Below are 461,373 nucleotides of genomic sequence, written 5' to 3'. Positions count from 1 at the left end.
AAAACTAGCCGCTATCCAAAGAATCTCCGCTTAATACTAATTTTTGTTGTAAAACCATCATACATCTCTCCTTTTTCATTTTTTATATATTGAAATCGCAAAAACGATTGCAATCTAAGAAAAGTGAAGCCAACCACTTAGATGCAGTGAGTGGGGGACTTCATTTCAACCTAAAAGTTGGATTAAAAAAACAAAAAAAGGCATACCGTCGCTTTGACGATATGCCTAAAAAAGCATAAAAGCGCTCGATTCGATACACGAAACGCGCGCTATCACTTACAAGTGTAAAACAAAAAGTCAAGTGATTTAGCTATTCACGGTTACGTGTACTATATGATTGTTCATACCATTTTTGTTCATGCTTACTTTTGCAATCATAACACGTAACCTCCTTTTCCATTTTTTTCACATGGTTAATTGTATTATTAAACGGACTTTTCTGTCAATTGTTTTTTCACATTTCTTTTATATTTACGTTGTTTTATATACATTGTATAATTTTTCAGTTATGAAGATTATCTTTTTACATCAAGGAGGACTTACAGTGGCTGTTGTTGCTGTTCTTATTTTTCTTTTTACACTTGTACTGGTTATTTGGCAGCCGCGTGGACTTTCTATCGGCTGGCCGGCTTGCGGTGGTGCAATAGCTGCACTTCTCTGCGGCATTGTAAGCGTACAGGATGTATTCGCTGTTACCAGCATTGTTTGGAATGCTACACTGACCTTTGTTGCGTTGATTGTCATCTCTTTAATTCTTGACGAAATTGGCTTTTTTGAATGGTGTGCACTTCACATGGCTCATCTTGCGAAAGGGCATGGAGTACGCTTGTTCATTTTTATTACACTTCTTGGCGCACTCGTTTCCGCTCTATTCGCTAATGACGGTGCAGCGCTAATTTTGACACCAATTGTTTTAGCGATGGTTCGTGCACTCAAGCTGGATTATCGCATGGTTTTACCCTTTGTAATGGCAAGCGGCTTTATTGCTGATACAACGTCTTTACCTTTTATTATCAGCAATCTGGTGAACATTGTTTCTGCTGATTATTTTGGCATCCCCTTTACAGCATACACCTCTGTCATGCTTCTGCCAAACCTATTTGCTTTAGCAGGGAGCTTGCTGGTATTGTATTTGTTTTATCGCAAAGACATCCCCAAAGCGTATAATGCCTTGATTGTCAAAAAGCCGGCAGATGCTATTAAAGACCGCTGGTTGTTTCGATGGTCCTGGATCATACTGATTGTCTTATTAACAGGTTATGTCATCAGTGAGCTCCTTCACATGCCTGTATCCTTGATTGCCGGTATTGTGGCTATTTGTTTCTTACTGTTATCTCGTAAACGCTTGAATACAGGACAAATTATGTGGAATGCCCCATGGACCATTGTCTTTTTCTCTATCGGCATGTATGTAGTTGTTTACGGACTGCGCAATGTAGGTCTTACTGGTCTGCTCGCAGATATGATTGGACATGCAACGCAGTACGGTTTGCTTGTATCCATCACATCTATGGGATTTTTAGCTGCTATACTTTCCTCCGTAATGAATAATTTGCCGACTGTTATGATTAATGCTTTGGCGATTGCTGATGTAAACACAACAGAAACCATACGAGAAGGATTAATTTACGCAAATGTCATCGGTTCGGACCTTGGACCAAAAATCACACCAATCGGCTCTCTAGCCACCTTGCTGTGGTTACATGTTCTAGCACAAAAAGATATTCGTATCACATGGGGCTACTATTTTAAAGTTGGTTTTGCTCTAACGGTACCAGTTTTATTTGTGACATTGATTGGTCTATATGTAAGGCTCCTAATCTAATTTGCTTCTTTACTGACAAAAGCAGAGGGGTTGTTCCAGAGTGACGGACAACCCTTCTGCTTTACATAAAGTCCTGCTTACTTATTGTGTAAATCTTAGTTTAAACTCACCATTATAAGGCACATGTTCAACCGTAATGATGATATCCTTACCATCTTTATCTTTACCATTTCTTTTATATGTGAATTGGTTTTCATTCAACTCAGTAAGCTCAAGCACCGCGCCATATTTATTAGTACCTTGTGAAACATGGGCTCTGATTTTATTGCCGTGCAACACATCGTAGTAACCGTAATCACCGCGGCTTTCACCTGTTTTAGCATCAAAGAATTCGTATTTATTTGTTTTATAATCGTATTTTGCAAGTCCTAGATAATTGGTATTGTAGCTAGATACATCATTTCCATTTTCGTCTAATGCTACAGTACCTTTCCAAAGCGTGTTGGATAAGATTTCATCTCCGTCCATGTCTGTCACAATATCCCCTGTAGAAGTGTTCAAAGTTTTATCTGCGTCGGTAAAGGCAAGCTCTGTTTCTTTATACGGAACATGCTCAACAAACACTTCAACATCATTGCCCTTAGCGTCTTTACCCATGCGTTTATACGTAAAGAGGTCTTTATTTAATTCCGTTAGTTCCACAACCGCTTGATACTTCATTGATTCTGAAATTAATACTCTGACCTTCCCATCGTTACTGATAAAGAAAGTTCCTTTATCACCACGGCTTTGTTTTGTTTCTTTATCAAAAAATTCATATCTGCCTGTTTCTTCCTCATATTTTGCCAAACCAATGAAATTTGCATTTTCTTTTGTTAAATCGTTTTTGTTTTTATCGTAAACCTTTGTACCTTGCCAGTTTGTGCTGCCAAGAATTTTGGCCATTTCTTGTCCCTTGCTTAACTTTTGTTGCTTTTTCTCTTGTCCTACAGCTTGCTCCTGTTTCTTTTCACTTTTATTGGCTTGCACATTCGCACTGCAGCCTGTTGCCACTAATGTAAAGCCCAGTAATAATGCCGACAATTTCTTTGCTTGTTTTTTCATCTGTATAATCTCCTCTTGGTTATTTTATCTTGCTCCTGCTTGCAATAAAATACGTTCAATTTCTTTAAAACCTTTTCCGCGCGCATGCTGCAACGGAGTGACATTATGTTTATCTGCTATATTTACATCTGCTCCGTGCTCTATGAGCAACTGTATCGTTTGTTGCTGATTTGTACCTCCATCATTCAAAATAATTGCCTCTAGTAGAGCAGTCCAGCCTAGATGATTAATATGATTGACATCTATATCCGTGTAGGTCAATAGCTCCCGAACTACCTCTACGTATCCATGCTCTGCAGCCGGAATTAAGGCTGTTCCTCCATATCTGTTTGTAATGCGTGGGTTGGCTCCGGCCATAATTGTCAGCTTCAGAATATCAATATATCCTTCTGCTCCTGCATACAAAAAGGGATTGTTTTGCATATCATCCTGTATATTGACGTCTGCTCCTGCATCAATTAGAAGCTTTGCAGTTGCAACATCATTGTTGTACGTGGCAATCATAATAGCAGTTTGGCCTTTATAGTCCCGTGCATTAATATTGACACCTTCTTTAAGTAGTTCTTTCACTACCTTTTTTTCTCCAGCTTTCACTGCTTCAATCAAGCGTTCATCAGTAGCTACTGCCGTGTTAGCTTCATACTTCATTTGCCCACCTTCCCTATTGCACCCTATTACTACAGCTGATATAAGCAATGAAAACACCAAAATTTTCATATTTGTGCTTCCTTCTCCTTCCTTTTCATCTCTCAACTCCTCTTCTCACTGCTTGTACTACTTTGATATGTGAAGCTTGTTATCTCAACCTAAACTTATAGTAAATTGTAAGTTTAAACTCCTTCTAAATAAATTCTTAAAAAAAGATAAACTTATAAAAAAACTTTTTTAATGTTTTACTTGTGTATAAATAAGTCATATACCCATAAGAGAAATGAAAGATGCCCTCCGGATTTACCGAGGGCATCTTTCATAAATCTTTTACCATTGTATAATAGCTACTGCCTGGCGGATAATCTTTGATTTCTCCTACTACTTTGAAACCTTTTGATTCGTAGAAAGAACGGGCTTGAAACTCGAACGTGGTCAGTAATATTTTTTCAGCCCCTTTTTCAGCGGAAATCTTTTCAAACTGAGCAAGTAAAGCAGTCCCCAACCCCTGACCACGGTATTCTTCTGTAAACCAAAACTTATTAATTTCAGCCCAATTCCAGTAGACCTCTCCAGTAATTCCACCAACCCATTCTTCATTCTCATTGGAAATAATAATATGAATTGGTTGTTTGGCACCTTCTTTACGTGCTTCACGATGATAAATAGAATGCTGATTATTAAATTCTCTAATTCTAGCGGTTAAAAAAGTTGTAAATTTCTCATGCTCCTCTAGTACTATATCTATCTTCATATACTTTCCTCGCTTTTAGCTTATCATCCTTCTAATGCTGTGTTATACCACATTGCTGCGATTGTTCCTTCTCCCGCATGTACACTTAACACGGATGTGAGCGGTACAATTTCTACATGCAGATCAGGCTTTACGCGCAGTAACTCCTCTTTCCACGTAATCGCATCTTCCGGACGATTACCATGAATAATTGCCACTTTACGTACATCATGCGCTGTTATAGCAGTTTTACATTGCTCCATAACCAGCTTCACAGCTTTTTTCTCCGAGCGAACCTTTTCATATACTTGTATGAGTCCCTCTTTAATTTGCAGAATGGGCTTGATGTTTAAAAGTGTTCCAAGTACAAATTGCGCATTTGTAAGCCGTCCACCACGATGAAGCTGCTGTAGGTTGCCAATTAAAATATAATTTTCAAGTGTTGGAATAATGGCATGTAGCCTTGCAATAATTTCCTCTATGCTTTTTCCTTGTTGCTGTAAATGTAGGCCTTCTTCTAATAAAAATGTAATACCCATTGTTAATACTTTACTGTCAATTACATGGTAAGTAATGCCCGTCATATCCGCGGCCTGCACGCTTGATGATAAAGTGCCACTTAATTTATCTGACACATGCAGTAAAATTACTTCTTCATATCGCGTCTTCAAATCTTCAAATAATGCTGCAAAAACACCAACAGGAGGCTGTGACGTTGTCGCCGTTTTGCCGCTTCGCATTTGTTCATAAATCTCTTCTTGTGTGATGGTAATACCATCCTCATATATTTCTTCTCCAAAAATAACACTAAGGGGTACAACATAAACATCCGGATGCTCTTTTAAGACTTGTGTCATATATGTTGTGCTGTCTGTAACCCATGCAATTTTACCCATTTATAAACCCTCCTATTAAAACCAGGTTCTAATATCTATGTATATGTTACTACAAAGTATATAGTATGAGAATTACTTTTTAGAAAAGCGTAATTCTATTATGATAACAAAGTCTTGTTAAGCAAAGTTAGGAGAACTTTTATATGAAGGCTCTGTTCAATTTCATTATTGATTTTCACACAGGAGTTTTAGCTAATTCGCAACAGTAGGCTTTAACACAACCAATAAGAAAAAACGCCTGCTTTAGGCGTTTTTTCTTATTTTAATTCTGTTTTAACTTGTAACAAAAAGCGCTGACCGGCTCCAATATATGATAAAAGAGGAATATCTTCTCGACAAATGCGTCCAATAACATTTACTTTTTCATCCGCACATAAATCAGTTATTGTAATTTGCAGCTCCCCACTGTATCGTCCGTACCGCTCGTTATCTATAGTGATGCTGCCGATAGAGCGTTCAATCGTTTGCTGCGGCATAACACTTACCCCTTGCATAGCATAAGAACGTGATTCAACAGAACGAATAACATCACGAGCTGGATCTAACCGGTTGGTATGAATCCCTTCTACTCGTTTTAAATCTTCTGCTGTTCCATGAATTGATTCACATCTTAGCGGAATCACACCATACTCAGCTTGAGCCAATTCCCCCATACTAGTATCACTTGCACAAATATCCCCAATCAACACTTTATCTGTTCCATACCGCTTCAAGGATAAATATGCTTCTAGTGTACGCATATAACGATGTTCTTCTACCGTTGGCAATCCTTGAAAAATGGGACCGCGTGGTTCTTCTCCTGGGATAAAAGCCATCGTAGTAATGCCAAACGAGTGAAACCAGCGATTTTTTTCTTCAACGTAACGTTTATCTAAGCCGGTCTCCGGTCTTGGATAAAAATTATGCCATGCTTCTACATTCGCTACATGCAAATCAAAGTGAAGCAATTCCTGTAAAAAACCTTCTGTCACAGTACTGGCATTAAGCGCGATTTTCATACTGTGTGAAAGCTGTGCAACTTCCTTCGCCTCTAGCCCGTAATCAACACGCAAACCTGCTACGCCCCAATTCTTTAGCTCTGTAACAGTTTGATAATCCAACCCCAAGTAAGAAAGAGATTTTGGCGAAACATCTGCCATTAATTCCATATCATGCTGTAATGCTTGCTTACCGAGATGCATTAGTAGTTCCTTGTACGTACTAGGGTCGTCTTCCGGGATATGAAGCGATGTAAAGATATGCTGAAATCCATATGACTTTGCTTTTGCAATCCACTGTTCGTTTTTCTCTTTATTTTCATTTGATAGATAAACTGAAATTCCAAGCATCGTATACGCACCTTCCTTACCAATGTATAAAACAAAGGCTCTGTTAAAGTTCGTTGTTTCTTTCTATTATGAATGTTCACTTTTCCTGAACAGTCAGGGAAAGTGAATACCGAGCCCCCTATATAAAACCTATAAGAAAAGGAGAAAGGGACGCCCTCTCTCCTTTTATATTAAAGATTGTCCGCCATTTCGTCCTTGAATCCAAACAAATACGTAAAGATAAAACCGAACGTATAAGCAATTACAATACCAATGATATAAAATACATATTTATTATCCGCGATTAGTGGCACTAACGATAGCCCAGATACACCGATTCCTAAAGATGCTGTTTTCATAACTGCTTGAAACGCACCGCCACAAGCAGCACCCAGACAAGCTGTAATGAATGGTCTTCCAAGAGGAAGTGTTACCCCGTACAACAAAGGTTCACCAATCCCTAAAAATCCAACTGGTAGTGCACCTTTAATGATATTGCGCAGCTTTTTGTTCTTTGTTTTTGCGAAAATGGCAATGGCTGCACCAACTTGCCCCGCACCTGCCATCGCAAGAATTGGCAGAATTGGCGTTACTTGAATTTTATTGATAAACTCCATATGAATCGGTGTTAAACCATGATGTAAACCGACCATAACAAGCGGCAAGAATGTACCAGCCAGAACAGCACCAGCAAATGCGCCTCCAATATCAAGAACTACTTTGATACCTTCTGTGATTCCATCAGACAAAATACCAGCTGCAGGTTGAATTGCTAAAATTGTCAGCAAGCCTACAATTAGAACTGTAATTAATGATGTAAAGATAATATCAACAGCACTTGGTATCACTTTACGAACTTGTTTCTCAATGACTGTCATTAACCAAGCAGCGAAAATGACTGCAAATAATCCGCCCCTCCCTGGTACGAGTGGCTCACCAAAAAGAGTTACTGTCGCAAGGGCAGGGTTAATAACAAGAATACCCGCAACAGCACCTAGCACCTGTGTACCACCAAACTCTTTTGCAGTATTAATACCAACCAAAATTCCTAGGTATGCAAAGATCCCTCCACCAATTAAAAGAAGAATTTGTAGCCAAGTTGCATTCGGATCTGCACCAGCGTTTTTGGCGAAGTTTGCGATACCATTAATAATACCGGATGCTACAAGACCTGGAATTAGCGGGATAAAGATATTACCGAGTTTTCGCAGTAAATTTTTAAATGGTGTATTATTTTTTTTCTTCAGCTCTGCTTTCTTATCTGCAACAGCGTCTTCAGTTGAAGTGTCTTGTGCTACTTCTCCAATTCCAAGACCTGTCATTTGCGATAGCTCTGCTGCAACCTTGTTGACAGTTCCCGGACCTACAACGACTTGAAGTGTATCATCTTCAATGACCCCCATAACACCGTCGACTTTTTTTAACGCAACAAGATCTGCTTTCACATCATCTTTAAGTGTCATGCGCAATCGTGTCATACAATGGGCTACACTACGAATATTGCTTATTCCACCAAGCTGCGCCGCAATATCCTGTGCCATTTTTTGTTCTTTCTTCATAGTTCTCCCTCTTTTCTATCTAAAAGGTTTTTCGAACGAAACCGTCTGCATCTTTTAACTTTAAGAGCGCTTCTTCATACGTACATTGTAATAAAATCATAACAATTGCCGCTTTAACATTACGTTCTGCTTGCTCGTAATGCGTCTGTGCAGTTTCATAGTCTGCTCCTGTTGCTTCCATAATAATTCGCTTCGAACGCTCAACAAGCTTAATGTTTGTCGACTGGACATCAACCATCAAGTTTTTGTACACCTTCCCAATTCCAATCATAGATGCAGTTGAAATCATATTCAAAACAAGCTTTTGCGCTGTACCAGCCTTTAAGCGAGTAGATCCTGTTAGGATTTCAGCCCCTGTTTCAACCTCAATATTTACATCTGCATACTTGCTGATTTCAGCGTTCTTGTTACACGCAATACTTCCTGTGCTTGCACCAACAGATTTGGCATATTCTAACCCGCCGATAACATAAGGTGTGCGTCCACTCGCCGCAATTCCAATTACTGTATCGTTTTCATTTAAAGAAATTGCTTTTAGGTCTTCTACAGCAAATTCTTTGCTATCTTCAGCACCCTCAACAGCAACAGTAAATGCTTCTAGACCACCAGCAATAAGGCCTTGCACCATTTCCTTATCCGTACCGAATGTTGGCGGACATTCTACTGCATCCAAAATTCCTAAACGTCCGCTTGTACCAGCGCCGATATAAATAAGTCGGCCACCCTTTTTAAAGGAAGCGATTACATTTTCTATAATTTTGGCAATATGACCTATTTCATTCGCAACCGATACAGGTACTGTTTGATCCTCAGCATTCATTGTATTTAAAATTTCGAGTGTTGTCATTTGATCTAAATGCGCAGTCTTTTCGTTTCTGCGCTCAGTGGATAAATGTTCTAACATAAGCTCACCTCTTCAATGAAATTTTATTTCATGAATAGATTGTACTATAATGAAATTTAATGTCAATGCTTTTCTGAAAAAATAATGCGCTTTCATAAATAGTTCATCTAATGTTCACAAACAAAAAAGATGGGATAGCCCATCTTTTTATCTACGCAATCGCACGACCTCTTCTCTTGTCTCCACAAATTTATCCAGCACATTTTTGCCAATACGATGAAACATTGCCAGGTATAGCGTATCGATAATATTAAGTTGCGTCATGCGGGAAGCAATACTCCCAATGCGATGATCTTGTTCAACATCAGGTGTGCACAATTTAATATCCGCTTCTTTATATAACGGAGAAGATGGATCTAGTTTAGTAATAGCAAGAACCGTTGCGCCTCTTTTCTTTGCAAATCTGGTCACTTCTAGTATATCTTTTGTTCTACCCGAAGTAGAAATCACAACTAATACATCACCCGGATTTAAGTTGGCAGCTAATGGTAGCATAGTGTGAAAATCTAAGGAAGTTAAAGAGGTATAACCCAGCTTGGTGAATTTATAGGACGCATCTATTGCTGAAACGGATGAACCGCCGACTGCATAAAACAATAACTTTTCTGCTTGTAACATGGCAGATACAGCTTTATCCAACTCTTTTTTATCCACTGTCGTTAAAGTTGCTTCAACGGCTGCTTTATTGACATAGGTTACCTTATTAAATAACTCAAATGGCTCGTCCTTTGTTTCTGTGATCGAAAAGTCGTTAATATTGAATTCAGCTACCGTTAAATCTCGAACCAATGCCAACTTAAAGGACTTAAAACTTCCAATACCAATGGTTTTACAAAAACGAACTACACTAGCTTCACTCGATCCCGTATTTGCTGAGATGTCTTTTGTTGTTAAGTTTGGTACAATTTCTGCATTTTCCAATATGTAAACGGCTATCTTTTTTTCAGCTGGTGAAAAACGATCCATATAATTTTCAATCTTAGATAGAATTGTTAAATGTTTCAAATTAATCCTCCTTATATATCCTCTCCTTGCATTGTACTACATAATGTATTACATACAAATCTGTTTTATATGAGAAACGAACAAAAACTATATAAGTACAAGTATAAAATGATGTTCTTTTTCGGCAGGAGAGCAAAACGAACGATGCTTGGGTGTAGACATTGTTTAACAAGCTCCTGTGCCAGCCAAGACTGTATATACCTAATAATACCTTTACTTTCCTTGCGGTTTATATGCTTGTGAAAGCCCCTTAAACTTTACTGTTAAAAAAGACACAGCTTACAGATAGTGTAGTTTCAACTTGATACGTATAAGAAAAAGCCGCAAACGCGGCTTTTTAACTAGAATGTTGTTTCTGAATTGGTTGTTCTTCATGATGAGCTGCTTGTTTTTTCTTTTTCATTGTTCCCAGAATCACTACTGCAGCAACAATGATAATTTCAAATCCATATTTTACAACCGGATTTGCAAAGTATGGTGCTACAAATGGCTCTTTTACAATCATTTTAGTAGCTGTCCATGCCAGCACAGCAGCACCAAACGTAATGATAATTGGGTATCGATCAACGAATTTCAAGATAATCGTACTACCCCATACAACAATTGGGATAGAGATAAGCAAGCCAAGTACGACTAACAAGAAGCTACCGTGTGCAGCACCAGCAACCGCTAGTACGTTATCGAGACCCATTAAAGCATCCGCAATAATGATGGTGCGAATGGCAGCCCACATGCTACCACCAGATTGTACATTGTGTTCCTTTTCATCGACAAGCAATTTATACGCAATCCAAACAAGTAAGATACCACCGACAAGCAATAAGCCTGGAATTTTCAATAACCATACGACTGCTAACGTAGCAACTGCCCGGATTACAATTGCACCGACAGTACCCCAAATAATTACTTTCTTTTGTTGGTCTTTTGGTAGGTTTCTTGCCGCAAGACCGATTACAATGGCATTATCTCCCGCTAAAACTAAATCAATGATAATAATGGACAGCAATGCTGTAAAAAACTCTGCAGAAAACAGCTCCATGTGTAATCCCCCCTTGTACATAATTTTTGCGAATCGGCTTTAGATTATCGCCGTTCTTTTTTTCCAAATGTTATATCTAAAAGGAATATGTTAAAATTCCTGAGCTTTTTTTGCCTTAATATACCGACGTACTGACATAATAAGTACGATACCGATAATAATAATACCAACTGGTAATAAGTACTCTTTTGCTACTTCCCCTGCCATTTTCCAATGTTCCCCAAGCTTCATACCTAAATAAATATACAATGCTGTAACAGGCAACATAGCTAAAAATGTATAAATGGAAAACTGCCATATATTCATTTTAGCAACACCGCAAGGAATCGATATCAATGTACGAATACCTGGTACGAATCGACCCAAGAACGCGACCGCCGGGCCATGCTTTTCAAAGAAGGCTTCTGCTTTTTCCATTTCTTTTTCTTTAATGAAAAAGTACTTGCCGTATTTTTTTATGAGTGGACGACCACCATAATAACCAAGTGCGTACAGCGTAAGTGGCCCGGTAGTTCCACCAATCGTACCGGCAATAATAGCGCCAATAAAGTTCATATCACCTTGATAGACCCAATAACCCACAAGTGGCAACACAAGCTCAGCTGGCACAAATTCAAATGTCAATGCAAGGACTACACCCGCATAGGAAAACTGTTTTAAAAATTCAATAAAAGACAATATTAATTGTTCCACTACCTCACCTCAATTACATATCGTATCTCTCACGCATCGACGGTGGCGCCATCTTAACAATATATTGCAGCACAAACATAAACACCGTCACATCGTCGAGAATGCCGAAAAACACAAGAAAATCAGGAATTAAATCCAGTGGCAACACCATATACAAACCAAGCAACCCGACAGAAATTAGCTTTTTTGACGTTGGAACTTCCTTGGATACAAAAAAATCCTTTAAAAACGGAATAAATTTGCGAATGTTGAAAATAAAGCGAAACCTTTTCCATAGCTTTCTCATTATCGTTCCCCCTGACAAACAAGAAAATAACAAAAAGGACCTGGCAACGGGCACAGGTCCTAAAATATACAGACCTTTACCGCCTTATCAGATGGTAAAGGTCTCGCTAACAACTCGAAGGTCGCCAACAAAGCCGAGAGATGACGCATCTCTGAAATGACGACTTTGCTGTTAAAGCTACTCCCCTTTAAGGGTATTCAATTCATATGTTACTATCATAATGAGTTTTGATGCTAACGTCAATCATTTTGTGTAATCTAAATTTTCTTACTTATTGTGAAAATCTCTGGATGAATATCTTCGTTTAATTACTTGTAATATAATCAACAAACACTGCTGAATCAGCACTTCCTTGAAAAGTATAAAATTCAATTCCTATTTCCCTAATATCATGAATATTTGTAACTCCATTCAAATTTAAAGCAAGTGTAGTTGGTGTTATTGCGTTTATCCCTACACTGCCACCATCATACCAAGTCCAAGTTGAACCTGTTTTGATATAGAGCTTTGCCGTCATGCCATTTCCAACATTCCCCCATGAAGCATGCTTAACCCTAGCTCTAAGAGTTGTTTTTGCTGATAAATTTAATCCCGTAGTGTTCTTCAGGGCATAAGAAGATACATTAGTTAATATTACGTCTGCTTTAAGAGATTTGCTTCCGTTTACAGACCAATCAGATACTGCCCAAGGTCCCCCTGATATATTTGCACCAGTCCAACCCTGCACACTCGTTTCAAAATCGAATAAAGTTGGGGCATCTGTAATTGAAGAAAGACTGCTTCCATTCCATATTTCATTTTGATTTGTCGTCCACAAATCATTATACAAATTACCTATACCTTGATTGTTCAATGGGCTCCATGCATCATTCCAAGCAAGAAAGTAGATGGACTCTTGATACTTAGATTTAATAGCATTTATAAAATCTGTATAATTGAAGCCCACTCCTGTTGTTTGCGGTCCAACTTCTGCAAAAGCAAATGGCTTACCCAATGTAAGCATTTCATTGTAACCATTAATTAGATTAGGGTTATCTACATAAGCATCTAAACCTACTATATCCACGTAGCGATCGCCTGGATAGTAAGCTGTCTTATAGTTACGATTGGCATCAGCTGAATAAACCCACAATAGGTTATCTAACTTTCTTACATTTGTGAAGTAATTGTACATATCACGATATAAATTGATGTAGTTATTGAACCTGCTATTATCATTACTATCATATGAAGATGCTCCCCACCAGAACCATTCCCCATTCATTTCATGAAGAGGTCGGAACAAAACAGTCACGCCGCTGTTTTCTAAATCTTGTAGCCCATCTGCTACTTTGGACAATAGCGCATTCCAGCGTTGGCCAGAAGCAGTTGAATCATTGATAATGTCTGCATATTGGGCGTTCGTAATAGCTGTTTTGAGTCCCCCACCATTTGTATTTACTGGGTTCGGTAGATGTAAACTAATTTGAATCATCCCTCCATTGTTCCAGTATGCCTTTAAATCTGCATTACAGCTGTAATCAATTAAATCCGTTATATTTGTCGCTGTATCCCATCCTCTAGCGTAATCACAGGCATACATTCCGGGAAGGACATTAGTTGCGTTCTTTATGTTATTTGCTTCAGACATTGAAAATGTTACATTGCTATAACCACCAAATGCACCGGAAAGAATACGGTTGTTTGATCGATTTGGTAAATGGCTTAACCAATTGTATATATCTTTTGTAGTTTGCGTTGAATTAGAATTCACCGGTGAAACAGTATGAGCAGATACGGAAGGTATAATAGAAAACAGCAGGATAACCACTAATATGCTAAAGATTGATTTGTTCATGAGCTTTCTCCCTCTAATCAAATTTTAAAGCATTTTACTACCTTCTTTCACATCTAAAGATGCTTTAACATACATCATGTTTAGCTATTTACATATCTGAAAAAGAGAGATTCAAACGTCGAACCTCTCTCTTTTAGCATCCTGTGCTCATAGTTGCTTATTTTAATGAATTTTTCCAAACCAAGGTAGGGCTTTCTCGTTCTATAATGAAAGACTCTCTACTTAGTGACTGATAATGCAACATCATCAACATAGACATTCGCAGTACCTGTTCCACCCGTTGGTTCAATTTTTACACCAATTGCTTTTACAGCCTCTAATCCCCATCCAGCGCTCAATGGAAGTGTCAGCGTTTTAAAACCGGTGGAGTCAATGGAAACCGTTCCGCTGTCGTACCAGCTCCAGTTTACACCTACTTTTACGTAAAGACGTGCGTTGGCTTGACCCGCGGACAACTTGACCTTTACACTCACTGTATCAACAGCAGACAAATCGGCTGCCTGCACCTTCGCCAATTCAAAGCCTCCAGCCTTTGTTAAATCAAAGCTTGAGGCAAGGGAATATACACCTTTGGCAGCAACATCTGCAGTGACAACTGGAATTGTTGCATTAGCCTGATTTTGCTCCACATTCCACCCTTGCACGTCACCCTCGAAATCGTACAGTGTGCCAGCTTTCTCTGGTGTGCTTCCCGGTCCAGTTCCACCATTTGGAACGCCGCCTGTTCCATCGTTAATTGCTTTTATATCATCTAGGTACAATGAACTACTCAAAGCAGCCCCGTTTACGGAATTAACGTAAACAGCAAAGTCTTGCACATTTTTGAGATTTGTTTTATTTAATGTTTTTCCGATATTCGCACTGTCCCACGGCGCGACCGTAAACTCATTGAAATGAAGCTCTACCCACCCAGCTTCTGTTGAAGCGAGAGATGGGTACGCTTCATACGAAACACCGTCAACACGGATTTGAACAACCATCTTCTGATTTTTCCCATCCGGCACAAGCCAAAATTTCAACTTATTGAAATTAGACCAATCTACTCCCCCAAGAGATTTGGTAATACCTGCATAGCCTGAGCCCGCGAGTGTATAATCGAACTTTAAAGCGTAAGAGCCGCCACTTTCATGGTCTCTATTTAAAGACACTGCTGTCGTATCTCCCCCAGCATGCACCCATTTCGTACGTAATGCAGCATCGTCATCTTGATAAGATTCAAAATCGTCTACAACAGCAGGATCTTTCGGTGCCTCAGTAAATGTGTTTAGTAATTGGATATTGTCCATAAACATCGCTCCGTCCAATTGTAAGCCGTTTCCTACGACTGAAAGTGCAAGGCTAGTCGCTTCAACTGTTTTGACAGGGTTATTTAAATTAATGGAAGCCTGATATTTGAGATAATTCATTCCGTCGATTATGACAGGAGCAAGGTCGGTCAGTTTTACTTCCGTCGTTGTCATGCCGTATTTCGTATCCCAATCTGGCGGCAGCATCGCTACTCCTCGTAAGCTAGCATTCGTGTTGTTACTATTTGCGAAAGCTGGAATCAGCAAATCAAACCTGACTCTATTTACATGTTCCAAATCGACGCTTTGTGTAATGTTTGGTAACTCTACCTTTAACTCTTGCCAGGTATCTGTAGCTTTCAAGCCGATTACATTAATCTTTAGCTTCCCATCTCCGTTCAGTGAAGCATGCTCAAACGAAGTAAGAATAGAATCCGGATACGTGCCATTATTCTGGATTCCTTCGATATTTGTATCAAAGGTGTACTGCTTCGTTAAAATTTCAGGAACCTTGACAAACACCTTTATGGTTTGTTCCTGCACAGAGTGATTCTTACCATAAGATTTGACGGTGATTTGTACAGACTTTCCGTTAAAAACGGCATCAGGAGACCAATCTTCTGAGTAATAGCCGTCTGCATCAAGCTTCATTGGTACTTCTTTTTCCGTGCCCTCCACAATGTACACGACTTTCGTCGGTTTATTATGTAGAACTCTAGCACGAATCTTTGTCGTGTTTGTGTTCACAGTCGCACCAGCCGTCGGAGAAGCAACGTGCATAAACGGCTGTTCCTTGGCCGCTTTCACCTTGTATTTGTACACACCACTCACTTCATTCAAAAACGACGTGTACGGATCGTTGTAATACTTGATAAAATCAGCAAGAAGTTCATGATCGCCAAGACCGTTTGGCGCATTTTTATACGGTACGAACAAGTTGCCGTTTAATCCAAAATTTGCCCATGTTTGCATATAAGAAATACGTTTCGCGTCGGGATCAGCCTTAATGGCATTCATAACTTTGGTAAACCATTCTAAATCACCATTACCTGTAGTTTTCATCCCCTGCGGACTATAACCAAACTCTGAAAACGTTGCAATCTTTCCTTTTGTATCGGCAAGCCTCGCAATCATGCCAAGGTCACTGACCAAGTTGTTCAGAAACTGAGTTGAACCCGGATTGGACTGGTTATCATATTGATCCATTCCCAGTACATCAACGTACTCATCTCCTGGATATGTCATCAAATAACTTTCTTCGCTACCGCCAAAGGTTCCATTTGGTGAAAAGACATACAGGAAATTGTGGACACCCTTTTTATCCCGTAAATACTCTACTGTATATCGATAAATCTCCACGTACTGACTGACGGTTGTTGTTTTTGCTCCCCACCAGAACCAGCCCCCGTTTTGTTCATGAAACGGACGAAATAGGACAGGAATGAGATCTCCTCTATCATCTTTCAAGTTATTTGCAAACATAGCGATATTGTCAAGAAACGCATTAAACTCATCATTTTTATCTCCACCAGGCAAAATATGTTCAACGACAGAACCGCTTGTATCGTTAAAGTTACCCCCTGTTACAAAATTTGGAAAATGCGTACTTAATGAAACGATCCCGCCAAGTTCATGCGCTTCTTTCATAGATTTCGCCAAGTTTATCCTACTCTGCTCAAGATCATTGGCAACGCCCGGTTTTTCTTTCCCTTCTAAACTTAACGTATCCCAACCAAATACCGCAGGGAAGTCACCTACGGAATTTTTTACTTCCGATTCTATTTCATTGGAACCAGTCAAAGTAAATCCTTCATCTGTAGCATGCTGATGACCAAATAAAACGTGCTTTCCTCTAATATCATCAAGGTAGGCAAATAATGACTTTGTTTTATTCGTAGCACGTGCATCCACTAGATTTTCTACTCGTTTTATTCCATTGCCTGTTGTGGATTTCTTCAAAGTTGTAGCAGTAGCCTTTGTAGATATGGGGGATTGTGCATAAACAGGTGATACTGAAGCCAAGATTACTGAAGATGCGACAATTGTGGTTACTAACTTTCCGTTCTTCTTCATATTTACCTCCTAATGAAAACGCTTTACATTAATTGTACTTAGGTTTGAAGCAAAAAAAATTGGTCTCGTTTTTGTTTTTATAGTATTATTTTTTGAATTTTCAGCCTAATTAGCTATTATATAAATAGTTTTATCACTCTTTCTTTCTCAGTAAGTAATGCTCGGTAATATATGAAGAAGCAGATTTTTCACAAACAAAAAGAAGATTTCTCTATCAACTGCAATCTTCTTTCATTGCCCTAGCGAGGCGCTCTCTTAACAATAGATCTTTCACAAAGACTTAGAAATAGGGTAGGTAATATAAAATTGAAGAACCTATGCCAAGACCTGCAAAAGATAGGTTCCGATGACGAATGGATGACGAGAAGGATGAAATACTCCCACATACATACCTGAGTCATCTCCGTGATCTCCATCTCATACAGCTAACTCATTGCTTGAAGATATTATCATATACATCCATATTAAAATTAACAAAAGAAAACCACCGACAAATCACGATTCCTAGGACTATTCTTTTTTACAACCTAAGATTGTTTCGTTGCAGCGCTGCTCTTTGTTTCTTCTAAAAATTTCAGTAATTCCTTAAAAGTATTTTGTGCAGCATCTAAATTCATCTGAAATTGATATTCGTGACCATATGTACCTTTAGATGTATCATAGAAAACCTGTGTAACTGTAGTACGTTTTTCTAAAAGTTTGGCAAATCGTTTTCCTTGTGCTTCAAAGGAAGCTGTATTTCCATCTGTGATAAAGGTTGGCACAAATGCCTTAGGAACATTTTTTAACAGCGAGGCTTCTAGCGTTGCTTGTTTACCTTCCCAATTGTATTTTCCGAAGTAGGACCAGCCGATTCGCTTAAACAGAAAACGCTTAAACGCACTAGGAGACATCGTCGCGACTTCTTGTAAATCATAGGGACCACATAGCAAAATGACGCCACGAATCGTCTCAGGTGGAATACTTCTTCCTATTTTTGCACTATCAGAAAACCCTTCATTCATTTGGATACTAGTAAATTGCGCGGCCAATTGCGCCCCTGCTGAATCTCCAGCAACGTAAATATTGCTTATATCCAGGCCATATTGTTTAGCATTCTTTTTAATGAATCGATACGCTTGATCAATCTGTTGAAGCGGCACAGGATACGATACATTAGGAGCCAGTCCATAATTAATATTTACCACATTAAAGCCATTACTTGCGATATAAGTGGCGTACTTTAAAACATCTGCCTTATCGCCTCCAACAAACGCCCCGCCATGAATCCAGAAGATGGTCGGTATATTTTGTTTGTCACCCTTATAATGAATAATATCGAGTGTGCTGTTTGGAAACTTAGGGCCATAATTAATATCTGCCTCCATAGTCGTCTTTTGTTTTGCCTCATCAAAATCTGCAGCCGCAACCTCATTGCCTCCAACGAATGATTGCTTTACAATCCATGTTATTGGTCGAGGAGAAAAGATAAAAACTCCAACAATAATCAATACAATGCTTATAACCCCCAGCGTCATTCTTTTAATGATACGTTTCATATAAAACCTCCTTATTCATGTAGCTATGTATTATGCTTGTACTTACTTTTCCGAAGCATGAACTATCATATACACTTTTTAAACACTGGATTAAAATTGCACATGCTAGACGTAAAACTTTTATAACCTATTTAAGCAGAACTTCTCCTGCCATATCGTTCATTTGAAACATCTCCATTATAAAAGCACTGCCATATGAGTTAGCAGTGCTCAAAATATCTATATCACGGGTACTGTGGTTCACTTTATTAATCATAGCTTTACAGTGCTGAAATTTAATCTGTATAGGCACTCGCATTTAGGTTTTCAGGACCAACCCTAGCTACATTCTCAGAGACCGTTACAAACAAAGTGTAAGCCAATACACCGTTTCCTGGAGGAGGCACATTATAATCCGCAGTAGAAAAGGAGACAGTATGGTATCCAGTTTCGATGATCTGGTACTGCTCTTGTGATCTAAAAATAACTGGTGAACCCAAAGAACCTCCTCTTACTACAGTAAGCGTAACACTAACAAATTCAGGAATATTAACTGGGATGTTAATTCCTATCATCCCGTTCAATTGGACACGAATAATACCTGATGTAGATGGATCAATATTTAAACCAACTTGTCCGGCTAACGTAGGTGTGTTCGCTTCAAAAAATTCATTCGTTATAGTTCGAAAAGTAGTTATATTACTAGATGTTCTAGCATCTAAAAAACGTGACATATAATATCACTTCCTTAACTCGTATTACCATATTATATTCGAGGCTATAGTAGAAGTGCTATTTAACATAAATCTACATATTAACTTAGGCAATAGCTAAACAAAAGTAGGCATTTGTATATTCTACCTTTTATATCAATTATATAAAAAGTGTACTATTATATTCCTTTTCTTACAGATACGTCATAACTCTAATCATTTCTGGTACATAATCATCCATATACACTCCATGATAGAGTTTCATCCTTGCCTATTTTATCCGTGCTTGTTCTTGCCTTTTCCCTTCTTTGCTTTCTGTCCGCCATCCCCTTTTCTGTGACCATTTCCCTGTATTCCATGCGTTTGTGGTTGAGGTGGAGCAGGAGGAGCAACTGCTGCTGGAGCAGGAGGCGGTGGTGCAACAGGCGGTACATTGTCTGGCTGTTCACCTTTAATATATAACTCGTTATTCATGTTGTATACGCTGCTTGGTTGTTCGAATCTAGTCGTGTCTGTCCCAAAGGTTTGCATCATTGCTTTAAAAATGACATGCGAAATTTTGGTCGTATCCCCGAGCTGATAATTATTTTCTCCATTCGCGACATATCCCGTCCACACAGCCATTGTATACTGCGGTGTATAGCCTGTAAACCAACTGTCATTCGTAGCCTCAGATGGATAACCAAATTTGCTACTTGTCTTCTCATCAAAGTTAGTGGTTCCTGTTTTCCCAGCTACATCTAAACCAGGCACATTCGCAGCTAATCCCGTTCCATTTGAAGCATTGACGACACCACGCATCATATCAGTAATCATATAAGCTGTATAGTCATGCATAACCCGCTTAGCCTCTGACTTAAAGCTCTTCTCCTTGCCATTTTGCAGCACGACTTTCGTAACAAAATGGGGCTTAGTGTATACTCCCTCGTTAGCGAATGCGCCGTACGCTCCTGCCATTTCTAATGGGGACACTTCATTACTCCCAATTGCGTAAGACTCATATACTTGGTTATTAGCAAATGTTAGACCGAGTGATTGTGCAAATTCTTTTGATTTATTGAGACCAACGGCCTGTAATGTCTTTAAAGCAGGAATGTTACGGGACTCTACTAACGCATCTCTTATAGATATAGTGCCTTTATACGCTGTATAAGCATTGTGAATTGGTTCCCCGTTCGAATATTGATAGGGCTCATCAACAAGCTGATGATATGTGGACCACTTCAAATGTTCAATAGCCGGGCCATAATCGAAAATAGGCTTAAACGTTGAACCAGGCTGACGTTTAAGCTGAATCGCGAAATTGTTTCCTCGAAATGTTGCTTTGTATTCCCCACGTCCACTCCCTATCGCACGTACCTCGCTTGTTTTTGAATCAATGAATGCGAACGCCGCTTGGAAGCGTTCATTCGGATAATGTACAACATTTGAGGAATCCAATATGTTCTCTGCATATGTCTGTGCTTTTGGATCTAAAGTCGTATAGATTTGCAATCCATCAGTACTGATATCTATATCCTTCAATACCACCTCAACTTCATTTGTAGCCGCATCTAAAAACGCTTCGTACGGCATGCCTTGCTGGCTGGCTTTAGGAACGATACCCTCCGTTACAGCAACCTGCCTCGCTTTCTTCATCTGCTTCTCCGTGATATATCCATGTCTTTGCATCAATAATAACACGAGGTCACGGCGCTGTTTTGCTGCCTCTTTGTTTTCCTGCTTTGAAGGATCATAATTGTTCGGACTTTGTGAGAGACCCGCCAGCATGGCGGCCTGAGAAAGTGTCAATTTTTCTAAATTCTCAACTTCGATTCCATAGTAGCTTTTGGCTGCCGCGGCCACCCCGTAAGAACGGTTTCCAAGATTGATTTTGTTTAGATATATAGTCAGAATTTCATGCTTTGTATATTTCTTTTCCAGCTGATACGCCAAGTACCACTCCTGAACTTTACGCTTTAAGGTTTTTTCGGACGTTAAAAACGAGTTTTTAATAACTTGCTGGGTAATGGTACTTCCTCCCTGCGCCCCGAAGTCTCCCGTCACATTTTCAAAAATCGCTTTCATTGTGCGCTTTACGTCCACACCATGATGTTGATAAAAGCGGGCATCCTCTGTCGCAATAAATGCGTCCTCCAATATCTTTGGAACTTGTTCATATGTTATTTTCGTGCGCCTTTCTTTACCGTATTCGTAAATAAAATTACCATCCTTATCGTAAAACTTGGTTGACAACGGATCTTTCAGTTTTGCTGCATCAATAGGCGGGGCCTCTTTAATGAATGAGAAGAAAACGGCTATACCCGCGCCTATAGAGCCCACCCCCAGCAACAAGCAAATCAACAAAATCCATTTAAGTGGAGACTTTTTATCAATGGGCTTTTTACTATCTGATGTTTTTTTCCTAGCCTGCTTTCTCTCCTCACGAGACCGATAAGCAGTCTTTGTATTGTTGTCCTTTTGATTTCGTTCTGTTCGAGAACGATATAATTCCGTCATACTTTCTCTCCTATGTATAACTCCTTACAGATTGAAACTGCAATCTCTTAAGCAAGTATTTTTTCATCTACAACACGTATATAACGCACCACACGCACATCAATTTTCTGTGTGCCCTCACCATTCTTCACAACAAACCATTCCTGGTTCCTTATTCGGTACAATATTCTCTTCATAATTTCTCTTCTATTAACCTCATGACCTGTTATAATTTTCTCTGTTTTAATATCATTTTCCAACGTATAGCAAATCGTAAATTCCTTCAACGGTCTCTCCCTTTCTACTACCTTGTATAGAAAAATATAATTTTAGACAGTTCCTATACAATTCGTCACTATATTAATTCGTATGATGCTTTAATTTTAGGGGGGTCATAAATTATTTTTTATAAACTATATATGGAGTAAATTTAAAATTTTTCCACCTAACCATCGTAAGATGACAAATAAAAAGAGTCACCCTATACAGGCAACCCTCCCCGAACATTCGCTTCAACGCTTTGACAAGTTCATTTGTTCCGAGCATAATGGCGTCTCGCAGCACTTCTTCATATGAACTGTGGTTTTGTGAATCCGCAAGAGTTTGATTGAACACTTGCTGAAACACACCATCAATGATGATCGTTACGACCTCCACCTTCTCGCAGGTTTGTCCATTTCTATATTTCACCTTAAATAACGTTAATTTATCGCTCATCACGATCCCTCATTAAAGATTTTGGAAATAAGTGATCCTTATCAAATTCTTATAACAAACTCTCTCATACTAGATAGGAAACTAGATTAGTTCTTTTTATATTCTTCTATTCTATCCGCTCCCACACGGCGGCCTGCCCCGGAATCTCGCCTTTCGTCCACCATTTCGCTTTATATTTCACACCTTGATACAACACAACATTACCACCTGTATATGCCATAGCCGCATTCCATTCTGTTAACATACCTGAGCTTACTAGTTTCCACCCGTTCAATGTGTCCGGTGTAATACCTTGCGTCCACCATAGTGCTTCATATTCCATCCCATTATATTGTACTCTCATTCCCTGCACATATACTTTTGCCGGATCCCATGGCTCGGCGCTGCTGCTAGTACCTTTTGTGATGACGCTTACTGTATTGCTTAAACTTGAAATATTCCCTGCGCCATCTACTGCTTTTACTGTATATGTGTAAGATGTGTTGGGTTGCAAGGCTGTCTTGGTAAAGCTGTTCATCGATCCGCTAACTCTCCCCACCTCCACGTTTCCTTGTGAAATTACATATTCTGTAACAGCAACATTATCTGTGGATTTTGTCCATGTCAATGTGACACTTTGATCCGTAACGGAACTTGCCTGCAATTGGGAAGGAGCCGTAGGGGCTGTTGTATCAACAACTTTAATCGGATTGGAATCTGTGCTTTTCCAAATTTCCGCTGTCAAGCTTGGGTACCCTAACGCTTGCACCTTTTGGATTGTGTCGCTACTTGGACGGAGTCCCCATTTTTCAAAAAACGGAATTAGATTTTGCTTAGCGGCCTTGGAAGCTGTAATCATAAACAACTGCTTTTTCGCTTCATCAGTTTGCGGTAGCTCAGCGGACGGCATGTCTCTATACAGTTGATGAAGTGCCGGATAAAATCCTTCTCCATATGCCAAATGCAATTGCCACAGCATTACAACTTTGACAAATAAATCACTTATTTCATCATAGTTTCTCGTAGACTGTTCGAAATATTGGAAGGCTTTTGTATACACTCCTTCTCTTTCAAGACGAGAGGGCTGACCGAATGCTTTTTGCACCGCCAAGCTATAAATATTCACCTGTACCTCACCCATATTGTAGAACTTCCATGGCTCTTGCTGTCGCATATGCCCTGTCTCATGCCAAGGCCCCCAGCCGTCTGTCGTAAATTTCGTGAGATCCAACACATGTTGAATGGCGTTTTCCACATACGCAGTTCGACTGGTGAAGGCGTACATATAGTAATCCAACGAATGATTATCCTCCACATAATGAATATAGTGCTTATCCACCTGCGCTTCCGATAACCCAGAAAGCTTGTCCTGCACCCGGATAGCTTCATCTAGCTTCTGCAACAGCTGGGCTGGATCTGTATTGGAGCCAAGCAAATATTTGCTCACGCGTGCGGGACTTGCCGTAATCAACACGCGCTCCCCTTTCAACTCAACCGCATGTGCGTTCGGATATTGATTTAGCATATTAATCAAATCCTGCTTGGTATGCGTTCCTAGTATAAAGTACGGAGTAGGCGTTCCACCTGAGGTGATCGATGTCTGGATGGTGCCACCAGTTTGTTTATTATAAAAGTAAATCATGCCTCCTGTAGACGATTGAATCGTATTTGTGCCTGGAGTTAAAGTAAAGGATTTAATCTTAGAATCCTCTCGCCATGAAGCATCGTAAGAAAACGTTCCGATATAGGCCTGAATGCTTTGTGTACCCGATACATTGATGGTAATTACTTCATTCGGTTTAGCATACAAACCAGTAGGCTCGTATGGACTGAAGGTGAATCCTCTGCGCTCGGCATTTCTGTATTGAACCACATCTCCCTTGCCGCTTACCGAAAACATTCTAGCTTCCGCTGCATATATATTCTCTTTTAAAGCGGACTTTACTCCGTAGCCTTCTGCGGACACATTTGGCAAACCGGTAAACGTGATAGACAATACAGAGAGTATAGTGGTACATGCTGCTTTTTTCCAGCTTCTTGCGGAATTATTCTTCATGCTCCTTCCCCCCACTTCGGTATTCTTTACCGAATATATATCTTCTTCATCGAGAAGGTATTTCCTTTTGTAGGTATGAAGAGACAACATTCTTATAAATTACTTTAAAAGTCAATAACCATATTAACATTTGGCTAAATGTAGTTATAATTTCATAACGTTGATTATTAAGTATATTCAGAAAAAATGAGTGTTATAATTGACATCTTAGAAACTATCAGCTACGCTTTGCGGAACATTGACTCTAGAGGCGGCAGGCACAGGACCGATAACATATGCAAACGAGCTTTCCCTTGGTGTATCTGATAATCAGACTCTTGTAATCTCATCTAACGATACCGCCAATGAATTGAGTCCATCAGATTATGATTGTATCTGCTTAACCAAGCCTGTTCAAAATCGTTAATCTACGTGGATATGAATTATTTCATAATTTATTGAAAAAACTATGGCCTACAAAATCCAACACTTCTTAATGCGACATATTGACGTTCTATCAACACAGGTAAAGGCTCCACTGCTTGTGGAGCCTTTACCTGTGGGGCTGAACCTATTGTTTCTTAACTTTTCCGTTCTTCTCCATATACTCAAACAAAAACGATTGACCGTTTCGATAAAATCGGGGATCATAAATACCCAATTGACGTTCGTCATCCACAATAACAACAAACGGCGCCCATTCGTATAATGTTTTTGCTTCTGGTACAGTTCGGAACAGCCTGTTTAAATCTGCATCTTCTTTAGAAATGAGCGTAGCTTGCACATGTGACGCACTTAGTAAGCTATCATCAATTAGATCTACATTCGCTCCATTTTTTCCAATCACTGTATAGTGCCAAGGTATAAAGCTAGCAGACAAAGCTACCTGCTCGTAACGTTCAGTATACTTTTCATACAGGATATACCCTTGTGCAGACTGTACAAGCACATGAAAAGCTATACCAGCAAATGCCCAGCGGTAAATAACAGGCGCGGCATTCTTTCTTTTTCTCGCAATGAGATAGGCAATCAGCAAAATTCCCCAGAACACAACGTCCACAATTGGAATTGTCCCAAACGTCACACGCACCTGAGAAAATGGTTCAAAATAGCCAGTCCCCCAAGCATTAAATAAATCGCTGGTGCTATGAATGAATACAGCGAGTAAAGCTAACCAAAAGAGACGCTGACTTTTGACACGAAATAAAAGAATGCTAAGCGCATAAAACAGCAGTGCCCAAAGCGGCATGAGAAAAACGGAATGCGTAATGCCGCGATGCCACATTTGATACAGCCCCTGTGTATCCCAAAGCTGAGAAATGACATCAATGTCTGGAATTTGACTTGCGCCAATTGCAGTAAACAAATAGGCGCGTTTTTCGTGTTTAGTCATATGGTCCTTACGGATCGTCCCATACAGACCGAGACCAAATAATGTGTGCGTAATTGTATCCATACAAGTCTCCTTCTGCAGTGTTTTTCTACTTGTAAAGTATCATAGATGAACTGAATAGTATATGGAAAAGCTTTGATGATAATATGATACTGCGTTCAAAATTTGATGTTGCTTGGAAAATAAGATACATCTCATGTAAAAGATAGGCTGTGTTAAAGCATAATGTTGATCATTTACACTTGTTGACGGGAGTGAAAAGGGCGTGCAGGCTTACTACCTGACCACTCGTGAACAGCAAACGCCCGTACAACGAACTTTAACAAAGCCAAAAGATAGGAAATTTCTGTCGCCTCAAAGAAACCAATTACCCTTGTGAATCGTCTAAGTATATAGAAAGGGGCTTAAAAATGGAGGAAATTATAATAGATATACACATGTCCGATAACTATGAAACTATTATTAGTCAGGCAATGGATTTATATGGACAAGCCTTACTGGAATTGGTGTATTCATACACACAAAATCGGGATCTTGCAGAGGATTTAACACAGGAGATCTTTATCAAATGCTATCAAAAGCTGCATCAATATAATGGAAAGGCCAAGTTGGAGAGTTAATTTTAGTTAATATCGCTCATTATTATGGCTGGATCGTAATGGGATTTCTAATTATCGTTCTTATCCTACTGTTACTACGAATGCTTACAATACTGCGGCAAATAAAAGAAAACTTCGGCAAACAGCTACTAGTTGGCGTTCTTGCACTGTTTGCCGTTCAATATCTATATAATATCGGCATGATAATGGGAATGCTTCCGTTAATCGGTATTACATTACCGTTTGTCAGCTATGGTTTTCTACCTGCTATGTTCAATGCCTTTTTATTCGGTATCGTACTAAGTGTCTGCCGGCGTCGATATCTTGTTTCAACCTCAAAGTAATAAACATGTGAAAATGTTCTAGGGTGACACATACTGTTTGGTGCACTTAATTCTACTTTAAACTTTTACCATAAAAAAAGAGCTAAATCACTGTGAGCTAGCTCTTTTGTCACTTCATACTCTCTTATTCTGTATATCCTTCACTGCTGCAATTCAAAATACTTTCATGCAGCGGCCTTCGTATGCTTGGGTGTTCACGCTCTTGCAGGCTTTGTACAAGTGTATCTTTCTCTCCACGATAGCCAACTGTGACGACCACATGAAGCTCATATTCATCAGAAATGCCCAACAAACGACGAGCCTTTTCTTTATCAAACCCTCCAATTGCATGTGTGCTTAATCCTAATATCGTAGCCTGAATTGCTAAATACCCCCAGGATGTTCCTGTATCAAATGCATGCGCTGAGTTTAAGTCGCCCGTATCCCTTTTTTTACTTGATGCAATAAGGAGCAATATCGGTGCGCTTTCCGCCCATGCACGATTGAACGGGTGTAAGAATTCATGAAAAATCTTTAATTGCTTTTCTGTTTTTGCAATAATAAACCTCCACGGTTGATCATTGAACGCAGAGGGAGCCCAGCGTGCTGCCTCTAATATGCTATATAGCGCTTCATCAGAAACAGCTTTATCCGAATAAGAGCGCGGAGACCATCGATTTAAGAAAACTGGGCTAACAGGGTGTTCTTCTTTACGTAAATTCTGTACCTCCGGTTGCACTTGTTTAGTGGGATTTATTATTGAATTCATACCGATCATCCTCCATAAGATGTTATTACTCTTTATTTGCAACAAATAAGACCTTGTTTTTCTACTTCCTTCATCATGGAACACCAAGAACGTCTTGCGAAACAGATGGGAATTGATTGCTCTCTTGCCTTTTTCTTAATCACACTCGAAAGATTGTGGTTAATGTAATCAGTAAGAACCAATATAATATCGACTTTTTTAGGTATATCCACTTGAACCATTTTTGCTTTTCGTCCGTTAACATGAATGACTTCCTCAAATCCTTGTTGCTGTAGTTTCTTAGTGATTCCACCTAGGTTATCTCCACCTACAATCAGCATGGATTTCACATCTAACCCTCCTTAAAAATCTAAAATCCAAGTAAACCTTAAAGGATAAAGAAGCTTTTCATATACATTAAATGAAAAGCCTCTTTCCTAAACACTTTTTTATTCGTTTCTCCTCATTAGAAGCATTCTCGATGGATAGGTCCTTTTTATGAAGAAATGGCTATTTTCATCTTCACGTGCTCCATGCATCTCTAGTTTGATACACTATTTTGCAACTTCGGGTGCATATTGATTGGCAATCATTTCGCCGACAGGGTGATTACCATTGGCTGTATGCTTCAGCGGTAAAAGCGGAAATACGAGCTCTGCAAATTGATAGGCTTCTTCCAGATGCGGATAACCGGATAAGACAAATGTATCAATACCCAAATCTCTATATTCCTTTATTCGTTCTGCGACTTGTTGAGGATTTCCAACAAGTGCCGTTCCAGCGCCGCCACGAACGAGTCCCACCCCAGCCCAAAGATTTGGACTAATGGTCAGAGCTTCCCTGCCTCCTTTATGCAGACCAAGCATCCTTTGTTGCCCAACAGAATCCTGTCGCGCCAACGTACGCTGCGCAGCAGCAATTGTATCATCATCCAAATATTGAATTAAGCGGTCAGCTGCCTGCCATGCTTCTTCCTCAGTCTCGCGTACAATGACATGCAAGCGAATTCCAAATCGCACCGATCTTCCCTCCTGTTTCGCAAGACGGCGCACTTCGTTCAGCTTCTCTTCCACCTGAGCCGGGGGCTCTCCCCATGTTAAATATACATCCGTATGCTTTGCAGCCACAGCCTGCCCTGCTGGGGAGGAGCCACCAAAATAAATAGGTGGATAGGGCTGCTGTACAGAAGGAAACAACAACTTGCCTCCTTTTATATTTACATGCTTTCCGGTAAAGTCGACCTCTTTACCTTCCAGCAATTTACGCCAAATTGTTAAGAATTCATCTGTGATTTCATAACGCTCATCATGTGTAAGAAACAACCCATCTCCTGCTAACTCGACCGGGTCTCCTCCTGCTACTACATTTATTAACAGACGGCCATTAGAAACGCGGTCCACTGTGGATGCCATCCTCGCTGCAACAGATGGCGACATAATGCCAGGACGGACAGCAATTAAAAACTTTAACCGCTCTGTAACAGCAGCAAGTGAAGAAGCCAGTGTCCAAGGATCTTCACACGATCTTCCTGTCGGAATCAATACACCTGTATAACCAAGACGATCTGCTGCTTGTGCAACTTGACGGAAATACGAGAAGTCAGCCAGTCGTCCTCCCTTTGTTGTTCCTAAATAGCGGCTATCTCCATGAGTCGGAATAAACCATAATATTTCCATTTTCCCACTCCTCACTTTACATATATTTTTATTTAGTCGATGCTCTTCCCTTGATAGCTGTCACGCCATTTGAGCAGCTTTGACTCCAATATGCGAACAAAGGAATCTGCAAGCTTTCCGCCAAGAGCAAAGATGATAATCCCCACAAACACAACATCTGTACGAGTAAATTGCCGTGCATCCATGATTAGATATCCAATCCCTTCACTTGCCCCCATGAGCTCAGAAACGACGAGACCGAGCCAAGCTGAACCAAGCGAAAGCCTTACCCCAAGCAGAATATTGGGAAGAGATGCGGGCAAAATGAGCTTCGTCACCTGCTTCAAGCGGCTGAACTCGAGAATGCGCGTTACCTCAAAAAGCTTTTTATCCACGCCCCGAATACCGAGCAGTGTATTAACATATAGAGGAAAAAAGGCTCCCAGCGCAATAAGAAGCACCTTTGAGAGTTCTCCCAACCCAAACCATAAAATAAATAAGGGAGCCAACGCCAAATGCGGAACTGTTCTCAACATTTGTAACGAGGGATCAGCAACCTGCTCTGTCGTACGGGAGAGCCCTGTTAATGTCCCGAGCAGTAGGCCTAAGCTGGCTCCAAGGAGAAAGCCACTTAATGCACGGGTAACACTGATTTTCAGATGAATCCATAGCTCTCCGGACAGCAACAAAGCTTGAAAAGATTTTACGATATCTATTGGTGTCGGCAGAACCGTGTTGGATATACCAGCAAATGTGCCAGCCAGTTGCCATACAAGGATAAGTAGCAAAGGTAAAATTAAACCTCGTGTAGCTACTAAAATAGATGTCCTCACTTTTAAGTTTCTAATAGCTATCTTTTTTGGAAAGTGTCTATCATGATTAACAGAAGGAACAGCAACCTTGCTCATCTCCTATCACCTCACTTTTTTTCTGCTTGCAGCGCTTTTGTAATATACGAATTGTCGACTACCTTTTCTGTATCTATTTTTTTATTGATTGCCTTCAGTTCATATTGAAAGTTAGCTGTGTCTTGCTGGGCTTTTATGATTTCTTGTGTAATCGGCAGATTGAAAGATTGGTTGTTTTCAAGCACCCGACTCACAATGTCCTTATCAATTTTTTTTACATTCGCGTACAGCGTAATCGCTTCTTCACGATTTTCTTTTTCGAATAGACGTGCTTTTTCATACACCTTCAGAAAATGTACAACTAGTTCCGGATGCTTTTCGGAGAATTTTGTACGAGTGATAATAAAATTTGGCGAATAGACATTCAGTGATTGACCGTTAGCCAAGACTCTCGCCTCTTTTTTTAAGGTTTGCACAGAAACAAACGGCTCCCAGATCGCCCAAGCATCTACTGCTCCTGATTCGAATGCGGGCTGTGCTTCATCAGGCTGCAGTTGGATAATCTTCACATCCTCCGGCTTCAAACCAGCCTTATCAATGGCACGATATAGTAAATTAAAGCCACTGCTTCCTTTTGCTACTGCAACTTTTTTGCCCTTTAAGTCCTCCAGCTTTTGGATGGGGCTGTCTTTTGCAACCAGAATTGCATTTCCTTTTAATCCATCGCTAGCTACGGCAATTTCTTTAAACGAAATACCGGCAGCCTGCCCTGCAACAACAGGAGAATTTCCTACTACTCCAAAGTCCAGACGATCTGCTGCTAGTGCTTCAAAGTGCGGTGGACCACTTTGAAATACAGTCCACTGTACCTTGGCACCTACCTTTTCAAACTCTTCCTCGAACCATCCCTTTTCTTTGGCAATTAACAAGGGACCTAAACTTTGTTGAATGCCTATATGAACCGTCACAGCTTCTTTCTGTTCTTGCTTCTCATCCACTGTTGTTACTTTTGAGTCGCACCCTCCTATCCCCACCATCATGCTAGTTGCCAATGCAACGATAAAACCCCAAGATTTTCTTTTCATTTTCTCCATCCTCCCTTAAATGCCCGAGCCTTCAATGAATTGAAGTTCTTCTGTTTTTTCAAATTCATTTAGTACCTTTTTCCTAAACTCCTGAAACGCTGCACTTGCTTTTTTACGAGGATATGGCAAATCTATAGAAATCATATTACTCACTTGTCCTGGCCTTGCACTCATAATAACGACGCGATTTGCCAGATAAATAGACTCATCTAAATCATGTGTAACAAGAATCATCGTCGTTTGCTTCTGCTTCCAAATATCTAACAATACATCTTGTAAATGTGTCCTTGTGAAGGCATCTAGCGCACCAAACGGCTCATCTAGCAATAAGACCTCTGGATCTCGCAGTAACGCTCTTGCAATTGCAACCCGCTGGGACATCCCTCCTGACAATTCTTTCGGATATGCTCTCTCAAAGCCTTTTAACCTCACAATTTCAATTAGTTCATCGACCCTACGACGTACCTTCGCATCCTTAAGCGATAAATCCGCTGCAATATTTTTTTCTACTGTAAGCCAGGGAAACAGTCGATGCTCTTGAAAAATGAAGCCTTGTTTGATACTCGGCCCTGTAACCTGCTCATTATGAATAGCAATTTCTCCCTCATATTCTCGATCCAAACCGGCAATTAACTTCAATAAAGTACTTTTTCCACATCCGCTTGGACCAATAACAGTCACAAATTCCCCTTGCTTTACATGCAGGTTGATATTTTCTAAAACCTGCGTTCTTTGTTGTGACTTTACAAAAGTCTTATGCAGTGATTGGATAAAAACGCTCATTCCCCTTTCCCTCCTCAAACTAGCTTTGTAAGACTGCATGTTCAGAAAAAGCACATCCTATAGGTACGCAAAAAGGCCCTTAACTGTAATAGTTGAGGACCTTCGGTATGCCCAATCGGTCATTTGCCTATTCTGTTTAAATAAAAAAGCCCCAGCTCTTTTTTAGAGAACCGGGGCTTTCAGTCTGTCTGATCAGCCTTCATCTTGAAAATAAAATTCTATTACGGTTCATCATAAACACACTTTACCCATCTGTCAACTAGGTTTTTAAATTGAGATTGTAAATTTTTCTTTACGATAATGTTCTCCCTTCATCCATACAGATTAACAATTTGCATTAAAAAAACCACAAATTCGTACTTTACTTATTGGAATAATTTGTTTAAGATGATATTAATTTAATAGTAAAGCCGATTGGTCAACCAAAGGCACCTAATCTTTCTAAGATAGGTGCCTTATTCTATTTTAACGAAAGGAGTCTGACTATGAGGGCATATTCAGTCCTACAAGGTGCTCACCCATTCTTCTTTAAAGGAAATCATATCGGTGTATTGATCTCACATGGTTTTGTTGGGACGCCACAAAGCGTTGCATTTTTAGGGAAATGTATTGCAGCACAAGGCTATACGGTGTATGCTCCAAGACTAAAGGGACATGGGACTCATTATGAAGATATGGAAGCATACACATATCATGATTGGCTCAACAGTCTTGAAGACGGCTATCAGCTTTTACGTGAGCATTGCAACAAGATTTTTGTAATTGGCCAATCTATGGGTGGCACGCTGGCTCTTCACCTCACCAGTAAACATCCATCCATTGCAGGCGTCATTTTAATCAATGCCGCGATGACGAGCATTCCTGGAATGGACGCGTTTAATTCTATACACAAACCGCGCTTTATTGAAGAAGGAGCACCTGATATCAAAGATAAGAGTGTGTTTGAAATCACTTATGCAAAAGCACCGATCAAAGCAATACACCAGGTGTTAGGGCTCATGGAAGACACCCGTGCACGGCTCGCAAATATAACATGTCCGCTGTTAGTTTTTAAATCAAAAGAAGATCATGTAGTTCCTCCTGCTAACAGCGATTATATTATGAATCAAGTTCAATCTCCGCTAAAAGAGACTGTAACATTATATAACTCCTATCATGTTGCATCTATGGATTTTGACAAAGAATTTGTTGCAGAAAAGTGCTGCACATTTATCAAAAAATTCCAGATGAATGGGCGAGAAATAAAAATATTGTAACGTATTCTTGTTTTTATTGCTTTCATGTTTTTAATTCACATTATACCTATATGATTAATTAAATAATGGAGGTGTTTCTGCTGGGTAATGTTCTTCGCGATGCCATTAATCAAAAAAAGCAGCAGTTAATTGAAAAATTAATTGCTTCAGGTGTGTATAAAAAAGATTCCAAGCATCTGTTTGAGTGGACAATCAGCGAACTTGAAAAAGAGTATAGATTTATTAAGAAAATGAAGCCTTAAGCGTTAGGAAGACACTTGAACTAAGGGAGGAATAAACAGTGGCAAAGCTTGATGAAGAAAAATTGCTATATATTTTTTCGCTGTTGAAAAAAATTAATTTTGGCTCCATAACTATTACCATTCATAATGATACAATTACGCAAGTCGATCACAATGAGAAATTTCGTTTGATACAAAAGTAGCTCTATATAAGTCAGTTAATTTTCCATCCCACAATGGCAAAGCATTTTAATAATTACCGACAGCATCTATACATTTGATCACCTCTTCAGAGATTAGTTTATATGTCGCAATTCTAAGTTACTTATGTACACTCTAAAAAAATATATTAGGCACAAAAGCAGCTTGCCTACCCCTATTAAAGGACAGCAAGCTGTCTCAACTAGACTAACATTAGAACGATCTCTCCCATTAAATTTCCTACAACGATTTCTAATATTAACTCCTTGACTTGTTCACCTAAAATATTGGATTGGCAACACCAAACTAGACAGTTTTATCAAGGTGCGTCCTCTTGTATTCCGTAGGGCTCATATAGTCTCATGTTTCATAAATTCTAATATAATTAAACTAATGAACATAATCTCGTAACTCTCTCCAAGTCTGCGTCCTTTTGTGCACCTACGCTGTAACCGATGATTTCACGGTTAAAGATGGCATAAACGTAAATAAATTCAGCAGGAATGTCTTAAGCAGGAAGCTGACTTAGCAACCTTTGAACAAATATGAGTTTTATTCTTAATACAGGTATAACGCTAGGAGCGAACCACTAGAAGTGTTTATTGCAGAATAAAAGTGCAGAATGTTGCAGAATTCCTATTCATTGGTATGCACCAGGGCTTTACGTGGAGTGGCAGGCATGATAGACTTGTGTCGGTTCTGCCAATCCCTTTAATGGCTGGATTCTTGGCAGGAGGATCATGCCTGTAGAGGCTCCATGTCAAGCCCACCCTCAGCGACCACAAATGAATATTTAATCAACAAAATGATTTTAATATACTGCATAACTCTGCACTTTTTCATTGCACAAAACAACTAGAAGGCTGAACCCAGAGCTAGGTGCCCCGCAAGAACGTCTCGCGGACCATGAGAGAGAGTAAATCTGGGGTTAGGTGCCCCGCAAGAACGTCTCGCAGACCACAAGAGAGAGTAAATCTGGAGTTAGGTGTCCCGCAAGAACGTCTCGCAGACCACAAGAGAGAGTAAATCTGGGGTTAGGTGCCCCGCAAGAACGTCTCGCAGACCACAAGAGAGAGTAAATCTGGGGTTAGGTGCCCCGCAAGAACGTCTCGCAGACCACAAGAGAGAGTAAATCTGGGGTTAGGTGCCCCGCAAGAACGTCTCGCAGACCACAAGAGAGAGTAAATCTGGAGTTAGGTGTCCCGCAAGAACGTCTCGCAGACCACAAGAGAGAGTAAATCTGGGGTTAGGTGTCCCGCAAGAACGTCTTGCGGATCATGAGAGACGGGAAATCTGAGATCAGGTACCCTGCAATATTGTTGGATAGGCCACACTGAGTTGGACAGTTTCATTAAATTGCAATTGTCTATATCTTCCCAGTCGCTTTCTGAACAGAAACTAAAACCAACTAACATATCCATCCACCATCCCGCATAAACCAAACTAAAGCCCCATACATAACAGGATCCTAAACAACTGCCCTGATTCATGCACACTCAGTCACACGTGTTAGAGTTGCTTGTGCAAGACAATCCGAACCACATCAGCAACGAGATGTATACCTGCGAACTGAAACTGAAGACACATACGAAAGACCTCTGGGTTGTCAGAGGCCTTTTTCTTTATTCATTTATGAATTGAATCTATAGGAATTCTGTCCAACTAAGTGTATCCTATCCATATTTCCTCTTACTACTTTAAAAATTTTAACAAAAATATAACTGTACCAAGTAAAATATTATTCATTTATTCCTACTAATCATAAATTTTTTGATAAACCTATAAAAAATGGGGTAATTCTTTAAAAATATTTATGGAGAATTATGTTGGAACTCGATTAATGAAGTTCAAATACTAAAAATTTAGAGGGTGTATTTTACTCAATGATTAAAGATATTTATGAGGAATAGTGTCGAAATTTGCTAAATGACATTCAAGTTTCAAGATCTTAGACCCTATAATTTGCCCAATTGATTAATGTTAGAAAATTAAAATAATATAAATATATGCGGCTTTTAAGAATAGGAAATGAGCAAGATTAAAAGTGAAACCCTTTCTACTAAAGGTTTTCTAATTACATTTTCTATTAAATTTTGCTCATACTTATTAAAATCTTTTAATTAGGGGAGAAAACCAAGGATGAAGAAGAAGTTAAAAAAAGCTACAACCATTGCGTTAGGTGTAGGATTAATTTCGAGCAGTCTATCTACTCCATATTTTGCTGCACCTTCTAAAGTTCATGCTGCTACGACAACGCCAAACGTTCTATTTAACAATTTCGTACAAAGCTCAATTACAGATACTAAACAAGGCTTTGCATCTAATGAACAACTACTAAATAATCTGTCTCCCGAACAAAAAGAAGCTCTTGTAAAATTACAATCTATTAATCAGACAGGTTTGCACCTAGCACCGGAGATCGACCTAAATAGCACAGAAGAAATTTCTGTTATTGTTGAATTTAAGCAACGTCCGTCCAAGGTGGCTGTCCTAGAAGCAGCGATAAAAGGAAAGATTGTATCTGAAGCAGAAGAAAAAAAACAGGTGGATAACGCTCATGCTACATTTAAAAAGGATTTAGCAAAAGTATTTTCAGAAAAAGGTGGAAAAAAGGGAGCTACATATAAAGTAAAACGCACTTTTAAAACCGCTTTCAATGGTGTTTCTATGAAACTTCCAGCAGACCAAGTGGAAAAACTATTACAATTAGAAGCAGTTAAAGCAATATATAGTGATACAGAAGTAAAAGTAGAGCCACCCGTACAAGCGAATGATATTGCAGCAGAACACATGGGTATCGGTATGGCTGATGAACGATCTCACTTACAAGTGGACAAGCTCCACGCGGAAGGACATACAGGAAAAGGCATTAAAATTGGAGTTTTAGATACAGGAATCGACTATAACCATCCAGATTTAAAAGCAGCTTTTAAGGGTGGATATGACTTTATCGATAATGATGCCGATCCAATGGAAACCACATATGAGGATTGGAAAAAATCAGGAAGACCAGAAAAAACCTCAAATGGTACCACCTATTATACAGAACATGGTACACACGTTTCAGGTACAATTGCTGGTCAAGGAACAAATAATAGTAAATACGCAACAAAAGGTATTGCGCCGGATGCTGATTTATATGCCTACCGGGTACTAGGCCCATACGGATCTGGACCAACTACCGGAATTATTGCCGCTATTGATAAAGCTGTAGAGGATGGCATGGATCTTATCAACATGTCGTTGGGAGCAGCTATAAATGATTCCATGGATCCGTTAAGCATAGCTGTTAACAATGCGGTACTGCATGGGGTTACAGCAGTTGTATCCGCGGGAAATAGCGGAGATAGAATGTATACACTGGGCAGACCAGGTGCTGCAGCATTGGCCCTCACAGTAGGGGCAAGCGACGTGCCTATGACAGCACTAAGCTCAAAAGGATCATTGGATACATTGTCCGTAGACTTACGTCTATTGGCACTTGGATTTGGAGACGATATTAAAACACTAAAAGGTACGACTCTTCCGCTTGTATATGCAGGAATGGGTGCTACAGCCGACTTTACAGGAAAAGATGTAAAAGGTAAAATCGCTCTGATTAGCCGCGGGAAGAACATCGCACTTGCTGATAAAATCAAAACAGCAAAAGAAAAGGGCGCTGCAGCGGTGCTTTTATTTAATGACAATGCAGCTGAAGGACATATTCCCGCTTATTTGGCTGAAGGCCAAACTTACATTCCAACATTTTCCTTAAGCAACGCAGATGGATTGGCATTGAAAGAAAAGGTGGAAGCTGGTCAAATCAACTTTACATTTGGTGAAATGGCAGAAGTAAAAACACAAGGCGATACATTGGCGACATTTAGCTCCCGTGGACCATCTCGCTCAAGCTATGACATAAAGCCGGAAGTGACGGCACCTGGGGTCGCTATGTTGTCTACCGTTCCGTCTGATGTCGTGAACGGTGATAAAGGTGACAATTACGACTATGCGTATAAACGTTTGTCTGGTACATCTATGGCAGCTCCGGTTATTTCCGGTATTTCTGCGCTTCTGCTTGAAGCAAACCCTAAATTGCAGCCATCTGAAATCAAAACCATTCTAATGAATACAGCAGATCCGTTAAGCAAGCCATATAGCGTATTTGAACAGGGTGCGGGACGTGTAGATCCTTATGAAGCTATTCATTCCAATATGGAAATCTCGATAAATGACAAAACGCCTATGATTGAAAACGGAGAAGCAACAATCATCAACGAAGATACAGGTGCTCTCGGCTTCGGGCGACTTGTTTACACAGGTAAAGATATTAAGGATACGCGCTCCGTAACACTTAGCAACAATGGCAAAAAAGATAAAATCTTTGATGTGAAAGTACAATTCCAAACGGGATTGCGGGAATCAAAGGATGCAGCACAAAACGGCGTTAAGGTTCTATACAGTGATTCTATTATCATAAAAGGAAATAGCAGCAGAAAAGTACCCATTTCTCTTTTCATTCCAAAAACAGCAGAAAAAGGCACCTATGAAGGATACGTGATCTATACAAACAAAAACAATCCATCTGAAACGTACCAAGTACCGTTTGGCGTAACTTATGAAGAAAACAAATTCGAGAATTTCGAAATTGTATCCAGTCGCGCTTTTGCTCCAGTTTCCTATTCAGATGTAAATCCATTTATAAATAATGCTTTTATCATGAATTACCAAGTGAAAGGACATATAAAACGAATCGATTTTTTATATTTGGATCCTGAAACAAACAAAATTGTGGGACATGCCGGGGTTGTAGATGGTCGATCTGTCATTCCAAATGAAAATAAACTCGTGTTAAATGTAGGGTTTTATACTCCCTTCAAGGGGGATCAAAATAAACCATTTTCTGCTACCCCTGAATACTTGGCATCTCAATTCGCTGATGCCTCAGAGTTAACTAAACACGGAAACTATAAATTAAGGGCGATCGCCACAGACGATCAAGGAAACACATTTTCTGCAGACACATATATATTTGTAGATCATTCGGCGCCGGAATTCAAAATCACCTCACTTCCACACGGGGTATATGAGTATGAAGAAGGGCAAAAATCGGTTCTGGTTTCTGGTTCAATCTATGAAAACAATATTGATGCGATAAAGAGCTACGGCTTCAATATGGACCAAGCTTCAAATAAAGTTGTGTTTTATTACAATAAAGCCGTTCCACAACCCACGCAATACGTTAACAATTCTAACTATGCACCAAATGGAAATGTTCCTCTTAATTCAGATGGAACATTCACAGCCAATATGCCAATCGATGCTACCATTCCGATTCTCCCAGTTCGTTTCTTTGGAGTTGGTATATCAAGCGCGGTAGATTATCCGAAGGCACATGCAACATATTTTGTAAAGAAAGGCACGCAATATGTAGATGCAACCCCTGATAAAATTCATCCGACAATGGGTGAAACAGTCACTTATACATTAAAAATGAATAACGCTAATGCATTACATGATCAAACATTCACTTTTGATTATTTAAGCGACTACTTCGAAATAGAAAGTATAACTGTCCATCCGGAATTACAGAAGAAAGCCAGTGTGCAATTGGAACATAAAGAAGTGGAAAATAATGGGGCATCAAAAAAACATACGATTCATGTAGCTGTAGATGACCCGAATGGCATTACAGGTACAACTCCAATTGCAGATGTAAAAGTAAAAATAAAGAATGAACAATATTATGAGAGTGTGCTGGAATTACAAAATCTTACTTCTTATTATACGAATATAAAAAAGGAAGAAGTTTCTATTCCTAGCGTATCTGTTGAATCCTATGTTAATCCAGCATTTTCATACGTAGGAATCCCAGCTCTTGCCGAAGGAGTCCCGTATACATCCGATTATAAAAAAGTAGGGGCAACCGGATATGCTACCGATATTTTTAACAATAAATATGATGGAAATTTTGCATTGTACAATAATGGAGCAGGCTTGTATCCAAGATTATTCATCCAATTGCCTGTAACGAATAAGGAATTTATGTACCACATGCATGTGCCGGGACATTTTAAATACACCAGACCATTCACAGTATTTAAACAAGTAGGTAATGTGATCCGCGGCCAAAATGATATCAAAGGTAATTCAGTGATGATAGCGGGAGACGTCAATGGAGATCAAGTCATTGATATCATGGATGCAGTATATATGCAAACATACTGGGGAACCAATCATCGAGAGGCGGATATCAATTTTGATGGCACGGTTGATATGAATGACTTTGTATTTATTGAGAAAAATTATACGTTACAAAATCCAACCCTTTCTAATGCCCCAAAACCAAAAGCAAAATATAAAAATAAAACATTAGAAACAATTAAAAAAGAATTGGAAAGCATAAAATAATTTATTCGAAAACGTCACTATCGGATATCGTGAAGTTCTACCAGCCTATCCAAAAAGGCTCCACTAGTCGTGGAGCCTTTTGCGTGGAGCTAAAATACTATAATAAATATGTTAGTTAATATAGCGAGATGTAAGTAATCAATGCAAAAATAAGTTCATTGATTACACACACAAATTTCATATTATGAATACTTTGATCCAATTATGTATCACGACAACAATTGCATTTCTCTTCAATTATTAGTTGTTATCAGACAAATCCAATTCAAATTGTGGTTTTTATTCCACCATTCGAGCTTTGCTTTTATTCTATAGTGAATTAAAAACTTTTCAACTCAAAACATACAAGAAGCTAGTTACGTACTATTGATACATTATGGTACTCGAGAATTAAGTTAATATTAATGAACATTAGAAAGTAACATTTAGAGAATAAACAAATCCCATATACAAATAATAAGAGCGATATTTGTTTAATTTGAAAGGAGCCATTTATGAAGAAACTATTATTAATAGGGATTATTTTGTTATTTCCACTAAACGTGCTGGCCGGGTCAATTAGTGCCTTCGCTGAAACACAAGAGCATTCTATTAGCCAATCTGAGGTAAGATTCAAAAATGAATTCAGGAGACTTTGGATTGATCATGTATTATGGACAAGTAATTATATTACAAGTGCAACAGCAGAAGCAGAAGACCAAAAGCAGGTGTTAACAAGGCTACTGAAAAATCAAGAGGATATTGGTAATGCTATAAAACCTGTATACGGGGAGAACGCTGGAAACAAACTGACCAATTTGCTTAAGGAACACATTGTTATTGCCGGCAAGATTGTAGATGCGGCTAAAACAGGAAAGAAACCCTTGGTGAATCAGCTAAGCAAAGAGTGGTATAGAAATGCTGATGATATAGCGGCGTTCCTTAGCGGTACCAATCCTTACTTGAAAAATGAAAATCTAAAAAAATTGCTGTATATGCATCTAAAGTTGGTAACAAATGACCTATCTGCAAGCTTAGCAAAAGATTGGAAGGCAAGAATTATTGCGATTGATGAAGGGGTCTCACATATAATCTTAATGGCAGATACTATCTCTGCAGGAGTTGTGAAGCAGTTTCCGGAGAAGTTCAATAAATAATCTTAAGCATCTCAAGTAGAACGCTGGATACCCTTCAAAATTTTGTATATTCATATATATAAGATTTACATAAGTTATCAATATGAAAAGTTAGTCATACAAACTACTCTCTCAAAGAAAGTATTTTATAAAACAATCCATATATGCGTTACACGATAGTTAAAGTTCCTAACAAAAAAGCTGCTGAATCCTCAGCAGCTATACAAATACTTCCGATGCGACATCTTCCCGTCAAACGTAAACAGCACCGATTTATTCTCAATCACTGTCTCCATATGCACCGTACGCCCCCACAGCTGCTGCATATACGGAATGACCTTCTCCAAATACTTCACGTCAAGCTCAATTCCCTCAAACCAATGCTTTAAATACAGCTCGCCGTTTTTCAAATAATCGCCGTCATTGACAGTGATGTATGGAAAGCCGCCATTTACAAGCATGCTTACGAGCTGATCGCGCACTTTTTCCCATGATTTATCCACAATTTTATAATCCTTACCCTGTTTTTGGAACAGATACACATCCTCACGCATAACAAGGTCTTTGTTCAGCAAAAAGGAGATATCCGAGTCAATTTCACGCGCTTCAAACATCCGTTCACGTCCTGAACCTGGCTGGACAACACCTGCGTTGAGTTTAGCAAATTCAATTGCTTCATCGGATGTCAAATCCATTTCACGGATAATGCGCTGATGTCAGTAGCTCGCCCCATCTTCGTTCCGCAAAGGTGCTTTTTCTAAACCTTCTTACCTATATCATAACGCTAGCCCTGTTGATAAATGTTATTTCATTCCTGAGTATGGGTCAGATACACTCTCACCGTATTCCTCTATGGCATCCATTATCATTTTACGAACCTCAGGTTGTATAGACTTATCCAATTCTTGTTTAACCATTTTGTAATTCTCTTCAAGTCCTAAATAGCCAATTATTGAAAGGATGACATCTACTAAATCAGCAGAACTTGTATTCCAATTTTGAAAAATCCATTTCTCAATTCTGTTCTTAGTTACTTCATCTAAAATTTTGTAAGTATGCCATTGCTTATCAGCTAATTCCAATAAAACCTCAGAAATTCCCATTGCATCTTGTTGTTCTTCCTTCTCTATGTAATCTAAGAAAGAGTTAAAGAGCTCTTTTAATTCCTCTGCCGATACCTTATCAGGCAATTGACTCAACTTATCTAACATAGCAATCACTCCATGTTTATTGATATATGTGTTAAATTATTTGGTTTTCTATAAAACTGTCCATCCGCACCTAATAACTTTCTGCCTATTTTTATTTGTCCAGTCCACCCATTACCTGAGTTAGAATCTGGAAACTTAGCCGCTGCTTCTAAATCTATTGAATGTCCTTTCACTTCTAACTTTGACTCACTAATTTCAATTTTATATTTAAATCCTTCTGCTATTGTATCAGATGGAATGAAACTGTTTTTAACCCCTTCAGGTATCATTGTTTTTAAATCATTGATATGAATTTCACCATTTTTTATCATATTCGTGAGAGTTTCTTTCACCTCATCAGCATTCATGCTAAAAACAAAATGATTCTCTGTCGCTTGGTTCCCAATATTTATGGACTCATTATGACTTATTCCTTCATCATTTGCATCATGTTGAGTCCATAAATCTGTATCCTTTGCTTCACTTTGAAGATAGGAACCTCCCTTATAGGCGGGTTGCATACAATTATTGTTGATTTCGGGTAACGAAAGTGGAAATTTTTCTGCCATACTTATTCCATTCTGGATCATACCTGCACCTTTTGTTCCAATCAATGCCGTTCCCAAAGTAGTTAAATCATATGTAACCCATGCAGAACGGCTTTCTAGATCCCCATATATAACATCCCGTATGTATGAATCAGATAAAACATTCCATACTGCTTTTAACTTTTCGACAGAATAATCCGCCATATTCTCAAGCGTTCCTATTGGATCTTCAACGGTATCATGTAAAGTTTGGTTTGCATTATTCCATGTTCCCAAAGGATTTTCTAGAAAATCCTTTGCCTCGTGAAGTTCACTTTTTATCCCTTCAATAGCGTCTCCTACTACTTTTCCAGAACCTTTCCAGATACCGTCCCATATCTTTTCGAGCGAATTATACTCACCAAATGCTTTTTCCATCTGCTTCACGAAATTTCTTGGCAATTTGCCTCAATTCCCATTCTACTTCATTTAAGTTTTTAACACAGTCATGCATTATTCGCTTTGCTTGAAAGAAGTCCGAAAAGAACGCTTGTTGTGTTGTCCCCATCCATGCTGTCTGTAAATGAAAAATAGAGGTTTGCAATCTATTCGTAATTGCTTGCTATTCATTCTTTGCTTTTACAATCATGTCCGCAGTTGCCTCTACCCGCTTTGGTGTAATTTGAATACGCACTCGTTTCTCCCCTTTTTCGTATCCATTATTTGTATGTACACAACTTGTATTGTACAGTAGTTTTATATCACTTTTGTATAAAAACCCCAAAACAAAAGCTGCCAAGTCCCCTTGGCAGCCCCCTCCTACAAATACTTCCGATGCGACATCTTCCCATCAAACGTAAACAGCACCGACTTATTCTCAATCGTCGTCTCCATATGCACCGTACGCCCCCACAGCTGCTGCACATACGGAATGACCTTCTCCAAATACTTCACATCCAGTTCAATCCCCTCAAACCAATGCTTCAAATACAGCTCGCCATTTTTCAAATAATCGCCGTCATTCACAGTAATGTATGGAAATCCGCCGTTTACACGCATGCTCACGAGCTGATCGCGCACATGCTCCCACGACTTATCAACGATTTTATAATCCTTACCTTGCTTCTGGAAGAGATACATATCTTCACGCATGACAAGGTCTTTGTTGAGGTAGTTGCGCAGAAATGAAATGTCAGATTCAATCTCCCTGGCCTCAAACATCCGTTCACGTCCTGAACCTGGTTTGACTCCATCCTTCTTCATTTTCTCGCTTGGGTTGTTGTAGCGTTCTTCGATATCCTCAAAGATTTTCAATCCCAAATAGTACGGATTGATACTTGTTTTCGATGGCTGAACAACACCTGCGTTTAACTTTGCGAATTCGACTGCTTCATCTGAGGTTAAATCCATTTCGCGGATAATGCGCTGATGCCAGTAGCTCGCCCAGCCTTCGTTCATGATTTTTGTCTCCAGCTGCGGCCAGAAATACAGCATTTCCTCACGCATCATTGTGAGAATATCACGCTGCCAGTCCTCCAAGTCTCGTGCATATTGTTCAATAAAGAGCAAGATATCCTTTTCAGGCTGCGGTGGGAATTTCTTTTTTCGTTTTACTTTCGGTTCATCTCTCTTTTTATTGCGCTGATCTAAGTCCCATAAATCGTCATATGGGCTTGAGGATTTTGTTTCTTCCTCTTCTTCAAGCTCTTCAAGAGTCCAAGCAAGCTTAGAACGCATGAGTGACGGATCGATGTGCTCTTGGATCGCAAGCACTGCGTCTAAAAATTTTTCCACTTCCTGCTTGCCGTGTTCATGCTCATAATGCTTGACGCGGTCGGCTGTTGCTGCCATACTCTCAACCATATCGCGCTTTGTGTTACTAAAACGCACATTATTTTTAAAGAAATCACAGTGCGCTAACACGTGTGCGACGATAAGTTTGTTTTGAATGAGCGAGTTTGTTTCCAATAAAAAGGCGTAGCACGGATTTGAATTAATTACAAGTTCGTAAATTTTACTTAATCCTAAATCATAATGCAGCTTCATTTTATGAAATTGCTTACCAAAGCTCCAATGTGAAAAGCGTGTTGGCATGCCGTAGGCGCCGAATGTATAAATAATATCGGCAGGGCAAATTTCATAGCGCATAGGATAAAAGTCCAAGCCAAACCCTTCTGCAATTTCTGTAATTTCATCAATTGCATATTCCAGTGCTTTATAATCTTCCGCTTTCACACCATTCCCCCCTTTTCTCCGTTACTTCAATGTATGAAGCAAACGAGCATTTCATGAGAAAGAGGGTTCATGACTGATTAATTTGTTGTTTTATCTAGGAATTCAGCCACTTTTCGGTTATTCTCACTATTATTTCGGTCAAACAAAAAAGGTCCGCTTAGCGGAACCGTCATCCGTTTTTCATATAAGAGAATACAGTAGGTTCTTTTTTATACGAATACCATTTACGTACAGATGTACCTGTACTTTCATCTACATCCACTAATGAAAAAGTATTGTAAGCAGCACCTGCTTTTACATATACCTTTATGGTGCATAAGCTAGTTGGTTCTTGTACCATTGTTTTTTGAACAGTGAGCGATTGAATACGATGTCGCTTTATTATAACAGTCGTACGTCCGAGGAAACGAGTACGAAATATAATTTGCTGATTAGTTATCATCCAGCCTGCATCTTTATATCTTCTATAACCGAGCCAAAGTCCAAGTAAGTAGAGAACAGGTAGTATATACTTTATAAATGTAAGAAAATAGGCGGTAATAGATAGTAGTAAAACGGGAAGTATCGTACGAAATATGTACCGTCTACGTGCTCGTTGCGGAAGGCGCTGCAATGCAGTTTGTATCTCAAAATCAGGTAAGAAATGCTTGAATAAGAAAGGTAGCTCCTTTATTTTTACAAGCGGAAAGCTGACGATTTTACTGTCCTCTCCCTCATCTGCACCAGCGCTGATTAAACGAACCGAAGCAAATCCAAAGCATTGTCTTATAATATTCTCTTCAATTTTTACCGCTTGTATGCGCCCAAGCGGAAGTATCATCTTCTGCTTGTGGAATAGACCTCGAGTTATAATGAGGTTTTCATCTTGTCTAATCAGTCGGAAATCATAATATTTTTGATATACAATTAGAATACCAATAATCCACATAATAAACACAGAAAACAGTAAAAATCCTACATAAAATAACGGTTGATGTGTATATAAGTCAGATAATTTGAGCGGAATGATGATATAATCACCAAATTCTGTATACAAACCAGCAACAGCTGAAAGAACAATACCTACCGTACCTGAAGTGATAGCATACAGTAACAGATGTGTTGGTGATAAAGTACGCATATAGGAAGACAACTCTTCCTCTGTTGCATGTGAGTGTACCGTAAAAATGCTTCGTAAGTGATTGGCCTCTTCTTTCGAAATCGCTTTTAAAACAAGTTCAGGTCCCCCTCCTCCTGCGGTCTCTATTTGCAGCTGCACGAGTCCAAACCATCTATGCAATATGTTTTCTTGTTCGTTTGTCGATTGAATTCGCTCAATCGGAATAGAGCGTTTACTGCGAAACAGTAAACCATGTTCAATAATGAGACTTGTCCTATCTAACGTATACGTGAAGGTTTTCCAGCTTATGAAGGAAGAAATTGCAATTCCTACTAAAAACAAGCCGATTAGTACCATTGTATTCACAAACGTTGAAAAGGGAAAAGATTTGCTGAAGTTTACTAAAACAATTGTACATAACGGAAATAAACTCCATGTGTACTTACATATGGTAAATGCAATTGCAATAGGATGTAACTTTTTTTTATACATCTTCTGTCGCCACCCTTGCTAGCGCCGATAGTTGATTGCGAAGACGTTCTGCCTCTTCCACCGCTACGGCCGGAATTTCGTGCGTAGTTGCAGCCGTTGTAATTTCTACAGCAGCCAGTCCGTACTTACGTAAAAAAGGCCCTTGGCGTACATCTACATGCTGAACGCGAATCATTGGCACTAATGTTTTTTTTGTTATGAACACACCATGTTGCAAATCAATCTCTTGCGTTTGAATCGCATAACGCCATCGTTGCCAACGTAGCCTTGGAAAGATAAAGACTGTGAATAATATATGTATAAATAAGGTAATCACAAGTCCTATATGTAGCATTGTCATATCGCGAAACAAAGGAAATATAAGAAAAACAGCGCCATATATGGTAACTATTACAACATTTATCACAATGGCGGTTAAACGCCATACTTGAACAGCACGCTCATCTATGTAATGCTCTAGCCTTGACTGCAAAGAAAACACCTCAATCGTAATTTCTGTTTACTTCTATCTAAACATACTTTTTCGGCATTTTATATAACAATTTGCTAACAAATTCTTTCAGGCTTAATTTTCTCTGATTGTCACACACTAATCTCAACTCCTCAAGCAAGGAGGGCTTGTGATGAATATACAGATGACAGAGGGCTACACTGATTATGACAAAGCGCTGTACTATACGTACTGCTGCAATTGGGATCAACTACTCATTTTAATGGTACAAACCAAAGATGAAGTGTTTTCAAAACGAATAGAGCATTTTATGCACGCTTATAAGTATGCAAAAGATTTGGCCGAGGTCGATAAGCAACTGCAGCTTATGTTTCAGTATATCGACCATGCAACACAAAAGGCGTACGAAGCATATCAGCACGAACAAGTACAAATGTAAACATGTAGGGATTCGCATAGCGAATCCCTTTTTTGTATATTTTCCTTTCTACGGCTCATACTAAATGTAAATGTATTAGGATGTGATAATTTGAAGCGATTATTCATTCTCCTTATAGCGATATGTATAGTTGGTTGTCAGTCACAAGGAAACACTGGAAAACAAGAACCAATCGGTGATACTCCTGTTAAGCATGCACCTTTTTATGGCGTAAAAGATGAAAATGGCCGCATCAATATCTTAGTTCTCGGTGTCGACTCTAGGGGTGAAAAACACTCACGTTCTGATGCCATTATGGTCGCACAATACGATCCGAAGCATCAAAAAGCAAAGCTGGTGTCTATTATGAGGGATAGTTATGTTAAAATTCCTTCTTATGCGAAAGGTTATAATAAAATTAATACTGCCTATTATCTAGGTGGCCCAGAATTGCTTCGTCAAACCATTAAGGAAAATTTCGGAATTGACGTACAGCACTATGTCACGATTGATTTTGAAGGGTTTGTAAAAATTGTGGATGCTGTTGCACCTGAAGGCATTGAGGTGGATGTCCCACAGCGCCTTATTGATGATATGGGTTTGAAGCTGACACCTGGTCGTCAGCGTTTGCACGGGCGGGAACTGCTCTCTTATGCCAGATTCCGTCATGATGCAGAAAGTGATTTCGGACGTGTCCAAAGACAGCAGCAAGTTTTAAATGCCTTAAAAGATGAATTCGCTAATAAGGCAAGCTCGTTAGATGGCATGTTCAAACTACCTGGCATGGGACAAGAGTTAATGAAATATGTAGAAACTGACATGAGTACACAAACTATTTTATCAATCGGCGGAAGCATGTTACTTAATCCAATTGCCGAAGTGCAAACCATGCGTATTCCTGTACAAGCTGGCTATCAGGATAAAACCTACAAACACGCAGGTGCTGTACTGGAGCTGGATTTTGCTAAAAATAGGTCTGCATTAAAGGAGTTTATCATTGATGAGCCAAAGCCAGTAAACGAACCGACCAAATAAAAAAACAAGGCCTTGGCCTTGTTTTTTTTATAGTCGTGCATTTACTTGTTCCATGAATGATTCAGAAATGTCCGCAAGCTTTACCTCGCTGTTTTCTAGGCTTGTACCTTTCACACCGAAGTAAAACTTCACTTTCGGTTCTGTTCCAGAAGGGCGTAAGCATACCCATGAACCATCTTCCAAGAAATATTTTAATACATTTGATTTTGGCAATTGAATTTCTTCTGTATCGCCATTGATATCTGTGCTGACACTTGTTTTATAGTCCTCCGCCTTTGTAACGCGAAGTCCTGCAAACTCAACAGGCGGCTGTTGACGGAAAGAAGACAGCAGGTTTGCGATTTGCTCTGCACCGTCTTTTCCTTTTAAAGTTAAGGATTTTAAACCTTCACGGTAAAAACCATACTTCTCAAAAATTTCAAGCAATCCTTCATATAAAGTCATGCCGCGTTTTTTATAGTAGGCTGCAGCTTCAATCGCAAACAGCGTTGCTTGTACTGCATCTTTATCGCGTACAAAATCTCCGATAAGATAACCGTAGCTTTCCTCATATCCGAACTGGAATGTATACTCACCTGTTGTTTCATATTCCTTAATTTTTTCACCAATAAATTTAAATCCTGTTAACGTATCAAGAGTTTGTAAACCATAAGCGCTAGCTACAGCACGCCCAATCTCTGACGTAACAATGGTTTTTAATACAATACCGTTTGCAGGTAAGATACCTTTTGCTTTTTTCTGAGAAAGCAAGTACTCAAGTAAAATAGCCCCTGTTTGATTTCCCGTTAACACAATATACTCACCATTTGTATTCTTAACAGCTACACCTAAGCGATCTGCGTCTGGATCTGTTGCCACAAGAATATCAGCATTAATTTTGGTTCCGTATTCAATCGCTAAAGTAAAAGCCTCGTGCTCTTCCGGATTTGGTGATGTAACAGTAGAAAAATTCGGATCAGGTAATTCCTGCTCGGCCACTACAGTCACATTGGTGTAGCCAAGTGCAGCCAAAGCCTTACGTACTGGCTTGTTAGCTGTTCCATGTAATGGAGAAAATACAATTTTCAGTTCATCATCAGCAAGTTCAGGGTTAACAGAAATTGTTTTTAACATTTCTACATACTTTTCATCCATCTCTTCGCCAATCATTTTAATGAGTCCTTTTTCTTTTAAAACTTCTTCGGCTTCCACAGCAAGGTCTAATTCATTCTCAACAGCATTTACATAATCAATCACCATATCTGCTTCTTTTGGCGGCAATTGACCTCCGTCTTCACCATATACTTTATAGCCGTTGTACTCAGGCGGATTATGACTTGCTGTTACGACAATTCCTGAAAAAGCGCCAAGCGTACGTAGTGCAAAGGACAACTGCGGTGTTGGGCGGAGCTCCTCAAACACATATGTTTGAATACCGCGTGAAGCTAAAGTTTTTGCAGCTTCCATCGCAAATTCCGGAGATTTATGGCGAGAATCATACGCAATTGCTACGCCGCGACGCTTTGCCTCTTCTCCAAAAGACTCGATAAAACGTCCTAACCCTTCTGATGCTTTACGTACCGTGTATATATTCATTCGGTTGGTTCCCGGTCCAATTTCACCGCGCATACCGCCCGTACCAAATTCTAGATTTTTGTAAAAGCAATCCTCTAATTCTTTTTCATTTTCGCTGACGCGAATTAAATCTTGTTTTACATCCTCAGCTAGTTGCGGAGCGTTTGCCCAGCGTTCATAAGTTGTTTTCCAATTCACGTTTATCCTCTCCCACCTTGAAGTCTTATTGAGTCAGAATGCTATTTCCTGTGCAATAATTCGACAAGAATTATATTTAATCCTGCAAATAAAATTTGTTCTGACTGTATGTAAAGAACATTCGTGTATTATCATATCATTTTCTACGCGATGCTAGTAGTCAAGGGAAATAATTTCTATTATCAAAATTCACAGCAAATACATTTTACATAAGAAATGACTCGTACTATAATTTAGTTAGTAACAGTAGAAAAGAGGGAAACCTGCATGACGACTGAAAAAAAATTAGAGTATGCGCTGTTCACGGCTTGGGCTGCTTCTTTAACGGCAACTTTAGGGAGCTTATATTTTTCTGAGATTATGAAATATGAACCTTGTACACTATGCTGGTATCAACGCATTTTAATGTACCCGCTCATTTTACTTCTCGGCATAGCTATAATTCGCAAAGATTATAAAATTGCCGTTTATACACTGCCGCTTGCATCCATTGGTGCTTGTTTTTCCATGTATCATTATGCGTTGCAAAAAATTCCTGCTTTATCAGAAGCTGGCGCCTCTTGCGGTCGTGTTCCTTGTACGGGGGATTACATTAATTGGTTCGGTTTTGTCACGATTCCCTTCCTAGCTCTTATCGCTTTTATCATTGTTGCAGTTACCAGTGGATTTATACTAAGAAAAGGAGCTTTCAAAGCATGAAAAAAATGATTATCTTTACACTAATTCTTGTCGTTTTACTCGGTGCCATTGCATTTGTATCTACACAAGAGAAAAAATCTGACAGCAAAGCTGAGTACTATCAAAATTCTGTTTCATTAAACGAATTGGACAAGCTGGTCAAAGACAAAAAAGATTCAATTGTTTATTTTTATCAAACATCCTGCGTGCATTGCGCACGTGTCTCACCGGTAATTGTACCGATGACAAAAGACATGGGTATTGATATGAAAGTGATTGACCTTCAAAAATATCAAGCAGGTTGGGACAGCTATAAGATTACCGGAACACCAACTGTAATCCATTTCAAAGATGGGCAAGAAGTAGATCGTATTGAAGGCGAACAAGAAAAAGATACATTTAAACAGTGGTTTGAAAAAAATCGACCATAACAAAAAAATCAGCTTCGCAAAAAAACAAGGTGTCACAGGACGCCTTGTTTTCTTTTATATTGATTAACAAGAATATGGTTTGGGATTTGCTCATAAACACTATCTTCTTGTACTTTGTCAATAATATAAAATCCACTCCCAATATGATATGTGCCAGCACCATCATGTGAGAAAACTGCGTACGTTTCATTTGGCATAACCTGTTTGATTGGATAATACGTTCCGTTTAAATCTCGCCAATATAACATTGTACGATCTATCAAGCGTATTCTCCCAATTTGATGAGATTGTACTTGTTTTCCGCTCCAACTCGTTACACGATACCCCATCGTATGAGCCATCATTTCAGGCGAAATATAAAATCGTTTAATGATTACCCGTGTATGTAGCGGCACTCTATCATACAGCCATTGAATGTTACGATCATTCATGCGAATGCATCCATTTGATTCGTATGTGCCTACAGAATGTTCTTTATTGGTACCATGAATACCATATTCTTTGTAATTAAGTCCCATCCACCTTGTACCAAGAGGGTTGTTCCAAGCACCGCCTTCAATCTTCTTCCGGTGATATTTCTTATTCTTATATTTATTAGCAATTAAAAATTTTCCTTCCGGTGTAGGTGTTTCCTTTTTACCTGTTGAAACAGGAAACGTTCGTATATAATTGCCGTTCTCAAAATACGATAGTTGGTTTGTCTCAATGTTAATTAAAATCAGATGATCTGGAAGTGCCGCTCGTACTTCTATAGGTAAAAGCAGTACCATAATCAATATGAATAGAACCCTCAACTTCTTCATCCCTAGCTTACCCAATAATGGTCCCACCGTTGACATGCAACATCTGCCCCGATACATAAGAAGAATCGGCTGAGGCCAAATATACATAAGCTGGTGCCAGCTCATAAGGTTGACCTGGCCGTCCCATCGGTGAATCGCTCCCAAATTCAGACACCTTTTTGCTGTCAAAACTCGCTGGAATAAGTGGGGTCCATATTGGACCAGGTGCAACACCATTCACGCGAATTCCTTGTTGCATAAGAGATTTTGCCAATGATTTTGTAAATGTAACAATTGCTCCCTTTGTAGAAGAATAATCCAAAAGCTGTTCGTTTCCCTCATAAGCAGTAATAGAAGTTGTATTAATAATAGTGTCTCCTGCTTTCATGTGCGGCAGGGCCGCTTTGGTTGTACAAAAATAGGAAAAAACGTTAATTTTAAAGGTTTTCTCCCATTGATCAGCAGTAAGTTCAAGCAAATTTTGACACGGATAGTGCTGGGCAATGTTATTTACAAGCACATTAAGACCACCTAATTGCGCTACTGTTTGTGCTACTATATCTTTACATTGTGTCTCCTCACTTAAATCGCCTGCCAGCAACAAACATTTCACACCTTGACTCTCCACAATACGCTTTGTTTCATTTGCATCTTCATGCTCATCTAAATAAGCAATCGCAACATGCGCTCCTTCTTTAGCAAACGCTACTGCCACAGCTCGACCAATACCGCTATCTCCACCTGTAATCAACGCACACTTTCCCTGTAATTTCCCTGAACCTTTATACCCCTGATCAAACTTCGGCAGGGGATTCATCAAAGATTCAATACCTGGTTGCTTTTGTTGATGCTGCGGTGCTTGAATCTGCTTCTTATTCGCCATTGTTCTTTACTCCCTTCTATTACGTAAACTTATACAAGCTTTGCTCATTTATATAGAATGTACATAAGGAGTCAAAATATAAAAGGATTGTACATAATAGGTAAAGAAGACGTTATACACAAACAAAAAGAAGCTATGCTACCGCTAAAATCCATTAATTTCTTAACGATACCTATATAAACAATAAAAAACATTCGATTTTCCAAAAAAACTCTTGCCAAATCAAACATTACCGAATAATATATATAACTGTTGTGATTATTATTCGTAAAAAAGGAAGGTTACAAGTATGTTTAATTTATCAGAGCATAAATCATCTGTAAAAACAGAAATTATTGCAGGTCTTACAACCTTTTTAACAATGGCATATATCATTATCGTAAACCCCGTTATTTTAGCGGATGCGGGTGTGCCGTTTCAGCAAGGTTTTACAGCGACAGTAATTGCAGCAGTTGTCGGTACACTATGTATGGCTTTTTTTGCTAATATGCCAATTGCAATTGCACCGGGTATGGGATTAAATGCCTACTTTGCTTATTCTGTTGTAAAAGCGCATGAAGAGGTAACATTTGCAATTGCATTTTCTGCAGTATTCGTCACTGGTATGATTTTTCTTGTATTGTCTTTAACAAAATTTCGTACAAAACTAATGGAAGCTATTCCTGAAAATTTAAAGCATGCAATTACAGCTGGTATTGGCTTGTTCATAGCTTTTATTGGTCTTCGTTTAACTGGTATTATTACAAAGCATCCTTCCAATCTGGTTGGCCTTGGAGACTTACACTCCGCTCCTGTTATTTTGGCATTGGTGGGTCTTGCAGTAACTATTATGTTAATGTCCCTTAACGTTCGAGGCGCGTTGTTTATCGGAATGCTAATTACAGGTATTATCGCGTACTTCACAAAGCAATTATCCTTTACAAAAGGCGTAATGTCACTGCCACAATTACCAGAGGGTATTATTGTTGCAAATCCAATCACAGCCATTTCTGATGTAATTCAATATGGGCTATACGGCGTTGTGTTTTCATTCTTACTTGTTACATTGTTTGATACAACTGGTACGCTTCTTGGTGTAGCACAGCAAGCTGGTCTTGTAAAGAATGGTAAGTTGCCGAACGGCGGACGTGCCATGATTTCCGACTCTATTTCAACAACTGTTGGTGCTATGTTCGGTACAAGCCCAACAACTGCATATATTGAGTCCTCTGCTGGCGTTGCTGCAGGTGGACGTACAGGTTTGACTGCACTTGTTGTTGCCGCTCTTTTTGCAGTAGCCGCTTTATTCAGTCCGCTAGTTGGTGCTGTATCTGGCGTTGCAGCGATTACATCACCATCACTCATTATCGTGGGCTGCTTAATGATGGGCGCTGTTCGTCATATTGAGTGGAATGAATTTGATGAAGCATTCCCGGCGTTCTTAGTTATTCTTAGCATGCCGCTGACATCTAGCATCGCAACAGGTATCGCTCTTGGTTTTATCTCTTATCCACTTATGAAGGTTGTAAAAGGAAAATTCCGTGCAGTACATCCGCTAGTGTATATGTTCGCTGTATTGTTCTTGTATCAACTGGTGTTTTTACCTCACTAATTGAAAGGCCGCACATTGCGGCCTTTTTACTATTTCTTTTATCCAATAGCTATATAAAATCCGAATTTTTCTGGGCTACATGTAACCGTAATGAACTATATCCTAAAAAACTATTGACAGATAAAAAGAAAAGACAGATAATTTAAAACAGTTTCATATCAAATTTCTTATCAAGAGCAGGTGGAGGGACAAGCCCTACGAAGCCCGGCAACCGACCCATTTATGGGCACGGTGCTAATTCTTGCAGCGCATAACGTGCTGAGGGATAAGAGCTGAAAGCAATCAGCGACGCCGCCTTTTCTTGTGTAAAGGCGGCTTTTTGCGTCTGCACCGTTCTTGATAAATCAGGAGGAAAACAAAAATGAAAAAATGGACAAAAGCAGTCTTACTTACATCCGTATTGGCACTTGGAGCGTGCACAAACGAGCAGAATGCCGCAACAGTGCAAAAACAAACTGCTACCAAACAAGAGCAGAAAGAGACAGTACCTACCAATACAGAGATTCCTGTCAAAGTACAAAAGCCGTTAAAAATTGCTTTAATTATGCAAATGTCAATTGGTACTTTTTCATCACAATATATCGAAGGAGTCAAAAAACAAGTAGAAGCATTCGGTGGTACCGTACAGGTATATAACTCGGATAATGACTTAGCCAAAATGGCTGCAAACTTAGATACAGCGATCAATGCTAAGGTAGACGGTATCTTGATTGATCATGGTCGCTCGGAGGCCTTGAAAAACGGTGTGGAAAAAGCTTTGGCTGCAAACATTCCTGTTGTTGCATTTGATAACGATTTGCGCTTACCAGGTGTTACTGTCATTGACCAAGATGACTACAGCTTAGCATGGAAATCGCTAAAAACATTAGCCGAAGACTTGAACGGGACTGGTGAAATCGCAGTACTTTGGGTAGGCGGTTTTGCTCCAATGGAAAGACGCAGCACAATGATTGATGCATTTTATAAACGTTATCCGAACATCAAAGAAGTTGCACGGTTTGGAACAGCTTCTAACAATACAGCTTTAGACACACAGACACAAGTAGAAGCACTGCTGAAAAAATATCCAAAAAAAGGCGATCTTGATGCTATCTTTGCCACGTGGGACGAATTCGCCAAAGGTGCCGTTAAAGCTCTGGAGCAGGCTGGCCGAACCGATATTAAGGTGTATGGAATTGACTTAAGCAATGAAGACTTGCAGCTTATCCAAAAAGAGAATTCTCCTTGGACAGCTACAGCAGCAACTGATCCAGCCGAAGTGGGTAAAATTCAAGCTCGCTTTCTATATCAAAAGGCTGCTGGAGAAGACACACCTGAAGTATATAGTTTAGAGCCATACCTAGTGAAGAAAAATCAGCTACCTGCTGAGGGTGTGACAATGGATGGCCTAGAAAAACATATTCCGGGCTGGGGCGCTTCTCAAGCAGCTTATTCTCCTTGGATGAGCAAGCTGGAAAAGGAGAAGCAATAATGAGTTTAGCATTACGGCACATTACTCACAGTTATACAAACGTGCCTGTCGTTACAGATATTACGTTTACGATTGAACGTGGAACCATTCATACTCTGCTTGGTATGAACGGCGCTGGGAAAAGCACGATTTTACGGATGCTAGCGGGCGATTTCTCGCCCCTTTCCGGTGCTATCCATTTGGATAATAAAGAAGTTTCCTTCCAATCACCCAGACAGGCGCATGAAAAAGGTATTGCATTTGTAGCACAGGAAGTAGACTATGCTCTTATGTCAGAGCTATCTGTACTGGAAAACGTACTACTGAATCAAATTGTGCGCGAAAAGCGAATTTATTTTTCAAAAAAAGCAAAGGAACAAGAAGCAGCGCGCTTACTAAAACGGGTGGGACTGAATCTGAATGTCAAACAACCCATCTCACAATGTTCACTTTATGAAAAGCAGCTCATTTTAATTGCCAGGGCACTATCTGATGATGTCCAATTTTTATTGTTGGATGAACCTACCTCAGCTCTCGGTCCAAAAGAAGCACAACATTTATTAGAGCTAATTCATTCATTGAAGAAACAGGGTGTTGGTATTCTTCTTGTATCGCATCGTTTATCCGAAATTAGACAGCTAGCAGATAAAATGACACTCCTGCGTAATGGGCAGGTAGTTTGTACTGCTTCTCCTGCTACTATGACAGATAAAGATATTGTTACCGCAATAGCTGGTGAGGTAAAACCCGCGAAACGCTTGGAAAAGGATTTAACAACAGCGGAGAATCTATTCGAGCATCATGCACTTCACGTCAAAAAAGGAGAGGTCGTAGTCATCTATGGACTTTTGGGCAGCGGTAAATCTGATGTAGCTGAAACATTATTTGGTGCCCGTGAGCCCGTTCAGGTTACTATCAATGGAACGAAGCAACGCTTCCGTAACCCCTCTGATGCTATTCGTGCAGGTATAGCACTTGTACCAGAAGAACGACGCAAACAAGGTTTATTCGTAAGTGAAAGTATCAGCAATCATTTGTCACTTCATCGTAAAGGACGTTTGCATGTAAAATCTGAAGAAGAACACGCCCTAAAGATAAGTGAACAATTCAATATTCAACCAAGAAACGTACATTTTCAAGTTGGCCGTTTAAGCGGAGGGAATCAACAAAAAGTTTCTATCGCAAAATGGGCTGGTTTCCACTCTAAGGTTTTCATTTTAGATGAACCTACAAAAGGCATTGATATGGCAGCAAAACAAGATGTATTCCGCTTTATTTCAGATGCTACGCAAAAAGGCGCTGGTGTTTTATATTTCACTGCAGAACAAGATGAAGCACTGCAAATTGCTGATCGCATTCTTATCATGTGTAAAGGTGAAATCATTACCGAAGTATTGCCGCGAGAGACCGATGCAGCAGAACTGCTACGGTTAGCAGAAGGAGGAGAAATCATTGACAGTATCCATTCAAACCAAACTGTCTAAAGAACCTATTATGAAACAAGGTCTTTATAAATTTGGAACAATCGGCATAATTCTTGCTGTTACAGCCTTTTTTGCTTTTATGAATGAATCGTTTTTGACTTATCAGAATGTGAGTGATATTTTGCGTTCTATCTCTATTGTCACACTGTTAGCAATTGGTGTTACATTTACCCTTGTGGTAGATGGCTTTGATCTGTCTGTTGGTGCGACTGCCAGCTTGGCTACTGTCACAAGTGCAGCAGCTCTTGTGCTGTACCGACAGGAGCTGCTGGTAGCACTCCTCATCCCATTGCTATGCGGGCTTCTCGTTGGGCTGCTCAACGCCTTTCTTGTTGTACGCATTAAACTACCTGATTTACTAGCAACACTCAGCGTGATGTACATCATCAACGGATTACAATTAACACTCACAAAAGGATCTTCTATATATGAAGGCATGACAGGCGCCACTGGACGCTTTATTCCTTCCTTTCTCTTTATTGGTCAAGGTTCTGTTCTCGGTATTCCTGTACCGGTTGTTATCATGTTACTTGCAGCTGTGATTACTTATATATTTTTAGAGAAAACAACGTATGGACGCATGTTTTACATGACAGGAAGCAATCGAGAAGCTGCACGGTTAGCTGGGATTCCAACAAATCGCTATCGTTTTTATGCATATGGCATCAGTGGTTTATTTGCATCTATCGGTGGGATTGTACTTACAAGTCGAATTGGAACGGGGCAAGTATCGGCTGGTGGACCATTGCTTATGGATGCAGTAGCAGCTGCATATATTGGCTACGCCATATTTGGAGCCAAAAAGCCAAATATAATTGGGACATTACTTGGATCAGTTTTAATCGGTATTATTTTAAACGGCTTGACCATGATGAATGTACCCTACTATGCACAAGATATTATTAAAGGAAGCATTTTAGTCGCTGCCTTAGCGTTTTCTTTCGCAAGCAAAAAATAAAGAGTCTGGGACAAAAGGTTTTAGCCAAAGAAAAATCCGAACTATTAGTCGGAATTCTCTACACAGAATTCGATTTAGTTCGGATTTTTCCTTTATGAGTGTTCGTTATTCTCTATTCTTTCGACTTTAGAGTTACATGATGCAGTGATGTCCCGGCCTCTTTATTTTTCAAGAAAAGCTAGTAAATCTTCATATAAGCGATCCGCATCTTTATAGCCTTGGTCATACAGTGCAGCTAGTTTTTTTGCATCTTTCTCCATTCTATCAACCTGTAGCGGTTCTGTTGGACGAATGATAAAGATATTTCCCTTCTTTTCTTCTTCTTGAATATATGCGAGTGTTTCGTTGTAAACTTGATAGCGTTCAAGCATTGCGCGAACAAGCTCTGGATAGCGCTTGTACGAACGCTTTGCAATCCAGCCAAACTTAGATTTCTGCTTTTGATAGCCATCATTTCTTGTTAGCACTAGAACAATCTTTTTGTTACCGTCTGCCTGCGCTTTACGAACAGGGATTGGATCAGCAATACCGCCATCAAGAAGCTTTTGCCCACGCAATTCTACAATCGGTGCGATAAAAGGTAATGAACTCGATGCGCGTAGCATCAGCATAATTTCCTCTTCTGTTCCATCCTTTTCGAAATATGCGGGTTTTCCCGTCATGACGTCTGTTGTTCCAATCACGAAACGTTCAATACCTGTGCGGTACGCTTCAAAATCGAACGGCACATGCTTGGTCGGAATCTCATTAAAGATGAAATCCATATCAAATAATTGTCCTTTGCGAAAGAGGTTTTTATAAGATAAATATTGCGGGTGTCCGATATAGCCGATATTTACACGGCGATTGCGCTCTTTTTGCCTTGCCAAATAGGAAGCAGCATTACAAGCACCTGCAGAAACACCAATTACATACGGAAAATAGATATTTTTATCCATAAAAAACTCGAGTACACCGGCTGTATATACACCGCGCATACCGCCGCCTTCTAATACCAATCCCGTCTGTTCCATAAACTCAACTCCTTCACCATATGAACTAATGAAAAAACGACTGCGCCTTGTCTTTGGCGCAATCGTAACGGCTCTACGAATAGTATAACAACCCTTTAACTGGAAAGGAAAGTAATTTGTCCGATTAACTGAAATATCTATGGTACATGCTCTTCGCTTCAGCAATGTTCTTTGTTCCATGTATAAATACGCGCCCATCGCGAAAGGCAGTGCACTTTTTTTCTTCTGCCGTGAAAGAAAGCAAATACTCATTTATAATTAACCCTTCAACACGATAAGCGAGAAGTTGTTTATACTGCTCTAGCGGCAACTCTTGATGTAAGCGGATCTGGACACTATCTCTTCCGCACAGCACAGCTGTTTGTGACAACGTTTCATGCAAATACGGATAATGTGCCTCTGCTCCGCAAGACGGACAATTTTTATTTTGCAAAGTGCTCACATTAATTGCACTATACTCGTTTGTCCATACATCGAAGGCTATCAGTGTATGACGCACTTCATGATTTGTTAATAGTTTCAAAGCTTCCGCAACCTGATAAGAAACCGTCATGGATACCGCTGGTGAAATCACGCCTATGGTATCACATGTCCCCATTCCAAGAGGCACTGTTTCTAGTAAGCAAGTTAAACAAGGAGTCTCCCCTGGCAAAAATGTATATGTAATACCTTGACTGCCGATACAAGCACCGTAAACCCAAGGTATCCGATGCTTTTGAGCGGCATCATTGATAATAAAACGTGTCTCAAAATTATCCGTAGCATCTAATATAACATCTACCTTATATAGCAATCGCTCTAGTACCGATGGTGTAACATCTTCTACATATGCTTCAATACGAATGTCTCCATTAATTTTCTCCAACCTGTTCTTGGCTGCAATCGCTTTTGGTATGTGTTTTTTCACATCTTCCTCATCGTACAACAGCTGTCTTTGCAAATTGCTCCAATCCACATAATCACGATCCACAATGGTCAAGCACCCTACCCCTGCCCGGGCTAGCATTTCAGCACCCATACTACCGAGGGCACCTGCCCCGATAATCAGAACATGTTTGTCAGCTAACTTTTTTTGTCCGTTTTTTCCAATTGGCTGAAACGAAACTTGTCTTGCATACCGATCATTCACCGGTAATCATCCCTTCCAGAGGACTGCTTGCCGCAGCGTAACTCTTTTTCGGGATACGACCTGCTTCATATCCCATACGTCCCGCCTCTACTGCAAGCTTCATTGCATGCGCCATCATGATTGGGTCATTAGCACCGGATACTGCTGTATTAAGCAATACACCATCTGCACCAAGTTCCATTGCAAAAGCCGCATCTGCCGGACTACCGATTCCGGCATCCACAATAACAGGAACCTTTGCTTGCTCGATAATGAAGCGTAGATTCAACGGATTAACTATACCACGTCCTGAGCCGATAGGAGCTGCCGCTGGCATAACTGCATGAACCCCTAATTCCTCCAAGCGCTTAGCAAGCACCACATCATCAGAGATATATGGAAGTACCGTAAAGCCTTCCGCTAACAATATACGACATGCCTCAAATGTTTCAAAAGGATCCGGAAGAAGCGTTTTATCATCGCCAATGACCTCGACCTTAACCATATCACAGAGTCCTGAGGCTTTTGCCAGTTTTGCAATTCGTACAGCTTCTTCCGCCGTTTTGGCACCGGCGGTGTTCGGAAGTAATGTATACTTTGTAACATCAAGCTTATCTAATAGATCAGGCTGATGTGCCTCAAAAATATTCATGCGTCTTACCGCAAACGTTAAAATCTCTGCTTCCGATACTGCAACAGCCTGCTTTTGTACATCGTAATCATGAAACTTCCCTGTTCCTAATAAAAGTCTGGACTGAAAAGAAAACTCTCCTATTTTTAACATCTTCAACCGCCTCCCACAAATGTAACAATCTCAATTTGATCTCCATTAAACAATACAGTTTCCGAATAAGAATTCTTTGACAATATACTTTTATTCCTCTCGACGACAAGCAACTTATGAGCAATATTTAAATGTTCAAGCAATTGCTCAACCGTACGAATATGTTCAGGTATCATTACGTTCTGCCCATTAATTTTCAATAACACACAAACCCCTCCTCACGTACAGACTTTCCTTCCAATAAATCAGCCATATACCTACCGGCCAATGGACTTAACAAAATCCCATTTCGATAATGACCAGTACACATATATAAACCTTCTATCTCAGGATGCCTTCCCATATAAGGTGCTCCTGCCTTTGATTGCGGTCTAAGACCGGCCCAAGCCCGCTCCCATTTCGCCTCTTGTAAGGCAGGAAGAATTGCAACTGCTTTTTGTATCAAAGACTGTATTCCTCCCATTGTTACAGTTTTATCGTATACACCTTCTGTTACTGTGGCCCCAATAATATAGCGTCCGCCTCGCTTAGGAACAATGTAAAAGCCTTCCTCAAATATAGGCACGCTTAAAATAGATTTATAGGACGTAACAGATAAAACTTCGCCTTTTACCGGATACGTGCCAACATGTCGCATGTGAAGAAACGGTGTGCTCCATGAACCAGCTGCAACCACAACATGTGCACAAGATATACGTCCTCTTGATGTAATGACACCTGTTACTGTATTTCCGTTTCTTTCAATTTCTAACACTTCTGTTTCTTCATATATAGTTGCACCAGAAGCCACTGCCGAATAAGCAAAGGCACGTGTCAGTTCAGGCGCAATCACATGACCATCTTCCGGATAATAAGCCGCTTCATGTACCAAAGGAGATGTTGCAGGTTCTTTGGCACGAAGCTGTTCTCCGTTCATAATAACAGCCTGTTCTCCAAGGTTTTGCTGCCACGAGACAGATTCTCGTAATTGCTGTGCTGTCTGCTCGTTGCAGGCAATACGATAAATACCACTTGATTGATATCCAATATCAATACCTGTTTTGTCACGAAGCCTAACAGATAAAGTAGGAAACATACTGCGACTCTTTCTTGCCGCCTGAAATAAAGGATCATACATAGTCCACTCTGCCTGCACACCGAGCAAACCGGCAGCTGCACCAGAAGCTTCTGCACCCAATGTATGTCTTTCCACGACTGCAACACTTGCTCCTCTTTCTGATAAATAATGCGCAATGGAACAGCCTATTACTCCGCCGCCAATAATAATTACATCGTAGTTCATGTTTCCCTCTTCACCATCTTTCGATAAGAAATTGCTTGTTTCACAGGATTTTCATTTGATAAGATTCCCGATAAAACTGCGACACCAGAAGCACCTGCCTGCAGAATATCGGGAACGTGAGCAGGTTGAATACCGCCAATCGCTACAAGTGGAATGGATATCGCTTCTGCAACCTTCTGCAATGCTTTCATGCCACGTGCCGGTATAGCAGGCTTAGACGCTGTAGGAAAAATGTGTCCATATATAAGAGAGTCTGCTCCTGCCTCTACAGCTTTGATTGCTCCGTCAAGAGAGTGAACAGATGCACCGACGTGTAAGAACGGAAAAGATTTCTTAATCTGCTGAACAGGAAGACCTGTTTCACCTAGTTGCACCCGCGTAACACCTGTTAACAAAGCCACATCTATCCTGTCATTTACAACAATCTTGGACACAGGAAAGCCAGCTTTTTTTAGTGCCTCCACACCTTGATAAATTGTCCGTGCATCTTTATCACGCTCTCGTATATGTAAATAATCAATATACGCTTGCATCTCCATAGCATGTTTGATTAGCCTTTCCATTGACATCCCATTTGAAATAACATGTAGTTCTCTCATACTCATAACCTATTTCAATACATTTTCAAAAAACGTTTCAGCTGGTAATACTTTCTTGGCCAGGCCTTTTTCTTTCAACCATTCATTTTGTTGCTGCCATGCTGCTGCTGTTTGCGATAAAAACGGCTCTCCTTCAGCCTCCATCTTTCCAAGTAGGATATCCATGCTTTCTTGCTCTACTTCTTTAATTAAAGGAAAATTTTCTTTCTCTTGGTTTTTCAAAAGAATTTGCAAAGCCTCGTTTGGATTCTCTCGCATAAATTGATAGCCACGCTCTGCACCACGTAAAAATGCTTCTACTAATTTACGATCCTTTTTTAATGTCTTATCACCCGTTACCATTACCAGTTCGTAGTAATTGGGAACACCGTATTCAGCGGGGCTTAAATAAGTTGGCTTATACCCTTCATGCCGCAATACAGGTACTTCATGATTAATATAAGCTCCTGTGACTGCATCCGTTTTGTTTGTAATTAAAGCGGGCACTAAATCAAACCCTACATCAACAAGCTTTACTTTATCCGGATTACCGCCATCTTCCTTCACCATAGTTCTTAAATACGCTTCACTAAGGGGGGTTCCGGAATATCCTACTGTTTTTCCTTCAAGGTCTTTTGGTGAACGAATACCTGCTTTTTCTAAGGAAACAATATGGTTAAGAGGAGAACGCACAACTGCACCAATTGATGTGATTGGTATACCCTCGTTTGCTTTTGCAATGACAACATCAGGCTGATAATATAGTCCAATTGTTACCTTGCCTGCTGCCGCTAATGTAAGCGGGTCTGTAGGATTGGCAGGATATTTAATATCTACCTCAATGTTTTCCTTTGCAAAATACCCCTTTTCTATTGCTGCGTATAAGTAGCTGTGCACCGCATTTGGATACCAATCTAGCATAATAGTTACATGCTTTTTCTTCTCTGTGCTACACCCAACTGATACAACGATTAAAATGATCCCAAGCATAAATAACAAAAATTTTCTCACGAGTGTTTCCCCCAGCTAACAAATTTCTTTTCAATGATTGCAATACATACAACCATGCCAACTGCCAATACTGATAACAAGACAATAGGTGCAAACACACCAGCTCCATCTAGCTGCGTCATCATCCGTTTGCTAAAGTAGCCCAGTCCTGCTTCAGCTCCGAGCCACTCGCCAATAGCTGCACCGATGACACTAAGCGGCGCAGCTACCTTCAATCCGGAAAACAAATACGGAAGCGCCGATGGAATATATAGCTTTATAAACAAATGACGTCTCGATGCCCCAAAGGTAGTCAATAGCTCTTTCCAATCTGTTTGCACCGCACGAAATCCATCGTACGTATTGACGGCAATCGGAAAAAACGCAATTAATACTGTCACAACAACCTTGCTCCAAATAGAATAACCGAACCACAGCACAAACAAAGGTGCCAGTGCAGTAATCGGTATTGTCTGCGAAGCAATCAAAAGCGGATAAAACACACGCTCTACAATCGGATACATAGCCATCAGAGAAGCGGTAAGCATACCAAGAGCAAGTGAGATAACCAGACCAATTACAACAACTTGAAAGGTAGCTATTAAATGAACCTGAAACAATATAGTTCGTAACCCCCATATTTTCAAAACAATCGCAGAGGGCGAAGGAAGAATATACATCGCATCAACAATACGCGCGCCGACCTCCCAGCATATACACAGTAAAAAAACGGTCCCTATAGAAGGAAGATATTGTTTCATAGCACTACCCTCTGATCAAGCATTTGAAATATCTCATATTTGAGTCTCAATACCTCTGACCTTTGTAAGTCTTCACGCATTCTTTGCCTCGGCAATGGTACAATAAACTCATTTGTAATTCCTGCCCCTCGCTCTGTCATAACCACAATCCTATCCGATAAAAATAAGGCCTCTTCTACGTCATGAGTAATGAATAAAACGGTTTTCTTCCAATTAACACACTGTGTATATAACCATTCTTGCATCTTCCTCTTGGTAATTGCATCTAAAGCACTAAAAGGCTCATCAAGCAACAGAACCGGCGCACCTGTTAAAAAGGTTCTAACAAAAGACACTCGTTGTCGCATCCCTCCTGATAAATCCTTTGGATACTTATTACAGTAATCAGCGAGCCCAAACAGCTCTAGGTACCGAATTGCATTTTCCTTGGCTTTCTTTGGTTTGACCCCGGTGCACTCCAAAGCAAGGGAAGCATTTTCTACTACCGTCCGCCAAGGAAATAACAAATCCCGCTGTGGCATATAACCGACCTTTTCCATTAACTGAATTGTTCCTCTATACTGCTTTTCAAGACCTGTTAACAAACGAAAAATTGTACTTTTCCCACAGCCACTTGGACCAATGATACTAACGAATTCCCCTTGCTTCACCGTAAAGCTATAATCTTGTAAGATAGGCTTCTCTTCCTCATATGAAAAGGAAACACGATTAAACGCCAATACTTCGTTCAAGCTCCCACATCTCCTTGCGATACGCCATATCCCAAAATAGATATTCAAAGCGACTTGTATTTAAAAAGATTTCCTCTAAACGTGCCAATTCGGTCACTGATTTTCCGTCAGCAAGCTGATCTAGCAATTCCATCATCCAAATGCACATCTCACCATATTCTACAGAGCTATAACTGCGGATCCATTCACCATAGAACACATGATCAGCCGCACCTGGAATGGTATTTAAGCGTTTACCAATCTCCCAATAACTCCACATACACGGTAGCAGAGCAGCTGTTAGCTCGGCTAAGGTTCCACTCTGCGAAACTGACAACATATAATTAGTGTAAGCAAGATTCATAGCTGAAGGCTTGGCGCGTTCCATCTCTTCTATAGAAACTCCTAAGCGTTTTGCATACTGTTTATGTAAACTCATTTCACCATTTAAAATACCATCCATTTGCTTTGCAAACTGTTCCATTATACGAGGATTCTGGGCCTTCACAACACCTAGCGCATATACTTTGGCATAGTCCAATAAATACAAATAATCTTGCACTAAGTAATATTGAAATGTCTCTATCGGCAATGTACCGTCACCAATACCTGTAACAAACGGATGATTATGACTTCGCTCCCAAATCTCCTCCGCTTGCTGAAATACCTGTTTACAAAAACTCATCTTCATTCCTCCTCTATAAAAATAAAAGCCGCTTTATACAAGCGGCAAAAAGAAACGATGTTAATCGCTCTAAGCCACTTCCCTTCGCCGGCATTACCCGGATCAAGTAATAAGGGTTAAGGTATAACCTCTCTCAGCAAAATCGCACCCCTAGTGATACATATGAGTTCATAAGAAAAGCCCAACCTTCGCGCACAAAGGTTGGGCTTTTAATAATAAGGCCGTCGCTTTCCTACGCTGGTATTATCCAGATCAGGTCAAGGGTCATCGACTTACGGTCGGACTCTCAGCCGGCATCACCAGCTCCCCTAGCATCTTATGAAATTAACAACAGTATAGCACTGCTTATAGAGAAGTGCAAACAAAACTAAAAATTCTATATATAAGATTTCACAATATTCTCTGTAACTATAGACAAATAGCGTTGTATATTCACTTAACTACATCATTCTTTATAAAGAAAAAATAATCGTTTTTAAGAACATTTTTACTTTTAAAGTCTTCATTTTTGGATTTTTATTTAAAATTTCCATATTTATCTTGAAAAAACGTAATAATACGTTATGATATTTTTATATAACAAAATATTCAAAGTTTACACTTTAATAATATATGTTACATCATTTAGTTTATGCAAACTTACGTAGGGGGCAGAGAAATATGAATGCAAAAGCAATAGCTTTTTCAGCTGTAGCATTAGCAAGTATCCCTTTTATTGCGGATTCAGCTGAAGCAAGCACCACAAAAACAGGAATTGTTCAGGCAATGTCTTTAAATGTCAGAAGTCAACCTTCAACAAGCTCCACCATCCTAGGCTCACTACCTCGTAATAGTTCTGTTTCTATTACAGGGGAGCAAGGGAATTGGTATCAAATTGTTCATAACAACAGGACCGCTTTTGTACATAAATCTTATATCACTTTACAAAATACAGCTGTGCCTTCAAAGTCGAATCAATATATGGTGAACGCAACTTCTTTAAATGTTCGCACAGGTCCAAGTACTGGCGCTTCTATTATCGGTTCTCTCATAAACGGAAAATTAGTAGAAGTTCTATCAGAAGAAAATGGCTGGTATAAAATCTCGTACAACACCCAAACGGCTTATGTTAAAAAAGAGTTTCTATCTGTCGTATCCGGTTCAGAAGTCAAAGGCATTACTGACCCTGGAGAAGTAAAAGCCATCACTCCTTCACCTTACTATGTAACAGTGTCAGGGCTAAGAGTCCGCACTGGCCCAGGAACGTCCTATGCAATTCAAAGCGTATTAGGAAACGCTCAGAAGGTTACCGTCGTCGGAGAAGTAAATGGTTGGTATAAAATTACCTATGGTAACGCGGTTGGATTTGTATCAAAAAATTATGTACAACCTGCTGGTTCTTCAGCAATACAGACAAGTGCTTTTATTTTCCCGGCATCAGCAGGCTATGTATCTTCTAAATTTGGTATGCGTTGGGGCAGCATGCATTACGGCGTAGATTTAGCAGCCTCAGGAAATGTACAAATTTTTGCAGCTGCCGATGGAAAAGTGAGTCGATCTTATTATTCTTCCAGCTACGGAAATGTAGTGTTTGTAAAACATACAATCAACGGTCAGTTATATACCACTGTATATGCTCACTTAAAAAGTCGATCTGTAAAAGAGGGAGACACTGTAAAATCCGGCCAAATACTAGGTTATATGGGGAACACCGGAAATTCTTTCGGACAACACCTTCACTTTGAATTACATAAGGGAGAATGGAACATTTCTAAAACAAATGCCATTGATCCGCTACCTTATATACAACGATAACTTTCAGGAGATAGCATCATGAATCGAAGTCTTATTAACATCACAGAAGCACTTGCTTTATTCGGATTACTTTGCTGCATATTTGTTCTACACGCCAATCTATGGTTTTTAAGCGCATTTATTGCTTTCGCTCTATGTGAAGTACTGCTTGAATTAGTAAATCGAACATTAAAAAAACCTGTCGCAACCTTCTACCATATTATCTTTTTTCTTATTTTCCTATCTACAAGTATATATGGAAATGGGTTACAGCTTATTTCTTTCTTACCTTTATTCTTTTGGATGACCATCGTAGTTATATCTAAGTATAAAGATACCTTTGACAACGATCAGGAAGAAATATACGTAAAATAAAAAACGCCGAACAATTCGGCGTTTTTTATTTATAATTAGCCACATGCGTACATCTCGTATAACTTTTGTAAATTATAACTTTTTTCTAATCGCAAACGCTCTTCCTCCGTACACCAATAGAACAACATATCATGAATGGTTCCATAACATTTATTTCTGATGAATGGTGCTATAAATGAAAGGAAATTATGAGCAAACTGTGAAAAAACAAAGTATCTCATAAATTCTTCTTTCTTCTCATCCGCCCTGCAAATTGTAAGTAATTGTTCAAAGTATGTAACTTGCCTTGGAACTTGCATTAAGTTAAAGAAAGGAATATAAGATAGGAAAGTAGCGACTATATCACGATAATTACATAAAAATTCATAGTCTGCATATAACATAAGTTCACGACATTCGCTTACAAACTCAAACGGAGAATCATAGTCAGCTATTGAAAATATATCTGATAATTGTGCCAGAATTATACGGTGACAGGTAACAGCTCTATGATCTACACCATATTTTTGCCATTGCTTAATGCGTGCTTCATAGAAAGAAAACAATCTATGACTAGCAACACAATCTATATAATGATTACAAATCCAAGCAGCTTCCATGATATGCTCATTTAATGCTTTCTTTTCTCTAGGTATAAACAATAACACAAACATAATAACCTCTTTAGCAGAAAAAAAGGGTTCGTAGTTTTTCCAACTACTAAATTTATATTTTATACGTCCCCATATATCATAATCTGGATCTTGTAAACCTACTGATTTTGATTTTAAAACGAGATAATTCCAAGCTGCCAACTCTGTTACAATATCCCATGAGCTATGCGTTAACGCCGTATATACAAAACGCTCTAAACCTTGACTCTTCATCAGTTCATAGCCTGCTTCATACTCTTCAATTTCCTGATATAAGCGTACAACTCGTAATATCACAGGAATTTCATCCTTATGAAATCTTGGTAGCTGTTCTATCATTTGTAGTGCATACGAAATTAATGACCTTATGTGATTCTGTTTATAAAATTCTTTTTTCTTCCATAATATAACTTTACTTTTCTCTCCATTTTCGTCCACTTCTTGTGGCATGAGCAGAGAGAGTAATTCTGTAAAATTTTGTGGATGAGCAAATCGTTCAGTAACTAAACTCCAATTTGGCAACATGTGTCCCCCCTTACTCATATTATAACAGCTTAATATATTGAATAAATAAAAAAACAAAAAAACAACGCGAATAGCGCTGTTTTCATACAGTTTCTATGCAAATATTAATTCTTATTCATTTGCTTTTTTATTATCGGGACTAGTGTGAGCTCTTTTCCGGACGGCTGCTTCAGAGTAGTTACATGATACACACCATTTACCCAATTTTCTAATTGATTTTGATACCATTCACTTTTTACATGACCTGACTGACCTGGTCCTACAATATGATACCCTTTATCCATATTAGACGTATCTATTACAAACCTCCATGGGGCGCCATGGTTGACAATACCCGTCTCTTCATCCCAACCAGCTGCTTGCACAGTTACACGGCTACCACTTAAAGGTATAGGAGATTGCGAATTGAAAATGTAAGACAGCGGTCCTACACTACTTAACGGATGTGAGAACGCCACACGGTGAAATGTGCCCCACGTCCAATTTTTCATATTCTTCCCTTGCTGTTTTTCAATTTTTGTAAGTGTTCTTTGTAAGGAAGTAGATAGCACCTCTTGTAAACCACCCATTTCTTCAATCCATAAACTTCGCTCACCTGCTGCAGCTTTACGAATTAATGTATCTGTCACTTGCGCCTTATCTTCAAATAGCTTTATTACATTACTTGATATATCTTTTTCAAACAGCACTACACTAATTTCCTTCATCCATAAGTTAAAGATAAGCGGGGCAGACAAATTACGGTCATCTTTATAATTCCATTTCTTTAATACAGCTAACGCCTCACGTTGCTTCTCACTCAATTGTATTCCCTCTAGTTTTGATAAAAATACCGGAACAAATTCACGTGCTTGCAAGTTTATCTGATCCATTTGTAGCTCCATCATATCCTGCGGGGTTATATTGTTTTTCTCATATAAAACTTCCTTAATTCGCATTTCTCGGTACGGCTGTGCCCATGAATTAGTAATATGATAGGAATATTGATGAATCACTTTGTTGTTAGCTGTAGCGATAAATCCTTCTGTGGGATTGACTATAGTAGGTAGATCATCCCAAGGGATAAATCCAGTCCATTCGTATTCATCCGTCCACCCAGGAACAGGTAGTGAACCATCCCCTTGCTTTCGAATAGGAATTTTACCATTTGCTCGATATGCAATCGTTCCATCTTTTGATGCAAACACAAAATTCTGCGCCGGTGTATGAAAATAAGTAAGCGCATCTTTAAAACTCTCCCAATCTTTTGCAACATTCATACGCAAAACAGCTTCCAGCTCTGTAGAAGGTTCAAGAGCTGTCCATTTTAATGCCAATGCCGTTTCTTTATCCTGATCGTGTGCAAAGTCAGAAATAATGGGACCATGTCGTGTTTCTAATACTTCAAAAGCAATTGGTTCTTTTCCTTTTACTGCAATCGGTTCTTTTATAACCTTTGCTGGCTCCCATACATTATTAAATAAAAATTCCTTGTCATTGACAGGGTTTCTTTTTTCCATATAAAGATCCTGTACATCTGGTCCAACATTGGTAACGCCCCAAGCAATAAAATCGTTATGCCCGAGAATAATACCGGGAATGCCAGCGAATATAACGCCGCTTACATTCACACCTGGTCCACTCAGTTTTGTTTGGTACCAGATAGCAGGTGTTCCTAAAGAAAGGTGAGGATCATCCGCAAGCATTGGTTTGCCAGACTTAGTTTTAGATCCGCTTACAACCCAATTATTACTACCATTAAAAGGGTTAGGAATTACTGCCTGAACAAAGCGATTGGATATATCCAAGGAGGTTTCTTCAATAGCTGAGATGATTGCCGGTGCATCGTCTGGATATGCAGGGAATAACTCTAATGCCTTTTCTGTTGATACAGTTTTCAAAAGGTGATATCGAAAAGCTTGCCCTTGCCAATGTCCACCTAAATCAAATGCCATGTATTTACCAATCGCCAAGGAGTCAATAGGTGTCCAAAGTTCAGGCTCATACCTAAGCAACGTGAATTCGATTGGAAGTCTATTTTTCTTTTTAGCCCCCATAATAAATGCATTTACACCGTTAGCATACCACTTTAATACATCTTTTGCTTCTTTAGAATAAGAATCGTATGATAATTCCGCTGCTCTTCTTAAACCAAATGTACGAAAAAACTTATCTCTCTCTATAGTTGCTTCACCAATAACTTCGCTTAGTCGCCCAGATGCTTGTCTGCGACTTAAATCCATTTGAAATAAACGATCTTGTGCAGTAATGTATCCCTGAGCCATATATAAGTCTTGTAAACTATTTGCTTTAATATGTGGTACACCAGTTGCATCTCTTATAATTCTCACTTGCCCTTGAAGTCCATCTATGGCAATTACACCAGAAACTTGTGGAAGACTTCGTTTTATATACAATGTACCTGCTGTATAAGCAACACCTGCAATAGAGATGAGAAAGACTAATGTGATAGCTAAGAGTCTTTTCCACCTTCGCGTCTTCACCCGCTTTTCCACTAATAGTTGTTCCATTCAATTCCCCCCTTATATATGAAATTTCGCTGTATATAACATTCTTCCTTCATTACATAAAAAGAGTTATTTTATATCTGACACACATAAGAAACTTTCTTTACTAGGTATAAGTTAAAAATAAAGACTATATTAAAACCTGACGTTGCTAATTGGCACTTGTTGATGGGAGTGAGGCGGATGGAACACATGTGGGAAAAGTGAGTAAAGGAGAGACGTTGCAGGCGAATAGCGCCGAGTCGACTCCCTGACTGCCCGCGGAAAGCGAACAAACCTCCATAACGGAAATCAGCAACGAACTTTCACAGAGCCTAAATAAAAATATACAAAAAAAACCAGTGCGAATGCACTGGCTTTTGGTATGACCCGTACGGGATTCGAACCCGTGTTACCGCCGTGAAAGGGCGGTGTCTTAACCACTTGACCAACGGGCCTTAATGGCTCCGCAAGTAGGATTCGAACCTACGACCTATCGGTTAACAGCCGATTGCTCTACCGCTGAGCTATTGCGGAATATATCACTAATGGGCCTAAATGGACTCGAACCATCGACCTCACGCTTATCAGGCGTGCGCTCTAACCAGCTGAGCTATAGGCCCACGTGTTTGGCAGGGGTAGTAGGAATCGAACCCACACCGGAGGTTTTGGAGACCTCTGTTCTACCTTTAAACTATACCCCTAATCGATGCCGGCTAGAGGACTTGAACCCCCAACCTACTGATTACAAGTCAGTTGCTCTGCCAATTGAGCTAAGCCGGCTTATAAAGAAAAGTGATATGTAAATTAAGAAGTGGCTCGGGACGGAATCGAACCGCCGACACGAGGATTTTCAGTCCTCTGCTCTACCGACTGAGCTACCGAGCCATAAAAATGGCGGTCCCGACCGGGATCGAACCGGCGATCTCCTGCGTGACAGGCAGGCATGTTAACCGCTACACCACGGGACCTTGGTTGCGGGGACAGGATTTGAACCTGCGACCTTCGGGTTATGAGCCCGACGAGCTACCGGACTGCTCCACCCCGCGACAATCATGAATTATTTAATTTACCATTCATATAAAATAAATGGCGGAGGAAGAGGGATTCGAACCCCCGCGCGGCTCTCACCGCCTGTCGGTTTTCAAGACCGATCCCTTCAGCCGGACTTGGGTATTCCTCCGTATGGAGCCTAGCGGGATCGAACCGCTGACCTCCTGCGTGCAAGGCAGGCGCTCTCCCAGCTGAGCTAAGGCCCCATGAAATCGGGAAGACAGGATTTGAACCTGCGACCCCCTGGTCCCAAACCAGGTGCTCTACCAAGCTGAGCCACTTCCCGTATAACGCGCCCGAAAGGATTCGAACCCATAACCTTCTGATCCGTAGTCAGATGCTCTATCCAATTGAGCTACGGGCGCATAAACAACTGTATATATTTTGTGTGATATAAAATACAGTATAAGCGGAAGACGGGATTCGAACCCGCGACCCCAACCTTGGCAAGGTTGTATTCTACCACTGAACTACTTCCGCATATATTGGTGCGGGTGAAGGGACTCGAACCCCCACGCCGAAGGCGCCAGATCCTAAGTCTGGTGCGTCTGCCAATTCCGCCACACCCGCAAAATGTGAGCCATGAAGGACTCGAACCTTCGACCCTCTGATTAAAAGTCAGATGCTCTACCGACTGAGCTAATGGCTCATAATTATGGCTGGGCTAGCTGGATTCGAACCAACGAATGACGGAGTCAAAGTCCGTTGCCTTACCGCTTGGCGATAGCCCATCAAAAATGGTGGAGGGGGACGGATTCGAACCGCCGAACCCTGAGGGAGCGGATTTACAGTCCGCCGCGTTTAGCCACTTCGCTACCCCTCCGATATATGGTGGAGGATGACGGGATCGAACCGCCGACCCTCTGCTTGTAAGGCAGATGCTCTCCCAGCTGAGCTAATCCTCCGTAAAAAAAGCCCAAATTGGGCATTGCCTAGCGACGTCCTACTCTCACAGGGACAAGGTCCCAACTACCCTCGGCGCAAAAGAGCTTAACTTCCGTGTTCGGTATGGGAACGGGTGTGACCTCTTTGCCATCATCACTAGACATATGAAGGCATGTTCCTTCAAAACTGGATAACAAGTGTATAATCTAGCTTCAGCTTGCTAAACGCTCGCTTCTGCTTTTTTTGGTTAAGCCCTCGATCGATTAGTATCAGTCAGCTCCACACGTCGCCGCGCTTCCACCTCTGACCTATCAACCTGATCATCTTTCAGGGATCTTACTAGCTTGACGCTATGGGAAATCTCATCTTGAGGGGGGCTTCATGCTTAGATGCTTTCAGCACTTATCCCGTCCGCACATAGCTACCCAGCGATGCCCTTGGCAGAACAACTGGTACACCAGCGGTGCGTCCATCCCGGTCCTCTCGTACTAAGGACAGCTCCTCTCAAATTTCCTGCGCCCGCGACGGATAGGGACCGAACTGTCTCACGACGTTCTGAACCCAGCTCGCGTACCGCTTTAATGGGCGAACAGCCCAACCCTTGGGACCGACTACAGCCCCAGGATGCGATGAGCCGACATCGAGGTGCCAAACCTCCCCGTCGATGTGGACTCTTGGGGGAGATAAGCCTGTTATCCCCGGGGTAGCTTTTATCCGTTGAGCGATGGCCCTTCCATGCGGAACCACCGGATCACTAAGCCCGACTTTCGTCCCTGCTCGACTTGTAGGTCTCGCAGTCAAGCTCCCTTATGCCTTTACACTCTTCGAATGATTTCCAACCATTCTGAGGGAACCTTTGGGCGCCTCCGTTACATTTTAGGAGGCGACCGCCCCAGTCAAACTGCCCACCTGACACTGTCTCCCGCCCCGATAGAGGGGCGCGGGTTAGAACTTCAATACAGCCAGGGTAGTATCCCACCGACGCCTCCACCGAAGCTGGCGCTCCGGGTTCATAGGCTCCTACCTATCCTGTACAAGCTGTACCAAAATTCAATATCAGGCTACAGTAAAGCTCCACGGGGTCTTTCCGTCCTGTCGCGGGTAACCTGCATCTTCACAGGTACTATAATTTCACCGAGTCTCTGGTTGAGACAGTGCCCAAATCGTTACACCTTTCGTGCGGGTCGGAACTTACCCGACAAGGAATTTCGCTACCTTAGGACCGTTATAGTTACGGCCGCCGTTTACTGGGGCTTCGGTTCAAAGCTTCGCTTGCGCTAACCTCTCCCCTTAACCTTCCAGCACCGGGCAGGTGTCAGCCCCTATACTTCGCCTTGCGGCTTCGCAGAGACCTGTGTTTTTGCTAAACAGTCGCTTGGGCCTTTTCACTGCGGCTCTCGCTAGAGAGCACCCCTTCTCCCGAAGTTACGGGGTCATTTTGCCGAGTTCCTTAACCAGAGTTCTCTCGCACACCTTAGGATTCTCTCCTCGCCTACCTGTGTCGGTTTGCGGTACAGGCACCTTTTACCTCGCTAGAAGCTTTTCTTGGCAGTGTGGAATCAGAGAGTTCGCCCATACGGGCTTCCCCATCACAGCTCAGCCTTACGATGAGCGGATTTGCCTACTCATCAGCCTAACTGCTTAGACGCACGCGACCAGCGGTGCGCATCTCCTATCCTCCTGCGTCCCTCCATTGCTCAAACGGTAAAGAGGTGGTACAGGAATATCAACCTGTTGTCCATCGCCTACGCCTGTCGGCCTCGGCTTAGGTCCTGACTAACCCTGAGCGGACGAGCCTTCCTCAGGAAACCTTAGGCATACGGTGGATGGGATTCTCACCCATCTTTCGCTACTCATACCGGCATTCTCACTTCTAAGCGCTCCACCAGTCCTTGCGGTCTGACTTCACAGCCCTTAGAACGCTCCCCTACCACTGATACCTTTGGTATCAATCTGCAGCTTCGGTAGTATGTTTAGCCCCGGTACATTTTCGGCGCAGAGTCACTCGACTAGTGAGCTATTACGCACTCTTTAAATGGTGGCTGCTTCTAAGCCAACATCCTAGTTGTCTAAGCAACTCCACATCCTTTTCCACTTAACATACATTTTGGGACCTTAGCTGGCAGTCTGGGCTGTTTCCCTTTTGACCACGGATCTTATCACTCGTAGTCTGACTCCCAAGGAATAAGTCATTGGCATTCGGAGTTTGACTGAATTCGGTAACCCGAGGGGGGCCCCTAGTCCAATCAGTGCTCTACCTCCAAGACTCTCACACTTGAGGCTAGCCCTAAAGCTATTTCGGGAGAACCAGCTATCTCCAGGTTCGATTGGAATTTCTCCGCTACCCACACCTCATCCCCGCACTTTTCAACGTGCGTGGGTTCGGGCCTCCATTCAGTGTTACCTGAACTTCACCCTGGACATGGGTAGATCACCTGGTTTCGGGTCTACGACCACGTACTATGTCGCCCTATTCAGACTCGCTTTCGCTGCGGCTCCGTCTTATCAACTTAACCTTGCACGGGATCGTAACTCGCCGGTTCATTCTACAAAAGGCACGCCATCACCCGTAAATGGGCTCTGACTACTTGTAGGCACACGGTTTCAGGATCTCTTTCACTCCCCTTCCGGGGTGCTTTTCACCTTTCCCTCACGGTACTGGTTCACTATCGGTCACTAGGGAGTATTTAGCCTTGGGAGATGGTCCTCCCGGATTCCGACGGAATTTCACGTGTTCCGCCGTACTCAGGATCCGCTCAAGAGGGAACGAAGTTTCAACTACAGGGTTGTTACCTTCTATGACAGGCCTTTCCAGACCGTTTCGTCTACCTCGTTCCTTTGTAACTCCGTATAGAGCGTCCTACAACCCCAAGAGGCAAGCCTCTTGGTTTGGGCTAATTCCGTTTCGCTCGCCGCTACTTGGGAAATCGCATTTGCTTTCTCTTCCTCCAGGTACTTAGATGTTTCAGTTCCCTGGGTCTGCCTTCCTTACCCTATGTATTCAGATAAGGATACCATTCCATTACGAATGGTGAGTTTCCTCATTCGGAGATCTCCGGATCATAGCTCACTTACAGCTCCCCGAAGCATTTCGGTGTTAGTCCCGTCCTTCATCGGCTCCTAGTGCCAAGGCATCCACCGTGCGCCCTTTCTAACTTAACCATTAAAAAGTTTACACTTTTTGAATTACACTTGTATTGTTATCCAGTTTTCAAAGAACATGTTTGAGAGATAGTTCTCTCAAAACTGAACGAAGTTGTCAAAACGTATTCATACAATGAACAGCGTTCATTGATGTCTCCATAGAAAGGAGGTGATCCAGCCGCACCTTCCGATACGGCTACCTTGTTACGACTTCACCCCAATCATCTGTCCCACCTTAGGCGGCTGGCTCCTTACGGTTACCCCACCGACTTCGGGTGTTACAAACTCTCGTGGTGTGACGGGCGGTGTGTACAAGGCCCGGGAACGTATTCACCGCGGCATGCTGATCCGCGATTACTAGCGATTCCGGCTTCATGCAGGCGAGTTGCAGCCTGCAATCCGAACTGAGAACAATTTTATGGGATTCGCTCCACCTCGCGGTCTCGCAACCCTTTGTATTGTCCATTGTAGCACGTGTGTAGCCCAGGTCATAAGGGGCATGATGATTTGACGTCATCCCCACCTTCCTCCGGTTTGTCACCGGCAGTCACCTTAGAGTGCCCAACTGAATGCTGGCAACTAAGATCAAGGGTTGCGCTCGTTGCGGGACTTAACCCAACATCTCACGACACGAGCTGACGACAACCATGCACCACCTGTCACTCTGTCCCCGAAGGGAAAGCCCTATCTCTAGGGTTGTCAGAGGATGTCAAGACCTGGTAAGGTTCTTCGCGTTGCTTCGAATTAAACCACATGCTCCACCGCTTGTGCGGGCCCCCGTCAATTCCTTTGAGTTTCAGCCTTGCGGCCGTACTCCCCAGGCGGAGTGCTTAATGCGTTAACTTCAGCACTAAAGGGCGGAAACCCTCTAACACTTAGCACTCATCGTTTACGGCGTGGACTACCAGGGTATCTAATCCTGTTTGCTCCCCACGCTTTCGCGCCTCAGCGTCAGTTACAGACCAAAGAGCCGCCTTCGCCACCACTGTTCCTCCACATCTCTACGCATTTCACCGCTACACGTGGAATTCCGCTCTTCTCTTCTGCACTCAAGTCTCCCAGTTTCCAATGACCCTCCACGGTTGAGCCGTGGGCTTTCACATCAGACTTAAAAGACCGCCTGCGCGCGCTTTACGCCCAATAATTCCGGATAACGCTCGCCACCTACGTATTACCGCGGCTGCTGGCACGTAGTTAGCCGTGGCTTTCTAATCAGGTACCGTCAAGGTACGAGCAGTTACTCTCGTACTTGTTCTTCCCTGACAACAGAGTTTTACGACCCGAAAGCCTTCATCACTCACGCGGCGTTGCTCGGTCAGGCTTTCGCCCATTGCCGAAGATTCCCTACTGCTGCCTCCCGTAGGAGTCTGGGCCGTGTCTCAGTCCCAGTGTGGCCGATCACCCTCTCAGGTCGGCTACGCATCGTCGCCTTGGTGAGCCGTTACCTCACCAACTAGCTAATGCGACGCGGGTCCATCTGTAAGTGATAGCCGAAGCCATCTTTCCATTTTGAACCATGCGGTTCAAAAAATTATCCGGTATTAGCTTCGGTTTCCCGAAGTTATCCCAGTCTTACAGGCAGGTTACCCACGTGTTACTCACCCGTCCGCCGCTAACCTCCGAAGAGGTCCGCTCGACTTGCATGTATTAGGCACGCCGCCAGCGTTCATCCTGAGCCAGGATCAAACTCTCCATAAAAGTGTTTGTCTAGCTAAAATAAATGTTGACGTTTTGTACTTCGTTCAGTTTTCAAAGAACTAACTTGTCGCCCAGAAGCGACCTCTACATAATATCATTTCTCAATTTATCTTGTCAATAACTTTTTCAAAAGCTTTTTTAAAAGACAAGCTTTACTGAGCAACGAAGATAAATATATCAGTTACCCATACAAAAATCAACCCCGTTCATTAATATTTTTTAATTACGGAATGAATTCCTAATAAAGCATTATGTTAGGAAAAATGAAAATACTATTACTAGCCTTTTACAAGATTGCGACTATCCTTCTGTTTTAATAAACACATGCTACACTAGCTGCAAAGAAAACAAATCAGGAGTGAGCTAACTATGATTAGAACTATTAAAGAAACTGATGCAAAAGCATTTTTAGAGCTTTGTCAAACTATTGATAAAGAAACCCCCAATATGCTCTACGAAGAAGGAGAGCGTGTTTTGACTCTAGAAGAACAAAAAGAAATGATTAAACACTATTTGCAGCAGCCAAACTCAACAATATTAGTTGCAGAGAAGGACAGAAAACTACTTGGTTATATCACAGCGACAGGTGAAACAGCAAATCGCACAAAGCATACTGCATCTATTTCAGTGGGTGTTCTACAAGCTTCAGCAGGCATGGGCTTAGGAACCCGACTATTTGAAAAGCTTGAAAAATGGGCAAAGCAAGCCGGCATTATCCGACTTGAGCTTTCTGTGTTATCAAGTAATATTCCAGCAATACGATTATATAGGAAGATGGGATTTAAAATTGAAGGTGCAAAAAAAGGTGCATGTATGATGGACGGTGTTTTGTATGATGACTTTTTCATGTCTAAACTACTAAAATCTACACGCTATGTAAAAAGACATAAACAACGACAATTTTCTACTTATTAATACACCTAAATACCCACGTTTTTTATAGTAAATAAAGGCGTTACACCTCAAGGTGTAACGCCTTTATCTTTTATTATGCTATTTTTGTTTTACGTTTACGCCCCTTTGTACCTGATAGATACTTGTGTAGTACACTAGCACCTAAACGAGCTATTACGTTAAACACAAGAACCATAATGATAAGGATTGCTGCTGATTTTGTGGCAATCAATTTGGCATCCGGTACAATTCCTTCTGAATTCAACTTCCAAATGTGAACTGCTAAAGTTTCCGCAGGACGAAATGGATTCAGCGGATGCATAGGGCTCGATAAGTCAGCTGCTGCATTTAAAAATGGAGTTGTAAGACCCGCCGTATAAATTAACGCTGCTGCTTCACCAAAAATTCTTCCGGCAGCCAGAATGATACCTGTAATAATTTGCGGCAAAGCAGAAGGAATACTTACTCTTACTAATGTTTGCCACTTTGTAGCCCCAAGACCAAGACTTGCTTCTTTTACATTTGCAGGAACTTCTGTAATGGCATTCTCACATACACGTGTTAAGCCCGGCAAATTTAGAATTGTTAAGGCCAATGCTCCACCAATGAGCGTATAACCCCAGCCTGTCAGAGTAACAAACACTAATAAACCGAATAAACCAACAACAATAGAAGGAAGAGAAGCCATTGTTTCAATACATAAGCGAACAAAATTTAAAAATCTTCCTTTTTTTGCATACTCCGCTAAATAGATACCAGCACCTAAGCCTAGCGGTACTGAAATAATTAATGTTAAGAATAACATATAGAAAGAGTTGTACAATTGAGGACCAATTCCGCCTCCCGGTCTTGTATTACTTGGGCGACCAGTTAGGAAATCCATATCCCAAAAGCCCCAACCTTTTGCTATGATTTCATATACTAAGAAAAGCAGCAAAGCTACAATAAGTCCAGCAATTGCATAAAAAACTGCAGTCCATATACTATTTACTGTTCTTGCATTCATAATTAACGGTCACCTCTTTGCCCAATTGCTCTAATTACAATGATGAATAGGAATGAAATTACAAGCAGGATCATTGCCAGTGTCCATAGCGCATTGTTCCAAGCAGTACCATTTAGCGTATTAGACATATCCATCGTCAAAATACCTGTTAGTGTAGATGTAGGACTATATAAACTTTCAGGTAGTTTAACTGTATTACCAATTACCATTTGTACTGCTAAAGCTTCACCGAACGCACGAGCAAGACCTAAAACGATACCTGTCATAATACCAGTTTTAGCTGCCGGTACAATAACACGACTAATTGCTTGCCATTTGGTTGAACCCAGTCCGTAAGAAGCCTCTAAATATTCAAAAGGCACAGCGCGGATGGAATCAGAAGCAATACTTGCAATAGTTGGCAAAATCATAATGCTAAGCACCACAATACCTGCAATTAAACTAAACCCTACTCCTCCATAAGCATTGCGTAGCAGAGGGACCAAAATAGTAACACCTAACAAACCATATACAACAGAAGGAATACCCACCAAAAGTTCAAGAACTGGTTTTAATACTCTATTACCAAACTTAGGTGAAATTAAATTCATGAAAACTGCAAGAGCGATAGCGATAGGAGCACTAATTAAAACTGCTCCTAAAGATACCAAAGTAGAACCCACAATAAAAATAAGAGCACCGAATGCCGGTTCATCACCGTTAGGAGACCATTTAGTCGATGTAAGCATTTCAACGACAGAAACGCCACTTTGTGTAAAAGATTGAATTCCCTTTCCGCAAATAAATGCGATAATAGCCAAGGTTGTAAGTACGATTAAAAAGCCGCAAGCTGTTACAAGCGTCCTTCCTATATACTCACTTTTTACGTAGTTTATTTGTTTCTTCCCCTTCATCACTGGATCACCTTACCTAATAGAATGAAATGAACAAGACTGGCTTGGCAGCCAGCCTGTTCCAAACTTAGATTATTTGTTTAATTTCGTCATTGGGATGTAACCCATTTCTTCTACAGTTTTTTCGAAATCTTTACCTTTAATGAAATCGATGTAGCTCTTAACAGCATCTTTCGCTTCGCCTTTTGTTACCATGTATTGGTATGCCCAGAACGGATACTTACCAGCAGCGATATCAGCAGTTGTTGGGCTAGCATTTTCAATTTTAACTGTTTTTAAAGCGCCTTTTTTATCGCCTACCATGTAAGACATTGCAAGATAGCTTACAGAACCAGGAGTCGAGTTAATCGCTTGCTCAACAGCACCATTAGAATCTTGCGTTGTACCAATCGCATCGTTAGCTTTTGTACCTTTTAAGATTGTTTTCTCGAAAGTTGCACGTGTACCAGAAGAAGCAGGACGGTTGATTACGTTAATTTTTTCATCTTTACCACCAACTTCTTTCCAGTTTGTTACTTTACCGGAAAAGATATCTTGAATTTGTTGCAAAGTTAAGTTCGTTACTGTCACATCTTTGTTTACTACTATACCAAATGCGATACCAGCAACTTTATTATCAACAAGCTCTTTTGCTTTTTCAGCGTCTAATTTTTCAGCAGCAGGAATATCAGAGTTACCGATTTGAACAGCACCTGAAGCTACCTGGTTAATACCAGTACCACTTCCGCCACCTTGTACTGTGATAGAAACGTTAGGATTTTCACCCATAAATGCAGCTGCAGCTTCTTCAGCAAGCGGTTGTAGCGCTGTAGATCCAGCAGCAGAGATTGTACCAGAAAGTTCTTGCTTAGGTTCTTTGTTTGTGTCAGTTGCTGTGTCTTCTGACTTACCACAAGCAGCAAGCGCTCCTGTAATCATAAATGCAGCAAGAGTGAATTTGAAACCTTTTTTAATCATCTTTGTACCCCCATATAATTTTAGGTTTTCTATCGACGTTTTGCTGTGCCTGTCCTTAGGCACAAATACATTGTACGGCACTAATATTGTGTTAGTGTTAAGCGTTTTTTAATTTTAAGTAAAGGAAGAATTCTTCTTTATCTTTTTCCTTCACATCTTGTTTTATTCTCCCTAAAAGTTGATTTTATAACACTTTTTTAGAATCCTTCTTTTAATTACTCTGTTAAAAATGAATTAGATAAAATTGAATTCTCCACTTTGTAAATTTAATGTAAATAAATCAATCTTTTAAAACTGATACAAACTCACATTATTTAAATTTCACATACATTCTTAATGAGGTGTTGCATATTTAGAATTGACACATCCAACACTTCTTCATAAGATATAAATAGATGTTTACCTAAACCAACTTTTTTGATAAAAACCTAAAAAAAGAGAGAGGGGAAATTTTTATGAAACACATCAAACCACTCTCCGATTTTCAAATGGGAGAGATAGTATTAATAGAAGCAATTGAATTAGAAGGAACCATGAAGCGTCGCTTGCTAGATCTTGGCTTTATTCCAGGAGGAGTAGTCAAAGTATTACAAAAAAGTCCATTAGGAGATCCTGTTGCCTATCAAGTAAGCAATACCACCATTGCTCTTCGCAAGCAAGAAAGTACCTGCATCATGGCTAGTTTAACGGAAGGTGATAACGATGAATAACTATCGAATTGCATTAGCGGGAAATCCTAATACAGGGAAAAGTACATTGTTCAATACCCTAACAGGAATGCGTCAGCATACAGGAAATTGGACTGGTAAAACCGTGGCAAAAGCTGAAGGAGAATATGAATTTAATCACAAAACCTATACCATTATTGATTTACCAGGCACGTACTCTCTCTATTCTAATTCTACAGACGAAGAAGTAGCACGAGATTACATCATTTTTGATAAACCTGATGTCACAGTAGTCGTAATAGATGCTACTTCAATGGAAAGAAACCTGAACCTGGCATTGCAGGTTATGGAAATGACAGAAAAAGTTGTTGTTTGCATCAACTTGATTGATGAGGCAAAGAAAAAAGGAATTACTATAGATGAGAACAAACTAGCAAGAAAACTGGGTGTTCCGGTGGTTAAAATTTCTGCTCGCAACAAATTAGGTATTTCCAAACTTCAGGCTGCCATTGAAGCTGTCGCTGCAGGAGAAATTATAACTACTCCTTACCAAGTGCGATATAATGCTGAAATTGAGTCGATGGTAAGTGCGCTGCAGCCGGAAGTTGAACAATTATTAGGATCACAATATCCATCAAGATGGATTGCTTTACGGTTATTGGATGGCGATACAGGTTTTCTAAAAGCACTACAGGCAAGAGGATATAATAAGAGAGAGGAGGTACGTATACCATGCAAAGAAACCACATCGGTTCATTCGACTCTATAGTAGAAAAAGCAAAAGCTTTAAACAAGGAAGACATCCGTGACAATCTTGTAGTTGGGATCTATCAATCCTCCAGGGAGTTATGCCTTGATGCTGTAACGTATACAAACAAAAGCAAATTGGAGCGCTCTGAAAAGTTAGATAAGCTGTTTACATCTCCTATCTGGGGCTTTCCAATTATGCTTGGTATTTTATCTATCATTTTTTATATTACTATTGCCGGCGCTAATATTCCGTCCTCAATGATTGCTGACGGATTCAGTTGGGCTGAGGGACATATAACATATATGTTTAAAGCTCTGCATGCCCCGGATTGGTTACACGGTATTCTAGTTCTCGGTTTATTCAGGGGAACAGGGTGGGTCATCAGTGTCATGCTCCCTCCTATGGCGATTTTCTTTCCGGTATTCGCATTATTAGAGAACTACGGTTATTTACCACGCGTTGCTTTTAATATGGATCGCTTATTTAAAAAGGCAGGTGCACACGGTAAACAATCTTTAACGATGGCGATGGGGTTTGGGTGTAATGCCGCCGCTATCATGTCTACCAGAATTATAGAATCGCCGCGCGAACGTATGCTTGCAATTTTAACAAATAACTTTGTACCTTGTAACGGAAGATGGCCAACACTTATTTTATTAGCTTCTTTATTTATGGCTGCTGGCTTCACAGGAGGAATTCGCACTTTTGTAACGGCGGCTGTTGTAGTCGGAATGGTAGTCATCGGTATTGCAGTAACATTACTCGTATCATTTATACTTTCAAAAACGGCGCTCAAAGGAGTACCTACCCACTACACATTGGAGCTTCCTCCATATCGAAAACCAAAGATTTGGGAAACCGTTGTACGGGCGACATTGGATAAATCGCTGTTTGTGTTGAAACGAGCGGTATTAGTTGCTGCACCAGCTGCTGTACTTACATGGATTTTAGCTAATGTGTATGTCACAGATAAAAGTATTCTCATGCATTTTGTCCAATTTCTTGATCCATTCGCTAAACTCCTTGGTCTCGATGGCTATATTTTAGCTGCATTTATTATCGGACTGCCCGCAAATGAAATTGTAGTTCCTGTATTACTGATGGCTTATTTGTCCACCGGTTCTTTAACTGAGTTGGAAAGCATGACTGAGTTGAAAAAACTCTTCCTAGCAAACGGTTGGACTTGGTTGACTGCTTTAAATATGATGCTGTTCTCGTTGCTCCATTTCCCATGTGGCACAACACTCTTCAATATTTATAAAGAAACAAAAAGTAAAAAATGGACACTTTTATCCTTTGCAATCCCAACAGCAATTGCAATTGGTGTAACTTTTGTAATTGCCCAGCTTGTTTACTTTTTTAATCTCGTGTGAGAAACCTAGAAATAGGTTTCTTTTTTTTCTCCAAAAGAAGGAAAGCGCTTTCAAATTTAGAATGTATATACGTGGTTATCACTAAAAAGGGGGCTATTTCTATGCAAAAACAGGCTTTAAACGAAATACCAAAACATTTGAGACCCTACGTAAGTACACAGCATTACAATCAATATACACCAATTGATCATGCTGTTTGGCGTTACATCATGCGCCAAAACCATCACGCTCTAAAAGATGTTGCACATCCAGCTTATACAGAAGGTCTACGTTCCTCTGGTATCAGTATTGACTCTATTCCTCAAGTAGAAGAAATGAATGCTTGTCTTGGAAAAGCAGGCTGGGGGGCTGTCACCATTGATGGTCTTATACCAAGTGCTGCGTTCTTTGGGTTCCAGGGATATGGTATGCTCCCAATTGCCACCGAAATACGTAAAGTGGAAAATATTGAGTATACACCAGCACCCGACATTGTACATGAAGCAGCTGGTCATGCACCTATTTTATTTGATGAAACATATGCGAAATACGTAAAGCTATTTGGCGAAATTGGCTCTAAGGGCTTTGCTACAAAAGAAGAACATGAGCTCTTTGACGCTATTCGCACCTTAACAATTGTTATGGAAAGTCGCACTTCTACTCCTAAAGAAGTGGAGGCAGCTAAATTAGCTGTAGCGGAAAAGCAAGCAGCAATTACGCATGTTTCAGAAATCCTGGAGATTTCACGCTTGTTTTGGTGGACTGTAGAATACGGTTTAATTGGCGATTTGGAAAATCCGAAAATATACGGCGCTGGTTTACTCTCCTCAGTAGGTGAAAGCAAGCACTGTTTGACTGATGCTGTGCAAAAAGTTCCCTATTCCGTAGAAGCTTGTATCCAAACAGATTACGATGTTACTGTTATGCAACCACAACTGTTTGTGTGCTCATCCTTTGAACAGCTAATTGAAGGACTTGAAACGTATGCCAACACAATGGCACTGCGCCGCGGAGGTACAGAAGGATTAAATAAAGCACTTCGTTCGGGAACCACTGCTACAACCGTATTAAACTCCGGAATACAAATTACCGGTACAATAGCTCAAGTTATAACAAACAGTGACGGAGACGCTATTTATATAAAAACAACTGGACCAACAGCTTTAAGTGTAGGTAACAGACAATTACCAAACCATAGTAAAGATATTCATGCAGATGGATTTGGTACACCAATTGGGTTATTACAAAATGATATGTGCCTGTCTCAATGCAGTTCAACTGATTTACATAACCTAGGAATCGTCCCTGGTCATGTTGCATCACTTACTTTTAAAAGCGGTATCCAGCTTTCCGGTCACGTAGAAGCCATTCATAAGAATGATGAGCATATAATACTCATCTCCTTTACAAACTGCACTGTTTCTTATGGTGAGCAAATACTATTTAATCCATCTTGGGGCTCTTTTGATTTAGCTGTAGGCTCTTCTGTTGTATCTGTTTATGCTGGTGCTGCCGATTGTGATGCTTTTTATGAGGATGTAGAATATACAACGACTGCGCCAACTGTACGTGAATGGACTGAACTAGAGCAAATGTATGCGCATGTACGGGATGTACGCGAACAAGCTCATTGGACCAAGCAGAATGAAAGGTTACTTCAATCATTGCTACAAAAACTTCGCGATGCATATCCTGGAGAATGGTTATTGCGACTTGAAATATTAGAAATGCTTCAAAAGCATAGCTCCGCATCTTACACTGCCTTAAAAGAAGAGTTACTAATGCTTAGCCAAAACGAAGAGCTATCGAGATTAATTTTAAACGGACTGGCACTACTTGAAGAGGAGGTTACGAAATGAGTGCTCTAACAACCGAACAAATTCAACAAGTACTACCTACCTTACAAAAATGGTCTTTAAAAGATGACAAGAGAATCGAACGAAAGTATGTTTTTAAAGAGTTCTTACAAGGAATCTCATTTGTAAATGAGCTTGCTCAATTATCAGAAGAAATGAACCACCACCCATTTATTACAATTAAATATAAAACAGTGCTTGTATCGTTAACATCTTGGAGTGCAAAGGGCTTAACGCAAACAGATTTTGAAATGGCTAGCAAATTTGAAAGAATATTTTCACGTATGACAAGTCATTCTTAAAAAAACATGAAAAGACACCTTGTGGTTTAATTTAACAAGGTGTCTTTTCATTAAGGACTTAACGAAATAGCTTGCTTACCCATTTGCTCCCATGCTTTTTCAAAATTAGATCGAGGAATGGCTGTTTGAGGCTCTTTTGCCAGCGGATCATTCACGTATACATATTCTTTGTCATAGCCAATAATAACTACACTATGTTCGTGATACGTAATTTTCACTTCACCCGCAGACGTTTCCCATGTTTGAAATTCACTTTCTGGGAGCGGCACAAACTCAGCATTTGTTATTACCCAAACTGGCGTACCCATACTAATAGCCTTATATATGTCCTCTACGTCACGACCTGTTAAATTAAATAAACCATTTGGCAAATACTTCTGTCCTAATGCAAAAATTGGTTGATGGTATACACCATATCCTGGGTTTCTTTTCGTATAAATATCTCCTACAAATCCTTCATGCGGATTTCCACGCATCCCATTCTCTTGAAATGGAACCTTTTTAATCTGTTGAGCCAGCTCCATTTTATCCACATTTACGCCCCCGTATTGCAAAAGCATGGCTAGACTTGTTACTTCACAGCCTCGCTCCAGCTCGGGAAGTTGTCGGATAAAAGGAACCCCTTCGACCATCGCGCTTTCCTTCATCTCCGAACTAACATCCATTTTCAATTCCTGAAATGTTTGTGAAAACTGTATCTTTCCCTTTTCCACAATATCCATTACATCAGTGCATCCACTCAGCAGCCCCATTGCTAAAGCTAGTACAACCAACTGATTTACCTTCCTCATGCCTAATTGCTCCTACTAAATATATTTTTCTATTTAAAACTTCGTTAAACACCCATAATATTTTCATATTATTTTAACTTCATACTTGATTGCAAGGCAACTTTGATTTAGGGATTGCCTTTTACACCTATACATTTCTTTATCTACAATAACTTTAGCATAACCTACAAAAAAATCTTTTTTCATTCACTTTACGAATCTAACACTCATCCTTGGATATTATTAGGTATTTTGGTATAACTTTATTAGACAGAAAATTCTAAAATAAGACATATGAGTTCAAATTTAGTTTACAATGTTGTTACCTTGATAACGTTAGACAAGGTAGCAAACGTCCATTTGTGTCTATTTTTCAACAATGTCTGTCAAACTATTGTCAATACTAGTTTTATAGGGTTATATTATTTTATTGACATAGTGATACCTAAAAAAGAAAGGAGATTTGCACCGTGCAACTCAAGAAAGCGTTATGGAAAGTTCTCCCGCTCTCACTGATCACGGCGTTTCTTGGCGGATGTCAAAACCTTGTTCTTTTGAATCCACAAGGACCTGTTGCGAAGAGTCAATCTGACTTAATTATTTGGTCTTTTGCATTATTGTTAACCGTTATCGCGGTTGTATTCATCTTGTTCACAATTGTTATTATCCGTTATCGTGAAAGACCGGATAATATGGACTATGAGCCACCTGAAGATGAAGGAAACGTTTGGTTAGAAATTGTTTGGACGCTAGTTCCGGTTTTAATTGTTATTGCATTGTCAGTTCAGACTGTAAAAACGACATTTGCTTTAGAAAAACCACCGGAAAAATCCAAAGATATTAAACCAATTGAGATTTATGTTACATCAGCAAACTGGAAATGGTTGTTCAGCTATCCGGAGGAAAATATTGAAACCGTTAACTACGTCAATATTCCTGCGGGTGTTCCTGTGAAATTCAAGCTGACTTCTGTTGGTCCAATGAACTCATTCTGGGTACCGGAGCTTGGCGGTCAGAAATATACGATGGACGGCATGATTATGGATTTATACTTACAAGCTGACAAACCAGGTGAGTATACAGGCCGAAGCGCTAACTTCTCAGGAGAAGGTTTCACACACATGGAATTCCAGGTTGTCTCTCAAACAGCTGAAGAGTTTAAAGAATGGAAAGAAGAAGTTAAATCTACAGCTCCTAAATTGTCTGAAGACAAGTATAACGACATTATCAAGCCAGGTGTTGTGGGACGCATGACGTTTTCCAACAATCATCTTGATTATGTAGATCCTGAATCTCTTGAGTACTGCGACTACAACTACTACAAAAATAAAAAATAATGCCTACTACAGATTGGAGTGAAAACAGTGAAGCTTGATGAATTTTTTGTCACAGGCGATCCCATTATTTATGGTGCCGACGCTTCTATTGTTTTAGTAACATTAGGTATCATTTTTGTACTGACAAAGTACAAAAAATGGCGTTGGCTTTGGGATGAATGGTTAACATCCGTTGATCATAAGAAAATTGGTATTATGTATATCATCTCTGCGGTATTGATGTTATTCCGCGGTGGTGTGGACGGCTTAATGATTCGTGCGCAACTAAGCTTCCCTGGCACACCATACTTGGATGCCGAGCATTACAATGGTATTTTTACAACGCACGGTACAGTTATGATTTTGTTCATGGCGATGCCATTTGTTATCGGTTTAATGAACATTGCAATTCCACTGCAAATTGGTGCACGTGACGTTGCATATCCTTATTTAAATGCACTTAGCTTTTGGTTATTCTTTATTGGTGCGATGCTTTTCAACATTGCCTTCGTTATCGGGGGATCTCCTGATGCAGGCTGGACAATGTACTTCCCATTAGCAGGTACGGAATTTAGTCCTGGCGTTGGAAACAACTATTACGCAATTGCCTTGCAGATTTCCGGTCTAGGTACATTGATGACTGGTATTAACTTCTTAGTTACCATTTTAAAAATGAGAACACCTGGTATGAAGCTTATGCAGATGCCAATGTTCACATGGTCTATTTTGATTACTTGTGTAATTATCATTTTCGCATTCCCAGTGCTTACAGTAGCACTTGCGATGATGACATTTGACCGCGTATTTGGAACAGCATTCTTTACCATGGCAAACGAAGGTATGCCAATGCTTTGGGCGAACTTGTTCTGGGTTTGGGGTCACCCTGAAGTATACATTGTTATCTTGCCGGCTTTCGGTATTTTCTCTGAAATAGTCAGCACATTCTCTCGTAAACGTTTGTTCGGTTACAATGCGATGGTTTACTCTATGGTTGCAATTGCAATTTTGAGTGGTCTTGTATGGCTGCATCACTTCTTTACAATGGGTGCAAGCGCTGCGGTTAACTCCTTCTTCTCCATCTCAACGATGGCGATTTCGATTCCGACAGGGGTTAAAATTTTCAACTGGCTCTTTACCATGTATAAGGGGCGCATACGTTTTAGCGTGCCAATGCTGTGGACGCTTGGATTTATTCCAAACTTCGTAATCGGCGGTGTAACAGGAGTTATGCTTGCAATGGCGGCGGCTGACTACCAGTATCACAACAGCTACTTCCTAGTTGCTCACTTCCACAACGTATTGATTACAGGTACAGTATTCGGTATGTTTGCTGGTTTATACTACTGGTATCCGAAAATGTTCGGTCATAGATTAAATGAACGTCTTGGTAAAATTGAGTTCTGGCTATGGGTGATTGGTTACAATATCTGTTTCATGCCTCAATACTTCTTAGGTCTTGACGGTATGACACGTCGTATGTATACGTACTCAGATGATCTTGGTTGGACTTGGTTGAATCAATTATCTTCTGTTGGTGCGGTTCTGATGGGTATCGGTTTCCTTGTTCTTTGCTACAACATCTATTGGAGTGCACGTTATGCAGAGCGCGATGTAACTGGCGATCCTTGGGATGGAAGAACGCTTGAATGGGCAACTCAGTCTCCTGTTCAGCACTATAATTTTGCTGCCCTTCCTGAGATTAAGTCTATTGATGCTTGGTGGTACATGAAGAAAAATGGTGAGTCTCACATTGATTGGAAAAATGTAAAGCCAATTCATATGCCTAGCAATACGAACTTAGCGTTCCCATTATCCATCATGTTCTTTATCGCTGGATTTGGTTTGGTATTTACTTGGATTCCAATGGCGATCATCGGTGGTATCGGTATTTTAATCGGATTGTTCATGCGTTCCTTTGATTACGATGACGGTTATTATATCAGCGTTGAAGAAATTAAAAAGACAGAAAATGTTGCATGAGAGGTGAAGCATAATGGCAGCAGTCAGTGAAGAATACAAAAATGCCCCTCTTGAGTATCAAGACGCGCAAAGTCGCTTGAATATTCTTGGGTTCTGGATCTTCCTTGGAGCGGAAATCGTGCTATTTGCTACACTTTTCGCTTCCTATCTTGTGTTGGCTGGCCGTACAGCGGACGGTCCAACACCGTTAGAAATGTTTGAAATCACGCCGATTATGATTGAAACGATTATCCTTTTAACAAGTAGTTTCACATGCGGTATTGCCATTCATGAAATGCGTAAAGGCAACATGAAAGGCTTATTGACTTGGTTTATTATTACTCTTATCTTAGGACTTGGCTTCCTTGGCATGGAGATTTATGAGTTTGTTCACTATGTACATCTTGGTGCAACTATTCAAACAAGCGGATTCCTTTCTGCATTCTTCACGCTTCTAGGAACGCACGGTGCCCACGTTACAGGCGGTATCCTTTGGGGTATTGCAGTCATTATTCAGCTTTTGAAACGCGGATTAACACCTGTTACAGCACGTAAAGTGTTCATCATCAGCTTGTACTGGCACTTCCTTGATGTTGTGTGGATCTTCATTTACACATTAGTTTACTTGAATGGGTTGGTGGCATAATTATGGCACAACAAAAAACACAAAATCATAAAGGCTTTCCATGGTCTCACGTTTTTGGATTTGTTTTATCACTTGTTTTAACATTTGCGGCTTTGTTCATCGCATACTCGCCGCTTTCATTGGCAACAATTTTAACTGTTATTATTGCTCTTGCCATTGTTCAAGCGATTTTGCAGCTTGTGATGTTTATGCATATGTCTGAAGGAGAAGGTATTACTCAAACCATTTCGATTGCATTCAGCTTCTTTATTGCAGTTGTAACAGTTGGTGGTACTGTTTGGATTTTCTTCTCCATGTAAGTAAAAAAGAACGTCCCAATAACAGGACGTTCTTTTTTATGCGCTATTTTTACATCATTCATTAGTTGACAAGGTGAGCTTTCTACAAATTAGTAATGTAAAAGCACGCAGGATTCTAATCTGCGTGCTTTTACATTACTATCCTAAAAATAAATGACAGCCAAATAATACAGCAAATACATATAACAAAAATGGAACTTCTTTTGCCTTTCCCCTAGCAATTTTCAAAAGTGGATATAATAAAAATCCAATGGCGATACCATTTGCAATACTTGACGTGAGGGGGATACTAATGACAGTTAAAAATGCAGGCAGTGCTTCCTCAAATTCATCCCACTCAATATCACGAATACTTTTTGCCATTAAGCTTCCTACAATGATTAGTGAGGGTGCAGTAATAGCAGCAACACTTGATAATGAAGCAATAACCGGACTGAAAAATGCTGTTATAATGGTTAAGACGATGACAACAATACCTGTTAAGCCAGTCCTTCCACCTGCGGCAATGCCTGCTGAAGATTCAATTGTGGCAGCTGTCGGGCTCGTTCCAAACATAGCACCAGTTGTACCACCAATGGCATCCGCTACAAAGGCCTTACCAAAGCGATCTTCTGAAGCATTCAATCCTGCTTGCTTAACAAGGCCTAGCAAGGCGCCAGTTGTGTCAAATAACAACACTAACAAAAATGAAAATACAACACCATACAATCCGTATTCGATTATATCTGAAACAGCTGTAATTGGATTAAACGTAATTATCCCTTCTGGTAAGTGTGGCACTTGCACCAACTGATCACCAAATTTTAGCTGACCTGTCAAAAATGCAATTACAGCTGTAACGAGCATACTTACGAATAATGCACCTCGCACGTTCAATGTCATCAGTATAGCGGCAATCACGATACCTGCTAAAGTGAGACGAACAGCTGGCGAGTGAAAGTCCCCAATCGTCACCAGGTTATTTGGATGATCAACAATAATACCAGATAAACGTAGACCAATAAATGCAATAAACAAACCGATCCCCGCCGCAATAGCATGCTTTAGGCTATCGGGAATCGCTTCAATCAATTTCTTACGAAACGATGTGAGGGACAAAATAAGAAAAATGAGCCCCGTAACAAATACAGCAGCAAACGCCACTTTGTACGTAACATCACCCTGTACAACCGCATAAGCGAAATATGCATTCATACCCATGGCTGGGGCAATAATGATGGGGTAATTGGCCAATAAGGCCATCGCAGCCGTTCCGGCAATGGTTGCAATAATTGTAGCCATAAAGGCCTGATCAAATGAGATACCTGCATCTGATAAAATCTTTGGATTGATGACAAGTATATAAGCAAACGTAAAAAAGGTTGTAATACCAGCAAGTACTTCTTGCTTAACATTTGTACCGTATTTAGACAAATTAAACATACATAAATTCCTTTCTATCCCTTTCGAGTCAGTATAAAAATGAATACTTAATCATACCAATCCGTAAAAATGAAAGTCAAGGTATGTCATTATAGTCAAACTAGCAAGATAAGGCGGAATATTTATTTAAATGACATTTTTACAAGAGTTAGGACGGAAGAGATAGCCGTGCTGAGGACCGTACGCACTGACGCGAGTGCTTTCGTTTTCTTTACTGTATCTATAAGCCGCATAGACTTGCGCAGATTGCTTATAGGTCTCTATGCTGAGTTTTACACATGTAGAAACGGGAGGCTGTCTCATGTCAGACAGCCTCCCGTTATTCTACATTATTTTTGAAAAGAATAAAAAGTTAATACGCCATCTACCTCATCCGCGCTCACAAATGTGTTTTGGTTTTGAATTTTATGAATCCCTTCAGGTCCTTGTTCGCTGGATGGAACAAGTCCTAAATATACGGGGAACATCGGGAATGTGACATCAAAAAATAAAACTGCATTGGAGCGTTCTGCCGCTACCGCAAGAATAGGACTACCTTCTATCAGGGCTGTTGTTAAGTTTTCAACCTCGCTGCCTCTGTTTTCACTACGACTATCCGGGTATAAACCAGCCTCAGCTGCTGTTTCAAGTTCAACAACAGCGACAATTCCTTTTTTATCTTCATATAAATTATCACCGGTGCGAATAGCAGCCAGTACATATTTCCCATCGTTTGTTACCGCCACACTCGTTACTTTGGCATGCATTGAGAGTGTAGTAAAATTAACTCTTCCTTAATTACGAATAATAACTTTTATGGCTTTTTTCCGTCCCCACTTCATAGCTTCTGCTTCTGTAGTGAACAATACATCAATAATATTACCTTTAATTCTCCCACCTGTATCTCCAGCAACTGCCTCACCGTAGCCTTCTACCCATACACGTGTTCCAAGTGGGATAACACGAGGATCAACCGCAATGAGCCTTATGTTAGGATTGGCTTTCAAATTATATCCAGCTGCCGTAATTCCTTCACCAAGCTGCAAGCTTTTCTCAACGCTATAAGCAGTAGATTCCATGTAAAGTACTTCTCCTGCCGGCGCCGGACCAGGGGGCTTCATTTGCTGAATTTGCTCCGCGTTTCGTTTTGCTTCTTCCTGCTGGCGTGCCATTGCTTCTTGAATGCTGCGGATATTCGCTTCCAGCGCTTGTTTATCCTGCTCAGCCAATGCAATTTGATTACCAATTTCAGCATACTTCGTTTGAACGGTCTGTAACATAGATTGTTTTACTTGTATATTCGCTTCTAGCTCGGCTTGATTTTTAGCAAGCTTTTCATGCTCTTTTACTAAAATCTGTTCCTTTTGATCAATAATGCGCTTGTCCGCTTCAATTTGTGCTTTATCTTCTTGTTGCATACGCATAATATCTTTATCTGCATCAAGAATGGTTGCTACAGCCTTCATTTTTTCCAATAAAGTTGCTAGATTCTCAGAGTTAATGAGAATCTCTATAAGCAAACTAGAATTATCGTTGTTTTGCATGGAAACAATACGCTTTTTCATAACTTCTTGACGCGCTAGCACCTTATTTTCAAGAACAATGATAGCCTCTCTCTTTTCTTGAATTAACTGCTGCGTCGCATCAATGTTAGCTTGATTGATTTTCATTTGCTTTTTAGTTTGATTTATAGATGCATTTACCTCTTCCAAGGATGCTTGTAATGCTTGAATTTCTTCGTTTAGCTTTGCTCTTTCCTGTTCTTTCTGCTGAATCAACGCATTATTTTGTTGTAATTGCTGCTCCGCTTGATTCAGGGCGCCATTTGCTTGTGCATGCATACCTGGACTAATCATTACTAGAATAAGAGCGCATATGGAGCCGGTAATCTGTTTGATCAGTTTCATAATTCTACCCCTCTCTCCTTTTAGTTATAACATATTTAGAGAGAAAGTTATTTTACAAGTTCTTTAAATAGAATACGGACGTTTTAATATAAGGATATAATAGCAAATAATATATGTACAAAAAGAACAGCCAAGTGTTTACTGTAAATCCTACACTTCTCTGTTCTTTGGATGTGATCTATACATTATGTTGTAGATCTCTCAATTAAATGAAACATGAGCTGTTGCTTTTTAGGCTCATACTTATCACTGTAAATATGCTTGTATGTCAGTAAAAATGCCGCTTCCCCTAACTTTTCACCAGGATACTCGATGGTTGTAATATCAAGCACCTGTGAAATAGCATGATTATCAAAGCCAATAACTGCTAAATCCTCTGGTACTCGTATATCATGCTTTTTAGCCTCAGCAATAATGCCGGCCGCTACCTGGTCGCTCGAAACAAGTAAAGCGGTAGGCTGGTTCTCCATATTCATTAGCTGCTTTACCACACGTACCCCATCGGCAATTGTTAAACATTGTTCAAACATCCATTCTTGCTGTAAAGGTGCTCCAATTTGCATCAACATATCTTGATAGGCTTGCTTCCGTAAACAACTGTTATAGCTATTTCCTCTTGCAATACAGTATCCGATGCTTGTATGTCCTCTAGAAATTAAATGCTTCATGCCAAGCAAGAAGCCTTCATAGTGATCAATGTAAACCGAAGAAACTAAATGCTGCCCTGTATCTTCACAAGCGACAATAGGTCCAAACTCCGTGTAAGGCTCTATTTCTTCCCATTTACTGGTTTTGGAGCAAATGATGACACCATCCACTTGCCTTGTCTGTAAAAGCTGTAATGCTTGCTTTTCCTCATTTGCATTATAATTTGTCTGGCATACCATGAATTGATAATGTTGTTCTAATGCTTTCGCAGCAATTCCTTTTAAAATAGTAGAAAAGTAAGGGTGATCTACAAAAGGCAAAACAACCGCAATGATGTTTGTTTTACCTTTTGATAAATGCACCGCATTCATATTCGGTGTGTAATTAAGCTTTTTGACAACCGCCATGACTTTCTCCCGCTTTTGCGCACTGACGTAAGGATAGTTGTTTAAAACGCGAGATACAGTTGTAACAGATACCTCGGCCATCTTAGCAATTTCTCTAATGTTGGTCACTTTCTCCACCTCTTACTCTACAGGACCAAATAACTGAATGCCGCATGGTATAAACAACTTCCATACGTCACGTTCCGGTCCATCAATAGTTGTAAGACGTAGTCCATTCAAAAAACTTAAATAGGAAATTGCTACAGCTTCCACATGTAATATGCGCAGCTGCCCAAGCTCTTGACCTCTCTTTATTAAAATTCCCATCTTGTTTTGAAATAAATGAAAAAACTGATTTAAGATTTCAAACTCTCTTTTAAAACGTTCAGGCTGACCAAGCACTTGTTGAAACAGTCTTAAATAAACAGGCTGCTGAGAAATCAGCAGAACATGCTTTTGTACCAACGCTTCAATTTCTTTCATCGGATTTACTGCATTACTGTCAAAAGACAGCAGTTCCTCTCCTAACTTTTCAAGTGGTTCTTTTATAGTCGCATAGAAAAGCTCCTCTTTACTTGCGAAATACGTAAATACACTGCCAAATGAAATCCCGGCAGCGTTGGCAACCTTGGCAATTGTTGTATCATTGTAGCCATGGACTGCAAATAACATAGTTGCTTCTTGCAAAATCTTTTCACGCTTTTTGTGCATCGCTTTCATTTGATCTTCTGATAATGCCATTTTACTTTTCCTGCTACTAAAAACATAGACAAACGTCTATTCTTAGAGTATTCCTGCTTCTACGAACTCGACCTCGCCAATTACTCGCTACTATCGTTTGTATAGTTCTCCACAGGCGTAAATTCCGATGTAGCCCACCGTACATATATACAATTTATTTAAGTTAGTATTGTATATTCTTTTGCTTGTAAAAGGTTGATAGATGCATTTAAATCTCTATTCATGATGTTTCCGCAATCGCATTCATATATTCGGTCAGATAGCTTTAAATCAACTTTCTTTTGACCGCAACATGAGCACAATTTAGAAGATGGATAGAATCTGTCTACTTGGCGTAATTCAATACCATATTCTTTGCATTTTGCTATTAGCCATGTTTTAAACATATAAAAACATTGTTCTGCGACTGATCTAGATAAATGCTTATTTTTCATCATCCCTTTTACGTTTAAATTCTCAATTGTGATATACATTGGCTTGGCTTTCACCAATTCATTCACAACCCATTTTACATACTCTGTTCGTATGTTTGATAGTCGAACATGTTGCTTTTGTACTCTAAGAATGTTTTTGTTTATATTTGCTCTTTTAGCAACAGTTTTTTCACCTCTCTTTTTTAGATTTTCGTATTTGCGTGACAAAGAGCGTTGTTCACGTTTTAATTTCTTCTCTAATTTCTTCAACTTTGCTGTTTTATTAATGTTTTTGTGGACTTTACCATCACTACGAACAGCAAAATCTTTTATGCCTAAGTCGATGCCTAGACCACCTTCATTTAATTTGTTTACATGTTTTCTTGTATTCACTTCACAAAGGACAGATACAAAATACCTTCCTGCCTGTTGAGAAACAGTTCCACTTTTTACAATCGCATCTTTCGGGATATAACCATACTCTTTTAATTTTATCCAACCAATCGTTGGGATTTTTATTCTGTGCCTTTCTACAGTCCAATCAGTTTTATTGTTCTTAGGGAAATAACATTTGACATTTTGATTTTTCTTTTTCTTGTAGCTAGGAAATTTAGACAACCCTTTGAAAAATCTATTAAAAGCCTTATCACCATTCATGATGGCTTGCTTAACAGCTTTGCTAGATACTTCTTTGATCCATTTATCGTATTCTTTTGTGTGGATATTATTCAACCATTTAGAGAAGTCATAACCACTCATAAACTTTTTCTCTCTTTGATACAATTCTTTGTTTTTGGCAAGATAAAGATTGTAGACATACCTACACACTCCGATGGTTTGGTTGATTTTAGCTATTTGTTGAGTTGTCGGCTTAATCTCAATAAAGTATGCTTTTTTCATAACTCTTTATCCTCCGACAGTTTCTTTTTATATTTTCTCAATCCATATATTCTGCAACTGAAAACATGAATGATAGATATTAAGTCTTGAACAAGTTCTTCTTGAGGTGACAACTTATCATTGTTAACAACAATGATTTCTACTGCCATCTTGCGAAGAAATCGCTCAAACCAATCATAACCAAACCGAACAAACCTATCTTTGTGTGCGATAATAATTCGTGAAACTTCACCTTCCGCACATCTATCAATCAACTTGTTCCATTGTTTTCTATTGTAATTTAAGCCACTACCAATATCCGTAACAATTTCATCAACTATCATTCCTCTTGCATTGGCAAATGTTTTCAAAAACTCAATTTGATTTTCCAAATCATCTTTCTGTCCTTGATTAGACACTCTGGCGTAAATAAGAGTCTTACCTATACCCCCACTTCAACGATTGACTTCGGTTTCTTTTTTCCCAGTTCCCGTAAAGGTTTTAATGTAGCTGTCAATACGAGAGCCAATATCATCAAAGCAAGACTAGTAACTGCCAAAACTGTTTGCGGTCCTGCAATGTCAGCAAAAAATGTTCCAACTCCCACTGCAATTGTTCCAAATACACTGTGTAACATCCCTAAAAAACCAAATACTCTACCTTGAATAGCAGGTGCGGTTTGCACACGCAAAGCAATGTTAACAAGCAGAGTTGAGACAGCAAACATAAAGCCAAGTAAAATAATAAACGGGTATACGTAAGAGATATATTCGATTTCCGAAATGCAATAGTAAATGGGCCCAATTAATAAAAAACCGCCAAAGATCCAATATCCTTTTCGCTGGATTCGTGTATCTAATTTCATAATAACGAGTGACCCCAGAATATAACCGAATGGAATACAAGCTTCTATCAAGCCAAACTCCCATCCCTTCGCCTTCCATGTTTGAACAGCTGTTACTTGAATCATCATTAACGCCATTGTAAATGATGATCCTAAAATCGGAAAAAGAATAAGTACGGAACGAATGAAAGGTTCTTTTACAAGCAATTGTAAACCTTCCTTAAAATCCTTAAAAAAAGACTTTTTCTCTTGAAGCTTGCCATCATGTTCTACTGCAAGATGAGATTGTGGAATGACCCCTGCCATCAAAACGAATCCTGCCGATAATATATAGGTACATGTATTTACTAAAAAGGCAGTAAAACTTCCAAACAATCCAATAAATAACCCGCCAAGAGCCAATCCACTAATACGAGAAATATTATCCATAATTGTAATAGCACCTGTCGCTTTTGACATATTCTCTTTTTCTACTATGTTGCTTAATGAGGCTTGAAATGCAGGACCATGGAATAGTCCGATAAAGACTTGCAGTCCAAATAAAACGATGAGAAATGGAATGGATGTAAAGGATGTATACATACAAGCTGCTACAACGAAAATGATAGCTGCATTCAGTAAATCACACACCCACATGATGGTACGGCGGTCATAGCGATCAGCAAAGGTTCCTGCCACTCCCCCGAATAATACATTAATAGCTAAAACAACCATGAAAAATACAAACATGATTCTAGCGCTTCCTGTCGTTTCTAACACCCAAAAGTTAATAGCGATGGTCGAAAAACTGCTTCCAAGTAACGAAACACCATAGCTTAGGAATAAATAACGAAATATTTTATTTTGAAACAGCATGCTGTTCCTCCTTATGTTTTATTTATGATTGATTAATCAATCATAAATAAAACATAACATATATTGGAAATTAAGTACACATCGATCATAAAATATTTTATATTAGTTGTATTTTTCTAAAAATACTGAGATAATATGAACAATTGCATAATTTACTCATTCTTATCATGAGAGGCGGAGGGACTGGCCCGACGATGCCTCAGCAACCCCTGAAATTCAGGAAGGTGCTAATTCCTGCAGAGCAAAAGCTCTGAGAGATAAGAGGTCGAACTCAATAAAAAAGACCTCTTATGACAAGAGGTCTTTTTTATGTCCTCTGTCACATTTTATTCTAAGGAGGATTTGTATGAAAACAATTGGCATGATTGGTGGATTAAGCTGGGAGTCGACATCACTGTACAGTATGTATTTAAACGAATTTGCCCAAAAAGCATGCTCTCATTGCGCTCCCCTAGTAATTCAAGGGATGGATTTTACTGAAGTGACTCATTGGTTAGAACGCGGTGATGATGAGTCGCTCACAACTGCACTCATTGAAACAGCACAGCAAGTGGAAGAGATGGGGGCTGACTGTTTGCTGCTTTGTTCAAATACCGTCCATATTTTTGCAAACGAAGTCGCTGAAGCTATATCCATTCCACTTCTTCATATTGGTGATACTAGCGCCGAAGCAATCCGTATGCAATCTATAAACAAAATTGGCGTACTCGGAACAAAACACACACTCAAAAAAGATTTTTATGTTGAAAGATTAGAATCTCATGGTTTACAAGCGCTTTGTCCAAGTTCAGAAGAATGCACCTGGATGCACAACATTATCATGAATGAACTCAGTCAAGGAATTTTATCTCCTAAAACAAAAGCCGGCTTTCAAAATATCATTCAAAACTTAATTGTACAAGGTGCGGAGGGCATTTTATTGGCCTGCACTGAAATTCCTCTTTTAATTACGCAAGAAGACGTGTCAGTACAATTGTTTGATACAGCGTACTTGCATGCCAAACAAGCCATTTCGTTTGCGCTACAAAAAGAAACATCTCCTCTATAAGGAGATGTTTCTTTAAAAATTTATATACCTTTCTTCTGTATATAAGGTTAATATAAAAATAATCTTATATAATGGAGACGGGTATATGCGTTTTATGACATTTGGATCACTCTAGCTTTGCCAATCTAGTAAGGAACGTTCAATGCTATTCAACAATACATCCTCTTCTTGCTGTGCAAATACAGTTAACTGATGCAAAGGTCTTGTCATCGCTACATACATCAACTTGACGTCCAATTCATCTTTTGTAAAACGTTCTTTATAAGAAACAATCCCTACACAATCAAATTCCAACCCTTTTGCAACGTGTACAGGGAGAATGGAGAGCATATTATGTCGTAGTTCTTGCTGCTCTGTCATTAATGCACACGGTAGCTTTTCCTGTAGCAAAAGGTACAGTTCTTTGCATTCTTCTTTTGTTCTTCCAAGCAAGGCAAACGATTTAAATCCATGTTGCTTGCCTTCTTTTACAAAACATTCCACAGCCTCCTGCAAAGCGGCTGCCCCTTCGTATTTTTGAAAAACAGGACGATTTCCATGTCGTACTACCGGAATAGCAATCGGGACACGTACATCACTGTGACCGGTCAAAACCGCATTTGCGACGTTCATAATTTCGATTGTTGTCCGGTAACTGCTTTGCAATGTTAAATAATTAGCTTTGGGGAAGATACGCTTGATTAGCAAATCCCAATCTTTAATTCCTCGGTATCCATGAATGCCTTGCGATAAATCGCCCAGTATCGTAAACAACTCTGTACCACACACTTTTTTAAGCACAAACATTTCAAATAAGGTGTAATCCTGTGCCTCATCAATAATAATGCTTTTTATTTTTATATTCTTTTTCACACCGTACAGATGGTGTTGTAAATATAATAGCGCAGCTGCATCACCTACTTCATAATGAAACTTGCGCTTTCGCAAAGAAGCTGTCATATTTGCTATAATTGTTTCGCTCAATCCTTCGGGCCCATACTTTCGCATGTTCTCTGCACTTTGAAGGAGCTCCTTATAATAAGAAAACACATCTTTTTTCGGAAACTTTTTTATATAGCTTGCCACCGCTGTACGACATTCCTTCTGAAACTCTTTCAGCAGCGCTTCCTTTTTGTCCATCAGACGAATGACAGTTTCCTTACGCCTTGTCGCGTCTCTTATAAGGAGTGCTCTTTCAATTTTACTATCATAATGTTCAATAATACGCGCTTCCATTTCCTTTTTCTTGGCTTTCACATGATTTTGCAATACACGCTTCAGTTTGTCGATTCGTTTATATACCGGTAAATATTTATATTCATATAAAAACAGCCTTCTAAGTCTTTCGTGTTTGTAAACCGTGAGCGTACCAATACAAAAATCCTCCTGCGGCAGAAGGCTTCTTTCAATATCTTGCATATATCTGCTTATCATTTTGGCAAACGGTAACGAGCCTTTAAAAGACAACAAGCGTTCTTTTTCCCGCTTTACTTGCGCGTCTTCCTCCTGTAATAAATCAACAAGAGCCTCATCCATACGTGCAAATATCAGCTTTACATTAATACACTCTGTTACAAAATCTAAAAAAGTAGTTTGTTGCACTTGATCTACCCCGAGTTCAGGCAATACATCTGAAATATAGGTTAAAAATAATTTACTTGGTGCTAAAATCATCATAGATTCGGGGGCAAAATATTGCGCGTGCTTGTAGATATAGTAAGCGATGCGATGCAGTGCAATCGTTGTTTTTCCGCTCCCCGCCACACCTTGTACGATAAGAGGATGATATAGGTCAGCACGAATAATCCGATTTTGCTCCTCTTGAATGGTTGATACAATTTCCGTCAATCTGCTTTCAGCATTGCCGCCGAGAGATTGCTGCAGAAGTTCGTCCTTTGTTGTAATATCAATATCACGTATTTCCTGCAGTGCCCCGTCCTCAATGATATATTGCCTCTTTAAGGATAAATCTCCCTCTATCATTCCGTCTTCTACCTCATAAGAGACTCGACCTAGTCTACCATCATAGTACACATTGGCAATCGGTGATCGCCAATCTACAATAATATCTTCTTGCGATTCACGGTCAAACAAAGATATTTTCCCGATATATAGTGTCTCTGGTGCGCTTTGTGACGTATTTTGAAAATCAATTCTAGCAAAGTAAGGCCTATGCTGAACACGTTCTAAATGGCGATGTTCACGCTCTGTCATCTCTAAAAACTTGGCATTTGTCAGAAGACTAATATAACCTAAAGAGCTATCGTCAGAATTTAAGTTCATAATGGCTTGCCGGATATGTTCCCGATATTCTGTTTCATTGTTTCGCGCTGCCTCTAGTAACAGTTGAATATACGACTTTGTAAACACAAATCGATCTTGTTCTGCTATATAATCCGGATGCTTTTTTGCGTACATCATCATCCTCCTCTCCATTTGTACATTGGGTTTATTTCCCATGCAGTATTACTAATAGTATGATAAAACAGAGGAGATTGCAAAGCGAAGTTCATAAGAAATACGAGAATAGTCAGCTTATCTCTATAGGGTTATATAAGTCTACATAGTTTTTTCGACATAGAAACAGCAAGAAAATAATAGCTCCAAAACACCTCGCTACATGTGTATGTTCTTACTTGACACGGGTATCTCTTAGACCCTGACCGCAACCACGCCTTGCCCGTTCTTCTTTCCCACCAAAAAAGAATGTCGGTTTTTCTAGTTGTACTTATATAATTCTCCGATTAGAGCTAATACATGAAAAAAGAGACGAATTACTCCGTCCCTTTTTACTCAAGCGATTTGACATAGGATGCAATCATCTGAATTTCCTGTTGCGTCAAGTCGGCCCGTTCTTGATATTGATGTCGTTCAATCGCTTCTTCAATGCTTTTAGCACTGCCATCATGTAAATATGGCGCGGTTGCCCAAACACCTCTTAATGTAGGTGGATCAAATTGAGAACGACTTCTCGCGTTGGTGAAAGCAGCGCGCGCATCTCCCTTTGAATCTTGATCTGTACTACTCGCCGTACCAATATCATATAGAAACTGCATATTCGCTGTTGTCAGTTTGCCTACCTCATCTACCGCGTTCACGCTGGCAGTAAAATATTCGCCGCCATGACAGCTCAAACAGTTCCCTTTCCCATTGAACAACGCTTCACCACGCTCTGCTGTTTTCGTCAGCTTGCCGTTCTCTCGATACGGACTTTTCGGCACCGGAAATGAGGACGGATCATCCAAATACGCAAGCAATGCATCATACATATGCTGCACATCAGCTGGCATCGGCTGACCTGGGTCAACGTTCATCATTCCTCCCATTTCTCCCTGTACCGTATGAATGTAATCCGTGAAATCATCACGTGATCCGTCCCACATGAACAATCCTGTTTTTGTGGTCAACACGTTACTGGGCACATTTCTCAGTCCTTTTGCAGTGCTAAGCGTAAGAGAGTTAATATCTCCGTCGCTATGACAGGAAGCGCAGCTCATCCAATTGTTCCCTGTAATTGGAGCTGCATATTCATCCGTGTTGGCACTGTAAAAAATTCGTTTTCCTTTCCGTACAAGCGCGGATAGGGGGTCACTGGCAATTAAATTCATTGTAATGTCTGTCAGCTTCACCTTTGCGTAAGAGCCCTGCTGAGGCGCTTGCAACACGACCACATTATGGCTCATCGCATTATGGACGAATAATTCCTTTTTCTTGTTTGAAAGAACAATCCCTCTTGGATTATCTCCGGGAATACGGCGCACTACCTGCGAAGCGTTTCCTCCGCGCGTCAAATCGAAAACGACGAGATCTTCACTGCCGGACATAACAGCAAAAGCCTTCGTTCCCTTTGCATCAAACACGACATCGTACGGATTCGATACGATGATGGTAGCGTTTTTGCTGTCCTTCACATTCATTTCCTCAAACAATTCTTTCCGCTCGGCAACAATTTCTTCATCCTTCTCTAAATCAATTATAGAAATGGATGGGAAAATCGTTTCCTCAAAATGGATGGGCGTGTCTGTATTCGTCAGCAAATGGGGCACCCACGCTGTTTTCCCGTCAGGCGCGATGACGAATTGCTCCAATGTATTTGGGATTCCTTGGCTTTTTTTCCGGTCTTCTTTATCTGGTGAAGGGGCAAGCTTAATTTCCTTTTGGACTTGATTTCTCTTCGTGTCCACCACACTAATTATTCCGTCTAAATAGTGCGGCACATATAGCTTTTCTCCGTCTGCAGTCATCGCTAGTGTCCTTGGCCGATCGCCAATTTTAATACTTTTACGTTCCTTTTCTTTTTCTATATCAATCACAGACAACGTGCCAGAACGAAAATTTGCAACATACAAAAGCTTCCCGTCTTGGCTAGTTAAAAGACCAAATGGCTCAATACCTGTTTTTAATTTTTTGACGACCTTCCGTTTATGCAGGTCTATAACATCAACTCGGTCGCTTTGCATACAAGATACATAGAGATACGCTTCATCCGGACTTAGAGTGAGCTGTCGCGGCTCTTTTCCCACCTTAATTTCCTTTTCCGTTTTTTTGGTTTTAGTATTCACAATCGTGACCGTATTCGTATCCATATTGGCTGTGTATATATAATTTTCATCTTTGCTCAGCATAATGTTGTCACTATTGATAGCGGTATTGCGTATATACTGCTCTTTGGATGTTTGTATGCTACAACCTGCAAACGCCCCTGCAAGCAGGAGCGTCAACAAGAGAAGAGAAAACTGTTTCATATTCAACCCTTCTTTAATTTTTATTTTTCACTTCAATATCCACCAAAATCGGTGCGATTCCATATTTGCCATGTCCAGCTTGCACTTGCGGTACGTTGTCTTTATCTGTATTTCCCGTTTTATCTCCTTTTTTATAGGAGTCGCCCGTATCCCAGAATTCACTTACCTGCATACCTTCCTTCAAAGAAGGACCGTCTATGACTCTATCATAAAAATCCATATAGCGAGAGATAACGGTTTCTTTTTCTAAGGATGGATATTGCTGTTTGTCACTTTCCATGTTTCCCAGATTCAATAGCGCGAGACGAAATGCCGCTGATATACTTGCTGCTGTATACGGCGTGTATTTCATGCTATCGCCCTCTGTTTTATAAACTTTCAGCTTTTTGTCCCACATCTTTGTATCGACTGCATTATAAATAGTACGGGCTGCTTCACGATACTTTTCTTCCTTTGTTGAAAGGTACGTTGCCGTCAAGCCTCGAACAGCGCCAAGCTGTGCTTCCAATGTTGCCGCTTTCTCGTCCGGTCCTTTCCCGATTGTAAATCCGTTCACAATCAAACCGTCCTTTGTCATCATTTTTTCAATCATGAAGTCAGCTTGCTTTTTCATCATATCCAATGCTAGCTTTCCTTCCTCTGTTTGTAGACCTTGCGCGTCTTCACCACTTGCGTAACCTACCGGTAGACCGTCGATAGCACGCTGGAAAATACGAAGTGCTTCAAGCGTATAGCCCGCCTCGAACGCATCAACATAGTCGCCTTGTTTTTGTCCATCGTGTATGTTGATGAAAGCGCCAGCTTCTTTATTAAAATGCATCGCTTGTAAATTTTTAAACACCTGTAGCAGTACGTCTCTATTTAAAGAATAAGCGTCATACGCAATTACGTCATTGTTCGTTGCAGCGTCTGTATTCTCTTGCGGCGCTGCTGCAAATGGCACTCCGTCAAAAGCAGCACGGAAAGCAGGGTTCACATTCTTATTTTCCTGACGCTGATCTGTCATACCGTAAAATTCGGACGCTGGCCACAGCATCATCCATTGATCGCGCAACAAGCTTCTGGAATCGGATACTTCTAGATTGGAAGCTTTTGCGGCGTCTTGACCTTCCTCCGTAACTTTAATTGCATGTGGCAAATATACAAAACCGTTCGCAGGATTGTATTGTGTGCCACTTCCCTTTACCAGCTGCTTTGTATTGGCATCATAAAACAAGCCATCGCGTATATATGCAAGCTTATTCCAGATTTCTTCCGTTAAGATAACACCTTGAAAGCCATCAGCTGCACTTACACCAAGGCGAATATTTGCGTCTTTATCCTGATCAGGCGCCTCCGCTTCTAATTCTTCGTCCTTATCCACAGTATGAAAGCCGCTTAAGAAATCTCCGGCCCATAATGCTTGCTTCAAAAATGCCCCTCCGTATGCTGCCGGCATCAGGATTTTGTCCATCTTATCGCGATCCCAACGCAATGTTTTAAAATCGACCTGATATACAGGCGTGTATGTTTTATCGTCGCTTTCTGCATACGCGGATGTATCAACCTTTTGTATGTAATGCGGGTCCCCTTTGCTATACTCCATAAACGTTGGATACATATTGCGGAAAATTTCTCCCTTGTCATAACCGACGCTTTCCGCAAGCTGATAAAAGCGCTCTTCCAAAGCCTGCGGTGCTTGCTTACCGGATTCCTTCGCCATCTTATCTACAATAGGACCATTGATTAAATGCAATCCAAGACCGGATTTCTCAACAAGCTCATACATTGCTTCCTCAGAGTACTCATAGGATTCCACACCTGCTGTATAATCGAAAGCTGTAGGCTTGTTCACTTTTTGCGGATCAAGCAAGTCCAAATCTAAGCCCAGAGCTTCCGCAAGAGGCTCCCCTGAGAGCTCAAATTCTGCATAAGCAAGCATGTTACCTGCGGTGTCGAAGTTATAATTCATGACAGATGCAGAATAATTTACATCTTGCTTTTCCTCACTTGTTATCTGCTTTTGTGTACAGCCTGTAGCTACTAAAAGTGATGCTACGATACCTAGTGTCGACATCGCCTTCCAAGGTCTATTTTTCATATCAATGACTCCCCTTGTTGAAACTGATAATTATTATCAAAACTATCATCTATTATATTATGAGTTCTTGTATCTGTAAACGTGCTTTTATCTACCAGTTGATTCATAAAACTATGCACACTGCTTACAAACCAAAAGAACAGTTCTATCAAGATTGCATAAAAACATAAAAAAGAGGCCTGTACGGCCCCTTATGATACTACTTGTTTTGGTTTAGGTATTTTACGATGGTTGCGAATAGTCGCAAATAAAGCAATGCTCCATACGATAAAAATACCGGTATAGATAACAGGATGGGTTTCTTTAGCTACTCCCCATGCATTCAGCAAGGTACGAGCGTTAGTGGCGATAATAAGCCCCCCAACAAGAACTCCAAGTAAGTGCGATGGAATAATTCTTACAAGCCACGCAGCAATTGGTGCCGCCACAAGGCCTCCTACCATTAAAGTTCCAACCCAAAACCAGTTCACTTGTCCCCAGCCAAGGGATAATACAAACCCAATTGTGGCTGCTAGAGCCACTGCAAATTCTGCCGTATCAACAGTACCAATGACTTTTCGCGGCGCTACGTTTCGTTTCGTTAGCAAAACAGGTGTAGTAATCGGTCCCCAGCCACCGCCACCAGTTGCATCAAAGAATCCTGCGATTAGACCGAGGGGAACGAGCTGTTTGTTTGTCAGTTTTTTACCGTCAGGCGGGGTAATTGGCTGAGAAAGGAAACGAAATAAAATATAAATACCCAAAGTAAGAAGAAATAGGGAAACATAAGGCTTTACCAAATCTCCAGGCAAATTACTCAAAAAACATGCGCCCACAAAAGCGCCAACTGCTCCAGGCAAAATCAAACGTAACACCATATGACGATCGACGTTTCCAAATTTAATATGTGATGCGCCCGATGCGGCCGTTGTAACAACCTCCGCCAAATGTACAGAGGCGGACGCCATAGCAGGTGCCACGCCAAACGTAAGTAACAATGTTGTAGATGTGACACCGTACGCCATCCCCAAAGATCCATCAATCAGTTGGGCCATAAATCCGATAAAAATAAACACAAGTAGCTTTTTCATATGTCTCCCCCTGTTTTAAAATAAGAAAGGCACCCGCTTAATTAACGGGTGCCTTCAGTTTCTCTGATCAGCAAAATAACAGAAAATTCAATTTTAAATTATTTTAATACTTATTATTCCTAGTTGTCAAGTGTGTTTTATGGACTTATTTTTATCTATTCCGTTTTATAACATCTAAAAAGGTACAGCCTCACTCTCTAGAAAGTATATGCGACACAGCTTGGGGAAGTTATATTCTCTTCGTGTAACTAAGCTTCTACTTTATAGAAATAAATCCACCTCTATAGCTCTTATTATGATACATTTACACTACAAGAACACCAATCATGAGTAACATTCAGGACGAGGAGGAAAAAATATGGACTTACGCTATCCGCTTGGAAAGTTTGAAGCACCTGAACTCTTTAACGATAAGCTCCGCAAGACTTGGATACATGACATCCGCAAAGCTCCGACTGCTGTTAAACGTGCCATTGAAGGGCTATCGGATAACAAGTTGGACACACCTTACAGGACGGAAGGCTGGACAATCCGGCAAGTCATCCATCACATGGCGGACAGCCATATGAACAGCTTTATACGCTTCAAACTAGCACTGACAGAAGACAATCCCACCATAAAACCTTATCATGAAGACCAATGGGCCCTACTTCCAGATACAAATACTGCGCCGGTTTCTCTTTCTCTTTCTCTATTGGAGGGTCTTCATAAAAGATGGGTTATTCTTCTTGAGTCTTTGACGGATGAAGATTTCAAACGCACATTTTATCACCCTGACCTCGGTGAAGTAACACTAGACACAGCCCTAGCTTTATATGCTTGGCATAGCAAGCATCATACCGCACACATCACATCCTTACGCTTGCGAATGGGCTGGTAACTTACAGCGACAAACCTCATCGAGGTTCGTCGCTTTCGCTTTTAGGAAGTGCAATAAATACTTGTAGCGTATCTCCTTTACTTTCAGCCCAAATACGCCCGCCATGCAAATCAACAATACGCTTTGTGATGGCTAAACCAAGACCAGATCCTTGAATGCGACTCGAACGCGCTTGATCTCTTCTGTAAAATTTATCGAATAATCGAGAAAGCTCCTCCTCTGGAATATTATCGGTCCTGTTCACCACCGCTATGACAATTTCGTGCTTTGCTTGTACAAGTGTCACCTTCACCTCCGAACGAGGATGACTATACTTCTGAGCGTTAGAAAGCAGATTATCAAACACGCGCACCATTTTTTCGATGTCGACTTCTATCTCCGTTGCATGCTCTGGTACGACCAAGCTCAACCGAAGTCCCCACTGTTCAAAAATAGGCACATATTCTCCAATGAATTGTCGCAGCACACCCGATAAGTCCACCTTTTCCTTCTCTAAAATGGTATCGTGTGAGGAAAGTTTCGTATATTCAAAGAGCTCGTTCATCAAATTGTTTAGCTTTATTGATGTATTGTATGTCACAGAAAGATATGCTTTCATTTCTTCTTCATTTTTGTAACGCCCGTCTTGTAGCAAGCCTAAATATCCGATAATGGAAGTAAGCGGCGTTCGCAAATCATGAGATATATTTGTGATTAATTCGTTTTTCATTTGCTCTAGCGCCCGTTCTTTTTCAAAGCTATCTCGAAGCTCTTTTGTCATCCAATTGATATTTGACGCCAAGGAAGATAACTCATCTCTTCCCTTTACACGAATAAAATAATTCCAGTCCCTATGCGCAATTTTTCGCACACCGCTCTCTATCTCATGTATGTAGCGGATAATCGGCCTCATAAGAAGCAAAAAGACAAGAATAAATCCACCTATGCTGCCAATAAAAGATAGCAATGTGGTTCTATTATAATCTCCAGACGTAATATCCGGTTGTGTAAACGGAATTTGTCCGACAAGAAAACCTAAATCGTTCCGTAACAACGGATAAACGGCTAGAATACGCTCTGAATTCAACTCATTTCCTTTTTGGGCATCTATACCTAATTTATAGCTCAGTACTTCTTGTAAGTCCACATTTGCAGACTTTCCGCCGTCTAATAAAGCACTTCCTTCTTCATCATAGATTTGAAAAACTGCTTGCCTATTTAATCCTTTAGCATTTGCTACGGTTTTTTGAATTTCATCTCGTATTTCATCTTGGTCATGTATCGTGTAATTCTTTTCTTCTATAATTTTCCCCAGCTCATGAGCCATAACGTTTAAGTTATCTTGAAACTGTACGTACCTTGCACTGGAGTAGATAATGGGATTTTGCAGTTGAATGAGAACAAAAATTCCTGTTGCCGCCAAAAGGCAAATAATAAATATAGCGATTAATCGGATATTCAGTCGACGGGACAACCATTTTTTTATGACCCTCGCCAGTCTGTTCAAACCTTATACCCCACTCCCCAAACAGTTTTTATATACAGAGGTTTTTTTGGGTTCTCTTCAATTTTTTCTCTTATTTTAGTAATATGAACCATCACTGTGTTATCCGATTTATAGAAGGGTTCTCCCCAAACCATTTCATAAATTTTTTCAATGCTAAATACTTGCCCCTTATTGCGGACAAGCAAAGCAAGAATATCAAATTCTTTTGGTGTAAGACGCACATCTTGCTCTCCAATAAATACCTGTCTTGTTTCTTCTTCCATGCGCAGGTTTCCAACTTCAAGCGCTTGCGATTCGTTCGGCTGATACGCTCGGTACCGACGCAACTGTGATTTCACACGCGCAATCAATTCAAGCGGGTTGAAGGGCTTTACCATATAGTCATCCGCACCGCTCATCAATCCATGAATTTTGTCCATATCCTGTGACTTTGCCGATAAAAAAATAATCGGCATTTCATAAGTCTCACGAATGCGCATACAGGTTTCAATCCCATCCATTCCGGGCATCATCACATCTAGTATGACCAAATCAGCTTTCATACGCTGTAGTAGCTCCAGCGCTTCTATCCCGGTTGATGCATGTGATACCTCGTATCCTTCGTTTTTCAGATAAATGGACAACACATTACGAATATCTTCTTCGTCATCTACCAATAAAATATTTGCATAGCTCATATATTCAATCCTTTCTTACATGTAAACACATAAGCGGGCGGTACATTTCGCCAAACTCGCTTCGCCTTGATATGTTCAAAAAAGCTTTTAAAAAAGATGCTTTTCACCTTTGAATATTGAAAGGTAATAAATGCCCCTTGCTCATCAAGTATTTTTTCAGTTTCTTCCAATATACGCGTTGACACATCAGCTGGCAAGCTGGTAAAAGGCAAACCAGATATCACATAATCAGCTTTTGCAAACCCATGCTGACGAACATAATAAGATACATGTTCCGCTGAATCATTGATAATATATACATTTGGGATATGCCCATATGTTTGCTTCAGCTCCCAGCAAAAAGCAGCATTGGTTTCTAGGATCAATAATATGGTTTCACTATGCTTAGATTCAATCAGTCTTTTTGTAAATACACCGGTGCCCGGACCATATTCTACAATGCATTTCGCTTTTGAGAAGTCGATAGATGCGATCATCTCTTGTGCAAGATACTTTGAGCTTGGTAAAACAGCTCCTACCGTTCTTGGCTCTTTCATAAATTGCTGTAAAAATCCAACTGCACTCATCTCAATCTCTCCTTCTTTGTAGGTTCTATATAACATGTAAACATGAACTTGTATCAGCTATATGACCTACTTTACAGAGGAAACCTTAATATACTATGAAGAAAGTTCTTAAGATTTATTAAGAAAACGAAAAGCCTATGCCTTTACAGAGTAGAAGAATATATAGATAAGATACCCCTTTAACTCCAATAAAAAACGACTTCCCATTTACATGAAAAGTCGCTCTTCTTTCTCGATGTAGTTTTGCCATGAAAACGTATCTGCAAAGGATTGCTTCATACCTTGTACAGCCTGTTTATCACCAATAAACACGAGGCTAGTACTTGTACTCGGATCATCAACGTACATCGCCTCTAGCCTTAATAAGCCTGAAGCATACTGTAGCTCATATATCTCCTTCTTTCCTTCTAGCCTAACTATTCCTTTCCCTCTATATATATTTTGAGGAAGCATTTTTACCCATTCCTGTAATCGCTTCTGCGATAAGATTGGTACATCTTCTAATCGAATAGCTTTTACAACAGCATGATGCAAGGCTCTTTCCTCACTTTCTTGTGATAGCACGATACGCTTTTTCAGCACCTCATCAATCTGTATGTTACCAAACGACGTTTTATAAATAGAAACACCCGGTGCCAAAAAGGAACGTAGCTTTTGCTCTACACCAAGCAGCTTCTTCGCAGAGACAACATCTACTTTATTTAAAATCACATACGAGGCACACTTGATTTGATCTTTAAATAGTATGCGCATATCACTAGAGCTAAAGAAAATACTGGTATACTCCAAAAAACGGGAAGCATCTACCACACCAATAACCGATTGAAGTGAAAGTGACAATGTATACTTAGGTTCTGTTAATACTTCAATGAGTTCTATTGGATTTGCGACTCCCGTTCCTTCAATGATAAGTAAATCTATGTCCTCGCTTACCGTAAGCTCGTCCAAAACATCACGAAAATTATTTTGAATGGTACAGCAGATGCAACCATCTAGCAATTCATTAACTTGATCCTCGGAGAATAAATGCTTCTCTACGTTTACCTTACCAAGTTCATTTAAGATAATCGCGGGCTTCTTCCCCGCGGCTTTCACAGCTTCAATCATACGTAGTAAAACTGTTGTTTTGCCACTCCCTAAAAACCCACTTAAAATATAGACTGGTGTACGCTTCACGATTTTCTCCCCTTTACACAAGCTATCATAATCTATTCTATCATCTAATAGTCAGAATTATTATTATTTTAACTATATTAGAGCCTAATATTGATAATTGGCACTTTGGTTGGAGTGAAGGCGATCGGATGCATAGCTGAGAGGGCTCCTAATTGTCGCGGAAAGCGAAGCCCTGCAGCGTAGGCCCTAAAACAAAAAAGCTTACATCATTCGTAAGCTTTTACAGGGCTGCGTGCCGGTCTTTTGTATTAATATCAGGTATCTTTTGTTCAAGCGCATGCAAAAATGCTTCCTCATCCTCAGGCATGCCAATTGTTACAACATCGTGAGGAAACAGCCAGAGCTCTAAGCGTGTAGCAGACCATATCATATCTAAAGACGTATCTCGTGTATATCGGATGGCGCGAATGCGATCTAATGTGACTGCTCTTTGTAGTGGCCCAAAGTGATGAATGATATATTCATTATTAAGTTCTATATAAGAGCGAGTAAGCGCCCATAATAAAAATGTACCAGCTATCCCCGCAAATAATCCAGCAGCAACGAATAAAAATGCCCCGAACCCTTCTAAAAAGATACCTATTATAACAGACAATAGACCGATTGGCGCCAAGGCATATGCAGCACCAACAAAGTAGCGATCTTTTTTTACAGCAAACTTCATATCTGTTCTTCCTCTCCTTATCTGTCTCTTATTACTCTATAAGTGCATATTATTTCTCCGCCATATTAATAGCCAGAAAATAAAAATGCTAGAATGCTTCACTAGGTGCGTACAGTCTTTACATAACACGAAAGGTTATTAGACAACAACCACACATCGTCTGTCCTCTCTTCCTTCTAAAAAGAAGGTTCATTTTTCTACCTATATTAACATAAAAACTTGAACATCCTTTTTATCCTACCGAAATTCTCACCTAGAAAAAAGACATGTTGCTTTTCTTTTCTATTACAAAATGTTTACACCCGTATTCGTTTCTTTGCACATGCTGTCAAAACAAGTTATCATAACAGAAGCACGATGAAAGGAATGAATGGTGATACTGATGAAACTTCCCGTAAATGAGAAACTACAAACACTTCTAAATGAAGTACATGACACAAATAAAGCAAAGATTGGCACTGACGCCTCCTTGATTGGTAGCAAATTATATAAAGCACAAGATGCAAGTATTTTAGAAGATGCTATTACCGCTCTGCTTCTTGGCAAAAACGTTTTACTCAAAGGACCAACTGGTAGCGGTAAAACCGTTTTAGCAGAAACACTTTCTTATCTATTTCAAAAACCAATGCATAGCATTAACTGTTCTGTGGACTTGGATGTAGAGGGAATTCTTGGCTATAATACGCTGCACTCTGACGGCAACAACTCTCACGTAGTATTCGTAGACGGACCGCTTATGAAAGCAATGAAAAACGGCCACTTTTTATATATTGACGAAATCAATATGGCAAAACCAGAAACTCTACCACTTTTACACGGCGCACTCGATTATCGCAAAATGGTGACTAATCCCTTTACACAAGAAGTGGTATACGGTGATAAAGACTATCGTGTCATTGCGGCGATTAACGAGGGGTACGTAGGAACAAGTGAATTAAATGAAGCTTTAAAAAATCGTTTTGTAATTATTGAAGTTCCTTATATTCAAGGCGATACATTAAAAGACTTGCTTGTAAGCGAATCAAAGCAAACAGATCTGCGCATTATTGAAAAGTTTGCGAAATTTTCAAGCGACCTTATTCCATTGGCACGCGATGGCAGAATTAGTGAAGAAGCCGCAAGTATTCGCGGTATTATTGATGCTTGTGACCTAAGCGTATATATTCCTGTTCTTCGTGCAATTGAGCGAAGCATCGTAGCAAAAATGAGTGATGAAACCGAACAAATGACACTTCGTGAGCTTGCGGAAAGTTATTTCCTTGAGGAATAGGCATGAGACAAATATTCACAGATAAAAAAATTGATGCTTCGTTATTTCTTCGCATGGAAAACTTAATGTACGCTTTGCTGAAAAGTAAAGATGCATTTTTAGAGTACGGCTATCAAGCTTACTACGACGAATTAGAAAATAAGGTTGTCATCAGCCGATTCTGGGACGATCGTCATCCAAACGATAAAGCAATTGGGCTGAAAAGCGAAGTATATCTCAAAGCATTAGGGTATAAACATTTCGCAGACATGAATTTAATTCGCTCTTATAGCTTGGAATTACAAGCCTCACCCCTACGAAGCTTTTTAACACAGCTATTTGTGCTTTTGGAAGATTTGCGTACAGAAGAATTAATAAAAAAAGAGCGACCCGGTACTGCTTCCGTTTTTAAACGTCGACGTACCCTCTATCGCAATCATTTTACGTCACAATTTGAGATTAACCGCATTCGCAACTTTCAAAGCGATATGCTGTTTTGCTTATGCTATTTGGCATTAACAAGCGATAAGTATGAAAGCTATGCAAACGAATATTTTGAACAAATTGAGATGATTCTCCATGATGCTTTTCATGCCACAAATACAGAGGATACGATGTATGTTGTGGAGAAAATCCGCTATCGCCTCGAGGAGGTACTTCACAGCGATATGATTAACCACTACTTTGGTCTTGCACCGCTGAATAGTGACGCGGCTGAAGCAAAGAAAGAGGAAAAAGCAAAAGAACTCGCGAACTGCGATATACAACAGCTCGACGATAATGAGAAAAAGAATAAAGAAGAGGAATCGTTCTCAACTTGGCATCGTGAAAATAAAAACAATGACAACGAAAACTTTTTACGTTTTGAACTGGAAAGCGGAACAAAAACAAATCTAATGGGACATGCGGCGCGTGAATCAGAAGATCAAGATCAAGCTATGGCGTCCGTTCAAGGTCAGTCAAAACAGAGCTCCCAATCAAACTTTGGAACAGAAGCGCTTGATGCAATAGCTACCTCTAATGCTGAAGGCACTCCATATGGTAAGTTTAATGTAGGGGCCGTTCATCGCTTTAAAGAAGCTCGTAAGCCTTTACCTGCTGAAAAGGCAGAGTATCAGGTTATCAAATCACTTGTTAATAAAGATGTAAAAGAGTTAAAAAAGACCATTGAAAAGACCATTGAAAATAAAACAAACGCAACTTCTGAAAAGTTTTACGGTCGCCTTGGCAAAAAGCTACTTCGTATATATACAGAAAAACAGCCTCGTTTATTTTACAAAAAAGGGCAGGAGTCAAAAGAACTAGATGTTACGTTTCATCTTCTTATTGATTGCTCCGGCTCTATGTTTAATAAAATGGAAGAAACAAAAAAAAGCGTTGTTTTATTTCATGAAGCCTTAAAGTCTTTAAAAATCCCCCACGCCATCAGCGGCTTCTGGGAAGATGCTTCAAACGCCAAAAAAGAATACAAGCCCAACGTCATTCATGAGGTGATTACACATCGTCATTCCACAACACCAGGCATAGGACCAGAAATTATGCAACTGCGTGAAGAAGAAGACAATCGAGATGGCTATATTATCCGAATCATATCTGATTTACTCGTAAAAAGACGAGAAAAGCATAAATTTTTACTTGTCTTCACAGACGGAGAGCCATCAGCTTTAGATTACAATCAAGATGGCATTTTAGATACACATGAGGCCGTAAAGCTAGCACGTAAGAAAGGGCTAGAGGTTATCGGTATTTTTATTGAAGAAGGCGAAGCAAAAGAAGAAACATATGCTCTTATGAAAAATATTTATAATCATCACTTCTTGGTTGCGAACCACGCCGAGGATTTGCGCCATAAAATTAAGCCGCTCTTAAAGAAACTGCTGTTAAAAACAATTCAATAGTGAAAAGCTGTTAGCTGATACAGCTTAAAATCCAACATTTTTTAAGGTGGACATAAAGAAAGGCACGAAGCGAAAATGCTTCGTGCCTTTCTTTATGTCCAAATTTGAACATCCGCCCGGACTTTACGAGCGATATAATTGTCCGTTGCGTACCTCAGCTACCATATCGGTACCCTCACCGATAAATAGACCATTACTCAAACCGTGATCGTATGTGTTATAAAAATACCCTTTATGTACATTTCCCGGCGCCGCAGCTTCACTCCACAAATGGCTGTATTCTTCCTGAGATAAAAGAACCATATTGCTTTCATTGCCAATTAGGTACGCCGGAATTTTTCCTGTTAAAAACCCATGTTGTTCCATAGCTACACCTCCCGTTACAGCATGCCCCATTTTAAACAGGGCTATGCGTCACGAAATAATAGCATTTTGTTTAACAACACAACGTCCCTTACCTTGTGGGATACATAGTGGTGTTCCGAATAACGGATCTGCTGTAATTTGACATTCCATCCGAAATACATCACGTACCAACTGACAGCTAATAATATCTTCAGGTTTTCCCTGCGCATATACCTTTTTATCGCGAATCGCTACAATGTGATGTGCATAGCGACAAGCAAGGTTCAAGTCGTGAAGTACCATAACAACCGTTCGCTTTTCCTTTTCATTCAATTCAAACAACAAATCTAAAATTTCAATTTGATGCGTCATATCTAAATATGTTGTAGGTTCATCAAGCAAGATAATTTCTGTTTCTTGTGCAAGTGTCATTGCAATCCAAGCGCGTTGCCGTTGTCCCCCGGAAAGAGAATCTACTTGCCGATCGGCAAGTTCTATCATACCCGTCGCTGCAAGTGCATTTTGGACCGCCTGTTCATCGCGCTGTGACCATTGCTTAAACCATGATTGGTATGGATAGCGCCCTTGCTTTACCAATTGCAGTACTGTTAAACCTTCCGGAGCAATTGGTCCTTGCGGCAAGATTGCCATGCGTCGCGCAACTTCCTTTGTAGGCAGCTTGTCAATTGCTTCTCCTTCTAAGAGAACGGTTCCTGAGGAAGGCTTTAATAGTCTTGCCAAAGAGCGTAACAAAGTTGACTTACCACAACCATTGCCGCCAATAAATACCGTAATCTCTCCCTTAGGAATTTCAAGGTTTAATTCATCTATAATTAATGTATCACCATAGGATAATTTTAGCTCTTTTGTTTTTAACTGCATGGACAAATCTTCCTTTTCTTATGCATTTCGGCTTTTATACAGCAAATAGACAAAGTACGGCGCACCGATTGCTGCCGTAAACACGCCCGCCGGAATTTCCAATGGCGAAAATGCCATGCGTCCAATTAAGTCGGCGGTTAATACAAGAATGGCACCAACAAGTGCAGAAACTGGAATTAAAGCACCAAATGCCGAACCGACCAATCGTCTGGCAATATGGGGTGCCATTAAACCTACGAAGCCAATTGCGCCTGAGAATGCCACGGCCCCTCCAATTAACGCTGTACAAATTAGCAGTAATACTAGACGCTGTCTTTGTACTTCGCTTCCCAATCCAACCGCCAGTTCATCGCCGAGCTCTTGTACATTCAATTTCCTAGCCAATAATAATGTTATCACAATGAGAACAAGGGTCCAAGGCGCAAGTATCACTACATTTTTCCAATTAGATCCGTACACTGTACCCGTCAACCAGATGTTAGCCTGGCTCGCCTGATGAATTGGACCCAAAATCATAAACAGTGTTGTCAACGCTTTGGCAAGCGCAGAAATCCCAATTCCGACAAGCACCATCCGTAGCGGCGGGACTTCACCATTTTTAAAGGACAGCATGTATAATAGTAAAGCTGTTATCGTGGCCCCTGCAAATGCGCCAAGCGGTAACCAATGCACACTAATTGTCAAAGCGCCGCTTCGATCGCTGAACAGGCCTAGAAATAAAACGACTGCCACACCGGCTCCACCTGTCACACCTAACACTTCAGGTGAAGCAAGCGGGTTACGAATTAACCCCTGCAAAATACTACCGGCAACCGCAAGCGCCATACCTACAAGCAAAGCGATTAAAATACGCGGCATCCGGAACGACATCACAATTAAAGAATCTGTTTCAGAACCTTGTCCAATCAGGGCTTGAAATACGGCCCACGGTGCAATTTTCATCTCTCCCATTCCCGCACTTGTAAAAAAGATGACTATAACGACAGCTAAAAGACTGACAAATGTGAAAAGTGCTTTTCTATCTATTAAAAAAGATGCAAAATCTTCTCCCATTCGGAACGTTATGTGCTTTTTCATTTAGACATCACTCCTTTACGTGCAATGTAGATAAAGAATGGTGTTCCAATGAAAGCTGTCATAACTCCTACCGGCACTTCCTGCGGCATAAGAACATATCTTGCACTAATATCAGCCAATAATAATAAGGTTCCACCTAGCATTGCACTATAAGGAATCACCCAACGATAGTCCGTCCCAATAAGCGCTCGCGCGAAATGCGGCACGACCACACCAATAAACGAAATGGGACCGGCAATTGCAACAGAGCCCCCTGCCAACAAAACAATCAAAGCAGCTAATATACCTTTGAGTAATAAGGTGCGCTGACCCAGCCCGCGAGATACATCATCTCCCATCATTAGAATATTGATTTTTCCAGACATGATAATTGTCCCCACCCAGGCAAGCGCCAAATATGGAAACACATGTGTCAACATTTCCAGTTTACGTCCTTGAACCGAGCCAGCAAGCCAAAATAAAACCTGATCTAGGGCTGTTTCATTTAATACAAGAAGGCCTTGCGTAAACGAAGCGAAAAAAGCACCCATGGCAACACCTGCCAAGGTAAATTTAATTGGTGTAAGCCCCTCTCGTCCAAAGGAACTGATTATATACACAATGATAGCCGCCATAGCTGCACCAGCAAATGCAATCCAAGTGAACGCTTGTATAGATTGTACTGAAAAGATTGCTACAGCAGCTACAATAAAAAATGAGGCACCTGCGTTAATCCCCATAATATCAGGAGAAGCTAGAGGATTTTTCATTAATACTTGTAGCAACGCACCAGCTAGTGCAAGACTAATGCCAACTGCCGCGGCAATGAAAGCACGCGGCAACCTGACTGTTGTAATAATAATATGTTCGTTAGAACCATTAGGATTCATAAATGCTTGAATTGCCGTTTGCGAATTGGTATCAGTGTAACCATAAATAATACTAGCCCATATGCAATATATAAGAAGAATTGCACATACTACTAGTCCTATTGTCTTCGCTCGAATGGACTGCAACATCATTTCAATAGACACCTTCTATCTCTGTAAATTCATATGTGTTGTAATATTCTCTACTTGTTTTCTATAAGTATAAGTAGCTTTTTCAAAATAACAGCAGCAGAGAATTAAACATGCAAGATCTCTGGCCTGAACAGGCACGTGCCTCTTTCCTATCTATATAAGTCTACATGATTTGTTCGACATAGACACAACAAGAAAATCACAGCTTCAGAACGCCTTGCTACGTGTGTATGTTCTTACTTGACACGCGTATCTCTTAGGCACTGACCGCAACCATACATTGCCCGTTCTTCTTTCCCACCCCAAAAAAGAATGTAGGTTTTTCTAGTTGTACTTATATAGAAGCAAGCCATTTTTCAATTTGTATGTATATATGTTCAGTCTAACGAACAATAGAAAGGGCGTCAACGATAATGATAATTTTTTTCAATTAGATGTTGACAATCATTCTCACACAATATACTATTTTGTTTGTGAATGAAAATAATTATCAATAAACTTTGGAGGTACATATATGAAAAAAACGTCTTGGGCTATGCTCATGCTACTTTTTTCTTTAGCACTTGTAGTAAGTGCTTGTGGTAAAAAAGAAGAGCCAAAGCAAGAGGAAAAGAAATCTATCACCTATACGGTGCAGCATGCAATGGGTTCAACGAAAATTAAAGGTGAACCAAAACGTGTTGTTATTTTGACAAATGAAGGTACAGAAGCAGTTCTTGCGATGGGCATTAAACCTGTAGGTGCTGTACAATCTTGGACAGGAAATCCATGGTATAAGCATATTGAAAAAGATATGAAAGATGCAAAAGTTGTCGGTACAGAAAGTGAAGTAAATCTAGAAGCAATTGCAGCATTAAAGCCAGACCTTATTATTGGTAACAAAATGCGTCAGGAAAAAGTGTATGAGCAATTAAATGCAATTGCTCCAACTGTATTCTCTGAAACATTGCGCGGTGACTGGAAAGAAAACTTCAATTTTTATGCCAAAGCTTTAAATAAAGAAGCTGAAGGTAAGAAGGTTATGGAGAAGTACGAATCTCGCATTAAAGACCTACAAGGCAAACTTGGCGACAAATTAAATCAAAAAGTATCTATTGTACGCTTTATGGGCGGAGATGTACGTATTTATCATAAAGATTCTTTCTCAGGTGTTATTTTAGAAGAAATCGGCTTTAAACGTCCAGAATCTCAAGATAAGCCTGACTTTGCCGAGAAAGGTGTGACAAAAGAACGCATTCCAGCAATGGATGGCGATATCTTGTTCTACTTTACTTATGATGAAGGCGATGGTAAAGGAAAACAAGTACAAGACGAGTGGGTAAAAGATCCATTGTTCCAAAACCTACAAGTTGCCAAAAACAAACAAGTATTTGAAGTAAGCGACACAATCTGGAACACAGCTGGTGGTGTAAAAGCAGCTAACTTATTCCTTAATGATATCGAAAAGTATTTCTTAAAGAAATAAAAGGCTATCCAGTTTACTCTTGGGCATGAGCGTGGTATAAAACCGTGTTCATGCCCTTTTATGTTACTCAGACTTATTATATCGGCTAAGCTATTCATACCATTTCATACTAAAGTACATATTCCCTCCGTCTAAATGGCGTATAAACAATTTGTTTTTCAACATATTAAAAAGAGCACAAATGAATTTATCCGTAAATAAATTATTTTTGAATAATTTATTTTTTTATTTAATTAAAATTTTTAGATTATATAAGATAAAAAATTTTTAGATACGCTTGATATACCAACATATAAGACTTTTTTACCACTTTACCTTTTTATCCCATTGACTTTTGAATAATTATTGCATTAAAATGATTACCGTATAAATTGTTGGAAAATTTACGAAATGAGGAGGAATTAGAATGGATGCAACTGTACAACATACAAAAAAACATCCTCCGGGCTTATACTTGCTTTTCTTTACAGAAATGTGGGAACGGTTCAGTTATTACGGTATGCGAGGCCTATTGGTACTTTATTTAACAACTTCTTACTTAAGTGGAGGTCTTGGTGTTAAAGAAAGTACTGCTATGCTTCTATATGGTGTTTTCACAGGAACGGTGTACTTTACCCCTATATTGGGAGGCTATTTAACAGACCGCTTCTTGGGAAGACGATTTGCAATTACACTTGGCGGTATTGTCATGGCTGCTGGTAACTTTGTTTTATTTGCGCTTCACAGCCAAATCGGCTTATATATCGGTCTAAGTCTTTTAATTATCGGTAACGGCTTTTTCAAACCGAATATCTCTACACTTGTTGGTGAATTATACGGTGAAAATGACAAGCGCAAAGATAGTGCTTTTACGATCTTCTACATGGGCATTAATTTAGGTGCTGTTTTCGCACCGCTTGTATGCGGATTCTTAGCAGAAGATTTCTTTAAAACAACAGTTGATGGCGTAGAAAAGTTTGGATTTAAATATGGTTTCTTAGCTGCTTGTATCGGTATGATTATTGGTCAAATTATCTTTAATGTACTTGGTCCTCGCTACTTAGGCGACATCGGTAAAGAACCGACTAATAAAAAAGTACCTACGTCTACTGCTGCTCCAAAAGAACCATTGTCAAAAAAAGAAAAACAGCGTACAGCAGTAATTCTAATTTTAACGTGCTTCAGCGTATTTTTCTGGGCAGGCTTTGAACAAGCAGGTAGTTCATTTACGCTTTACACACAAAAATTTGTAGATCGTTCTATTTTTGGATGGACAATGCCAATTTCTTGGTTCCAGTCTATTAACCCATTGTTTATTATCTTATTTGCACCGGTCATCTCATTACTTTCAATTAAATTAGCGTCTACTAAACGCGGCGATTTCAGTGCTCCAACGAAAATGGGAATTGCATTGATTTTAATGGGTGGCGGCTTTATCATCTTGCTTGCTTCACTAGCAGGGACAGGCACAGATCCTGATCATGTAGTAAATAAAGCAAATATCCTATTTATTATTATGACGTACTTCTTCCACACAATTGCTGAGCTATACCTATCTCCGGTTGGCTTGTCGATGGTAAGTACGATCGCACCTGTTAAACTTACGTCTTTATTGATGGGTGTATGGCTTGCAGGTTCCGGTATTGCAAACTACCTTGCAGGTGGACTAGCTGCCTTTACATCAACATTAGGATTCGTCGAAGTCTTTATGGTAATTGGCGGTACAGCCATTGTTCTTGGTATCCTTTTGCTAGTAGCTTCACCGAAACTTCAAAAAATGATGAATGCGTAAAGAAAAACGCAGTTAGGCAATACGACCTATATAAACGAACATATAAAAGAGCCGGATACATTTATCCGGCTCTTTTATTATTCTTGTAGCTCCGAAACATTAACTTGGACGGTCTCATGGGGGTTTGTTATATCGTGAACTTGCGCGACAGCGTTTCCTTCATCACAGCTTTCAATCCATACAGATACACCATTATACGAAACAGGAATATTTGCAGGAGACGACAAAATTTGCTTTACTCTTTTTACATCCATATGTATCCTCCTCTTTTTGAATTCTCTTTTATCATGCCTTAATCCATGATAATTATAAGACAGAACACTAACAAAAATTCTTGTTTCCATATGGCGATTTTTCAGGAAGCCTGTAAATAGGCAACGCTAGGTTCTCAACATTGCTTTATCTACTTTTAACAAGAAGATTTACGGCTTCTTGAACTAAGTTTTGCCCTTCATATTCTCCCTTTTCAATCTGATCTCGTAAGCATTGTTCTAAGTTTGTTCCTACAATAACACCTATTGTGCGATCGATTGCAGAGCGTGCTGCACTTAATTGTGTAATCACATCCTTACATTCCTTTTCCTCTTCTAACATACGGAGTACTCCCCGAACTTGCCCTTCAATTCGCTTTAAGCGATTTTTCATTTCTTGTGTGTATTCCATTATATAACCACCTTCTCCAATACTGTTATAGGTATATTAATACACCAAATATCCATTGTCAAAATACACAAAAACAGCTTGAAGATGCTCAAGCTGTTTTTGTGTATTTCTATCAAGTAAACAATGTGCCCATTACATGATTTACTTTATCGTCTTGTACTTTATAATATACTTCCAATCCACGTCGTTGAAATTGGACTACCTTTGTCTGTTTTAACTTTGTTAAATGCTGCGAAACAGTAGATTGTGGTATTTGCAGTGCCTCTTGCAATTGAGTCACGTTACAAGTACCGCGATTCATCAACTCTTTAACCAATCGTAATCGTAATGGATGCGCAAGCGCTCGAAGCATTTGTACATCATCTTCAGAAATATTGTAATCAAATTTTTTTGCACACATGTTTTTTCCCCACATTCTTTATATATGTTTTTGTAAGATATTATCCAAGAAGCTTTTTGGCTGAGAGTCAGTGATGTGCTTGAAGGGATTTCCTTCTTTAAAAAGAACCCATGTTGGGATGCTTGTAATACCGAGCTGATATGCTACTGCTTGACAGCGATCAACATTCACCCTTACCACTCGTAATCGATCTCCCCATTGCTCATCCAATTCTTTTAGAACTGTTTCAGTCATGTGGGAAGCTCTGCTCCAAGGTGCCCAAAATCCTACAAGAACAAACCCGTCTTGTACAGAATCAGAAAAACTTTCATCTGTAGCATTAACAATGGCCATCTACATGCACCTGCTTTCTTCCAAAGCTTCTTTTTTATCTTTTTATTATGTTTTTTATCTATTGTACTATATAAGATATAAAATCACAATGCTAACGACTCATAAAACGAACAAATACCATGTATTACCTATATTATAGCGATTTTGTTACATATATTGAGATAACATGTCATAATGTGTCGAATCAGATTGACACACAATACCTCCTCCAACTATACTTATGGCATAAGATGATTGTGAAATTTTTCACAAAATATGTGAATCATTTCACAAAATATATCTGTTTCATATACATTCTTTAAAAGGAGATGCTTACAATGAATACATGGACTCAACTGTACGACCCCATGCAAAATATCTGGCTTTCTGCTCTTATGGCCGCTATTCCTATTATCTCATTTATTGTCTGCTTGACTGTGTTTAAAATGAAAAGTTATATCTCCGGACTTATCAGTGTACTAATTGCTGTTTTAGTAGCTATCTTTGTATATGATATGCCAGCTCCCCTTGCTGCAACCGCTGCTGGCTTTGGTGCCGCCTATGGCTTTTATCCGATTTGTTCTATTGTAATTGCCGCAATCTTTCTATATAAGCTTACTGTTAAAACAGGACAATTTAATGTCATCCGTAACAGTATTGCTTCTATCACAGATGATTCTCGTCTACAAGTTCTTTTAATCGCTTTTTCCTTTGGTGCATTTTTAGAGGGCGCTGCCGGATTTGGTGTACCAGTTGCTATTACCGCAGCTCTACTAGTCGGTATGGGTTTTGATCCTCTTAAAGCAGCAGGTGTTTGTCTGGTGGCAAATATTGCTGGAGGTGCCTTTGGTGCTATGGGTATCCCTGTTACTGTTCCTGCACAGCTTACACAGTTAGATGCTTTAGCCGTTGGAAGACATACAGTAACTGTTCTGCCATTTATCAGCTTAATTGTACCGTTTCTTCTTGTATTTATGATTGATGGGTTTAAAGGTATTAAACAGACATTGCCCGCTATTCTTGTTAGTGGGGGCTCATTCGCGATCACACAATTTATCGTACTCTACTTTTTAGGAGCAGAACTTGGTAATATTTTCTCTGCTGTTGTCAGTATGGTTGCACTTGCTTTATTCCTTCGCATTTGGCAACCAAAAGAAAAATATCATTTTACGGAAAAACAAGCAAATGAGAAACAAAGCTATTCTTTGGGTCAAATATTGTATGCATGGTCACCTTTTGCATTTTTAACTGCATTCGTAACCATCTTTAACTTAAAATTTATGAAAGCACTTTTTGCACCGGGTGGCTCTTTAGAAGGCCTAGTATATAATGTATCCATTCCTGGTCTGAACAATGCTGTTTTGAAAACAGCACCAATCGTTCCACAGGATACACCGTTTCCTGCTGTGTTTAAGTTAGACGTTTTCTCTTCTACTACAACAGCAATTGTGCTGGCAATTATTATTTCTCTGCTTGTATTTAAAGCGCAAAAACAACTGGTGAAAGAATTGACAATTGAAACAATAAAAGAGTTAAAAGCTCCTATCTATACAATTTGTAGTGTAATTGCTTTAGCTTATGTCACAAACTATTCTGGCATGTCATCTACACTTGGTCTTGCACTTTCATCTACAGGAGATGCATTCCCTATTCTATCACCTATACTTGGTTGGATTGGTGTATTCCTAACAGGATCGGTTGTATCTAGTGGTTCTCTATTTGCCCCATTACAAGCTGTTACGGCAGCACAAATTGACATGGCACCGGCTACACTTGTTGCATTAAATGTAGTTGGAGGTACAATGGCTAAAATGGTATCTCCACAATCAATTGCAGTCGCGTGTGCTGCAGTTGGCCTTGTTGGAAAAGAGTCCGCCTTGTTTAAAACATCCATTAAGTACAGTGTGGCACTTCTTCTGTTGATTAGTTTATTACAATTCGGCTACGTATTCCAAATCTTTTAAGTATATTCAAAAGACTTCCCTTATTTTATAAGGGAAGTCTTTTGATGAAAGGTTTATTATCATCTCAAGCTTCTTGATGTTGTCTTTTCTCTGCAAGCAAAGACGCACCTGCAATTTCAGGGTGTGTCATTTCAAACGGATCTAGAATTACATCAAGTTCTGCTTCTGTTAAAACACCATAACTAATACACAGTTCTCGAACAGATTTACCAGTTAAAATCGCTTCACGTGCAATACGTGACGCTGTTTCATATCCAATATGAGGATTGACTGCCGTAATAACACCAACACTTTGCTCCACATATTGCTTTAGGATTTCTTCATTAGCTGTAATACCAGCGACACAATACTCTCTAAATACCTCGAAAGCATTATTCATAATATCAATAGACTGCAGAAGATTAAAGACAAGTACCGGCTCCATGACGTTCAATTCCATTTGTCCAGCCTCAGATGCCAAGCAAATTGTATGGTCATTGCCAATAACCTGAAATGCAACCTGATTAATCACTTCAGCCATAACCGGATTTACTTTCCCTGGCATGATAGATGAACCAGGCTGACGCGGAGGCAGCTGAATTTCCGCTAAACCTACACGCGGGCCGGAAGCCATCAAACGCAAGTCATTTGCTACCTTTGACATATTCATCATACAAACTTTTAAAGCGGCTGATACTTCCGTATAAGCATCTGTATTTTGCGTTGCATCTACAAGATCTTCTGCACCTACAAGTGGAAAACCACTGATTTCCGCAAGATGCTCAACAACTCGTTCAATATAACGTGGATCTGCGTTTAGACCTGTTCCGACTGCTGTTGCTCCCATATTAACTTCATATAAATGTTGACGAGATTGTTTCATACGTTTTATGTCTCTTGCTAAAACGCGGCGGTATGCTTCAAACTCTTGACCTAATCGGATAGGCACTGCATCTTGTAAATGCGTTCTTCCCATTTTAATAATATGATCAAATTCCTTCGCTTTTTCTGCAAATGCATCATGAAGCTTTTCAGCCGTTCCAAGTAGCTTTTCAAGCATGTCCAATACAGCGATATGGATGCCTGTTGGAAAAGCATCATTAGTAGATTGTGCCATGTTAACATGAGAGTTAGGACTTAATGTTGCATAATCTCCCTTTTCTTTGCCCATAATCTCCAAAGCACGATTTGCAATTACTTCGTTCGTATTCATGTTAATAGACGTTCCTGCACCGCCCTGAATAGGATCAACCATAAATTGATCATGTAGAGACCCTGCAATAATTTCTTCAGCCGCCTGTACAATAGGACGAGCTAAGTCCGGGCGTAAGTATCCTGTTTCCATATTGGCTAAAGCAGCTGCTTTTTTAACCATTGCCATCGCAACAATGAGTGAAGGATGTAATCGATAGCCTGTAATTGGGAAGTTTTCAACCGCGCGCATCGTTTGTACACCGTAGTACGCATCTTTTGGTATCTCTTTTTCTCCAAGAAAATCTTTTTCAATACGAGTTTCTATCATAACAGTCATTTTTCTATCCCCTGTTTGTATAGTCTATGTGTATATACGTTGAAAAATAAAATGAACTTTATTTTTGTTGTGCTAAAGTCAATTCCCGCTTTTGGATATTCGCTTATAGGACTTTTTTGTGCTATGCATGCAGGTTTTGTCTGTACTTTCTGAACAACTTTAATTCCTCAGCACCTTAAATCTGAATCAAATTTGGGCATAGCCTACTTTACACATACAAAACAATATTTTCCCTGAAAAACTTTTGTTTGGCAAGAGAAAATATTAACAATTGCTCCCTACGCCTCAAATATATAATAACATCACTTGAAAGCGCAATCATTTATTCTGTACAATGAAAAATAATATTATTCAGAAAAAACATACAACAAAAATAGGCTTTTCTGAAAGCCTATTTTTTGTGATGTGTATATCATACTTCATAAATTTCCAACGGCAAGCCATCTGGGTCTTGAAAAAACGTGAATTTCTTTCCAGTGATCGGATCAATCCGAATTTCTTCAACCTGTATACCATGTTCTTTTAGAGTCGCTGCGGCAGTTTCTACACATTCTGTTTCAAATGCTAAATGTCGAAGACCCGTTGCTTCTGGAAAACTAGGGCGTGCTGGTGGATTAGGGAAAGAAAACAGTTCAATTTGGTACAAACCGTTCACAGCCAAATCAAGCTTATACGAATCGCGTTCCTTCCTATATACTTCATTCACAATTTTAAACCCTAACACTTCCGTATAAAATTGTTTAGAGATTTCGTAATTACTACAAATAACCGCAACATGATGAATTCGTTTTAACATCATGGATTACACATCCTTTCATGTATATTCTCATTGTAACTGTTTAATCTATAAAGTGAAACTTCCATTAATAAGGGGCATCCCAAAATTCATGGCAAGTTAGATAAATTGAGTTTTTTCAAGCAACATTCTGCTTCAAAAAACAGTTTGAAAAGTGGTTGCTTATCGCTTACGGACAGGACTTTAACTTCTTAGGAGGACTTCTCATGAAATTTGTAACATTCGTACTAGGACTACTTGTTGTATTTGCATTGGCGTATATAGCAAGCAACAATCGCAAGCATGTGAAATTAAAACCAATTCTGATTATGCTTGTAGTCCAATTGATTTTAACATTTCTTCTGCTCAACACTGAATTCGGGCTCATTTTAATTACAGCCATCTCTAATTTATTTGGAAAGCTTCTAGAATACGCAGCGAGTGGTGTTAACTTCGTGTTCGGTGGTATCGCCAATAAAGGTGCTATGGTATTTTTCCTAGACGTGCTTCTACCAATTGTCTTCATCTCTGTACTCATTGGTATTTTGCAACATTTTCGCATCCTACCTTTTATTATTCGCTACATTGGATTAGCACTAAGTAAAATTAACGGTCTAGGACGCCTAGAATCTTACAATGCAGTTGCTTCCGCTATTGTAGGTCAATCAGAAGTATTTATTACCGTAAAAAAACAATTAGCTCATATACCTCCGCATCGCATGTATACGTTATGCGCTTCCGCAATGTCGACAGTTTCGATGTCTATTGTTGGAGCTTATATGACCATGATTGAGCCTAAATACGTTGTTACCGCACTGGTACTAAACTTATTTAACGGCTTCATTATTGTCAACATCATTAATCCATATGAAGTCAAAAAAGAAGAGGATATTTTAGAGGTTCAATCAGAAAAGCAAACATTTTTTGAAATGCTGGGTGAATATATTTTAGATGGATTTAAAGTTGCTATTGTTGTTGGTGCCATGCTCATTGGATTTGTTGCTCTTATCAGTATGATAAATGATTTATTTAATGTGATTTTTGGTATAACTTTTCAGGAGATTCTCGGTTATGTATTTGCACCGATCGCCTTTATCATGGGGGTGTCCGGAAAAGAAATTGTTTCAGCTGGAAGCATCATGGCAACAAAGCTTGTGACAAATGAATTCGTCGCTATGATGGATTTGGCCAAAATTGCTAAAACATTGTCACCTCGCACAGTTGGTATTATCTCTGTGTTTCTTGTTTCATTCGCTAATTTTTCTTCCATTGGTATTATTGCAGGAGCAGTAAAAGGATTGCACGAAGAACAAGGCAATGTTGTTGCACGATTTGGCTTAAAGTTGTTATATGGAGCCACACTCGTTAGCATACTTTCTGCTATCATTGTGAGTGTTATGCTATAACAACTTCGCTCACCTCTTGTATAAGTCAGCACCTGTTAAAATTCTTTGTCGCTTTCCACAATATTTAACAGTGGTAATGCTTTAACACAGCTATGGTTTAAAAATCGTAGCATTTTATAACCGAAAAGAATAATATCATTCATGTTAAATGATACAAAAAAATGTATGCTTACCTAAAATGACTAATGTGTTTTCCAAAATTTTAGGTAAGCATTTTACTATACGAATATTAGGTAAAATGTTACAATAAAATTCCAAAGACATAACTCTTCGCTTTACCATCCACTTATGACTAAATACTCTTTTCATAACAAGATAAAACATATTACAAAAACGTAACAAATTTTACTTTTTAGTTACATAAACCCCTTTTTAGTAGTATAATAGTAAGTAATATGTTGTGCAATAGCAATATAACAGCCATGTACATACACTTCATATGCTGTCAGCAAAAGAAGCTTTACATTTCTGTAATCACAATACGTCATTAGTCTAAACGCCTGTGAAATATATGAAAAGCATGCACTACATACAAAGCACTAGGGGGAAAACGAATGAAAATGCGCAATTGGATTATTGGCTCCGTTATTGCCGGAGGCGTAGGTCTATGTGTAGCAGGCGGTGTTGCATACAGCTACACATCGAAACTAAATCAACAGCTTGACACATACGTCTTGCCTCATACTTCCTTTGAGGGCATTTCTTTGGACGGGAAAACAAAGAAAGAAGTGGAAGAGATTGTACAGCAAAAAGTTGATCAATTGAATCAGCAAACAATTTCTTATACGCTAAATGGAGTAACAGAGACATATACTTGGAAAGACTTAGGTGTTCAATATAAAGGGACTGATGTAGCTAAGCAAGTTTTCGAAGAGCAACAAGGCAACTTGAAAGAGCGCTATGATTTTCGAAAGAAAGCTGAAAGTGACGGGTTAAACCGCTCCTACAAGCTAGAAGCAAAACTGGATCCCCAGAAATATGAGGCATTTATAAAAGACAAGTACAACAATCTGTTAAGTAAACCTAAAAATGCTTCTATCGCTATTAACGGTACTGCCATTACCATCACAGAAAGCACAGACGGTTCTCAAGTTGATAAAAATCAACTTAAAGCTTTAACAGAGCAATCTATCGCCACAGCTAATCCCCAAATTCAAGTACCTATTATGGCAGTACGCCCAGAACGTACTACTGAAGATGTAAAAAACATGGGCATTACGGAAGTAATTGCTGAGTATCGAACACCAATGAATGGACGAAATGCGAGTCAAACATTTAATGTACAACGCGCCGCAGGTACATTAACAGGCGCATTTGTTGCACCTGATGAAGTATTTAGCTTTAACGGTCGGGTCGGAATTACAGATGCAAAAAACGGCTACCAATCTGCGGCTGTTTTTATTAACGGGAAAATAGAACAAAGTGCAGGCGGCGGTGTATGCCAAGTCAGCAGTACACTTTACGGTGCTGTGCTACGTGCTGATTTAGCAATTGTTGAGCGCAGTAATCACTCCTTACCAGTTGGCTACATTCCATTAGGGCAAGATGCCGCTGTAGCTGATTATGGTCCAGACTTGAAGTTTAAAAATAATACAGGCAAACATATCTACATTCAATCTTTTGTTGAAAATAATCAAGCAGTTGCCCGTATTTTTGGAACCAGCACAGGAAAGAACGTACAGGTTTCTTCTAAGGTTATTAGCGATACAGATAAAGCAGTCGTTGTAGACACATATAAAACCGTTACATTAAACGGGAAAGTATTGCAAAGCGGTCGCATTTCAAAAAGCACATATAAAAAACCAGAAAAAGCAGGAGCTTAATGCTCTTGCTTTTTTATGTTTAGTCCTCTTTATAAGTTGTTAAGCAGTTATTCATATTAAATCACCAGTACTCTTATCATTTTCATTCTTAACTAGTCTGAATGCTTATTACTTTTGACTCAGAATGTTTTATGTACCAGTCGGGTATCTTATAACTAGTATATTTGTTCATATTCCTAGGACACATGAAAGATTGGTGAGAAATGTATGGAAAATAAACCATTACAATCAGTAGAGTATTTAGCCTTAAAAAAATTAACCGTATTTCGTCAAAGTATTGTGCAGTATATAATGAGAGCTATATTGGCTAGTATGTTTATTGGATTCGGTGTAATCGTGGCATTCAAATCAGGCAACTATTTTTATACGGAACATTCACCACTAGCATATCCCATGGCTGCACTCACATTCGGTGCAGCAATCATTCTTATCGCATACGGAGGAGCAGATTTATTTACTGGAAATACATTTTACTTTACATATGCTGCATTACGAAAAAAAATGAAGTGGCGAGATGTATTCATATTATGGGCTACAACGTATGTGGGTAACATTATTGGCGCTATCTGTTTTGCCTTTCTAATTTATACAACTGGACTGTTTCACGACCCTTCTGTGAATGGCTTCTTACTTAGCGTTGTAGAACATAAAATACATGTTCCAACAAGCCAATTATTTTTTAGAGCGATTTTGTGTAACTGGTTGGTTTGTTTGGCATTCTTTATTCCCATGGCATTCAATTCAGATGGACCAAAGTTATTTGCTATGGTGTTGTTTGTATTTTGCTTCTTTATTTCTGGATATGAACACAGCATTGCGAATATGTGCACATTTGCAATTGCCCTTGTATTAAATCACCCTGGAACGATTTCATTTCAAGGTGTCATTCATAATTTAATTCCTGTTACAATCGGTAACATTATAGGTGGAAGCATACTTATGGGTGCTTTTTACTACTATGTAAATAAACCGTTTTTAGATAAAGAGTGAATATTGGTGATAAAGTAAACAGATTATTTTAACAGTAAGAATAGCTAAAAGGCCTCAGTTCCATGATATATGGAACTGAGGCCTTTTAGGTTCTTTATAGTATTGCTATCCTTGACAGAGCGTAACTCTCTTTTACACTTTCTTCTTTATTAATATACTCCAACTGCATCAAAGGATTTCTTCACTGCGTTAACCTCTGCAGAAGTAGAACCATACAAATCAGAAGCCGCTTGCACAAGCGCTGCACGTGCTTGGCTAAATGTAGCAGATTGCGTGAAGTAGTACTCGTTTGCTCGGTAGTAGATTGCACCCGTTTTGTCGTTTCCGATTGCTGGTACTGTTACACCATAGTGCGTACCACCATTTGCAAGCAAGAATGCTGCTTTGTTGATAATACCACTATTAATATGAACGCCACCATTATCTTGCGTTCCAGTGTAACGGACCGAGTAATGATCTGGATCACCGTATTTCGCAGGATTGCTCATAGAACGAAGCGCATCTCCTGCTGTTCCCGGTGTATAAATGTCTTCACCCATTTCCCAATCTGGTGTGCGGTTATCATAATATTCTACTAAAGTACCAAAAATATCAGACAGAGCTTCATTTAATGCACCTGACTCATTTTGATAAATTAAGCCAGACGCATATTCTGTTACTGCATGTGTAAGTTCATGTGCTACAACATCCAAAGAGCCGGACAGCGGACGGAATGTAACCCCATCACCGTCACCGTACACCATTTGAGAGCCATTCCAGAATGCATTGTTATAACTGCGGCTATAGTGAACAGTAGAGTTTAAAGATGCACCCGCGTTGTTATAAGAGTTACGGCCAAATTTATTTTTGTAGTAATCGTACGTTACACCTGCATAATAGTGTGCATCTACTGCAGCTGCATCGTAGCTAGCGTTAAACAAGTTATCTGTGTCTGCCCACAATGAACCAGGAAGGGTTGTACGATTGCGCGCATCATACGTATAAATTTTAGCGCCGCGTGTGTTGTCTTGTAGATAATAGTAAGATCCAGATAATGTTGTATTAATAGATTTTGTATCCCCTAATACGCCTTTTCCGCTACCTACCTTGTTTGTCCCTGTTACATTATGAATTGTGTTGTATTGGTCTAATACCTCACCTGTAAATGCGTCAACGAAGTAATAGTAATTACCTGGTTCTGGCGCTAAGAAGTTTAAGTTAACCACATATGCATAAGTAGCTTCTTCACCCTTTTTATATACATACACGTCAGCTGTTGGCTTCTTATCATATTCTGGTTTAAAGCCCAGTGCCTGTTCAGCTGCAGCGACAGCAGCTGTTGCACCAATCTTTTTACCAAATTTCAACTTAGCCTGTTTGTCCAGGTCAGGAATGACTGTTCCAGACACAACCTTTAATGCACCATTATCTGCTACGTGAGCCGTTTGTGTAGAACCCCAAACAGGTACACCGTTAAATGTTTGCTGTAAACGAAGAACTGTTGCGCCTAATGGATCTTTAACTTTCTTTGTAACTTTGAAAGAATCCTTCGCTGCCTTTCCGCCTAGTTTATAATCTGCTTTGTTTGCATCAATGTAATCAAATACAATTGCCTCTGCAGATTTTTGAGAAGCCTTTGTCAGCTCTCCTGCAACAAACTCCGGAGATCCTACAGCCTCATTATACTTTTTGCTAGAAAGTACATTCTTTACATCCGCAGCTCCAGCGCCTGGTGCACCAAACATTGTTAACGTCAATCCAGCTGTTAACGCCATTGCAATCCTTTTATTCTTCATGTAATCTTCCCCCTAACTTTTTTTGAAGATATGCACATCTTAGCATTTGTCTGATAGTTTGAAAATACAGAAAACAACCTTTTCAACTTTCTCAATATTTGTGTCTATTTTTAAAACAATTTGATATAAAGATGCTATATTAAACAAAAAACCCTTTCACCTAATGGTTGGGTGAAAGGGTTTTACTTTGTTCAAGCGATTACCTTAAAATCTGCCTCACCTCGAAACGGTGGGTGAAATTCATATTGTGGTTTGTCCATAACTACCAAGATTGCAGCCGTTAAGAGAGCAAATGCTAATAACTTTTTCATGTCCTCACCTCCTTCATCTATTTTGGATTGCAATAGCTAATTTATAGTAGCGATTGCTTTCTTTATATTCTAATTCACTTTCTGAATATTCCGCAAGTTCAATATATATGTTTTTTAACTCTTGTGCGTCTTTGAGTTGTTTAAATACAGGAATGGCTTCTTTCTCTAAGAAGTCTTTATATTCCCCAGAGCTACGAAAGTATTTATATTGCAACATGAGTAGTAGATAATAATTCCTTTTTTCGAAAGTATTGTCTTTAGATGCTTTTAATCCTTTTTCAATCCAAACCTTTGCATCAGGAAACTGTTTCAACTCTATATAAGATTTAACAAGCTCATACATAGTCACTACATATGCCTCAATATGTGATTCCTTATAACGTAAACTATCTAAATATAATTCAGTTGCTTTTTTATGTTCTCCCTGTCTAGCATATAAGTATCCTAGATTGTGAAGTGTTCTTGCAAATATTTCTTCTTTGTCAGAAAAAGATGGTGCCGCCTGCAAAATATTTTCATACGTTTCTATCGCTTTATCATATTCTTTTAAACGTGCGTAGTTAATCCCTTGTATCACTTGACAGTCTATAATATAACGAAACTTAGAAGCTTTACTATATAAGTTTATTGCCTGTTCGACAAAATACAAAGACATGCTAACATTATGAATCATACTATAGACCAACGCTAAGTTGTAATAGATACTTGGCTCACTGTACTTAATGGCTCTAGCCTGTTGCTCGCACTTCACAAAATAGCCTGCACCTTTTTCCCATTCCCCTTTTTTACAAAATATTAATCCATTTACATAATGGAAAATAACATTGTGTAAGGGACTATATTTACTAGAAAGCTTTTTACATTCTTCTAAAAGAGAAACTGCTTCATCCATCCGTCCTATTAATAAAAAATAGCGCACAGATAACAATTGATAAAAGTTTAAAACTTCCGCATCCTGAACTTGCACCATAACGGGTTGAAGCTGCTTATATAGCTCCGTTGCTTTTTCTTGATTGGTATATACAAGTGCCGTATGCAATTGCTCTAACAGCTGCTTTGCTTCCCCTGTTGTATTTTGCAAACTTGATAAACTGATTCCTAGCCTTTCGCATAAGAGTTGCATAATTAACTCTGAAGCTTCAATTTTATCGTTTTCAATCTTGCTCAAATAAGACACTGAGCAAATCCCCTGACATAACTCTTCTTGCGTAATTCCTTGTTGCACACGTTTGTGAAAAATAAGCTTTCCTGACTGATGTAAAGCGGTCCGCATCTTCTCACACTCCATTCACACTAAAGTAAAACTATTACCATAACATTAGCTCTAATGTTTCTTAAACTAATCTTGTACATTCATTTTACACAGTTTTCAGAAAAAATAAATAGAAAAGCACAGGAAACCCTGTGCTTTTCTGTGAATTATCTTAATTTGCTTTTTTCAATGACACCTCGTTGTTTTCCTGTAATACGCTGTACTTACGAGAATAACCAAAGTACACCATTACACCAAGTAGTACCCAGATACTGAAATACATCCATGTTGTTCCTGGTAGATTTACCATTAAAAATACACAGCAAGCTACCGAAATGATAGGTAGTACAGGAACAAACGGCACGCGGAAGCCACGCTGTAAATTCGGATGTGATTTACGGAACAAAATAACAGCAATTCCGATTACAGCAAATGTCAGCAAGGCACCAATATTTGCTAAGTTAGCAAGCTCTTTTAGGTCAACAAAACCTGCAATAAATGCGCTGCCCGCACCTGTAATCCATGTTGAGAAAGTTGGTACACCGGATGCATTTGTTTTAGAAAACATGCCCGGTAACAATCCATCACGACTCATTGCGAACAAAATTCGAGTAGACGCGTACACATAAGCAAAAATAACCGCCATAATACCGATAATAGCACCGACAGCAATCACACCCGCTACTGCATCTTGCCCAACAGAGTGCAGAACATACGCCATAGCCTCTGCCACATTTAACTCTGTGTATGGCACCATCCCTGTCATGACCAGGCAAACAACAACATAAATAATCGTACAAATCACCAGCGACGAGATAATTCCAATTGGCAAGTCTCGTTGCGGATTTTTTACTTCTTCTGCCGATGTGGACAAGGCATCAAAGCCTAAAAATGCAAAGAATACAGCGGCTCCTCCTGCTATTACACCCTCCAAGCCGTACGGCATAAACGGCGTCCAGTTTTCAGGCTTTACATAAAATGCACCTACTACAATAAATAAGCCGATTACAACTAGCTTTACTAATACCATAAAGTTATTTACTTTTTTACTTTCTTTCGTCCCTCTGGACAAAAGCCATGTGATTGCTAGTGTAATACAAATGGCTGGTAAATTGACCGTTCCGCCTTGTGCAGGAATGGTTACAAACTCCTTTGGTATTGCTAATCCAAATCCGCCTAAAAAATTATTAAAATATGCTGACCAGCCGTTTGCAACAGCAGATGTAGTCAATACATATACAGAAAGAAGCGTCCATCCCATCGTATGTGCTGCAAACTCTCCAATTGTTGCATACGCATAGGTGTATACACTACCCGATGCAGGGATTGTCGAAGCAAACTCCGCATAGCAAAGTGCGGCAAAACCACATACAATAGCAGCCAACATAAATGATAGAATAACTGCTGGACCAGCATCTCTGGAAGCTACCAACCCTGTTAAAACGAGAACACCTGTCCCGATAACGGCACCGATACCAAGTAAAGTTAAATCAAACGCACCTAACGTTTTTTCTAGTTGTTTTTTCTTTGATTGCTCTAACATGAGCGCAACTGATTTTTTCTTGAACAGTTCCATACCGTTATTCCCCTTTATAAATTAAAAGCCGAGAGACCCTGTCCCCCGGCTCTTGTTATAATTATACGAGTGCAGCTTGCAAAAGCTCTGCAGCATCCGCATATTGTAAACCATGCGCTTCTGCTACAGCTTGATATGTTACATAGCCATTTAGCGTATTAATACCGCTTAGTAATGCTTTGTTTTCAAGACAAGCTCTCTCGTAGCCTTTGTTAGCAATTTGTACAGCATATGGTACAGTTACGTTTGTTAATGCGATTGTAGATGTACGAGGTACAGCGCCCGGCATATTCGCAACTGCATAGTGAACAACACCATGCTTCACATATGTTGGCTCATCATGTGTTGTAATGCGATCTGTTGTTTCAAAAATACCACCTTGGTCAATAGCGATATCCACTACTACAGAGCCCGGCTCCATTGATTGAATCATTTCTTCTGTTACAAGCTTCGGCGCTTTAGCACCCGGAATAAGAACTGCACCAATCACAAGGTCAGATGTCTTTACTGCTTCTGCAATATTATAAGGGTTGGAGATTAATGTTGTTACTTGATGACCAAAAATATCATCCAATTGACGTAAACGGTCTGGATTTAAGTCAATAATTGTTACCTCAGCTCCTAATCCAATAGCTACTTTCGCAGCATTTGTACCTGCTACACCACCGCCGATAATGGTTACTTTACCGCGGTTAACGCCTGGTACACCACCAAGAAGAATACCTTTCCCGCCTTCAGGCTTCTCTAAAAATTGTGCACCAATTTGCGCAGACATACGTCCTGCTACTTCACTCATTGGTGTTAATAAAGGCAATGTTCCATTGGATGCTTGTACAGTTTCATAAGCAATCGCTGTAACTTTCTTCTCAATTAAAGCCTTTGTTAAAGCAGGCTCTGGCGCAAGGTGTAGATATGTAAACAAAATTAGCCCTTCACGGAAGTAGCCGTATTCACTTGCAATTGGTTCTTTTACTTTCATAACCATATCCATAGCCCAAGCTTCGGCAGCCGTTGCAACAATTGTAGCACCCGCTGCTACGTACTGCTCATCTGTAAAACCAGAACCTATTCCTGCTCCAGCTTCAATATATACTTCGTGTCCATTTCTGATTAAGTGAACAACGCCCGCTGGTGTCATTGCTACACGATTTTCATTGTTTTTAATTTCTGCAGGTACCCCAATACGCATAATTTCAACATCTCCTTCATACACTACATATACTTTTTTTACTCTATTAACATAGTATTTATCTCACATGTTTATACTACCATTCTCTGACACATATTGAAAGCGCTAACACAAAGAAAAATAAAGTCTTTTTATTCAGAAGAGACAGTATTTTTTAACCTTACAGACTTGTATATAAGACTAGATATATAAAACGATTCGTTCTTTCTTACCAGTTTATATATTGCAAAAATATATACACTGGTTATCGTTTTAGAAAATAAAACCAAAACATTTTTATTATATTAAAATATAAAAACGACGACTATACAGTCGCCGCTTGCTCTTCGCTCATAATCTTACGAATTTCTACTCGTTTAATTTGATGGGAATCCTTAGCAAGAACCTTGAATTCATAACCATCCGCTTCTACGGAGATACCTTCTTCAATTTCATGATTTTGCATCATAATCCAGCCACCAACAGTATCAACGATTTCTTCATCCATGTGAAGACCGAATAAATCATTAATATCGCTTACCAGCACCTTGCCATCAACAATTTTATGATACTCACTGATATGTTGAATTGGCGGATGTTCATCTTCATCATACTCGTCTCGAATTTCGCCGACAATTTCTTCTAAAATATCTTCAAGTGTAACAAGGCCGGCCGTTCCACCGTATTCATCATAAAGAATTGCCATCGGAATGCGCTTTTTTTGCATTTGTAAAAGCAAATCATGAATGGCGATAGTTTCCATAACCTCAATGACGGGACGCATATATTCTCGAATGGGAGGAAGTTCATCGCTATCACCGTTCATATAACGAATAAATACATCCTTTACATTGACCATTCCGATAATATCGTCTTTATCTTCACCAAATATCGGATATCTTGTATACTTTTCACTTTGAATAATTTTCATATGGTCTTCTGCAGAATCTTCTTCATACAAACCAATAATCTCTGTACGAGGCACCATAATCTCTTTAGCAATTCGATTATCAAACTCAAATATGTTGTTAACATACTTAAACTCCGTTTGATTAATTTCGCCACTCTCATAGCTTTCAGAAAGAATTAAGCGAAGTTCATCTTCAGAGTGAGCTGCCTCATGCTCGGAAGCGGGTTTAAGACCAAATAGTCCGGTAATAAAACGAGCTGAGCCGTTTAACGTCCAGATAAAAGGATACGCAAGTTTATAAAAAAACATCAGTGGCTTAGCAACTAACATTGTAACTTGTTCTGCCTTTTGAATTGCAACTGTTTTAGGAGCAAGCTCTCCCACTACAACATGCAAGAAGGTAATAAATGCGAAGGCAACAACAAAAGCAAGTGTACTCGCTACCGCCGCAGGCAAGTTCAATTTCTCCATCAAAGGTTCCAACATATGATGAAGCGTAGGTTCGCCAAGCCATCCAAGCCCCAGCGCTGTCACCGTAATTCCAAGCTGACACGCTGATAAATATTCATCCAAATGCGTAGTTACCTTTTTAGCTGATAAAGCACCTCGTTTTCCCTCTGTTACAAGTTGATCAATCCGGCTGCTTCGCACTTTCACAATCGCGAACTCTGCCGCAACGAAAAAACCTGTAAGAGCAATTAAAAACGCTACCATGACTAAATTAAATATGTCCAAGCAATCCCCTTAGTCCAATGAACTAAGGTATCCACCTCCTGTAATGGTTATCCTCTCATCTACTACTATCCTAAAAACAAAAGCAACGTTTGCATTAAATTTGTCGCGCGACCTGATACATACTTCATCATCGTTTCACGCTGTTCATTTGTTAACTCATCCAGCAGCGGCTTTAAATGTGCCAACTCCTGTTCCAATTCTTGAATATGCCGTGTGACCTCATCCACATGTGTAGCCACAGATTGACTTGTATCAATTGCTGTATGCTTACGCGCAAGCAGCTGCTTAATATCACTAAGTGGCATGTGCATCTTTTTGCATTGTTCAATGAAATGCAAGGTTTCAACTGCATTTTTATCATAATAACGATAATTAGAATCTGATCGATGTGCGGTCAAAAGTCCTAAATTCGTATAATAATCAATGGTTCGTTTTGAAACATGGGCAATTTCAGCCAACTCTCCGATTCGGTATCCGTTCCCAACATATTCGCCCCCTATTATAATAGTAATTATATGTTATCACACACAAAACTGTACAGTCAAACGTGACAGTTACGCAACAAATCATGCATACATTTTAAAAATCGATACTCATGTTTCTTAAAAATATATGTACTATTTTCAGTAATATAACATTTTGCAGAAAAAATTTACTGTAAATTTATATCTTTGCATCTTAATAAAAAAACTAATGATTATGTTATATAGATAAAGCTAGAGCGTAAAAATGAGAACAAAATTGCTTCAAATACTCCGGCACTTGGTAATAATATTTTCACGTCGTACATAGAGGAATTTAGTATATTGCTTTATAATAAAGATACATCTCATTTTCCGTAAAGCGGAACAGTGCGTTGAACAGGAGAGGAGAGTTTTTTCATGTGGAAGAAGTGGTTGCTTGTCAGTCTATTCACTATTATAATAATCTTTTTGATTCCATATAGCTTGCCGGTTATTTTCGCTTTATTAACTGCCATTTTGTTAGAGGGGATTGTATCCCGTCTGCAAAAGCATGGACGATTTCCGAGGTTATATGCTGTTTTAACAGCGTTTTTATTGTATTTGGCTACACTCACACTCATTGGCTATTTTATGATTCATACAATTTTTCAACAAGTTGTTTCTCTTTCTCACAAAGCACCTGGCTTTGCGAAAGAGTTTTATTATACAACTGTGTTGCCCATGATCAACAGTTGGCACAAGTATTCGGAAACATTGCCGACTGAAGTACTTTCTTCTATAGAGCGTGCGCTAGAAAATAGTGTAAATTCGTTAGATCTACTGGCTAAAAATCTAATTTCTGGAACAATCGGATTTGTTGCTGTTGTACCGGGATTTTTATTAGAATTTTTAATTTATCTCATTGCATTATTCTTGATTAGCTTAGAGCTTCCACGTCTCAAAGATAAATTGGAATCGTATATGACATTGGAATCGCGAGAAAAATTTCACCTGGTGGCAGAGCAATTGAGCGGCGCAGGTATTGGCTTTATTAAAGCCCAATTGTTTTTAAGCCTACTGACATTTACGATGGCTTATGTAGGGTTGTGGCTTCTTAATGTCCCGTACACAGCTTTACTCTCCCTGCTTATCGTAATTGTAGATATTTTACCTATTCTAGGTACAGGTTCTGTACTTGTTCCCTGGGCTACAGTTGCAATTTTGCAGGGAAATCAAACACTAGGAATAGGACTTCTCGTTTTATTTGGTGTTATTACCGTCGTACGCCGCATTATTGAACCTAAAGTTTATTCAAAAAGCATGGGGATTTCTCCCTTGGCTGCGCTTGTCAGCTTATACGTAGGCTTTAAGCTATTGGGGTTTATCGGATTGTTCCTTGGCCCATCTCTTGTAATTTTATATGATTCCTTAAAAAAGTCAGGCGTTATCCGCATACGTTTCAAAATATGAAAAGAGGGTGTTCCCAAATGATGGGACGCCCTCTTTTTTAGTGGTGCATATATTATATAGAAGAAACTCTTTAAAATTTGATTTGGTCAATTGCATATAAACAAGGATCACCAATTCGATAGCCATTTGCTTCTTTCTGTATTTGCGTGAGGACAACACAAGTCGCTTTTGGAACAATGACACTTTGCTGATATGTTCGTTCCAATTTAAAACCTGTTATGATGAATAAATCTTCACATTCTTTGACCTGTACCGTTTGAAATAGCTTCAGATCTTTTGTTCCTTCTATTTGTAGCTTCATCATCTGCCTCCTTTATAGAAAATCCTCCGACAAGCGGAGGATTTTTTTATTTCATTAACTTTTGAAGTGCTATATTTAATTTCAACACATTTACCTTTTCTGTTCCAAATAGGCCTAACTCCAGCGGCTCAGTTTGTTCTTGTATCAAATCCTGAAGCTCTGCTTTAGTCAACCCTGTATACTTCGCAACTCGATCAATTTGTGCTCTCGCAGCTGCCGGGCTGATATGTGGATCGAGACCAGATCCAGAGTTTGTCACTAAATCAATCGGTACTTGCGAAACAGGAACTGTCGGATTATTTTCTTCCCACTGCTTCAGCGACTCTTCTGTTCTTGTCAGCAACTCAGGGTTTGATGGTGCATAGTTATTACTGCCGGATGCTTCAGACTTATATGCAATACTAGATACACGTCCTTGAAAATAGCGTGGTTCTTTAAAGTTTTGACCTATTAATGCAGAACCGATTACTTCATTTTGATCATTATAGATCAAACTACCGTCCGCTCTATCGGGCATTGTCACTTGTGCGACTACTGTTACTAAAGCGGGATATACAAGACCACATAATACAACAGTTGTTGCTGTTAGCCGAATGACGGGTGCTAGTATACTCTGTTTGGTTTTCATGGCTCACTTCTCCTCTATACGAATAATCCTACGAATACATCAATGACCTTTATACCAATAAACGGAACAATCATACCGCCAAATCCGTAAATGAACAAATTACGGCTTAACAATGCATTGGAGCTCATTGGCTTATACGATACACCCTTCATTGCTAACGGAATGAGCAATGGAATGATAATAGCATTGAAGATTAATGCCGATAAAATTGCAGATAAGGGGGAATGCAATCCCATTACATTCAGCATCTCCATTTGCGGGATAGCTGCTGTAAACATGGCTGGGATAATTGCAAAATATTTTGCCACATCGTTCGCAATACTGAATGTTGTCAAAGCTCCGCGTGTCATAAGCAACTGCTTACCAATAGCTACAACTTCAATAATTTTGGTTGGGTTTGAATCTAAGTCAATCATATTCGCCGCTTCTTTTGCTGCTGACGTCCCGCTGTTCATCGCAAGACCTACATCGGCTTGGGCCAGAGCCGGTGCGTCATTTGTACCATCACCAGTCATGGCCACTAGCTTTCCTTTCGCTTGCTCTGCTTTAATGACAGCTATTTTGTCCTCTGGTTTACATTCGGCAATAAATTCATCTACGCCAGCTTCCTTTGCAATCGTGGCCGCTGTCAGCGGATTGTCTCCTGTACACATTACCGTTTTAATACCCATACGACGAAGCTCCTCAAAACGCTCACGCATACCTGGTTTCACTGTATCTTTTAGATAAATCAATCCATAAATTTTATTGTTTACAGCTACAGCTAACGGTGTTCCGCCTTCCTTCGCAATTAAATCTGCTCGTTTGGAAAGATCTAGAGGAATGTTTCCTCCTTGCTGCATCACCCAATTGATAACTGCGTTGACAGCACCTTTGCGCACCTTCGTTCCGTCATGTAAATCCATACCACTCATACGTGTTTCAGCTTTAAACGGAATAAATTCACCTTCTATTGTCCCGTTACTAAACCACCCTTTATTGTTTATATATTCTACAACAGATCGGCCCTCCGGTGTTTCATCCATACAAGAGCTTATTCCAGCCCAATACGCAAGCTCTTCTACTGTTTCTCCTGATACAGCAATCAACGTATGGGCCATTCGATTTCCAAATGTAATCGTTCCCGTTTTATCCAAAATAATTGTATTAATATCTCCAGCAGCTTCAACCGCTTTTCCTGACATAGCCAACACGTTAAATTTCGTCACACGATCCATCCCTGCAATTCCGATGGCTGACAATAACCCTCCGATTGTGGTTGGAATTAAACATACAAGAAGCGCGACAAGAACGGCTGTATCAATTGAGAAGCCCAGATAATTTGTGAACACTGGAAGCGTTACGATCACCAATAGAAATACTAATGTTAAACTGAACAAAACTGTATTGAGTGCAATTTCATTCGGGGTTTTTTGTCTTTTTGCTCCTTCTACAAGCGCAATCATTTTGTCCAGGAAGGACTCGCCTGGATTACTAGTGATACGAATCGTAATCTCATCGCTGACAACAAGAGTTCCACCTGTTACAGAGCTAAAATCGCCTCCTGCTTCTTTTAGCACAGGTGCGGACTCGCCTGTAATAGCTGACTCATCAACAGATGCCAAGCCTTTAATTACTTCTCCGTCACTGGGAATCATTTCTCCTTGCTTTACAACGACAATGTCTCCTTTACGAAGCTCTGTTGCTGCTACCTTCATCACTTTGTCATTTTTTATAAGATTTGCCCAAATATCTTGTTTGGATTGCTTTAATGAATCAGCTTGTGCCTTCCCACGTCCTTCTGCCAACGCTTCTGCAAAATTCGCAAACAAAACTGTAAATAATAGAATCATAGATACAGTGATGTTAAACCAACCCGGCAGATTTTCACTGGGTAGGAACGACAGCACTAGGGTAACACAAAAGCCAATTTCTACAATGAACATAATTGGATTCTTTACCATCACTCTCGGATCAAGTTTAGTAAACGATTGCTTTATGGCTGTTTTCACAATATCGGAATCCATTGTCTTTGCTTTTCGGATTCCTTCATCTTCCACTAACCGTAAAGAAGAAGATGTCTGTTCATGTTTTTCTTTTATAAATGCAGATGATTTACTCATGTTCTATCCTCCATCACTTCAAAGTGAGAAATTCAGCAATTGGTCCTAAAACTAAAATTGGGAAAAATGTCAAAGCACCTACAAGGAAAATTGTTCCTACAAAAATACCACCGAATAAACCATTATCTGTACGAAACGTCCCAACTGTTTCCGGTGCCAAAGTCTTTTCTTTTAAAGATGCTGCGACCGCAAGCATTGTGACTAACCCAAAATAACGTCCCAAATACATCACAAGGCCAGTTGAAATATTCCAAAATGGCGTATTATCTCCTAATCCTTCAAACCCCGATCCGTTATTCGCGGCGGATGAAGTGTATTCATAGATGACTTGTGTAATTCCGTGAAAGCCGGAGTTTGAAATGGCTCCCATTCCTAATTCTGTAGAAAAGGCGATTGCTGAAGCTCCCAATATGAGAAGTGGTTGGAACAAAAGTGTCACCGCTATGAGCTTCATTTCTTTTCCTTCCAATTTCTTTCCTAAAAACTCAGGTGTACGACCCACCATTAAACCGGAAATAAATACGGCTATCATCGCATACATAATGACGTTGATAAACCCTGCTCCCACACCGCCAAATACTGTATTTAACAGCATATTTATAAGAGGAACCATACCGCCAATTGGTGTTAATGTATCATGCATTGTATTAACGCCCCCTGTCTCTGAAGCGGTTGTAACCGTTGCATATAAGGCGGACCATACCGTTCCGAAGCGGACTTCTTTTCCTTCCATATTACCTTCGTCATATTGAATGCCCAGCTGGTTCAATGCCGGATTACCTTGTAGCTCTGTAGTGGCAATTGTGCCGAAACCAATCAAGAACAACATCAGCATGGAAACGAATAGAATACGTCCCTGCTTTTTATTTCCTACCATTCTGCCGTATGTAAAAGGCAGGGCAGTCGGTAAAAGCATCATAAGAATCATTTGCAAGATATTGCTAATCATATTTGGATTTTCAAAAGGATGTGCGGAGTTGACTCCAAAAAATCCACCACCGTTATTCCCAAGCTCTTTAATTGAAAGTAACGAGGCTACAGGACCACGCGCAATTAATTGTTTTGCTCCTTCAACCGTGTTAGCTACTGCTGCAGGTTCTAATGTTTGCGGCACTCCTAGCAACACAAAAATCAACGCTGCGACAAAGCTTAATGGAAGAAGTAAACGTGTAATGGCTCTAGTAAAATCAACGAAGAAGTTTCCTAATTTCTTACCTGCTAAGCTACGAATGAAAGCAATTGCAATCGCTAATGTTGTAGCAGGTGCAGCAAACATCATAAATGTGATACCAAGCATTTGAGATAAGTAAGACAGGCCGGTTTCTCCGCTGTAGTGCTGCAAGTTTGTGTTTGTCATAAAGCTGATTGCTGTGTTAAAAGCAAGCGTTGGTTCCATACCCGGAATGTTGCTTGGATTCAATGGCAGTACGCCTTGCAATCGGAATATTAAATACACAAACACAATCATCAAACTATTTGTCAAAACTAACGCCAAAGCATATTGCTTCCAGTTTTGATTGTAGGGCTTAATACCTGCAATCTTAAAAATAATTTTTTCAACAGAGCCGAAAATCTTTTCTAATTTCGAGTCTCCCTGAAATGCTTTTTCTAAATAAGCCCCCATCGGTTTTGCTAATAAAATAAATAGTCCAATAGTGATACTGACTGCTATCCAAGCCATGATATTTGTCTCTCCTCACTTAAAACTTCTCTGGATTGAGTAATGCATATACTAAGTACACCGTAACTACCGCAACGATTCCTAACAGTACGATCATTGCTTGTTCCCTTCCTTCACTACATTATCAGACCACTTTGCTAACCCTGCCATAGATGCAGTCAGCAGAATAAACGCACCTACCATCATTACATCTAACATGACACCCCTCCTAATTTACAAATTTTACCATTAAAAATGCACAAAAAAGCACTGAGAGGTTACTCAGTGCTCTTTTTAGGCAACACGAAAGTATACCCCCTCCCGAAACGCTTACGAGGTTAGCTGTCGGATTCGGGCTTTGAGAGTAGCCCTACCTTCACTAAAGAAGGATTCACCCCAAGTGCTTGCGCACAAAGTTGGTTCCCCCGCTCCTAATGGACTCAGCGATTAAAGGTTGCTTCGGTAAAATTTAGTTGTGACTTATGAAAGTAAATATACTCCTGTAAAAACTACATGTAAAGAGGTTTTTTTATAAAAAACAAACTTTTTATATTAAAACGCTTATATTATATATTTCTTGCTTTATTTGATTGATAAACTTCTACTCAAAATACGGACCGAGGATATGAATGCTCCTGCCTCGGAAACTGCTGCATACAAGCTCAGAATGATTTTTCTCGTATTCTACAATTTCTTTCTCAAGGTATACAGGTACATTCTCTTCATACAAAAACATATAAGGCTTCGGGAAATCACCTTTGCTTTCTGCCAGTTCCCGCACTCTTTCGTAGGTCAGAGCCCACCTTTTCACAAGATCCCTATATAATAAAAGTCCTGGCAGATGTCTCATACGGGTTCCTCCCCATTCACTTTATCTTCTTTAGGAAACAAATGGTTTCATATTGTCACAATTCGTATAAACCACATACTTTGCTCCCATTGTTTTATAAAGTTGAACAGGATATTGCTTATTCCGAGTCACGACAGTAATCGGAACATTTAAGTTGAAGCGGATTAGTTCCGTAAAAAAACTGATTGTTGGCAACGTATCACTAAGTACTATCGCTTTAGAAACACTTTCCGCAATCGGCAAGAGAGCTTGCGGATTCTGCGTAGAACGAATAATACACTGAAATCCAAGTTCCCTTGCAGTCCATGCAATCATTTCATGCACTGTAACAATGATTAAAGTTCGATGTCCTATCAAGCTATGCAGACAAGCTACCTTTTCCTCATCCCCTACGCACACCAATACAAGCTCTTGATTTTCCCACATAAAAGCTCCTCCTTAAGTAAAAATAAAAACGCAAAAAAGGGACTTCTTTCGCATGCTTAACATCAAAAGGCTTATATACACCCCTCAAAAGGTCTGCATCCGATTTAGAAGCTGAAATCTTCCTTATTCAGACAGTAGATTAACCCTTCTTTTTGTTACAAATGAAGCCCTTTACTTAAAGTCTCACTTTTATCCGGAATGGCAACGTAGAATCATTCTTTCCACCATCCTCTCAACACGCTTACGAGGTTAGCTGTCGGGTTCGGGATATGAGAGTAGCCCTACCTTACTAAGGATTCACCCCAAGTGCACACGCACATATATGGTTCCCCCGCTCCAAGTGGATTCAGCATGATGTCATTCAAACTATGAAAGTCATATTACGCCTATCATTTTCAAAAGTAAATCAAGAAAAATCGACAAGTTCTATATAAGCACAAATAGAAAAAACGAAATTCTTTTAGATGGGAGAGAAGAACAGGCAGTGTATAATAACGGTCAGAACTTACGGAGAATGCTAAGTAAGACTGTAAACAAAACGCAAGATCAAGATATTCTCTCACTTTTGTTTCATTACCGCTTGTATATTAAAAAATTAATCCTCACTTATCTATTTGCCGCTATCGGCTACGATGTGAATATCAATATTTTTTGTTTTTCGCATAATTACATTGACGATGGAGCCTTTTGTTATTTCCTCCCATCTTGTACGCGCTGATTGACCGAGAAGTACTTGCGTAATCTTATATGTGCTCGCAACATCAATGATGACATCTGCTGGCTTTCTTCCACTCGCAGGCTCCACAATAAACTCTGCACCAAATTGATGTGTTAAAGATTCCCACTCCGCCAGTATCTGATTTCGAGCTGGAGAGTTGAAATCACCGCTATCTGCTCTTACATTCAGCACATATAAATCTGCATTCAACCTGCTTGCCATACGCGCTCCTCTTCGGATTAACCTTTCGGCAGTTGAACCGTATTGCACGCATACTAGAATACGTTCTTTAATACCGATAGACCATGTTTCATCCTCCTGTGGGGATACAATTTTTTCGTCAACATCATCAGCCACCTCTCGCAAAGCGAGTTCACGTAGCGCACCTAAATTCGTTATCGTGAAAAAATTTTGTAGACTTTGTTGAATCTTTTCCTGCCGATAAATCTTCCCTTCCACTAACCGTTTCTGAAGCATCTCCGGCGTTACATCAATTAACTGAATTTCATTGGCTTTTTGCAGCACGGAATCTGGAACACGCTCTCGAACAGCCACACCCGTAATTTGCTGGACAATATCGTGCACACTCTCCAAATGCTGGATATTCATAGCGGAACATACATCAATACCAGCCTCTAAAATCTCTTCGACATCCATGTATCTTTTATGATGCTTAGAGCCTGGTGCATTGGTATGGGCAAGCTCATCAATAAGTACCACCTGAGGCGCACGCTTTATAATTCCTTCTGTGTCTACTTCATAAAAGATTTTTCCCTTATAGGTAATCTCTTTCATAGGAAATACTACCAATTCGCCCAGCTGTGCATCTGTATCAGTGCGCCCATGCGTCTCAACGAGACCTACGACAACGTCGATGCCTTCTTTTTTTAAATCCTGTGCATCCTGAAGCATTTTATATGTTTTTCCCACACCGGGCGCAGCGCCAATATATACCTTAAGCTTGCCACGCTGCTGCCGAGCAAGTTCTTCTAAATACTCTTCCGGTGTTCTTCTACGGAAAATCTCTCCGTGCATGATCATTCACCTCAATCATGTGATTTTGCATATCATCATAGTGTATAGGGCCTATGTTTGCCAATAAAAAAACACTAAACCGCTAACGGCTTAGTGTTTTTTATTTACGATTACAGATGACATTGCTAATGTCGTTCCTGTTTTCATTTGTACACGCGGCGGATTGTTTACATCGAGTGTAACAACCGCCAAAAATATCAATTGTAACAACAACAGTGCAGTAAGGCTTATCATTAACCTTGTCCTGTCGCATATATCCAATTAAATCGCTTCTCCTTGTTCATGTAGTATGGACTTAGAAACGATTTATTTTACATTCGAATCTTCCTTTCAGATGTAAATGCCACGTAATTATTCTAGCATATTTTCATAGAAATTTCTCACTAGAATCAAACTTTCCCTTGTATATAAGTTCATTTAGTTTTTTCAACATATACAATAAAAAAGCGGAAGGGCAAGGACGACTTGTAAGGTATCTATGGTCTTACTTGGTACGTGCTCATCTTAGGCACTGGTCGCAGCCACACATCTCCCGCTCTTCTTCCCACTCTAAAAAGAATGTTGATTTTTTATTTGTACTTATATAGTTCCTTCTCCTCTTTATAATAAGCGCTATAGTATCCCAAATTAATAACTAATAAGAAGTAACCACCCAAAATACCTGTCGCAAAAGCCCACATCACCATTTGGTGTTCAATTTCATACAAGAAAAGAGCGCCTAAAACTGCTGCGGCAAATCGATTCACTGCACCAAGCGATGGAAGCTTTTTACTCAGAACAATATGCTCGCCCATTTTTTCAATACGACGACCAAGCATCCAACCACAATACATACTCACAACAAGTCCTACACCTAAACCTAGAAAATGATCTGCATACGGTGTACACAACCAGCCAATTAAAAGAATCCCAAAAATATAATACAGCTGCTTTCGAAATGACTGAAAAGCCTTTTGTATCATGTTTCCTCCTTAGTTACCCCAAATTTCTCCCAAGGAGCCTTTTTCTCTCTATACCTATCATTATACAATGAATTGCACGCAAGATGAGTTTCATATGGTAACGTTCACAGATTTTTAACATTTATACTTGTCTCTTTACAAAGGGATAGATTTCTGCTATTTTAAACACGCTATTCATTATAGGGATTTTTATCCTGACATAACGAAATAAAAAGGTGGTGCCAAGTATGGGGAGAATGGAAAGACGCCAACAACAGGCCAAAGAAAAAAAGAAGCTGGCCTTGTCTAAAAGCCTGTTGTGGAAAATTGGCGCAACAGGTATTGCGGTTATTTTGCTTGGCGTACTCGTTTTTAATATTTTTATTTGGAAGAGTAATGTAAGTAAGCTGGACACACCAGCGCCGCAACCAACAATTATTTATGATCAAAACGGAAAAGTAGCAAGTGAAGTTTCAGCTACAAATATTGAGGGTGTTACATTAAAGGACATACCAAAAGATATGGTTCATGCGGTCATATCTACGGAGGACCAGCGCTTTTATAAGCACGGTGGTGTCAATTATTTTGGTATAGCGAAAGCATTTATTCAAAACACGGTGAGCGGCGAAATTGTTGCAGGCGGCAGTACGATTACACAACAGCTTGCAAAAAATGCCTTTTTATCACAGGAGCGTACGTATACTAGAAAGCTACAAGAGTTTGTATTAGCTAAGAAAATTGAACGCACATACTCCAAAGATCAAATCATTGAGCGTTATTTGAACCAAATCTATTTTGGTGAGGGTGCATGGGGTATTCAGCGTGCGGCACAAACCTATTTTGGTAAAGATGCTAAAGACCTGACGCTAAATGAGTGCGCTACATTAGCGGGCTTAATTAAAGCGCCATCCGCGTTATCACCTTTTAAAAACCCGCAGAAGTCTAAGGAACGCCGGGATGTTGTTTTAAGCTTAATGAAGCAAGAAGGCTACATTACAGATAACCAATTTGCAGCTGCAAAAGCGGAAAACATTGTATTAACCGATAAACGAGAAAATAATTATACCGGTACGTATCCGCACTATTTAAACCATATTATTGATGAAGCAATTAAAAAGTATGACTTATCTGCGAATGAGGTGCTTTCCGGTGGTCTTCATATTTACACGGAATTGAATACAACTATGCAAGAGGCTGCTGAAGCTGTGTATAAAAATACCGCCCTCTTTCCAAGGAGCGCCAAAGATCAACTCATTCAAAGTAGTGCGGTATTTATCAACCCTGAAACAGGTGGTATTCAAGCCCTGATTGGCGGGCGCGGTGAATATCAGTTTAGACAGTTTAACTATGCTACACAACTCACTCGCCAGCCAGGCTCGACGATGAAGCCATTGGCTGTATATGCGCCAGCTATTGAGAAGGGCTATGATGTATTCGACGAGCTAGAAGACAGACCGCTTAATATTAATGGTTATCAGCCCCTGAACTACGATAAAAGGTTCCGCGGCGAGGTTACAATGTACGATGCGTTAATTGAATCCTATAACGTACCTGCTGTTTGGTTATTCCAAAAGCTAGGAACAAAATATACCACTGATACTGTAAAGCGATTTGGAATTAAATTGGATGAAGAAGACTATAATCCAGCCCTTTCCCTTGGAGGCATGGTACATGGTACATCGCCTTTGGCAATGGCACAAGCCTTCTCTGCCTTCCCGAATGACGGAACGATGATGGAAGCACACGCAATCACACGTATTGAAGATACTGACGGTCAAGTAATCGCCAAATGGAAGAAAAAATCAACAAAGGTTGTGAGCTCTGAAACCGCTCAAAAGCTAACATACATGATGCGCGGTGTTGTCACTGAAGGAACAGGGGTAAAAGCGCGTATCAGCGGCCGTGAAATTGCTGGTAAAACAGGTACGACGCAGCTTCCGATTAAAGGTATAGACGGCGCGAAGGACCATTGGTTTGTTGGATATACACCGCAAGTGGTAGGCGCTGTTTGGCTTGGTTATGAAAACACAGATGCTTCACATTATTTATCATCTTCAAGTGGTAGTACATCGGCCGTGATTTTTAGGGAAATTGTTTCTCGCTCTGCCAAAGTGCTGCCGGAAAAGAAATTTGATCTGCCTGTTATTGAAAAAGAACTGAGAAAGCAGATTGAAAAACGTGAGAAGCTTGAAGAAGAACGGAGAGAAGCAGAACGTAAGAAGCAGGAAGAAGAGAAAGCACGTAAAGAAGAAGAGGAAAAAGCCCGTAAAGAAGAGGAGGAACGCTTGAAGAAGGAGCAAGAAGAGAAAGATAAAAAAGATAAAGAAGAAAAAGATAAAGAGAAAGATAAAAATAAAGACAACGAAGACGATGAAAATGCGGGAGATGCTGGAAACGATGAAGTTATAACAACGCCACCAAACACAACTGATCCTGGCAATAGAGGTACGATTCCGAATACGCCTCAAACAACTCAATGATAGTAAAAAAGGAATGGGTGTACCATTCCTTTTTTATTTGGCTGTGTTAAAGTCCAATGTTAACCATTTGCACTTGTTGGTTGAAGTGAAGGGGGTGAGACTCCGCAGGCGCATAGCGCTGAGAAAGCTCCCTGACCGCCCGTGGAAAGTGAACCCCCGTAACGGAAATCAACAACAAACTTTAACAGAGCCTTTTATTTATAATCTGTATTCAATATCATTTCTCCTCAACATTTAAATTACTGCTTGCATTGAAACGCGTTTCATACATTATAGTTGCGCTAAGTCAGTCATTTAATAAAGGAGGAATACATATGACAGCAATACTCATTATGTTGCTTCTATGTTGTATTGAATTGTTTAGTGCCTATACAGTAATAAAGGATACAGGAAAATCAGAAAGCATGTATGATATTGAAAGTCCACATGAGTTTTTTCATATGAACTAAGCTTCAAAAACTCCCCATAGAATACCATGTATTTCTACGGGGAAGCTTTTACCATTTCAACACGTAATCCACTGAACTTCCGCTCGTTCTAAATCCGCATGCCAGTTTTTCGGTATATCCTTGTCTGAAATTAGAACATCTACCTTTTGTAAGCTCGTAATTCTATAGTTTCCCTTTAATCCCATTTTTGAGTGGTCAGCCAAAACAAAGACCTGCTTCGCCTGCTTAATCATCACTTCAGACAGCTTGGCCTTTTCAAGCTCTACGCTCGATATACCAAAACTAGGTAATACCGCATCTACTGAAATAAAAGCCTTATCAAAATGAAATTGACTTATCATTTGTTGAGAGATGGGTCCTGTTGCACGAGCGTGCTTAGAATTGACCTTCCCACCGATAAATAATACCTCACCGTCGAATGATTTTGTATTGATAGCAGAAATCAGTCTTGTTACTAGTGGAAATGAATTTGTAACAATCGTTAACCTTTTACGATAAACAAGATACGGAATCATTTGCAAAGGCGTACTTCCTTCATCAATGACAATGACATCACCATCATTAACGAAAGTCGCTGCCTTATGTGCAATTCGCTTTTTCTCTTGTGCACGCAACACTTCTCGTTCAAACATGGCAGGTTCCACAAAAGAAGTAGAATGGATTTTAACAGCCCCGCCATATACTTTCTTCAGTTTTTGTTCTTTATCCAAATCTACCAAGTAACGCCGGATTGTTTCTGTGGAAACGGAAAAATCCTCAGCCAGCTCTGAAACGCTGACCCTTCCATTTCCATCTATCCGTTCCAAAATTATTCGCTTGCGCTCCTCTCCCACTAAAGACATCCTTTCACCTCTACATTACGTTCTCTGCCTTACCTTCTTGAATTGCATTCAGCAGTTGTTTCATATCCTCTTCATACACATCTCCAATGGTACCAATACGGAATGTATCCACTTGCGAGATTTTTCCCGGATAAATAACAAATCCTTGCTTTTTGAGCATTTGATAAAACGCTGCAAATTCAAAAGATTCGTCAGGGTAACAAAAGGACGTGATAATAGGCGATTGATACTTGTCCTGTAGCAATGGGTAAAACCCCAGCTCAGACATACGCTTCACTAATGTTCTTTGATTGTTGGTATACCTTCTTTGACGTGCTTGAACACCGCCTTCTTCTTCAAGCTCAAGCAATGCTTGATAAAAAGCGCGCACTACATGAGTAGGAGACGTGAAGCGCCATTTTCCATTTTGATTCTCCATCGTTTCCCATTGATCATATAAATCAAGTGACAATGAGCGTGCTCTTCGTTGACATTTCTCCAATTCATTACGTCTTGCAATTACAAACCCAAAGCCCGGAATACCTTGAATACATTTATTGGCACTGCTAATAAGAAAATCAATATTCCATGCTTCCATATCAATCTCAATGCCTCCAAAACTACTCATTGCATCTACAATGGTAACTTTGTTGTACGCCTTAGCAAGTTCACATACTTCTTGCACTGGGTTTAATATACCTGTTGTTGTTTCACAATGTACAATTGCCACATGCGTAATATCTTGATGCTCCTTTAAAGCCTCTTCTATTTCATTAATATGAATAGGTTCTCTTTCATCTGTCTTGTTGACCACAACTTGAATACCAAGTATGTTTGCCATCTGTGCGATACGCTCCCCATACGCACCGTTGATACATACAAGAAGCTTGCCATCGTTTGGAATAACAGAACCGATTACCGATTCCACTGTAAATGTGCCGCTCCCTTGCATTAAAACAGACGTATACCACTCTCTCTTTTCTGGTTGTACAGCAAGAGATATCAGACGCTCTCTAATCTTTTGAACAAGACTATTATATTCATCATCCCATGTGCACCAATCCTGAAGCATAACCTCTTTAACACTCTGTGTGGTTGTCAAAGGACCCGGTGTAAGTAATAAGTAGTGTTTTCGATTCATTTTAAATTTCCGCCTTTCAAATATAAGCCAGCTCCTGCTGCTCAATCACATTAATAATTTGATCTAAATCTCCAATTCTATCAATTGTAAAATGAGCACCTGCCTCCATAAAACGCTCCCGTACTGCCTCCGCTTTATCGGCAAGTTCTTTAGGGTCCATTGCATTTACTTCTTCCTGTGTCAATCCAAGCTCACTGCTCCCCCAAATAACACCTACTGTCCACATACCAGAATTTCTGCCTTCTTGTATGTCGGAAACTGTATCACCAGCTTTTACAATGCTGCTCATTGGATATACCCCGAGCTTCATGGCGTTCATATAACTCATCCACGGATAAGGGCGACCACCTCCGGCTTGATCCGGTGTTACAAGGCAATCGGGGCTATATCCTTGTTTTTTTGCTTCAGGTACAACAATATCCATCATTTCTTTTGTATACCCTGTTGTAGAACCAATTTTCAGACCACGCTCACGCAAGCGTGCAACCATCTCTACAGCACCAGGCACCGGAGTCGTATAGCGAGGTAAAATGGTAAACAACGTTGTTTCAAAATCATGATACATTTCATGAATATCACTTTCCTGTGGGTCGCAATTGAATACCTGATTCCATTCTTGTTTAATTCGCGGCATTTCAGTAAGTGCCCGAATGTGATCAATTTTCAAAAGCCCCATTGGCCTCCTTGCTTCCTCAATCGTAATCTGCACTCCTCTTTTTCGAAACACGTCTACAAATACCTCTAATGGAGCAAAGCATCCGTAATCTATTGTCGTTCCTGCCCAATCTAAAATGACAGCTTGTATTTTCTTATTCATCAACTAACACTCCTTCTATCGTTTTTGCCATTGCAAGGTACGCTGCTGCAATGCTTTTGTTCCGCGTTCATATACAACACGAACTATAATATTTGTAATTAATATCAACATGCTCATCGCCGCTGCAGGAGCCAAGTTACCTGCGTCCTCCATATTGACGATGGAAACAGCTGCTAGCTTAAAATCAGCAGAATACAAAAACACAACCGCTGAAATAGTAACCATCGCATTTACAAAAAAGTACATCATCATTTCTAGAATTGCTGGCAAACACATGGGAATCGTAATCTTCCATAAAGTTTTATAAAAAGGCACTCCCATAGACTCTGAAACGAGCTCAAACTCTCTATCTAATTTTTTAAGCGCAGTTGTCGCTGTTACAAAAGCTACTGAATAAAAATGAATAACATTAGCTAGTACAAGTATTGCGACCGTTCCGTATAAGAAATGGAATGGATTTGATATGCGCATACCAAACAGATTAATTTCTGGATTACTAAAGAAAAAGATATATCCTAAGCCAATAACAAGTCCAGGCACCGCCAACGGAACGACAGATAATAGATAGCCTGCACGACGCCATATATTCATGCTTCTTATTTTCTCAATTGCATATGCATATACGAAAGTAACAACCGTTCCTACTACTGCAGTGACAGCAGCAACAAGCAAGCTGTTTTTATAAGCTGCAAAACCATCTCCCGTGTAACTACTAAAGTGAATATGCTCCAGCGTGAAATTCATATTGTAAGGCCATACTTTTACAACCGCCGCCATAAACACAGCTCCTACAACGAGGAGGAGCGCCCCAGTAATAGTAGAGCAATATACAAAGTATATGTAATCTCGCAGTCGATTTTCTTTCGTCATATATGGCACGGCTTTAGAAGATAAAAATTCCGCTTGCTTTCGTTGGGCAATTCGATCAATTGCAAAAGCCAGTATCGCAGGCAATAAAAGAAGGATTCCTACAGTAGCGCCCATAGACATATTTTGTTGACCTATAACTTGCTTATATATGTCCGTTGCTAACACGTTATATTGTCCACCGACTACTTTAGGAGCGCCAAAGTCTGTAAAACTTAACGTAAATACTACAAATATGGCACTCATCAATCCGTATTTCACACTTGGTAACGTAATTGTAGCCATCTTTTTTATGATACCGGCACCAAGCGTATCAGCAGCTTCATACAGACGATAATCCGTACCTTGCAGCGCAACAAGTAAAATTAGAAAAGCCTGCGGAAAAGTATAAATAACCTCCGCCATAATAATGCCAATTGGTCCGTAAAAGTCTATTTGCCATCCAGGCACCATTCTAAAAAGTCCATGTGTAATTAAACCTTGGTTTCCGAATAAATACATAAGCGCTATGCCGTACATCATCGTCGGAGCAAAAAGTGGCAACAGGGCAGCATATCGAAATAATATTTTTCCGCGGATATTGGTTCGCACTAATGCATATGCATAGCAAAATGCGAGTGTTACAGCAACAACAGTCGTCATTGCTGAAACAAATAATGAGTTTTGTAAGGACTGCACCAATGAAGGTGTAGTAAAATACGTACGGAAGTTTTGCAACCCGATAAACTTTCCGTTCTCACCGAAAAATGCTTGCATGAATAACTGAAGCAGCGGGAGAATTAATACAATCAAAAACGAAAGAATCATGATGAGAATAAGAAGACGTTGTAGCCACTCATTCTTTCCAGCTATTTTCTTCACTTTGTTTCCCGAAGTGACTGTTACATGTTTAGAAATCATCTCCATTACACCATCACCTTCTCCTCGTACGACAGCATATGGTTCTTTGAAAACGATATACTTTGTTTCATTCCGATGTGAAGATGAATATGTTGTGTTGCGGACACATCTACAGTTATCAGCTCATTATGCAAAAAAGATGATTCCTCCTGCACCCTTACAAGCGCTCGATAAACAGGCCCTCTAAATTCAATGTTCTCCACAACTACACTTATGCCATCCTCTTTATCTATTCTTATATGCTCAGGTCTAATTGCCAAAAGGTGTTGATCTGAACCTTCTTTAAAAAAGTTAATTGATCCAATGAAGTTTGCTACAAACGGATTAGCAGGCGTGTGATATATCTCCTGTGGTGTGCCGACCTGTGCAATTTCTCCGTTGTTCATCACAACAATTTTATCCGCCATGGTCAGCGCCTCTTCCTGGTCATGTGTTACCATGATGGTTGTGATACCAACCTTTTGCTGAATAGACCGTATCTCATAACGTAGCTTTTCCCGAACCTTCGCATCCAGTGCTGATAAAGGCTCATCTAATAGGAGGAAATCAGGAGAGAGCGCCAGCGCCCTAGCTAATGCTACTCGCTGCTGCTGCCCTCCTGACATTTGAGCTGGATATTTATCCTTAGCATGCAATAAGTCAACAAATCCCAAATTTTCTAGTGCACGTTCTCGCACTTCATTTTTAGGAAGCTTCTTCGCTTTCAATCCAAACTCAATATTTTGTAAAGCTGTTAAATTAGGAAATAATGCATAAGATTGAAACACAATTCCAAAATTTCGCTTTGAGGGCGGCAAAGCTGTGATGTCTCTTCCTCCTACATAAATTTTTCCTGTCGTAGGCTTTTCTAAGCCAGCAATAGTACGAAGCAGCGTAGTTTTGCCGCATCCACTAGGGCCAAGTAAACAAACAAATTCATTTTTTTCGACCTCGAAAGAGATGTCCTTTAATGCTGTAAACTGACCAAATTGCTTGTTAACATGCTCAATAGACAAATATGGTTGACTCAACGTTGTTCTTCCTCTCTATCTTTATTGCTTAGGCTCAGCTTTTTGTCCGAACTCTTTTTCCCACTTGGCTAAGATTTCATCTCGGTTCTCAGCAGCCCACTTCAAATCATTTTTCTCGTATAATTTATTTGTTACATCTGCCGGAAATCCTTGGGGTTCTTTAAAATCATTTTTAATGGTGGCAAAGCCATTCGCATTAAAATACTGCTTCATAACTTCATCGGAAATAGCCCAATCTAAGAACGCCTCCGCAAGCTTACGGTTCTTTTGTTCTTTCTTTTTAATAAGTGCATTTGCCTCTACATCCCAACCTAAGCCTTCTTTTGGAAGAACAACTTCAACAGGAGCACCCTTTTGTTTTTCCTTTACGCCACTGTATACCATAGAAACGCCAACGGAATATTCACCAGCCGATGCAAGTTTGGCAGGCTTAGAGCCGGAGTGTGTATATGTACCCATATTCTCATGAAGCTTTTTCATATAATCCCAACCTTTTTCTTCTCCCATCATTTGCAGCCAAGCCGCTACGGTTAAGAAGCCTGTACCTGAAGAAGCAGGGTGCGGCATAACAAGAGTCCCTTTATACTCTGGCTTTATCAAGTCTTCATAAGAATTTGGCATCGGCAGTTGTTTCTTTTTCAACTCTGCTATGTTTACTGCAATTCCTGTCATGAACGCTGTGTTTCCTACCCATTTTTCCGGTTGATCATCATCCTTGAATGGTGCTTCCACTCTCTCTACACCTTTAGGAGAATACCCCTGCAACATATCTTTGTCTTCTAAAGCTAATAGACTAGATGCTGCGGTCCCCCATACAACATCCGCAGGTGTATTCTTTCCTTCCGCTAATAGCTTGGCTGTAATCACACCCGTGGAATCACGTACAATATTCAATTTCACATCCGGATACTGCTTTTTAAAAGAATCCAGGTACTTTGGAATCAACTCTTCCTCGATTGCTGTATATACAGTCAAATTCCCGCTGAGTTTTCCACCTTCAACATTCGAAGCCGCTTGTTCTTGCTTAGTCCCGCATCCTACTAACATAGAAAACACCATTGCTGCAGTAAATCCTGTGACAAGTTTCTTTTTTACTTTCATATTTCTCTCTCCTTTTTTCATTTATTCTCATACCTTCACTATAAAGAACAGGTGTAAAACCTATATGAATCAAAGGTTAATAGTTTGTTTTATGTGTTTTTCAGTGGGTTTGGTTGTTTTTGTTACAACCACAACACATTATAAAATTAGAAAACGTTGATTTATTTACAATTCCTTTATAAACAACGTAAACTCCCACAAAAATCAGCTTACTTTTATATAACTCCCTCATCTTGAAAATAAAATTAGGTATAATGAATGTAATGCCCCCACTATTTTACATTTGGCTGTGTTAAAGCCTAATGTTGATAATTGGCACTTATTGATGCGAGTAAAGGGGGGAGACTCCTGCGGGAAAAGCGAGCCCCCGTAACGGAAATCAACAACGAACTTTAACAAAACCTTACATTTATAAAAAGGAGCTAAACCAAATGGAGACAAAACAACAATTACTGGAGGCATTAAGCGAGGTGAACAAATGGGAAATGGAACAAGAAGACCTTTGGTTTTTTGAAAAATGGGGCAAAATTCCCTTTACTGTTTTAGATAAACTAACACCTGCATTCGTTCACAACAAAATTAACCTTGTTATCGAGGAGCTAATCAGCTATATTCATACAGGCAGTAAATACTTAATTAATACCGACGCTACCATTCGTAAATTTGGCAATGTAATGACCCTAGTAGATATTCAGCATCTCCCGTTAAGAGAGATGGATGGTATTGCGACAAACATTATGAAAAACCGAAAAAATATTGCTACCGCACAAGGTGCTACAACCGGACTTGGTGGTATTTTCACATTAGCAATTGATATTCCTGCCCTATTGAGTATGTCACTTAACGTGCTACAGGAAGTAGCTATTTGTTACGGCTATAATCCGGAAGATGAGCAAGAGAGACTGTTTATCGTCAAATGTCTGCAGTTTGCTTCTTCAGACATTGTTGGGAAACAAACCATTTTGAACGAGCTACAAAACTTTGCGTCTCGCGCTGACACTCAAGATAGTGTATCGCAAATTGCATCTTGGCGTGAGGTAATTACTGTTTATCGAGATAACTACGGTTGGAAGAAATTATTTCAAATTGTACCGATAGCTGGTATGCTGTTTGGCGCTTATCTCAATCGAAAAACAATTGAAGACATATCAGAGGCAGGTCACATGTTGTATAAAAAGCGTAGAATTCTAGAGAGATTGCAAGAAATAGAGCATGTTTCCGAGAAATAAAATATGTACAAGTAGAAGAAAGAACCGTTTGTCAAAGTACTGCGTAAAACCATGCACCTGACAAGCGGTTCTTTTGCTTTATTTCTTCCAAAACACAAGAATTGTTTTTTATATGTACAGATACTCCAAAATATCCATAATACGTGTACGCCAAGCCGCTTCGTTATGAGCAGCTCCTTCAATAATCTCAAACGAACAATCTATTTTACTTCGCAGCAATTGATGAACACGCTTGCTGGAATCTACATATATTTGCGGTGTAATCTTGGCTGTCACTTCATTTGTTCCTACATCCAAATAGAATCTTTGAATTGGAGATAAGTCGCTTGTTTGAATAAGCGCTTCTAATTCATCCTGATTAAACCAGTATGCTGAAGAAAGAGATGCAACTCTTTTGAATATGTGCGGATACACACAAGCAGCATATGTAGAAATCAATCCTCCCATAGAACTTCCTGCAATCGCCGTGTCATTCACTAGCGTACGATAGCGCGCATCAATCATGGGCTTTAGTTCATGAACAAGAAACTCAACATATGCTTTTCCTTCTCCCCCTAAACTGATATCTTCATCAAGAAGAATTTGTCCCATTTCTCTACTTTCCCAAGGACCGTATTCATTAAAGCGATTATACCATTCATGATTACAATCAATACCAACTACAATCAGCGGCACATTATATTTGTCTAAAAACTCACCTAACCCCCAGCTCACTCCAAAGCTTGCTTCTTTATCGTCGAACACATTTTGACCATCCTGCATATATAAAACTGGATATTGTGTATCCGTTTGTTCATAATCTTTTGGTAAATATACTCGTACAGTTCTTTTTCTATTTTCTAATGTGTTGATTTGCACTGCAAATATCTCTAACACTGTACATCCTCTCCTTTGTAATTCATTTTTTCTACTGTATCAACATACATGATATCACTTCCAGAAAAATTACCTTTTATACAGCAAAAAAGACGTCAGAGAAAATCTGATGCCTTTTTTATGTGCTGTTTACAGCGCTTCATACGTTTCATACCCTACACTTTCTAGACATCCACTAGCTTGCATGCGATCCTTTTCGGTTCGAAAGCTGATGCGCAGTACACCTAAAAGCCCTTCACGAGCTTCTAATATTTGCAAATTGGTAATGCTAATCCCGTTCTCAGCAAGTACGGCTGTTACTTTTGCCAGTTCGCCTGCTTTATCCAGTACATCTACATATAAATCAAAATAAGATGGAATAGCTCCTTTGGTACGAAGTGGCAAAGCATCGCGGTACATTTTTGCATCAGAAAAGTAACTTTGAAGTTCTTCTCCGTTATCCACTAGCTGTTTTAAATCTTGCATATCTTCTATCCATTCTTCCAGCAGCTGACTTAAGTGTCCCTGATTTTGCTTCACAATGTCATTCCACATTTTTGGACTGCTAGAGGCAATTCGTGTAATATCACGAAATCCACCAGCTGCAAGCATATTTACAAGCGGTGTATGTGCTGCATGTCTCTTCACTTGTTTTACTAAACCTGCAGCGATTAAATGCGGAAAATGACTCACAATACCAGTCACATAATCATGTTCCTTTTGTTGCATTAATAAAAAATGTGCATGTGTGCCTGCAAGCCAAAGCTTTAGCTCTTCTACTTTTTCAGTAGCTGTTCCCTGCCTCGGTGTTAAAATGTAAAATGCATTTTCAAACAAATGTGCCTTTGCGCTTTCTACCCCGTTTTTATGAGAGCCGGCCATCGGATGACCACCAATAAATGTTACTTCACGAGGAAGCAATGTATCCGCCGCAATCATAATGTGTTCTTTTGTGCTGCCTACGTCCGTAATAATAACATCCTGCCTCATCTTGGCATGAGCGAGCTGTGCTAGCATAGAAGCAGTTTCTTCCACTGGTAACGCCAAGACAATTAAATGTGCGTCCTCTGCCGCTTGCCCCACGTCTCCAGCTATTTCATCAATGACACCGAGCTCAATCGCAGGCTGTAAATCACGAATATCAAAACCTATGACTTTTACATCATGTATCTTTTTAATGGCCAATGCAATCGATCCACCAATTAAGCCCATTCCGATGACCAGCACTCTCTTTTGCATATCTTCACTCCCTTTTTGTCCTAAAAAAATCCCTGCCGACTGTATCGGCAGGGACGATGATGACCGCGGTACCACCCTGATTGCAGCCAAATAGCTGCCTCTCTTGTTGTTAACGATCTGACAGACCGTCTTTTCCTTACTAGAAAAAGAAGCTCAGGGAGTGTACTTCATATCCGCTTATATACTGATTCACACCTGCCATCAGCTCTCTGAGATAGGGAAGCGGCTATTACTGAAATTCCCGTCATCACACACTATGTTGTACAGAACCTGCTAACTTAGAACGAAAATCTTTCAATTCTTCCATGAACGCATTAAATTGCGGGATATTCATTTGCTGTGCAGAATCTGAAAGTGCAACTGCAGGATCTGGATGTACTTCTGCCATAACAGCGTCGGCACCGATTGCTAACGCAGCTTTGGCTGTCGGAAGCAATAGATCTCTTCGTCCTGTTGAATGCGTTACATCCACAACGACCGGCAAGTGCGTTTCTTGTTTTAAAATTGGTACTGCCGAAATATCAAGCGTATTGCGCGTTGCTTTTTCATATGTGCGGATACCGCGCTCACATAGGATGATTTGATCATTGCCTTGCGCAATGATGTACTCTGCTGCATTAATGAATTCTTCAATTGTTGCTGCCAAACCACGCTTTAACAATACTGGCTTATTTACTTTACCCGCAGCCTTTAGTAAATCGAAGTTTTGCATATTGCGTGCACCGATTTGAATTACATCTACGTAATCCAATGACATTTCAATATCGTTTGGATTTAAAATCTCACTGATGATAGCCATATCAAACTCATCGGCAACTTTGCGTAAAATTTCAAGACCTTCTATACCAAGACCCTGGAAATCGTACGGAGATGTGCGCGGCTTAAAGGCACCGCCTCGCATTAAGCGAAGACCTTGCGCTTTCATCGCTTTTGCAACTTCACGTACTTGCTCGTAGCTCTCAACTGCACAAGGCCCCATGATAAATGATTGTGTACCATCACCAAGTTTTTCGCCTTTAATATCAACAATTGTGTTTTCTGGCTTTTTCTTACGAGATACAAGCAATGCTTTACGATTATCATCTTCCTGCAGCTCAAGGCTTGCTTTGAAGATTGTTTTAAAGATGTGCTGGACAGTAGATGTCTCAAACGGTCCTTCATTATTTTCTGCAATCATATCCAATACCTGACGCTCACGCACAGGGTCAAAGCGTTTTACACCTTGCAGCGTTTTTTGCTCTCCAATTTCTTTTACAATCTTACCGCGTTCGTTCAAAAGCTTAAGCAACTGCAGGTTAATTTCATCTACCTTTTGACGCAATCTGTCTAATTCATGAGTTTTCATGTTCATTCCTCCTGTTATATGTGTATTATAAACGCCAGTTCTAATTCAATACCAACCGCATGAGACGGCTGTTTCAACCAATCGGAAAAGAAAGCCATCACCCCTTTCATCATATAAAAGCAGAGCCGACCGTTTAGACACAGAGCCTAAGGTTCTCGGCTCGAAAAGGCGCTTTCTGCCTTTTTGTGACCGAGGTTCTTAGGTGGGAGTGTCTGGGAGGCGGCGCTAGATCGCTGAAAAGCAGAGCCGACCGTTTAGACACAGAGCCTAAGGTTCTCGGCTCGAAAAGGCGTTTTCTGCCTTTTTGTGACCGAGGTTCTTAGGTGGGAGTGTCTGGGAGGCGGCGCTAGATCGCTGAAAAACAGAGCCGACAAGTTAAGTAAAGCTGGCCAACAACGCAACATGTCATCTTTTATATAAAAAAACGCCCCTGCCTTATGACAGGGACGATGATCATCGCGGTACCACCCTACTTGCGAAGTCACACTTCGCCGCTTTTATTGGTAACGATCTCATGACCGTCTCCTCCTCAACCGGAAGGAGATGCTCGGGAATCGTATTTCATGCTTGCCTGTGTACTGATTTGCACCGACCATCAGCTCTCTGTAACAGGGAGACAAGTACTACTGAAATTCCTTCATTGCTCACTATGAAATTATATACAAAAAGTCCCTGCTGAATAAACAGCAGGGACGATAGTTATCGCGGTACCACCCTTGTTGCGGACTTACATCCGCCACTCTTCATGTTAACGATCAAATGACCGTCTCTCCCTTCATGACATATACTTCACTACGAAAGAGATGCTCGGGGATTGTATTTCACAATTATCTATGTGCTGATTTTCACCAACCATCAGCTCTCTGCAACAGGGAGATAACTCCTACTTAAAACCCTTCATGGCTTTATTATGAATTTGTACGGTAATTTTAATTTGTATTATAGAGCGGTCTTCCTTATTGTGTCAACCGTTTTATTAACAAAAAAATAAGTACATTTTCAATACATGCAATTTTCCCTTAAAACGTGCCTGTTTGATACGGTGCATGTTGATAGAAATAATTCGGCTTTACAATTTCATTATCATAGCTTTCATGAAAAATATGCGTGGTTGCTGGTGAAACAGGTGGAATCAACCATGTCCAGTCTCCTGTTAACTTACGCGCATGTGCACATTCCTGCTCCGCAAATAACCGAAATTGCTGCGCAGCGGTATGATGATCCACAATGCTTACACCTGCTGCTTTAAATGAATGCAGCACCGCAATATTTAATTCAATTAACGCTTTATCCTTCCAGAGTGTGCTGCTTTTACTTGTATCAAGCCCCATCAAATTACCAACACGCGGCAGCATATGATAACGACCTTCATCAGCTAGATTTCTTGCACCGATTTCCGTTTCCATATACCACCCATTAAAAGGAGCTGCGGTATAAATGATACCGCCTATTTCAAGAGACATATCTGAAATAATAGGCACCGCATACCATTGTAGCTGTAAGTCTGAAAACCAAGCGAATTCCGGGTGGCTTAACGGCACACGCATCACACTTGTTTCTGGAATAGAAAACCATTTCGGCCCATTCCCAGCATCTATCACAAGCGGTAACACATCAAAGTTTGTACGCTCGCTCTTCCAACCTAGTTCTTCACAAGTGCGCGTAAATGCAAGAGATGCGGGATCGCCTATTACGCTACCTTCTTCCTCATATCCTGCATAACGAATCAATTGATGATTCCAAATCCGCATCCCTTGCCGAAAAACAGTAATTGTTGGTCGAATTTTCCCATCATTGGTCGCAAAATTAATATGCCGCAATAATGCCGTAAATATATCTTCCTCTGCTTGCAATTGCCTTTCATCGAATACATGCAAACTATTCCAAAACAAACGGCCAATGCAACGATTGCTGTTTCGCCAAGCCATTCGTGCACCATATGCGAGTTCTTCATAGGTGTGTGTATATGTACCGGTTACTTGAATTTCCTCTTCTATCCCTTTCATTCGCTGTACAATCGTTTCTTGGCTTTTTCCTAATTCATCATAACATGTATATATGAACTGCCTTGCTTCCTCAAGCAAAGCCTGTTGCTTTGACACACAATCCTCTCCTAACTGTATCTACCATCTAAGTGTACTTTATAGTATATCTGATTATAACAAAAACATAAAAATCGTACTTCTATGGACTAACAAGATCGATAAAAATCTTCCATAAATGTGTACAAATTTTGTACGAATCTTGTAATACTTCTCTCTTAAATATTATTCTGAAATAACCAAAACTCAATATTCGAGTTTATCGGTATAAGCTATATAGTATCTCCGACATATAAGCAACAAAGGAAACAAAAGTGCCAGAGCGTTTCTTAAAACGACGTATAGAGTTTATATTTGTGCTTTTTATGCTTTTTGCAGCATACATTATTTTTTTCACAGAAACATCTTTCATCTGGAAAACGCTTTGTGTTGGTGTTTACAGTTCTTTCATTTTAATCAGCGCTTATTCTCTGATGTTAGAAAATCGAAGCGCCCCTTATACGCTGTGTGGATATACGTGCTTGTCTTTTTACCCGTATTTTTCATCGGCACAGCAAACATGGATATGCGAAGCTTTGAGTTAAACTTTGAAGTCAATGTATTTCTGGTAGGTGATTCTTCTATTCAAACTTTAATAGCACACTATGAAGAAGACATCATGAACAGCGAACGCGTAAGCCCAGTTTAATTGTATAAGCGAAGCTTACTAGAACGTACAAAAGAATCATTTGCTCGTCTATTTTCAGGTTCATTATAGTCTACAATCCCCCTAATTGTATGGTAAACTATAGAAAAACTTATATAGAATGAGGTTATGCTATGCCCCAAACAAAAGCATTTAAATTCGGCTATGCCATTTTACTTATTTTCTTAATTATTTGGGTAGGAACAAAAATTGATTTTATTTTCCAACCCGTTGTGGCACTCGTACAAACGCTGTTTTCACCATTTTTAGTCGCGGGTATATTGTACTATCTGTTTCGACCATTGGTGAACTACTTAGAATCCCGCAAAGTGAGAAGAACACTTTCTATTTTGCTTATCTACACTGTGTTCGGCGGCTTACTTACGTTACTTGTCTATTCTTTAGGTCCAATTTTACAACGGCAGGTTAACAGCTTAGTTGATAATGCGCCATTTTTAGTAGAAAACGCACGAGTTAAGATACAGCAATTACAACAAAATGAATGGGTAAATCGGTTTCAAGAAAACAGTAATTTTAATTGGGATGAGCTTTCAACGGAGGCTTCTGCCTATTTATCATCTAGCTTAACGAATATCGGAACAAATATTGCACGTTTTATCGGGGTTGTTACGAGCATCATTACAATCTTCGTTACGGTTCCCTTTATTTTGTATTACATGTTAAAAGAAGGCGAAAAAGCACCGCAGCAAGTACTGCGTTTGCTACCACCTTTACAGCGAGAGAACGGTAAAAAAATTCTATCAGACTTAGACGGCGCATTGAGCTCTTATATTCAAGGTCAGGTTTTTGTAAGTATATGCGTTGGGATTATGCTTTATATCGGTTACCTAATTATTGGCATTGAGTACTCATTACTCTTGGCTATTATAGCGATGTTCACAAACGTAATTCCATTTGTCGGACCGATTATTGCTATTATTCCAGCTTTAATTGTTGCCGTTTTAGAGTCACCAACAATGGTTGTAAAAGTTCTTGTCGTCATGGTAATCGCGCAGCAATTAGAAGGCAACGTAATATCTCCGCAAGTAATGGGACGCTCGCTTTCTATTCATCCGCTTACCATTATTTCTATCTTGCTAGTAGCTGGCAGTTTGGGTGGTCTGCTAGGACTTATTTTAGCCGTTCCAGTATATGCAGTCATGAAAGTCGTGGTTCAAAATACTTATCGCTTATGGATGCTGAGAAAAGAAAGAGATATCGAAAACGATATACTTTCATAAATCATCTATTTTGCTTCTTTTGGATATGAATTAAAAGCACGGATTTCTCCGTGCTTTTTTTGTTATGATATTCCTACGACCGCTCGTTATCCCAATGCAACTAAGCCCTTTAGTTGCTTTTCAACATTCTGATCGTATACACCGCCATGATAACAAACCACACAGAAAGCTCTCTTCGTGGTTTTTCTCAAATGAAATGTTATGATGCTCTTTTTTCTAATTGCATACTCCATCTTGTTAACAAAACAGCTCCGGCTACCATAATAGCTCCTACCCAGCCGGTATGAACAAGCCCCATCGAATCTGTTACGACACCGCCAAGGTATGAACCAATTGCGATACCAGCATTAAAAGCAGCGATATTAATTGCAGACGCCACATCCACGGCGCTTGGTACGTAGCGTTCCGCTAATATAACCACATATACCTGTAAGCCAGGTACATTCATGAATGCCAGCAATCCCATAAATAAAATGGTCAGTAACCCAGCCACTTTAAACGGTGCTGTAAATGTTAGTGTAGCTAATACGATAGCTTGTACAATAAACATAAAGAACAGCGCGCGAAGCGGATTTTTATTGGAAAGACGTCCACCAATGACGTTACCAATTGCAATGGCAATACCATATCCTAACAAGATTAAGCTTACTGCCTCAGGCTTAAAGCCGGTGACTTTCTGAAGAAGTGGTGATAAATACGTGAACGTTACAAATGTTCCGCCATATCCTAGCGCTGTAATAGCAAACATAAGTAGCAAACGTCCATTTTTAATCAATTTTATTTGATCTGCAAAGGAAGCTTTCGCCCCTTTACGAAGGTTAGCTGGTATTAAAACGCTGTTACCAATCAAACCAATTATACCAACTCCCACAATCCCCATAAATGCAAAACGCCAGCCAAATTGATCGCCTAAAAATGTTCCAATTGGTACACCAGTTACTGTTGCAACTGTTAAACCAGTAAACATAATGGCAATCGCACTTGCTCGTTTATTTTCGGGTACTAAATCGGCGGCAATTGTGGAGCCAATGGACATAAATACACCGTGCGAAAGTGCCGATACAACTCGAGCAATCAGCAATACAGTAAATGTTGTGGCAGTTGCGGCAATCGTGTTACCTACAATAAATACAATCATAATCCATATCAGTAAAGTCTTTCGTGACATTGTTGATGTAAGAGACGTTAACACGGGTGCTCCAATTGCAACACCTAGTGCATATAAAGAGACCGTTAATCCCGCCATTGTAATCGTAACATCTAAATCTTTTGCAATCGCAGGTAATAACCCTACGCTAATAAATTCTGTTGTTCCTATACCAAATGCGCTGATCGCTAACGCTAACAGTGCAAACATACTTCTCTTTTCATGTGCTGTTTTCATATATGCCCTCCTCAAATCTTCTTTCTATATGTGTATACAGCAAATCAGGGCCCTTGATTTGTGTTACTTTGTTGTTCAACGAATGTTATTATAAAATCAGCACAACATAAAAAACAGTACGTACTTTAAAGTAAGGTAGGTACTTTAAAGTACCTATAGATAAAGCGAACAAGCAATGCTATGGTAGTAAAGAATAGAATGTGAGTTCTACCTCACTTTAAATAGAATGCAAAGGAGTTAAAAGGATGTACAAGTATAATATTCCTGTGGAAGCAACACTTGAGGTGATTGGCGGGAAATGGAAAGTAGTTATTCTATGTCATTTGATTAAAGGAACAAAGCGGCCGGGAGAATTAAAGCGCCTTATGCCGAATGTTACGCAAAAAATGTTAACGCAGCAGCTACGTGAATTAGAAGAACACGGAATTGTGAAACGTACGGTTTTTAATGAAGTACCTCCGCACGTTGAGTATTCTTTGACGGAGTACGGATGGTCACTAAAAGGGATTTTAGATTCCATGTGTGCATGGGGCGAAGGTTTTATTGAAAAAAACTATGATGATAAAGCGGCTGTGGTGATGCCGGAAGCAGAGTAATACAGCCATAATAAAAGGACGCTACATAAGCGTCCCTTTCATTATTTAGTCGTTCCATCGCACATCTTATTGGTAAGTGTATAACTTTTAACATTTATTCCTTTTTTCTTTAAAAATTGAATAGCTAAATTACGGTCAAGAGCCTTGCTCGCAATCACATGAATGCGTCCATTTGGAATTTCATGATAAAACCGCGGCAAATATGCATACGGTATGTTCAATGCTTGCGGCATACGCGCTCGACTTTCTTCATTATAATCTCTCACATCTAAAATAACGAGGTTCTTTTGTTTTGTCAGATGTTCTTTACAAATACACGGCACTTGAAGAAATGGGTTATACCGCCGAAACAAGATATGTGCGATTATAAATAAACTAACTATTGATATGACGTATCCTATATTTATCATCATGCCCCGTAAAACCTCCTGAACCGGTTACCTATGATACACGGATGCATACCCATCTAAATTTTTCACATGAAAGCCTGCTTGCTTGAGAATACGACTTGCCAGATACCCACATAATCCAACTTGACAAGTCACGTAGATGGTTTCATCCTTAGACAAACGATGTATATGATTTCGGAGATCATTTAGTGGGATATGAATCGCTTCATATGCAAGACCCTTTTGTTTTAATACTTTCTCATTGTTTCCTGTGACGGCGACTGTTATATCAAAGACTTTCACGATAGAAGTTCCTAACGTTCCTTTGTACTTTACATCACGACCGTTAATATGGTCTGCCACGAGTCGACCTTGACGATTGGCAGGCCATGCAAGTGGAATCATTGTTTCTGCACCATTTACGTAGTCTCTTACTTCAATCGCATCTCCAATCGCATAAATAGACGGATCGGACGTCTGCATGGCTTCATTTACCTTAATCGTGCCTCGTATGCCTAATTCCAATCCAGCATCTTTTGCCAGTGTACTTTCCGGTTGTACACCAATCGCTAAAACAATCATATCTGTTTCAACAGACGCCCCACTTTTTAATACCACTTGTGTTCCTTGTTTAGTAAAGGCTTGAACACCATCTTGTAGAATGAGTTTAACACCATTTTCTCTCATATGATTGTGGACAATCGCTGCCATTTCGTAATCAATTGGCGCCATGACTTGATTCGCCATCTCTATCAATGTAACTTCTAACCCACGTTCTCGTAAGTTTTCAGCCATTTCAATACCGATAAAGCCACCGCCAATAACAGTTGCATGCTTTGTCAAAAACATGAACAAAAAAGAGCTGCTCATACAAGTAGCTCTTCATTGGCCACACATATTTGATTTCGGCCATTCCGTTTTGCAGCATACAACGCATCATCTGCACGTTTTAAAATATCACGGGTGGTGTTCTCAGAAAAACAAAGCGCAGCCCCAAAGCTGGCTGTAACATGACTGACAACAGGAAATACATGTGACTCTATTTCCTGTTTCAATCTCTCTATACGTTTTCTCATCTCGGTGTAGTCCATATTATTTATGACGAGAATAAACTCTTCACCACCCCATCTTCCTACAACTTCATGCTCTGATAAATCCCGTTTTACAAGCTCTGCTAGTTGCTGCAAAACTGTATCTCCCACTTGATGACCGTATACATCATTAATATGTTTAAAGTGGTCAATATCAAAGATAACAACCCAGAGCTGATGAGAACTAGCGGACTGTTGTAACTGTTCATCAATTGTACTTTCAATGCTTCTGCGATTAGGTAAGTTTGTTAAATAATCTGTATACGCCATTTTATTTAAAAGGCTTCGTTCAAAAAAGATATATTTAAATTTCTCCATTACACTCAAGAAAACTACATACGACACATGAGAAAGCAATAGTTGTAGCACAGTTCTTGCTTTTTCAAGAGACAGCCGGCCCTCTATTATAAAAACCACTACCCCCATAACATTCACAGCGAGCAATGCCCAAGAAAAAGTTAAGGCTTTTGTTCGTTCAAATACTAAAAATAATATAATAAACACGAGCGGCATCCATAAGGCAAATCCGTCAATATATTCTGTTCGACCAGTATATTGCGCGGCTAAAAACGTGTAAAACTTGATATTGTAGTATGCACCTACAAGCCAAAACAAACCCTCTTCCGACTTTGCAAACAACGGAGAATTACTCAATAATAATATAAACGACACAAGCAACCAAATACCTATTACGGGAGATGATATGCGATCTACCGTTTCACTTGCTCCGATGGATATACCAAAGACAAAATCCACAGCGCATGCAATAAAACCGATTGGTAATACATACATATACACTTTTTTCTTAACATTTTGCAATGTTGTTTCTTGTTGAATCATAGACATTCTTCTTTCCGGTTTGCCCGTTCTCTATATACGACACATCTAGCTCACCTTTTAAGTTTTACTCCATCCACTGTTTAAAATGGAAATCACATTTATTTATAGTATATTTTATTACATTCTTTATTATAATTACAGTTAAGAGCTCTTGCTTAAAGGTGTAATTTCAGGAAAATATTCAAAATACTATCTTGTATTTATACAATAAAAAAGAACATAATTCAAAAATCGTAAGCATTATCTTACAACATTAGAATCATGTTCTTATGAATGAAACCTTCTTATATCTCTTGCCCGTTTATGTTTTCCTTTATCAGTGATGGTGTCCTTGCTGAGAAGGCTGTTTCTTCGATTGCGGCACCTCTTCTAACTGCTTCAACTCTCGATTGGTGACTTCTCCCACAGCAAAGCGCTTCTTTGGCATTAACTGAAAGTTCTCTCCTTGTACAGTAGCTTGTACGTAATAAATACCTTTATGATGAAACATCGTTTTCACACTATACACACCATCGCGCTCATATTGAACTGGTAAATTCATAGGCTCTTGTTGCTCGTTCCAGATTTTCAAGGAAACGTTTGGAGAAGATAACGCCTTACTGCTTTTTACCTGTATCTGAAGTTGTTGTTCTTTATGCAACTCCACATGTTCAGGTACAATCACATGAGCTTGTACTAGCTCATTTTGTTTTTTCATGCCACTCTCTTTACTTTGCGTACCACAAGCCGCAAGCATTATAACTGCTAATACAACACATACTCTTTTCATTTGCTGTCCTCCTTAAGCTGATAGCCAATTACGAAGAGGCTTGATGTTCGCAATGATAAGTTTATCCAGAATTAGCACCGCAATAATAGATATACCTACAAGTGGCATAATAAGACCACACAATAGCATAATAATCGTTACTCCGATACGAACACGTTTATCCTTTGCCAAGGCTGGTGCGCCTGCTTTGTTTACCGGCTTGCGCTTGCGCCACATCACAAAAGAGCTTACACAAATTCCGATAAGTCCTAAACAAATCACTAATCCTAAAAGTTGATTTGCAAGACCAAATAATCGTCCTTCATGCAGTGCAATACCTAATGTAATACCTTTAGCCATTACACCATAGTCCTCATAACGAACATCACTAAGCACAGCGCCGCTATATTGATCGACATGCAGGGTAGCATTATCTCCTGGCTTCGTATGAGATGTTGTAATACTGTACACACCTTTTGGCCCTTGTGGCATAGACAGCGTATACGGTGCTTTGATATTCTCTGCTCTTGCCACCTTGTTTATATCATCAACAGACAATGGTACATATCCATTAATTTGCGAAGCAGGCACTGGCAAGTTTTCTGTTGCCCAAGGCACATCCTTCGCTATATCCTTTGTTAATGTAGCAGATTCCGGCTTCGGACCAAATCCAAATGAAAAAGTAGGATAGCCTGTATGTGTAGCAGTTGCCAACTTATTGATTTGCTCTCCCATTACACCTGACCAAGGAAGTCCTGTTACAATAAGAAGGAGTATACCACCTGTTAGCCAAAATGCAGGTACTGCATGTAAATCTCTCCATAATGTGCGTCCTCTTTTATTCAAACGTGGCAAGACCGTTCCCCAAATGGAAGCTTTGTTTCGAGGCCACCAAATATATAATCCAGTTGCAAGAAGAATGACGGCCCAGCAAGCTGCTAATTCCACAAGACGATTTGCAACCGTACCACCTACAATTAGCTCGCTGTGGAGCTTTTTGAAAATAGTCATAAATTCTTTCTCTGGCTGCAATTCACCCACTACTTTTCCTGTATACGGATTAACATAGACAGAGAACATTTTTCCTTTTTCAAGTACACTAACCTTATTCGTTCGATTTGCTTCATCACGAACAGTTACCGCAGCAATAACTGCTGATGGATATGCTTGCTTAACCGAATCAATTTGTTTAGATATAGCTGTTTTCTCTCCTTTTGATTCGACAAAATACAAGTCTTTATATAAAGCGTTCTCAATTTGTGGCTTAAACAAATATACCGCTCCGCTTAGCGCCAATATAATGAGAAATGGCGTAAAAATAATGCCCGCATAAAAATGCCATCTCCAAATTGTTTGATATAAGGACTTACCTGTCTTTTGTTGTTGCTTTGGCATCTCATGCGGTGTATTTTGCAATGCTTCCATATTTTCCCCTTCTCTCTTTTTTTCTAACTAAAGTATAAAAAAGAAATGTGAAGAAATTATGGGGTATTTTTGATTGATATGAAAAAAGAGATGTCCTGTTCATACTTTCAGCACATCTTCTATTAAAAAACAGCGCTTGTTGTGGATTGGAAAGAAAAATGAGAGATGTAAAGAGCTAACAGATACAGCATTTTCCCATTTAACGGAAACACGCTGCTTTGATTAAACGAGTTTCTTATACAATATTTCTTGCAATGCAAGTACATCTTGTTGTAACACTCGTTTTACATCGCCTCCAAACCACTCTAAAGAGGCAGAAATGGGTGTCTTAATACTGGAAAAAAAGTCCTGATAGTCTACTGCCCCCTCAAATAGTCCAACCATTCCTTTCCTAGAGCCGGAAGCGGCGTATACATTGGCTGGCTCGAATACATGCAAGTATTGCCGCGATGAAATATTTTTAAGATGTAGATGAGCTATAGCTGGCTGTAATTGCTTGTATGCTTGGACTGGATCAACACCTGACTCCCACATGTGAAGGACATCATAGTTGATGTATAAAGCAGGGTGGTCAATCTCTTCTATCAATTGTAGTGTAGATGGCAGTGTGTCTGCCAATGTATTAGGATGTATTTCAATGAGCAGAGATAGTCCGTGTTCACTGAACTGTTCACAATTACGCCGTAAAGCGCTAACAATCTCTCTTCGCTCGGCACCGTGCGTATATTGGCTCCCTTTCCCCCCTGCAAATGTTCGAATCTTATTCGCTCCCCATCTATGTGCCAAACGAGATAGCGTTTGAACAGATTTCAGACGTTCCTCTTCTTCAAAAGGAATATAATCACTTAACATAGCTGTGTGTAGGTGATAGGACTTTAGCCAATGTTCATCATAGTCATACGCCTCTAAATATCTAGCATGAATTCCCCAAAGTTCAATTCCTGTAAAGCCTGTTTGGCTTGCCCATGCTGCAATCTCTTCAATAGATTGCAAATGGTGCCGAAATGAAATGGTACAAACAGAAAGCTCCATTGTTGCTCTCCTTTCTATTGTGACACAATACAAGTTTGCTGCCATGCTTCAAAGCATTGTTTCAGTGCCTCTTTAATTTTAAATTCACGTTCATCTTGCTCATCCAAGCACGTAAAAATGTCCTGAACTAGGTCCATATTCCTTGTCATTCCAAGCTTCATCGCCCGGTATTGTACTTTCGTGTACCCTTTGACTAAACAATCTACCTCATCGCACCATGCTTCAAACTCTTCATCACTCCAGCAAAGATTCTCCCAAAAATATGCAAAGGCATGCTCGTACGCATATTTCCGAATAGCAAGTACAGGCAGCTGCTGTAAGGCTATGCCAAGCTCGTGCAGCCGATGCTGTTGATTTCCCGTTGTGTAGGCTTGGACGATCTTCCTCACGCCATCTGTCATTGGATTTTCATATTTCTTTAGACATGTGTGGAAATATGCAATTACCGTTTCAGGAGAGGCTGGGTGTATATGCTCCGCATCAAAGTAGTAGCCACCTTTTACAGCTGGCTCACGAATTGCAGCTAAAATTCTTTCTCTTGGCAAATATCCCTCCCAGCGAAAATCCGGATCATACATACACCACTCTTCTTGATTAGCAGTCGGCTCTAGCATCACATAGTGCGGAAATGGGCTTTGATGGAACTTATTTTCACGTTCAGGCAACATGGACAAATCAAGCATGACCATTACATAACGGTTCTCAGGTTTATTCTGCAATAACGTTAACAGCGTTTCCACATTTTCATCCTTTGTTTTTTCTTCCTCATACCAGCGATGAATGTGAATGCCGTATAGCATTTCGTACCATTGTTTAAAAAATTCATGATCTATTGTTTCGGAATGATAACGCAATATATAATCATGACTGATATCAAAATCAGCATCCCATACACCAAAGTAGTACGGACGATGATCAACATCGGCTGTTTTCTTAATCACTTCGCATACACAGCTGACAAAGCAATGCACCTTAATCATAGACCTTCCTCCCCAGATTTTGCTCCATCCCCTCTAGAAATGACAGCAAGGAACCTACCGTATGGAAGTCCTTCGGTACGATTGCATCATCTGGAATGTTGAACCCTAGATCAATTTCAATATGTAAAATAAGCTGCAGCACCATAACTGAATCCATATATAAATCCTCATTTAATCTGGCATGTTCATGAAACGCAGATACATGAGATAAAGCTAATTTTTCTTTCAGAATGTGATAGATGGTGTCATATAATTCCGTCCTGCTCATACCATAATCCCTCCTAGCATACGGCGACTCACTTTACCGTTTGGCAGTTTTTTTATTTCATCTACTTGAACAAGTTCAACAGGAATTTGATGCGGTGCTAAATACTTTTGGCATAATATAAGCAGTTCTGTTATCTCAATAACGGCCACCGACGTGAATTGTGCGCACACACGCTCACCTGCATACATATCCTGCTTCTTATATACAACAGCTTCTTCCAGCCTCTCATCCAATAACAAAACTTTTTCTACCACTGATGGATAGACGTTTAAGCCCGCTACATTAATCATATCGTCCTGCCTCGTAACAAAGCACAGCATATCACCTTTGACATACCCTATGTCCTTTGTAAAGATTTTCCCGTGCTTTGTGGAAATTACAATTTCACCTGGTGCGTCTTCTGTTCCCGTTTGGATTCGCACGTGTGGCAAAGCACGCCCCATTTCTTCCGCATGTCGAAGGTCTGGATGTAATGTCACACATCCTGTTTCAGAACAGCCATATTGCTGCAGCACGCGATTTGCTGTCAGGCAAAGTGCGTCAAGCCAAGACTGCGGCATTAACGTTCCCGAAGTCATCACTGCATTAAACTGACCGACTGGTTTTGCCAATTGAACTAGCATATGAAGCAAGGCCGGCGCCGCATATAAAATGTGGTCTGGATGCTCACGTAATATACGCAGTACATACTTGGGATTTGAGTTTGTTATAATTACAGGCGTGCTTCCTCTTTTCAGCGCTGCAAATACACCACTAATTAAACCGTATGAGTGTGTCACCGGACACGCAATGATCGTGGTACTCCCCACATGTTCAGGAAAGACAGAAGTGTATGCCTCCAGCTCTTCCTCAATCATGAGCCATGTACGCAGGATTTGTTTAGGTGTCCCTGTCGTTCCTGAACTCATTTGTACCAGAAAGCCTTCTCGCTCATTTTGTTCCTTTTTGATGATGGTTGCATCTTCAAATGAATGAAAGAATAGTACATGAGCGGCACTTTCACGCGCAATTTCCTTTGCTGCTAAAAAGGGCGTTGCTACATGAATAGGAACAAAGCTTCCTCCCTTTTTCCATATGTATAAGCACAGCGCAATACATGAAAAAGCATCCGGCAAACAAGCTGCTATTCTCTTATTTTGACAGTCTTGTAACTCTAGTAGATGCTCAAATGCCTGATGATACTTTTCCAGGTCACCGATTGTATAATATTGTTCATTAACAAACAACATATGAAATGTCCCCTTTTTCCGCGGCAACTGCCAACGTATTTTGTACCGTATGATGATATTCTGACTTTGCGTTGTATAATTTTCTCTTTAAAAGCGATTCCACTTGCACAAATGAATCTTCCCAGCATAATCCCTCTGCTCTTTCTCGCAAATGCGGCCTGCTTTCAATGTGCAAATTCATTGCCTTATAAATCAGCTTCCAAAATAGCAATTCATCCACCTTGTAATACTCACTCATTACATAAATCAATTCACTGAAATGAAATACAAACATCGTATCTGTAAATAACTCCCGCAATGCTTCCACAGAGGACATACAAAAGTATTTATCAGGTTCTGCCTGTTGATAATGCTCGTGATACGTTGAAAAATCCGGCACCCATTCCCCGTTTGCAATAAACTCTTCTGTATACTCTACACTTTCATGAAAGTCCCGGGCGATTACGCGAAGCGGCCAACCTTCTTTATGAACCAGTAATAAGTTTTGTGCATGTGCTTCAATTGCGATGCCGTGGGCAAGCAGTAGATGCCATACAGGTAAAACAGCAACATTCACAAGCTGCGTGAACCAGGCTTGTAAGCCATATTTTTGAATCCATGTATCGACAAACGGCGCATGATCTTGCTCTGTTACAAGAAGAGCAGTGAATGGTAGTACGTTTTCACCTTCATTTACATAGTGCCGCACGCTTTTTCTCCAAATTACACCAAGCTGCCCCTCGGTAAGAGCTCTCAGTTGTATAGAAGCAGGATCATACACAACTCCCGCATACTCTTCTAATATTTGAAACCCGCAGCTGTGAAAATATGAATCTGATGAAATAACCGTACGCAACCAACGGGATACTGACGGTGCAGAGGTTACAGACTCCGGCGCAAGCACCCGTTTTGCTGATGTGTTACTCATATTCATAGATAACTTAATATAAGATTTAAGCGAATTGTCTTGATTCCAAAGCGTACGAATAGATTGCGTGGCCCGGTACAAATCTCCCGCGTAACCAAGCGGAATGAGTTCTTTTTCTGTAATAAGCGAGTCCCACTTTTCCTTACATTGCTTCCACTGCCAAGGATGCACAGGCAAAAACGTGTAATCCATTATATTTCCGCCTTGCTGATATAACTCCGTAATCAGCATCTTCCAATCATAGCCACCCAGCTCTTTTTGCCAAAAGCTTTGTTCTTCCGTTGGCAGCATGAGCTTTGTATGCTCTCTTTTTACAGCGAGCCAGTATAAGTAAAATGCTCCTCCCGCTTCAGGACCGAAGCGCTCATGGTCGTAATCAGAAAAGCCTGTGCGCGCTTTATAGCAAGGATGATACGGATGTCCTTCATCAATGGCGGACTCCAGCTCCTCATAGTTCATCTGTCTGCGTAAGATATGATTCACATTCATTTTGTTCCAATTGCTAAGATGAATTGTCCTTTCTAATTCGTGAAGTATTTCACTTTGAATGGCTGCCGGTAATAACTCTGCTACAAGTTCTTGCAACAATACAGGGGCACCACTTTGGCGCTTTATGTCTGATTTGAGTCTAACTCGTTCGAACCCCGTTCTTTTTCCTGTACACACATACTGCTCGGACTGCCCTTGTATATAGTAGATACACGTATTGTTTTGCTGCAAAACCTCTTCAAATACTACTAAGTTTTCATATAATAATGCTTCTACAAGCTGCCTTATTACTCGTTCTGTTGCCTCACACACTGTGTGCATAATGCAGCTCCTTTCGTGATACAAACGGATTAGCAATCGTTACATACACAGCTTGCTCCAAATCTGCAGCCAATTCATCCACATCGTATAAGCGTGTTAGCAAGTTGGCTTTACAAGGAAAACTCTCCTGCGTAAACAACATGTGTAAAAAGGATTTGCCGGGTCCTGTAAAATCCTTCTGTAACTCTTGTAAAGAAATCGTCAACCAATGAACAGATTCTTCTTCTGTTAACAAGCCTTCCACACCAAAACGATGTAGAACAGAAAATATCTGATTTACAAATAAATAGTACGCAAAGCGTTCTTGAATAATCGTATCTTCATAAAATAAATCCGGCTCTAATGATGGTTCTTTCTCTTGTAAGTAAGCTTGATAAGAACGTGATAAATAGTAGCCTTGGTTATCGCGATAATAATACACGGTCGGATATCCTCTACTTACATCTAATATACTGTTTTGCTGATGTGCTTCTAGCGCAATACCGTGTGTATCGTATAAACGCAGCAATGGTTCAATTGCACATGTAAAATAGTGCTGCAGCCATTTTCGACTTACTTCTTGTACAGAACGGTTCTCTTGTAACGTAAGCGATTCTATGATTTGCCGTATATTTGATATTCTGCCGGGCAATGGATCCTGTACGAGCGCAGCAATTGTAAATATTCCTTGGTCATGCCCTTGCTGGAATGGATTAGAACGGATGATAACTTCAAACCCACTTTCTTTTTCGCCAAGTAAATTCACAGTGAGATACGCCGGATCTTGAATAATTCGAAATGAAGCGGTGTCGTACTGCAAGGTTTGTATAAGTCTAGCCATTGCTACTCCTGCTTTTAATTCATGTAATCGATTTGTTCGCAAGGAGTTTGTCACTTTAACAGGAATGGAAAACTTATACATCCATTTACTGTTCTCTTGATATAAAGTACGAATGGAAGACGTTGCTGTGTAACATGAGCCTAAAGGACCTAAGTGAAGAATGTCACCTTTTTGCATAGCATCTTGTACGTAAGACTGCTGTAAAAGCCACTGCGCCTGAAGCGGGTGCATCGGAATCACTATTTCATTTTCTCGCAGCTGGATTTCCGACATTATATTCTGTTGGACAATGGTACGAGCCGACATACCCAATGCTGAATCCTCTTTTATTAGATTCATATGGACTTTGAAGTAATGAAGCTGAAACGTACCTCGCAGTTCCGGTGCATAAGTGCTGTGTTGCCAAGATGCCATGCCTTGTTTGCTTTTTGGTGTTGGATGCAGCCAGTGACCATATACAAGTGACTGCTCTCCTTCGATAAAGGAATGAACCCTATGTTTATGCTCACCTAGTCTCTTTTCAATATAATGAGCCATATTTTGATAGCTTTCCAAAAAACGAACAAGCAACTCATCGCAATGCGAATCATCGTAGCTACCGACATATTTGATTTCTTCCATATGTAATTCTTGGATAAGCAGCACGACAGTTGTATAAAAGTCTTGTTCTCTCCATGTTGTATCTGCGCGGTGAAATACACGTGAAAAAGTATGTCTTCCGACCAGAGAACGATATGCAACTTCTAATATCAGCTCCTGTTTCTGCTTTGGAAGCCTTACATATAATAGTTCCTCACCATTTATGCCACTTGGACATGGAAAATGAACTTCATCCTTTCTATACCACTCCTCTTGACCAAGTTCTTTAAGATAACTGTTCATAAACGCTTGAAATGAAGCGTTCGCAGCTATTTGTTTTGCTGTTTGGCGCATATTTCCACCCTTTCGCCTTAGTCTTCTACAACCTACCGTCTAAGCAACTTGCGCACCTTTCAATGGCGCATCCAAACGTTACAATTGATAATAATTCTCATATAGTTTTGAAAAAATAACGTACCTTAAGCACGTCTTTCATGAAATTTTTTCATATATACAGAAGGTGGCATACCTTCTTTTTTCTTGAATAATCGACTAAAATAAAATTCATCCTGCAACCCGACCTGCAAGGCAATATCTTTTGTTGTAATGTTTTCGTGATGCTGCATTAACTCTTTTGCCAACTTAATTCTTTGTTCATTTAAAAATTCTTTTGGAGATATCCCTATCTTTTTTTTAAACGCTCTTGTAAATGAAGTTGGTGTCATTCCTGCATTCGTAGCCAATTCTGCAATTGTATATACCTTCGAAACATTTTCCTTCATAAACCATATAGCTTCTTGAATACTGTCATAGGAAGTGTCATCGGTTAACAATGAAATCAGATTCCATGCGGCTGCGTTAAAGCGGCATCGCTCGGAAAAAGAACATCCCTGTTGCAAATGCAACAACTCCTCCCATAGTGGAATAAGTTTTAGTGGTGGTTGTTGTATCAAAGGAAGCTGTGTCCATTTTGCTTCGATATCCCAAAATAGTATATATACATGCATAGCTTCTCTTGATGTAATATGTACACTTTGATTACTCCAATAGCTCATTCCTTCATATAAGAAAGCTTCTTTCTCTCCTTCTATAAGTAAGCCACTGCCTGCGCTCACATACAAAAGCATGAATTTTTTGCTTGTATTTATATCAGCACTGTATATTTCTTGTGAAGAAACTTGGATATCTAACAAAGAAATCCCATTTATAATCGACAACCTAAACACCATCTTTCCTATACACATTGATACAATGTATTTCTTCTTACGCTTGACACATTTTCTGCCCCAATACATGGTATACATCTTGACGACTATTCAAAATGAAAGAAGGTGCTGGCTTGCCACGGTTTGCACGATGACCTGCTAAATGGACCTCACTCGTCTCCCAAGCCTTCCACGCTGCTTCCGATTCCCAACGAATGACAACCAAAACTTCTTCTGCACCTTTTCCTTGTTTTTTCTTTAATACACTTAAATCTAAAAAACCAGGTTGCTCTTCAATAATACCCTGCCCTGCAAAGCGCTCTACCATTTGTTCCGCATAACCCTCTTCTACAGAAATTGTTTTAATTTGAATAAACATATACAAATTCTCCTATTCATGTAACTGTACACCATTATAATTGAAAATGATTATCTCTTTCAATTATAATGGTGTACTTTTTTTATATCAGCCGTTTTTCTAACCTATCAACCAATAGGGACACAAAAGAGACACATGCGCAAGTTTGTATGGTCTTACTAGATATAAACTCCTCTTACATCCTAGCCGCAACTACACAGCCCATTCTTCTCTCACCTAAAAACATCTCGACTTTACTTCATGGAATCCTTGTGCTTCACAATATCATCCAGCAATAAGTTAGCTGCCTTAATACCGCCAGACAGGTTCCAAATGACTTCATCAACTTGGTGAGCATTGTTGGTTTTAGCTACGTTTAGCTCTTTATAAAGCGGGTGGTTCATCCACTCTTGTTGCTTTTTCGTGCCGCCTTTTGTTTCGTCATAATCAGCGTTGAAGTAAAACATAATATCCCCGTCCATATCCTTCATACGTTCTTCTGTAATCACTTCCATAAAATTGTCTTTATCTTGTGAAGGTACACGTGCAATGCCAACATCTTTTAATACCGTACCAGCAAATGTATCTTTTTGATAAATACGAACTGTTGTTGGTAAGAAACGTACTAGCGATACTTGCGTATTTATTTTGTCACCTAGCTTTTTCTTTACATCGGCAATGTGTTTATCATAAGCTGTCATTGCTTTTTTGCCTTCTGCTGCTTTATTCAAAGCCTCTGCATACAACGTAAAGTTTTCTTTCCATCTTCCTGCTAAGTCTTCAGAAAATACAGTTGGTGCAATCGCAGATAATTGTGTATACACTTTTTCATGGCGAACTTTGTTACCCAAAATAAGATCTGGCTTTAAGGAAGCAATCGCTTCTAAGTTAGGCTGTGCTTCTTCTCCTAACTCCTTTACACCTTCCATTTTCTTTACAATATGCGGAAACCATGTTTCACCAACACCAGATTTCACTGCACCGACTGGTTTTACACCTAATTCTAATACTGCTTCAGTACCTTCATTTGTTAACACAACAACGCGCTTTGGCGTACCTTGTATTTCGGTTTCACCCATCGCATGTGTTACTTTGCGCACTTCATCCGTTTTAGCCTTTTCTTTATTCTCACCCATTGTTTCCTTGCTTGTCCCACAGCCTGCCAAAATCATTCCCACTATACTTACAAGGAGCATAATGCTCATAAATCGACTTCTGTTTTTGGTTCTCATTTATATTCTCCTTTGTTATTGATAATCAATCTCATTTATGATGATACGTTTTTTTGCCTAAAGTTACCATGTACTTTTCTATCCTTTTTCATGGACTTTTTGTTCATACTAAGCAACATACTTGGCAACAAAAAAAGGACGCACATTTGCGTCCTCTTCCTAAATTAAAACTCTTCCTCGTCACCACCAAAGAAATCTCCCAACCCAGATTCCTCATCAAATCCCATTGCTTCAGCTACATCCTCAAACATCTCTTCCATCATTCCGTCTAACACCATCGCACCTAAAAGCCCGACTGCTAGACCACCAATCATACTACCAATTCCACTACCATCGTATCCGTGTGTCTTATAAGAGAACGGCTGTGTGTAAAGATGAGGGTGTTTCAAAGAATCTGTGATATACTCCTTCAAAAGCTGTACCAAATACGATTGATCTTGCAAATGTACATGCTCTAGCACAAATTCCCGCTTTGCTTCCATCTCGTGGAAACCAGTGCGACAATCTACCTCCATCCAAACACGTAAGCCAGATGCTTCATACGCAAATCGTAATTCCAGCTCACTGATTTGTCCGGCAAACATACGAGTGGGCAAAAACGCAAGCAACGACTTACTGCGCCGTTGCCTGTTCTTCTTCTCGCTCCTGCGCTTTACGAATTTCTACTCGTTTGATTTGATGGGCATCTTTCTCTAGCACTTTAAATTCGTAACCGCCAGCCTCAATGGCATGTCCCTCTTGAATCTCATGATTTTGAGTTAAAATCCAGCCGCCAATTGTATCTACAATTTCATCCGTAATATCAAGACCGAACAAATCATTTACTTCCTCAATCAGCACTTTTCCATCTACAATTTTATGTTCATCGTTGATATGCTGGATTGGCGGACGCTCGTCATCGTCATATTCATCACGAATTTCTCCGACGATTTCTTCTAGAATATCTTCTAGGGTAACCAACCCCGCTGTTCCCCCATACTCATCATATAAAACGGCCATTGGAATACGTTTTTTCTGCATTAACAGCAATAAGTCATGAATTGCAATCGTTTCCATAACTTCGATAACCGGTCGCGTAAAGTCTCGAATAGAACGGGTTTGCGTCCCATCTTCACTCATATAGCGAATGAAAAAGTCCTTTACATTCACCATCCCAATAATATCATCCTTATCTTCACCAAAGACGGGATATCTTGTATAGCGTTCATTTCCAATAATCACTTTATGCTGTTCAAATGAATCTTCTACATATAAGCCAACAATCTCAGTACGAGGCACCATAATCTCCTTTGCAATTCGATTGTCAAACTCAAAAATATTTTCTACATATTTATACTCTGCTTGATTGATTTCTCCGCTTTCAAAACTGTCTGTTAAAATCAAACGCAGCTCCTCTTCAGAGTGAGCCACTTCATGCTCAGATGCAGGTTTAAAGCCAAATAACCCTACCAATACACGTGCGGATCCATTTAAAATCCAGATGAACGGGTATGCGATTTTATAAAACCAAATTAATGGTTTAGCAAATAACAAAGTAACTTGCTCCGCCTTTTGAATAGCAACGGTTTTTGGCGCAAGCTCCCCCACGACTACATGTAAAAAGGTAATTAATGAAAACGCAATAATAAAGGATACCGTACCTGCGACAGCATCTGAGAATTTCAAGTCTTTAAAAAGCGGTTCCAGCATATGATGAACGGTTGGTTCTCCTAGCCAACCAAGACCTAAAGCAGTCATTGTAATACCGAGCTGACAAGCGGACAAGTATTCATCTAGGTTTGAAACAAGTCTTTTTGCTGCGTGTGAACCTCGTCTTCCTTCAGCAACCAGCTGATCAATTCGACTTCCGCGCACTTTCACCATCGCAAACTCAGTGGCAACAAAAAAGCCGGTAAGTGCAATTAAAACTGCAACTAAAACTAAATTCAATATCTCCAAATGTGCCCTCCGCTACAAAAAGCCGGAGTGTTCACCTCCTGTGTGAATATTCGCCTCTTCTCATTAATTTGCCTCATTTTCCAAAAAGAAATCATGACAGATTTAACAAGCCATATAGCAAACAGAATATCATACTTTCATCATAAAACGAGTGTTACTGTACAGTCAAACGTTATGGTTGCATTATTATTATGTAAAGAATAAGGATAACCTAGAGGATAGTAAACCTTATTCTATTTTTACTTATTTTCGTACATATAATTAAAAATCATTTTGTCACATTCTAAGCCTCATCATCTTAATGAAGTAAGATTATAAATGCCATTCTATAGATGTATATATAAATACATCTTTGGTCTGAAGCCTTCCCTTTTGCCATAACGTATAATAAGACTATGACTTATATCAAAGGAGTGTTTTCTTTGGAAAACAAAGGTTTAAAAATATTAGTGCATGCGAGCACATGGTTTGCACCTATTATCGTCCCATTGGTGGTGTATTTGTTAATATCCGATCGTGAAGTAAAAAGCCTTTCCTTACAAGCGCTGCTGTTTCATGTGATAATAAGTATTTTAATTTCTGTATCCTTGCTCTTCTCTTGGGTATTGATTGGTATTCCATTCCTAATTGTATTTGGATTGATGGCCATTATTGCTCCCATCATGGGCATTTTAAGAGCGATAAATGATAAACCTTACCGTTATCCTATCATTGGCTCTTTAGTTGACTAAAACGCTTTACAAATTTATGCAAATACCATATATTTATTTTGTAAAATTGAAAATTTTTAATAACTAGGGGTGTCCAACGAGTTGGGCTGAGAGAGAAACACAGTGAAGTTTCTTAACCCTCAGGACCTGATCTGGTTCATACCAGCGTGGGGAAGTTAGCGCGCATAATTTGTATTATGCTTATTTCCTAACATTCAGCCAGGTTCTGCAGAGCCTGGCTTTTTCATGCTTATGAAAGTAGACACGGTCCTTTTATTATGGAAAAAGGAGCGATGTAATGATGAAAAGCAATTCTGTACAGGATTTTATGTATTTTCCAGGTAGCAAAAAAGTATATGTTGAAGGTTCTAGATCCGATATCCAAGTTCCGATGCGTGAAATTTCGTTATCTCCTACGGTAGATTCATTAGGAACGACAGAAAATGCACCGTTTCGGGTCTATGATACGAGCGGCCCTTATACAGATATGAATATTGCTACTGACATACGAAAAGGCCTACAGCCACTACGAACAAATTGGATCGTGGAACGAAATGATACGGAATTATATGAAGGCAGAGATATACAGGCTGCTGATAACGGGTTTAAAGACCGTAACCCTCTCATACATTCACATTTCTTCCCTAATTCAAATAAAAAACCACGCCGTGCACAGTCTGGGAAGAACGTAACGCAACTACACTATGCACGAAAAGGCGTCATCACACCTGAAATGGAGTTCATTGCAATAAGGGAGCAAGTTTCTCCGGAATTTGTACGCGCCGAGGTCGCTTGTGGACGCGCCATTATCCCTTGTAATATCAATCATCCAGAAAGCGAACCAATGATTATCGGTCGCAATTTTCATGTGAAAATTAATGCCAATATTGGTAACTCTGCCGTTACTTCATCTATTGAAGATGAAGTAGAAAAAATGACATGGGCTACTCGTTGGGGCACAGATACAATTATGGATTTGTCAACAGGGAAGCAGATACATACAACAAGGGAATGGATTCTTCGCAACTCACCTGTACCTGTAGGAACGGTTCCGATCTATCAAGCACTTGAAAAAGTAAACGGTATTGCAGAGAACTTGAGCTGGGACGTGTTCCGTGACACATTGATTGAGCAAGCTGAACAAGGTGTAGATTACTTTACTATTCATGCTGGTGTTCTTTTACGTTACATTCCGCTCACTGCAAATCGGGTGACAGGTATCGTTTCAAGAGGTGGTTCCATCATGGCGCAGTGGTGCCTTGCACATCATCAAGAAAACTTTTTGTACACGCATTTTGAAGACATTTGCGAAATCATGAAAACATATGATATCGCTTTTTCCTTAGGAGACGGGTTACGTCCAGGATCGATCGCGGATGCAAACGATGAAGCGCAGTTTAAAGAACTAGAAACACTTGGGGAGCTCACTAAAATTGCTTGGAAGCATGATGTACAAGTGATGGTGGAGGGGCCAGGTCATGTTCCTATGCATTTAATAAAAGAAAATATGGAAAAACAGTTAGAACTGTGCCAGGAAGCCCCCTTCTATACACTCGGTCCACTCACAACAGATATTGCGCCTGGTTACGACCATATCACCTCAGCTATCGGTGCAGCAATGATTGGATGGTTTGGAACAGCAATGCTTTGTTATGTCACACCAAAAGAGCACCTTGGCCTTCCTAACAAAGAAGATGTTCGCACAGGCGTTGTGACATACAAGCTCGCTGCTCATGCCGCAGATTTGGCAAAAGGACACCCAGGTGCACAAAAACGAGATAATGCTCTTTCGAAAGCTAGATTTGAATTTCGTTGGCGTGATCAATTCAACCTCTCTCTTGATCCGGAACGCGCTATGGAATATCATGACGAAACACTTCCTGCCGAAGGAGCAAAAACAGCCCACTTTTGTTCCATGTGCGGACCAAAGTTTTGTAGCATGCGCATTTCGCAGGATATACGAAATGTTGCTAAGGAAAAAGGAATGGATGCTGAAAACTGGGTTCAACAAGAAATGGAACAAAAAGCTACAGAGTTTATGCAGAGCGGTTCACAGCTATACCGTTAACTACAACTGAAGCGCGGAGAAGGCTCCCTGACTGCCTAAGGAAAGCAAACCTCCGTAGCCCAATCAGCAACAAACTTTAGCCTCTAGCTCAAAAAGCTCGCTTTGCTACATATACTAGCAAAACGAGCTTTATCTTTCTCCTTGCAAACTCTGTATCATTTGTAAAATGACCGGATCGTCCTTCATTTCGGTTTTATAACCAGCATAAATTGTATTATGCACATATAAGTGCTGAAACATGATTTTTACCTTTTGCAAACGTATAGATTCCTCTATCAAGTACGTAGGTAATACACTGATTCCCATACCTTTTTCAATAGCTTCTAAAATAGCGCGTAAATCTGGCATCACATGAAAGGGTTGGAAATCTGGTCGCTTTCCAAAATGAGTCTGCCAATATCGTCTAATAATCGGTAATTCTAATCCGTAGCTTAGCCATCTTTGCTCTTTTAACCATGCTTCTATATCTGGTGTTTCCTCGTAATCCACTGTATAATCCGACGGTACAACCACAACAAACCGCTCATCTTCAAGTTGAGTATACGTAATCCCCGGCGTCTGAGACTTTTGGGTAGATATAATAAAGTCAACTTCATCTCGTTGCAGTAGTTCAAACAACTCGCCGGCAACACCAAATTGTACTGTGTAGCGAATATTTAAGTTCTTTATCTTTTGTAATGCGTTTTTTGCAAAATACTCCCCCGGTGAACCTATCCGTATAACCGGAACAGCTACATCGTACGAAGCATGGCGTATTTCAAGAGTTGCTTTTTCCAGGCTTTCAATAAGGGGAACAAGCTTACTATACAATTCTTTTCCTTTATCTGTTGGAATCATCTTGCGCGGTGCACGAATAAATAGCGGTTCGCCCACTTCCGCCTCCAAAGCTGCTAGATGCTGGCTCATTGCCGGCTGCGTTAAAATACGCGCCTTTGCCGCCCCCGACACAGAACGATGTTGATATATACTAATAAAGCTACGGTACCATTCAAAGTCGATCATAGACTACCCCTCTTGATTTCATAGAAGACTTTTTTCTTTCTATCATATCGCTAGATAATCGATAAAAACAAGTACGGATATATTACGACAACTTTGCTATACTCTTTTTAATACTTTCGATAGCAAATACATCACTATCTTCCTCGCGATACGCAAAATATAATGCATTGGTAAAGCTTAAATGCGGAAATAATATTTGGCAGCGACCTGCTTCAATCCATTCCTTCGCAATATATGTTGGTAGCACACTTATTCCCATCCCAAGTTCGACAGCCTTTAATATCCCGCGTAAATCAGGGATTATATGTGCGGCCTCCATCACGGCATGTGTATGGAAGTGTTGCTTCCATATTCGTCTCATTATCGGTAACTCCCTCCCATAGCTAATCCAGTGCTGCTGCTCTAGCCATGTTTGTTCGCACACATCGGGGCTTACTTTCATATGAGAAGCACCTACTATTACCAATGTTTCACTTTCCCATGCTGTATATTGGATACCTGGTATACCATATTTCTTCGTCGCAATCACACAATCCAGTTTCCTATCCTGTAATTGCTCCAGCAGCTCTCTTGTTAAACCAAATGTTACTTCATAGTATCCATCTGTTTTATAAAGTGTCTCCAGCGCGCGGCATGAAAAAAATTCAGCCGGGGCACCAATACGAACATGCGCATAGTTTTTATAGCTCATAACATTCTCTCCCAATTTCAAAACAAAGCACCGCTCGATAAGCGGCGCTTCGTCTCCTATTGATTAATCTTTTGCAACTTGTGTACTTCACGCGCTTCGATCAATGAAGCTACATTCTCTCTATATTGTTTATAGTGCGGTGTTTCAATATGAGATTGCAATGCTTCTTCATCTTGCCAGATCTCATAAAAGACAAACGTACTTTGGTCAGCTGCTTCATGTAAAGTATACTGAATACAACCCGCTTCTGCGCGAGAAGGTGCAATAACATCTATTAATTCTTTGCGAAGTTCTTCTTCCTTCCCGGCTTTCGGTTTTATGATGGCATTAATAATAACCGTCATATCATCGCCTCCTTATAATGCTCGTTTTAAAATCTCGCGCACATCTTTTTTCGTAAGGGGTACATAGTTACCAATTGTAGGTGCTACCATAGCACGCTCTGCCATCAAATCCAATTGCTCGTCATTAATATTATAATCCGCTAGTTTTTGCGGCGCATCGATGGAAGTCCAGAAGGCACGCAATGCAGCTACCGTTTCAGCTGCAAGCTCAGTTTCTGTTTTCTCTTCTGCGTGCAAATCAAATACACGTACCCCAAGCTGCGCCACTTTTTCTGGTTTTGTGGCTGCCACATACTCCATCCAGTGCGGGAACAAAATGGCCAAGCCACCGCCATGCGGAATATCGTATACAGCTGAGACTGCATGCTCCATCATATGTGTCGCCCAGTCCGTTTTCACGCCCATAGATAAAATACCATTTAAAGCAAATGTACCATTTAACATAATAGCTTCACGGTAAGCATAGTTCTCTAAATCATTCACTAGCTTAGGCGCCACTTCCATCACAGTGCGTAAAATGGATTCTCCAATACGCTCTTGCAGCGGTGCATTTTCTGAAGCATGGAAATATTGCTCAAGTACATGAGACATAATGTCTACAATGCCGTAAATTGTTTGGTCGCGTGGTACAGTGAATGTTAACTGCGGATCTAAAATACTGAATTTTGGATACGTATGAATAGAACCGAAAGAGCGCTTATCATTTTGCTCCCAATTGGTAATAACCGAACCTCCGTTCATTTCAGAGCCGGTTGCAGCAAGGGTAAGAACAGTGCCAATTGGAACCGCTGAAGTAGGAATCACTTTCTTCGTTACAATATCCCACACATCACCATCATAATGGCTACCTGCTGCGATGGCTTTTGCACAATCAATGACACTTCCGCCGCCCACAGCTAAAATAAAGTCCAGATTGTTTTCTTTGATTAAAGAAATTCCTTTGTTGACTGTAGATACACGTGGATTTGGTTCTACGCCGCCAAGCTCTACCACAAATAGATCTGCTTCTGCAAGTAAAGTCTGTACTTGGTCATACAAGCCGCTCCGCTTGATGCTTCCACCTCCGTACAATAAAAGTACACGTTTTCCATATAGAGGCACTTCTGTTTTAAGCGCTTCTAACTGCCCTTTACCGAAAATCAACTTTGTCGGGTTATGAAATCGAAAGTTTTCCATGATGATTCCTCCATTAAAGAAGCCTGCAACTGATAAGCTACAGGCTTTTATAATAAATTAGCTTAATTTGTTAATAACCGCTTCTGCCACACTAACTGTAGATTGTGGATTTTGACCTGTGATCAAATATCCATCAGCTTGTACATTGTTGGACCAATTTGGTGCAACAACCATTTCAGCACCTAACTCACGAAGACGACTTTCCAATAGGAATGGCATAAAGCGATCCAATGTTGTTTCTCTTTCTTCTTCGTCTGTAAACGCAGCAACCTTTTTGCCTGCTACTAAAGGTGTACCATCAGATAGCGTAACACCTACTAAACCAGCAGGACCGTGACATACAGCTGCTACCACTTTATCTGCCTCATACAATTCTCTGATTAAAGCCTGTAGCTTAGCGTTGTCTGGTAGATCAAACATTGTACCGTGTCCACCTGGTAAGAAAATCGCGTCAAACTGAGAAGCGTCTTTAATATCCTCTAGCTTCATTGTATTTTCTAGGTGCTTAGCTGTATCTAAAATCTCCTGCGGTACATCACCTTCTAAACTACGAGCATCTACAGGTGCTTTGCCGCCAAGCGGACTTGCTACTGTGATATCAAAACCTTTTTTCGCGAATTCTACATACGCTTCACCGAACTCGGAAAGCCAAAGTCCTGTTGGGTGATCTTCGTTCATTTTATCTGCTGTTGTAACAACCATTAATATATGTTTTTTCATGGGTAATTCCTCCTTGTTAATTGTCTTTCATGTAGCTTACGAAACTTATTGTAGCCCCAACAAACCAATAATACAAATTAGTAAATATTAAATAATACATAAATATATTTATAGATAAAAAGGTAGCTTCGACAAATTCAGAAATTGACATTTATTTATACAACACTTATATTTAACTATGTTATATATTTATATTAAATAAATTTTAAAGGTGATTAAACATATGGATAACCATTCTTATCTACAACGCATTCACACTGCGCTGCATGTTATGTTTCAAAAGTTACAGCCGCAGATGCAGGCAAGCATTCAAGAGCACAGGATTACACCCACTCAATTATTTGTTATCGGCTTTTTAAAGAAAAAAGGCAGCTGTAAGATTTCTGAATTAGCGGAAGAAATGGGTGTAAAACCTAGTGCTGTTACCTTTATGGTGGATAGGCTGGAACAAAACGAGCTTGTTATGCGAGAGCATGATACAAAGGACCGACGGGTTGTCAACATTCGTCTTACGGCGCAAGGAAATCATACGTTTCAACAAGTTCTAGAAGCCAGAAAAGCGATTATTAACCGTTACTTTTCTCATTTAGATGAAACGGATCTAGCTACAATAGCAGCTATTTACGAAAAGCTGGTGCATCTGATGATGGAAGAAGAGTAATCGTTTTTAATAGAAACAACTACAAAAGGAGGACATATAATGCATACAATTGAGAATACAAGCCAGAATCGTACTTTGTTGCTGATCGGTTTAATTATTGCCATGTTTTTTTCAGCACTTGATGGTACAATTGTGGGAACTGCGATGCCGAAAATTGTCGGAGATTTAGGCGGCTTAAGCATGATGACTTGGCTTACTACAGCTTATTTGCTCACTTCAACGACTGTTGTTCCTATTGCCGGTAAACTGGCAGATTTATTAGGACGTAGAGTAGTTTATGTAACAGGATTAATTATATTTATGGGAGCTTCCGCTCTGTGCGGCATTGCGGATACAATGACTGAACTTATTATATATCGTGGGCTGCAGGGTATTGGCGGCGGTGTTATGATGCCTATGGCCATGATTGTCATTGGAGATTTATTTACAGGGAAAGAGCGCGCTAAATTTCAAGGCGTGTTTGGAGGAATTTATGGCCTTGCTTCTGTTATTGGTCCGCAAATCGGCGGTTGGATTGTTGATACCTGGAATTGGAAATGGGTATTTTATATTAACTTACCTGTTGGTATTATCGCTACCATTTTTATTGCGTTAGGACTTAGAGGTAAAAAACAAACTGGTCCTATCAACTTCGATCTATTAGGTATGTTCACTATGATTGTTGGTGTTGTCAGTCTGTTGCTAGCGCTTAGTCTTGGCGGTAAAGATTACGCATGGGATTCTTGGCAAATTATTGGCATGTTTTTTCTTGCCATTGTTGCTTTAATTAGCTTTGTCATAATAGAAACAAAAGCAAAAGAACCCATTCTTCCCATGTATTTATTTAAAAATAAGACCTTTACGTTATTAAACCTAATCGGCTTCTTTATGGCGATTGGTATGTTTGGGGCTATTACTTTTGTACCATTCTTTATGCAAGGGATTGTCGGCGTCAGCGCTACAGAATCCGGAACCATTATGACGCCTATGATGATTGCAATGATTATTACAAGTGTTATCGGCGGACAGTTAGTTTACAAAGTTGGTATTAAACCACAGATTATTACCGGTATGCTCATTATGGGTGGTGGTTTTTTCTTATTGACTACTATGAATATAGATACAAGTAAACTGGCTGCAACCTCTTATATGGCTATTATTGGTATAGGTATGGGATTGGTTATGCCGATTTTGACACTAGCGCTGCAAGAAAGCTTTTCCAAAGAAGAACTTGGTATTGTTACATCATCTAGCCAATTTTTCCGCTCGATCGGCGGTACGTTTGGAATTACTATTTTAGGTGCTGTTATGAACAGCAAATCTGGAACATTGTTGACAGACAAATTGGTTCCATTCTTAAACACACTTCCTACAGAAGTCGATGCCATGACTGGTAAATTTAAGGATATGATTGCTACAAATCCAGAAGGTCTTTTTCAGATGCTATTTAATCTAGATACACTAAAGCAGCTTCCAAAAACCTTTGTCGATGGGATGATACCTATTCTAAAAACGGCATTGATGGACTCCTTGCACAGCGTGTTTTTTGTAGGATTAATCTTTATTATCATTGGAGCGATATTCACTGTATTTCTTCATCAAATTAAATTAGCAAATAAGAAAGAAGAACAACCACCTGAAGACAACGTTGTTTCTCCTTCCTAATCGTTAAACCTTCGTCGCTGGGCGAAGGTTTTTTGCTTGAATGCTTTAACTTCCAATTATTCCTTACTTTTTTCTAGCATCCCTTGTCAACTATCCCTTCTATTTATGATACGATAGGAAAGAGAAACAACTCATTATCTTATCACTGGAGGAATGGCAGAATAATGTTGAGAAGAATACTATTCTCTTTACTCATGCTACTTTCATTTCCGTTTATTTTATTGCTAGCAAAGCCTGATATAAAACATAAATTAAACGATTATTTTACAACGTTTTTACCAAGTCATACAGATAAAGTATTAACATATGAAACAGACATTAAAAATGAATTAACCAAATATAACTTAAGCGAATTCACCCCGCTTTTATTAGCAATTATGTATCAAGAGAGTAAAGGCGAGGGCTTAGATCCGATGCAATCTTCAGAATCAGCTGGTCTGAAGCGCAACGCTATTCAAAATCCACAGCAAAGCATCTCGCAAGGTGTCTTTCATTTTCAACAAATGTACAAGCTTGGTCGAAAACACCATGTAGATTTAAACACAATTGTACAAAGCTATAATATGGGCCCTGGCTATATTATTTACATCGCAGATAATGGTACCCAGCATACGCAAGAGCTTGCTAAAGCCTACTCTAAAATGCAAGTAGACAATCGACCTGATTTATATACATGCGGCGGCTCTATGGCTAATTTCCGATATCCATACTGCTTTGGTGATTTCTCCTATGCGGATAAAGTTCAAAAACATATGACTGTTCTTGAAAAACAACTTAGAAGCAAGGAGTCTCGTACTGCATCTGTTAAGTGACACTCCTGTTTACTATAATTCTTTTAAAATGGATTTCACTGTGTGTGTAGATGAATTTTCGAAAAATGATATATATTGAAACCATCTACTTTTCGGAAGTAATTCCTTCCGAATTTGTTTTGGTGATTTTCCTGCCTGAAAAGCTTGTAAAACACACTCTTGAAGTTCTAATAAATACGCATGCTTTCGTTCTAATAACTTCCGCCCGTTTCTGATATAACCGCGATGAGAGCAGTAGATATCTTGAAAAGAATATGCCAGCACTTTATCTAAAGACCTAATGATCTCAGGTACAGATTCAAATGAAAAATTAGAAACGGGTGAATGAAATAAGTATAAGTCTCCAGTAAAACAAATTGCCTTCCCCTCGTCGATAAGCACAATATGATCTTCTGCGTGTCCTGGAGTATGAACAACCTTAAATCGATAACAGTCTGTTTCAACATACTCAGCCTCTAAAGGCGTTGGAAAGAAAGCATCTCGGTTATGCCACATGAAAGCCCTATAAAAAGGCAATCTCGTTGCCCTTTGACACATAGATACTCCTACAGGATGAATCCATTGAGGCAAATTGTATTCCTTCTGTATCCATGCGCTATTCCCAGTGTGGTCTTCGTGATGATGCGTATGAATGACACGCGTAATATGGATATCTTTTACGATAGAACGTACTTGCTTTTCTACACTTCTCGGTCCTGTATCGAGCAAAAGATCATCAATTTGAAACATATATACGGGCATTTTCCTGCCTGCTGCACTTGGTATAAGTTTAAATGATTGAATCATTTTATTCCTCTTCTTTCTATAGTAGTGAGTTATTACATTTAATACGCTTATGTATACCATATTCCCTCCTTTTCTTTTCCTCAAGTCGTCTTGCAGGCTATATAAGGTTCATTTCTGTTTCAAATAACAACCTTAAACAACCCCTAAAACACCATCTCCCCTTTAATTCACTGTAAATTTTGAATTTTCAGTTTTGGCACGGTACTTGCATAAGTAAAAGTTGTAATCAACACTTTATTCAGAGGAGGAACAAATGTATGAAAAAACGCTTTACTCGCTTTAAACACACAGTGATTGCTGCTTTGTCTGCTGCCGCCCTTGTGGCCCCTTCTTTACCAGCTTCCGCTGCTGCAAATTACAAGCTTTACACCGTCGGAAGTACTACAAACGTTTCACCTACCACTACATTCGGACAAGTGATGATGGGAGGAAGTACGGACGTAGACGAAGCTTTTAAATGGATGATTGAAAAGGCAAACGGCGGTGATTTTCTTATCATTCGAGCAACAGGAACAGATGCTTACAATCAATACGTGTATGATCTCGCACAATCTATTGGCAAACCATTGAACTCGGTTAGCACTTTGATTGTCACAAACTTAAACAATGCGGGTTCAGATTCTGCTGTTATTGACAAAATTAATAAAGCGGAGGCCATCTTCTTTGCTGGCGGCAATCAAGCTGATTATGTTAACTTTTTAGAAGGAACGCCAGCTCTTACAGCGTTAAATAACCGCATTCAAAACATCCCGTTCGGCGGCACAAGTGCGGGTACAATGATTCAAGGCGATCATATTTACGATTCTATCTCAGCCGGTTCGACAACACTTGATTCCACGACAGCACTCAATAACCCTTACAGCTCTCTCATTTCTTTTACAGACTACTTAATTCAAACATCAGTCAATCACAATATCCAAACTGACACACATTTTGAACAACGTGATCGCATGGGCAGATTTTTAACCTTTATAGCACGTAATATTCAAGACGGCGAAGAAACTGCAGCAACTGCAAAAGGCATTGCAGTAAACGAAAAATCGGCACTATTAATTGAAAAAGATGGTACAGCAAAAGTTGTAACACAACCAGGCGCTGTAAACCCAGGTGTTTACATGGCAAAATCAAATGAAGCACCGCTTGTTTGTCAAAGTGGTTCTCCACTTACTTTTAGAAATGTTTCAATCTACAAATTGTTTCACGGAAGCACATTCAATTTAACGACGTGGACTGGAAATGGCGGATTGCCATATACGTTAAACGTAAATAACGGCGTCATTACCTCCTCCACGGGCAATGTATACGGCGGAAATACGCCGTAATATACAAAAAGGAAGCCAACTAACGGCTTCCTTTTTATGTTGATATGGTTGAAGTTGTATGCTGCTGTGTTTTTAAAAAGCGTAAATAGTCCACACCTGCAGACGTAATTTTCGTTCCTGCACGTCCTTTTCCTTTTACCACAAAGCCCTCCTCCTGCAAGTGCGTTAAGCGAAGGCGAACCTGCTGCGGAGAGAGAAAGGCATCATATTCCATGCTTTGCAATGAGATATATTCTCTGCTTGCAGCTTTTCCTGCATCATTACAACGTTTAATCGTTTCTAATATACATAAGTGTTCACGCATCTCAAGCACCGTTTTTGCAAAATTATACTCAGTATGCCAAAGTGCACGTGATTGCTCTGAGCTATGAAACCGATCTCCCGGCACATCTTTCGGTGTAATACTTCGGCCATCAGACACCGCCAGCATATAATCAAGTACACCTTTTAATTCACGTATATTCCCCGGCCAGTTATGCTCCATCATCGTTTGCATGACCTCTTCTTCGACACTAATCCACCTGCCGCTTTTTGAAATAAAGTGCCTAATGAGAAGGGGAATGTCCTGTTGGCGAAGACGTAATGAGGGAATATGAAATCCCAATACATTTAACCGATAAAATAAATCCGAACGAAACGAACCGTCTTCTATTTTCTTTTGAATGTTCTTGTTAGTGGCAGCAATAACACGCACATTAATTGGGATAATTTTTCTGCCTCCCACTCTTCGTATCTCCTGCTCCTGTAAAACCCGCAAGAGATGCGACTGTACATGCAAGCTGATATCGCCAATTTCATCGAGAAATATCGTACCATTATCAGCAAGCTCAAATAGTCCCTTTTTACCACCCTTTTTTGCACCTGTGAATGTACCTTCTTCGTAGCCAAATAATTCACTCTCTAATAAACTCTCAGTAAATGCACTACAATTCACAGCAACAAACGGACCATTTTTTCGGTTTGACTGTTTATGTATAGCATGCGCAAACAACTCTTTGCCCGTTCCCGTCTCTCCTTGAATCAAAATGGGATGATTGGATAAAGCCAGCTTTTTCGCAACTTGCTTACAGGCAATTAAGGAAGCGTGCTCACCAATAATATCTTCAAAGCTATATTTCGCCACAAAGCCTTGATTTCGAAATTCTCTTTGAGCTGTTTTTTCTATTTCAAACGCTTGGCTTACACTCTTAAACGTTACTACAATTCGATTTTCCTGCAGCATTGGAAAACGAAATACAACGCTGTCCACTCCATTCATATTAAAGTACTTATTGTCCTCTATTCCGGTTCGAATAAATTCTACGATTTCCCGCTGCGGCAAGATACGAGAGATTGGTTGACCTATCGCTTGTTCCATAGGTACCCGAAGAATAGCTTCCATTCCCTTGTTAAATACTGTAATGATTTCATTCGCATCAATAGCCAATATACCATCATCAACTGTATCAACTACATTCTGGATATGTTCATTTACACGTTTCGTAAGCTGCTCTGCCTCCATGAGTTTGCGCTGTAATTCAATAATATTACGAATATAACGATCGGAAATAATAACAGAAATACTTTCATCTAGACCACAATCTTTCACAATCTCTAACACTGTGGTCATATCAAATAACCGTACGCCTATATCAATAACTTCTTTCATATAAGGAGGTGCAAGATGAGCCTCACCTGGAGAAATTGCGATGTATATATCCTCATAGAATACCTGCTCTTTTTTAAACGGAAAAAACTCAATATGATCAATACCAAGTCTATATAAGGATTGAATGAGCTCTACCGCCGCATCATAGTCATCGTTGACAACTAATACTCTGCGGCCACTTGGAATTCGTAATAGTAAATCAATATATTCATGATGCAATGTTCGTTTGCCAACCATACTATGATTTGTTTCTATTACCAGTTTTCGATTTGCTTCAAATTTCACAACTTCAGATGAATACAAAACGACATCTGCTGTTAGCGGCCAGGCAATTCCCTCGTCGATTGCATAACTATTAATAGAAATATAATCTCCTAGCAGTTGCTTTAATTGATGATGTAAGGCTTCTCTCGTCTTAACACTACCGGCAATCAAAACAAGCGATTTCTTCATGCGAAAACACCTTTCTGCATATAATTGGTTTCATTATAACACCCAAAAACAACCGAAAAAAACCTAAAATTGCATTATTTTTCTTAAAATTCTTTAAAATTAAACCCTACTAGAATTGGCACGCAATTTGCTTATACATTAAGCGAAGGGGACTCTTACATTACCCAATCTTACTAAATAGACAAAAGGAGAGAGGTTATGAAGCAAGAAGTAATCGTTACAGAACCAAAACGTAAAAGAGAATGGAAATTGAACGTTTTTGCTTTACTGCTCGGCATGCTTGTTATCGCGACACTACTAACCTATATTTTACCTGCAGGTGAGTATACGCGTATTGAACAAGACGGCCGCACTACAGTTGATCCAAACTCTTTTAAATGGATTGACTCTACACCAGTCGGATTATTTGATATGACAAAGTCAATTCATACAGGTATGGTGGAAGCTGCTAATATTATCTTCTTTGTACTTATTATTGGTGGATTTTTTGGTGTATTAAGTGCAACAGGCACAGTTGATGTGTTAATTAAAACAATGGCGACGAAACTGCAAACTCGTGAAAAGCTATTAATCCCTGTTATGATGCTATTTTTTGCTGCAGGTGGTTCTTTAATGGGAATGGCGGAAGAAACTCTGGCTTATATTCCTTTATTAATTCCACTAGCTTTAGCGTTAGGTTTTGATACGATTACAGGAACAGCAATTGTATTAGTTGGTGCTTCTGCCGGTTTTACAACAGCAGTTATGAATCCGTTTACAGTAGGGATTGCACAAGGTATCGCAGAGTTGCCTACGTTTTCAGGAATGGGTTATCGTCTTGCCTTATTTGTGATAGTTTACCTTGTTTCTGTTACTTTCGTCTATCGTTATGCGATGAAAGTAAAGAAAAATCCTTCTTTAGGTTTCTACGGGAAATATCGTACTGAAGATGCAAACGATTTGTTAACTTCTAAAGCGTCCTTGAGCGCAAAGCATAAATGGATTCTGGCAGCTTTTCTTCTAAACTATGTAGTACTAGCATTTGGTGTTATTAAATATCAGTGGTATATCACAGAAATTGCTTCTCTGTTTGTAATTTTAACAATTGTAATCGCTATCATCGGTAAACTTTCAATTGATCGCACAGTAAAATCCTTTACAGAAGGTTCTGCAGCTTTAATTAGCGGTGCTTTGGTTATCGGTATTTCTCGTGCCATTCTAGTTGTTTTGAATGAAGGTCATATCGTTGACCCTATGCTATACGAAGTTTCTGAATCAATTAAACATGTACCGGGTTACTTAAGTGTTACTGGTATGTATACATTCCAAACACTGATTCACTTTATTTTAGCATCAGGTAGCGGACATGCCATGCTGACAATGCCAGTTATGACACCACTTGCAGATTTACTTGATATCACACGTCAAACTGCTGTTCTTTCGTTCTCTTTCGCGGATGGCATCGGAAATATTATTTTTCCAACAGCCGGTACATTAATGGCAGGCTTGGCGATTGCGGGTATCCCTTGGACAAAATGGGCAAAGTGGATTCTCCCATTAGTCGCGATTCAATTTGTCATCGGACTGATCGCCGTAATTATTGCACATGCCATTAATTACGGACCTTTTTAAACAACGTTTAGGGGGAAAGAAGAATTGCTTACATTAATAAAAAACGGATATGTATATGCACCCAATGAGATCGGATATAAAGATGTTTTAATTGCAGGCGGGAAAATTGCATATTTGGGCGACAATCTTACAGTCCCTGATGATTTTCCCGTTCAAGTTATCGATGCAACAGACTTACTTGTAGTTCCGGGATTCATTGATTCACATGTTCACATCATTGGCGGGGGCGGGGAGGGCGGCTTTAAAACCCGCACCCCGGAGCTCATGTTAAGTGACCTCACCACATCTGGTATTACAACTGTAATTGGTGTCCTAGGAACTGATGGTACAACCCGCAAAATGGAAGATTTACTGGCAAAAGCACGGGCTTTAGAGGAAGAAGGCGTTTCCTGCTGGATTCATACAGGTTCTTATCAAGTACCAGTAAAAACATTAACAGGTCGAATTGAAGAAGACATTATCTTGATTGATAAAATTATTGGTGTCGGCGAGATTGCTATTTCCGACCACCGCTCTTCTGAACCTACCTTTGAAGAGTTTGTCAAAATTGCCACTGCGGCGCGAAACGGCGGCATTTTATCAGGTAAAGCTGGACTGCTGGAAATTCATTTGGGAGATGGAAAAGAAAAGTTAGCTTTACTTCACGAAGTAGCGGATCGCACCAATATTCCGATTCGTCATTTTCATCCCACTCATATCAACCGAAATGAAGAGTTGTTCCAGGGTGGCATTGACTATGCCAAACGCGGTGGATATGTGGATTTCACAACAAGCACCATTCCTCAGTTTTTAGAGGAAGGTGAAGTAAAATGTAGTACTGCCCTGCGCCTTATGCTGGAAGAAGGTGTTCCAGTTGGATGTATCACCTTCTCTTCAGATGGGCAAGCAAGCCTTCCATTATTTGATGCAACTGGTGAGTATCAAGGCCTACAGGTCGGAAAAGTGTCTTCTCTGTTCCAAGAAGTACGTGACGCCGTTTTGATTGAAGGGATACCGCTGGAAACTGCTCTTCAAGTTATAACAGCTAATCCTGCACAAGTGTTAAGGCTAAACCAAAAAGGATGCCTGCAAGTTGAAAAGGATGCTGATCTTGTGCTCCTGACAAAAGATACATTACAAATCGATACAGTCATTGCACAAGGGAAAGTTATGGTAAAGCACGGCCAAACACTCGTAAAAGGAACTTTCGAATAAACCTTATCCAAATTACCTATTTTTAGCCTCTGTAAATCGCAACTGCCATTTACAGAGGCCATTGGCAAAGCTTCAAATAAAAAGGAGACGTGAAAATTGTGAATGCTACACGCATCGAGCGAGATTTCTTAGGAGAAAAGCATGTTCCGAAAGAGGCTTATTACGGGGTGCAAACATTGCGTGCTTTAGAAAACTTTCCTATCACGGGCTATCGTATTCACCCATCTTTAATTACAGCGATTGCCATGGTCAAGAAAGCATGTGCCTTGGCGAATATGGAATCGAAGCGATTGCCATCCGAAATAGGAAGAGCCATTGTCAAAGCAGCAGAAGAAATTATCGACGGACAGTTGCTGGAGCAGTTTATCGTCGATCCCATCCAAGGCGGTGCAGGAACTTCTCTCAACATGAACATGAATGAGGTGATTGCCAATCGTGCACTTGAAATGCTGGGAAGAGATAAAGGCGATTATGCTTATATAAGCCCCAATACCCATGTCAACATGTCACAGTCCACCAACGATGTATTTCCGACTGGCATTCACCTTGCAGCACTACAGATGGCGGAAGCATTATTGCAAACCATGAATAAGCTACAAGAAGCTTTTGCTAAAAAAGGTGCTGAGTTTGATCATATTATTAAAATGGGACGTACGCACCTGCAAGACGCAGTACCTATTCGTCTGGGACAAGAATTCGAAGCTTACAGTCGTGTATTACAACGAGATATTAAACGTGTGAATATCTCATGTCAGCACTTATATGAAGTCAATATCGGTGCTACGGCAGTTGGTACAGGTCTAAATGCCGATGTTCGCTATATTGAGGCTGTTGTACGGTATTTATCTGTTATTAGCGGTTTTCCTTTAACAAGCGCTGAGCATCTCGTGGATGCCACGCAAAACACAGATGCTTATACAGAGGTTTCTGCTGCTCTTAAGGTATGCATGATGAATATGTCTAAAATTGCCAATGATTTACGACTTATGGCCTCAGGACCACGGGTGGGCTTAGCAGAAATTCAGCTTCCGCCGCGACAACCAGGTTCTTCTATCATGCCTGGCAAAGTGAATCCTGTTATGGCGGAATTAATCAATCAAGTTGCGTTTCAGGTAATTGGTAACGACCATACCATTTGTTTAGCATCTGAGGCTGGTCAGCTGGAGCTGAATGTAATGGAGCCCGTTCTCGTTTTCAATCTTCTACAGTCTATCAGTATCATGAATAATGCCTTTGAGGTCTTCAGAAAGTATTGTGTAGAAGGCATTGTAGCTAATGAAAGCATGCTGAAGGAATATGTAGACAACAGTGTTGGCATCATTACAGCAATCAGTCCCCATATCGGATACGAAACAGCTTCACGTATTGCACAAGAAGCTGTTTCAACCGGAAAATCGGTCCGTGAACTGTGCTTGCTTTACAATGTTCTTGATGAGAGTACGTTAGATGCTATTTTAAATCCTTATGCGATGACACACCCTTCTCCATCTGTGATTGGGCAGTTATCATCCTAAGTAAAAAGCTCCTGTGTGCAGGAGCTTTTTTACTTTAAAGAGATACCATATTCCTGTAGCAAATCATACAGTGCGGGTCTTTCATTTTTGTCCCTTCCAACAACAGGTGTCGCAGCAATTAACGCATTTAAAACCGCTTCCTCTGTCGCCTCGCTGATAGCTCGAAAAGCTACATCCAAGTCATCCTCAGGAACAATAGAAAGCTTACGCAGCTGCTTTTGTTGATGCGGAATTGTATTAGCGGTTGAAAAACCGATTACCACTTCACCGCTACCGGTTGTAATGATTGATCCTGTTCGCGATAAACCAACCACTGTTCTTTTTATAATGCGCTTTAATTGTCTTTCAGATACGGGCAGATCTGTGGCCACAATTATAATAACAGAGCCCTTGTCTTTTTCTTCCCAAGAGTGCAAGATAGCATCGCGCAATTCTTCTCCCACTGCTTTTCCATCGACACGTAAATCACTTAGAATTCCAAAATTAGTAAGGATCAGTACCCCCATTGTATATGTGCCATGCTCCATCTCCATCATTCTAGAAGCCGTCCCAATCCCTCCCTTTAATGAATAACAAAGCATGCCAGTCCCAGCCCCGACTGCTCCTTCTTCAACCTCTACTGAAGTATTTCGAAGAGCTTGTAGCACATGCTCTTTTGTAACAAACCCGGCACGGATATCGTTCAAAAGCATGTCGTTACATTCACAGACGACAGGATTCACACTTCCTGTCGTTCTGCCAATTTCAGGCGTGTCATCTAGCATATATTCAATCAGAGCATCTGCCGCGATGCCAACACTTAACGTATTGGTTAACACGATAGGTGTTTCGAGCGTACCCAGTTCCTCAATCTGAATCGTTCCGAGCGTTTTTCCAACACCGTTAATCACATGACTAGAAGCGACAAGCTTTTCTCGAAATATGTTACCTTGATGAGGGACAATAGCTGTTACCCCTGTTTGCATATCTCCCTCACTTAACGTAACATGTCCTACTGTGATACCCTCTACATCAGTAATCGCATTGCGAGAGCCTGGCTGTAGCCGCCCAATTTTAATGCCATACTCTCTTATTCTCTCTTTCTTCAAACAAAACGCCCCCATAACTGCAACTTTTTTACTGCTATACAGTTATTTTACAGGTATTATAAAAAGTTTTGCCATATAACTGCTAAAAAGCAGAATTTCGATAAAAGAAATCTGCTTTTTTATCATAGTTTTTGTTGTACAATCCAAGAACAGTTTATGTTGAAAATTCCAAAGACTGTAACACAACCTATATATTAAACCGATACCCTGCTCCCCATAGGGTTTCTATGTACTGCGGGTGTGCGGGATCGCGTTCTATTTTCTCACGTAATTTCCGGATATGTACCGTAACTGTAGACACATCTCCGGCTGAATCATAGCCCCAAATACTTTCAAACAGCTGTGTTTTACTTAAAACCTGATTAGGATGTAGAACAAAAAATGTAAGTAATTCAAATTCTTTTGTAGTAAACGGAACTTCTTCATTGTGAATATAGACACGTCGTGCCGCTTTATCGATTGTAATGCCATGCACATATATAGAATTGCTTTGCTGGACAGAGCCGCTTCCGGCTAATCGTTCATATCGAGCGAGATGCGCTTTTACCCTTGCGACAAGCTCACTCGGACTAAATGGTTTAGTAATATAGTCATCCGCTCCTAAACCAAGACCACGTATTTTGTCAATTTCTTCTTTCTTTGCCGATACTAGCAAAATGGGTATATCAACAGCAGATCTTATTTTTTTACAGACTTCAAACCCATTGATTTGAGGCAGCATAATATCCAAAATAATTAAATCGTATCCTCCTTGCAAAGCGCGCTGCATCCCGGTTTCACCTGATAGTTCTACATCTACCTGATATCCATTGATTTCAAGGTAATCCTTTTGTAATTCTGCGATACTTTCTTCGTCTTCAATAATTAAAATATGCTTCATACTGTATCCTCCCTCTTTGCTTTCGGTAAAGTAAAGAATACATCCAATCCTTTTCCCTCTTCACTATTAGCCCAGATTGTACCACCATGCCCCTGTACAATTTGTTTTGCAATCGCCAGGCCGAGACCACTTCCGCCTGTTTGCTTGCTTCTTGATTGCTCTACTCGGTAAAAACGTTCAAAGATATACGGTAGTTCTGCAGAATGAATACCCGGTCCATTATCTGACACTTGCACGGTAACAGCATCTAAATCTTCATGTAAAGAAATCTGAATTTGCTTCTGCTCCTTTTCCATATACTTCACGCTATTATGCACTAAGTTAGAGAATACACGTTTGATTTTTTCACGATCTAGTTCTACATCAATAGGAGTGGAACATGAGTGTTTTACGATAACCTCTATTCCTTGTTCTTGCAAATCTAATTGCAGCTCTTCTGCATAATCCTGCACATACTGAGAGATATTCACCTTCTCAAATACAAATGGTATCCTTTGTAGATCAAGCTTTGAAAATAAAAATAATTCTTCAATTAGAGCATCCAAATCCTTAGCTTTTGTATAAATTGTAGTTAAATATTTATCCATTTTCTCTTTCGTATTTGCTATGCCATCACGAATGCCTTCTACATAACCAATAATGGATGTAATTGGAGTTTTTAAATCATGTGAAATATTAGAGAGCAGCTCTTTTCTACTTTCCTCGTACTGCAGCTGCAGTTCGATGGATTCTTTTAACTTTTTTCTCATTTCCTCAAAGGATTGTGTAAGCTGCCCAACTTCATCTTGAGAATTCCCATATAGCTTGAAGTTTAAATCACCTTCCCAAATGCGTTCAGTGCCTCTCTTTAAGATGAGTAACGGTCTAATAATGCTCCTCGAAACGATATAATTGACCGCTCCCAGCGTCACAATTAAAAACAGCAACAGTAAGCCAAATAGAATGGGAAATAGATTTCGGACAAGCTCTGTATATGAGCTAATCTTACGAAGCACAAATATACTTCCTTCTTCGTTATCAGGAAAGAAAAAATCAAATTTTACGTATGTGTAAAAGGTATCATTCACTTGCATCGTATCTCGTATACGAATGTTACCTTCTTCAAAATCGGGTAACGCTTTTGAAACTGCATTTCGGTTTAATGGTGATGATGCATATGTGACGTTATGACCCTTTCGAATCACAACTTCAACACTAGGTCTATTCTCAACATGTTTCATGTCTAATAGCTCATTCGGTGTATGCTTCGCTAAAAATTTCAAATCCAAATATGCGCTTTCCTCAGCCGCACTTAGCGGTTTATTAATATGAGAGTTTTTATAGAAATATTTTACCGATTTTGCATCTCCTGTAATTGTAAACAATATTAAAAAGCCTGCAGCGAACATTAAAATAATGGATATACATATCACTACGATATAGGATAGTAAAAATTTTGTTTTAATTGACATGCATTTCATCCTTAGTTTTGTCTTTCCATTTTTACTGGAGGTAATTCTCCTGCTACAGATTGCCCTTTGTAAAAAACAATTCGTTTGTTCGGCTTACGAGCAATAACCTCTGCTGCGGAAGAAGCTTTTATTAATATAAAATCCGCCCTATCACCAATCCTTGGCCATTGTTGCTTTCCATTGCAATCAAGCGAACACTTTCCTTTTGTAATGAATGGTAACGCCTGTCCCAATGATTTCTCGTCAATCCACCTAAAGCGTTGTGCCAGAATATTGGCTTTATCTAACATATCGCCGGTACCGAATGGATCCCAATGATCTGTGAGACTGTCCGTACCAAGTTGTATCTCAACACCTTTAGCCTGTAGCAGCGGGACAGGTACACCTGGAATATCAACAGGTATAGTAGACGCAATACGAATACCTAACGCTGCAAATGTTTCAGCTAAGTCCTCAGCTTCTTTTGAAGAAACTGCTCCTAGTCCAAATGCATGACTAATCGTAACACGATTGTGCCACCCTGCTTCCTCTGTCAGTTGCGCTAAGCGCTTCATCGTGTACGTTCCTAAGCTACCGTCATCATGTAGATGCATATCAATATCCACATTAAATTCTACTGCCAAATCCATCATCGTAAATAACGATTTTTCAATATCTCCATCTACAGTAGCAGGATCCAATCCGCCGACTAAGCTTGCACCGGTTCTCAAAGCCTCCTTCATCAAGGAAACCGCATGATTTCTCAATAAACCATGTTGCGGGAATGCTACAATTTCCCCGTCTAGTTTATTCTTGTAATCTGTTAGTACTTCCATCGTTAACTCAAGGTGGTGCAAACCAATAGAATGATCAATATTGCAATGTGTTCTCACAAAAGTTGTCCCACTAGAGGATTCCTGATTTAAAATTTTCTTCGCTCTTTCCTTAACAAAACGCAGCTGCTCAGGAAGTAATTTTTGCTCCTCAGCTATTCTTTTAAAAACGCTTGGATTGGGTGTTGGGGCTTTCCAGGGTCCCCCATAATAAGTTTTATTGAGATGAATGTGCATTTCAGCAAACGAAGGCAACACTAATAAACCACACGCATCATAATAACTTGCTTCTGCTGGTAAATCTTCATTGGCACTGATTATATTTTGAATCGTTCCATCTTCAATAAATAAATGAAATTGAGCTGTCTCTGTTTCTGTTACCACATCATCTTCATATTTATAACCTGTTTCTAGTAAGACATTCTTCAACCAAAATGTATTCATTCCTATCCCCCTCTAGGTCGTTGTTGTTCTTCCTTTATCATATCGGATAAAACTAAAAGACTTATAAACCATTTCTTAAAAAAGTATTAAAAATGAAACTCTTTTTAGAAATACACCATATTGTGAATCCATATAAAAAGACAACGCTCATACGTTGTCTCCTTAGTGTTGCCTATTTAACCATTCTGTCATAACTTCAATGGTTTCCTTTTGTTGCTGCTTTGCTGTAATCGTACTTTTATTATCGCCCTTTTGCTCACCATACATGCCAAAGTGAGCATGATTTCCACCCTTAATCATATGTAGAGTAGTGTTTTTGGAAAGAAGCTGTTCTTTCTCTTTCATTTGTGACAGCGTAGCCACTCCATCTCTTTCACCATAAACGGACAGAATTGGAATAGACGTGTTGGAAAGGTCATCTGCTGGATAAGCAGCCAGAAACATGATCCCAGCGACTTTATCTTTATTTTCATAAGCGTACCTAGCACCCATCGCTCCCCCTAAAGAATGACCCGCTATATACCACCTTCTTACCTGTGGGTAGCTCTTGATGATTTCGTCTGCCTTATTGACATCAAAAATGGCAAAACGCAATGGCAACTGCGGTATAACAGTGAAGTAGCCTTTCTTTTGTAGCTCGTATCCAATATAGCTGTATGCCTCCGCCTCTACTTTTGCACCTTGGTAAAAGATAATACCTGTTTCAGCATTTGGATTGCCAAATACCATAGCTCCATCTTCTTTGTTTTGCACAAGAGAAAGAGCCTCTTTTGTGGGCTTATAAGCAGCTTGCGCCCAAATCAAAAAGCATGCGGTTATAAATACCAATAGCGCTATGAAAGATAATAGAATTATTTTCATCCATTTTTTCATCGTAAGATTCCTCACAGTTTTCACTTTTTACTTAATCTATCACTTTTTTTAAGGAGCAATACGCTGATGTTTAGAATCTCCTCTTATATTTATTCTGCTGTTTTAATTGCTAGTAATACGCCTGTAGACCAGTCCATCTCAGTTATAGTCATATCTTTTCTATTTCGCAATGCTTGCACTAACGTTGGCGCTTTAATACGGTACTCTTCCGGCAATTTTTCATGCGGTAATACGTCATGAATGACATAAAATCCACCAACATTCAGCTGCTCTAGTGTTTTATCCAGCAAGTCGAATTTTCCTGGCCATGTATCCGCAAAGATAAAGTCGAACGTTTCGGTCATCGTTTGAATAAATGCACTTCCCTCTTCGCAATGAAATGTAATACGTGTATCATGTCCCAGCATTTGTTTTGCTACGGCGTGAACAGCAGGATCAATATCAACAGTTATCAATGTGCTGGTTTCATCCATACCTTCTAAAATCCAAGAAGCCGATGCCCCTGTTCCTGTTCCCAGTTCTAAAAATCTGCCACTTTGTTTCGCTGCGGCTAATCCTTTTAAGAAAAAGCCTGTTTTATAGTCACAAAATTGATTAAAACCAATCTTCTTTGATTCTTTTATAATCTGTAAATATGCAGACGGTGCTTGCTGCTCTATCTGTTTCATTTCATCCTCCTTTTATGTAGGGCTTTTGATTTTTTATACATAGGCTCGGTTAATGGTTTGTTGTTGCTTTCCGTTACGGGGGTTCGCTTTCAGCGAGCGGTCAGGGAGTCTCATCCCTTTCACTCCAATCAACAAGTGCAAATGATTAACATTGGGCTTTAACACAGCCTATACATAAAAAAGCCCCTTTCCTACACCAAGAAAGGAGCTGAACATACTTTTACCTCACAAAAGCATCTTCGTCCTTTCTCATCTTCCAAGCGCGCAGCTTGCTGGAATTGGCACGGTATTCCAAAGGAATCCGTTGCCGAGGCTTCAAAGGGCCAGTCCCTCCACCTCTCTAGATAAGAAATTACGTCTTTTTAAAATTCTAAGTAAATATATACGAAAAGTCAATGTAATTATATACGCGTCGAATTAGAATCGCCTAACACTCTATGTATGCCTATTCGTATTTCTATCAGATTTTCATTTTCTTTGCTCCAAATAGAGTATGAAGAATAAACATCCTTAAAATAGGAGATACGATTGTTAACAGCCAAAAAATTAAGGTGAGTACGTTTCTATGAAAAATCATCATGTGATGCAACAAGAAGAACATAAAGACGAAATTTTCATCTCTTTAGTCCAAAATACAGCTCGCATTCAACAGGATTTCGGCGACAGCACAGACCTATCTATACGACATATAACACTAGGAAAAAAACATCTCTCTTCCGCTACTCTTGTACGAATTGAAGGGCTTTCTGATGAAAAGCTGGTATCAAAATCTGTTATTCAACCTTTAATAGAGCTATGGGACACAAACGAACGAATGACAACAGACGGAATAGCGTCTTGTCTGCAAAATAATTTAGTAACCACAAGCGGACTGAATCTTACTTCTAGATGGAAGGAAGTATTTCGAGCCATTTTGGAGGGTGACACCGCGGTATTTATTGATGGATGTCACATAGCAATCATCGCGAGCACGCGCGGAGGCGAACGCCGCTCTATTACCGAACCATCAACACAAACAACAATTCGAGGACCAAAGGAAGGCTTCGTAGAGAGTATTAGAACAAACACAGCTCTAGTGCGCAGAAAAATTAAAAATCCTAAACTGAGGGTTGAAGCCATGGAGATTGGAACACTTTCACAGACAAGCGTAGAAATTATGTACGTAGAAGGCATTGTTGATGAAGAAGTGCTGATGAAAGTGCAAAACAAGCTGCAAACAAGTAATCTGGATATGGTTTTAGAGTCAGGTGATATTGAAAGGCTGATTGAAAATAATACACACACCGTATTCCCAACCGTTTATCACACAGAGCGACCTGATGTAGTAGCAAGCGACATCTCACAAGGGCGGGTCGCTGTATTTGTGGATGGAACACCATTCGTTTTAATTGCACCTGTCTCCTTTTTTCAATTCTTCCAATCACCAGAGGATTATTACGAAAGAAAACAGATTGGCTATTTTATACGAGGACTGCGGTTTGTATCCTTTTTGGTTGCTTTGCTTGCACCTTCCATCTATATCTCTTTAATTACACATCATCAATCCATGCTTCCAACACACCTTTTAATCAGTCTATATGCACAGCGGGAAGGTATTCCATTTCCAGCCATTATAGAGGCTTTTTTGATGGAGCTGCTGTTTGAGCTTCTTAGAGAAGCTGGCATACGCATGCCTCGTATCATTGGCCCAACTGTTTCTATCGTTGGAGCGATTGTATTAGGACAAGCGGCGGTACAAGCAGGAATCGTATCGACTGCGATGATTATAGTGGTCTCCATCACAGCCATCTCGAGCTTTACACTGCCTAGCTATAATTTGGCTGCTACTGCCAGGATTCTTCGCTTCGTTCTTATGATAGCAGCATTCTTACTAGGCTTTTACGGAATCTTGCTCGGGTTTCTTGTCCTTTTAGCTCATACATGTAGTCTCTACTCCTTTGGAGAACTGTTTGTTAGTACCAAGCTTCCCGGTGTGCAAGGTGCGCAAAGATCTAGTCAGAAAAGTTTTTGGGCAAGAGTTTTTGATATCAAGACAAATTCAACCCCTAAACAAACAGTCCGATCACCGCAAAAAGGAGAATCGTAACATGCTGAAACGAATTATGGGCTATATAGCTCTTATTTGTATGCTGATCTATCAAGCAGGGTGCGGAAGTCAAGCAGAATTAAATGAAATGGCTGTTGTAATTGGAATGGGAATCGATATAGTAAACGAACATCAGTATAAAGTTACCTTTCAAATTGTGGACCCGAGTCAAGCCGCCGGCACACAAGGAGGCTCTGGTGGTAACAGCGGCTTGCAAATCCTAAATCAAAGCGGCTTTGGAAAAACAATTGTCTCAGCGGCTCGCAATGCTTCTAAAAGTATCTCGAGACAAAATTTTTATGCCCATACTGCTTTAATTGTGTTTGGAGAGGAAATGGCCCGCCGTGGTCTAGCTGAAGCACTGGACACCCTCGAGCGTGATCAAAGTCTTCGTACTAATATTCCAGTTGTAATCGCAAGAGATACGACTGCCAGCACTGTTTTAGATACTCTGACTGTTTTAAATAAAATTCCTACTCAATCTATCATTGGAAAACTAAAAAATACGGGACAGGTACTAGGAGAAAATCCCAACGTTCTTTTAAACGAGCTCGTAATGAACACTGTCACACCAGGAAAAGAAGCAATTATCAGCGGTGTAACTGTCAAAGGTGATACCAAGAAAAAATCACAAGCGAGCTATGTAGAACAAACACACCCTGTGTCTTCTGTACTCAGTGGCGTAGGTATTCTTAATAAGCAAGGGCGTTTAGTTCGCTGGCTTGACGGCACTGATGCAAAAGCTGTCCTATATATAGGTAATCAGTTAAAACATACGATTGTCTCAGCTGCATGCGCTAAAAACAAGTACATTAGTTCTGAAATCTTATTTGCCAAAAGTAAAAAGAAGGTAAGCTTTCAACAAGGGACCCCGATTCTACACGTTTCCGTATACCAAGATGCCGAAATTGAAGCAGTAGATTGTGAAGATGTTGCGATTACCAATCCTGATGTAATTAAGCAAATTGAAACAAAGATGAGTAAAGAAGTAAAGCGTGAAATTGAACATGCAGTGCGCCTTGTCCAACAAGAGAAGAGCGATATTTTCGGCTTTGGAGAATTTTTATATCGCAATAGCCCACGGGTTTGGAACACATATGAAAAACAGTGGGAAGAGCAATTTGCTAAAGCTAAGCTTCACGTTACGGTACATACCACTCTTAGACGTTCCGGCATGATTCAAGACCATTTCCCGACAGTCCGTTAGCAAGGAGGACACTATGCAAAAACACCACGTGTATACAATTGAAATGTTTTATATCATTATCTTATTTGAACTGGGAAGCGCAGTCCTCCTTGATGTGGGAAAGAGTGCTAAACAAGACGCTTGGATTGCCATCTTGATTGGAACCGCAGTGGCCATCCTTCCATTACTTATCTACATTTCACTGTATAAGTACGCCCCAAACTTATCACTTATACAATATCTGCAGAAGCTGCTTGGGAAGCGACTAGGACAGATTGTAGGTCTTTTTTATATCGCATACTTTTTATACATTTGTTCACGCGTTTTACGAGATTTTGGTTCACTTTTAATTGTAGCGGCATATCCGTATACGTCTCCCTTTATTCTAAATACCTGCATGATGCTGGCAGTTGCTTATATAGCCAGCCTTGGCTTCGAAGTGATTGGACGTATGTCCATGGTTATGATTTGGCTTATTCTTGTTCCCTTTGCTCTTTTAACTATTCTGCAGCTTGTATCTGGCACAGTACATCCTGACTATATAAAGCCCGTACTGGCAGAAGGCTGGAAACCTATATTAAAAACAATATTTCCAGGCGTAGTAACCTTTCCTTTTGGCGAAATGATTGCATTTACAATGCTGTTTCCCTTTTTAAAAGAACCTAAACACGTGACCAAAATCAGTATAGGCGCCGTAGTGATAAGCGGATGTATATTAATGGTTGAAATGCTTTTTCACTTGGCTACTATCGGAGTAGAGGCAGTCTCACATGCTACATTCCCGATTCTTTTAACAGTTTCTCTCATTAAAATTGGGGATTTCTTAGAAAGACTAGATGCCTTTGTTGTTATCATTATGGTTGTTTTGGGCTTTTCTAAAATTATTGTTTTCCTATATGCCGCCACAAGAGGAGCTTCACAGTTGTTTGGTATTAAGGAAGAAAAACAACTTGTCTATCCATTAGGCCTTGTCGTTGTTCTTTCTTCTTCCTTTATTGCACCTAATTTTGCTGCCCATATACAAGAGGGAATCGACTATGTAACATATTATCTACATTTACCCTTTCAATTCGGCATTCCCTTTCTACTGTTTGTCATTATGCACATCAAAAAACGGAAAGCTGCTCATGCACGGTAATTGTTCTGTCTGCGGATAGATATTAGAAATACGAATATATAGAGCGTGATTGTCAAATAATCATACCCCCTGAGCACCATAAAGATATGTTGACCTGTCGTGAAGAAATAACCAAGAGAATAGCCCTGTAGCAAATCCATTCCTATTCCAAACCCAAATACAAGAAGTGTTATTAACAATATAGCCCCTATTAATTTCATGACATCACCTTTATGATTTTGACTTTAGGAATATGGTGTAAAAAAAGCCACTATTATATACGTATTTGCTCCCCTAACAAAAAGTGGCTCCTACGATTGTAGTAGGAGCCAAGCAGAATAAAAATTTATTCAGGGTTATGCTCACTTTCCAGCTTTGCGCGATATCGATGTGCCAATCGGCTTGCAGCAGCTGCTGCAATCGCACCAACCAAATCATCTAAAAAAGCGTGTACGTGCCCTGTAGACTTATCATTCAGCAGGTGTAAAATACCTTCTTTCAACTTATCGATGTAGCCATAATTAGTAAAGCTAATACTTCCATACAAGTTTAGAATGGATAATGCTAATGTTTCATCCACACCATACAAGCTTTCATCTGCCTTTATCATTTGCTGAAGAGGAAAAGATAATGCTCCTTTTTCTGCCAGTATATCTAGCTCAATTCCCGTTAACAAAGCGTTCTGCACTTCTCTTTTTTTCAGTACACTTTCCACATTCTCCACACATTCCTCTATAGTCAAACACGGTATATATTTCTCTTGCAAAAAATATGTTAGCTTTGCAATGTCTTCTGTATGTACACCTCGTTCATGTAAAGCTGTAATAGCATTTTTTTGTACGTCATGACTCGATATAAAAGTAAGCTTCATCTCTTAATGGATTCCTCCTTTATCTATTGGCTGTGTTAAAGTTCACTGATTTCCATTAGGGAGGTTCGCTATGCACATGCGGGATCCTCTCACCCCCTTTACTCCACTCAACAAGTGATAATGATCCACATTAGGCTTTAACACAGCCTACCTATTTTGGAAATCGCTTTTATTATTAAGATGGTTTTCAAACTTTATTCATACGGTACATGTGGATCCTTTGACTCAACTTAAAAAGACCCTGCTTATGCAGGGCCTTTCATCATTTCTTATTTACAGGAATTGTGATTTCCAATTCTGCTGGCGTTGTTTTGCCACCTGACACTGTAAACGTATAGTTCACAGGTATTTCTTCCAGTAGGTCCATATCCAAGTATGTTACTGCTTGATAGGTGCCATCCGGTAAATATAAGCTGAAGCTTCCTTCATTCACACTCACATGGTAAAGCTCTTCCTCATCACCAACCGCTTGCAATTGCAGGATACCCCATGCAGTACCATTTTCTTTCTTTACAGTTCCCTTTACATTATCTGCTGGTACTTCAATACGAAGCGGAGCTACAGTTCCGTTTTTCACTGTGAAAGTGTAACGAAATGCTGTAACATTTCCTGTTTCCATATCATAATAGCCTTCCGTTGTATACGTCCCGTCCGGTAAATACAAGCTGATTTGTCCATCTTTAATTTCTGCACTATACCATTTTTCTGTACCAGACTCACCTTCATATAAAATGAGCGTACCTCTTTGCACAGGTTGCCCTGCTTTTTGTACTGTTCCTGTCACATTATCAGCCGGCACGTTCACAGAGATTACTTCTGCTTTGCCATTCTTTACGGTAAAGATTTGATAAAATGCCGTAAATACATCTCTTTCGACATCATAATAACCAGCTATCTCATATTCTCCATCTGGTAGATATAAGCTGAATTGACCATTTTGAATGTTTGCTTCATAGGAGTAGAAGTGTTCTGTATCTTGGATTGACACAAGTCCACTTTTTACTACCTTGCCGTTTTTAGAAACAATACCTGTTACATTATCAGCCGGTATATCAATGTGAAGAAAAGCTGGTGACGCTTTTCCATTCACCACAGCAAACTTGTATGTAAACGGCACATACAAACCTGTTTCTACATTATAATATCCCGTCATTTCATATTGGCCATCAGGCATATACAAACTAAATTGACCATTTTGAATCTCTACTTCAAAGAAGCGTTCCGAATCTATATTTTTAAACTCTGTAAAGCCTCTCTGAATAGGCTGTCCTGCCTTTGTTATTTTCCCTTTTACATTATCCTCAGGTACTTGTATTTTAAGCTGTGCTGGTTTGGTTTTCCCATTTTTGACTGTAAAGGAATAAGAATGATTTACATACCTTTGTCGTTCTTCATCAAAATATCCATCCGTTTCATATTCTCCGTCCGGCATATATAAGCTAAATGTACCATTTTGAATACGAGCGCTATACCAAGCAGAATCATCTTTTGTTCGGAATTGAATTTCTCCCTCATTCACCTTTTGTTTTCCTTTTTGTACCGTTCCCTTTACATTATCTGCCGGAACGTAAATAGTAAGGGGAGCATTTTTGTTGTTCTTTATTGAGAACTCTTGGGAAAGCGTAACAAACTGTCTCTTCGTATCATCATAATAGCCTTCCACTTTGTATTGCCCTTTTGGCAAATATAGCTTGAATTGTCCTTTTAGGATACGAGATTCATATGCTTTTGGTTCTGCTTCATTCAAACTTGTGATATACACCGTTCCCATTGGAATGATATTTTTTGCCTGTTGGATAAACCCTTTCACATTATTTGCAGGCACAACAATGGATAGCTTTTCAGGCACTGATTTTCCGTTTGCTACTGTAAAACGATAAGAAGTGTTAATCGACTCATGAGTAGTTTCATCGTAATATCGTTCTAGTATATATTCGCCGTCTGGTAAATACAGGCTAAATACACCCTTGGTAATGGCCGTAGTGTATTCATCATATCCATTTCCGTCAAGACTATAGATCACTACACTGCCTGCTTTTACTTTTGTTTTATCCTTTTGAATAGCTCCAGTAACATTTACCTGGCGTCTGCTGTCAGGTTGTTTTGCACTTTTTTCCGTTGCAGCAAAAGTAGATGGTTTCATAAATTTATTTACACCTTGTTTATCTCTTTGATGAAAAGACTGCTTTTTAAGATTTTGACGCTCTAATGCTTCTTGCTTAATTGTTTCTTCTAAACCTTTGGCAGGTGTGACAATTGAGGCGGCAAATGCAGCAGATATATTACTAAACTGCAATAGCACAAGTAAAGTGACGATGAATATATAACACGAGCCCTTCGTATGTATCTTCATTCCATTCTCTACCTTTCTCATTTCATAATATGTGATGCCTTAATAACCTTGCCACTTTCTGCTTCATACATATCGTATGTATTAGTTATATACGCCCCCTAACCTAATATTATCTAAGTGGGGCTTTGCGAATTGTAAGTATCCCACTTCAACATTAATGATACATTATTCAGAAAATACGGTAAATAAATATATTTATACTTTTTCATAAAAAGGCCCCACTTCAAGTTTTTAACATGAATAGGCGGGGCCAATGACGTTATAGTATAATTAAGTTATTCTGTTACCTCGTATTTTTATCATAAATATAGCTATTAAAGTTCACCACTTCCACTTCCACTTTTATCTTTTTTAACGAATCTTTGTGTAGGTAAAAAGATGGCTGATTTTGAAGTGTATGATACTTTTGTGGATGCTTTCGGTACCAGTTCTCTCCAACATTTAAGCTGTCTATTCCTTGCTTTCTTCCTTTTTCATATACCTGATATATCTGATTGGTAATCTCCTTTTCGATTTTTGAAAGCAAGTCCTTATAAGAAATATGCTCAATTTTTTCGATGAGCTCCCCCTGAACAGAAAGCTGTATGCTAAATACAGGATAATCTGTCTCCTTTTCATATTTTACTTTCATTTTAGGCGAGCCTAAATCTACTACGCCAATCAATTTGTCATCTTTCTCAATTCGTACAGTATACGAATTGTTTTTTCCTAAGATCCAATCAATAATAAAAGCGTCTTTTCTTCCTATCATACCCTTACTTTCACTATTTTGAAAAACAGAATAACCATCAATAAAAACCGTTGGATATGAGCCCTCCGATTTCCAAGCTTTATGATTGATTTTGATGGCTGGTAACTTCGCTATCCCCATTGGCTCATAATAAGTTCGTAAAAATTGCATGAGGGACACTGGCTGAATTTCATCTTTAAAGATTTTAGCTCCACTTTCTTTAAACAAAACGGTATAAACAGAAGGGTAATTAAATAATCCTTGAATCTGAAACACATCTTCTATTTTCTCCTCTGTAATAAACAATCGTATCGTACCGCGTACAGATCGGTTTCTTCCTACTTCTGTTAAAAACTTTTTCATGGCACTATTCGTCAAGCGATTTGTCACTACAATGGTTCGAATATGTCCAAAAAATAAGGGAGGGTCTGTCAATTTATATAGCTTACTAACCGCTAAATTTAATGTTTCTCCCCGCGCTGAACCAATAAAATTAGGGATGTTGTTTGCGGAGCTCTTTCCTTCTTGCTTTGCTACATTCACAAAATTTAACCCTTGTAAGTAAGCGATATACTCCTTTTTGTTTTCATCATAATCTAAGCCAATTGCTATAATATACGTCAAATCTTGAATATTTTTTAAACCGGCACAACCGGAAATCATCATACAACATAATACAAACAGTACAACTTTCTTCATTGACCATCTTCCCTTGTTGAATCATTAGGATGAGTAGAATGAGCACGTTCCTTATATAAATTCCCTGGCATTCTCAAAAAAGCGCGCGCTACTTCCTGTATACTAACAGGAGCCAGTGCACTTAGATAAGGAACACCGAATGATGATACAGTAGATAAATAAAGAACAGTTAAAATAAAACCTAACGTAACGCCGAACAGTCCGAAAAATGTGCTCAATATCAAAATAAAGAACCGTAAGATGGTGATTCCACTGCTTAAGGATTGATTGACAAGAGTAAAAGATGAGATATAGGTAATGGCAGCTATCACAAGCATCGTCGGCGAGGTCAGCCCCGCGCGGATTGCAGCATCCCCGACGATTAATCCTCCTAGCACAGCAACGGTTTGACCGATGGCTCTTGGTAAACGAACACCTGCCTCATTGAATAGTTCAAACAAAAATAGAACAATAAACATTTCTATCGGTGCAGGCAATGGCAGCCCAAATCTAGAAACGGAAATTGTGGCCACGAGCAAATAAGGAATTTGTTCAATATTGTAAGCAGAAAAGGCTACCCAAACAGCCGGTAAAAAAGCAGATATGAAAATACCTACAACACGGATGAATCTTTCCACAGAGACGATGGTATAGCTAAGGTGTGTATCCTCAGGGGATTTCGTTTGAATCAGTAAATTGATAGGGGCGAAGGAAACCGTAGGACTTCCATCTACTATCAATGCAAAACGCCCTTGGTTTAAAGCTTCTACAATAAAATCAGGTCTGCCCGTATAGTCCATTGTTGGAAAAATGCTATACCGGCGATCATCTACATATGCCTCCAACTCGTGGCTTGTTGTAAGTATATCTATGTCTACTTTTTGCAATCTCTGATGAATTTCAGTCAATACATTTTGATTAATAACATCTTTCAAATAAAGAAGAGCCACCTCCGTATTACTCCGGGCTCCGATCGTATATTTCTCTACGCACAGAGACGACGTATGCAATCTTCGACGAATTAAAGATATATTAGTTTTCATATCTTCCACAAATCCATCTTTAGGACCACGTATAGAGGTTTCAAGAGACGATTCTTCAGGTGCTCGTTTTGGCAGGTCACCAGCACCAATCGTAAAAACAGATTCTTGAAATATAAATAAAACGTATCCTTTAAATAAAAAATGCGAAATGGAATCAATAGAACGACCTGTGATATCTTCAGCTTGAAAAAGGGAGCGCAGTAGCTTTTCAGGTACATCATGGCCTTCTAATCTTGGCAGGATAAATTGATCTAAATATTGGCTGTTCGTTAAACTCTCAAAATATACGAGCTCCATCTCAATGCCTTGTATTTCATGCTTTTTAAATATTAAATCCTGGCTATGTAAAAACTGCTTATGCAATTGTTCCAGTATCCTATTCTTTTTACGCTCCCTCATGCTTGTCCTCTCTTTTCTTCATCAGAATGGTAAGAAGGGTTGCTAGTACAATTTGCCCTACAAACAAAAACATACAGGCTGGCAGAAAATAACGGTAAATCCATTGATAAAACGTGTATGTTTCAAGTTTCACTAACATTAAAACAAGTAATAAGCCATATAAAAGCAGGATGCTAAACGGCCGAAGCTTGTAATGCTTTATTTGTTTTGTAAAAAAAGCACCGGCTAAAAACATAAACAAACCAATTCGAATCACTGCCCCGCACAACCATTGATATAGCGCCAGAAAATCTAAATGAGAAACATACTGTCCAATATTCATGATTCTCCACTGCTCATATGCCGGATATCTAAAATGATTTGCTTGCATGGGTCCAAATTCCATAATTGCCGCAGATAAGGGGCCGAATATGAGAATCGTTAAAAACGTAACTAAGATAAGCAAGTGCTTACGCTTAAGCCTACTTTGCATATAGGGTTGTAAAAGAACGACCAAGTATACTTCTAATAGCCCGGATAAGGTATACATCATGCCTTTTAAAATAGGTAGCAATCCATTTGACATAACAGGAAATAAAAGAGATGGGTCTTTCAGGGGTGTATTCGTGATAGAAATAAAAATGCCGGCTAAAACAACAAGAGGAAGTAATACACCGGCCGAAATCGCCATATACTTGATGCCTGCAAGTGTCACAATAAAGCAAACAACTAGAAGAAGAATCGTAATTATAAATATAGAATAATCCACCAAAAAATACGCCTTTAACCAAATCATTAAATCCTTAAAAGTGATGTAAGCGCTGCTTATTAAAAAAAGAATAAGAGGCGCCCCCATTGCATAGTAAACCATGCTACCAAATCTCTTACGAATTGCAGGATAAAACCCCTCGGGATTATTATGCTTGGCTATGTAGTAAATACACCATACCAATAGCAACGCAATGGGATAAGTAATCATCACACTTAGCCAGCTATCACGGCCAGAAGCTAGTAAAAGATTTGGAAGTAAGAGAACATGGTTTAATAATCCTGTTGATAAGATTAACAATAATAGCACTTGTCTAGGAACTAGTATAGAAACCAAATTTTTCATATTTTCCCTCATACATAAGAAGTAAGTATTAATGCTCATTATGCGCATAACTTACCATATTATGCTTAAAGTAGGAATCTTCCTTCGAATTAAGTACTTCATATGTTCTCCCTTTATTATGGATAGATATCGAAAAAATTCCATGCAGACTTGATATAAACAGAAACGCTTGCTCATACTAACATATGGATGTACATACTGTTACGTGGTATCCCGGAATTCTGAGGTCCTAAATATCTACAAAGGAGTAATCTACAATGGCATTGATCGCTATCAACACAGAGAATTTCCACTCAAAAGTGCAAGAACGTCCTATCGCACTCGTTTGCTTTTTAGCAAAATGGTGTGATGTGTGCAATAGTATTTCACCTATTTTGGAGACATTATCAGAAGAGTTGCAGGAGAAGCTGACATTTTTCAAAGTGGATATTGATGAGAACACGGAATTGCTCGAGCAGTTTCAAATCACGAGCATCCCCTCTTTGTTGCTATTTGAAAAAGGGACGGTAAAAACAAAGCTGATGCCGCTTCAGTCCAAGGAAAAATTGTTAAATCAGCTCACTGATTATATCTAATGACACCAATAGCTAGTAACAATTTTGCTGCTAAGCGGGATTTGTATTACATTTCGCTAATGGTTTTGTAGATACGAACTTAATATCACAAAACCACCACGAAATATCTCTTATGCTTTAAGCATGCTTTACAATTAGATTACAAACAGAGAAATACCTCCTTTATATGTTATAACTTTATCTGGTATAACATAGGGAGGTACGTAATGACACGAAAAGCGATTCATATCACTTTATTAACAAGTATGATAGCAGGAGCCTTTATGCTACCTGTATCTACACAAGCAAATACGGATGTAAACACGTCGCAAAATAGATTACATGAAAACCAAACAGAAGCGCTTCAGAAAGAAATTGAGTCCTTTAAGCAACAGCTTGAGCAGTTGGATCAAGCTATTGTACAAACAGAAGCTGAATTGGAGTCTACTCAGAACCAAATCAATGGGACACAGGCTGCAATTGCGAACAAAGCACAAAACATTACCATGCTGCAAGAAAAGATTAGTCAAAGACAAGAAGTGATTAAAAAGCGGCTGGTCACCTTACAGAATCAACCTAAGTCAAATTTAATAACAGATGTACTTCTCCATGCAGACAGCATCGCTGGGTTATTGGATAATATGTACTCGCTGAATTTAATATTTCAATCCGATAAAACGATTCTAGATGACCAAAAAACAGATCAAGAAAAGCTAAAAAATGAAAAAAACAGCATTGAAGAGCAGGAATTGGCCTTACGTTCCTATGAGGCCTCTCTGCTTCAAAAACAGCAACAACTCGAACAGAGTCAACAAGACAAAAAGCTGACGATTCAAACACTAGAACAGCAGTACCATGCAAATCTCAGCGCTCTTATAGATGCAGAGGAAGAAAAAAGATTACTAGAGTCGCAAGGAATTGTTCCTCCACTCACAGGAGGCACAGGACTATTCATTAAACCGGCAGCCGGTTCCTTTTCTTCTGGTTTTGGCATGCGAGGCAATGAAAATCATAAAGGTGTAGACATTGCAGCATCCGGTCCCGTTCCAATTGTGGCCGCGGCATCCGGAACGGTTATCCGTTCTGAATATTCTTCTAGCTATGGAAATGTAGTATACATGTCCCATAATATAAACGGCAAAACCTATACAACTGTTTATGCCCATATGCGCAGCCGTTCTGTGCAGCGAGGTCAAACTGTACAGCAAGGACAACAAATCGGTGTTATGGGCAATACCGGTATGTCATTTGGACAACATTTGCATTTCGAGATTCATGTAGGAAGCTGGAATGCGGCTAAATCCAATGCAGTGGATCCTATGCAGTTTTTACAGTGACTACTGACATACTATGAAACTATAAGAAAAGGCTCCGTTTAAAACGGAGCCTTTTCTTATAGTTACTAACATACATGTATATTACTGTTATTCCTAAAACACCCTTGGACATTCCTGCTGACTTGGTTGATAAAAACAATGCTCTTTATACTGCCCCGCTTTTCTTTGATTCCACCAAACCGCAGGACAACTTCCTGTCGGATTAAAGAACCAAAGTGAATTCCGTGCAGGGTGCCCTAGCCAATAATCCAAACATTTTTTGGCTAAGTCTTTATCAACTTGCCTAGCCCGCTGGTAAAAATATCCCTTTGAAACAGCCTCAAATGAATAACTTCCACCTTGCTGTTGATATACCATCTGTTGAATATTTGTAATGCCCTTAAAGTCTAAACAGTTTCCAAAAACCCTGTTTACGCCAACATTCCCAACCAACAACATACCCTGCTGTCCTTCCCCTTCTGCTTCCGCTCGCATTAAGCGTCCTAACAGCTCTATATCTGATTGTGTATATTTAATCCTCGGCATCACACATCACCCCATTCTATCCTATGTAAGCATATATGGATTTAATCCTGTGAGTGACTTGTTTTATGCAAGTATACCATTCATCCATTGCATGTTCCCGAGGACCTTAACAACAGGTACTTGTGTATGTTCTAGATAGTGATGAACGTTTTTTTGAAATACTTCGTACCACAGTATAACAGGTTGTCTGTTAGTGTTGTTCATCTGTGCCGTTGAAGAATATTTCAGTATTGCCTGTTTTAGTCGTTCTAGTTGATATTCATAATTTGGCGGGATCTTTTATATTTGTATCAATACGTGTGTTCATTTTGATAGCTCTTATACGTCAATAAACTTAGGATTGCGGAAATGAACAATATTAAGGGACACCTAAACTCTGTTTTACCCTCTCTCGTGCTCCGCTAGGCGTTCTTGCGGGACACCTAAACCCTGTTTTACCCTCTCTCGTGCTCCGCTAGGCGTTCTTGCGGGACACCTAAACCCTGTTTTACCCTCTCTCGTGCTCCGCTAGACGCTCTTGCGGGACACCTAAACCCTGTTTTACCCTCTCTCGTGCTCCGCTAGGCGCTCTTGCGGGACACCTAAACCCTGTTTTACCCTCTCTCGTGCTCCGCTAGACGTTCTTGCGGGACACCTAAACCCTGTTTTATCCTCTCTCGTGCTCCAGTAGTCTAGCGTTATACCCGCATTAAGAGTAAAACGCATATTTGTTCAAAGGTTGCAAAGTAAGGTAAATCCGAATTATAAAAAATAAGCGCACCTTCACTGCATGTTGGCTCTTATAAAATGAGCCGAGAACATGTTCTCGGCTTTTTTGCTCATTTCAATGGGCTTATTGCTCGTTTGGAAACTTACCGTGCTCGGCAAAATACTTCATCGCGTCACGAATCTCATCGCGTACGCGCTGGAATTCGGACCACTCTTTACCTGCCGGATCATCAAATCCTACATGAATCTTACGAGCATTTGCTTTATTCGGCCTTACAGCTGGGCAATGCTCCGCCGCATGACCACATAATGTAACAACTAAATCAGCATCATTTAAAATGTTTGGATCAATTACGTCAGACGTTTGATTTGTAATGTCTACGCCCGCTTCCTGCATGGCTTTGACAGCGTTCGGATTTAAACCATGTGCTTCAAGACCTGCGCTGTATACATTCCACTCGTCACCTAAGTATTGCTTTGCCCATCCTTCTGCCATTTGACTACGGCAAGAGTTACCTGTGCATAAGAAATAAATTGTTTTTTTGTTTGTCATGATGTGATTCCACCTTTTTTATTATGATGATGCGGTATGTTCCGCGAAATACTTACGTTTAAACCATAATGCTACATTAACTAATGCAATCATTACCGGCACCTCAACAAGCGGTCCAATAACGGCTGCAAAGGCAGCACCGGAATGGATGCCGAACACACCAACTGCTACGGCAATCGCCAGTTCGAAGTTATTACTGCCAGCCGTAAAGGCAAGCGTTGTTGTAACCGGATAATTTGCTCCTATCTTCTTACCCATATAGAAGGAGATAAAGAACATTACAATGAAGTAGATCAACAATGGAATCGCAATTCGCACCACATCTAAAGGCAAGCTAACAATCGTGTCTCCCTTTAACGAGAACATCACGATGATGGTAAATAATAATGCGATAAGTGTAATGGGGCTGATCTTAGGAATGAACACTTTCTCATACCATTCTCTGCCCTTCGCTTTGACTAACGTAAAGCGTGTCAGCATCCCCGCCAAAAATGGAATACCTAAGTAAATGAACACCGACTTTGCCACTTCAGCCATTGTGATGCTTACAACCGCACCTTCTAATCCAAGCCACTCTGGAATGATTGTTACAAACACATATGCATACACGGAGAAAAATAACATTTGGAACACGGAATTGAAGGCCACTAAGCCAGCAGCATATTCCGTATCACCTTTCGCAAGGTCGTTCCACACAATCACCATCGCAATGCAGCGCGCCAAACCAATCATAATGAGACCAACCATATACTCTGGCTTATCAGGTAAAAAGATAATCGCAAGTGCAAACATCAACACAGGACCAATAATCCAGTTTTGTACAAGCGATAATACTAATACCTTTACATCCTTAAACACACGGCCCATCTCTTCATAGCGTACCTTTGCTAGCGGCGGATACATCATCAATATCAATCCAATCGCTAGCGGGATAGACGTTGTTCCTACCTGTAGGCTATTAAGGCCATCGACAAAACCTGGCGCCGCAAATCCTAGCCCAATCCCCACCGCCATGGCCAAGAAAATCCAAAGCGTTAGATAGCGATCCAAAAAAACCAATCGTTTTTTCTCTGTATTCCCCATTTCCTCACTCCCTTTTCATGATGCTATAAACAACAACCAGTTGGGTTACTTAGCTCAATATGCTTAATCTTCTCTGTCTGCTCGGGAACATACCGAAGTATCTCCTGCACAAGAGGGTATAACTCGCTTTGTGTATGCAAAGAATAATAAATCCACTGCCCTCTGCGTTCTTCTTTAATAAGACCGACGTCTTTTAATTTGCGCAGATGCTGACTAATGGAAGGCTGACTCGTATCAAACACTTCGGTAAACTCACACACACAGCACTCACGCTGCTGCAGAATTGCGATAATGGTTAATCTCGTTTTGTCACCTAACAGCTTTAACGTTTGTGCGGTTTTTTCTATATCTAGTATGGTTTGCTGCATACATACGCTCCTTTCTATTAATTTAACAAATAATTATATACTTATATATTTGATAAAAACATACTTCTTATACGGAGAGTAGCAACAGCTTCTACGCAAAACCTTATTTTCTGTCCTTTTCATTGATAAGTATATAATCAAATACTTATATACTGCAAGTGAATAGTTCTACTTTAACATAATCTTTACATTTGGGCTGGGGCATAGAAAAAAGCAATACAGTATCTGTTCTATTGCTTTTGGCTCACCTAACTTTCTCATTCATTCTTTTAAGTACCATTCTATAGAACCGAAACTTCACATTAAACCTTATGAAAAGAAAAAGAGTTCTTTAGTTGCCTGTTTGGCAAGTAAAAAGTTCGTCATGATCCTTAAATGATTGAATTTTCATAATTACTTTTATTGGAAAAATACTGTCCGAGATATATAATTTTTTATTAGTAGGACTTATATACAAAATATCTACAGAAGGAGAAGTTAAGGATGAAAAAAACTGCAGCTATTTTAGTAACAGGTATTCGTGAGAACTTTGCACATACATACTCTTCTTGGGTAAATTCTTCTGGCTATACAAAGACAATACAAATAGACTTCACGCGCGATAATGGATATTATCCGGTAGTAACGAATTTCTCTCCTAACTATAACAATGATTCCGAACTGAAAAACCGGGCTTGGACTAACTGGTACAAGGGATATAAATACTATAGCTATCCGGAATACGGCTACAGACTATGATGAATTACATCTATCTTCTCTTATGCGGCTTCACTCTAATAAGTGCACTTACAGCAGGCTGCTCTAACTCACAAGAGTCCAAGAAAGCAGAATCATCCCAAATAATTGTGCAGAGCGAATCAGATCAAGATGCATTAGAAAATCCTATAAATCAAGAATATGAAGATCTGTTTAAACAAGATATCAAATCATTTCCTCCAAGCACTGATTTATTTCAAACTTCTATTATAGTGATACAAACTAATGAGAATTATATAACTTTTGAAGTGATAATTGATCACCCCAAGCAGTTTATGAAAAATGTAACCATACTTGGGGCTCTCGAAAAAGAAGCATGGCGTAGCTTACATGCCCCATTCCTGACTATAACTAACTTAATGGAAATACAAAGTTACCCTAAATCAACTACATTAAAAAACTTTACGATTGGTCCAAATATAAAGGATATTAAAGGAATCTCATCTTCGACATCATTTATGCTAAACAAGGGAGTTGGTCTACAGGATGTATTAAAAGATAGTCCTTATATCTACGTAAAGGTTAGTTGGTTAGATGAAAGAGATATAGAGCAAGAGCAATACCTAAAGATAGCGAGTGACCAATTTAAAGTAAACCCTTTTTAGCTCCCAAACGAACTTGGAAACTCTAAGGCAGGATTTCTTTAGAGTAAGGTATGCGCCAAATACTCCCCACCTATGAATGAACTGCACCCCGATTGTTAGACACAACTAACAATCGGGGTGCAGTTCAGAAATTGGTACGGAGTATTTTATGCTTTATTTAGCTTTTTCGGAACCCTCCATTCCTGAGCATTAGACTCATTTATGAATACTACCCAAATATTAGGATTCTTTTTCTATTATGGAAGCCATTTGCTTGCGAAGCGGTTGTAATTCATCTTTCATCGTTTCCCAAACTAATTCTAAATCAACAGCGTGGTACACATGTATCAATACATTTCGAAATGCAATCCAGTCCCTCCAAGACACTTCAGGATATTTACTTTGAAACTCTCTTGGAATCCGGTTCATTGCTTCACCAATAATTTCTAAACCCCGAATCGTGGCTTTTTGAGTTTTTCAATCCTGTTCATATTGCTCAAAAGATAAGCCTTCTATAAAAGAAAGTGTTTCATCAATTTCATTTATTATGTCGTTGATATGAATTCTATAATCCTTTGACATACCGAATATCCTCCTTGATATGAGGTTGTATTTCTTTACGAATACTTTCACTCGTCACGAGGTCAACCTCCCTGCCTAACAATCCTTCCAAGTAGAATTTCAGTCCCATGTACGATTTGAATTTTTTATGTCCATCATTAAACTTCACCAGTATATCAATATCGCTTGTTTCTGTCGCATCTCCTCTTGCAAAAGAACCGAAGATCCCTAACTGCTCAACGTTAAATTGCTTAATATCCATTGCCCGTTCTTGTAATTTTTTGAACAATTCTTCGTTATCCGTCATCGCAATTATCCCTCCTTCTTTTACTTTTAATGTTATTGCACCATTTCTTGCTTCAACAGGTGCATATTCTTTGGATTTCCCGAAAGCTTAGCAGTAAATCAATTCCAACATCTCTAATTTGACCGCTCCCCTAACGGAGGGGTACATAAATGGGGGAATATAAAAACACCAACAGCCTGTACTATTGGTGCTTAATTGCTCCGATACACATCCTGTGTCTACTTTCTTTACCTAATATCAATCATAAGTGTATGTTTTAACGATGTTACCCGGCAATGTTTCGCTCGTCAATTGGTTGATAGTATCGTACGTGTAACGTACTTCTTCTTCCGTAGCGGACGAGCCGACACGGCGGGTGATTTTTGTCCGGTTACCGTTCGCATCGTACTCGTAACGCTCTGTGAGAATCGGCGTCGCATTGGCAGTTGCGATACTCAGTGCTTCAAGTTGTTGGGCCGGATCGTATTGGAACGTTGCACCCGTCCCATTGCCTGCGATAGATAGACCTACATTGCCAAATTCGTCATAATCAAAATCGTACGATGTCCCTTGGTCAATAACCTTTGTATTTTGATTCAATGCGTTGTATTCGTAGTTAGCGGTATTTGTATACGCACCGTGTTGGATACTTTGTGTTTTCAACTTATGCGACCCAGGGTGATATGCTACCGCCTCTGTCGGTCATGCTTATGATTCTATTGTACTTGATATGTATATCTATTTTCACTAGATTCCTATTTCACACAAAACAAAAACCCCGCCTACGCGGGGTTCCCTTCTACCTCTTCGCCTCCGCTGCTTCCTTCTTGAAGAAGCTCTTCATCGCGTGGAAGACGTCGGCTTTTTGTTTTAGGATATAATACCGGAAATTTTCGTCGTGGATATTTTTGTAGGCAGACATGAGCGTTGAGTGACGGTTATATTGGTACAGCGAGCCAGGATATACCCGTGACTTATTAGTATTCCCTTTAAATTTTATATGTATACGTTTCATTCAATATATCTAATTACCAAGGACTGATGATTAGATTTTCTGCTTCTAATTAATTACCTCAAAATTGGTATCATGGGAGTGTAAAGAAGGTACCAGTTTTTAAATGATACCTTCCTTTTCATAACAGAAACTACTTTCAAATGAAATCAATAGCAACCGACCACTCCTGAGCGTTAGATTTGCTTATTAATACTACCTCATTATTAGAACGCCATCTTAGCTTTCCTAAATGCCTTGTAAAAGCAAAACCATTGGGTCTCTCAGTTTGTAAAAGAACTCTTTTTACCTCTTCATTACTACCATACTGTTTAACAACCATATAGATGTCATATGTTTCAATATCATGTTTACACCATATCTCAGCAATTAGCTGTTTAGTACGATTCGCTTTTTGCTCCCATACATATTCATTTGTATAGTTAACTTCTACAACTTTTTTATATGCATAATCAAATGGTTTTACATCCCAATTTAACTCTTGAGAAACTAAGCATATTCCTTTCCATATACATTCTAGAATTAGTACCTTTTTTTCATGATTAGACAACGATGTATAATGATTGTAATTGAAAGGAACATATACTTCTGTGAAACCATCCACATTTTCTATATTCGTACATTGTCCCATCTCAACACAGTTAATAATTAACTTTGTTGTTTCCTTTGTCCTATATTTACCCAAATGATACTTATACAGCTCAGTAATACATTGAACTTCGTCTCGAAATTTCATGCGCTTTTTTTTCCAATTTTCTTCATAATCGAAACGTACTGCTTCTTCTATTGTGAATTTTTTACTTTTAATAATCTCGTTAATTTTTTCTTTGTATTCAACATAGGGCATGTCTAAATCAATATCTTTTAAGAGCACTTCGTAACCTCCTGATTTTATCTTCTACGACTTTTTGGAACTGGATTTGTGTGCAATCTTAGACTATTACCTTCTCTATCTCTTTTATAAGTCCAATTCCTCTCCCAATTTAATGCCAATTTTCTATTTGGAATATTTTTAATAACTATCCTCGCCCCATATAAGGGTACTTTTCTTCCTTTATTCCACTTTCTCACTTGTTGATTTGCCCTTGGTGAAGTACCATTCTTATTCAATCTCCTTCCGCTAATTCCAACTTTAACTACATCGCCAGTTTTTATGTTATATATTTCATAACCATGTTGCCTTTTTTTACTACTTTTACTGTTTCCATGTACCTTGGAAGGCATATATGCTGGATCTTTTTTTAGTATTCTATAAAGAGTGCTACCAAATTCAAAAGCAGCTTCTCCTCTTTCTCCTCGAATACGTTGTGGGCGTTCACCATCTAAATCAGCTAACATCACCGGGTTATTATCCGCATACGTATACCCATTCTGCGTAATCGGATCATCCGCGTCACCTGGATCTGGGTCTACCGAAATAAACACACCATGCACCGGATGATAATACCGCGCCATGAGGTAATACATGCCGATTTCTTTATCGTACATGTATCCCGCATATCCAAATGGATTATCTGCTGCCAAGCCTTCTGCATGGCTTGGCAGCACATTGCCCCACGCATCGTACGTATATTGCGCCACGACTTTGCCTGTGCTGTCTGTCATCGCAATAACATCACCGTGTGGGTTGTAGTGATAGTAGAATGTTTGGCCTTGCGTTTTCATCGCGAGACGTACGCCGTTCGCATTGTACACGTACTGCCGCAGTACCGCACCGCTTGTATTTGTTTCATACAATACGTTGATGCTGTCGCCGTCATAATGATAACGGGTTGTGATGCCATTCACTGTTTTTTCAATGCGGCGACCGTCGTCGTCATACTTGTAGGTCGCAAACGGTGTTGTTTTGCCTGTTTCTGTAATACTGATGAGCTGGTCCGCACCGTCCCAGGTATACATATATTTGCCGTCAGATTTGCGATTGCCATTCGCATCATAGGTAAGTGTTTCTGTACCGTATTTCGTTAACTGGTTTCCACTGTTAAATGTCGCAGTTGTGATCGTATAGTTTTTCTTATTCCATTTTACTTTATATGTATATCCCTTTTCACTAGATTCCTATTTCACACAAAACAAAAACCCCGCCTACGCGGGGTCTTACCTCTTCGCCTCCGCTGCTTCCTTTTTAAAGAAGCTCTTCATCGCGTGGAAGACGTCGGCTTTTTGTTTTAGGATATAATACCGAAAATTTTCGTCGTGGATATTTTTGTAGGCAGACATGAGAGTTGAGTGACGGTTATATTGGTTGACTTCCCCATATCCAAACATATTACACACCTTCATCAGCTCCTGCACGAGCTTGACGCAGCGCGCGTTGTCAGATGTGAGGTTGTCGCCGTCCGAGAAGTGGAACGGATAGATGTTATAGCGGCTCGGCTGGTATTTGCCGTCTATCACCTCAAGCGCTTTTCGGTAGACGGATGAGCAAATCGTACCACCGCTTTCTCCTTTCGAGAAAAACTCTTCTTCTGATACAACACGTGCTTCAGTATGATGGGCGATAAATTCAATATCGACCGTTTCATATTTGGTACGCAAAAAACGAGTCATCCAAAAGAAGAAGCTGCGTGCCATATATTTCTCCCAAATGCCCATCGATCCGCTTGTATCCATCATCGCCAGCACAACAGCCTTTGATTCCGGTTTGAGCACTTCGTTCCAGGTACGAAATTTTAAATCCTCCGGATGGATAGGGTGAAACGATGGCGTACCACTCATCGCATTACGCTTGTAAGCAGCAATCATGGTTCGTTTTTTATCAATATTGCCCATTAATCCTGTTTTGCGAATATCATTAAATTCAATGTGCTCTAGTTTATTTTCATCTGCTTCTTTTTTCTTTAAATTTGGCAGTTCAAGTTCATTGAATAGTGCTTGCTCGAGCTCCATTAATGAGACTTCTGCTTCATAATAATCTTCTCCGGCTTGATCGCCAGCTCCCTGGCCCTTTCCTGGTCCTTTTTGCTGGCCGCTCCCTGATCCATCTCTTGCGACAACGTCACCGACCTTGCTTTCACCTGACCCTTGCCCTACATGTTTGTTTTTATCATAGTTATATCGAATTTTATATTCATCTAGCGAGCGAATAGGTATTTTGACAACGTCCCTGCCGTTAGACATAATGATACTTTCCTCCGTAATCAAGTCGGCGAGATTGTTTTTAATAGCCTCCTGTACCTTTTCTTGATGACGCTGCTGATCGTCATGTCCTTTACGGTGGAGGGACCAATTCTCTCGGGAAATCGTATAATTGTTCTTGTTGTCCTCACTCATGCATTTTCCCTCCTATAAGCTTGTTGATTAAGGCTCTTTTGTTTTAGATTGTGTTAGCACTTGTTGATTGGAATGAAGAGGATAAGACTCCTACGGGAAGCCCCCCTAACAGAAATCAACAACGAGCTTTAACAGCATTTAATAAAAATAATTCCGTCCACATGCACATTATGAGCGTTGCTGCATAAAGTATTGTGTCGGCTTTTTCCTGTAAACGTATGTGATGGTTGGTTACTCTATCATATGCGATATTGTTGAATAATTGACAAATTATTTCGATAATTATAAGCCTCATTTTTCACTGGACAAGATGCCCCTAAGCTCCGGTGATACAAAAAAGTATGCCAAGATGGCATACTTTTCTTTTTATCTGTTCAACAAGCTGCCTACATAGCGAAGCAATTCGTTGGCAGATGTAGAGTTATAGCCGTATTCATCTATCAAGCGCGCTACAACCTCGTTGATTTTCTTCAGTTGATTTTCATCTGGCGTTTTGGAGGACGTTGTAATTTTAACAACATCTTTTAAATCCGCAAACAATTTCTTTTGAATCGCTTCGCGCAAACGCTCATGCGAGTTGTAATCAAATCGTTTGCCTTTTCTTGCGTAGGCAGAAATACGGATTAAGATTTCCTCACGGAACGCTTTTTTCGCGTTCTCAGAAATGCCGATTTGCTCCTCGATGGAACGCATTAGCTTCTCATCTGGATTCATTTCTTCACCTGTTAGCGGATCGCGAAGCTTCGCTTTGTTGCAGTAGGCTTCGACGTTATCGAGGTAATTATCCATCATCGTTTTCGCAGACTCTTCGTACGAGTAAACAAATGCTTTTTGAACTTCTTTCTTCGCGATATTATCGTATTCTTTTCTGGCGATAGAAATAAAGTTCATATAGCGGTCACGATCTTCGGTGCTGATGGACGGATGCTGGTCTAAGCCGTCTTTTAAGGAGCGCAACACGTCAAGCGCATTGATGGAAGGCACCTCTTTTCGAATGATGGTGGACGAAATACGGTTGATAACGTAACGCGGATCAATACCACCCATTCCTTCGTCCTGGAATTCACGCTGCATTTCTTCCACATCAATGGAGTTATAACCTTCTACCATTTCACCATCATATAAACGCATCTTCTTAATCAAATCAATGTCAGGTCGCTTCGGTTCTTTTAAACGTGTTAGGATGGTGAACATAGCGGCAACACGTAAGGTGTGCGGGGCAATATGAACATTGGATACATCACTCTCGCGAATCATTTTGGCATAAATCCGCTCTTCTTCGCTTACGCGCAGGTTATATGGAATTGGCATAACGATGATACGAGAATGAAGTGCCTCATTTTTCTTATTTGAGATAAAGGAACGATACTCCGTTTCATTCGTATGAGCGACAATCAGCTCATCCGCCGAAATTAATGCAAATCGGCCGGCCTTAAAGTTACCTTCCTGTGTAAGTGACAGCAAATGCCATAAAAACTTTTCATCGCACTTGAGCATCTCCTGAAACTCCATCATCCCGCGGTTAGCTTTATTAAGCTCTCCATCAAATCGGTATGCACGCGGATCTGATTCAGAGCCGTACTCGGCGATGGTGGAGAAATCAAGGCTACCCGTCAAATCTGCAATATCTTGGGATTTCGGATCGGAAGGACTAAACGTACCGATACCGGTGCGGCGATCTTCAGAGAAGAAAATACGCTCCACGATAACATCTTCAATATGGCCATTATACTCCTTCTCAAGGCGCATGAGGTTTAACGGAGAAAGATTCCCCTCAATACGTACCCCATATTCTTCGTAGAAATCTTGACGTAAATGATGCGGAATGAGATGCAAAGGATCTTCATGCATTGGACATCCCTTAATGGCGTACACGGCACCGCGATCTGTATGCGAATAAGCCTCAAGACCGCGCTTTAACATGGTTACCAAAGTCGATTTACCACCGCTGACCGGACCCATTAATAACAAAATCCGCTTTCTTACATCTAAGCGCTTCGCGGATGGATGGAAGTATTCTTCCACCAGACGCTCTAGCGCGTCTTCCAGCCCAAATAGCTGGTTACTAAAAAATTGGTACTTTTTCTTCCCTTCAATTTCTTTAATCCCGGCATCTTTAATCATGTTATAAATGCGCGAATGGGCTGTTTGTGCAATCCATGGTCTTTCCTTCACCAAATCCAAATACTCTCTAAATGTACCTTCCCATTTTAATAGCTGCTCAGTTTCCCGGTGCTGTTCAATCTTTTTTAGAATATCCATATGGAACCTCCCATTCTCTTCTTCAAAAAAGGATTATTATAAACTTATGCAAGGATGTCCTCGGATTATGAGTATGTATTGCAAAATTCAGAAATTCGCTACCAACAGATTCTAAAAATCAGCTATAATGAAGATGCGGGGATTCTAGGCAAAGGGAGGAAACGATCATGAAATTCATGTTAATTTTAGGTGTGATGATCGCATTCTTAAGTGCAATCTTTACGGCAGGATACAATGATAAACCCGGTGTAAAATAAGAAGGACATATACAGATCGTTAACAGTTTATCTGTACATATGGTCTCATGTTTGCGACAATAAGAAAAACCTGTCCATTCTGGACAGGCTTTTCTTATTCATCTACTAGATATAAATGTTCCATTTCGGGTGCCGGAAGCGGTTTTTCAAAATAATAGCCTTGCGCGTATACCGCATTCTTTTGCTTTAAGAAACGGATTTGCTCTGCATCTTCTACCCCTTCAGCAATGACTTCTAAGCCGAGTGTTTGTGCCAAATGAATAATTGCCGTTGTAATCTTCGCATCTCTTTCATCAGCATTTACTTCTTGAATAAAAGAGCGATCAATTTTAATTGTATCAATTGGGTAACGTTTTAAATAACTAAGTGATGAGTAACCTGTACCAAAATCATCAAGATGAATACTAATACCTCTTCGTTTCAACTCTTTTAACACTTGTTCAGATTTCTCATCGTGCATAAGAGCACCTTCTGTAATCTCAATGACTAATAAATCGGAAGAAATACGATATTTATGTAATGCATCATCAATTGTTTCAATAATTCTTTGTGAGCGAAATTGCTTTCCTGATACATTTACTGCAATCGGTACTGGCTGATAACCAGCATCAATCCACTCTCGTAGCTGACGACATGCTTCAAATAATACCCATTCATCTATTTTAAAGATTAAACCAGTTCGTTCCGCTAATGGAATGAAAATATCTGGTCTTATATTACCGAGTTCTTTATTGTGCCAGCGAATTAAAGCTTCCATTCCCATTACTTTTTGATTCAGTAAGTTAACTTGCGGCTGATAGTAAAGCTGAAACTCTCCTCGTTCAAGCGCTCTGTTCATGTTTGTTTTTAAAGACAGCTGTGCCTCTTTTGCATCATCTTGCCGATTGTCATAAAAATTATAGTGACTTTTGCCTTGTTCTTTAGAAGCATCGAGTGCAAAATCTGCACGTTTTAATAACGTTTTTTCATCATTGCCATGCTCAGGGTATAGTACGATACCTATGCTGGCGCCTAAATGAAAGCCTTCCCCTTGAATTAAGAAGCTTTGTTGAAAGATAGCTTGAATTCGTCTAGCTGTTTCCTCAACGCGCTGTTGCTCATGTTCTTGAGTGAGTATGACAAATTGGTCACCATGCTGTCTAAATACCTGCGCTGATCCTACACTTTTTTCTAATCGTCTGGCAACCTCTTTTAATACCTCATCGCCTTCTTTATGTCCGTAAGTGTCATTAACCATACGAAAACCATCTAAATCGACTAAGATCACAGCGAATTTCTGTTCCTTTGTAAGCCATTCTGACAGCGTTTTTGTACAAGAGATATGATTTTGTAAGCCTGTTAGTTGGTCATAATATGCAAAGTATTTGGTTTGTAAGTCATTTAATGCTTGATGAGTAATGTCCCGGGCGACCATATACATACCCTTAATTTCATCATTTATAATAATGGGAATCGTCTTAAGATGTACATAAAGTAGGTTGCCATGAACATCTTGACATGACTGCAAAGCAATTTCTACAGACTCCCCTTTTAATGTACTGAAAAATGCTTTTTCATATACAGTTTGGTTTTCTTTAGAAACATATTCAATCATCGGCCGACCTGTCAAGTCTTTTGGTCCATACCCAAACATACTGTAAGCAGCGGGATTCGCATAACCAATAATCCCCTTTTCGTCCAAAGAGACAATCGCATCACTATTATATTCTAGAAGCGACTCATATCTCATCTGACTTTCCACTAAACGATTTTGTTCTTGAATCCGATCTGTTATATTTCTCGTAATGCAAACAACATATTTACATACATTATTTACAACAATAGGGTTTAATAGTGATTCATAATATTCATCTCGTTCTACTGTACGTACAACGTCTTGAAACACATGAACCTGTTTTTGCTTTACTACGTTTTTATACACCTGTTGCAACCCTTCTGCACTCTCAGGAGAAAGAACCTCTTGAAATGTCTTTTCATAAGCTTGTTCTGTTAAGCCTGCATGTGTCATTGCTCGTTTATTCATATATGTATACCGAAATACAAACCGTTCTTCCACACGCACGACAAACACCAAATCTTGAATCGTGTTCAAAAGCTCTTCGTGTATCAATTCATCTATGAAGTTTTCAGAAGCTATGATTTGTTTCAAGATGTTTTCTTTCATATCATCTGCAACCTATCCCTTTATTTTTCTATATGTATATATTTTAATAAATATCTTACTGTTTTGAAATAAGATATTGTAATATTTTCTTGTTATTACGTAATTTTTTTATAGAATTAACTTTCGTATTTTTTGGTTCTGATTCTAATTAAAAAACAAGCTTAGGCTGAAGCCTACCGACATTCATCTCCCACCTACTCACTGGGCTGTCGCCCTTCACGTTCCTTGAGGTGGGAGTCTTCTGTCGGAAAATGATAAAAGAACTGCCAGTCGGCAGTTCTTTTATATTTAGGCTGCGTTACAGTTCTCTGTTAGTTGGAGGCGAGAAGATCAGATCCTTAATCAACAAGTATCCCTTATCACCATTACGCTTGAAAGCAGCCTTTATTTGATTAAGTCTGGAAAATCTTGTTGACGCAACGCTTCATATACAAGAATTGCCGCTGTATTTGACAGGTTTAAAGAACGTACATTTCCTGTCATCGGAATTCGTAAGCAACGCTCTAAATTAGCTTGAATAACCTCAGGCGGTAAACCTGTTGTTTCACGCCCAAAAATAAAATAATAATCTTTTTCCACATTGCTGTAATCAAATGTCGTATGCGGCTGTTTTCCATGCTTTGTTAAGTAGAAAAACTCCCCGCCTTCATTGGCAGTGAAAAAATGCTCAAGATTGTCATAGTAATGAATTTGTACAAATTCCCAGTAATCCAAACCAGCACGCTTCAACATTTTATCATCTGTAGAAAAACCTAAAGGACGAATTAAATGAAGATGTGCTCCTGTTGCTGCGCATGTACGCGCAATATTACCTGTATTAGAAGGAATCTCTGGTTGATATAAAACTACATGTATTGCCACAATCAGTCACCCCGTTTATTCTTTCTCTTTATTATAACAGGAAATGCATTTAATACACATTGTCCAGAATTCTAAAAAATTTGTATTTCATCTGCGGCGTGTACTTGCTTGAATCTTCATAAGACCAATAGCGTTTTCTGCTGTCTGCGGAATGGGCATTGACGAGTGGCATGCCATTCGCATCTTTACCTGTAACAATGGTAGTATGATTCCACCTTCCATCATTTTCGAAATCATATGCAATAATATCACCTAACCGTAATTCTTCTGGTGCCTTTACTTGTTCCGCAAGAGGGCCTGTTGGTGTATTTGTCAAATATAGCTGAAACGAATGTGCTACCGACCAGCTCCAGCTCCATTGATTATTTTGTTGCCACCAACCATTCCCTACACGTGGATAACCAGTCATTGGAATTTCACCAGCATGCAAGCACTGCGAAATAAAGTTTGTGCAATTGTCTGGGAAGTTATTGTATCGTGGATTACGGCTGTTCCACCATGCTTCTGCATACTTTACGGCCTCCATACGGTTGTATTTATAGGGTAACCCAGACCCTTTTCCCTTGGTCGTGGGTCGCCCTACATCTTCCCACTCGTCAGCATTACGATACATAGAATGCACTTTACCGTCTCTCATTAGCACGTCAGAGCGCTCCATACATTCTTCTTCAATATATATAAAATCCTTTTGTTTGATGAGATACTCAAAATGTATCATATAATTGATTGTTTGAACCGAGCTTTTAGACGGAACTACGCGTGCTGTGCATTTCACAATCTCTGCGTCACGTCGGCAAAGCAAATCTTTTTTTCGAATGGCAACGTCCCGCCAATCCTCAGGTAATTGCAGCTCTATTCGACTGTCGGTAATAAAATCTATATAGCATTGTGTGAGTATACGAAGTCTTTCCTCTATCTTCATCATCACACCTCCTCATTTTACGATATGAGGAGGACAAAAGAAACTTGTGCTTTTTTATTGACTTTCTAGCATGCGGATACCTTTTTCCATCTCAAGCAACACTTCCAAATCGGTTTCTTTCTCTTTCGCATACTGAATAGCTATGAGAGATTCTTTGACACCGATTTTTCCAAGAGCCCAAGCAGCTGTACCGCGCATAACAGGGCGAGAATCTTGTTTCATTACATCGATGAGGTCTGGAACTGCTGTTTCATCCTTAAAATGCGCCAAAGCTAATATTGCGTTACGCTGAATTGGCTTTTTCCCTCGCCACGAACCGGACATTGGTCCATATTTCTCTTTAAATTCTCGATTGCTTATCGTTAAAAGCGGCTTTAGAAGCGGCTTCACAAGTTCCGGATCTGGTTCCATCTCAGGATGGTGATGAAAATCTATCCCTTTGTTTTTGGGACACACAGTCTGACATGTGTCACATCCATATAGACGATTGCCAATTTTATCACGAAATTCATCAGCCAAAAACCCTTTCGTTTGTGTCAAAAAGGCAATACAGCTCTGTGAATTTAGTTGTCCGCCAGCAACAAGAGCACCTGTTGGACATACATCAATACATTTCGTACAAGTACCGCACTGATCTTCAATGGGTGTATCTGGTGTAAAGGGAAGGTTTGTAATCATCTCACCTAAATACACATACGATCCAAACTCAGGTGTAATGATAGAGCAGTTCTTCGCGCTCCAGCCAATTCCTGCTCGCTCCGCAACCGCACGATCGCTCAGCTCTCCTGTATCTACCATAGAACTAATCTGTACATGAGGAACACGTTCACGCAAAAATGCCTCTAGCTTCTCTAAACGATCACGAAGCACAGCATGGTAATCACGCCCCCAAGAGGCACGGCAAAACATACCACGGCGCTCTCCTCTTTTACTCTGCGGCGCGTTTTTTAACTTTGATGGATATGCCAACGCAATGGCAATAATTGATTTGGCCCCGGGAAGCAATCGCTCTGGTTCTGTTCTTTTTTCGATATCAGACTCTTCAAACCCGGATTGATAGCCTAGTTGTTGTTGGACAAGCAATCGCTGCTTTAATTCCGTAAAAGGTTCCGCACTGGCAAATCCAATTTTATCAATTCCAATTTCTTTACTATATTGAATAAGCTCTTGCTTCAAGCGCTCCATCATCTAACACCTCCATCCTCGGACAAATTAAAAAACGCAATGCCCCGTTTTTAATAGTAACGAAACACTGCGTTGATCACAAGTTAATAGGTCGGCGAACGATGTTACCATCTGTCCGTACTGCTGAATATGTTTTTGATTATATCATTGACATGTGAAACAAGCAAGAATTTTAGCGAAAAAAGTCGAAAAAAACTTTTATTAAAAAACCTTTTATTAATTCAAAAAAATCCTTACTCCCTAAACATATACGATTCCTTTTAGAAAACCTTAACATAAAAGGCCTTCTATAGAAGGCCTTTTATGTTACTTTGCTATACGTTTGCGATACAACAACGCTAGTCCAATTAACAACAAGATTACACCTGCTGCCAATACATTATAGACAGAAGTTGCTGTATCCGGTAAGTTCCCTTTTTCTTTCGTTTCTTCCGGAGTAGGTTTTACTTCTAAATCGCCCTTACCTGGATCTGTTCCTTCACCTGGGTCTGTTCCTTCACCTGGGTCTGTTCCTTCACCTGGGTCTGTTCCTTCACCTGGGTCTGTTCCTTCACCTGGGTCTGTTCCTTCACCTGGGTCTGTTCCTTCACCTGGGTCTGTTCCTTCACCCTGACGTGTAACAGAAACAACAAACGACTTTGTGTTCTTGCCAATTGCACCGCCATCACCTTTGAAAACGCCAGACTTATTCTCTTCAGAAGGCTCAATTGAAACGGTAACGTCGTTTTGACCAGGTTGAAGTTTTACTGTATGACTGAATGTCATGTCCGGGTTCACTACTACGTCTTCTCCGCCAATCTTTAATACGCCCTCTTTAATGGCATTTCCTTTAAACTCAACTGTATCTCCGTTTACAACAGCACCATTTTGCGGAGATTCTAATACGACTGGTTTATCAATCCATCGTAATATACGATCTTGCACCACCATTTTGTTGTTTCCTTGGTTTTGAACAACAATTTTTAGGTCTGTACCCGATGCACCATAGCCATAATAGCTGATATCGTCATCAGTTGCATCACCGTTATGATCAGCAAGACCTTCTTGATCCCAGCTTTGACCTTTTACATATTTGTAGGTTACCTCTGTGCCCTCCTGCAATTCAACTGTATACTCCCAATCTGGTGTAACAGCACCATTGCGGCTCATTTCCCATGCACCTGTATTCCAGCCATTCAAGCTGCCTGGCATTGTTAATTTTTCGGATAGATCTGTATAACCTGGTGCATTTACTTTAAATGTAACCTGAACCATAACAATATCAGGCTTACCTACTACTTGATTAGAATCCGTATGGTTTCCTGCTTTATCATATACACGAACTTGATACTTATATTGCTTACCGTTCTCCACTTCATAGTCACGATAAGATGTTTTTGAGATATCCTCAAGACCTGCAACAACCTTACCATCACGTACAATTTGAATCAGGTATGGATCTTTTGCATCTTGCAATGTCCAGTGTAAGTTTACTTGTCCAGACTCTTGCACTGGTTCAGCCAAAGTTACACTTGCAGCTGGCTTTTCTATATCGCTAGTATTTCCTGTAAATACAACTGTTTCAGTAGGGGACACTTTCCAGTTGCGACCGTTGTCAGAACTGAATGCTACTCGGTATTCATATGTTCCTACTTCGTATGCGCGGAAGGAAGCTGAAAACACGTTTTTACCGCCATCTTGTCCTTCATATTTACTTGTATATGCTTCCCACTCGCCATCTGGTGCTTTTACCTCAAGCTTTGCGGTTACGCCTTCCGCTGCTTCAGTATCTGTTGCGCCGGCTAATTGTAGGGATGCGGCTACAAGATGTACTTTAGATAAATCAAGAACCTGATTTGTTAGCTTTGTTACATCAGAAATTGCTGCATTTGTTAAATCATAATGAGGAATAACCGCACCACTGACATAGGCCAGATCTGATTCATTTCCTTTATCATCAAGAGCTGCCACAGCAAAGTAATAATTGCGGCCGTTTTCCAATCCTGTTAATGTCACAGAAGAATCAACCGTTTCTTTTACCTTTTGATACAAAGCACCTTCGATATTGGATTGGTATACAGCATACTTGCTTGCTGTACCGTTCCAAGAAAGGGTAACTTCTTTAGAACCCTCTTTTGCTTTTACGTCTGTTGCTGGTGCTGGTTTTTCTGCTACATCAGCTAGCAGCATACGTCCTGTTTTCGCAGGCACTGTCACTTTTACCATACCATTCTCAACAGTAGCTTGGAACGATGAATCTAGTTGATCAACAAGTTTTAAACCATTTGTCCATGCAACCGGAATTTCAACTGTTTGTGCATCGCCTCTGTTAATTACCACAAGTGCAGCTTGCTTGCCATTATCACGGCTATATGCGAATACGTCACCGTTTGCATATACATGCGCAAGCTCACCGTGCGCGAATAAATCAGCATTATCCGTACGAACCTTCGCCACCTTTTGATAGTGTGCGATTAAGTCTTTATCTTCTTTACCCCATACATACGTACGACGATCATCTGGATCTTTAGATCCTGTTACACCTGCTTCATCTCCGTAATAAATGGTCGGGGCACCTGCATATCCCATTTGGAAAATAGCCGCAAGCTTCAGACGTTCTTTCCCTACTTCATAGCTGTATTTCTCATCCCACTCCGCACGTTCGGAAGAATCACTTCCGTTACCAAGTAAGTACACAGCACGAGCCGTGTCATGAGAGCCCATCAAGTTCATTAACGCGTAGAAGCTTTCACGCGGATAGTCCTCTTGAACAGCTGTTAGCTGGTTTTTAGCACCTTCAGCTTTACCGTTTTTCAAGAAGTCCATCACAGCGCGTTCAAAACGATAATTCATAACAGAATCGTATTGGTCGCCTACGAAGTACTTAGATGCATCATCCCAAATCTCGCCTAAGATGAGTGGCTCTTCACCGCTCTTAAGCGTCGGACCTGCACCTACCATTTTTGTTTTTAATTCTTTGCGGAATTCTCTCCAAAACTCGCTGTCTACCTCGTTCGCTACATCCAAGCGCCAGCCGGATCCACCCCGGTTTAACCAACTTTTTGCTACAGAATCATCTTCATAGAAAATATAATCTGCAAACGGCTTGTTGTTTAGCTCACTGTCATATTTAACAGCATCACCTGGAATAGATTTAATTTCTGGTAAACTGTCAAAGCCCCACCACGCCTGGTACTTATAACGCTCATTTTTCGTTCCAACATCTACTTTTTCATTTTCAATGTTGAACCAGTTATGGAAGCCATATGAACTAAATGTCTGTCCTTCTTTCTTGAACTTTTCTTCAGCTAATTTCTTAGCTTCTTCTTCTGTAATACCTTTCTCTTTCATCAAATCATAAATAGTTGCCCAATACTCATATGCGCCAACTGTATCATATTTGTTGTAACGGTCGAAATAAATAGAATCATCCGCAACATGGTTGAACACACCATCTAAAATTAAGTGCATATTACGCTTTTCTAACTCTTTTACAAATGCCTCAAACTCTTCAGGCGTTCCAAACATCGGATCAATGACCTTAAAGTCTGTTGCATCATATTTATGGTTGGAAGCTGCTTTAGCGATTGGGTTTAAATAAATTGTGTTTACCCCTAACGATTGGATATAATCTAGCTTTTCATGAATACCTTTAATATCACCGCCGAAGAAATCGTTGCTCCACTCTCCGTCGCCAGTATATTTATCTGGATATTTTTCCCCAATACGAGGGTTGTCCGGATATTCCTCCCAGCTTTTCGGGTGCTCAATTGGTTGATTACCGCGCGCTGTATCTTTTGCAGTATCATTTTCCTTATTTCCATTATAGAAACGGTCAGGGAAAATTTGATATACAACGGCTTCCTTCATCCAATCTGGTGTTTTATATGCTGGATCATATGCTGTCAATTGGAACAAACCAGCGTTCTGATCCTCTGCTTTACCCGTTCCGCCTTCTGTTGTATCCTCGCCATATTCAGCTGTTGCTTCATTATCGCCTACAATAAACTTATAGCCGTGCACACCCTTTTTCTCAGGTGTAAATTTCGCTTCCCAAAATTCCACATTTTCGTTTCCAACTGTTGTCCAGCCAGCGTATGTCATTTTTACTACTTTTGTATCGCCTGTTAAGTAGTTTTTCACATACACACTTGCACGCGTTAAATCATCTTTTTTGGCGGACAAACGAAGCGTTACTTCTTTGCCAGCAGGTACAGCACCAAATGGCTGACGATATGCTTGCTCCCATGTGTTATGAGATAGCTTGTCTTTTGTCACTGTGCTATCAGATCCACCTGGATTATAATCCGTTAAGATCGTTTTCGCATTGCTGTCAAAAGTAAACGTAATTTCTGCATCGCTTAACACATTCAACTTTGCGTTGTCCTGTGGGTATGCCTCATCCCAAGTAGTACCTAAAACAACTTTGTATTCATATTTTCCTTTTGGTACTATTGTTTTAAATGTGTAAACGTTATCAAAGTTATCATCTGTAAATAATGCCGTTGACTTATCAGGTGTCCAAGCATCACCTGCTTTAATTGCTGGTTGGATATCTCCAACAAGACGCGGCTGCTTTTCCTTTGCGATAGCTTGATACCAAGTGGAATCTGCAATTTTATGTGTACCGTCGTGGTAATAGAATGTTACTTCTGTATCTTTATCCAAGGTCAGCTTTATATTATCGCCGCCTTTTGCACCATCTTTACCGTAGTTTTCATCCCAGCTACCGTTAATTGCAACTTTGTATTCATAGCTGCCTGCCTTAAGCATGCCTTTTAGCTCATAAAAGCCGTTTCCAACAGCTGTCATTTTTGTTTTCTCAGCTGAAGGATCCCAATCTGATGTATGTCCCAACTGCTGTTGTAAATTTCCTACGAGATGCACAGTACGCTCTGCAGCCTTAACAATAGGTCCTGCATAAGAAAGCATCTGCAATAAGAGCGCAAAAACAAGAAAAATAGACAAATTTCTTCTGCTTCTCATAATTCCCTCCCCGAATTTGTGCACGTTGCACGCGCAATTTGCGAAAGCGTTTGCATAAACTCTTTAAAAAACGAGACTGGTAATCAAGTAGACAGTCTCTTCATATAGCAATTAAAATAGCAATATTTTTCCTAATATCTATGCAAGCGTTTCCTTTTTCTATTCTCCCATGATTCTACAAATATTTCAATTAGAATTTTTAGAAAATACAATATAATTTAGTGCAGATCTTTTGAAATTCTTGTGAATCATTGATACTAGCCTCTAACATAGCGTGCATAAAAAAGTGACGGGATAGCCCCGTCACTTTTTCAACTCTTCTTCAATCGCTTTTTTAATGCTCATATAGTCTGGATTTACTAACTCGCCATTGACATATACGCTCGGCGCACCCTGTACTTTTAACTTTAACGCCAGATCTTTATCTTTGTTTACTTTTTCAATAATTTCCTTGCTTTGCATATCTTTATTAAATTGTTCAACATCAATATCAGACATTTTTTCTGTCACAAGCTGTTCAAGTAAGTCTTGCGTGATCCATACTTCTTCTGGCTTTTTTTGCGCTTGATACAACTCATGATAAAACGTCCAAAAAGCTTGAGGATTTTGCTTATACACAGCTTCTCCGGCACGTGCGCCCAGCATCGAATCCTCACCAATGAATGGGAAGTTAATAAAGTGGAACTGTACTTTCCCTGTGTCAACATATTCTTGCTTCAATTGCGGAAGTACGGTGTTATCCCATGTACGACATGCGGGGCATTTAAAATCACCAAACTCTACAACATGTATATTCGCTTCTTTATTACCAAGTGTTTGCTGATTTGTGTATTGAAAGGGATCTGCTTCCCCTTCCTTCTTCTTTTGATAAATACTATAAGCGATAGTACCACCCAAAATGAGAAAAGCAATGGAGAAAATAATTAATATAATGGACATGTTTTTAGACTTCATGCAATCTTCCTCTTTACGTATTTTATATATGTAGTATGGTCTCAAATCGAGCACATTACCCATGATAACAAGGTTTTGTTCATGAGTCTATTGTCCTGCACACATGACACAATATTGCCACAAGTATAACGTAACGACAAAAGGAAACAGTAATACAGAAGAACCAAAAAAGGAGAGACACATAATGGATAGTAAACAAAATTTCGTTGAAGCATTGCATACACAGCAAAAAAAGCAGGAAAAGAATAAGCGCTCTCAAGGAAAAGGGCATCCCGATAAAGTACTGCCGAATAACCAACACTAATATATAGAGACATGAAAGCATGGAGCAAGGTGTTCCATGCTTTTTCATCATAACTTGTTCAAACTTTTGACACACGTTTTTATTTGGAACATGTTAAAATAGAAAGGATAATATACTGCTCGAGGAGGCTTTGCAATGAACACACCAAACAATGAGACAAGCGGACGCAACTATACCGCATTTGTTGTTACGCTTTCTATTGTCGTTAATGCCATTATTTTGCTACTGTTCTTCGGACCTGTCGGATACGAAGGAGAAGTTAGTTTTGATACTTCTATTTTGCCCCGCATTAACGCTGTTTTAAATAGCTTTACGTTTATATTTTTAGTAGCAGCACTTTATTTTATTAAAAAGAAAAATATTACGTTGCATAAACGCTTTATTCTTGCTGCTTTTACCACTACATTGCTCTTTTGTGTATCATACTTAACGCATCAATACCTATCAGAGCCAACACACTTTGGTGGTGAAGGCTTTATTCGAACTGTATATTTCTTCATTTTAATTACACATAGTGTATTAGCTGCCATTATTGTTCCGCTTGCTCTATTCTCCTTAATTTGGGGATGGACAGGACAGCTTACAAAACATCGTAAAATTGTAAGATGGTCTATGCCGATTTGGTTATATGTAAGCTTTACAGGTGTTGTGGTGTACTTAATGATTTCTCCGTATTATGGGTAATAAAAAGCTGCCAGTACCTGGCAGCTTTTTTGTATGTAACATTCTTACTTATTATAAAATATGGCTTCATTAAAGTTTGCTGTTACCTCCCGCGAGACGTCAGGGGCCTCCTTAGTGCTATGTTCCTGCGGGATTTTCACAGGCTTTTTCCGCCGTCTAAATAAAAGGCTGTTTTCGCAAACTTTGTTGCTTTGTAACAAGTAGTGGGGAGTGGTTGATTTCCACTCCAGGTTGCTCGCTTTCCGCGGGGCGTGCGGTGAGCCTCTAACCCGCTGCTCCCGCAGGAGTCTCGCACCTTCCGCTCCAACCAACCTTAAACGAAGAAACCTATCTAAAAACAACAATCTTTTAGAAAAGAGCCAAATAAAAAGAGATGCTCTGATTAACAGAACATCTCTTTCTTGTATACCGGTGGCCGGGGTCGAACCGGCACTCCAGAGGAACACGATTTTGAGTCGTGCGCGTCTGCCAATTCCGCCACACCGGCATGGAGGCGGCAACCGGATTCGAACCGGTGGATAAAGGTTTTGCAGACCTTGGCCTTACCACTTGGCTATGCCGCCGTTATATGGAGCGGAAGACGGGATTCGAACCCGCGACCCCAACCTTGGCAAGGTTGTATTCTACCACTGAACTACTTCCGCATATGGCTGGGCTAGCTGGATTCGAACCAACGAATGACGGAGTCAAAGTCCGTTGCCTTACCGCTTGGCGATAGCCCAATATGTCATAAATGCATTATATCTCATTTATTCACTTTAGCGCAAATAAAATGGGGCGATCGATGGGAATCGAACCCACGAATGTCGGAGCCACAATCCGATGCGTTAACCACTTCGCCACGACCGCCATATTTTGTTTGGCAGGGGTAGTAGGAATCGAACCCACACCGGAGGTTTTGGAGACCTCTGTTCTACCTTTAAACTATACCCCTAAATGGTGGAGGGGGACGGATTCGAACCGCCGAACCCTGAGGGAGCGGATTTACAGTCCGCCGCGTTTAGCCACTTCGCTACCCCTCCACAATGGTGCCGGCTAGAGGACTTGAACCCCCAACCTACTGATTACAAGTCAGTTGCTCTGCCAATTGAGCTAAGCCGGCGTATGAAGAAAATCAATTTTTGTTTAAAAGTGGCTCGGGACGGAATCGAACCGCCGACACGAGGATTTTCAGTCCTCTGCTCTACCGACTGAGCTACCGAGCCAAAATGGCGGTCCCGACCGGGATCGAACCGGCGATCTCCTGCGTGACAGGCAGGCATGTTAACCGCTACACCACGGGACCTTGGTTGCGGGGACAGGATTTGAACCTGCGACCTTCGGGTTATGAGCCCGACGAGCTACCGGACTGCTCCACCCCGCGACGATAATAAATAACTTGACTTTTTATTTATATGGTGGAGGATGACGGGATCGAACCGCCGACCCCCTGCTTGTAAGGCAGGTGCTCTCCCAGCTGAGCTAATCCTCCACTATATGGTGACCCGTACGGGATTCGAACCCGTGTTACCGCCGTGAAAGGGCGGTGTCTTAACCACTTGACCAACGGGCCAGATTATGGCGGAGAGCGAGGGATTCGAACCCTCGATACGCTTATGACGTATACACGATTTCCAATCGTGCTCCTTCGGCCTCTCGGACAGCTCTCCATTTAAATGGCTCCGCAAGTAGGATTCGAACCTACGACCTATCGGTTAACAGCCGATTGCTCTACCGCTGAGCTATTGCGGAATAATGTAAGCCTGGCAACGTCCTACTCTCACAGGGACAAGGTCCCAACTACCATCGGCGCAAAAGAGCTTAACTTCCGTGTTCGGTATGGGAACGGGTGTGACCTCTTTGCCATCATTACCAGACTCTTATTATTATACTGACAGAAGAAAATCTGTCAAGAAGAAATATCATATTCCTTCAAAACTGGATAACATAGTGTATATTCATAATCTAGCTCCAGCTCGCAGCTCCATCCGGTCAAATAACCTTGTTCCGCCAACGTCTATCAACGTTTCTGTCACAAGAACATTTGCCCTGCGGAGCTAAACGCTCGCTTCTGCTTTTTTGGTTAAGCCCTCGATCGATTAGTATCAGTCAGCTCCACACGTCGCCGCGCTTCCACCTCTGACCTATCAACCTGATCATCTTTCAGGGATCTTACTAGCTTGACGCTATGGGAAATCTCATCTTGAGGGGGGCTTCATGCTTAGATGCTTTCAGCACTTATCCCGTCCGCACATAGCTACCCAGCGATGCCCTTGGCAGAACAACTGGTACACCAGCGGTGCGTCCATCCCGGTCCTCTCGTACTAAGGACAGCTCCTCTCAAATTTCCTGCGCCCGCGACGGATAGGGACCGAACTGTCTCACGACGTTCTGAACCCAGCTCGCGTACCGCTTTAATGGGCGAACAGCCCAACCCTTGGGACCGACTACAGCCCCAGGATGCGATGAGCCGACATCGAGGTGCCAAACCTCCCCGTCGATGTGGACTCTTGGGGGAGATAAGCCTGTTATCCCCGGGGTAGCTTTTATCCGTTGAGCGATGGCCCTTCCATGCGGAACCACCGGATCACTAAGCCCGACTTTCGTCCCTGCTCGACTTGTAGGTCTCGCAGTCAAGCTCCCTTATGCCTTTACACTCTTCGAATGATTTCCAACCATTCTGAGGGAACCTTTGGGCGCCTCCGTTACATTTTAGGAGGCGACCGCCCCAGTCAAACTGCCCACCTGACACTGTCTCCCGCCCCGATGTAGGGGCGCGGGTTAGAACTTCAATACAGCCAGGGTAGTATCCCACCGACGCCTCCACCGAAGCTGGCGCTCCGGGTTCATAGGCTCCTACCTATCCTGTACAAGCTGTACCAAAATTCAATATCAGGCTACAGTAAAGCTCCACGGGGTCTTTCCGTCCTGTCGCGGGTAACCTGCATCTTCACAGGTACTATAATTTCACCGAGTCTCTGGTTGAGACAGTGCCCAAATCGTTACACCTTTCGTGCGGGTCGGAACTTACCCGACAAGGAATTTCGCTACCTTAGGACCGTTATAGTTACGGCCGCCGTTTACTGGGGCTTCGGTTCAAAGCTTCGCTTGCGCTAACCTCTCCCCTTAACCTTCCAGCACCGGGCAGGTGTCAGCCCCTATACTTCGCCTTGCGGCTTCGCAGAGACCTGTGTTTTTGCTAAACAGTCGCTTGGGCCTTTTCACTGCGGCTCTCGCTAGAGAGCACCCCTTCTCCCGAAGTTACGGGGTCATTTTGCCGAGTTCCTTAACCAGAGTTCTCTCGCACACCTTAGGATTCTCTCCTCGCCTACCTGTGTCGGTTTGCGGTACAGGCACCTTTTACCTCGCTAGAAGCTTTTCTTGGCAGTGTGGAATCAGAGAGTTCGCCCATACGGGCTTCCCCATCACAGCTCAGCCTTACGATGAGCGGATTTGCCTACTCATCAGCCTAACTGCTTAGACGCACGCGACCAGCGGTGCGCATCTCCTATCCTCCTGCGTCCCTCCATTGCTCAAACGGTAAAGAGGTGGTACAGGAATATCAACCTGTTGTCCATCGCCTACGCCTGTCGGCCTCGGCTTAGGTCCTGACTAACCCTGAGCGGACGAGCCTTCCTCAGGAAACCTTAGGCATACGGTGGATGGGATTCTCACCCATCTTTCGCTACTCATACCGGCATTCTCACTTCTAAGCGCTCCACCAGTCCTTACGGTCTGACTTCACAGCCCTTAGAACGCTCCCCTACCACTGATACCTTTGGTATCAATCTGCAGCTTCGGTAGTATGTTTAGCCCCGGTACATTTTCGGCGCAGAGTCACTCGACTAGTGAGCTATTACGCACTCTTTAAATGGTGGCTGCTTCTAAGCCAACATCCTAGTTGTCTAAGCAACTCCACATCCTTTTCCACTTAACATACATTTTGGGACCTTAGCTGGCAGTCTGGGCTGTTTCCCTTTTGACCACGGATCTTATCACTCGTAGTCTGACTCCCAAGGAATAAGTCATTGGCATTCGGAGTTTGACTGAATTCGGTAACCCGAGGGGGGCCCCTAGTCCAATCATGCTCTACCTCCAAGACTCTCACACTTGAGGCTAGCCCTAAAGCTATTTCGGGGAGAACCAGCTATCTCCAGGTTCGATTGGAATTTCTCCGCTACCCACACCTCATCCCCGCACTTTTCAACGTGCGTGGGTTCGGGCCTCCATTCAGTGTTACCTGAACTTCACCCTGGACATGGGTAGATCACCTGGTTTCGGGTCTACGACCACGTACTATGTCGCCCTATTCAGACTCGCTTTCGCTGCGGCTCCGTCTTATCAACTTAACCTTGCACGGGATCGTAACTCGCCGGTTCATTCTACAAAAGGCACGCCATCACCCGTAAATGGGCTCTGACTACTTGTAGGCACACGGTTTCAGGATCTCTTTCACTCCCCTTCCGGGGTGCTTTTCACCTTTCCCTCACGGTACTGGTTCACTATCGGTCACTAGGGAGTATTTAGCCTTGGGAGATGGTCCTCCCGGATTCCGACGGAATTTCACGTGTTCCGCCGTACTCAGGATCCGCTCAAGAGGGAACGAAGTTTCAACTACAGGGTTGTTACCTTCTATGACAGGCCTTTCCAGACCGTTTCGTCTACCTCGTTCCTTTGTAACTCCGTATAGAGCGTCCTACAACCCCAAGAGGCAAGCCTCTTGGTTTGGGCTAATTCCGTTTCGCTCGCCGCTACTTGGGAAATCGCATTTGCTTTCTCTTCCTCCAGGTACTTAGATGTTTCAGTTCCCTGGGTCTGCCTTCCTTACCCTATGTATTCAGATAAGGATACCATTCCATTACGAATGGTGAGTTTCCTCATTCGGAGATCTCCGGATCATAGCTTACTTACAGCTCCCGAAGCATTTCGGTGTTAGTCCCGTCCTTCATCGGCTCCTAGTGCCAAGGCATCCACCGTGCGCCCTTTCTAACTTAACCATTAAAAAGTTTACACTTTTTGAATTACACTTGTATTGTTATCCAGTTTTCAAGGTACATGTTTGAGAGATAGTTCTCTCAAAACTGAACGAAGTTGTCAAAACGTATTCATACAATGAACAGCGTTCATTGATGTCTCCATAGAAAGGAGGTGATCCAGCCGCACCTTCCGATACGGCTACCTTGTTACGACTTCACCCCAATCATCTGTCCCACCTTAGGCGGCTGGCTCCTTACGGTTACCCCACCGACTTCGGGTGTTACAAACTCTCGTGGTGTGACGGGCGGTGTGTACAAGGCCCGGGAACGTATTCACCGCGGCATGCTGATCCGCGATTACTAGCGATTCCGGCTTCATGCAGGCGAGTTGCAGCCTGCAATCCGAACTGAGAACAATTTTATGGGATTCGCTCCACCTCGCGGTCTCGCAACCCTTTGTATTGTCCATTGTAGCACGTGTGTAGCCCAGGTCATAAGGGGCATGATGATTTGACGTCATCCCCACCTTCCTCCGGTTTGTCACCGGCAGTCACCTTAGAGTGCCCAACTGAATGCTGGCAACTAAGATCAAGGGTTGCGCTCGTTGCGGGACTTAACCCAACATCTCACGACACGAGCTGACGACAACCATGCACCACCTGTCACTCTGTCCCCGAAGGGAAAGCCCTATCTCTAGGGTTGTCAGAGGATGTCAAGACCTGGTAAGGTTCTTCGCGTTGCTTCGAATTAAACCACATGCTCCACCGCTTGTGCGGGCCCCCGTCAATTCCTTTGAGTTTCAGCCTTGCGGCCGTACTCCCCAGGCGGAGTGCTTAATGCGTTAACTTCAGCACTAAAGGGCGGAAACCCTCTAACACTTAGCACTCATCGTTTACGGCGTGGACTACCAGGGTATCTAATCCTGTTTGCTCCCCACGCTTTCGCGCCTCAGCGTCAGTTACAGACCAAAGAGCCGCCTTCGCCACTGGTGTTCCTCCACATCTCTACGCATTTCACCGCTACACGTGGAATTCCGCTCTTCTCTTCTGCACTCAAGTCTCCCAGTTTCCAATGACCCTCCACGGTTGAGCCGTGGGCTTTCACATCAGACTTAAAAGACCGCCTGCGCGCGCTTTACGCCCAATAATTCCGGATAACGCTCGCCACCTACGTATTACCGCGGCTGCTGGCACGTAGTTAGCCGTGGCTTTCTAATCAGGTACCGTCAAGGTACGAGCAGTTACTCTCGTACTTGTTCTTCCCTGACAACAGAGTTTTACGACCCGAAAGCCTTCATCACTCACGCGGCGTTGCTCGGTCAGGCTTTCGCCCATTGCCGAAGATTCCCTACTGCTGCCTCCCGTAGGAGTCTGGGCCGTGTCTCAGTCCCAGTGTGGCCGATCACCCTCTCAGGTCGGCTACGCATCGTCGCCTTGGTGAGCCGTTACCTCACCAACTAGCTAATGCGACGCGGGTCCATCTGTAAGTGATAGCCGAAACCATCTTTCCATTTTGAACCATGCGGTTCAAAAAATTATCCGGTATTAGCTTCGGTTTCCCGAAGTTATCCCAGTCTTACAGGCAGGTTACCCACGTGTTACTCACCCGTCCGCCGCTAACCTCCGAAGAGGTCCGCTCGACTTGCATGTATTAGGCACGCCGCCAGCGTTCATCCTGAGCCAGGATCAAACTCTCCATAAAAGTGTTTGTCTAGCTAAAATAAATGTTGACGTTTTGTACTTCGTTCAGTTTTCAAAGAACTAACTTGCCGCTCATAAGCGACTTTCTCATGTTAACATTTCTTACTTTCGATGTCAACATGTTTTTTCATTTCCGTGTCGTTCGCACCGTTGTGCATCAGCGACGTTTATTAATATAACATTACTACTATCTAAGGTCAATAACTTTTCTTAAAAAATATTAGACTTTCTTTTGCTTATGTTGTGTTAAAGCCTTGCTTTAATAATCAGGACTTATTGATTAGAGTGGAAGGAGAGGTTTTTGCGGGGGAAATGAATCTAGAGAAGAACCTACAGGTATTATATCTCAAAAAACTGCGTGTACTTATATATATAGCAGTCCGCAGTATGCTATATTTATGTGTAGGAGGAGGATGGAGATGGGTTCAAAATATTCTAGTAAAATAAATAAAATTCGTACATTTGCGCTAAGTCTTGTTTTTGCTGGTTTGTTTATTTCTTATCTTGGTGTATTTTTCAGAAAATCACCCTTGATTATGTCCTTATTTATTATCGTGGGATTTCTGGCAGTTATCGCAAGTACCGTCGTATATTTCTGGATTGGTATGCTTTCCACCAAAACGATACAGGTTGTTTGCCCAGAATGCGAGCGAACAACAAAAATGCTTGGGCGAGTAGACGCCTGCATGTATTGTAAACAGCCGCTTACTTTAGATCGAGATTTAGAAGGTAAAGAGTTTGATGAAAAGTATAACCGTAAACAAAAAAGAGGCTGATTAGTTCAGCCTCTTTTCTCTGCACAATCCGGACAAACGCCGTACAATTCTAAACGATGATTTTTAATAAGAAACCCTGTTTGCTCAGCCGCTTTCGCTTCTATCTCATCAAGACCTTGGTAAGGGAAATCCACAATTTTACCACAATCCTCACAAATAACATGATAATGATGGCCTGTAACATAGTCGAAACGACTGGAAGCGTCTCCGTATGTTAACTCTTTTACAATACCGACTTCTTTAAATACACGCAAGTTATTATATACCGTAGCTACGCTCATATTTGGAAATTTACCTTCAAGCGCCTTATAAATCTCATCTGCTGTAGGGTGCGACATGGAGGCAACTAAATACTCCAGAACCGCATGGCGCTGCGGAGTAATGCGCACCCCGGTACTCTTTAACACTTCTAACGCTTCTTTCAGCTCTTCCTTTACCAACACCATGCACCTCACTTTTAATACATTATATGATTCTTAATACGGATTTCATATATAAATACAGGTAACTTTTATCATATAAGATTAGTCGTAAAACGAAAGCATAAAAACTAGTCGCTAAGTGTGTGTGACTTGATACAGCATACACTCTTAAGTAACGACTGCACCTGTACATTATCCATTCTTTCAACAAATATCATTTTTTCTATTTGTATACTATAATGTACTTTTTCTCGCCTTTATATAAACAAATTATTACTTTATAATTTTTATAAATAGTGTACAGCGCCAGTGGCTTTCCTGTCAATACAGAAGGCACTTCAGCTCCTATTCGTACGAACTAGAAATTACAGCACAAAAAAAGTGCGGGAAGATTCCCGCACACCATCTATCATCAGAGGAGGTATGCCCTATACTTCAACATATGACAGAACTGTCGAAAGGTTATAGACGAACGCCCTTTTATTATAAATCCTCATGTAAAAATCTATTGCAGCTTCTTTACAGCTTCCATGACGTCATCTACATGCCCTTTTACTTTAACCCTTCGCCATTCATGAACCAATTCACCTCGTGCATTGATTAAAAATGTTGATCGCTCAATTCCCATGTATTCTTTTCCAAAGTTCTTCTTCAGCTTCCATACATCATATAATCGAGCTACTTGTTGCTCCTCATCAGACAACAAGATAAACGATAAATCGTACTTGGCAATAAACTTTGCATGACGCTCCGGTGCATCTGGACTTACACCAATAATAACCGTATTATTTGCTTCAAACACATCGTATTGGTCTCTAAAATCACAAGCCTGTGTTGTACATCCTGGTGTCATATCTTTTGGATAGAAATACAACACAACATTCTTACCAATAAAATGAGACAAACTCACTAACTCTCCGTTTACTGATGGTAACGTAAAATCCGGAGCCTTTTTACCCTGTTCAACCACTTCAGACACTCCTATCTTTTTTCATGTTCTATTACAGTATGTACCAGGAAAGCGGCCGGCATGGTGTAACCGACCAATGCCTCCACAATCGCAAGCCACCTTCCAATTCCTATTGGTGTGATATCTCCGTAGCCCACTGACAAAAGTGTAATTGCACTGAAGTACATGCATACCTCAATCATTTCAAAGGAATGCACATCTAAGCTTCTGCCATCTTCCTCTAATACAGGAAGACCCATCTCTTCTAATACAAGATAGCCTATTCCAAATGCAATCAAAACAGTTGTGTAAATAGAGCATAATAATAATAAATTGTTAACGGAGAAAAAACGTCCTGATTGACGTGTTGTCATAAATAACACTCGCATACTTTTAACAAAAGCATATGCAGCAATTAAAAAGAAACCTAACCATACCATGTCCACCCACCTCAATACCAATGTATGAACATGCCAATGGAATTATTTCAGTTCCCTGCTCCTCTGTACCTTTTCACACCCTGGTTCCAAATCAACACAGCCATGGTAAAAAACACGAAGCCCATAATTGGTGTTAAAAAAGCATACATGTACCATTCACTTTTACCTAAAAAATACGAAGCCGGATATACACCTACAAAGGCAAATGGTAAAATCCATGTCAATAAAAAACGAATTACACGATTATAAATATTGATAGGATATCTGCCATAGTTACCGATATTGTACATAAGCGGCATGATAGAGCTTTTGGAATCTGACCAAAATCCGATGCTCGCAAGTGAAACAAAAATACCTCCATACACAAGGGCCCCACCCATTACCATAATAATGAATAAAAATATATCGTACCAATGAAACGATAGGTTTAATCCGGAGCCAGCATATATCATAATTATAATACCTGTAATTGCTCCTGATAAAGATTCCAAGTCCATTCTTTCTAATATCACTTGAAATAAGCTATGAATAGGCCTCGTTAAAATCCGATCCATCTCGCCTTTAATAATGTAACGATCATTAAAGTCCCAGATATTAAAGAACGTTGAAAAAATGGCAAACGGTACGAGGAAAAAGCCATACATAAAAATCACTTCCTCTCGCCCCCATCCTTGTAGCGTCTGTGTATGACCAAAAACAACTAATATAAAGACCAAATTTACTGCTTGCATAAGCAAATCGGACAACAACCCTACGATTAAGTCTCCGCGGTACTGCAGCTTTGTTTTCATGTACTGTCCTGCATATTGAAAAAACAAACGAAAATATAACATCTACATCAACCTCCCTGTACAATGAGGCGTTTTCTTGCCATATGCCACATCACGACAATTGGAAGCAACAATACAATCGCCCAAACCGCTTGAAAGAAAATAGCGTTCCAAATTGCACTTCCTCTTATCCCCTCTGAGAAAATCATACTCGGAATATAACTGATAGCTTGAAACGGGAAAAACTTCATTACATCTTGTGCCCATAGCGGATAGAAGCTAATTGGAAGCAATAGGCCTGAAAACAGATCAATCAATACACGCTTGGCATACATGAATCCATCGTTGTTAAATAGGAAGAATGTCATCATGCCAGTAATTAGATTGATTTGTGTATTAATAATAAAACTAAACATAAGCGATACAAGGAAAAATAACCATGTGTCTACCTTTGTTGTTACTGTAAGCGAAAACAAGAGCGCCACAATCACCATACCGGGTATGGAAAAGAATGCAAAGCGAAATATTCCTTCTCCCAAACCTTGCATGACCTTCATCCCTAAGTAATTGTAGGGACGAATAAGCTCAACCGCAACGCGCCCTTCTCTAATTTCAGTCGCAATTTCTCGATCAATATTATTAAAATAAAAGGCCCGTGCCATCCATGCAACCGCCACATAAGATGTCATTTGTGCAACTGAAAGACCTTGAATACTTTCTTTTTCACCATAAATAGCAGTCCACAAAAAGTAGTACGCCCCAATATTAATTGTGTAAATAAGTATTCCGCTGTAATAGTTGGTTCGGTAGGCTAACATCATTAAAAAACGAATTCGAATCATTTCTATATATTTAGCCATGACGAACCCCCTTTTCATAGATATTACGGATGATTTCCTCTGTAGAAACTTCATTGATTTTCACATCTTTAATACGATGGGATTGGACAACTTTCGCAATCAGTGTCGAAATGATAATTTCTTCATTGGGAATTTTGGCTGTCCATACGTTTTGACCGCTCCCTTGCAGCCAACTTACACCGTTATCCGGCATCAGCATCCCAAGCTCCATCTGTGAAACTGGGTTAGAAAATTGAAAGCTGATTTCTTTTTCATCGCCCCACTGTGAGCGTAAACGCTCCAGCAAGCCATCGTAAATAATTTTACCTTCATCAAGCATCACCACACGCTCACATAATGCCTCAATATCTGAAATATCATGGGTTGTTAGCAAGATAGTTGTCTTATATTTCTCATTAATCTCTTTTAAAAACTCACGAATTTTCAGCTTGACCAATACATCTAGTCCAATTGTTGGTTCATCTAAAAACAAAAGCGGCGGATTATGAATCAGGGCAGCTGCCAATTCACAGCGCATACGTTGTCCTAGAGAAAGCTTACGAACCGGTTTATCTAGCAATGGTCCAATATCCAAAGCATCTATGACATGCCCCATATGCTCATTATATTGTTCGTCTGAAATACCATATACTTTTTTCAACAGACGAAATGATTCCTGTACTGCAATATCCCACCATAGTTGTGAGCGTTGTCCGAATACAACACCGATGCTCCGCACAAACTTTTCCCGATCTTTATGCGGATTCATGCCGTTGACTATGATCTCACCTGCTGTAGGTGTTAATATCCCTGTTAGCATTTTAATTGTTGTGGATTTGCCAGCTCCATTTTCTCCAATATAGCCTATCATCTCACCTTGCTTAACTTGGAAAGAAATATCGTTTACTGCCGGAACGATTTTATAATTACGCGTGAATAAATCACGAAAAGCTCCTTTTAATCCCGACCTGCTGGAATAGGACACAAACTCTTTTCGTAAATTCTTAACCTCAATCATGTTGTCCATGGTGCGCCCCCTTTTTTATATAACAACGAATAGTTTACCCAACCGCTTCTTTCATCACAAATAATATGGCTTGCTTTTCGAAAAATCGTGTTACAATGAAGAGATGCGTCATATTTGTAAACGACAGGTCTTTTTCTCCAGTAAATATACCTAGACGCAATAGACAATTAAGGAGCGGATTATCTTGAACTTCACAAAATCAGAACAATTACATAAAGAAGCGCTTGCTCACATTGTAGGTGGCGTAAACAGTCCTTCCCGTTCCTATAAAGCTGTAGGCGGGGGCTCCCCTGTAGCAATGGAACGCGGGAAAGGAGCTTATTTTTGGGATGTGGACGGCAATAAATATATTGATTATTTAGCTGCGTATGGTCCTATTATTACAGGTCACGCACACCCACATATCACCAAAGCCATCGCTGAAGCCGCTGAAAAAGGGGTATTATACGGTACACCGACTGCTTTAGAGGTGAAATTTGCAAAAATGTTAAAAAAAGCGATACCAGCAATGGATAAAGTTCGTTTCGTAAACTCCGGAACAGAAGCGGTTATGACAACTATTCGCGTTGCACGTGCATACACTGGCAGAACAAAAATTATGAAATTCGCAGGTTGTTATCACGGTCATTCTGATTTAGTACTTGTTGCAGCTGGATCTGGCCCGTCTACTCTTGGTACACCGGACTCAGCAGGTGTTCCCCAAAGCATTGCACAGGAAGTTATCACTGTACCCTTCAATGATGTAGAGGCATTTGATATAGCCCTTCAAAAATGGGGACATGAGGTTGCAGCTGTTCTTGTTGAGCCGATTGTAGGGAACTTTGGCATCGTAGAGCCAAAGGAAGGGTTTTTAGAGAAAGTGAATGAGTTAACACACAAGGCGGGTGCTTTGGTCATTTATGATGAAGTAATTACCGCGTTTCGTTTTATGTACGGCGGTGCTCAAAACCTACTGGGCGTCACACCTGATCTCACTGCATTGGGTAAAATCATTGGCGGCGGTCTTCCAATTGGGGCGTATGGCGGCAAGCAAGAAATTATGGAGCAAGTCGCTCCGCTAGGACCTGCTTATCAGGCTGGTACTATGGCTGGTAACCCTGCGTCCATGGCAGCGGGAATTGCGTGTTTGGAAGTTTTACAGCAGCCTGGTATATACGAAAAACTGGATGAGCTTGGTGAGATGCTAGAACAAGGAATTTTAGAGCAAGCTAGCTTGCATCACATTCCAATTACAGTAAATCGCTTGAAGGGTGCTCTCACTGTCTTCTTTACGGATAAAACGATTACCAATTATGAAGAAGCACAACAGACAGACGGAGAACTATTCGGAAAATTCTTCAGGCTTATGCTACAGCAGGGCGTAAATCTCGCACCTTCTAAATATGAAGCTTGGTTTTTAACAACAGAACATTCTAAAGAGGACATAGAAGCTACAATTCGTGCTGTAGGTCACGCTTTTGAAGCTCTTTCAAAAGAACTGGTGCAGTGATAAAAGAGGGGAATCCCCTCTTTTTCTTTTTTACTATTTCATAAAACCATCATCAATGGTATAATTATTCAAAATATTGACTTATTTATTATCTTTTACATATACACTTTTTACATGTATGAGATAAACTCCGATGATGTAGTTTTTTTATAGCCTTCCTTTTTTGCTTATTAAAGCGCAAACAAGTAGCTTTACAGGCTATTTTAAACCAAACGATGACTGCCTTTTCCAAATTGTTAGTTTCTAAAGGTATACAAACGCCTTTAATTTTCTTATAATTATGAAAAATTTAATTTTGAAAATATTCATCATGGAGGTGGACAGCCTTATGGCTACAATGAACAAATGGACACCCGCTTTATTTCGCGATTTTAAAAATGAAGAACACGATGCCTGTGGTATCGTTTCCGTTATGGAGAAAAAGAAGCAGCCAACTAAACGAAATATCGATCTTTGTATTGAGTCATTAGTGAAGATGAATCATCGCGCCGGCTTTATTAACGGCGAAGGAGACGGGATCGGTATCCATATTGATCTCCCTGTTGCACTTTGGAAAGAAAAATTGAGTCATAACGGAATTAGTCCATCTCTAACAGACCGTCCTGATTTTATTGTAGGACACTTTTTTTTAGAGCAGACCAGCAATCCAGTTGTGATACAAGAAGAAATGCGAGAAGCGTTCTCCAAGTTCGGGTTAACATTGATATTTGAAGCACAAGACGTAGTGCATTCCGAAGCTCTAGGTCCCCTTGGCAAAGCTGAGGAACCTGTATTTTGGCAAACAGCTTTTACAAGTACTTCTTTACAGGATATAGATAGAAAACTGTTTGACCTTACTATCGCACTAGAACAAAATCCAGCTGTTCATGTTGCTTCTTTAAGTGCGGATTATGTTGTATATAAAGTGATGGGAGCCGGGGATACGCTTGTCAATTATTATAAGGACTTAACAAACCCACTCATCGCATCTACTATGACTTTAGGCCATAATCGCTATTCCACTAATACATTATCGAATTTTTTTCGTGTGCAACCATTTAGCGTACTTGGTCATAATGGGGAAATTAATACAATCGCTAAACTACGCGATCAGGCGGAAATGGCCGGTGTTCCTCTCACACTTGGGGGAAGTGATTCTCAAGACTTAAATCGCACAATTGATACACTTTTATCACGTCATGAGTATAGTTTATTCGAAGCAATGGATATTTTATTTCCGCCAATTATAAATGAAATTCGTTTATATAAACCACACCTGCAGGATTTATATACGTATATTCGCGAAGCTTGGGGACATTTCGCCCAAGGTCCGGCTGGGATTATCTCGAGATATAAAGATGAAGCTGTATTTAGTGTTGACGCTCTTGGTCTGCGCCCGCTTTGGAAGGTGGAAACAAATACTTCTTATGTGTTTGCCTCAGAGCCTGGTGTTGTAGCACCAAGTGATTATGTAGCAGAACCAAAAGCCCTTGCGCCTGGTGAAAAGCTAGGGCTGAAATGGCATGAAGATACCATGGTTGTTTATGAATATGAAGAATTTCAAGAAGAGGTTTACAAACGCTTCAGTAAAAAGCAAACTGTGGAAAATTTCCGCTCTCATCTTAACGTACCTCAAATTGAAATCATATCCGAAATGAAGTCTACTGTACAAATAGAAGAGAGACAATATGCAGCGTTTGGTTGGGACAGAGAGCATATTCAACTTCTAGAGCAAATGGCAGAAAAAGGTGCGGAGCCAATTCGTTCTCTTGGTCATGATGCGCCTTTAGCAGCTTTGGATGAAGGGCGACGCAATGTAGCGGACTTTCTAAAAGAAAGTGTGGCTGTTGTGACAAATCCAGCCATTGACCGCGACCGTGAAATCGAGCATTTCTCGACTCGAACAGTATTGGGAAAACGCCCCGCCTTGTTTGGATTACAGGAGAAAGCAAAAGTTCTCGAGCTGCCTTCCCCACTTTTATTAGAAGGAACAGTAGGGTTACAGGCTGCAAAAGCTGTCGGCTCACTCACACTAGAACAACTTCACAATATATTTGCAGGTAGCACCTATACGTTACAAGCTGTATATAAAAATAGTGAAACATTAGCTGAAGCTTTGGAACGTTTATGCGATGAAGCAATTCGTGCCGTACGTCAAGGTTCTTCTCTTCTTGTTGTAGATGATGCACTTGCTCATCAACACGACAACTTATGGATTGATCCGCACGTCATTGTAGGTCGTCTGCAGCAGGTACTTGTTTCGGCCCAATTACGCCGTGATTGCTCTATTGTCCTACGCTCTGGTGCTATTCGCTCTCTTCATGATCTTGTGACAGTGTATGGACTGGGTGCAGATGCCATTAGTCCATATCTCGCATTTGCCACTGTCGGAGATGAGGATACAAAACCGTTCATCAACCTATACAATGCGCTCAATAAAGGATTGGAAAAAGTGATTTCTACTATTGGTATTCATGAACTGCGCGGCTATGGCAGACTGTTCTCCGCCATCGGCTTGCATGAAGAGGTTGCACAGGCACTTAATATTGTAAACTTCCTTGGTTCTGACAGTTTATACGGTTTCGCCGCAATGAAGGAAGACGCTATGAAGCGGGCCGAAGATTTTCATACGGCCAACGTGAAAACGCGCAAAACATTTCATATTTTCCCGCGCGTATGGAAAGCCATTGGAGACGTTGCAAAGGGCAATGCCTATGATGATTATCGTGAAAAACTAGAAGAGCTTGAAAAGAAGACGCCAGTGGCAATTCGCCATTTAACTGAATTTATAATCGCCGAGACACCTGTACCAACAGAACTGGTAAGTATACAGACTGGCAGGCATGCTCTTCCGTTTATTATCAGTTCCATGTCGTTTGGTTCCCAAAATGAAACAGCTTTCCGTGCTTATGCAGAAGCAGCAGATCGTCTCAATATGATTAGCTTGAACGGAGAAGGCGGCGAAATTAAAGATATGATTGGGAAGTATCCGAACACACGCGGCCAGCAAGTTGCTTCCGGGCGCTTCGGTGTAACAGCGGAGCTCTTAAACTCTTCTAATTTAATCGAAATTAAGATTGGTCAGGGCGCAAAGCCTGGAGAAGGTGGACATTTACCAGGTTCTAAAGTAACCGCTAAGATTGCCGAAGCAAGAAATGCTACAATCGGCTCGGATTTAATCTCCCCGTCCAACAATCATGATATTTATTCTATCGAAGATTTGGCACAGATGATTGCTGAAATCAAAACAGCTAACAATGCTGCAAAAGTTGCTGTAAAAGTACCGGTTGTGCCGAATATCGGGACAATTGCTGTTGGCATTGCTAAAGCAGGTGCGGATTTCATTAATATCAGCGGCTTTGATGGTGGTACTGGGGCAGCTCGTATCCATGCCCTGCAGCACGTGGGATTACCTGTTGAAATTGGTGTAAAAGCTGCTCATAATGCTCTTTTAGAAGCCGGTATGCGCCATCAAGTTGAAATCTGGGGTGATGGTGGAATTCGCAGTGTAGCAGATGCATTAAAGATTATGCTATTAGGCGCAAACCGCATTGGTTTCGGTACATTATCCATGGTGGCAATTGGCTGTACAACATGCCGTGGATGTCATCTTGATACCTGTCACGTCGGAATCGCAACGCAAATCGAATCTGAAGCGCAGGCGAAGGAACACGGACTTCGTCGCTTCGTACCGCGTGAATTTGATGCGGCGGTGCAAAATTTAATGAATTTGTTCACAACCTTTGGTATAGAGCTACAAAGACTTACAGGACAACTCGGCTTTCGCAATGTCCAAGACCTTGTAGGACGCTCTGACCTGCTACAACAAGTACGAGGTGCTAACGCTCTGGATTTAAGTCATCTGCTAGCTGTACAAGAAGCTACAGGGGAATCACCAACTGTCAAAGCGTGTGACACAAGCAATTTTGTCCCAGTCTCAAAAGAGCTTGTTGCTGTTGGAGTAGAACAGCGTGTGTTAGGTGGATTGGAGTCTTGCTATCGCGTACGTGCTAAGCTGGCAGGCGAAAAGCTCGAACCGATTTCACTGAAAATTGACGGTATTCCAGGGAACGGCCTTGGTGCTTATAACAGTCATAATATTGCCATCCATGTGAATGGCGGGGCACAAGACGGTGTTGGTAAAACATCTCTTGGTGGTGACATTTACGTCTTAAAAGGAAAAGGAAAAGATGGTCGCTTCTATAACGGTTCTGTTGGTAAAGGTTTCGGCTATGGAGCACAAAAAGGCGCTTTATACGTCCAAGGTAACGCAGATGCGCGTGCCGGCATTCGTTTATCTGGTGCTGATATGATTATTGGCGGACGCATTACACGTCCCATTCCAAAACAAGAATATGGCAACATCGGAGGACGCGCTAACATTAAAGGCTTCGCATTTGAGTATATGACAAATGGACGCGGTCTTGTGCTTGGCGATCCCGGTCCATGGATGTGTGCAGGTATGACAGGTGGAGTGATCTACGTAAGACATCAACCGGAAATGGGACTCACTAAAGAAGCCCTCACTCGTCGCATCGCAAAAGGGGCTAATGTAACTTTACAACCTGTTAGCAACACAGGTGTCGCCGACATTACAGAGCTTCTCCTGCATTATGCACATGTACTTCGCCTCAGCAACCAAGAAGACGAGGCACAATACGTCACTGATTTACTATTAGATATCAGCGGAAACTTCCTAGAAGTCATCCCAACAAAAGAACAAGCAGACCCAGCAGTCTCTACGGAGTAAGAAGAAAAGCGAAAGCGGCTCGGTCAGCTCCACAGGGCTGAAGTTCTCATGACAAATAGTAATACATCATATCAAAAAGACTTTGCGATTTCCGCAAAGTCTTTTTCCCAATCATATTAACTAAGCTACATACTTACGGCTAAACCACATATTCTTCTTCAGCACCAACCGTACTCACCTTGTCCCTCTCTTCAAAAATGATGGCTTTTTTCCTTACTGGATAGGTTACACTTAATTGGACAGAATTCATATAAATTCAATTCATAAATGCATAAAAAAAGGTCTCTCACAACAGAGGCCTTTGGTATGTATTTTAAAATTCAGTTCGCAAAGGGTACACATCTTATTGCTGATGTGGTCCGGACTATCTTCTTGCTAATGAACAATTCGCCGGCGATTTCGTCACCTTGTCTTGCACAAGCAACTCTAACACGTGTGACTAGTTGTGCATGAATCCTGACAGTTTTTCTTGCGGGACACCTAAACTCAAATCTTCACTCTCTTGTGGTCCGCAACGCGCTCTTGCGGGACACCTACACTCAAATCTCCGCTCTCTTGTGGTCCGCAACGCGCTCTTGCGGGACACCTACACTCAAATCTCCGCTCTCTTGTGGTCCGCAACCCTAACGTTATACCCGTATTAAAAATAAAACGCATATTTGCTCAAAGGTTGCAAAGTCAGCTTCCTATCTAAGGCATTCCGGCTAAATTTCTTTGCGTTTATGCTATCTTTAACCTAGAAATCATCAGTTAGAGCGCAGGTGCACCAAAGGACGCAGAGTTGGTTTATAAGGCGTTTGTTTGCATCTATTCAAAAGGGCTTGCGCTACATTCAAATGTCTCATACAGATTGTGGCAATAAACTCATGGATGAAGTGCTAGAAACGTTTCAAATTTGGCGTTCTCTGAGCATGAAGAGCTGTCCATACGACAATGCGGTAGCTGAAGCTACCTTCAAAATCACCAAAACCGATTTTATCAAAGGCCAACGTTTTAAAAGCTTAACAGACTTGGAGAGAGAGTTACGAGATGATGTTCATTAGTTTGATCATATCAGAATGGATGGAACATTAGACTATACGAGCTTGATGGAGTACAAGAGGAAGCCCCTTAATAAAACTGTCTAGTTTGGTGTTGCCAATCCTTACATCTATATACAAATTACTTTTCTAATATAACAGAAGAATGCAAGCGCAAGACATACTTACTACATGCTCATGGTCTGGCCAAGCGCGTGCTCTTCTTAAGCACTGACCGCACCCATACTCTGCGCGTTCTTCTCTACCATATCAAAATATATGGTTTTGGTTTTTAATTTTCACTTTTTATTCCACATTTCGTCATAAAAAACCTCTTGCTAACTATATATAATCCATGTATAGTATCATACTGTGAATCCACTATGTGATTAAGAAAGGACTTATATTTTGTTATGAAACTTGGTGCTCGGATTTTAAAAACGGGTATTGCTATTACTTTGGCTTTATATGCATCTATGCTACTAAAGCTTCCTTCACCGGTATTCGCCGGCATCTCGGCTGTATTCGCTATTCAGCCATCTTTATACCGTTCCTACTTGACAGTGCTTGAGCAATTACAAGCGAATGTGATTGGAGCCGTATTTTCTATCGCTTTTGTATTATTGTTTGGAAATAATCCATTTATCATCGGTTTAACTGCTGTGTTAGTCATTATGCTGGCAAAGCAGCTTCGCATGGAAAATACCATTGCCGTTGCACTCGTCACCGTAATTGCGATTATGGAGTATCATGGACCAAACTTTCTGAACTTTTCTTTACTTCGCTTTGTGACAATTATGGTCGGCGTTTTGGCTGCCTTTCTTGTCAATTTGGTCTTTATGCCGCCTAAATATGAAACAAAACTGTATTATAAAATAACAAACAATACGGAAGAAATTTTAAAGTGGATTCGCATGAATATCCGACAAGCTTCAGATTTCGTTACTTTGAAAACTGATATTGATCGGATGAAAGAAAAAATGATAAAAATGAACCATTTCTATCTTCTATATAAGGAAGAGCGCCGTTATACAAAAAAAGCTCGCTACGCACAATCACGCAAGCTGGTTCTGTTCCGTCAAATGCTGACAACAACGACGCGCGCCTTAGATACATTAAAACATTTGCATCGCTTAGAGAATGAAGTTCTTCACATGCCCTCTCAAGTACGAGATTTGATTCAAACCGAACTCGATTGTCTTGTGAACTACCATGAGCAGGTTATGTTAAAATTTATAGGCAAAACAAAGACGCATCAACCCCTTGATATGCTAGAAGCAGTTTGCACAAGAAGAAACGAACTTCTTCATTCCTTTATGGCATGTCAGCATCCTGAAAATGAAGATGAATATAAAACGTGGCTCCATTTGTTTCCACTCATCTCTTCTATTATCGAATATGGTGAACAAGTCGAGCATCTTGATCGATTAATTGGTAGCTTTTACACCTACCATAATCCCGAAAGTGAATTAAATATAGAAGAACAACGTGAAGATGAATAAGCAAAGCGATGATCGCCGTTCTTCTCTCATAAAACAGAATGTTAGTGTTTCTACGATGTAAAAAAACCTATGCAGTCGCATAGGTTTTTTTACGTTCCGAGGTCTTGTATATTGTATAACTCATAATAGCGCCCTTGTTTATCCAGTAGCTCTTGATGTGTACCAACTTCTTTAATTTCACCATTTTCGATATACACAATCTTATCAACGTGCGTAATCGTAGCAAGACGGTGTGCGATGATTAAAGTTGTTCGATTTTTAGCCAAGGTTTGCAAGGCAGCCTGGATATACTGTTCACTCTCAAGATCAAGTGCCGATGTTGCTTCATCAAAAATGAGCAAGGACGGCTGCTTTAGAAATACGCGCGCAATGGCAATGCGCTGTCGTTGCCCTCCTGACAGCTTGACGCCACGCTCCCCTACCACAGTGTGATATCCCTGAGGAAACGCCATAATAAATTCATGTGCGTTTGCAGCTTTAGCCGCTGCAATTGCCTCTTCTTCTGTCGCATCAGGTTTACCATATAAGATGTTGGCTATAATCGTATCGCTAAATAAAATATTATCTTGCAGCACAACACCAATATGTTCTCGTAAGTTTTTCACATCATAACTTTGTACATTGACTTCATCAATAAAAATAGCACCTTCTGTTACATCATAAAAACGAGGAATTAAACCAACAAGCGATGACTTTCCGCCTCCACTCATACCAACTAAAGCGACATTTTCTCCCGGTTCAATGAGTAGAGATACATGTTTTAATACATATTCTTCTCCCTCTTCGTAACGGAAAGAAACATCCTTAAATTGAATTTTTCCATCTACCTTCTTCACTTTGATGGCATTAGCTTGATTTGTAATATCGTACGGTTCATCCATCAGTTCAAATACGCGGTCCATGGATGCAAATGCCTGCGTTAACGTCGTAGAAGAGTTTACCAACCGGCGCAATGGGTTATATAAGCGATCCATATAGCCAATAAACGCTACCATCGTCCCAAGCGTAATATCACCTTGAATAACAAGATATGCAGTAAAACCAATCACAAGCAGCGGTCCAAGATCCGTCAAGGTATTAACGGTGGAAAAGGTTTTAGCTGTCCAACGTGTATGCTCCAACGCTTTATCGAGAAACGCACCATTTTTCTTAGCAAATTGTTGTTCTTCATACGACTCGAGTGCGAAGCTTCGCGTCACTGCTACCCCTTGAATGCGCTCGTGTAAATACCCTTGTACACCTGCCAATGCCTGTGAACGTTCTTTTGTAAGACGTCTTAAATGTACAAAGAAATATTTAACGGCTATCATATAAAAAGGTAATACAACTAAGGACGCTGCTGTTAACTTCGGGCTCATTGAAAACATCACAGCGATTGCAATTCCAATTGTCGCTGTATCTAACCAAACGTTCATCATGCCGGTAATAACGAAATCCTTCGTCTGCTCTACATCGTTAATGACACGAGAAATAACCTCACCTGTTTTGTTATTGGCATAATAACGTAAGCTTAGTTTTTGTAAATGAGCAAAAATATGCTTGCGCAAATCATATAGTACTTTACTAGCAATTCTTTGTGCATAATATTGCCGATAGTATTCGATAGGCGGGCGCAACACGGCAAACACGAATATAGCTGCCCCCATTGCCATCCAGAGCTGCGTTGTTTTTTCCGAAAATGAGCCTGTCCCTTGGATAATGTTATCAATAATGTACTTGAGCAATAGTGGCAATAAAAGCGGTATCCCAAATTTAACAATTCCAATAATAAGTGTAATGATGATTTGCCCTCTGTATGGTAAAACAAAGCGCAAATATCGTTTCATTGTATCCACCTTATCCCCCCTCACCTTAGATGGTACGAAAAAAGTCTGCCGAATATGCATCAGCAGACTTTGGAATGGACTACTCCTTATACATCAAGTAACGCTCGTACCATAAATCCACAAAATCCGGTGCAAACGGTCCTTTTCTTTGATGAATCCATTCTTTTAAAGATTCCACATTTCGCTTTAGGATGCTGTCTATTACGTCGGGATAATTCATTAATACCCGGTGCTTCTCATATTCATCTTCATCAAGAAGCGTATATGTCATATCAGGATATACCTTTATGTCTAAATCATAATCAATATACTTAAGTGCTTCTTCATCGTACGCAAACGGCGAGCTTACATTACAGTAATAATAAATGCCATCATGGCGTAGCATCCCAATAATATTAAACCACTGGCTTCCGTGAAAATAACAAATAGCCGGTTCTCTTGTAATCCATGTACGACCATCTGATTCTGTCACAAGTGTTCTGTCATTTGCACCGATGACGATGCTTTGTGTTCCTTTTAAAACCGTGGTCTCTTCCCAAATTCTATGAATGAGCCCATTGTGCTTATAGCTATGTATTTGTATCTTTTCGCCTTCTTTGGGGAAGTCCATATTTCTCCCTTCTTTCATTTTGGAAGCTAATCCGTCATTTTGTTTTATTTTCTATTATAACGGTTATTTCAAAATTTTAAAACAAAAGAGCCAACTCTGTAAGAGCGGCTCTTAAGTATGTACGGCTTGATCTCGTTCAAACGATTCAATAATTTGCTTCGTTTGTATCTCAAACAGCTCTTGTATCCCTTGAAGCTGTTGTTTTGTATCTGAAATTTTTTCTGCCACATCTTCTCCCGTACGCAACGCGGTTTGATAACGTTCAAGTGTTGTTTGCAAGTCTAGTAATTGGTCCATTGTTTTCAGTTGCGCTTCGACTAAACGATCAAATTCATTCATGACAATCGCTCCTTCTCTCCTGTTGTATAAAATAATTCGTACTTCTCCTTTATTCCCCTTTGACAACATTTGTAGACTGGTTAGAAGTTTTGTCTATTTCTGCGTCTGGTTATAATACTTTTTATGTATATGAATGGTTTCTTGTCCGTTAGCACACAAAAACACCCCCTGATTAAGGGAGTGTCATTGTTCTTACTGTTGCGCGTTTTGGCCGTATTTGCCAGACGCTTGAGATTTTTTAGCTTCTGCTTTTGCGTTAGCCTCTTTTACGTGTTGAACGCTTGTTTCTGTAGAAAACTCAGCGCCGTAGTTAGCATTTTGTTGTTTCACCTTTTGAATGCTTGTGCCAGTTGTTGTTTTGTTGGCTTGTTGTTTGTTGTTCATCATTATCACCTCCACAAAAGATAATGTAACCAATCACTTTTTTAAATATCCGTAAAAAAAGATAAAAAAATACGGTGAAAATTGCATATAAAATAAATCTTGATTGAGACTATAGAAATGCAAGTTGGTAAAAAATATGTACAATCATTATTAAAGCAAGGGGGATTTATATGTATGTTGGTCGTGATATGGCAGAACTGTCTATGATATCCAAATCAGAGTGGAAAAAAGAAGAGCTGGCATATTTTCATCATTCTCTTCAGCAAATGATGCCTTATTTAAACGCAGAAGGACAAACAATCTATAAGGAAATTATAAAGGAGATAGAGCAAAGAGGCGGTATGAAACGTGCAGAGGCAGATTGGACACACGGCACACATGTTATCTATGATTAACTGTTAGTTATAGGTACTCGCTTTTCCGCAGAAGTCTCACCAATTCAATCAACAAATGCTCATTATCGATATCAGGTTTTAATATAGCCAAAACAAAAAAGTGAGGCATTCGTCTCACTTTTTTGTACATGCTTCATATATTTTTTGATGTGATCTTGAAAACGTTCGCTCCTCCATTTCTTCGCGCGACATGACTTTTAGTGTTTCGGTTTCTATCACTTCTTGTTGCACCATACCTTCAAATACAAAAATATCCCAAGTACGATGTGTAAATCCATGTTGAATGTTTAATGTATACTCTCCCACTTCAACATGCAAATCAAATTGCTCCTTCATATGATACATTAATTGTTGCTTATGATTTGTAATACCTTCCTTTACTTCCACATTAGGAAATTCCCACATATTTGCTAGCAAGCCTGTACTTGGTCGCTTATTTACTACATACTTACCATTTGGTGTACGAAACACACCAGCCACGATTGGAACTAGCTTTGGCTCCTTTGCCTTGCTTTTTACAGGTAGCTCTTTTTGTACCCCCTCATGAAAAGCTCGGCAATGCTGACGAACAGGACACAGTAAACAAGATGGGTTTTTAGGAATACAAATTAAAGCACCCAATTCCATTAATCCCTGATTAAAGAAGGAAGGATTATCATGAGAAATTACCTGCCTTATGACATCTTCAAACAGTTGTCTTGTTTTAGGTTTCGCAATATCTTCCCATATGGATAAGATTCGTGACATAACACGCATTACATTTCCATCTACGGCCGGCTCTGGTATATCGTAAGCAATGCTTAAAATCGCACCTTTCGTATACGGGCCAACACCTTTTAATTTCCCTATTTCTTCCGGTGTATTCGGCACGACTCCACCGTACGTATCTCTTACCTCGCGCACTGCAGTCTGTAAATTACGAGCACGAGAATAATATCCAAGTCCTTCCCAGGCCTTCAGTACCTCATCTTCATCTGCATCAGCTAAATCAGTTAAGGTCGGAAATTTTTCCATAAAATTTTTATAGTAAGGCTTAACTGCCTCTACACGTGTCTGTTGCAGCATAATCTCAGACACCCAAACGCGATACGGGTCTTTATTTACGCGCCAAGGTAAATCGCGCTGTTCTTGTTCAAACCATTCAATTAGATCTCGTTGAAATTCTTGTGCGTTAAATCCTTGTAAAATATCTAGGTGTATCTTCAAATTGAACCTCCTAATAAAATAACCGAGCGCATATTCTTAGCTCGATATGTAATTTTACCAGCAATGAAAATGAATCTTAGCTATTATGTGCATAATCATTATTATAAAGAAAACTTATTAAAGCGCGAACTGTTTCGAATGCGGAAATTATAGGCAAATCATTTGCCCGCTTGCCTATAACACGATACAGTAAAAAAAAAAGCGCGCCAAGGAGGTTTTGTTATGGATACAGCAACTCACTTAGTTATGGGAATTACACTGGGCGGGTTAGCCACACTTGATCCTACTATTGCGCAAAGTAATATGGGCCCGCAAGCTGTCATGCTTGCCGCCATTGTCGGCTCTAATATTCCGGATGTTGACACTGTATTAAAACTACAGAACAACGCCAAATATATCCGTAACCATAGAGGAATTACCCATTCCATTCCAGCCGTGCTATTATGGACCCTGCTTGTAACCTGGTTTTCTCATTTTATATTTCCATCTTCCCCCTACTGGCATTTGTTACTTTGGTCCTTTATTGCCGTGTTTTTACACGTATTTGTTGATATCTTTAATGCCTACGGCACACAAGCATTACGTCCATTTACAAAAAAATGGGTTGCTTTAGGTGTAATTAATACATTTGATGCTGTTATTTTTTCTATCCACGCTTTAGGAGTAGCACTTATTGCTATAGGAGCCAATAAAGGATATACAGCGCTTTTTGCTTATGCAGTGACCATTTTGTATTATATCGGTCGCATTGTAATGAGACAAAATGTACACAGCGTAGTAAAGAAGAAATTTGCAAATGTAGAGCAAGTTATTATTTCTCCCACATATCGCTTTTATCACTACCATTTAGCCATTGTTACGGATAAATTCTTTTACGTAGCTCGTTTTCATCGCGGCAACATTCTTACCCATGACAAATTTGAACGAATACCATTACCTGATAATCCAGTGATACATGCTGCTCTAAAAGATCAAAATATTTCAGCATTTTTATCGTTTTCACCTGTATATCGTTGGGATTTATTTGAATTTGATGACCATTACGAGGTACGCTTTATTGATTTACGTTACAGAAGTAAAGATTATTATCCATTTGTAGCCATTGTACAGCTGAATAAACATTTACAGGTTGTGAGCTCTTATACCGGATGGATTTTTAGCGAAGAAAAGCTTCGCAAAAAATTACAGCTTGTTCCAAATTAAAACCCTTGCTAAGCAAGGGTTTAATGTTTAAGATAATCGTCTCTATTGAGTAGTTCCTGAAACCGTGGATTTTTGGACTGTACAAGATGCAGTTGTGCACCATGATTTTGAATCCATGTATTTACCAGCCTTTCTGTCATTTCTAGCCCGTTATAACGGCCGCTTTTAGCATATGTTGCCTCAGTATCTTCCCACAATAACTCAACCCATGCACGTGCCTGCGCATATGAAAGATTTGCATTTTTCTCCAGCAGTACATGTGTCAGCTTCTCATATATATCATTCATGTTATTCACTCCTTGGTAAATTTTAAAGTCCTTCTTCTTACATAGCAAAGTCCGTCCTAACACATTCTATAAGTGATACTCGAGTAGTATCAAATTCGCGTGGAAGGGGTTTTCCTCTTGGGCAAAGGAACAGAAGCGTATTCAGAAAAACGGAACAATAGTAAAATCGACGGTCAACCAAAAGCAAAGGCTCGCTTTGCATCTAAGCGACCAAACGGTACAATTAATACTCATCCGCAAGAGCGCATGCGCGCTGCGAATCAAGAAGAAGTATAAATTTACAATTACGCGTGAGGTGACAAAGATGAGCTACCGTAATCATTTGGATTCCCGTTCTGCAAAGTTCAGCCATACATGGACCCGTCCTAAGCGTCAGAAATCACAAGTAAATGGACAAACGCAAGAAACACAAAACACCATTATTTTAAAAAGTAACGCAAAAGCGCACCGCTTTTAATTAATCATACCGGAGAAGTATTCCTTCTTCGGTATTTCCTACGATTATTCAGGCAAGCGTAAAAGTGAAATAGGAATTCCAATCTCTTCTGTATCATTTCCCTTATGTCCCCATGCAAATACGCCGTTAAAGTAAGTAATGGTAAAGAAAACTCCAGGTTCTTCTGTTAGTTCATAGGTTTTTCCAATTGCAAACTGATTAATATCTATCATATATGCTTTGGCCATTGCCATTTTCCGTACCAACACTTCATATTCATTAGACATACCCATTTGTTCTGCTTTGATAGCTTTCTCTTTCAAAATTCCGATTTCACGCTGCAATTCCATTGATGTCATTTCACTATATCTCTTTTGCATATATACTCCTCCTTCACTCTTCCTCAGCCAATTGATCAATTGCTCGTTCAATTGTATTTATACTAAATCCCTTACGATACAGGCTTTGCTTCATTTTCATTACGTACGTATACTTATCATGCTTCTTATACTTTTCATGATATTTACGGGCCTGATATAAAACAACTTCATTATCGTCATCGTCCAATGTAATTGCTACAGTTGCTTCTGCAATAATAGACGGCGAGTATCCTTTTCGGATAAGCAGCTCTTCTAGCTTTTTCTTTATTTGCAGCTGAGATAAATTACGATAAGTTCGTCCCTTTTTTTCACACCACTCTATAGCGTTTTCAATTTGCCTGTGCACAGGATATTCATGTAAACTAATTGTAATCATATCTTTAGAAATGCCTTTTGCCACCAGCTCGCGTGAAATTAATTCGGGCCCTTTTTTAGACACATTACTTTGTGTCCGAACGTATGCCATCGCATACTCACGGTCATTAATATAACCGTCTTTTTTGAGATTAGAGATCACTTCACGAATCGCAACTTCACCAACCTCTTTTTTACGAAGTTGCTCCATTACTTCGTATGCCGTACGCATTTGATAAGATAAATAAGAAACAGCATGTAAATAAGCCTTACGAATTTCTTCATCATATATAATCTCACCAAGTGCAAGCTCATCAATTTCCATATCCTTGCGGAGCCCGTGTTTAATGAGGGTATGCTCGTCCACACTAAAAGCATATCGCTCACCTGTACCATCATCTAAATAAATGTTATAGCGCTCCTTCATTTGCTTTTGCGCTTGAATTTTCGTAATAATACCCATATTTCACCCCGCTGTATAAAAGTTTACAGTGGCAACAGTATAAAAGCTGCTTTCCAGTCTGTTACATGCGCCATAGAGAAGGAAAGTTTTTTATTTATAAACCCATTGTAACGCATCTCAAAATTCTTTTCATTTCATATACATAATAAGGAGGAATGTTTCATGAAAATTGCCATCTCAGGAGGTACTGGTTTTATTGGTCAGGCCCTTGCCACTCATCTTATCAGTAAGGGGCATACTGTATCTGTACTTACCAGATCGAATAGAACAGCACACGATGGAATTACTTATGTCAGGTGGAATGCAGCAGACGACACATTTCCACTCCCCGCAGTCGATGCAGTCATTAACCTGGCAGGCGAATCGCTAAATAGCGGGCGCTGGACTGAAACAAAAAAGCAACAAATTCTCAACAGCCGTCTCTCTACTACGCAAGGCATACTTCGGCAACTTGCTTCTCTTTCGAAACGTCCCAAAATTTTCATAAATGCCAGTGCCGTTGGCTATTATGGAACTTCTTTGACACAAACATTCACCGAGCTTGATGAACCTGGTGATGATTTCTTGGCAACGACTGTAAAGCTGTGGGAACAAGAAGCAAAAAAGGCAGAAGACTTAGGAATGCGCACTGTGCTAGCTCGCTTTGGTATCGTCCTTGGTGGAGGAGGTGCTTTGCCTAAGATGATTCTCCCTTATCGTTTATTCGCGGGAGGCACAGTAGGGTCTGGTAAGCAATGGCTATCCTGGGTGCATATAGAAGATGTCACAAATATGATTTCCTTTTGCTTGGATTACCAGGATATATCAGGCCCTGTTAACATCACCTCTCCCCATCCGGTAACAATGGAAGAGTTCGGTAAAACTATCGCTAAAACAATGCATAAACCGCATTGGTTACCAGCCCCCGCTTTCGCTGTAAAACTGGCACTCGGTGAAATGAGCATACTTGTTCTGGAGGGTCAAAAGGCGCTTCCGAAAAAAGTAATACAACATGGCTATACGCACACATACAAGGATTTAGAAATTGCACTATCAACACTTTTGAGTTAGGGGTTTATGATGAAGATTCTATTCAAGTACGCGACCATTTATCCAATCACATCACCTAAATTTCAAGGAGATGTATTGGTACATCAAGGAAAAATAGTAGAAATAGCTCCTTCTATCGTTGCCTCGGAACATATAAAGATTATTGATGCAAGAGGTTTATATTTGTTTCCAGGCTTTATTGATGTTCATACACATCTTGGTCTATATGATGAAGGAACCGGCTGGGCAGGAAATGATGCCAATGAAACGGCTGAGGTACTGACGCCTCATATTCGTTCAATGGACGGTATTCACGCACTGGACATTGCTTTTCAAGATGCAATTCAAAGCGGCATTACAACAGCACACGTCATGCCTGGCAGTCAAAATGTAATTGGCGGTACAACATGTGTTTTAAAAACAGCAGGGAAAAGTGTAGATGCCATGATTATTCAAGAACCTGCCGGCTTAAAAATGGCGCTGGGCGAGAACCCAAAACGCATCCACAGCCATGGGAACAAAGAGTCCATTACGCGGATGGGGATTATGGGTATGCTGAGAGAGGCATTATATACTGCACAGCAATATGGTAGTGCCGCCGATTTTAGAATGAGACCGCTTATCCAAGCTTTAAATAGAGAGATTCCCGTACGTATTCATGCGCATCGAGCCGATGATATCTTATCTGCTGTGCGCCTTGCTGATGAATTTGATTTGGATTTACGCATTGAGCACTGTACAGAAGGGCATTTAATAGCGGATGAGTTAGAGGGCCGCAATCTACAAGTATGCGTCGGCCCTACTTTAACAAGAAAATCAAAAATAGAATTAAAAAATAAAACATGGAAAACATATGAAACGCTTGTGAATCACGGTATAGAAGTCTCCATTACCACCGATCATCCCTATACACCTATTCAATATTTAAATGTTTGCGCAGCTTTGGCTGTCAGAGAAGGTTTGGATGAACAAACCGCACTAGAAGGGATTACTATTAACCCTGCTAAAAATTTAAAGCTTTCCCATCGGATTGGTAGTATAGAAATAGGAAAAGATGCTGATTTGGTACTGTGGACACACCATCCTTTCCACTACTTGGCAAAGCCCATTTTGACAATGATAGATGGAAAAATTATTTACAAAAAAAATAAATAAAACTAGTTTCTTTTTTTAATCAGATGAAGTATCATACGAATATAAATGAATGAAACCATGATCAATTTGTATCGTGTTCTAATATTTCAAATTGACCGATGGGGAAGGCAAATGGTGCGCCACCAGCAAGACTGGTTCTAGTGGGTTCGATTCCCACCCCGAAATTTTTTGTGAGCTCTATTAAAAAATTTCGAGGGTGGGTTTGCTTTGCCAGCATTCTGCCCTCATGCGAGGAGGATGTAGAATGTTAAAAAAACGCGACCTACAAGAATGTCATGTTCTATATGAATTGATGGCGCATCCGGATGTCTTCCCCTTTGTGCGTCAAAAAGCATATTCTTATGAAGAATTTCTATTCTTAACAAAGCAAACGATTGAAGCCGAAGAGCGAGGAGAACTCATTTCCCGTACCATTTTGGACGAATGGGGTAATGCAATAGGTACCATTACTTTATTTGACGTGGAAGATAATGCTGGGTTTCTTGGTACATGGCTAGGCAAGCCTTATCACGGTCAAGGATATAACAAGCCCGCTAAAGACGCTTTTTTCCATGAGGTTTTTTACGAGCTTGGCATTGATACTATTTTTATGCGTATTCGTAAACATAATGTAAGGTCTATTAAGGCTGCGGAAAAGTTGCCCTATGTCACATTGGCCAATGAAACGAGACCATCTGTTTATAATCAGATTAATGCACAAGGCGATGTCTATAATTTATATGAAATCTCTAAAGATTTATACACACTTCACACATTACGTGAAGGTGGTATCCACGAAACAATTCACCAATTAAAAGAAGCATAAAACGTATAGTTCCCTCTTTCATTGGAAAAACTATGTAATAATTCTGATGCCAGAGGTGAAACGAAATGGATAAGAAAAAACGCGAGAAATCCAGAGGAAAACTATCTGCAGCACAAGAAGTTCTCTATCAAAAAGAGTTTAAAAAAGCAGATCGGGCAGCAGGATTTAAGCCCGGCGGCATTTATTAACACAAAAACCCCACTTTCGGGGTTTTTTGTGTATAACTTTTTCCACATCTTTTTGAAATTGTGTATAACTTTTAGAAAGTTCAATTATATCAACAGGTTATTTGTGATGTAAGATGAGATAGGTTGTGGATATAACGCCTCATGCTGTGGATGATGTGGACTTTATTGTTAATATTTCGACTATACGTTCAAATAAACAGGGTACCCCTCTACATGGGCACCCTGTTTATTATTTTAGTGTTGTAAGTGTAATCAGATACATCTCCAATTAATGAGAAAGCCTCTAGCAAGAATCCAGCGTAAATCGCCCCTCAGCTCATACAATATTTTTAGCGGTGAATCTGCCTGCTTTTCGTATTCACTCAATCATAGGATACAATCTTCTCTTCTAACTGCAAAAGAAAGATTTTGTGCTGTGGTTTATGTTACAGGCAATAACACTCTCTGAGGAATTGCATTTTCAGCCAAAATCATGTCCACAATGCTCTTGGCCGCATGTGGCTGGTAAATTTGCTTCAAAGATTCTCTCATTTGCTGCAGTGCCTGATCATTTTGCAGCAACGCTTTTGTTTTTACATAAATATCCTCTTCTTCTCTCACCACAATTGCAGCACCTTTGTCTTCAAAATAACGTGCGTTCTCACTCTCTTGGCCCGGGACCGGCTTGTACAATACTAATGGTAATTGAGACGCTGCTGCTTCACTGAGTGTAATGCCACCAGGCTTTGTAATCATGCATGTTGTAATGCGAAACAATTCATGAATATCTTCTACGTAGCCGAATACTTTTAGCAACGGTACTTCTTCACTCAGTTTAGTAAGATCCTCGAATAATAGTTCATTTTTACCACACACAACTGCAACCTGCAGATTGGAGATTGTCGCAAATAAGGTGCATAACTCCTTCACATCTCCAAGAACACCATGAGCGCCCGCAACAATTAACAATGTTTTTTTGTTCGGGTCTAAGCCATATTTTCCATGTAGGAATTGTTCAATTGTGTCTGCTTCAAAAGCCTGTCTGATAGGAATACCTGTCACAGTAACACAATTACGAGGAATTCCAATATTTTCGATCATTTTTTTGATATAATCTGTCGCTACAAAATAGCGATCTACACCGCGATGTACCCATATTTTATGCAAACAGAAATCCGTTAACACATTGTAAACTGGAATAGAGAACCCTGTTTGCCGTTTTAATTCGGGAACTGCAATAATAGGAAACGTATTAATAACAACATCCGGTTTTTCTGTCTGTAATATATTCTTCAAACGCTTCCTGCCAAAATTGGCATACCAGGAAGCAATTTTTTTATCATAAATCTTTTCTACACCATAGTAAAAAAGACGATATAATTCTTTGCCAATGGTATAGCTTTTTAAATATAGGTATTTTGTAATATCCGTCAAAACCGGATGTGATTCAGCAAATAAATCGCATACAATCACATCTTCAATACCTTTTTGACGGAATGTCTGTTCAAGTGTTTTAGCAACCTGCACATGACCGTTTCCGTAATGTGCTGTTAGGATCAACACTTTCAGATTTTTACCCAAACAAATCCACTCCCGTTTTGTTCTTCTATCCCACTCTGCAGCGGTTATGTATCTATCGTGGATATACCTGTGTTCGCATGAACGAGCAGTTCAATTCATCTCTTTTCATCCTACCATTTATACCGTTGAAAATTCCTTTAATTACCTTGTTCAATTTCAGCAAATAACCATAGAGAAATACGTTCATCAGTAGAAGCTTCACTGTATCCTCATATTGTATCATTATACTTTTCCCAGAAATCTTGTGCAATAACACGTTGTTGTTTCTCGTTGGTATGACTCCCTATTGAATATATATTTCGAAAAATACACTTCTATATGACGCATATGATTATACTTCTTCTATAACAATGTGTTTCCCTCTTGGTTTTCTTGTCTTTCCTTAAACATTTATTTACAAAAAATGTCGTTATGTTCAGTATACACGCTTCTTGTATTTGACTCTACCTTTGTTTTTTCTAACAATCTCTCTGTACACCGGCTGTGTATGCAGGCCCCAGTAAAGTCATCCTCGCCAAGGTAGTAGCCATCTCTTTTGGAGATTCGTTCATGCCACTTTCTAACCAATGTTGAATAACACCAAGGTGAGCAGAACTTACATATGCAATAAAATAGTCAACCGGTACCAGCATCTTGTCTGTGTCTAGCTTACTAACAAGATGCTGCAACATATTTCTCTTGATGGTTTCTTTCAGCATCTCCTGAAAGCTTGGGTCTCCTTTTGGCCCCAAAACGGCTTTTAAAAAATCTGCATTTTGATGAAAGTATGCAAACATTTCAATAACAAAAGGCAAAGGGTCATTTTGTAAATCTCGCATGAGTACTTCTTGTAGCTTCACCTCTCTCGCGACTTTTACGATTTCATCTAACTCTGTAATGATTTCTTCTTCGCTTTGTGTTAATAAGTCATACTTGTCACGATAATGTAGATAAAATGTAGCTCTATTCACATCGGCCTTGACTGTAAGATCGCTCACTGTGACTCCTTCGAATCCCTTTTCCACCATTAAAGTAGTTAACGCATCACGTAACATTTTTTTCGTTCGTATAACCCGTCTATCTTGTTTACGCTTTGCCATGTTTGTATGTCCCCTCTAAAAAATTTTTTAATGATATTCTACAAACTTCTCTTATTTGTTGTGTAATACACATTTTAACTTACATTGATTATTGCTATCCATTGGTAATAAATTATAATGTACATTAAGAACATTAAACAACACTGTGTTTATTTTAAATCATTCATACAAAAAAGCTCTGTTACATTATGATGGATTTCGTTACAGGGAGCGCTTTAAATCTACTCCAATTAACTGATTAACATCAGGCTTTAACACAGCCGAAAGAAAGGAAGGATTTCCTATGAATATACTGAAAAATAAGCTATTATTTTTATCACCTATTATCGTATCAACAATTATCCTACTTTTTTCACTAACACTCATTCCCTCAGTAAATCCGGAGCCAACAAACTTACCAATAGCTATTGTAAATGAAGATGAGGGGGTGATTGTCCCTAATCAAGGGAACCTTAATATAGGAGCTAATATAGTAGAGAGTATTGAGAAGAATACTTCTTCAAAAGTGAAATGGATTACAGTAGAAAACTATAAGGCTATGCAAAAAGGGCTAGATAGTCAAAAATATTACGGCGCCTTATATATTCCAAAAGATTTTAGTGCAAAACAAGCATCGTTACGTTCAACAGCACCTGTTGGCGCTGAGCTACAACTTTTTATCAATCAAGGGATGAATACAATGGGCGTTGCTGCTACTGGGCAAATTTTGCAAGGTGTAACAGACTACGCAAACCAAACAATACGCGCACAGTTATTATCAGATCTTGAAAAACAAGGCGGCATGTTATCTCCTAAACAAGCCGCGGTTATTGCTTCGCCTATTCTGAAAAAAGTGATAAACGTCAACGAAATTGGTACACATAGTGCGAATGGAAACGCCCCTGTAACACTCTTTCAACCGCTATGGATGGCTAGCATAGGAGGAGCCGCTGTCTTATTCCTAGCCGGTAAATCATTCATTTCCCGTAAGGAGCGGCTATATACTATACTCTTGCAGATAACCAGTGGGCTCCTTCTCGCCTTCCTTGTGGGGTTTGGTTTAACATGGATAGCAGATAATATGCTTGGCATGAACATCTCGAGCTTTACTGATATGGGACTGTTCTTATCAGTTACGTACTTCAGCTTCTTTTTAATGATTTCTGCTGTTCTGTCATGGATAGGTTTTAAAGGTATTCCCATCTTCATTATTATTCTCTTCTTTGGCGCTCCTTTATTGTCCATGGCGCCAGAGTTCATGTCTGCCTTCTACCGGGACTATATTTACTCTTGGCTACCAATGCGCTTCATGACAGAGGGCTTGCGAGAATTATTCTTCTTTGATGCAGGTTTTAGCTGGAATACCTCTCTTGTTGCATTAACTTCAATCGGCATTGTTAGCTTGCTAGTGTTATTAGCATCCACACTTAAAATTACGACTAAAGAAAAAGTAGTAGAAAAATCTATGTAAAAAGCCCATTCACTGGGCTTTTTTATTGTCTGCGGCGTCCTCCGTCATGAAAGCCGCCTCTTATTCCATACATATCGTGCAGATAAGAGATCCCTTCCACATGATCACCAATGATACGAACTACTGCCGGGGCATGCCCGGTTGGGGAAAAATGCTGATCCGGACGAATTCGATTCATTTTATCTACCTCTACCCGGTGTACACACTGTACACGATATCCTTCCTTAATCGCTTTTACCTGAGCCAATACAGGAGATGTAAGAGCTTCTGCACCAATTCCTTCTACGCACCTACGGCTAAAGGCATTAGGTACAGCTTGAAGTGACCCCACTCCTAAATCTTTACGGCTACATGCCAAATTAAGTGCGTATTTCATTGCTGTCACCAGATGAAGTGGAAAGCGAAGTGTTAAATAATGATTTAAATCGTTTAGTGCTACATCAACACCATCTGCTACTGCTTTTGCATACGGATATAAGTCGCGTGCCAAAATCGCAAAGTCTCCATCAATAAACAACATAATATCTCCGGTTGCGATACGAGCCCCAACTGTTCGTCCTGTATCGTTTCCAAGTGCCTGTGGCCAGTCCACAACTGTTGCCCCGCACTGCTTAGCAATTGTGGCTGTACGATCACTCGATCCATTGACTACAACAATAATCTCGAATGGCTCAATCTTACGTGCTTCCTGTATAACAGCACCAATCGTATCTTCTTCATTTTGAACAGGGATAATAACAGACAGTTGCTTACCACCGTACAACTGAGAACGAATACCCCATCCTTGATGAAACGGGAGATGCTCTTGAATATCTCGCACTCTGCCTCCATCTGTATAATTGCCGCGCTTATTTTTATTTTGAAGCCATTCGCCAAGCGCCTCTATATGATCACCGATGATGCGTTCCTCAGAGCGCGCTAAATGGTGTCCATATGCGCTATGTTCTTCGGGACGAAATTTATTTGGTGCAATGACTTCAATTGCTTGATGTCTATTCACACGCAGCCCCTTCATCCCTATCCGCACCTGCGCAGTAATAGGATTTTGTAGCGCCTCGTAACCAATTGCAGCAATAGCCTCCTTAGTGAAAACATGGGGAACAGATAAAATAGAGTCACTTTTTAAATCCGAACGGCCGATGAGTTCGTTCGTAACCTGACGCCAAATTGTTGTAGAATGCGGCCGCTGCTTTTTCATAAACAGCGCATCAAAGTTGTTCAAGACAACATCTGCTTGACCATGTAAAGCCGGATTGATAAATGAAGCTAACTCCCGCGGTGCGATTGCGAAATCTGCATCTAAAAACAATAATACATCTCCTGTTGCAGCCTGTGCACCAATCATACGTCCGACATCATTACCAAGCTGCTCCGTTATAATTGTATGACACCCATGCACCTTGGCAATATGAGCTGTTTGATCGGTACAACCGTTCGCAACTACAATGACTTCATGAGGCATAAGCTGCTTAGCAGAAGCAATAACCGCCTCTATCGTTTCAGCTTCATTATAGGCAGGAATTATAATAGATAGCTTACGCATCTTGTTGCTCCTCTTTAAACCACTTAATGGTTTCCTCCAGCCCTTTTTCAAAAGAAATCTGCGGCTGAAATTGAAGCAATGTAGCTAGCTTTTTCGTGCAGGGACGGCGATTTGGTATTTCTTCAAAACCAACTGGATACACTTGCTCAAATGGTACGTGTACGATAGAAGAACTAGATCTGGTTAAGTGACGGATAACAGCAGCTAAACTATTTATGCTCATTTCTGCTTCAGAACCAATGTTCACAATTTCCCCATTCACCTTTTCCTCCATTGCTAAAATGGTTGCTTCAACTGCATCATCAACATAAGTAAAGCATCGCGTTTGTGTACCGTCTCCGTAAACAAGCATATCTTCATTTTTTAATGCCGCACTAATGAATCTTGGAATTACACCTGCATAAGGACCTTCTTTGGCGCGCGGCCCATATATATTAAAGTAACGAACAACAGTTGTGCGTAATCCTTGCAGTCCGTAACCAAGACACAAGGTTTCTTCTAGTGTTTTACTAACTGCATAGCACCAACGCAATTTGGAAGTATTCCCGTATAAACGGTCTCCGTCTTCTGTAAATGGAGGCGTTGCTTTTCCGTACACTTCCGAAGTAGAAGCAAAGACAACCTTTTTGTTGTGGCACAAGGCGGAACGTAATATATTGCGTGTTCCATCTAAATTTGTTTCTACAAGCTCAACGCTTCGATCCATCGTGCTTTTCACACCTAAAATAGCCGCAAGATGAAATACACCATCATGCTGTTCTATTAAAGCATCTATCACATCTACATCTAATACACTAGCTTCTATAAAAGGTACTTTTTGGAACAGCGGTGTATGATACGAGCGTGTCCCTTTGTATAAATTATCTAAAATGGTTACTTCATGTCCTCGTGCTACAAGGGCTTGTGCCAAATGAGAACCAATAAATCCGGCTCCTCCTGTAATTAGATACTTCATATGCGTTTCACCTTCCTTAATACACCGCGTGTGTCCAAAATATTTCTTGCCTTGGCTACAGTGGTCCAATCAATCATCGTGTGATCTGTTAAAATAAGCACCAAATCCGTATGTTCAAGCTCTTGTAGCGTCAAAGAATTTGATGTATATTCTGTACCTGCCAGGATTGCTTTTTCAATATAAGGATCATGATACGAAATTTGGAAGCCGCGTTTCACAAGTTCTGCGCAAATCGGTAAAGCTGGCGACTCACGAATGTCATTTACATCTTTTTTATAGGCTAAGCCTATAATGAAAATATGCTTCCCACCTCCAATTGCTTCCTGTGCACGATTTGCAATCTCCTTTGGCATATCTTCATTGATTTCATGTGCCACCTCAATTAAACGGCTTATAAGTCCGTGTTGCTCGAGTTTCCATTGGAAATATAACGGATCGACAGGAATACAGTGCCCGCCAATGCCAGGACCCGGCCAATAGGGTGTAAAGCCAAACGGCTTTGTGGCTGCTGCAGTTAAGGCTTCATAAAAGTCGATATTCATTTTTTGACATAAGGAATGTGTTTCATTCACTAAAGAGATGTTGATAAGACGCTGAATATTTTCAAACAGCTTGCACATTTCGGCAACCTTAGGTGAACTAACAGGAACAATGCGGTCAAAAGTGGTTTCGTAAAGCGCAGTGATTTTTTGTTTGCAGCCTTCTGTTTGACCGCTAACCACTTTGGGGATAGATTGTAAAGTATAAATTTCATTTGCGGGGTCAATTCGCTCAGGGGAATAACAAAGATGGTAATCCGTTCCTACCGTTAAGCCACTCTTTTCGATGATTGGCAGTACTACTTCCTCTAATGTTCCTGGGTAGGTGGAGCTTTCAAATACAATTGTTTGCCCTTTCTGAATATGATTACACACATACTGTGAAGCTGCTTTTACAGCGGTTAAATCAGGCGCTCCATCTTCTCCCATTGGTGTTGGAACTGTGATAATAATATAAGCCGCCTTTTGTAAATGCGGGATCCCGTCATAAGGCAAAAATGCTTGAAATCGTCCTTTTCGCTGTTCTTCCTGCAACTCTTGGGAGGTTACATCTGGAATGTAACTGTCACCCTTTTGAATTGCCTTGATTTTGCGTACATCTTGATCTAGTCCTGTTACAGTATGACCTGTTTTTGCTAAATGAAGCGCTAAGGGCAGGCCAACGTAGCCAAGACCAATTACCGCGACTTGATATGACTTCATGTTATCTTTCCTTTCTGTCTTTATAGTAAATCACGCGCTCTTTCACCGTCGGTAAAACCGCCTCGCTCATTGGTTTGTTCAAGCAAGTACGCAAGCGCCTCCATCTGATCTCCAAAAATGCGTTCAAATGCTGGAATTCTTCCGTTAGAAATGCCATGTTCAGGACGAATACGGTTTGGTTTTAAAACATCTACATAATGAACCGCTTCTACTTTATACCCCTTTAACATTGCCTTCACTTGTGCTAATGGTGGAATTGTAAGTGCATCATAGCCAATGGCTTCAATCACCCGTCGATGCATAGCATGCGGAACCGCCGTTAATGAGTTATTCCATAGATCTGGGCGCTTCGCTGCCATGTTGACGAAGTATTTGCCGGCGCTAACTGGATCAATCGGGTGAAATACGTCTAATAAATGTTGTAAATCATTTAAAGCTACGTCCACACCATTTTCCACAGCACATAAAAACGGTAACAAGTCTTCTGAAGACACTGGAAAATCACTGTCAATAAACAAGCATATATCCGCAGTCGCATGCATCGCACCAATGGCACGGGCAACATTATGACCCAGCTCTTCTGCAAATTCCAGTACAATAACGTTCGCTTTCTTTGCTTTTTGCAGCGTAATCTCATCTGCGCCGTTTGCAACTACAATGATTTCATCTACACCCGCTTTTTTCACTTGCTCGATAACAGCGGAAATCGTATCAGGTTCCGAAGCCGTTGGAATAATGGCACTATATTTGGCACGCTTTTTTGGCATGCACGTATATCGATAAGATAATTTACGATCTGTTTTCCCTGTGGTAAAGCCGCCACGCCTTCCATAGGTGTCAATTATATATTGGATAGCTCGCAAATGGTCACCCATAATCCGGCTTGTTGCCTTTGGATAAGGAGAACCTGGTGAAGAGCCGAGATGAACAGGTCGAATTTTATTTGTATGAATTACATCTACTGATGCGGGTGAAACAATTGACATGCCTAAGTGCACAGCCATTGCCTGTACCAGAGCCGGGTCTGCAAGTGTACGCCAGCCTATACGTTCCACAGCTTTTTTGCTCATCGCATGCGGGATTGCAATGAGAGATCCTACGACAAGCTCCTTTTTATTTAAATAACGATTTAATATGAGCTTTCCTACTGTCGTATAGTGCGGGCGAATTTTTAATAGCACACTCCACGTTAAATTGTTGAGTGCAATATCATGACCATTACGAATCGCCTTTGTAAATAATCTAAGTTGATCTGCTGCTATGACAATGTCTCCATCAAGAAATAATAAAATATCGCCCGTTGCTTCTCTCGCTCCAATGGCTCGTCCTACGTCATTTCCAAGTGCTTGGGCAAAGGATGTGACTTTACAACCCAAGGAGGAGGCTACCTCAGCGGTACGATCTGTCGAGCCATTTACAACTACAATGATTTCATGCGGGAGAAGCTGTTTTGCCTGTTCAATAACAGCTCCAATTGTTTTTCCTTCATTTTGTGCGGGAATAATAACGGATATCTTCATACGGCTTCCTCCTATCCCAATACTCTCACATAAGAAATAACTGGAATACGTACAATAACATCTTCTGGCGGTCCGTAAGATGGAACGCTCGATGTACGAATGATGACCGTATCCTCTGTAACAGCCAGCAAAGTACCTGTTATCACTTCTACTGCTGTAATTACCTGTACAAGCTCTCCTGCTCGCGATAATAAAGCATCTCTAAACATACGCGCTATCTCCTTTCTTATTGCTCACGAATAGTTATAATACTGTTATAAGGAAGCAGTATGGTTGTACCTGTGAATTCCGTAAGCTCCAAATAGTCGGATTCAGCCAACACAATTGCTCCTGTTAAAACACCTGCTGTTGTAGTAATTTCTACTTCCTGATTCAGTAACTGTTCTGCAATTTCCTTAAACGCTGAGACTTGACATTCTTGTAAGATTGCACAAATCGTCTCTTTAAAAAAACTTGATGCAATAACCTCTTCTACTGCTGTTTTCGTGTTATTACGAATCAGCGCAGCAATCTCTGGTCCCTGTAAAACACCTTGAAAAAACTGGTTTAATTGCTGCTTAAATACTTTTGCAAGCTTGCACCAATATGCACGAATGAAGCACATATCTTTCCTCCTATACTCATGTTGTATGGACAACCTAACATCCACCTTAACAATGTATACAGACAAGCTCTATTTGGTTCATAAATGAAAGCGCTTTATTTAAAATGGTTATCTGTCTTTGCATAATTTATTGTCGTATAATAAGACGCAAGAGCACGTAATATAGCTGTTCGTATAAAAATAGAGCACACACTCCATCTGATACGATGAGAAATTTGAGGTGATACACATGATTAACTTACAAATGAATAACCTACCTACCCTGTTAGAGCAAGTACAAGCATATACAAATAGCGGTAAGGTGGCAACATACATACCCGCCCTTGCAACTGCTAATCCAGATGATATCGGGATTGCTATCTATGATAAGGAGCAACATTGTATCTCAGCTGGTAATGCAGAGGTAAGCTTTACGCTGCAAAGTATCTCTAAGGTCATCACATTAGCTCTTGCATTAATGGATCGTGGACAAGATTATGTATTTTCCAAAGTCGGTATGGAGCCAACGGGTGATCCGTTCAACTCTATTATAAAACTTGAGACATCCAATCCTTCTAAGCCTTTAAATCCAATGATTAATGCAGGTGCTCTTGCAGTAACTAGTATGATTATCGGCGAGTCTAATGAAGAGAAAATCGCCCGCATTCTGCGCTTTGTTCGTACAATGTGCGCCAATCCATCGATTCACTATTCTACAGAGGTTGCTATCTCTGAATTAGAAACAGCACACCTTAATCGTGCGCTGTGTTACTACATGAAACAAAACGGCATCATTGATAGTGACGTGGAAGAGCTGATGGATTTGTATACAAAGCAGTGCGCCATTCAAGTAAATTGTATTGATTTAGCACGCATTGGGCTTATTTTTTCTATGGATGGATTTGATCCTTACACAAAGGAGCAGATTATGCCGCCGAACATTGCAAAAATTTGCAAAACGTTTATGGTTACATGCGGCATGTATAATGCATCAGGAGAGTTTGCAATTCGCGTTGGTATACCTGCGAAAAGTGGTGTAGCCGGAGGAATTCTTGCTTGCGTAAAAGATCATGCAGGAATCGGTATTTACGGACCAGCACTTGATGAAAAAGGAAACAGTGTAGCAGGACTAAAGCTCCTGGAATTACTAGCGGCACAAGAAGACTGGAGTGTATTCTAAGAAAAGCGCAAGCGGCTTAATTACCTCCATAGGGCTGAGGTTCCCGGCACAAAAAGGCGCTTTTTGCCTTTTATGGGGCGAGATTCTCACACCGAAGGAGTTAGCCGCTGGAGCTGCCATAGGGATAAAAGGAGCTGCATATGCAGCTCCTTTTATCCTTTTTTCAAGCTATTTTTATACGCTTCGAGCGTTACCAATTCTGGTAGATCTTCGAGGTGATGCTCATCGGCTACCTTATTGTTTTGCGCATGCTTGGGTGGCTGTGGTTCATGGCCTTTTTTCTTGCTGTGAAATGCTTTACCTCTGCCCATTTTCACTCACTCCTTATAAAGAATCAAGCATTCTTAGTATGAACCGACAAACTGTGCAATAATCTTAGTGGAATATGTTGCATATTGAGGTTTTTGTTTATTTCCGCGGAAATATGCAGCTTCCTGTCAAAGTTATTCGACAACACCTGATTGTACAACCTTCACCTGTACATGAACCTTCACTTTTAAGTTTGCATAATCTGAGCGCCATTTCTTTTCATTCCAATTGCGATCTTTTGCTCGGTACACTCTTCCTAGTCCCAAAGGATCCACGCCTTTTTCCTGAAAACGAAGAATGAGCTGCTCTACTTCTTTCTGTGCCGACCGTTCCATTTCTTTTTCAACCTGTCGAACCAATTTTGGCACCTCTAAATTTTTCTCTTCTGTAAATTCTTGAATTTTCCCTTTAACCTTCATGTTTATATGTAACACAGAACTGTTTTGCACTTTATAATCTGTTTTGGCATTAATGTTTTCAATGACTGCAAACTGGTTTTTAAACCGAAAACTGTATGCTCCATTGCTAAAACCATCAACCAAAGCTTTAAATATAAACATGTTCTTAGCTGGCAAAATGTCTCTCATTCGATCTTTATGAAAAAGAGCAATTCCAGCTATTCGAATACTATCCTTATCTTGCATGATGTACGGCAAGAAAGCATCTCTGGCATCATCGTATAAGCTATTGGATAGCAAGTATAAGTTAGATCTTGGTACTGTTCCTGTTTTAATCTCTTGTTCAAATAAAGAAGAGAGCCCCTCAACCACTCCTTCTTCTTCATCATATTCTTTGCTCAAAATTTTTTGTAAATCTCCACCAGTAACAGCAGGATAAGCTAAGTTTCCTACTTTAGGAATTCGATGTAGCGTGTTGACAATTTCTTGAATGCCATGACGAGCAAACGCCTCGCTGAATAAAATAACACGTACCTGCCCCGTTTCCAGAGGCAAAGCGGATTTTAAATCTGCTTTTTCCTTAGCTTCTTTTCCTGTTTTACCCGTAGCAGAAAACACTTTCGTTTGAACACGATTTTCCTTTCGATATAAGGACACCACAAACATTCCCTTTAATGTACGATTACCAAGATAGTCAAATCCCATAATCTGCACTAGGTATAAATCATCTAAAATTTTGGCTTGACTACATGCTACTAACAAGACACAAAGTAAACATATCAATCCACGTTTCATGCTTGTTTCCTCATTTTTTGTTTAATGGTTTGAAGCAAAAGAAGCAATGGAAGATATCCATATATAAATGCTGCTCCTATCTTCCCAACCATTGTATTCATCATATTCACTTTCTCCCGGTCATCCATCCAATTCACCAACAGTAAAGCAGCTATTAAAAGAATGCACAGAAAGTATTTTTGTTTGGCTTTAAACAGTACCTTTAACCCTCGGCTTGCAGCCCAAAAGTTAACAACAAAGTTAGGCAAAATTACAAAAGCCCATAATGAAATTAAAATATATTCAAATCGCTCTATAAAAGGAAATTCAATTACTTTAATCATACTTAAATACGCCCATATACTTTGCGAAAGTTGTTCTTTGCTAAAGAAAGCTAACGAAAGTATCATTAGATATGTATAGCCTGCCGTAGTGAGTAATGCTCCCGCATGCGCAAACTTTTGCGATTTTTTCCCATCTTTCACAAAAGGGTAATAAATGAGAAACACTTCAAAACCTAAGATACTGAATAAAGCCCCTTGCATGCCTTTGACAACTTCCATGGGAGAATGATTGAATATGGGCAATAAATTTCGAAATTCAGCATATCCAATTGGATAAAATACGGTAAAGACCAGAAATAACGGAATGACCATCCCAAAAAAAGCCATTCCTCCTACAACTCGAAATCCGCCTGAAACGATATAATAAGCCAAGATTAATAATACAACCGCAAAGATCCAGGTTGAGATATTAGAGAACATCCAAACCTGTAGCACCTCAATATAAGTACGTAAAACAACTGTTCCTGATATAAATAGATACCCTAAAAAGAAGAGGCTAAATAATCCTCCTAGCCATTTCCCCCATACCGCCCGATGAATTTCGATAAGATCCTTCTGCTCTCCGCCCACTAGCTTATACATCATCCAAATAATAACATTTATACTCACACCGGCTAATAACACACTAATCCAGCTATCGTTGCCAACAAACTTGGCAATAATTCGCTCAAATCCAAGCATTCCCACACCAACCTGCATAGCATGAATCAAAAAAAAGACCAAATAAGGAGAAACTTGATATTGAACAGGTATCGTCTTCATTGAAGCACCTGCTTTCTAGTCTGTAAAATCATTTTTAGGCTTAGACTTATGCTTATCTACCACATGTTTATCAAATCGTTTATTATAGCGAGCTCGTGCTGTAATAGGACGGCTAAAAAAAGAAGAAATCGGCATTCGCACAAAGCTATCCTTCCAATCCGATATTCGCGTCGGATAAAAGGGTGCTAAATACGGTCTTCCTAACGATTGCGCTCGCACCAAATGCGTTAACATAAATAAGCTAAAACATACGATACCAAACATCCCCAAAAACTGAGCGGATAAAATGAGCGGAAAGCGGGTCAAACGGATTGTATTGCCAATTTTATAGATAGGTGTTGTAAAGGACGATAATGCAGATAAAGCAACAATAATAATTAATATGTTGCTCGTTAAGCTCGCTTCAACTGCTGCTTGCCCAATAACGATACCGCCTACAATACCAACTGTTAAGGCCACTTTAGACGGCAGGCGAGCACCCGCCTCACGAAGTAGCTCAATGACAACTTCCAAAAAAAGAGCTTCAATTACCGGTGGAAATGGAATGGTACTTCTAGAAGCGATTAATGTTCTTAACAGTTCCTTAGGAATTAGCTCATAATGATAAGTAAGTACCGCCACGTACAAGGGTGTGGCCAGCATGGAAAACAATACAGAAAACAGACGCAATAAACGAAAAGTGGAAGCCATAATCCAAGGCAAGTTATAATCTTCTGAGGTTGAGAAAAATTCAACTAGTGTGGTTGGTAATGTAATGGCAAAAGGAGAGCCATTCACCAACACAGCAATTTTGCCTTCTGCCAAAACACCTGCTACACGATCAGGCCGCTCCGTGTTAATGGCTTGCGGAAAGAGCGAGTTTGGATTATCTTCAATCATACGTATTACATATGAACTGTCTTGGATATGATCAATTTCAATATTTTTCAGCTTATCTGTTACATGTTTGATATTATCTTGATTCGCAATTCCATCAATAAAAACAACTGCCACTCTTGTATGCGAAAGTGTGCCAATTTCTAATTCTTCCACACATAGGTAAGGAGTCGGTAATCTCCTTCGCAGCATGTTTAAATTGATATCTATTAGTTCTACAAAAGCTTCTTGCGGGCCGACCACATTATACTCAATTTCAGCCGTTGCAATTTGCCTGCCTTCTTTATTGCATATTGCAATGAGAAGACAAGTGTCACTTCCATCTTCAATCATTGCATATCCATTCAGTACCTTGCTTGATATCTGTTCAATATTTCTTGTAAGCTCCATAGCTTCTATCGGTAATGCAATTTGTAAATCAACAAGCGATGAAACATCTGCTGGAACATGCGGTAACACGTCCCGATGTAATGTTTCCTCATTAATCATGGTACGAAAAAAGGAGATTGTAATCTGAGGAGAGCCCGGTAAGGAAAATTGAATAAAGTCCTTAGACTTTTGAAACATTTCAACCAAAACAGCAATAGATTCAATTGGTGTCCCAAATCCGCCTTCTTGTCTCATATCACACTCTCCTTTCACTTGTTTTTCTTTATATTTGGCAATATCTTCATAAACTATGCTTCATGTAAAGGCTCTATTATAGCTTGTTGTTGACTTCACAAAGATTCGCTTCCCACTCCAATAACAAGTGCCCATTATCAGCATTACACTTTAACAAATTCACCAAAAAGAGAGTGTCCAAAGCTTTGGACACTCTCTTTAACTCTCTTTATTTTTAGGTACTTCACAACCCTCATCCGTACAAACGGCACTATCAGCTCCGTTAATCATTGTAAGGGGTTGTTCTTCATCCCATACCTTTTGTAGCGTTTGTAGAAATAGTTCTGTTGGCTGCGCTCCTGAAATTGCATATTTGCGATTAATGACAAAGAATGGAACGCCAGTGATTCCAAGTGCTGCACCTTCCTGCTCATCTGCACGAACTTCCTTTGCAAAAGCATCACCAGCAAGGACTGCGGCAGCTTCTTCAGTATTCAAACCAACCTCAGCCGCAAGTGCAAGTAACGTCTCATGGTCGCCAAGATGCTTTCCTTCCGTAAATCCTGCATAAAACCCGCGTTCCATAAATTCATCCATCTTACCCTGTGTTGCTGCATAGTGCGAGAGACGATGAGCATCAAACGAGTTAGTTGGCACAAAGTTATCGAAATTGAATGTTAAACCATCCTGTTTTCCTTGTTCTGCAAGATTCGCATTCATTGCTTTTGCTTGCGCTACACTCGTACCATACTTTACTGCTAATAAGCCATAAATATCCGTATCATAATCACGCTTTGCGTTCGGATCTAGTTCAAAGCTACGGTATACGAATTCAACTTCATTTTTATGCGGAAACTGCTCTAAAGCCGCCTTTAAACGATGTTCACCAATATAACAAAACGGACACATAAAGTCAGACCATATTTCAATTTTCATAGAAACCCTCCATATTTATCTTACTGTTCATCCATCGTATCATATTGAGACTTTAGTGTCTGTTATAACGCTTTACAGCAATCCTAATTTCTCTAAACCATACTTTACACCGTGTTCCTCTGCCGTTTTAGTAACCATATTCGCATATGCTTGCACTTCAGGTGCCGCATTTCCCATAGCTACACCCATCCCAACCATTGTTAGCATCTCAACATCGTTTAAGCCATCTCCAAATGCCACCGCCTCATCAGGCGCAATTCCAATACGTTCCAGAATTTTTTCAATGCCCGTTGCCTTTGTACCTGTTGACAAGTTTACATCGCAAGTACGCATCGTAGATTGACTCCAGCGTCTGAAATCAAGCTCCGGAATATGCTCTTGATATAAGCGTTCCTCTTGGGCTTCACAATGTAAAAACAACTGATAAATATGTTGTTCTTGCCAAAATGTATGAGAAGCAAGCTCTGGCTTCCATGGGTCTTGCGAAAATGCTTCTATGACATATGGATGTTCTAATGCAGTTGCTCTAAATTCTGTTCCCGCTAGATACGTAAGGGGATGTTGATGTTCCATTGTCTTTATATGCAATTTTTCTAGCACCTTTTTATCAATTGGTGTTTCATGAATTACATTTCCTTCATGCAACGCATACGAACCGTTGAAAAAAATCATGGAATCGATTCCTAAATCAGCGATAACGGGCTGTGCAAAGTAAGGAGCACGCCCCGTAGCAATCACAACATGCATACCTTTCTCTTTCAGCCTTGCGATAGCACCTTTTGTTTCATTGGCAATTTGTTTCCCGTGCGGCAAAATCGTACCGTCAATATCTAAAAACACTGCTTTATAACTCAAAAAACAACCTCCTTCTACATATCGGGGTTTTACTTATACAAATATAATTTTATCACACCATTGACTGTATCAAAATGGAAAGAACTTTTTTATGAAATACAACCGCTTTACATGCAATTTCCTGTTGACGCTTGTAACCGTAACGTTATACGATGATGTTCTGATTATAAAAAAACGTGGTTCGAAACCCTCCCACGATAAAAAACTAAGGAGAGATTACGATGCGTATCAAAACATTAGCTGTAAATAGTATTGTAGCCGCACTGTATATTGCTGTTTCTGCATTGATTCAGCCATTCGGTTTTACCAACATTCAATTTCGCGTTTCAGAAATGTTCAACCATTTGGTAGTATTTAATCCCAAATACTTCTATGGCATTGTACTTGGGGTATTTTTAACAAATTTATTCTTTTCACCAATGGTTGCATATGATTTGGTATTCGGGGTTGGTCAATCCATTTTAGCGCTGTCCATTACTATTTTCTCAGCTCGTTATATAAAAAGCATTCTGGCACGCATGACTTTTAATACAATTGTATTTACGTTCACGATGTTCCTTATTGCTTGGGAACTCAACTTGGCGCTTGATCTTCCGTTTTTATTTACTTGGTTGACGACCGCTGCTGGTGAACTAATTGTAATGACCGTTGGCATTCCAGTTATGTATGCGCTCAATAAACGCGTTAATTTTAAAGAACGTATATAAAAAAAACCTCCAGTCGGAGGCTTTTTTTATATACTTCTATTGTCATGTAATTGTGCAAAGGCGGATAGAGGAATTGGTTTGCTGAATAAGTATCCCTGCATTTTATAACACCCGAGCTCTTGCAAAAATTCCAGCTGCTGTTTTTGTTCTACACCTTCAGCAATCACATTCATCTTCAGTCCTTTTGTCATACCAATAATTGTTTTCACAATAGCCTCTTGGTTGCTGTCTTGATTAATACCACGAATAAACGATTGATCGATTTTCAACGCCTTGATTGGTAGCTTCTGAAGATAGCTTAATGAGGAATAACCTGTGCCAAAATCATCTAAAACAACCTGAATTCCTAAGTCTTTTAGCTTATTTAATTTTACAATCATATTTTCTACATTCTTCATGCTTGCAGTTTCTGTGATTTCCATTCTTAAATAATGTGGCTCCATATCCGTCTCTTGTAAAATTCTTTCCACTTGTTGTACAAAGCGATCTTGTTCAAACTGTCTAGCAGAAATATTGACTGAAACATATGTATTCGGAAAACCATTTTCACGCCATTTTTTATTTTCTATACAGGCTGTTTGAAGAATCCATTCACCGATTGGAACAATTAAACTGGATTCTTCTGCAATTGGAATAAATTCAGCAGGAGAGATGAATCCCCATTCGGCATGCTTCCAACGAATAAGAGCTTCAAAGCCATTAATTTGAGATGAACAAGTATCAACAATTGGCTGGTAATATAGACTTAATTCATTACGTTCTAACGCTTTGTGAAGCGCCTGTTCTACTTGCATCATACGTGATAAATCTTGTGTCATACCGGGATTATAAATCTTAAAATTGCTTTTTCCGCTCTCCTTCGCCCGATACATAGCTTGATCTGCTCGCTTAATAAGACCATCCGCTGTGTCTGCATGGTCTGGATAGATACTTACGCCAATGCTTGTTGTTAAAATATACTCGTACCCCTCAAGCTGCAACGGCTTCGTGATAATATGCAACAATGATTTTGCAATACTTTCTATATGCTGTATGTCCTTCACATTTTCAATTAAAATAGAAAACTCGTCGCCACCTTGGCGAGAAATAACGGTACGATCATCCATGGTTTCTGTTAGACGTTTACTTACGAGTTGTAATAAACGATCTCCTGCTTGATGTCCCAATGAATCATTAATAAATTTAAAGCGGTCTAAATCTAAATACATCACCGCAAGCTTGGTGTTACACTTCTTAGCGCGTTTTAATGCTTTTTCGAGTCGCTTATTAAACATTCTTCGATTAGGTAGCCCGGTAAGTGCATCCTGAAATGCCATAACGTGAAGATCTTCTTCAATCTTTCTCCTACCACTAATATCTGTCACAACTCCATCAAAACGGATAATGTTGCCCATTTCATCCTTGATAGGCATCACATAGTTATACAGCCACTTTGTTTTACCGTCCCGGCTAATGATACGATATTCCGATGTCCAGGACTGTCCCCCTAGTACTTCTTGATACCGCGACTCTATTTCCTCTTGGTCTTCGGGATGGATAAAACTGCGCCATATTTGCCAATCTTCCTGAAATTCTTTTACTGTTACCCCATAAATTTCTTCACATGCTGGTGAAATTTTAAAGGTATACGACTCCTTATCAAGTGTCCACACGCATACATCCAAGCTATTAAACATATTTTGTAGCTGACTCTTTGAGACCAACAACTCTTTTTGGATTTTATTCTTTTCTGTTACGTCTTCCGCAATACCTATAACACCATGTATTTCTCCTTGAATCAGAATTGGTACTGCAATCACACGAAGATCTACACTACGTCCATCTTTATGTAAAATAACCGTATCAAAGCTTCTTTGCTTTCCTTGTAAGGCTTCATTAAAGTGCATGAGCGTTACTTCCAAGTGGTCTTCACGAATAAGAGGAATAAAATTCATACTTAATAGCTCATCTTCTGTTCTTCCGGTTAATGTAAACGTCGCATCATTAACAATAATAAAGGAACCTTGGGTATCTAAGACATAACTCGCATTTGGATTATAATCAAATAATGACTTGTAAACGAGAGACAATTGAAAGTTTTGTAGTTTCTGTTTCAATAGAGTGGCACCTACTTTCTAAATCTATTCGTACATTTTATACTACGGCTGTTGAGTTTCTTACAATTTTAAAAAAACCAATCGGGTACCAATGGATTTGTCTTTCCCTCTTCATCGGTAGCTGGCTGGCATAGTCAACGATGTTAGCCCTATAGTTTTACGTCTCTGCCGTCAATAGGTTTGCCGAATTTATATATGGTACCTAAAACAAGTTATTTCTTAATATAAAAATAAATAAATGTATTTATTTTTAAAATACTACTTTCATTTGCGTCCATTTCCTCGTAATAACATATATTATTATATATGAATTGTTTTCCAATATAAACATAAGAAGGATTTTTTAATAGGTTTTGTTTCAATTCTCTGTTGATTAGCAACATCTGGCTTTAACACAGCCAAATAAAAAAACACAAAACGCATGATAGCGCTTTGTGCTTCTACTTAAACCACCCTTTTTCCTTTGATTGGGTAATTGCTTCGATTCGATTTTTCACTTCAAGCTTATCTAAAATTGTTGAGATATAATTACGAACTGTACCAGTTTTAATGCTGAGCTGATCTGCAATTTCTTTTGTATTTTTCCCATCCGCTACCAACTCTAACACTTCTTTTTCTCTGTCAGTCAATGGATTTTCTTCTCCGTACATATCATCCATTAATTCCGGCGCATATACGCGCTTTCCATTCATTACACTTCGAATAGAGCTTGCCAGCTCTTCACTTGGACTGTCTTTCAGCAAGTAGCCGCTCACACCAGCCCGTACAGCTCGTTGAAAATAACCAGAGCGTGCAAACGTTGTTAAAATAATTACCTTGCATCCTAATCCTCTTAACTCCTCCGCTGCATCTAATCCACTTTTCCCCGGCATTTCAATATCCATAATACAAACATCCGGTCTATGTTTCCGTACCAGTTCAACTGCCTCTTGACCGTTTGATGCTTTCCCTACAACTGTCATATCATCTTCCAGACTTAGAAGCGATCCGAATGCCCCTAATAACATCTGCTGATCTTCTGCAATCACAATGGAAATCATTTGAATTTCTCCTTTTCGGCCTGTTTCGTATCGTTTGGAACTGTAATGATTAACGATGTACCATCTGAAGTTACTATCTCCATCCCGCCATTGATAAACTCCAATCGCTCTCTCATTCCCGAAATTCCGTAACCAGGTGCCCCGTACGATGTAGGTGACTTAAAGGTTCCGTTATCCCTCACGATTAGAGTGATTTCCTTCCAAGATTGCTCAACTGTAATATAGCAAATAGATGCACCACTATGCTTAACTATATTCGTCACAGCTTCTTTTAAACACATACTTAAAATATTCTCTGTTAGCAGTGAAGCCTGCTTAAGAGACGTTCCTTCATAGATAAGACGAATTTCGGCCGCTTCTAGCACTTGCTTGATACGTTGTACTTCGTCTTTAAAACGAATCCCTCGCATTGAAGATACCATTTTTCTTACTTCGCTCAAAGCAGTTCTAGCGGTACGTTGTACATCCTTTAGTTCGTTACGCGCTTGCTCTGGATCTTTATCAATTAATTTACGTGCCAAATCACTTTTCAAACCAATTAATGAAAGCTTTTGTCCGAGTGTATCATGCAAGTCACGAGCAATACGTTGCCGTTCCTCTAACTTTACAAGCTCTGCAATGCGTTTATTAGCATCTTCCAGACGCTCCTCCAGCTCGTCCTTTTCTTTTCTGCTTTGAATATTAAAAGGCATTAAGATTACGCTAATCCACACAATAATAACAAATGGTAACTGCTTTAAAAATAACGCATCATGTGTGACAATGCTAAAGTTAATAGACACAGATGTACTAATAAGATGCACAAAATATATGATGAGAAAGGCAGTACGATCTGCAATGTTACCAATAAAATAAGCGAGAAAAAATGCAAAATACACATAGCTGAACAAACTTGTAGAAGTAATAGAAATACTGATTAAAATAAATGCCCAAACATAAACAGGCCAGCCTGTTGACACTAAGGCAATTCGATAGAAAATGAAAAATAAGATCGTAATGAAAACACCAATTATAATCTGAACAACTGATGAAAGCTGAAAAATAAAATAAAAAGGCAGGATACATAAAATCGTCCATATATAGGGAGAAATCCCGCCTTTTTGAAAGGTCATATATTTTTTTAGCATGAACGTAACCTCTTATACTCTTTTCTCTATTGTATCACGTTCTCTGACATACCGTATGAAGATGCAAAAGAAAGGCATGCACCCAGCACGAGCTTCTCTTAGGCTCTAAACGCAACTACACATGGCCCTTTCTTCTCTACCATCTAAAAACCAATGTTTTTGTTTTTACTTAACACTTGCTCGTTTATAACTCTGCATTGCTTTAATATCTTTAAACGTCATAAACTGTTTCGTGTTTTCATCCCACAAACGAAACTTTAACGATTGTAGACTCGTCATCAAGGTAATGGTCGGCACATTTTGTAAAGGTTCTGTATGATTATGCGCTGCCTCAAGTTTATAATTCGGCACCCGTGGACTTAAGTGATGTACATGATGGTAACCAATATTACCTGTTAACCATTGTAAGATTTTCGGTAACTTATAGAAGGAGCTTCCTTCTACCGCTGCCTTTACATATTCCCAATTCTCATCTTCTTCAAAATAAGAATCTTCAAACGTATGTTGTACATAGAATAACCAGATACCTGCCGCACCTGAGATTAAGAAAATTGGCCCTTGTACAAGCAAAAAAGCCTGCCAGCCAATTGCCCAGCATAAAAGAGCTACGATACCAGCAATCAAAATATTTGTTATATATGTGTTTAAGCGCTCATTCCAGCGCGCGCCTTTTCGGTTAAAGCGGTTGGTAATCAAGAAAATATACGTTGGACCTAGTCCGAACATAACAAGCGGATTGCGATATAAACGATATGCAACACGCGTCCAAAACGAAGATGCAATGTACTCATCCACCGTCATCATCCAAATATCACCAACACCGCGTTTATCCAGGTTGCCACTTGTTGCATGGTGCACAGAATGACTGTGCTGCCATTGATTGTATGGAAATAACGTTAATACTCCTGTAATCGTTCCTAAAATTTTATTCGCACGACGACTCTTAAAGAAGGAATGGTGACAGCAATCATGGAAAATGATGAAAACACGCACCAAAAATCCTGCCGCCAAAACTGTAATAGGAAGTGTTAACGCATAGGAAACAGCTAGACTTTTATAAGCCAAAAACCATAATACTACAAACGGTAACAACGTATTCAAAAGCTGTCTCACACTATGCCACATATCCGATTTCTCATAGGGAGCTACTTGCTTACGCAAATGCATTTGTTTATTTGTCATGTTTCATTTCCCCTTATTCATGTTATTACCTCAAATTATAAAGAAAACCCTTTCTTCGTTGTAGACATACATGTCATATGACACCCATGACAAATGTCATACCCTATATACAGGACTACATTATGGTAGAAGCATGCCGACCACACATAAAAAGTGCAGCCAAAATGGTCTGCACCCTTTTTACGTATAATTAGCTTTTCAACTTGAACGTATAACCCTAATAAGAAAGGCGATACACTAAAAACTTCTCAAACGCATTGCTTTCGTATTCTCCAGGCAGCGTTACTTCATGTATGAGTTCAAATGCCGTTTGGTTTTCTAAAAAATACATATAGTCTTCCGAGCTGTAATATAAAATTACATCCACTTCTCTGTTATGTTCTTCAATAGAACGTAAAATATTATTAATTACATTCATAAAGATTTGAATCGAGAACGGGTTAAAAAAATAAAATCGATTATCTTTTGGTTGAATCTTATAGTCTTGTGCCAAACAGTGCTCAAATTGAATTTGATTTTCTCGCTCAGGTCTTATTTCTAAATATCCTTCCCGATTTTCCATTGCTTCATTGTAAAACTCTTCATTCATTTCAACACCAATTACAGTTGCATGAAACCAATAGTTAATATAAAAATTCAATCGACCTTTACCACACCCAAAGTCAACCACATGATCCTCTGCCTGCAAGCGATAAGATTGAAATAACGTTTCTAAGGCGCTGTAAGGCGTGGGTTCGTAGCGATGATAGTGAAATGACTTATGGAAGCCTTCTTGTATTTCTTCTGTCTCGATGTTTAATAGTTCATCATAATACCATTCTGTCATGCTAAGGCTCCTCTGACTCAAATTATGTATAAATGTATCATATGGTTGAGATAAAGTATATGGCATTTACATACGAAAAAGCGATGTGTATCATCCGTACACATCGCTTTGATTCCTCATTTTCCTCCGGTCATTGATACACCTTTAACGAAGTATTTATTAAAGAAGCCGTAAATTAACAAAACAGGAAGTGTGAATACCATGGACGCTGCCATAATGAAATTCCAGTAGCTGATGTACTGTCCTTTAAACGTATTCAGCCCCAGCGGTAAAGTAAACATTTCTGTATCCGTCATCACGATTAACGGACGCATAAAGTCGTTCCAGAATCCCATAAACACAAAGATTGCTTGCGCTGCAAGAGCTGGCTTTGCCAAAGGAAGAACAATTTTAAAGAAGATACCCATTCGTCCTAGGCCATCCATTGTCGCCGCCTCTTCCAGCTCTTTTGGAAAGTTAATAAAAAATTGTCTCATCATGAAAATGAAAGTCGCATTAATAGCTGATGGAATAATCATCCCTTGATAGGAATTTAGCCAACCAATTTCCTTTAAAATAAGATAGTTTGGAATCATTGTTACTTGTGCCGGAACCATTAGTACGGCCAAAATAATAATGAATAGCGTTTTCTTTCCGGGAAAACTTAAACGCGCAAGTGCGTATCCGGCCATCGAATTGAACAATAAATTCAAGAGAGTACCCGTTACTGCGATAAAGACACTGTTGAACATCCAGCGCGGGAATAACTCTTCTTTAATAAAAATTTGCTTATAGTTATCTAGTGTAAAGTTTTTTGGTATAAAATTTATTGAACCACTAACAATCTCTTCTAAGGTTTTAAATGAAGATGAAAGGGCCCATAAAAATGGAATAAATGTAGCAACCGCATATATGATTAAAATTGTGTATAAAACGATTTTTCCTATACCGGTTTTCTTTTTCAAGCTAATCTCCTCCCTTTCTGTTTTAGTACAAGGACTCTTCTTTCGAAAACTTTCTTTGAATTAGTGTTGCGATTAAGATAACTACCGCCAAAATAAATGCTAGTGCAGCTGCATATCCCATCGTTCCCATTGTTTTAAATGCATATTGATAAACTAACAACACCACTGTTAACGTTGAATTGTCAGGCCCACCCGATCCTGCCGAGAAGATATAAGATTGATCAAACAGCTGGAAGGTACCAATTAAGCCCATAATGACAACGAATGAAGTAACGGGACGAAGGTTTGGAACGGTAATATGCCAAAACTTTTGCCATACATTAGCTCCATCTAACTCTGCAGCCTCGTACAAAGAATCCGGTATATCCTGTAAAGCTGCTAGATAAATAACCATAAAAAACGGTGCTGTAGACCAAATATTCATCATCATAATCGCATTCAAGGCAACACTTGGATCTCCTAAGAAGTTGTAAGTAGGTAGTCCTAAAAATGCTAAAGCATGGTTGATTAAACCTTCTTTGTTATACATCCACATAAAGATTAAAGTTAGTACCGCTGATGACGTTAACGTAGGTAAAAAGTAAATAATTCGAAATAGCTTTTCACCCTTCAGACCAGCATTTAACGTTGCCGCTAAAATAAGTGCCAAAATCGTTTGCGCCGGAACAACAATCACTACATATTTGAATGTATTCCATAAAGCGATTTTGGCTCTTGTATCATCTAAAATACGAGTAAAGTTATCAAATGCGATGAATTCATAGCTGGCGTTACCAAGAAGTTGTACCTTATGAAGGGAAAGATAAATTGCATAAAAGATGGGTCCAATTAAAAACATAAGTAAGATTAATATAGTAGGTGACATGAACACATATCCTTGTCCTGCCTCTCGTAGTGCGCGCCTAGAGATCTTACTAGTTTGAGCAACTACTTGAGAGGAACTGTTTGTATGGACATCAATAAACTTGTTTTCCATTGTATTTAACTCCTTTATAAACACAGCATCATTCTTTTCTTACTATAAAACTCTTCCTGCCGAAGTGCACACATGCTTCAGCAGGAAGAGTTTTACAGTATTATGCTGCAAAATCTATTCATCATTTCGTACAGATGCTTTATATCCGGATAGAGAAAGAAACATGGCTTTCTCTATCCGGATCTGCCTAAAATTATTTTTGTTTAATTTCGTTATTTGCCTGCGTTTGTGCCTCTTTTAATGCCTCTTCCAACGGACGTTTGCCCAAAAATGCACTTAAAAATTGATTGTTAAAGTTGTTAAAGATGATTGGAAGGTTAGAATCATCGGACCATACAGTTGCATATTCAGCACCTGCTACTAACGGCCCACGAAGTGGATCTTTATCGTATCCTAATTTAGCCGCCACTGATTTGCGCGTAGGCAATGCAAATCCTTTACTTGTCCACGTTTGCATACCTTCTTTACCTGTTAAATACGAGATAAGCTCCCAAGCTGCTTCTTTCTTTTTAGATGCAGAATTCATTACATAGCCTACTGTAAATGCCATTGTGCCTTTTTTACCATTCACAGTTGGTACTTCAGCAGTCCCATATTCTGTGTTCGGGAATGTATCAGCTAAGAACGGAATTGCCCAGTTGCCCTCAATAACCATCGCAGCTTTACCTTGTCCAAACATTTCGCCACCCCAAGTTGCACCTACTTCTTTAGGCTCAACAGAAGTTTTATCAATGTTATGTTGATCCACAATTGGTTGTAGCGCCTTTATTACTTCTGCAGATGCAAAATTGGCTTTGTTATCCTTTACAACATCACCACCATTGGATTCCGCTATATAAAGCGAGCGAGCAAGCTCAGGAGATACGCCAAATCCGTATACGCCATTTTTAGTTAGCTTTTTAGATGCTTCACGAAGCTCATCCCACGTTTTTGGCACCTCTACACCAGCTTCTTGAAGTAGTTTTTTATTATAAAACAAGGCAAGTGTTGAATAATCTTTTGGAAATCCATAGGTTTTTCCCTTCACTTGAAAAGCTTCCAGAAGCGGTTTTTCAAAATCTTCTACATCAAAGTCCTCTTTTACATATTTATCAAGTGGCTCCACAGCGCCAGTTTCAATTAATCCAGGTGCTTCAAATGCATCTAAATAAAATACATCTGGTCCTTTACCACCAATTAGGCGTGTTTTCATCACATCCATATATTGATCAGCGATGACCTCATGTTTTACATCAATGTTCGGATGTTTTGCTTCAAAGTCCTCTAATGTTTGCTTAAGCAGCTTCTGCTCTGCTGGATTACCAGACCATCCAGCAAGGGTGATTTGTACCTTTTCACCATTACTTTCCTTCGTTGTAGCCTTTTCTTCATTCCCACACCCTGCTAAAACACTTCCGAATAAAGCTGTTACTATACCCACTGTTGCAATTTTTTTCTTAGCTTTCATAAATAGATTCCCCCTTTAAATAGTTACATTTGTACTGTATTCAAGTTTTGTACAATATGGTAGCCTGTCGTGTTGTTTAAAATTACAACATCGTAATGGTTGGCGTTGCGTACAACTTTCACTGATAAATTTCCTTCGCCAATTGCGATGTTTTCTACAGTTAGCTCATTCATATCAACCAGTAGCTTAGGTGCTAATATAATTTCTTTCGTTAATCCATTAGGAAACAGTCCTAGCATAGTTTGAATGAAAACCAGAGGCGTTCCGGCAGCCCAAGCCTGCGGCGAACAAGCAACCGGGTAATTAACTGCTTTTCCCAAAGATGTATCATAACCGCAAAATAATTCAGGTAAACGGTCATACTCAAAATGACTAGCTGCTTGGATTAACCCTTCAATCACAGTATTAGCTTCATCTTGACGACCGATTTTACTCATGCCTAGTAAGATCATGCTGTTATCATGCGGCCACACGCTTCCATCGTGATAGCTCATCGGATTATACCCTGCTTCTCCAGTTCCCATAGTACGAATGCCGTAGCCAGAAAACATCTTAGGTGATACGAGCGTTTTAATAACCGCATCTGCTCGCGTATCCTCCAACATTTCAGACCATAAAACGTGTCCTGGATTCGATGTAATTGTACCAACCTGTTTCTTGTGCGCATCTAATGCAATCGCATAGAACTGCTGCTCCTCCATCCAAAACTCCTCTTCAAAACGCGTTTTCAGGCTTTGTGCTTGTTGACGAAGTTCAACTGCTCGAGCTTCTTCACCCAACGTTTCAAAGATACAAGCAATCCCGACTTTTGCTTGATATACATAGCCCTGTACTTCCGCTAAAGCAATTGGTGTTTTTGCATATTCTCCATCACGATGAACAATGGAATCTCCTGAATCCTTCCAACCTTGATTTGCAATGCCCTTGCTTGATTCCTGATGATATTCTACAAATAAATCACCATCGCGATCTCCATATTGATCAATCCACTGTAATGCAGCTTCAATGTTCTCACGCAACTCTTTTGCAATTTCTATGTCGCCTGTCCATTTTACGTATTCAGCTAATAGCATTAAAAACAATGGTGTTGCATCAATCGTGCCGTAATAAGGGGTAAAAGGAATTTGATTGGTGTTTGCCAGTTCTCCAAAGCGCATTTCATGCATGATTTTACCTGGCTGTTCATCGCGCCATGGATCTACATTTTTCCCCTGATATTGAGCCATGGTGAGAAGAGTACCTTTTGCTATTTCAGGGTTAAAGCTCAGCATTTGCAAAGCAGCAATTAAGCTGTCCCTGCCGAAAGGAACACCAAACCAAGGTAAACCGGCAACTGGAAATTGACCATAGCCTAAATCAGTGAGTAACACTCTTAAATCAGCGATACCGCGATCAACTAATCTTTGTAATGGTTGATAATCCGTTTGTACTTTCGTTGTTTTCTTATCCCAGTCTACATACGATTGTTTTAGTTTTTTCATTGCTTCTTGAGGATGAAGAGACTCTTTTGTAGGCTCTCCAGCAATTACAGGCTGAATGATAAAAGTGACAGTATCTTCTTGACCATGAGCTAATGTATATTGAAATTGAACAATGCCTTCTAGCTGAATTTCTTCCGCTGGTCGATTCCACTGCACCTTAGTGCCTCTTTCAATCCCATCATATCCTTTATAATGGTACGTTAATGTGTTTCCTTCCTGTGTCTGTCCTTGGCGCTCGCCAACCTTTCCTGTTTGAAAGCCCCGTACAATGAACATGTCTGCGAAATCTACATCCATTTCTACGGTGATACTAAAAGAGACTGGTTTAGGATAATAGTTTTTCACTTTGATTGTCTCATAGAGAATCTCATCATAAATGAAGCGTTGTCGTTCCAGTTCAACTGATTCCCTCCACAAAATTAATTCGCCGTCCCTCTCCATGTGTGGATTCGTCAGCAAAATTTTTGACATATAATTTTCAGTAGCATCCGAAGAGAGTAAAATAGGCTTTTCACCATTGATTTTGATATCTAATTTGCTTAGGAATCTAGTATCTTTTTTATACAAGCCAAGACCGTAAGAATGGCCTTCTGGAATATTGCCACTTGTATCCGTCAATAAAAATAAATCATTCTCCTTAATAACACGATAGTCCATAATTGTATCCTCCTGTCGCATGACCGAAACGTTTCGGAACCGATGCAAAAATAAAAAACATATTCTTTCTGTTGAAAACGTTTGATATGTATGTTTTACAAAATATACAATTTTCACCGAAACGTTTCGGATATTATTAAAATAATAAAGGAGAAATTCTCCTTCTTTGTATTACAAACATTGGAATAACACCCTAATCAGTTAGTGGACTCTCTTACAACCAATTTGGTTTCCAGTACCGTTTTACAGGACTGCCTGCTTCCTTCCAACATTTCAATTAGTAACTTTGCCGCTTCATACCCCATTTTATATTTATCTTGTGCAATAGTAGTGAGCCTTGGGTTCATATACGAAGCAAGTAAAATATCATCATAACCCACAATAGAAATCTGTTCCGGAATATCCATATTCAATTTTTTTATAGCTTGCATGGCTCCGATTGCCATTAAGTCACTCGCACAAAATATTGCAGTAATGTCTTTATTCTTTTGTAATAAATGAAGAACCTGTCGTTCTGCTTCCTCTTCTTCAAAGGCACCGTTTAAAACCCACTCCTGATGGTAAGGAATCCCCTTCTCTTGTAAAGCTTGCATATATCCCTTCAGCCTTTCTTGACTTACAAAGGCAAAGTCGTGACCATTCACCATCGCTATCTTGCGATGGCCCCGCTCCAAGAGATAATCAACAGCTTTCTTGGCTCCCAGCACATTATCGGTAGTGACATACCCCACTGTTTGACTTTCAATTGGGATATCAATCAAAACACAAGGAATATCGCTCTCTACAACTTCTTGCAAATAAGGATCGTCTGTCTTAATCCCTTGCAAAATCACACCATCCACACGTCGTTCTCGGCAAAGCTGAGAATACGTTTTCTCACGTTGTTTTGTTGAATTGGTGCTAAATAAGATTAAATCATAATTTGTTTCGGCAACAAATTGATCAATTCCTCGCAAAACTTCAAATGTAAAATTATCCTTCACACTATCAGCTGTCATACCAGAGACCAGCAGGCCTATGGTAGTTGATTTATTCATGACCAAGCTTCTTGCCAATGTGTTTGGACTGTAATTAAGCTCTTTGGAAACAGCCATAATCTTTTGTCTCGTTTTCTCACTGACGTCCGAGTAGCCATTCAAAGCCCTTGAAACAGTTGTCACTGAAACCCCAGCGACTTTTGCTATATCTTTAATTGTTGTCACTAGCATTTCCTCCAAAACGTTTCGGATAACTTGAACCAATTGTACTCCTATGTAGAAAGCGCTGTCAACATTTAATTTTTATCCATACAGGTTACTTTTTTAAATCTCCTGCAAAGAAAGGACGGGTATTTCCTTTAGAAATACCCGTCCAAGCTACTATACAAATATATTTAACAATAAAATAAATCCAAGTGCGGCTACAGAAATGATAGTCTCAAGCACTGTCCATGTTTGCAATGTCTCTTTTACAGACATTCCAAAGTATTCTTTAATCATCCAGAAGCCAGAGTCGTTTACGTGTGACAAGATAAGAGATCCTGCACCTGTTGCAAGCACAAGAAGCTCTAAATTTGTTCCCGGTACAGCCGCAGCGATTGGAGCTACGATACCGGCAGCTGTCATCATAGAAACAGTTGCGGAGCCTGTTGCAACGCGAATCATCGCTGCAATTCCCCATCCTAATAAAATTGGAGAGATGCTAGATTCTTGTGCCAAGTCTGCGATGTATTTACCGATACCTGAATCAAGCAATACTTTATTGAACGCTCCGCCCGCACCGATTACTAATAGAATTGTTGCCGTAGGACCTAAGCAGTCGTTTGTAAACTTTAAAACTGTATCACGACTTAAACCACGGAAAAAGCCTAAGCTGAAGAAGGAATAAACAGTTGCTATTAACAACGCAACGATAGGATCGCCTAAAAACTTAAATACTGAAAATGCAGTTGTTCCTTTTTCTAATGTTAATTCTGCAATAGATGCAGCAAGCATTAAAATAACTGGTACCAATACCGTGAAGACTGTATTAAAAAAGCCCGGCAGTTCCTTTGCTTCCTTATGTTCAACAAGCTGATCGCCAATTTCTTTTGGTACTGTTTTGTGAATGCGTTTACCAATCCATTTACCATAAACTGGACCTGCCAAAATAGCTGTTGGAAGACCTACAATAAGAGAATACAAGATTGTTAGACCAACGTCTGCTTTAAAAATACCAACTGCTGCCATTGCAGCCGGATGCGGTGGTACCAAACCATGTACAACAGAAAGACCAGCAACTAACGGCACTCCAATTTGTACTAAAGATACACCCGTTTGACGTGCGATAGTGAATACCAATGGAATTAATAGAACAAATCCAACTTGGAAAAATACAGGTATCCCTACAATAAACGCGACGAACATCATTGCCCAGTGCACATTTTTTTCTCCAAATCGAGCTATTAACGTTTGTGCAATACGCTCTGCTCCGCCTGATTCTGCCATCATCTTACCAAGCATCGTTCCTAGTGCTAATACGATAGCCAAGAACCCTAATGTATTCCCCATACCAGCCTTTAAAGAATCAATAATGCCAGGTACTTTCGTCGGATCTGGTGAAATCAGCGGCATGCCAGTCGCAAGTCCAACACCAATTGCCGTAATGATAAGTGAAACGAATGGGTTGAGCTTTGCTACCGTGATAAGTAAAAGCAATGCAACAATCGCCGATAGTACAATAAGTAATAACATATGAATCCCCCTAATTAAAATGCATTCCTTTATTGAAAGCGCTTTATCAATTGAGTTGATTATAAGAAATTTTTTTCTTTAAATCAATACAAGTAAAGAAATTTTTTTCAACAAATAAAAAAAGGCTTTGAAATCTAGTATTCAAAGCCTTCTCTTATGGGAGCTATTCAAATATGCGCTTCAGCTTCTGGATTGTACCTTTCCCTGTTTCCTTTTTACTTTTCATCACACTTGTATACAACGCGTCAATTAAACTTAGCTGTACGATTCGTGAAAAGATATCTTCAGAACGTGTTTCAATACCAGTTGTGACAGTACGAAGAACAATATCTGCCTTTTTATTGACTGGAGACTTTGTTAGGTTAGTAATAACAATCGTCTTGGCACCAGCTTCCTTCGCAGCCTCCAGCACCTGTAGCATTTCTGTATGAGAGCCTGAATCAGCAATAATAACTACAGCATCTTGCTCGGTAAGCTGTGTGGCAGCACGTAGCTGTAAATACATATCTGTATACGCTACAGTTGCAACACCGGATCCAATAAATTTATGATGCGCATCCTGCGCAACGATACCAGAGTTTCCGATGCCATAAAATTCAACCCGCTCCGCTTTCAAAATAATGTTCACTGCTTTTTTAACCAGTGAAAAATCCATCATTTGAATCGTGTCTTTAAAAGTGCGAATGCTTGTATTGAAAATTTTTTCCGTCACCGCACGTTCATTGTCATACTCTTGAATTCTCTCTTGCACCCGCTCTTGTAACGGTGTTGCAAGCTCGGCTGCCAGTACAATTTTCATCGTCTGATACCCCTTAAAGCCCAATCGCTGACAAAATCTAAAAACGGTAGAAGTAGCGACGCCTATATCTTCAGCAACTTGATTGATAGGCTGATGCATCATTTTTTCGGGATACTGTAAAATATAATCAGCCACTTTCTTTTCTGTTTCGCTAAACTCAGGATAAAATGATTGGATTCTTGTGAGGCAGTGCTGCGGTTGCTCCATCTGCTTCACTCCTTTCATGCGGCATTTTACTATCATTATATCGAAAATCCATAGAAAAGAAAATTTTTCTTGAAAACGATTGCAAGAAAAATCTTTTTTCGTATAATTGACCTATCAGAAAAAATTTTTCTTCAACTACAGTTATTGATTACATTTCATTTACGATAACGGAGGATGTGAATGTCCGACTTTTCACTTGTTTTAGCTGCAGCTTCAGGTATCTCATTGCTGTTATTTTTAGTTATTCGAACGAAGCTGCATGCATTTGTAGCTTTGCTGTTTGTTAGTTTGTTTGTTGGAATTTCTGCCGGTATGCCGTTGGATCAGGTTGTATATTCCATGCAAAAAGGACTGGGAGAAACACTTGGCTTTGTCGCTATAGTGGTGGGGCTTGGTGCCATGTTTGGACAAATGCTTGAAGTGTCCGGAGGGGCGGAGCGTCTTGCTCGGACACTCGTTCGAAAATTTGGAGAAGATCGAGTGCCTTGGGCATTAGGTTTTACTGGATTTCTTGTTGGAATTCCCGTCTTTTTTGATGTTGGCTTTGTTGTACTGGTTCCTATTGTGTACCGCTTGGCCAAAAAAACGGGGCGCTCGCTACTCTACTATGGCATTCCTTTATTTGCAGGTTTAGCTGTTACGCACAGTTTTATTCCGCCTACACCAGGTCCTATTATTGCGGCAAACTTAATCGGTGCCGAGCTCGGTTGGGTTATTTTATTCGGGTTTATCGCGGGTATTCCTGCTATGATTGTCGCAGGTCCTTTATTTGGAAGATACATTGCAAATAAGATACATGTAGCTGTTCCGCATTATATGCAAATAGAAGAAGTGGAATATGACGAAGGTTTACCGAGCTTTAAGTTAATCGCTGTCATTATTTCCGTTCCACTTATTTTAATTTTACTTAATACCCTTTCAAAGGTGGTATTGCCTGAAGAAAATACAGTACGTTCTTTGTTTGCTTTTTTAGGCCATCCCTTCGTTTCATTGCTGATCTCAACGATGCTGGTTTTTTATTTCTTGGGAATTCGCCAGGGCTTTTCTAAACAAGAAGTACAAACTATCGCTAGTAAAGCATTGGAGCCGGCCGGGATGATCATTCTTGTCACAGGGGCCGGTGGTGTGTTTAAACAAGTGCTAGTAGATTCAGGTGTTGGAAAATTATTGGCCAATACCATGGTAAACTCTTCTCTCTCCCCGCTTGTGCTTGCCTTTTTGATGGCGGCCATTGTAAGGATTGCACAAGGCTCTGCAACAGTTGCCATGGTTACAGCAGGAAGTTTATTGGCACCTTTCGTAGCCGATTTACAGCTAACAGGTCCTATTTTAGGTTTGATTGCGATTGCCATTGCAGCTGGTGCTACCATCGCTTCTCATGTTAATGATTCCGGCTTTTGGCTCATTAACCGGTACTTTGGTCTAGATGTAAAAGATACTTTACGCTCATGGACAGTAATGGAAACACTTATTTCTCTTGTGGCTTTTTCTGTGGTATTTGTTATCGGATTATTTATTACGTAATTTAAGAAAGTGAGGAACCTTTCATGACTACATACATGCTCGGTGTCGACCTTGGCACAACCAGCACAAAGGCTGTTCTTTTTACTAAAAATGGTACAGTTGTTGCGCATCACACGGTAGAATATCCTTTATTTACGCCTACCCCTTCCACGGCTGAGCAAAATCCTGCCGAGATTTATCAAGCAGTTTTGACAACCATTCAAGAAACGATTCGAAAAAGCGCCATTGCCCCAAAGGATTTGCTTTGCGTATCCTTCAGCGCTGCAATGCATAGCGTGATTGCAGTAGATGCATATGGAATTCCTTTAACAAATTGCATCACTTGGGCTGATAATAGAAGTACAAAGTGGGCAGAAAAGATTAAAGAGGAGTGGAATGGACACGACATTTACATGCGAACTGGTACACCCATTCATCCAATGTCGCCGCTTTGTAAATTGCGATGGTTAAAGGAAGAGCAATCTGACATTTTTACAAAAGCGCATAAGTTCATATCTATCAAAGAATACGTATTTTATCAGTTGTTTAACCAATTCGCAGTCGACTATTCCATTGCATCAGCAACAGGACTATTAAATTTAAAGAACTTGGATTGGGATGAGGAAGCTCTTGCAGTTGCAGGAGTGAAACGAGAGCAGCTTTCTGATATTGTACCAACTACCCATTACTTCCAAGGCTTAGCTCCAGGTTTGGCGAAGCAGCTGGGTATCCTTCCTTCCACACCATTTGTAATTGGAGCCAATGACGGTGTTTTATCCAATCTTGGTGTAAATGCGATTGATCCAGGCGTTGTGGCTGTTACAATTGGGACAAGCGGAGCTATTCGCACTGTGACAGATCGCCCTGTGACAGATCCAAAGGGGCGCATTTTTTGTTATGCATTGACGGAACAGCATTGGGTTGTAGGGGGACCTGTTAACAATGGGGGCATGACCTTCCGCTGGGTAAGAGATACAATTGCCTCCGCAGAAGTAGAAACAGCGAAACGCCTTGGTATCGACCCGTACGAAGTGCTTACCAAAATTGCGGAACGCGTAGCGCCAGGTGCCGACGGTCTCTTGTTCCACCCGTACCTTGCCGGAGAACGTGCCCCGTTATGGAACGCAAACGCTCGCGGATCCTTCTTTGGCCTAAGCCTGCATCACCAAAAAGAACATATGATTCGTGCCGTTTTGGAAGGTGTGATTTTTAACTTATATAATGTATTATTGGCTCTTGAAGAGCAAATTGGCATTCCGAAAAAAATTCAAGCAACAGGGGGATTTGCTCGTTCAGCGCTTTGGCGCCAAATGATGGCGGATATTTTTGACCAAGAAGTAACTGTTCCGGAAAGCTTTGAAAGCTCCTGCCTTGGTGCGGCAATCTTGGGATTATATGCCCTAAAAGAAATTGACTCCTTACATGTTGTTTCTGATATGGTTGGCTCTACTCATACGCATCAACCGATTCAAGAAAACGTAGCAATCTATCGCGAACTAACTCCTATCTATTTGCGTGTTTCACGTCAATTGAGCGAAGAGTACAATGCGATCGCGGCGTTTCAGCGCAAAATGTTAGGCTAATAACAAAAAGCAGATGGAAATCCCCCATCTGCTTTTTCAAGTCTATGCATGTACACCGCCCTCTAGCTTAGCTCTGGCTCGGTATGAACCAATTGGCACTTGAATCAAGCAGGTTTCATGATGTTGTTCCAAGCCATATAGCGCATCGCATACTTTTGTATCAAAGCCCAGCAACGGATGTCCCCCCATACCAAGTGAGGATGCAGCCAATAATAGACGTTGCACCAGCATTCCCGCATCCATTTGCTGAATACGATAGCCTCTATAGCCTAGCTCTCGATAATGCTTACGTTCCCCAACCACATGCAAACAAAGCGGTACTTGAAACAGGTTCACGTTATCCGCTGTCATACCGTACTGCAAAGCGAGTCGATGATCGCCAAGATTCAGCTCTTCTAAAGCATGTTCCTCATAGTTGTAGCGATAAGCGCCGTTTGGTATACCTTCAACATGATATAGACAACCGTAAATCGCAAGAGGATTTGTTATACCACTATCATTTTTATATAGATGCATACGATGAGCCTCGTAAAGTAAGCTCGCAAGCTCTTCTGCTGTAACCTTTCGCAAGCTGAAATCCCCATCGGGTGACTGTCGCCTTCTGCATACTTCTGCAAATTCATAGGATATTGGTTTTACTTCGGGTAAACGAAGGATATTTCCTTGTCTGAAGTGAGGTTTATGTTCTGGCAAACACAAAAATGAATCGGTTGCCTGAAGCATGGACGCTTCATTCATCGCCAGCAGCTGTGGATATGGTATGAGCTGCTTGGAACGGACATAGTGCTCATGCTTCAGCTTTGGTATTGTTTCACGTAACTCTGCATCCGACTGCATTAGCCGATTTGCTACTTGCTTCAGCGGATTAATGGACAGCGGCACAATCGCATATACACTCTCCTCCTCCTCCGATAAGGTAAGTAAATGCCCCAGCGCCCTGTCAAGAAACTGAAAATGTACTGCTCCGTTAAATCCAAATTGCTTGCTGACTTCTAGCAAATGCCCAAGCAACACCCCAGTATCTAAGCCCTGTAGACGATACGAAAAGTTATGATACTTAAAGCAGTTTTTCCAAAACATGATTGACACAAATGCAACTCCAAAGCAACTAGTCACCTCACAGCTTCCGCCTAATGCTTTTGTAATATAATCATCAAAATTTCCTTCCCTCAGTAAAACCAATCTGTGATGTGCGACGTCATAATGATAGATGCCTGCAGATAAATCATCTGTTTTGATATACATGTATAATTCATTCGGATATAAAGCGCCTCCAGACGGAACAAAACGGCGAGCCATATTCGCAGGCTTTCTTTGCACATCCACTTGGGAAAATCGCGCAAGGCCGAACACATACCATAGAAAATGACTTATACTTTTTAAAGTAGCATTTTGTTTTTTGCCAAGCGTAAGCGGCACTTCGGCGCAAAGGGGTATGTGCGGCAAGCCTTGATATAATTTGTAAGGTAATGGCGCATCCTTCCAGTTTACTTCTAGGTCAGGGGGTCTTGTTTCATCTGGCTCAAATTGCAACTGATGTAAAAATACATCTAAATCCATCAAGCTTCCTCCTTACGGAAACGGGTGTGGGTCTTGATTCAGCTGTGCCAAGGTTAACGGTTCTTTCATATAGCCAAGCTGCACTGGCACGCGCAACACACGCTCCAATCCCGTTATACGTTTGAGATGGTTTCCGAATGTCATCGGCAACATGCCTGGAATGATGACTTTTACACAATATAGGCCATTGCGCTGCAGTTCAGGTGCCGTTTGATCAACAACAATCACGTCCAAATGTAGCCCCTTGAATGTATCTAAAACACAACGCAAATCTTCTGTTAAATCTGTATGATGTGTTTGTGCCCCAAACGCTTGTGCAAAAGTTCGGGTTTCTCGATCTTCTTCCAATAAAAATCGCAAACGCTCCTCTGCCTCTGACAACCCGTACAGCATACTGTGATGATCCATTCTCGTCACAAGTGAAGAGTCCTCCAGCATTCGCATATACATGTCTTTTTCTACCTCAAACTTTTCATCAAGTGTTAGCATCATACCTGCTAATTCATGCAGCGCACTTCTTACGGCACGAACAGGGTCAAGATGGGCACCTGCAGCACAAATTAAATTAAGACCAGTTTCTTTTTGATTTTTGGCAATGGCCATAATACTTGGGATTCCATTTTCCATCGTCGCATCAAATAAAACGACCTCGTAACCGGCGATTGCTTTCATACGTGACAACATCATATGCAGCTCTTCATCCTGCACAGAATAAGGGTCCAAGCGCGGCAACGGCAATTTTGCGTACCACGTTATCAAAAATGCGTCCCGCTCTACCACTTCAAAAATACCGTATAAAATCGCTTCCTCAAGGCTCCCACCAATTGCACAGCCATTAGACGTTTCATACACATGACCACTGCTGCAGCCCAGACTATAATAAGCAAAGCGCTCGGGCACTAAAATAGAGCGATTTTCTAACAAGGAATAACCCCAAACCCAATTTAATTTCCGATTTGGATCAAATGGTCGAAACGGAAAATTTTCTCTCGCATAATCCTCTTCTGCATGCACCCCTACCGCAAGCGGATGTAACGCATGTTCCTTTATATTTTCAAAGCGTTCTCGCATCACAGTACGTTTTCCCCGCGGTGCGAGCCCGCAATAGCGCTCTAGTCCTTCTAAAATCGCCGTCACCACACTCATTTCATAGGAATGCGTACGTCCTGCCGTTCCTTCATCTCCCATAATAAGTGGTAAATTAACACTAGCATCGGCAAATGGCGGTACTAAATCATATATTTTTTCATTTAACAGCCCTGTTTTTGTATCTAAGTAGTCTTGAATCAACACCGCTCCTAGCTCATGTATTGAACGAGAACGATAGCTTCCCTCTACTTTTAAGCTAGGACGCAGCGTAATAGCTGCATGTTCAGCAGTATCTTCAGGTAGCGCCCCACAAAATGAACAGAGCGGATCGGCCAGAATGAACCGACGCGAGATTTGCATCGACTGTAATTGCAGCACATACATATGCTCTGTACATCGAAGTGGCTGCTCCTGCAAAAAATGTCGCGCCTCTTCTTGCACAATATGAGCAAGCTGCAGTAACTCCGTCCGCGATGCACCCGGGTCGTATACTGTCTCACCCTTTCGTATCTCCCACATTTCTTTCCGATCACGTCCCGCCATTAAACGGCGCATATCAGCACATTGGAAGCAGCCTGGTACATCAGGAAACACAAAGGGTCCGACAATTCCTTCGCCAAAAGTAGTAAAAGCTCGTAACCAAGGTACATCTACTTCTTGCAGGGCTTCGGCAGCTTGCTTTTGAAACGAAGGATCCCATACATCTTGGAGTACCAAAGCCAACGAAATCTCCCTTGGCATTCGATCGTTTACGGATGGACAGACAATATCGCATACGTGTTGCAGTCGTTCATATACCAAGTCAGCAAGCACCCCTTCTCCTACAATAGCAACAACAGACCGCATCACGCTCCCTCCTCTCGTACCAAAACACCAAATACACCTGCTAGTTCTTTCGAGAACGTTTCTATACCAACTTCAAATACAGATAACTCTTTTTCTTGCCTCTGTAAAGTTGTTAAAGCATATTGTAATAATTCCGGATAAGAAGGCGACCCTTCTAAGTCGAGTGTTTGCGGCTCTTGAGGCAGTAGAAATGGCTCGTGACTAACGCAGCTTCCTTCAATTGCGTGACGAAGCGCATTACGCAGTGCAAGAGTAAAATCCAATCCTGTACTGTGATACCAGCCGCTCTCCGTTTTTACCCACACAACTGGAAAGCCCCATATTTCTTCTCCCAAGCCAATAACAGGTTGTTCTCTCTTTAACTCCAATACTTCTAAATAAAACTTGCACTCTGTATCTTCTAGTCTATTTATTTGAATAGGAGCAACACCGTAAGACTTGTTTTGTTCTGCCAATTCATATTCCAAACGATGCAGCAGACCGCGACAAATGCCTTCCGCTGTTGTTGCCCCTGTACCCACAGCAATGAAAGGCCAATCCTCTCGGTACTGCGGTAAAGCTTTTGCAACATGCTCTATCATAGCTGCTACGTACATTTCTAGGCCGACCAAACCAGCTTCCTTACGCGCTTCTTCATGTGTCAGAGCTGTACAAATGACTTCTTCTAAAAAACTTGCTGGTCCCTCAGATAGTGGATGCACCGCCTGCACCCTGCATTTCGCCAGCGGCAATTGCTTTAAGTTACCTTCTTCCCAAACATGTAAAATACCGGACTTTGCAGAGGTTAACTTACTAAAATAAAAAAGTAACTCACTCATTTGCAGCTCTTCTCGCTTTTCTAGTCCCTGTATCCATCTCGGTTTATATCCTTCTAAGAGCGGATGCGGTGTAAATGAGCACCATTCTCCTTCAAGCGTTTCTAAATTTAGTTGAAAAAAGCGGTGTTTCTCATTATCATCACGTACACCTGTAACTTCCTTGAGTAACTCAAATGTAAGTATATTTGTTAGCATCGCACCCGCTACGGAGGACAATTTCTTACCTCGTTCTGCACGTATTACACGCCATGCTGATTCCCAGCATACATCAGATGAAACAATAGGACCAGCCATCCCGATTCCTGCAAAACAACCGGCTGGCAGAAATACTTTTCCTTCCTCTCGGCAAATCTGTTCTAGTTGTAGCAGCTTCTCTGTGTCACCGCCATAGGAAACATACACAACAAAATCAAATGGTTGCAACATAGCTTGCCAATTTCCATCCTCAGGTGCAGCTGTTTGCTCCACCAAAATCTCTTCATCTCGTTTTCGGCTATGAGCTGCTAGTTCATCAATTCGTTCGTCACATTCTGTAAGCGCACATACATGAAATCGTGGCAAACCTGATTCTAATAAAGAAGATACGAGCGCTGGCAATCCTTGATCTCCTATGACAATCACACTCGCATTGCGATACTCTGCAAAACGTGCTGCCCCTGAACCGCCGCGCTCATCTAAAAAAGCAATCTGGGAAGCATACACTTCCATAATTGTCGCCGATAACGAATGTTCCCGATCACCGCTTACATCCCGAGCATAGCCGTTTTCATACAATACCTTTGCGATTTCATATACTCTGTTTTGATACGGCTCTGGCAAGCCGTTTGTAATCTCTGCTAAGCTGTAGCTCCCGTCCCATACAGGTAATAGTTTCTCAATCCACTGTACCATCCCATTTCCCTGCATCCGAAAGGAGCTTTCATTATTACGAAAATATACCCCGCCGTCCGGATCCGGTAGAAAACAAGTATCTCTATTCACCTTTAATCGCATCGAAGGATGTAATGTCATAATGCCCTCCTGATTGATACGTCATCTTTTACAATTTATGTATATCACTTTGTCCATTATGCGCAAGTTACTGTGTTATCATAGAGTTGAAAAGCAACCTACAAAGCTTCATATATAGTAAACCGTTAACAGCTATCTTCTAGGTGATACAAATATTGCTTGTTTCCGCTAAAGCCACGTTAGTACCACAATATTGCATTCTTTCTTTTCACACACACCTCTTCACCTTCCTGATATACAATGATTGCTTGAAGTAACGTATATAAAAAAACGCCGGCACCCCGGCGTTTTTTATAGTTTTTAGAAGATAAAGAAGCATCCGAAGCAACGGAAACATCCACCACAGCCACCGCAACCGCCACAACGGAAACAGCCGCCACAACCGCCGCAACGGAAACAGCCACCGCACGCAAAGCGTTGCATGTCAGCATGATATTGTTGCTGCACATCCCACATCATAGGCTGCGTAACTTGAAAATCAGAAATTGGTAGTGACTGCAATTCGTTTTGGAATTGATTCATTTTTGTCCCCTCCATATCATGTGTAAAGTTAACTCCTGCAACAAAATATGAATTGAGACGGGACGTTGTGCCTGCTTCATTCGCCCATTTCAAGCTAAAACGCAAGAAACGGAAGCCTAGGCTTCCGTTTTGATCTATTCAGATGCTACTATTCCGTGTAGCTCACTTAAAAATACGGCAAGTTCCTGAGCCGTTTTAAACTTTACTGCATGGCCATAGCTAATGGGAGTAGCTCCTGTATGAATTTTTTTAGGAAACTTGCGTAAAGCTGTACTACGAACCTCTTTTCCATTGGCTACAATAACATCTTTTTGTACTGTATTAGGATGTACTACGATGGTTAACTCTTTATTCGTTAGTAAAATGAAAATAGTGAACGTTCATGCTCCATGACTATACCTCTCCTATCTACACTATCAATATATGAATTTTACCATATTTCAGGAGAGATATACTTTTTAGATTACGCTAAGTTCACCGTTACAATCTATGACCCACCCTTCTGCCCTTATTTGTTTGGGCATAAGAGGATGATTGTTAATAATCTCTACACTTTTCTTCACGTTATCCTTTGTCGTGGAAAACCCGTCTAACCAGCGTGCAACATCACCTTCTACGTGAGGTACGTATGAAACGGTGCGCAGCACATCTTCCGGTATACCTGCTTCTTTCATTTGTTGTAATACAGATATCACTTCTTTCTCTTGCACCAATACGTAAATTCGTTGAATTTCCTCTCCATAAACCATCGCAAGAACATCGCGCATTGTGCATCCAAATGGATGAGTAATCCACCCATCAAATATTGTAAGGACCTGGGCGGATGCGGAGACCTTCCTTATCCATTTTTCTCCTTCTCTATCAGCAATGACAAGTGTATGTTGGTCTAAAATCATATAGATAATCTCCTTTCTTTATGCCAGTAGTAAGGCAATTTGATAGTATAATGGAATACCAAATATAAGATTAAATGGAAACGTAACGCCGAGTGCCAAACCTAGATAAATAGAAGCATTCGCCTCAGGAACAGATGCCCGCAATGCTGCTGGTGCTGCAATGTAGGAAGCACTGCCAGCCAGCACACCCATCAGCATCATTCCGCCTGCTGACAAACCAGATATATAACCAACAAGCACCCCTGTCGTACCGAACATCAACGGAAACAGAATTCCCAGCCCAATCAATTTTATGCCATAAGAAAATATGGACGGTAAACGTTGTCCGGCAACAACACCCATATTCAGCAGGAATAAGACTAACATACTGCCATACAAATCAATAAACAGCGGCTTTATGACAGGTACTGCCTTTGTACCAAGCGTCAAACCAATGAGAAGACTTCCTACTAAAAGTAAAATACTTTTGCCAAACAAGCTCTCCCGAAGTAGAGAAGCATCACCTGTTTTTGCAACAATTCCGAGTTGTACAGAAGGTGCTGTATTCTCGCGTAGCTTTAGTAAATACAGCGCAACAAAAATGGCAGGGCTCTCCATTAAAACAACCATAGCGCTCATATAGCTTTCAAAAGAAGCACCGGTTTGTTCAAGAAATGTCACGCCAGCTCCGTATGTGACAATGCTGACAGATCCGTAGCACGCCGCAAGGGCTGCTGCATTCTTTCGATCAAGACCTATTCTTTCGGCAATCAGCATCACAACAACAGGAATCAGCATTCCTAAACACAACACGCCAAGCATTGGGCCTGACACTTCAGATAAGGGATGCTTTGAAAGCTCCACACCTCCCTTCAATCCGATTGCAACAAGCAAATATATACTTAAAAACTCACTGAGTCCTTGCGGAAACTTTAAATCAGATTTTACTACTGCTGCGAATATACCCAAGATAAAAAACAACACGGCAGGCGTTAATACATTTTGTAGTACAAGCTCCATGCTATCCACTCCTTTTCTCATTAAAAAAACCGGAAATAAACAAGCAATTTGCTTGTTTATTTCCGGTTTATCTTCAACTTGCTAAAGCGGCATTTTGAACATCGACCAGTTTATTTTTGTTCTAATGAACGTTCCATCATAAAGACCATAATACGTTCTCCTGTGCGCGTGCTAATGTCTGTATAGAAACTCATAGCCGCTACACCTGTAATTTCTTGTACAATTTCTTTTAGCTGCTCTGCCCCTGTTTCTACGAGATCAGCGCGTATTTTTTTCACCGATAAAATTCCTTCTCGTGTTTCGGTCAGTGCTTTCTCTGCAGGCGTCAAAATTCCTTTTAACAACACAACAACCATATTACGCATAATATCCGTTTTCACTAATACCGAGCCGCGTCCCAAATATTCCTTTTCCCATTGCGTGAGCGCTTTACTCAGTGTATTTTCCATCTCGCCCTTAGTCATGATTCCACCTCCAACATATAAAAAAAATCGGTATATTCTCTTTGGTACTATACCCAAAAAGAACATACCGATTTACAGTGGACCCAATCGTACAACAAGCTGCTTTTTCACTTTGCCCTGCATGCAGTGCAAAATGCTAAAGCAGATTTTCTTGTCAATTGCTTCCCCAAATCCTTCGGTCTTATGATGTTGAAGTTATTATATGAAAAAGCGTCCTTTTTTGTCAATACCATTTATTTATACATGGTAAAGGACATATAAAATCTATTGACACCACTATATTTGAGTGCTAACATCAAGAAAACGGACAGTTGTCCGTTTTTAGAAATATACGTACTCTATTGATACGGATCCTATCTTTAAAGTACGTAAAAACAGGGAGGAACACGTCATGAGCTATATCCAAGTCTCCAATATTACAAAATCATACCGCCTTGGTAATAAAGATAAAGTACAGGTTTTGCACGGTATAAATGTATCGTTTGAAAAAGGAGAGTTCGTGTCAATCTTAGGAGAATCTGGAAGCGGAAAATCTACGCTAATGAACATTATCGGCGGTATGGATCGCGATTTTGAAGGCAGTGTTGCTATAGAAGGAAAAGACCTTCGTGATATGACAGAAAAAGAACTGGATGCTTATCGTAAATTAAAAATTGGATTTATTTTTCAAAGTTTCAATCTCATCTCTCACTTATCTGTGTTAGACAATGTCTTAATGACTATGCAGCTTACGAGTATGAATAAATTGGAAAGAACCAAAAAGGCCACTGAAATTTTAACAGAATTGGGTCTTGGCAATCATTTAAACAAAAAGCCGAATCAACTATCAGGGGGACAAAAACAACGGGTTGCAATCGCAAGGGCTTTATCTAATGATCCCGATATCATTTTAGCGGACGAGCCTACAGGAGCATTGGATAAAAAGAACAGCGAACAGATTATGCAATTGCTTGATCAGATTGCCGCAAAAGGAAAGCTTGTCATTACGGTCACCCACTCCCAAAAGGTTGCGGATTATGGAACACGTATCATTACGATGGATGATGGGAAAATTGTGAAGGATGAAGAATTAAGGGCGTTCTATACGGGAAGTCGCTCCAAAAAGATGGCTAAGCCGAAAAATCTTGGCTTTGGTGCCGCCATGAAGATGGCAACCAAAAATGTAAGTTTGAATCTGAAGCGTAATGCCTTGGTTTCATTTGGTGGCGCAATTGGCATATTAAGCGTCATTTTGATGCTCGGTCTTGGAAGTGGAGTTACTAACTATATTAATAAAGAAATAAATGCCAATCTCAATCCCAATTTGATTCAGGTGACAAAAGCACCTGAAGGAAGAACCGATAAAGCACAAAGTCCATTACCGAATCCAGCACAACAAACCGTTCCATTAACGGATTCTGACCTTGATGAAGTAAAAGAGCTAAAATACGTAAAAAGCGCAGACAAAGTATTTACACTAACGATGGGGAGCTCCGTCAACTATCAAGATACATCCGTGAGCATTGTTCAATTTCAAACGATGAACGACAGTGTTGTAAAAAGTGATGTGACAAGCGGGTCTTTACCAAAGGACAATGAAATTCTATTGTCGGATACGGCTGCTAAAAAGATTACCGATTCTCCTAACAAACTAGTCGGCAGTACGGTCGAATTTTATGTGAACACAACGGATGAAAAAAAACGACCGATTATCCTGTCAAAGGAAATGAAGGTTTCCGGAATTATTAAAGGAGCGATGAATCAAGACCTTGCCTACACGACATATAAAACGCTTGAAGATATGTATAGCGACAAAAGCATGACACTGCAGGCGACGCAGCTTGACATCATGGTAGAAGATCAAAAGCATGTAGATGCCGTAACAGCTGACCTAGAGAAAGCAGGCTTTACAGGAACAGGAGTAGGAAATATTTTAAGTCAGGTTACGAACTACTTAAATATTGCCACCTATGTATTAGCTAGCGTGGCGGGTATTTCTCTTCTAGTGTCCGCAATCATGACCATCGTTGTATTGTATATCAGCGTGGTTGAACGTACAAAAGAAATCGGTATCCTGCGCGCGGTCGGTGCAAGACGAAAAGATATCAAACGTATCTTTTTTGCAGAAGCAACTGTTTTGGGACTTACAAGCGGCGTCATCGGGGTTCTTATCGCCGCAGGTATCGGTGCGCTGGGCAACAACGTAATGCACCAAATATTTGACGCAAAGCTTATTCATATAAGTCCATTTTACATGCTGGTCGGTATTTTAATTAGTGTGGTCATCAGCATTCTTGCAGCGATGCTTCCGGCTACAAAAGCTGCTAAGCTGGACCCAATGGAATCGTTGCGCTACGAATAAAACAGCAGGTGCTTTTCATAGATAATCATTGCTATAATTGGAATGCTAGGTATAACTACCTAGCATTCCTGTATGTAAGGAGGTATCTATGTGTCGAGAGAACGTAAAAAGCAAGAAATGACAGAGGCAATTATTGACACTGCTAAAAGGCTATTTGCCGAGCACGGTATTGAAGCGGTCAGTATGCATATGATTGCACAGGAACTGGAGATCGGACAAGGAACTTTATATCGCCGATTTGCAAATAAAGCGGAGCTGTGCTTCGCCATGTTACGAACTGACTTTGAAGAATTGCACAGCAATGTGATGGATTACATGAAAGAAAATGCGGATGCATCAGGATATGTAAAAGGAAAATTCATTATAGGAGCGCTCATCACTATGAACGCTAAGCATAAAGGTTGGTTTGAAGTGATGAGCTCTCAAATGGATTTAAAATCAATGCATCCAGAGCATATTGGACAAGTTCCCCCTCCGTTTCTCGTGCTTCAGTCTATGATCGCGCCGATATTTGCAGAACATACAACGCAAGATCCGTTCGCCCAAAGTTTGATTACAGCCTGGTGCCTAAATCCTATTTTAATACGAGTTTTTCAAGAACGTGGTTATTCGGAAGAGGAGATTGTCGAGCATTTCGCTGAAATGTTTTTTAAAGAACTGAAATAACAAAAGCCCCCCTTCGTAAAGGGAGGCTTTTGTTATGATTAAAATTCTACATGCTCTAAGTGCAATCCCGCCGCATCTGCCAAGCTTGTTACAACACTGCGGTCCTTAGATGCAATCATCTCAGGAATTGTAGCTTCACTTCTTGTCTCATTTCCCACTTCAATCAACGTCGCCACAATTTTGCGAACCATATTATACAAGAAGCCATCACCCTTTACGCGAATATAAATAAAACTCCCTTCTTTTATAATTTCAATCGCATAGATTTCACGGACCATGGATTTTTTCTTAGATTTTGCGTTAGAGAAAGCGGTGAAATCATGCTTTCCAACAAAGTGCCGCGCGGCCTGCTTCATCTTAGCGATATCTAGCTTTTCTGTTACATGCATGCTGTATTTACGCATAAATGGATTCGTATGCTGCTCGTTCCAAATTTTATATACATATGTTTTAGCTTTGGCATTATAACGAGCATGAAAGCGCTCGTGTATTTCTTCTACTTGAACTACGCTGATATCATTTGGTAAATATTTGTGTAAATAAGCTTGTATCTCCTCTACAGGGAGCTGCTCTTCTAGTTTGAAGTTAGCAATCTGGGCAAAGGCATGTACGCCGGCATCTGTGCGGCTGCATCCAATAATTTCAATCGGTCTTCCTACCATTTCAGACAATACATGTTCAATTTTTCCTTGAATGGTATTTTCACCATTACCAAGGCGCTGCCAGCCTTTATAGCGGCTGCCGTCATATTGAATTAACATTTTATAGTTGTTCATACAATTCTCCTTATCTAAAGCTATTTATCATCTTAGCACAAATAGCATGTTCGCATACAGCATCCTTGTCACGTCTTGCGCGTATTCCCGCCAATTTCGGGCACGTATTAAAACAACTCGTCAATGACGAGTTGTTTTAATGCTGATGAGCATGTAGCTGTGCAAAGATGCCGTTGTTCTTAGCTAGTAACTCCGCATGCGTCCCATCTTCCGCAATTCCCTCTTCTGTAATGACTAGAACGCGGTCTGCTTTTTTGATAGTCGCCAAGCGATGTGCAATAATAAGGGTTGTTCGGTTTTCTGCAAGCTCATTCAAGGCTTCTTGAATAATTGCTTCTGTTTGTGTATCTAAGGCAGAGGTTGCCTCATCTAGAATTAAAATTGGCGGGTTTTTCAAAAACATGCGTGCAATTGCCAAGCGCTGTTTTTGACCGCCAGAGAGCTTTAATCCCCTCTCACCGATTTGCGTGTCATAGCCGTTTGGCAGTGAAGCAATCAAGTCCGTCAAATGCGCTTTTCGCGCTGCCTCTTCAATTTCCTCCTGCGTAGCGTCCAGTTTTCCATACGCAATGTTTTCGCGAAGTGTACCTGTAAATAGGAATACATCCTGCTGGACGATACCGATATGCGAACGAAGTGAAGACTTCGTCATATTGCGAATATCCATGCCATCAATTGTGATGGCTCCTCCTGTTACATCGTAAAAACGCGGAATTAATGAGCAAATCGTTGTTTTCCCAGCACCAGACGGCCCTACAAACGCAACTGTTTTCCCTGCTTCAATGGAGAATGTAAGATTATCTAAAATCATACGTTCATTTTCATAGCCAAAGCTTACGTTACGAAAGCGAATATCACCGCGCAAGGACGGTACATCCACTGCATCCGGCGTATCTTGAATATCAGGCTCTGTGTCCATCAATTCAATGAAGCGCTTAAAGCCTGCCATACCTTTTGGATACAGCTCAAGCAAGGCGCTAATTTTTTCAATTGGTTTAAAGAGAACGTTTAAATATAGAATGAATGCGACAAGCTCTCCATAAGAGAGTTTACCCGAATAGCTGAGCCAAGCGCCGAATACAAGAACAATCAGCGTCATGAGGCGCGTTGCTACATAAATCCCCAACAGGTTCCAGCTCATCACCTTATAGGCTTTTAGCTTTGTTTTGCGAAACTTGCGATTGTTTTTGTTAAATCTATCAATCTCGTAAGCTTCATTTGTAAAGGATTGCACCACACGTACGCCGGACACACTGTCTTCCACGCGAGCGTTCACGTCTGCGATGTTACCATACATTTGCGTCCAGGAAGCGTTCATCCTCATGTTAGAATAGGAAATCAACCAAATTAAAAACGGAACGATAATGATCGCAACAAGTGCTAGCTTTACGTTAATCGTAATCATAATCCAAAACGCGCCGATGAATGTCATAATCGCGATGAATAAGTCCTCTGGCCCATGATGCGCCAGTTCACCGATATCCATTAGATCGTTTGTGATGCGACTCATAATATGACCGGTTTTCGTATTATCAAAAAAGCGAAACGATTGTCGCTGCACATGATAAAACAATTCACGACGCATGTCTGTTTCAATGTTAATACCGAGCTTATGCCCCCAATAGTTCACCACAAACTGCATGCCGGAGCTCATAAGATACAACACTAACAGCCCCGCGCTTACTGCGATAATGGAACTCCAATTTCCTTCCGGAAGCAGCGTGTCAATAAACCACGAAACTGCCAGTGGAAAACCGAGTTCCAAGAACCCTACCAATACCGCACAGATGAAATCCAAATAGAATAGCTTTTTGTGCGGGCGATAGTAGCTAAAGAAACGCTTTAACATAAAAAACACCTCATTTCTGTATGTATCGTATTAGTCAGATGATACTACCTTATCATACAGATGTGAGGCGCGCTATGATTGTTGTTTGTTTTTAAGAATGTGCTTTTGCCGCTTCAATATTTGCTTTATTTCTTGTTGTAGTGGCTTTACTAGCGTCACGTCGTGCTTATCATGATAACGAGCTGTGTTATAGGCTATAAGCAGCAGGTGTTTATTGCCTATAAGTTCTTCTTTTTCTAAGCGCGTTAGCCAGCTTTCTAAGGTTTCGCCGCGCTTGCGCCCGAACGGTTCTCGAAGTTCTTTTTCAAGCGTAAAGATTTGTTTCCGAATAGGCGATGCAGGTGCTTTGATAGGAACACGCTTATTAGGCATATGTACAAAGGAGTCAGCGGCCATTGCCGTTTCTAGCTGCACGCCATGCCATTGCTTTTTTCTCATCAGGCGAATACAGATATAACTAATTACTGATAACACCACTACCACTGCTAAAATATAAATCCAGTCGGTGACAGAAGTGTTTGTCTGCGTAACACCTTCTGCCCATTTTGGCGTTCCTGCTTTCATCTTTTCAGCAGCTTCTTCTACCTCACTGCCCGCGTTTAATTGTAACCACTCAAACAAAGGCTTTAATATGTCCCCCGCCCCATATGCCAGTAAACCCATAATATGTGCAAGTACAAACCGAATATAGGGAAGGAGCAAGAGTAAGCCGAAAGAGATTACAGAAACTCCCACTATAATGAGCAGTCGAGCCATACTTTGCTTATGATTATGACTCGTCCATACAAGGGTTAAAATCCCTTGTAAAAGGAGTAACAGCCACGACTCTATAGATGCAATCTCCATATGCAAAAAGGTAGCGATTACAGGAATGCCTGCCGTATACAAGAGCATTTCTTTTGGTGTTTTATCCTGTTTTAGAACGAGAACTAAATAAGCACATACAAGCAAAGCTCCGTCTATAATAGGAAAAACATATACAGCCGTTGCGAATTGCATCATACATACAACGACAAATAAACGTTTAAACCTTGCGACTAGTATGTACAAAACACTGCTTAGTGTTAGAAACAGTAATACCTCTGCAATAGGTAGACGTAGCTGTAGACTAAGCAGGATAAGTAAAATAGCATTAGCCGCGTAGCGCAGATAGGTTGGTAACATGCTCCACCACTCCTTTATCGGAAACAATATACATTGATGCAGGAGTAGCAGGTATGTGTTCCTTGTTTACTCCTACAAAAATAAGAGTCGCAGACGGTTCGCGTTTGCTCATATAGTAGTGAACAAAGCGGTTTCCTTGAATCAAGACATGCTCTTGCGAAAGGCGAGCTAGGTCTTCTAAAGCCAGTACTACATTTGGAATCCCTTCCTTCATAGAGATATGAACCGGCCCTTTTTCTGTCATCACACTTATGAATAGTTCAAAGGGAATTTTCTTCTCAGCTGCGTATTTGCATATATAAGCTGTATAAGAAATCAACTCTTCCATGTTTGCTTTCCAGCCTACCGCACGGCTTGAAGCTAAGCATAAACAAATGCTCCAAGACAAATTGCGTACAGGCTGATATACTTTTGCCTGTAGTTGTTGCGTTTTTGCAGAGGCCTTCCAGTGAATAGAGCGAAACGACTCTCGTTCATACGGCTTTATGCCTAGCAATTCTGCTTCGTCACGATAATAGGACAACGTTGTCTTATAAGTACCGGATGTTTCTTGATGAAGCTGCTGCAAACCATTTACTGTTTGCAATGCTGGGTACACAAGAATTTCTGTTTTCAGTTTATGTATGGTTGGCAGGTGGATGTGCGTCAGGTGAAATGGATCACTGACGATGCACTCTAAACGTTTTATGTGATAGGCTCCTCGTTTTACTGCTGTAAACGTAAAATCCCATTGCTGACGTGCATGTGCACCTAGCACGAAAGGAAAGGAAATCATGTTTTCGGATACATGATGGGCACTTGTTTCAGATTGTAGTTTGGCATCCGTTCGAAACATGCACGAACCGTTCACAAGCGGCAGCTTAGCACGGTTTTCTATGACAATGCTAATTACACCTGATTCATTTGGAAATAGACGCATGGCTCGCGCACTGTCATGAACAATTATATGCTGCTCCATATGTCTAACATAGTGGTGCACAAATGCTGCTAATAAGTAGTACGCAATCAATAAAAAAGACAGCGGCGTGTATCCAAAAAAGAGCACACAAACAAGCGCAATTGGAATAGTTAGTTTAATAATATGATCCTGAAGCAGCAAAGGAACAACCTCCAAGCGCTGTCCTCTCATCGCCCTTCTATCTCCACAGGAACGTCTACACTTGTTACGATATTGTTTAATGCTTCTTGTTTTGTAACGCGAAGCGTTCCTTCCATTGATAATACTAAGCGATGACTCCATACATAAGGCAACATTGTCTGCATGTCTTGCGGCGTACAATATGTACGACCTTGTAAAAAAGCAAATGCCTGGGCCGCTCGCATCAGCGCAAGTGTTCCGCGCGGACTAATTCCTACTTCGATGTATTCATGCTGACGTGTTGCTTGCGCTAAGCGAATTAAATACTCCTCGACTACGGTGGTCATATGTACGGTCTTTACCTGTTCTTGTAGTGTGCAAATAACAGATGTGTCTATAACTGCTTCTAATGCTTCAAATGGCTGGTGCTGGCGGAAGCGGCGAATGATTTCTAGCTCCTCTTGCGCATTTGGATAGCCGATTGGAACTGTCATTAAAAAGCGATCCAATTGCGCATCGGGAAGCGGAAATGTTCCTTGTGATTCGATTGGATTTTGGGTTGCGATTACAAAAAACGGTCGCGGCAGCGGCGTTGTTCGTCCTTCAATCGTCACTTGACGCTCTTCCATTGCTTCTAATAAACTCGATTGCGTCCGCGGCATCGCACGGTTAATTTCATCAGCAAGCAGGACATTCGCAACAACAGGACCAAGACGCATCGTAAAGTCACCAAGCTTTGGATTAAAATACTCCATACCTGTCACATCGCCAGGCAGAACATCTGGTGTAAACTGAATTCTTGAAAATTGTCCCCCAATACTTTTCGCCAACGTTTTCGCTAACAACGTTTTTCCTGTACCTGGTACGTCTTCAAGTAAAACATGTCCATCAGCAAGCAACGATACGAGCAATAAATCTACCACATGTTCTTTACCAATAAAAACGGAAGAAATATTCCTCTTTAACTCTTGTAGCATATATACCCACCCTCATCAAAATGTAATTTAAAACCAGTTCATATTATTATAATATAAATAACCGCGATTTTTAATTAAATATTCAGAAATTAGATAAGTAGAATTTGTGATATTTAGTGAGACTAGAACTTAAGAGGAGCAACTATCTCGTAAAAGCATACATACGCGATGAACGTTATTCTACATAGAAAAAGCACAGCTTTTCGCTGTGCCTCTTCCTTACATTCCTTCTGCTGTAGCCTCATTTCTTCTCTTCTTCATAAGCGGTACAAGCGTCAAAATTCCAAGCGCCAGAAGGATTGCGGCCACTTCATAAATATATACGATAGACATATGTGTTTTTAGCCAGCCGGATGCAGACATGCTAATCACCATCGTTCCCATGAAAAGAGGATTGAGTATGCCGTTTACACGTCCTATAAATGATTCTTCCGTATTTTGCAGAATCATTGTATTGATGCCGATATGAATGCACGGCATGAACAAGCCAGACACAAACTGCGCTGTTAGCGTGAGCCAAAACGCGGTTGAGAAGCCTAACATAACAAACCCAACGGCGCTTGCCGCCATCCCCATCGCAAGAAGCACTTGCGGTGGTACTTTTTTGGAGATGGCTATCGTAATACCACCGCCTAAAATCATCCCAACACCAAATGCAGTCATCAGCCACTGCAGATCTTCCTTCGGCAAACCAAGTCTTTCTGTTACAAGAAACACACTAAGCGGCTGCGTTAGTCCAATCGCAAGTCCTGCTGCGGCGAAGCAGCCACCTAACAATGTAAGCGGCCTGCTATTTAATACATAACGAAAACCTGCTTTCATTTCTTCTACCAATGTTGTACCGCGCTTTTCATCTGTAGCCTCAGGGTCTGCCGGCAACATCACTAGTGCGGCTGCCGAGCATAAAAATGCAACGCCCATCACCGCTACTGCCGCCATGATACCGAAGCGTTGGTACACAAATGTCCCCAGAATAGGCCCTAAAATCATAAATAGCGCAAACAATGTTTGATACATAGACATTCCCATTTGTACAAGCTCCGCCGGCACGTGCAGTTTAAATAATTTCATACCAGCCGGCTGTGAGAATTGCGAAAGAATGGACGACACCAGCGTAGCAAAGAAAATCATCTTCCAGCTTCCGAACACGAGGGTTAACAGCACCACAAATACAGAAACCGCGCTTAATACATCGCACCAAATCATCGTTCGTTTCGGTCGCCACCTGTCTGCGAACGTACCACCAATAAATGAAAACAAAAAGATTGGTGCAAACTCCGCAACAGAAATCAATGACACCGCCACTGGATTTTCGTTGGTTTTTTCAATTACATACAACAAAATAGAATAGTTACGAACCCAGATACCAATTTGCAAGAACAGAACCGATACTAAAATGGTTCGAATGACACGATTTTGAAACAGTTGTCCAAAGCTAGCCTTTGGACCTTCCATTGTTTCAGACATAACAAAGCCTCCTGTCTTTTCTGGACAGGAGGCTTTTTGGCACCAAACACGACAAAACATGTCTAGAGACATGTTTCACACGCATTTAGCTCTCAAAAGGCCATACTAATCCCATCCAGAAAAATTTCTCGTATTTCCTTTACGACTTTTTCTACATAGAGATTAGTTCATCATCGCCCTTTGTTCACCCTTCCGTAAGTTGTTACTTCTATACTATGGTATTTATTATGAAAAATCAACAAAAACAGAACAAACATTCCCTTTAGAGTAAAAAAAGAACAGGTATTGTACGGTTGCAATCTGCTGGACGAACTACGCAAGGTCGTCCTCTTATTCCACTCTCCGCTTGACGATTTCTTGTTCCATCATCGTATACATATCCTGCACACCGCTTTCACATGCCAGGAACTCAAATGCATTCTCCGCATGAATACCAATACTTTTCGCTTCTTGAGCTGCATCTATATTTGCGCCTAAAAATAAAAACTCCCAGCTGTATGTTTCCTGTTGGTGCTTAATCATCTCTTTTATCTTTTCATATGTAAATTCTCGGCTAGCGTTTTCCTCTCCATCTGTTGTAATCGCAAAAATCACTTTACCAGGGCGCTGTGCCTCGTTTGTTTGTGATAAGCGGCGACCTACATCCATAATACTTTTGCCGATTGCATCTAGTAAGGCCGTACAGCCTCTTACTTGATATTCGTTTTCCGTTAGTGTTAGCTCCTTGGCATCCACACCGTCCCATACCACTTCATATTCATCGTCAAAAAGCACAACAGTAACTTTTGTTTCACCTTTCATTTGGTTTTGTTTACGAATAAGCGCATTAAAACCGCCAATCGTGTCACTTTCTAGCCCTGACATAGAGCCGCTTCGGTCTAGCAAAAACACAATTTCTGTTAAATTCTTGTTCATTTCCATCATCCTCCTCAGCTAGCAATCATGATATGATAATAACAACTACGACATATCTGATGGTCGCTTTTAAAGCGACATTTGTAAGGAGGCGCTATGCTAGACGCTAAGACACTTCTCGACCTGCAACTTTATATTGATCTTCACCGACAAAAATCAATCTCGCTTTGCAGTGCAGAACCCCTTTATTCTCTGGAGCTGATGGAGCTCGATTTAGAGAGCTTTGTTGAAGCACGCCGCAAGCCAACCTTTGCACAGCTGTTGTTTGCACATATTGATAAAAAACAGCTGCAAGATGCACAGGTATATAAAAAAGCGGGTCTTGACCGCAAGCTCTTTTCCAAAATAAGATCTAATCCAGATTATCGCCCGCGTAAGCATACCGCCATTGCACTAGCGCTAGCGCTAGAACTGAGTCGCAATGAAGTTGATACATTACTAGAGGCGGCCGGACATGTTTTATCAGAAAGCGAGACTACGGATTTAATTTTATTATTTTGCTTAGAGCGCGGGATTTACGGCATAGATGATGTGAATGCGGCGCTTTATCGGTTTGGATGCAAGACACTAAATTAAGGCTTCTCGCCAAATATCATAGTAAGAAGTGACTAGATTATCTGTGAAACTCACCAAGTTCCTTTTTTGCCGATACAAAACAGACGCTCCCTGGTTCGGAGCGCCTGTTTCTTATGCTTTTAATCTCTTTAACACCGCTTGATAACGTGCTTCTAATTCTTCTTTATTATCTTTTTTGGTTGGCATGGACAGTCTGCCGATAATTTCATTCAGCTCACGCTCTAGTAGAAGCTTGGTTTCTTCATCTGGCTGCTGTTTTTCTTCCTTACTCGCTAGATATGCGTTGTAGTTTCCTTCTACAAGTGCTACTGTACCACCTTTTTCAATCGTCAGCGTATGCGTGGAGACTCCATTCATCAAGCTGCGGTCGTGTGTCGCAAACAAGATTGTACCTGGGTAGTTTCGCAGTACTTCTTCTAAGCTTTCCTGTGTTTGTATATCTAAATAGTTCGTCGGCTCATCGAGAAGTAATACATTATAATCACCAAGCAACACCTTCGTTAGTGCGACTTTGACTCGTTCCCCGCCGCTTAAAATCGATACGGTTTTGTATACGTCTTCTCGCTTGAACAAAAGCCTTGCTAATATTGTTCGGGCAAAGGTTTCCGTATACTTCGTATCTTCCATAATATTTTCTAAAATACTCTTATCAGGATGTAAAATCTCAAGCCTTTGGTGAAAGTAACCCATCTTCACACTGCCCGATACCGAAATGCCAGCTTCTCCATTTACAATCATATTGAGGAGTGTGGATTTTCCTGTACCATTGCCGCCAACGAGCGCAACCTTCGCTCCCGGCGGAATGATGCCTGAAAAAGATTGATATAGCATCCGGCCCGGAACAGATTTTGTCACGCGGGTAAAGGAAATCGCGTATTTCCCCGTCATTGGTGTATGGTTTTGTATATCAAACTTCACGTGATCTAATTCACGCGACTTTTCTTTCTTTTCCAATTGATGCAGACGTGATTCCAACGCTTTCACTGTCTTCTCCATTTTCGCTTGTCGGCTACCAGCTGCTGCTTTTCCTAATTTTGACTCACTGTGACTTAACCTCTTAGGCTTAGAGGCACTTCCTTTTGCTCGTTCCTTCTTCGCATTGATAGCACGCTCCAAATGCGTTCTTTCTCGCTCATAGTTCTCAAACTCGTGCTGTGACCGCTGAACTAGCAGCTGTTTTTGCGCGAGATAAGTAGAATAGTTACCCTTGAACAAGGTTAATACCCCATGCTCCAGTTCTAAAATCTTTGTACAAACTGCATCCAAGAGAGAACGGTCATGGGATATTAGCAATACGCTTCCTGGAAAGTTTTTTAATTGTTTTTCAACCTCTTCAATTCCCGCAAGATCTAAATGACTGCTCGGTTCATCTGCTAATAAAACATCTGCATGCTTTTCCAAGGCAGCCGCAATTTTCACACGCGTTTGCTCACCGCCGCTCATTTGTGCACTGCCAGTCGGAACACCCCAGCGCTTTTGCATTTCTGGGCTGATGTCTTGCAGAGTTTCATGTAATTGCTGAATAACAGCTAGTGAACCTCTTCGTTCTACCGTTCCTTTATCCGGCTGTTCTTCTCCAGCCAGCACCCTCATGAGTGTTGATTTTCCGGCTCCGTTCACACCGACGATTCCAATACGATCGCCCTTTTCTACGGTAATGGTATCCGCAAGCTTGAATAATAAGCGCGTTTTTATATATTTTTCTAATCCTGTCATTTTCATGTTGAACATAAAAAAACCCCCCTTCTAATCCTAGAGAGGAGGTCTGCCTTGTACATTAGAATACCACAAAAAAGCCTATAGCAAGGCCAATAAAAAAATCCGTTAAAGGAAAGGTATTCGAAAAATGGGCAGACTAATCCTATCTCTGGCGTACATGTCATTCGTTATAAAGCTGTAACGTATGCGTAGCTGAAATAAAATTAGTTATCCATGTTTCCCGAGCACCTTTTCCTTTCTTGAAATTACTCCCATTATAGTATATGCGCATATATATTGACAAGATACATTAGCTTTATATGGTATAAGTTCTCTTTTTTGCTACAAATTAAACGTGACAGCAACTATATAAAGGAGAATGTGTAATGAAAAACATATTAATTATCAACGGACATGAATATTATGAGTTCGCACCAGGTAAATTGAACAAAACCATTTTTGATGCGATTGTAGCAACATTAAAAGGAACTTATGAGATACAAACAACTGTAGTTCAAAATGGTTATGATATTGAGGAAGAACACAAAAAGTTCACTTGGGCAGATGTAGTTATTTATCAAACCCCCATTTACTGGTTCAGCGTACCGGGTCTACTCAAGACATACATAGATCGCGTTTATTCATATGGTGTCTTCTTTGCAGGTTCAGATGTTTATGGAAAAGGTGGTTTAATGCAAGGGAAAAAAGTAATGTTTTCAACAACATGGAATGCACCTGAACATGTATTTGAAAACGTAAACGAGTTTATGGAAGGGAAATCGTTAGAGGAAAGCTTGTTGTCTTTGCATAAAGCACACGAATTTGTAGGGATGGAATCTCTTAAAACCTTTTCTTGTCACGATGTTGTTGCTAATCCAGATATTGATAAGTATATGAGCGACTTACATAAGCATTTGCAGGATGTATTCGGTACATAAAAATAGGACTGCGGCATGCAGTCCTATCTTCACATATTTACAGACACAATATATCCTTTGCCTCTAATATTCTCAATCATTAACACACCACTCGTTTTTTTACGTATGCGGTACATTAATGCATTCAACTCTTCTGGACTTACATCTGAGCTTCCTTCTATATAAATCCGCTCTGACCATACCCATTTTTTTAGTTCTTCTTTAGACACAAATTGGTCTTTATTTTGCAGTAAAAGTTCTAAACATTTGTACTCTTTCTCGGAAAAAGAATAGGTTTCATTTTGTACAGTGATTTCTTGTTTGATGGCATTGAATCTTAGATCTTGAGAGCTGCTTTCTTCATGTATCCTAATAGGTGCTAGCTCTAGTGTCTCATCCATATTTTGCGACATGAAGGAAAGAATAATTTGACCGCTTGCCAGTGAAATTCTATCATTATGCTTCAATGTAATTCCTTTGTTAGGAAGCAGCTGTGTATCATTTAAAAAGGTTCCGTGCTTGCTTTCTAAATCTTTAATACAGTAGCTTCCATTCTTATAATAAATTGCGGCATGTCGTCTTGAAATAAACACATTTTGAAAGGAAATATCCGGTTCCCATCCGCTTCCTCTCCTGCCCAGTATCAGTAACGACTGCTGTAACGAAAACATGTTTCCTTCTGCAAAAGGAACTCCGCGTTCTACCATTAAAAAAGAGGATGTATCCATTTTGCACGCTCCTAACCTGTCATTTCTCAGTATATAAGCTCGTGTAGTTTTCCGACATATAGACAGAACCAAAACAAAAGAGCCAGAACACCTCGCAAGATGTCTACTCTTGGACCATACATCAGCGATTTTCCTATCCGTACTTATATAATTAAGAAACTTATTATGTATTTATCACTTTTTCGTCATTGTGTCATTTTGAAAAAGCGATATGATAAAACAAAAACACTCTTAATCTTACAATGATAACGGAGGTTATGAAAGTGAAACTTAAAAAAGCAGGACTTGTTTTTTCTTTGTTAATTATCTTTATGTTCATGAATAATAGTTCTATATTAAGCAAAAACAAAAGTGGGGAACCCCTTTTGCTTGCGCATCGAGGGCTTGGTCAAACCTTTAGTATGGAAGGCATTACAGGAGACACTTGTACAGCAGAAAGAATCTTCAAACCAGAGCACCCTTATCTAGAAAATACCATACCTTCAATGGAAGCAGCTTTTCGTGCAGGGGCTGACGTCGTAGAATTTGATATCAGACCAACAAAAGATGGACAATTTGCAGTGTTTCATGATTGGACATTAGATTGCCGAACAAACGCTACGGGCTTGCCGGCAGATTATACAATGGATGAGTTAAAGCAATTGGATATCGGCTACGGCTACACAGCAGATAACGGAAAAACGCATCCGTTTCGCGGCAAGGGTGTAGGACTTATGCCCTCTTTAGACGAAGTGTTAACTCAATTTCCGGAGCAGGAGTTTTTGATTCACATCAAAAGTGATGATCCGGCCGAAGGGATACAGTTGGCTCAGTATTTATTTACTTTGCCCGACAAACGCTTAAAAACATTGACTGTTTACGGTGGAGATAAGCCAATTGAAATATTACAGGAACAGTTACCTGAACTGCGTGTCATGTCAAAAGCGACCTTGAAGCGTTGCCTGTTATCATACGAAGGCATAGGCTGGACTGGAAAAATTCCAGCTTCATGTAAAAACACACAGCTACATATTCCGGAAAAATACACCTCTTATCTATGGGGATGGCCACATAAATTCCTACAGCGCATGGAGGAAGCAAACACCCGCGTCATTATTGTGGCTGGAAGCGGAAATTGGTCAGAGGGATTTGACACAAAGGCAGATTTAAAACGTTTGCCCGATGGCTATACAGGAGGAATATGGACAAACCGAATTGATAGGATTGGCGCTGCATATTAAGCTACTTTTAAACAAGAATGTCGCCATCTCTTCATTATTTTATAGATGGCTGTGTTAAAGCCTACTGTTGATCATTTGCACTTGTTGATTGGAGTGAAGGGGGTGAGACTCTTGCGGGAAAAGCGATTCAAAGGGAGACCCCACAGGCACATAGCGCTGAGGAGGCTCCCTGACCGTCTGCGGAAAGCGAACTCCCGTAACGGAAATCAACAACACACTTTAACAGAGCCTTATAGATAAAAAGGCTTTTTTAATAAAAGCATAGAATTATGCTTTAGCAGTTATAAATACTTTTCTATAGTTAGAGGTGAAAATTGGATTATTTATTACAATCTTTCCTGAACGGATTAGAGGAAATTCGACGATTTGATGCGGATGTGATGTGTACTGGACATGGTGGAATACTCGTAGGAGATATAAATCAATTCATTTCTGAATTGTTAGAAATAGGGTATCAACTGCAAAAACAAAAAAGAACCTGTTCAATCTAATATGTTGAACGGGTTCTTTTTTTGTCTCTTAACTATTACCGCAATCCATACGCCTTAATAATTTCTTGTTTAATGCTGTTGCCAGCATCGTCCCATGCACTTGCACGAAGTGATACAGAGCCACCGTGCTTTTTCGGGTGCTTAATATATGCAACCCACTTTCCGTCTTTGCGCTTCAACTGCTCGGTGCTCCATGTTTTCCCTTCGTCAAAAGAAACCTCAAGTGTTGCACCTTCAATATTACCTGCTCCTTTTGCACCCGCAATATGCGTTGCGGATAGTCCTAGCTTCATAGTAGCACCCGCTAATGAGTCTCCGCTTAAGCTTGTTTTAATATCGTAATGTAGCGCAAGCAAAGGTAATGTTACACGCTTGTTTTCAAAATCTGACCAGAACTTCCACTCTGTATGCGTTTGGACAGATGTATGCCAACGTGCTGGATCACGCTTTGAATCACTCACTAAGCGATATTGTGTTCGTTCACTTGGAAATGGATAACCCAATGGTGACACAAGCCCCTGTCCTTTAGATTCATGGATCAAAGTATCTCCCTGATACAGCTTTTTCACTGTGTCATCCAATGTGCTCGGATCGAGGAAACCCGCATGCATACCACCATCACTCCAAGCTGGAACATTAAGATGGACATTATTCCCTTCTCGATAAGGTGCGTAGAAGCTTTCACTAAAAGCTGGACGAACAACAGGTGCGAACCAATGGTTTTCTGAACGCCCTCCTGGGTTATATGTTGTGAGTTTATCACGCACTTCCCAAAAATCATCTGTAATCATTGCTTTTTGATACCATGTCGATCCAGGCGTTACGGATACCCATTCTTCCCGCTTCATCGGTAGGTCTATGTCATCCAAATCTAACTTTCTATCAAGAGAACGATGCGGACGGAAATCAAAACGCCATTCTTCACCAGAAGCCAGCCGATCAGAATAATAACGGCTATCTACTTTCGCCAGTTCATCTTCTGTAGGGGCGTATAAAAGCGCTTCTTTTCCTGCTGGTATCACGTCGTTATAAGCTTTCACCAAATCATATAAATATGGGGTATTTCGTACAGCTTCCACATCCAGCATCAACTTCCCTGAACGTGCGGCTTCCACAAGAGATGCACCTTCCGTACCGCTGACAGCTGCGATTGCTAATGGAACGCTTTTTCTGTTTGCATCTACATAGCTTTCCCGCAATTCCTGCGGCTTGTCATTTACTACAAGCAACAGCTTCACACCAGCAGCGATCGCAGCTGCCGCTCGCTGCTGTGTGCTTACTTCATCGCTTCGCTCCACAACAGCAATCTTCCCTTTTGCATCCAAGCCAGCGTAATCAGTAGCCCCACCTTTTCCGACATATACCACAGGCAATCGGTATTCACCGTCCAAGTTCGTCACACCTATCTGCGGGAGATCATCCAGCTCTTTGCCTTGTAATTTAATTGTTAGAGTTGGCTTGATAAGGCGCCAACGTACAGCGAGTTCAAAGTTACCATCATCCATCTTCTGGACAGGAACCGTATATATTTTGTCCACTGTAGATGGTAGCTGCCATAATTGTCCGGTACGGCCTTTACTAGTTTTAATGAAGTATTCCATTCTTTTGAAAGACGGTTCATTCTTTTTAGGCGCCTCCGCCTTTACCTCACGAGCCTGACGTGCATCCAGATCAAGTGTACTATCTTTCTTGACCTCGAATTCTGGATCCCCGACAAAAGCGACTCCCTTATTATCCGTCTTTGTATCGACCTCCATTAAGGATGTGATGGAATATGTACCGACAGGAACACGCAATTCTGTGGAACCGTTAACTTCCACTAAACGCTCTCCCCAACCAGGACTATACACCAAAGCGTATGCCAAATTCGGAGAGCCATCACGATCAAACGCCTGTAGCTTCAGGTTGTAGCGTTCGTCTTCCTTCACCATCGCCATCGCGGTATGGGCAACTGTCTTACCGTTGACGTTGGCGAAAAGCTGTCCTTGGTATTTAGTCCCTAAAGCGCCTTTGCCTGCATCGACAGATATCTTGATGGATACGCTTCCTTTTGCTGGAACTGTGATTTTGTCAGCAGACACCTTTAACATACCCTCCGGTGCCGGTTGGTTTTTATCATTAGCAAAAACAGGAACTAAATCTAGTGTCACATCTGTATCACTATCATTTGTGTATGTCACAGTGCGTTCGATTACTTCGTTTTCAGCATGCGGCCAATCAAAGAAGCCGAAGGACACAGATCCTGTCGCCTGGATATCGCCAAGCGCAGCCGGGATGTCCAAACGCCCTGCTCCGATTTGATACGGTTTGAGATTTTGTAACTGCTTCGTGGAGCTCATTAACGCTTGTTTGATTTGTTCGCCCGTCCAATCTGGGTGTTTTTGCGCCACGATTGCAGCTGCTCCTGCTACATGCGGCGTTGCCATAGATGTTCCGTTCTTCGACATATACACGCCACTTCCTGAAGAATATTGGGAACGTGCCGCCACGATTCCAACACCAGGCGCGGATAAATCTGGCTTGATTGCATAATCATTTAAACGCGGACCTCTGGAGGAAAAGGAAGCCAATTGATCTGTTTTAGAAATAGCTCCGACCGTAAGTGCAGCATCTGCGGCTCCGGGCGCACCAATCATGCTGTCACCGCCTTTGTTACCTGCAGCAATGACGAAAAGCGTACCTTTTTCAGCGCTCAACCGATTCACAGCCTGTGACATCGGGTCTGTTCCATCACTTGCCTCTGATGAGCCTAGACTCATATTGACGATCTTCGCTTTATCTGCGGCCCACTCCATTCCGTCTATTACCCAAGAATCTTGACCAGTTCCATTATTGGCTAGTACCTTTCCCACTACAAGGCGTGCACCCGGTGCCACACCTTTATTGCGTCCTTCAGAGGCCGCACCTGTGCCTAATACGGTCGAAGCGACATGCGTACCATGGGAGTTATAATCATTGATGTCCTCGCCCGGTACAAAATTGACGGCGTCGTCAAGCTGAGGTGCGATATCAGGATGATCTTGATCAATACCCGTATCAAGTACCGCCACCGTTGTTCCTTTTCCATCGTATCCCACTTCCCATGCGGTCGGGGCACCTACTTGCGGAACACTTTTATCCAGATTAGCTTCCACCTTGCCGTCCAACCATACTTTTTGGATTCCTGCCTCCAATTGGAGAGGAGCTGCTTTCGCTTTTACGGATCTCACATCCAAATTTTTTGTTAGCGCTTTCCAAAATTCACCCGCTTTTGTCTTATCAGTCGAAAGAGCGGCGCCCTGAATACTTTCCAATACACGCGTTTGTTGAGATCCGGCAGGCGGCGTCGGTACAGCACCCAAAGCTCTCGCTTTTCCTGCTGTGTATTGCACGATGATTGGAACGCTGCTCACCTTTGAATCGTCATATCCGTATTCTAGCAATTTTGTTATATTGAATAAATCCTGATCCAACTGCTCGGATGCCACATACGGCATCGCCTTTTCTGGAATGACGAACGTTTCGTTATTGATTGTCATAATTCGTGTCCGGTCTTCTCCCCCATCTACAGGTTCGATATCAATTGTGATTTTACCGTCCCCGATTCCTGTGACAGTAATGACATCACCCGTCAGCAATGTAATGGTACGCGTTTCACCGCTGGCGATAGAAGTCATCTTGGCTTCTTGTATAGCATTTTGGTTATCTAGCTGTTTCTGCTCATCTGTGCTTTTTGGTGATGAAGCGGACATTTGTGCTTGGGAGCTCAGTGTGGGAGACAACAACAAAGTTGCTGACAACGCAATCCCCATGGCCTTCGACATTTTGGATTTCTTGTACATATCATCCCTCCTACTCATTGATAGTTTCATAGTTTTCAAGCAATCTTTCCCATACAGATACAAATATATACCTTGTATCATTGTTCAATAGGTTTATATAGCATTCCTCCTCAAACAAAAATCTGACAATTAGAATTATCAGGCAAATAATTAACAAAAACAATATTTCGCTAGCTATTTTGACTTGGGTTTATTTCTTATTATGCTTTTAGCTTACTTCTGTCTATTTCCACTAAATGATACCAAATCACCTACTACATCTGGAAAAAATTACCCCAAATTAAGCGCAGAAACATATGTTTTAACAACTAAACCGTCAAAATATTTTTGAATATACATTAAATGATGACAATCTTAAATAAGCTACACCCTTAAAATATAAAGTTAGAGCAACCTTGAAATTGAAGCGTCTATCGATTATGGAGGCTTCTTGTTATCGTAGTAACACGTTCCTACCTGTACAAATATCTCTAATTATTTTAAAATTTTAGATAAAAAAGAAGGGGCATTAAAATTGAGGTTTAAGAAACTGAAGCTACAACCTAGAATTACCTTGTTTATTGTTGCTTTAATTATGATTATTCTCATTCAAATCAGTCTCCTTTTATACTACATGCTTTCGCGTACCACAGAGCAGCAACTCGGGGAACAAGCTTTAAATGTTGCGGAGACTGTTGCGACAATGCCTGAGGTACGAGCAGCCTTTCGCACAGAAAAGCCCTGGGAACAGCTTCAGCCTCTCGTGGAAAGAATTCGTATTGAAACAACAGCAGAGTTTATTGTTATAGGCAATAAAGAAGGCATACGCTATTCCCACCCGAATCCGGATCGAATCGGTGAAAAAATGGTAGGAGGAGATAATGAACTCGCTCTTGAGAACGGTGTCTCCTACATATCCAAAGCAACAGGCACGCTAGGTCTCTCACTGCGTGGAAAAGCTCCTATTCGCGATGAAGACGGTACTATTATTGGAATCGTCTCAGTAGGATTTCTCATGAAGAATATTTATGAAATTGCGCACGACTATGGGAAGTTGATTGTATGGATTGCGGCATCAGGACTCCTAATGGGTACTGTGGGCTCTATCTATTTAGCGCGCAATATCAAAAACCTTATGTTCGGCTTTGAGCCAGAAGAAATATCTAAACTATATGAAGAGCACCGGGCCATTATCCAATCTGTGAGAGAAGGAATCATGGTTACTGACAAGACAGGGAAAATCAGCTTGGTTAACCAAACTGCAGCAGAAATTCTATCTCTTGACCGTTGGGATACAGTCATCGGCAAACATGTACTAGAGATAGTACCGACAACATCCATAATGGATGTCCTTCATACCGGCGAACGACAACTCGACAAGCAACTGTACTTAGGGGACAAAATAGTTATTGCAAATCGCGTACCTGTGAAGCAGGGAGATGAAGTAATTGGAGTTGTATCAAGTTTTCGGCTTAAATCTGAAATAGATCAACTTACAGAGGAGCTTTCACAGGTCAAGCGTTACACAGAGGCATTACGCGCACAGACGCATGAGTTTAATAATTTGCTTTATACATTGTCAGGTTTAATTCAATTAGGATCTTATGAGGAAGCGCTGGAGCTTGTTCATAAAGAGACGGCAGTGCAGCATGACTTTACACAGTTCATTATGAAACGATTGCGCAATCCCTGGTTAGGTGGTATCCTAATCGGTTTTTATAACCGGGCACGTGAGCTAAAAATCGACTTTGTATTTGACAGGGAGAGTAGCTTAGACAAGTTGCCTCCTTATATAGACAGTAGCCACGTTGTTTCTATTCTGGGAAACTTAATCACAAATGCCTTTGAATCAGTAGAGAAAAATGATGTATACAATCGAAAAGTCCGGCTGTTTGTGACAGACATGGGCAATGATATATTAATAGAGGTAGAGGATTCAGGACCTGGTATTGATGATAGGTTGCTTCCTCATATTTTTCAGCGCGGTTTTTCCACAAAAGCTACAAATCAACGTGGCTACGGGCTGGCAAAGGTCAAAGAGCTCGTAAAAGAGCTGAACGGTACGGTTGCGATTGAGAGAGGCGATTGGAATGGAGCACTCTTTATTATTGCGATTCCAAAAGAAAGGAATGAGGCGCATGCTACAAGTTATTGAAGTATTAATTGTCGAAGACGATTTCCGTATTGCGGATATTCACCACCGTTTTACCGAAAAAATAGAGGGTTTTCGTGTCGTCGGGACTGCCGCGACCGGCGAACAGGCAAAGGAATGGATAAAACTCTTGCGGCCGCAGCTTATTTTGCTCGATGTGTATTTGCCGGACATGCGTGGGATTGAACTTGTAAGATACGTTCGAGGGCACTTTCCCGATATTGATATCATTATGATTACTGCTGCTTCTGAAGCGGATATAGTGCGACATGCGCTAAGGGGTGGTGTATTTGATTACATTGTAAAACCCCTCACCTTCGATCGCTTTGAGAAGAGCCTAAAAAACTATGCCTCTCAGCTTGAAAAGCTACAGCAAGAGAAAGAACTGTCGCTTGAGCAGATTGAGAGTATGTGGAATATTGGAAAGCAAATTTTTGAAAAACAACAGGATTGCGCACCAAAGGGAATTGACCCGCTCACGCTAGATAAAATCTTGAAGTGCACTTCTACAATAGGCGGCTATGGCGTAACCGCTGAGGAATTGAGTAAGCGCTCTGGTGTCAGCCGCTCTACTGCCAGACGGTACTTGGAATATCTCATCTCACAGAAAAAAGTACGGGCTGATCTAATTTACGGAAGTGTGGGACGTCCAGAACGACGGTATTTCCAAGTTCAATCGTGAATTTTATGAACAAAATAAAAAATATTACATTTAATGACCTTATGAACAAAAACTTAAAATAAAAAAATTTTTCTGATAACTTAAAGACAGCGCTTACATGCTGTCTTTTTAATATGTAAAAAATGATATGGAGGGAATTTAAATGAAGAAAGTTGCAGGGGTATTGCTTGCTGGTATGCTCGCATTAAATCTAGCTGCATGCGGTGGAGCAAAAGAAACTTCAGGGACGAATAAAGATTATCCAAAGAAACCGCTCACAATTGTCGCGCCATCTGGAGCTGGGGGGGGTTGGGATAAAACAGCACGTTCCTTGTCAAAGGTGCTGACGGAAACAAAACTTGTAGAGCAAACCATCACAGTTGAGAACAAACCAGGAGGCGGCGGAACGGTGTTTTTGGCAGAGTATGCAACACAAGATAAAAACAATCCCTATAAACTATTCGTCAGCTCACCACCTATTTTAATTAATCATGACAAGAAGGAAGGAAACAGCCCATATGGGTATAGAGATACGACACCACTTGCACAACTGACAAAGGACTACGGTGCGATTGTTGTCAAAGCGGATTCCCCGTATCAAGATTTGAAATCATTGCTAGAAGCAATCAAAACCAACCCGCAAAAGGTTACCATGGCAGGTGGATCTGCTCCTGGTTCCATGGATCACTTAGTTGCAATTCTTCCGGCCTATAAGTACGACGTCAATCCAAAGGCGGTCAAATATGTTTCCTATGACGGCGGCGGTGAAGCGCTGGCAGCGTTGCTCGGTGGAAACGCTGATGCGATTGCGACGGACACTTCCAGTGTAGGAGAGTATGTAAAAGCAGGCAAAGTGAAGGTGCTTGCTATCAGTGCAAAGAAACGCCTTGGTGGTCTGCTGCAGGATGTGCCTACTTTTGAAGAAGCTGGGATCAAAGCGGACTTTACGGTTTGGCGTGGTGTCTTTGGTCCAAAGGGAATGAAGAAGGATGAAGTTGCATACTGGGAAGAAAAGCTAAAGGCTCTGAACAAAAATGAAATTTGGAAAAAAGAACTGCAGGCGAACGGCTGGGAAAGCGAATTCAAGGATGCTGCTGATTTCAAAGTATTCTTAGATGAGCAAGACAAAGTAGTCAAAGAGCTTTTGACAGCTCTTGGCATGGCGAAATAATACCAAGGGGGAGGACTATTCTTCCCCTATTTAAAATTAGGAGAGGAATCATTATAATGAGCAGAACATTCGATCGATATATAAGCTTTGTATTTTTTATCGCCGGTATAGGCTTCTTAGTTGAAAGTCGAAAGATTGCCACAAGCGCATATGGAAGCACTGTGGGTCCGGACATTTTCCCTACCTTTCTCGGCGCCATTCTTGTTTTGTTAAGTATACGCCTATTCTTTGAAACCTTCCGTTACTACGGGACAGAACGAAAAAAGTCATCATTGGATTATAAAAGATTTTTCATTATCCTCATTGTAGCAATACTGTATGCGGCGTTACTGGAAACCATCGGCTATGTAATTACAACCTTCGTATTCCTTGTAATCGGATTCCAAGTTATGGAGCGAGGTGGATTATGGAAAACACTGCTGATTTCAGGCGTATTTTCTTACGGCGTCTATTACTTATTCGTTGAAGTGCTACAGGGCTCAATTCCGGGCTTTCCTGTATGGCTGAACTAGGAGGCGTGCTATGGAAACAATACAATTTCTCACAAACGGATTTATTGAAGCTCTTCAGTGGCATAACCTGGTATTCGCCTTCGTCGGTGTTCTAATCGGGACAACAGTCGGCGTTCTTCCGGGCATCGGTCCGATGAGCGGCGTAGCTCTTCTCATACCGGTAACAGCCACCTTGACATCAGGTCTGGATCCGGAATCAGCCGCGGCGAGCTCTATTATTTTGCTTGCAGGTGTCTATTACGGTGCAATGTACGGGGGATCCACAACATCCATTCTATTGAATACGCCAGGTGAATCGTCTTCTGTTGTTACGGCGTTAGACGGCTATCAAATGGCACGGCAAGGTCGCGCCGGCGCAGCTTTATCCATTTCCGCAATCGGTTCCTTTGTAGCAGGACTGGTGTCATTGATTGGTCTAGTTCTTTTGGCGCAGCCGTTATCGGCCATCGCCATCTCCTTCGGACCAGCCGAGTACTTCTCTCTGATGATTTTAGGACTTTGCGCAGTAAGCGGTCTGGCGGGAAAATCGATGACTAAAGCGCTAATTATGACAGTGGTTGGCTTATTGTTGGCAACCATCGGAATGGATAACGTATCAGGAGTTGCCAGATTCACATACGATCTGCCAGTCTTATATTCCGGCTTGGAATTTTTGACGGTTGCGGTAGGGTTATTCGCACTTGGTGAAGTGTTTAAAACCATTTTAGAAAAAGATGAAGTTGGCGGAGAAATCGCAAAAATTGGACGGGTTTTGCCGACAAAGCAAGACTTGCAAAGAAGCACAGGACCAATCATTCGCGGCTCGCTTCTTGGATTTTTTATCGGCATTTTACCTGGAGCAGGAGCGACACTGGCTTCGTTCTTTTCCTATATTGCCGAAAAGAAACTCAGCAAACAGCCTGGCAAGTTTGGGCAAGGTGCGATTGAAGGAGTCGCAGCTCCGGAGTCAGCAAACAACGGAGCGTCCGGCGGCGCGATGATTCCGCTCCTGACGCTTGGCATCCCGGGTTCCGGCACAACCGCCATTTTGATGGGCGCTTTAATCATGTATAACGTACAGCCGGGCCCTCTTTTATTCAATGATCATCCACAAGTTGCATGGGGACTCATCGCTAGCATGTTTATCGGTAACGTAATGCTCCTCATTTTAAATATGCCGCTTGTAAAGATATTTGCGAAAATTATTGAAACACCGGTGAAATACTTACTCCCACTCATTATAGCAATTTCAATTTTCGGGGTATACGCGGTGCAATTTACTACTTTCGATTTATTTCTCCTTATTGCCTGCGGTGTCGCTGGTTATTTTCTAACTAAAAACGATTTCCCGGTTGCTCCGCTCGTGCTTGGTCTTGTACTCGGCCCTATGATTGAAAACAATATGCGCCGGGCCCTAACAACGTCGAACGGTGACTACAGCATTTTCCTACAAAAGCCGGTTTCTCTTATTTTTTTGCTGACTGCAGTCATGTGGATGGTCATTCCGCTCATTTTAAAAATGCGAGGAAGAAGCGTCATTATCAACGAAGAAGCTTAACAGAAAAGGAGCAGACAATTTGTATAGTCTGCTCCTTCTTTATATGATACACATCTTCTCCATTTTTTGAATACCACAGCATGTTTAGCAACAATCACAATAACTAAAAGGACAATTTGCTCTTTATAGACCGTAATGAAGGCGGGGGGACAAAGAAAAAACAGGAGCATTCAGTGTCTTATTTACCCTAAATCCCCCCACTCCTTTTTTAATTTTCAAATTTTCACAATGACCATTGACACCATTCCCCTAGATAGCTAGAATGTTAACTAATCAATTTACGAACAATATACAATCCACTCGTATAATATTGGAGATATGGTCCAAAAGTTTCTACCAAACCGCCGTAAATGGTTTGACTACGAGGAGGATGGAGTTTCCCTACCCTTTTTCGTAGGTGAAGCGCCTCTTTTCTCCTTCTCTATGTCAAACCTTAGGTACCTAAGGTTTTTTATTTTGCATGAAGGAGACGAGAAAAATGACAACAAGAAAAGAGCAATTAAAAAAACACATTATGGCGGCGGGTAAGCAAACACCTGCAGATGTTGTAATTAAAAATGGACGCATTATTGATGTATTTAACCTTGAGATTATTGAAGGCGACGTAGCAATTTCAGATGGGATGTTCGTTGGCATTGGAGAATTTGAAGGCAAGCAAATTATTGACGCAAAAGGTCGCTATGTTTGTCCCGCTTTCATTGATGGTCACGTTCATATTGAATCTTCTATGATCAGTCCCGCCGAGTTCGCAAAGGTCGTTCTGCCGCACGGGGTGACCACTGTAATTACAGACCCACATGAAATCGCAAACGTATCTGGCGCCGAAGGAATTCAATACATGCTTGAAAACGCAGAGGACATTCCACTGGATGTACGTGTTATGCTTCCTTCTTGTGTACCTGCGACTCCTTTTGAAAATGCAGGCGCAGAGCTACATGCCGCTGATTTAGAACCGTTCTTCCAGCACAAACGTGTTCATGGTTTAGCTGAAGTGATGGATTATCCGTCTGTCTTGCACGCAGAGAACAGTATGCTTGATAAAATCACAACTACATTAACACATAGAAACCAAATTGATGGTCATCTGGCCGGACTCGACACAAACGCTATAAATGTCTATAAATCCGCAGGCATTACCACCGATCATGAATGTACGACAGCTTCTGAGGCGTTAGATCGAATCAGACGTGGTATGTACGTATTGATTCGTGAAGGCTCTGTCGCAAAGGATTTACAGTCTCTTATACAAGCTGTAACGATTCATAATGCACGTCGCTTTCTGTTCTGCACAGATGATAAACATTTGGATGACTTAATCAAAGAAGGGAGTATTGACCACAACGTGCGTTTAGCAATTCAATACGGCATCTCTCCGCTGCTTGCTATTCAAATGGCTTCTTTGAATGCGGCAGAGTGCTATGGCTTGCATACAAAAGGAGCCATAGCACCGGGATTTGAGGGAGATTTCCTATTGCTTGATGACCTGGAGTCAGTTATCATCTCAGAGGTATTTAGGGGCGGAACACTTGTCGGAAAAAACGGTATGTACGTTGGCGAAGAATTGTGCAAGAATCAACCGCTGCCGCAGCTGACAGAAACCGTTCATATTCCCGAACTTACAGAAAAAGACTTGCAAATTCCAATTGGAGAGTCCAAGCAAGCTCATATAATCGGCATCATTCCAAACCAGTTAAGAACATACAAGCTCATTGAAAACGTGCAGGTGAAGGACGGATATTTTTGCCCTTCTGTGGAAGCGGACCAACTTAAAATGATAGTCGTAGAACGACATAAACATACAGGTAATATTGGGAAGGGCATTGTAAAAGGATTTAGACTAAAAGAAGGAGCCATCGCCACAACAATTGCACATGACTCTCACAACATTGTTGCGACAGGGACCAATGATTACGACATGCAAGTTGCTGTTCGCGCTCTCAAGCAACTAAAAGGTGGTCTTGTGATTGTAAAAAATGGAGCAATCCTACAGGCTCTACCATTGCCGATTGCTGGATTAATGTCTGAAAAGGATTTTCATACTGTAAACACAGAACTTAGCATGTTGAAAAAAACATTACCTCAAATTGGTTTTACAGGCAACTTCAATCCATTTCTAACACTTTCGTTCCTAACACTGCCTGTAATCCCTGCCTTAAAGCTGACAGACACAGGATTGTTTGATGTTGAGCAATTTATGCATATTGAGGTTGCAGTTCAAGCACCTCCCTTGCACCAAAACATCATAGATTCCTATATACATGGAGATACACATGTATAAGAACAAAAGTGGAATAATATAAACGATTTCATATTGCGTACAAAAAGGCAGACTTTACAAAAAGTCTGCCCTTTCATATACATGTATTCACTGAGAATACTTGCATACCTTATAAAGACTTTCTCTACTTTATTATTTTATTTGGTAGTATGGTACAAGCAATCTTTATCAAGTATTCATAAACTATTTTAAATACTTGATAAAGGAGAGCTGTAATGAACGCCCCATACGCGATTACTATTCTCGGAAGTGGTGGAGGGGTCGCTAAGTCCGTACTATCTATTCTGAATCAATCAATCGTAGATAAGCAAGATCCCTTACATCAGATCCTTTTGCACACTACATTCTATTTAATTGATATGAATCAAAAACCGATAGATTATTATGCTCAGTTATTCCCAAACTTAAAAGACAAGCTTACCCTTCTAGAATTTGATTTAAAAGATAACAGTACGTTTCATAAACATTTAGAAACAACACATACAAAAGTTGTAATAGATGTGTCATGGGCCGATACCATTGAAATGCTTGCATGCTGTAATGCATTAGGAGTTTATTACGTCAATACAGCCTTAGAAAATACTCTGGTTGATGAAGACAGCAGCTTATACGGTTTTCCACTCACAGAACGCTATGGCCGATTTGAAAATAGAAAAAAAGACTTTACAAACACGAAAGCGATTATAAGTTCCGGTATGAATCCAGGAGTCGTGCAGTGGATGGCACTTAAATTAATAGAAGATAATCCTGAAGAGAAACCCTTAGCCTGCTATATTGTAGAACATGACACATCCTTTTTTGCCGACAAGAAAATGATTGAATCTGAAACCATATATACATCATGGTCGGTAGAATGCTTTCTCGATGAAGCCATTTTAAGTTACCCTATGTTCGTTAAGCATCATCTGCCGCTTTACTTGTATGAAGAAGTGTACGAGTCAGAGTATAAAGTAAAACTAGGAAAGAGAGAGTTTTATGGCTGTCTGATGCCTCATGAGGAAGTTCTAACACTAGGAAAATTATATGATATGGAAATAGGATTCATATACCGTGTGAACGAGCACACTACTGAATTAATTCGAAATAATCTTAGTGATACGGATAAACTCTGGGACTGGAAGCAACAAGTGATTGACCCTTCTGAAGGGGAGGTAGAGGGTGAGGATCTTGTCGGCGTGCTGCTTGTATATGAAAATCTCGAAAGATACATGTATAATTCAATGAAGAGCAGTGAAATTTTTCAAACATATAAAACCAATGCAACTTATTTTCAAGTCGCTTGTGGCATATATGCAGGATTGAGTAGCTTGCTTTTGGATGCAATTCCAACTGGTGTGTACTATGTCGACGAACTGCTATCTCATACAAAAAGCAAATACGGAAAATATATAACCTACTATATGAGCGAATTCGTAATTGGTCAAAATAATCATTCTAATGGTTTGCTACATCAGAGAATGAGAAGACTAAAGCACAATGAGTAGGTGGGATATGAATGTCGGTAGATGTTCGTAGAAATCTCACACTTCAAGCGTTAGCTAAGCGGAAATCGTTCAAATGCTTGTAGCCTAAAAATGAAGACGGAAATGCATCGTTTGCATTTCCGTCTTTTTAATAATATTTATCCTTCCATACGTAACCAAATTTCCATCTCTTCCTCTAGCTCCTGACTCAATGCATCCTTTTGTTCGTATAACTCGCTTAGTTTCTCGTATCCTACATCTGGACTTGTCATAGCTACATCTAACGCTTTCATTTTCCCTTCTAGCTCTTCAATTCTTTTCAGCACTTTTGCCTTTACCATTTCGTCTTTTTTATTATCAGCAACAATACTTGGCTTGGCTGTCTTCACACTCTTTTTTACTGGTTCTTCAACTTGCTTCGCTTTAACACTTTTATAATAATCGTAATTACCCATATAGCTTTTAAACGCATACTCCTCAATTGCTACGATACGCTCACCAATTTTATTCATAAAGTAGCGGTCGTGTGAGATAAAGAAGATTGTACCGTCAAAGTCCTCAAGCGCTTCCTCTAGGGTTTCAATAGATTGAATATCAAGATGATTTGTCGGTTCGTCAAGGATAAGCAAATTAACATCCTGATATAATAACATGCCTAATTTCAAGCGAATTCGCTCTCCACCTGACAACTGCTTCACTTTTTTAAAGACACTCTTTTTGTAAAACATAAACTTTGCTAAATACTCGCGCGCTTTCCCCTCTGGCAGCGAGATATTTTCTCTAAAGCATTCTAATACGGTCATTTCTTCATCATGAAACGTAATGTGCTGCGGTAAATATGCTACCATGACATTCGCACCTAATTGCACAATGCCACTGTCCGGTGCTGCCTCACCAAACAGCATTTTTAAAAAGGTCGTTTTTCCGCTGCCGTTTGCACCAATGAGACCCACTCTTTCTCCATAGCGAACCATGAGATCAGCATTTTTAAAGATTATGCGATTGCCATAGCTTTTAGATAACCCTTCTGCCTTAATGGTTTCATTGCCAGAGCGCTGCGCTGCCTTTACATCCAGCCTCATGTTCCGTCTTTCAAAAATTGGTTTGTCGATGCGCTCCATTTTTGTGAGCTTCTTTTGAATGCTTGCCGCTCTTTTAAAGAACTTATTATTATCAGCGCGCATCGCCCAGTCGCGCAATTCCGTTACAGTCTTCTCCATGGAATTGATTTTCTTTTGCTGTTCGCGGAAATGCTCATATTGAATGCGCATATTTTCTTCCTTTTGTGCTACAAAGGAAGAATAATTACCTTTATAAGAGATTGACTCCATATCTTCGATTTCAACAATTTTGGTTACAACATGATCGAGAAAATACCGATCATGAGACACAATGATAATTATCCCTTTATAGTTCTTTAAGTAGCCCTCTAGCCACTCAACAGCTTCCATATCCAGATGGTTTGTCGGCTCATCAAGCAGTAAAATATCTGGATTGTGAATGAGCAGCTTACCTAGCACTACCGTTGTTTTTTCGCCTCCGCTTAATAAATCGAAATCTTTGTTTAAAAACTCCTGGCTAAACTTAAGCCCCGTACAAACCTTACCTAGCTTTTCTTCTATCTCATAACCGCCCTTTGCCTCATATTGCTGTACAAGATTACTGTACTTGTGCAGCACCTTCTCTAAAGCCTCACCTTCAAGGGTTTGCATCTGTACTTCCAGGTTGCGCATCTCCTGCTCGATACTGTGCACCTCTTCAAAGGCCCTATTTAATACGTCAATCACTTTTAAGCCGGTTGGATAAGACGGTGATTGCTCCAAATATGCAATTGTTGCTCCCCTTGGTCTGTGAATAAGACCTTCATCATAGCCTGGGCTTGACGTCTGTGGATAACCCGGATAATAATGCATAGGTTCAATCCCTGCAATCAATTTTAAGATCGTACTCTTACCGCTGCCGTTTGCTCCTACAATTCCTACCTTGTCACCCTCATATACCTCAAAGCTCACATCTTTAATAACAAGTGTAGCATCCATATACTTTTTAATGCCCTGCACTAACAATTCAAACATATAATTCCCTTCTTTCCTCCGTAATAAAAAGTTACACTTTTTATGGACAGGACAAAGAAGAACCTCATTACTATTTAGTTTTCATACAAGCTCTGTTAAAGTTTGTTATTGATTTTTGTTACGGGTGTTCGCTTTTCCCGCAAGAGTCTTTCCCCTTCACTCCCATCAACAAGTGCAAACGATTAACATTGGACTTTAACACAGCCATCATATAAAAAGACCGTAAGAGAAGATAGTCCTCCTACGGTCTAAAATGGTCAATGAATATAATTTATCCGCATATAAGTACGGTTAACAAGCATAGTACTTCTGCACATAGCTCAATAAGCATACACCTGTTATAAATTATCATTCCGATTTTAGTAAGTAAGTTACCTTCTAATTTGCCGTCATTCCATAAAGAGCATAACAAATAAACCTAACCAAAATAGGCATTTTGCGACTCGTTACAAAACTCGTATTAATTTTTAAAAATTAATACTGGCAATTAGTTGGTTCCATACACTTACTTCCTCCCTTCGGAATTTTCTTTATTGTCTCATTTTTTATATTATTTGTAAATAGGTCATCTGTGAATTTGGAATAAATTTCTTATATGAGTCATAAGAGCTATACGCCTTCTCAACATATCGAGAAGAGCTTAGTCCAATAAGACAAATAAGTGGTGGGTAAAGTTATGGAGTTTAGATTACATGGCAACATATAACTGATTTCCGCCATTTTTCTTAGCTAAGTACAAAGCGGTGTCAGCAGACTTTTTCAGGAGATCTACACTAGAACCATGCAATGGATAGTATGCCACGCCTGCACTAATAGATACTTCAACTTTTTCCATTTCTATCTCGATAGGATGTTGTTGATAATATACCTTCAACCTTTGATATGCTTCTTTGATATGTTCTTTTTCGTGGTTCCTAATAATGAGCATAAATTCATCACCTGCATATCTATATCCATCGATACAATCACAGTTGATACTTTGGATACCTTTTGCCAATACTTTCAGGTACAAATCGCCAATATCATGACCATATGTATCGTTTACTTTTTTTAAGTTATCAGAATCAATCATAACAATAGCAATTCCTTTTGTTGGTTCTTCCATATAACGTGATAGATCTTCATGAAAAGCACGATGGTTTTTGAGACCTGTTAGTTCATCTGTTTGAGACATTGTATAAATCTTCTTGTACAACCTCGCTGTTTCAATAGAGCTGAACACCTGCATACCAATAATTTGTAGCAGCTCCTCATGCTCTTTACGATATGCATAATTAGCGTAACTTTGCGCAGAGATAACTCCCTTTATTTCATCGTTAATAATGATGGGTACGAAAATACCTGATCTCGTTTCGTTCTCACCAAATGAAGCGTCTCCTTCTTCCGGTTCTGTTATCTCCTGTAAATGGACAATCTTTCTTGCTCGTATTACATTAGATGTATAGTTTTCTCCGAATTCAGTAACATCTCTAGGATAACGTTTGTCATTATCCATTAACAAAGGAAAATGAATAAATGCATCTCCTTCATTATATAAAGCAATATAAAAAGAATCTGTTGGCATAACTTGTGAAACCATTTCATAAGCTTTTTGCATCAAGTCATCTTCACTTAGTGTCTTTGTACACGTTTGCGCAAATTCATGCAGAATTCTATAGTGCTTAACAAGCCAACGCATATTGTCCATTTGCTCCGCTATGTTTTGTACTTGAGAAGATATCACATTTAAAGTCTCTTTTACTGCATCATTTTTAATGGCATGTACAGCTTCCTTGGTTACATGTTCTACTACATACATATTTTCAGGTCGACTTAAACTTTCAATCCAGGAACTGACTATTTGTAGCGTATCCAAATCCCCTCTTACATCTGTCATAAATACCACCCATAATCAACCAATTTTAACTTAATCATAATTCAAAAATTTAAATAATTCAATTAATAGTTGTTTTATTTCTCCTATATTTTAGCTTTAATTATTATGATTATACTTTTTTACCTATCCTCTCATATTAGGAAATCGCTTACACAAATATAGTAACTTGTCATGTTAAAATCAGCATCTTAATCTTATATCTCTTTTACTTCTTTGTTCACTAACATTTCTATTTGATAAACACTTATACCTACAAACTATATCAATATACCAAATTATTTTGGAAATATATATGAAATACCAAAAAAACAGAAAACATTCTTTGCTGGCCATTATCTGTCTATCCATAATAAAAAGCAGGCAATATAACACCTATGAAGTGTCTGTTATATGGCCTGCCTTTACCTATTCATACGGTAATAATAATTTTTCCTTGCGCATGTCCTTGTTCAAAATAAGTGAATGCTTCTGCAATTTTATCCAAAGGGTAACACCTCTCAATAACAGGCTTAATTTGTCCCTCTTCTAAAAAGCCTTTTATGACCTCTAAATCCTCCCTACTGGGTTTGTGTAAGAAGCTGGTAACTTTCTTTTTGCCGCCAATTGAAAGCAATGGCCCTATTGTTATTACTTTTAATAATTGCATACCTGAGCCACCAATACATACAAAAACACCACGATCATGTAAGGCACGCCGATATATGGAAAGGGGCTGTGAACCATTCACCCCTAATATGACATCATATTTATGAAGGTGCTGTTTTATATCTTCTTTCTTATAGTCAATAATATGTTCTATGCTAAAAGACTGCAAAATAGCTACGTTTCGCGTACTACATACCGCGGTTACCTCTCCCCCTAATGCTCTAGCAATTTGTGCCGCGAATGTTCCAACACCACCCGAAGCTCCGTATATCAGTATTTTTTGTCCTTCTCGTATATTTGCTTTGTCGCGCAAAGCTTGTAAAGCCGTTACGGCTGCCATTGGTGTGGCTGCGGCTTCCTCGAAAGATATATTGATAGGTTTATGTACAACAGCCGTTTCTGGTGCACACACATATTCTGCAAATCCGCCCCATCCGCAACCTGACAAATCTCCGAACACCTCATCACCAATTTTAAATTGTGTAACCCTGGGGCCAACTGCTTCTACAATGCCGGCGATATCTCCACCTGGAATTGCGTACTTAGGTTTTTGCAATCCATAGACGAAGCGAACCGGAAATGGCTTTCCTCTCAAAAGAGCCACGTTTCCATAATTCAATGATGCAGCATAAATTTTAATACATACTTGATTATCTTTAGGAACTGGCTTTTCCATCTCTTCTACTCTAAGTATCTCAGCAGAACCATACTTACTGCAGACGATTGCTTTCATGCTCATATCCCTCCCGGATAATTGTGCTCATGTACTTATTCGTTCTGTTACAACATATGCACCTTCATCTATCCGCAAGACTAACATTACTCTCAAACGAAAGCTGTAACTACAACTGACCGTATTGTTACCTCACTTTTATAATTCTTTATATTTTGATTTTATATTTGTCGAACTCTATTATAAAAAAACCTTGAATAACGACAAAAAAAGACGCTTTTCACCATTGAGATATTTATTTCAGCAAATTATAATTTTAAATAATCAGAAAATTTTTATAATAGGGGGTTCGTAATGAAAAAGAAGCTAATTGCTGGCGCTTTAACAACCGCATTAAGTACTGCCGCTTTTATGGGAAGTTTAGGGATTGGACATGCACAAGCAGTGGAAAAGGACTATCTTGTTGTTTTCAAATCTGAAGAAAGCCTGCCCTCCAACTATTTAGACGTTGTGAAAAAATCTGGAGGAAAAATTACCAAAACATTACCGAAGCTAGGAGCAGTCGAAGTAAGCTCAGACAATCCAAACTTCTTGTCAGAGATTCAAAAAAGCTCTTCTGTTTTAAACGCTGGGGCTGAAAATACAGTACATCGTGAAGCGCCTGCAAGCGTGGAATTGCTACAAGATACTTTCACTTCGAGCGCTAAAAATGACCTTTATAATACATACCAATGGGATATTAAGCAGGTTACAAAGAACGGTGAGTCCTGGAAACTCGACGGTGGAAGTGGCAAACCTTCTGATGGTAAGAATATTGTTGTAGCTGTAATTGATACGGGTATCGACTATACGCACCCCGACATTAAAGATAACTATGCGTACGGAAAATCCTTTGTGCCTGGTATTACAAGCCCAATGGATGAGGACGGACACGGTACACACGTTGCCGGATCTATTGCTGGTAACGGACGCGTATTGGGAATTGGCCCTGAGCTAAAGGTAGCCGCATACCGAGTATTCGGTCCTGAAGGCGGTGCGGCTACAGTTGATATCGCTGATGCGTTAATGACAGCTGCAGACGATAATGTGGATGTTGTCAATATGTCTCTTGGTGGATACGATTGGTTCCAAAACCCTGAGTACGCAACAAAGGATGTCGTAGCTGATGTGCGCCTCTTCAATCGTGCCATTCAATATGCGATTAAAAAAGGGGTAACAGTTGTTGGCTCTGCAGGTAATGCAGGTGTGGATATTTCAAGCCCTGGTAAGCTTTCTGGAGATGATAAGGGTGCTACACATAGAAGTCCAAGCAGTCAATCACTCATTCGTGTGTCTGCTGGCGGTGCTGAAGGAAACTTAACGTACTACTCCAACTATGGTGTTGGTAAAATTGACGTAATCGCACCGGGTGGTGACTATGGTACAGCTTGGTTAGCTACGGGCGATAAATCTTTGCGCGATCGTAATAAGCTATGTCTCTCTACTGTTCCAGGTGGATACGCATTCTACGCAGGTACTTCCATGGCTGCCCCTAAAACAGCTGGTCTTGCTGGCGTCATTATAGCCAAACATGGTAAAGACGTGTTAACACCATCTCAGGTGAAGCATATTATTCAAAACTCTGCGGATGACTGGTTCAAACAAGGCTATGATGGCGAATCAGGCTTTGGCGCAATCAATGCGGTAAATGCACTAAAATAACTTTCATTATGTATAAAGAAAAAGACCTGTTTTTACAATAGCTGCCAAAGCAGGTCCTTTTCTATGTATCTTTTTGTTGTCATACTTTTTAGCAAACTAGCTACTTTTTATCACTTGGAAATACGATTCCTACCTGTTTTCGCACTTCATCCATAATCTCCATTACAGCTAATGAATGTGCATATGAGTTTGTCGTAGATTCTAGCTTACCGCTTTTGATAAGATTGATAAATTCTTGTGTCTCGTAAGACATCGTGTGACAAACTTGATATTGTGTAATATCCTCGACAGAGCCGCTTCGATAATGGATCTCTACCTTTTCAGGTGTATGAATCTTATCAATAATAATGCTCCCCTTTTCTCCTTGTATTTCTGAAGGGGCATGAGAATCGGTTATTTTTGAATACATGATAACCGCCTCTTTATCTTCATATTGAAGCAAAATACTGCCTTCCCCATCAATGCCTGATTCAAGCAGCAATCCATTCCCCTGTACCCGTAAAGGCTTTCCAAACAGTACTACAAGCGGATAAATACAATACACGCCAATATCCATCAGCGCACCATTTGAAAAGATAGGATTGAACGCATTAAGAATTGTGCCTTTTTTGTAGGCATCATAACGAGAAGAATATTTACAGTAACTTGCTACATACCTGCGCACTGTTCCAATCTTATGAAGATGTTCTTGAACGGTTTGAAAATTAGGTAATAACGTAGACTTTAATGCCTCCATCAACAATACCTGATTATCCTTAGCCGCTTGAATCATCTTTGTGAGCTCATCAGCATTGGAAGCAATCGGCTTCTCACATAACACATGCTTGCCATGGTTCATGAAGATGAGCGCCTGTTCAGCATGAAATGAATTAGGACTAGCAATATATATCGCATCGATTTCTTCACTTGTTGCCATGCTTTCTAAATCCGTAAAGGTTGTTTCCACACCGTATTTTTCCGCAAATTCTTTTGCACGTTCGCTCGTTCGAGAATAAACGGCGGTTACTATAAAATCTTCCACGTACCTCGACTCTTCTATAAATCTCTCTGTAATTACATTTGTTCCAATTACACCGAATCTCACCATATCCCTTTTTCTCCCTTTCATCCATCACTTATTTGCATGCAGCCCTTGCACAAGACTAAACATATTGAACTACCCACCACTTAACGTCCTTGCGGACTGTTTGAAGTGGGGGATTCCTACGAACACCAAAGTAGCCTTTGGTTATCTTAGTAGGCTAACCCCGCAGTTCCTGCGGTTAGAAGTCTTATAGCTTCATTTTTAAGATTTTGTCCTGCGTTAATATCTCTGTCGTGATGTGTACCACAAGAAGGGCAATTCCATTCACGAAGGTTTAGATTCTTAACGTCTTTGTTTTGATAACCACAACAAGAACAAAGCTGACTGGAAGCAAATGTTTTAGACACAGCAATGACTTGTTTGCCATACCATTTTGCTTTGTATTCGAGCATCTCTCTGAATTGCGACCATGACACCTCAGTAATTGATTTCGCCAATTTACGGTTCTTGACCATGTTAGACACTTGCAAGTCCTCAATTCCTACAACATCGTGGTTTTTGATGATATGAGTTGAGATTTTCTGCAAGTAGTCTGTTCTGGCATTTACTATCTTTTCATGTATGCGAGCCACTTTCTTTTTCTGTTTTTGATAGTTCTTTGCTTCTTCTAATTTACATTTTCGTTTCATAGCTAGTTGTTGTCGCCTAGACAAGACACGTTGCGCATCAGCCAACTTCTTTTCCAACGAACGGAAGAATTTAGGATTTTCAAATACTTCGCCATTTGAGAGGATAGCAAAGCTCTTTAATCCTAAATCTACGCCAATAGTGAAATCCGTTTTAGGTAACTTTTCAACTTCTGTTTCAACTAGAATGGATACAAAATATTTACCACTTGGATTCCTTCTAACAGTAGCACTTAGGATTCGACCATGCACTTCACGACTTTTTGCAAAACGAACAAGACCAAGCTTTGGAAGTTTTATTTCATTTCCTACAATGGCAATATTCCCATTCGTGTGCTTCGTTGTATAGGACTGTACTTTGTTCTTTTTAGACTTGAAGCGGGGTGCATCATTTTGCTTCTTGAAAAAGCGGTCAAACGCATCTGCAAGATTTCTTACAGAGGATTGAACGGCGATACTATCAACTTCTTTTAACCAAACAAATTCTTTCTTAAGCTTTGGGAGTTCAGCGGAACATATTCCATATGCTAAGCCCTTTCCTGTTTCCTTGTATGCATTGTTCCATTTAGAAAGGAAATGATTAAATACAAATCGAGAACAGCCAATTGTTTTATTGATTAGCACTTCTTGTTTTTTGTTTGGATATAAGCGAAATTTATAAGCTTTATTTACTAGCATTGATTATCACCTCCTTATATGTTATCATATACGTAAACACGTATATACACAAGGAGAATGGTTAAATGGCTAGAAAAAAATTCACTACTACGTTAGACGAAACCATTATTCAGCAACTTAAAATCCAAGCCGTCAAAGAAGGAACAGACGCAAGTAAGATTATTGAAAAGTTAATTGATGAATATCTCAAAAAACAAGCTTAGGCTGAAGCCTACCGACATTCATCTCCCGCCTACTCACTTGCCTGTCGCCCTTCACGTTCCTTGAGGTGGGAGTCTTCTGTCGGAAAATGATAAAAAGCAGCATAAAAGCTAGTAAATTTATGGCGAAATTCAACAATATACTTTAAAATTTTATCTATATATGGTTCTCAAGCATTTTACATTTCACTTATGGAGGTTGTTGCTATATATCTCTTAATAAAAGCTTCGTATGCTCTTTCTATCAAATTACATCTTTTATTTTCTGAAATTTTAAAATAAAAAGAGGCTGATGAACATTGACAACACAGTTAAAAGAAAACACTATTTTTAATCATGTTGGAAATAAACTATATACCGATGATAGAGAAATTAACATTATTGCCAAATTAGAAGAGCCGCTCGTTGTTGTGTTAGGAAATGTATTAAGCGATGAAGAATGTGATGAACTGATTCAACTGTCAAAAGACAAGATGGAGCGCTCTAAAATTGGATCTGTACGTGAAGTTAACGACTTAAGAACTAGTAGCAGTACATTTTTACCTGAAGATGAAAGCGATGTCATTCATAGAGTGGAAAAAAGAATCTCGCAAATTATGGGCGTTCCCGTTGAGCATGGAGAAGGACTTCAAATCCTAAATTATAAAGTCGGACAAGAATACAAAGCGCACTTTGATTTCTTTGCATCAGCAAAGAATCCAAGAATTAGTACACTTGTGATGTATTTGAATGATGTAGAAAGCGGTGGTGAAACATACTTCCCTCACCTTAAACTTTCAGTATCTCCGCAAAAAGGAATGGCTGTTTATTTTGAATACTTCTATGAAGATCAAGCTCTAAACGAATTAACCTTACATGGCGGCGCACCGGTCATCGTTGGTGATAAGTGGGCAGCCACACAGTGGATGCGCAGACAGCAATTTCGCTAATAGCAGCATATAGACGTTACAAATAACAACAAGCAAAGACTAATAAAAAGGCAGTTACTAGGTTCCTAGTAACTGCCTTTGCTTCATGTATGCTTATAACAAAGCTTCAATACCTGTCGTTGCTTCAAAACGATGTAGTACATTACCGTTTCGATCTAAAAGAAATTTAGTAAAGTTCCACTTGATTGAATTGCCATACATATAGTGTGGAACCTTTTCATTGATGATAGAAACTAAGAGTTTTGAAACAGGATAAGACATGGTGAACTACCCGCCACCTTCGCTACGCTTAGAGGTGGGGGTTTTCGCCTACTTTAGATGAATTCATAATAACATGAATGCTACGTCTAACAGGGAACTATACTGTCATCTTCCAGCTTGATAATGCCAGCCACTTTTCCATCTCTTTATATTCTGGCATAATACTTCCAACAAGGCGCCAAAAGGAGCGGTCATGATTGAGATGAACCATATGACACATTTCGTGCACAACTACATAATCAATGACCCGAGGAGGTGCCATTGCTAGCCGCCAGTTAAAGGTGAGCTGTAATCTAGCATCACATGTGCCCCATGTGGTTTTATCATCAGAAATTCGAATAGAGCGGGGTTTGGTTTTAAAGTGTCTTTGATGATTCTGAACACTTTTTGTCACTAACGCTTTACATTGCTGATAATAAAATCGTTTCAACGCCTGCTTAATCCGCTCCTCGGCAGCCTGCTTTACGTAAATATGTAGCACTTGATTTTTAAACACTACATGGTCTTGTTCAATACTGCTTTCTTGAGAAATCTGAATAGGATACGCTTGACCTAAATAGAGAAACTTTTCCCCATACTCGTACGTTTTTTCCTGTGGTCCCTCCAGCCGGTTTTTCATCTCCTGTGAGGTTTGTTTGATCCACTCCCACTTTTCTTCAATTACATGTAGAATTGCTTCCTGTCGTATTCCTTTTGGCGCACGTACCTCAATATGACCGAACACGTCAACATATACACCGATTGACTTGCGTTTTTTGTATTGTACGGTAAAATCAATGGTCTCTCCTTGATAAGTATGTATCATGATTCACCTCACAAAATAAGAGCAGGGATGCCTGCTCTCATCATACACCTCTATATTTGACTGCTAGTCCCTTTAAGAAATTGCGCGCGAATTTATCGCCGCACTCTTTATAGTTTTTATGCCCTTTCTTGCGTAGCAATGCACCTAGCTCTCCCTTCGACACCGTGATGCCGACACTGTCCCATATATCCAGCATATCCTCAGTCGTCAGAGACAACGCAATCTTCACCTTTTTTAGCAGCATATTATTCACACTTTCCTTTTCAGGCTGCGGTGCAGGTTGTCCGGGCTTCAGATCTTGTTTACCTCTTTTAAAGGTAATGAAACCATTTAAAAAGGACTCTAGCATCTTATCGTTACACTTAATGATGTCTTCATCGTTCTCAATTTCATCATAATAATCATCTTTTACCTTTGTAAGAATTTTTGGTAGCTCTTCTCTTGTTACAGATACGCCCCCAAGCTTAAATATTTCTATCATATCCTTGTCCTTGATATCTAAGGCATATCGTAAACGAATTAATATATCGTTGTTAGTCATGCTCATTGCTGAAACCTCCTGAAATATAAAACTTGCTCTAAATTAATACTGTATCATATTTTGCTCGAAAACAAGGGAAACTTTCATTATTCAGCCGAAAAAGACTTGGACTAATTTAGTCCTGTAGAAACACTGTTCTTCCTAATTCTTTGTCGAAACAAATATAATTTGGTTGAAATCCGATGAAAAATAACCCACATTCTAAAAAATAAATAACAATTGAATTAGTCTGATTTTTATAAATAATTAGAATAGTTACCTATAAAGGTAAAAGCATATTTCATAAGGAGCGTTAGAGATTGTAGCATTACATCTTTTCCATGCAACTATATGAAACTATGAAAAGCTAATATGAGTAACCTCTAAAAACAGACACAGGGTAGGAGGGGAAGGTATGAAAAAGAGATTAAAAAGAACGAAGGCTGTCGGTATTGCTTTATCCGCTGCTATGTTGCTGTCTCCAACAATCCATTCGGAGGCACAATCTTTAGTACAAGATACGAACACTCAACAGGAACAACTCAATATTGAAGATACAAACGCTGACCAGATAGCACCCGTTTATTCCATTGCTAATGGTGAAAGCCGCACTATTACTTTGCTGACAGGTGATGTCATAACTGTGACAGGCGTAGGAGAAGGAAAGATTACAATTGATGTAAAACCTGCTGATGGTATAGAGGACCGGACACGAATTATAACGATTGACAAAGAAACCTTTGTTTTTCCTGAAAAAGCAATGCCTTACATTGCGGCAGGACAGCTAGATTATGATTTATTCAATATTACAAAATTGCTGGAGTATCAGTATGATGATACAAGTCAAACAGACATTCCTGTTATCGTAGAGTACAAAGAAACAAAGGTGCGTTCCTTTGCAGCTGCAATGACACCCGCCGCTCCTGAAGGCTCCAAACGCACAAAGGTGCTAGAAAGTATACACGGAGCTGCTGTTAGTGCAGATAAAAAGCACGTCTCTAAGTTCTGGAAAGCGATTACCCCTGATTTAGATGAAAAGGAACTCAAAGAACAAGCAACATCTGTTCAACTTGACGCAGGCATTGAAAAGATCTGGCTGGATGAAAAGGTAGAAGCAACTCTTAGTAAAAGTGTGCCGCAAGTAGGCGCACCACAAGCCTGGCAATTAGGCTATGACGGAAAAGGAACAGCTGTAGCTGTGCTGGATACAGGGATTGACGCTAGTCATCCGGATATTGCTCCTCAGTTAGATGAAGCTGTCAGCTTCGTTCCTGGTGAAGATGTAAAGGATTACAACTCTCACGGTACCCATGTCGCTTCCACTGTACTCGGAACCGGAGCAGCTTCAGGTGGACAAAACAAGGGTGTGGCACCAGGAGCACGTCTTTTAGTGGGGAAAGTGCTCAGCAACGGTGGGAGTGGCCTAAGCTCATGGATTATTGATGGTATGGAATGGGCCTCAGATAAAGCCAAAATCGTCAACATGAGCATTAGTACACAAGCAGCAAGCGACGGAACAGATCCAATGGCACAGGCGGTAAACCGCTTGAGTGCTGAAAAAGGAACACTGTTTGTGGTAGCGGCCGGCAATAACGGAAAAGAAATGTCAGTCGGGTCACCTGGTGCGGCAGACGCCGCTCTGACTATTGGCGCAGTTTCAAAAACAGACCGCTTGGCGTCATTTTCATCACAAGGTCCTCGCCTAGGTGATTCTGCTCTAAAACCAGACTTATCAGCGCCAGGGGTAGCTATTTCCGCTGCTCGTTCTCAATATGCTTCAGGAAGCGGTGCTTACGCTATGAAGGACGGAACTTCAATGGCAACACCTCATGTCGCAGGAGCTGCTGCCATTGTCGCACAAAAGCATCCAGAATGGACGGGAGAACAAATTAAACAAGCTTTGATGAGTTCGACAAAGCAGTTACCAGGCTTACAACCGTATCAAATTGGTACAGGTCGTCTTGATATTCCTGCGGCGCTTGATGATATTTCTGCTACTGGCTCCTTATCCTTTGGATTCTTTGATTGGCCGCATGAAGAAACAGCACCAATTGAACGCACTGTGACTTACCAAAATGACAGTGATTCTGCAATTGTTCTCGATTTGCTCCCTGTATTTACAGATGCGAAAGGTCAACCAGCACCAGAAGGTATGTTGAAGCTGTCAGCTAACAAAGTAACTGTACCTGCAAAAGGAAGCGCATCTATTACAGTGTCTTTGGATGTACAAAAAGGTGCTCTAGGCACCAAGTATCAAGGGCAACTATCCGCGAATCAAAATGGAAAAACAGTAGCGCATACCGCAATGGGCATGATGAAGGAAGAAGAGCGCTATACTCTCGACCTACGCGCTTTGGATCGGGACGGTTCGCCTAACATTGCCTATACACTTGTATACAACCTGGAAACCGGAGAACCTAAAATCGTGACCGTAGCCGGTTCAACACAACTGCGCTTACCAAAAGGTACTTATTCTATCACCTCATTGATGGATGTAGATATGAAAACAGATCATATGGGCGTTGCTTTTGTCGGTGACCCAGAATTCGAACTCACACAAGATGCAAAGCTAGACCTCGATGGACAAGCAGCACGTGAAATTCAGGTTCAAACACCAAAGAAAGCAGAAGCTACTTCTATGAGGATTGAATACACACGTGTAGCAGGCGGAAAAGGTACAGGAGATATGTGGCAGCTACCGATTACAGCCGATAAAATGTATGCCATGCCTGCTGATAAAGTTGAAAATGGAAGCTTTGAAGTCGCAATGCGTTGGCGCATGATTAAGCCGATGTTATCAATTACACTTCAAGACAAAGAATTGGACGTTCTCCCACAGCTGGGAAGCGTGAATCTAACAGGAAATTATGCATTACCTGTGGTATATGCAGGAAAAGGTGCAGTTTCAGATTATAATAATTTAGACGCCCAAGGAAAAATGGTCATTGTAGAGCGCAGTGATGAGGTTACAGCTAGTCAACGAGCGCAAGCCGCAAGAAATGCTGGTGCAAAACTATTGATTACAGTTAATGATAAACCACAGGAGTTAGCGGAAATCTATACAACTACGTCAGGTGAAGCACCTTTGGCAATTGCATCTATCAGTGGTACTGAAGGTGCTGTGTTAGTTAAAGCTGCACGTACTGGGCATTTAACACTTGATGTAAAAGCAACAGCAAACACACCATACTTATACGACTTGGTCAAAGCTTATACAGATGAAGTTCCAAACGGGGAAGGTGCCCTTTTATATGCACCAAAACCAAATGAATTGACCAGGTTAGACAGCAAATATTATTCAGATCGACCTGTAACTGGAACGGAATGGCGTTTCGATTTCCGTCCGTATCGCTCCGTAGATCGCAAACTTGCATGGTTCCCGCTGTCAGCACCTTTTGAGCGTGAAGAATGGGTATCTGCAATAGAGGGATCGACATGGTACCAAAAAGCCCAAATCACAGATCAAGGTAGTGAGTATTGGGAAATGAGAGGCAAGACGGATGTTTCGTATCAAGCAGGTGAAAAATTAGCAAACAATTGGTTTAAACCTGTTGTAGCACCAGCATTTGGTCCAGGATTCATCTCACCATATCGTATTACAGACATGTTATATTTGAATACAAAAGCTTGGGGGGACTCCGAGGAAGGTCATGCAGGCTTTTTCAGCGGACAAACCACGCAATCTAAGTTATATAAAGAAGGAACACTAATTGCGCAGACAAATAGTGATGCCTTAATCTCATACTCTAGTTTAATTTCGAAAGAACGCAAACAGTATACGCTTGTTTCAGATTCAGAGCGCAACTCAGGTCGCTGGAACACCTCCACTAAAACACATACAGAGTGGACATTTTGGTCGGAATATACAAAGGAAAAAGAAGTTATTCCTATGCTGAACTTACGATATGATGTTGATACGGACTTGGCTGGCAATGTTCCTGCTGGAAGTGTAATTGATTTGACACTATCTGCATCCCACGTTGCTAATGCCAAAGGAGCAGGCAACATCGAGGATGTAACATTGGAAGTTTCTTTTGATGAAGGACAAACATGGCAGCCAACAAAGCTGACGCGTCAGCAATCTAAATGGGTAACTCGTATTAAAAACCCGAGTCAGCCTGGTGGCTCTGTATCTCTTCGTGCAAGTGCACAAGATGATGCAGGCAACAGCATCAAGCAAGACATCATAAAGGCATACAGATTAAGATAATAGGTTGTCTTTAACGAAAGAGAAGCGCCGGAAATACAGGCGCTTCTCTTTCTTACTTTATATAGGCATGACTTCAAGACGATATAAGTTTCCCTTTTCATATATTGTGGTACGAAAATAAAAGGCAACTGAGTAAAGTGAATATTTTTCCAGCCGATTTTCATAAGATTCCGGTCAGTTTGTTGTATATATCAGCTACTTTTTCCGTATTCCGGTCACCACCAAACAAAAGTAGCCCTCTCATTTGAGAGGACTAGCTTATCTCTTCTTTATAAACGCTTCAATCTCCGTCACTGTTGGCAACGCACTAATTCCGCCTTTTTGCGTTGTTGTCAATGCCCCACTCGCATTCGCAAAAGCAAGCAATTCGTCGGCATACTGCTCCACAAACTGTGTCAGATTTGTTGTCTCTACATTCTGCTCCAGCAGCTTAAACAAAAAGCCACCGATAAAAGCATCACCCGCGCCGGTCGTGTCGGCGACCTGAACCTGATAGCCCGGACCAAAGTGCTCAAACTGTTTAGTAATAATCGTCGCTCCCGTACCTCCTTGTGTGTAGACAACCACTTCCACTTCACCTCGAAACAGAGAACGCAACGCTTCTGGCTCTTCTTCAATGCCTGTAATAAACGTAAGCTCTTCATCGGATATCTTTACAATGTTTGCAAGCGGTAAAAATTCTAAAATCGCCCCCCGACAAGCTTCTTCGCTTTCCCAAAGCGGCAGGCGCACGTTCGGGTCAAAACTGATGATGCCTTGCTTTGCTTTTACAAGCTCAATTGCTCGTTTATGAGCAGCTTTCATTGGCGATTCCACCAAATCAACCGAGCAAAAGTGCAAATAATCTCCTGTTCCAAAGCTTTCTTCATCAAGCTCGTCCGCCTCTAGAAGTAAGTCGGCGGAAGGATTGCGGTAGAAGGTGAACTGTCTTTCGCCCTCACTACTTAATGCGACAAAAGCAAGTCCTGTGTTCGCCTGATCCGTACGTAAAATATGTGAGGTATCTACGCCAAGATTGGCTACTGTTTCAATGAGAAAATCACCAAATGCATCTTTTCCGAGCTTTGTGATGAGCCTAGAGGGTGCACCATATTTGGCCACGGCTGCCGCTACATTTGCCGGCGCGCCACCCGGTGCTTTTTCGAAAGAGATCACATCCTTTAATGCTGTACCTTTTTCTTGTGGGATAAAATCGATTAACATTTCTCCAATTGCATGCAGTTTTTTCATCATATCACCCTTATATTGAAATGCCGTCTTTCATCGTATGTTTTGTAAATGTATACGCCGTTGTACCGTTGCTGAATACATTAATCCCTTTTGCGTCTTCCTTAGGAAACACGCGTGTTGTAAAGACAATCTCCCCATCATTAATAAAGATTTCGGCAATGCTGCGGTCGACAAATATGTGTACCTTTACACCGCCGGAAAGGTTCACCGCTTCACTTCTTACAAATCCGTATTCACCACCAAACGCATGTTCAAATTGCTCACGGTTTACTGTAACAACCTGTGCGTCTTTATCAAACGTTACAACAAGACGTTCTTCCGCTGAGGCAAACAGCTCGACACCAAACTTCGTTGCATCGCTAGGCTCAAAATGAAGTTCAAATTCGTATGATGTATCTTCATTGACAACTGCTTCATATCCCTGCACCTTCCCCTGGCCGGACATATGCTGCCTGCGCAGTAACTCCATTTGCTTTGCTGGTCTTTGCAGGAGCTTGCCGTTTTCAATACTTAATTCACGCGGTATGCTTAAGCAGTGCGCCCAGCTTTCTGAATCTGTGGGATACGCCACCTCTCCGCTCCCTGCCCAGGCAAACAACATACGCTTGCCGTTCTCATCTTCAAACGTTTGGGGTGCATAAAAATCAAAGCCCTTGTCCAATTCTTGATAAAATTCTACTTCAAATCGCATCTGTTTCATATCAAGTGAACCCACCGCCACTACAACATTGTATACATTATGATACGAATGACCAGCAGGAGCAATGCCCTGCGGTGAGAAAATAAATACATCTTTACCATCAAGCTCAAAGTAGTCCGGGCACTCCCACATATAACCCTGCAGGTCGATTGCTACATCTAACTCACCTTTAAATGTCCATTGCAGCGCATCTATCGACTCATATACTACAATTGCACCAGTAAGATCCTCTCTTTGTGCACCTAAAAGCATATAATATGTGTCGTCCTTACGAAATACCTTCGGATCGCGAACATGACCGGTATAGCCCTTTGGTGTACCAGCTATAACTGGGTTCTGCTCGTACTTTTTGATATGACCACTTTCGTCCATAATCGCTAAGCATTGATTAGCCGATCGCTCAATCGGTCCGTATTTCAAGTTGCCTGTGTAATATAAGTACAGCTTGCCTTCCACTTCAATAGAAGCACCGGAATATGCACCATGTGACTCATAATCCTCAAGTGGAACAAGTGCAACCGGCATACGCTCCCAGTTCACAAGATCCTTCGACTTCACATGCGCCCAGTGCTTCATACCGTGCATTGCCTCGAACGGATACCATTGATAAAACACATGATACTCTCCTTTATAAAACGCCAAACCGTTCGGATCGTTCATCAGCCCAAATTGCGGATGAATATGAAAGCGCGGCTTCCATATAGAATGAAGCGACTTATCTCTAAGTGCCTCTAACTCTCCTTCACCAGCTTCTACTATTGTTCTGTACTTTGGCTCTCTATATCGATTCATATGCACGTTCCTTTCTTATTTGTAACGTAAGAAGAGAGGAATTTCTTCCTCTCACTCTATTATTCAACGTTTGTTTTTTTCATTTTGGCATACAGCAAAGTCAAAATAAAACCTATTGCTAACGCCAGTACATTTGCAATTACATACTGTAGATGTCCACCACCGTTTGTCGAAACAATTGCAAAGCCCGGAATAGCTGTTGCACCAAAACCAATTGCCTTTACTTTTGTAAAGTACACATACGCACCGCCAATTGCCCCTGCGATACATCCCATAATAAGTGGGAATTTATACTTAATATTCACACCGAACAGTGCCGGCTCTGAGATCCCAAAGAAGGTAGAGCCGAATGCGGATAGTCCGATTTGGCGCACCTTTTCTTGCTTCCAATGCGCAAGCGTAAAGCCAAACACAGAGCCGGCCTGTCCCATCAATGCAACCGACATAAGCGGCATTAAGAAATTTTGACCTGTGTTGGCGATTAACTGCGCTTCTACTGCCCCGAGTACATGATGCAGACCAGTAATTACTAGAACCTGCTGTAACCCAGCAAATAGCATGAAGCCAACTGCACCAAAGTTTGTTACAGACCACATTAAACCGGATGTGATGGTATCAGCTAAGAAGCGCCCGAATGGACCAACGATAGTAAACAGCAAAAGTCCAGAAATAACAACTGTCGCCAGTGGCGCAATAAATAGTTTAATCATATCAGGTACTTTACGATTAAAGAATTGGTCAAGCTTTGCAACAACAACTCCCATCATTAAAGCAATAATGATGCCACCTTGAAAGCCAACAAGCTCCACTTTTAAACCAAACAAATTGATTATTTCAGGGTTTACCTTCCCGCTCCCCACGTCAAATGCATTGCCAAGGTCAGGATGCAGCATAATCGCTCCCATCACAAGACCGAGAACCGGATTACCGCCAAAGCGCTTCGTTGCCGAATATACAACAAGGAGCGGTAAGATAGTGAAAATTCCTGTCGACATAATTTGAATAAAACGGTTCAAACCAGCAATCGCAGGATACATTTCTACAACGGATTGCTCGCCAAAAATACCTTTTTGTCCAAGTAATCCAGTGATACCCATCAATAAAGCTGCGGCCAATAAGCCGGGAATAATTTGTACAAACACATCTGATAGCGCTTTAATACCACGCTGAAAAGCATTCTGTTTTTGTGCTGATTGCGCTTTCACATCACTTAGTGACATATCCTGAATACCCGCCTCTACGCGGAACGCTGCATATACATCGTTTACCGTTCCTGCACCAAAGATAACCTGTAGCTGATCCCCCGCAAGAAAAGCACCTTTGGCGTAGTCTAGCTTCTCTATTTCCTTTACATTCATTAAATCATTGTCATGCAGTACAATTCGTAAGCGTGTTGCACAGTGTGCAGCGCCTTGGATATTTTCTTTACCGCCAATTAGTTCAACCAGATTTTTTGCTACTGCTTGATACGCAGCCTGTTTATTCGCAGCCATCTTAGTTCCCCCTTACATTTGCTTTCCAAAAAGGAAAACGGTTCCATAAACATATACACTAACTTATCATCCTTCTATTTTGGACCTGTTCCTCTTTCGGCAGTCATACAGGCGCCATATTACAATCAACCAAACGGAACCGGTTCCAAAAATATATAAAAAAATATCCTCTGAAACCGGCTTACTATTTCCACGGAGCGGAACCGGTTTCAAGAAGATTATATGAGATGTCCTGTTTTGTTGTCAACACTTTCTCTCTGGATAAATCTATGCGGCGAAATCGTTACGAATGGCACCTGCTCTCCATGGATGAGCTTAACGATATTTTGCGCCGCTAACTGACCAGCATCTTTATAGTAAAATTTTACTGTCGACAAACTTGGATGAATCACCTCGGTTATATCATAGCCGCCAAAACCTGTGATGGATAAGTCCATAGGTATCCGCAGACCGCTTACATACGCTGCTTTCATAACACCAAGGGCGATATTGTCGGTCGCACAGACGATAATAGATGGCTGAAACTCTTGCATAATCCGCATCGCTTCGACCTGGGCATCCTCCATCTTAAAGCTTGTCTCATAATAGCGTACTTCACAATCCTGTCGCTCACTAATAGCGCGGCGAAAGCCTTCCTTCCTTTTTACACCTACCGCAATATCCGTTTCCGTAACACCTAAAAACGCAATTTTTCGGTGCCCCATCTCTAGGACATGCTTACCGAGCTCATATGCTGCTTCTTCGTCATTATGAATTACACTGTAGACACCTTCATGTTGCTGGCCGACAAGTAAAACAGGCAGTTGTATCTCTTGAAATGCCTCCAAGTGTGCCGCTGTAACCTGCGCCGCTAGCAAAATAATGCCCGCCACCTTCTGTCTTTTTAAGCTGTATATATTTTCAATCTCGCGCGTTACGTCCTGACTCGTATTTGCGATTAGCATCTGAAAGTTTAGCTCTTTCAAGTGTTCATCAATTCCAATTAATGTTTGCGAAGTTGCAAACGAATCAAGGCGCGGAATAATTGTACCAATCATATTTGGCTTTTTCGCCTTCAAGCTTTGCGCAAAGGTGTTGGGAATATAACCTGTCTCGTTAATCACCTGTTCAATCTTTCGCTTCGTCGCCTCACTCACCGACCCACCATTTAAATAACGCGACACCGTGCTTTTTGCTACACCCGCCATTTTGGCGATATCTAAAATGGTATTGCTCATTGTATCATCTCCATTACCTACGCCTTTACCTCTAGTTTTCCTGATTATAACATACGACAACCCGTCTTTTTCCATAAAAAATACGGGTTGTTTGTTTAGATATTTTATTCTCCTGTCATTGTATCCGATTTTGTAATATGAGCATTCTCAGTAAGTGTTTTATACTCGCCAACTTTTACTACAGGCGGCTCCGGTCTAGTATGACCATACAACCCCACATAAATATCTTCAATTTCCTCGCCAGTTAAATCGCCCTTTTCCAATAAGGCTCCAGCAATAGAATGAACAAAGCTGGTGTGATCCAGCACAAGTTTTTTCACCTGAAGCATTTGATCCTTTAAAAGATTGTTGATTTTCGGCCGCAGCGCCCGAAGTCCTTCTGCGCGAGAGCCTAGGACCTGCCAGCTAAATAGTTCGTCTCCCATACCGACTAATCCAAGATAAGCACCAGCCAGTAAAGTAGCATGCTTTAAATCAGAAGTAACACCATTTAATTTCTTGCCCAAAAACTCCTCTTCTACTGCTCTTGCCGCCAAACATACTTGGATTCCAGCAAGAATTTCACTGTCACTTCGGTTATACCGCTCTGTTGTAGGCTTAGTGGCTGCAAGACCAAGCGCTCCTCCGCGACGGATGATTGTCACCTTCCATACACGATCGTGAGGCTTCAGCAAATACTGCGCTACCGCATGGCCAGCTTCATGATAGGCTACATTCCTTTTCTCATCGTCGCTCATTGACCGAAGCGGTTGTTTAAGACCCCATTCATATGTCTCCATTGCATCCCGAAAATCCTCATAGGTTGCTAGCTCGGCACCGCGCTGATGAGCAATTACAACAGATTCATTCACAATATGCTTAATTTGCGCGGGACTGTAACCAATTGTATCCAGTGCAGCACGATCTGGTGTAAAGGAAGAATCACGTTTCACCTTTTGCAGGTAATAGTTGAAAACGTCAATTCGTCCATCATAGTCCGGCGCATCTACCCAAATTTTTCTGTCAAAGCGCCCCGGACGAAGCAATGCTGGATCTAATACATCAGGAAGATTCGTAGCGGCAACTGTCAAAACTGCAGGACGTTCTGCTTTCTTTTTCCGCAATCCGAGTGAACGCAACAATTTAGCTATTTTAGAACCGTCAATATTTGGCGGATCCATTTGCAATAAAAGCTCATTTAGCAAACCGGATCCCATACCAAAAAGACCTCCTCCACCGCCCCCAGCTTGTCGAGACATACCAATGGCATCGACCTCATCAATAAATATGATACAAGCCCCATACACATTAGCTAGCTTGCGTGCCTTTTTATAAATACGCATCACCTTTAGATTACCTACACCAAAAAACATATTTTGAAAGCTTGGTGCCGAGGCATACGCAAAGGGTACCTGTGCTTCATTCGCGATAACCTGGGCCAGATACGACTTTCCTGTTCCGGGCGGGCCACAAAGCAGCAAGCCCCGAACCGCTTCCCCGCCCATTTCCTTAAATTCCTTAACCCCTTTAAGTAGCGTCACAATTCGTTTGGCATTTTCAACAATCTCCGGATTTCCTCGATAATCGTCCCAGGAAGATCCTGTCTCTCCAGGTAAAATCCAATATGTGCGCCCCCTTGCCAAAAACCAAAAAAGCGCAACAAACTGAATAATCATAAACAGCATTGCAAACACCAATTGAAATAACGTGCTAACAATTACCCACGCAACTGTCCAATATGTTGGCCCTCCTCGCCATACCACCGTGCCGATGATAACAAGAGTGGTAAGCCACAGTATGGTTTTTCTCCATCTCATCCAATGATGTCTTTCCATTACACAACCTCCTTTTTGTGAATATTTTGAATATTTTATGAGCATTACAGTCTATAGGTACCTAGAAAAGTTATCACACAAAAATTAAATATAAATGTGCACATTTATAGCTCTACAAAAAAACCCCTCCATATAGGAGGGGCAACAAGCTTGTTTTTAGCGGAATTTACCTTTAATATCCAAAATGTATTTAATGATGATAGCAATTCCGCTAATAAAATAAAATGTGATCAAAATCCAGCCCGTAGGATCGATTGTAATTAAAGATAGAAGCAGGTTTAACGGGAAGATGAGATACACAATATCCTTTAAATAATCGAGCACCAGAGATGTACTGAAGGAGCCCTTCCAGAATGAACGGATAAAGCCTACTACAAAATCAAGAATCATAAGCCCGAGCACTGTCCATAACGTATAAAGCAGCCAATCAGAAAGTTCAAAGCCCATCTATCATCACCACCTTTCTGCATCATATGCGAATGAGGTAGGTCGGTGATGGTTAATTGACTAAATTTTCCGATAAATAGAATGAGCTTTTTGGGCCTTATTCAGCCGTCATAGCATCGACCTTTGTCACATGTACAGTACCATACGGATGCTGCGGAGGTGCGTAGATGGAGTACAGCTTCATTGGAGTATTGCCTGTATTAATGACATTGTGCCAAGTTCCAGCCGGTATCATAATTGCATAATCATCCGACACCATGGCCTGCAGCTCTACCTTTTCCTTCGTTTTGCCCATTTGGACAACACCCTGCCCTTGCTCAACGCGCAAAAATTGATCGAGCTTTGGATGAATCTCTAACCCAATATCTTCACCAACATTGAGGCTCATTAGCGTTACCTGCAGATGCTTCCCCGTCCATAAAGCAGTACGATACGTATTGTTTTGCTTTGTTGCTGCGTTAATATCAACAACAAACGGCTGCGGACCGTAATCCTTTAATTCAATCGCGCGCATGTTGAAATACGGTCCAGCAGCAGGTCTTGCGTAATACGCCGGATATACATAAGGCGCATAATACATGGCTACCACCCTTTCATGCAGTTATCACATTATGCTATGCATGATGGTTTTAAGTTGTGCCCAGCGTTTCAGATAATTATTACCCCACCTTTAAATAGAATAAATATTTTTAATAGTTTTACTTCATTAAATATTATTGAATAAATATACAAAAACACCTATTATTATGTTCTGTTAGATTACATTTCTACTAGTGCCATTTTATTAGAAAAAAACTAACACAGCTCAGTTTTGATTAGAGCTTATGTTTAAGAATATAAAGCCTTCATATCTATATAACATAAAGGAGAATATACACCATGACATCTACAGACAAAAAGAAGCTCGGTGTGTTAGGTCTATGCCTAATTAGTGTAAACACCATCATGGGCTTAAAGAATATTCCGTTTGCGGCTACAATTGGACCTTCAGCTATGGTATTTTGGGTCATTGCTGCGCTATTGTACTTTATCCCAATTAGCTTAATTGTCGCAGAACTGTCGACAACCTATCCTGAGCAAGGCGGTGTTACCGCATGGGTAAACCGGGCATTTGGCGAGAAAGCAAGCTTTTTATGTGGCTGGTTTTACTGGGTTGCCAATTTTACTTACTATCCGTCTCTTATGCTCGGCATTATCATTAACATCGCTTATGCGACGAACTATCAGGAACTAACTGATAACACTTGGCTCACTACGCTAATTGCAATTTTTGTTTTCTGGACAATTACACTACTTACATTACGCGGCACACAAATGAGTGGGAAGCTTGCCGCTATCGGCGCACCGCTTGGCGTAGCGATACCGGCGATTCTTATTTTTGGGTTTGGCTTAGCAAGTATGTTTACCGGACATGAATCCGCGACCACGTTCACAGCACAGTCCATTATGCCGAATACAATTTCATTCGATACCATTATGTTTGTATCCACATTGATGTTTGCCTTTTCTGGTATGGAAATGCTCGGCACAATCGCAAGGGACGTAAAGAACCCGCAAAAAACATTTCCAAAAGCAATCTGGATTTCCTCCACCATTATTGGTGGTGCTTATATCATTGGTACAGTTACCTTTCAATTTGTCATTAACGTTAAACCGAATCAAACAGCAACCGCTCTGTACGACTTTGCGGACAAAATGACTGCGCAGTTTCATCTGCCGTTCAACCTGTCGCAGCTACTTGGCATCTGCTTTGTCATCGCTACTTTAGGCGCTTTATCATTTTTAATTCTAAATCCAAGCGTTGTTTTCTACGAGAGCGGGAAACATATTTTACCAAAAATACTAACCAAAACAAATAAAGCCAACATGCCTGCCAATATGATTCTTTGGCAAGCTGTAGGCGTATCTTTTATCTTATTGTGCTCGGGGTTTGTACCAACTCTATCAGAAGCATTGAACATGTTAATTTTCATGGCAACACTAGCATTCTTTATTCCTTACGTCTTTTTGATTTGTGCGTATGTGAAGCTAAGAAAAACTGACAAGCAAGCTGTAAGACAGTTCAAAGTGAAACACAACAAGCTTGCTTACCTTGTTGCGAGTATCGGGTTGTTTTCTGTAATTGGAACCATCGTATTAACACTGATTCCTTCACCAGGAACAACTATCGCAGAATATGCGCCGCTCGTAATCGGACCTGTCGTATTTGCGGTACTTGGCTTTTGGTTTTACCGATTGGGATCAAAGGAAAAAGAGACGCCTGTGAAGAATGTGAGTTAATTTTTTAGGTGGAAAAGCCCATTCCGTTTCGAATGGGCTTCATTTTTATATCACTTTAATCAGCCTTTGTCTCTCTTGTGTTAAATCCCTACGAGACACCACCGTCACCCTTAACTATTTAGTCATGATAATAACAAGCATGACTAAACAATCAAGCTATGCCTATTATCAACGTTATATATACATTCGAGAAACGGCGAAAAAATACATTGATAACTCAAATAAGAATTCTACCCATACAAATCAGTTACCGAATATTATTTACCTTATGAGTGAGTCGTTTTGGAATACAACATGGATAAAGTTTAACGAAACGCGTTATATAAACCTTATGTTTAATCATAGCTCACTCTCACTTATACACTTTCCTTCATTAATATATACAGATTAAAAAACTACATAAAAAAAGCTCTGCTACGTTGATTTCGTATGCGAGAGCAAGTATCGAGAGGTCAATTTGAACTTATATACCATCCAAAATATATTGTACAACGGATTATTCGTTTTAGATAGGCAGTTACATATGTCAGCCGAGATTACTGGTCGTCAACTCCCTCAGGCAGAGGACATCCGATACCGGCTGAGCAGTAGACCCATACAGTTCCCTAGCTTTAAAAGCATGGACTTGACTATATATATCCTGCATTTGTTCGTACACCCACAGCTCTGTTCTTTGGACTGGCAGCCAAGCGAAAATATCCATTGTATTCAGTTCATGTGTAACCATATGTATCCTTTCGTACTGAATCGAATTCATCTTCAGGAAGCCATTTTTTTTATAAAACCGTACTCTTTTTTCCGAATCAGCATCATTACAAGTAACCGGTTCAATTTCCAGTATAATTGCTTTCCCCTTTTGTTTCAGCTGATTCAAGATCATGCTGCCCGTTCCTTTTCCCCGACTACTCCCAGATACTAGAATATAATCAATAAAGATATAATCAGGCTGTTCAAAATATATAAGTAGATAATCCTGACCTTCCTCTAATTGATAGATTCCTTTTTTTTCATGAAAAAGAGTTTCAAAATGCTTTTTCGATTTCATTTCCTTTTCTGGAAAATACTCAGTCAATCTTGCATACCAGCTGCTCATCACTTTTGCTCCCCTTTTTAAGATGAAATAATGTAAAAGCCTTTGTTTTCGATAGAAAGGAAAATGTTCCAATAATTACATCATCCATTCTATATCTTGAAACAAAACTTTTAAATAGCTAATTTTGTCGAAACATTGTGAAATTTACGTATTTTTAGTCAAATGAATTTTTGATAGAATATAGGAGGTTATGATTCATATTACACACTTCAAAAGGTAGGGATAATGATGGACATGGTAGAAAACAGGAAAAAAATAACAGCATTGTTGGGCTGGAGCCTTCCGGCAATAGAAGCTATTGATAAGATGGACCGACCATACGTAGTTGTTGGTCCACCTGAATTCCAGGATTTCGCAGACACCCACAATATCCAGTTTATCCCGTGGAACTTTGAAAATTTACATGAGAGATCAGATGAGCTCTATGAAAAGTTAACTAATCTCAATACAAAAATTGCGGTACCGATATACGAAGAGACAGTTGAATGGGCTGGTATTTTAAATGCGAAGCTTCGAGAAAATCCACGAATTTTCAAACAATCTTTGCTATTAAGAGACAAAGGCTTGATGAAGCGCAGAGCACAAATGGCAGGCATCCGAGTGGGCATCTTTGAAGAAGCGCACACCAAGGAAGATATCCACCGTTTCTTAAAGCGCGTCAACGAGACATTACTTAAGCTAGACGGAGAGAACAATGACCCTATCCATGTTAAGCCATTTGATAAAGCAGGCACCGTTGGTCATCGAATGATTCGCAACCCACACGAGATTGACCTGATTCCTGATTCAGAGCTTCCGCTTCTGATGGAAAGCCACCTCGAAGGCCAGGAATTCTCCTGCGAGGCATTCATCCATGACGGTAAGCTAAGATTTTTGAATATTACCGAATACGTACAGCTTGGTCACACCAACTTCGTTCCTGCCTCTCCTTCACTCGAAAAGTGGAGACCACAGATTAAAGCAGAGATTGAAAAGCTGGTGAAGGCTTTTGATATCAAGTATGGCATCATCCACCCTGAATATTTCCTTGGCAGAGATGGATCCTTATATTTCGGAGAAGTAGCTGCACGCGTTCCTGGGGGGCATATTTTTGAATTGATTGAACAAGCTTATGGCTTCAGCGCGTTTCAGGCTCAAGTGCTTTGCAGCGATCCGGATACAACAGAAGAGGAACTGGAATCATTTTTCCCTGAAGAAGTGGTCTCGGCAAAAGGACATGCCGGCAGTCTGATGGTCTATCCGAACGTGCAAATCATTGATAAGCTGAATATACCTGTGGAGCTTAAAAACGATCCTTATTTCACCAAACATGATATGTTCATTCCTGTTACATCCAAAGTGGCAGAGCGTGTAGGGTTTGGGAATCATTACGGTACGATATTCTTCTTTGGCGATGACAGCGAAAAAATGAGGTCCTTGATGAAAAAATATGAAAAATACAATTTCTACCTGTAAGGAGAGAAGACAAGGATGAGTAATCATACAGGCGTGTTAAAAGATAAATTCGAAGCAGCTTTAGAGAAACTTGAACAGGCAAAGCTGTTCGCCAAAAGCATGTACCAAACAGAAATCTTCCAACTGGCGATCGAGCTTGCCGGTTCGGACGACGGACTAGCGATAATTTATAAGAACGCTCATCGTTTTGAAAAAGCAGGCGTCTTCTACGGAGGCCCATGGGAAGATCCAACTAAAATGCAGCCATCACTAGTTGGCGGTTCTCTAAAGCTCAAAGCAGGAGCCAATTCCATCATTGAATTGTTAAGTGAAATGAGAATGCTGGCAATCGCAAAAGGTGATTGCATTCATGAAGTCCTAAAGGCACATGAGGCAGAAGCGTTCTTAAATGAGGTGCTGGCGCTTAATCTCGATCTTTTGCCGCCAAAAAATGAGGAAAACTGTACGCAATTGGAAGACCATATTTTACGAGCACAGCGTTTGTTCCGTTACCTTGGTCAAGAACTATCCTTTAGAGAAATCGCGGAAAAAATTGTACAGGAAATCGATCGCTTGACCGTTCAGCGCCCAATCATGGTCGGACGGATTTTAAACATGATCAGCTTATCTGAACAATTAGTTAAAAATGGAATTGGCGATAAAACTGCGAAAGCACTTGAAAAGTACTCACGTGCCGCAAATGGTCCAACACAGCTAAGCAAAAAGGCTTCTAATCAAAGGAGCTACGGGCTCATGCTAGAGACTGCCTATGACGAAGAACGCGCAGCTGAATCCAATTCCGAAGAAACCAAAAAGAAAGGGCGAAAGAAATCTGCTTCAAAGCTTGGGACGGAAGCTAAGCTATTTGCGGATGCTATGAAAGACACTGGGCTGGTTTCTCCTTATCACGCCGTGTTGCTACGCTTTCTTAACCGAAGAAACCCTGACCTGATTCCAGCTGCTCTTGGTTTATCAGAAGCAGGGACTGCAAGCTTCCATGCCAATAAAGAACTGATACACCACATCATTCAGCTTGCGATTTTCCCTGAAACACGCCAAGCCATATACGGGCTTTCTAGAACGCTCGACCGAGGCGTACTTGCAGAAGATGCGGTCGCTCCTGCTATTCTGCGCCTGTTTGAGCTTCCCCTCCATGCTCAGGTGAAACAAACACTATTGAAAAATGAATATAAACAGAGCGGCATTAGCCCAAATGGTGTGCTCGTCGCGGGAGTGATGAGCGTTTTGGGACAACCACTTGGTGTTGGACAGGGTCTCAACCCTACTTGTCAATCGGCAAGAGCTATATCCCTATGGGCACAGTATGGAATCGGCCAGTTGCTTGCATATATCGCCCATGCTGCACAGCACAATGATCTTGAAATGACATTTGAAGGAGAAACAATCCGTTCATTCCTTCTTTCTGGAGGGGGTGCAGAGGAAATTCATCCGGATTTGGACCCGGTCTCAAGTGTGCTTGTTCCTCATCTGGACAAAATTTATTTTGAAATGATAAAACGAACATTACTTTTCGCAGAGGATGGCCATAAGTGGATTAATCCTGAGTTTTACGGTAAATGGATTCCGAATGGCTTTATAAATGCTATCGATCCATTCACACTGAATGTTACAAATTATAGGACTTTTGTAAGACTGTTCTATGCTACTCATCATCCAGACTATAATGAAGGATACAAACTGATATATCCAAATCCGATCGGCATTTTTACGACGGACGTACATGGAAATTTGCTCGGACTTCACGCTGTCTCCATTCAAAGGATTAAAAAGGATCAAAACGGAGATTGCCGAATTTACTTTTACAACCCTAACAACGACAGCGGCCAAAATTGGGGGCAAAATATTAAGCCAAGCGTTTCAGGTTTTGGCGAACTTGAAGGTGAATCGTCTCTGCTGTTTCATGAATTGTTAGCAAGAATGTACGCTTTCCATTATAATCCCTACCAACAAGGAGACACTTACATGGTCGAGGACAGCCTTGTTGAAAACGTGGAAGCACTGGCAAAAGATAGCTGGGGCAAGAATTATGTGTGGGAAGAAGAAGAAGTACCCGTACTTGCCTAAATTACTTATTAATAAGCATTAAAGCCTAATGTTGATAAGTACTAATTGTTGATTGGCGTAAAGGGGCGAGACTCCCTGACCGCCCTCGGGAAGCACACCCCGTAACAGAAATCTATCACGAACTTTAACAGAGCCTATCAATAAGAAAACGACTATGCCTTTTTCAGGCGTAGTCGTTTTTTTTTGGAGGCGTCGATGCTATTTAAGCATGTTGTGTACAAGAAAAAGAACAAGAGGCTGCCAATCTCATATTTTCTTATCTGTTCAGAGGACAGTGCCTACATGCGGCTCCGTTTGCTTTGGATGACTGAAGTGAAAATGCGGAAGATAAACGCAACCTTGCTTTTTGTATAGCAAAAAAATCAGTACTTAGACAGGTATTTACCTTGCCGCATCTCTGTATAAATTAATATGAACCATATCACTTTACATAAGCATATTAATTTCAGATTGCACCAGCGTCCAAATTAGACTTCTAAGAGTTTACCCAATAGAGCAAAATGATGACTTTTCATTTGAAATAGTATTAATTTCATGTTATATTTATTTGATAATCTGAAAATTCAATCTAATAGAAAACATACTCCTATAGCTCTGCTCAATCTATTTAACTGGTGAAATTCTCAATCACCTTTACCACTGAAACCGCCATCACTTCTCAATTTGAACAAAGTATTTGTTTTGTCTACTCATTATTCGATTTCTGCATACTAGCTAAGGCATGTGAACCTTGATATGGTCAAGTAAGCCAGCAACCCATTTGACCAACATAACGCTAGAAGGGAGAATGGACATATGGGACTTTTTCAATTTGCTTTAGAGGATTCATTTCAAAGAGTATTCAATCAGCTCCAGCGAGCTTCCATACTAAATAAGAATTTGTTTCAACAAGCCGTTTTGGAAGAAGCTGCTGTTCTTCTCAAGGAACGGCATGGCTTAGAAAAACTTTTTAAATATGCACATCTCTTTGATGAAGCCGGGGTCTTTACGGGGAAGCCATGGGAGAATGTTCGCAAGCTCAATCCGGTTCTTGTTAGAGGTACGTTTCATGCTGGTGGAATCATGGCTGCAGCCGAGGCACTCAGCAATCTAAGAATTCTCGCCATCGCGAGAGGCAGTTATGTACATCCTGAAATGTCAGCGCATGAAGCGAAGGAATTTCTGACCAAAGTCATGGCTTTGAACCTCGATTTGCTGCTCATCAAGGGAACGGAAGAAAATCGAGTCAAACAGCTTTATCAAGACAAAGAGGCGTCAAAGATTCTAGAATTTATCTCAGACCATTGTTTTTCTCCGGTTGTTTTTGAAAGTTTATATCAGGAAGTAAACAACCTTGCTGTCCAAAGACCCATTGTAACAGATAAAATCTTAAAATTGATTGCTAGTGCAAAAAAGTTGGCCAGCGGTCTCCAGCAGGCCGACTCCAGCTTGACACATTACGAAAATGCAGTTTATTCTCCATCAGATATGGCCGCCGCCGCCAGAGAAGGTTATGATGCTGCCTTGAAGGTGAGCGATAGTTTATTACTGATTAGGGAGGCCAAGCAGCTTCGTACATCCATGCATCAGACCGGACTTGTTTCACCATTCCATGCATTATTTTTAAACTATATAAATAAAGAACAACCAAACCTGCTGCAGAACCTGCTGGCCATGGATGAAACAGCGGAGAAAAACTTGCATTTGAATCTGCCTTTGGTTTCCTCTCTCATATCTTCAGCCATTACTGTTAATACAAGGAGAAGTATTTATGGTTTGATGCGTCTTCTGCAACGAGATATATTTACCGTTGAATGTATCACTGAAATTGAGAAACTCATAAAAGTTCCCATTCATGATGCGGTCAAGCACAGGATTTCAGCTATTCATAAAATAGCTGAGGGGGATGCACTTCGTTCCCTTATAGTATCAGGAATGATCAGTGTTTTAGGGCAGCCTCTAGGTATCGGCCAAGGGTTCAACCCAACATGCCAATCGACAAGAGCACTTAGTTATTGGTCGCAAAAGGAGCCAGTCATGCTACTCAAAATGTATAATCATTTTCTCGAGCACGGCAAAATTACAATTGATTTTGAAGGGATATCCATCTCTTCAGACATACTTCCACACACTCCACTTGACGATGAAGTCAATATTGATATCGTATCCCAGCTCTTAATCCCACACCTCGACGCTATCTATTCCCATATGCTGCATGCAGTAAAAGATCGTGAACCGGATCACCATAAATGGATTAACCCGGCTTTTCATATAAAAGGAATATGGACGGAATTTTCAGATATTTATAGCGACCTGGACTTTACAGCACGATTCTACCGGCACTATCACCCTTTAGAGAATCCAAATGTCAATGAAGGCCTTCCCCAGCCTGCCGGTATCACCATTTACAGTCAGTCTGGCCGAATTCTTGGAGCCCATGCAATACTGATTCAAAGAGTATGCTATGATCCATCAGGACGCATTCGTGTTTACTTTTATAACCCGAATAACGACAGTCTTCAAGTATGGAGAGACTCCATTACAACAAGTGTTTGTGGAAATGGTGAACGCGAGGGGGAATCGTCCCTATCTTTTGAAGAATTTCTGTACTTTTTATATGCATTTCACTTTCCAAAGCAAGCTTGACTTCCCCATACTGCCGCAGGGACAGGCGGTTCCACTGAAAGAAGCTTTACATGACCCTAGATTGCTCAAACTGGAGTTATCTAGGGTTTACAAAAGGTCACCTTCATACCCTACCTTGCAAAAGCAAAATCATGAAATAATCAGAGAGACAGCTGAAAATTCGGTCTAATTCATTCCCTATTCTTTTAAACTGATACAAAGGGAGGATGATCAAATGTCGATTTGTAAACAATCTGTACAAACCTTTATTAATGGGAAAATTTTCACTTCAAACCCAAAGCAGCCCTGTGCAAGTGCCATGATTGTGCGTGATGGCAAGATAATGTGGATCGGTGAACAAGCAGATTTAGAAAACCTATCAAGCAATTGTATTGATTTGAAAGGACACAGAGTGCTTCCAGGTCTTATCGATGCCCATTTACATCCTTTATGGCTTGCGCATGCATCCACCCAAATTGCCTGCACGCCTCCACTTGTTACTTCAATAGCCGATTTAATTGAACAAATTCGGCATATGTGTAGCTCCAACGAACCGGATAAATGGATTGAAGGCTGGGGATATGATGAAGGGAAATTGTCAGAAGGAAGAGCGCCAACACGCTGGGATTTGGACAAAGCTGCAGCAGACATCCCGGTTTTTATTACCCGGACATGCACCCATATTGCGGTTGTAAACAGTAAGGCGCTGGCACTAGCGGGCATTACGAAGAATACACCAGATCCGCAAGGCGGAAAGATTGATAGGGATTCAAACGGTGAGCCAACCGGCGTATTACGAGAAAGCGCAGCAGACCTCGTTCGCTGTATCATGCCCGTTACATCTCTTGAAGAAGATGCTGCGGCACTTGCCGAATTAAGTTCTGCCCTACTGTCACACGGAATTACAGCCATTACAGATCTTTGGAGTAAAACTGAGCCGATTGATTACTTGGAAATGTATAAAATGGCTATAAAAAAAGGGCTGAAGCAACGTACTGTTTTATATTATCTGTGGGAGGAGTTAAAAAAACAGCCTATACTAGAACCTCATAAAATCGAGCGTGAACATCAAGTTCATATCGGCGGCATCAAATTATTCTCAGACGGAAGCGTATCTGGAAAAACAGCATGGGTCAATCCGCCATTCTTAGGGGAAGAGGAGAATTACGGTATTCAAACAACAACTAAGGAAGAACTGTTGGCTGCCGCAAAAGCAGCTAAGCAGAACCAGATTCAATTAGTTGTCCACGCAATGGGCGAGCAGGCAATTGATTTGATCATTGATACTTTCTATGGCGAAGAAGGCTGGCTTACAGATGCGCCTTCTATTCGGATCGAGCATGCGGCAATGCCTACACCTCGCGCCATCCAACGTGCTGCAGAAATGAATATTGCCTTTGTCACACAACCAATCTTTGTGTTTGCAGAAATTGAAAGCTATCATAATAACCTTGGATATGAGCGTACAAAGCAAACCTACCCTGTTCAATCCATGCTCCAAGCAGGGATAAAAGTGGCATTTTCTTCCGACGCGCCTGCAACCGCTTGGGCTGATCCCGCAAATCCGTTTGTCGGCATCAAGTCCGCTGTCACACGCCTGGCCTATAATGGTGCGGATACCGGACAAGAACAAAGAGTGGATGTACCAACCGCCATCATGCTTTACACAAAGGCAGCACAAGAAATCACACGGATTCCTTATATAGGACAGCTTGCTACAGGCTATCATGCCGACTTTATTATACTTGATCAGGATATACTCGAGATGAGTATAGACAAGATTGATACCGTACGAGTTAAAGAAACATATTTAGGTGGACACTTGGTGTTTCAAAGAGACAATTCTGTTACGAAATGCTGACCTTTATTGTATACAACAAAGAAAAACCTTGAACGCTCAAGGTTTTTTCTTTTTAGTCCCCTACTGAATCCGCAGCGCATCAAACAACTTATTTACTATATTGACTTTCGCCGATTTGGCTCCCTGATCCGTGAATCTATGGTTATCAATCTTCATTACCCTACTTTTACTATCTCTACACATCGTTTATGTTATGATGAATATAACTAACCGAATGTGGGAGGACTGTATGAAAAAATCAATTAAAGTCGTCGCAGCGATTATTGAAAATGAGCACAATGAAATCTTATGTGCCCTGCGCTCACCGCAAATGGCGATTCCAAATATGTGGGAGTTTCCGGGCGGCAAGGTGGAAAAAAACGAAGATTTGTTTTCCGCGCTAGAACGAGAGATTTTGGAAGAGTTAGGCTGTAAGGTAGAAGCCTACGACTTGTTCAACGATCATACGCATGAATACGAAGCGTTTATCATTAATCTTATCTCTATTAAATGCAAAATCATAGAAGGTACGCCAATTCCAGCGGAGCACTCCAAATTAATCTGGCTGAAGAGAGAAAACCTGGCTTCTCTGAAATGGGCACCAGCTGATATCCCGGCTGTCGAACAGCTGATAAACGAAAGATAGTCCTCTCGATTTGAGAGGACTATTTTTCTGCTTGAATATACTGATAGAGCTTGTACACAACGGGCTGTTCCATCATTAAATGCATGTGCACAACCGGAATTTCTTTTCCTTTTTTATCGTGCATGACAGTTTGTACAATATGATCTCTATCAGGAAGCGCTTTTCCTAAATAATAGAAATCGGTCCCCTCATCATCATCCTTCTTCACAAACACATGAAGATCAATCCCACGTTCCTTTGCCTGTATAATGGTTTTAACCTCTTCGGATTGCAGGGTACGATTGCTTCTTGTCGACCACTTTAAAACATCCGGACTGACGAATTCTTCCGCATAGTTTGTACTGGATTCAATGTCCTCTTTTTTATGATACGTAACAAAAATTGGACAAGTTTGATGCTTTGTTTTATAGCCGTACATCGTGGAGCTTTCATCATGCTCCCAATTCAATAGCTTACAGGCGTCCTTCCTTGTATACTTCTCATACAACGTTAACGGACGTTCGCTGCTGTATGAATTGCTTTTCTCCCTCGCGCATCGGACAATATCAACAACCAAATCGCGAAAATATGGATTAGCTTGAAGCAGATTTGCGAGTATTTTATTAAAGGAAATACGATTGTCATGATGAAATTGTACAATTGGTAGTTCGCCGTACTTCATCCTGTTAGCCTGTGTAAAGAATGATAAATCCAATATACGCTGAACAGACATCATCGTTTGATCATCTGTACAACAATTCAGTGCTCGAAGTGCTTCAAGAAACGCATCGTAGCTTACTTCCTTTTGATACAGCAGCATATCCAACAGCACAACTTCATGCCTACGCTTTCCGTTTAATACTTCAAGTGAAAGCATGGTCAGCACCTTGTTTTCATAATCACTTATTCCCGGAATCTCTTCCTTCATTTTTAATAAAAACTGCACATAGTTGCCATATCCATTCGCAATAACGACTGGGTCAATAGAATGGTTTGTTAAAAAATCATATAATAACGGAACCCTCCCGATTCTGTTTTTCAATTCCTTATATGCCTCTCTTAAGAGCTTTAACGCAGTCAGATTGCTTGTGTTGATCGATTTAAAGATTTGCTTTTTCGCCACTTCTTCAAAGTTAATTGTCGATATCCCTTTGATGTAGCTCGTATCCTTCATACGTCTACGAATATTATCCTTATTCTGCGATTTATCCCCAGACAACGCAACAGGAATTAAGTAATTGTTTTTATAGTTGCCGATAAAGTCAATAATCGTCACGTATTCCTTTGATTCGTGCTTGCGCAGACCGCGGCCGAGCTGCTGGATAAAAATAATGCTCGACTGCGTTTGCCGCAGCATTACCACTTGATTGATGCAAGGAATATCAATTCCTTCATTAAAAATTTCCACCGTTAAAATATAATCAAGCAAACCGTTTTCTAGCTCGTTCACACGGCGCTCTCGTTCCTCCTGCGAATCATCTCCAGTTAACGCAACAGTTTGATAGCCTCTTTCATTTAATTGCACGGAAAGCGCCTTTGCTTCTTCTTTTCGACTGCAAAACATTAATCCTTTTACCTTCTCGCCAGAAAAACCGTAGTACGTGATTTTATCAATAATATGCTTCACGCGCTCTTCTGCCACAAGGTGCTGCGTTATGGTAGCATCCTCAATGAGTTGCCCATTGTATTCTATATCCGTTACGCCAAAATAATGAAACGGACAGAGCATATCCTCTTCTAGCGCCTCCTGCAGGCGAATTTCATAGGCGATGTTATAATCAAACAATGCATATATATTGAAATCATCGGTCCGCTCCGGCGTCGCAGTCATTCCCATGAAAAATTGCGGCTTGAAATAATCAATTACTTTTTGATATGTTTGTGCACCTGCCCTATGTACCTCATCTATCAAGATATAATCAAACTCGTTACGAACAAATGTGTGTAAATAATTATCTCTTGTAATGGTCTGAATTGTCGCAAATACATACTTTGCATTCGTTTGCTTATTGGAGCCGGATAAAATTCCAAAATCCTCTTCACGACCGCCAAAAATCTTCTGAAAATCTGCTTTTGCTTTCTTGAGAATTTGCTCTCGGTGCACAATAAAAAGCATCCTCTTTGGGGCATATCTCCTTACATCAAATGCCGCTAAATATGTCTTTCCTGTACCAGTTGCGGATATAATCAAACCTTTATCCTTACCAGCAGCCCGCAACGCTTCAATCTGTGAAAGCGCAGCCTGCTGCATGTTATTAGGCTTAATCTTTAATGCTTCCTCAATCGGGTTTTCCGGGTACTTTGGAAGCGACTCTATCACTCCGCTAAAATCTCTTTGTGGATTACTTCGGGCGTATATTTTTTCATACTCCTCAATCCAAGCTTCCGATAAAACATCGGCTTCTTCCCACACCTCTTCAAACTGATTTTTAAAATGATGTACAATTTCCCCGTTTTCATGCGATGTCAGCTTGACGTTCCATTCATAGTTCACCTTCAAAGCATGCGCAGTAAGATTTGAGCTCCCTACAATTAAAGAATAGTAAGTGTCATGATGAAAGATATAGCCTTTGGAATGAAATCCTTTTATATCCGTCAAACGCACTTCTACATTTTCAATCTTCAACAACTCTTTAAAGACCTTTGGCTTGTTAAAGCTTAAAAATGTAGAGGTTAAAATGCGACCTTTCACGCCCTTTGCTTTCAAATCAAGAAAATGAGACTTCAGCGTAGCCAATCCGCTTTCGGTGATAAATGCAACTGAAAAAAGAAAAGACTTACAACTCTCCAATTCCTCCAGCATCGTGTTCAACACATGCTCGTTTGTTTTCGTGTCATTTACAAGTAGCTGGGGTTTATATTTCCCTTGTTTCCCAAGCTGTTTATCAATGAAACCCGTATGTAATGATACTTCTAAATTTCTAACTAGATTCTCCATTCGATCACCATTTATATCCAAGTTTAGTGATTTAATTGTAATATTGTAGGAAGGTGATTGCAATTTATATTGGTAATCTAGTCATTTTCATTACAAGCGCGGAAAATAATGTTAGGTTCGTCCCCATCACAAATAACTACACGATGTCAAATGAGATTTTCCCACCAAAACTATTCTATGAAAATCCCTGTTGTATCCAAATGAAAGTATACACGACTACTAACACTACCTTATAGTGATAAACACAATCCAACAGTCATAGGTATATATGAGACAACCCTGACCAAGCAAGAGTACAACTCTCTACGTGACGCATCAAAATGTACATAACAAAAACATGTTTCAATTTCTTGATGGAAAGAGGACAAACAGGTGCGCCTAGAGAACAAATGAAGAAAGCATGCCATTCACTCATCTTAAATTTTATAATCATATTTAGATAATAATAATTGTAATTTAAAATTTATTTTAGTATGATTATAAAATAAGAATGATTCTCAATTTTTAGTTTGTATGAAGCTTCATTTCATAAAAGGGGGAGAACATATGCGCACAAAAGATACTGGTAATGCAGGAAAATGCCCGTTTCACCACGGCGGCGCTACGAGTCCAACCTTCAGTGGTACGACAAACCGCGACTGGTGGCCCAATCAATTGAACTTGAATATTCTCCATCAGCATGACAGAAAGTCCAATCCAATGGGAGAAGACTTTGATTATGCTGAGGAATTTAAACAGCTAGATTACTACGCTTTAAAACAGGATCTTCATAATCTGATGACAGCTAGCCAGGATTGGTGGCCTGCCGACTACGGACATTACGGCCCGTTCTTCATTCGGATGGCTTGGCACGCGGCTGGTACATATCGTACCGGCGATGGCCGCGGCGGCGGCGGCACTGGGAACCAGCGCTTCGCTCCACTAAATAGCTGGGCTGACAACAGCAATCTTGATAAAGCGCGCAGACTGCTGTGGCCGATTAAGCAAAAGTATGGCAACAAAATCTCTTGGGCTGACTTGCTGCTTCTAACCGGCAATGTTGCGATTGAGTCGATGGGCGGTAAGACATTCGGCTTTGGAGGCGGACGCGCCGACATTTGGCAGCCAGAGGAAGATATCTACTGGGGTGCGGAAACAGAAATGCTAGGTGATAACCGGTACACAGGCGACCGGGAATTGGAAAACCCGCTCGCGGCGGTGCAAATGGGACTTATTTACGTAAACCCAGAAGGTCCAAACGGCAATCCAGACCCGCTCGCAAGCGCTCATGACATTCGCGAAACATTTGCTCGTATGGGTATGAACGATGAAGAAACCGTTGCGCTTATTGCTGGCGGACATACCTTTGGTAAGGCGCACGGTGCGGGCGATGCCGCTCAAGTGGGCCCGGAGCCAGAAGCCGCTCCAATTGAAACGCAAGGCTTAGGCTGGCTGAGCACACATGGCAAAGGAAAAGGCCGCGATACCATCACAAGCGGTATTGAAGGTGCTTGGACGGCAAATCCGACACAATGGGATAATGGTTATTTTGACGCGCTTTTTGGATATGAATGGAAGCTTACAAAGAGCCCTGCCGGCGCACATCAGTGGGTTCCAATTAACCCTGCCAAGGAACATCTAGCACCTGATGCAGAAGATCCGTCCATTCGTGTTACAACAATCATGACCACTGCGGATATGGCGATGCGCATGGACCCTGCATATGAGAAAATTTCGCGCCGCTTCCATGAACATCCGGAAGAATTCGCAGATGCATTTGCTCGTGCTTGGTTCAAGCTGCTGCACCGTGACATGGGTCCTCGTTCCCGCTATTTAGGCCCAGAAGTGCCAGAGGAGGAGCTCATTTGGCAAGACCCTGTGCCAGCTGTTGACTACACCTTAACAGAAGATGAAATTGAAAAAATCAAAGTGTTAATTCTAGACTCCGGACTTACCATCAGCGAGCTTGTCACAACCGCTTGGGCCTGTGCTAGCACCTTCCGCGGCTCGGATATGCGCGGCGGTGCAAACGGCGCCCGTATACGTCTCGCACCACAGAAGAATTGGGAGGTTAATCAGCCGGAGCAGCTTGAAAAGGTACTTGGTGTACTGGAAGAAATCCAAAGCCACCTCGATAAAAAAGTTAGCCTCGCTGATTTGATTGTACTGGGCGGCAGCGCGGCAATTGAAAAGGCGGCATGTGATGCAGGCTTTGATGTGAAGGTTCCGTTCACACCTGGGCGCGGCGATGCATCGCAAGAACAAACAGATGTGGAAAGCTTTGCAGTACTGGAGCCTATTGCTGACGGCTTCCGCAACTACCAGAAGCAACAATACAGCGTAAGCGCAGAAGAGCTTCTTGTCGATAAAGCGCAGCTACTAAACCTTACCGCACCAGAAATGACCGTCCTAATCGGCGGCATGCGTGTCCTTGGCACCAACTATGGCGGCACGAAACATGGTGTATTTACAAACCGTGTAGGCACGCTTACGAATGACTTCTTTGTAAACCTCCTTGACATGAATGTAGCATGGAGACCAATAGAAGGCGGCGTATACGAAGGTCGCGATCGTAAAACGGGCGAAGTAGTACGAACAGCAACGAGAGTCGACCTCATATTCGGTTCAAACTCTGTTCTACGTGCAATCGCCGAGGTATATGCACAGGACGATAACAAAGAAAAATTTGTACGTGACTTTATCGCCGCATGGGTAAAAGTAATGGACGCTGACCGTTTTGATATCAAATAAAAAGAAACAGCACGCAAGCGCCGTTTTTACGGAAGCTTGCGTGCTGTTTTATTTAAACTTTTACGAATAAGCCCCCCGTCCTCTCATATAATGGCTTTGAACAAGGTAACAAACACCCAAGCATCCTGTTACACACTACGAGAGGGGGAGAAACATGGATATCTTTCTGACTGTTTTGAATATCGCACTGTTTCTTGGACTTATTGCTATTTTATATCGAATGCAGCAAAAGCAGGTTTCCTTTTCTAAGCGCGTTTTTGCCGCTTTAGGGTTAGGTCTTATTTTCGGTCTTATTCTGAATCAAGTTTATGGCATAACATCTGAGGTGACAAGCGACTCCATCAATTGGTTTAACATCGTCGGCAGCGGTTATGTAAAGCTCCTGCAGATGATTGTGATGCCGCTCATTTTCGTATCCATTGTCGTTGCTTTCACAAAACTGAAGCTTACCAAAAACATTGGCAAAATAAGCGTCCTTGTGATTGGTATTTTACTTGGCACAACCGCTATTTCAGCAGCCATTGGAATTGGCGCTGCTTTAGGCTTTGGCCTTGACGGCATTGAATTAGACCAAGGTGCTGCCGAAACAGCTCGAAATGAATTATTAAAGCCAAGAGCTGCGGCAGTGCAAGAGATGACACTTCCGCAACAAATTGTTGAGTTTCTGCCAAGCAACCCGTTTCAAGATTTAACTGGCGCACGTCCAACATCTACTATCGCGGTTTTAATATTTGCAGCTATTATTGGTCTCGCCTATCTCGGTGTGAATCGCAGAGACCCTGAGCAAGGCGCATTTTTCGCAAAAATCATTGATACACTTTACGCGATTACCATGAGAGTCGTCACCCTCATTCTGCGTTTAACGCCATACGGCATTCTTGCCATCATCACCAAGGTTGCCGCAACAAGCGACTATGATGCCATCGCCAAATTAGGGAAGTTCGTGATTGCTTCATACGTCGCATTGATTCTGATGTTCATCGTGCATCTGCTTTTATTGATGCTCGCAAAACTAAATCCTTTGCAATATGTCAAAAAAGCATTTCCGACTTTAACATTCGCCTTTACGTCACGCACAAGTGCGGGTACATTGCCATTAAATATTAAAACGCAAACGAAGGATCTAGGTGTGTCCGAGGGCATCGCCAACTTCGCCGCCTCCTTTGGACTTTCTATCGGCCAAAATGGCTGCGCCGGCATTTACCCAGCCATGCTAGCAGTCATGGTCGCACCGGCAGCAGGCGTTGATCCGACCAGCTTTTCCTTCATTCTTACACTGATTCTAGTTGTCGCAATCAGCTCCTTCGGTGTTGCGGGTGTCGGGGGCGGTGCCACCTTCGCGGCTCTCATCGTCCTATCCGTCATGAATCTTCCGGTAGCCATTGTCGGTCTCCTGATTTCAGTGGAGCCCTTAATCGACATGGGACGTACCGCCTTAAATGTTAGCGGCAGCATGACCGCAGGGGTACTGACAAGTAAGGCGACAGGTGAATTGGATACTGCTGTTTATGCGCAAAAAGAGCTTGCAGAGGCATAAACTTCTAAACAAACGTTTGTTTAAACAGCAAAAGAGGTGGGATATATGCCCACCTCTTTATTATGCTAGTCTACTCCTATTGCCCTTGCCCTAATGAATAGCCTCTCTCGCCATTAAACTTGTATAAGTTTTCGATTTTGATAAAGTCTAAATCGATTTGATAAATTCGGTTTAACAGCTCCACAATTTCTTTGTTGCTATTTCCTAGCACCTCGTTACATTCAAATCGGCAACGCCAGTGATCTGTTGTAAATGTTTCTGGAAAGCCTTGCGGATATACCTTTACGCCCCGATTTGTAATCAACGCCAAATTGAAATGCGGACCAGCTACTTCCTCTAGCTTTTTCCCAATCTCGTTAGGAGTAAGCTCATTGTTAAACAGAAACACATCTACTCCAACTAACTCACGAACCACATCTGGTTTCGGACGATTCTTTACCGCTGGATCACTTTGAAATTGTGTAGCTTCCTTAGATGCTACAGCCTTATACTTGATTGGTGTATACGTAATAGGCTGTTGACCCAATCTTTGAATGACCGCTTCTGCAAACTCCATTGTCCCAACGGAACGGCCGCCCTTCGCGATATCTACCGTATGAATACCATCTTCTAATGTTTTTAACCATGCGTTATGAATACGAGCAGCCACCTCAGGCTGACCAATATGAACAAGCATCATAATCGCGCCGTGAATAAGACCTGATGGATTGGCGATACCCTTACCTGCGATATCTGGCGCACTGCCATGAATCGCTTCAAACATCGCAATCTGGTCGCCGATGTTAGCAGAACCGGCAAGCCCTACACTGCCTGTTAGCTGCGCGGCTACATCAGATGCGATATCTCCATACAGGTTAGGCATAACAATCACATCAAAGTCTTGTGGCGCATCCGCAATTTTCGCCATGCCAATATCAATAATCCAATGCTCTGTCGCAATTTCCGGGTAATCCTTAGCAACCTCTTTAAATACTTTATGAAACAGACCATCCGTTAATTTCATAATGTTGTCTTTCGTAAAGCACGTTACTTTTTTTCGATTATTTTTTCTTGCATACTCAAACGCATACCTTACGATTTTTTCCGTTCCCGGACGGGTAATCAATTTAAGACATTGCACAACTTCCGGTGTTTGCTGGTGTTCAATTCCCGCATACAAATCTTCTTCATTTTCACGGATAATCACAAGATTCATATTTGGATGCTTTGTTTCCACAAACGGTGCATAGGAAACATTCGGCCGCACATTAGCATACAATCCTAATGTTTTTCGAATGGTTACATTTAAGCTTTTATACCCTCCGCCTTGCGGTGTTGTAATAGGTCCTTTTAAAAACACCTTTGTCCGTCTAAGTGATTCCCAAGCCTCTTCCGGTATGCCCGATGTATTACCTGACAAATATACACTTTCTCCAATATCAATAAACTCCGGCTGAATCATAGCCCCCGCGCATTCTAAAATTCGCAGTGTTGCATCCATGATTTCAGGTCCAATTCCATCCCCTCTAGCAATTGTAACAGGTTGTTTATATGTCATGACTATTCTCCCCCCATAGATTAGTTGTTTCTACTGTCTGACTTAATACTCTCTTATGACACGCCCCTCATACACCTCTTCAATATCAAAATCTCTATCACTCCCTGCCGCAAATCCCGCGATTTTAGATAAAAGGTTTTCCTCCGCCATAGAGTATATATAGATAAATGGTACGAGCCCCTGTACGGTCTCTTCCATTCGCTCATAAGACTTAAACTTATAAAAATCAATGGCTTTTGCTACTACTTGTCTGATGCACTTTAGATGTTCCTTATCATAATTGTCTATTTCAGCAATCGTCTGTTTTACAAAATTCTCTAAGTTTGTACTCATTACATACTCCTTTATCATCAGTTTCTCATTGCTTGTAGCTAAGGGTTACAAAAAAAGCATTGAGACGGATCGGCAAATTGCTTACCGCTTGGATATAGTCTTTCCTCAATCTCTCCGCACTTCTTACACCTATAAATCTCTGCTTGTATTAGCTTTGTTTTGAGCCCACAGCACCTACATAAAAGCCCCTCTCTTCTTTCCACTACCTCAAACCCAGGATAAGAACATCCTGAGCAAAGGCTGTATATCTTCCGTATCAAATCCTCAGTGGCTGCCTGTATATGCTTCATTCTAGTTGGATTGTATAATGCACGCATGTCGGTCTCAATAATAACTTCTTCATTGCTATACTTGTTTTGCATATACGTCATAACTTCATCCAACTGTTCTTTTTCTATAATGCCCTTTATGATTTCGTGATTGGCTCTTACAACGACCGCATGCTCTGGAAATCCAACTGCTTCACAGAATGCATACGCCTCCTCACGACTTTTCATCGGAAGATACTGATAATTTGTATCTGTTGTAATTGCTTCCCCAAATAGTTCAAACTTATTCTCTTGATCCAGTAAGAACACCATTTCGCGATTATATGGAAGCCAGGGCATGACAGGGTGGGGGCCAAATACACCTTCACTTGCTATAGCTAGCGTCTCACCTGACAACTCTATCGCATACCTCGCTTTCAGCTTGGCGGTCTCTGCCTGATCTCCTACCCTCTCAATATCGCGGGTAAATGTGCCAAACTGATCTGTGTCTAGATTTATTGGTACTTTTATCTTAATCCCAAGCTGTTCTTCTAACAGGGGTGACATCACTTTTTCCTTATGATGCATCGTAGCTAAAACACCAATTCTGCGATTAAAAAAGGTGTGAATGATTTCTTTTTTGTTCATCACAGCTCCCCCTCCGATTTGAAATCTTGAAATAAAAAAACCGACAATTTAGGAACAGTGATGGAACACCACTGCTTTCCTGAATTGTCGGTTTATCTTTAACGAGCCTGACGTCTTTTAAAGATCTCCCTAAAATACCGTACGCGTATAAACGCTTACATCGGTATAAAGACTGCTTGCTTTTTCATGCTGTCAAATCCTATTTAACAACATGCTAAAGCATCAAGATATATAACGTAATATCTCTCAAATCTTTTTTCAAAATTATATCTTCTATTCCCAATAGTGTCAATAAACTATACAATAAAGGGTATTTTACTATATTATTTATTCGTATTTCAGCGGGATGTGCACATATGAAAAGGGAAACAAAAGAAGATAATTTTCTCACATATTTTCAAAAAGAGTACCATCAATTTGTACATGATATCCCTTGCTTTTTAAATCGTTATGTAACCGCTCGATATGCTCCTGGTCCTTTGTTTCAACAGAAATTTCAAGCTGAGAAAATCCAGGATAAATATGCTTGCCGATATGCTCAAGGCTGATATCCTGCACATTCGCATGTAAACCAGTAATCGAATGCAACACCTTTTCAAGCTCGCCCGGCTTATCTTTTAATGGGATCGAAAAATGCGCATACCGTCCCGATTCCACCAAGCCACGTTCGATGATTCTTGCGATAAAGTTAACATCCACATTTCCACCGCTTAAAACAGCCGTTACTTTTTTACCTGCTACAGGTAATTTGGCGTAAATAAGCGCAGCTAGCGAGCTCGCACCTGAGCCTTCGACTAACAGCTTATTTCGTTCTAGCACCAAAAGCATCGTTCGCGCAATCTCCATCTCATCGACACACACGATGTCATCCACATAGTCTTTGATCACCTCAAACGTTTTGTTTCCGGGCTTTTTTACAGCTATCCCATCTGCCATCGTTGGAGTTGCTTCCACCATCACGGGTTTTTTCGCTAATAAGGAGGTTTTCATGCTAGGACAAGCAAGAGTTTGCACACCGTACACAGCCACATGCGGGTTCATTTGCTTCGCAGCCATAGCCACGCCCGCAATCAGACCGCCGCCGCCGACAGGACAAATAATCGCATCCACATCCGGCAGCTGCTCCATAATTTCAACGCCAACCGTCCCTTGCCCCACAATGACTTCCTCATCATCAAATGCATGAATAAACGTGCCTCCAATTTGATCGCAGTAGGCCAAGGCATAGGCAAGAGCCTCATCAAAAACCTCTCCTTCCAATATAACCTTAGCACCATACTCCCTCGTCGCAAGCACCTTACTCAGCGGCGCCCCCTTAGGCATCACAATCGTACAAGGTATGCCAAGCATTTGACTCGAATACGCAACACCCTGCGCATGATTCCCAGCAGAAGCTGCCACTACTCCTTTTTCCAGCTCTTCTCTAGCTAGAGAGGCCAACTTATTATAAGAGCCTCTCACTTTAAAAGAACCTGTTTTTTGCAGATTCTCCAGCTTTAAATACACTTCATTCTTTGAAAGATTACTAAACGTCCTTGAATAATCGAGCGGCGTCATATGGACAACACTTTTTAATTTATCTCTTGCGGCTAAGATATCTTCTAATTTCAAACAGGAATCCTCCTATCCTAACAAGCTGTTTTTAGCGTACTTTCCACGATGAGAAGCATTTGTTATGAATTACAGTTAAATTCCCCTATTTTGCTGGGATAATACGTAGTTGTTCGTTATGACGCATGCACTATAAGCTATATTGTCAGCAGAAGCTACATTTTACTTTCAAGACATTAAACGATATAATATAGCGTATGAGAATACCCAACCATCCACCAATTGAAAATTTACAGTTATCTAAAGTTCTTCACGCTTTAAGTGATCCAAATAGATTAAGGATTGTAAGGAGTATAGCAACCAAAGGTGAAGAAGTGTGTACGTATTATTCTTATGAATTTAACATTGCAAAATCTACTGTTTCTCACCATATAAAAACATTAAGAGAATCTGGTATCATCAAGGTACGTGTGGAAGGTTCTCAACATTTTTACTCTATCAGAACGGAGGATTTGAACAAAAAGTTTCCAGGATTAATGGAAATGGTTCTTGCTACGGATCCTGAATCTTATTGAAAAAGTTCTAGTTTATCTAGAGCTTTTTCTTTTTTATTGTCAAATGAAAAAAAGCATGTTAGTATTCAACATAGTTCGATTTTTATCGAACACTAGAACACTAGTATTATTTTATAGGAGGACATATAAATGAAAAAGACTCTTTTAGATAAAGCTAATTTGCAAGTAACACAAATAGGTTTAGGAACCAACGCAGTAGGTGGTCATAATTTATTTACAGATTTAGATGAGAAACAAGGAAGAAACTTAGTGAAAGAAGCGCTCCATTTAGGCATCACTTTTATTGATACGGCTGACGTATACGGGTTTGGACGATCTGAAGAATTAGTAGGTGAGGTTATTAAACCTCATCGTTCTGAAATTACACTTGCTACTAAAGGAGCTGTTGAAAAGTTAGATGATAATACTACACGTATTAACAATAAACCAGAGTATCTACGCTCGGCTGTTGAAAACAGTTTAAAGAGACTCCAAACGGACTACATTGATTTATATTACTTACATTACCCAGATAACAAAACACCATTAGTTGAAGCAATAGGTGAATTAGCTCGTTTAAAAGAAGAAGGCAAAATCGGTGCTATCGGTATTTCCAATGTTACTCTAAACCAGTTGAAAGAAGCTAATCAACATAATCATATTGATGTTATTCAATCACCTTATAACATGTTAGACCGTTCAGCAGAAAAAGACCTATTACCTTATAGTAGAGAGCATAATATCTCGTTTATCCCTTATGGACCATTGGCATTTGGCATTTTAGGTGGAAAATACAACAGTTCATTGCACTTAAAAGATGGGGATTGGAGAAAAGGAGAGCCCTTATTTCAACCAGAAACATTTTTAAACAATTTAAATAAGGTTGAAGAATTAAAAGTAATTGCGAATGAGAAAGGAACTAGTTTATCAAATCTGGCCTTAGCATGGTTACTTTCACAAAAAGGTGTTGATACAGTGATACCTGGTGGTAAACGAGCTGATCAAGTAAAAGAAAATATAAAAGCAGATTCTTTAACCTTATTACCAGAGGATTTGGTTGCTGTTGAAAAAATACTAGCTAAATAATATAGCTTAACCCTGTGCTGTCAGGAGATTTCCGACAGCCTTTCTGTTTTTATCTTTAAAAGATGTAATGACAGGATGTCCGTTAAAACCTTCTTACAGAAATTATAACTACAGTCATCAAAAGGAGTAAGGCAAATACCTGCCTTACTCCCGCCAATTCATTGTATTCACGTTACCACTCTGCTTACTTCTCCACAAAAAACATAGATATCGCACCTAAGCCAACATGAGTGCCCACAGACACACCCATCTGCATGATATGGATCTCTCCTGAGAAATCTGTATCCTTTTGCAGAAGCGCTTTTAGGTTTTCGGCAATCGTCTTATCGGATGTATAACCGATGATGATAAAATCTGTGACAGTTGCATCATTTCGTTTGATAAACTCTTGGACATAGTGCTTGAGCACTCTTTTCAGTCCTCTTTCCTTTCCGACTATCACTCCTCTTCCATCCTTCATGCTCATAATCGGTTTAATCATTAAAATTTTTCCTATAATCGCACTAGTATTGCTTAGTCTGCCGCTTTTAATCAAATGATTGAGGTCATCCACAGATAGGAAATGCTTCACTTTTTTCTTAAAGCTTTCATTAAAGCTTACGAGCTCCTCAAACGAAGCTCCCTTTTCTCTCATCATGGCGCTTTTCAGAACCAGCCAGCCACTTCCATGGCTCATACACTTTGAATCTACTACATGTATTTTCACATGTGAGCCTGGCTGCTCCTCCAAGAAGTAATCCTTAGCCAACACAGCTGACTGATACGCACCGCTTGTACCGCTCGACATGCATATACATAACACTTCTTTATAGCCGCTCTCGACGGCCTCCTTCATAATCTTCAAATACTCCGCGGGACTCGGCATCCCCGTAGTCGGAAATTCAGGGAGCGCTTCCAACATTCCATAAAACTCATCTGGCTGAATATCTATTCTGTCTCTATATATTTTTCCGCCTATATCTATAGTTAATGGCGCTAAGCTGATATCGTACCTTTCCAGTACTTCATCAGATAAATCACATGTTGAATCAGCCATAATTTTTATCATTCGTATCCCCCAGGACGTATATTCGCCTTTCTTACAGTACAGGGCACTGTTCAAAGAAAAGGCATGATTCCATCGTACATGGAATCATGCCTTTTGACTATCTAATAAAATGTGACAGTTTTTTGTTTTGAACTATAAATAAGTTATTTCTCTTTTAGAAGAAGTTGTGCTACGTTCTCCATATGCGTGGATAGCAGGTCGCAGAAAAAATTCACAGATGTAGTAGCCGTTTGTCTTTGTCTTACATCATTAAGTATCTGTAAAGGGGCAATGACAATGTTAGAAGTGTTTTTCAATTATAAGAGTTACTGTTTATTAAAACAAACTCAAAAGACTCCTACAGAGCATGAATTATTGTTAGCAGGAGAATTAATACGATTAGGATTGGATTTTGAACCACAGGTTGCAATTAGCAACACTACAGTAGATGGATTAATCAAAGAATATTTTCGACCAGCTAAAATAATTATTGAGGTTGATGACCGTATCATCAAACAGCTGAACAGATGGAGAAGGATCGAAAAAGAATGGTAGTCCATAGTCGATTAGGATATCATACAATTCGAATTAGTAATGAAGCTATTGAGAAGCAATTAAGCAAAGCAGTTAGTGAAATCATCGGATTAGGCTGCTTCCTTCAAAAGACTGAAAAAGCGATTGAAATCTACGAAACAGAATATTCGAACTTTATCTATCCTCAATTTCTTGCTGAGGATGATATATTAAATTAGAATTTCCAGGCTTGCCATATAACTGGCAAGCCTGATTTTCTACATCAAAGAACAGGATAATGAGATTTTTTATACAAACAAACTTTCTTACATCAAGATTAACAGAACGTTCTACTTCCTTCTCTTTTAATCAAGTTCAGCATGTAAAATTAGATAAAGAGCTGAGACTTTTTGGCCTATAACATAAATTTTGTCGTTCCCTCTAATTTAATTGGGTTCTACTAAACCATACTTCTTCTTAATTCGGTCTATCTTTTCAATCATAGTGTCAGCGATGAGCGCTAAAAATATGACAGTGGCGGCGGCATGACCCAAATCAAATGGAAAACCAGCAATATACGTGGCTATTAGAGCTTGCATAGTTGGTTTTGACGACCACATTAGTAAAGAACCCAGATTAATAATCCCTCCATAAATAAAGAAGGTAGCTAAGCCCCCAAACAGGCAGAGTGCGACTTTCTTTTTAGATAAAACTCCTTTCTTAAACAACACACCTGCTAAAAAACCGATTATACCAAAACAAAACATTTGCCAAGGCGTCCAAGGTCCTTGTCCAAAAAAGAAATTTGACACAAAACCTGTCATTACACCGACTAAAAACCCGCTCTCTGCACCTAAAGTCACACCAGCTATAATAACGACTGCAACTACTGGCTTAAATTGAGGAATCATAAAAAATGCTGCTCGGCCAGCTACTGCAATAGCACAAAGAACCGCAATAACAATTAGCTCCCGTGCCTGCGGCTTTCTATTTTCAAATACCATAGCAAATGGAAGCATTGAATAGGTAATAATTAAAAGACTGATTAAATAATATTTCCTATCATTCAGGAGGTATATCCCTGCAGCAATAGTTAATGGAATTACAATCAGAATAAGAAATGAAGCGACAATTGTTCGCTTGTTTAACTTTGCTGAGTGACTTGTTGACAACATTCAATCACATCCTCATTAGTTATTGCATTTGTAATTCGAAGTCGCGATATACGATTGGCGGCAGTTGTGTAAAAACTGTTCCCACTAAAGAAAGTTCTTGGATCCCCTTCAGAAATAATACTTCCGTTAAAACAAAGTGCGCAGATATCTGCATACTTTGCACAAAATTCAATATCATGGGAAACCATAAGAATAGTAACCTTGTTATCTAGCAACCGCTTTAAAATACTCGCTAACTTATCCTTAAAGCAACAATCGAGTCCTTTCGTAGGCTCATCTAATAGGAGTATTTGAGGTTCTAGCAACAACACTTTTGCCAATGCCGCTCGCTGTTGTTCACCACCGCTCAAATCATAAGGATGTGAAGATAACAAATGTGTAATTTCCAGCTGATCAGCAATAGTATTCACTTTTTGTTTCATCTCATCCTTGCTTAACTTCCTGCCTTCTAATATATCCAATAAATCCAATTCGACTGTTTTTTTCACAAAAATCGACTGCGGATTTTGCGGTAGCATCGCGATATTTTGATGAAATAATTCTTTATTACTAAATTTCCCGATTGGTTTTCCAGAGAGGAATACCTGGCCTCTGTACACTTTATTAATACCAGTAATAACAGATAACAGGGTCGATTTTCCTGTACCATTTCCACCCAACAGTGTATATAATCTTCCCTTAGGAACATTCAGTGAGAGCCCTTTTAAAATATCTGTCCCGTTCCTTTCATATCTGAAGTAAAGATTACGCAGTTCAATGATTGTTTCCTCAGTAGACTGAGGACGATTCACTTGGTACGATAGTTCTTGAATTTTTCTGTCACCCAAAAAACTGTTCAAAAAGTTTCTTCCGTCTCGAACTGTGATTGGAGAAGAATCTGAACTATTTAAACAAGCAAATATTTGCATAGCACTTGGAAGGATTTTTATTAATTTATGTTTTGTTTCTTTTAGCATAAGTCCGACATTAATTGGCGTATCATGAACAAGGACCTGGCCATCTTCCATTACAATGACTTTATCAGCCATTGGGAATACCTCTTCTAAACGGTGCTCAGTCAAGATAACTGTAACACCTAGTTCTTTATTAATTTTATTAATTGCTGCCAAAAAATCAGATGCTGCAATTGGATCTAGCTGTGCGGTTGGTTCATCCAATATTAGTACGCGAGGATGCATTGCCATGATAGAAGCTAAATTCAGCAATTGTTTTTGTCCACCAGAAAGCTCAGTTACATCTTTTGCAAACCAGTTCTGAATACCAAAAAAGCTAGCAATTTCAGCAACTCGAAGGCGGATTGTTTGACTATCAACACCTAGACTTTCTAATCCAAATGCTAATTCATGCCATACTTTATCAGTTACAATCTGATTGTCCGGGTTTTGTGAAACAAACCCTATCTGTTCTGCTTGTATTCGATTAGATACTGCATTTATTGGCTGTCTCATATATAAAATTTCCCCTTTACGTTCTCCATGAGGGGTTAAAACAGTTTTCAGGTGTCGGAGTAAGGTTGATTTTCCACAACCTGATTTTCCACAGACAACTGTAAAATCACCTTGATTGATCTGAATGGTAACATCTTGGAGTGCCTGGCCTTCTTTTTCAGGATAGGCAAAGCTTAAGTGATTGATTTTATAGATTTCCATTTTATATCCTCCATTATGTTCAAAATCATGGGTATAGACAATAAGATTGTATATGCAATATAAACAATCAAATGGAATATCGAGTATGGCTTGATTAAAATGGCCGGAAAGAACTTAATTGTTGTAATTCCTTGATATACTCCCAGAAGAATTACAGCAGTACATAAAAGAAAAATGAACAACAGGCACTTATCTCTCTTATCGATCTGGAAAATGGAAAAAGCAGTTCTTCCTTTTAAGCCATAGCCTCTCGATTTCATTGAATCAGCGGTTTCAATGGCATTTTCTAGAGCCCAAGTAATAAGAATGGACATAATGGTTAAACCAGTTCGTGCTCTCACAAAAATACTTCCATCAGATACATTCCTTCCAATGCATTTTTGTGCATTGGAGATTTCTTTAATTTGAGATTTAAATTTCGGCACAAATCGTAAAACCATTGATAAAATAAGTGATAACGCTGGAATCAATCTCCCGAAAAGATAAATGAACCTATCAGAGGTCATTACCTTGTTATAACAAGAAAACCAAATAATCACAGTAATGAACATACATCCCACAGCGATTCCGTAGAAGATAGATTCTAGGGTAATCGGGTTACCGTTATCGAGATAATAAAGAATTGTCATACCTGCATGGCTAAACATGGGATTAATAGCAGCGGCAAGCAACATGGTAGGAATCATAGCGAACACATTAAATTTCAATGCTTTTACTCCATTTAGATAAATTGAATAGGTAACTGCCACACATAAAGAGATTGGCAAAAGCACTGGGTGTAAAAAAAACATAGAAAACACAATCACTAGAGTAAAATAAGAAAAGTTTACAAATGGATGACAGGTAGAAAAAGCGTCTTTCATCATTGATTTTTCACTCCCTCAACATACCCACCAACGTCCCGACCCAAATCGCAGGTATACACCCATTCAATAACATCTCCATTCTTGAGCTTGTAACGACTACTACCATAATTAGGAAACCACCCGTTGACTTTATACATCCATCCGGAAAGTTCGCCGCAATCAAATTCATAGATATTGTTGATACCTTCAATATAAGCACTATTATAAATTGGATAAAATTCCATTTCCATATGTATCTTTGAGGCCATCGTTTCGCGCTTTAACACATCAAAGACACTTTCTCCCTCATAAAATTGAACTCTTCTGGTTTTCATGATTACGCCATCTTTCGGAAGAACGGATAACTTGTCTTTATTAAACTTGTCCATATTTTTTAGAATGGTGTCGCTACGAATAGATAAAGTAGCAGTATACTTCTTACCTTTATTAACCGTTGTATTTTCTGGCTCTGTAGGTTTAGGTTTGCCTTCAGGAATTGGATTTGTTAAATATTTATCTTGTTGATTTGAATTTGAAGTACTAGATTTAGAACCATTTTCTTTTGCCTTTTCAGCTGGTTTTTTTTCTTTTGATAAATAATCATCTTGTTTTGCACTACTAGCTTGGTTTTCCTGACTGGATTCAGCGGTTGATGCTGCTTCATTATTCGTTGCCGTTTGGTTGTTTGTTGCTTCGACGCTGTTTTTCTTACTAACTCCAACGATATAGAATAATCCTTTATATTTCTTTGGAATGAAAGTGATGGTTCCATTAGGAGAATTCTCAAGTGTTGCTTCCGAAACCAATTTAGCTGTACCATCTGCTTCATCATATTGATATACTTCAGCTGAATTTGCATTCCAAGGGGTATTCAAGTATATAGATAATGAAGGTTTGCCAGACACTACTCCATTAGAAGAGAAGCTGAACTCTTGCACATATTCTGTTCCTAATTGTTTTTTTATTTCCGTAGTCTTAGCATTAGAAAATGTAACAAGAAGGTTTTCATCTTTAGGTTTATCAATCCCACTTCCTAAGAACATCCATTGGTATGTAATTCCATTGCTATTTCCGTTAAAAATCCCAATATCCTTTGTGGCTTTTATATTTTTAAAAACCTTATGAGAAATACCACCATCACTTGGAATTTGATTGGTCCTTTGGACAGTACCCTTCTCAAAACAACCACTTAATAATGATATCATCAGAACAATTAAGAGGATGACATACCATCTAGATAAGTTATGCTTTAGGAAATACCTCAAGTTTTCATTCAAATTTCTCTCCTCCTTATAAACGATGTCGTTTATTTCACAACAATTTTAGCCGGATATGTTTTTAGTGTGTTATTATTGGAAGCCAAGCTGGTTTTCTTTATATCATTATCTGCTGTAGCTATAATAGCATCACGAATGATTAAATCGTAAACTTCACCACTCACTACGCTATCTCTTAGTTTAAAAGTTAAGCGTAACAAGATATTTTTTTCTTTTTTATTAAAACCTTCTTTGGTATAAGCATACTTTCCACCTGTCATATCAAGATACATTGTATTAATCTGACCACTTTTATTTGATACTGCCGGATCACTTTTCCAAATAGGAATGTTATATACCTTCTTTTGAGCTGTCGAGTCGCCCAAGGTCATCATCGTTCCTTGTTTTACCCCAATGAAGTCCAACTTGTTTTTATCAAAATTAATAGAAAGACTAGCAGCGGGATAGATGTTATCTGGAAGATCCGACACCATGACATCTACAGTGATTTCATTTCTATTTGAAGGCTTGATCGGTGCGGGAGAAACTAAAGTAATAGATGGTGCAAAAAGCTCTCTAAAAACATTTTTATTGTTGAAGTATATAAAAATACTAGATAGAATAAGTAGCACCATAAGAATGATGCCTACAATACGCGTCGATTTCTTTTTTAAAAATTCGCTGTTTCGGACTCTTTTAAAAATACTCACCAGTATGCCCCCTGTATAAATAATAGGGACAATCCGTAAATTTGAACTGCCCCTATCCTCGAGAATGTTATTTTCCTATGATTGCAAGTTCACTTTGGGAAACATAATTCTCCATAATAGCAAGTGCATCAAAGGTATTAATTCTTGAATCAGACGTTACGTTCATACGAAGAATTTTTTCATCTTCACTCACATCTACCTTTCTAAGCCAAGCAGAGATAACATTCAAAGCATCTTGCGCATTAATGATGCCATTGGCATCAATATCACCAAATGTAATAGTCTTTGTTGCATCTGTTAAAAAGCTATAGTTGGAACTATTTAGTAAGTTTGAATCAGCTTCACTAACATTAGTCATTAATACGTAGGTATCCACGCCACGTTTTGCTGTCATTTCGCTCGAATAAATTAAATCTGCGTTTTTGTATTTAACTTTTGTTCCGCTTTTGATACCGCCAATTGTAAAAGCAATAGCCTTCTTGTTTGCCGGAATCAAATCAATCCCATCGCCTTCAAACAGCTTTCTAATGCTAATAGCAACATTTGAAAACTTAACGGTTTTCACTGCTTTTGAGCTATCAAAAACTAAAGCCGAGAGGTTAGAGGCTTTCTTTAAACTGATCCCGCCAACGGAGATTTCAGTATTCGGCGTAATTTTCGTATCAATGTCATTCTTTACTTTTAATTGAAGAGTCAATAATTCAGCGGGGAATTTCTCTCCTGATAAACTGATATTTTTTAAATCCGAGTTAGTATATACAAATCTAAGTTTCTTATCAGAAGCATTATAATTCCAAGCAAGTGAACCGCCCTGCATACGCTCTGAAATTGATATATCTTCAATGCTTAGTTCGTCAGGGATATTAATAACGCCATCCATCAGTTTGTAGTCTCCGACAGGAAATGCATCTGTTTTAATAATTGCGTTGAATACATTTCCAGCTTTGGCAACTACTTGGTCTGGGGCATCAATTGTAACTTGTGCATCAATCGGTTTTGGTTCTCCACCAGGGTCCGTTCCAGGTTCTTCCACACTTTTAAATGCATCTGTCATATTATAGAGACTGTTTTTTCCTTTGACAAATCGGTCATATGCAATCAATGCATAAGTCCCTTGATCTGTAGCCATTCCATCTCTATTTCCTGTCGCAATATGCTTAAAGCCGCCGCCCTCAACGTAAAAAGTGAGCAATGCGGAAACTAAATTACCACCGCTTTTTACAAAACGGCTGTCAGTCGCCGGATCAATACCAAGGGCTGTAAGCCCAACAATTACTTGAGCAATACTTTCACTGGAAGTTGAACCGAAAGCGGTAAAACCTCCAGTGTCTTTTTGGATGGTTGAAAGTGCTTTAACTGCTCTATCAATTGTAGTTTCAACTTTTGGTTGTGATTTATATGGTGCAAGTGCTTGAAGTACCATGCCTGTAATATCAGGGTCAGGCGTCGAGCCGTATAAAGTAAAACCACCTGCTTGTGGAGTGTCTTTTTTCACTTCTTTCGATAAGATAAAGTCAATATATTTTTGACGGGTAGCCTGTTTAGCGGTATCTGCTATAATAGGAATTTCATAGTTATTTGTATCAAGTGCAATTAATGCAAAGATGGCACCATTTATACCTTGACTTATTGTTTTTTCATAATTTGCCAGATTCTCTAAAAGGTTATACCCGCCTACATTTGTACTTGATTTTCCAATCGCACTTAATGCAAGTGTTAATCTAGAGTACTCTGTATACTGAGAAGTAGAAAGTATTCCTCCTACAGATTGCACATGTGTAACTACACGGTTATAGTAATCAGAAAAATAATTTTTAGGAACAGAGTATCCGGATCTAGATAACGAAAGAACTGTCCATTCACCATTAAGTGTACCAAAACCTGGTGAAGGAGCAGCGGCCAATATAGATGCTAAGCTTGCGTTCAGTTGCGTACTAATATCAATACTGCTTGCCGGTATTGCAGTATTCAATGTAGTAGTTAAGGCAGTCGATGTATTATTAATTTGTTCTTGTGTAGCCGTTAGATTTGTTAGTGCTGCATTAGCATTGTTATAGGCTGTAAGAACGCCGGGCTTGGCTAAAAGCTCTGCCTTGTTGGCAGCACTGTTTATTTGTGCAACCTGGGTCAGGAGATTACTGCGATCAGCCCCTACATAAAGTGCTGGTGATCCCCCCCATGCTGAATTATCCTGACCTAAGTCAGCACCAAAACCTGTGAGCGTAAATTGCCATCTGCATACATCACCATCTTTAGGTGTTTTAGCTCCAACTCCTACATTTGAAAATTCGTTGTTTACCGAATACATCCAACCAGACATAGAACTATAATCAAATTCTCCAAGGTGCCCTTGTTCATTTACTCCCACATTGATAATGTCTGCGTTTGTCATGCCCATTTCGTTCTGCAATATCTGTGGAACTTGGATACTCAAAGAGCGGTTTAGTTTAATCCTAGACAAATAAAACATTTCTTGTTGACCAGAACTACGATAGTTAGATGAACCCAAAAACCTGTCCGTCACATCGGCATAAGTTTCCCCAGTATAAAAAGGAACCTTTACGGGTTCATATAGAAAACCTGCTCCCAGCGTATTTACATCAGCTGACATCGTTATATAACCTTTAGGGTTTCCAGAAGGTGCCGCTAATGAAGGGGTTGAGATAGAAAAAATTGAAAAAATCATACACATGACAAGAAGCACTTTTACAAATTTCTTCATTGTTTAATTCATCCTTTCCTCCAATTCATAAACGATTGCTCTAGTAAAACATGCTATACCGCAAACTGTATTTAAATCTTTTTTAATTACCTTACCACCTTTTAATTTTTCCGGTGATCTTAATCGCTTAAAATCATACGCAATAAAGAACGATTCTTGCAAAAGCAAGAATCGTTAGTTATCAAAAAAGACACATTTTTGCGATAATTAAAATTGCAAATAGTATCCATATGCATATAGGTATACACAAGTTTTGATAACAAACTTTCCTCACCGAAAGACTTGTATTAGGTTTATGGCAGGTCTCCTGACTTAAAGCTTCAATCCTAATCCATTCCGTCTTCCCGGTTTCCCAGTGACATTAGCGAATGTTTCGTAGCTTTTACAGTAGAAGTGAGCTGTTTTGGATTTTCACCAAATTCCCTATTAATGCAAACTGCAACCATATGCCTATTTAATCTAAATTTTTACGTTAGTAAAACATGTTATACTGCAAATTTTCTTGCATTTAAATCATCTTTTAATTCTTCTGGTAACCCCAATTGCTTAAAATCATACGCAATAAAGAACAATCCTTGCAAAAGAAAGAATCATCGGTTATCAAAAAAGACACATTGTGCGATAATTAAAATTGCAAATAGTATCCATACGCATATAAATATACGCAAGTTTTGATAAAAAACTTTCCTCACCGAAAGACTTGTATTAGGTTTATGGCAGATCTCCTGACTTAAAGCTTCAATCCTAATCCATTCCGTCTTCCCGGTTCCCCAGTGACATTAGCGAATGTTTCGTAGCTTTTACAGTAGAAGTGAGCTGTTTTGGTTTTTCACCAAATCCCCTATTAATGCAAACTGCAACCATACCCCCATTCGGACTAAACTTTTACTCTGGTAAAACATGTTATACTGCAAATTTTTGCATTTCGATTTTTTAATCACCTCCCCATCTTTTAATTTCTCCAGTGATCTTAATCGCTTAAAATCATACGCAATAAAGAACGATTCTTGCAAAAGCAAGAATCGTTAGTTATCAAAAAAGACACATTTTTGCGATAATTAAAATTGCAAATAGTATCCATATGCATATAGGTATACACAAGTTTTGATAACAAACTTTCCTCACCGAAAGACTTGTATTAGGTTTATGGCAGGTCTCCTGACTTAAAGCTTCAATCCTAATCCATTCCGTCTTCCCGGTTTCCCAGTGACATTAGCGAATGTTTCGTAGCTTTTACAGTAGAAGTGAGCTGTTTTGGATTTTCACCAAATTCCCTATTAATGCAAACTGCAACCATATGTACTCATTTTATAGAAGTTACATAGATTGTTCAAGAGCCGCTTTGACTTTAAGAGGAGTTGTATCTTTATTTATGTTTTAATGATGTTATCCTTAATGTGTTCATTGTTCTATCTGTTCATTTTAGTACTACGCTAAAACACCTGTTCAATTTCAACTTTTCACCATTCCTGATCTCTATTTAGTACAACAAGTTCCATTTTAGGAGCAACTAATTTCATTTTAAACTGCTGTCATACTGACAATATCGCAAGAGACTTTATAAGGATGATATCCTACCACCTGCGCAAGTGGATAGGTTCTACTATTCGTTTAATTCTCACAAATCTGGGGATCTTGTACAAGGAAGGGTTCAGTACAAAGCGTTACAAGCAATAAAAGAAAGAATATAAATCCTAAAGAACATGTTGTAACAAAGAATGCCCACGAAGCTATCATTTCTTTTGAGGACTTCAAAGCTGTTAAGTAACAAATGAAAATTCGGACTAAAAATCTTATCGCTCTAAAGAAACACCTATTCACAAATATTCTTTTTTGTGCGGATTGTGGCAGAGGGATGTGGTATCGCTCACGTAGAAAAGGCTATATTTATGGTAGCTACGCCCGCTATGGAAAAAAAGCGTGCTCAATCCATAATATTAAAAAACAAAACTCAATTAATATTACGAGACTAGTCCATTTACTTAATGATCATTATTTTGTAAAACAACTAGTAATAGGAATTAACCAGTCGTATAGAAAAAGTAAAGTTGCACTAAGTAAAGTAAAAGAGCTACTTCTTGTATGCTAGCATACAAGAAGTAGCTCCCGATATTTTTCATGGCTTAGTCGCACGCATTGAAATAACCACAGAAGGGACGCCAAGAATCTCTTATCACTTCTCAACGCCCCTACTTGAAAACATTATACTTAAGCATATTAAAAAGCTACACGATTAATTCTTCTTCAAAATTAACTGCGCCACATTCTCCACATGCGCCGTATGCGGAAACATATCCACCGGCTGCATGTAAGTCACTTCATATTTCTTCGACAGCTTCTCGATATCCCTAGCCAGCGTTGATGGGTTACAGGACACGTACACGATCCGCTTTGGCTGCACCTGCAATACCGTTTCTAACAGCTTGTCGTCACAGCCCGTTCTTGGCGGGTCGACTACAACTACATCTGGACGCCAGCCTTCCTTGACCCATTTGGGGAGCCAGTGCTCTGCTTTGCCGGTTACGTATTTGGTGTTGGTGAAGCCGTGACGTTTGGCATTTTTTTGTGCGTCTTCAATGGATTCCTTGATGACGTCCATGCCGCGGATTTCGGCGGCGCCGTCTGCGAGCCAGAGGCCGATGGTGCCTACGCCGCAGTAGGCGTCGACGATTTTTTCTTTGCCGGTGAGGCCAGCCGCTTTTTTGGCTTCGTCGTACAGCTTGACGGTTTGGACCGGGTTGAGCTGGAAGAAGGCGCGGGCGGATAGCTCGAAGCTGAGATCGCCGAGTGTTTCTTGGATGACTTCCTTGCCAGCGAGGCGGAAGGTTTCGTCACCGAAGATGAGCGAGGTTTTTTCGCCGTTTACGTTCTGCATGATGGATTTGACCTGCGGCAGGGCGGTTTGGACCTGCTTGATGAACTGCTCTTTGCGGGGCAGTTCTTTTTTACTTGTGATTAAGACGAGCTGTATTTCTCCTGTTTGCACACCGATGCGCGTGACGATGGTGCGGATAAGTCCGGTGCGCTTCCGTTCGTTATATACCGAGATGTCTAGTCTCTCTAGGATGCGCTTCACCTTTTGTGTGACTTCATTTGTTGCCTTGTGCTGAATGAGGCAGTCTGAGATGTCGACAAGTTGATGCGAGCCTAGCGCGTACAGTCCGGCGATGATGCCGTTTTTGGCTTTGCCGACCTGAAGCTGACTTTTGTTTCGGTAGTGCCAAGGGTCTTCCATCCCGATGGTGTTACGGATGAGGCTTGTCGGCACTTTTGTGTATTTTTCAAAGGCTTGGACAACGATGTCACGCTTTTGTTCGAGTTGTCCGTCGTAGGATAGGTGCTGCAGCTGACAGCCGCCGCATTGGTCGTATACGGGACATGGCGGTGCGACGCGCTGGGGTGATGCTTTGCGAATTTTTTTCAGCTTTGCCTCGGCAAAGCCTCTTTTGATGTTGGTTACTTCGGCAACGACTTCCTCCCCTGGCAGGGCGCCTTGGATGAAGACGACCTGTCGTTTGAAGTAGCCGACCCCTTCGCCGTTGATACCAAGTCGTTTAATTGTAACGGGAAAGGTTTGTCCCATTTGAAGCTTGCTTTCGTATGGTGTTTGTTTTTGTGTCAAGGTATTACACTCCTACTCTATACTACGCCATAGGTACAGGGATGCGTAGCTCCCATATGGCTCCCATTGTTGTTTCAATTCCTCTAGCATGTGATCGTCTGGCTTTTGTGAAAGTCCAAGCAGCTGCTGGACGGCGCGCTGAAGACCGATGTCTGCTTTTGGAAACATGTTTGGTCGTCCGAGCGCGAACATTAAAAAGTTTTGGACGGTCCATGGTCCAATGCCGCGCAGTGGTAACAAGGTTTTCATGACTTCTTCGTCACTCATTGCCCCAAGATCGTCTAAGTGTAGGTGGCCGCTGACGATGTGCTGCGCGAGGTGAATCATATATTCTGCTTTTCGTTGGCTAAACTGCAGGGCGCGCAGTTCTTCTACGGTTATCTTTGCGACAACTGCAGGTGTTGGGTAAAACCAAACACCGTCGATTTGCTTGCCGTAGGTGTGAACGAAGCGTTCTGTCAGGGTAAAGGCGAATTTTAGGTTAAGCTGCTGGTGGATGATGCAGCGCACTAGGCAGTCAAAGTAGTTAAATTCGAGCACAATTGGTGTGTACGCAAAGGTTTTAAAGATAGGACGCAGGTTTGTTTGTAAGAAATGGCTGTGAATGCGTTCCATGTCTTGTTGCCACCCAAAGATCTTACTAATGCGCTGGATAATATCTTCTTCCGGTCCCTCGCTTGTTATGACAAACGCAGGTGCTGCAAGGGGGCCAGTTCCTTGGACGGAGACAACTATTTCTGTTTCGTTCACGATAAGTGGCACTTTGATTTCACTTTTTTCTATATCTACTGCGTGCAGCGGATCCATTGCTAGCCGCTGCAGGACTTGTTCCCAGTTATACGGGTTTTGTAGTTCGACCGTCTTTCTCCACATAGTGTTCACCCTTTTTGCCCCATTATAACATACGACATGCAAGAAAGCTGTGAGCGAGAGGCTCACAGCTTGTTAATAGTTGATTTTTGGGCCAAATTTGGCATTTGTCAAATCATCTAGGCTTTTGAATGTATAGCCGCGCTTGCGAAGGTCGTCGATGATTTTTCCGAGCGCCTCAGCGTTGTCGCTCGATACGGAGTGAAGCAGGATGATAGCGCCGGGATGAATTTGATTCATAACGCTGTCATGTGCATACTTCCAGCCGCGTTGTTGGTCCACCTTCCAGTCAATAAAAGCGAGTGACCAAAATACGTTGTAATAGCCCATTTCTTTTGATAAAGCAAGAGTGCGTTCGCTAAAGATGCCACGCGGTGGGCGAAGGTATTTCAGTTCTTTTTGACCGGTTAAGCTTTTTACTTCGTCCTCAAGTAGCTGCAGTTCTTTTCGAAAGCGGGTGTCGCTAACGGATGTAAGATCAGGATGGTGCCAGGAATGGTTGCCAATAATGTGGCCATCCTTAACCATGCGCTTGACGATTTTAGGCTGTTCTTTAATATATTGACCTGTGATAAAGAAGGTTGCCGGCACTTTTTTCTTTTTCAATACGTTTAAAATCTTTTCCGTATAGCCATTTTCATATCCGTTATCGAATGTGAGGTAAATGTCTTTTTTGCTTGTATCACCTAGGTAAAAGCTATCGTATTTCTCAATCAGGCTAGTGAATTCTTTACCTGCATCTGGCGGCTGTTCTTGGTTGTTTCGCGGTGTCCCCCAATGATTGGCAGCATTCGCATAGGCGAATACCGCTGATGGGATGCACATCAGCATCATTACGAGTACAGCGAAGGCAATCCGTTTTTTGTTCATGGTTGTAAGCTCCTTTCCGCAGTGCTTCGTACTCGTATTTTCTGTTTTATGCTTTGTTTTCATGCCGGGTATTGTTTTCCAAGTGGTTTGACCGGAATGTCTTTTAAACTGACCGGAATATACCCTAAACTGACCGAAATATTTGTAATTTGGCTGAATTATCCGCCAAACTGACCGAAAGTACACCACAAAAAAGACGAAGCATCTGCTTCGCCTTATTTGAATACTGGCTCTTTAAATTGTGATAGCTTTTCTAATGAGGATTTGTCTACATCAGCATGCAGGCTGTTGCCGTGAGAGTCCATTGTGACAACTGCTTTGAAGCCTTCTACGCGCAGGTGCCACATCGCTTCTGGGATACCAAACTGCATGAAGTCGACGCCTTCTACGTCTTTGATGCATTCTGCGTAGTACTGTGCTGCGCCGCCGATTGCGTTTAGATACACGCCACCGTGCTCTTTTAATGCTGCAAGCGTTTTAGCACCCATGCCGCCCTTACCGATAACCGCACGCAGACCAAATTTCTTCATGATATCGCCTTGATACGGCTCCTCACGAATACTCGTTGTAGGACCTGCGGCTTTAATCGTCCACTTTTCGCCGTCCTTCATGACAACTGGACCGCAGTGATAGATAATTTGACCGTTGAGATCCACCGGACAGTCGTTGTCCATTAGGTGCTTATGAAGCGCATCGCGGCCTGTATACATCATGCCGTTGATTGTTACAACATCACCGACGCGAAGCTCGCGGATTTGCTCCTCTGTAATTGGTGCTTGCAGGACGATTTCGCGCTGCGCTGTTTCTGTTTCTTGGGGCGCTTCGTGCTGCAGCGTGTCGTCGCCTTCTTGGTACAGCCATTCTGTAATTTCGCCTGTTTCCGGGTTCATTTTAATACCTAAACGGCGGTATGCCCAGCAGTTGTACGCTACGGAGACAAAGAAGCTTGCCGGCAAGCGGTGATATACGCCAATTTTACAGCCTAGTAGCGTTGTTTCGCCGCCAAAGCCCATTGTACCAATGCCAAGCTTGTTCGCGTTTTCCATCACGTATTCTTCAAGCTGACGTAATTCTGGAATGCTGTTTTCGTCGTCTAAGGAACGGAATAGCTGCTCCTTTGCGAGCTCGTAGCCTGATGTGCGGTCGCCGCCGATACCGACGCCGATTACACCAGCACTGCAGCCCTGTCCTTGCGCTTGATATACAGCATGCATTAAGCATTTGCGAATACCGTCCAGGTCGCGTCCTGCGCGTCCTAAGCCTTCTAGCTCACATGGTAAGCTGTATTGAATATTTTTATTTTCACAGCCGCCGCCCTTTAAGATAAGACGCGCGTCAATGTAATCGTTTTCCCATTGTTCAAACTTAATAACCGGCGTGCCCGCACCAAGGTTGTTGCCGCTGTTGTTGCCAAATAGCGAGTCAACAGAGTTTGGGCGTAGCTTGCCGTCAGCTGTTGCTTGTTCGATTGCTTTATAGATGGCTTCTTTGATGACAAGCTGGTTCACACCAACTGGTGTTTTCACCTTGAACGTAGGCATTCCCGTGTCCTGACAAATCGGTGAAATGTTGTCGTCAGCCATTTTAATGTTGTTTGTAATTGTATCCAGAGCCATAGCAGAGCGAGTGCCGGCGCTTTCACGTTCCTTCGCACGCTGGATGGCGCGACGCACGTCCTTTGGCAAGTTTGTTGAAGTTTCAACAATAAGCTGATACATGCTTTCTTGAAGCTTTTCCATTTTGTTTCCCCCCTGTGAACGCTGTTAACTTTACGAAAAGTTGCACAACTCGATTATACTCCTTTTCAGGGGAGAAGCATAAGAATTTTTCTCGCATAGAAAAAAAGCGAGTTGTTTACTCGCCTTTTTTGAATTGCTCACACTTATGCTCAAGCTCGTCCAGCATACCAAGCAAGCGGTCGATATCTTCAAGCTCCACTTCCTCTGGCTCAATTGTATCGATAACTTGGACAAACATATTTAAACGTTCCTTCAAATATACTAGTTGTGAATCTTTGTTGTTTGTAGCGTTGCCCATGGGTACTCGCTCCTTTTTCTATGGTTGGTTCTTATTATACAAGAAATTTTTTTTAAGCAAAACGGTTTATTAAACAGACGGTTTCTTCTATGATTAAGGATGGACGATTTCTTGCTGAATAAAGGAGTTTTATATATGAAGGTACTACAAAAAATTACACCCTCCTACGATCCGTGGGAAGCGTATATGGATGTACAAGAGCATGGAAAAATGACGTTAACAAACGTTGAGTTTACCACAACTACTCTTTGCAATATGAGATGCGAGCACTGCGCGGTTGGTTACACACTGCAGCCAAAAGATCCAAATGCCCTGCCTCTTGATTTAATTTTAAAACGCTTGGATGAAATTACGCACTTGCGCTCCCTTAGCATTACTGGCGGTGAGCCGATGCTTTCCAAAAAGTCGGTGGAAAACTATGTGGCACCAATTTTACGTTATGCGCATGAGCGCGGTGTACGCACACAAATTAACTCCAATTTAACTATAGAGTTGGCGCGTTATGAGCAAATTATACCGTACTTGGATGTGTTACATATTTCCCATAACTGGGGGACAATTGAGGATTTCGTGGAAGGCGGATTTGCGATGATGGAGCGCAAGCCGAGCTTCGAGCAGCGTGCAAAGCTGTTCCAGCGCATGATTGACAACAGCAAGGCACTCACACAAGCCGGGGTAATTGTATCAGCAGAAACAATGCTGAATAAACGTACATTGCCTCATATAACGCATATTCACCGACAAATTGTGGAGGAGATGGGCTGCCAAAGGCATGAGGTGCACCCAATGTATCCAAGTGATTTCGCAAGTACACTTGAAATTTTGACAAAAGAGGAAATTCGTGCGGCGATTTCAAATTTGTTGGACATTCGCGATGAAAATGTATGGATGCTGTTTGGCACCCTGCCGTTTTATGCATGCAGTGACGATGAAGAAGATTTGAAGGTTTTGCAAAAGCTGCGTAATAGTAAAAATGTGACAGTGCGAAACGATCCGGACGGTCGCTCTCGTTTAAATGTAAATATTTTTGATGGCAACATCATTGTGACGGACTTCGGTGACACACCGGCGCTTGGTAACATTCAAACACATACCCTGCAGGAAGCTTATGATACCTGGACAGCTTCTAAGACCGCAAAAGAACTGAGCTGCCATTGTCCGGCAGTCAAATGCCTTGGACCGAACATCTTAGTGAAAAACAGCTATTATCCTGATACAAATTTCTTAACAAGAAAAGCCAATATCATGTAAAAAGGTGCTCCTCATAAGGAGCACCTTTTTTAGCAACTTTCCCTTAGCGCGGCGTTGGCGATGTAACAAATCCAAACGACACGTGATCCTGCACCGGAATCCAAGCACCGATGCCTTGTGAGGTTACGTTTTTAATAAGCAGGTGACGTTGGTTGCCCTTTAGCACCAAATATACCTCACCAAAGGTTACTTTCCCTTTTTCGTTAACAGCAGGTGCGTAGGCTGTTAAGTAGCCCAAGTTGCTTGGTGCAATATTGTAGACACGGCTGTGCTTTGTACCGTAACCAACTACCGTTTGAAAAGCAAGCGGCAAATTCGTTTTGGACATTGCCTTTAGAAGCATCATTTTTTTGACGTCCTCTGCATTCTTAATTGGCGCAGTCAAACCGCCCTGGATGATTTTCTGGGTGTCCTGATGATACGACAATGCGTGAAACGTTTTGCCGCCGCGATTATCGTGAAAGTTTCGATTAATTTGTTGATACTCCCAATTTACCGTTGTTTCCGTGGACTCGTAGTTGAGCGGCCACTGACCCAGATAAATTTTAGCACGGTACCCAACAGCAAGCGGTGCATTGGAAATCGATGTTTCGTTAAACATTCGAATAAGATCTGGATTTTCAATTGGTATTTTAGACGTATCCAATAGATTTTTAGCGAGCTCGCTCGGCTGCAACCGCGGCAAATCCTGCGTCGGGTTGGGATACGTATTTTCCTTTGATATGTCGAGAGCGGAAGGCGGAGCTTTAATCGCCGCTTTTTCAGCAAATACATGACAAGGCGCAAGCAATAATAAAAGCGAAAACACACTGGTAATGACCTGTCTCATGGTATAGCCCCTTTCAGTAAAGTACATCACTGTTATTGTTTTCTGGGGCCTCGCTTGTTATGCTCATTTTTTTACGCTCATACCACACTTTTGCATAAAAGCGCCTACAGGATGATATAAAGCTTGAATGAGAGGACCGATGACGATGGCAATCAGCAGCGTTCCCCAGCCAACAGGACCGTGCAGGAAAATAGCAAGTACAAGCGCACCCACTTCTCCAATGGTTTTAGAGGCCATTAAATTCGTACCAAAGCGCTTTTGCAGAGAAAGCATTAAATTATCAATAGGATTGGCTGGATAGCGTGATTGCAGGTACATGGATACGCCAAGGGCAAGTAAAAGAATACCCGCTGTTAATGTAGCGGCTCTATCGGCATCTCCTTCCGGCTGCCATCCCTTCATTTGCAGCAGCCAAACGTCGAGCATAAAGCCAATTCCAAAAAAGGTTAACATCGCTGGAAACTGCGGTTTTTCCTTTACTAAAAAAGCATTTACAAACAATAGCAGAGCGCCGTTAATAATCACCCAAGTACCGACTGTAAATCCCAGTGTTGCTGCTTGTCCTGCCGTTAGTGCATCCCATGGGCCAGCGCCAAGGTTTGATTTTAAAGTAAGAGCAACGCCTAAGGTCAGCAGTACAATGCCTGCCACAAAAAAACAAAATCGTATCATATCCCGTCTCCTTCATTTGCATTTAGTACAAGCATATTAAGGAGATATGAAAAAAATCCCGGCAACATGCCGGAATTTTTTATAGAAGGTAAAAACCAATACCCATGATAAAATAAGCAGCCAATAAGGTTCCGCCCTCAAACCAGTTCGTGTCTCCATCATTTGAAACAGCAATTGTTAGAAATACCGCTGTAATCATAGCGATGAGCTCTGGAAGTGTGAACACAAGAGGCATTTGTGTTTCAAAGAAAAAAGAAATTAATACAAGCACAGGTGCAACAAACATCGCTACCTGCAAAGTAGAACCAACTGCGATTTCAACTGCGATGTTTACTTTATTTTTGTACGCCATCAAAATAGCCGAAGCATGTTCAGCAGCATTTCCGACAATTGCGACGATAATGATACCGATAAACAATTCAGACCAACCGAATTTGTCTCCAACTGCTTCAAATGTATGTACAAGTGCTTCAGATACATATGCAACAGCAAGTGTTGCCACTGCCAAAATGGCAAGTGCTTTTCCTTTGCCCCATTCCGGTTCCTCGTGTTCTTCTACTTCATCACTTTGATGCTGATACACACCTCGGTGCGTCACCAGCTTGAAAAACAGTGCTGCCAAGTATAACACAATGAGTATAATGGATGTTCCTACACTAAGCGTCAATGTCTTCTCTTCATTGAGATTCATTGAAAATACTTCAGGAATAACAAACGCAACCACAACAGCAAAGATAAGGAGCGACGAGTTATGACGTGCATCATACACATTAAACTCCTGGCGTTTATATTTCAGTCCCCCTACTAAAAAGGAAAGACCGCCAACAAGCAGCAGGTTTCCTAACACCGAACCCGTTAGAGATGCGAGTACAACACCTGTTAACCCCGCTTTTAAAGCAAAAATAGAAATAATAAGTTCTACAGCGTTGCCGAATGTTGCATTTAACAAACCGCCAATTCGCGGTCCTGATACAATGGCTAGACTCTCTGTTGCGCGCCCCATAAAGCCCGCCAAAGCAATAATAGTTAGGCAATAGACACCAAACATAATTGTTTGGGGAAAATGAAGAAGATTTCCAATTACAGAAAGCGGAACGCCAATCAATACTAACAGAAAAAAGATTCTGTTCATCCTTACACCACCCTTTCGTTATAAAACAAGCTAATTTTACCATTATTCTTAACATGATTTAGTATTTTTTATCTTAATTTTTGTTTAAAATTACGCATTCTAGAAAAAAGTAAGAAAGGCAAATTAAAAAGGAGTGTTATGACGATGGATGTTAAAAGTAAAGTCACAGAGATTATGAGCGGTCAGCCGACAGGGATTTTAGCTACAATTCGTAATCAAAAGCCGCATAGCTGTTATATGATGTTTTTTCATGAAGATGTTACGCTTTATGCAGCGACAGATCGTCAATCCAAAAAACTTTCTGATATTGAAGCAAACAACGCTGTCCATGTATTACTCGGCAGAAAAGGTACGAGCTGGGAAGAAGAGTTTATTGAAGTGGAAGGTACTGCTTCTGTAGAGGACAATGCAGAGCTCAAGAAAAAGTTTTGGAATGAAAATTTAGAACGCTGGCTAAACGGTCCCGATGATCCAAACTACGTATTGCTGAAGATTACACCAAAGCACATTTACTACGTAGAAAAAGCAGGAGTTATGCAGCCTGAAGTACTTACCTTTTAAGAGCCCTATTATAGGGCTCTTAAAAATGTACAAAATTCTTTCAAAAAGTTGTAGCACATTCTAAACTTTCTGTTATATAATAGAATTAACTTAAATAAACTGTACTAAAACAAAAAAAGGGGAATGAAACATGAAAAGAGAAGAACGCCGTAACATGATTGAGTTCATTGAAAAAAAGAAGGGGCTACAACGCGACGAGTTGATGTACATGACAGACGAAGAGGTAGAATACATTTATGATGTAACGTACTTTATGTACGAAGAAATTGCTGAATAAAAATAAGCAGCCCGCAGCTGCTTATTTTTTTTGTATATATTCCGCTCGGTATTCGTTCGGTGTAATCCCCGTCGCTTTTTTAAATACTTTACGGAAATATTTATCATCCTGATAGCCGACCATTGCGGCCACTTCATAAATTTTAAATACTTCGTTTTGCAGAAGGCGCTTTGCCTTTTCCATACGGATATTTGTTACATAATCAGATAGCGTCTCCCCATATTCCTGCTTAAAACGGCGCGAAATATGTTCTTTACTTAAATAAAACATCTCCGCTATTTCTTGTAAACGCAACTCTTTTTGGTAGTTTTGTTTGATGTACTGCTCAATTTCAACCATTGTATTTTGCTGCTTGCCTTTTCGCTGTTTGATTTCCTGCAAAAAGGTCTGTACATTAGACTGCTTTCTTTCCAAAAACGCCGTTAGTGAGAAATTGCTTTGTACATCCCAGTAGCTTTCCCACACATTTTCTTCCCTTACCTCATATCCATACCGATTTAACCAGCGATCGCGAATGACATCGTACTCGCGTTCCCACTGCTGAATTTGTTCCAGTGGCAAGATGCCTTTTGTACGAAATGGCTGCAACACATTCTCGACTAAATTATGATACAGCTCTAAGCTGCCTGTGTTCACAAGCTCTTCTACCTCAGCAGTAAAATCTAATAAACTGACTCGTTCGATATGCGAAGCCTCTTCCAAATACACGCCTTGATTGTTTCGCAGCACATTCATGTTTTGTCTTACCTGCTCTGCGCTTTCCACTGTCTGTAATAGTGAAGTCACGCCTTTCACGCGCTTTCCAATACAAATCCAGGGCTTTATCTCTAGGTATTGCTGAATCCAGCCAAGCAAGCGTCGCATTTTATACGCTATGTCTTCTCCCCAATATAACAACGCAATCTCATTCTCTTCATAATATTGAAAAGCGAGCCCCTTCGGTTGACAAAACTCATTCACTACATTTGCTAACGAAAATAAGCAAAGCTCCTGTTCTCCGGCAAATACAGCGTCTATTGCCGCCTGCGATACACCAATCCGTACAAATGAGAATTCGGCATTCTCAGGAATCCCCAGCTCCGTTTCATATTCTGTATTATATAATGCTGGATTTTTCATGAGCGTCTTTAGCTTTTGATCACGATACATCGGTTTGATTTGATTCATAAAGCTTGTTTCTTGCATTTGCAGCTTTCGTTGTTTTTCTGCCTCCTGCCATTCTACAATTGCTCGTTCTATAGTCTGGTTCAATACATCTGGATCAATTGGCTTTAAAATATAATCAAAGCTACCGAACTGAATTGCATTTCTCATATAGTTATAATCGTTATAGCCTGTAACTACAATCGTTTTACAATTAAGTCCATTTTCTTTAATCCACTGTAGAAGCGCTGTACCGTCCATCTTTGGCATTTTCATATCAGTAAATACAAGCTGCGGACGATGCATAAGAAGTAAGGCCTTTGCCTGCTCCCCATTCTCTGCTTCATAGATATCTGTAATGTTAAAGCGCGACCATTCACCAAGTAAACGAATGCCTTGTCGTACATGAGCTTCATCATCAATAATAATCGCCTTCACATTATTCCTCTCCTTCTAAGGAAATTGGGATTTCTAATGTTACTTGAAAACCGCCGCCTTCTCGATTTGCAATGTGCATAACAGCACGTGAACCATAGTAAATGGCCAAACGATCATATATATTCTTCATACCAATGCTATCTTCTCGATCTTCATGTAACTTCATATCTTGTGTTAGTTTCAGATTAATACGAATGAGCTCGTCCTCCGTAACGCCTTTACCATTATCAGCAATAACAATACGCTTTGTATCTAAGTTCACTCTGTTTACTTTCACCGTGATAACACCCGTATGCTCCAAATCTTCAAAGCTGTGCTTAAAGAAATTTTCTACAATTGGCTGCAGGCTCATCTTTGGCATTTGCGACGGAAGCAAGTCTGGCTCTGCCTCAATCTCGTAGGATAAACGATCGCCAAATCGCTGTTTCTGCAGCTTTAAGTAGGATTCAATATGAGAAAGCTCCGCTGACACAGGAACAATATCATCCTCCATATTCATGCTGTAGCGCATGATAGAGGATAAAGAAGTCAATAACCTGTATACATCCGGTGCGTTGCTCTGCAAAGAAAGCGTACCAATTGACTGCAGCGCGTTGTATAAAAAGTGCGGATTAATTTGCGACTGCAGGACGCGTAGCTGATTCGATTTATTTTCAATCTCCAGTCGATACTCGCGCACAACTAAATCGTTAATTGTATCAATCATGGATGTAAAATGTCTGCCCATCAGCCCAAGTTCATCATTGCCAAGGTTCGGTAAATCCACCTTCCAATCGCCTTGTTCTACTTTTTTCATACTTGCGATTAATGCTTTAATGGGAGCTGTTAAACGGAAGGAAATCAAAACTGTCATGGTAACCACCACAATTAATGAGATACCGCCAATCATAATGTTAATAAGCGCAATTTCTTGTGCATAGCGATAAAGGCCGCTGTAAGGTATACGCTTTACAAGCTGCCACCCTTCAAACTCACCCGTCATCTCCTCATGAACGACAACCCCTTTAAATGACTTGTCTTCCCATTCAAAGCTATGCTCTCTATGTGTTAGTAATTTGTTGTACCAGGCTGTTTCGTTTGGATGACCAATCTGACTACTTTCTGATGCATATACCATGACACCTTTTGGATCAAGTAAATAAATTTCTTCTGTTTGCTTGTTGTAAAGACGCTCCATGATAGATTGCAGTCTTTCTAAATCGATATCTATGGAAACGATTCCTAAAAATCGGTCCGTCATCACATCAGAAAGCTTATGATGAAAGCTAATAACCGGCACCTTTTGTGTAGCGGAAATTTCAGATAGGTTATTATAGCTACGAATTACATGCGTTGGCTCCACCAAAAAATATCGATCGGATACCATCAATTTCCGAAAATAATCATTCTCTAAAACCGCTTGCATTTTACCGCGGCTCGACACCTTTAAATTATACACAGCGTAGTCATCGCGATCTTTATGAATGTATAGATGCACCTGCTTAATCTCACTGCGCGCGCTGTATATATTTAATAAGCTTCTAGCAATCTCTGGTTGATTTTCATCAATAAAAGAGGTTGCACCATTCTCTAAAATTTGTACAAATTGCCGATTTTGATAGATCGTGAGAGGGATATTCGTAATATCCGTAAAGTACGTCTCCACATCTGTTTTGCCTTTTGAAAGTAAATCATAGGCATTGGAAATTGTACGGTCAGTAACAGATTGCTTTGTGTATATATACGTAATGACAATGGAAGCACCTAACGGTAGAATGGTTGCCAATAATAAAAAGACGATAAGCTTATAGCGAATACTTCTAAACATGACTTCCTCCATTTTATAGGATAGTTAAATTATAGCACGTAACTACATGTTGGTAGGATGCATTGTGTAAACACGTGCCGCCATGTTAGCACTTTTCCTTACAACCAAAAAGGCCGGCTTACGCCGACCTTCTGTTTTTATTTCTTCAGCTTATCCCACGTTTTTTGTAAGTCTTCAAGCATTTGGTTTTTGTCCTTTTGCTTGCCTACATATGCTTGCATTGTTGCACCAAACTCGTTAGTAGCTCCGTCTGGATATTTAAACCAGTTCCAAGACAATGTTTTGTTTTCTTTCATGTACTTCGTAATATCGTCAGCCAATGGTCCTAAGTTTTTACCTTCAATGTTTTTGAATGCAGGGATAAACTTAAATTTCTCAACCATGTACGTTTGGCCTGTTTTAGAAGTAGCCATCCAGTTCAAGAACTTTTTCGCTTCTTCTTTGTTTTTAGAGTTTTTGTTTACAACCCAGTTGTTCGGTACGCCTACGAATAATTTATCCATTTTGTCTTTGTCGTTAGAAATCGGCATTGGCAAGAATCCAAGCTTCATGTTTGGCGTAATTTTATCGATCATTGGCTGTGCCCAGTTACCCTGTTGCATCATCGCAGCTTTACCAGAAGCAAATTGCGTTACTTGTGTGTTGTAGTCTGTTGTTAACGGATTTTTGTTACCGTATTTGATTGTTAAATCGAATAGATCAAAGAATTGGTTGAACTTTTCGTTGCCAGCAAATTTCGCTTTACCAGCGCTCAAATCCTGAATGAATTGATCTGGATTGTCCTGCTGTGCAAATGGAACGTTCAATGCATGGATACCTAGGATCCACCACTCACCGTAACCTACTGAAAATGGTGTTGTACCACTTTTCTCAAGCTTTTCCGCCGCAGCCTTTAACTCATCTAAAGTTTTTGGCGCTTCTGTGATACCCGCTTTTTCAAATAGTTCTTTATTGTAGATTAAGCCATAACCTTCTAAGTTCATAGGCATACCATATAGCTTGCCATCAACTGTCATAGGTACCTTTGCTTCATCGTATACTTCTTTTGCCCAAGGCTGATCAGAAAGATCTTCTAATTTATCCTTCCAAGTAATTGCTTCGTTAAAGCCACCGTTATTGAAGATATCAGGCTCGTTGCCGGAAGCGAACTGTGATTTTAAGGCTGCACCGTAATCAGCACCGCCGCCCACTGTTTTAATGTTCACTTTTACGCCTGTTTCTTTTTCATATTCCTTCGCCATTTTTTCCAGCTCATCAGCGATCTCCACTTTAAACTGGAATACATTCAATGTTGCTTTTGCATCTGTTTTTTTGTCAGCGCTTTCATTAGACGTTTTAGAAGAACACGCTGAAAACGCGAGCATTGCAGATGTAGCCATTGCTAATACGGCTGTTTTTTTGAATTTCATCTTTGTTTCCCCCTCTGTATTTTTAAAGCGCTTTCTTCCCTACAAATCTAGTGTACTCGCTTCTTTTTTAAAGAAGCAGAGCCTATATTGACGTGTAAGGTGTAAAATATTGATTAGTTTTCATTTATAAGAAGTACGCGGGGAGGAGGAGGGTACGCCTTCTCCCCGCAGTACAACCTGCCTTATTTGATAGATCCGCTTGTAACACCTTTGATGATATGCTTTTGCATGGCGAAGAAGAAGATTAATAGTGGGATAATGCCAAGCATCAAACCTGCAAGCGCCATATCCCATTGCTTCGTATATTGACCGAAGAAGAAGAAGGTCGCCAGCGGAATCGTCCGCAATGCTTCGTCCTGCAATACAAGAGATGGAAGCAAGAAATCATTCCAAATCCACAAGCTGTTTAAGATCATAATGGTTACTGTAATTGGCTTTAACAGCGGGAATACGATGCGCCAAAACACCATAAATGGTGAGCAGCCGTCAATTATCGCCGCCTCCTCAAGCTCAACTGGAATGGACTTCATAAAGCCGTGGTACAAGAAGATCGATAATCCTGACCCAAACCCTAAATACATAATGACCAAGCCCCAAATGCTATTGAGCAAGCCTATAGAGGATGTTACCTTTACCAGCGGAATCATAATGGATTGAAACGGGATAACCATCGCTGCAACGAAGATAAAGAAAATCACTGAGCTTAGTTTACTTTTTGTACGTACGAGCTTGTATGCTGCCATGGAGCAAAACAATACAATGAGAAGATTACTTCCTACTGTGACAAGCAAGGAGTTAAAGAATACCTTGCCGTAATTCATGTTTTCCCAAGCCATTACATAGTTGTTCCAGTTGAATACCTTCGGCCATGCAGATGTGTTCGTTAAGATATCTGCATATGTTTTCAGTGAGTTTGAAATCACATAGTAAAACGGAACTAAGAATACAATGGCAAGTGAAATCGCCAAAATTTCTAGTAAGAAGGTCGGTAAGCCGTATTTACGCATTACGCTTCTACCTCCCTTTTCTTAGTAATATAAACTTGCAATGTAGTAACTGCCGCTACGACGATGAAGAAGATCAATGCCTTCGCTTCACCTAAACCGTAACGATTGTTTACGAATGCTTCTGTGTAAATGTTAAGTGCCAGCATTTCCGTTGCTTTAAACGGACCACCGTTTGTTAAGGAAAGGTTTGTATCAAATACTTTAAATGACCATGAAATCGTTAAGAACAAACATACTGTTACAGCAGGTGCAATCATCGGAATCGTGATATTTTTTAAGATTTGCAGGCGGTTCGCACCGTCAATTTTTGCCGCTTCAATCAGATCTTGCGGTACATTTTGCAGCGCTGCGATATAAATGACCATAATATAACCAGCACCTTGCCATACGCTCACAATCACAATGCCCCAAAAGGCTGTATTTGCATCACCAAGCCAAGGTAATGTGAAAAATTTAATATTTGTTAAAGCTCCGATAGAAGCAAAGCCTTTTACGAAGATGAATTGCCAAATGAAACCGAGCAACAAACCACCAATTAAGTTCGGCATAAAGAAAATCGTTCGAAGTATATTGCTTGTTTTTAGCATTTGCGTCACCAGCATCGCCAGTGCAAACCCCACAACATTAGTGAGGATTACCGCAACAACTGTGTACTTGACTGTGAGTATGAACGATGTCTTAAATTGCTTATCTTCTGTAAGTAAATACTTAAAGTTATCTAAGCCAACCCATTTTACATTTCCTGTAACCCCGTTCCAATCAGTAAACGCATAATACATCCCATAAAAAAATGGAATAAGGACAATGACGCAGAACGTTAAGAATGCAGGTCCGACGAACAACCAAAAGGATGCCGCTTTCTTGAGATTCTTCTTTTTATTTACATGTACTGGCGTATGTACCGCCACAGAATTGAGCTCACTTTGAGGAGTGCTCATTTTCCCCACCTCCTGCTATTATGATATAAATGTTTACGCTTTCAGAAAACGCATTCAATTGACCAGTAGGGTGGAAAATATTGATATAAAATTTCGTACTTTATAACTTGATGTAAGAAAGTTACTTCTTCTATCGGCCAAACTTCTCTTCTATCGCCCGAACTCCTCTTCTATCGGCCGAATTCCTAGGCTCAAGACCTTTTAGGGTAAAAAACAAAAAGTCCGCCTAAGCGGACTTTAAATTCGGTTTTGTTTTGTTTTTCTAATAAATTGAATGTAGATCCACCATGTTACTCCTAAGAAGAGCGCTGTTAGGGTAAGCATAGCACCATAATGATGGATGCAATAGCTCACGAAGTGCCAGTTTTCGCCGAGGCGAAGACCGATGGTGACAAATAATGAGACCCAGATGAAGGCTCCGAAATACGCATAGAAGCTGAATTTGCGGAAGCTTAAAGTGGATATGCCTGCGAAATAGGCGGTTAAGTGCCGGACACCAGGCAAAAAGTAGCCGATCATAAGTAAGAATGGACCATATTTTTCAAATAATGTATGCGTTCGATTAATTTTCTCGTCTGTAACGCCAATTTTACGTCCATACTTTTGTAAGATTGGTAAGCCCAGCTTTAAACCGAGTACATAGCTGATTGTGATACCAAGTATTGCTCCAGTAAAGCCGCAAAGCAAAGCAACCGTATAAGACATATATCCTTGGGCAACGCGATAACCAACAAAAGTTAATAGCAATTCATCCGGTACAGGTATGCCAACAATACCGGCAGCTAATGCCACAATTAAGCCAACATAACCGTACTGCAACACAAGGTCGTTCAAAAACTGTTCCATCGCTCCGGCGTCACACATCCTATCCGCTTGGATTACATTGCAAGAAAATCTAAACTCCGTACTCAAACACTATACTTTCATTTTTACTGAAAAAATCAGAAAGAAGCAAGTCTTTTCCGTATATTTTATCTTTCTTTATCAAATGTATGTGGAGTCGTCCTATTTGTGACTTGCTTTTCCTTGTTTTATGAAACTTTCTTGGCCACTCCGCTTTTTTCTTTAGATGCTCTGTTAACAATGACGATACCAGCTGCTACACAAGCCAAACCGAATAAAACAAGAGCATGAATCTCTTCTCCTAATATCAAGCCTGATAACAATACCCCAAACACAGGAATCAAGAACATATACATAGATACTTTTCCAACTTTGTTATATTTCATTACCGTATTCCAAACCAAAAAGCCTGCGGCGGACAAAAATGACAAATAGAAAAGCATAGCAATCGTTTGGCCGTCAAAAGAAAACGGCATAATACCAGTTTGGACAATTCCAATTATAAGCAAACCAAACGATCCAAAAATCATTTGATATGCTGTTAAATAACCAACATCAATTGTACGGCTTCCTTCCTTCGCCATAATGTTTCCATAAGAATAAATCAGTGCTGCCATCAGCAGTAGCAACTCTCCCACACCGAAGTCCAGCTCCAGTTGTCCTCTTGTAATATTGACTGCAATTACACCAATAAAACCGATGGATAAGCCTATCGCTTTCCTGACACTGAAAGAGTCGTCCTTATAATAGAAGTGTGCAATGACAAGTTGAAAAAAAGAGGACGATCCGGAAATGATAGCTCCTTGTATACCTGTGCTGTAACTTAATCCAATGTAAAAGCAAACATATTGTAAAAATGTCTGGAATACGCCAATTTTAATAACAGTACCGGCGGATGCCTTTTGAAAGGTCATGCGTTTGCCAAGCAATGAAAAGAATAAAACAATCATTAATCCTGCAAGTAAAAATCGATACCCAGCAAATAGCATTTGCTCCCCAATTTCATGTGCCTCTATTTCAAGTGCAGCATAGCTTAATTTAATAAAAGGAAACGCGCTGCCCCAAAGAAAAGTCGCAAACAACGCAGACGCCAATATGCCTAATGGGTGTGTAAAGAATCGTTTTGAATTCATATATTCTGCTCCTTCCGTTCTAATGAACATTAATCCGTTATACCACTTCTTACATGTAAACTCAACGAAATTGATTTTGCCTGTAGGCAATTTTATTTCCTCCGGTGTAAACATATGGTATACTGGTGCATATAATAACTCGAAAATAAACCCTATTCACCTGTTTGCTGCTGTCCTATTGGATGGCAGCTTTCGTCATTTTATAAGGGTAACGAGTTTGATTATTTTTCTCAATAAAGGGGGACCCGATTATGAGCTCACAAGCAAATTCTATCGCTAAGCAACACGAACCATCCAATTCTGCGACTATGTTTGATATGTTCCGTCAGCATTACGAACTCATCTTTGCAGCTTTATCAGGTATTTTCATTTTGTGCGGCTGGCTACTAGAAGGCGGTGCAGTTTCTATTACTTGTTACGTGCTTGCATTTCTGATTGGCGGTTATGCAAAGGCGAAAGAAGGCATTCTTGATACGATTGAAGAGCGGGAATTAAACGTAGAAATGCTGATGATTTTTGCAGCAATCGGCTCTGCTATCATCGGTTACTGGGCAGAAGGTGCTATTCTTATTTTCATTTTTGCTTTAAGCGGTGCATTAGAATCATACACGATGAACAAAAGTCAAAAAGAAATATCAGCACTGCTTGCCTTGCAGCCGGAAGAAGCATTGCTTATCTCGAATGGATATGAAAAACGCGTCTCCATCGAACAGCTACAAATAGATGATATTATTTTAATTAAGCCGGGCGAACGTATTCCAGCAGACGGTGTTATTTCAAAAGGCGAAACGAATGTAGATGAGTCAGCTATTACAGGCGAACCCATTCCAAATGAGAAAAGTATTGGTCATGAAGTGTTCGCCGGAACTGTTAACATGCGGGGTGCTATTGAAGTAAAAATTACAAAGCCCACTGACCAAACACTATTTCAAAAGATTATTCGCCTCGTTCAAAATGCGCAGAGCGAAAAATCTCCTTCGCAATTGTTTATTGAACGATTTGAAGGAACATATGTGAAATCCGTTTTAATTGTTGTAGGACTCATGCTGTTCGTTCCGCATTTTGTCCTTGACTGGAGCTGGACGGAAACCTTTTATCGGGCTATGATTTTACTTGTTGTCGCTTCACCTTGTGCGCTGGTTGCCTCTATCACACCTGCGACCTTATCAGCCATATCAAACGGAGCTAGACACGGTATTTTATTTAAAGGCGGCGTTCACCTTGAGCGTTTATCCTCTTTACGCGCAGTCGCATTTGATAAAACAGGAACATTAACGCAAGGTAAGCCTGAAGTAACGGACGTGAAAGTGCGTGAAGGCGCTAAAGTAGAAGAAGTACTTCACATTGTTGCTTCTATTGAAAATCAATCAACACATCCGTTAGCGGAAGCGATTGTAAAATACAGCAAGCACACCTACGGATTAACTTTGACAAAGCCAGAGAAGCTTGAAAATATAACAGGTTTTGGTGTTATTGGCATCGTAAATGGCGTTCAATATAAAATTGGGAAAGCTGACTTTGTAGAAAACGATGCGAACGATTTTGCTGCCCTCGCTTCTAATTTAGCGAAGGAAGGAAAAACAATTGTATATGTAGGAGATGACCAAGGTGTCTTGGGTCTCATTGCACTAAAAGATATTTTGCGTACAGAGTCTGTTGCGGCTATTCGTGCCCTAAATCGTCTTGGCATTAAAACGGTTCTCATTACAGGTGATAACGTGCAAACGGCACAAGCAGTTGCTAGAGAGAGCGGCATCTCAGAGTATTATGCTTCTTGCCTGCCAGAGATGAAGGTTGACGTTATGAAGGAACTCAAGAAAAAGTACGATGTAGTTGGTATGGTCGGAGATGGCATTAATGATGCGCCTGCCTTAGCGACTGCCAGCGTCGGCATTGCGATGGGAGAAGGAACAGATGTTGCCCTAGAAACAGCAGACGTGGTTTTAATGAAAAATGATCTTTCTCGCTTAGCACAGGCGATACGGCTTTCTAAACGAATGAATGTGATTGTAAAGCAAAACATTGTCTTTTCCTTATTGGTTATCGCACTGCTCATTTGCTCTAACTTTTTGCAATTTTTAGCACTACCATTTGGCGTTATTGGGCACGAAGGAAGTACGATATTGGTCATTTTAAACGGATTGCGTTTATTAAAAGCAAACGAATAAAAGCACGGGGAGTCCCGTGCTTTTTTATGTGCATGTTGCTCTTCTTATTAATGATAGTCGTTGTGACCGTTTGCACTGCTGCTTGTTTTGTGCTTTGGCTGCGAGCTGCTGCGTTGTTTACGTTGGTTTTTATCGTTGTTGTTATTGCCATGTTTACCTTTTGTCATGATGTAATTCCTCCTCAAGTGAAGTAGTTACATATGTAGTATGGCTTATTTCGGCACGAGACTATTACGGGAATCTTTTCCGTTTGTACGATAGCAGTGCAACAATGCGTTGATTTCACCACCAATTAAAATGACCCAAGCGGTTAAATAAAACCACAGCATTAAAATAATAATTCCACCGAGACCGCCGTATGTATTGGCATAATTTCCAAATAGATCAACATATAAGGCAAACAAATATGAAACACTCACCCAACCGACAGAAGCAAATAAAGCACCGGACATTACCTCACTGCGCCGTACATGAAGATTGGGTGCGAATTTGTACAAAAATGAAAACGCCATAAATAAAACTAAAAAGCTAAGTAAAAGACGAACTAAGCTCCATACCATTAAAAAACTTTCAGATAACCCCAATATATCGAATACGGTTTTGCCAATTACCTTACCGAATACAGGTAGCAACAGCGCAAACACAATGATAAAAACCATGGAAAGCGTTAATACAATGGACAAGGCTCTTGTCATGAAAAAAGAACGTGTTTCTTTTATATCGTATGCGCGATTAAAAGCCTTCATAATGGCATTAATACCATTAGATGCAGACCAAAGCGCCGCTAGCAAACCAAACGACAATAAACCACCATTTGCTTTGTTCAGCACCTTATTAATGTTTTCATTAATAAGTTTCATCGCATCAGGCGGCGCATACTGGGCCAAGAGACCAAGAACATCCTGCTCTTGAAGAGGTAAATAACCAATAATTGTAATAAGAAATACAAGTGCCGGAAATAATGAAAGCAGAAAAAAATAGGCGAGCTGAGAAGCCAAGCCCGCCAAGTCATCACTTTTAGTCCGCTTATATAAATCCCGGAGAAACATACTCACGATGCTTACCATCTTGTTGAATATCATGGGGTTCACCTACTTATACGGATTGCTTTGTTTCTTTCTTCTCTTCTGCTTCATTTTGCGCTACGATTAGCGTTTCATTCTTTAGTTCTGTACTTTTCTCAAGCATCAGTTCTTCTGTTTGTTCTTCGGGAATCTGCAGCATCAGCTCACGCGCTTCTTCCATACCAGCGTTCGCCTCTACTACTGACTCGGATGTGATTTCAATTCCTTCTGTTACCTGTTGCTGTTCACGCAACGTACGCTTTTTCTCATTAAAAATGTCACGTGTTTCTTTTAGCGTTTCTACTACAATTGGTGTTAGCTTCTGTAGCTCGCTTACCTTTTCCTTTACAATACCTAAATCCGCCACACCTTTTCCCTTTTCACTCACAGCTTGTACCGTCTCTTTCACACGGGCTTTCAGCGGAGCCGGATTTTGACGAATTTCATCAACCTTCGTCTTCACGCTACGTACATTTTGTGCGACCTTTTCACGATTGCTTTTTTTTAGCATGGTAACCGCTGCACCAACAGCTACCCCAATTGCAATATTACGCACTGCATTGTTTTTCTTCACGTTTTTCTCCATTTCCCTTCACCCTTTCAATTGAATATTCACTATTATAGCTGACATATACAAGTTGCGTACGGTACAAGTGCTTTATATAACAGTTTTCACATGTTATATGCTTTGTACTTATACAGCTAATTTGTATTACATTTCTATTTGACACGTATGTAATCCTTCATACTTGTCTATATTTCGCATAAAAATTTTTACAAATTCATGCAATCTTCACATTCTATGTACCACCGCTTTACAACTAATATATCACTACAAACTGAGGATCTTAAGAAGAAAAATTCTCTTTGTGACCATGTTAGTGCTGATCGCAACTGCACAAAGTCCGCTAACCTTCGCTTGCACTTATATATCTCGATGCATCGTTGTGTTTAGTATAGCCTACAATACGTTACATAGCACAATAAATAAAAGACTTTAAAGGGTTTGCAATAATTCTTTAATGACTGTTACATAAAAGATGATATGATAAGATAAGGGTATGTCATATTTGTGAGGAGCGATTGAAATGGATTTATCTACAGTATCAAGAGAAAATATTGAACACATGGTTGAAGCGATTAAAGAAAAGCTACGCATGGTAAATGCCGGCGCTGTTCGCGCCGAAAATTTTAATGCCGATATGTATGAAGAGCTTCGCGATATTTATGAACACGTCATGAAGCGTGAAACATTCAGCATCAGTGAAATGCAAGCTATTACAGAAGAACTAGGAACACTAATTAAAAAATAAAAATTGAAAACATCTTATGTTTTCTGTATAGTTAAGAAGAAAATTCATAATGTAATCCACAAGGGGAGCCTTCGGCTGAGAGTGAACATGTTGTTCTGACCCTTTGAACCTGTTAGTTCATACTAGCGTAGGGATGTGGCTAAAATGAGGCAATATAGGACTCGTCTTAGACATCCTGTGTTGCCTTTTTGTGTTCCTTTGGATTACAAAAGAGGGGGAAATGGTTTTGAAACGTACACAAATGCTGATCGAAATTGCAATGGCGTCCGCGCTCGCTATCGTATTAGACATTGTACCATTTTTATCATTTAAACTTTGGGCACAAGGCGGTTCTATTTCATTCGCAATGATTCCAATTTTTCTTATCGCCTTTCGCTGGGGCTGGAAAGCAGGTCTCTTAAATGGTCTTGTTTTCGCTTTGCTACAACTTATCATTGAGCCAATGGTGGTACATCCGGTACAAGGTTTAATTGACTACGGGCTGGCATTCCCTGCAATCGGATTGGCAGGTTTATTTGCAAACAGTCTTAAAAATGCCGCAGCGAGAGGAAACCGTGCAGGCATTTGGTCATCTATGATTGCGGGCGTATTACTAGGAAGTCTTTTACGGTTCTTATGTCATTTCACGGCAGGCATCGTATTTTTTGGTGCATATGCACCGAAGGGGCAGCCAGTTGCATTATATTCATTGCTGTACAACGGCTCCTACATGCTTCCTGCCGCAATTCTTTCCATTATATTGCTAGGTGCCCTATTCTCAAGTGCACCTATCCTAGCACGCACAAGAAGTCATGTTTAAATAAAGCTGCTCTGTAGCTGGGCAAACATAAAAGCACAACGCAAATAGCGTTGTGCTTTTCAGGCTGTGGAGAAAGTGTTCTCCACAGCCGTTTTTTATGTTTATGACTTCTTTCCACTGTGCAAACTGATTAAAAAGGAGAGAAGGAGAGATTTGATATGATGGGTGCACTGAAAAATCACCGAGATGAGCGTGTTACGACTTCAATCGAAGAGCTTGTTCCACAAGATCACTTTTTACGAGCTGTAGAAGCCACAATAGATTTTGCTTTTATTGAGGAAAAGCTTCGCCCGTATTACTGCGAAGATAATGGGCGTCCTTCCATTCATCCCATCACTTTATTCAAGATGATTTTTATCGGTTACTTTTATGGAATCCGTTCCGAACGTCAGTTAGAGAAAGAAATTAAAATGAATCTAGCGTATCGGTGGTTTTTAGGCTTTTCTTTATCAGATCCTGTTCCTGATCACTCTACTATTAGTTGGAACCGACGTACTCGCTTTGTTCACACAACCATTTTTGAAGACATCTTTCAAGAGATTGTCAGACAAGCTCAATCCCACCGCATGGTGGGCGGTCGCGCTCTAATGACAGATTCTACGCACGTAAAGGCGAATGCAAATAAAAATAAGTATGTACAAAAGCTAAAAAAAGAACAGCCCAAAATCTATCTAGAAGAATTAGAAAAGGCTGTAACTGAGGATCGGCAAACAAACGGAAAAAAGAACTAAAACCTCGAAAGGAAGGCGAAGCCAAACAACCTACTTATATCCGTTCTAGTACAACAGACCCTGACAGTGGATTTCTAATGAGAGACGGAAAACCAAATGGGTTTCACTACCTCGATCATCGCACTGTCGATGCAAAATACAATATCATCACAGACACATATATTACGGCCGGGAATGTATCCGATTCTGGGCCGTATTTGGCACGTCTTAAAGCGCAAATAAAAACCTTTGGATTTCAGGTAGAAGCTGTGGCACTAGATGCGGGATACTTTACAGGTCATATTTGTAAAAATTTAGCGAAACAAAACATTTTTATGGTCATGGGATATCGTAGATTCGGAAAAACAAATAAAGAGGTACCAAAACGTTCTTTTCATTATGTAAAAGAGTCAAATCGCTTTGCTTGCCCGATGGGTTGTATCTTATCTTATGTGACGACAGACCGTGATGGAAATCGACAATATAAATCGAATCCAGATGATTGTGCGGCTTGTCCTCTTCGTCCCAAGTGTTTTTCTAAACAACAAAAAACGCGTACCATTACTCGACATATTTGGGAGGATTATAAGGACTTGGCTCGCGCCAACAAAAAGACAAGTGCCGGTAAGCGTCTGTACAAGCTACGTTGTTCTACAATTGAGCGCAGTTTTGCCGATGCGAAAGAACTTCATGGCTACCGGTATGCACGTTTTCGAGGGCGGGAGTCTGTCCAAATGCAGGCTTTTCTCACCGCAGCTTGTCAAAACATGAAAAAAATTGCCCTTCATCTGACCAAACAGGTCAGATGAAGGGCAATTCCTGTTTATTTTTACTTCATTTCAGACATAGTTTCCATAAAAATTGAAACTAGGGACAGAGTATTAAGAAACCTTTTAGGTTTCTCAACACTCTGAAAAGCACAACGCAAATAGCGTTGTGCTTTTGTTTCATTTATAGCGCTTCAACTGCCTGCTCAGTACCTTGATTATTTTCAACTGGTACTTCAATCGGTTCTTCTATCGGTGCTTTTGTAGGATTAGGGGCTGGTACCTCGACAGGCTTTGGTTCTCCTGTACGTATATTATAAGCTTTTTCAATTGCCGTAAGCTTTTCTTGTGCACGTTCCTTAATATCATCCGCTGCATAAGGCGCTTCTACAATAGACGTATAGCGAATGTAAGCCTCTTTTACTTGTGCTTTGTCTTTGAAGTCGTTGTAGTTGCTTTCTGTTTCAATGAACAACGTACCAGCAATATGCTGTGCATAGTCTTTGATTTCCTCTCTTGCACCAATGGAATTGAGTATCGTTAATGCTTTGTAGGCATTACTTGCCGCATATTGATTTGCAATCAATAATCGATCCAGATAGGCTGCTTTAATCTCCTTCGCTTTTACCCGCTTCTCTTCGCTTACAAGTCCTGTTGTAACAAGAACATTGTAGTACTCCTGTGCATCTTGATAACGCTGGCTCGCTAATGCAGTATCCGCAGCCAGTTCAACTGCCGCTTCTGCTTGTTTAAATCTCTCGGCTCCTTGCAGAAGCTCACGAATACCTTCCATATCCGCAACAAGATCGCTAGCTTGCTGCGACGCATACACGACTTGTAATGCATCTTGGCTTTCTATAGCCGTATTCCAATGTGAGATAAAGGCTTTCCAGCGCTGCGCTTGTTCTCTCAGCATAGGGTCAGCCGCTGTTGTAAGCGTAATACGTTCAAGAATAGCCAATGTATTTTCTTTCTTAAATGCAATTGGCGTGATACTTTGTGTTTCCTTCATGTAAGTCAACTTTTCTCGCAGCACCTGATCAGCAACTGCCATTAACGAGCTGGTCAAATCCTGAATAAGTGTTTGTACGGCAGCTGCATCGGTCGGATTATATCGTAAAGCCTCATCTGCAACCAACAGCGCATTATAAAGATCTCCCTGCTTTTGAAGTGTTACCGCACGTTGGTATAGCTTGTCACCATTTGGCTCTGTTGGCTCCTCTTTTTTATCTGCCTGGCTAACAGCGTCACGAATTGCTTGCTGTGCTTTTGCTACTGCTTCTGCATCCGTAATCACATTTGCATTTGCAAGCAGGTGATAAATAGCAAGTGCTTCGTCTACTTTCTTGGTTTGCATCAAGTCTTCGGCAGCAGCTACAAGTTGTCCGCTAACCATATTTAATGCCTGCTCTGTCGCTAAATCCAACGAGCCTTGATAAGCCTTATAACCAGCTGCATAATACAACGCCTCATAATAATTTGCTTCTTGATAATGCTTAGCTGCTAAGTATGCCAAATCCATTCCTAAATACGCCTCATTGCTTCCTGCATTTTGCACAAGCAGCTGATATTGATTTTGGACCTTCACCTGCAAAGCTGAGCTGCCCGCAAAGAAAAGACCGTTATTATTTAACTGATTATGAATTTGTGAAGTCAGTTCCGCGCTTGTTTGCTCGTTCAAGACTTCGTTCATAAGCAGGTTATAATCTTTCAGCTCTTCCCATACCACCGCCTCATTCGGGATGAAAATAGAAACATATAATACAGGCTTCTCAGGCTGTGGCTTGGTATTTTCATCTGGATTAATAGGCTCGTTAGGATCAGGAGCATTAGGGTTAATCGGCACGATAACATTTGTTCCGTCTTCACCCGGTACAACAACCGGTGCATCCGGAAGTACTACGTTTAACACATCGCCGGCAATGGTTTGAATTGGCTGTTTGACTGAGTCGATTACATATTGAGACAAGTTAGAGATGTCATCGAGTACACTTCCTGATTTCTGAGATTCTTTGGACTTTTTCGTTCCAGAAATCAGCTGTGCCCCCAATGAATTTTCTTTTGCATAGCTATTGTCCAGGCTTAATTGTTTATCATTTGCTTGTGGTTCATTCACTTTACTTTTTTCTAACTGCAAGCTGGCTTTTTTTTCAATTGATTTTTCTCCGCCAAACCATGTACAACCTGATGCAAATACAACACTTGAAAGAACGACAGATGTCACTTTCATTTTTTGTTTCATACATGCTCCCCCTATTTAACAAATCCTTTATCTTTTAACTCTTGTTTTCTGTTTTTAGCCAGATCGCGCTCTGCAGCATCATTACTAAACTGCTCTGCTTTATCTAAAGCGTCAAATGCTTCCTTATACTTCTTCTGATCCATTAAAAAAAGTCCATACAGCATAAAGGCATGACCATCATTCGGTTTCCTCTCCAGTACTCTTTGGAAGCCGGCTTGTGCTTCATCAACTCTATCAAGTTTACCGTTCAAGGCAGCAATATTTAAATCGAGATTGTCATTGCTAAATCCGGTTTGACGAATCGTTTCATATAGTTTAATTGCTTCATTATACATACCGGCACTTTTATCAAGTTGACTTTGCACCTCATAAAATCCGCCAGCCTCTGAATATGCGCTTGCTAAATCGCCCAATACAATAGCGTTATTTGGATCTGCGCTGCGGACACTACTTAAGATATCAATCGCTGTTTTAAATTGCGCTTCTTTTTTAGCAAAATCCGTTTCTGTACGATTCGCTAATACATAAGCACGACCTAGCAGTTGCTTATAACGAAGGGTATCAGGGTCTTTTTCTGACGCTGTTTTGTATTTTTCAATGGCATACGTATAATTTTTATCCACAGACGCTAAATCGCCCTCAATCCAATTCACAAATGCCGCTGCGCGGTCATCTGTTTGTTCAATGCTAGCTAATACGTTACGTGCTTCTTCTGATTTCCCTTGCTGTGCATAGCTTACTGCTAAGTCACGTAAAGCTGGGTTACGATAATCACCAAGCTTACCATCTTTAGAAGCTAACGCTGCCTTATATGAAATTACAGCCTGATCATAATTCTTTAGGCTAAACCAAGCACGTCCTGTAAAATAAGCACCTAAAGCGCTTCTTTTAGATATCTTCCCTTTAGCCTTTAAGTCAGCCAAATACTCAATTGTTTTTTGATATTGCTCACGCATTACATATGTGGCTGCCAATTTAACGTAGGCATCTTCTGTTTCTTTAATCGCTGCCGCCTTTTCAAATCTCTCTTCTGCTTCTAAATATTCCATTTCGTTATAAGCCTTTTTACCGGCTTCAATATTAGATTTATAGCGGTACTCTGTAATACCGTAATAGCTGGCAGCAAGTAAAAGTGTGATACCTATACTAGCGCCGGCACCTATCATCCATTTTTTATATCGAAATGGCTCTTTTGTTTCTGTTGCTGCGAATGGACTCGTTTTTTTCTCGCGCTCTATATAAAACGGTGCCTCAATTTTTTGCTTAGCAATCTCAAGTTCTTCAATTTTTACAGCTTTCTCTTCTAGCTTCTGCGTTTCTTGCAATTGCGCACTAATAATAGAAAGTTCCTGTACAACGGTCTCGTCAGTAGCAAATTGCTTTTGCGCATAGTCATATAAAAAAATAGCGCTCTTCCAATCTGCATTTTTTTCATATATACTTGCTGCTTCAATATAGTCTGTCAGTTGGAATGACGAAGATACTTCTTTTTCATTAACTAATCCTTTCAAGTCCTCCCACAGTGAACTATACTGCATGTGCGTGCTCATATATTGATATTCGCGCAAAGCTGCCTCTTTATTTCCTACTTGCTCTAGAAGACGTGCTGCTTCTAAACGCTCTTGCGCTGACAAAGTAGCTTTATGCTCGGGAAGGCGGGCTTTTGCTTCCATCAAACATTTGTTATATTTTCTCTTGCTCTCTTCCTTAATTTCCTCAGGAAGTGCTTCCCACCACATACGAAAGCTTGGGCACTCCTCTAAAGAATTACTTTTCCAAGCCGTTTCAAACAAGTGCCCTATATTTTCTCCCCAATGTTTCCGTAAGGACGCTACCAATGTTTGATAACGCTCGCCCTCACCATGCATGTCCGTTTCATCAAAATAACTCGCATCGTTCGCTTTAGCAAAACGAACCGCTTCTTCAACCCATCCCAGCATTTCAGCTAATAAAACGGCCCCGGCAAAACGATCTCCGTGTGCAGTCCAAATGCCGTCCTTTATATACGTCGGCGCATATCCTTTCGTCCCGCCCGGTATCACCGCAGGCTTCTCTAAATTTTTATCATACATTTGTTCAATGTCTACCAACTCGATTGGATACGTCGACTGCTCTGCCAAATGAGAAAGAATGAGGTTGCTGGCTGATAAATCACAATGTGCACGTCCTTGTTCCTCTAACATATATAATAAGTACGCTAAAGAAGCTGCCAGCACACCACTTTCTTCTTGCGTAAGGGGTTGCTCTTCCAAAAGAATATCCGCCCACGTCGGACCCTCTATCCAAGGCATGAGAACTGCCTGCTTTAAATCTTCATATGTTTCAATTAGGTGCTTATGGTTTTGTTTTGTTATCTTCAGACGCTCTGAAACTGTTAAACCGGGAAAATACTGATATCGCGTGTCACCCTCTGTACGACCATCGCGGAATCGACTTCTAAATACTTTAAGCGCGGCTTTATCTGAATCTGTATATAATTGATATACGATTCCCTGCCGCCCCTCCTGCCCATATGGAATATCTATACCCACAACGGCGGGATGCTTTGCTATTTTATAGGTTCTACCAAACAACGTAATCTGCTCATCTACTTGCGGTTGAAAACTCATGAATATACTCCTCTTTTTAAGAAAAGCGGAGCCGGTTGGTTCAGACGCAGAAGCTGAGGTTCTTCGACCACAAAGACGCTTTTTACCTTTAGGGGCGAAGATTCTCCGCTGGCAGCGTCTAACCGGCGTAGCTAGACAATGTAAGAAAAGCGGAAGCGGCTTGCCCTGCTCCATAGGGCAAAGGTTCCCCGCACAGAGGCGCTTTTTGCCTTTAGGGGGTGGGGGGCTCTGACCGGAGGAGCTAGCCACTACAGCTAGAATATAACAGCGCCCAATTTAGGCGCAGAAGCTACAAAAAAGTAAAAATCCTTTACTTTATTTCATGTAAAACAAACCGGAGAACTAGGAAAACCCCAGTCATCCGGTTTGTTATGTACTAAAAATTAGCCTTGGTCAGCTTGACGGAATCTTGTTGCGATGTTTTTCAATTCCATTTCAATGCTTTGAAGAATCTCCGTGTAACCCTTCATCAGCTTTTCAGCTTCCCCGAATTGTGTTTGGAATCGATTTTTTGTATTACCGTCCCACTCACCATACAAGTTATGAATTTGCCCTTGTAATTTGGAGTTGATTCCTTGCGCTTGGTTAATACCGTCGCGAAATTGACGTGCAATACCTTCTAGCTGATCTGGAGTAACGAGAATACGAGCCATTTTATTTCCCCCCTTAACAAATTTTGCTACAGACAAAATTATACATGATACGGGAAAGTTTGTGAACGAATACAAGAAAAAATACAATATTTTCCCTTAATTTACATATAATTATATATTTTTATATAATAATAAAAAGTTAATTCTAATAAATAAGCTATGACTGTTGTTCTTTGGCACAGATTAGTGGGAAAAGCGAGTTAAATAGCGGTGAGAATTCTGCCTGACTGTTCGTGGAAGGCAAAGCTCCCGTAACAAAAACTAATAATAAGCTTTAACAGAGTCGATAAATAAAGTATTAGATTTCTATAAAAAAACAGGAGAAGTATGAATTATACCTCTCCTGTTTTCTACAATTTTATACCTTATTTTGCGCTATGCCCCAGCGCTCACAAATTTGCGAGACGTATCTAGCTAGCTCTTCGGAAGAAGCAGCGGGCAGTGCTGTTTTGACTTTGATATGCTTGCGCTTAATGAAATAACCTTCGCCGGGTGGCAATTCTTGATCAGTTTCTTGATGCGGAATACGGATATTGTAGAAATATACATCATTACTATAGGTAGAACCTAATAGATAGCCAGCATATTTCTTTTTAAATTCGGCAAACCATCCTTCATGACTGTAGTTTGACAAATTTGATAAAGTTGCTGCCATAATAATATACACACCTTTATCTCTTCCGAATTTCGCAATGCGCTCTACATAATCTTTTATTTCATAAGAATAGGAAATTTGTTGCGCAAAGCTATCGCCATCATCAATAACAAGTACCGTTAACGGACGCTGCAAACCACTCTCTTGCATGAAAGGCTGTGTTTTCACTTCATCCATTTGCTTTACAAGCTCTTCAAACACCTCTTGCATTTGTACTTCATCACTTGCAAACTTCCGCACATGCGGTAAAGAGGACACAGCATACAAGCCGTTCGGCTTTGGATTTGGATCTATCAGATATACATACAACTCGTCCGGCGCACGATCTTGCGCAAGTGAAAGAATCATTGTTTGTAAGGTAGACGTTTTCCCGCCTTCCATGCGCCCCCCTACCAAAACATGACCCACATCCTCTAGTGCAAACGAGTGAATATCCAACTCCTCAGCCTCTAAGCCGACTGTCATTTGACCGCGCTGTTGCTCTATGTCTTGTAGCGTGAAGGATGTCGGCAGCACCGGAATTGCTTTTGCTTCTTTTCCGTCCCACACTTCGTGCATATGTCTGGCTAGATAACGCAGCTTCTTTAAATGCTCCACTTCTTCTCCCATATATGGAAGAATAGCTTGGAACATATACGGCGGAAGGCTTCCCTTTACAAACCCTCTTCCTTGAGGCAGGTTTGTACCCGCAAAAGCAGGACGACCAACCGCATAGTAATATTCAGAAGGATCCGCAAGCTCAAATGAAACCGCTAGCGGTATTAAATTTCGATAGCGATCGTACATGTCAGAACCTTGATTCGTTGTGATGACAAAATAAACACCGTAACCGGCTCCTTCACGCAATAATTGACCCAGCTGTTCATTTTCCGTTTCAAACATGGTACGGAACTGTAAATAACCGTCAATATAAACTACAATAGCAGGAAGCGACTCTCCAGTTAATCGTATATAACTCTCTAAAGATGTACCACCAGCTGCGGCAAATTTTTCTTTTCTGAAATGAACTTCTTTTAACAAGAAGCGGAAAAGTCGTCCCAACTTCTCCTTCTCATCATCCTGAACAACACCGCCTACATGCGGAAACGCACTGTACTCACGCAGTTGTCGGCTGAAATCTATCGCATACATATGCACTTCTTCTGGTGTATGGGTGAGGATAAGAGATGTCATCAGCGTCTGCAAAAATGTTGTTTTTCCTTTGCCTGGCATACCGTATACAAGTAGATGTCCCTGCGTCAAATGCAGCGGCAATGTATACTGTACTTGATTTTCAACGTCATCTACAAGACCAATTACAGGCGCAAGTAGCTTTTTCTCCCTTGTCCATTGCTCCGCATTCCATGAAGGATAGAAGTCCTGCAACGGGATTTGCGCAGGAAGCGGCTCGGTCCACGGTCCTGGCAACGGCGTGATGCCCTGCTCATGTGCGACCTTTTTAATATGCTGAATCAGAACTTGTAGCTGCTTTTGCTTTTTCTCACTCGTCTTTTTCACGCGCTTTTTCACTTCGCGTGTGCCATCTATGCTGACAAGCGCTAATTCTATATCCTCTGTAAACTCCTCTTCCGCAGGGTCGTACGGTGCGCCGCTCCAAGCAGATTGAAAAAACTCCAGAATTTCTTTCTTACCGACCATCAGATAACCACGGCCGGGCACAGTAATTTTAGACGCATCTGTCATATCGAGCATTTCACGACTATCTGCATCGTCTTGTACACGCAAGCAAATGCGGAAGCGGGAGTTTGTCCAAATTTTCTCGTCAACCACACCCGCTGGTTTTTGCGTTGCCAGTAAAAGATGCACACCAAGTGTACGACCAATGGCCGCAATACTGACAAGCTCATTCATAAATTCAGGCTCTTCTTTTTTAAGCTGCGCAAACTCATCAATGACAATAACAAGATGGGGAAGGGGGTCTTTATCACGCCACTCTGTCTTGTAATATTCATCAATATCTTGTACACCAGATTTCACAAAAAGCTTTTGTCTCCGCTCAAGCTCGGCATTCAAAGAAATTTGCGCACGCTGAATAATATTTGGATCCTCTAAGTTTGTAATTGTTCCAATCACATGTGGCAAACCGGCAAATGTATTTGACATGCCGCCGCCTTTGTAGTCAATTAGCATAAAAGCTACTTCATGCGGATGATACGTAATGGCCAGTGAGGCAATAATAGATTGAATAACCTCACTTTTCCCCGATCCTGTTGTACCTGCCATCAAGCCATGCGGTCCATGACCGTTTCGTTCTATTTTGTCATGAATATTTAAAGTAACAGGCTTGCCGCCCTCCCTTACACCAATCGGGACAGGCAACGTTTGTGGATAACGATTTTCTTGCCAGCGCTCTGCAATCTGCAAGTCTTCTACACGCGACACGTTATATAGATCAAAAAGTGTACATACACGCGGGATTGCTCCTGCTGCAGACTGGCGCATACGCATAGGTGCCATACGTCTTGCGGCTTTTCCACAATGAGAAAGCGGCGTTACATCTACTTTGCACATGGACGCCTGTTGGTTAAACCCTTTCTCCTCAGACGAATGTGTTTCAATAATACGAGCACGCCCTTGCTTCACTTCAACAACCCAGTCACACTCCATCGGTAATTCTTCCTTGCGTTCCGCCAATAGAAATGTACAAGCTCCCACCGCTCGCTCATGTTGAAGTAACAATGGCATAATAGCGTCCTCTTCTATATGCTGTAGACGGGATACAAAGAAGACATACAAAGGGGAATGCTCCGATGCATCATAGGAATCTGCGTGTGCTATTTTTCTCGTATTTAGAATCGGAAACAACCGCTCTAGCATTTGCCCAATCATACGGGGACCACAAGCGAGAAAACGCACATCTTTATGCTCATTCCAGACGTGTGGAAACCATCTCATCCACTCCCATTCTTTCTTTTCCTCTTCGTCATACAATGCTACCAGTTTCATTTCACTCGGTGCATGATGTGTCACCATTTGAACGGTTAAGGTACGAACAAGATTCAGTACTTCTTCACGACTTCCCGTAAGGCCTACTACTCTATTTTTTGTCAAAGACAGCAGTACTGGAACATCCTCTATATGGCTGTAGTCTTCTTTCGCTTTTTGCGCCGCAGCAATCAATGGGTCAACTTCATATCCATCCTGCTCCGGGACAGTAATGTCGACTTGGAACGGTTTCTTGCCCAACCCTATGCGGAGATTGAGAAAGTCCTCTCCTTGCGGTGTTCTTTCCCATAACGAGCTGTGCCTTTCCTGAATACGTTCCATACATACTGCTGGACTCGGATCTCTTTCAAGTAAATACCTCGCTTGATGCACACGAATTTCTTCTAACTCTTCACGATGAAGCTGTACTTGTTCAAGGTATTTTTGCTGCAACGCTTCTGTTTGCATACGATAATTTTTCTTTTGCCGAAAATACAACATAATCGTTACTACATAGGATCCCACCATTGGAATACTGGAAGCAAACATAAACAACATATATGTGCTATTTTGACCCATTTTTTTAGAGATATAGTAATACATAACAATCGTCACAACAGTAAAAATAAGCGGCACGACCATAGATTCAAATGAAAACTGCGGTGGGGTGGGTCTGTTAGGTGGTCTATGAATGACCACTTTCCCTGCAGGCAGCTTTGATTTCACACGAGGCGCCCGTTGAAAGTAAGGTGATTCAGGCATATCTCTTCCCCCTATTCCAGCAAAGTCCAAACATATTCTTTTTTCTCTTCCGGTTCAGGAGAGACTCTCGGTGTTGACGTTGGTTGCTTTTGTGAAAACGGCTTTGGCGTAAACGCACCTTGCCCTGCATGCAATCGTAGATACATACCATCCCAAACGCCGGCAGCGGCTAGAACTTCTTTTTTAGACAATCTGCTCCACTCTTTTCCATCTACTGAATATTCTAGATAATGCATTTCATTACGCCACTCGTACTGGATGCCATCTAATTCATATAATTCTTCAATAACTTGCCCAGCACTTGCTCCATTGAACAGTTCTATATCGATCTCCCCGCCGCGTCCGGAAAGATATGTAACAATAACAGATTCCATCACAATCTTCCTTTCAACACAGAAATATCAAGCAAGCATAAATCATCACTCACAGGAGCTGCTTCACTTTGCAGAATCAGAGATTCAAGCTGTGTATCTGAAGGAATGACGTCTACATCGTCTAATCTAGCTAATCCGTCAGAGTAAACTACTATTCTATTAATTACGTTACCTTCCCAAATACATATATGCGGATCTCCTCCTACACAGCCTGTGCGAGATGACCATCTTCCTGATGTATGAAATGTTTCTTGAGGGATATGAAGTTCTGTCGTGTCTTTAAACAAACGAAATCGCGAATCTCCTTGATAAGCGATCATCACCTTGGTTTTTCCGTTTTTTACATCAATTCTCCCGCACACATACATCGCCTCGCTACCTTGTAAGCGCTTCTCTTCTAACACATCACGCAAAATACCTTCAACTGAGTGCGGCAATGGATGCATATTTACAATCTTTGTCCCCGTTTCTGTTGCTTTTTCTAAATAAGTCACGAGTGATTGTTTTATTTTATCTTCATTATCCCACGTCATACCTTGTAGCCAGTCTAGCAATATATCCCCTAAGTAACGGGCAGCAACGTCTCCGCAAAATGACAAACTAACACCATCGCATAATGCAAAAACGAGCGTACCTTCTTGTATGAGCAAAGAAAAATAGTCCTGTCCAATATCATTGACCAGCTGCGTTTCCTTTGCTCTTCTATACGTATAACGACACATGAAAGAATGCTTCTCTATTTGGCATATTGGCGTTTCTTGTTCTTGCAGACTGACAATTTTCATGGTAATCCCCCTTAACGGACTGGTGTAGCAGCTGACATTTGAAAACCTAGCGACACCAAATCAGCGCTGGTACCAGGAAGCATCATCAACGCTCCAGGTTGTATACTGTAACCTGTTTCTATCATCATTTCTCGATAACTTTCAGGAATAACAGAAGACATTTGCTTTAATTTTTTGCCGTACTCCTCTTGTAGCTCGGTTTCCTTCATAATTCCTTTCCACTTCTTCGTCTGTGCAATAGGTTCTACTAGCATTTCATCCGAAATGAAAATATTTTCAAGTAGTACATGACCGTCCGGCACACGCATATTCATAATACGCTTCGCAATCGGCTCCGGATCTTCTCCCGTTGAAGCACCGTCCGTCATGTGACAAACAAGAGGAGCCGGACAATCTTGTAAATGGGGCAGTTGCTCTTGTAATAGCTTTTCTACTACAGAAAAGGCTTTTGCTGTGTCAGTAAGGCGCTGCGTCTGAATCCCCTCCAAAGGCCTCATACGTGCAACTTCATCAATACTTTTCATACCGCCCAATACATCGAATACATGGTCACTGTATGCCAAAATGGAAATGCGATAACGCGGTGCAATCCGACTTCCCTTTGTAGACCGAAATACCATTTGACGAATGGCAGAAGCTAGTGCCTCTGTGACAACATCTATTCTTCTTTTTTGTTCTCCACTCGCTTCCATGAGCTGGTTCATAGAGGCGCTCACATCTAATAAGTAAATAATATAGGCAGGTGTTTGCTGCGTTGCTTGAATACGATACTCCACCCTATTTCCCTCCTAAACAAACTGCTCCATTTTTGTTACGTATATCTTTTCATCCTCATCCTTATATCCCATAAATATCACTGCGGCAATATCTCCATGATTGAATACATACGTATAGTCAGGATTCAAGTACCCTTCCGGATATAAACATCCAACGTAATCATATATTATTTGATCTGACGCCAGCTCCTGCTTACGGCCATAAATCATCAGCTTTTTTGTTCCCTGCTTTAACAACACAACCGAACCAATCGGCAGTAATGTTTGTTCCATATATAATCACCTAAGTCCTTTATTCCTTCAATTGTTTACTGTCTTTACATCATACGGGCAGCAGGTTTTTTCGCACGCGTAATAACATCATCCATCTCTTGTAAAAATTGAGATAAACTTACTGAGCGAATCTCCACAAGCTCTTCAAATTGTCTCTCTACACGTCTTGCAACCCAGTTCGTTTGTTCTGTGCACAATACATACAAACTATTGATACGAAATTCATTTTCCATATGATAAAAAGATGAAATTCTCCCTCGGTATTTATACTCTTTTATAGAGTGCGCAAGCACCTTTGCAACTTTTGCAGGTACTCCCTTCGCTTTTAATGTTTTTTCTATTTGCTGTAAATTATAATAGTGACGCTCCTCTAATAGGTCCGTAAACGTATCTAAAGGCAACGTGATAATACCTTCATACACAATCGGTTTTTCTTCCGGCAGCATCGCTTGTACAATCTCTCGCCACGTTTGCGCTGGGTTTCCTCTTTCCTGTAATAAATAAGAAAGTTGATCATCATTTTCTGACACTCGACTTTCAATTACCTTGCGTGCATTTAAGTAAAAATAACTTTCCTCTTCTTGTCCTTCTTGCTCTGACTGTATCCATAATGTCATGTTTGTTTTGGTACAAATTTTTACATACTCTAACAACTCGGGCATGATATCTATGTCATTGTTTTTATATACGATATATCCTTTATGAACGAGTGACTTGGCGGCACGCTTCATTTCTGTCTCAATCTCTTCCAGCCAATATCCAATAAAAGGATCAGGCACTCCAATTAAGGCATTGCATTTAAACAGACTCGCAAGAAAAAAGAACTCTTCGTTTGTCAGCGCGATCCCTTTTTTTATACTCATTGCAATAATCTCCTTTTATTACACACTCTTTTCAGTGAGGCACATAATCTCTTTAATATGAATATGCCGTTTTTTTCATTTCTTTCACATTCCAATAAGACATATATTATATTCCTCTATTAAGAACTTTTTCCGAAGGTTTGTCACGTATTTAATACGTAATATTTTGTTTTTACACTCGCAATTCTTATTATACTTCACAATTCTTACGCAAACACGCGAATTCATCAAAACAATAAAAGAGAGACTTATTAGTCTCTCTTTTATTTTACATCATTTTCAATCCTATGTTTAGAGGAACGCCTAACTTATTTTACAGAATACGACACATTGCATATTATTTTTTAGGCTCTGTTAAAGGAAAACTCCTCAGTGCCATGCGCTGACAAGGTTTCCGTTTTGAAGTTAGCTGATCTTTAGAAACTGCTGCAACTTTTCTTTAACAAGCGCTGTTTCTTCTGGGTCCTGTTCGCCTCCAAAATCAATGCCTGCAAACAATGAACCTGTACTAATCGAAATACCTGCGCCTATATCACCGACAGCCGTATCAGTAAATTCTAGCGCTGCACGAGATTCTCCTGTAACAGCTTGTCCTACCTCGTTATATCCGCTTGCTTGACTGATATGTGCTGCAAACAAATCTCCGCTAACAGCATGCAGGGTAGTGTCTTGTGATCCCTTGATACTAGAGCTCTCTAAACTGAATAAAGACGGATTACTTACTTTAATGCCCTGCACATTTTGCAATTTACTAAATGCAATTGTAGAAGCAAAGCTTGCTGCCATGTTGCCGAACGAGATAGAACGACCGACTTCTTCATCTGTACGCCGAAAATCCATCGCCTTTTTCTGTAAAAAGCCACCCTGCTCTTCTAAGGTTTGCACTAGCATTCGGGATATACGATGCCACTCAGCTAACTTACGTTCCACTTGTGCTTTTTGCGAGCTCTCCCACGTTGCCTGATGAATGGAACGTGTTAAAATCTCCGTGATTCGTTGAAAGTCTCTTGCTGTATCCCGCAATGTACGGCTCGCATCCTCAAGTCGCTGCGGGTTGACCAATATACGCCCCAATTTGTTCTCCCCTATCATATCTCTCTATCTTTTTCACGTACTAATGATAGCCTATATTATACATTACAAAAATTGTCTTTCACAATATATTTGTGAAGAAAAGATAAAAACCTGGACTTTTTAGGCGAGAGAGAAGAACAGGCGGTATATTGTTGCGGTTAGGACTTATGATGCACTCGTGCTTTGTAAGACCATGCGCAGGGAAATAACTGTTCTGGCTCGTTCTTCTCGATTTTTACTTAGTATGCTTTTCCCCAGTAAACCATGTGCTTTGCTTCTTTACCACAGCATACGCAAGACGTTGTATGCTGAACCTGCTCAAATGGAATACACCTTGATGTTACACCGACTTCTTCTTTTAAGCGTTCTTCACATGCTAATGCACCGCACCACATTGCTTGGATAAAGCCTTGCTTTTCATCTGCGATCTTCTGCATGTCTTCCATAGAATGAGCGACGTATGTTTTTTCATCGCGCGCAGCCTTTGCACGAGCAAACATGGATTGATGAATGTCGTGAAGGAGCTCGGTAATGCGCGTCTCTAGTGCATCTAGCGTTACAATTTCCTTTTGCTTCGTATCGCGGCGAACGAGGACTGCTTGATTGTTTTCGATGTCTTTTGGTCCGATTTCGACACGAATTGGAACACCCTTCATTTCATACTCATTAAACTTCCAGCCTGGCGATTTGCTGCCCGCGTCCATTTTCACGCGTGCTACCTTAGCAATACGCTCCTGCAGCGCTGCCGCTTTTTCGAGCACACCTTCCTTATGCTGGGCAATCGGGATAATGATAACCTGTGTAGGTGCAATTTTTGGTGGCAGCACCAAGCCATTATTATCACCGTGCACCATAATCATTGCACCAATTGTGCGTGTTGTCATACCCCAAGAGGTTTGATGCGCATGCTCCCATCTGCCATTTTTGTTTAAATATTTAATATCAAATGCTTCGGTAAAGTTGGTTCCGAAGTTATGAGACGTAGCTGTTTGAAGTGCTTTACCATCGTGCATCAAGCTTTCAATGGTATATGTAGCTTTAGCACCGGCAAACTTTTCTTTCTCTGTTTTTTGTCCTTTTACAACTGGAATCGCTAAATATTCCTCACAAAACCATGCATATAGATTTAAAATATCAATTGTTTCCGCATGTGACTCTTCAGCCGTCGCATGAACAGTATGACCCTCCTGCCACAAGAATTCTGTTGTACGCAGAAACGGACGTGTTGTCTTTTCCCAACGTACGACGGAACACCATTGATTGTACAATTTCGGTAAATCATTATAGGACTGCACAATCTTAGAGAAATGCTCACAAAATAACGTTTCCGATGTTGGACGTACACAAAGACGCTCCGCAAGCTTTTCTTCTCCGCCATGCGTCACCCAGGCTACTTCAGGCGCAAAGCCTTCCACATGGTCCTTCTCCTTTTGCAGCAGGCTCTCTGGGATGAACATTGGCATATACACATTTTCATGTCCTTTTTCCTTTAAGCGTTCATCCATGACGCGCTGGATGTTCTCCCAAATTGCGTACCCGTACGGACGCAAAATCATACAACCCTTTACACTTGAATAATCAACGAGCTCTGCCTTCTTCACAATATCCGTATACCACTGGGCAAAGTCTTCTTCCATAGATGTGATTTCTTTTACTTGATCTTTCATCCTCTGAAACCTCCTTAATATTTTATCTAGACCTTTGGGGATACAAAAAAGCCCCATCCCACAATAGGGACCGAGCTTGTGTCGGCGGTACCACCCTGATTTATATAAATCACTATATACCCTCAAGTCAGATAACGGTCTTATCCCGCTGCAGCCTACTATTATTTCGGTGCAGGACTCCAAGGCTGGTTCAACGCATCCTTTTTGAGAATCTTTCAGCCGCCGAATTCTCTCTCTGCTAAAAAGGGGCCTTGCGTTTACTACTCCTCTTCACTGTCTGTTTGCTGTAATTTTCAATCATTTTACAATAAGTATAACCGAGATACAAGGAAAAAACATTCTTTAGAAGATATTTTCGTTAAGTAAAATATACGTTAAGTTTCTTCCATTTTTTCTGAAATAATATAAAAATGCTGTAAAATAAGTAGTATGTTTTATTTTTATAAATATTCAGATAAAAACAACTACATCGCTATACAATAAACTAAAGGAGGGGAATGCTAGTGAAACTAACAAAACAGGAAAAAAGCTGGATGTTTTACGATTGGGCCAACTCCGCCTACTCTTTAGCCATTACGACAACGATTTTGCCTTTATATTTTAAAATGGTCGCAGAGGGTGCGGGAATGAAAGCTTCTACCTCTACTGCCTTCTGGGGGTACGCCAACTCATTCGCAACGTTTTTAATTGCTCTAATGGCTCCTGTCCTCGGTACAATTGCCGACTATAAAGGCTTGAAGGAGCGGTTTTTTAGCTTTTTCTTTGGTTTAGGTGTTGTATTCACCGCTGCCCTTGCCCTCGTACCAAGCGATCAGTGGATGTGGCTTTTATGCATTTATACACTCACCGCTATCGGCTTTTCTGGCGCTAATGTGTTTTACGATGCCTATCTTGTAGACGTAACGTCTGAGCAGCGAATGGATAAAATTTCAGCCAACGGTTTTGCGCTTGGCTACATCGGCAGTACCATTCCATTTCTGCTATCTATGGCTCTTATTTTTCTCTCTCAAAATGGTACATTACCATTATCATTTGCAGCAGCATGTCAGCTCTCCTTTGTCATCACCGCTAT

381 protein-coding genes, 33 tRNA genes, 6 rRNA genes, 10 pseudogenes, 14 riboswitches and 4 other annotated features (1 of these 448 only partly in view) are annotated in these 461,373 nt (G+C 40.4%); of the genes and pseudogenes, 119 read left to right on the top strand and 311 right to left on the bottom strand.

Annotated features, from left to right (window positions below; genetic code table 11):
• Nucleotides 1–508 precede the first annotated feature (508 nt).
• The gene (locus MUG87_RS16520; protein ID WP_247083582.1) at nucleotides 509–1,825 is read left to right on the top strand and encodes an arsenic transporter; all 1,317 of its coding nucleotides are present in this window, start codon (nucleotides 509–511) and stop codon (nucleotides 1,823–1,825) included.
• An 81-nt stretch (nucleotides 1,826–1,906) separates the two neighbouring features.
• On the opposite strand, the gene MUG87_RS16515 is transcribed toward MUG87_RS16520, so the two are convergent.
• The 21 genes and pseudogenes from MUG87_RS16515 to MUG87_RS16420 form a co-directional block, all read right to left on the bottom strand.
• The gene (locus tag MUG87_RS16515) at nucleotides 1,907–2,869 is read right to left on the bottom strand and encodes a DUF4822 domain-containing protein (RefSeq protein WP_247083579.1); all 963 of its coding nucleotides are present in this window, start codon (nucleotides 2,867–2,869) and stop codon (nucleotides 1,907–1,909) included.
• A gap of 24 nt (nucleotides 2,870–2,893) precedes the next feature.
• The gene (locus MUG87_RS16510; protein ID WP_247087744.1) at nucleotides 2,894–3,517 is read right to left on the bottom strand and encodes an ankyrin repeat domain-containing protein; all 624 of its coding nucleotides are present in this window, start codon (nucleotides 3,515–3,517) and stop codon (nucleotides 2,894–2,896) included.
• 319 nt (nucleotides 3,518–3,836) lie between these two features.
• Nucleotides 3,837–4,271, bottom strand: coding sequence for a GNAT family N-acetyltransferase (locus tag MUG87_RS16505; protein WP_247083577.1), 435 nt, complete (start codon nucleotides 4,269–4,271; stop codon nucleotides 3,837–3,839).
• A gap of 23 nt (nucleotides 4,272–4,294) precedes the next feature.
• A complete protein-coding gene (locus tag MUG87_RS16500; protein WP_247083575.1) occupies nucleotides 4,295–5,146 on the bottom strand; it encodes a DegV family protein in 852 nt (283 codons plus the stop codon).
• A gap of 257 nt (nucleotides 5,147–5,403) precedes the next feature.
• Entirely contained in the window at nucleotides 5,404–6,474 is a 1,071-nt protein-coding gene (locus MUG87_RS16495) for a DUF871 domain-containing protein (RefSeq protein WP_247083574.1), read from the bottom strand.
• A gap of 170 nt (nucleotides 6,475–6,644) precedes the next feature.
• Nucleotides 6,645–8,012: a PTS transporter subunit EIIC gene (locus MUG87_RS16490; protein WP_247083572.1), complete on the bottom strand. Its 1,368-nt coding sequence runs from the start codon at nucleotides 8,010–8,012 to the stop codon at nucleotides 6,645–6,647.
• A gap of 19 nt (nucleotides 8,013–8,031) precedes the next feature.
• On the bottom strand, nucleotides 8,032–8,916 hold the full coding sequence (gene murQ, locus MUG87_RS16485; RefSeq protein WP_247083570.1) for an N-acetylmuramic acid 6-phosphate etherase: 885 nt from the start codon (nucleotides 8,914–8,916) through the stop codon (nucleotides 8,032–8,034).
• 147 nt (nucleotides 8,917–9,063) lie between these two features.
• A complete protein-coding gene (locus MUG87_RS16480; protein WP_247083568.1) occupies nucleotides 9,064–9,921 on the bottom strand; it encodes a MurR/RpiR family transcriptional regulator in 858 nt (285 codons plus the stop codon).
• A 337-nt stretch (nucleotides 9,922–10,258) separates the two neighbouring features.
• On the bottom strand, nucleotides 10,259–10,960 hold the full coding sequence (locus MUG87_RS16475; RefSeq protein WP_247083565.1) for a TerC family protein: 702 nt from the start codon (nucleotides 10,958–10,960) through the stop codon (nucleotides 10,259–10,261).
• A 90-nt stretch (nucleotides 10,961–11,050) separates the two neighbouring features.
• Nucleotides 11,051–11,653 (bottom strand): DedA family protein, encoded by a 603-nt coding sequence (locus MUG87_RS16470; protein ID WP_247083563.1) that lies wholly within the window; start codon nucleotides 11,651–11,653, stop codon nucleotides 11,051–11,053.
• A gap of 13 nt (nucleotides 11,654–11,666) precedes the next feature.
• Complete coding sequence (locus tag MUG87_RS16465) at nucleotides 11,667–11,939, bottom strand: YkvA family protein (protein ID WP_247083561.1); 273 nt, start codon at nucleotides 11,937–11,939, stop codon at nucleotides 11,667–11,669.
• Between the two features lie 304 nt (nucleotides 11,940–12,243).
• A complete protein-coding gene (locus MUG87_RS19735; protein ID WP_368042577.1) occupies nucleotides 12,244–12,705 on the bottom strand; it encodes a hypothetical protein in 462 nt (153 codons plus the stop codon).
• A pseudogene (locus tag MUG87_RS16460) lies at nucleotides 12,697–13,776 on the bottom strand (glycosyl hydrolase); the annotation flags it as partial. The gene MUG87_RS19735 and the pseudogene MUG87_RS16460, both read right to left, overlap by 9 nt.
• Nucleotides 13,777–13,994: 218 nt before the next feature.
• Nucleotides 13,995–17,135 carry a glycosyl hydrolase gene (locus MUG87_RS16455; RefSeq protein ID WP_247083559.1) on the bottom strand — a complete coding sequence of 1,047 codons (3,141 nt, stop codon included), beginning with the start codon at nucleotides 17,133–17,135 and terminating at the stop codon, nucleotides 13,995–13,997.
• A gap of 527 nt (nucleotides 17,136–17,662) precedes the next feature.
• Nucleotides 17,663–18,673, bottom strand: a complete 1,011-nt coding sequence (locus MUG87_RS16450) for an alpha/beta hydrolase (protein ID WP_247083558.1) — start codon at nucleotides 18,671–18,673, stop codon at nucleotides 17,663–17,665.
• Between the two features lie 275 nt (nucleotides 18,674–18,948).
• The gene (locus MUG87_RS16445; protein ID WP_247083557.1) at nucleotides 18,949–19,386 is read right to left on the bottom strand and encodes a hypothetical protein; all 438 of its coding nucleotides are present in this window, start codon (nucleotides 19,384–19,386) and stop codon (nucleotides 18,949–18,951) included.
• 255 nt (nucleotides 19,387–19,641) lie between these two features.
• Complete coding sequence (locus MUG87_RS16440; protein ID WP_368042545.1) at nucleotides 19,642–21,864, bottom strand: transglycosylase domain-containing protein; 2,223 nt, start codon at nucleotides 21,862–21,864, stop codon at nucleotides 19,642–19,644.
• Nucleotides 21,865–21,911: 47 nt separating this feature from the next.
• Nucleotides 21,912–22,130, bottom strand: a complete 219-nt coding sequence (locus MUG87_RS16435) for a hypothetical protein (RefSeq protein WP_247083556.1) — start codon at nucleotides 22,128–22,130, stop codon at nucleotides 21,912–21,914.
• 112 nt (nucleotides 22,131–22,242) lie between these two features.
• The gene (locus tag MUG87_RS16430; RefSeq protein WP_247083555.1) at nucleotides 22,243–22,560 is read right to left on the bottom strand and encodes a hypothetical protein; all 318 of its coding nucleotides are present in this window, start codon (nucleotides 22,558–22,560) and stop codon (nucleotides 22,243–22,245) included.
• 130 nt (nucleotides 22,561–22,690) lie between these two features.
• Nucleotides 22,691–24,595 (bottom strand): annotated as a pseudogene (locus MUG87_RS16425) (M60 family metallopeptidase); the annotation flags it as partial.
• Between the two features lie 550 nt (nucleotides 24,596–25,145).
• Nucleotides 25,146–26,030 (bottom strand): metal-dependent hydrolase, encoded by an 885-nt coding sequence (locus tag MUG87_RS16420; protein WP_247083553.1) that lies wholly within the window; start codon nucleotides 26,028–26,030, stop codon nucleotides 25,146–25,148.
• Between the two features lie 347 nt (nucleotides 26,031–26,377).
• Between MUG87_RS16420 and MUG87_RS16415 the strand changes: the two genes are divergently transcribed.
• Both MUG87_RS16415 and MUG87_RS16410 read left to right on the top strand, forming a co-directional pair.
• Nucleotides 26,378–26,587 (top strand): sigma factor, encoded by a 210-nt coding sequence (locus MUG87_RS16415; protein WP_247083552.1) that lies wholly within the window; start codon nucleotides 26,378–26,380, stop codon nucleotides 26,585–26,587.
• Nucleotides 26,588–26,625: 38 nt separating this feature from the next.
• Complete coding sequence (locus MUG87_RS16410; RefSeq protein WP_247083549.1) at nucleotides 26,626–26,910, top strand: FtsW/RodA/SpoVE family cell cycle protein; 285 nt, start codon at nucleotides 26,626–26,628, stop codon at nucleotides 26,908–26,910.
• Between the two features lie 124 nt (nucleotides 26,911–27,034).
• Here the strand turns inward: MUG87_RS16410 and MUG87_RS16405 are convergent, their stop codons facing one another.
• From MUG87_RS16405 to MUG87_RS16380, 6 genes are all read right to left on the bottom strand, one after another.
• Nucleotides 27,035–27,658, bottom strand: a complete 624-nt coding sequence (locus tag MUG87_RS16405; protein ID WP_247083546.1) for a nitroreductase family protein — start codon at nucleotides 27,656–27,658, stop codon at nucleotides 27,035–27,037.
• Nucleotides 27,659–27,690: 32 nt separating this feature from the next.
• Nucleotides 27,691–27,978 carry a DUF2325 domain-containing protein gene (locus tag MUG87_RS16400; RefSeq protein ID WP_368042576.1) on the bottom strand — a complete coding sequence of 96 codons (288 nt, stop codon included), beginning with the start codon at nucleotides 27,976–27,978 and terminating at the stop codon, nucleotides 27,691–27,693.
• A gap of 213 nt (nucleotides 27,979–28,191) precedes the next feature.
• Entirely contained in the window at nucleotides 28,192–29,313 is a 1,122-nt protein-coding gene (ssuD, locus tag MUG87_RS16395; protein ID WP_247083542.1) for an FMNH2-dependent alkanesulfonate monooxygenase, read from the bottom strand.
• A gap of 32 nt (nucleotides 29,314–29,345) precedes the next feature.
• Entirely contained in the window at nucleotides 29,346–30,200 is an 855-nt protein-coding gene (locus tag MUG87_RS16390; RefSeq protein ID WP_124565556.1) for an ABC transporter permease, read from the bottom strand.
• An 11-nt stretch (nucleotides 30,201–30,211) separates the two neighbouring features.
• Entirely contained in the window at nucleotides 30,212–31,225 is a 1,014-nt protein-coding gene (locus MUG87_RS16385) for an aliphatic sulfonate ABC transporter substrate-binding protein (RefSeq protein ID WP_247083540.1), read from the bottom strand.
• A 15-nt stretch (nucleotides 31,226–31,240) separates the two neighbouring features.
• Nucleotides 31,241–32,008, bottom strand: a complete 768-nt coding sequence (locus MUG87_RS16380; RefSeq protein ID WP_247083538.1) for an ABC transporter ATP-binding protein — start codon at nucleotides 32,006–32,008, stop codon at nucleotides 31,241–31,243.
• Nucleotides 32,009–32,493: 485 nt separating this feature from the next.
• Here MUG87_RS16380 and MUG87_RS16375 point away from each other — a divergent pair, with 485 nt between their 5' ends.
• The 5 genes from MUG87_RS16375 (at nucleotide 32,494) to MUG87_RS16355 (ending at nucleotide 41,212) form a co-directional block, all read left to right on the top strand.
• Nucleotides 32,494–33,264, top strand: coding sequence for an alpha/beta hydrolase (locus tag MUG87_RS16375; RefSeq protein WP_247083535.1), 771 nt, complete (start codon nucleotides 32,494–32,496; stop codon nucleotides 33,262–33,264).
• A gap of 80 nt (nucleotides 33,265–33,344) precedes the next feature.
• The gene (locus MUG87_RS16370) at nucleotides 33,345–33,506 is read left to right on the top strand and encodes a Fur-regulated basic protein FbpA (protein WP_124565586.1); all 162 of its coding nucleotides are present in this window, start codon (nucleotides 33,345–33,347) and stop codon (nucleotides 33,504–33,506) included.
• Nucleotides 33,507–33,544: 38 nt separating this feature from the next.
• Nucleotides 33,545–33,688: a DUF2292 domain-containing protein gene (locus MUG87_RS16365; RefSeq protein ID WP_247083534.1), complete on the top strand. Its 144-nt coding sequence runs from the start codon at nucleotides 33,545–33,547 to the stop codon at nucleotides 33,686–33,688.
• A gap of 2,137 nt (nucleotides 33,689–35,825) precedes the next feature.
• Nucleotides 35,826–40,076 carry a S8 family serine peptidase gene (locus tag MUG87_RS16360; protein ID WP_247083532.1) on the top strand — a complete coding sequence of 1,417 codons (4,251 nt, stop codon included), beginning with the start codon at nucleotides 35,826–35,828 and terminating at the stop codon, nucleotides 40,074–40,076.
• Nucleotides 40,077–40,570: 494 nt separating this feature from the next.
• Nucleotides 40,571–41,212, top strand: a complete 642-nt coding sequence (locus tag MUG87_RS16355; RefSeq protein WP_247083531.1) for a glycosyltransferase — start codon at nucleotides 40,571–40,573, stop codon at nucleotides 41,210–41,212.
• Nucleotides 41,213–41,403: 191 nt separating this feature from the next.
• Here the strand turns inward: MUG87_RS16355 and MUG87_RS16350 are convergent.
• The 7 genes and pseudogenes from MUG87_RS16350 to MUG87_RS16320 all read right to left on the bottom strand — a co-directional run.
• Nucleotides 41,404–42,075: pseudogene (locus MUG87_RS16350) on the bottom strand (SpoVR family protein); the annotation flags it as partial.
• 332 nt (nucleotides 42,076–42,407) lie between these two features.
• Nucleotides 42,408–43,355, bottom strand: coding sequence for a hypothetical protein (locus tag MUG87_RS16340; RefSeq protein ID WP_247083529.1), 948 nt, complete (start codon nucleotides 43,353–43,355; stop codon nucleotides 42,408–42,410).
• A complete protein-coding gene (locus tag MUG87_RS19730; RefSeq protein ID WP_368042544.1) occupies nucleotides 43,327–43,476 on the bottom strand; it encodes a WXG100 family type VII secretion target in 150 nt (49 codons plus the stop codon). The genes MUG87_RS16340 and MUG87_RS19730 overlap by 29 nt, the downstream gene beginning before the upstream one ends.
• Nucleotides 43,477–43,530: 54 nt before the next feature.
• Nucleotides 43,531–43,707 (bottom strand): hypothetical protein, encoded by a 177-nt coding sequence (locus MUG87_RS16335; RefSeq protein ID WP_247083528.1) that lies wholly within the window; start codon nucleotides 43,705–43,707, stop codon nucleotides 43,531–43,533.
• Nucleotides 43,708–43,727: 20 nt separating this feature from the next.
• Nucleotides 43,728–45,143, bottom strand: coding sequence for a SpoVR family protein (locus MUG87_RS16330; protein ID WP_247083527.1), 1,416 nt, complete (start codon nucleotides 45,141–45,143; stop codon nucleotides 43,728–43,730).
• A 169-nt stretch (nucleotides 45,144–45,312) separates the two neighbouring features.
• Nucleotides 45,313–46,734, bottom strand: coding sequence for a PH domain-containing protein (locus tag MUG87_RS16325; RefSeq protein ID WP_247083526.1), 1,422 nt, complete (start codon nucleotides 46,732–46,734; stop codon nucleotides 45,313–45,315).
• On the bottom strand, nucleotides 46,727–47,206 hold the full coding sequence (locus tag MUG87_RS16320) for a PH domain-containing protein (protein ID WP_247083525.1): 480 nt from the start codon (nucleotides 47,204–47,206) through the stop codon (nucleotides 46,727–46,729). The genes MUG87_RS16325 and MUG87_RS16320 overlap by 8 nt, the downstream gene beginning before the upstream one ends.
• 163 nt (nucleotides 47,207–47,369) lie before the next feature.
• Here MUG87_RS16320 and MUG87_RS16315 point away from each other — a divergent pair, with 163 nt between their 5' ends.
• The gene (locus tag MUG87_RS16315; RefSeq protein WP_247087742.1) at nucleotides 47,370–47,624 is read left to right on the top strand and encodes a YhdB family protein; all 255 of its coding nucleotides are present in this window, start codon (nucleotides 47,370–47,372) and stop codon (nucleotides 47,622–47,624) included.
• A gap of 90 nt (nucleotides 47,625–47,714) precedes the next feature.
• Entirely contained in the window at nucleotides 47,715–48,638 is a 924-nt protein-coding gene (locus tag MUG87_RS16310; RefSeq protein WP_247083523.1) for an LCP family protein, read from the top strand.
• 27 nt (nucleotides 48,639–48,665) lie between these two features.
• Here the strand turns inward: MUG87_RS16310 and MUG87_RS16305 are convergent, their stop codons facing one another.
• Nucleotides 48,666–50,390 (bottom strand): phospho-sugar mutase, encoded by a 1,725-nt coding sequence (locus tag MUG87_RS16305; protein ID WP_247083521.1) that lies wholly within the window; start codon nucleotides 50,388–50,390, stop codon nucleotides 48,666–48,668.
• Between the two features lie 267 nt (nucleotides 50,391–50,657).
• Here MUG87_RS16305 and MUG87_RS16300 point away from each other — a divergent pair, with 267 nt between their 5' ends.
• Both MUG87_RS16300 and MUG87_RS16295 read left to right on the top strand, forming a co-directional pair.
• The gene (locus MUG87_RS16300) at nucleotides 50,658–51,089 is read left to right on the top strand and encodes a disulfide oxidoreductase (protein WP_247083519.1); all 432 of its coding nucleotides are present in this window, start codon (nucleotides 50,658–50,660) and stop codon (nucleotides 51,087–51,089) included.
• Nucleotides 51,086–51,499, top strand: coding sequence for a thioredoxin family protein (locus tag MUG87_RS16295; RefSeq protein ID WP_247083516.1), 414 nt, complete (start codon nucleotides 51,086–51,088; stop codon nucleotides 51,497–51,499). Before MUG87_RS16300 ends, MUG87_RS16295 begins: the two co-directional genes overlap by 4 nt.
• Before the next feature lie 32 nt (nucleotides 51,500–51,531).
• Here the strand turns inward: MUG87_RS16295 and MUG87_RS16290 are convergent, their stop codons facing one another.
• Together MUG87_RS16290 and MUG87_RS16285 are read right to left on the bottom strand one after the other, a co-directional pair.
• Complete coding sequence (locus MUG87_RS16290; RefSeq protein ID WP_247087740.1) at nucleotides 51,532–52,302, bottom strand: L,D-transpeptidase; 771 nt, start codon at nucleotides 52,300–52,302, stop codon at nucleotides 51,532–51,534.
• A gap of 7 nt (nucleotides 52,303–52,309) precedes the next feature.
• Entirely contained in the window at nucleotides 52,310–53,164 is an 855-nt protein-coding gene (locus MUG87_RS16285) for an SDR family oxidoreductase (RefSeq protein ID WP_247083514.1), read from the bottom strand.
• A gap of 289 nt (nucleotides 53,165–53,453) precedes the next feature.
• On the opposite strand from MUG87_RS16285, the gene MUG87_RS16280 reads away from it, so the two are divergent.
• From MUG87_RS16280 to MUG87_RS16265, 4 genes are all read left to right on the top strand, one after another.
• A complete protein-coding gene (locus MUG87_RS16280; protein ID WP_247083512.1) occupies nucleotides 53,454–54,755 on the top strand; it encodes an NCS2 family permease in 1,302 nt (433 codons plus the stop codon).
• A 164-nt stretch (nucleotides 54,756–54,919) separates the two neighbouring features.
• A riboswitch (SAM riboswitch) is annotated at nucleotides 54,920–55,027 on the top strand.
• An 89-nt stretch (nucleotides 55,028–55,116) separates the two neighbouring features.
• The gene (locus MUG87_RS16275) at nucleotides 55,117–56,226 is read left to right on the top strand and encodes a sugar ABC transporter substrate-binding protein (protein ID WP_247083509.1); all 1,110 of its coding nucleotides are present in this window, start codon (nucleotides 55,117–55,119) and stop codon (nucleotides 56,224–56,226) included.
• Entirely contained in the window at nucleotides 56,223–57,689 is a 1,467-nt protein-coding gene (locus tag MUG87_RS16270; protein ID WP_368042575.1) for a sugar ABC transporter ATP-binding protein, read from the top strand. Before MUG87_RS16275 ends, MUG87_RS16270 begins: the two co-directional genes overlap by 4 nt.
• A 10-nt stretch (nucleotides 57,690–57,699) precedes the next feature.
• Nucleotides 57,700–58,647 (top strand): ABC transporter permease, encoded by a 948-nt coding sequence (locus tag MUG87_RS16265; protein WP_247087738.1) that lies wholly within the window; start codon nucleotides 57,700–57,702, stop codon nucleotides 58,645–58,647.
• A 161-nt stretch (nucleotides 58,648–58,808) separates the two neighbouring features.
• On the opposite strand, the gene MUG87_RS16260 is transcribed toward MUG87_RS16265, so the two are convergent.
• From MUG87_RS16260 to tenA, 10 genes are all read right to left on the bottom strand, one after another.
• Nucleotides 58,809–59,660: a patatin-like phospholipase family protein gene (locus tag MUG87_RS16260; protein WP_247083504.1), complete on the bottom strand. Its 852-nt coding sequence runs from the start codon at nucleotides 59,658–59,660 to the stop codon at nucleotides 58,809–58,811.
• 124 nt (nucleotides 59,661–59,784) lie between these two features.
• A complete protein-coding gene (locus tag MUG87_RS16255) occupies nucleotides 59,785–60,789 on the bottom strand; it encodes a ThiF family adenylyltransferase (RefSeq protein ID WP_247083501.1) in 1,005 nt (334 codons plus the stop codon).
• Nucleotides 60,782–61,552, bottom strand: coding sequence for a thiazole synthase (locus MUG87_RS16250; RefSeq protein ID WP_247083499.1), 771 nt, complete (start codon nucleotides 61,550–61,552; stop codon nucleotides 60,782–60,784). Before MUG87_RS16250 ends, MUG87_RS16255 begins: the two co-directional genes overlap by 8 nt.
• 2 nt (nucleotides 61,553–61,554) lie before the next feature.
• Nucleotides 61,555–61,758 carry a sulfur carrier protein ThiS gene (thiS, locus tag MUG87_RS16245; protein ID WP_247083497.1) on the bottom strand — a complete coding sequence of 68 codons (204 nt, stop codon included), beginning with the start codon at nucleotides 61,756–61,758 and terminating at the stop codon, nucleotides 61,555–61,557.
• The gene (thiO, locus tag MUG87_RS16240) at nucleotides 61,749–62,834 is read right to left on the bottom strand and encodes a glycine oxidase ThiO (protein ID WP_247083495.1); all 1,086 of its coding nucleotides are present in this window, start codon (nucleotides 62,832–62,834) and stop codon (nucleotides 61,749–61,751) included. Before thiO ends, thiS begins: the two co-directional genes overlap by 10 nt.
• The gene (gene tenI, locus MUG87_RS16235) at nucleotides 62,831–63,439 is read right to left on the bottom strand and encodes a thiazole tautomerase TenI (protein ID WP_247083493.1); all 609 of its coding nucleotides are present in this window, start codon (nucleotides 63,437–63,439) and stop codon (nucleotides 62,831–62,833) included. The genes thiO and tenI overlap by 4 nt, the downstream gene beginning before the upstream one ends.
• A 3-nt stretch (nucleotides 63,440–63,442) precedes the next feature.
• Nucleotides 63,443–64,402, bottom strand: a complete 960-nt coding sequence (locus MUG87_RS16230) for an ABC transporter substrate-binding protein (RefSeq protein ID WP_247087736.1) — start codon at nucleotides 64,400–64,402, stop codon at nucleotides 63,443–63,445.
• Between the two features lie 17 nt (nucleotides 64,403–64,419).
• Nucleotides 64,420–65,163 (bottom strand): ABC transporter permease, encoded by a 744-nt coding sequence (locus MUG87_RS16225; protein ID WP_247083491.1) that lies wholly within the window; start codon nucleotides 65,161–65,163, stop codon nucleotides 64,420–64,422.
• Nucleotides 65,160–65,894: an ABC transporter ATP-binding protein gene (locus MUG87_RS16220; protein ID WP_247083489.1), complete on the bottom strand. Its 735-nt coding sequence runs from the start codon at nucleotides 65,892–65,894 to the stop codon at nucleotides 65,160–65,162. The genes MUG87_RS16225 and MUG87_RS16220 overlap by 4 nt, the downstream gene beginning before the upstream one ends.
• Nucleotides 65,872–66,558, bottom strand: coding sequence for a thiaminase II (gene tenA / locus MUG87_RS16215; protein WP_247083487.1), 687 nt, complete (start codon nucleotides 66,556–66,558; stop codon nucleotides 65,872–65,874). Before tenA ends, MUG87_RS16220 begins: the two co-directional genes overlap by 23 nt.
• 62 nt (nucleotides 66,559–66,620) lie before the next feature.
• Nucleotides 66,621–66,720: riboswitch (TPP riboswitch) on the bottom strand.
• A gap of 50 nt (nucleotides 66,721–66,770) precedes the next feature.
• Nucleotides 66,771–66,878, bottom strand: a riboswitch (TPP riboswitch).
• A gap of 340 nt (nucleotides 66,879–67,218) precedes the next feature.
• Here tenA and MUG87_RS16210 point away from each other — a divergent pair.
• Nucleotides 67,219–68,352 (top strand): SH3 domain-containing protein, encoded by a 1,134-nt coding sequence (locus MUG87_RS16210; RefSeq protein ID WP_247083486.1) that lies wholly within the window; start codon nucleotides 67,219–67,221, stop codon nucleotides 68,350–68,352.
• Between the two features lie 18 nt (nucleotides 68,353–68,370).
• A complete protein-coding gene (locus MUG87_RS16205) occupies nucleotides 68,371–68,706 on the top strand; it encodes a hypothetical protein (protein WP_247083485.1) in 336 nt (111 codons plus the stop codon).
• Nucleotides 68,707–68,741: 35 nt separating this feature from the next.
• Here MUG87_RS16205 and MUG87_RS16200 read toward each other — a convergent pair whose 3' ends face one another.
• The 23 genes from MUG87_RS16200 to MUG87_RS16090 form a co-directional block, all read right to left on the bottom strand.
• Complete coding sequence (locus MUG87_RS16200) at nucleotides 68,742–69,863, bottom strand: DUF3965 domain-containing protein (RefSeq protein WP_247083484.1); 1,122 nt, start codon at nucleotides 69,861–69,863, stop codon at nucleotides 68,742–68,744.
• Nucleotides 69,864–69,967: 104 nt separating this feature from the next.
• Nucleotides 69,968–72,373 (bottom strand): penicillin acylase family protein, encoded by a 2,406-nt coding sequence (locus tag MUG87_RS16195; RefSeq protein ID WP_247083483.1) that lies wholly within the window; start codon nucleotides 72,371–72,373, stop codon nucleotides 69,968–69,970.
• A 362-nt stretch (nucleotides 72,374–72,735) separates the two neighbouring features.
• Nucleotides 72,736–72,807: transfer RNA gene (locus MUG87_RS16190), tRNA-Glu, on the bottom strand.
• A 4-nt stretch (nucleotides 72,808–72,811) separates the two neighbouring features.
• A tRNA-Asn gene (locus MUG87_RS16185) sits at nucleotides 72,812–72,886 on the bottom strand.
• 12 nt (nucleotides 72,887–72,898) lie between these two features.
• Nucleotides 72,899–72,972, bottom strand: a tRNA-Ile gene (locus tag MUG87_RS16180).
• Between the two features lie 7 nt (nucleotides 72,973–72,979).
• Nucleotides 72,980–73,053, bottom strand: a tRNA-Trp gene (locus MUG87_RS16175).
• A gap of 6 nt (nucleotides 73,054–73,059) precedes the next feature.
• Nucleotides 73,060–73,132, bottom strand: a tRNA-Thr gene (locus tag MUG87_RS16170).
• Nucleotides 73,133–73,164: 32 nt separating this feature from the next.
• Nucleotides 73,165–73,237: transfer RNA gene (locus MUG87_RS16165), tRNA-Phe, on the bottom strand.
• Nucleotides 73,238–73,244: 7 nt separating this feature from the next.
• Nucleotides 73,245–73,320, bottom strand: a tRNA-Asp gene (locus tag MUG87_RS16160).
• 1 nt (nucleotide 73,321) lies between these two features.
• A tRNA-Met gene (locus MUG87_RS16155) sits at nucleotides 73,322–73,398 on the bottom strand.
• Between the two features lie 41 nt (nucleotides 73,399–73,439).
• Nucleotides 73,440–73,532 (bottom strand) — tRNA-Ser (locus tag MUG87_RS16150).
• 3 nt (nucleotides 73,533–73,535) lie between these two features.
• A tRNA-Ala gene (locus tag MUG87_RS16145) sits at nucleotides 73,536–73,608 on the bottom strand.
• A gap of 6 nt (nucleotides 73,609–73,614) precedes the next feature.
• Nucleotides 73,615–73,688, bottom strand: a tRNA-Pro gene (locus tag MUG87_RS16140).
• A gap of 5 nt (nucleotides 73,689–73,693) precedes the next feature.
• Nucleotides 73,694–73,767 (bottom strand) — tRNA-Arg (locus tag MUG87_RS16135).
• Between the two features lie 43 nt (nucleotides 73,768–73,810).
• A tRNA-Gly gene (locus tag MUG87_RS16130) sits at nucleotides 73,811–73,882 on the bottom strand.
• Nucleotides 73,883–73,888: 6 nt separating this feature from the next.
• A tRNA-Leu gene (locus tag MUG87_RS16125) sits at nucleotides 73,889–73,972 on the bottom strand.
• A gap of 6 nt (nucleotides 73,973–73,978) precedes the next feature.
• A tRNA-Lys gene (locus MUG87_RS16120) sits at nucleotides 73,979–74,051 on the bottom strand.
• Nucleotides 74,052–74,058: 7 nt separating this feature from the next.
• Nucleotides 74,059–74,133, bottom strand: a tRNA-Gln gene (locus MUG87_RS16115).
• Nucleotides 74,134–74,140: 7 nt separating this feature from the next.
• Nucleotides 74,141–74,225: transfer RNA gene (locus MUG87_RS16110), tRNA-Tyr, on the bottom strand.
• Between the two features lie 6 nt (nucleotides 74,226–74,231).
• Nucleotides 74,232–74,307: transfer RNA gene (locus MUG87_RS16105), tRNA-Val, on the bottom strand.
• Nucleotides 74,308–74,332: 25 nt separating this feature from the next.
• Nucleotides 74,333–74,448, bottom strand: a 5S ribosomal RNA gene (gene rrf, locus MUG87_RS16100).
• A gap of 82 nt (nucleotides 74,449–74,530) precedes the next feature.
• Nucleotides 74,531–77,449 (bottom strand): 23S ribosomal RNA (locus MUG87_RS16095).
• Between the two features lie 144 nt (nucleotides 77,450–77,593).
• Nucleotides 77,594–79,129, bottom strand: a 16S ribosomal RNA gene (locus MUG87_RS16090).
• The 16S, 23S and 5S rRNA genes sit together here with 18 tRNA genes alongside, the layout of an rRNA operon.
• Nucleotides 79,130–79,498: 369 nt before the next feature.
• Here MUG87_RS16090 and MUG87_RS16085 point away from each other — a divergent pair.
• On the top strand, nucleotides 79,499–80,044 hold the full coding sequence (locus MUG87_RS16085) for a GNAT family N-acetyltransferase (RefSeq protein ID WP_247083482.1): 546 nt from the start codon (nucleotides 79,499–79,501) through the stop codon (nucleotides 80,042–80,044).
• 73 nt (nucleotides 80,045–80,117) lie between these two features.
• Here MUG87_RS16085 and pstA read toward each other — a convergent pair whose 3' ends face one another.
• The 3 genes from pstA to MUG87_RS16070 form a co-directional block, all read right to left on the bottom strand.
• On the bottom strand, nucleotides 80,118–81,029 hold the full coding sequence (pstA, locus tag MUG87_RS16080; RefSeq protein WP_247083480.1) for a phosphate ABC transporter permease PstA: 912 nt from the start codon (nucleotides 81,027–81,029) through the stop codon (nucleotides 80,118–80,120).
• Nucleotides 81,030–81,031: 2 nt separating this feature from the next.
• Nucleotides 81,032–81,922, bottom strand: coding sequence for a phosphate ABC transporter permease subunit PstC (gene pstC / locus MUG87_RS16075; protein ID WP_247083477.1), 891 nt, complete (start codon nucleotides 81,920–81,922; stop codon nucleotides 81,032–81,034).
• A 72-nt stretch (nucleotides 81,923–81,994) separates the two neighbouring features.
• Entirely contained in the window at nucleotides 81,995–82,879 is an 885-nt protein-coding gene (locus MUG87_RS16070; RefSeq protein ID WP_247083475.1) for a phosphate ABC transporter substrate-binding protein PstS family protein, read from the bottom strand.
• 449 nt (nucleotides 82,880–83,328) lie between these two features.
• Here MUG87_RS16070 and MUG87_RS16065 point away from each other — a divergent pair, with 449 nt between their 5' ends.
• From MUG87_RS16065 to MUG87_RS16045, 5 genes are all read left to right on the top strand, one after another.
• Complete coding sequence (locus MUG87_RS16065; protein WP_247087734.1) at nucleotides 83,329–83,589, top strand: FeoA family protein; 261 nt, start codon at nucleotides 83,329–83,331, stop codon at nucleotides 83,587–83,589.
• Nucleotides 83,582–84,316: a FeoB small GTPase domain-containing protein gene (locus tag MUG87_RS16060; protein WP_247083473.1), complete on the top strand. Its 735-nt coding sequence runs from the start codon at nucleotides 83,582–83,584 to the stop codon at nucleotides 84,314–84,316. Before MUG87_RS16065 ends, MUG87_RS16060 begins: the two co-directional genes overlap by 8 nt.
• Nucleotides 84,280–85,671 carry a nucleoside recognition domain-containing protein gene (locus MUG87_RS16055; RefSeq protein ID WP_247083471.1) on the top strand — a complete coding sequence of 464 codons (1,392 nt, stop codon included), beginning with the start codon at nucleotides 84,280–84,282 and terminating at the stop codon, nucleotides 85,669–85,671. Before MUG87_RS16060 ends, MUG87_RS16055 begins: the two co-directional genes overlap by 37 nt.
• A 101-nt stretch (nucleotides 85,672–85,772) precedes the next feature.
• Nucleotides 85,773–87,509, top strand: coding sequence for an aromatic amino acid hydroxylase (locus tag MUG87_RS16050; RefSeq protein ID WP_247083469.1), 1,737 nt, complete (start codon nucleotides 85,773–85,775; stop codon nucleotides 87,507–87,509).
• A complete protein-coding gene (locus MUG87_RS16045) occupies nucleotides 87,506–87,808 on the top strand; it encodes a 4a-hydroxytetrahydrobiopterin dehydratase (protein WP_247083467.1) in 303 nt (100 codons plus the stop codon). The genes MUG87_RS16050 and MUG87_RS16045 overlap by 4 nt, the downstream gene beginning before the upstream one ends.
• 50 nt (nucleotides 87,809–87,858) lie before the next feature.
• Here MUG87_RS16045 and MUG87_RS16040 read toward each other — a convergent pair whose 3' ends face one another.
• The gene (locus tag MUG87_RS16040; RefSeq protein WP_247087732.1) at nucleotides 87,859–88,530 is read right to left on the bottom strand and encodes a C39 family peptidase; all 672 of its coding nucleotides are present in this window, start codon (nucleotides 88,528–88,530) and stop codon (nucleotides 87,859–87,861) included.
• Nucleotides 88,531–89,048: 518 nt separating this feature from the next.
• On the opposite strand from MUG87_RS16040, the gene qoxA reads away from it, so the two are divergent.
• Genes qoxA through qoxD form a run of 4 tightly spaced genes read left to right on the top strand, consistent with a single transcriptional unit; the run spans nucleotide 89,049 to nucleotide 92,798 of the window.
• Entirely contained in the window at nucleotides 89,049–89,915 is an 867-nt protein-coding gene (gene qoxA, locus MUG87_RS16035; RefSeq protein WP_247083466.1) for a cytochrome aa3 quinol oxidase subunit II, read from the top strand.
• Nucleotides 89,916–89,942: 27 nt separating this feature from the next.
• Nucleotides 89,943–91,874, top strand: coding sequence for a cytochrome aa3 quinol oxidase subunit I (qoxB, locus tag MUG87_RS16030; protein WP_124565094.1), 1,932 nt, complete (start codon nucleotides 89,943–89,945; stop codon nucleotides 91,872–91,874).
• 13 nt (nucleotides 91,875–91,887) lie between these two features.
• Nucleotides 91,888–92,499, top strand: a complete 612-nt coding sequence (gene qoxC, locus MUG87_RS16025) for a cytochrome aa3 quinol oxidase subunit III (protein ID WP_247083464.1) — start codon at nucleotides 91,888–91,890, stop codon at nucleotides 92,497–92,499.
• A gap of 2 nt (nucleotides 92,500–92,501) precedes the next feature.
• The gene (gene qoxD, locus MUG87_RS16020; protein ID WP_247083462.1) at nucleotides 92,502–92,798 is read left to right on the top strand and encodes a cytochrome aa3 quinol oxidase subunit IV; all 297 of its coding nucleotides are present in this window, start codon (nucleotides 92,502–92,504) and stop codon (nucleotides 92,796–92,798) included.
• A gap of 138 nt (nucleotides 92,799–92,936) precedes the next feature.
• On the opposite strand, the gene MUG87_RS16015 is transcribed toward qoxD, so the two are convergent.
• From MUG87_RS16015 to MUG87_RS15980, 8 genes and pseudogenes are all read right to left on the bottom strand, one after another.
• Entirely contained in the window at nucleotides 92,937–94,220 is a 1,284-nt protein-coding gene (locus tag MUG87_RS16015) for an NCS2 family permease (protein WP_247083460.1), read from the bottom strand.
• A gap of 329 nt (nucleotides 94,221–94,549) precedes the next feature.
• Complete coding sequence (locus MUG87_RS16010; protein WP_247083458.1) at nucleotides 94,550–94,945, bottom strand: hypothetical protein; 396 nt, start codon at nucleotides 94,943–94,945, stop codon at nucleotides 94,550–94,552.
• Between the two features lie 48 nt (nucleotides 94,946–94,993).
• On the bottom strand, nucleotides 94,994–96,106 hold the full coding sequence (locus MUG87_RS16005; RefSeq protein ID WP_247083455.1) for a 3D domain-containing protein: 1,113 nt from the start codon (nucleotides 96,104–96,106) through the stop codon (nucleotides 94,994–94,996).
• A gap of 185 nt (nucleotides 96,107–96,291) precedes the next feature.
• On the bottom strand, nucleotides 96,292–97,269 hold the full coding sequence (locus MUG87_RS16000; RefSeq protein ID WP_247083453.1) for a LacI family DNA-binding transcriptional regulator: 978 nt from the start codon (nucleotides 97,267–97,269) through the stop codon (nucleotides 96,292–96,294).
• 12 nt (nucleotides 97,270–97,281) lie between these two features.
• The gene (locus MUG87_RS15995) at nucleotides 97,282–97,881 is read right to left on the bottom strand and encodes a TetR/AcrR family transcriptional regulator (protein ID WP_247083450.1); all 600 of its coding nucleotides are present in this window, start codon (nucleotides 97,879–97,881) and stop codon (nucleotides 97,282–97,284) included.
• 158 nt (nucleotides 97,882–98,039) lie between these two features.
• Nucleotides 98,040–99,194 (bottom strand): RNA-guided endonuclease InsQ/TnpB family protein, encoded by a 1,155-nt coding sequence (locus tag MUG87_RS15990; RefSeq protein ID WP_247083448.1) that lies wholly within the window; start codon nucleotides 99,192–99,194, stop codon nucleotides 98,040–98,042.
• Nucleotides 99,191–99,613 (bottom strand): annotated as a pseudogene (locus MUG87_RS15985) (IS607 family transposase); the annotation flags it as partial. The gene MUG87_RS15990 and the pseudogene MUG87_RS15985, both read right to left, overlap by 4 nt.
• A 2-nt stretch (nucleotides 99,614–99,615) precedes the next feature.
• Nucleotides 99,616–100,872: an MFS transporter gene (locus tag MUG87_RS15980; protein WP_124565101.1), complete on the bottom strand. Its 1,257-nt coding sequence runs from the start codon at nucleotides 100,870–100,872 to the stop codon at nucleotides 99,616–99,618.
• 159 nt (nucleotides 100,873–101,031) lie between these two features.
• Nucleotides 101,032–101,136: riboswitch (SAM riboswitch) on the top strand.
• A gap of 82 nt (nucleotides 101,137–101,218) precedes the next feature.
• Between MUG87_RS15980 and MUG87_RS15975 the strand changes: the two genes are divergently transcribed.
• Entirely contained in the window at nucleotides 101,219–101,920 is a 702-nt protein-coding gene (locus tag MUG87_RS15975) for an aspartate/glutamate racemase family protein (RefSeq protein ID WP_247083446.1), read from the top strand.
• A 111-nt stretch (nucleotides 101,921–102,031) separates the two neighbouring features.
• On the opposite strand, the gene helD is transcribed toward MUG87_RS15975, so the two are convergent.
• The 4 genes from helD to MUG87_RS15955 form a co-directional block, all read right to left on the bottom strand.
• Nucleotides 102,032–104,317 carry an RNA polymerase recycling motor HelD gene (gene helD / locus MUG87_RS15970; protein ID WP_247083444.1) on the bottom strand — a complete coding sequence of 762 codons (2,286 nt, stop codon included), beginning with the start codon at nucleotides 104,315–104,317 and terminating at the stop codon, nucleotides 102,032–102,034.
• 371 nt (nucleotides 104,318–104,688) lie between these two features.
• Complete coding sequence (locus MUG87_RS15965; RefSeq protein WP_247083442.1) at nucleotides 104,689–106,644, bottom strand: beta-propeller fold lactonase family protein; 1,956 nt, start codon at nucleotides 106,642–106,644, stop codon at nucleotides 104,689–104,691.
• Nucleotides 106,645–106,657: 13 nt separating this feature from the next.
• A complete protein-coding gene (locus tag MUG87_RS15960; protein ID WP_247083439.1) occupies nucleotides 106,658–108,724 on the bottom strand; it encodes a hypothetical protein in 2,067 nt (688 codons plus the stop codon).
• A 191-nt stretch (nucleotides 108,725–108,915) separates the two neighbouring features.
• Nucleotides 108,916–109,794, bottom strand: coding sequence for a sulfite exporter TauE/SafE family protein (locus MUG87_RS15955; RefSeq protein ID WP_247083437.1), 879 nt, complete (start codon nucleotides 109,792–109,794; stop codon nucleotides 108,916–108,918).
• A 358-nt stretch (nucleotides 109,795–110,152) separates the two neighbouring features.
• Here MUG87_RS15955 and MUG87_RS15950 point away from each other — a divergent pair, with 358 nt between their 5' ends.
• Nucleotides 110,153–110,674, top strand: a complete 522-nt coding sequence (locus MUG87_RS15950) for a YfiT family bacillithiol transferase (RefSeq protein ID WP_247083436.1) — start codon at nucleotides 110,153–110,155, stop codon at nucleotides 110,672–110,674.
• 16 nt (nucleotides 110,675–110,690) lie between these two features.
• On the opposite strand, the gene MUG87_RS15945 is transcribed toward MUG87_RS15950, so the two are convergent.
• The 5 genes from MUG87_RS15945 to MUG87_RS15925 form a co-directional block, all read right to left on the bottom strand.
• The gene (locus tag MUG87_RS15945) at nucleotides 110,691–112,160 is read right to left on the bottom strand and encodes a sensor histidine kinase (RefSeq protein ID WP_247083435.1); all 1,470 of its coding nucleotides are present in this window, start codon (nucleotides 112,158–112,160) and stop codon (nucleotides 110,691–110,693) included.
• Nucleotides 112,157–112,837 (bottom strand): response regulator transcription factor, encoded by a 681-nt coding sequence (locus MUG87_RS15940; protein ID WP_247083434.1) that lies wholly within the window; start codon nucleotides 112,835–112,837, stop codon nucleotides 112,157–112,159. Before MUG87_RS15940 ends, MUG87_RS15945 begins: the two co-directional genes overlap by 4 nt.
• On the bottom strand, nucleotides 112,834–113,403 hold the full coding sequence (locus MUG87_RS15935) for a class I SAM-dependent methyltransferase (RefSeq protein WP_247083433.1): 570 nt from the start codon (nucleotides 113,401–113,403) through the stop codon (nucleotides 112,834–112,836). Before MUG87_RS15935 ends, MUG87_RS15940 begins: the two co-directional genes overlap by 4 nt.
• Nucleotides 113,404–113,610: 207 nt before the next feature.
• Nucleotides 113,611–114,579 (bottom strand): CobW family GTP-binding protein, encoded by a 969-nt coding sequence (locus MUG87_RS15930; RefSeq protein ID WP_247083431.1) that lies wholly within the window; start codon nucleotides 114,577–114,579, stop codon nucleotides 113,611–113,613.
• Between the two features lie 220 nt (nucleotides 114,580–114,799).
• Nucleotides 114,800–115,243, bottom strand: a complete 444-nt coding sequence (locus MUG87_RS15925) for a PH domain-containing protein (RefSeq protein ID WP_247083430.1) — start codon at nucleotides 115,241–115,243, stop codon at nucleotides 114,800–114,802.
• Between the two features lie 376 nt (nucleotides 115,244–115,619).
• On the opposite strand from MUG87_RS15925, the gene MUG87_RS15920 reads away from it, so the two are divergent.
• On the top strand, nucleotides 115,620–116,513 hold the full coding sequence (locus tag MUG87_RS15920) for an ATP-binding protein (RefSeq protein ID WP_247087729.1): 894 nt from the start codon (nucleotides 115,620–115,622) through the stop codon (nucleotides 116,511–116,513).
• 2 nt (nucleotides 116,514–116,515) lie between these two features.
• A complete protein-coding gene (locus MUG87_RS15915) occupies nucleotides 116,516–118,390 on the top strand; it encodes a vWA domain-containing protein (protein WP_247083428.1) in 1,875 nt (624 codons plus the stop codon).
• A 123-nt stretch (nucleotides 118,391–118,513) separates the two neighbouring features.
• Here MUG87_RS15915 and MUG87_RS15910 read toward each other — a convergent pair whose 3' ends face one another.
• From MUG87_RS15910 to MUG87_RS15895, 4 genes are read right to left on the bottom strand one after another with little or no spacing between them, the layout of a single operon-like run.
• Nucleotides 118,514–118,756: a hypothetical protein gene (locus MUG87_RS15910; protein WP_124565113.1), complete on the bottom strand. Its 243-nt coding sequence runs from the start codon at nucleotides 118,754–118,756 to the stop codon at nucleotides 118,514–118,516.
• Nucleotides 118,757–118,804: 48 nt separating this feature from the next.
• Complete coding sequence (locus tag MUG87_RS15905) at nucleotides 118,805–119,617, bottom strand: ABC transporter ATP-binding protein (protein WP_247083427.1); 813 nt, start codon at nucleotides 119,615–119,617, stop codon at nucleotides 118,805–118,807.
• Nucleotides 119,618–119,635: 18 nt separating this feature from the next.
• Nucleotides 119,636–120,694 (bottom strand): FecCD family ABC transporter permease, encoded by a 1,059-nt coding sequence (locus MUG87_RS15900; RefSeq protein WP_247083425.1) that lies wholly within the window; start codon nucleotides 120,692–120,694, stop codon nucleotides 119,636–119,638.
• Nucleotides 120,691–121,695, bottom strand: coding sequence for a FecCD family ABC transporter permease (locus tag MUG87_RS15895; RefSeq protein WP_247083424.1), 1,005 nt, complete (start codon nucleotides 121,693–121,695; stop codon nucleotides 120,691–120,693). Before MUG87_RS15895 ends, MUG87_RS15900 begins: the two co-directional genes overlap by 4 nt.
• Before the next feature lie 514 nt (nucleotides 121,696–122,209).
• Between MUG87_RS15895 and MUG87_RS15890 the strand changes: the two genes are divergently transcribed.
• Both MUG87_RS15890 and MUG87_RS15885 read left to right on the top strand, forming a co-directional pair.
• The gene (locus MUG87_RS15890; RefSeq protein ID WP_247083423.1) at nucleotides 122,210–123,160 is read left to right on the top strand and encodes an ABC transporter substrate-binding protein; all 951 of its coding nucleotides are present in this window, start codon (nucleotides 122,210–122,212) and stop codon (nucleotides 123,158–123,160) included.
• Between the two features lie 406 nt (nucleotides 123,161–123,566).
• Nucleotides 123,567–124,931 (top strand): peptide MFS transporter, encoded by a 1,365-nt coding sequence (locus MUG87_RS15885; RefSeq protein WP_247083422.1) that lies wholly within the window; start codon nucleotides 123,567–123,569, stop codon nucleotides 124,929–124,931.
• Between the two features lie 77 nt (nucleotides 124,932–125,008).
• Here MUG87_RS15885 and MUG87_RS15880 read toward each other — a convergent pair whose 3' ends face one another.
• The 4 genes from MUG87_RS15880 to MUG87_RS15865 form a co-directional block, all read right to left on the bottom strand.
• Entirely contained in the window at nucleotides 125,009–125,185 is a 177-nt protein-coding gene (locus MUG87_RS15880; RefSeq protein ID WP_247083421.1) for an H-type small acid-soluble spore protein, read from the bottom strand.
• A 145-nt stretch (nucleotides 125,186–125,330) separates the two neighbouring features.
• Nucleotides 125,331–125,594 carry a metal-sensitive transcriptional regulator gene (locus tag MUG87_RS15875; protein WP_247083419.1) on the bottom strand — a complete coding sequence of 88 codons (264 nt, stop codon included), beginning with the start codon at nucleotides 125,592–125,594 and terminating at the stop codon, nucleotides 125,331–125,333.
• A 112-nt stretch (nucleotides 125,595–125,706) separates the two neighbouring features.
• Nucleotides 125,707–125,994, bottom strand: coding sequence for an ArsR/SmtB family transcription factor (locus MUG87_RS15870; RefSeq protein ID WP_247083417.1), 288 nt, complete (start codon nucleotides 125,992–125,994; stop codon nucleotides 125,707–125,709).
• Between the two features lie 18 nt (nucleotides 125,995–126,012).
• The gene (locus MUG87_RS15865; RefSeq protein ID WP_247083414.1) at nucleotides 126,013–126,327 is read right to left on the bottom strand and encodes a thioredoxin family protein; all 315 of its coding nucleotides are present in this window, start codon (nucleotides 126,325–126,327) and stop codon (nucleotides 126,013–126,015) included.
• Nucleotides 126,328–126,644: 317 nt separating this feature from the next.
• Between MUG87_RS15865 and MUG87_RS15860 the strand changes: the two genes are divergently transcribed.
• A complete protein-coding gene (locus MUG87_RS15860) occupies nucleotides 126,645–128,270 on the top strand; it encodes a lactate permease LctP family transporter (protein ID WP_247083412.1) in 1,626 nt (541 codons plus the stop codon).
• A 64-nt stretch (nucleotides 128,271–128,334) separates the two neighbouring features.
• On the opposite strand, the gene aspA (MUG87_RS15855) is transcribed toward MUG87_RS15860, so the two are convergent.
• Complete coding sequence (aspA, locus tag MUG87_RS15855) at nucleotides 128,335–129,780, bottom strand: aspartate ammonia-lyase (protein ID WP_247083410.1); 1,446 nt, start codon at nucleotides 129,778–129,780, stop codon at nucleotides 128,335–128,337.
• Nucleotides 129,781–130,192: 412 nt separating this feature from the next.
• Complete coding sequence (locus MUG87_RS15850) at nucleotides 130,193–130,579, bottom strand: SMU1112c/YaeR family gloxylase I-like metalloprotein (RefSeq protein WP_247083409.1); 387 nt, start codon at nucleotides 130,577–130,579, stop codon at nucleotides 130,193–130,195.
• Nucleotides 130,580–130,782: 203 nt separating this feature from the next.
• On the opposite strand from MUG87_RS15850, the gene MUG87_RS15845 reads away from it, so the two are divergent.
• From MUG87_RS15845 to MUG87_RS15835, 3 genes are all read left to right on the top strand, one after another.
• Nucleotides 130,783–131,961 (top strand): NupC/NupG family nucleoside CNT transporter, encoded by a 1,179-nt coding sequence (locus tag MUG87_RS15845; RefSeq protein WP_247083408.1) that lies wholly within the window; start codon nucleotides 130,783–130,785, stop codon nucleotides 131,959–131,961.
• A gap of 554 nt (nucleotides 131,962–132,515) precedes the next feature.
• On the top strand, nucleotides 132,516–133,784 hold the full coding sequence (locus tag MUG87_RS15840; protein WP_247083407.1) for a VanW family protein: 1,269 nt from the start codon (nucleotides 132,516–132,518) through the stop codon (nucleotides 133,782–133,784).
• Between the two features lie 207 nt (nucleotides 133,785–133,991).
• The gene (locus tag MUG87_RS15835; RefSeq protein WP_247083406.1) at nucleotides 133,992–134,774 is read left to right on the top strand and encodes a formate/nitrite transporter family protein; all 783 of its coding nucleotides are present in this window, start codon (nucleotides 133,992–133,994) and stop codon (nucleotides 134,772–134,774) included.
• A gap of 149 nt (nucleotides 134,775–134,923) precedes the next feature.
• On the opposite strand, the gene MUG87_RS15830 is transcribed toward MUG87_RS15835, so the two are convergent.
• The 6 genes from MUG87_RS15830 to MUG87_RS15805 all read right to left on the bottom strand — a co-directional run bounded on the left by MUG87_RS15830 (nucleotide 134,924) and on the right by MUG87_RS15805 (nucleotide 143,004).
• Nucleotides 134,924–136,549: a M4 family metallopeptidase gene (locus MUG87_RS15830; protein ID WP_247083404.1), complete on the bottom strand. Its 1,626-nt coding sequence runs from the start codon at nucleotides 136,547–136,549 to the stop codon at nucleotides 134,924–134,926.
• Between the two features lie 324 nt (nucleotides 136,550–136,873).
• Nucleotides 136,874–138,133, bottom strand: a complete 1,260-nt coding sequence (locus MUG87_RS15825; protein ID WP_247083402.1) for a helix-turn-helix domain-containing protein — start codon at nucleotides 138,131–138,133, stop codon at nucleotides 136,874–136,876.
• A gap of 151 nt (nucleotides 138,134–138,284) precedes the next feature.
• Nucleotides 138,285–139,688 (bottom strand): amino acid permease, encoded by a 1,404-nt coding sequence (locus tag MUG87_RS15820; RefSeq protein ID WP_247083400.1) that lies wholly within the window; start codon nucleotides 139,686–139,688, stop codon nucleotides 138,285–138,287.
• A gap of 61 nt (nucleotides 139,689–139,749) precedes the next feature.
• Nucleotides 139,750–140,877 carry an alanine dehydrogenase gene (ald, locus tag MUG87_RS15815; protein ID WP_247083399.1) on the bottom strand — a complete coding sequence of 376 codons (1,128 nt, stop codon included), beginning with the start codon at nucleotides 140,875–140,877 and terminating at the stop codon, nucleotides 139,750–139,752.
• Between the two features lie 304 nt (nucleotides 140,878–141,181).
• Nucleotides 141,182–142,501, bottom strand: coding sequence for a hemolysin family protein (locus MUG87_RS15810; RefSeq protein ID WP_247083398.1), 1,320 nt, complete (start codon nucleotides 142,499–142,501; stop codon nucleotides 141,182–141,184).
• 65 nt (nucleotides 142,502–142,566) lie between these two features.
• On the bottom strand, nucleotides 142,567–143,004 hold the full coding sequence (locus MUG87_RS15805; protein WP_247087727.1) for a MerR family transcriptional regulator: 438 nt from the start codon (nucleotides 143,002–143,004) through the stop codon (nucleotides 142,567–142,569).
• 378 nt (nucleotides 143,005–143,382) lie between these two features.
• On the opposite strand from MUG87_RS15805, the gene ytvI reads away from it, so the two are divergent.
• A complete protein-coding gene (ytvI, locus tag MUG87_RS15800) occupies nucleotides 143,383–144,414 on the top strand; it encodes a sporulation integral membrane protein YtvI (RefSeq protein WP_247083397.1) in 1,032 nt (343 codons plus the stop codon).
• Nucleotides 144,415–144,484: 70 nt separating this feature from the next.
• Here the strand turns inward: ytvI and MUG87_RS15795 are convergent, their stop codons facing one another.
• The 11 genes from MUG87_RS15795 to MUG87_RS15745 form a co-directional block, all read right to left on the bottom strand.
• Complete coding sequence (locus MUG87_RS15795) at nucleotides 144,485–144,715, bottom strand: hypothetical protein (protein WP_247083396.1); 231 nt, start codon at nucleotides 144,713–144,715, stop codon at nucleotides 144,485–144,487.
• 46 nt (nucleotides 144,716–144,761) lie between these two features.
• Nucleotides 144,762–145,343: a potassium-transporting ATPase subunit KdpC gene (kdpC, locus tag MUG87_RS15790; protein ID WP_124565135.1), complete on the bottom strand. Its 582-nt coding sequence runs from the start codon at nucleotides 145,341–145,343 to the stop codon at nucleotides 144,762–144,764.
• Between the two features lie 14 nt (nucleotides 145,344–145,357).
• Entirely contained in the window at nucleotides 145,358–147,445 is a 2,088-nt protein-coding gene (kdpB, locus tag MUG87_RS15785; protein WP_247083395.1) for a potassium-transporting ATPase subunit KdpB, read from the bottom strand.
• Between the two features lie 13 nt (nucleotides 147,446–147,458).
• On the bottom strand, nucleotides 147,459–149,126 hold the full coding sequence (gene kdpA, locus MUG87_RS15780) for a potassium-transporting ATPase subunit KdpA (RefSeq protein WP_247083394.1): 1,668 nt from the start codon (nucleotides 149,124–149,126) through the stop codon (nucleotides 147,459–147,461).
• Nucleotides 149,127–149,145: 19 nt separating this feature from the next.
• Complete coding sequence (locus tag MUG87_RS15775; protein ID WP_124565147.1) at nucleotides 149,146–149,223, bottom strand: potassium-transporting ATPase subunit F; 78 nt, start codon at nucleotides 149,221–149,223, stop codon at nucleotides 149,146–149,148.
• The gene (locus tag MUG87_RS15770; RefSeq protein WP_124565138.1) at nucleotides 149,220–149,324 is read right to left on the bottom strand and encodes a hypothetical protein; all 105 of its coding nucleotides are present in this window, start codon (nucleotides 149,322–149,324) and stop codon (nucleotides 149,220–149,222) included. Before MUG87_RS15770 ends, MUG87_RS15775 begins: the two co-directional genes overlap by 4 nt.
• Nucleotides 149,325–149,416: 92 nt before the next feature.
• A riboswitch (cyclic di-AMP (ydaO/yuaA leader) is annotated at nucleotides 149,417–149,561 on the bottom strand.
• A 145-nt stretch (nucleotides 149,562–149,706) separates the two neighbouring features.
• Nucleotides 149,707–149,955: a hypothetical protein gene (locus MUG87_RS15765; protein ID WP_247083393.1), complete on the bottom strand. Its 249-nt coding sequence runs from the start codon at nucleotides 149,953–149,955 to the stop codon at nucleotides 149,707–149,709.
• A 30-nt stretch (nucleotides 149,956–149,985) separates the two neighbouring features.
• Nucleotides 149,986–150,381 carry a hypothetical protein gene (locus tag MUG87_RS19725; protein WP_368042543.1) on the bottom strand — a complete coding sequence of 132 codons (396 nt, stop codon included), beginning with the start codon at nucleotides 150,379–150,381 and terminating at the stop codon, nucleotides 149,986–149,988.
• 224 nt (nucleotides 150,382–150,605) lie between these two features.
• Nucleotides 150,606–150,743: riboswitch (cyclic di-AMP (ydaO/yuaA leader) on the bottom strand.
• 248 nt (nucleotides 150,744–150,991) lie between these two features.
• A complete protein-coding gene (kdpDN, locus tag MUG87_RS15755) occupies nucleotides 150,992–152,134 on the bottom strand; it encodes a KdpD-like non-kinase potassium sensor (RefSeq protein WP_281503653.1) in 1,143 nt (380 codons plus the stop codon).
• Nucleotides 152,135–152,224: 90 nt separating this feature from the next.
• The gene (locus MUG87_RS15750) at nucleotides 152,225–152,368 is read right to left on the bottom strand and encodes a hypothetical protein (RefSeq protein ID WP_164464274.1); all 144 of its coding nucleotides are present in this window, start codon (nucleotides 152,366–152,368) and stop codon (nucleotides 152,225–152,227) included.
• Nucleotides 152,369–152,703: 335 nt separating this feature from the next.
• A complete protein-coding gene (locus MUG87_RS15745) occupies nucleotides 152,704–153,096 on the bottom strand; it encodes an ATP synthase subunit I (protein WP_124565140.1) in 393 nt (130 codons plus the stop codon).
• A 227-nt stretch (nucleotides 153,097–153,323) separates the two neighbouring features.
• Here MUG87_RS15745 and MUG87_RS15740 point away from each other — a divergent pair, with 227 nt between their 5' ends.
• Both MUG87_RS15740 and MUG87_RS19610 read left to right on the top strand, forming a co-directional pair.
• The gene (locus MUG87_RS15740) at nucleotides 153,324–155,555 is read left to right on the top strand and encodes a transglycosylase domain-containing protein (protein WP_247083391.1); all 2,232 of its coding nucleotides are present in this window, start codon (nucleotides 153,324–153,326) and stop codon (nucleotides 155,553–155,555) included.
• Between the two features lie 314 nt (nucleotides 155,556–155,869).
• Nucleotides 155,870–156,004: a hypothetical protein gene (locus MUG87_RS19610; protein WP_281503652.1), complete on the top strand. Its 135-nt coding sequence runs from the start codon at nucleotides 155,870–155,872 to the stop codon at nucleotides 156,002–156,004.
• A 56-nt stretch (nucleotides 156,005–156,060) separates the two neighbouring features.
• On the opposite strand, the gene MUG87_RS15735 is transcribed toward MUG87_RS19610, so the two are convergent.
• From MUG87_RS15735 to MUG87_RS15710, 6 genes are read right to left on the bottom strand one after another with little or no spacing between them, the layout of a single operon-like run.
• Entirely contained in the window at nucleotides 156,061–156,846 is a 786-nt protein-coding gene (locus MUG87_RS15735) for a DeoR/GlpR family DNA-binding transcription regulator (protein WP_247083390.1), read from the bottom strand.
• A gap of 10 nt (nucleotides 156,847–156,856) precedes the next feature.
• Nucleotides 156,857–157,966, bottom strand: coding sequence for a 2-aminoethylphosphonate--pyruvate transaminase (phnW, locus tag MUG87_RS15730; RefSeq protein ID WP_247083389.1), 1,110 nt, complete (start codon nucleotides 157,964–157,966; stop codon nucleotides 156,857–156,859).
• 16 nt (nucleotides 157,967–157,982) lie between these two features.
• A complete protein-coding gene (phnX, locus tag MUG87_RS15725; RefSeq protein ID WP_247083388.1) occupies nucleotides 157,983–158,783 on the bottom strand; it encodes a phosphonoacetaldehyde hydrolase in 801 nt (266 codons plus the stop codon).
• Nucleotides 158,784–158,798: 15 nt separating this feature from the next.
• Nucleotides 158,799–160,556, bottom strand: coding sequence for a putative 2-aminoethylphosphonate ABC transporter permease subunit (locus tag MUG87_RS15720; protein ID WP_247083387.1), 1,758 nt, complete (start codon nucleotides 160,554–160,556; stop codon nucleotides 158,799–158,801).
• Complete coding sequence (locus MUG87_RS15715) at nucleotides 160,556–161,560, bottom strand: putative 2-aminoethylphosphonate ABC transporter ATP-binding protein (RefSeq protein WP_247083386.1); 1,005 nt, start codon at nucleotides 161,558–161,560, stop codon at nucleotides 160,556–160,558. Before MUG87_RS15715 ends, MUG87_RS15720 begins: the two co-directional genes overlap by 1 nt.
• Nucleotides 161,561–161,581: 21 nt before the next feature.
• A complete protein-coding gene (locus MUG87_RS15710) occupies nucleotides 161,582–162,661 on the bottom strand; it encodes a putative 2-aminoethylphosphonate ABC transporter substrate-binding protein (RefSeq protein WP_247083385.1) in 1,080 nt (359 codons plus the stop codon).
• Between the two features lie 431 nt (nucleotides 162,662–163,092).
• Here MUG87_RS15710 and MUG87_RS15705 point away from each other — a divergent pair, with 431 nt between their 5' ends.
• The gene (locus MUG87_RS15705) at nucleotides 163,093–163,890 is read left to right on the top strand and encodes an EcsC family protein (RefSeq protein WP_247083384.1); all 798 of its coding nucleotides are present in this window, start codon (nucleotides 163,093–163,095) and stop codon (nucleotides 163,888–163,890) included.
• Nucleotides 163,891–163,998: 108 nt separating this feature from the next.
• Here the strand turns inward: MUG87_RS15705 and MUG87_RS15700 are convergent, their stop codons facing one another.
• From MUG87_RS15700 to MUG87_RS15685, 4 genes are all read right to left on the bottom strand, one after another.
• Entirely contained in the window at nucleotides 163,999–164,766 is a 768-nt protein-coding gene (locus tag MUG87_RS15700) for an alpha/beta hydrolase (RefSeq protein ID WP_247083383.1), read from the bottom strand.
• 129 nt (nucleotides 164,767–164,895) lie between these two features.
• Nucleotides 164,896–166,014: a prephenate dehydrogenase gene (locus MUG87_RS15695; protein ID WP_368042574.1), complete on the bottom strand. Its 1,119-nt coding sequence runs from the start codon at nucleotides 166,012–166,014 to the stop codon at nucleotides 164,896–164,898.
• A gap of 16 nt (nucleotides 166,015–166,030) precedes the next feature.
• Nucleotides 166,031–166,241 (bottom strand) — a binding site (T-box leader).
• Nucleotides 166,232–167,329 carry a bifunctional 3-deoxy-7-phosphoheptulonate synthase/chorismate mutase gene (locus tag MUG87_RS15690; RefSeq protein ID WP_247083382.1) on the bottom strand — a complete coding sequence of 366 codons (1,098 nt, stop codon included), beginning with the start codon at nucleotides 167,327–167,329 and terminating at the stop codon, nucleotides 166,232–166,234. (Overlaps the previous feature by 10 nt.)
• A gap of 439 nt (nucleotides 167,330–167,768) precedes the next feature.
• Nucleotides 167,769–167,979 (bottom strand) — a binding site (T-box leader).
• 35 nt (nucleotides 167,980–168,014) lie between these two features.
• Nucleotides 168,015–168,239 (bottom strand) — a binding site (T-box leader).
• A gap of 109 nt (nucleotides 168,240–168,348) precedes the next feature.
• Nucleotides 168,349–169,431: a nitric oxide synthase oxygenase gene (locus tag MUG87_RS15685; protein WP_247083381.1), complete on the bottom strand. Its 1,083-nt coding sequence runs from the start codon at nucleotides 169,429–169,431 to the stop codon at nucleotides 168,349–168,351.
• A gap of 484 nt (nucleotides 169,432–169,915) precedes the next feature.
• Here MUG87_RS15685 and MUG87_RS15680 point away from each other — a divergent pair.
• Nucleotides 169,916–170,128, top strand: a pseudogene (locus MUG87_RS15680) (cardiolipin synthase); the annotation flags it as partial.
• Nucleotides 170,129–170,190: 62 nt separating this feature from the next.
• On the top strand, nucleotides 170,191–171,297 hold the full coding sequence (locus MUG87_RS15675) for an AI-2E family transporter (protein ID WP_124565462.1): 1,107 nt from the start codon (nucleotides 170,191–170,193) through the stop codon (nucleotides 171,295–171,297).
• 199 nt (nucleotides 171,298–171,496) lie between these two features.
• On the opposite strand, the gene MUG87_RS15670 is transcribed toward MUG87_RS15675, so the two are convergent.
• Entirely contained in the window at nucleotides 171,497–172,681 is a 1,185-nt protein-coding gene (locus MUG87_RS15670) for an MFS transporter (protein WP_247083379.1), read from the bottom strand.
• 245 nt (nucleotides 172,682–172,926) lie between these two features.
• Here MUG87_RS15670 and MUG87_RS15665 point away from each other — a divergent pair, with 245 nt between their 5' ends.
• A complete protein-coding gene (locus tag MUG87_RS15665) occupies nucleotides 172,927–173,277 on the top strand; it encodes a winged helix-turn-helix transcriptional regulator (RefSeq protein WP_124565461.1) in 351 nt (116 codons plus the stop codon).
• Nucleotides 173,278–173,318: 41 nt separating this feature from the next.
• Here the strand turns inward: MUG87_RS15665 and MUG87_RS15660 are convergent, their stop codons facing one another.
• From MUG87_RS15660 to MUG87_RS15585, 16 genes and pseudogenes are all read right to left on the bottom strand, one after another.
• Nucleotides 173,319–173,690, bottom strand: coding sequence for a rhodanese-like domain-containing protein (locus MUG87_RS15660; protein WP_247083377.1), 372 nt, complete (start codon nucleotides 173,688–173,690; stop codon nucleotides 173,319–173,321).
• 24 nt (nucleotides 173,691–173,714) lie between these two features.
• A pseudogene (locus MUG87_RS15655) lies at nucleotides 173,715–174,503 on the bottom strand (FAD-dependent oxidoreductase); the annotation flags it as partial.
• Nucleotides 174,504–174,532: 29 nt separating this feature from the next.
• Nucleotides 174,533–175,597 carry a GGDEF domain-containing protein gene (locus tag MUG87_RS15650; protein ID WP_247083375.1) on the bottom strand — a complete coding sequence of 355 codons (1,065 nt, stop codon included), beginning with the start codon at nucleotides 175,595–175,597 and terminating at the stop codon, nucleotides 174,533–174,535.
• A gap of 316 nt (nucleotides 175,598–175,913) precedes the next feature.
• Entirely contained in the window at nucleotides 175,914–176,366 is a 453-nt protein-coding gene (locus MUG87_RS15645) for a FixH family protein (RefSeq protein ID WP_247083373.1), read from the bottom strand.
• Between the two features lie 12 nt (nucleotides 176,367–176,378).
• Nucleotides 176,379–177,770, bottom strand: a complete 1,392-nt coding sequence (locus MUG87_RS15640) for a PepSY-associated TM helix domain-containing protein (RefSeq protein WP_247083372.1) — start codon at nucleotides 177,768–177,770, stop codon at nucleotides 176,379–176,381.
• 222 nt (nucleotides 177,771–177,992) lie between these two features.
• The gene (locus MUG87_RS15635; protein ID WP_247083370.1) at nucleotides 177,993–178,802 is read right to left on the bottom strand and encodes a sugar phosphate isomerase/epimerase family protein; all 810 of its coding nucleotides are present in this window, start codon (nucleotides 178,800–178,802) and stop codon (nucleotides 177,993–177,995) included.
• Between the two features lie 14 nt (nucleotides 178,803–178,816).
• Complete coding sequence (locus MUG87_RS15630) at nucleotides 178,817–179,782, bottom strand: DUF6005 family protein (RefSeq protein WP_247083368.1); 966 nt, start codon at nucleotides 179,780–179,782, stop codon at nucleotides 178,817–178,819.
• Nucleotides 179,775–180,050 carry a petrobactin biosynthesis protein AsbD gene (gene asbD, locus MUG87_RS15625; protein ID WP_247083366.1) on the bottom strand — a complete coding sequence of 92 codons (276 nt, stop codon included), beginning with the start codon at nucleotides 180,048–180,050 and terminating at the stop codon, nucleotides 179,775–179,777. The genes MUG87_RS15630 and asbD overlap by 8 nt, the downstream gene beginning before the upstream one ends.
• A complete protein-coding gene (locus MUG87_RS15620) occupies nucleotides 180,047–181,279 on the bottom strand; it encodes an AMP-binding protein (protein WP_247083364.1) in 1,233 nt (410 codons plus the stop codon). Before MUG87_RS15620 ends, asbD begins: the two co-directional genes overlap by 4 nt.
• Nucleotides 181,266–182,996, bottom strand: coding sequence for an IucA/IucC family protein (locus MUG87_RS15615; protein ID WP_247083362.1), 1,731 nt, complete (start codon nucleotides 182,994–182,996; stop codon nucleotides 181,266–181,268). The genes MUG87_RS15620 and MUG87_RS15615 overlap by 14 nt, the downstream gene beginning before the upstream one ends.
• On the bottom strand, nucleotides 182,980–184,749 hold the full coding sequence (locus MUG87_RS15610) for an IucA/IucC family protein (protein ID WP_247083361.1): 1,770 nt from the start codon (nucleotides 184,747–184,749) through the stop codon (nucleotides 182,980–182,982). Before MUG87_RS15610 ends, MUG87_RS15615 begins: the two co-directional genes overlap by 17 nt.
• A gap of 125 nt (nucleotides 184,750–184,874) precedes the next feature.
• Nucleotides 184,875–185,612 carry a helix-turn-helix domain-containing protein gene (locus MUG87_RS15605; protein ID WP_247083360.1) on the bottom strand — a complete coding sequence of 246 codons (738 nt, stop codon included), beginning with the start codon at nucleotides 185,610–185,612 and terminating at the stop codon, nucleotides 184,875–184,877.
• A gap of 46 nt (nucleotides 185,613–185,658) precedes the next feature.
• Complete coding sequence (locus MUG87_RS15600; RefSeq protein ID WP_247083359.1) at nucleotides 185,659–185,979, bottom strand: antibiotic biosynthesis monooxygenase family protein; 321 nt, start codon at nucleotides 185,977–185,979, stop codon at nucleotides 185,659–185,661.
• A gap of 233 nt (nucleotides 185,980–186,212) precedes the next feature.
• Complete coding sequence (locus MUG87_RS15595) at nucleotides 186,213–187,190, bottom strand: ABC transporter substrate-binding protein (RefSeq protein WP_247083358.1); 978 nt, start codon at nucleotides 187,188–187,190, stop codon at nucleotides 186,213–186,215.
• A 164-nt stretch (nucleotides 187,191–187,354) separates the two neighbouring features.
• The gene (locus tag MUG87_RS15590) at nucleotides 187,355–187,798 is read right to left on the bottom strand and encodes a sporulation protein (protein WP_247083357.1); all 444 of its coding nucleotides are present in this window, start codon (nucleotides 187,796–187,798) and stop codon (nucleotides 187,355–187,357) included.
• Between the two features lie 4 nt (nucleotides 187,799–187,802).
• A complete protein-coding gene (locus MUG87_RS15585; protein WP_247083356.1) occupies nucleotides 187,803–189,128 on the bottom strand; it encodes a hemolysin family protein in 1,326 nt (441 codons plus the stop codon).
• Nucleotides 189,129–189,550: 422 nt separating this feature from the next.
• Between MUG87_RS15585 and MUG87_RS15580 the strand changes: the two genes are divergently transcribed.
• Nucleotides 189,551–189,859, top strand: a complete 309-nt coding sequence (locus tag MUG87_RS15580; RefSeq protein WP_247083354.1) for a DUF4870 domain-containing protein — start codon at nucleotides 189,551–189,553, stop codon at nucleotides 189,857–189,859.
• A 55-nt stretch (nucleotides 189,860–189,914) separates the two neighbouring features.
• Nucleotides 189,915–190,029, top strand: a riboswitch (TPP riboswitch).
• A 107-nt stretch (nucleotides 190,030–190,136) separates the two neighbouring features.
• Nucleotides 190,137–191,906 (top strand): phosphomethylpyrimidine synthase ThiC, encoded by a 1,770-nt coding sequence (gene thiC, locus MUG87_RS15575; protein ID WP_290429017.1) that lies wholly within the window; start codon nucleotides 190,137–190,139, stop codon nucleotides 191,904–191,906.
• A gap of 129 nt (nucleotides 191,907–192,035) precedes the next feature.
• Here the strand turns inward: thiC and MUG87_RS15570 are convergent, their stop codons facing one another.
• From MUG87_RS15570 to MUG87_RS15550, 5 genes are all read right to left on the bottom strand, one after another.
• Nucleotides 192,036–192,908, bottom strand: coding sequence for a LysR family transcriptional regulator (locus tag MUG87_RS15570; RefSeq protein ID WP_247083352.1), 873 nt, complete (start codon nucleotides 192,906–192,908; stop codon nucleotides 192,036–192,038).
• Nucleotides 192,909–192,990: 82 nt separating this feature from the next.
• On the bottom strand, nucleotides 192,991–193,599 hold the full coding sequence (locus tag MUG87_RS15565) for a substrate-binding domain-containing protein (protein WP_247083350.1): 609 nt from the start codon (nucleotides 193,597–193,599) through the stop codon (nucleotides 192,991–192,993).
• 56 nt (nucleotides 193,600–193,655) lie between these two features.
• Complete coding sequence (locus tag MUG87_RS15560; protein ID WP_247083348.1) at nucleotides 193,656–193,943, bottom strand: putative quinol monooxygenase; 288 nt, start codon at nucleotides 193,941–193,943, stop codon at nucleotides 193,656–193,658.
• 12 nt (nucleotides 193,944–193,955) lie between these two features.
• Nucleotides 193,956–195,119, bottom strand: a complete 1,164-nt coding sequence (locus MUG87_RS15555; protein WP_247083346.1) for an iron-containing alcohol dehydrogenase — start codon at nucleotides 195,117–195,119, stop codon at nucleotides 193,956–193,958.
• Nucleotides 195,120–195,176: 57 nt separating this feature from the next.
• On the bottom strand, nucleotides 195,177–195,839 hold the full coding sequence (locus MUG87_RS15550; protein ID WP_124565439.1) for a type 1 glutamine amidotransferase domain-containing protein: 663 nt from the start codon (nucleotides 195,837–195,839) through the stop codon (nucleotides 195,177–195,179).
• A 223-nt stretch (nucleotides 195,840–196,062) separates the two neighbouring features.
• Between MUG87_RS15550 and MUG87_RS15545 the strand changes: the two genes are divergently transcribed.
• From MUG87_RS15545 to MUG87_RS15535, 3 genes are all read left to right on the top strand, one after another.
• Nucleotides 196,063–196,500, top strand: coding sequence for a MarR family winged helix-turn-helix transcriptional regulator (locus tag MUG87_RS15545; protein WP_247083344.1), 438 nt, complete (start codon nucleotides 196,063–196,065; stop codon nucleotides 196,498–196,500).
• A gap of 39 nt (nucleotides 196,501–196,539) precedes the next feature.
• On the top strand, nucleotides 196,540–198,144 hold the full coding sequence (locus MUG87_RS15540) for an MDR family MFS transporter (protein WP_247083342.1): 1,605 nt from the start codon (nucleotides 196,540–196,542) through the stop codon (nucleotides 198,142–198,144).
• A gap of 164 nt (nucleotides 198,145–198,308) precedes the next feature.
• Nucleotides 198,309–198,956, top strand: a complete 648-nt coding sequence (locus MUG87_RS15535; RefSeq protein ID WP_247083340.1) for a lysozyme family protein — start codon at nucleotides 198,309–198,311, stop codon at nucleotides 198,954–198,956.
• A gap of 12 nt (nucleotides 198,957–198,968) precedes the next feature.
• On the opposite strand, the gene MUG87_RS15530 is transcribed toward MUG87_RS15535, so the two are convergent.
• Nucleotides 198,969–199,742, bottom strand: coding sequence for an MBL fold metallo-hydrolase (locus tag MUG87_RS15530; protein ID WP_247083338.1), 774 nt, complete (start codon nucleotides 199,740–199,742; stop codon nucleotides 198,969–198,971).
• A gap of 257 nt (nucleotides 199,743–199,999) precedes the next feature.
• On the opposite strand from MUG87_RS15530, the gene MUG87_RS15525 reads away from it, so the two are divergent.
• On the top strand, nucleotides 200,000–201,064 hold the full coding sequence (locus MUG87_RS15525; RefSeq protein WP_247083336.1) for a cyanophycinase: 1,065 nt from the start codon (nucleotides 200,000–200,002) through the stop codon (nucleotides 201,062–201,064).
• Nucleotides 201,065–201,098: 34 nt separating this feature from the next.
• On the opposite strand, the gene MUG87_RS15520 is transcribed toward MUG87_RS15525, so the two are convergent.
• Nucleotides 201,099–203,165 (bottom strand): sigma-54 interaction domain-containing protein, encoded by a 2,067-nt coding sequence (locus MUG87_RS15520; protein ID WP_247083334.1) that lies wholly within the window; start codon nucleotides 203,163–203,165, stop codon nucleotides 201,099–201,101.
• A gap of 198 nt (nucleotides 203,166–203,363) precedes the next feature.
• Here MUG87_RS15520 and MUG87_RS15515 point away from each other — a divergent pair, with 198 nt between their 5' ends.
• The 3 genes from MUG87_RS15515 to aspA (MUG87_RS15505) all read left to right on the top strand — a co-directional run bounded on the left by MUG87_RS15515 (nucleotide 203,364) and on the right by aspA (MUG87_RS15505) (nucleotide 207,484).
• Complete coding sequence (locus tag MUG87_RS15515; protein ID WP_247083332.1) at nucleotides 203,364–204,776, top strand: YfcC family protein; 1,413 nt, start codon at nucleotides 203,364–203,366, stop codon at nucleotides 204,774–204,776.
• 24 nt (nucleotides 204,777–204,800) lie between these two features.
• Nucleotides 204,801–205,970, top strand: coding sequence for a beta-aspartyl-peptidase (iadA, locus tag MUG87_RS15510; RefSeq protein ID WP_247083330.1), 1,170 nt, complete (start codon nucleotides 204,801–204,803; stop codon nucleotides 205,968–205,970).
• 98 nt (nucleotides 205,971–206,068) lie between these two features.
• The gene (gene aspA / locus MUG87_RS15505; protein ID WP_247083328.1) at nucleotides 206,069–207,484 is read left to right on the top strand and encodes an aspartate ammonia-lyase; all 1,416 of its coding nucleotides are present in this window, start codon (nucleotides 206,069–206,071) and stop codon (nucleotides 207,482–207,484) included.
• Nucleotides 207,485–207,513: 29 nt separating this feature from the next.
• Here the strand turns inward: aspA (MUG87_RS15505) and MUG87_RS15500 are convergent, their stop codons facing one another.
• The 6 genes from MUG87_RS15500 to MUG87_RS15475 form a co-directional block, all read right to left on the bottom strand.
• Nucleotides 207,514–208,572 (bottom strand): DmpA family aminopeptidase, encoded by a 1,059-nt coding sequence (locus tag MUG87_RS15500; RefSeq protein ID WP_247083326.1) that lies wholly within the window; start codon nucleotides 208,570–208,572, stop codon nucleotides 207,514–207,516.
• A 187-nt stretch (nucleotides 208,573–208,759) separates the two neighbouring features.
• Complete coding sequence (locus MUG87_RS15495) at nucleotides 208,760–209,452, bottom strand: response regulator transcription factor (RefSeq protein ID WP_247083325.1); 693 nt, start codon at nucleotides 209,450–209,452, stop codon at nucleotides 208,760–208,762.
• Nucleotides 209,449–210,903, bottom strand: coding sequence for a sensor histidine kinase (locus MUG87_RS15490; protein ID WP_247083323.1), 1,455 nt, complete (start codon nucleotides 210,901–210,903; stop codon nucleotides 209,449–209,451). The genes MUG87_RS15495 and MUG87_RS15490 overlap by 4 nt, the downstream gene beginning before the upstream one ends.
• 11 nt (nucleotides 210,904–210,914) lie before the next feature.
• A complete protein-coding gene (locus MUG87_RS15485; RefSeq protein ID WP_247083321.1) occupies nucleotides 210,915–212,159 on the bottom strand; it encodes an amidohydrolase in 1,245 nt (414 codons plus the stop codon).
• A 162-nt stretch (nucleotides 212,160–212,321) separates the two neighbouring features.
• Nucleotides 212,322–213,032 carry an alpha/beta hydrolase gene (locus MUG87_RS15480; protein ID WP_247083319.1) on the bottom strand — a complete coding sequence of 237 codons (711 nt, stop codon included), beginning with the start codon at nucleotides 213,030–213,032 and terminating at the stop codon, nucleotides 212,322–212,324.
• 89 nt (nucleotides 213,033–213,121) lie between these two features.
• On the bottom strand, nucleotides 213,122–213,700 hold the full coding sequence (locus tag MUG87_RS15475) for an O-methyltransferase (protein ID WP_247083318.1): 579 nt from the start codon (nucleotides 213,698–213,700) through the stop codon (nucleotides 213,122–213,124).
• A 246-nt stretch (nucleotides 213,701–213,946) separates the two neighbouring features.
• Nucleotides 213,947–214,051: riboswitch (SAM riboswitch) on the bottom strand.
• Between the two features lie 214 nt (nucleotides 214,052–214,265).
• Here MUG87_RS15475 and MUG87_RS15470 point away from each other — a divergent pair.
• From MUG87_RS15470 to MUG87_RS15460, 3 genes are read left to right on the top strand one after another with little or no spacing between them, the layout of a single operon-like run.
• Nucleotides 214,266–215,786 (top strand): spore germination protein, encoded by a 1,521-nt coding sequence (locus MUG87_RS15470; protein WP_247083317.1) that lies wholly within the window; start codon nucleotides 214,266–214,268, stop codon nucleotides 215,784–215,786.
• A 1-nt stretch (nucleotide 215,787) separates the two neighbouring features.
• Nucleotides 215,788–216,993: a Ger(x)C family spore germination protein gene (locus tag MUG87_RS15465; protein WP_247083316.1), complete on the top strand. Its 1,206-nt coding sequence runs from the start codon at nucleotides 215,788–215,790 to the stop codon at nucleotides 216,991–216,993.
• 13 nt (nucleotides 216,994–217,006) lie between these two features.
• Nucleotides 217,007–218,110 (top strand): GerAB/ArcD/ProY family transporter, encoded by a 1,104-nt coding sequence (locus MUG87_RS15460; RefSeq protein WP_247083315.1) that lies wholly within the window; start codon nucleotides 217,007–217,009, stop codon nucleotides 218,108–218,110.
• 325 nt (nucleotides 218,111–218,435) lie between these two features.
• Here the strand turns inward: MUG87_RS15460 and MUG87_RS15455 are convergent, their stop codons facing one another.
• The 5 genes from MUG87_RS15455 to MUG87_RS15435 form a co-directional block, all read right to left on the bottom strand.
• Nucleotides 218,436–218,960 (bottom strand): phosphatidylglycerophosphatase A family protein, encoded by a 525-nt coding sequence (locus tag MUG87_RS15455; RefSeq protein ID WP_247083314.1) that lies wholly within the window; start codon nucleotides 218,958–218,960, stop codon nucleotides 218,436–218,438.
• A gap of 262 nt (nucleotides 218,961–219,222) precedes the next feature.
• Complete coding sequence (locus MUG87_RS15450; protein ID WP_247083313.1) at nucleotides 219,223–221,313, bottom strand: hypothetical protein; 2,091 nt, start codon at nucleotides 221,311–221,313, stop codon at nucleotides 219,223–219,225.
• Nucleotides 221,314–221,596: 283 nt separating this feature from the next.
• Entirely contained in the window at nucleotides 221,597–222,742 is a 1,146-nt protein-coding gene (locus MUG87_RS15445) for a Ger(x)C family spore germination protein (RefSeq protein WP_247083311.1), read from the bottom strand.
• Complete coding sequence (locus tag MUG87_RS15440) at nucleotides 222,739–224,163, bottom strand: spore germination protein (protein WP_247083310.1); 1,425 nt, start codon at nucleotides 224,161–224,163, stop codon at nucleotides 222,739–222,741. The genes MUG87_RS15445 and MUG87_RS15440 overlap by 4 nt, the downstream gene beginning before the upstream one ends.
• Nucleotides 224,150–225,256 (bottom strand): endospore germination permease, encoded by a 1,107-nt coding sequence (locus MUG87_RS15435; protein WP_247083309.1) that lies wholly within the window; start codon nucleotides 225,254–225,256, stop codon nucleotides 224,150–224,152. The genes MUG87_RS15440 and MUG87_RS15435 overlap by 14 nt, the downstream gene beginning before the upstream one ends.
• A gap of 257 nt (nucleotides 225,257–225,513) precedes the next feature.
• Between MUG87_RS15435 and MUG87_RS15430 the strand changes: the two genes are divergently transcribed.
• Both MUG87_RS15430 and MUG87_RS15425 read left to right on the top strand, forming a co-directional pair.
• The gene (locus MUG87_RS15430) at nucleotides 225,514–225,831 is read left to right on the top strand and encodes a thioredoxin family protein (RefSeq protein WP_247083308.1); all 318 of its coding nucleotides are present in this window, start codon (nucleotides 225,514–225,516) and stop codon (nucleotides 225,829–225,831) included.
• A 206-nt stretch (nucleotides 225,832–226,037) separates the two neighbouring features.
• Nucleotides 226,038–227,147 (top strand): murein hydrolase activator EnvC family protein, encoded by a 1,110-nt coding sequence (locus MUG87_RS15425; RefSeq protein ID WP_247083307.1) that lies wholly within the window; start codon nucleotides 226,038–226,040, stop codon nucleotides 227,145–227,147.
• A 93-nt stretch (nucleotides 227,148–227,240) separates the two neighbouring features.
• Here MUG87_RS15425 and MUG87_RS15420 read toward each other — a convergent pair whose 3' ends face one another.
• The 4 genes from MUG87_RS15420 to MUG87_RS15405 form a co-directional block, all read right to left on the bottom strand.
• Nucleotides 227,241–227,672: a cell wall hydrolase gene (locus tag MUG87_RS15420; protein ID WP_247083306.1), complete on the bottom strand. Its 432-nt coding sequence runs from the start codon at nucleotides 227,670–227,672 to the stop codon at nucleotides 227,241–227,243.
• A gap of 832 nt (nucleotides 227,673–228,504) precedes the next feature.
• On the bottom strand, nucleotides 228,505–228,933 hold the full coding sequence (arsC, locus tag MUG87_RS15415) for an arsenate reductase (thioredoxin) (protein WP_124565418.1): 429 nt from the start codon (nucleotides 228,931–228,933) through the stop codon (nucleotides 228,505–228,507).
• 21 nt (nucleotides 228,934–228,954) lie between these two features.
• On the bottom strand, nucleotides 228,955–230,016 hold the full coding sequence (gene arsB / locus MUG87_RS15410) for an ACR3 family arsenite efflux transporter (protein ID WP_247083305.1): 1,062 nt from the start codon (nucleotides 230,014–230,016) through the stop codon (nucleotides 228,955–228,957).
• Nucleotides 230,017–230,039: 23 nt separating this feature from the next.
• Complete coding sequence (locus tag MUG87_RS15405) at nucleotides 230,040–230,384, bottom strand: ArsR/SmtB family transcription factor (protein WP_247083304.1); 345 nt, start codon at nucleotides 230,382–230,384, stop codon at nucleotides 230,040–230,042.
• Nucleotides 230,385–230,867: 483 nt separating this feature from the next.
• On the opposite strand from MUG87_RS15405, the gene MUG87_RS15400 reads away from it, so the two are divergent.
• Both MUG87_RS15400 and MUG87_RS15395 read left to right on the top strand, forming a co-directional pair.
• A complete protein-coding gene (locus tag MUG87_RS15400) occupies nucleotides 230,868–231,122 on the top strand; it encodes a hypothetical protein (protein ID WP_247083302.1) in 255 nt (84 codons plus the stop codon).
• A complete protein-coding gene (locus MUG87_RS15395) occupies nucleotides 231,119–231,745 on the top strand; it encodes a hypothetical protein (protein WP_247083300.1) in 627 nt (208 codons plus the stop codon). Before MUG87_RS15400 ends, MUG87_RS15395 begins: the two co-directional genes overlap by 4 nt.
• A gap of 219 nt (nucleotides 231,746–231,964) precedes the next feature.
• On the opposite strand, the pseudogene MUG87_RS15390 reads toward MUG87_RS15395, so the two are convergent.
• The 14 genes and pseudogenes from MUG87_RS15390 to MUG87_RS15325 all read right to left on the bottom strand — a co-directional run.
• Nucleotides 231,965–232,189: pseudogene (locus MUG87_RS15390) on the bottom strand (DUF86 domain-containing protein); the annotation flags it as partial.
• Between the two features lie 100 nt (nucleotides 232,190–232,289).
• Entirely contained in the window at nucleotides 232,290–232,592 is a 303-nt protein-coding gene (locus MUG87_RS15385; protein ID WP_247083297.1) for a nucleotidyltransferase family protein, read from the bottom strand.
• A gap of 237 nt (nucleotides 232,593–232,829) precedes the next feature.
• A complete protein-coding gene (locus MUG87_RS15380) occupies nucleotides 232,830–233,234 on the bottom strand; it encodes a hypothetical protein (protein ID WP_247083296.1) in 405 nt (134 codons plus the stop codon).
• A gap of 136 nt (nucleotides 233,235–233,370) precedes the next feature.
• A pseudogene (locus MUG87_RS15375) lies at nucleotides 233,371–233,517 on the bottom strand (sporulation protein YhbH); the annotation flags it as partial.
• Nucleotides 233,518–233,722: 205 nt separating this feature from the next.
• Nucleotides 233,723–234,457 (bottom strand): hypothetical protein, encoded by a 735-nt coding sequence (locus MUG87_RS15370; protein WP_247083295.1) that lies wholly within the window; start codon nucleotides 234,455–234,457, stop codon nucleotides 233,723–233,725.
• 17 nt (nucleotides 234,458–234,474) lie between these two features.
• A pseudogene (locus MUG87_RS15365) lies at nucleotides 234,475–235,575 on the bottom strand (RHS repeat-associated core domain-containing protein); the annotation flags it as partial.
• Nucleotides 235,576–235,680: 105 nt separating this feature from the next.
• The gene (yhbH, locus tag MUG87_RS15360; RefSeq protein WP_124565927.1) at nucleotides 235,681–236,856 is read right to left on the bottom strand and encodes a sporulation protein YhbH; all 1,176 of its coding nucleotides are present in this window, start codon (nucleotides 236,854–236,856) and stop codon (nucleotides 235,681–235,683) included.
• Nucleotides 236,857–237,222: 366 nt separating this feature from the next.
• Complete coding sequence (locus MUG87_RS15355; RefSeq protein WP_247083294.1) at nucleotides 237,223–239,118, bottom strand: PrkA family serine protein kinase; 1,896 nt, start codon at nucleotides 239,116–239,118, stop codon at nucleotides 237,223–237,225.
• A 351-nt stretch (nucleotides 239,119–239,469) separates the two neighbouring features.
• The gene (locus MUG87_RS15350) at nucleotides 239,470–241,539 is read right to left on the bottom strand and encodes a sensor domain-containing protein (protein WP_247083293.1); all 2,070 of its coding nucleotides are present in this window, start codon (nucleotides 241,537–241,539) and stop codon (nucleotides 239,470–239,472) included.
• A 384-nt stretch (nucleotides 241,540–241,923) separates the two neighbouring features.
• Nucleotides 241,924–242,400 (bottom strand): tRNA (uridine(34)/cytosine(34)/5-carboxymethylaminomethyluridine(34)-2'-O)-methyltransferase TrmL, encoded by a 477-nt coding sequence (gene trmL / locus MUG87_RS15345; protein ID WP_247083292.1) that lies wholly within the window; start codon nucleotides 242,398–242,400, stop codon nucleotides 241,924–241,926.
• Nucleotides 242,401–242,449: 49 nt separating this feature from the next.
• Nucleotides 242,450–243,322 (bottom strand): amidase domain-containing protein, encoded by an 873-nt coding sequence (locus MUG87_RS15340; RefSeq protein WP_247087721.1) that lies wholly within the window; start codon nucleotides 243,320–243,322, stop codon nucleotides 242,450–242,452.
• Between the two features lie 54 nt (nucleotides 243,323–243,376).
• Nucleotides 243,377–244,510 (bottom strand): tRNA epoxyqueuosine(34) reductase QueG, encoded by a 1,134-nt coding sequence (gene queG, locus MUG87_RS15335; protein ID WP_247083291.1) that lies wholly within the window; start codon nucleotides 244,508–244,510, stop codon nucleotides 243,377–243,379.
• Between the two features lie 303 nt (nucleotides 244,511–244,813).
• The gene (locus MUG87_RS15330) at nucleotides 244,814–249,472 is read right to left on the bottom strand and encodes a pullulanase X25 domain-containing protein (RefSeq protein WP_247083290.1); all 4,659 of its coding nucleotides are present in this window, start codon (nucleotides 249,470–249,472) and stop codon (nucleotides 244,814–244,816) included.
• A 303-nt stretch (nucleotides 249,473–249,775) separates the two neighbouring features.
• Complete coding sequence (locus MUG87_RS15325) at nucleotides 249,776–250,426, bottom strand: DsbA family protein (RefSeq protein ID WP_247083289.1); 651 nt, start codon at nucleotides 250,424–250,426, stop codon at nucleotides 249,776–249,778.
• Nucleotides 250,427–250,610: 184 nt separating this feature from the next.
• Here MUG87_RS15325 and MUG87_RS15320 point away from each other — a divergent pair, with 184 nt between their 5' ends.
• Nucleotides 250,611–250,730 carry a DUF4023 family protein gene (locus MUG87_RS15320; protein WP_247083288.1) on the top strand — a complete coding sequence of 40 codons (120 nt, stop codon included), beginning with the start codon at nucleotides 250,611–250,613 and terminating at the stop codon, nucleotides 250,728–250,730.
• Between the two features lie 135 nt (nucleotides 250,731–250,865).
• On the top strand, nucleotides 250,866–251,414 hold the full coding sequence (locus MUG87_RS15315) for a DUF420 domain-containing protein (RefSeq protein ID WP_124565919.1): 549 nt from the start codon (nucleotides 250,866–250,868) through the stop codon (nucleotides 251,412–251,414).
• Nucleotides 251,415–251,820: 406 nt separating this feature from the next.
• On the opposite strand, the gene MUG87_RS15310 is transcribed toward MUG87_RS15315, so the two are convergent.
• The 18 genes from MUG87_RS15310 to MUG87_RS15225 all read right to left on the bottom strand — a co-directional run bounded on the left by MUG87_RS15310 (nucleotide 251,821) and on the right by MUG87_RS15225 (nucleotide 258,070).
• Nucleotides 251,821–251,901: transfer RNA gene (locus MUG87_RS15310), tRNA-Leu, on the bottom strand.
• 1 nt (nucleotide 251,902) lies between these two features.
• Nucleotides 251,903–251,977: transfer RNA gene (locus tag MUG87_RS15305), tRNA-Cys, on the bottom strand.
• Nucleotides 251,978–251,983: 6 nt separating this feature from the next.
• Nucleotides 251,984–252,058, bottom strand: a tRNA-Gly gene (locus MUG87_RS15300).
• Between the two features lie 3 nt (nucleotides 252,059–252,061).
• Nucleotides 252,062–252,136 (bottom strand) — tRNA-Gln (locus MUG87_RS15295).
• Between the two features lie 51 nt (nucleotides 252,137–252,187).
• Nucleotides 252,188–252,263: transfer RNA gene (locus MUG87_RS15290), tRNA-His, on the bottom strand.
• 11 nt (nucleotides 252,264–252,274) lie between these two features.
• Nucleotides 252,275–252,348: transfer RNA gene (locus MUG87_RS15285), tRNA-Trp, on the bottom strand.
• A gap of 3 nt (nucleotides 252,349–252,351) precedes the next feature.
• Nucleotides 252,352–252,436: transfer RNA gene (locus MUG87_RS15280), tRNA-Tyr, on the bottom strand.
• A 4-nt stretch (nucleotides 252,437–252,440) separates the two neighbouring features.
• Nucleotides 252,441–252,516 (bottom strand) — tRNA-Thr (locus MUG87_RS15275).
• 30 nt (nucleotides 252,517–252,546) lie between these two features.
• A tRNA-Phe gene (locus MUG87_RS15270) sits at nucleotides 252,547–252,619 on the bottom strand.
• Between the two features lie 4 nt (nucleotides 252,620–252,623).
• A tRNA-Asp gene (locus MUG87_RS15265) sits at nucleotides 252,624–252,699 on the bottom strand.
• A 1-nt stretch (nucleotide 252,700) separates the two neighbouring features.
• Nucleotides 252,701–252,777, bottom strand: a tRNA-Met gene (locus MUG87_RS15260).
• 32 nt (nucleotides 252,778–252,809) lie between these two features.
• Nucleotides 252,810–252,885 (bottom strand) — tRNA-Val (locus MUG87_RS15255).
• Between the two features lie 6 nt (nucleotides 252,886–252,891).
• Nucleotides 252,892–252,966, bottom strand: a tRNA-Glu gene (locus tag MUG87_RS15250).
• A gap of 6 nt (nucleotides 252,967–252,972) precedes the next feature.
• Nucleotides 252,973–253,063, bottom strand: a tRNA-Ser gene (locus MUG87_RS15245).
• Nucleotides 253,064–253,070: 7 nt separating this feature from the next.
• Nucleotides 253,071–253,145, bottom strand: a tRNA-Asn gene (locus MUG87_RS15240).
• Nucleotides 253,146–253,154: 9 nt separating this feature from the next.
• Nucleotides 253,155–253,270, bottom strand: a 5S ribosomal RNA gene (gene rrf, locus MUG87_RS15235).
• Nucleotides 253,271–253,472: 202 nt separating this feature from the next.
• Nucleotides 253,473–256,390, bottom strand: a 23S ribosomal RNA gene (locus MUG87_RS15230).
• 144 nt (nucleotides 256,391–256,534) lie between these two features.
• Nucleotides 256,535–258,070 (bottom strand): 16S ribosomal RNA (locus tag MUG87_RS15225).
• 418 nt (nucleotides 258,071–258,488) lie between these two features.
• Here MUG87_RS15225 and MUG87_RS15220 point away from each other — a divergent pair.
• Nucleotides 258,489–258,845 carry a YgzB family protein gene (locus tag MUG87_RS15220; protein WP_247083287.1) on the top strand — a complete coding sequence of 119 codons (357 nt, stop codon included), beginning with the start codon at nucleotides 258,489–258,491 and terminating at the stop codon, nucleotides 258,843–258,845.
• 5 nt (nucleotides 258,846–258,850) lie between these two features.
• On the opposite strand, the gene perR is transcribed toward MUG87_RS15220, so the two are convergent.
• From perR to MUG87_RS15190, 6 genes are all read right to left on the bottom strand, one after another.
• Nucleotides 258,851–259,291: a peroxide-responsive transcriptional repressor PerR gene (gene perR / locus MUG87_RS15215; RefSeq protein ID WP_290429016.1), complete on the bottom strand. Its 441-nt coding sequence runs from the start codon at nucleotides 259,289–259,291 to the stop codon at nucleotides 258,851–258,853.
• 481 nt (nucleotides 259,292–259,772) lie between these two features.
• Nucleotides 259,773–260,237, bottom strand: coding sequence for a thioredoxin-dependent thiol peroxidase (bcp, locus tag MUG87_RS15210; RefSeq protein WP_247083286.1), 465 nt, complete (start codon nucleotides 260,235–260,237; stop codon nucleotides 259,773–259,775).
• Between the two features lie 11 nt (nucleotides 260,238–260,248).
• Nucleotides 260,249–260,656, bottom strand: a complete 408-nt coding sequence (locus MUG87_RS15205; protein ID WP_247083285.1) for a potassium channel family protein — start codon at nucleotides 260,654–260,656, stop codon at nucleotides 260,249–260,251.
• A gap of 47 nt (nucleotides 260,657–260,703) precedes the next feature.
• On the bottom strand, nucleotides 260,704–261,489 hold the full coding sequence (locus tag MUG87_RS15200; RefSeq protein ID WP_247083284.1) for an ABC transporter permease: 786 nt from the start codon (nucleotides 261,487–261,489) through the stop codon (nucleotides 260,704–260,706).
• 5 nt (nucleotides 261,490–261,494) lie between these two features.
• Nucleotides 261,495–262,286, bottom strand: coding sequence for an ABC transporter permease (locus MUG87_RS15195; RefSeq protein WP_247083283.1), 792 nt, complete (start codon nucleotides 262,284–262,286; stop codon nucleotides 261,495–261,497).
• Entirely contained in the window at nucleotides 262,279–263,292 is a 1,014-nt protein-coding gene (locus tag MUG87_RS15190) for an ABC transporter ATP-binding protein (protein ID WP_247083282.1), read from the bottom strand. The genes MUG87_RS15195 and MUG87_RS15190 overlap by 8 nt, the downstream gene beginning before the upstream one ends.
• A gap of 178 nt (nucleotides 263,293–263,470) precedes the next feature.
• On the opposite strand from MUG87_RS15190, the gene MUG87_RS15185 reads away from it, so the two are divergent.
• The 4 genes from MUG87_RS15185 (at nucleotide 263,471) to MUG87_RS15170 (ending at nucleotide 272,031) form a co-directional block, all read left to right on the top strand.
• Complete coding sequence (locus MUG87_RS15185) at nucleotides 263,471–264,781, top strand: glutamate-1-semialdehyde 2,1-aminomutase (protein WP_247087717.1); 1,311 nt, start codon at nucleotides 263,471–263,473, stop codon at nucleotides 264,779–264,781.
• Nucleotides 264,782–265,109: 328 nt separating this feature from the next.
• A complete protein-coding gene (locus MUG87_RS15180; RefSeq protein WP_247083281.1) occupies nucleotides 265,110–269,510 on the top strand; it encodes a glutamate synthase-related protein in 4,401 nt (1,466 codons plus the stop codon).
• Between the two features lie 797 nt (nucleotides 269,511–270,307).
• A complete protein-coding gene (locus MUG87_RS15175) occupies nucleotides 270,308–270,553 on the top strand; it encodes a hypothetical protein (protein ID WP_247083280.1) in 246 nt (81 codons plus the stop codon).
• A 389-nt stretch (nucleotides 270,554–270,942) separates the two neighbouring features.
• On the top strand, nucleotides 270,943–272,031 hold the full coding sequence (locus MUG87_RS15170) for an FUSC family protein (protein WP_247083279.1): 1,089 nt from the start codon (nucleotides 270,943–270,945) through the stop codon (nucleotides 272,029–272,031).
• A gap of 89 nt (nucleotides 272,032–272,120) precedes the next feature.
• Here the strand turns inward: MUG87_RS15170 and MUG87_RS15165 are convergent, their stop codons facing one another.
• From MUG87_RS15165 to MUG87_RS15150, 4 genes and pseudogenes are all read right to left on the bottom strand, one after another.
• Nucleotides 272,121–273,866 (bottom strand): ABC transporter ATP-binding protein, encoded by a 1,746-nt coding sequence (locus tag MUG87_RS15165; protein WP_247083278.1) that lies wholly within the window; start codon nucleotides 273,864–273,866, stop codon nucleotides 272,121–272,123.
• Between the two features lie 70 nt (nucleotides 273,867–273,936).
• Nucleotides 273,937–274,467 (bottom strand): nucleoside tri-diphosphate phosphatase, encoded by a 531-nt coding sequence (locus MUG87_RS15160; protein WP_124565697.1) that lies wholly within the window; start codon nucleotides 274,465–274,467, stop codon nucleotides 273,937–273,939.
• A 111-nt stretch (nucleotides 274,468–274,578) separates the two neighbouring features.
• Nucleotides 274,579–274,806, bottom strand: a complete 228-nt coding sequence (locus MUG87_RS15155; protein WP_247083276.1) for a YgaB family protein — start codon at nucleotides 274,804–274,806, stop codon at nucleotides 274,579–274,581.
• A gap of 219 nt (nucleotides 274,807–275,025) precedes the next feature.
• Nucleotides 275,026–275,205 (bottom strand): annotated as a pseudogene (locus MUG87_RS15150) (gamma-type small acid-soluble spore protein); the annotation flags it as partial.
• 155 nt (nucleotides 275,206–275,360) lie between these two features.
• Here MUG87_RS15150 and MUG87_RS15145 point away from each other — a divergent pair.
• A complete protein-coding gene (locus MUG87_RS15145; RefSeq protein ID WP_247083275.1) occupies nucleotides 275,361–275,585 on the top strand; it encodes a hypothetical protein in 225 nt (74 codons plus the stop codon).
• 114 nt (nucleotides 275,586–275,699) lie between these two features.
• On the opposite strand, the gene mutY is transcribed toward MUG87_RS15145, so the two are convergent.
• Nucleotides 275,700–276,785, bottom strand: coding sequence for an A/G-specific adenine glycosylase (mutY, locus tag MUG87_RS15140; protein ID WP_247087716.1), 1,086 nt, complete (start codon nucleotides 276,783–276,785; stop codon nucleotides 275,700–275,702).
• A 228-nt stretch (nucleotides 276,786–277,013) separates the two neighbouring features.
• Between mutY and MUG87_RS15135 the strand changes: the two genes are divergently transcribed.
• Nucleotides 277,014–277,994 carry a metal-dependent hydrolase gene (locus MUG87_RS15135; protein ID WP_247083274.1) on the top strand — a complete coding sequence of 327 codons (981 nt, stop codon included), beginning with the start codon at nucleotides 277,014–277,016 and terminating at the stop codon, nucleotides 277,992–277,994.
• 20 nt (nucleotides 277,995–278,014) lie between these two features.
• On the opposite strand, the gene MUG87_RS15130 is transcribed toward MUG87_RS15135, so the two are convergent.
• Complete coding sequence (locus MUG87_RS15130) at nucleotides 278,015–278,281, bottom strand: YfhJ family protein (protein ID WP_247083273.1); 267 nt, start codon at nucleotides 278,279–278,281, stop codon at nucleotides 278,015–278,017.
• A gap of 117 nt (nucleotides 278,282–278,398) precedes the next feature.
• On the opposite strand from MUG87_RS15130, the gene MUG87_RS15125 reads away from it, so the two are divergent.
• Both MUG87_RS15125 and MUG87_RS15120 read left to right on the top strand, forming a co-directional pair.
• A complete protein-coding gene (locus MUG87_RS15125; protein ID WP_247083272.1) occupies nucleotides 278,399–278,557 on the top strand; it encodes a small, acid-soluble spore protein K in 159 nt (52 codons plus the stop codon).
• Nucleotides 278,558–278,585: 28 nt separating this feature from the next.
• The gene (locus MUG87_RS15120; protein WP_247083271.1) at nucleotides 278,586–278,738 is read left to right on the top strand and encodes a YpzG family protein; all 153 of its coding nucleotides are present in this window, start codon (nucleotides 278,586–278,588) and stop codon (nucleotides 278,736–278,738) included.
• Between the two features lie 44 nt (nucleotides 278,739–278,782).
• Here the strand turns inward: MUG87_RS15120 and MUG87_RS15115 are convergent, their stop codons facing one another.
• Both MUG87_RS15115 and recX read right to left on the bottom strand, forming a co-directional pair.
• Nucleotides 278,783–279,097, bottom strand: coding sequence for a YfhH family protein (locus MUG87_RS15115; protein ID WP_247083270.1), 315 nt, complete (start codon nucleotides 279,095–279,097; stop codon nucleotides 278,783–278,785).
• Between the two features lie 13 nt (nucleotides 279,098–279,110).
• Nucleotides 279,111–279,914 (bottom strand): recombination regulator RecX, encoded by an 804-nt coding sequence (recX, locus tag MUG87_RS15110; RefSeq protein WP_247083268.1) that lies wholly within the window; start codon nucleotides 279,912–279,914, stop codon nucleotides 279,111–279,113.
• A gap of 162 nt (nucleotides 279,915–280,076) precedes the next feature.
• Here recX and MUG87_RS15105 point away from each other — a divergent pair, with 162 nt between their 5' ends.
• The 4 genes from MUG87_RS15105 (at nucleotide 280,077) to MUG87_RS15090 (ending at nucleotide 283,091) form a co-directional block, all read left to right on the top strand.
• Nucleotides 280,077–280,964: a TIGR01777 family oxidoreductase gene (locus tag MUG87_RS15105; RefSeq protein WP_247083266.1), complete on the top strand. Its 888-nt coding sequence runs from the start codon at nucleotides 280,077–280,079 to the stop codon at nucleotides 280,962–280,964.
• Nucleotides 280,965–280,973: 9 nt separating this feature from the next.
• Nucleotides 280,974–282,098: an amidohydrolase gene (locus tag MUG87_RS15100; RefSeq protein WP_247087714.1), complete on the top strand. Its 1,125-nt coding sequence runs from the start codon at nucleotides 280,974–280,976 to the stop codon at nucleotides 282,096–282,098.
• 244 nt (nucleotides 282,099–282,342) lie between these two features.
• Nucleotides 282,343–282,903 (top strand): GNAT family N-acetyltransferase, encoded by a 561-nt coding sequence (locus MUG87_RS15095; protein ID WP_124565708.1) that lies wholly within the window; start codon nucleotides 282,343–282,345, stop codon nucleotides 282,901–282,903.
• Nucleotides 282,904–282,968: 65 nt separating this feature from the next.
• Nucleotides 282,969–283,091 (top strand): YfhE family protein, encoded by a 123-nt coding sequence (locus MUG87_RS15090; RefSeq protein ID WP_124565709.1) that lies wholly within the window; start codon nucleotides 282,969–282,971, stop codon nucleotides 283,089–283,091.
• Nucleotides 283,092–283,511: 420 nt separating this feature from the next.
• Here MUG87_RS15090 and MUG87_RS15085 read toward each other — a convergent pair whose 3' ends face one another.
• Complete coding sequence (locus tag MUG87_RS15085; protein ID WP_247083263.1) at nucleotides 283,512–284,651, bottom strand: diglucosyl diacylglycerol synthase; 1,140 nt, start codon at nucleotides 284,649–284,651, stop codon at nucleotides 283,512–283,514.
• Between the two features lie 458 nt (nucleotides 284,652–285,109).
• Nucleotides 285,110–285,730, bottom strand: coding sequence for a TetR/AcrR family transcriptional regulator (locus tag MUG87_RS15080; RefSeq protein ID WP_247083261.1), 621 nt, complete (start codon nucleotides 285,728–285,730; stop codon nucleotides 285,110–285,112).
• 289 nt (nucleotides 285,731–286,019) lie between these two features.
• On the opposite strand from MUG87_RS15080, the gene MUG87_RS15075 reads away from it, so the two are divergent.
• Nucleotides 286,020–287,180: a YhgE/Pip domain-containing protein gene (locus MUG87_RS15075; RefSeq protein WP_247087712.1), complete on the top strand. Its 1,161-nt coding sequence runs from the start codon at nucleotides 286,020–286,022 to the stop codon at nucleotides 287,178–287,180.
• A 22-nt stretch (nucleotides 287,181–287,202) separates the two neighbouring features.
• Here the strand turns inward: MUG87_RS15075 and MUG87_RS15070 are convergent, their stop codons facing one another.
• Genes MUG87_RS15070 through MUG87_RS15045 form a run of 6 tightly spaced genes read right to left on the bottom strand, consistent with a single transcriptional unit; the run spans nucleotide 287,203 to nucleotide 293,043 of the window.
• Nucleotides 287,203–288,723, bottom strand: a complete 1,521-nt coding sequence (locus MUG87_RS15070; protein ID WP_247083259.1) for a glycosyltransferase family 2 protein — start codon at nucleotides 288,721–288,723, stop codon at nucleotides 287,203–287,205.
• A complete protein-coding gene (locus tag MUG87_RS15065) occupies nucleotides 288,716–289,678 on the bottom strand; it encodes an NAD-dependent epimerase/dehydratase family protein (protein ID WP_247083257.1) in 963 nt (320 codons plus the stop codon). Before MUG87_RS15065 ends, MUG87_RS15070 begins: the two co-directional genes overlap by 8 nt.
• Complete coding sequence (locus tag MUG87_RS15060; RefSeq protein ID WP_247083255.1) at nucleotides 289,675–290,919, bottom strand: nucleotide sugar dehydrogenase; 1,245 nt, start codon at nucleotides 290,917–290,919, stop codon at nucleotides 289,675–289,677. The genes MUG87_RS15065 and MUG87_RS15060 overlap by 4 nt, the downstream gene beginning before the upstream one ends.
• Nucleotides 290,920–290,939: 20 nt before the next feature.
• On the bottom strand, nucleotides 290,940–292,439 hold the full coding sequence (locus MUG87_RS15055) for a glycosyltransferase family 2 protein (protein WP_247083253.1): 1,500 nt from the start codon (nucleotides 292,437–292,439) through the stop codon (nucleotides 290,940–290,942).
• An 11-nt stretch (nucleotides 292,440–292,450) separates the two neighbouring features.
• A complete protein-coding gene (locus MUG87_RS15050) occupies nucleotides 292,451–292,648 on the bottom strand; it encodes a hypothetical protein (protein WP_247083251.1) in 198 nt (65 codons plus the stop codon).
• Nucleotides 292,649–292,665: 17 nt separating this feature from the next.
• Entirely contained in the window at nucleotides 292,666–293,043 is a 378-nt protein-coding gene (locus tag MUG87_RS15045) for a DUF2642 domain-containing protein (RefSeq protein ID WP_247083249.1), read from the bottom strand.
• A 229-nt stretch (nucleotides 293,044–293,272) separates the two neighbouring features.
• On the opposite strand from MUG87_RS15045, the gene glsA reads away from it, so the two are divergent.
• Nucleotides 293,273–294,202 carry a glutaminase A gene (gene glsA, locus MUG87_RS15040; protein ID WP_247083247.1) on the top strand — a complete coding sequence of 310 codons (930 nt, stop codon included), beginning with the start codon at nucleotides 293,273–293,275 and terminating at the stop codon, nucleotides 294,200–294,202.
• A 152-nt stretch (nucleotides 294,203–294,354) separates the two neighbouring features.
• Here the strand turns inward: glsA and MUG87_RS15035 are convergent, their stop codons facing one another.
• The 6 genes from MUG87_RS15035 to MUG87_RS15010 all read right to left on the bottom strand — a co-directional run bounded on the left by MUG87_RS15035 (nucleotide 294,355) and on the right by MUG87_RS15010 (nucleotide 300,059).
• Complete coding sequence (locus MUG87_RS15035) at nucleotides 294,355–294,513, bottom strand: hypothetical protein (protein WP_164464309.1); 159 nt, start codon at nucleotides 294,511–294,513, stop codon at nucleotides 294,355–294,357.
• A 132-nt stretch (nucleotides 294,514–294,645) separates the two neighbouring features.
• Entirely contained in the window at nucleotides 294,646–295,704 is a 1,059-nt protein-coding gene (locus MUG87_RS15030; RefSeq protein WP_247083245.1) for a Ger(x)C family spore germination protein, read from the bottom strand.
• Nucleotides 295,701–296,789: a GerAB/ArcD/ProY family transporter gene (locus MUG87_RS15025; protein WP_247083243.1), complete on the bottom strand. Its 1,089-nt coding sequence runs from the start codon at nucleotides 296,787–296,789 to the stop codon at nucleotides 295,701–295,703. The genes MUG87_RS15030 and MUG87_RS15025 overlap by 4 nt, the downstream gene beginning before the upstream one ends.
• 15 nt (nucleotides 296,790–296,804) lie before the next feature.
• Nucleotides 296,805–298,289, bottom strand: coding sequence for a spore germination protein (locus tag MUG87_RS15020; RefSeq protein ID WP_247083241.1), 1,485 nt, complete (start codon nucleotides 298,287–298,289; stop codon nucleotides 296,805–296,807).
• A 198-nt stretch (nucleotides 298,290–298,487) separates the two neighbouring features.
• Nucleotides 298,488–299,204: a DsbA family oxidoreductase gene (locus MUG87_RS15015; protein ID WP_247083239.1), complete on the bottom strand. Its 717-nt coding sequence runs from the start codon at nucleotides 299,202–299,204 to the stop codon at nucleotides 298,488–298,490.
• 72 nt (nucleotides 299,205–299,276) lie between these two features.
• Nucleotides 299,277–300,059 carry a Cof-type HAD-IIB family hydrolase gene (locus MUG87_RS15010; RefSeq protein ID WP_247083237.1) on the bottom strand — a complete coding sequence of 261 codons (783 nt, stop codon included), beginning with the start codon at nucleotides 300,057–300,059 and terminating at the stop codon, nucleotides 299,277–299,279.
• Nucleotides 300,060–300,229: 170 nt separating this feature from the next.
• Nucleotides 300,230–300,274, top strand: a riboswitch (PreQ1 riboswitch).
• Between the two features lie 6 nt (nucleotides 300,275–300,280).
• Between MUG87_RS15010 and MUG87_RS15005 the strand changes: the two genes are divergently transcribed.
• Nucleotides 300,281–300,766 carry a QueT transporter family protein gene (locus tag MUG87_RS15005; protein WP_247083235.1) on the top strand — a complete coding sequence of 162 codons (486 nt, stop codon included), beginning with the start codon at nucleotides 300,281–300,283 and terminating at the stop codon, nucleotides 300,764–300,766.
• A gap of 26 nt (nucleotides 300,767–300,792) precedes the next feature.
• Here the strand turns inward: MUG87_RS15005 and MUG87_RS15000 are convergent, their stop codons facing one another.
• From MUG87_RS15000 to MUG87_RS14945, 12 genes are all read right to left on the bottom strand, one after another.
• Nucleotides 300,793–302,862 carry a sensor domain-containing protein gene (locus MUG87_RS15000; protein ID WP_247083232.1) on the bottom strand — a complete coding sequence of 690 codons (2,070 nt, stop codon included), beginning with the start codon at nucleotides 302,860–302,862 and terminating at the stop codon, nucleotides 300,793–300,795.
• A gap of 440 nt (nucleotides 302,863–303,302) precedes the next feature.
• On the bottom strand, nucleotides 303,303–303,902 hold the full coding sequence (locus MUG87_RS14995; protein ID WP_247083230.1) for a response regulator transcription factor: 600 nt from the start codon (nucleotides 303,900–303,902) through the stop codon (nucleotides 303,303–303,305).
• Nucleotides 303,899–305,029, bottom strand: coding sequence for a sensor histidine kinase (locus tag MUG87_RS14990; RefSeq protein WP_247083228.1), 1,131 nt, complete (start codon nucleotides 305,027–305,029; stop codon nucleotides 303,899–303,901). Before MUG87_RS14990 ends, MUG87_RS14995 begins: the two co-directional genes overlap by 4 nt.
• 165 nt (nucleotides 305,030–305,194) lie before the next feature.
• Nucleotides 305,195–306,211, bottom strand: coding sequence for a Delta(5) desaturase DesA (locus tag MUG87_RS14985; RefSeq protein WP_247083226.1), 1,017 nt, complete (start codon nucleotides 306,209–306,211; stop codon nucleotides 305,195–305,197).
• Nucleotides 306,212–306,428: 217 nt separating this feature from the next.
• On the bottom strand, nucleotides 306,429–307,037 hold the full coding sequence (locus MUG87_RS14980; RefSeq protein ID WP_247083224.1) for a methyltransferase: 609 nt from the start codon (nucleotides 307,035–307,037) through the stop codon (nucleotides 306,429–306,431).
• A 116-nt stretch (nucleotides 307,038–307,153) separates the two neighbouring features.
• Nucleotides 307,154–307,981: a carbohydrate ABC transporter permease gene (locus MUG87_RS14975; RefSeq protein ID WP_247083222.1), complete on the bottom strand. Its 828-nt coding sequence runs from the start codon at nucleotides 307,979–307,981 to the stop codon at nucleotides 307,154–307,156.
• A gap of 22 nt (nucleotides 307,982–308,003) precedes the next feature.
• Entirely contained in the window at nucleotides 308,004–308,846 is an 843-nt protein-coding gene (locus MUG87_RS14970) for a carbohydrate ABC transporter permease (protein ID WP_247087710.1), read from the bottom strand.
• 304 nt (nucleotides 308,847–309,150) lie between these two features.
• Nucleotides 309,151–310,404 carry an ABC transporter substrate-binding protein gene (locus MUG87_RS14965; RefSeq protein ID WP_247083219.1) on the bottom strand — a complete coding sequence of 418 codons (1,254 nt, stop codon included), beginning with the start codon at nucleotides 310,402–310,404 and terminating at the stop codon, nucleotides 309,151–309,153.
• Nucleotides 310,405–310,427: 23 nt separating this feature from the next.
• Nucleotides 310,428–312,542: an amylo-alpha-1,6-glucosidase gene (locus tag MUG87_RS14960; protein WP_247083217.1), complete on the bottom strand. Its 2,115-nt coding sequence runs from the start codon at nucleotides 312,540–312,542 to the stop codon at nucleotides 310,428–310,430.
• A 197-nt stretch (nucleotides 312,543–312,739) separates the two neighbouring features.
• A complete protein-coding gene (locus MUG87_RS14955) occupies nucleotides 312,740–313,744 on the bottom strand; it encodes a LacI family DNA-binding transcriptional regulator (protein ID WP_247083215.1) in 1,005 nt (334 codons plus the stop codon).
• A 156-nt stretch (nucleotides 313,745–313,900) separates the two neighbouring features.
• Nucleotides 313,901–315,253, bottom strand: a complete 1,353-nt coding sequence (locus MUG87_RS14950; protein WP_247083213.1) for a GntP family permease — start codon at nucleotides 315,251–315,253, stop codon at nucleotides 313,901–313,903.
• 163 nt (nucleotides 315,254–315,416) lie between these two features.
• The gene (locus tag MUG87_RS14945; protein ID WP_247083211.1) at nucleotides 315,417–316,259 is read right to left on the bottom strand and encodes a MurR/RpiR family transcriptional regulator; all 843 of its coding nucleotides are present in this window, start codon (nucleotides 316,257–316,259) and stop codon (nucleotides 315,417–315,419) included.
• Nucleotides 316,260–316,439: 180 nt separating this feature from the next.
• Here MUG87_RS14945 and MUG87_RS14940 point away from each other — a divergent pair, with 180 nt between their 5' ends.
• Together MUG87_RS14940 and gntK are read left to right on the top strand one after the other, a co-directional pair.
• The gene (locus MUG87_RS14940; protein WP_247083209.1) at nucleotides 316,440–317,783 is read left to right on the top strand and encodes a GntT/GntP/DsdX family permease; all 1,344 of its coding nucleotides are present in this window, start codon (nucleotides 316,440–316,442) and stop codon (nucleotides 317,781–317,783) included.
• 35 nt (nucleotides 317,784–317,818) lie between these two features.
• Nucleotides 317,819–319,345 (top strand): gluconokinase, encoded by a 1,527-nt coding sequence (gntK, locus tag MUG87_RS14935; RefSeq protein WP_247087708.1) that lies wholly within the window; start codon nucleotides 317,819–317,821, stop codon nucleotides 319,343–319,345.
• A gap of 42 nt (nucleotides 319,346–319,387) precedes the next feature.
• Here gntK and MUG87_RS14930 read toward each other — a convergent pair whose 3' ends face one another.
• The 7 genes from MUG87_RS14930 to MUG87_RS14900 form a co-directional block, all read right to left on the bottom strand.
• Nucleotides 319,388–320,905, bottom strand: a complete 1,518-nt coding sequence (locus MUG87_RS14930) for a SagB/ThcOx family dehydrogenase (RefSeq protein WP_247083208.1) — start codon at nucleotides 320,903–320,905, stop codon at nucleotides 319,388–319,390.
• Between the two features lie 12 nt (nucleotides 320,906–320,917).
• On the bottom strand, nucleotides 320,918–322,840 hold the full coding sequence (locus tag MUG87_RS14925; RefSeq protein ID WP_247083207.1) for a TOMM precursor leader peptide-binding protein: 1,923 nt from the start codon (nucleotides 322,838–322,840) through the stop codon (nucleotides 320,918–320,920).
• Nucleotides 322,840–324,669, bottom strand: a complete 1,830-nt coding sequence (locus MUG87_RS14920; RefSeq protein WP_247083206.1) for a putative thiazole-containing bacteriocin maturation protein — start codon at nucleotides 324,667–324,669, stop codon at nucleotides 322,840–322,842. The genes MUG87_RS14925 and MUG87_RS14920 overlap by 1 nt, the downstream gene beginning before the upstream one ends.
• Before the next feature lie 300 nt (nucleotides 324,670–324,969).
• Nucleotides 324,970–325,206: a heterocycloanthracin/sonorensin family bacteriocin gene (locus tag MUG87_RS14915; protein WP_247087706.1), complete on the bottom strand. Its 237-nt coding sequence runs from the start codon at nucleotides 325,204–325,206 to the stop codon at nucleotides 324,970–324,972.
• Between the two features lie 443 nt (nucleotides 325,207–325,649).
• On the bottom strand, nucleotides 325,650–326,087 hold the full coding sequence (locus MUG87_RS14910) for a carbonic anhydrase (protein ID WP_247083205.1): 438 nt from the start codon (nucleotides 326,085–326,087) through the stop codon (nucleotides 325,650–325,652).
• An 18-nt stretch (nucleotides 326,088–326,105) separates the two neighbouring features.
• A complete protein-coding gene (locus MUG87_RS14905) occupies nucleotides 326,106–327,086 on the bottom strand; it encodes a sodium-dependent bicarbonate transport family permease (RefSeq protein ID WP_247083204.1) in 981 nt (326 codons plus the stop codon).
• A 110-nt stretch (nucleotides 327,087–327,196) separates the two neighbouring features.
• Complete coding sequence (locus MUG87_RS14900) at nucleotides 327,197–327,550, bottom strand: Na-translocating system protein MpsC family protein (protein WP_247083203.1); 354 nt, start codon at nucleotides 327,548–327,550, stop codon at nucleotides 327,197–327,199.
• 391 nt (nucleotides 327,551–327,941) lie between these two features.
• Here MUG87_RS14900 and MUG87_RS14895 point away from each other — a divergent pair, with 391 nt between their 5' ends.
• Together MUG87_RS14895 and MUG87_RS14890 are read left to right on the top strand one after the other, a co-directional pair.
• Complete coding sequence (locus MUG87_RS14895) at nucleotides 327,942–329,891, top strand: ABC transporter ATP-binding protein/permease (RefSeq protein ID WP_124565729.1); 1,950 nt, start codon at nucleotides 327,942–327,944, stop codon at nucleotides 329,889–329,891.
• A gap of 90 nt (nucleotides 329,892–329,981) precedes the next feature.
• A complete protein-coding gene (locus MUG87_RS14890) occupies nucleotides 329,982–330,557 on the top strand; it encodes a TetR/AcrR family transcriptional regulator (RefSeq protein ID WP_247083202.1) in 576 nt (191 codons plus the stop codon).
• Between the two features lie 38 nt (nucleotides 330,558–330,595).
• On the opposite strand, the gene truA is transcribed toward MUG87_RS14890, so the two are convergent.
• The 7 genes from truA to MUG87_RS14855 all read right to left on the bottom strand — a co-directional run bounded on the left by truA (nucleotide 330,596) and on the right by MUG87_RS14855 (nucleotide 338,783).
• A complete protein-coding gene (gene truA / locus MUG87_RS14885) occupies nucleotides 330,596–331,333 on the bottom strand; it encodes a tRNA pseudouridine(38-40) synthase TruA (RefSeq protein WP_247083200.1) in 738 nt (245 codons plus the stop codon).
• A gap of 136 nt (nucleotides 331,334–331,469) precedes the next feature.
• Complete coding sequence (locus MUG87_RS14880) at nucleotides 331,470–333,182, bottom strand: ABC transporter ATP-binding protein (RefSeq protein WP_247083198.1); 1,713 nt, start codon at nucleotides 333,180–333,182, stop codon at nucleotides 331,470–331,472.
• Between the two features lie 72 nt (nucleotides 333,183–333,254).
• Complete coding sequence (locus MUG87_RS14875; protein ID WP_247083196.1) at nucleotides 333,255–334,346, bottom strand: DUF4018 domain-containing protein; 1,092 nt, start codon at nucleotides 334,344–334,346, stop codon at nucleotides 333,255–333,257.
• Nucleotides 334,315–335,475, bottom strand: coding sequence for a DUF58 domain-containing protein (locus tag MUG87_RS14870; protein ID WP_247083194.1), 1,161 nt, complete (start codon nucleotides 335,473–335,475; stop codon nucleotides 334,315–334,317). Before MUG87_RS14870 ends, MUG87_RS14875 begins: the two co-directional genes overlap by 32 nt.
• The gene (locus MUG87_RS14865) at nucleotides 335,472–336,401 is read right to left on the bottom strand and encodes an AAA family ATPase (protein WP_247083192.1); all 930 of its coding nucleotides are present in this window, start codon (nucleotides 336,399–336,401) and stop codon (nucleotides 335,472–335,474) included. Before MUG87_RS14865 ends, MUG87_RS14870 begins: the two co-directional genes overlap by 4 nt.
• A 219-nt stretch (nucleotides 336,402–336,620) precedes the next feature.
• A complete protein-coding gene (locus tag MUG87_RS14860) occupies nucleotides 336,621–337,868 on the bottom strand; it encodes an MFS transporter (protein WP_247083190.1) in 1,248 nt (415 codons plus the stop codon).
• 330 nt (nucleotides 337,869–338,198) lie between these two features.
• Nucleotides 338,199–338,783: a vWA domain-containing protein gene (locus tag MUG87_RS14855; protein WP_247083188.1), complete on the bottom strand. Its 585-nt coding sequence runs from the start codon at nucleotides 338,781–338,783 to the stop codon at nucleotides 338,199–338,201.
• Nucleotides 338,784–338,879: 96 nt separating this feature from the next.
• Between MUG87_RS14855 and MUG87_RS14850 the strand changes: the two genes are divergently transcribed.
• Nucleotides 338,880–339,359, top strand: a complete 480-nt coding sequence (locus MUG87_RS14850; protein ID WP_247083186.1) for a hypothetical protein — start codon at nucleotides 338,880–338,882, stop codon at nucleotides 339,357–339,359.
• Nucleotides 339,360–339,470: 111 nt separating this feature from the next.
• Here the strand turns inward: MUG87_RS14850 and abc-f (MUG87_RS14845) are convergent, their stop codons facing one another.
• On the bottom strand, nucleotides 339,471–341,090 hold the full coding sequence (gene abc-f / locus MUG87_RS14845; protein WP_247083184.1) for a ribosomal protection-like ABC-F family protein: 1,620 nt from the start codon (nucleotides 341,088–341,090) through the stop codon (nucleotides 339,471–339,473).
• Between the two features lie 353 nt (nucleotides 341,091–341,443).
• Between abc-f (MUG87_RS14845) and MUG87_RS14840 the strand changes: the two genes are divergently transcribed.
• The gene (locus MUG87_RS14840; RefSeq protein WP_247083181.1) at nucleotides 341,444–341,995 is read left to right on the top strand and encodes an NAD(P)H-dependent oxidoreductase; all 552 of its coding nucleotides are present in this window, start codon (nucleotides 341,444–341,446) and stop codon (nucleotides 341,993–341,995) included.
• Between the two features lie 29 nt (nucleotides 341,996–342,024).
• On the opposite strand, the gene MUG87_RS14835 is transcribed toward MUG87_RS14840, so the two are convergent.
• Complete coding sequence (locus tag MUG87_RS14835) at nucleotides 342,025–342,702, bottom strand: FHA domain-containing protein (RefSeq protein WP_247083179.1); 678 nt, start codon at nucleotides 342,700–342,702, stop codon at nucleotides 342,025–342,027.
• A 257-nt stretch (nucleotides 342,703–342,959) separates the two neighbouring features.
• Here MUG87_RS14835 and MUG87_RS14830 point away from each other — a divergent pair, with 257 nt between their 5' ends.
• Entirely contained in the window at nucleotides 342,960–343,922 is a 963-nt protein-coding gene (locus MUG87_RS14830; protein ID WP_247083177.1) for a glycerophosphodiester phosphodiesterase family protein, read from the top strand.
• Nucleotides 343,923–344,448: 526 nt separating this feature from the next.
• Here the strand turns inward: MUG87_RS14830 and MUG87_RS14825 are convergent.
• Entirely contained in the window at nucleotides 344,449–348,234 is a 3,786-nt protein-coding gene (locus MUG87_RS14825) for a S8 family peptidase (RefSeq protein ID WP_247083175.1), read from the bottom strand.
• Nucleotides 348,235–348,748: 514 nt separating this feature from the next.
• Between MUG87_RS14825 and MUG87_RS14820 the strand changes: the two genes are divergently transcribed.
• The 7 genes from MUG87_RS14820 (at nucleotide 348,749) to MUG87_RS14790 (ending at nucleotide 358,008) form a co-directional block, all read left to right on the top strand.
• Nucleotides 348,749–350,368: an ATP-binding protein gene (locus MUG87_RS14820; RefSeq protein WP_247083173.1), complete on the top strand. Its 1,620-nt coding sequence runs from the start codon at nucleotides 348,749–348,751 to the stop codon at nucleotides 350,366–350,368.
• Nucleotides 350,352–351,047, top strand: coding sequence for a response regulator (locus MUG87_RS14815; protein WP_247083171.1), 696 nt, complete (start codon nucleotides 350,352–350,354; stop codon nucleotides 351,045–351,047). Before MUG87_RS14820 ends, MUG87_RS14815 begins: the two co-directional genes overlap by 17 nt.
• A 142-nt stretch (nucleotides 351,048–351,189) precedes the next feature.
• The gene (locus MUG87_RS14810) at nucleotides 351,190–352,197 is read left to right on the top strand and encodes a Bug family tripartite tricarboxylate transporter substrate binding protein (RefSeq protein ID WP_247083169.1); all 1,008 of its coding nucleotides are present in this window, start codon (nucleotides 351,190–351,192) and stop codon (nucleotides 352,195–352,197) included.
• A gap of 56 nt (nucleotides 352,198–352,253) precedes the next feature.
• Complete coding sequence (locus MUG87_RS14805) at nucleotides 352,254–352,709, top strand: tripartite tricarboxylate transporter TctB family protein (protein ID WP_247083167.1); 456 nt, start codon at nucleotides 352,254–352,256, stop codon at nucleotides 352,707–352,709.
• Between the two features lie 10 nt (nucleotides 352,710–352,719).
• Nucleotides 352,720–354,246 carry a tripartite tricarboxylate transporter permease gene (locus MUG87_RS14800; RefSeq protein WP_247083165.1) on the top strand — a complete coding sequence of 509 codons (1,527 nt, stop codon included), beginning with the start codon at nucleotides 352,720–352,722 and terminating at the stop codon, nucleotides 354,244–354,246.
• A gap of 280 nt (nucleotides 354,247–354,526) precedes the next feature.
• Nucleotides 354,527–354,628: riboswitch (purine riboswitch) on the top strand.
• Between the two features lie 96 nt (nucleotides 354,629–354,724).
• Complete coding sequence (ade, locus tag MUG87_RS14795) at nucleotides 354,725–356,524, top strand: adenine deaminase (RefSeq protein ID WP_247083163.1); 1,800 nt, start codon at nucleotides 354,725–354,727, stop codon at nucleotides 356,522–356,524.
• A 215-nt stretch (nucleotides 356,525–356,739) separates the two neighbouring features.
• On the top strand, nucleotides 356,740–358,008 hold the full coding sequence (locus tag MUG87_RS14790) for an S-adenosylmethionine decarboxylase related protein (protein ID WP_247083161.1): 1,269 nt from the start codon (nucleotides 356,740–356,742) through the stop codon (nucleotides 358,006–358,008).
• Between the two features lie 137 nt (nucleotides 358,009–358,145).
• Here MUG87_RS14790 and abc-f (MUG87_RS14785) read toward each other — a convergent pair whose 3' ends face one another.
• The 3 genes from abc-f (MUG87_RS14785) to MUG87_RS14775 all read right to left on the bottom strand — a co-directional run bounded on the left by abc-f (MUG87_RS14785) (nucleotide 358,146) and on the right by MUG87_RS14775 (nucleotide 363,316).
• The gene (abc-f, locus tag MUG87_RS14785) at nucleotides 358,146–360,062 is read right to left on the bottom strand and encodes a ribosomal protection-like ABC-F family protein (protein ID WP_247083159.1); all 1,917 of its coding nucleotides are present in this window, start codon (nucleotides 360,060–360,062) and stop codon (nucleotides 358,146–358,148) included.
• 688 nt (nucleotides 360,063–360,750) lie between these two features.
• On the bottom strand, nucleotides 360,751–361,938 hold the full coding sequence (locus MUG87_RS14780) for a sensor domain-containing diguanylate cyclase (protein WP_247083157.1): 1,188 nt from the start codon (nucleotides 361,936–361,938) through the stop codon (nucleotides 360,751–360,753).
• A 409-nt stretch (nucleotides 361,939–362,347) separates the two neighbouring features.
• Nucleotides 362,348–363,316: an NAD(P)-dependent alcohol dehydrogenase gene (locus MUG87_RS14775; RefSeq protein ID WP_247083155.1), complete on the bottom strand. Its 969-nt coding sequence runs from the start codon at nucleotides 363,314–363,316 to the stop codon at nucleotides 362,348–362,350.
• A gap of 294 nt (nucleotides 363,317–363,610) precedes the next feature.
• On the opposite strand from MUG87_RS14775, the gene MUG87_RS14770 reads away from it, so the two are divergent.
• Entirely contained in the window at nucleotides 363,611–364,957 is a 1,347-nt protein-coding gene (locus MUG87_RS14770) for a S8 family serine peptidase (protein WP_247083152.1), read from the top strand.
• A gap of 100 nt (nucleotides 364,958–365,057) precedes the next feature.
• Here MUG87_RS14770 and MUG87_RS14765 read toward each other — a convergent pair whose 3' ends face one another.
• Nucleotides 365,058–366,044, bottom strand: a complete 987-nt coding sequence (locus tag MUG87_RS14765) for a Gfo/Idh/MocA family protein (protein ID WP_247083150.1) — start codon at nucleotides 366,042–366,044, stop codon at nucleotides 365,058–365,060.
• Nucleotides 366,045–366,190: 146 nt separating this feature from the next.
• On the bottom strand, nucleotides 366,191–367,345 hold the full coding sequence (gene tnpB, locus MUG87_RS14760; protein WP_247083148.1) for an IS200/IS605 family element RNA-guided endonuclease TnpB: 1,155 nt from the start codon (nucleotides 367,343–367,345) through the stop codon (nucleotides 366,191–366,193).
• A gap of 65 nt (nucleotides 367,346–367,410) precedes the next feature.
• Between tnpB and MUG87_RS14755 the strand changes: the two genes are divergently transcribed.
• Entirely contained in the window at nucleotides 367,411–367,548 is a 138-nt protein-coding gene (locus tag MUG87_RS14755; RefSeq protein ID WP_247083146.1) for a hypothetical protein, read from the top strand.
• Between the two features lie 296 nt (nucleotides 367,549–367,844).
• A complete protein-coding gene (locus MUG87_RS14750; protein WP_247083144.1) occupies nucleotides 367,845–368,474 on the top strand; it encodes a 2OG-Fe(II) oxygenase in 630 nt (209 codons plus the stop codon).
• 358 nt (nucleotides 368,475–368,832) lie between these two features.
• On the opposite strand, the gene MUG87_RS14745 is transcribed toward MUG87_RS14750, so the two are convergent.
• Both MUG87_RS14745 and MUG87_RS14740 read right to left on the bottom strand, forming a co-directional pair.
• Nucleotides 368,833–369,540, bottom strand: a complete 708-nt coding sequence (locus MUG87_RS14745) for a M48 family metallopeptidase (protein WP_247083142.1) — start codon at nucleotides 369,538–369,540, stop codon at nucleotides 368,833–368,835.
• 40 nt (nucleotides 369,541–369,580) lie between these two features.
• Nucleotides 369,581–370,087, bottom strand: coding sequence for a YehS family protein (locus MUG87_RS14740; protein ID WP_247083140.1), 507 nt, complete (start codon nucleotides 370,085–370,087; stop codon nucleotides 369,581–369,583).
• A gap of 388 nt (nucleotides 370,088–370,475) precedes the next feature.
• Between MUG87_RS14740 and MUG87_RS14735 the strand changes: the two genes are divergently transcribed.
• The gene (locus MUG87_RS14735) at nucleotides 370,476–374,270 is read left to right on the top strand and encodes a S8 family serine peptidase (RefSeq protein ID WP_247083138.1); all 3,795 of its coding nucleotides are present in this window, start codon (nucleotides 370,476–370,478) and stop codon (nucleotides 374,268–374,270) included.
• A gap of 258 nt (nucleotides 374,271–374,528) precedes the next feature.
• Here the strand turns inward: MUG87_RS14735 and MUG87_RS14730 are convergent, their stop codons facing one another.
• From MUG87_RS14730 to MUG87_RS14700, 7 genes are all read right to left on the bottom strand, one after another.
• A complete protein-coding gene (locus tag MUG87_RS14730) occupies nucleotides 374,529–375,500 on the bottom strand; it encodes a carbohydrate kinase family protein (protein ID WP_247087704.1) in 972 nt (323 codons plus the stop codon).
• A gap of 10 nt (nucleotides 375,501–375,510) precedes the next feature.
• A complete protein-coding gene (locus MUG87_RS14725) occupies nucleotides 375,511–376,992 on the bottom strand; it encodes a glycoside hydrolase family 32 protein (RefSeq protein WP_247083136.1) in 1,482 nt (493 codons plus the stop codon).
• Nucleotides 376,993–377,051: 59 nt separating this feature from the next.
• Nucleotides 377,052–378,485, bottom strand: a complete 1,434-nt coding sequence (locus MUG87_RS14720) for a PTS transporter subunit EIIC (RefSeq protein WP_247083134.1) — start codon at nucleotides 378,483–378,485, stop codon at nucleotides 377,052–377,054.
• A 218-nt stretch (nucleotides 378,486–378,703) separates the two neighbouring features.
• A complete protein-coding gene (locus tag MUG87_RS14715; RefSeq protein WP_247083132.1) occupies nucleotides 378,704–379,702 on the bottom strand; it encodes a LacI family DNA-binding transcriptional regulator in 999 nt (332 codons plus the stop codon).
• A 104-nt stretch (nucleotides 379,703–379,806) separates the two neighbouring features.
• Nucleotides 379,807–381,516 (bottom strand): AAA family ATPase, encoded by a 1,710-nt coding sequence (locus tag MUG87_RS14710; RefSeq protein WP_247083130.1) that lies wholly within the window; start codon nucleotides 381,514–381,516, stop codon nucleotides 379,807–379,809.
• Between the two features lie 156 nt (nucleotides 381,517–381,672).
• Nucleotides 381,673–381,963 carry a hypothetical protein gene (locus MUG87_RS14705; protein ID WP_247083128.1) on the bottom strand — a complete coding sequence of 97 codons (291 nt, stop codon included), beginning with the start codon at nucleotides 381,961–381,963 and terminating at the stop codon, nucleotides 381,673–381,675.
• 97 nt (nucleotides 381,964–382,060) lie between these two features.
• Nucleotides 382,061–382,543 (bottom strand): cupin domain-containing protein, encoded by a 483-nt coding sequence (locus tag MUG87_RS14700; protein WP_247083126.1) that lies wholly within the window; start codon nucleotides 382,541–382,543, stop codon nucleotides 382,061–382,063.
• Between the two features lie 299 nt (nucleotides 382,544–382,842).
• On the opposite strand from MUG87_RS14700, the gene MUG87_RS14695 reads away from it, so the two are divergent.
• Nucleotides 382,843–384,243, top strand: a complete 1,401-nt coding sequence (locus tag MUG87_RS14695) for an APC family permease (protein ID WP_247083124.1) — start codon at nucleotides 382,843–382,845, stop codon at nucleotides 384,241–384,243.
• Nucleotides 384,244–384,769: 526 nt separating this feature from the next.
• Here MUG87_RS14695 and MUG87_RS14690 read toward each other — a convergent pair.
• A complete protein-coding gene (locus tag MUG87_RS14690) occupies nucleotides 384,770–385,336 on the bottom strand; it encodes a GNAT family N-acetyltransferase (protein WP_247083122.1) in 567 nt (188 codons plus the stop codon).
• Nucleotides 385,337–385,561: 225 nt separating this feature from the next.
• Here MUG87_RS14690 and MUG87_RS14685 point away from each other — a divergent pair, with 225 nt between their 5' ends.
• From MUG87_RS14685 to MUG87_RS14665, 5 genes are all read left to right on the top strand, one after another.
• Nucleotides 385,562–386,791 carry an ATP-grasp domain-containing protein gene (locus tag MUG87_RS14685; RefSeq protein WP_247083120.1) on the top strand — a complete coding sequence of 410 codons (1,230 nt, stop codon included), beginning with the start codon at nucleotides 385,562–385,564 and terminating at the stop codon, nucleotides 386,789–386,791.
• A gap of 15 nt (nucleotides 386,792–386,806) precedes the next feature.
• The gene (locus MUG87_RS14680; protein ID WP_247083119.1) at nucleotides 386,807–388,855 is read left to right on the top strand and encodes a hypothetical protein; all 2,049 of its coding nucleotides are present in this window, start codon (nucleotides 386,807–386,809) and stop codon (nucleotides 388,853–388,855) included.
• A gap of 795 nt (nucleotides 388,856–389,650) precedes the next feature.
• On the top strand, nucleotides 389,651–391,480 hold the full coding sequence (locus MUG87_RS14675; protein ID WP_247083118.1) for a hypothetical protein: 1,830 nt from the start codon (nucleotides 389,651–389,653) through the stop codon (nucleotides 391,478–391,480).
• A gap of 214 nt (nucleotides 391,481–391,694) precedes the next feature.
• The gene (locus MUG87_RS14670; RefSeq protein WP_247083117.1) at nucleotides 391,695–393,320 is read left to right on the top strand and encodes an amidohydrolase; all 1,626 of its coding nucleotides are present in this window, start codon (nucleotides 391,695–391,697) and stop codon (nucleotides 393,318–393,320) included.
• Nucleotides 393,321–393,549: 229 nt separating this feature from the next.
• Complete coding sequence (locus MUG87_RS14665; protein ID WP_247083116.1) at nucleotides 393,550–393,945, top strand: (deoxy)nucleoside triphosphate pyrophosphohydrolase; 396 nt, start codon at nucleotides 393,550–393,552, stop codon at nucleotides 393,943–393,945.
• A gap of 19 nt (nucleotides 393,946–393,964) precedes the next feature.
• On the opposite strand, the gene MUG87_RS14660 is transcribed toward MUG87_RS14665, so the two are convergent.
• Nucleotides 393,965–396,862, bottom strand: a complete 2,898-nt coding sequence (locus tag MUG87_RS14660) for a DEAD/DEAH box helicase (protein ID WP_247083115.1) — start codon at nucleotides 396,860–396,862, stop codon at nucleotides 393,965–393,967.
• A gap of 546 nt (nucleotides 396,863–397,408) precedes the next feature.
• Here MUG87_RS14660 and katG point away from each other — a divergent pair.
• The gene (gene katG, locus MUG87_RS14655; protein ID WP_247083114.1) at nucleotides 397,409–399,592 is read left to right on the top strand and encodes a catalase/peroxidase HPI; all 2,184 of its coding nucleotides are present in this window, start codon (nucleotides 397,409–397,411) and stop codon (nucleotides 399,590–399,592) included.
• Between the two features lie 154 nt (nucleotides 399,593–399,746).
• Nucleotides 399,747–401,129: an L-cystine transporter gene (locus MUG87_RS14650; RefSeq protein WP_247083113.1), complete on the top strand. Its 1,383-nt coding sequence runs from the start codon at nucleotides 399,747–399,749 to the stop codon at nucleotides 401,127–401,129.
• Between the two features lie 76 nt (nucleotides 401,130–401,205).
• Here the strand turns inward: MUG87_RS14650 and MUG87_RS14645 are convergent, their stop codons facing one another.
• The 4 genes from MUG87_RS14645 to ilvA all read right to left on the bottom strand — a co-directional run bounded on the left by MUG87_RS14645 (nucleotide 401,206) and on the right by ilvA (nucleotide 405,452).
• The gene (locus MUG87_RS14645; protein ID WP_247083112.1) at nucleotides 401,206–402,666 is read right to left on the bottom strand and encodes an NADP-dependent isocitrate dehydrogenase; all 1,461 of its coding nucleotides are present in this window, start codon (nucleotides 402,664–402,666) and stop codon (nucleotides 401,206–401,208) included.
• Between the two features lie 42 nt (nucleotides 402,667–402,708).
• Complete coding sequence (locus MUG87_RS14640; protein ID WP_124565053.1) at nucleotides 402,709–402,999, bottom strand: DUF6407 family protein; 291 nt, start codon at nucleotides 402,997–402,999, stop codon at nucleotides 402,709–402,711.
• 38 nt (nucleotides 403,000–403,037) lie between these two features.
• The gene (locus MUG87_RS14635) at nucleotides 403,038–403,895 is read right to left on the bottom strand and encodes a DUF6671 family protein (protein WP_247083111.1); all 858 of its coding nucleotides are present in this window, start codon (nucleotides 403,893–403,895) and stop codon (nucleotides 403,038–403,040) included.
• Nucleotides 403,896–404,282: 387 nt separating this feature from the next.
• Nucleotides 404,283–405,452, bottom strand: a complete 1,170-nt coding sequence (gene ilvA, locus MUG87_RS14630) for a threonine ammonia-lyase (protein WP_247087702.1) — start codon at nucleotides 405,450–405,452, stop codon at nucleotides 404,283–404,285.
• A 251-nt stretch (nucleotides 405,453–405,703) separates the two neighbouring features.
• Here ilvA and MUG87_RS14625 point away from each other — a divergent pair, with 251 nt between their 5' ends.
• Complete coding sequence (locus tag MUG87_RS14625; protein ID WP_247083109.1) at nucleotides 405,704–406,021, top strand: ArsR/SmtB family transcription factor; 318 nt, start codon at nucleotides 405,704–405,706, stop codon at nucleotides 406,019–406,021.
• Nucleotides 406,022–406,150: 129 nt separating this feature from the next.
• On the top strand, nucleotides 406,151–407,086 hold the full coding sequence (locus MUG87_RS14620) for an aldo/keto reductase (protein ID WP_247083107.1): 936 nt from the start codon (nucleotides 406,151–406,153) through the stop codon (nucleotides 407,084–407,086).
• Between the two features lie 184 nt (nucleotides 407,087–407,270).
• Here the strand turns inward: MUG87_RS14620 and MUG87_RS14615 are convergent, their stop codons facing one another.
• Nucleotides 407,271–408,134: a DegV family protein gene (locus tag MUG87_RS14615; RefSeq protein WP_247083105.1), complete on the bottom strand. Its 864-nt coding sequence runs from the start codon at nucleotides 408,132–408,134 to the stop codon at nucleotides 407,271–407,273.
• Between the two features lie 276 nt (nucleotides 408,135–408,410).
• Between MUG87_RS14615 and MUG87_RS14610 the strand changes: the two genes are divergently transcribed.
• A complete protein-coding gene (locus MUG87_RS14610) occupies nucleotides 408,411–408,668 on the top strand; it encodes a hypothetical protein (protein ID WP_247083103.1) in 258 nt (85 codons plus the stop codon).
• Nucleotides 408,662–408,865, top strand: coding sequence for a hypothetical protein (locus tag MUG87_RS14605; RefSeq protein WP_247083101.1), 204 nt, complete (start codon nucleotides 408,662–408,664; stop codon nucleotides 408,863–408,865). The genes MUG87_RS14610 and MUG87_RS14605 overlap by 7 nt, the downstream gene beginning before the upstream one ends.
• Nucleotides 408,866–409,072: 207 nt before the next feature.
• Here MUG87_RS14605 and MUG87_RS14600 read toward each other — a convergent pair whose 3' ends face one another.
• The 6 genes from MUG87_RS14600 to MUG87_RS14575 form a co-directional block, all read right to left on the bottom strand.
• On the bottom strand, nucleotides 409,073–409,801 hold the full coding sequence (locus MUG87_RS14600; protein ID WP_247083098.1) for an ECF transporter S component: 729 nt from the start codon (nucleotides 409,799–409,801) through the stop codon (nucleotides 409,073–409,075).
• Nucleotides 409,771–411,450, bottom strand: a complete 1,680-nt coding sequence (locus MUG87_RS14595) for an ABC transporter ATP-binding protein (RefSeq protein ID WP_247083096.1) — start codon at nucleotides 411,448–411,450, stop codon at nucleotides 409,771–409,773. The genes MUG87_RS14600 and MUG87_RS14595 overlap by 31 nt, the downstream gene beginning before the upstream one ends.
• Nucleotides 411,423–412,316 (bottom strand): energy-coupling factor transporter transmembrane component T, encoded by an 894-nt coding sequence (locus MUG87_RS14590; protein WP_247083094.1) that lies wholly within the window; start codon nucleotides 412,314–412,316, stop codon nucleotides 411,423–411,425. The genes MUG87_RS14595 and MUG87_RS14590 overlap by 28 nt, the downstream gene beginning before the upstream one ends.
• The gene (locus MUG87_RS14585) at nucleotides 412,313–413,572 is read right to left on the bottom strand and encodes a DUF4430 domain-containing protein (protein WP_247083092.1); all 1,260 of its coding nucleotides are present in this window, start codon (nucleotides 413,570–413,572) and stop codon (nucleotides 412,313–412,315) included. The genes MUG87_RS14590 and MUG87_RS14585 overlap by 4 nt, the downstream gene beginning before the upstream one ends.
• A gap of 29 nt (nucleotides 413,573–413,601) precedes the next feature.
• Nucleotides 413,602–414,261, bottom strand: coding sequence for a cohesin domain-containing protein (locus tag MUG87_RS14580; RefSeq protein ID WP_247083090.1), 660 nt, complete (start codon nucleotides 414,259–414,261; stop codon nucleotides 413,602–413,604).
• Nucleotides 414,262–414,328: 67 nt separating this feature from the next.
• Nucleotides 414,329–416,983, bottom strand: a complete 2,655-nt coding sequence (locus tag MUG87_RS14575; RefSeq protein WP_247083089.1) for a DUF4430 domain-containing protein — start codon at nucleotides 416,981–416,983, stop codon at nucleotides 414,329–414,331.
• 279 nt (nucleotides 416,984–417,262) lie between these two features.
• A riboswitch (cobalamin riboswitch) is annotated at nucleotides 417,263–417,445 on the bottom strand.
• A gap of 235 nt (nucleotides 417,446–417,680) precedes the next feature.
• Nucleotides 417,681–417,863, bottom strand: a riboswitch (cobalamin riboswitch).
• Between the two features lie 250 nt (nucleotides 417,864–418,113).
• Nucleotides 418,114–418,296: riboswitch (cobalamin riboswitch) on the bottom strand.
• 311 nt (nucleotides 418,297–418,607) lie between these two features.
• Here MUG87_RS14575 and MUG87_RS19720 point away from each other — a divergent pair.
• Entirely contained in the window at nucleotides 418,608–418,751 is a 144-nt protein-coding gene (locus tag MUG87_RS19720) for a recombinase family protein (RefSeq protein WP_368042573.1), read from the top strand.
• 3 nt (nucleotides 418,752–418,754) lie between these two features.
• Nucleotides 418,755–419,072, top strand: a complete 318-nt coding sequence (locus MUG87_RS19715; RefSeq protein ID WP_368042542.1) for a recombinase zinc ribbon domain-containing protein — start codon at nucleotides 418,755–418,757, stop codon at nucleotides 419,070–419,072.
• A gap of 144 nt (nucleotides 419,073–419,216) precedes the next feature.
• Here MUG87_RS19715 and rlmD read toward each other — a convergent pair whose 3' ends face one another.
• The 5 genes from rlmD to MUG87_RS14550 all read right to left on the bottom strand — a co-directional run bounded on the left by rlmD (nucleotide 419,217) and on the right by MUG87_RS14550 (nucleotide 424,382).
• On the bottom strand, nucleotides 419,217–420,605 hold the full coding sequence (gene rlmD / locus MUG87_RS14570; protein WP_247083087.1) for a 23S rRNA (uracil(1939)-C(5))-methyltransferase RlmD: 1,389 nt from the start codon (nucleotides 420,603–420,605) through the stop codon (nucleotides 419,217–419,219).
• A 12-nt stretch (nucleotides 420,606–420,617) separates the two neighbouring features.
• The gene (locus MUG87_RS14565) at nucleotides 420,618–421,478 is read right to left on the bottom strand and encodes a DNA-3-methyladenine glycosylase family protein (RefSeq protein ID WP_247083085.1); all 861 of its coding nucleotides are present in this window, start codon (nucleotides 421,476–421,478) and stop codon (nucleotides 420,618–420,620) included.
• 72 nt (nucleotides 421,479–421,550) lie between these two features.
• A complete protein-coding gene (gene pdaA / locus MUG87_RS14560; RefSeq protein WP_247083083.1) occupies nucleotides 421,551–422,345 on the bottom strand; it encodes a delta-lactam-biosynthetic de-N-acetylase in 795 nt (264 codons plus the stop codon).
• Between the two features lie 215 nt (nucleotides 422,346–422,560).
• A complete protein-coding gene (locus MUG87_RS14555; protein WP_247083080.1) occupies nucleotides 422,561–424,084 on the bottom strand; it encodes a fumarate hydratase in 1,524 nt (507 codons plus the stop codon).
• Nucleotides 424,085–424,199: 115 nt separating this feature from the next.
• Nucleotides 424,200–424,382, bottom strand: a complete 183-nt coding sequence (locus MUG87_RS14550; RefSeq protein WP_247083078.1) for an SE1561 family protein — start codon at nucleotides 424,380–424,382, stop codon at nucleotides 424,200–424,202.
• Between the two features lie 135 nt (nucleotides 424,383–424,517).
• Here MUG87_RS14550 and yfkAB point away from each other — a divergent pair, with 135 nt between their 5' ends.
• Complete coding sequence (yfkAB, locus tag MUG87_RS14545; RefSeq protein ID WP_247083076.1) at nucleotides 424,518–425,633, top strand: radical SAM/CxCxxxxC motif protein YfkAB; 1,116 nt, start codon at nucleotides 424,518–424,520, stop codon at nucleotides 425,631–425,633.
• A gap of 43 nt (nucleotides 425,634–425,676) precedes the next feature.
• Here the strand turns inward: yfkAB and MUG87_RS14540 are convergent, their stop codons facing one another.
• The 3 genes from MUG87_RS14540 to cax form a co-directional block, all read right to left on the bottom strand.
• Nucleotides 425,677–426,462 (bottom strand): YfkD famly protein, encoded by a 786-nt coding sequence (locus MUG87_RS14540; protein ID WP_247083074.1) that lies wholly within the window; start codon nucleotides 426,460–426,462, stop codon nucleotides 425,677–425,679.
• 63 nt (nucleotides 426,463–426,525) lie between these two features.
• Nucleotides 426,526–427,134: a YczE/YyaS/YitT family protein gene (locus MUG87_RS14535; RefSeq protein ID WP_247083072.1), complete on the bottom strand. Its 609-nt coding sequence runs from the start codon at nucleotides 427,132–427,134 to the stop codon at nucleotides 426,526–426,528.
• A gap of 79 nt (nucleotides 427,135–427,213) precedes the next feature.
• Entirely contained in the window at nucleotides 427,214–428,266 is a 1,053-nt protein-coding gene (gene cax, locus MUG87_RS14530; protein ID WP_247083071.1) for a calcium/proton exchanger, read from the bottom strand.
• 144 nt (nucleotides 428,267–428,410) lie between these two features.
• Here cax and MUG87_RS14525 point away from each other — a divergent pair, with 144 nt between their 5' ends.
• Together MUG87_RS14525 and MUG87_RS14520 are read left to right on the top strand one after the other, a co-directional pair.
• Complete coding sequence (locus MUG87_RS14525) at nucleotides 428,411–428,827, top strand: pyridoxamine 5'-phosphate oxidase family protein (protein ID WP_247083069.1); 417 nt, start codon at nucleotides 428,411–428,413, stop codon at nucleotides 428,825–428,827.
• Between the two features lie 130 nt (nucleotides 428,828–428,957).
• On the top strand, nucleotides 428,958–429,104 hold the full coding sequence (locus tag MUG87_RS14520) for a BH0509 family protein (RefSeq protein ID WP_124565073.1): 147 nt from the start codon (nucleotides 428,958–428,960) through the stop codon (nucleotides 429,102–429,104).
• A 21-nt stretch (nucleotides 429,105–429,125) separates the two neighbouring features.
• Here MUG87_RS14520 and MUG87_RS14515 read toward each other — a convergent pair whose 3' ends face one another.
• From MUG87_RS14515 to MUG87_RS14485, 7 genes are all read right to left on the bottom strand, one after another.
• A complete protein-coding gene (locus tag MUG87_RS14515; protein ID WP_247083067.1) occupies nucleotides 429,126–430,685 on the bottom strand; it encodes a response regulator transcription factor in 1,560 nt (519 codons plus the stop codon).
• 1 nt (nucleotide 430,686) lies between these two features.
• A complete protein-coding gene (locus MUG87_RS14510) occupies nucleotides 430,687–432,492 on the bottom strand; it encodes a cache domain-containing sensor histidine kinase (protein ID WP_247083065.1) in 1,806 nt (601 codons plus the stop codon).
• 137 nt (nucleotides 432,493–432,629) lie between these two features.
• The gene (locus MUG87_RS14505; protein WP_247083064.1) at nucleotides 432,630–433,901 is read right to left on the bottom strand and encodes an ABC transporter substrate-binding protein; all 1,272 of its coding nucleotides are present in this window, start codon (nucleotides 433,899–433,901) and stop codon (nucleotides 432,630–432,632) included.
• A 182-nt stretch (nucleotides 433,902–434,083) separates the two neighbouring features.
• Entirely contained in the window at nucleotides 434,084–434,908 is an 825-nt protein-coding gene (locus MUG87_RS14500; protein WP_247083063.1) for a carbohydrate ABC transporter permease, read from the bottom strand.
• A complete protein-coding gene (locus tag MUG87_RS14495; RefSeq protein WP_247083062.1) occupies nucleotides 434,908–435,846 on the bottom strand; it encodes a carbohydrate ABC transporter permease in 939 nt (312 codons plus the stop codon). The genes MUG87_RS14500 and MUG87_RS14495 overlap by 1 nt, the downstream gene beginning before the upstream one ends.
• 237 nt (nucleotides 435,847–436,083) lie before the next feature.
• Nucleotides 436,084–436,692: a DedA family protein gene (locus tag MUG87_RS14490; RefSeq protein WP_247083061.1), complete on the bottom strand. Its 609-nt coding sequence runs from the start codon at nucleotides 436,690–436,692 to the stop codon at nucleotides 436,084–436,086.
• 185 nt (nucleotides 436,693–436,877) lie between these two features.
• The gene (locus MUG87_RS14485; protein ID WP_247083060.1) at nucleotides 436,878–437,822 is read right to left on the bottom strand and encodes a DMT family transporter; all 945 of its coding nucleotides are present in this window, start codon (nucleotides 437,820–437,822) and stop codon (nucleotides 436,878–436,880) included.
• 251 nt (nucleotides 437,823–438,073) lie between these two features.
• Between MUG87_RS14485 and MUG87_RS14480 the strand changes: the two genes are divergently transcribed.
• Entirely contained in the window at nucleotides 438,074–439,990 is a 1,917-nt protein-coding gene (locus MUG87_RS14480; protein ID WP_247083059.1) for a heavy metal translocating P-type ATPase, read from the top strand.
• 212 nt (nucleotides 439,991–440,202) lie between these two features.
• Here MUG87_RS14480 and MUG87_RS14475 read toward each other — a convergent pair whose 3' ends face one another.
• Both MUG87_RS14475 and MUG87_RS14470 read right to left on the bottom strand, forming a co-directional pair.
• Nucleotides 440,203–441,072, bottom strand: a complete 870-nt coding sequence (locus MUG87_RS14475) for a YihY/virulence factor BrkB family protein (RefSeq protein ID WP_247083057.1) — start codon at nucleotides 441,070–441,072, stop codon at nucleotides 440,203–440,205.
• Nucleotides 441,073–441,085: 13 nt separating this feature from the next.
• Nucleotides 441,086–441,640 (bottom strand): hypothetical protein, encoded by a 555-nt coding sequence (locus MUG87_RS14470; RefSeq protein ID WP_247083055.1) that lies wholly within the window; start codon nucleotides 441,638–441,640, stop codon nucleotides 441,086–441,088.
• Nucleotides 441,641–442,142: 502 nt separating this feature from the next.
• Here MUG87_RS14470 and MUG87_RS14465 point away from each other — a divergent pair.
• The 3 genes from MUG87_RS14465 to MUG87_RS14455 all read left to right on the top strand — a co-directional run bounded on the left by MUG87_RS14465 (nucleotide 442,143) and on the right by MUG87_RS14455 (nucleotide 444,685).
• Complete coding sequence (locus MUG87_RS14465; protein WP_247083053.1) at nucleotides 442,143–442,367, top strand: DUF1128 domain-containing protein; 225 nt, start codon at nucleotides 442,143–442,145, stop codon at nucleotides 442,365–442,367.
• Between the two features lie 51 nt (nucleotides 442,368–442,418).
• Nucleotides 442,419–442,518, top strand: a riboswitch (TPP riboswitch).
• 69 nt (nucleotides 442,519–442,587) lie between these two features.
• Nucleotides 442,588–443,166: an energy-coupled thiamine transporter ThiT gene (thiT, locus tag MUG87_RS14460; RefSeq protein ID WP_247083052.1), complete on the top strand. Its 579-nt coding sequence runs from the start codon at nucleotides 442,588–442,590 to the stop codon at nucleotides 443,164–443,166.
• Between the two features lie 158 nt (nucleotides 443,167–443,324).
• Nucleotides 443,325–444,685, top strand: a protein-coding gene (locus tag MUG87_RS14455; RefSeq protein WP_247081727.1) for an IS1182 family transposase whose coding sequence is annotated in 2 segments (ribosomal slippage) — nucleotides 443,325–443,886 and nucleotides 443,886–444,685 — 1,362 coding nt in all. Because the reading frame shifts where the segments join, the coding sequence is not laid out codon by codon here.
• 142 nt (nucleotides 444,686–444,827) lie between these two features.
• Here the strand turns inward: MUG87_RS14455 and MUG87_RS14450 are convergent.
• From MUG87_RS14450 to proS, 11 genes are all read right to left on the bottom strand, one after another.
• Complete coding sequence (locus MUG87_RS14450; protein ID WP_247083050.1) at nucleotides 444,828–446,885, bottom strand: tetratricopeptide repeat protein; 2,058 nt, start codon at nucleotides 446,883–446,885, stop codon at nucleotides 444,828–444,830.
• Between the two features lie 11 nt (nucleotides 446,886–446,896).
• Nucleotides 446,897–449,494, bottom strand: coding sequence for a tetratricopeptide repeat-containing protein kinase family protein (locus MUG87_RS14445; protein WP_247083047.1), 2,598 nt, complete (start codon nucleotides 449,492–449,494; stop codon nucleotides 446,897–446,899).
• A gap of 383 nt (nucleotides 449,495–449,877) precedes the next feature.
• Nucleotides 449,878–450,147, bottom strand: coding sequence for a WXG100 family type VII secretion target (locus MUG87_RS14440; RefSeq protein WP_247083045.1), 270 nt, complete (start codon nucleotides 450,145–450,147; stop codon nucleotides 449,878–449,880).
• A 358-nt stretch (nucleotides 450,148–450,505) separates the two neighbouring features.
• Nucleotides 450,506–454,489, bottom strand: coding sequence for a type VII secretion protein EssC (gene essC, locus MUG87_RS14435; protein WP_247083043.1), 3,984 nt, complete (start codon nucleotides 454,487–454,489; stop codon nucleotides 450,506–450,508).
• 11 nt (nucleotides 454,490–454,500) lie between these two features.
• Nucleotides 454,501–454,863 (bottom strand): hypothetical protein, encoded by a 363-nt coding sequence (locus tag MUG87_RS14430; RefSeq protein ID WP_247083042.1) that lies wholly within the window; start codon nucleotides 454,861–454,863, stop codon nucleotides 454,501–454,503.
• Complete coding sequence (locus MUG87_RS14425; protein ID WP_247083041.1) at nucleotides 454,863–455,648, bottom strand: hypothetical protein; 786 nt, start codon at nucleotides 455,646–455,648, stop codon at nucleotides 454,863–454,865. The genes MUG87_RS14430 and MUG87_RS14425 overlap by 1 nt, the downstream gene beginning before the upstream one ends.
• 11 nt (nucleotides 455,649–455,659) lie before the next feature.
• On the bottom strand, nucleotides 455,660–456,424 hold the full coding sequence (locus tag MUG87_RS14420) for a vWA domain-containing protein (protein WP_247083040.1): 765 nt from the start codon (nucleotides 456,422–456,424) through the stop codon (nucleotides 455,660–455,662).
• Between the two features lie 12 nt (nucleotides 456,425–456,436).
• Nucleotides 456,437–456,697, bottom strand: coding sequence for a DUF4176 domain-containing protein (locus tag MUG87_RS14415; protein ID WP_247083039.1), 261 nt, complete (start codon nucleotides 456,695–456,697; stop codon nucleotides 456,437–456,439).
• 44 nt (nucleotides 456,698–456,741) lie between these two features.
• Nucleotides 456,742–457,560 (bottom strand): hypothetical protein, encoded by an 819-nt coding sequence (locus MUG87_RS14410; RefSeq protein ID WP_247083038.1) that lies wholly within the window; start codon nucleotides 457,558–457,560, stop codon nucleotides 456,742–456,744.
• Nucleotides 457,561–457,965: 405 nt separating this feature from the next.
• A complete protein-coding gene (locus MUG87_RS14405; RefSeq protein WP_247083037.1) occupies nucleotides 457,966–458,634 on the bottom strand; it encodes a WXG100 family type VII secretion target in 669 nt (222 codons plus the stop codon).
• Nucleotides 458,635–458,873: 239 nt separating this feature from the next.
• Nucleotides 458,874–460,301, bottom strand: a complete 1,428-nt coding sequence (proS, locus tag MUG87_RS14400) for a proline--tRNA ligase (RefSeq protein ID WP_247083036.1) — start codon at nucleotides 460,299–460,301, stop codon at nucleotides 458,874–458,876.
• Nucleotides 460,302–460,363: 62 nt separating this feature from the next.
• Nucleotides 460,364–460,584 (bottom strand) — a binding site (T-box leader).
• A 214-nt stretch (nucleotides 460,585–460,798) separates the two neighbouring features.
• Between proS and MUG87_RS14395 the strand changes: the two genes are divergently transcribed.
• Nucleotides 460,799–461,373, top strand: the 5' portion of a protein-coding gene (locus tag MUG87_RS14395; RefSeq protein WP_247083034.1) for an MFS transporter. It continues 703 nt past the right edge of the window; the window shows 575 of its 1,278 coding nt (coding positions 1–575); the start codon lies at nucleotides 460,799–460,801; the stop codon falls past the right edge of the window.

It is taken from the genome of Ectobacillus sp. JY-23, assembly GCF_023022965.1.
Lineage (GTDB): Bacteria > Bacillota > Bacilli > Bacillales > Bacillaceae_G > Ectobacillus.
This window is presented reverse-complemented; position numbering and strand designations above follow the sequence as displayed.

What these genes read in the sequence shown, in the direction of transcription:
- murQ (WP_247083570.1), bottom strand. Translation starts at nt 8,916, where the DNA reads ATGTTAGAACATTTATCCACTGAGCGCAGAAACGAAAAGACTGCGCAT.
- MUG87_RS15910 (WP_124565113.1), bottom strand. Translation starts at nt 118,756, where the DNA reads ATGGAACAACATGGGTTTTTAACAGGAAAAATTCCGGCGTACCTAATT.
- MUG87_RS16475 (WP_247083565.1), bottom strand. Translation starts at nt 10,960, where the DNA reads ATGGAGCTGTTTTCTGCAGAGTTTTTTACAGCATTGCTGTCCATTATT.
- MUG87_RS15050 (WP_247083251.1), bottom strand. Translation starts at nt 292,648, where the DNA reads ATGTTTAGAGATGCTTTATTATCGCGAGCAGGAGAGCTTGTACAGGTA.
- MUG87_RS16450 (WP_247083558.1), bottom strand. Translation starts at nt 18,673, where the DNA reads ATGAAACGTATCATTAAAAGAATGACGCTGGGGGTTATAAGCATTGTA.
- MUG87_RS15520 (WP_247083334.1), bottom strand. Translation starts at nt 203,165, where the DNA reads ATGAAGAAATCGCTTGTTTTGATTGCCGGTAGTGTTAAGACGAGAGAA.
- MUG87_RS15465 (WP_247083316.1), top strand. Translation starts at nt 215,788, where the DNA reads ATGCTGAAACGAATTATGGGCTATATAGCTCTTATTTGTATGCTGATC.
- MUG87_RS14950 (WP_247083213.1), bottom strand. Translation starts at nt 315,253, where the DNA reads ATGTTATTACTTATTGTACTATCGGCGATTGTTGCATTGCTTTTACTT.
- MUG87_RS14790 (WP_247083161.1), top strand. Translation starts at nt 356,740, where the DNA reads ATGAACGCCCCATACGCGATTACTATTCTCGGAAGTGGTGGAGGGGTC.
- MUG87_RS15015 (WP_247083239.1), bottom strand. Translation starts at nt 299,204, where the DNA reads ATGAAAATTGAAATATGGTCTGACTTTATGTGTCCGTTTTGTTATATT.
- MUG87_RS15975 (WP_247083446.1), top strand. Translation starts at nt 101,219, where the DNA reads ATGAAAACAATTGGCATGATTGGTGGATTAAGCTGGGAGTCGACATCA.
- phnW (WP_247083389.1), bottom strand. Translation starts at nt 157,966, where the DNA reads ATGAATCGAAAACACTACTTATTACTTACACCGGGTCCTTTGACAACC.
- MUG87_RS15665 (WP_124565461.1), top strand. Translation starts at nt 172,927, where the DNA reads ATGTACAAGTATAATATTCCTGTGGAAGCAACACTTGAGGTGATTGGC.
- katG (WP_247083114.1), top strand. Translation starts at nt 397,409, where the DNA reads ATGCGCACAAAAGATACTGGTAATGCAGGAAAATGCCCGTTTCACCAC.
- MUG87_RS14495 (WP_247083062.1), bottom strand. Translation starts at nt 435,846, where the DNA reads ATGAGCACTCCTCAAAGTGAGCTCAATTCTGTGGCGGTACATACGCCA.
- kdpC (WP_124565135.1), bottom strand. Translation starts at nt 145,343, where the DNA reads ATGAAAACCAAACAGAGTATACTAGCACCCGTCATTCGGCTAACAGCA.
- MUG87_RS15925 (WP_247083430.1), bottom strand. Translation starts at nt 115,243, where the DNA reads ATGAAGTTTGCTGTAAAAAAAGATCGCTACTTTGTTGGTGCTGCATAT.
- MUG87_RS16260 (WP_247083504.1), bottom strand. Translation starts at nt 59,660, where the DNA reads ATGGAACAGACGGGATTGGTATTAGAAGGCGGCGGTATGCGCGGTGTA.
- MUG87_RS14540 (WP_247083074.1), bottom strand. Translation starts at nt 426,462, where the DNA reads ATGAGACAGGTCATTACCAGTGTGTTTTCGCTTTTATTATTGCTTGCG.
- arsB (WP_247083305.1), bottom strand. Translation starts at nt 230,016, where the DNA reads ATGGGGAATACAGAGAAAAAACGATTGGTTTTTTTGGATCGCTATCTA.
- MUG87_RS15100 (WP_247087714.1), top strand. Translation starts at nt 280,974, where the DNA reads ATGAAGATTCTATTCAAGTACGCGACCATTTATCCAATCACATCACCT.
- MUG87_RS15485 (WP_247083321.1), bottom strand. Translation starts at nt 212,159, where the DNA reads ATGAATACATTTTGGTTGAAGAATGTCTTACTAGAAACAGGTTATAAA.
- abc-f (WP_247083159.1), bottom strand. Translation starts at nt 360,062, where the DNA reads ATGTTTGAATTGTTAGTGCAGGGCATTAAAAAGTATATGGATGCTACA.
- MUG87_RS14425 (WP_247083041.1), bottom strand. Translation starts at nt 455,648, where the DNA reads ATGAAAATTGTCAGTCTGCAAGAACAAGAAACGCCAATATGCCAAATA.
- MUG87_RS14960 (WP_247083217.1), bottom strand. Translation starts at nt 312,542, where the DNA reads ATGGACTATCGTGTTATTAAGGAGAATGATTTATTTTTATTGACGGAT.
- MUG87_RS15560 (WP_247083348.1), bottom strand. Translation starts at nt 193,943, where the DNA reads ATGACGGTTATTATTAATGCCATCATAAAACCGAAAGCCGGGAAGGAA.
- MUG87_RS15745 (WP_124565140.1), bottom strand. Translation starts at nt 153,096, where the DNA reads ATGATACAAAAGGCTTTTCAGTCATTTCGAAAGCAGCTGTATTATATT.
- MUG87_RS15570 (WP_247083352.1), bottom strand. Translation starts at nt 192,908, where the DNA reads ATGATCGACTTTGAATGGTACCGTAGCTTTATTAGTATATATCAACAT.
- MUG87_RS14525 (WP_247083069.1), top strand. Translation starts at nt 428,411, where the DNA reads ATGGATGTTAAAAGTAAAGTCACAGAGATTATGAGCGGTCAGCCGACA.
- MUG87_RS15070 (WP_247083259.1), bottom strand. Translation starts at nt 288,723, where the DNA reads ATGCGTAAGCTATCTATTATAATTCCTGCCTATAATGAAGCTGAAACG.
- MUG87_RS15820 (WP_247083400.1), bottom strand. Translation starts at nt 139,688, where the DNA reads ATGGAACTGTTCAAGAAAAAATCAGTTGCGCTCATGTTAGAGCAATCA.
- MUG87_RS16200 (WP_247083484.1), bottom strand. Translation starts at nt 69,863, where the DNA reads ATGTTGCCAAATTGGAGTTTAGTTACTGAACGATTTGCTCATCCACAA.
- pstA (WP_247083480.1), bottom strand. Translation starts at nt 81,029, where the DNA reads ATGAATGCAAGAACAGTAAATAGTATATGGACTGCAGTTTTTTATGCA.
- MUG87_RS14685 (WP_247083120.1), top strand. Translation starts at nt 385,562, where the DNA reads ATGATGGACATGGTAGAAAACAGGAAAAAAATAACAGCATTGTTGGGC.
- thiT (WP_247083052.1), top strand. Translation starts at nt 442,588, where the DNA reads ATGGTTTTGAAACGTACACAAATGCTGATCGAAATTGCAATGGCGTCC.
- yhbH (WP_124565927.1), bottom strand. Translation starts at nt 236,856, where the DNA reads ATGAGTGAGGACAACAAGAACAATTATACGATTTCCCGAGAGAATTGG.
- MUG87_RS15885 (WP_247083422.1), top strand. Translation starts at nt 123,567, where the DNA reads ATGGATGCAACTGTACAACATACAAAAAAACATCCTCCGGGCTTATAC.
- MUG87_RS16300 (WP_247083519.1), top strand. Translation starts at nt 50,658, where the DNA reads ATGACGACTGAAAAAAAATTAGAGTATGCGCTGTTCACGGCTTGGGCT.
- MUG87_RS14510 (WP_247083065.1), bottom strand. Translation starts at nt 432,492, where the DNA reads ATGTTTAGAAGTATTCGCTATAAGCTTATCGTCTTTTTATTATTGGCA.
- MUG87_RS14780 (WP_247083157.1), bottom strand. Translation starts at nt 361,938, where the DNA reads ATGACAGATGTAAGAGGGGATTTGGATACGCTACAAATAGTCAGTTCC.
- MUG87_RS15995 (WP_247083450.1), bottom strand. Translation starts at nt 97,881, where the DNA reads ATGGCATTATCAGAAGATCAAATGAAAGCGATGCACAAAAAGCGTGAA.
- MUG87_RS14445 (WP_247083047.1), bottom strand. Translation starts at nt 449,494, where the DNA reads ATGAGTTTTCAACCGCAAGTAGATGAGCAGATTACGTTGTTTGGTAGA.
- MUG87_RS15460 (WP_247083315.1), top strand. Translation starts at nt 217,007, where the DNA reads ATGCAAAAACACCACGTGTATACAATTGAAATGTTTTATATCATTATC.
- MUG87_RS14475 (WP_247083057.1), bottom strand. Translation starts at nt 441,072, where the DNA reads ATGATATTCAACAAGATGGTAAGCATCGTGAGTATGTTTCTCCGGGAT.
- MUG87_RS15705 (WP_247083384.1), top strand. Translation starts at nt 163,093, where the DNA reads ATGGAGACAAAACAACAATTACTGGAGGCATTAAGCGAGGTGAACAAA.
- MUG87_RS14465 (WP_247083053.1), top strand. Translation starts at nt 442,143, where the DNA reads ATGGATTTATCTACAGTATCAAGAGAAAATATTGAACACATGGTTGAA.
- MUG87_RS16390 (WP_124565556.1), bottom strand. Translation starts at nt 30,200, where the DNA reads ATGAGCAAGGTTGCTGTTCCTTCTGTTAATCATGATAGACACTTTCCA.
- MUG87_RS15675 (WP_124565462.1), top strand. Translation starts at nt 170,191, where the DNA reads ATGCCCCAAACAAAAGCATTTAAATTCGGCTATGCCATTTTACTTATT.
- MUG87_RS14895 (WP_124565729.1), top strand. Translation starts at nt 327,942, where the DNA reads ATGAGCTATATCCAAGTCTCCAATATTACAAAATCATACCGCCTTGGT.
- MUG87_RS15635 (WP_247083370.1), bottom strand. Translation starts at nt 178,802, where the DNA reads ATGGAGCTTTCTGTTTGTACCATTTCATTTCGGCACCATTTGCAATCT.
- MUG87_RS14565 (WP_247083085.1), bottom strand. Translation starts at nt 421,478, where the DNA reads ATGTGGAGAAAGACGGTCGAACTACAAAACCCGTATAACTGGGAACAA.
- gntK (WP_247087708.1), top strand. Translation starts at nt 317,819, where the DNA reads ATGCTCGGTGTCGACCTTGGCACAACCAGCACAAAGGCTGTTCTTTTT.
- MUG87_RS15475 (WP_247083318.1), bottom strand. Translation starts at nt 213,700, where the DNA reads ATGAAACAGATAGAGCAGCAAGCACCGTCTGCATATTTACAGATTATA.
- MUG87_RS14800 (WP_247083165.1), top strand. Translation starts at nt 352,720, where the DNA reads ATGGAAACAATACAATTTCTCACAAACGGATTTATTGAAGCTCTTCAG.
- MUG87_RS16490 (WP_247083572.1), bottom strand. Translation starts at nt 8,012, where the DNA reads ATGAAGAAAGAACAAAAAATGGCACAGGATATTGCGGCGCAGCTTGGT.
- thiC (WP_290429017.1), top strand. Translation starts at nt 190,137, where the DNA reads ATGATGAAAAGCAATTCTGTACAGGATTTTATGTATTTTCCAGGTAGC.
- MUG87_RS15690 (WP_247083382.1), bottom strand. Translation starts at nt 167,329, where the DNA reads ATGAAAACTCATGAATTAGACAGATTGCGTCAAAAGGTAGATGAAATT.
- MUG87_RS14535 (WP_247083072.1), bottom strand. Translation starts at nt 427,134, where the DNA reads ATGATACGATTTTGTTTTTTTGTGGCAGGCATTGTACTGCTGACCTTA.
- MUG87_RS16085 (WP_247083482.1), top strand. Translation starts at nt 79,499, where the DNA reads ATGATTAGAACTATTAAAGAAACTGATGCAAAAGCATTTTTAGAGCTT.
- MUG87_RS15055 (WP_247083253.1), bottom strand. Translation starts at nt 292,439, where the DNA reads ATGAAGATATCCGTTATTATTCCCGCACAAAATGAAGGAAAAACAATT.
- ade (WP_247083163.1), top strand. Translation starts at nt 354,725, where the DNA reads ATGACAACAAGAAAAGAGCAATTAAAAAAACACATTATGGCGGCGGGT.
- MUG87_RS16205 (WP_247083485.1), top strand. Translation starts at nt 68,371, where the DNA reads ATGAATCGAAGTCTTATTAACATCACAGAAGCACTTGCTTTATTCGGA.
- MUG87_RS15135 (WP_247083274.1), top strand. Translation starts at nt 277,014, where the DNA reads ATGGATACAGCAACTCACTTAGTTATGGGAATTACACTGGGCGGGTTA.
- MUG87_RS15620 (WP_247083364.1), bottom strand. Translation starts at nt 181,279, where the DNA reads ATGTTGTTTGTTAATGAACAATATTATACAATCGGTGACCTGGAAAAG.
- MUG87_RS15905 (WP_247083427.1), bottom strand. Translation starts at nt 119,617, where the DNA reads ATGCAGTTAAAAACAAAAGAGCTAAAATTATCCTATGGTGATACATTA.
- recX (WP_247083268.1), bottom strand. Translation starts at nt 279,914, where the DNA reads ATGGGTATTATTACGAAAATTCAAGCGCAAAAGCAAATGAAGGAGCGC.
- MUG87_RS15170 (WP_247083279.1), top strand. Translation starts at nt 270,943, where the DNA reads ATGAAACTTGGTGCTCGGATTTTAAAAACGGGTATTGCTATTACTTTG.
- MUG87_RS15105 (WP_247083266.1), top strand. Translation starts at nt 280,077, where the DNA reads ATGAAAATTGCCATCTCAGGAGGTACTGGTTTTATTGGTCAGGCCCTT.
- MUG87_RS14945 (WP_247083211.1), bottom strand. Translation starts at nt 316,259, where the DNA reads ATGGAGCAACCGCAGCACTGCCTCACAAGAATCCAATCATTTTATCCT.
- MUG87_RS14595 (WP_247083096.1), bottom strand. Translation starts at nt 411,450, where the DNA reads ATGGAAATCTATAAAATCAATCACTTAAGCTTTGCCTATCCTGAAAAA.
- MUG87_RS15545 (WP_247083344.1), top strand. Translation starts at nt 196,063, where the DNA reads ATGGATAACCATTCTTATCTACAACGCATTCACACTGCGCTGCATGTT.
- MUG87_RS15395 (WP_247083300.1), top strand. Translation starts at nt 231,119, where the DNA reads ATGATGAATTACATCTATCTTCTCTTATGCGGCTTCACTCTAATAAGT.
- MUG87_RS16455 (WP_247083559.1), bottom strand. Translation starts at nt 17,135, where the DNA reads ATGAAGAAGAACGGAAAGTTAGTAACCACAATTGTCGCATCTTCAGTA.
- MUG87_RS15835 (WP_247083406.1), top strand. Translation starts at nt 133,992, where the DNA reads ATGGAAAATAAACCATTACAATCAGTAGAGTATTTAGCCTTAAAAAAA.
- phnX (WP_247083388.1), bottom strand. Translation starts at nt 158,783, where the DNA reads ATGAATAAGAAAATACAAGCTGTCATTTTAGATTGGGCAGGAACGACA.
- MUG87_RS14840 (WP_247083181.1), top strand. Translation starts at nt 341,444, where the DNA reads ATGAAAAACATATTAATTATCAACGGACATGAATATTATGAGTTCGCA.
- MUG87_RS16290 (WP_247087740.1), bottom strand. Translation starts at nt 52,302, where the DNA reads ATGAAGAAGTTGAGGGTTCTATTCATATTGATTATGGTACTGCTTTTA.
- glsA (WP_247083247.1), top strand. Translation starts at nt 293,273, where the DNA reads ATGATTAACTTACAAATGAATAACCTACCTACCCTGTTAGAGCAAGTA.
- MUG87_RS15455 (WP_247083314.1), bottom strand. Translation starts at nt 218,960, where the DNA reads ATGAAGCTTACTTTTATATCGAGTCATGACGTACAAAAAAATGCTATT.
- MUG87_RS14730 (WP_247087704.1), bottom strand. Translation starts at nt 375,500, where the DNA reads ATGAAAAAACTGCATGCAATTGGAGAAATGTTAATCGATTTTATCCCA.
- MUG87_RS14810 (WP_247083169.1), top strand. Translation starts at nt 351,190, where the DNA reads ATGAAGAAAGTTGCAGGGGTATTGCTTGCTGGTATGCTCGCATTAAAT.
- MUG87_RS16295 (WP_247083516.1), top strand. Translation starts at nt 51,086, where the DNA reads ATGAAAAAAATGATTATCTTTACACTAATTCTTGTCGTTTTACTCGGT.
- MUG87_RS15650 (WP_247083375.1), bottom strand. Translation starts at nt 175,597, where the DNA reads ATGATTCAACAAGAAACAACATTGCAAAATGTTAAGAAAAAAGTGTAT.
- MUG87_RS14480 (WP_247083059.1), top strand. Translation starts at nt 438,074, where the DNA reads ATGAGCTCACAAGCAAATTCTATCGCTAAGCAACACGAACCATCCAAT.
- MUG87_RS14745 (WP_247083142.1), bottom strand. Translation starts at nt 369,540, where the DNA reads ATGATACATACTTATCAAGGAGAGACCATTGATTTTACCGTACAATAC.
- MUG87_RS15115 (WP_247083270.1), bottom strand. Translation starts at nt 279,097, where the DNA reads ATGCAAAAGAGATATAGTGAAATGACATCAATGGAATTGCAGCGTGAA.
- pstC (WP_247083477.1), bottom strand. Translation starts at nt 81,922, where the DNA reads ATGAAGGGGAAGAAACAAATAAACTACGTAAAAAGTGAGTATATAGGA.
- MUG87_RS15795 (WP_247083396.1), bottom strand. Translation starts at nt 144,715, where the DNA reads ATGAAGCTACAAATAGAAGGAACAAAAGATCTGAAGCTATTTCAAACG.
- MUG87_RS16005 (WP_247083455.1), bottom strand. Translation starts at nt 96,106, where the DNA reads ATGAAACTGATCAAACAGATTACCGGCTCCATATGCGCTCTTATTCTA.
- MUG87_RS15980 (WP_124565101.1), bottom strand. Translation starts at nt 100,872, where the DNA reads ATGCTGTTTCAAAATAAAATATTTCGTTATTTATTCCTAAGCTATGGT.
- MUG87_RS14505 (WP_247083064.1), bottom strand. Translation starts at nt 433,901, where the DNA reads ATGAAATTCAAAAAAACAGCCGTATTAGCAATGGCTACATCTGCAATG.
- MUG87_RS15870 (WP_247083417.1), bottom strand. Translation starts at nt 125,994, where the DNA reads ATGTGTGCAAAAAAATTTGATTACAATATTTCTGAAGATGATGTACAA.
- MUG87_RS15720 (WP_247083387.1), bottom strand. Translation starts at nt 160,556, where the DNA reads ATGGAGATGATTTCTAAACATGTAACAGTCACTTCGGGAAACAAAGTG.
- MUG87_RS14470 (WP_247083055.1), bottom strand. Translation starts at nt 441,640, where the DNA reads ATGGAGAAAAACGTGAAGAAAAACAATGCAGTGCGTAATATTGCAATT.
- MUG87_RS14905 (WP_247083204.1), bottom strand. Translation starts at nt 327,086, where the DNA reads ATGGAGCTTGTACTACAAAATGTATTAACGCCTGCCGTGTTGTTTTTT.
- MUG87_RS16410 (WP_247083549.1), top strand. Translation starts at nt 26,626, where the DNA reads ATGGGATTTCTAATTATCGTTCTTATCCTACTGTTACTACGAATGCTT.
- MUG87_RS14775 (WP_247083155.1), bottom strand. Translation starts at nt 363,316, where the DNA reads ATGAAAGCAATCGTCTGCAGTAAGTATGGTTCTGCTGAGATACTTAGA.
- ilvA (WP_247087702.1), bottom strand. Translation starts at nt 405,452, where the DNA reads ATGACGCCGCTCGATTATTCAAGGACGTTTAGTAATCTTTCAAAGAAT.
- MUG87_RS16265 (WP_247087738.1), top strand. Translation starts at nt 57,700, where the DNA reads ATGAAACAAGGTCTTTATAAATTTGGAACAATCGGCATAATTCTTGCT.
- MUG87_RS14660 (WP_247083115.1), bottom strand. Translation starts at nt 396,862, where the DNA reads ATGGAGAATCTAGTTAGAAATTTAGAAGTATCATTACATACGGGTTTC.
- arsC (WP_124565418.1), bottom strand. Translation starts at nt 228,933, where the DNA reads ATGACAAACAAAAAAACAATTTATTTCTTATGCACAGGTAACTCTTGC.
- MUG87_RS15350 (WP_247083293.1), bottom strand. Translation starts at nt 241,539, where the DNA reads ATGAAAGAAAACATCTTGAAACAAATCATAGCTTCTGAAAACTTCATA.
- MUG87_RS14615 (WP_247083105.1), bottom strand. Translation starts at nt 408,134, where the DNA reads ATGATAAAAATTATGGCTGATTCAACATGTGATTTATCTGATGAAGTA.
- MUG87_RS15090 (WP_124565709.1), top strand. Translation starts at nt 282,969, where the DNA reads ATGGATAAGAAAAAACGCGAGAAATCCAGAGGAAAACTATCTGCAGCA.
- MUG87_RS14900 (WP_247083203.1), bottom strand. Translation starts at nt 327,550, where the DNA reads ATGACTAAGGGCGAGATGGAAAATACACTGAGTAAAGCGCTCACGCAA.
- MUG87_RS15160 (WP_124565697.1), bottom strand. Translation starts at nt 274,467, where the DNA reads ATGGACTTCCCCAAAGAAGGCGAAAAGATACAAATACATAGCTATAAG.
- MUG87_RS15960 (WP_247083439.1), bottom strand. Translation starts at nt 108,724, where the DNA reads ATGAAAAATAGACCTTGGAAGGCGATGTCGACACTAGGTATCGTAGCA.
- MUG87_RS16195 (WP_247083483.1), bottom strand. Translation starts at nt 72,373, where the DNA reads ATGGAACAACTATTAGTGGAAAAGCGGGTGAAGACGCGAAGGTGGAAA.
- MUG87_RS14990 (WP_247083228.1), bottom strand. Translation starts at nt 305,029, where the DNA reads ATGCTAAAAAAATATATGACCTTTCAAAAAGGCGGGATTTCTCCCTAT.
- MUG87_RS14825 (WP_247083175.1), bottom strand. Translation starts at nt 348,234, where the DNA reads ATGTACAAGAAATCCAAAATGTCGAAGGCCATGGGGATTGCGTTGTCA.
- MUG87_RS14970 (WP_247087710.1), bottom strand. Translation starts at nt 308,846, where the DNA reads ATGTCACCTACTATATTAATCTTACTTATGTTTTTAATTGGACCCATC.
- queG (WP_247083291.1), bottom strand. Translation starts at nt 244,510, where the DNA reads ATGATGGAGCGCTTGAAGCAAGAGCTTATTCAATATAGTAAAGAAATT.
- MUG87_RS15095 (WP_124565708.1), top strand. Translation starts at nt 282,343, where the DNA reads ATGTTAAAAAAACGCGACCTACAAGAATGTCATGTTCTATATGAATTG.
- MUG87_RS14645 (WP_247083112.1), bottom strand. Translation starts at nt 402,666, where the DNA reads ATGACATATAAACAACCTGTTACAATTGCTAGAGGGGATGGAATTGGA.
- MUG87_RS15325 (WP_247083289.1), bottom strand. Translation starts at nt 250,426, where the DNA reads ATGAAGTCTAAAAACATGTCCATTATATTAATTATTTTCTCCATTGCT.
- MUG87_RS15420 (WP_247083306.1), bottom strand. Translation starts at nt 227,672, where the DNA reads ATGCCGAGGATTAAATATACACAATCAGATATAGAGCTGTTAGGACGC.
- MUG87_RS15600 (WP_247083359.1), bottom strand. Translation starts at nt 185,979, where the DNA reads ATGTTTATTCAAATTAAAACAATTTCTGTAGAAGAGGGTTATGCGGAA.
- MUG87_RS16445 (WP_247083557.1), bottom strand. Translation starts at nt 19,386, where the DNA reads ATGTCACGTTTTTTAGATGCTAGAACATCTAGTAATATAACTACTTTT.
- MUG87_RS15005 (WP_247083235.1), top strand. Translation starts at nt 300,281, where the DNA reads ATGCGTATCAAAACATTAGCTGTAAATAGTATTGTAGCCGCACTGTAT.
- MUG87_RS15205 (WP_247083285.1), bottom strand. Translation starts at nt 260,656, where the DNA reads ATGGTATGGTTAGGTTTCTTTTTAATTGCTGCATATGCTTTTGTTAAA.
- asbD (WP_247083366.1), bottom strand. Translation starts at nt 180,050, where the DNA reads ATGAGCAGGACGGAATTATATGACACCATCTATCACATTCTGAAAGAA.
- aspA (WP_247083410.1), bottom strand. Translation starts at nt 129,780, where the DNA reads ATGACTGTTATGATAGAAACTCGTATTGAAAAAGATTTTCTTGGAGAA.
- MUG87_RS15825 (WP_247083402.1), bottom strand. Translation starts at nt 138,133, where the DNA reads ATGCGGACCGCTTTACATCAGTCAGGAAAGCTTATTTTTCACAAACGT.
- kdpDN (WP_281503653.1), bottom strand. Translation starts at nt 152,134, where the DNA reads ATGCACGGAGAGATTTTCCGTAGAAGAACACCGGAAGAGTATTTAGAA.
- MUG87_RS15540 (WP_247083342.1), top strand. Translation starts at nt 196,540, where the DNA reads ATGCATACAATTGAGAATACAAGCCAGAATCGTACTTTGTTGCTGATC.
- MUG87_RS15840 (WP_247083407.1), top strand. Translation starts at nt 132,516, where the DNA reads ATGAAAATGCGCAATTGGATTATTGGCTCCGTTATTGCCGGAGGCGTA.
- MUG87_RS15035 (WP_164464309.1), bottom strand. Translation starts at nt 294,513, where the DNA reads ATGGGCAGAGGTAAAGCATTTCACAGCAAGAAAAAAGGCCATGAACCA.
- MUG87_RS16440 (WP_368042545.1), bottom strand. Translation starts at nt 21,864, where the DNA reads ATGACGGAATTATATCGTTCTCGAACAGAACGAAATCAAAAGGACAAC.
- MUG87_RS16500 (WP_247083575.1), bottom strand. Translation starts at nt 5,146, where the DNA reads ATGGGTAAAATTGCATGGGTTACAGACAGCACAACATATATGACACAA.
- MUG87_RS15950 (WP_247083436.1), top strand. Translation starts at nt 110,153, where the DNA reads ATGGACTTACGCTATCCGCTTGGAAAGTTTGAAGCACCTGAACTCTTT.
- MUG87_RS14690 (WP_247083122.1), bottom strand. Translation starts at nt 385,336, where the DNA reads ATGAGCAGCTGGTATGCAAGATTGACTGAGTATTTTCCAGAAAAGGAA.
- MUG87_RS15120 (WP_247083271.1), top strand. Translation starts at nt 278,586, where the DNA reads ATGAGCTACCGTAATCATTTGGATTCCCGTTCTGCAAAGTTCAGCCAT.
- MUG87_RS14665 (WP_247083116.1), top strand. Translation starts at nt 393,550, where the DNA reads ATGAAAAAATCAATTAAAGTCGTCGCAGCGATTATTGAAAATGAGCAC.
- MUG87_RS16210 (WP_247083486.1), top strand. Translation starts at nt 67,219, where the DNA reads ATGAATGCAAAAGCAATAGCTTTTTCAGCTGTAGCATTAGCAAGTATC.
- MUG87_RS14830 (WP_247083177.1), top strand. Translation starts at nt 342,960, where the DNA reads ATGAAAGTGAAACTTAAAAAAGCAGGACTTGTTTTTTCTTTGTTAATT.
- MUG87_RS15145 (WP_247083275.1), top strand. Translation starts at nt 275,361, where the DNA reads ATGTATGTTGGTCGTGATATGGCAGAACTGTCTATGATATCCAAATCA.
- MUG87_RS15535 (WP_247083340.1), top strand. Translation starts at nt 198,309, where the DNA reads ATGTTGAGAAGAATACTATTCTCTTTACTCATGCTACTTTCATTTCCG.
- MUG87_RS15710 (WP_247083385.1), bottom strand. Translation starts at nt 162,661, where the DNA reads ATGAAAGTAAAAAAGAAACTTGTCACAGGATTTACTGCAGCAATGGTG.
- MUG87_RS14995 (WP_247083230.1), bottom strand. Translation starts at nt 303,902, where the DNA reads ATGATTTCCATTGTGATTGCAGAAGATCAGCAGATGTTATTAGGGGCA.
- MUG87_RS14620 (WP_247083107.1), top strand. Translation starts at nt 406,151, where the DNA reads ATGAAAAAGACTCTTTTAGATAAAGCTAATTTGCAAGTAACACAAATA.
- MUG87_RS15155 (WP_247083276.1), bottom strand. Translation starts at nt 274,806, where the DNA reads ATGAATGAATTTGATCGTTTAGTCGAAGCGCAACTGAAAACAATGGAC.
- MUG87_RS15400 (WP_247083302.1), top strand. Translation starts at nt 230,868, where the DNA reads ATGAAAAAAACTGCAGCTATTTTAGTAACAGGTATTCGTGAGAACTTT.
- MUG87_RS15955 (WP_247083437.1), bottom strand. Translation starts at nt 109,794, where the DNA reads ATGAAAAAGCTACTTGTGTTTATTTTTATCGGATTTATGGCCCAACTG.
- MUG87_RS16315 (WP_247087742.1), top strand. Translation starts at nt 47,370, where the DNA reads ATGACAGAGGGCTACACTGATTATGACAAAGCGCTGTACTATACGTAC.
- MUG87_RS19730 (WP_368042544.1), bottom strand. Translation starts at nt 43,476, where the DNA reads ATGGGGACAACACAACAAGCGTTCTTTTCGGACTTCTTTCAAGCAAAG.
- MUG87_RS14605 (WP_247083101.1), top strand. Translation starts at nt 408,662, where the DNA reads ATGGTAGTCCATAGTCGATTAGGATATCATACAATTCGAATTAGTAAT.
- MUG87_RS15530 (WP_247083338.1), bottom strand. Translation starts at nt 199,742, where the DNA reads ATGATTCAATCATTTAAACTTATACCAAGTGCAGCAGGCAGGAAAATG.
- helD (WP_247083444.1), bottom strand. Translation starts at nt 104,317, where the DNA reads ATGTACGCAAAAAAGCATCCGGATTATATAGCAGAACAAGATCGATTT.
- MUG87_RS16225 (WP_247083491.1), bottom strand. Translation starts at nt 65,163, where the DNA reads ATGAAACAATATCTTCCTTCTATAGGGACCGTTTTTTTACTGTGTATA.
- proS (WP_247083036.1), bottom strand. Translation starts at nt 460,301, where the DNA reads ATGAAAGATCAAGTAAAAGAAATCACATCTATGGAAGAAGACTTTGCC.
- MUG87_RS15025 (WP_247083243.1), bottom strand. Translation starts at nt 296,789, where the DNA reads ATGAAGACGATACCTGTTCAATATCAAGTTTCTCCTTATTTGGTCTTT.
- MUG87_RS15645 (WP_247083373.1), bottom strand. Translation starts at nt 176,366, where the DNA reads ATGAAAAGAGTATGTGTTGTATTAGCAGTTATAATGCTTGCGGCTTGT.
- MUG87_RS14930 (WP_247083208.1), bottom strand. Translation starts at nt 320,905, where the DNA reads ATGGATTTAGATGTATTTTTACATCAGTTGCAATTTGAGCCAGATGAA.
- MUG87_RS15030 (WP_247083245.1), bottom strand. Translation starts at nt 295,704, where the DNA reads ATGAAACGTGGATTGATATGTTTACTTTGTGTCTTGTTAGTAGCATGT.
- MUG87_RS14805 (WP_247083167.1), top strand. Translation starts at nt 352,254, where the DNA reads ATGAGCAGAACATTCGATCGATATATAAGCTTTGTATTTTTTATCGCC.
- MUG87_RS14625 (WP_247083109.1), top strand. Translation starts at nt 405,704, where the DNA reads ATGAGAATACCCAACCATCCACCAATTGAAAATTTACAGTTATCTAAA.
- MUG87_RS15495 (WP_247083325.1), bottom strand. Translation starts at nt 209,452, where the DNA reads ATGAAGCATATTTTAATTATTGAAGACGAAGAAAGTATCGCAGAATTA.
- MUG87_RS14440 (WP_247083045.1), bottom strand. Translation starts at nt 450,147, where the DNA reads ATGGCTCGTATTCTCGTTACTCCAGATCAGCTAGAAGGTATTGCACGT.
- kdpA (WP_247083394.1), bottom strand. Translation starts at nt 149,126, where the DNA reads ATGGCTTGGATAGCAGTCAGTATCACTATTGGACTATTTATTTTATTA.
- MUG87_RS19725 (WP_368042543.1), bottom strand. Translation starts at nt 150,381, where the DNA reads ATGTGGGAAAATCAAGAGCTTGTATTGGTGTGCGTAGGGGATGAGGAA.
- MUG87_RS15550 (WP_124565439.1), bottom strand. Translation starts at nt 195,839, where the DNA reads ATGAAAAAACATATATTAATGGTTGTTACAACAGCAGATAAAATGAAC.
- MUG87_RS15555 (WP_247083346.1), bottom strand. Translation starts at nt 195,119, where the DNA reads ATGGAAAACTTTCGATTTCATAACCCGACAAAGTTGATTTTCGGTAAA.
- MUG87_RS15180 (WP_247083281.1), top strand. Translation starts at nt 265,110, where the DNA reads ATGGCTACAATGAACAAATGGACACCCGCTTTATTTCGCGATTTTAAA.
- MUG87_RS14835 (WP_247083179.1), bottom strand. Translation starts at nt 342,702, where the DNA reads ATGGATACATCCTCTTTTTTAATGGTAGAACGCGGAGTTCCTTTTGCA.
- MUG87_RS16520 (WP_247083582.1), top strand. Translation starts at nt 509, where the DNA reads ATGAAGATTATCTTTTTACATCAAGGAGGACTTACAGTGGCTGTTGTT.
- MUG87_RS14670 (WP_247083117.1), top strand. Translation starts at nt 391,695, where the DNA reads ATGTCGATTTGTAAACAATCTGTACAAACCTTTATTAATGGGAAAATT.
- MUG87_RS15860 (WP_247083412.1), top strand. Translation starts at nt 126,645, where the DNA reads ATGAATACATGGACTCAACTGTACGACCCCATGCAAAATATCTGGCTT.
- MUG87_RS14735 (WP_247083138.1), top strand. Translation starts at nt 370,476, where the DNA reads ATGAAAAAGAGATTAAAAAGAACGAAGGCTGTCGGTATTGCTTTATCC.
- MUG87_RS15490 (WP_247083323.1), bottom strand. Translation starts at nt 210,903, where the DNA reads ATGTCAATTAAAACAAAATTTTTACTATCCTATATCGTAGTGATATGT.
- MUG87_RS14870 (WP_247083194.1), bottom strand. Translation starts at nt 335,475, where the DNA reads ATGAGAGGACAGCGCTTGGAGGTTGTTCCTTTGCTGCTTCAGGATCAT.
- MUG87_RS16045 (WP_247083467.1), top strand. Translation starts at nt 87,506, where the DNA reads ATGAGTGCTCTAACAACCGAACAAATTCAACAAGTACTACCTACCTTA.
- MUG87_RS16050 (WP_247083469.1), top strand. Translation starts at nt 85,773, where the DNA reads ATGCAAAAACAGGCTTTAAACGAAATACCAAAACATTTGAGACCCTAC.
- MUG87_RS14520 (WP_124565073.1), top strand. Translation starts at nt 428,958, where the DNA reads ATGAAAAGAGAAGAACGCCGTAACATGATTGAGTTCATTGAAAAAAAG.
- MUG87_RS14920 (WP_247083206.1), bottom strand. Translation starts at nt 324,669, where the DNA reads ATGACATTACATCCTTCGATGCGATTAAAGGTGAATAGAGATACTTGT.
- MUG87_RS15935 (WP_247083433.1), bottom strand. Translation starts at nt 113,403, where the DNA reads ATGAGTGCAGTTGGATTTTTACAGCAATTTATGAAAGAGCCAAGAACG.
- MUG87_RS19610 (WP_281503652.1), top strand. Translation starts at nt 155,870, where the DNA reads ATGACAGCAATACTCATTATGTTGCTTCTATGTTGTATTGAATTGTTT.
- MUG87_RS14695 (WP_247083124.1), top strand. Translation starts at nt 382,843, where the DNA reads ATGACATCTACAGACAAAAAGAAGCTCGGTGTGTTAGGTCTATGCCTA.
- MUG87_RS15330 (WP_247083290.1), bottom strand. Translation starts at nt 249,472, where the DNA reads ATGAGAAGCAGAAGAAATTTGTCTATTTTTCTTGTTTTTGCGCTCTTA.
- MUG87_RS16055 (WP_247083471.1), top strand. Translation starts at nt 84,280, where the DNA reads ATGCAAAGAAACCACATCGGTTCATTCGACTCTATAGTAGAAAAAGCA.
- MUG87_RS14485 (WP_247083060.1), bottom strand. Translation starts at nt 437,822, where the DNA reads ATGAATTCAAAACGATTCTTTACACACCCATTAGGCATATTGGCGTCT.
- MUG87_RS14860 (WP_247083190.1), bottom strand. Translation starts at nt 337,868, where the DNA reads ATGTCTGAAACAATGGAAGGTCCAAAGGCTAGCTTTGGACAACTGTTT.
- MUG87_RS15610 (WP_247083361.1), bottom strand. Translation starts at nt 184,749, where the DNA reads ATGCGCCAAACAGCAAAACAAATAGCTGCGAACGCTTCATTTCAAGCG.
- MUG87_RS14815 (WP_247083171.1), top strand. Translation starts at nt 350,352, where the DNA reads ATGCTACAAGTTATTGAAGTATTAATTGTCGAAGACGATTTCCGTATT.
- MUG87_RS16275 (WP_247083509.1), top strand. Translation starts at nt 55,117, where the DNA reads ATGAAAAAATGGACAAAAGCAGTCTTACTTACATCCGTATTGGCACTT.
- MUG87_RS14650 (WP_247083113.1), top strand. Translation starts at nt 399,747, where the DNA reads ATGGATATCTTTCTGACTGTTTTGAATATCGCACTGTTTCTTGGACTT.
- MUG87_RS16505 (WP_247083577.1), bottom strand. Translation starts at nt 4,271, where the DNA reads ATGAAGATAGATATAGTACTAGAGGAGCATGAGAAATTTACAACTTTT.
- MUG87_RS14500 (WP_247083063.1), bottom strand. Translation starts at nt 434,908, where the DNA reads ATGCGTAAATACGGCTTACCGACCTTCTTACTAGAAATTTTGGCGATT.
- MUG87_RS16400 (WP_368042576.1), bottom strand. Translation starts at nt 27,978, where the DNA reads ATGCTGATTGTAGGTGGAGATAACCTAGGTGGAATCACTAAGAAACTA.
- MUG87_RS14575 (WP_247083089.1), bottom strand. Translation starts at nt 416,983, where the DNA reads ATGAAGAAATTTGTAAAAGTGCTTCTTGTCATGTGTATGATTTTTTCA.
- MUG87_RS14915 (WP_247087706.1), bottom strand. Translation starts at nt 325,206, where the DNA reads ATGGAGGGGACAAAAATGAATCAATTCCAAAACGAATTGCAGTCACTA.
- MUG87_RS16375 (WP_247083535.1), top strand. Translation starts at nt 32,494, where the DNA reads ATGAGGGCATATTCAGTCCTACAAGGTGCTCACCCATTCTTCTTTAAA.
- MUG87_RS16360 (WP_247083532.1), top strand. Translation starts at nt 35,826, where the DNA reads ATGAAGAAGAAGTTAAAAAAAGCTACAACCATTGCGTTAGGTGTAGGA.
- MUG87_RS15130 (WP_247083273.1), bottom strand. Translation starts at nt 278,281, where the DNA reads ATGAATGATATATATGAGAAGCTGACACATGTACTGCTGGAGAAAAAT.
- cax (WP_247083071.1), bottom strand. Translation starts at nt 428,266, where the DNA reads ATGAACAGAATCTTTTTTCTGTTAGTATTGATTGGCGTTCCGCTTTCT.
- MUG87_RS14925 (WP_247083207.1), bottom strand. Translation starts at nt 322,840, where the DNA reads ATGCGGTCTGTTGTTGCTATTGTAGGAGAAGGGGTGCTTGCTGACTTG.
- MUG87_RS14490 (WP_247083061.1), bottom strand. Translation starts at nt 436,692, where the DNA reads ATGGAACAGTTTTTGAACGACCTTGTGTTGCAGTACGGTTATGTTGGC.
- MUG87_RS16515 (WP_247083579.1), bottom strand. Translation starts at nt 2,869, where the DNA reads ATGAAAAAACAAGCAAAGAAATTGTCGGCATTATTACTGGGCTTTACA.
- MUG87_RS16385 (WP_247083540.1), bottom strand. Translation starts at nt 31,225, where the DNA reads ATGAAAAGAAAATCTTGGGGTTTTATCGTTGCATTGGCAACTAGCATG.
- MUG87_RS14980 (WP_247083224.1), bottom strand. Translation starts at nt 307,037, where the DNA reads ATGACAGAATGGTATTATGATGAACTATTAAACATCGAGACAGAAGAA.
- MUG87_RS15385 (WP_247083297.1), bottom strand. Translation starts at nt 232,592, where the DNA reads ATGACGGATAACGAAGAATTGTTCAAAAAATTACAAGAACGGGCAATG.
- MUG87_RS14640 (WP_124565053.1), bottom strand. Translation starts at nt 402,999, where the DNA reads ATGAGTACAAACTTAGAGAATTTTGTAAAACAGACGATTGCTGAAATA.
- ytvI (WP_247083397.1), top strand. Translation starts at nt 143,383, where the DNA reads ATGTGGAAGAAGTGGTTGCTTGTCAGTCTATTCACTATTATAATAATC.
- MUG87_RS14865 (WP_247083192.1), bottom strand. Translation starts at nt 336,401, where the DNA reads ATGCTACAAGAGTTAAAGAGGAATATTTCTTCCGTTTTTATTGGTAAA.
- MUG87_RS16430 (WP_247083555.1), bottom strand. Translation starts at nt 22,560, where the DNA reads ATGAGCGATAAATTAACGTTATTTAAGGTGAAATATAGAAATGGACAA.
- perR (WP_290429016.1), bottom strand. Translation starts at nt 259,291, where the DNA reads ATGGTGTTGGTAAAGGAAGAGCTGAAAGAAGCGTTAGAAGTGTTAAAG.
- MUG87_RS14710 (WP_247083130.1), bottom strand. Translation starts at nt 381,516, where the DNA reads ATGGAAAGACATCATTGGATGAGATGGAGAAAAACCATACTGTGGCTT.
- MUG87_RS15740 (WP_247083391.1), top strand. Translation starts at nt 153,324, where the DNA reads ATGGGGAGAATGGAAAGACGCCAACAACAGGCCAAAGAAAAAAAGAAG.
- MUG87_RS16405 (WP_247083546.1), bottom strand. Translation starts at nt 27,658, where the DNA reads ATGAATTCAATAATAAATCCCACTAAACAAGTGCAACCGGAGGTACAG.
- MUG87_RS14550 (WP_247083078.1), bottom strand. Translation starts at nt 424,382, where the DNA reads ATGGGCAACGCTACAAACAACAAAGATTCACAACTAGTATATTTGAAG.
- tenA (WP_247083487.1), bottom strand. Translation starts at nt 66,558, where the DNA reads ATGAGTTTTTGTAAACAGGTATTTCAGCAAGCGGAGGAGATTTGGGAG.
- MUG87_RS15640 (WP_247083372.1), bottom strand. Translation starts at nt 177,770, where the DNA reads ATGGAAGCATTGCAAAATACACCGCATGAGATGCCAAAGCAACAACAA.
- MUG87_RS15595 (WP_247083358.1), bottom strand. Translation starts at nt 187,190, where the DNA reads ATGAGAACCAAAAACAGAAGTCGATTTATGAGCATTATGCTCCTTGTA.
- pdaA (WP_247083083.1), bottom strand. Translation starts at nt 422,345, where the DNA reads ATGAACAAAAAACGGATTGCCTTCGCTGTACTCGTAATGATGCTGATG.
- MUG87_RS14610 (WP_247083103.1), top strand. Translation starts at nt 408,411, where the DNA reads ATGTTAGAAGTGTTTTTCAATTATAAGAGTTACTGTTTATTAAAACAA.
- MUG87_RS15195 (WP_247083283.1), bottom strand. Translation starts at nt 262,286, where the DNA reads ATGGCTAAATATATAGAAATGATTCGAATTCGTTTTTTAATGATGTTA.
- MUG87_RS14880 (WP_247083198.1), bottom strand. Translation starts at nt 333,182, where the DNA reads ATGTTAAAGCGTTTCTTTAGCTACTATCGCCCGCACAAAAAGCTATTC.
- MUG87_RS14555 (WP_247083080.1), bottom strand. Translation starts at nt 424,084, where the DNA reads ATGGAAAAGCTTCAAGAAAGCATGTATCAGCTTATTGTTGAAACTTCA.
- MUG87_RS15440 (WP_247083310.1), bottom strand. Translation starts at nt 224,163, where the DNA reads ATGAGGGAGCGTAAAAAGAATAGGATACTGGAACAATTGCATAAGCAG.
- tenI (WP_247083493.1), bottom strand. Translation starts at nt 63,439, where the DNA reads ATGAGTATGAGAGAACTACATGTTATTTCAAATGGGATGTCAATGGAA.
- MUG87_RS16250 (WP_247083499.1), bottom strand. Translation starts at nt 61,552, where the DNA reads ATGTTAAAAATAGGAGAGTTTTCTTTTCAGTCCAGACTTTTATTAGGA.
- MUG87_RS14755 (WP_247083146.1), top strand. Translation starts at nt 367,411, where the DNA reads ATGGCTAGAAAAAAATTCACTACTACGTTAGACGAAACCATTATTCAG.
- MUG87_RS14855 (WP_247083188.1), bottom strand. Translation starts at nt 338,783, where the DNA reads ATGAACAAGAATTTAACAGAAATTGTGTTTTTGCTAGACCGAAGCGGC.
- MUG87_RS15565 (WP_247083350.1), bottom strand. Translation starts at nt 193,599, where the DNA reads ATGAGCTATAAAAACTATGCGCATGTTCGTATTGGTGCCCCGGCTGAA.
- MUG87_RS15615 (WP_247083362.1), bottom strand. Translation starts at nt 182,996, where the DNA reads ATGCACACAGTGTGTGAGGCAACAGAACGAGTAATAAGGCAGCTTGTA.
- MUG87_RS16070 (WP_247083475.1), bottom strand. Translation starts at nt 82,879, where the DNA reads ATGATTAAAAAAGGTTTCAAATTCACTCTTGCTGCATTTATGATTACA.
- MUG87_RS16495 (WP_247083574.1), bottom strand. Translation starts at nt 6,474, where the DNA reads ATGCTTGGAATTTCAGTTTATCTATCAAATGAAAATAAAGAGAAAAAC.
- MUG87_RS15220 (WP_247083287.1), top strand. Translation starts at nt 258,489, where the DNA reads ATGGGTTCAAAATATTCTAGTAAAATAAATAAAATTCGTACATTTGCG.
- MUG87_RS16060 (WP_247083473.1), top strand. Translation starts at nt 83,582, where the DNA reads ATGAATAACTATCGAATTGCATTAGCGGGAAATCCTAATACAGGGAAA.
- MUG87_RS15320 (WP_247083288.1), top strand. Translation starts at nt 250,611, where the DNA reads ATGGATAGTAAACAAAATTTCGTTGAAGCATTGCATACACAGCAAAAA.
- MUG87_RS16380 (WP_247083538.1), bottom strand. Translation starts at nt 32,008, where the DNA reads ATGAGCGTTTTTATCCAATCACTGCATAAGACTTTTGTAAAGTCACAA.
- MUG87_RS15060 (WP_247083255.1), bottom strand. Translation starts at nt 290,919, where the DNA reads ATGAAGTCATATCAAGTCGCGGTAATTGGTCTTGGCTACGTTGGCCTG.
- MUG87_RS14675 (WP_247083118.1), top strand. Translation starts at nt 389,651, where the DNA reads ATGGGACTTTTTCAATTTGCTTTAGAGGATTCATTTCAAAGAGTATTC.
- MUG87_RS15900 (WP_247083425.1), bottom strand. Translation starts at nt 120,694, where the DNA reads ATGAAAAAGCACATAACGTTCCGAATGGGAGAAGATTTTGCATCTTTT.
- MUG87_RS15915 (WP_247083428.1), top strand. Translation starts at nt 116,516, where the DNA reads ATGAGACAAATATTCACAGATAAAAAAATTGATGCTTCGTTATTTCTT.
- MUG87_RS16040 (WP_247087732.1), bottom strand. Translation starts at nt 88,530, where the DNA reads ATGGATATTGTGGAAAAGGGAAAGATACAGTTTTCACAAACATTTCAG.
- MUG87_RS15770 (WP_124565138.1), bottom strand. Translation starts at nt 149,324, where the DNA reads ATGTTAGATGTAATGATGGTAGGTGCGTTTATTCTGCTGACTGCATCT.
- MUG87_RS16465 (WP_247083561.1), bottom strand. Translation starts at nt 11,939, where the DNA reads ATGAGAAAGCTATGGAAAAGGTTTCGCTTTATTTTCAACATTCGCAAA.
- MUG87_RS14720 (WP_247083134.1), bottom strand. Translation starts at nt 378,485, where the DNA reads ATGGCTGCGAATAAACAGGCTGCGTATCAAGCAGTAGCAAAAAATCTG.
- MUG87_RS15865 (WP_247083414.1), bottom strand. Translation starts at nt 126,327, where the DNA reads ATGGCCATTGTTAATGCTACAGATGAAAGTTTTTCTGATTCTGTACAA.
- abc-f (WP_247083184.1), bottom strand. Translation starts at nt 341,090, where the DNA reads ATGTTCAACATGAAAATGACAGGATTAGAAAAATATATAAAAACGCGC.
- thiO (WP_247083495.1), bottom strand. Translation starts at nt 62,834, where the DNA reads ATGAACTACGATGTAATTATTATTGGCGGCGGAGTAATAGGCTGTTCC.
- MUG87_RS15020 (WP_247083241.1), bottom strand. Translation starts at nt 298,289, where the DNA reads ATGAGACAAGAAGGCGGATTTGGGACACCAATTGAATCTATTGCTGTT.
- MUG87_RS15845 (WP_247083408.1), top strand. Translation starts at nt 130,783, where the DNA reads ATGAAATTTGTAACATTCGTACTAGGACTACTTGTTGTATTTGCATTG.
- ssuD (WP_247083542.1), bottom strand. Translation starts at nt 29,313, where the DNA reads ATGGAAATATTATGGTTTATTCCGACTCATGGAGATAGCCGCTATTTA.
- MUG87_RS14910 (WP_247083205.1), bottom strand. Translation starts at nt 326,087, where the DNA reads ATGATTTTAGACCAACATACACTTGTCATTGCTGATAGAGAAGGAGAA.
- ald (WP_247083399.1), bottom strand. Translation starts at nt 140,877, where the DNA reads ATGCGTATTGGGGTACCTGCAGAAATTAAAAACAATGAAAATCGTGTA.
- truA (WP_247083200.1), bottom strand. Translation starts at nt 331,333, where the DNA reads ATGAACAACTATAAAATGTTAATTCAATATGACGGCAGCCGCTATAAA.
- MUG87_RS16325 (WP_247083526.1), bottom strand. Translation starts at nt 46,734, where the DNA reads ATGTATAAAAAAAAGTTACATCCTATTGCAATTGCATTTACCATATGT.
- kdpB (WP_247083395.1), bottom strand. Translation starts at nt 147,445, where the DNA reads ATGAGTAAATCATCTGCATTTATAAAAGAAAAACATGAACAGACATCT.
- MUG87_RS14450 (WP_247083050.1), bottom strand. Translation starts at nt 446,885, where the DNA reads ATGAAACAAAAAATGAAAGTGACATCTGTCGTTCTTTCAAGTGTTGTA.
- MUG87_RS14415 (WP_247083039.1), bottom strand. Translation starts at nt 456,697, where the DNA reads ATGGAACAAACATTACTGCCGATTGGTTCGGTTGTGTTGTTAAAGCAG.
- MUG87_RS15200 (WP_247083284.1), bottom strand. Translation starts at nt 261,489, where the DNA reads ATGTTATATTTTCGTTTGTTTTTTCAATATGCAGGACAGTACATGAAA.
- MUG87_RS14940 (WP_247083209.1), top strand. Translation starts at nt 316,440, where the DNA reads ATGTCCGACTTTTCACTTGTTTTAGCTGCAGCTTCAGGTATCTCATTG.
- MUG87_RS15850 (WP_247083409.1), bottom strand. Translation starts at nt 130,579, where the DNA reads ATGATGTTAAAACGAATTCATCATGTTGCGGTTATTTGTAGTAATTAC.
- MUG87_RS15355 (WP_247083294.1), bottom strand. Translation starts at nt 239,118, where the DNA reads ATGGATATTCTAAAAAAGATTGAACAGCACCGGGAAACTGAGCAGCTA.
- MUG87_RS16420 (WP_247083553.1), bottom strand. Translation starts at nt 26,030, where the DNA reads ATGGATACAATTACGCACACATTATTTGGTCTCGGTCTGTATGGGACG.
- MUG87_RS15080 (WP_247083261.1), bottom strand. Translation starts at nt 285,730, where the DNA reads ATGGCAAAGCGTAAACAAGATAGACGGGTTATACGAACGAAAAAAATG.
- MUG87_RS14410 (WP_247083038.1), bottom strand. Translation starts at nt 457,560, where the DNA reads ATGAGTATAAAAAAAGGGATCGCGCTGACAAACGAAGAGTTCTTTTTT.
- MUG87_RS15450 (WP_247083313.1), bottom strand. Translation starts at nt 221,313, where the DNA reads ATGAAGATACATACGAAGGGCTCGTGTTATATATTCATCGTCACTTTA.
- MUG87_RS16015 (WP_247083460.1), bottom strand. Translation starts at nt 94,220, where the DNA reads ATGTTTAATTTGTCTAAATACGGTACAAATGTTAAGCAAGAAGTACTT.
- MUG87_RS15830 (WP_247083404.1), bottom strand. Translation starts at nt 136,549, where the DNA reads ATGAAGAATAAAAGGATTGCAATGGCGTTAACAGCTGGATTGACGTTA.
- MUG87_RS15405 (WP_247083304.1), bottom strand. Translation starts at nt 230,384, where the DNA reads ATGCAGCAAACCATACTAGATATAGAAAAAACCGCACAAACGTTAAAG.
- MUG87_RS15880 (WP_247083421.1), bottom strand. Translation starts at nt 125,185, where the DNA reads ATGGATGTAAAAAGAGTAAAGCAAATTTTGTCGTCTCCTGCAAATATT.
- MUG87_RS15045 (WP_247083249.1), bottom strand. Translation starts at nt 293,043, where the DNA reads ATGTGCTTCATTCGTGCATATTGGTGCAAGCTTGCAAAAGTATTTAAG.
- MUG87_RS15990 (WP_247083448.1), bottom strand. Translation starts at nt 99,194, where the DNA reads ATGAAAAAAGCATACTTTATTGAGATTAAGCCGACAACTCAACAAATA.
- MUG87_RS14635 (WP_247083111.1), bottom strand. Translation starts at nt 403,895, where the DNA reads ATGAACAAAAAAGAAATCATTCACACCTTTTTTAATCGCAGAATTGGT.
- MUG87_RS14850 (WP_247083186.1), top strand. Translation starts at nt 338,880, where the DNA reads ATGCTAGACGCTAAGACACTTCTCGACCTGCAACTTTATATTGATCTT.
- MUG87_RS14965 (WP_247083219.1), bottom strand. Translation starts at nt 310,404, where the DNA reads ATGAAAGCTAAGAAAAAAATTGCAACAGTGGGTATAGTAACAGCTTTA.
- yfkAB (WP_247083076.1), top strand. Translation starts at nt 424,518, where the DNA reads ATGAAGGTACTACAAAAAATTACACCCTCCTACGATCCGTGGGAAGCG.
- MUG87_RS15895 (WP_247083424.1), bottom strand. Translation starts at nt 121,695, where the DNA reads ATGATGTTGCAGTCCATTCGAGCGAAGACAATAGGACTAGTAGTATGT.
- MUG87_RS15940 (WP_247083434.1), bottom strand. Translation starts at nt 112,837, where the DNA reads ATGAGCTATGCAAATATTTTATTGGTAGATGACGAAGAAGATATTCGT.
- MUG87_RS14770 (WP_247083152.1), top strand. Translation starts at nt 363,611, where the DNA reads ATGAAAAAGAAGCTAATTGCTGGCGCTTTAACAACCGCATTAAGTACT.
- MUG87_RS16510 (WP_247087744.1), bottom strand. Translation starts at nt 3,517, where the DNA reads ATGAAGTATGAAGCTAACACGGCAGTAGCTACTGATGAACGCTTGATT.
- MUG87_RS15965 (WP_247083442.1), bottom strand. Translation starts at nt 106,644, where the DNA reads ATGAAACAGTTTTCTCTTCTCTTGTTGACGCTCCTGCTTGCAGGGGCG.
- MUG87_RS14700 (WP_247083126.1), bottom strand. Translation starts at nt 382,543, where the DNA reads ATGTATTATGCGCCTTATGTATATCCGGCGTATTACGCAAGACCTGCT.
- MUG87_RS14680 (WP_247083119.1), top strand. Translation starts at nt 386,807, where the DNA reads ATGAGTAATCATACAGGCGTGTTAAAAGATAAATTCGAAGCAGCTTTA.
- MUG87_RS15065 (WP_247083257.1), bottom strand. Translation starts at nt 289,678, where the DNA reads ATGAAGTATCTAATTACAGGAGGAGCCGGATTTATTGGTTCTCATTTG.
- MUG87_RS14740 (WP_247083140.1), bottom strand. Translation starts at nt 370,087, where the DNA reads ATGAGCATGACTAACAACGATATATTAATTCGTTTACGATATGCCTTA.
- MUG87_RS15430 (WP_247083308.1), top strand. Translation starts at nt 225,514, where the DNA reads ATGGCATTGATCGCTATCAACACAGAGAATTTCCACTCAAAAGTGCAA.
- MUG87_RS15660 (WP_247083377.1), bottom strand. Translation starts at nt 173,690, where the DNA reads ATGATGATAAATATAGGATACGTCATATCAATAGTTAGTTTATTTATA.
- MUG87_RS15445 (WP_247083311.1), bottom strand. Translation starts at nt 222,742, where the DNA reads ATGAAGAAAGTTGTACTGTTTGTATTATGTTGTATGATGATTTCCGGT.
- essC (WP_247083043.1), bottom strand. Translation starts at nt 454,489, where the DNA reads ATGCCTGAATCACCTTACTTTCAACGGGCGCCTCGTGTGAAATCAAAG.
- MUG87_RS16285 (WP_247083514.1), bottom strand. Translation starts at nt 53,164, where the DNA reads ATGGCGAATAAGAAGCAGATTCAAGCACCGCAGCATCAACAAAAGCAA.
- qoxC (WP_247083464.1), top strand. Translation starts at nt 91,888, where the DNA reads ATGGCAGCAGTCAGTGAAGAATACAAAAATGCCCCTCTTGAGTATCAA.
- MUG87_RS14765 (WP_247083150.1), bottom strand. Translation starts at nt 366,044, where the DNA reads ATGGTGAGATTCGGTGTAATTGGAACAAATGTAATTACAGAGAGATTT.
- MUG87_RS15670 (WP_247083379.1), bottom strand. Translation starts at nt 172,681, where the DNA reads ATGAAAACAGCACATGAAAAGAGAAGTATGTTTGCACTGTTAGCGTTA.
- MUG87_RS15425 (WP_247083307.1), top strand. Translation starts at nt 226,038, where the DNA reads ATGACACGAAAAGCGATTCATATCACTTTATTAACAAGTATGATAGCA.
- qoxD (WP_247083462.1), top strand. Translation starts at nt 92,502, where the DNA reads ATGGCACAACAAAAAACACAAAATCATAAAGGCTTTCCATGGTCTCAC.
- tnpB (WP_247083148.1), bottom strand. Translation starts at nt 367,345, where the DNA reads ATGCTAGTAAATAAAGCTTATAAATTTCGCTTATATCCAAACAAAAAA.
- MUG87_RS14705 (WP_247083128.1), bottom strand. Translation starts at nt 381,963, where the DNA reads ATGGGCTTTGAACTTTCTGATTGGCTGCTTTATACGTTATGGACAGTG.
- MUG87_RS19715 (WP_368042542.1), top strand. Translation starts at nt 418,755, where the DNA reads ATGAAAATTCGGACTAAAAATCTTATCGCTCTAAAGAAACACCTATTC.
- MUG87_RS16230 (WP_247087736.1), bottom strand. Translation starts at nt 64,402, where the DNA reads ATGCTTGGGATCATTTTAATCGTTGTATCAGTTGGGTGTAGCACAGAG.
- MUG87_RS16415 (WP_247083552.1), top strand. Translation starts at nt 26,378, where the DNA reads ATGGAGGAAATTATAATAGATATACACATGTCCGATAACTATGAAACT.
- MUG87_RS14875 (WP_247083196.1), bottom strand. Translation starts at nt 334,346, where the DNA reads ATGTTACCAACCTATCTGCGCTACGCGGCTAATGCTATTTTACTTATC.
- MUG87_RS14725 (WP_247083136.1), bottom strand. Translation starts at nt 376,992, where the DNA reads ATGAATCGATATAGAGAGCCAAAGTACAGAACAATAGTAGAAGCTGGT.
- MUG87_RS15765 (WP_247083393.1), bottom strand. Translation starts at nt 149,955, where the DNA reads ATGAGACATCTGCCAGGACTTTTATTATATAGGGATCTTGTGAAAAGG.
- MUG87_RS15190 (WP_247083282.1), bottom strand. Translation starts at nt 263,292, where the DNA reads ATGGACAACATGATTGAGGTTAAGAATTTACGAAAAGAGTTTGTGTCC.
- MUG87_RS15735 (WP_247083390.1), bottom strand. Translation starts at nt 156,846, where the DNA reads ATGTCTTTAGTGGGAGAGGAGCGCAAGCGAATAATTTTGGAACGGATA.
- MUG87_RS15340 (WP_247087721.1), bottom strand. Translation starts at nt 243,322, where the DNA reads ATGAAGATAGAGGAAAGACTTCGTATACTCACACAATGCTATATAGAT.
- MUG87_RS15525 (WP_247083336.1), top strand. Translation starts at nt 200,000, where the DNA reads ATGAAAAAACGCTTTACTCGCTTTAAACACACAGTGATTGCTGCTTTG.
- MUG87_RS15470 (WP_247083317.1), top strand. Translation starts at nt 214,266, where the DNA reads ATGAAAAATCATCATGTGATGCAACAAGAAGAACATAAAGACGAAATT.
- MUG87_RS15890 (WP_247083423.1), top strand. Translation starts at nt 122,210, where the DNA reads ATGAAAAAAACGTCTTGGGCTATGCTCATGCTACTTTTTTCTTTAGCA.
- MUG87_RS15750 (WP_164464274.1), bottom strand. Translation starts at nt 152,368, where the DNA reads ATGATAAGCCTTACTGCACTGTTGTTGTTACAATTGATATTTTTGGCG.
- MUG87_RS15315 (WP_124565919.1), top strand. Translation starts at nt 250,866, where the DNA reads ATGAACACACCAAACAATGAGACAAGCGGACGCAACTATACCGCATTT.
- MUG87_RS15875 (WP_247083419.1), bottom strand. Translation starts at nt 125,594, where the DNA reads ATGGAATACACACAAGAAATGAAAAATCGCTTAAAGCGAATTGAAGGG.
- MUG87_RS14590 (WP_247083094.1), bottom strand. Translation starts at nt 412,316, where the DNA reads ATGATGAAAGACGCTTTTTCTACCTGTCATCCATTTGTAAACTTTTCT.
- MUG87_RS16280 (WP_247083512.1), top strand. Translation starts at nt 53,454, where the DNA reads ATGTTTAATTTATCAGAGCATAAATCATCTGTAAAAACAGAAATTATT.
- MUG87_RS14715 (WP_247083132.1), bottom strand. Translation starts at nt 379,702, where the DNA reads ATGAGCAATACCATTTTAGATATCGCCAAAATGGCGGGTGTAGCAAAA.
- MUG87_RS15775 (WP_124565147.1), bottom strand. Translation starts at nt 149,223, where the DNA reads ATGATCGTACTGTTAGGAATCGTTGCGGTAGTTACGGTGTACTTAGTA.
- MUG87_RS15480 (WP_247083319.1), bottom strand. Translation starts at nt 213,032, where the DNA reads ATGAAAAAATGGATGAAAATAATTCTATTATCTTTCATAGCGCTATTG.
- MUG87_RS15515 (WP_247083332.1), top strand. Translation starts at nt 203,364, where the DNA reads ATGAAGCAAGAAGTAATCGTTACAGAACCAAAACGTAAAAGAGAATGG.
- MUG87_RS14430 (WP_247083042.1), bottom strand. Translation starts at nt 454,863, where the DNA reads ATGGAATCTGTTATTGTTACATATCTTTCCGGACGCGGCGGGGAGATC.
- MUG87_RS14985 (WP_247083226.1), bottom strand. Translation starts at nt 306,211, where the DNA reads ATGACAAATAAACAAATGCATTTGCGTAAGCAAGTAGCTCCCTATGAG.
- MUG87_RS16355 (WP_247083531.1), top strand. Translation starts at nt 40,571, where the DNA reads ATGAAGAAACTATTATTAATAGGGATTATTTTGTTATTTCCACTAAAC.
- MUG87_RS14600 (WP_247083098.1), bottom strand. Translation starts at nt 409,801, where the DNA reads ATGTTGTCAACAAGTCACTCAGCAAAGTTAAACAAGCGAACAATTGTC.
- MUG87_RS15435 (WP_247083309.1), bottom strand. Translation starts at nt 225,256, where the DNA reads ATGAAAAATTTGGTTTCTATACTAGTTCCTAGACAAGTGCTATTATTG.
- MUG87_RS15630 (WP_247083368.1), bottom strand. Translation starts at nt 179,782, where the DNA reads ATGATTAAGGTGCATTGCTTTGTCAGCTGTGTATGCGAAGTGATTAAG.